The organism is Agromyces protaetiae, from assembly GCF_004135405.1.
Taxonomy (GTDB): domain Bacteria; phylum Actinomycetota; class Actinomycetes; order Actinomycetales; family Microbacteriaceae; genus Agromyces; species Agromyces protaetiae.
This window is the reverse complement of the sequence record NZ_CP035491.1, coordinates 2,562,616-3,023,988: the sequence shown is the minus strand read 5'-3', so window position 1 is coordinate 3,023,988 and position 461,373 is coordinate 2,562,616. Positions and strand designations below refer to the sequence as shown.

Sequence of the window (461,373 nt, the reverse complement as noted above, 5' to 3'; positions counted from 1 at the left end):
GACGCCGTCGGAGAACTCGATCGACGGCACCGCGAGCCGCGACGTCGTCGCCGAGTTCGCGTTCGTGACGGCGATGATCGGCATCGACGTGTCGCGCATCGCCGAAGAGATCATCCTGTGGAACACGCGGGAGTTCGGCTTCGTGACCCTCCACGACGGCTACTCGACGGGCTCGTCGATCATGCCGCAGAAGAAGAACCCCGACATCGCCGAACTGGCGCGCGGTAAGTCGGGCCGGCTCATCGGCAACCTCACGGGCCTCCTCGCGACGCTCAAGGCGCTTCCCCTCGCCTACAACCGCGACCTCCAAGAAGACAAAGAGCCGGTGTTCGACTCGGTCGAGACGCTCGAGGTGCTGCTGCCCGCGTTCACGGGCATGATCGCGACGCTCACCTTCCACACCGACCGGATGGCGGCGCTCGCGCCCGCCGGGTTCTCACTCGCGACGGATGTCGCGGAGTGGCTCGTGAAGCGCAAGGTGCCCTTCCGCGACGCCCACGAGATCACCGGTGCGCTCGTGCGTGCCGCCGAGCAGCGCGGCGTCGGGCTCGAAGACCTCGACGATGCGGCGCTCGCCGAGGTGTCGCCGCTCCTCACGCCCGACGTGCGAGAGGTGTTGACGATCGAAGGCTCGGTCGCGAGCCGGTCGGGCATCGGCGGCACGGCGCCCGAGCGGGTGGCCGAGCAGTTCGCGAAGCTCGCCGACCGGGTACGGCATCTCGTGTCGGGGCTGCCCGAGGTCAAGTGACCCTCCTCATCCCGGCCACTCGCGAGGCGCTCGCGATCGACTCGGTCGAACTCGCGCCACGCCTGCTCGGTGCGGTGCTGTCGCACGAGACCCCCGAGGGCGTCGTTTCGGTGCGGCTCAGCGAGGTCGAGGCCTATCGAGGCGTCGGCATCGATCCCGGATCGCACTCGTTCCGGGGAGAGACCAAGCGCAATCGGGTGATGTTCGGCGAGGCCGGACATCTCTACGCCTATTTCACCTACGGCATGCACACGTGCCTCAACATCGTGTCGGGGCATCCGGGGGTGTCTTCGGCGGTGCTCCTTCGCGGGGCGACCGTCGTCGAGGGCATCGAGCTCGCGCGCGTTCGGCGGCCCGGCGCGTCCGACCGCGACCTCGCGCGCGGGCCGGCGAGACTCGGGCTCGCGCTCGGCGTGCCGTTGTCGGCGAGCGGCGACGACCTGCTCGCACCGCCGTACGCGCTCAGTCTGCCGGTCGAGCCGCTGGCGTACGAGCAGGGCCCGCGCGTCGGCGTCTCAGGAGCCGGCGGGGGAGCGGACTACCCGTGGCGGTTCTGGTTGCCGGGCGATCCGGGTGTGTCGCCGTACAAGCGGCATCCGCGCGCCGAAGGCTGAGCGCGAGGCATCCGCGATCACGCGCGCGAGCGCGGCGACGAGAGCTCAGGCGATCGCGAGCCGCACCGCGAGCCCGACCGCGCACGCCCAGATGAGGCTCGCGAACGTGCCGATGATGAACCGCTCGCGTGCTTCGGGCGCGTCGAGTTCGGTGAACCGGCCGACGCCCTTGACGGCGATGATGATCGCGAGCCCTTCGGGGAATCCGGCGATGATCGTCGCGGCGGCCGCGAACCGTTCGAGCACGCCGATCGTGAGTCCGCCGCGGAGCACTTCCCGTCGACGCTCGTCTCCCTTCACACCGGGCGCGACGCCCGCGTCGATGCGCCGGTCGGTGACGATGATGCCGCCGTGCAGCCCGGGCGTGACCGACCTGCCCATGGCGAGGTCGAGCGCCGTGCCCGCTGCGGCGCTGCCGCCGAACACCGCGACGGTGAGGCCGAGCAGCACGACGAGCGGTGTGGTTCCGAACCCGGACTGCCCTTCGAGCGCCGCGGCGGCGAGCACGGCGGCGCCGAGCGAGCCCGCCGCGATCCACACGAACGGCTTCTTCGGCCGCACCGCGGCGAGGATCGAGAACGTGGCCGCGGTGATGAGAGCGAGGACGAAGAGCACCCAGACGATCGCGCCGAGGAAGAAGAAGGGGGGCAGGTAGCTCATGCGTGTCGCGCTCCCGTCGAGGCATCCAGTTGTGCGAGCAGCCTAGCGAGCGCGGGCACCGCGTCGAGCTCGGCGCGGATGTTCGCCGACTTGACTCGCGCGCTGATCGCCGGGGCGCTCACGCCGAGCGCATCGGCGATCTCGGATTGCGAGGCGCCCGCGACGAGTCGGTCGTAGACCTCCCAGCCCTGCTCGGAGCGGCGTTCGCGCAGGATGAGCGCGAGGCGGAAGAGCGCTTCGACGTGGGCGGTGTCGGGGGAGTCGGCTTCGATCGCGACTCGCGGTGTGCTCTTCTTCGCGCGATCGACGGCGTCGCGGGCGGCGAAGAACGCGTCGCCGCTGGCCTCCCGGATGTCTTCGGGCAACGGTTCTCGTACCGAGCCGACGCCGACGCCGACGCTCCATTCGCCGTCGCGCGTGAGCTCGAGGACGAGGTCGACGGCGGTGCGCGCGTCGGCCGTGAGCATCTGGATCTCGTCGCCTGCGTTGCGCGCGACGGGCAGGAGCAGGCGGTCGCCGTGCTCGAGTTGGATGCGGTCGCGTTCGAGGCCGGCGAGGTCGGCGCTCGTGCGACTCGAGACCTGATCCGCGGTGAGGACGATCATCGTGCCCCTTCCTGCGCTTCACCCTGCCGACTTCATTGCGCTTGATGTAAGCATACAGTATTAATCACCGATGAGTTAAGGGTGAGTCGTGAATCATTCCGCTGATACTCTTGCGGGGTGTCAGACCCCGTGATCCTCGCGACCCAGCAGAACGACGCCTCCTTCGAAGACGTCTGGGAGGAGCTCGTCTGGCGCGGCCTCGTCCACGTCTCGACCGACCAGACTGCGCTCAAAGAGCTCCTCGCGGGCGAGCCGATCACGTACTACTGCGGGTTCGACCCGACCGCGCCGAGCCTGCACCTCGGCAACCTCGTGCAGCTCCTCGTGCTGCGCCGGCTCCAGCTCGCGGGCCACAAGCCGCTCGGCCTCGTCGGCGGATCGACCGGACTCATCGGCGACCCCCGCCCGACGGCCGAGCGCACGCTCAACACGAAAGAGACCGTTGCCGAGTGGGTCGGGTACCTGCAGGCCCAGGTGTCCCGCTTCCTGTCGGCCGAGGGCGAGAACGCCGTGCGCCTCGTCAACAATCTCGACTGGACGGCCGGACTCAGCGCGATCGACTTCCTGCGCGAGATCGGCAAGCACTACCGCGTCGGCACGATGCTGAAGAAGGACGCGGTCGCCTCGCGCCTGAACTCCGACGCGGGCATCTCGTACACCGAGTTCAGCTACCAGATCCTCCAGGGCTTCGACTTCCTCGAGCTCTACCGACTGTACGGCTGCGTCCTGCAGACGGGCGGCAGCGACCAGTGGGGCAACCTCACGAGCGGCACCGACCTCATCCATCGCGTCGAGGGCGTCTCGGCGCACGCGATCGGCACGCCGCTCATCACGAACTCCGACGGCACGAAGTTCGGCAAGAGCGAGGGCAACGCGATCTGGCTCGACCCCGAGATGTGCAGCCCGTACCGCTTCTACCAGTTCTGGCTCAACACCGACGACGCCGACGTGATCGACCGGCTCAAGGTCTTCACGTTCCTCAGCCGCGCGCGCATCGAAGAGCTCGCCGCACTCGTCGAGGCGGAGCCGTTCAAGCGCGAGGCCCAGCGCGTGCTCGCGTCAGAGGTCACGACCCTCGTCCATGGGGCGGATGCCACGGCGTCGGTCATCGCGGCCTCGCAGGCCCTCTTCGGGCAGGGCGACCTCGCGTCGCTCGATCGCGCGACGCTCGCGTCGGCGTTCGAAGAGCTCCCCAACACGACGGCCGCGGCCGACGCGCCCGTCGCGCAGCTCCTTGTCGACACCGGTCTCGTCGCGAGCCTCAGCGAGGGCCGTCGCGCGATCAAGCAGGGCGGCGTCTCGATCGACAACCGTCGCGTCGACGACGAGTCGGCGACGCTCGCCGACTTCGCCGGGTCGGGCGCCCTCGCCGTGCTCCGCCGCGGCAAGAAGACCCTCGCGGGCGTCTTCGTCTCCTGAGTTCCCGGCCCGTGGCCTCGCGAGAGGCCACGGGTTCGCGGGTGGCTGCGGCGCGCAGCCCGCGTGACGGTTAGCCTGACCGCATGGACGGCACGGATGCCACGGCCGCGGCTTTCGACCCACGACGTGTCCTGGCGCGCGCGTGGCGAGAGCTCGGCCGTGACGAGAGCGAACTCGCGCTCGTCGGGGCGCTGCCCGAGCCGCCGCTGCCCGCGCGACTCGACGTCGCCGGGCTCGCTGCCGACTCGGTCGCGGCGGCGAGCTTTGCGGCGGCGATCGCGGCCGGCGGCGAGCGCGTCCCGGCTCTTCGGCTGAGCGGTGCTCGCATCGCAACGGCGTTCGGGAGCGAACGCGTCTTCGCGATCGACGGCGTGCGCCCCGCTGCCTGGGCGCCCCTGTCGGGCTTCTGGCAGACCTCCGACGGCTGGGTCCGCACCCACGCGAACTATCCGCATCATGCTGCCGCGCTCCGTCGGGTGCTCGGCCTCTCTGCCGACGCCGAAGGTGCAGCACTCGCGTCGGCGCTCGAGTCGCGAACTGCGGCGGATGTCTCGGCCGACGTCACCGCGGCCGGCGGACTCTGCGTGGTGGTGAGCCGAGAAGATCCCGCAGACACCGCCGCTCGCGCGGCTGCGCCGCTCATCGAACTCGTCGACTCCGAGACATCCGATCGCCGGCCGCTCGGGGCGTCCCGCCCGGTGGGGCGCCCGCTCGACGGCATCCGCGTGCTCGATCTCACCCGCGTGATCGCGGGGCCCGTCGCAACCCGAACGCTGGGGCTCTTCGGCGCCGAGGTGCTTCGGATCGACCCGCCCGAACCCGCCGAGATCGGATGGCAGCACCTTGATAGCGGCGCAGGCAAGCGCTCCGCGCTTCTCGACCTGCGGTCACGGTCGGATCGCCGCCGCTTCGACGACCTGCTCGCGGCGGCGGACGTGCTCGTGCTCGGATATCGGCCGGCGTCGCTCGAGCGGCTCGGACTCGATCCGCGCACGCTCGCTGCGAGACATCCGTCCCTCGTCATCGCGCAGTTGAGCGCGTGGGGGTTCGGCCCAGGCGAGGCGGAACGTGCCGGATTCGACAGTCTCGTCCAGGCCGAGAGCGGCATCGCCTGGATCGAGTCGCCCGACGGCGAGCGTCCGGGCGCGCTGCCCGTGCAGGCGCTCGACCACGCGACCGGGTACCTGCTCGCCGCCGCGGTGACGACGGTGCTCGACGGACGGGGCGCGACAGACGCTCGCGGCGTCCGCATGTCGCTTCGGCGCACCGCGGCCGAACTCCTTGGGGGCCCGCGAACGCCCGATCGTTCGCCCGCCGGCGAGCTCGGCGATGACGATCGCGTCGCCGAGGCGCAGCATCTCGTCGGATCCGCCGGCGATGTCGTCGTGCCGCGTCCGGCAGCGGGCTATGTCGGGAGCGACGATGAATGGATGACTCCGCCGCATGCCTGGGGAAGCGACACCGCCGACTGGGCGTGATCGTGCGGGAGTGGGCGGACGGGCGAAGCCGAGGGGCGTCGGGGAGCTGAAGGAAGTTTTTGCGGGTTGTTCTGGGGTTTTGTGGTGTGGTGGTGGTGCGACACGCCCGGGGTGTGGGGTGGGTTTGCGTGGGTGGTGGGGGTGTGCGTAAAGTATTCATCTGTTGCCCCACAGGGCCGGGAGCGTTGAGAGAGGTTCTTCTCTTCTCCGTTGCTTGGTTCTCAAGTGGTGATGGTTCCGAACATGTCGAGTGGTGTTTTGCTCGGGTGTTTGAAGCGTCCGGATGCGTCCCTTGGTTGGGATGGCCGGGTGGTGGAAATGTTTGGTTCCCTGTTGTGAAGCGCTGGTTTTTCTGGTGTGGAGGCGGGGGCGTCCGTTTCTTGAGAACTCAACAGCGTGCACTATGTTCAATGCCAATTTTTTGAACCCCGACCCGGTTTTGCCGGGTGGGATTCCTTTGATTGATGGACAATTTTGATTCTTTGGAGTCAGTTGTTTTTTCTGTCAGAGATCAAACTCCTCGGCCGGCTTTTTTGGGTTGGTTGGGAATCTTTTTTTTTGGAGAGTTTGATCCTGGCTCAGGACGAACGCTGGCGGCGTGCTTAACACATGCAAGTCGAACGATGAACTGGGAGCTTGCTCCTGGGGATTAGTGGCGAACGGGTGAGTAACACGTGAGTAACCTGCCCTGGACTCTGGGATAACCCCGAGAAATCGGAGCTAATACCGGATAGGACCTTGGATCGCATGATTCTTGGTGGAAAGTTTTTCGGTTTGGGATGGACTCGCGGCCTATCAGCTTGTTGGTGAGGTAATGGCTCACCAAGGCGTCGACGGGTAGCCGGCCTGAGAGGGTGACCGGCCACACTGGGACTGAGACACGGCCCAGACTCCTACGGGAGGCAGCAGTGGGGAATATTGCACAATGGGCGAAAGCCTGATGCAGCAACGCCGCGTGCGGGATGACGGCCTTCGGGTTGTAAACCGCTTTTAGTAAGGAAGAAGCCCTTTGGGGTGACGGTACTTGCAGAAAAAGGACCGGCTAACTACGTGCCAGCAGCCGCGGTAATACGTAGGGTCCGAGCGTTGTCCGGAATTATTGGGCGTAAAGAGCTCGTAGGCGGTTTGTCGCGTCTGCTGTGAAATCTAGAGGCTCAACCTCTAGCCTGCAGTGGGTACGGGCAGACTTGAGTGGTGTAGGGGAGACTGGAATTCCTGGTGTAGCGGTGGAATGCGCAGATATCAGGAGGAACACCGATGGCGAAGGCAGGTCTCTGGGCACTTACTGACGCTGAGGAGCGAAAGCGTGGGGAGCGAACAGGATTAGATACCCTGGTAGTCCACGCCGTAAACGTTGGGCGCTAGATGTGGGGACCTTTCCACGGTTTCCGTGTCGTAGCTAACGCATTAAGCGCCCCGCCTGGGGAGTACGGCCGCAAGGCTAAAACTCAAAGGAATTGACGGGGGCCCGCACAAGCGGCGGAGCATGCGGATTAATTCGATGCAACGCGAAGAACCTTACCAAGGCTTGACATGACCGAGAACGGGCCAGAAATGGTCAACTCTTTGGACACTCGGTTACAGGTGGTGCATGGTTGTCGTCAGCTCGTGTCGTGAGATGTTGGGTTAAGTCCCGCAACGAGCGCAACCCTCGTCGCATGTTGCCAGCACGTTATGGTGGGGACTCATGTGAGACTGCCGGGGTCAACTCGGAGGAAGGTGGGGATGACGTCAAATCATCATGCCCCTTATGTCTTGGGCTTCACGCATGCTACAATGGCCGGTACAAAGGGCTGCGATGTCGTAAGGCGGAGCGAATCCCAAAAAGCCGGTCTCAGTTCGGATTGAGGTCTGCAACTCGACCTCATGAAGTCGGAGTCGCTAGTAATCGCAGATCAGCAACGCTGCGGTGAATACGTTCCCGGGCCTTGTACACACCGCCCGTCAAGTCATGAAAGTCGGTAACACCCGAAGCCGGTGGCCTAACCCTTGTGGAGGGAGCCGTCGAAGGTGGGATCGGTGATTAGGACTAAGTCGTAACAAGGTAGCCGTACCGGAAGGTGCGGCTGGATCACCTCCTTTCTAAGGAGCACTGGACCAGGTTTGCTGGTTCCAGGAGTCCCAGATCGAAACCGTTCGTGTTTCGCTGGGTGCTCATGGGTGGAACATTGACATAGGCATCCAAGCCAAGGGTTTTCGTCTAGTACGCCGGTTCGCCGGTTGGAACGGTGGGGGCCGGCGGGTTGGGTGCGTGCACGCTGTTGGGTCCTGAGGGACCGGGCGCCGCCACCGGGTGGGGATGAAGATTCCTGCGGGTGGTGGGTTTGGACTTCGCAGGCCTTCACGAAAGCCGGCTTCATGCTGGTGGGGGTGGGGGTTCTGGCCGTCTGTTGAGAACTACATAGTGGACGCGAGCATCTTAGATTGATGTTCCTTCGGGGACATCGATCACAAGATTTGTAGGACGCGACTCTTCGGGGTTGTGTCCGACTTATCATTGGTCACCGCCGGCCCTTCGGGGTTGGTGGTTTCTGAACTCATGTGATTTCAAGTTTCTAAGAGCAAACGGTGGATGCCTTGGCATCTGGAGCCGAAGAAGGACGTCGTAATCTGCGATAAGCCTCGGGGAGTTGATAAACGAGCTGTGATCCGAGGATTTCCGAATGGGGAAACCCCGCCAGGCCCTTTGGGTGACCTGGTGACTCCCGCCTGAATGTATAGGGCGGGTAGAGGGAACGTGGGGAAGTGAAACATCTCAGTACCCACAGGAAGAGAAAACAACCGTGATTCCGTAAGTAGTGGCGAGCGAACGCGGATCAGGCCAAACCGGTCATGTGTGATACCCGGCAGGGGTTGCATGGTCGGGGTTGTGGGACCTTTCGGACTGTACTGCCGTGCAGTCACGGTGACGCGTATGCGATAGACGAACCGGATTGAAAGCCGGACCGGAGTGGGTGTGAGTCCCGTAGTCGAAATCGTGTGCGGCCCGGAGAGGGATCCCAAGTAGCACGGGGCCCGAGAAATCCCGTGTGAATCTGCCAGGACCACCTGGTAAGCCTAAATACTCCCAGATGACCGATAGCGGACAAGTACCGTGAGGGAAAGGTGAAAAGTACCCCGGGAGGGGAGTGAAATAGTACCTGAAACCGTTTGCTTACAAACCGTTGGAGCCAGTGTGATTCTGGTGACAGCGTGCCTTTTGAAGAATGAGCCTGCGAGTTAGTGATCTGTGGCGAGGTTAACCCGTGTGGGGGAGCCGTAGCGAAAGCGAGTCTGAATAGGGCGATTCAGTCGCAGGTCCTAGACCCGAAGCGAAGTGATCTATCCATGGCCAGGTTGAAGCGACGGTAAGACGTCGTGGAGGACCGAACCCACTTCAGTTGAAAATGGAGGGGATGAGCTGTGGATAGGGGTGAAAGGCCAATCAAACTTCGTGATAGCTGGTTCTCTCCGAAATGCATTTAGGTGCAGCGTTGCGTGTTTCTTGCCGGAGGTAGAGCTACTGGATGGCCGATGGGCCCCAACAGGTTACTGACGTCAGCCAAACTCCGAATGCCGGTAAGTGAGAGCGCAGCAGTGAGACGGTGGGGGATAAGCTTCATCGTCGAGAGGGAAACAACCCAGACCACCGACTAAGGTCCCTAAGCGCGTGCTAAGTGGGAAAGGATGTGGAGTTGCACAGACAACCAGGAGGTTGGCTTAGAAGCAGCCACCCTTGAAAGAGTGCGTAATAGCTCACTGGTCAAGTGATTCCGCGCCGACAATGTAACGGGGCTCAAGCACGCCACCGAAGTCGTGGCATTCGCACAATTCGATAGGCCTTCGTGGTCCAGTCGTGTGGATGGGTAGGAGAGCGTCGTGTGCCGGGTGAAGCGGCGGTGGAAACCAGCCGTGGACGGTACACGAGTGAGAATGCAGGCATGAGTAGCGAAAGACGGGTGAGAAACCCGTCCTCCGAAAGACCAAGGGTTCCAGGGTCAAGCTAATCTGCCCTGGGTAAGTCGGGACCTAAGGCGAGGCCGACAGGCGTAGTCGATGGACAACGGGTTGATATTCCCGTACCGGCGAAGAACCGCCCACACCAATCCAGTAATGCTAACCATCCGATACCACTCATAGTCTCCTTCGGGAGGCGCCGGGTGGTGGAGCGTGGGACCCGGTCTGGTGCGGTGAGCGTATTAACAGGTGTGACGCAGGAAGGTAGCCCAGCCCGGGCGATGGTTGTCCCGGGGCAAGCGTGTAGGCCGAGCGATAGGCAAATCCGTCGCTCATACAGGCTGAGACGTGACGCGGATGAAAAGTGGGTGATCCTATGCTGCCGAGAAAAGCATCGACGCGAGGTTCTAGCCGCCCGTACCCCAAACCGACTCAGGTGGTCAGGTAGAGAATACCGAGGAGATCGAGAGAATCGTGGTTAAGGAACTCGGCAAAATGCCCCCGTAACTTCGGGAGAAGGGGGGCCATCCACTTATACGGACGTGCTCCGGAAAGGGTGTGGTGGCCGCAGAGACCAGTGGGAAGCGACTGTTTACTAAAAACACAGGTCCGTGCCAAGTCGCAAGACGATGTATACGGACTGACGCCTGCCCGGTGCTGGAAGGTTAAGCGGAACGGTTAGCGACTTCGGTTGCGAAGCTGAGAAGTTAAGCCCCAGTAAACGGCGGTGGTAACTATAACCATCCTAAGGTAGCGAAATTCCTTGTCGGGTAAGTTCCGACCTGCACGAATGGCGTAACGACTTCCCAGCTGTCTCAACCGCGAACTCGGCGAAATTGCAGTACGAGTAAAGATGCTCGTTACGCGCAGAAGGACGGAAAGACCCCGTGACCTTTACTACAGCTTGGTATTGGTGTTCGGTGTGGCTTGTGTAGGATAGGTGGGAGACTTTGAAGCGGGCACGCTAGTGTTCGTGGAGTCGTTGTTGAAATACCACTCTGGTCACTCTGGATATCTAACTTCGAACCGTGATCCGGTTCAGGGACAGTGCCTGGTGGGTAGTTTAACTGGGGCGGTTGCCTCCCAAAAAGTAACGGAGGCGCCCAAAGGTTCCCTCAACCTGGTTGGCAATCAGGTGTCGAGTGTAAGTGCACAAGGGAGCTTGACTGTGAGACTGACAGGTCGAGCAGGGACGAAAGTCGGGACTAGTGATCCGGCAGTGGCTTGTGGAAGCGCTGTCGCTCAACGGATAAAAGGTACCTCGGGGATAACAGGCTGATCTTGCCCAAGAGTCCATATCGACGGCATGGTTTGGCACCTCGATGTCGGCTCGTCGCATCCTGGGGCTGGAGTAGGTCCCAAGGGTTGGGCTGTTCGCCCATTAAAGCGGTACGCGAGCTGGGTTTAGAACGTCGTGAGACAGTTCGGTCCCTATCCTCTGCGCGCGCAGGAAATTTGAGAGGATCTGACCCTAGTACGAGAGGACCGGGTTGGACGAACCTCTGGTGTGCCAGTTGTTCCGCCAGGAGCACCGCTGGTTAGCTACGTTCGGAATGGATAACCGCTGAAAGCATCTAAGCGGGAAGCCGGCCTCAAGATGAGATTTCCATCCCTTCGGGGTGAAGGCTCCCAGTAGACGACTGGGTTGATAGGCCAGATGTGGAAGCACCGCAAGGTGTGCAGCTGACTGGTACTAATACGCCGATAACTTGACAATCACTACACCCACACAGTTTTCGTAAGGCGTGTGTAGGTGGCCAAGATTTCTCGCGTCCACTCTGTGGTTCCCTTCAGACGGAAACACACATACAACTGCACAGCAGAAACCACACACCCCAAAACACAAGAACCGGGGGGTGTGTGCACCGAGACCACCAACCCCCACCCTGTGGGACGTGTTGGTTCTAGAGTTTCGGCGGCCATAGCGCGAGGGAAACGCCCGGACACATTCCGAACCCGGAAGCTAAGACTCGCAGCGCCGATGGTACTGCAGGGGCGACCCTGTGGGAGAGTAGGACACCGCCGGACATTCATTGACGAATGGGCCACCCCAACACGGGTGGCCCATTCGTATTTAAGGCCGCTCACAACGGCGAGCAGTACCGTGGAGTCGAGCGATTCCCGAAGACGACAGGACGAACAGTGACGGATTCCACGAACGGCGGCCGAGACGACGAGCGACCTCAGCGGCGCGACGAATCCCGGGGATCCGGTGACCGTCCCAACCGCAGTTCGTCGCGTGCCGGGAGCGAAGGTGCACCCCGTGATCGTGGCGCGGGAGGCGGTCGGCCTCAGCGAGAAGGCGGCGGATACGGCGCTCGCGGTCGCAGCTCCGACCCGGCCGGCCGGCCGGCCGGTGAGCGCGGCTACCGTCCGAGCGACGGCGCTCGGAGTGATCGAGGCAACGGCGGCGACCGCTTCGGTGGCCGCGGCTACCGGAGCGATCGGACCGATCGGCCCCGCCGCGATGACCGCGGTCTGCCCTCGGGCGATCGGCAGGGAGGTTCCGACCGTTGGAGCGGCAATCGCCCGGAGGGCGGGAAGCGGTACGACGGCCAGCGTCGTTCGGACGGCGGTGAGCGCGGGTACCAGGGCGGCCAGCGTCGTTCCGACGGTCCGCGTAGAGACGGCGGAGAGCGTCGGCCCGATGGTGGTCAGCGTCGGTACGAGGGCGGTTCGCGCCCGGAGGGCGGGAAGCGGTACGACGGCCAGCGTCGTTCGGACGGCGGTCAGCGCGGCGACCGGCCGTCGGGCGACCGTCCCCGGTACGGCGAAGACCGGCCCCGGTACGGTTCGGGCTCGCGCCCGGAGGGCGGGAAGCGGTACGACGGCGAGCGGCGCTCCGACGGCGCGGGCCGGTACGACTCGCGCACCGGCCGCCAGGGGCGTCCGTCGTACGGCGGCGACCGCGGATCATCCGGTGCTCGTGAGCATGACGACCGGCACTCGTTCGAACGTCCGCGTCACAACGACCCCTTCCTTCCTGAGGACATTCAAGCCCGCGACCTCGCGAAAGAGGCGCGGATCGAGTTGAAGACCCTCAGTAAGGACAACGCGGAGGACGTCGCACGACACCTTGCGGCTGCTGCGCTCTTCCTCGAGAGCGACCCCGAGCTCGCGCACCGTCACGCTCTCGCTGCCGGGCGACGGGCCGGGCGGGTCGCGGTCGTCCGGGAGACGCTCGCGATCACGGCATACGAGACGGGCGACTTCGCACTCGCCCTCCGCGAGCTCCGCACGTACCGACGCATCTCGGGGAAGAACGACCAGATCGCACTCATGGTCGACAGCGAGCGCGGCGTCGGTCGCCCCGACCGAGCCCTCGAGCTCGGACGATCCATCGACCGTACCGAACTGCCGGCCGCCGTGCAGGCGAGCCTCGCGATCGCGATGTCGGGTGCCCGACTCGATCTGGGTCAGCCCGAACTCGCGCTCGCCGAGCTCGAGATCCCGCAGCTCGACTCCGAGCGCGCGTTCAGTTACAGCCCGTCGCTCTTCTCGGCGTACGCCGAGGTGCTCGACGAGCTCGGTCGCACGGCAGACGCCGAGCGCTGGCGTGCGCTCGCGGAGCGAGCCGAAGAGGCGCTCGCGGGCCCCGCCGACGAAGAAGTGTTCGAGGTCTTCGAGATCGACGACGAGTGGGGGATGCACCGGTCGTCGTCGACGCGCGCGAGTCGTCGGAGGCATCCGAGGCATCCGAAGCATCCGAGGAGGGCGACCCCGCCGACGCGATCGAGCCCGAAGTCGCAGCCCTGCTCGACGAACTCGAGGACGACGCCGATGGCGCTGTTCCGCACGAGGATTGAGTCCGCGACGCCCCTCGAGGGCGTCGACGCCGTGCTCGCCGACCTCGACGGCGTCGTCTACAAAGGGGCCCACGCGATCCCCTACGCCGTCGAGAGTCTCAACGCGGCGAAGACCGGGCACGCGGTCGGATACGTCACGAACAACGCCTCGCGGAGCGACGCGACGGTCGCGCGGCACCTCACCGACCTCGGACTCGAAGTCGAGGCATCCGACGTCGTGACCTCGCCGCAGGCGGCGATGCACCTCCTCGCCGAACGCGTCGAACCGGGCGCGCTCGTGCTCGTCGTCGGCGGGGAAGGCATCGTCACCGAGCTCGAGCGACGCGGGTACCGCGTCACGAGGTCGGCCGACGACGCGCCCGCAGCCGTCGTGCAGGGCTTCGCGCCCGAGGTCGGCTGGCTGCAACTGGCCGAAGCCGCCTTCGCGCTCAACGCCGGCGGCTTCGCCGACGAGAACGGCCTTCCCTGGATCGCCACGAACATGGACTGGACGATTCCGGTCGCGCGCGGCATCGCCCCCGGCAACGGCACGCTCGTCTCGGCCGTGCACACTGCGGTGGGCAGGTTCCCGGTCGTCGCCGGCAAGCCCGAAACGCCGATCTTCGACGAGGCGAAACGCCGGTTCGGCGCTTCGAATCCGCTCATGATCGGCGACCGGCTCGACACCGACATCCTCGGCGCCAACCGCGCGGGCTTCGCGTCGGCGATGGTGCTCACCGGAATCGACCGCGCCAAGCAGTTGCTCGCGGCCGATGCATCCATGCGCCCTGACTTCATCCTCGGTGACCTGAGGGACCTCCACGCCGCCTACCCGGTCGCCGAACGGACGCGTGACACCGTCCGCGTCGGTCGTGCGAAGGTGCGACTCGACGGCGACCGCGTCGTGATCGCCGCCGAGGGCGACGACGAGCTCGACCTCCTGCGGGCAGCCTGCGCGGTGATCTGGGAGTCGGGGCGGCCCATACACGCGCTGCAGGTTCCCGAGCAGCTCTACGCGTGAACGACGCGCGAACGGATGTCTCGGGCTCGACCTGCTCGTCGGCGGCACCCGGTAGCGTGGAGGACATGGACGAGGCATCCGAACGACGCGACGACGCGCCCGCGAGCGCATCGCACGCCGATGCCGGCGAGCCGAGCGCGATCGATGCGATCGAAGCGCTTCCGCTCGCCGAGCGCGCGCCCCGGTATCAAGAGCTCGCCGATCTGCTGCGGAGCGATCTCGAGCGCTCCGACCCGGCGCGCGGCGACGCCTGAGATGGCCGAACAGCGTCTCGACGCGGCCCTCGCGGCACGCGGCCTCGCACGGTCGCGCACGCACGCCGCGACCCTCATCGCCGCGGGTGCGGTGACGGTCGACGGCAGGCCCGTCGTCAAGCCGTCGCACAAGGTCGACGACGACACGGCTCTCGTGGTCGCCGCCGACGACCACTACGTGAGCCGCGCCGCACACAAACTCATCGCGGCGCTCGACGGGTTCGGGGTCGACCCGGCCGGGCGGGTGGTGCTCGACGCGGGGGCGTCCACCGGGGGGTTCAGCCAAGTGTTGCTCGAACGCGGTGCGCGAGTCGTGCTCGCGGTCGACGTCGGGCACGACCAGCTCGCGCCCGAACTGCGCGGCGCCGACCGGCTCGTCGCGGTCGAAGGCTGCAACGTCCGGAACCTCGATCGCGCCGAACTCGAGAAGCTCACCGGGGTCGGTGAAGCGCCGTCGCTCGTGACCGCCGACCTCTCCTTCATCTCCCTCACCACGGTGCTGCCCGCGCTCCGTGCGACCGCTGCCGACGACGCCGACTTCGTGCTGCTCGTGAAGCCGCAGTTCGAGGTCGGGCGCGGAGGCATCCGCGAGGGCGTCGTCCGCGACCCTGCCCTCCGCGCCGACGCGGTGACCAATGTGCTGTGGGCCGCGTTCGACCTCGGGCTCGGCACCGCCGGCGTCCTGTCCTCCCCAATCGCGGGTTCTCACGGAAACCTCGAGCTCCTCGTGCATCTGCGCGCCCGGGTCGAAGGCGATCCGTCACAATGGACACGTCGTGTCGAGCAATTGACTGGAGGTGCGAGCGCGTGACCGACGCCCGACTCTTCCTCATCGTCGCCCACACGGGCAGGCAAGTGGCCCTCGAAGCCATCGGCGACGTCTGCGCGAAACTCCTCGCGGCCGATGCCGTGCCCGTCATCGCCGACGAGCAATGGGACGCCGTCCACGAGTTCGTGCCGTCGCTCAACGGTCGCGTGCGCCGATTCGAAGACATCGACCCGGCAGAGGTCGAACTCGTCATCGTGCTCGGCGGCGACGGCACGATCCTCAGGGCCGCCGAACTCGTCCGCGACCAGACGGTGCCGCTGCTCGGGGTGAACCTCGGCCATGTCGGCTTCCTCGCCGAGAGCGAGCGCGACGACCTCGACATCACGATCGCACGGGCGCTCGCACGCGACTACGCGGTCGAGGAGCGCATGACGCTCGCCGTGCGAGTGAAATCGGGCACGAAGGTCGTCTACGAGAGCTGGGCGCTCAACGAGGCCACCGTCGAGAAGGCCGAACGCGAGCGGATGCTCGAGGTCGTCATCGAGGTCGACCGCCGACCGCTTTCGTCATTCGGCTGCGACGGCGTCGTGATGTCGACGCCCACCGGGTCGACCGCGTACTCCTTCTCGGCGGGCGGGCCGGTCGTGTGGCCGAGCGTCGAGGCGCTCCTGCTCGTGCCGCTCAGCGCCCACGCGCTCTTCGCACGGCCCCTCGTCGTCGGGCCCGAGTCATCGCTCGCGGTCGAATTGCTCCAGCGCACAGACGCAGCCGCGGTGCTGTGGTGCGACGGGCGGCGGATGTTCGACATCCCGCCGGGCGCCAGGGTCATCGTGCGGAAGTCGCCCGTGCCCGTGCGGCTCGCGAGACTCCACGAGGCACCGTTCACCGACCGGCTCGTGAACAAGTTCGACCTGCCGGTCACGGGGTGGAGAGGGCCGTCAGGACGTGATTGACGAACTCGGGATCCGCGATCTCGGCGTGATCGCCGAAGCGACGCTTCCCCTCGGGCCGGGCTTCACCGCGGTCACCGGCGAGACCGGCGCGGGCAAGACCATGGTCGTCACCGCACTCGGACTGCTCCTCGGAGCGCGCTCCGACGCGGGCGCCGTGCGGTCGGGCGCGAAGCAGGCGTGGGTCGAAGGACGATGGATGCTTCCCGATGCGCCCGCGATCGTCGAACGCGTCGAAGAGGCCGGCGGCGAGATCGAGGCCGGCGAGCTGCTGCTCGGGCGTTCGGTGTCCGCCGAGGGGCGGAGCCGGGCAGTCGTGGGCGGTCGGAGCGCACCCGTCGGAGTGCTCGCCGAACTCGGCGAAGCGCTCGTCGTCGTGCACGGGCAGGCAGACCAGCAGCGACTGCGATCGTCGTCGGCGCAGCGCGAAGCGCTCGACCGGTTCGCCGGACCCGCTCTCGCGTCGGTGCTCGCGGAGTATCGCATCGCATTCGAGCGCTGGCGGGGCGAGTCGCGCGAGCTCGAGCGACTGCGAGAGACGCACGATGCGCGTCTGCGTGAAGCCGAGGAACTGCGTGCCGCGCTCGAGGAGATCGAGGCGGCCGACCCGCAGCCGGGCGAAGACGTCGACCTCGCGGAGCGGAGCGACCGGCTCACGAACCTCGAGGACCTCAGGCTCGCGGCCGCGCAAGCGCACGAACTCGTCTCGGCCGAGAGTCCCGTCGACGACGCTCCCGATGCGGTGACGCTCGTCGAAAGCGCACGTCGGCACCTCGAACGGGTCGCCGCGCACGATGCCGCGCTCGCACCCATCGTCGAGGTGCTGCAGAACGCGGGTTTCCTCCTCGCCGATGCGGCCGCCGAGCTGTCCGGGTACCTCGACGGGCTCGACGCCGACGGTGCGCGCGAGCTCGAACTCGTGCAGGAACGGCGGGCGCTCATCACCGCGCTCGTCCGTCGCCACGGCGGCACGCTCGACGACCTGCTGGCGTTCCGCAGCGGGGGCGGACTGCGTCTCATGGAGCTCGACGGCGATGACGACCGGATCGCGTTGCTCGAGACATCCGTCGCCGAACTCGAAGCCGATGTCGACCGCCTCGCGACGCGCATCACCGAACTCCGCACCGACGCCGCCGGCCGACTCGCCGACGAGGTCACCGCCGAACTCACCGCGCTCGCGATGCCCGACGCCGAACTCACCGTGCAGGTCGAGTCCTCCGAGGAACCGACGGCGCACGGCCGGGACCACGTCTCGATCATGCTGCGACCGCACCCGGGCGCCGAACCGCGCTCGGTGTCGAAGGGAGCGTCGGGCGGCGAGCTCTCCCGCGTCATGCTCGCGATCGAAGTCGTCATCGCGGGCACCGACCCCGTTCCCACCTTCGTGTTCGACGAGGTCGACGCGGGCGTCGGCGGCGCCGCCGCGATCGAGATCGGCAGGCGACTCGCCCGACTCGCAGCACGTTCACAGGTGATCGTCGTGACGCACCTCGCACAGGTCGCCGCGTTCGCGACGAACCACCTGAGCGTCGTGAAGGGCACCGACGGCCAGGTGACCGCCTCGAGCGTGCAGCAACTGCAGGGGGCCGCGAGAGAGGCCGAAATGGCGCGACTCCTCTCGGGTCTCGCCGACTCCGAGAGCGGCCTCGCGCACGCGCGCGAACTGTTGGAGATCGCGGCCGAGCCGGTCGCCTGAACGAGCCGGGCACCGGCGGATGGGGGAGCGAGTGGAACGAATCGGGGCGAATACCAGTCGGAGTGGCTTAGAATATAAGCCCGTGGTGAATGAACGCGGCGCAGACTCTCAGAACACTGATCTTCAGAACGGCGTGACCAAGCACATTTTCGTGACTGGTGGCGTCGTTTCTTCGTTGGGCAAGGGCCTCACGGCCGCGAGCCTCGGCAATCTCCTGACCGCCCGCGGACTCCGCGTGGTCATGCAGAAGCTCGACCCGTACCTCAACGTCGACCCCGGAACGATGAACCCGTTCCAGCACGGCGAAGTGTTCGTGACCGACGACGGCGCCGAGACCGACCTCGACATCGGCCACTACGAGCGCTTCCTCGACATCAACCTCTCGCAGGCGGCCAACGTCACCACCGGGCAGATCTACTCGACTGTGATCGCGAAGGAGCGCCGCGGCGAGTACCTCGGCGACACCGTCCAGGTCATCCCGCACATCACCGATGAGATCAAGCGCCGCATGCGCCTGCAGGCGTCCGAGTCGCCCAAGCCCGATGTCATCATCACCGAGATCGGCGGCACCGTCGGCGACATCGAGTCGCAGCCGTTCATCGAGTCGGCCCGTCAGGTGCGCCATGAACTCGGCCGGAAGAACGTGTTCTTCGTGCACGTTTCGCTCGTGCCGTTCATGGGTGCGTCGGGCGAGCAGAAGACGAAGCCGACGCAGCACTCGGTCGCGGCCCTCCGCTCGATCGGCATCCAGCCCGACGCGCTCGTGCTCCGGAGCGACCGGCCCGTCACCGACTCGAACAAGCGCAAGATCGCGCTCATGTGCGACGTCGACGAGGCCGCCGTCGTGAACGCCGTCGACGTGCCCTCGATCTACGACATCCCGACGATGCTGCACGACCAGGGCCTCGACGCGTACATCATCGACGCGCTCGGCCTCGACACCAAGGCCGACGAAGTCGACTGGTCGGGCTGGAGCGAACTGCTCGAGGTCGTGCACGACCCCAAGCACGAAGTGCGCATCGGACTCGTCGGCAAGTACATCGACCTGCCCGACGCCTACCTCTCGGTCACCGAGGCGCTCCGCGCGGGCGGGTTCGGCAACGACGCGAAGGTCAGCATCGCGTGGATCCCGTCGGACGAGTGCCGGACGCCCGAGGGTGCCGCGAAGCACCTGTCCGACCTCGACGGCATCTGCGTGCCCGGCGGGTTCGGCGTGCGCGGCATCGAGGGCAAGCTCGGCGCCCTCCGCTTCGCGCGCGAGAACGGGATCCCCGCGCTCGGCCTGTGCCTGGGCCTCCAGTGCATGGTCATCGAGTACTCGCGGAACGTCGCAGGGCTCCCGGATGCCTCGTCGAGCGAGTTCGACCCCGACACGCCCTTCCCCGTCATCGCGACGATGGAGGAGCAGGTCGAGATCATCTCGGGCGGCGACCTCGGCGGCACGATGCGACTCGGCCTCTACCCGGCCGCCCTCGCACCGGGTTCGCTCGCGGCCGACCTGTACGGGTCGACTGAGGTCGCCGAGCGCCACCGTCACCGCTACGAGGTCAACAACTCGTTCCGCCAGCAGATCGCCGACGCGGGCCTCGTGTTCTCGGGCCTGTCGCCCGACCGCAACCTCGTCGAGTACGTCGAGCTCCCGCGCGAGGTGCACCCGTTCTACATCGGCACGCAGGCCCACCCCGAGCTCCGCAGCCGTCCGAACGACCCGCACCCGCTGTTCCGCGGGCTCGTGGCCGCGGCGCTCGAGCGTCAGCAGGCGAGCCGACTCTTCGAAGACGTGCAGAGCGCCTGAGACATGGCCGAAGCCGAACTCGCCGACGAACCCGTCGCGCTGCCTCTGCGGTCGAGTGAGCGCGTTTTCGAGGGGCGCGTGTGGGACATCCGCCGTGAGACCTTCGACTACGACGGCGTCGACGTCACGCGCGACTTCGTCGACCACACGGGCGCCGTCGGCGTGCTCGCGATCGACGACGACGACCGGGTGCTCGTGATCAAGCAGTACCGGCACCCGATCGGGTACCGCGACTGGGAGATCCCGGCCGGACTCCTCGACGTCCCCGGCGAAGACCCTCTTGCGGGCGCGAAGCGCGAGCTCGCCGAGGAGGCCGACCTCGAGGCATCCGAGTGGGCTGTCTTGAGCGACCTCTGGACATCGCCGGGCGGCAGCGACGAGTCGATCCGCATCTACCTCGCGCGCGGACTCTCGGCGACGGCTGAAGCGTTCGAGCGCGAGCACGAGGAGTCCGATCTCGAACTCCGCTGGGTGCCGCTCGACGACCTCGTCGACGTCGTGCTCGCACGCGACGTGCGGAACGCGCCGCTCGTCGTCGCGGCGCTCGCGGCGCAGGCGGCGCGAGCGCGCGGCTGGTCGACGCTCGGCGCTGCGGATGCCCCGTGGCCGGGCCGTTCCCGGCCGCGCGGCGCGAACCGCTGACGAGTGGACGACCGGGGGAGTCGGTGAGCGATCGGGGCGCGATCGACGGGTACCTCCGTCATCTCGCCGTCGAGCGCGGGCTCGCCCGCAACACGCTCGTGTCGTACACGCGCGACCTCGCGATGTATCGGGAGTGGTTGGAATTCCACGGCATCGCGGACGCGTCGTCGGCGACCGAGGCCGACCTCTCGGCGTTCACGAGGTACCTTTCGACCGACCGCGAGCCGCCGCTCGGCGTGTCGTCGGTCGCACGCGTGCTCTCGTCGGTGCGAGGGCTTCATCGGTTCCTCCTCGACGAGGGACGCGTCGAAGCGGATGTCTCCCGTGAGCTCCGGCCGCCGAAGCGCCCTGCCCGGCTTCCGAAGGCGATCACGATCGACGAGGTGGGCGCGCTCCTCGATGCGACCGCGGGCGATGAGCCCGTGCAATTGCGCGACAAGGCGTTCCTCGAGTTGCTGTATGCGACGGGCGCGCGCGTGTCGGAGGCGACAGCGCTGAATGTCGACGACCTCGTCGACGACGAGGTCGTGCGGCTCTTCGGCAAAGGCGGCAAGCAGCGCATCGTGCCCGTCGGCAGCTACGCGCGGGCGGCGCTCGCCGCGTACCTCGTGCGCGCGCGACCGATGCTGTCGGTGCGTGGCAAGGCGACGCCTGCGCTCTTCCTCGGCGCACGCGGCGGCCGGCTCAGCCGTCAGGCGGCATGGGACGCCATCAAGGGCGCCGCTGAGCGGGCGGGGCTCGAGGCATCCGTCTCTCCTCATACCCTGCGCCACTCCTTCGCGACCCACCTCCTGCAGGGCGGCGCCGACGTGCGCGTCGTGCAAGAGCTGTTGGGCCATGCGTCGGTCGCGACGACGCAGATCTACACGCTCGTGACAGCCGACACACTCCGAGAGATGTACACGCAGGCCCACCCGCGGGCTCGATAGAATCGACCGAACTTGCAGCCACGAGGAGATGAATCGCACGTGACCGACCAGACGCTCGACCAGGCGGACGGCACCGCTTCGCTTGACTCCGAGCTCGGTCCCACGGGGCGTCCGCATCGCGAGTTCCCCGAACCCGCAGCGCTCCGCTCGCACGGGCCGGCTCGCATCATCGCCCTCTGCAACCAGAAGGGCGGCGTCGGCAAGACGACGACGTCGATCAACCTCGGCGCCGCGCTCGCCGAGTACGGTCGCCGCGTGCTCGCGATCGATTTCGACCCGCAGGGCGCGTTGTCGGCGGGGCTCGGCGTGCAGAGCCACGACGTGACGACGATCTACGACCTGCTGCTCTCGCGGCAGCTCGACCCGATTGACGCGATCCAGAAGTCGAGCGTCGAGGGTCTCGACGTCATCCCCGCGAACATCGACCTGTCGGCGGCCGAGGTGCATCTCGTCAACGAGGTCGCGCGTGAGCAGATCCTCGCGGGTGTGCTGAAGCGCGTCGCCCCGCTCTACGACGTCATCCTGATCGACTGCCAGCCGTCGCTCGGCCTCTTGACCGTCAACGCGCTCACGGCCGCGCACGGCGTCGTCATCCCGCTCGAGTGCGAGTACTTCGCCCTCCGCGGCGTCGCGCTCCTCATCGAGACGATCGACAAGGTGCGCGACCGGCTGAACCCCGCGATCCAGCTCGACGGCATCCTCGCGACGATGTACGACGCGCGCACGCTGCACTCGCGTGAGGTGCTCGAGCGGGTCATCGGCGCGTTCGGCGACGACGTGCTCGAGACGGTCATCACGCGCACGGTCAAGTTCCCCGACGCGACGGTCGCCGCGGTGCCGATCACCGAGTTCGCCCCCGAGCACCAGGCGTCGAAGGCCTACCGCCAGCTCGCGAGGGAACTGGTCTTCCGTGGCGCGGTCGCCTGAGCGGAGCCCCGACGAGGAACGGGCGGCGTTCGGCCCGGTCGCGGTCGGCACGGCGACGGATGCCTCGGGCGGGGCGTTCCACGCATCCGACGCGCCGTCCGAGGCGGTCGGCGCGTCCGATGGTGCACCCGACGCGGGCTTCCGCGTCGCGCTGACCAACTTCGAGGGGCCGTTCGACCTCTTGCTCTCGCTCATCGCGAAGCACGAGCTCGACATCACCGAGGTGTCGCTCTCGAAGGTGACCGACGAGTTCATCTCGTACCTGAAGGGCCTCGACTCCGAGGAGGAGCTCGATCGCGCGAGCGAGTTCCTCGTCGTGGCGGCGACGCTGCTCGACCTGAAGGTTGCGGGGCTCCTGCCGCAGGGCGAACTCGTCGACGCCGAAGACGTCGCACTCCTCGAAGCGCGCGACCTGCTCTTCGCCCGCCTGCTCCAGTACCGCGCGTTCAAGCAGGCGTCGGCGTGGTTCGCCGAGCGCATCGACGTCGAGGCGGGGCGGCACGCGCGCACAGTCCGGCTCGAAGAGCGCTTCCGTCAACGCGACCCCGAGCTCAAGTGGACCCTCACGGCAGACGATTTCGCGGCGCTCGCGACCCTCGCCCTCACGCCGCGCGAGATCCCCGTCGTCGGCCTCGACCACCTGCACGCCCCGCTCGTGTCGATCCGCGAGCAGGCCGCGCACGTCGTCGCGCGGCTGCGCCGCGGCGAAGCGGTCACCTTCCGACAGCTCATCGCGGGCATCGACCGGCAAGGTGTGGTCGTCGCGCGCTTTCTCGCCGTGCTCGAGCTCTACCGCCACGCGGCGATCGGGTTCGAGCAGGTCGAGCCGCTCGGCGAGCTCACCCTCCGATGGACCGCCGATCACTGGTCCGATGCCAACCTCGACAGCCTGGGAGCCGACTATGACGAGTGAGCCCGAGACATCCGAAGGCGTCGCGGACGACCTCGCGGCCGAGGTCTCGGTCGCGACCCCGCTCGACGTGCCCGGTCATCCGCGCCTCGACCTCGACCGCGCGCTCGAAGCGATCCTCTTCGTGTCCGACGAGCCGGTCGGCGTCGTCGCGCTCGCGGCAGCCGTCGCGCGCCCGGTCGCCGAGGTGAAGTCGGCGATCGCGCGACTCGTGGCCGACTACGACGGCGTGGATGCCTCGGGGGAGCCCCGCACCGACGAGGTCGCCGCGGCATCGGCGGGAAGCATCCGCCGTGCCTTCGAACTCCGCGAAGTAGGCGGCGGCTGGCGCTTCTACACGCGGACCGACTACGACCGCCTCGTCGCGGACTTCGTGCTCACGCAGACCTCGACGAAGCTCTCGCAACCCGCCCTCGAGACGCTCTCGGTCGTCGCGTACAAGCAGCCGATCTCGCGCTCGCAGATCGCGTCGATCCGCGCCGTCAACGTCGACTCGGTCGTGCGCACGCTCGTCGGGCGCGGGCTCATCGCCGAGGTCGACACCGACGCCGAGACGGGCGCGATCCTGTACGGCACGACCGACCTGCTCCTCCAGAACCTCGGGCTCAACTCGCTCGACGAACTGCCCCACATCTCGCCGCTCCTCGACGACGGCCAGGAAGGATTCGACCATGACCGCGTCTGAAGAACGCACCGACGGCGTCCGCCTGCAGAAGGCCCTCGCCGCCGCGGGCGTCGCGAGCCGCCGCGTCTCCGAGCAGCTCATCGTCGAAGGCCGCGTCGAGGTGAACGGCAAGGTCGTCACCGAGTTGGGCTCGCGCATCGACCCCGAGCACGACCGCGTCGCGGTCGACGGCACGGCGATCCAGCTCGACGCCGAGAAGCGCTACTACATGCTCAACAAGCCGACGGGCGTAGTGTCGTCGATGCGCGACGAGCAGGGGCGCCCCGACCTCACACGGTTCACGAACGACCTCGAAGAGCGCGTGTTCAACGTCGGCCGCCTCGACGCCGAGACGAGCGGGCTGCTGCTCCTCACCAACGACGGCGAACTCGCGCACGTGCTCGCGCACCCGTCGTTCGGCGTCGAGAAGACGTACATCGCGAAGGTGCGCGGTCGGGTCGCGGCGCAGACGCTGCAGCAGTTGAAGAACGGCATCGAGCTCGAAGACGGCCCCATCGCCGTCGACCGCGCGCGCATCCTGCAGGCGCAGGGCGACTCGCGGCACACGATCGTCGAGGTGACGCTCCACTCGGGGCGCAACCGCATCGTGCGCCGCATGTTCGACGCCGTCGACCACCCCGTCGTCGACCTCGTGCGCCGTCAGTTCGGGCCCTTGCACCTCGGCACCCTCCGATCGGGCGCGGTCCGCGAACTCACTACAATCGAACGCGGCCAGCTCCTCACGATCGCCCGTGCTGCGGACGCCGGTCAGAAGGGAAAGCGCTAGGTGGTCGTCTCACGCCTCACCGGCTCGGTACGCGTCGTCGGCGCAGGCCTCCTCGGCACGAGCGTCGCGCTCGGGCTGCGCGCACGCGGCGTCGACGTGATCCTCGCGGATGCCTCGCCCACCCATGTCGCGATCGCGATCGACCTCGGCGCCGGTCGCGCCCCGCTCGACTCCGACGAGCCCGTGCTCGTCGTCGTCTGCGTGCCGCCCGATGTCACCGCGCGCGTCGTCGCGGCCGAGCTCGCGGCGTTCCCCGACGCCGTCGTGACGGATGTCGCGAGCGTCAAGAGCGGCATCCTCGATGAACTCGTCACCGTGGGCGCCGATGTCAGCCGGTACGTCGGCTCCCATCCGCTCGCGGGTCGTGAGCGCGGCGGACCGCTCGCCGCGCGCGCCGACCTCTTCGTCGGGCGCCCGTGGGTCGTCGCCGTGCACGACGGCATCGGCTACCAGCGGGGGAGCGTCGTCGACGACCTCATCCTCGACCTGGGGGCGACGCTCGTCGAACTGACCGCCGAGGAACACGACCGCGGGGTCGCGCTCATCTCGCACGTTCCGCAGGTCGTGTCGAGCGTCATGGCGCGCCGGTTCCTCGACGCGCCCAACGCGGCGCTCGGGCTCGCCGGCCAAGGCGTCCGCGACGTCACGCGCATCGCCGGGAGCGACCCCGACCTGTGGGTGCAGATCCTCGGGGCGAACGCGGCGCCCGTGAGAGACATCCTGCTCGCCTACCGCGACGACCTCGACCGTTTCATCGACGCACTCGCCGATCCGACCGCGCCGGGCGCGCGCAAGCGCGTCGCCGAGGAGCTCGCGGGCGGCAACCTCGGCGTCGAGCGGCTGCCTGGCAAGCACGGCACCGACAAGCGGTTCACGACCGTCATCGTCATGGTCGACGACCGGCCTGGGCAGCTCGCACGCCTCCTCGCCGAGATCGGCGAGATCGGCGTCAACCTCGAAGACCTCCGCCTCGAGCACTCGCCCGGCCGTCAGGTCGGCCTCGCCGAGGTGCAAGTGCTGCCCGAGGCGGCCGACCGACTGACCACCGAGCTGGCCGAACGCGGCTGGCGGATCGCAGGATGACCCGCTCATGACCCACCCCCTCGAGATCCCTTTCGTCGTCGCGATCGACGGCCCCGCGGGCAGCGGCAAGTCGAGCGTGTCGAAGGCGGCCGCGGCGCGTCTCGGCTACGGGTTCCTCGACACGGGCGCCGCCTATCGCGCGTTCGCGTGGCACGCGGTCGCCTCGGGGATCGAGCTCGACGACGAGGCTTCCGTCGTCTCCCTGCTCGACGGCTTCGAGTACCGCATCGGCACCGACCCCGCCGGCTACGCCGTGCACGTCGGCGACGTCGACGTGACCGACGCGATCCGCGAGCCGTCGATCTCGGCGGTCGTCAGCAAGGTCGCACGCGTGCCCGAGGTGCGAACCCGTCTCATCGAGTTCTTCCGCGCGAGCATGGCCGACGAGCCGCGCCCCGGCATCATCGTCGAGGGGCGTGACATCACGACGGTCGTCGCGCCTGACGCGCCCGCGCGGATCCTGCTCACGGCGTCCGAAGAGGTCCGGATGTCGCGTCGCGCCGCCGAACTCACGGGCGAGGACGCCGCCGAGACAGGTGCCCGGCTGCAGGCGCGCGACCGCGCCGATTCGAAGGTCGTCGACTTCATGACCGCAGCCGACGGCGTCGTCACGGTCGACTCCACCGACCTCGATTTCGGTGAGACCGTCGACGCCGTGATCGCGGTCATCACGGACTCTCAGCCGGTCACTGATTGAATAGAGGCGGGGTGATTCGCATCGCGCCGATCGCGCACGCGATCAGGTGCCGTGAGCCTCGCGCCCCGAAGACTTGAGGAGAACCCCATGACCGACCGCGACGAAGAGTTCGAAGCGCACGACGACGACCTCGCCGAACGTCTCGCCGATGTCGACGAGGACCTCGCCGAGCAGCGCGCCGCAGCCCTCCGCGGTGGCCTCGACGACTACGAGCTCGACGACGAAGACCTCGAACTCCTCGACCACGCCGAAGAGGGCGAAGACGGCGTCACCTACCTCCCGGCGCTCCCCGTCATCGCGATCGTCGGCCGTCCGAACGTCGGCAAGTCGGCGCTCGTGAACCGCATCCTCGGCCGCCGCGAAGCGGTCGTCGAAGACACCCCGGGCGTCACCCGCGACCGCGTCTCATACAAGGGCGAGTGGCTCGACCGCCGCTTCACGCTCGTCGACACGGGCGGGTGGGAGCCCGACGCGAAGGGCATCGATGCATCCGTCGCGGCCCAGGCCGAGGTCGCGATCGACCTCTCCGACGTCGTGCTGTTCGTCGTCGACGCGACCGTCGGCGCGACCTCGACCGACGAGCACGTCGTGCGCATGCTCCGCCAGGCGAAGAAGCCCGTCTTCCTCGTCGCCAACAAGGTCGACGACGCCAGGCAGGAGCCCGAGGCCGCAGCGCTCTGGAATCTCGGCCTCGGCGAGCCGTACCCCGTCTCGGCCCTGCACGGCCGGGGCGTCGCAGACCTCCTCGACGAGGTGTTCAAGGTGCTGCCCGAGGTGTCGGCCGTTGCCAAGCAGGAGATCGGCGGCCCCCGTCGGGTCGCGATCCTCGGGCGCCCGAACGTCGGCAAGAGCTCTCTCCTGAACAAGGCCGCGGGTGAAGAGCGCGTCGTCGTCAACGAGCTCGCGGGCACCACGCGCGACCCCGTCGACGAGCAGATCGAGCTCGGCGGCAAGGTGTGGCGCTTCGTCGACACCGCTGGCATCCGTCGGCGCGTGCACCTGCAGCAGGGGGCCGACTTCTACGCGACGCTTCGTACCCAGGCTGCGCTCGAGAAGGCCGAGGTCGCCGTCGTGCTCATCGACGTGACCCAGGTGATCTCCGAGCAAGACGTCCGCATCATCGACCTCGTGCTCGAGTCGGGCCGGGCGCTCGTCATCGCCTACAACAAGTGGGACGAGCTCGACGACGACCGCCGCCGCTACCTCGAACGCGAGATCGAGCAAGACCTCCACCATGTCTCGTGGGCGCCGCGCGTCAACATCTCCGCGAAGACGGGGCGTCACCTCGAGAAGCTCGTGCCCGCACTCGAGACCGCCCTCGAGTCGTGGGACACCCGCATCCCCACGGGCAAGTTCAACGCGTTCCTCACCGAGCTCACGCAGGAGCACCCGCACCCCGTGCGCGGCGGCAAGCAGCCCCGCATCCTGTTCGGCACGCAGGCCGCGAGCCGCCCGCCGACATTCGTGCTCTTCACGACCGGGTTCCTGGACCCGGGCTACCGCCGGTTCATCCAGCGGCGCCTGCGCGAGATCTACGGGTTCGAGGGCTCGCCCATCGTGCTCAACATGCGCGTGCGCGAGCGGCGGCAGCGCACGAAGTAGGGCGCGCTATCCGGCCGATTCGGCGCGCGGGTCGGCGGCGACGAGGTCTTCCGCGCGGACGCGCGGCATTGCGAGGCCCGCGAGGAGCATGAGCGCGGTGGTGACGGCGACGCCGACGAACACGGCCGTGCCGGCGGCTTCGACGACCGACGGCACCTGCTCGCCGTTCGGTGTGGCCGTGAAGATCGCGTTGGCGATCGCGCCGAACACGGCGACGCCGACGGCACTGCCGGCAGAACGCGCAAACGCGTTCGTCCCGGTGACGACGCCGCGCTCGCTCCATCCGACCGACGACTGCGCGGCGATGAGGCTCGGGGCGGCGACCCAGCCGAGGCCGAAGCCGATGACGAACGCCGTCGCGCCGATCGTCCACGGGTTCGGGTAGGGGGAGATGAGGGCGAGCGCGATCGTGCCCGCGAGGGCGATCGTCGCCCCGATGAGCACGGTGGTGCGGAATCCGAGGGCGAGGTACATCCGGCCTGCAAGCGTCGCCGCGAGCGGCCAGCCGAGCGTGAGCGCTGCGACCGCCGCTCCCGACACGAGCGGGACGACGCGGATCGAGCCTTCGAGATAGGTCGGGATGTAGGACGTGATGCCGATGAGGATCGCGCCGACGCCGATCGACACGAGCGTCGTCGACGAGATGAGCCGGCGCGAGAAGATCGAGAGGTCGAGCACGGGCTCGGCGGCGCGTCGTTCGGCGAACGCGAACGCGACGAGCGCCGCGGCGCCGACCGCGAAGATCGCGATCGTCTGCCACGACCCCCACGCCCAGGCGTGCCCGCCTTCGAGGAGCCCGAGGATGACGAGGGTGAGGCCCGCGGTGAGGAGCGCCGACCCGAGCCAGTCGAGCTTGTGGGGCTTCCGCTCGACCTGTTCATGGAATGAGCGGAGGATCATGAACGCCGCGATGAGACACAGCGGGATGTTGACGAAGAAGATCCACCGCCACGACGTGAACTGGCTGAAGACGCCGCCGAGCGCCGGGCCGACGACGGAGGCGATCGCCCACACGCTCGCGATGTACCCCTGCACCTTGGCGCGCTCGGCGACCGTGTAGATGTCGCCCACGATCGTCATCGACATGGGCGCGACGGCGCCCGCGCCGAGGCCCTGGATCGCGCGGAAGGCGATGAGGGCGGGCATGCTCCAGGCTGCGCCGCACAAGATCGAGCCGAGGAGGAACAGCCCGATGCCGACGAGGATGATGGGCTTGCGGCCCACCGTGTCGGCGAGCTTCGAGTAGATCGGTACGGACACGGCCTGCGCGAGCAGGTACACCGAGAACAGCCACGGGAACTGCTCGAACGAGCCCAGCTCTTTGACGACGCTCGGCACCGCGGTCGCGAGGATCGTCGCGTCGATCGCGATGAGCCCCGTCGAGAGCATGAGGGCGAGGAGCACGGGTCCGCGTTCGGAGCGGAAGCCGACGGCGTTCGAGGCGGGAAGGGTCACCATAGTGCCAAGTCGCCGCCGGCGCGCGGCATTCCCGCCCGGGCATATTCGATCGGAGGAGCCGTTCGCGTCCCTCGCGCCGCGGTAGCCTCGACGGCGTGGACATCACGGTGCGCGTCAAGCCCGGCAGTCGCAAGGGCGCGTCGGTCGAACCCCTCGAGGACGACCCCGCGGCATCCTGGGTCGTCACCGTGCGCGAGCGCGCCGTCGACGGCGCCGCGAACGCGGGCGTCGAACGCGCGGTCGCCGAGCACTTCGGAGTGCCCCGGTCGGCCGTCGAGATCGTGCGCGGCCATACGGCGCGCATCAAGCGCGTGCGCATCGACGGGATCTGACGAGCGGATGTCTCGGGTCGGCGCCGCACGCATCAGCCGAACTCGATCTGCATGACGGCGCGAGTCGGCGACGTGCGTGCGACCTCGGTGAACCCGGCCGCCTCGAACATCGAGATCGCGCCGTGGAAGAGGTCGGCGGCGCGCTTCGTGCCGGTCGTCGCGTCGACCGCGTACGCCTCGAGCGCCCGCGCGCCGCCCTCGCGCGCGTACTCGACCGCCGCACGCGCGAGTGCCGAGCCGACTCCCTTGCGGCGGTGCGCCCTGGGGACCACGAAGCACGTCACCGCCCAGATCGCGGCATCATCGAGGTCGGGATGTCTCGTGCCCGTCGTGACGATGCGGCTGCCGCGGAGGCGGGGGAGGCCCGGGCGAGGTTCGACCGCGCACCAGCCGACGGGCGTGTCGCCGAGGTAGGCGAGGAGACCGGGGCCCTGCTCGCGGCCGCTCTGCGCGGCGCGCCCGCCCTCGGCGAGCTGGGAGGCGAGCCGATCACGGAGCGAGTCGACGCCGACCGATCGCCAGTCGGAGCCAGGGATCTTGTACCACTGGCACCAGCAGCCGGCCGCGTCGCCGCGCGTGCCGAAGACGGCCGCGACGTCGGCGAACGGCACGTCGGCCGCGGAGACCACGCGGAGGACGGGGGAGCCGGTTTCGATGCCCGCGGACGTCATCTCTCGAGGGTAACGAGGGCGGGTGACATCCGCTCGACGATGAGCTTCTTTCGAGTCCCCATGGATGCATCCGGAACTTCGCGTGCGAAGGGTGGGTGTGTACGAAGGCGCCTCTAGAAGCCGCTATGATGGTCAAGTTGCCTCCGAGCGATCGGGAGCATCGGGCTGTGGCGCAGCTTGGTAGCGCACTTGACTGGGGGTCAAGGGGTCGCAGGTTCAAATCCTGTCAGCCCGACCATATTGAGAATGTTCCAACCTTTGGACAAATGGACGGTCTCAGAGGTCGAAAGAGAGCCCCTCGCAGAAATGCGGGGGGCTTTCTTCTTTGCCGGGGTGTGCTCTTCGGCAGCGAGGTGGCGCTGCGCGTCCCAGTGGTGGAGGGCGTCGTTCACTTCGGCGCGTTCGCTCGAGATGGTGATCTTGTCGTCATCCACCTGCACGACGAGGTGCGTGAACAGCGCGCCCAGCAGGTCCTTTCGGACGTGGTCAGGTACGCGGTTGAACAGATCGATCGGATTGGCGAGCAGGTCGACGTGGCTGAGCACGAGCTCGGCACCGTAGTGCAGACGCTCTTCAGTGTGCGCGAGCTTTTCCTGGATGGCTCCCTTCTTCAGCGACACTTGTTCGAGTCGTTCGCGCAGCTTGCTCGTGGCGAGCGATCCGTCTGCGGCGAGTTCTATGAGGCGGTCTTCCTGCGCCTCAAGCTTCACGAACTCGGCGCGCAGGGTCTTCTTCACCTCGCGGTCTGATGCCTGGAACTCCGCAACGGTCTTGTCGACCTCGGCACGGATCGCGTCGAGAGACTCGGGGCTGAAACGTTCGGCGGCGACCGCGCGAGCTACGGCAGCCTCGAGGTCGTCCATCCGGATCGAGCCGAGGCGGCAGCCTTCGCGCTGTTTGCCGGAGCAGACCCAGTACTCGTAGGTTCCACCGTGGCCGGTGCTCTGAGAGTAGACGAGGCGGCGCTGCCTGCCTTGACGGGCGCACTCGCCGCAGGTCAGCATCCCCTTCATGTAGTGGAAGTGGATGAGGTCGCGATCGCCTTTCCTGTTTCGTCGGCTCAGGATCTCCTGGCAGGCGATGAACGTTTCCTTGCTGATGATTGGCTCGTGCCGACCCGGGTAGATGTCGCCCTTGAAGCGGATGATCCCCGTGTAGTACGGATCGCGAAGGAGCTTCGCGAGTGCGCTCGGCGACAGCGGCTTGGCAGGGCGCTTCTGTGAAGGGCGAGTCACGAGTCCCTGATCCTCGAGCATCGAGGCGAGCTGCCAGACCGAGTACTGATTCGTCGCGTACTGCTCGAAGGCCCAGGCGATGAGCGGAGCGCGTACGGGGTCGACGTCGATCGTGTTCACAAGCCGGCCGTCGAAGTCCTTGCGGACATTGAGGTAGCCGAGCTTGGCCCGGCCGACGCTGCCTCCGCGCTCAACCTTGTGGGCGAGCTTGGCGCGGATGTCCTCCCCGGACATGCGCACCTGCACCTCGTTCATGATGTCGGTGATGGCTTCCATGGCGTCACCCATGTAGCCGTCGCCGAACTCTTCCTTCGCCGAGACGAGCCGGACCCCCTTCTCCTCAAGCCGTCGCTTCGTGATGGTGGCGTCGGCAAAGGAACGGAACGCGCGCGAGCGCATGTAGATCACGACGTAGCGCACGTTCGGGTTCTCGTCGATGAACTGGAGCAGCTTCTTGAACTCGGGGCGCTTGTCGATCGTCTGGGCGGATTGGCCGGGCTCGACGAACTCGCGCACGATGCGCGCTTTGAGCTGGCGAGTCTTCTTCAGACCCCACTCGCGCTGGGTGGCGATGCTATTGCCGTCCTCGTCGAGGTCGGCGGCAGTGTTCAGCTGGCGCGTCGTAGAGACACGGAGGTAGAGCACGGCATCGCCTCCGGTGTGTATAGGGTCGACGGGCACATCGTTCGTCTTGGCGAAGAGGTGCTCGAGGCCGACGGTCGACGTCAATCGCGACCCCGTCGTCGGCGCGGGCGGGTAGCTGAGGCTCATAGGCGGTTCTCCTTCGGTTAGGTCCTCCGGATTAACGCTCTGTTTGGCCTCAAAGTCCAGCCCTTTTGCGGCGCTCCGGCCCTCTTCACGGGTTTCCCCCGGGGGTGCGGCGCTGTTGTAGAAATCACTGCGGTTGTCGTCGCTAGTCATGACGGCTTCCTTCTCTCTTTGATGCGTGGTTTACGTGCCGACGGTTACCCCTCGTGCCCTTCAGTGCCCGCGTGTGGGCCGTGAGGGGCGCGCTCGCCGCGTGGCCCGGCTGCCTCGGAAGCGCCGCCGCCGTCGGCCTCGTGTGGGCGCACGTGGGATCCTTCCGGCACGGCGCGCTGCTGCAGAGTGGCGGCAATCACCGAAAGCTCGGTGGCTTCCACCAGTGCCAGCAGTGCGCGGGTGAGCTTGCGGCGATCGGGTGTCGGCCGGCGGGTGGGCTCAACGCGGACATCTCGACGGAGTCGAGGGCGTCCGCGTCCGCGTTTCGGCGGAACGTGCCGCGCCTGGTGTGGGGGGCTACTTGACGAAGACATGGAGCACCTCCTTTCCTTCGACGACGTCGTAGATGTCGCGGAGTCGCACCATCAGCGGTTCGTAGTTCCAGTCGAGGGCTTCGGGTTCGACGCCGTTGTCGATGCACCAGTCCGCGAGGCTGTTCTCCCAGTCCTCGAGCGGGCTGAGGGCGCGGAGCACTGCCTCCTCGTTTCGGTACGTTCCGGTGAACGCCTCGTGGAAGCTCTCCATGATGTCGTCGGTCCCAGCGCTGACATCGGGCAGCGATAGGAACGCCTGGAGCGCTTCGTCCTGGTCGAGTTGCAGCGTGGTGAGCAGTTCGACGAGCTCGTCCTCGTGGCCGCTGTGCCAGCTCGCGGGGACGTTCACGATGAAGCGTCCCTCGCCGATTCGCACGCTGGTGCGCACCAGCAATTGATCGAGCTCGGGCGGCTGGTGCTCGTTCATGAAGCGCCGGCCGGTGCCGGTGTTCTCACGCTGAACGAGGTAGGTGCCGAGCCAGTCGATCATCTCCTTGGTGATCGGATCGGCCTGCTCGTCGCCGTAGAGGTCGAGGTACTCGTCGCGCAGGCTCAGGTAGTGGCCTTCGCCGGTGCGTCCGAAGCCTGCGAGGGCGCTTTCTCGCCCGTAGGCTCGGCCGAGCACGTGGGCGATGCAGCGAGCGGTGGGTTCGTCGATCTCGTCGTGCTCTGCGTTGGCGCGCGCGAGGCCGTCGGCGATGCGGTCAAGGAATCGATCGCGGGCGACGATAAGGCGACGCCAGTCCGGGCTCTCCCGTTCAGGGGCGGGACGGACCTCAGGAGTGTGCGGGGTGGGTTGGAGCTCGCTCATGATCGGTGTCCTCCGTTGATGATGTAGCGTCCGAGGGCGTCGACCCAGCCCTCTCGTTCGAGTGGGACCGTGGCCTGTCCGAGTTCGCGAAGGGCGGCTTCGGCGTCGAGTTCGCCTGTTGAGGCGAAGTGTTCGAGAGCGGTGCCGGGTCCGTCGTGCAGGGTGGCAGCGAGGAGCCGGGCGATGCCCTCATCGGCGACGTCGGTGTCGCCGTAGCTCCAGTCGTCGAGGATCTGGAGCGCGGTGTCGGCCTGGTCGAGCGAGGCCGGGAGTGTGGAGTCAAAGTTGAATGGAATCTGTTGTCGTGAGGTGGTCATGATGAAACCTCCTTTCTTGAAGTTGGTGATGGGGCGAGGAAGACCGTGAGCGCAGTGAGCGCTTCGGCTTCCTCGCAGATGGTGAAGAGGTCCGCCGGAAGGTCGGGTTCTCTTCGGATGGCGGTACGGAGCTTGCGTGCCCGCTCGGCGTCTGGGGTTACCCAGAGCACGGCCGGGAAGACGCCGCTGCTCGCTTGTGCGAGGCCGGTCTGTCGGTACTGCTGGTAGGTGCGGCACTTCTTGATCACGGCGGGCAGGTGCTCGGTGCCGCGGTCGATCTCTACGAAGACGTGAGCTTCGACGTCAGCGTTCGCGACAACGGTGAACAGGTCTGGCTTGAGCGTCACGACGCCCACTGGCCCGTGGAAGGGTCGCCAGCAAGACGGTTCGGTGTCGAGTTCGAGCACGTCGATCTCGCCACGCAACTCCGATTCCTTTGTCGCGCCTGCGAACTCCGCAACGGCGAGCGTGTGGGCGAGGAAGTCGCGGGAGGGAGTGACGTAGCGTCGCCTCCCTGATTCCCCTCGACGTGCTCGGAGGAGCCGTTCACCGGTGGCCGCCAGGTGCCACGTGGTGGCTGCGGAGCCACGTAAGGCGCCGCCGACGCGTCGGTCGATGCGGGCGATGAGGCCATGAGCTTCGAGCCGCAGCAGCACCCGGTTCGCGAGGCGGGTTGCCGTCGGGACGGTGGCATGGAGTCCGTGGAGTCCGGCTGGAAAGTGCAGGCGCTGGATGAGGCGGGTCGACAGCGCGCGGAATCGTTCGAGGTCTTCGAGGATGTGGCCGTCGCGTTCGGTGAGTAAGCTCTCCAGCTCTCGCACTCTGGTAGGTGTCCAAGTGTCGGTCACGAGACACCTCCTGGCGGGGTCTGTGGGAGCGGCCGTGCACCGCTCGAATGAGCGGGAGTTCCATCCCAAGAGGCTGGGATGAGGCCGGTAACAGGCCGATAGGAGCGCCACGACGCTGCTTCGACTGGCGCACCGACTCGCGCGTTTCCCTCCCTCTCGCAGAGGGCGTGAACTGTCCTCACGAGCGCCTCCGCTTCACTGGTGAGGAGGAGTCGAACGAGGGCGCAACAGACACCGGCTCAGGCTGGACAGCTGGGGTCAGCGGCGGCGTAGTTGCCGCCGAGGACTGGCGCTTCCTAAGCGCAGCGCGGAGGTCTCGGCCGTGCCCCGTTCGTGCAGGTGGCACCAAGGTTCGGGCGGACATCCAGCCGCTTGACCCCTTGGTTGTCAGAAGGTCGGCGTAGACCTCGTACTGTGGAAGCTCCTGGATATCTGCGGCGGCGAGTGCCGGGCTCGAGCTGGCGATGCGTTTGGCCTCTTTCGCACTGGTTGCATAGACGACCTTGCTCTTCGTGTTGATCTCGATGGCATCGGCGAGCTCGCTGCCCATTTGGTAGAAGCCCTGCCCAAAGAGTGCCCAGCCGACGCCGTAGGAGCGGGATATCTCGAGCGCCGACTCCAACGGCACAGGGAGGCGCAGGAACTTCCTGACCTCATCGACGTAGACGAAGCCGGGGCGCTTCTTCGGGTTCGTCTCGGTGGCACGCTCCCCGGCGGCCATGAACACTTCGGCACAGATGAGCCCGCCGATGAGCTGTGCGGTCTCGGTCCCGGCCAAGGCTTCGTTGACGCTGACAAGGACGATGCGATCGCCCTTCCAAATGTCACGGAGATGGAATGGCGGGTCTGCCTGGCCCAGGATGGCCGCCGCGCCGCGGCGCATGAGATACCTGCGCAGCTTGTTCATCGGAGCCGCGATCTCGTTCTCCTGTTGGGCAGGCTTGAGTGCCTCGTAGCGCGCCCAGAATCGGGCGATCTCCGCTTCACCCGCGACGGCAGGCGTGACGGTGCGTCGGAACGCCTGATCGGTGAGCAGCTTCGGGATATCGAGGAGCGTGTGCGGGGCTGCTCGGCGCTGTCCGTCGATCGCCAGGGTGAGCACGGACGCGTAGAGGATGTCCTCCGTGCGCGGGCCCCAGCCTTGGGCGAAGACGGACTTGAAGACGGCGAGGACGCTGTCGGCGACGGCGTAGGCGTCACGGCCGCGAGCGTCGAGCGGGTTGAAGCCGGCCGTGCCCTCGGGATCCGACGGGTCATAGAGGACGACGCGTTCGCCTTCCTCCGTCGTGAGCAGGTCGAGGACGTATTCGACGCCCTGCCCTTTCGGATCGATGAAGCAGGCGGGGTGGCCCGTTCGAACGTCCGACAGCAGCCATGGCACCAGCACAGCCTCGGTCTTGCCTGCGCCGGTTGGGCCCAGCACGGACACGTGGCTGAGACGCGCCTCGGCAGTGATGCCGATCGGTCGCTCGGGTCCGGCCGCGGTCCCGAGGGCGAAGACACTCTCCTTCGCGGAAACGTCCTTCGGCACCGGCAGACGTTTCGGATGGAGGGGGTCGACGCCCGGGAGGTTGGATTCTCCGAGCGGCCAGCCCAAGAGCGGCGCGAGTTCAGACGCCGTCAGCTGAAGACGCGCGTGCTTGGAGGATCCGAGATGCAGCTCACGGGGCGACTCGGGAACCAGCCGCAACTGCACCCCTATCGCCTCCAGCCCCTGCAAGCTGCCGAACAGGCCGTGCGTCAGGGCCTCGCGGCGCTTTGGGTCGGGGCCGTCGACGCCGATGCGAAGCGCGACGTGGAGCCGAGGTTCGGCGGCGTGGTCCTGGAGCTTGCGGCGCGTCTCGGGCGCAGCCTTCTTGACGCCGTGCCAGAGCCGTGACCCGATCGGCTGGAGCGGGTCAGGTGCATCGGGACGGACGAATTGCGGCGCCGACGCGCGGCCGAGAACGACCTGTAGCACGAGCTTCTCGCCTGCCCTCCGGACACTCAGCGCGCCATAGATGGCGGCGGTGAGCGGCTCCGGATCCGGCGCGCCGATGGGCATGCCGTTCTGACGTGCCTCGACGCGCCGTGCGGCCGCCAGTGGCGCGCGGGTGGTGGTGGCGAACACCACGTCAGGGGAGAGGCTCCGCAGCAGGTGCCGCAGCTTATGCACGCTGGTCGGTGTGCACCCCAGGATGTAGTGGATGCCGTCGTCCACCGCCCGTACCTCGAGTGAGAGTGGTCGGGGTGCGTCGGAGCCGGTCAGGCGGCGAATCAGGTTCGTGACCGTCTCGGCCATGATCGGGCGGGGCAGATAGAGCCGGGTGAAGACGAAGGGCTCAGGCATGGCCTGCCTCCTCGCCAGTCGGCAGCCGCGCCGGACTGTCGGGAGCCCGCTGGGGGCTCAGCCGGGCTGCGTGGTCGGCGCGGGCGTCGGCTTCGCGTTGTGCCGTGCCGAGGGCGGCGTTGGTAATGATGCGCGCAAACGTCTCAGGGGTGCGTTCGCGGCGGGCGGTCGCGACGTAGACCTGCCGGAATCGGCGAGTGTACGGGCGACGCTTGGGGGTGTGATGGGTCATGATTCACCTCCTTTCGGGTTCGGATTGATAAGGGCTTGCCCGACTGCTTCGGAGGCCTCCGGAGCGCAGAGCGGACGACGGACTATGAACGAGCGGGTCCGTTCTGTCAATCCCCGTTGTGCATTCCACAACGCTTTGCCAGAGGTGAATGTGCTCATGCTCACCACCGCCGGTCGCGACGCCAGTGGACGAACCAGATGGTCGCCCAGACGAGCCCGCCGAGGGCGGCTGCCAGCAGCAGCCACCCCCAGAACTGGGCCAGCAGCTGGATCGCCAGCCAGAGTACGAAGACTCCGGCAAGCCCCAGCAGACACGCGCGGAAGAACTTCTGCATGATCGTCTCAGGCTTCTCGTCGTCGTGCTTGTTGTTGTCGCTGCCGAACACGGCTCACCCCTCGCCTTCTCCGTCGCCGGATTCGGGAACGACGTCGTCCTGACGGCCGAAGTCGCTCGGGACGGGGTAGCCCCACGGGGCGAGCGTGACGTCGCTCTCGATCTCGTTGCCCCACACCGACCAGTTCGGGGCCGGCGGGCGGCGTCGGGCGAAGAGCTCGAGCTTCTTGGTGTCGCGCCCGGAGACACGGTCGATGATCGAGTACATCTCGTCGGGTTTCACCGAGTGCTCCTGAAGCGGGGCGAACACCCACGTCGGCTGGCTCTTGAACTGCACGGGTGCCTTGCCGCGGGTGCCGAACAGGACGTGCTCGGTGGCGTTGCGCAGGTAGTTGCCGAGCGTGAAGCGCGGCTTGACCCACGTCAGCGGGGAGCGAGGCGTGAAGCCCCACGCCTCCATGACGTCGTAGCCGACGCGGAGCGTCGCGTTCGTGACCCACAGGTAGAGGTGGGCGTTGTCTTCGGCCAGGGCCTGCACCGCGTCGCCCATGCCCTTGATCTGATCGAGGGTCATGAGGTCGTAGTGCTCGCTCGCGCCGAGCTTCCCAACCTGCTGGACGTTCCACGGCGGGTCCGCCGCGATGACGCCGTAGCGCTGCGGCCGGGCGGCCGTCTTCTGACCGTGTGCCGGGGGAGCGGCTGCGGTCTTCGTAGTGGTGGTCATGGTGAACCTCCCTTCTCGCCCGTGGTTACGGCGGGCGGACGGATGAGTAAGAACGAGTCGGGTTGCGTTGTCAATGCGCCGATCGCGGCGCGACGGAGGTGCGGACTTCCAGCGCAGGGACTGCGACTGGTGCAGGCAGGACGGCTGGTTGCTCACGGCCGCCTCCCCGTACTGGTTCCGCGGTGCAGCACCGAGTACCGGTGGCCTCGCCGCGTAGTGGTCAGCGACCGGTGGATGGCGGCGGCGAAGCTGCCGGGCGGATCGCTGGCGCGAAGCGGTGTGACCGTGACGTTGGCGGCGCCGTCGAGATCGCGGGGTGCACCGCCGCTGAGCACCACGGCATGCACTGCGCCGGGGAAGGCTTCCAGCGCCGTCAACGCCACCCGTGGGTCCGGGTCGGTGAGCTGGAAGTCCGAGAAGACCGTCAGGCGGACGTCGTGCTCTGGGTGCTCAGAGGCGACGATCTCGGCGGCCTCCAGGCTCGGGAGCAGGTCGCTGGTCCCGAGCCCGCCGCGCGGGATGGCGAGCGACGGGCGCAGCAAATCCTCGAGACGCCGGTGGTTCAGCGCCGTGACTTCGCTGGCTCCGACGGGGTGGTCGAAGTGCAGTACCGCGACCTTGGCCCGTGACGTGTGTGTCCACTCCGCGACAAGGCGGATGGCGTTCCACGCTTCGGCGAAGCGGTTCCCGACAGGGTCGGTGCCGTGTGGTGCCGTGACCGAGCCGGAGTCGTCAAAGAGCAGCAGATCGAGACTCGGAGTCTTGGACTCGAACCCGGGCCAGCCCAGCTCGACGTACGGCTCGCGGATCGTTCGCTCCGGTCGGAGCGGGAGGATGCCGCCGGGCAGAACTCCCGATGGCTGGAGGTGCGGAGTCACTTGGCACCACCGCCTCGGCGCGTTGTCTGTCCGATGGCGGTCGGCTCGCTGGCGTACCCGTGCCCGACGATCTGCGGGTTGCGGCGCAGGATCCCGAAGCGCAGTGCCCGCAGGTGCAGGCGTGCTGCTTCCCCGCGGGCTTGGTTCTCGCGGGTGATGGAGTCTGCCTCGACGAGCGCCTGCTCGCGGCGCTGCCAGCTGGGAGCGTTGGCGAGCTGCTGCGCACGGGCGAGTTCGACCCGGTAGTCCTTGTCGGTGGCGTCGAGCAGGTCGGCGATGTCGTCGGCGTACATGTAGGACTCGATCCAGCTGGCTGCCGCGATGGCTGCGGCGATGCCGCCGAAGACCAGCCCGACGAGCGGGTCTTCGATGCTCGACCGGAGTGCGAAGATCGCCGCCGCGATGACGCCGGCCACGCCGACGGACACCCAGGCGAGTGCTCGGACGAAGGGCCAGCCGGGGTCGGGTGCCTCGAAGAGGTGCGCGTACCCGCGCTGTCCTTCGGTGAGTGCTTCCGAGGGACGGGTTCGGCGTGCGCGGTTGCGTGCGTCGCGCACCTCCGCCCCCGACAATCCGGCCGTGACCGTGGCGACGGCGGCGCTGACCGCCATGACCGTCGCGAGGACGGGTTCCTCGCCGAGCCAGATGAACGACCCCGCCAGCGTCGTGACGTCCCCGACGAGCAATCCCGCCTTGGTGAGCAGGTGCCACTTGTAGGCGCCGGGTGCGCGGCGACGGAACGCGGAGAGTGCGTCACGGACCTGGAGGCTGCGTGCTTCGGCGGCGTGCAGAAGCGGTGCATGGCCGTCGAGGAGGCGCTGTGCCGCGGAGGCGGCGGGAGTGAGTCCCGCCGCCTCCTTGGCTGTCTCGCGGGCCGCTTCCAGCCCGGAGGCGTCAAACAGCGGCGGCTGCTCGTCTTCGAACGCCTGGCGCTCGAGCTCCAGGTAGGTCTCGCCGATCCCGCTCGGACGGGCCATGGCGTGGGCCTCGTCGACGGGTTGCAGCGCGATCTGCTCAGCGAGGGCTTCGGCTTCGAGCGCGGCCGTCGCCGGGTCGAGAGCGTGAGCCACGGTCCTCACCGCCCGTCCGTCACGACGAGGCACTTGTCGGCGTTCGCGTTGCCGCAGAGGCGGGTGTAGAAGGCCTTGAGCCCCTCGATGAAGCCGCTCGACAGCGGGTCGCCGGCCACGCGACCGATCCCGACCACTGACACCGTCGCGCCCGAGAGATCCGGCACGCTGACCGAGTCCGCCAGGCTGGTGGCCTCCGCGTCACTCAGTTCGTGGTTGATGACCACGCCCTGGTTAGTGAGGCCGTCCGTGAGGATGGTCGCTTGCAGCTGGAGGTCCGGACGCAGGTCGCGGGCCTCCCCGAGCAGGCGCAGCAGTCCCGTGACGTCGGTCCCGCCCTGGGGCAGCAACTCGATCGCGGACTGGTAGTTGCCGGCGACTTCCTTCATCGTCTCCGCGACGACGTCGGGGACGCGGCGGAGCCGGGCGATGTCGGTCGAGCCCGGCACGGACAGGTCCGCCTCGTAGATCGGGGCGGTCACGGAGTTGGTGCCGAACGCCACGATCGACACATGTCCACCGCAGACGGCGGCCTTCTCGACGTCCGCTTCGAGGTACTTGAGGTACTCGCGGGCGATCTGGTCGTCCCGGGTCGTTCCCGTGCCATCGACGGCGTCATAGACGTTGAGCTGCTGGTCCGTCGGACAAGTGGCGAGCACCGCCTGCAGGCGACCGAGGTCGCCGGAGGCGTGGGTCGAACAGCCCGCCAAGGCGGCGGAGGTAGCCACCAAAGCTGTGGCGGTGATGCCGAGCTTGAGTGCGCGGCGCGATACTGAGAACGTCATCGACGTTTCCTTTCCTTGTTCTTTCACTGGGATGGGGTGGAGCAACTGGATGACGGGGGTGGCTCAGTTGGCGCTGAGCCACCCCGCCTTATGGGGCTTCGCTATGCGGCGGACTTGGCGTCGAGGAGCGTGGCGATGCGGCGGCCCAAGCGGCTGGACTCAGCGAGGGCGGCGCCAAGGACGAGGTTGGTGATCTCCGGGTCCGTGGCGAAGCTCGGGTGGAGCGTCAGATGCGCACGGGCACCGCGGAACACCGACGCGAGGTCAGTTGCGAGGTTGAGCGCCACGGACTGCACGATGCGGTGTTCCGAGTCGCTCAGGATGAACTCGTCCAGGCTCGGCGGCGGCTCGACCTCATCAGTCGGCGGCTCGTCGATCGGCTGATCGCTGGGGTGGATGGACTGCTCGATGGCGTGCAGCGTGCTGTGGATCTCGGCCAGGTGCTTGCGGCCCGATGGCGCGATAACGGCGCCCCCGGTGAAGCTCAGGTCCGGGTGCTGCACGGCGCGGAGCGCCTTCCACAGCGCGTCGGCGGCAAGCTCAAGGCGGGTGATCGCCTCGAGCTGCGCGCTCGGGATGGTGGTGGTCACGAGGACTCCTCGGTGTTGGTGGATGGGTGGTGAAGACCGGACGAGCCGGTAATGACGACGACGGTATGAGCCATCGAGGGACGTTGCCCGCGGATGTGGGCGCGAACCTGGAGACGTGGTGCGGAACGTGGGGAGGAGCCGGGAGGGAAACGTGGAAGTCGCCGGTGGGACGGCGAAAGCGTCGCGCGAACGGTGCCGAGGCTTCGTCGCAGCTGCGACGCTCTGGATACGCTGAACAGATGGGAGCCCCGACGCCAAAGGACGCATCAGTGGTGTCTGATTGGGAGCGCGGACTCCGTGAGGAAGCCAGCTCGAAGCGGCACGATGTCCGCATCTTCGCCCGCGAGCACTTCCCTGTCCTCGCTGCGGCGCTTGAACTGTCGCCGGGTGAACGACTTGAGAGCAGAGTTCTGGCGTCCGTCGCCGCCTTCGACCGCGACGCCTCCGACGCGCCCCAGTGGGATGAGTTCCGTGCCCTCCTATGGGCAGCGTGCGCCTGGTGGGGAATCTCGGAGCTTCGCCCGACGCGCGAGCAGTGGGCTGCCTATACGAAGACGGCGGGCCTGGCCGACGAGCACGAGTACGCGCGCGATGTCGACCGGCGATCCTTTCGGCATGCGTGGGCTGCGCACGAGTACCGTGGACGTCGGCAAGGTCTGAGCGAGCCGTTCCCACTCGGGGCCGCTGACTACGAGAACGGGCGACGCAACCCGCTCAAGGCGCAGGTTCAGGACGCCCTGATTGCGTTCTTGCTTGCCCTCACCCATGACGGCGACGGCGCCGAGTTCTGGGACTCACGCACGAATCGGCTCGTCCGGGCCGGCGTTCCCGTGGCTCCTGACGACGGCGCAGCGGTGCAGCGACCAACCCACCACGAAGACTCCACGCCTCCGGCAGTGCAGGCCTTCTACGAACGGGTACGGCGCCTCGGGCAGCGGATCGTCCCGGCGCTCCTCACCGAGGCGGAAGACATCGCTTCGGAACTAGAAATGCCGCCCCCAGCGTCGTGGGCTGAGTTCGGACGGCGCCTCGTGGTACTGGTGCGTATCCGAGGCGTGCTTGAACGGCTCACCCCCGCCGTCTTCGAGGCGTCGCTTTCCGACCTCATGACCCTCATCAGCCCGATGGACGGCGGCGAGTTCGCCGCAAGCCATGCACGGCACGCACGGCGCCTGTCGGAGCGGTACGTGCGACCCTGGGTCACGTTGACACCGGTGCAACTCAGCAACTCAGCGACGATGGCGATGCAAACACGACAGGAGTGGAGACAGCTGACCGGTCAGACGCCACCAGCAGTTGTTCCGATGCGGCTCGAAGAGACACAGCTCGCCTGGGCCGTCGCCGGGGTGCAGCTGGAAGAGATCGACCGGATTCTCGACCTCCAGGGCGATGATCGCCTTGCAGAGCGGAGTGTCGGCGACCTACGGGCGGCGCTCGATCGCATCGGTGCGATTCGGTCCGAGCCGAGCGCTCTCAAGTCCGACCGAATGCGGAGCGACGAGCAACCATAAGCACCAGGGGTAGCGCAGCGGATACGGTGCATCACGCTTTCGACCTATTGACACGTTCGAACAAATGTGCGACAATGTGCGGCAGTTGAAGCACTCATCTGATACGAGAATCTTCAACGGAACGCTCGCCGACCTATCGGCTTGAGCGGTTCGGGATAGCTCTACATCCGTTTCTCGGGTGCAGGAGTGACGACACCACCGCGTGAGAATGCGCGTGAAGTGGTGGCGTCGCTCCTGCAACTGCAGGGAACGAGATACCCGAGGAATTAGGGGGAGCGATTTGCCGCAAGAACTACCTGTCAGTGAAGTCCAGACCGCAGTTACGAGCGACGAGCTTGCGACAGTACTCGGCCCGTGGCGAGTGAGCTTCGACGAAAGCCCGGTGGTGGACATCCACGGCGTGCCCTATCGATCTCACCTCAACGGTGGCGGGCTCGTCGCGCTCAGCGCGCACGTTGCGTCGACGGTCCATGTTGGCCTCCGCGCCATGGTGCGAGGGCGCGCGATCGTCGTCGGCTCTGTCCGACTCTTCGATGAGTCCGTGGTCGAAGACAACGCAGTGGTCGCCGATGGATGCACCCTTCGCGGGAGCAGCCGCATCGGAGGAGACGCCATCGTCCGCGGACAGGTGACGCTCGCCGACCACGCCCGCATCGACGGTGACGCACGTGTCAGCGGCGGGGTGCTCCTTCAGCACTTCGCACACATCAACCAGGGAAGCCTCAAAGGAGGCATGACGGTCAGCTGACCGACACCCACTCGAGCCCGCCTCGAGCGAAAGAGAAGAGCCCGCCGGGCGACTTCCGTCGCTCGGCGGGCTCTTCTCTTATTGAGACGCGAATAGAGCTCCTGCGAATGCTTGTACGTGGCCGGTTCGGCAATCTATACGGCAACGCACCGCACAGCTAACCCGTAGAGTTTATAGTCATCATCAGCCGGATAGACGTAAGAACTCCCGAAGTTCAGCTGGTAGGCATTGGTAGCTGAGCTCTGAGTCGACGACCAGTAGTTGCCGTCGCTACCCAGATACTTAAACCCACTGTCCCACCAGCCTGTCCGCTGCGTGAGCCATCCTGTACGCAGCCCGGCATCTGTCGTCGCTGAGCCACCATTAATGGCGGTATTCAGAGCGCTGAAATCGCCACTGCTGACTCTAGGTAATCGCCAGCCAGCGGGACATATCGAGATGGTTGTACTTGGCGTCGGAGTTGTCGCATTTGCACAAGCACTCGTGCTGGTTTGGGCACCCATGGCGGCACACCAATTATAGAAGTAGCCGTACTGGCCTGTGCCGTCGGTTGAGATAGATGGTGCGGTCGGCTCCGTCGTGAAGTTTGTCGTACCTGGAACAACGTAGTACCGAGCGGCTGTGTAGGTTGTGGAGCCCCCTGTGCCGTTCGCCAAGGACTTTACGTCTGCATAGGTATTCGTGCCGCCCCCGGCGTAGCCAAGATTAGTGAGCATCCAACACTTGCCATCAGCTAGCTTCTGCACCCAGTAGGTGTGATTGTCCCGGGCGTCAACGGCCCGCGTACGGGTCGTCAGGCAATTTGCTGCCGTGATGGTTTGAATGACGCTGCCGTCGGCAATAGTGCCATCACCTCCGCCACCTCCGCCACCAACGTCACAGGCGCCACTAACCGTGCGCCGGGTAGTTGAGTCGTATGAGAAGGTGATCGACCCGCCCGTCACGGCGACGCAATACGTATCGCCCGTCGATGTGTAGGCGACAGTGCGCCCGCCGTTCAGGGCGAGCCCTCGGCCTCCGTTTGCGGCATTGGCGGTGGCTGGATAACTGCCCGAAGTGATGCTGTCCAGCTCAAGGATGCTCGTCAACGTTTGGAGATCGCTCTTCACTGCAGTCTCATTCGCCTGATTCACGACACCGTTGTAAGAGACGACCGTGATTGTCGCAAGGATGGCGATAACCACGATGACGATGAGTAGTTCGACGATCGTGAAACCTGCGCCGCGCTGCGGCTCTGCCAAGTGATTCGGAGTGGTGCGTGATGCCCTTCGTGCCATAACTGCGCCTGACTATGAAGTACGAGCGCGTTCTTGGCAAGGCTTCGCCTGCCGTAGAAATAACAACAAAGGCTGTGGACAAGAGACGGCGGCGCGTTTGTCCTCGCGACTGCTTGACCGGGGGCGAATAGCTAGTGCTGACTGGGCTGGCTCCGGCACTGAATCAGAATCGACATAGCTGGGCTTGAAGGCTCCCTCGGCACGAATCACGTCAGCGGCGAGGTTGCGGCTTCCGTGGTTTGCTTGGCTGCTCGAGCGGCGACCCGACACCGACGACGTGCCACCAGCCGCAGTACGGGCAACGCACCACCTTCGTCGGCTTGTGCGCGCGGCGCGCGATCACGACTGCTTCCGCTTCGCTCTGAAGCGGCGGACGCTTCGTCGGACAGTGCACACCTCTCATGATCGGAACGGTATCCTCGACCACCGACATCATCGCGTCGCGAGGACCGCCATCCCGCAGTTCGGACAGCGCCAGGCCTTCCGTTCCGCCAGGCACAGTCCGCCGCAGTTCGGGCACGACGGCGGCAGGGGTCCAGCGCTCAGTGACGTCGCTTCCATCACGGCACGGAGCTTCTCGGCGGGTACTTCATAGTCCGGATCCCACGCGATGAATAGGCCGCTGCGATTTGAGGTTTGCAGCCGTAGCCCCGCGACCTTCATCGCTCGGCGGAGCTCGCGGCGGAACTCGGCCACGTCGACGGGAAGGTTCTCGGTGGCCGTGTGGAAGCTTCCTTCCTCCCGCAGGCGTGCGACGTACCAGGAGTAGTTCAACTCGACGCCCATGGTGGTCACCATAGGGCCGTCGAGTTGCACTGGGAAGCGAAGCCGCCTGGCGGCTACGCTTCGGCAACGTGGCTCGGTATGCGCTCCTCAACAGCAAACAGCTCGCGGTGCTCCGGTGGATCGGCGATGGACGGCCCAAGGGCGTGTACGATGAGGGCTTCGATCATCGCATCACCGCGCGTGCTCTGGAGCGCCGTGGTCTTGCCGCTATCCGTGGCCACGGTGCCAGCTGGCGAGCGCAGCTGACCACCGGCGGTGAGTACTACCTCCTGCACGACGCCTATCCACCCTCAGACGAACCGGAACAGCCGCCCAAAGCTGCGCGACGGCCGCCTCCACCCGTCCGCCCGCCTGAGCCTCAGACTGAGCCCATCCCGGACCTCTTCGAGCGTCTCGACGTGGGCGGCGGCGTACTTCGCATTGAGACGCCCACTCCTTCAGAGCGCATCGCCGTTCGCCGTGCAGTCGAACGGGCTCGTGCTGCCGGTGACCTTCCACCCCATCAGCGGCTGAAACTGTCCGGCACGAAGGCCGGCCCGCTCGTGGTCGAACTCGTCACGATCTCGGACGAGGTCCCGCAGGAAGCGCGCATCGCCATCCCAGCGGAGCCGGATCGAGGACGCACCGAGGTCCGTGCGCTGACGGCTTCCCCGTCGCTTGTGCTTGTCAGCGAGCAGCAGCGTCCGCGCGCGTTGGCGGTGGTGCAGGCCATCGCGGAGGAGTGCGAGCGACGGGGCTGGACGCTCACGGTCGACGAGACCCCGACGTGCCTGGTCGCCGTTGGGGACGACAGCTACCGTCTCGTGCTCAGCGAGGAGAAGGAGAAGCGCGATGTGTACGATGACGCCGAGATCGCAACTCGCAAGTACGACTGGCAGCGCGTCAGCCCCACCCGGCGGGAGGTATGGAACGGGCGGCTTCGTCTGGAACTTGTCAGCGTCTACCCGAACAGATGGTGGGCTGACCGCCGTCGCTGGAAGCTCGCTGACAAGCTGCCGGAGGTCTTCAACGTCGTTGACGAGCTCGCGGCCGCCGCACGAACGCAGCGACAGCGCCGCGAGGACGAGTATCAGGCGAAACTACGTGAATGGGAGGCGGCCGTCCCGGTCGCCCGCCAGCGGTACGTCCAGAAGCTGAACCAGGACCGCGCGACGGCGCAGCTGCAGCAGTGGCGCCTGGCGCGAGACCTCCGCGACTATGCCGATGCGATCGAGCAGCGTTCCCTTGAGCTCCAGGACCAAGGAGGTGCATCGTCGGCACGAGCCTGGGCCGAGTTGCTCCGGTCAGAGGCGCTGCGGGTAGATCCGATCCTCGACGCCGCGGCGCTCAGCGTCGACGAGCCGGATGACATACCGACTCACGAGTTGGACGCGTTCATGCCGCACGGCTGGTCGGTGCGCACCCCGCCGCGCCGGCCCGCCTGACTACCAGCGGTGGCTCTTCGCCTCGGAGAGCGGCACGCCGAAACGCCGGGTGAGGTCGTCCGCCTTCGCCTTCTGTCCGGCGTCCTGGAGGGCGCGTATTGCTTCGCTCAGCAGCTCGTCGACCCGCACCACTTCCTTCCGAAGCGCCGCGAGTTCCTCCATCCGGTCGACCGCCTCGGCGCCACACCAGGTGCGAACGAGGTCGCGCTTTCGCTTGGCGAAGGGCCACTCAGCATCACGCGCGGCCGCGTCTTCCGGTTCGACGAATCGCCCAGCGTCGCCCCGACCGAAGTGCACCATGTAGCCGTGCGTCGATTCTCGCAGCGCTTCGGCTTCTTCCTTGACCAGGGACTGCAGAATCTCATCGGGGTACAGTTCGCAGGCACGTCGCACGAGCTGCTCAGTAATGGCCCACGGCACGATGAGCGCTCCGTCGTCCTCGAAGGCGAGCGGATCCGAGCGGAGCAGCGCTTCGTCGATCGTGAGCCGCCGTGCGAGCGCGGATGGGTCCGCGATGGACGTGACACCCGCGTATCGGTAAACCGGCTCAGCAACCGTGGAGTCGATCACCGCCTCGAACACCGTCTCGATCGCGTACGCCGTCGGTGTCTCATTGAAGCCCGGGTTCGTATCCACCGCGTCCCAGCGCGCTTCCATCGCCTCGAGTTCCTTCGCCTCCGACCACGGGACCTTGAGACGTGCCGGTGGCACCCACTCCTCTCGACCCTCGAATGACGCGTCGACGAAGCTGACGAGCACGCGTGGTGGCTTCTGGGTGCCGAATCGCACCACCGTCACTTCGACCAGCGGATCGACGCCCCGTGCGCGATACGCCCAGTGCTCTCCGGGCTCAGCGGCCATGGCGCATCCCGTGTTGTCGCGTGTTCACGGGACCAGCGTAGGAAGGTGAGTCCCATCCGGCCACGCTTGGCCGAGCCCCCGTCGGGACCCCTCAGGGGCGCGTGTCTTCACGACCGAGCTCCAACTCGTAGACGGTGCGCAGCAGCGACGCCATCAACATCACGGCGACGATGCAGTTGCGCTCGGTCACCTGATCCGGCGCGAGGTCGTGAGCCACCACGTGGCGGCTGAGGTGAGCTGGTCGGGGCTTGCCAGACTTCGCATGCCACTCGTCGTAGAAGCGCACGAGCGGCGCGCGGGTCGCCTGCTCCAGGAGTCGATCCCTTCCTTCGTCCGTCTGCAGTGCGTGCTGCCGCGCCGCGCGCTGCCGATCCGACGCCCACCGCAGGGCTTCGACCGTCCCGTGGACGATGGTCACGGCCGTGACTGCGGCGATCTCCCAATGCCCGTCGCGGCATCCGGCGAGCACCTTCTGGACAATCGGAAGAGCGGGAAACTCGGCTGAATCGTCTTCCAATCGCGCGAGCGCTGACGCGCAGTCCTCGAGGATCTCGTCACGGCGAGCGATCAGGATCAGCGAGCGCTCGTTTCCCGAGCTGGCGGTGAGAAGCTCCTCGAGGGTCGCAGTGCGCGGCACCCACGCAACGGGGATGCCATCGTCGTTGACGAGTTCGACAACGGCGTCGATCTGTTCCTCCACCGCGTCGGACCAGTTGCCGGGGCGGTGGGCAGTGCGCAGCCACTCGAGGATCCCCGGCGAGAGCGCCGTACCCGCGAGCATCTTCTGGAATCCGCTCAGGTCCGGAAGCTGCGGCATGTGTGCCGTGATCTGCGCGAGTGCCGATGCTTGCGACGAGGCGACTGCCTGCGCCATGGAGCGAATGGACTCGGTGAGATCCGGCGGAAGGCTGGGCATGACGATGGTGCGAGGAATGGCCGCAGCGAGCGAGGAGATGGCGGCCAACTGTGCCTTCGGGATGATGTCGGTCTGCAACGCCGCTAGCTGCGGTTGCCACGTGGCGGTACTGAGCCGAACCGTCTCGGCCACCGAGTCCAGAAGCGGCTGCAGGGCCGCTGCGTTGAGCGATGCGGCGCGCGACAGCGATGCGTACGACTCCGCCAGGCTGCGTCCCTGTGATGGCTCATCGTCATCGTCCAAGGCGATGGAAGCGACACTGTCGGTCACGGGCGGGCTCCTTCTGAGTCGAGACGTGCCTCTCCATTTCACTACGCGCCTCCGACATCTCCGGCGTCCATCGGCCCGTGTGTGCGGCGAAAGTGCGCTCGGTATGCTCACGCAGCTGGGCCTTGTCCAGCTCGGCTAGCCGCTCCCGCGTGCGGCTAAAAGGCCAGGACGCGGCGTACTGCGTCGACGACGGCCGTCCGTCGGTCGGCCCTGGACAGCTTCGGCACGAACGGAGCGAACTCTGGAGATGCTGCCGACCAGATCTGGGCGAGGTGGATGACGAGACCAAGGATGACGACAGGGTCGACACTCCGCGGAAGCGTCCCGTCCTCTTGCGCTCTTGCGACCGCGTCGAGCTTGTCCTGGATGTTCTTCGTCACCGCTTCGATGGGCGTGGCGCTGTCGCCGCGCTCGAGCCGGTACCAGGTGGCCAGTCGCAGGATCTCGGGGTGGTCCTCGTAGCCGTCGAACAGTCGTCCTGCATACTCGGGAAGGTCGTTCGGGTCGATTGGGGCGTCCTCCACGGCCGCGACGACGAGGGAGTCAAACGCGGCGTCGAAGAGGCCGTCTTTGCTGCCGAAGTAGTGGTAGATCTGCGCCTTGTTCGACTTCGAGGCGGCAGCGATGCGGTCGACGCGTGCGCCGGCGATGCCGTAGGCGGAGAACTCCTGGATGGCAGCGTCGATGAGTCGTTTCCGGGTGGCTTCTGAATCACCGGGCGGCATGTTGCTGCGTCCTCTCGCCGTCGTTGGATCCATTCTCTCGTACCGCGTCGACGCGAGCGTAGGCGGCACGGAGGTGGTCGGCGATCATGAAGACTGCCTCACGGGCGATCGCAGTCGGCTTGTTGTGAGTGAATCCGTGATCGACGCCCGGGAACTGTCGATGGGTGACCTGCACTCCCTTGGAAGCCATGTCTTCGGCCATCGCGTTCATTTCGTGCCGGAGCGTGTCGTGCTCGCCGGTCATGATGAGTGTCGGGGGAAACTCGCCAAGTCTCGGATAGAGCGCAACGGACACCGCGGGGTTTCGCGGGTCGGCGCCGAAGAAGTAGGTGCGACGCGCAAGCCCCATCATCTCGGGAGTCACGATCGGGTTCTTGATCGCGGTCGTTCTGGACTCGTCAGAGCGAGACAGGTCCGCGCACCCGAACTCCGAGGTAATAGCGATGGGCAGGGGAACGCCGTCGTCGATTGCTGTGGCGACAACACTCATGGCGAACTTGCTGCCCGCGCTGGCCCCGCCGATGGTCAGGCGTGACAGATCCCAGCCGTAGGCGTCTCCGTTGTCAAGGATCCAGTGGTAGACGTCCGAGTTCTGTTCCTCTGCGACCGGCCAGGACACGTCGGGCGCGGTGTCATAGTCCGGTACGACCACGACGGCTCCGAGTTCGGATGCGAGGAAGCGGGCGGTGCTCCCCTCCTGCCACGGAGCGCGAATGATGAACGCACCGCCGTGAACCAAGAGATGAATCGGGGGCCGACGGCCTTGCTGCGCGATGGCCGCAAGATCTTCGTTCGTCGGGCTGTAGACGAGCGCTGCGATCTCCCCATGACGGGTCGGGATGCTGAGCGTGTCCGGCTTGGAGATCTTCTTCGTTGCGAACTCGAGGTCCTTGTCGGACCAGAGAATCTTCATCAGGAACGGGAACGTTCGCTGGAAGCGTCGAGCACGGCGGACGTCCTCGCGACGCATGTGTTGGGTGATTGACATTGGGTGTGACTCCTTCTGCGCGGGACTCAGCTGACGATTCCACGGTGATCGTCTTGACCGGAACGTGCGCTACGTTTATAGTCTAACTAACTAGTTAGATGAACACAAGGAGACACAATGACAAGCGAACAAACGACGAAGGACAGTGCCAACGTGCACGTCGTTCGAAGATTCATCGATGAGGTCGTCAATGGCGGCAAGACCGAGCTGATTGAGGAGCTCTGGCATGCCGACCTGGTCTGGGAGGGTGGAAGCCTGGGCGAGCAGAAGGGCATCGACGCCTACAAGAAGATGATGGGCGGTGGTGGCGGCACGAACCGCTGGATCGGCCTCCACCTCGTGGTGCACGACACCTTCGAGAGCGGCGACCAGGTGGTCGTGACTTTCACCAACAGCGGCCAGCGCAAGGGCCGCCTATTCGGCATCTTCCCGTTCACCAGCAAGCGCGGCTCCTGGAACGGCGTCGGCGTGTACACCCTGCGGGACGGCAAGATTGCCCGCGGCTGGTTCGTCGAAGATGTCGTCGCCATGCTCCGTAGCCTCGGCGCCGCGGGGGCGCTCAACATGATCACGTCAGGAGGCAAGTGATGACTACCCGTGTTGCTCTTGTTACTGGAGCCTCATCTGGCATCGGCGAATCTGCCGTCCGGCAGCTCCTCGAGCGCGGCTTCATCGTCTACGCGGCCGCTCGGCGCGCTGATCGGCTCGCGGCCCTCAAGCCCCTCGGAGCGAGACCGCTTCCGATGGACGTCACCGACGAGGCCGCGATGGCGAACGGTATTGCCACGATCCTCAATGAAACCGGACGCATCGACGCCCTCGTCAACAACGCCGGCTACGGGGCCTACGGTGCCCTCGAAGACGTGCCGTTCGATGAAGGCCGCAAACAGGTCGAGGTGAACCTGTTCGGACCGGCTCGCCTCATGCAGCTCGTCCTCCCATCCATGCGCGCGCAAGGCAGCGGCACGATCGTGAACATCACCTCGATCGGCGGCAAGATCTACGGGCCGTTCGGTTCGTGGTATCACGCCACCAAGTTCGCCCTCGAAGGCATGAGCGATGCGCTCCGCGTCGAGGTGGCGCCTTTCGGTGTGCGTGTCGTCGTCGTCGAGCCCGGCGCCATCCGCACCGAGTGGAGCGACATCGCACGCGAAAACCTCCTGGCTACTTCCGGAGACACTGCTTATGGTGCGTATGCCCGCGCAGTGAAGGACGTGCTCGAGGCCGCTGACCGACCCGACAAGGCGTCCCACCCCGACGTGGTGGGACGAACGATTGCCGATGCCATTACGTCAGCCAACCCGCGTCCCCGCTACGCGGTTGGTGCCGGGGCTAGCAGCGCCATCTTTGGGCGACGTCTGCTGAGCGACCGTGCCCTCGACCGCGTGATCTCACAGCGCATGGGTGCGTCGAATGCAGTGCCCGACACGCGCAGGTAATCACGTAGCGTCCGATTGCGCCATTCCTAACCGTGCCGAGGACGTCCTCGAAGAGACGCCGCTACGGAGAGGACCGCCACACTTCCGCGCTACCAGCCCGGCCGGACACTTCAAGCAGCGAGAGCCATCGGTTTCGCTTGCACGCCTCCAGGAGAAGTGGGTCGACGGTACCGACGTCCTCTACATCGGAGTTGCCACCGCGGGTACACGCGGCAGCCGTGGCATCGCCAGACGGCTCGATGAATACCCCCGCCACGGCGCGGGGGAGCCCGTTGGCCATTGGGGCGGGCGATTCGTATGGCAGTTGGAGGACAGCGATCAGCTCCTCGTCGGGTGGCGCGTCGAGGCGAACGAGGACCCGGAAGACGTCGAGGCGGGACTCATTGAGGGCTTTCGACGGGACCACGACCGGCGACTGCCGTTCGCGAACCTAAAGCAGGACCGACGTCGCGCGCAATAGAGGTAGACCGTTGTGGAATAGACAACGGGTATTGACTTTTCCGACCGGTCGTTCATAATCGCTCTTCCACTCCTCGTCGGGCTGCGATGTAGAGGACCCCACCCGGGGGTCATCCATCGCTTCCGATGAGGAGGCTCAGCATGGCTGAGAATGAACTGCCCGAGGTGCCGGCCACGGCTCTCGGACCCCTGCGGACGCTCGCCGTTCGCATCACCGACGGCCTGCGTGTCCAGCTGGACGTGATCGCCCAGCTGAACGACCGCACCGTCACCGAAGAGATCCGTCTGGCCCTGGAGTCCTGGATCGAGGCTTCCAAGTCCGATCCGAAGGTGCTCCAGCGTGCCGAGACGGTGCGTGCCGAGATCGACCGCGAGGCGAAGACCAAGCAGGACGCGATCGAGGCCATCTTCGGCGCCGCCGATTCCGGAGCGAAGGCTCCGTCGAGTCGCGGCAAGACCGCTCCCGCGCAGACGTAGTTCGTCGGCGCTGAGAGCGGCACTGCTCCCTCCCCACGACTTGGGGACTGGGAGAGGGGCGGCTGTCCCGGAGGTCGAGTGCTCTCGCGCGCTCCCTCCGGGCAGCTGCCTGAAGCCACCATCTCGGCCTCGTTGCTGCCCCGCGACTCGTCAGAGAACCCGACAGGGGTTCTCGGTCGCGACAACAGTAAGGAGGTGGGAATGGTGGTGCGAAGCATCGTCATCCCGCAAGACCCGGTGCGGTCCCCATGTCTACGAGAGCTGGCCGATGTCGGCGACTTCCAGGCTGCGGTGGACGGCTGGATCGAGCCGCTCGAGATCCCGGCCCTCGGAGTCACGCTCTACGTCAACGAGGCAGCCCGGAGCAACCAAGCGCTGGTCAACTGCCGCGCCATGGCGCTCTGGTGGCTCTACACGGCCGACCCGACGAGCTATCCGCTCATCCTCGGTGACGTCGTTCTCGCCGGGAGTGGCACCGACGACGAGACCGGAGACGTGCCGGAGCGAATCGTCCGCGACGTTTTCGGGACGCAGGAGTTCGTCGTCCAGGCCAAGCCCTTCGGGGTCGGGCCCTGGCGCGACACGTACGCCCGATTCGGCAACGTCTTCGATGCGGCCACTTGGTGCATGCTGCTCACCTGCAGCCTGCGTCCCGGTGCCCACTTCCGTCTGCGCAGCAACGCGCAGGAGACGGAGGTTCGCGACGAATCACTCCGAGGCGGTGATCGCGCATGGTGAAAGCCCTTCGCATCCCTGCCGACGAGTCCGAGCCGATCACGGAGCTGGAGGTCTCGAAACTTGAGGACTACCAGGCTGTCGTTGGCGGCTGGATCGAGCCGGTCGACGTCGCGGAGCTCGGGGTGACGATCTACGTCCACGAGGAAGGCTTGGTGCTGGACTTGCTGTTCAACTCCCGGGCCACGCTCCTCTGGTGGTACTTCGTGCCCGAGTCTCGTCAGAAGGCGGTACTGGTCGGTCCGGCGCTCATCGTCGGACTACCGGACTCGGGCGGTGACAGCACGGACATCCCGACGCACGTCGCCGAGATGCTGGCCGACGCTGGCATCTGGCGCGTCGAGGCACACGTCCCGGGCATCGACCAGTGGTACGCGAACCAGCGAACCTACGATGACTACTTCGAAGCACTCGTCTACGCGATGGTCATCCTGGAGCGCTGGGAAGAGATCGACGACATCCGCGTCGTCCCCGCGCCTCCCGACAGCGGCGAAGCCCTCGCCGGGGGAGTGATCCCTACCGAACCCGTCGCCTGAGCGGATCTCAGGCACCAAACAACAAGGCGGCGACTGCCCGGACCTAGAGAACCACGAGTTCTCGGTCCGGCGCGGTCGCCGCCACTTTCATTTCTCCCACCCCCGAAGCGGCATCGATCGCTCTTGACCGACTCGCTCGCATTTCGTATAAGTAAGGTGAGGAGCGGCTCGTCTTATGGCCGCCCTGCACCTTTCATGTCGATCACCAGGCCTAATGCATATGTCCCTTCGGGATGTGCCTGGTAGTCGTGCCGTCGCGCGTTGCTCCGACCTGAGTGCGCGCGGCTATCCATGCTTCCACTCGGGCGCCAACCGCCTGCATCGAATACCCTGCGAGGTCGATACAGACGATTGCCGCCCGATGGTCTGAGGACAACTACCCGCCGCCGTGAGTTCCGATCCGGCGCCTGAAGGGGGGCTCCGCTCCCGTCCCCGTCGATCCCCTCGAGGCCCCGAGGGCTGCGCGGGGAATGACAGTTCGCTTTACTGATCGCGTTTCGGATTGTAAAATCAGTACATAGGTATGAAAGAAGTTCCACAAAGGCAATCTGTGACCGATGAAATCGTAGAAGTCCTCGATGAGCTTCTTTCGAAGGCCCGCGCCGAGTGGCCGAACGAGCCGATCGGCTACCGGGCCCAACTCAACAAGCGAGTCCAGGACGACCGATACGGGTTCTTTCACCTCATCGAAGCGCTTCCTCGCCTGCGAGAACGGCACGAATTCAACCTTCTTGATCCGTTTAGCCCGGCGCCCGACGAAGTTCGGTTCACAGCCCGTCTCGACGTGAGCCGAAGTGAGGATCACCTCGAAGGAGACCAACTCGTCCTTGTGGTCGCTCGTGACATTCGTCACGAGGAGTAGTCACTCCAGGGTTCCGCAAGGTTGGCGGCTGGGTCCTACTCCGGCGCGGGCGGAGAGATAGTGCGCACGTAGGCGATCCCTCCCTCGTTCACACAGTCGAGGGCGAGGTCGTGAACCTGCCAGTAGAAAGCGACGGCATTCGCGTCCGCTCGGACTGTCGTCTCTACGGGCGTGTACCGCGCCAACGGAATGGTGCTCCCCGAGTAGGGGAAGTTCATGTTGTCCGTTGTCCAGATCTGGAGCCTATCGTCGCCCGTCCACTCGAAGCCGACCCTGACCTCATATTCACCGAGTCCCAGCCGATTGCTGGCTTCGCGGATCAGCCCCATGAAGTCCGCGATCGCCACCTCGACGTCCCGGGACTCGACTACAGAGTCGTCGTTGTACTCGGTGCTCGAGTTGCGGTGTCCGCCCACTGCGGCGGTGAGGCTCACCGAGCCATCGTCGTGGACACTGATCCAAGCTTCCAGCCAACGCAGTCGGTCGCCCTCAACGCTCGGACGAGCCGTCCAGCGCCGAAGGCCGGGGCGGGGGTTGCTTCGGTCGACGTGCTCCAGCGGATGCAAGCTGCCGCGGCCGACGTAGACGAGCGCGTTCTTGCCCGCCTCTTCGAAGGCTTGGCGCGCCATCGATTGGTCCGGTCGAGTCGAGACCGTGGCTGGCAGTCGCGGGTGCGCCACCGCCACAATCCAGGCTGGGCTATTGGCCGAGCGCATCGCGGCTGCCTCGGAGTAGAGCTTGTCGAGGACGTCTGTGGATCGGCGGCGCTCATCGAAACGTGCCCGGTACATCGCCTCGATCTGGCGCTCCTTCATCCAGACGGTGTCGGCGTCATTGCGGATCGGAGCGCCGAAGTACTCGTTCCGGTAGATCAGATGCGGCCCGTCGACGCTTGCCGGGATGACCACCACCACGCACCGATTACCGGGCTCGCCCAGCTGGACGACCTCCAGGCCGAAGATCGGCGGGCTGATCGCCGTCACCGCGGCGCTGCGCAGACCTCGTTCGTATCGCTCGGTCAGATCGCCGGTGTCCTTGCGCCCGCTCGCTGCCTTTCCGTTCTCAGTTACGCCGAAGATGAGGGTGCCGCCGCCGCTGTTGGCCATCGCGGCGACGTCTTTGGGGAAGTCGGAGCTCGGGATAGCACCGAGCGGTGGCAATTCGGACTTCCAATCCAGGTCATCGGTCTCGCGTAAGCCCTGGGCCACGGCGCTGTCAACCATCTCCGAGGTGAGCGGGCGTGGAGGATCGCCAAGCAGACGGTGGAGGGCTGTGAATGTCACCTTGGACCGTCTCCTATCGTTCATCGGTGGTGATGCAGAACTAGCGTGGCACTGAGCGCCGACATCTGGGGGACGCGAGCGGCGGAGGGCAGACAGATCCGCCCCGAAGCGCGTCGTGGCACCGCCCGGATGTCTGCGCCACGTGCTCGAATGGGTATGTGAGTGAGAGGAAAGCATCGTTGTTGTCGTCGTGGGAGATGAGTTGCGTGCCAGCGGCCGGACCGGCAGCGGCAGGTGTGGCCAAGGTGGCTGAATCGTGACGCAGCTTGCAGTTCCGGTCCACGTCGGCTCGGAAACCCCTGAACAATGGGATGAGACTGAGGCGCTGCAACGACAGTACGGCGACGACGCATCGCCATACTTGCGTGACAAGCGGCGTCCAGCGGTCTCCAGTCCAGACCTGGACTGGAGCGGCCTCGGCTTCGAACCTCGCTGGGTGAGCTTCGACAGCGCAGATTGCGTGGTCGCCTTGCAGCCGAGCATCTTCTCGGGTCAGGGTGCTGACGAGTTCGAGCGCTTTCGACACGGAGCCGCGAAGCGGGGTGAGACCGCGCTGGTGATTAGCCCGATCGGCTCGATCGGCCCTCAGCGTCTCGGCGTGTACAACGTCTTCGGCCCGCCAGTTGACTCTGTTTCAATTGGGCAGACCCACACCAGCATCAACGGTCGGCTGCTCGGTAAGGAGGCTAAGGTGCGCCTCGTTGCCGGCCTTGGCGGGGCAGACGGCGATCTGGCTCGGAGACTGTTGAGCCTCAACCCGGCGCCGACCTGGCGCAGCCTGACGATCGAGGGAAGCACCCTGATGCAGCCGGGCGGCCCGACGCGGGAGTACCCTCCTGAGGGCGAGTTGGTCCCGATCCTGGAGACCGAGCTCGGCGAGCCAGTCGTCGGGGCTTGGATCTCGCCCGACGGTGTCGAACGACGCTATGTGGTTCCAGTAGAGACTCCCTGGACAGTGCTGCTCCCGTGGTTGCTCGAGCAAGCTCTGCCCGAGCTCGTTCCAGGCGCCCTACGTCGAGCACGGCGTCCGCTTGCCTTCGACCAAGACCTCATGACTCGCCGCGAGCGTGACGCCCGCGCCGCTCTCGCCGATCTTGAAGCCGACTACATCGCCCGACGCGGCGACCTGGAACGCCAGCTTGAGGATGCGCAGACGGCCACCGTCGCGACTCGTGAGGGCCTGCTCTACGGCACCGGTCAGCAGCTCGTTGATGCCGTGCGGTCTGTCTTCGAATTTGCCGGCATTGAAGTAATCGATCTCGATGTGCGCCTCGGCGGCACCAAGAACGCCGATCTGCTTTGCACCTATGGCGGGCAGTCCAAGTTGGTGGAGGTGAAGTCGGCGAGCGGCAGCGCCTCCGAACGCGCCTATCAAGACTTGTTGCGCCACCTGCGGGAGTGGCCCGCACTGCCGCGCAGCACCCCGATCCAAGGCGGTGCGCTCGTGATCGGTCACGAGATCCGCACAGTTCCGCTGGAGCGCAGTCCGCGGCCCTACGCCCGCGAGGAGTTCCTCGCGGCGCAGACAGAGCCGGTCATCGCAGCCCTCGAACTGTTCGCCTCCTGGCGCGATGAAGACGTACCGGCGATTCGCGCGCTGCTGTTCGGTACAGGCGTTGACTCCGAAATGGAGTCTGGAGGCCAGGAGAGTGAAGCGGACGCGGCGTTCGTCCCAGCCGACACTCGCCCCATGCGGAGGCGCTGGTTCCGCCGCAACTGACGTCACGACACGCCGGGCACTCGCGCACTTGACAAGTATTTGCGATATCGCAAAGATAGCAAATATGACATCTGCAACGACGGTGCCGGACACGCTCCGAGCCATCCGGGCAAGCCTCCAGCTCACTCAGACGGAGCTGGCGGAACGACTCGGTGTGTCCTTTGCCACCGTCAATCGGTGGGAGGGTGGCGACGGTACCACGAAGGTGCAGAAGGCCAAGTTGCAGAGCATCGTTGTCCTGGCCGAGGAGGCTGGCGTCGACTTCGCTGACCCGGGCGACGCACCCATTGTGACAGCGGGACGTCGCAAGCGCGCAGGCAAGGCCGACGCGAAGACGACCAAACCCATGGAGCAGATGCTCTGGGATGCCGCCTGTTCGATCCGTGGCGAGAAGGACGCCGCCAAGTTCAAGGACTACCTGCTCCCGCTGCTTTTCATGAAGCGACTGTCGGACGTCTTCGACGACGAGATTTCGCGGCTGGCGGAAGAGTACGGTGACCGCGGCGTCGCCCTGGAGATTGCCGAGTCTGACCACTCGTTGCTCCGCTTCTACCTACCGCCGGAGGGTCGCTGGGCGGTCATCTCGGAGCGCGAGACGTACGAGTGGCCGCTGGACGAGCGTGGTCGGTCGACGGCACCGAAGGACATCGGGGAGCACCTGACCAAGGCCGTCCGCGCGATCGTCCGCTACAACCCGAGCCTGGCTGGTGTGATCGACATCGTCGACTTCGCTGAGGTGCGTAACGGTGAGCGCGACATCAACCCGTCCAAGCTCAAGGATGTCGTGCAGGCGTTCTCTGACCCGCGGTATCGACTTGGTCTGGCTGACGTGCAGCCCGACTTCCTCGGCCGCGCCTATGAGTACCTGCTCCGGAAGTTTGCTGAGGGCTCGGGCCAGTCGGCAGGCGAGTTCTTTACGCCGACTGAGGTCGGCTTCCTCATGGCTCGGATCATGCGGGCTAAGCCGGGCGAGACCTGCTATGACTACGCCTGCGGTTCTGGCGGGCTTCTCATCAAGCTGCAGCTCATCTCCCGTGAGCTCGACCCGACGAGCAAGGTGCCCCTCAAACTCTTCGGCCAGGAGCTGCAGGCCGAGAGTTACGCCGTCGCGAAGATGAACGCGATCATCCACGACATGGACGTCGACATCCGTCGCGGCGACACCATGATCAACCCCAAGTTCCGTGACACGGCTGGTGGACTCCAGCGGTTCGACGTCGTGATCGCCAACCCGATGTGGAACCAGACCTTCTCTACTGAGTTGTTCGACAACGATCCCTACGACCGCTTCACGAAGTCCGGTGGCGTGACATCCGGCAAGGGTGACTGGGCGTGGCTTCAGCACACCCTGGCCTCTATGAGTGACGGAGGTCGGGCGGCGGTCGTGCTCGATACCGGCGCCGTCACGCGCGGCTCAGGATCCAAGAACGAGGACAAAGAACGCAACATCCGCAAGTGGTTCGTCGACCGCGACTACATCGAGGGTGTCATCCTGCTGCCGGACAACCTCTTCTACAACACCAGTGCTGCAGGGATCATTGTTGTCCTCAACAAGCGCAAGCCGGCGGCTCGCAAAGGCAAGGTGGTACTGCTCAACGCTTCCAAGCGGTTCCGCAAGGGCCGCCCGAAGAGCTACCTCGTGGAGGACGAGCTACAGCAACTCGCCGACCTGTTTCGCTCGGACCACGCGGTCGAGGGCGAAGTCAACGTTGTCTCGACAGCACAAGTGCAAGACGCTGACTACAACCTCAGCCCGGCTCGCTGGGTCGCCCAGGCTGACGCTGCCGAGTTGCGTCCGGTCAAGGAGATCTTCGCGGACCTCGTCGCACTCGACGAGCGTGCGCGAGAGATCGACCAGGTGCTCGCCGAGATGCTGGTGAAGCTGTGAGCGCCACCGACTGGCCGATGCGTCCTCTCGGCGAGATCTTCGACATAGGTGCGGGCAAGACCATGTCCGCGGCCGCGCGCGTGGGTGAGAACAAGGTGCCCTTCTTGCGTACCTCCAACGTGTTCTGGGACCGGCTTGACCTGACCAGCCTCGATCAGATGGCAATGTCGGATGCGGAACTCGAAGAGAGGAATCTGCTACCGGGCGACCTGCTGGTCTGCGAGGGCGGCGAGATTGGTCGCGCCGCGATCTGGGACGGCAGCATCGAACGCATCTCGTTCCAGAATCACCTGCACCGCTTGCGTCCGAAGCCGGAGATGGTCGGGCGGATCGATCCGCGGTTCTACGTCTTCTTCCTGCAATCCGGCTTCACGCAGCTGGGAATCTTCGAGGGCGCGGGCAACAAGACAACGATCCCGAACCTGTCGCGTAACCGGTTGGCGGCTCTGCACGTTCCGTTCCCGCAGCTGGCTGAGCAGCAGGCGATCGTGGCTGTGCTCGGCGCGGCCCGGGAGGGAGTCGGTATTCAGGAGCGGCTGGTCCATGGAGTGGAAAGTCTTCACGCCAGCGCCCTTCGCGACTTGTTTGCTCTTGGGCTGCGAGGCGAAGAAACAAAGGACTCTGAGATCGGGCCGATTCCGTGGTCCTGGCAGATGAAGTCAATCGGCGAACTTTGTCAGATCTGGAGCGGTGGGACGCCACGCAAGGCAGTTCCTGAGTTCTGGGGCGGTGACATTCCTTGGGTATCGGGCAAGGACCTCAAGCGCCCGGTACTTGAAGACGCAGTAGACCACTTGTCCGTTGAGGGCGTCGAATCGGGCAGTCGCCTGGCACCGGAGGAGGCAGTCCTGCTGCTTGTACGCGGAATGGGGCTCGCGAAGGACCTGCCCGTGGCAGCCATCTCCCGCCCGATGGCGTTCAACCAGGATGTGAAGGCACTAGTGGTGAAGGACGAGTTCAGCGAACTGTCGGGTCACTTCCTCCGCTCTGCGATCTATGCCGGAAAGTCTCGCCTGCTAAGTCAGATCGTCAGCTCGGCCCACGGGACCATGACACTCAACCTCAACGACGTTGAGAACCTTCAGGTTGCTCTGCCGACAGATGCCGGTGAACTACATGAGATCGACAGGACTATATGTGCGATCGAGACCAAGGTTGACGTCCACCGTCGAAAGGCGGCAGCTCTCAATGAGCTCTACCTGCGTCTGCTGCGTGGCCTCATGACGGGCGAGGTGACGTCGGACCAACTCGCTGTTCCTGACGAAACTATTGGGAGTGCCGCATGACCACGCTCAGGATCGGTGAGGCTTACACCGTTCAGTTCCCCATGGTCGACCACGCGGCGGAGGTCGGCTGGACGCCGCTCACGCCGTTCGAGGCCGAGTCGCTCCGCCATGGGCGCCAGAACATGCTGTTCGCCGACGTGCTCGAGGAGAAGATCCTCGATTTCAACCCGTGGCTCAGCGAGGACCAGGCACGCTCGGTCATCGAGACGATAGAGGCAATCACGCCGAACATCGAGGGCAACTGGGAGGTGCTCAAGTGGCTGCGCGGCGAGCACATGTGGCGGGACGAGACCGAGAAGCGTGTCCGGCCTGTTCGGCTCATCGACTTCGATCACCCTGAGAACAACGCCCTGCACGTCACCTGGGAGTGGCGCATCGATCCAGTCGTGCGCAAGGGCAACAGGGCCGACGTGATCTTCCTCGTCAACGGCATCCCGGTGACCATCGTGGAGCACAAGAACCCGAAGGACGGTGACGCCCTGACCCGGGCGATCACCCAGCTACGGCGCTACGAGATCGAGACGCCCGAGCTCCTTGCCCAGACTCAGTTGCACAACATCACGCATCTACTCGGCTACCGGTATGGCGTGACCTGGAACGTCAGTCGTCGCTTTATCTTCAGGTGGAAGCACACCGAGGACGAGGAGTACCGCTCGGCGGTTCAGGCGTTCTTCGAGCCGCACGACTTCCTGCGGACCCTCAAGGATTGGATCCTCTTCTACGTCGAGGACGGCGAGACCAAGAAGTCGGTCCTCCGCGAGCACCAACGAGTGGCGGTCGACAAGATCGTCGCCCGCTGCGCGGACCCCGAAAAGGACCGTGGTCTGATCTGGCACACCCAGGGCTCTGGCAAGACGTTCACACTGCTCACGGCGGCAAAGCAGATCCTCGAAGATCAGTCCCGCTTCGCCGGCTCCACGGTCATCCTGGTGGTCGACCGCAACGAGCTGGAGGGTCAGCTCAACGGCTGGGTCGAGCGCCTCATCGGTGAGATGCAGTCCAGCGCCATCGCCTGGCGCCGGGCTGACAGCAAGGCCGACCTCCAGGACATCTTTGACTCGGACTTCCGCGGCCTGGTGGTCGCCATGATCCACAAGTTCGAGGACATCCGGAAGGACAGCTCGCTTCGCGACAACATCTACGTCTTCATCGACGAGGCGCACCGCTCCGTGGCCGCCGACCTCGGCTCCTACCTGATGGGAGCCATTCCCAAGGCCACCATCATCGGCTTCACGGGCACGCCTGTCGGTAGCAGCCGATCCGGCTCCGGTTCGTTCCAGATCTTCGGAGCGCAGGACGACGACGGCTATCTCGACAAGTACTCGATCATCGAGTCGATCACGGACGAGACGACCCTGCCGATCAAGTACATGCTGGCGCCGTCCGAGATGACCATGGCCACCGAGGATCTAGAGCAGCAATTCTTCGCGCTGTCGGACGAAGACGACGTCACCGACATCGAGGAACTGAACAAGGTCCTCGACCGAGCCGTCGGCCTGCGGGCGTTCCTCGGCTCGGATGACCGCATTGACAAAGTCGCGAAGTTCGTTGCGGAGCACTTCAAGGAGAACGTGGACCCGCTCGGCTACAAGGCCTTCATGGTGGCGGTCGATCGCGAAGCGTGCGCCAAGTACAAGCGTGCGCTCGACCGGTACCTGCCGTCCGAGTGGTCGGAGGTCGTCTACTCCAAGAACCCCAATGACATCGTTGACCGCCCCGACGTTCATGCCTTGCAGATCTCCGAGAATCGTGAGGAGGACGTCCGCAAGCTGTTCAAGAAGGCGACTGAAGAGCCCAAGATCCTGATCGTCACCGACAAGCTCCTGACTGGCTACGACGCTCCGGTGCTCTACGCGATGTACCTCGACAAGCCGATGCGCAACCACGTCCTGCTCCAGTCGCTGGCCAGGGTCAACCGGCCATACATCGACGCCGACAACGTCATGAAGCGGGTCGGCCTGGTCGTCGATTTCGTCGGCATCCTGCGCAACATCACAAAGGCGCTCAGCTTCGACGCGGCCGACGTCAACGGCGCACTCGAGGACCTCGATCTCTTGATGGTCAGTCTGCACGAGAAGATCGCGGCAGCCGCCTCCAACTACCTGGAGGTCGATAGCGCCCTCTCTCCGGACGCCCAGCTGGAGAGCGTCGTCTACGGACGGTTCCTCGACCCCGAGGCGCGCAAGGTCTTCTACGACGACTACAAGGACGTCGAGGCCCTGTGGGAGATTCTGTCGCCCGACGCCCAGCTCCGCGACCACATCACGACCTACAAGCGGCTGAGTCAGCTTTACGCCGCGGTGCGAGCGGCGTTCTCCGAGACGGGGTCCTTCCTCGGGGATCTGGAGCACAAGACCAAGCGCCTGATCGAAGAGGGTGCGATCCAGGAAGGGCTGGGTCGTTTCTCGAAGGTCGTCACGTTCGACATCGACGCGCTGGAGTCTCTCAAGGTCGACGAGGGTCCGGATGAGGGCAAGGTCTACAACCTGCTGCGCGGCCTGAGAAAGGAAATGGACGACGACCCGGCTGGTGCCGTGGTGCTGCAGAGCATCCGGGTCAAGGCCGATCGCATCCTCCAGGACATGGAGACCCGCAAGATCGACGGGCTCGCGGCGATGGACGAGCTGATGGCGCTTGCCCGCGAGAAGGCCGAGGCGAAGAAGCAAGCCGAGGCGAGTGGTCTGTCGGGCATGGGCTTCGCGGTGTTCTGGACGCTTAGCCACGAGAGCAAGGCGGATGTCGCAGGGTTCGACGCGATGACGGCAGCCAGGGAGATTGAGTCTGTGCTCGCCAAATTCCCGACGTGGCAGGAGAACTCGGAGGAGCGTCGCCGGCTCCGGGCACAGCTCTATACGCCGGTCCTGGCGTTGCCCAAGGACGATCGTGCCGAGGCGATCGACAAGATCATGCAAGTGCTGGAGCAGGCGAGCTGATGGTTGCCAAGTCGCCGCTCTACCCCGAGCAGCAGCTTCGCCGGCGCGCTATGGGCTGGGCAGTCAAGCTCAGGGTAAACCCGGAGCAGGTCCGGATCCAGCGACTGCCAGGCAAGTGGGGCTCCTGTGCCCCCGAGGGCATCGTGACTTTCGCGGACGACCTTGCAGACGAGGCCGAAAACTTTCAGGACTACGTCATCGTCCACGAGTTGTTGCATCTGCGCTACCGCGATCACGGCAAGCAGTTCAAGGCATTGATGACCGCTCTGGTTCCCGACTGGCGTGACCTTGAGAAGCAGAGCAGGCACTCTGCCGATCAAAAGCCAGAGCGAGCAAAAGCGACGGGACGGGCAATCGATGCCGACGATTGAGGGGCAGGTGCGTGCCGCCAGCGATGCCATTGAGACGAATATCTCGATGATTACGGCCGATCGCGGGTTCTTATCGAAGAACGTGCTGCAGTACCTGCGCGACCTCGTCGAGGCGATGATCGTGTGGGCGCACATCGGAGATCCGACGCAGCGCTTCACCTACCAGACGCAGTTCGACCCGGCTCGGGACTTCGCGAAGGCGCAGGCGAAGTACCGGCCGCTGACGCGCTTCCACGCGATGCTGCAGGTCAGCGTGTCGCACTTCACTCTCGACGAGGATCCGTCCGAGCGGCTGATGCTGAAGTACTACGAGTACCTGCTCCGCACCCGCCAGATCGCGAAGGACCACCTCGGCGTCGAGATCCTGCGAAACCTCGAGAGCTTCCCGCTCGATCTCGATCCGTTGCTGAGGGAATACCACGAGAAGATCGCGGCGAGGATCGAAGCGCCTGGCCTGATTCCGCCCGGCGGCCCGCATCGTGATCGGTACTACGTGCTCAGCTCGCGACCGTTCTACGCGAACGGGAGGATCTACTACGAGGTCACCTTCGCGCCGGCGCACAACCGGACGAGCAAGTTTGACCGCATCATCGGCTTCACCAATATCGAGGTGTCGGACTCCTACGCCGCGAACATGGAGTTGGAGGGCAGCTCGATTGATGTCTTCGGGCAGGCGATGCCGATCGTCCTGATCCGTTCGTGGGAGGTCTCGATCCGCCCCTGCGAGTTCAACAACTACGCCCGCTTCTTCGGCCAGCAGACGAAAGTGGGCAGCGGGCAGCTCGAGTACCGGAACCTCATGCAGTACCTTACGACGACCCAGTTCAGCCTGCTGGATCTGGTCGACATGCCCGACGCGGACTTCAAGCGCATCCGAACCTGGGCGACGGACGGCATCAAGCGCGCCGACGAGATCTTCACCATGCTCCAGAGTTCGCGCGACGTCATCCGGCTGAACCGACCCGGCACGCGGATCCTGCGCTACTTGCTCTTAGGCATGAACAACAACGTGGTGCGCGCCCAGTACCAGCCCGACCGCTGTGGGTGGCTGTCGAACCTCTACATCACGCCGATGTCGAGACCGTTTGACACCATGCCCTTCTGCACCTACCCCGCAAACACACGCCGCGTTTCTACGACCTGGCCACGGCGATCGGCAGCAAGGGGCGCGAGCACGAGTTCCTTGCCCGGCGCGTCATGAACAACGTCGAGCAGCACGGCGCCATCTACACACCCGACGCAGAGCTCGAAGACCTCGGCGATCTGGATCAGCTGGTCGCGACCTACAACGGGCTGCTGCCGCCGACCGAGAAGCACAAGCCGCGCATCATGGCCCACGACAAGGGGCATGTCTTCATCACCGGATACGAGAACGACTCGGTCACGATCGTCAACGAGCTGCAGGCCATCGCCGCGAGCGGCCTCACCGACCACGAGACCGATGCGAAGGCCTGGCTCGACGCCAACCCCTTCGAGATCGATGATGATCTGAAGGCCGATGCCCTCACCCGGCTGTTCGCCGAGTCCAAGGTCGCCCTGATCTACGGCGCGGCCGGGACCGGCAAGACCCGGATGGTCGAGCACATTGCGGCCTACTTCGATGGGTCTCGGCAGCTCTTCCTCGCGAAGACCAACACCGCCGTCGACAACCTACGGAGCCGTGTCGAGACGAGCGACGCCCATTTCAGCACCATCGACAGCCACCTCGGCTCGGGGCCGACGGGCTCACTGCGCTACGACCTGCTGGTCATCGACGAGTGCAGCACCGTCGGCAACTCGGATCTGCTCAAGGTGCTCGACCAAACGTCGTTTGACCTTCTGGTGCTGGTGGGTGACGTCTACCAGATCGAGTCCATCGAGTTCGGCAACTGGTTCCGGACCATCCGCTCCTACATCACGCCTGACTCGGTCTTCGAACTCACCGAGCCGTACCGCACCAAGGACGACGCGCTCCTGACCCTCTGGAACCGGGTGCGCACCCTCGACGACCGGATCGAGGAGTCCATCTCCGGGAGCGAATACGCAGGCCCGCTCGACGCGTCCCTCTTTACCCGCGCGGACCCGGACGAGATCGTGCTCTGCCTGAACTACGACGGCCTCTACGGCATCAACAACATCAACCGCTTCATGCAGACGAGCAACCGGAACCCCGCCGTCGCGTGGGGCGACTCGATCTTCAAGGTCGGCGACCCTGTGCTCTTCAACGAGACGGACCGCTTCCGACCGGTGATTTTCAACAACATGAAGGGCACGATCACGAAGATCGACTACGCCCCTGGCCAGATCACGTTCGACGTCGACATCAAGCGCACCGTCACGACCGCAGACCTGTGGGGAACGGATCTGCGTTGGGTGTCGGACACGGTCGTGCAGTTCGACGTCTTCGAGCGCGCGAACACGGACGACGATGACGATTCCGCGACGACGGTGCTGCCGTTCCAGATCGCATACGCCGTGTCGATCCATCGTGCGCAGGGCCTCGAGTTCTCCAGCGTCAAGGTCGTCATCACCGACGCCAACGAGAAGCGAATCTCGCACAGCATCTTCTACACCGCCATCACCCGCGCCCGCCAGCACCTCAAGATCTACTGGACGCCCGAGACGCAGAAACGGATCCTTAGCCGCATGGTCGTGAGCGAGAACACGAAGGATGAGGCGCTGCTGCGCGCGCGGCGGGGTGTCGCCCCTATTGCCACAAGGCCGCGGATGCAACACGTACGGCAGGCGCCCTGAGCGCGCATCCGCAAGAGACACCCATGAGAGGCGAAGCCCGCGTGACCCAAAGCAAAGATCAGCAGGTCAAGGCCGTCGTGATCGGCATGGCGCTCGGCGTGCTCGCTCAAGGCGTCGGCGCTGTGACGAGCAACAAAATGGCGCTCGGGTTCGCGTTCAACCACGCGTGGAGGCGGTGGCCGGAGGCACGGTTCTTCCCGAGCATCAAAGGCCACGATCCCGGCAACCTGTTTTGGATCGGGCTCGGCAAGTCCGAGCGCCGCGTCGGTGCATGCGCAGCGTGGGACAGCGGCCGATGGAGCGCGCCGTACATCACCCTCGACGACTGGACGGTGGAGGAAGCCCTCGATCTCCACGCCGATACGGACGTGACCGCCGATGACTGGATCGTGCTCGGACGGCTCTTCGTGGAGTACTTCAAGCCCGAGGAAGTGCAGCGATCGATACTTCAAGCCCGAGGAAGTGCAGCGATCGAGTTGAGCGGTGGGCATAAGTTTGGAGGTCTGCACTCGCGGACGTTGGCGATAGTGCAGCGGCACCAGCACTTGGCCGATGGACAACTCAATACCCCGTGGATGTCGGAGGCCATGTCTAGTGTGAGTGTCCCGTACCCGAAGCGAGGCGATACCAGATGACATCCGAGGCGTACCAGTTCCCCGTCGCGATCTCGCGACTCAGCGAGGGCGAAACTTCGCGCGAACCACAGAACATGCGGGCGATCAGATGGCTGCTCGATCAGCCCGGTGGATCCGTCGTCGTGATCACGCCCCAGAAGCAGTTCCACGGCGACAGCCTGAAGCAGTTGGTGTCGCAGCCTGGCGTACTGCACTTGAGCTGGCGTGGGCTCTCGACCGGTTCGCTCTCGGGGCGTCGAGCGCTCTACGCATGGCCGGATCGCCAGCACCTCAACGGCCTCTGGGACGTCGACGCGGACGCACTCGTGGTAATCGAGTGGAATGAGAGCGAGACGGCCGAGTGGATAGAAGACGCGAACCCAGTGCAACTCTTGCGAGGTGAGACGGTGCCACCGGCCCCTGCGCGTGACGTGCCCGAGACGCGGGAACAGCTTCCGAATGGTGTCGAAGGGATTCTCGAGCACATCGCCGGGATGGCCGCCGGGTACTCGTCAGGCCTGAAGTGGAACGAGGAGGACAAGCTCAAGGCCGACATGATGAATCGGCCGGACCGCTGGGTGCCGATCACGCCCGAGCAGGTCCGCGCGAAGTGTCGAGAGCTGGGCATGCGGCCGGACGACGTCGATACGGTCGTCGGATTCCTGCAGCGGCGCAAGGATGGCCGGCGGTTCAACGTGCAGAGCTCCTACCGGACGTTCCACTTCAACTGACCGATGACTCACTTCGGCTCCGGCAGCCGCGAACCGTTCGGCTCGGCGAGCCGCAGATCACGGGCGAGATGCACTGCGGACTTACGAACGCCGCTTCGCCGATTGCCAACGCGTCGCTAACTCTCCGGCAGTCTGTCTCGACTACCTTTTGAAGCGACGACCATCGGCGCTGATGGAAGGTGATGAGATGAGTGCACCCGGCGAGGAGCCTGCGCATGGCTGATCCCTCCTACGACTGGGCGGCTCTGTATCAGAAGCATCGCGACGCGATGTACGGAGTCGCCTACGAAGTGCTGCGCGGGAGCGGGCGGTGGGATCTCGCGGCCGACGCAGTCCAGGAGGCTATGGTGTCGCTGATGAAGGCGCCTCCGTCGGAACCGCCTCGTAGCTGGGAGGCGTTGCTGGTGGTCACCGCGAAGCGGAGGGCCCTCGACATCGTGCGATCTGCTGCTGTCGTGCGCGGTGTGGAGTACGCGGAGGAGTACGTGGCGGGCGGCGCGGCGCCGGACGAGGACGACGCCTTGGAGCGGCTCGAGAAGATGGCGCGGGCACGAGCCGCGATCGCGCGCCTTGATGCTCAGGAGCACTACGTCCTCGCGCAGTACATCGTGCTGGACCGTCCGCGTGATGAGGTCGCAGCAGAGCTTGGTGTGACGCCGGGTCGAATCAGTCAGATCAATACGAAAGTCTTGTCGAAGATCAATGCCGCCGTGGAAGGAGGAGGATGACGATGCAATCGGACGACCGTGATGAAGAAGTTGCAGCCATCCTCGATGCGCGCGCTGGTCAGTCTGCGCGCGCCGCAGGAGCGGATCAGTCCTCTGATCACCCGGGGATTCAGGAGCTCCTCAACGCGGCCGATGTCGCCTGGGCCAGCCAGCAGGGTGCTCCGCCGCTTGCTGATGACCCGGTCGCGGCCATGCTCGGGCTGGTCCCCGACTCAGAGCTTGAGTTGGACGGGAAGGCGGTGTCGAGCGCCCGCAAGCGCGCGGGGCTGACGGTGAGCGCGCTCGCCGAACGACTTGCTGCACGTGGCTGGGAAATCACGAACAGGGACGTCTTCGCGTGGGAGAGCGGCAAGAACCTGACTCACGTCCCGGCGCTGATCAACGCGCTTGCGGAAGAGACCGGCGTCGATGCGGATCGGCTGCGCCACAAGTCCGGGGCGGATCCCGAGCGTGCTCGACTGGCCGCCGTTGTGGGATCGGAGGCATTCAAAGGGCTGGCGCAACGGTGGGCGCGGATCCAGGGAACGACGGTCGCACTGGCGGCTTCTGCTCTGGAGTCGCGCATGTTGGTGGCGGTGCACCGAGGTGGCGCGCCCGAAGCGAACGTCCTACTTGAGTCGCTCGAGGCGCTGGTCGAGTCCGTCGAAGGTGCCGAGGATTCGTGAAGCTCGGGCCGTGGATCGAGCGCGCCGTGAAGATCCTCGATCCGGCGATACAGGAGCAGTTTGCCCTCGACCCAATCGACGCGCTCACCGCGGGTTTGCGGCTGACGGTCCGTGCCGTGGACTCGCTGTCCAGCAGTCGTGGTGACGGCGGCTTCTGCGACGGGATGTCATTTCTCGAAGACGGTGTGATCCTGTACGCCCCGACGCCAAACAGCCGCCGGCAGAACTTCACCCTCGCGCATGAACTTGGCCACTGGATCGTGGAGCAAGACGAGGGGCTGTTCGACTGGATCGCCGATCAGTCGGATCCGCCGGCGCTGCTCGAGACGGTGTGTGACCAGATCGCGCAGCGGCTCCTGCTGCCCGAGGCCCTCATCGCCGAAGTGGTCGGCGATGACCTTGTGCGGGCGCACCACATTCAGGATCTCTTCGACAACAGCCAGGCCAGCTATCAAGCCTGCGCAATCGCGATCTCACGACGCATCCGTGGACTGGGCGCCGTCGTGCTCATCGACCGCTTCGACGGCCAAGTCGCGCACGCGAGCATCCAGCCGGAGCCTGACGATGGGTGGCCTGTTGTCTATCCGTGGCGCGGCCAGACTCTTCCGGATGCCTATGCCCTCCGACAGATCGCTCCTGGAGCGGCGTTCACGCGCAGGATCACCTGGCGTGACTCGTGGGGGAGGACCGCCGACTTCTACGCCGATGCCATTGCCGACGACAGGCGAATCATCGCGGTGTTGGCCGGGCATGACATTTGGAAGATCGACCCCGGCTACATGATCCAGCCGCGCGACTTCGACACGCGCCCCCTTCTGACCGTCTACTGCTGCGGACAGAGCCGCACGTTCCGTGGCTACCCGTGCCCTACCTGCGGCAAGGGATTCTGCCCCGTCTGCAAGAACTGTCAGTGCGACCGAGCCGCCAAGACGGAGGAGACCTGCACCGGCTGCTACATGATCTTCCAGCGCCACCTGCTCGTCGACGGACTCTGCGAGAGCTGCCGCTAACTCGATCGCCTCCTGCTCCGACTACTTGGTGAGGGGCTGACGGTCAGCCCCGGAGATGGAGCCGGAAATGGCGAAGAACACAGGACGCGGCCACCGCGTCGGTGCGGTCAAGGGGCGCAGCGAGTTCCAGGTCGGCAAGACCTGGTTCAAGCGCGACACCTCGACGGGCCGCATCATGAACGGCAGCCCCAGCCAGCACAAGGGCGTCCGCAACGAGAAGTGATCGAAGCGGAGCCGGCCCGGTGCTGGCTCCGCTCGTCACCGCTTCATCTCACCCTCATCAAGAGAGCAAGGAATCATGGCAGATCGACGAGTAACCCATTCACGCAAGAACCGCGACGGTGACATCACCGCCATCGGCACGCCCGGCCAGTACTGGTCGCCGCGTGCGAAGGCAGACGCCATCAGCGACATCGAGCTCCGCATCCACACGTACTACGTGCAGTGGCCCGAGAAGCGCACGGAGATCCGCGTCGTGAACGGCGCGACCGGCAAGTACCTCCGCACCGATCGCGACAACACGACCCGCAACAACCTGGACGACCTCCCGGACCTGTGACCGCGACGCCGCACAGGCGAAGGACCGCCCCGCCTGTGCGGGCGGTCCTTCACTTGTTGGATGGCCGGGCGTCGAGCGTTACGCGGTCTTCGCTTTCGTCGGCGCACGCAGGACGACACCAGCTTTCAAAATGGCCATTCGCATCGTCTCCTGATTTACATCGAGTCGTTTGGCGACTTGCGAGAGAGACAGCCCCGCCTCGTAGAGCTGTGCGGCTTCGCTCACCTGGTCGGGTGTCATCGGCTGACGTCGCACGACGACGCGGGCCTCACGAAGGACGCGGAGGATCGTGGACTTGGCGACGCGGTACTCCTCCGCGAGTGTTGTCGATGTTTCGCCTGCGCCATATCGCGCCACGACTGCCGCCTGCTGGTCGGCGTTCAGGTGGTTCCAGCCGCGCTTGACGCGAGGTTGGAACGTCCGCTCAGATCCGCCTTCGACGCCCGAGATCTCGCGGATCTGGGCCGCCGTAACAGAGGTGGTTGATTTATTGGAACAGAGGTAGACGATGTCGACCGACCGACAGATTGGCCCCGGTGGAACTGAGTTCTGCCGGGGCTTCGTCGTCGGATCGCGAGGGAAACCCGCCCAAGCTTAGATTTTACGAATGTTGCGGGGCCGCCAACATGGCGGATTGCGACATCGTCCGAACCCAAGCTTTGGATTCCGGAAGCCTTCCCCCATTCGTTACCGGCTCGTTATCATCTCGACATGGTCCCGGGACCATCGAAAGTGAACAGTACCCATCGGTGATACCCGCCGACGCAGATTCGAAGATCGCATCAGTCGATCGACACCTGCATTCCGTGCCGTAGCCGAGTCCGACTCAAGGACCGCCCTCGACGCGAGGCACACGTGGAGTCTTCCGCGTGTGATGGGAGAGCGTGAGCCGCATTCGCGGTCCAGGCTTCGACGATGAAGCCGACCACTCACGCCCGGCGGGAACGGGCGACTCCACTCGGCCACATGGTGCGGCTCGAACTTCGTCCAGCACGGACGAGTCGGACGCACCAATCCGGGGCGGTGCCGACCGACCTCGGCGGCGCAGCCATGCGCCGCCGGTCTTCCCCCGATTCGAAGGCGGTTGCAACATGTTCGATTGGTTCGGCTCAAACATGGCGACGGGCGCCGTCGTCGTCGCGCTTGTTACGGCCGGTGGCGTGGCTCTCACGCGTATAGTGCGCGACGCGGTCTTGCCGCTGCTCTCACTGTTCGCTCCAAAGCGCGTGCGCAAGGCTGCGTACCGAACGCTGAAGCTCCTGGCTCGGCGAGGTCAGGCGCTGCGGCGGAGCCGCGACGTCCCCATGTCCGCTGCGTCACTGCGGAAGCAGCTTCCGATGCACAAGCACGCCCGCAAGAGTCGTCGGAAGGCGCGTGGCGGTCGGAAGGCTGGTGGGCGGCGACGGACGCCGGGCCGATCCACGAGATGTCGGGCGCCAGACCGCCCAGACGACCTCAAGGGCTGTTTCCGAAGAACCGAGACTGCCGCCTGACTCTCCAGAGCACGCATCGGAACCCTCGCCGACGACACGGCGTCGTCGCTGCACGCACGGCGCTCGTCGATAACCGATCGATCAGTCCGCGACCTCGAGGACTCCGTCGATCGGCTCACGCTCCGAGACCAGCGCGAACTTGCGAATGCGACCCGACGCCATCCAGTCCCGCCACAGTCGGTGGGACGCGAGCAGGTCATCGGTGAACGTCGCGCCGAGCGCCGCCTCAATGCGGTCGCGAGCGGCTGTGAACTGCGTGAGCAGAGCGGTCGCGACGCGCAGATGCGACGCGGTGTCATCCTGAACCGAGACGGTTGCGAGTCCGACGTCTGCCAACGTCGACACGAACTCGGCCAAGGGCACGGGCCAGACGGTATCGGCGGCGGGCATCGCCTCGCGCTCGACGGGCGTCAACGGCGTTCCTTCTTCGAGCGTGCACGCGAACCGACCGCCCGGTCGCAAGGCGACCGCGACTGCCGATGCGAGCGCATGCTTGTCGGGGAACGCCAGGACGGTCTCCAGCAGGAGCACGACGTCGACGTCGGCTTCGCCGACGGGCAGCGGCGGCACCGTGTGCACTGCATAGGTGCTCGACAAGCCGACGGCGTGGTGCCGGGCCGAGGCGACGGCCTCGGCATCTGCGTCGACACCGTGGTAAGAGCAGCCGAGCGTGCGCACGAGGTGGCGCCCGGCACCGCCGGTGCCGCAGCAGACGTCCAGCACGCGCGTGTCGGCGCCCACGCCGGCGCTGCGCGCGAGGGCCAGGATCCCCTCGGCCGTCATGAAGCTCTCCTGACCGACGAAGCGGGCGGGGAGATGCGCGGCCACTCGAGCGTCGTGCAGCGCCGCGTCGACGTCGGCGCGCCGGGTCACCACGGTCCTCCGAGCGATCCGATCGCTGCACCCCCTCGCGGCAGTGGCATGACAACAGTATTGTGCATGGCGTGTCGCGGAGCGGTGGGGGCCGCAGGCGCGACGCATGGAGGCGGTGGAACCCATGACCATCAGAACCGAGAGCCGCATCACGGTCGACGGGGGCATCGAGGACGTATGGGGATACCTGGCCGACGTCCGGCGGTGGCCCGAGTGGGCGCCGACCGTGATCGAGTGCCGCGTTCGCGACGGTGAACGGTTCGAGCCCGGCGCATGGGTCGAGCAGCGGGCGAGGGACTTCGGCTGGAATCACCGCCGGCGCGAACAGATCACGGAGGTCGATGCCCCGCGCTCGATGGGGTTCGCCGGAACGATGGGAACGTCCGTGGCCCGCTGGGGCATGGAGTTCGCGCCGGCAGGCGACCGCCGGACCGACGCGATGATGTGGGTCGAAGTCGACCCCGCGAAGCTCATGCGCGCCATCCCGGGACGCGCCCTCCACGACCGAATCCAGCGCGTGAGCGACATCGAGATGGCGGGCATCAAAGCCGCCGTCGAATCCGACCTTCGAGCGGGAGCGGGATCGCCGTGAGCGAGGCCGACCGCACGCGAGCGCACCTCATCGAGGTGTACCGCAAGAAGGCCAAGCGATACGACCTCGTGTCCCGGCTCTACCCGGCGCCCGGCTACCCGCAGCGGTCGCAGCGTGCACGCGCGGTGCAGGCGCTCGGCCTCCGAGCGGGCGACACCGTGGTCGATGTCGCGTGCGGAACGGGTCTGAACTTCGCCCTCATCGAGGAGGCGATCGGTCCCAGCGGCCGGCTCGTCGGCGTCGATCTCACCGACGCGATGCTCGCGCGTGCAAGCGATCGGGCCGACGCGAACGGGTGGAGCAACGTCACCCTCGTGCAGGCGGATGCGGCGGAGTTCGCCTTTCCCGACAAGGTCGACGCTGTTCTGTCCACGTACGCGCTGACGCAGGTGGCAGAGTGCGGAACGGTCATCGCCAACGGTGCCGCCGCGCTTTCCGGCGGCGGTCGGTGGGTCGTGCTGGACCTCAAGATCCCCGGCGCGACGCCCGCCTGGCTGTCCCGGCTCGGAATCGCAGCGGTGCGCCGTTCGGCCTCGCTCGACGAGTGGATCGAGCGCCGCCCCTGGGACGCGATTCGCGGGGCGATCGAGGAGCGGCTGGTCGATCCCTCCTGGGTGGAGCTGTGTTTCGGGAGCGCCTTCCTCGCGGCCGGATCCGGCCGCGGAACCGGTACCCGGGATCGGCGCGTCGTCGTCGAAGGCACGTGATGGCACTCGGCGAGGTGCAGCTCGTTCCGATCGGCGTGGCGGTGCTCGGCGCGGTCGGCGCCGCGACCCTCTGGGCGGTCGATGCGATGCCGGCGATCGGGCTCGCTGTCGCGATCGGGTACCTCGCGTCGAGCACCGCGTTGCTGGGGATCGCGCTGCGACGTCGGGGCGCCTCGCGTCTCGGATGGGCGAATCTCGTGACGGCGATCCGGTCGGCGCTCGTCGGCGTCATCACGGGTCTCGTCGCAGCCTCGTTCGTCGCACCGATCCCGGTGCCGCTCCTCATCGGCCTGACCGTGCCGGCGCTCGCACTCGACGCCGTGGACGGATGGGTCGCGCGGCGGACCGGCAGCGCGACCGCGCTCGGCGCCCGGTTCGACTGGGAGGTCGACGCGTTCCTGCTGCTCGTGCTGAGCGTCTACGTGGCGCGGTCCCTCGGCCCGTGGGTGCTCGCGATCGGCCTGATGCGGTACGCCTTCGTCGTGGCGGGATGGATGCTTCCCCGGCTGCGCGGGCCGCTCCCGTACCGGTATTGGCGCAAGGTCGTGGCCGCGGTGCAGGGGATCGTCCTCGCCTTCGCCGCGACCGGTCTGTTCCCCGAGTTCTCGTACGCCGCGGTCGCCGTCGCACTCGTCCTGCTCGTCGAGTCCTTCGGTCGCGATGTCGTCTGGCTCGCGACGCGAGGACGCGCTCGATCCGCCGAAGCAGAGGTGCGTGCATCGTGACCGATGCGCCCGTCGGCGCGGACAGACCGTCGGGATCGCCGCTCCGCCGATTCTCGCTGGCCGTCGCGATCGTCGTGCTCGTCCTCCTCCCGCTGGCGCCGCGGGCGCCTGCGGCGCTCGCAGACGGCTTCCCGCTCGCGATCCTCGGGGTTCCCGCCGAGTCGATCCTCGTGCTCTTCGTGCTCTTCATGGTTCCCTGGCGCCCGGTGCGACTCGTCCTCGCCGCCTGCTTCGGCGTGGTCGTCGTCTTCGCGATCGTGCTCGGGGCCATCGACGCCGGCTACCGGGAGGTGCTCGACATCCCGTTCGATCCGCTCGATTGGCAGCAATTGGGCGACGCGTTCGGGGTCGTCACGGGAGCGATCGGCGCGGGGCCCGCGATCACCCTCGTGGTGCTCATCGCGATCGCCACCGCCTTGTCGATCGTCGCGCTCGCGTGGGCGGTGCTTCGCGTCGACACCGCAATGCGTCACGACCGCGGTCGCGGCACGTGCGCGATCGCGGCGGTCGCCGCGGTGTGGATCGTCGGGGCGGCGACGGGCGCGCACCTCGTGCCGGGGCGACCGATCGCGGCGGCCGCCGCCGTGCACGCGATCAGCACGTCGGCCTCGCACTCGGCAGCGGGGCTCACGGCGGTCGCGGCCCTGCCGAGGCAGATCGCGGCGGATCGCTTTCGAGCGACGCCGGGCTCCCGCTTGCTCACCGGGCTCGAGGGCAAGGACGTCGTCTTCGCATTCGTCGAGAGCTACGGCAGAGTCGCCGTGCAGGGGACGGATTTCTCAGCCGACATCCGACGCACTCTGCGAGAGGGCAACGCGCAACTCGAGGCCGACGGGTACGTCTCGAGGAGCGCCTTCCTCACGTCGCCCACCTTCGGCGGCCTCAGTTGGCTTGCGCACTCGACGCTCATGACCGGTCTCTGGGTCGATCGGCAGCCGGTCTACAGCAAAGTGATCCGGAGCGATCGACTCACGCTCAGCGAGATCTTCGGGAGAGCCGGATGGCACACGGTCAGCCTCTCGCCCGCCGGCACCGAGCCGTGGTCGTTCGGCACGTCGTTCTATCACTTCGACACCTTGATCGACGCGAGCGACGTCGGCTACCGCGGTCCGTCGTTCGGATACGCGCTGGTTCCGGACCAGTACACCTGGAAGCACCTCGCCGACGAGGTGCTCGCCGCCGACGATCGGCCGGTCATGGCCGAGGTCGACCTGCTCTCCTCGCACACGCCATGGGCGCCGTTGCCCGAGCTGGTTCCCTGGCCGGAGATCGGCGACGGCTCCGTGTTCGGGTCGCAGGCCGCGCGAGGGGAGTCGGCCGCGGAGGTCTGGAAGGAACCCGGCCGGGTGCGAGAGGCGTACGCCCGGTCGATTCGGTATGCGCTCGCCGCGATGCTCTCGTTCCTGCACGAATCGGACGATCCCGACCTCGTGCTCGTGGTGCTCGGCGACCACCAGCCCGCGACGATCGTGACCGGCCGGGATCCCGGCCACGATGTTCCGATCAGCATCATCTCCAAAGACCCGGCGGTCTCGGACGCGATCGACGAGTGGGAGTGGGAGGACGGCGTGCTCCCCGGGCCGGACGCGCCCGTCTGGCCGATGAGCGCATTCCGCGATCGATTCGTCGACGCGTTCAGCCGGGGATGAAGTCCGGGATGATGCGGGATCCGATGCCGATCAGGCGAAATGGAGCACAGGTTTCAAGGCCGAGCCGTCTTTCAGGGCGCTCATCGCGTCGTTGATGTTCGAGAAGTCGAACGGCGTGATGAGCTTGTCGAGCGGGAACCGCCCCTGCGCGATCAGTTCGATGAGGGCAGGGATCAGCAGTTGCGGCGTGGAGTCGCCCTCGGTCACACCGATGACGCGTCGTCCGCTCAACATGAAGTTGACGTCGAGGTCGACGGTGTGGCCGACGGGCGGGGCGCCGACGAGGGCGAGCTCGCCCAGCGGGGCGAGCGCCAGGATCGCACTGTGGATCACGGGAACGTTTCCCGTGGCGTCGACGGCGTAGTCGATCCCCCAACCGTCGGTCAGATCGAGCAGCACCTGGGTGAGGTCGAGGTCGCGCGAGTTGATCGGATGCGTCGCACCAAGCGTCGCGGCGAGATCCAGGCGCGACTGGACGATGTCCACGACGACGATCCGTTCCACGCTGGTGAGTCGCGCCGCCATGACGGCGGCGAGACCGACCGCTCCCGCGCCGAAGACCGCGATCGTGGTTCCGGGTGCGGGCTTGAGGATGTTCAGCACGGTGCCGGCGCCGGTCTGGATGCCGCATCCGAGGGGTGCGAGCGCAGCGAGGTCGGCGTCGTCCGACACTCTCGTCACGCCGCGCTCGTCGGCGAGCGCGTGCGTGGCGAACGACGATTGACCGAAGAAGTGGCCGTTCACGGGCTCCCCGCCTTCGTGGAGCGTGTAGCTGCCGTCGGCGCGGCGCCCGCCGATCAGGTTCAAGGTCAGGAAGTACTGGCAGAAGGCCGGATGCCCCAGCTTGCAGTTGCGGCAGACTCCGCAGCTCGTGAACGAGAGGAGCACCTTGTCGCCCGGCTTCACCGTGGAGACGCCGGCGCCCACCGCCTCGACGACTCCGGCGCCCTCGTGCCCGAGCACGCCCGGCAGCGGGAACGGCGTGTGGCCCGCTTGAACGCCGAGGTCGGTGCCGCACACTCCCGTGGCGACGAGCTTCACGAGGACTTCGTTCGGGCGCGGATCGTCGAGTTGGACCGTTCGGACCTCGAAGGGCCGGTCGTAGTCGGGCAGCACGGCTGCCGAGATGTCATGCGGCATCGGGGATCTTCCTCTCAGGTCGAGCGCTGAGGGGGAAGGCCGGGCGCGTTGGGTCGACGACGCCCAATCCTGCTCCGCGCTCACTGTAGCCCTCGCGCGCGCCGGCCGATAGCCCGCGATCAGTCGGGCGAGCGTTCGGAGAGGGAGTATCTGAGCACGGCGATGTCGCCGACCTGCCGAGTCTCGATGAGCCGTGCTCGGCGGTCGGGCGTCCAGGGGAATCGCCCGTCGCCGACGAGACGTGGAGCGCGCCCGTCGCCGACGAAGAACGGGGCGATCGCCAACTGCAGTTCGTCGACGAGATCGCCGGTCAAGAACTGCGTGATCACGGTTCCGCCGCCCTCGACGAGGAGGGTCCGTGCGCCCCGGTCGCCCAGATCGTCGACGAGGTCCGCCATCGTGACCGATTCGCCGAGCTCGACGACGGTCGCGCGCTCGCCGAGGCGGTTCCGGATGTCTCGGCCGGCCGATTCCGGGCAGTACACGAGCTTCTCCCCGTGACCCGCGGAGAAGAACTCCGCGCGCGGGTCGAGGTCGCCCGAGGCCGTGACGGTGACCTTCCACGGGGATGACGGCAGCCCCTCGGTCTCGCGGCGGCGACGGCGCTCCTCGCTCCGTACGAGCAGCCGCGGGTTGTCGGCGCGAACGGTGCGGGCGCCGACCAGGATGGCGTCGCTCTGCGAGCGGACCTCGTCGACGCGATCGAAGTCGGCGGCGTTCGAGAGGATGAGCCGCGGCGGCGGCACGGTGTCGAGGTGTCCGTCGATCGACATCGCGACGCTGAGGGTCACGTACGGCGCCTCGGTCATGGCGACGCCAGGAGATCCGCGTGGGAGACGGTGGCGGAGAGCGCTCCGCGCCGCAACTGCGCCTCGCGCAGGGCACGGTAGCGGACGCCGTCGCGGCGAAGGTCGGCGCGCTGTTCGAGGGCGGCGTCGAGCCATCCGTCGAGCCACCGACCGAGGAGGCCCGGCTCGCGCCGACCGAGCCGCCAGAGGGATGTCGCGCGCGCGACGCTCCAGCCGGCCTCGCGGAACAGTCCTTCGGCGAGCGCCGCGCCGGACGGGCCGACGAGCCGCCGTCCGCCGACCAACCGTTGCTGGTGCGCGTTGAAGGCGGCCCGGAGTTCGTCGTCGAGGGGCTCGACGGGATCGAGCTCGACGTCGCCCGTCACGCTCAGGCTGATCAGGACGGGACATCCGGCCGCGGTGCACGCCTCGACGACGGCGCCGATCTCTTCGGCGGTGAGGACGTCGAGGAGTGCCGACGCCGTGACGAGGTCGGCCCCGTCGAGGTCGGCGCGGCGGAGCCGCGCGAGTTCGCGGGTGCGGATCTGCACCGAGATCGGTCGACCGTCGCGGTCGCGAGCGGGATCGCCGATGAGCGCGCGATCGAGGAGCGCCGCGTTCCAGTCGTGCAGCACCCAGACCTGCGGGCCGGGCAGGAGCGGCCCGAGCCATCGCAGCATCGAGCCGGTTCCGCTTCCGAGGTCGTGGACGACGACCTGACCGGGTGCGAGCGCGGAGGCGGCGGCGAGGGCGAGTTCGCGCGAGCGCGCGCGGGCGTCTTCGGCTTCGCGCAACGCGAGCCAGTCTGCATCGACGTCGATGACCCCACTCACCCGGTGCTCCGCACCTCGGCGGCGCCGATGCCGGACTCCGCTCGCACGCTCGTGAGGACTCCGGCGACGACCCGCGTGGTCTCGGACCAGTATCGTGCCGGGGTGGGCGAGCGCAGGGCGGCGGCCGTGAGCCGGTCGCGCCACGGGACATCCGCGAGCCATCGTTTCAGCACGGCGCGGAGCGCCGTGGGATCGTCGGGCGCGACGAGCACCGCGGACGTGTGCCCCGCGACGGCCTCGGGAATCCCGCCGACGCGTGTCGTCACCACCGGGATCCCTCTCGCGAGGGCGTCGGCGACGACCATGCCGTAGCTCTCCGCGCGCGAGGGCGCGATGACGAGGTCGGCGCTGCCGAACGCATCGTCGAGCCGTGAGCCCGTGAGCACGCCCGCCAGGGTCACGCCCTCGAGTCCGGCGGCCGAGATGTCGGAGACGATCCGGCCCGCGAACGACGGGTCCGCCGTGTGGGATCCGACGATCGAGCAGGTCCACGGGGGCACGTCGGTGAGACCCGCGAGCGCTTCGACGAGGACATCCTGTCCCTTGTGGCGGGCGAGGGCGCCGACGCAGAGGAACCGGGCCGCTCGCCGCTGATCGCGCGCGGGCTCCGGCCGGACCGGCGCGGCCCGGATGCGGGCGATCCGCGCCGCCGAGACGTCGACCCCGGGTCGCGCGACCGCGATGCGATCGAACTCCGCGAGCCCGCGCGCCGCGAGCTCCGAGCGCGTCCAGTCGCTCGTCGCGATGATGCGCCGGGCGGCCGACAGCGCGGTGCGTTCGTCTCCGGCGGTCGCCGAGGCATCCGATGACTCCGCGAGCGCGCTCGCGACCATGTGGGCGAGCACCACGACGCGCAGGCGCGACGCGTGCGCCGAGAGGACCTCGGATGCTGCGACCGCGACGAGTCCGTCGACGAGGACGAGCCCGTCGTCGGGCACGGCGACGAGTGCGCGATCGAGCCGATCGCGAGCCCCGACGTCGAGGGGCGCGAGGCGCACGTCGAATCCGGCCGCCTGGAGCGCCGCGGCGACCCTGCGGTCGTACACGTTGCCCCCGCTCGCGCGGGCGGGTTCGTCGAAGCCGTCGGGAACGAGGAAGTGGAGCACGGGGGCATCCATTCGCCTCACACATCCCGCTCGTAGCTCGCCCACGCGACGTGGGACTCGTGCAGGGTGACCTCGATCGACGAGAGCCGGCCGTCGCCGGAGCCGAGGCGGCCGTCGGCGATCCGCTCCGCGAGGCGGTCGGCGATGAAACGGCAGAGCGCCTCGGTCGTCGTGTTCACGCCCGCGAGCGCGGGCTCGTCGTCGAGGTTCCGGTAGGTGAGCGACCCCGTGATCTCGCGGAGCGCGGCGGCCGCGTCGCCGATGTCGACCACGACGCCGTCCGCGTCGAGCTCCCGTGCGCGGAACGCTGCGTCGACGACGAACGTCGCGCCGTGCAGGCGCTGTGCCGGGCCGAAGGCCTCGCCCGTGAGGCTGTGGGCGACCATGATGTGGTCTCGGACGGTCAGGGTGAAGCTCACGGGGCATCCGTCCAATCGATCGTGCGGCACAGATCGCTCCCCGAGCCGGAGGCGATGCCCGCCATCACGGCGGGGAGGTCCCGCCAGGACGAGCTCCCCGTCAGCACGGCGTCGAACGCGTCGTCGTGGAGGAGTCCGAGGGCGAGGGCGAGGCGGTCCCGCGTCGTGCGATGCTCCCGGCGCCGACGCGCGACCGCACCGACCTGGCTCGACCTGATGGTGAGGCGGCGCGAGTGGAAGTCGCCTCCGAGGTCGAGGGTGACGGGCCGGTCGCCGTACCAACTCGCCTCGATGACCTCCCCGTCGGTCACGACCGACTCGAGGGCGAGCTGCAGTCCGGCCGCCGACCCGCTCGTGTTCACGACGAGGTCCTGATCGCGGGGAGCGGCGTCGGGGGCTGCGAACCCCACCCCGAGGAGCTCGGCCGTCTCAGCACGCGATGCGTCGATGTCGACGAGCACGACTTCGACGCCGGGGATGCCGCGGGCCAGCCGTGCGACGCAGCACCCGATCATGCCCGCTCCGACGACGGTCACCCGGTCGCCGACGACCGGGGCGGCGTCCCACAGCACGTTCACGGCGGTCTCGACCGCGCCGGCGAGGACCGCTCGGCGCGTCGGCACCTCATCCGGGACGGGCACGACGGCGTCCGCCGGGGCCACGAACGCCGATTGGTGGGGGAAGAGGCTGAAGACCGTGCGTCCGATGAGCGGTGCGGGCCCGTGTTCGACGACGCCGACATTCAGGTAGCCGTACTTGACCGGGCCCGGGAAGTCGCCCTCCTGAAAGGGCGCACGCATCCGCTCGTGCTCGCTCGGCGGCACCCGGCCGAGGAAGACCGAGGTCTCGGTGCCTCGGCTGATCCCCGTGCAGGCCGTGCGGATCAGCACATCGCCCGGGCCCGGCGAGCGAAGCGGCTCCGTCCGGAGCACCCCCACGCCCGGCTCGTCGACCCAGAACGCGACCGCTGAAGCCATCGCGCCCTCCTTCGATGAGCCGTCGGACGAACTTCGATGAGCCGTCGGACGAAACAGGACCCCCTACATGAATATGCTCCGTGCGAGGCGCCGGAACAAGCGCGGGCGTCGAGATCGAGCCTCGCGAGCCCGGCCCGAGCGGCCCTAGCCTGCCGACGCGTGCGCGCGATACCGTCGGACTCGGATGCGGGTTCCGACGAGGAGGCATTGCATGAGCGAGCGGGTGTTCGACGTCGAACCGTACGCGATCAGCACGACACGGCTCGACGACGGCCGCATGCGCCTGATCGAGTCGATGACCTCGGCCGGCAACGCCCACATGGGCATGCGCGGCAACTTCGAGGAGGGCTACTCGGGCGACAGCCATCGCGGCACGTACATCGCGGGCGTCTGGTTCCCCGACAAGACCCGCGTCGGGTGGTGGAAGAACGGCTACCCCGAGTACTTCGGCAAGGTCATCAACGCGACGAACCTCATCGCGATCGACCTCGAGCTCGACGGCGAACCGGTGGACCTCTTCACCGGGCGGCACGAAGACTTCGCGCTCCGACTCGACCTGCGGAACGGACTGCTCACCCGGTCGTTCACCTACATCACCGGCACGGCGAAGGTCCGCTTCGAGTTCGAACGGTTCCTCTCGATCGCCACCCCCGAACTGTGCCTCCAACGCCTTCGCATACGCGCGCTCGAGGGCTCGGTGCGCGTGCGCGCGACGCCGCGCCTTGACGGCGACGTCCACAACCTCGACGCGAACTACGGCGAGCAGTTCTGGAGCGAGGTCGCCCGCGGCCCGGCGCCGGTGCCGCACCTGTCGCTCCGCACGATCCCCAATCCGTTCGGCACGCCGCAGTTCACGGTGACGGCGGGCATGCGAGCGGATGTCACGGGGCTCGACCCGTCCGGAGTCGTCGATGCTCCGCTGCAGGCGGGTCTCGTGTTCTCGGGCGAACTCGCCGCGGGCGAGACATCCGAGATCCTGAAGACGACCGCCGTCGTCACGACGCGCGACGTCGAAGAGGCGGCGCATGTCGACACGGTCTCTCGGCTCCTCGAAGCGGCCGCAGGGACGACGTTCGACGAGCAGCTCGCAGCCCACACCGCTCTCTGGGAGGAGCGCTGGGCCCGATCGCAAGTGGTCATCGAGGGCGACGACGAAGCGCAGCAAGGCATCCAGTTCAACCTCTTCCAGCTGTTCTCGACCTACTACGGCGAAGACGACCGGCTCAACATCGGCCCGAAGGGCTTCACCGGCGAGAAGTACGGCGGCGCCACGTACTGGGACACCGAGGCCTACCTCGTGCCCCTCTACCTGTCGGTCGCCTCGCCCGACGTCACGCGCGCGCTCCTCGCGTACCGCCACGCGCAACTGCCGCAGGCGCAGCACAACGCCAGGCAGCAGGGCCTCGCCGGCGCGCTCTACCCGATGGTGACGTTCAACGGCATCGAATGCCACAACGAGTGGGAGATCACCTTCGAGGAGATCCACCGAAACGGTGCGATCGCCCACGCGATCGCCGAGTACACGCGGTACACGGGCGACCGGTCGTATCTCGAGGGCCCGGGCATCGAGGTGCTCGTCGAGATCTCCCGGTTCTGGGCCGACCGCGTCCACTATTCGAAGCGTGCGCAGACGTACATGATCCACGGCGTGACGGGCCCGAACGAGTACGAGAACAACGTCAACAACAACTGGTACACGAACTCCCTCGCCGCCTGGGTGCTGCGGTACACCGCCGACGTGCTCGAGGCGCTTCCCCGAGAGCGACTCGTCGCGGTCGGAGTCGAGGCGCCCGAACGGGACGCGTGGCGGGCGATCTCAGGCGGCATGTACCTGCCGCACGACGACGCCCTCGGCGTCAACGTGCAGCATGACACCTTCCTCGACAAGGACCTCCGCCCCGTCGACACGATCCCCGCCGACCAGCGCCCGCTCAACCAGCACTGGTCATGGGACCGCATCCTGCGATCATGCTTCATCAAACAGGCCGACGTGCTCCAGGGCATGTACCTGTTCGAATCCGACTTCACCGTCGACGAGCTGCGGCGGAACTTCGAGTTCTACGAGCCGATGACCGTGCACGAGTCATCCTTGTCGGCCTCCATCCACGCCGTCGTCGCCGCCGCGATCGGCGAACGCGAGAAGGCCATCGAGCTCTACCGGCGCACCGCCCGCCTCGACCTCGACAACTACAACAACGACACCGAGGACGGCCTGCACATCACCTCGATGAGCGGCGCGTGGCTCGCGATCGTGCAGGGGTTCGCGGGCATGCGCGCGACCGACGCCGGCCTGTCGTTCCGCCCGTTCCTGCCCGCAGGCTGGTCGGCGTTCTCGTTCACCGTCGGCTACCGCGGCCGCGTGCTCGAAGTCCGCGTGGAGACCGACCGGGTTCTGCTCGCACTGCGGGACGGTGCGCCGCTCGAACTCGTGGTGCACGACCGGACCGTGACCGTCGACGGCGAACTCGTCGTCGCGCATCCGGTCTGACCCTGCGACGACGGGAGCACACCATGGCCGGCCACCGCATCTTCCAGATGAGCTTCGCGCGCGTCTACCCGCTCTACATCGAGAAGGTCGAGAAGAAGGGTCGAACGAAGGCCGAACTCGACCAGGTCATCGAATGGCTCACGGGGTACGACGACGCCGCGCTCGCCGAGGCGATCGCGCGCGAGACGACGCTCGAGCGCTTCTTCGCGGATGCCCCTGGGCTGAACCCGAACGCGTCGCTCATCACGGGCGTCATCTGCGGGGTGCGCGTCGAGGAGATCGAGGACCCGCTCATGCAGAAGATCCGCTACCTCGACAAACTCGTCGACGAGGTCGCGCGAGGCAAGAAGATGACCTCGATCCTGCGCGGCGCGTGAGGTCGGGGCCCTGCGTGTACCCGCCGAACGCGGCGTGCACCGGGGGTCACTAGGGGCTTCCCCCAGTCGGCCCGGTGAGACGTGATGTCATCTCCGCATGATCACTTCAGCACTCGCCGTCTCACTCGCCCTCACCACCTCGGCTCTCGCGCCGACGGCCCTCGTGCCGGCCGCTTCGGTCGTCTCCGAAGCCCCCGCACTCAGCATCGGAATCGAACGCACCGACGACGCCCCCGGCATGCTCGTCAGCAAGCGGTTCATCGTCGAGAACTCGACCACGCAGCCGCTCCGGCTGAACGCCATCGAGTTCTCGAAGGTCGGCGACCGCTTCGAAGGCCGGCCCGATGTCGGCGCCGTGCTCATGCCGGGCGGGCAGCACTCCTTCGAGGTGCAGAACGTCCTGAGCGGCGACAACACGCCGACCGTCTGGTACGGGTTCTGCACACCGGACGCCTCGATCTGCGACCCGAGCGGACGCGTCGTGGGCGCGACCCTCACGTACACCTACAACCGGCAGACCGACATCAAGTGCCTCGTCACCACTGCGCCGATCGACTGCGCCGCCTGGAAGTACAACGACGAGAACCTCCTCAACGGACCGACCCGCGGCGTGACCTTCCGCAACCGCTGACCACGACGAAGCCACCAAAGGAAACGACCATGACCATCTCCCTTCTCGCGCTCGCCCCCGCCGTCGGACTCCTCCTCACCGGGGCGCCGCTCACCGATCCGACCCTGCCGAGCCCTCCGCCCATGGCATCCGAGCTCGTCGTCTCGTCCGTCGCATCCGACGACCTCGACGATGAACCCGCCGCCGCATCGAGCTACCGATTCCTCGTCATCAACGAGTCCTCGAACTTCGTCCGGTTCGACTCCGTGACGACCGACCGCTTCGAGGGGCGTCCCGTCTTCGGAGACGTGCTCGCCCCGGGCGGCCGCCACTACTTCGAAGTCCAGTTCATCCCGTTCAAGACGAACGATCCCACGGCCTGGTACACCGCGTGCGGCGCGACCGCCGACACGTGCGGGCCCCAGAAGAAGGACCTCGGCTCCACGATGCGCGTCGGACCGGCCGGCCCCAACGCGAGCTACTGCTCGGAGGACGCCTCGTCGCCGCTCTCATGCCTGCGGTTCCAGTACCGCTACGGCGACTGGGGCGTCGAGTTCCACGACAAGTAGGAGCATCACCCGACCCCGGGCCGGTTGCAGGCGATCGCCCGCAACCGGCCCGTTCACGTGCCCGTATGATGGCGCCATGACGGGGGTCGACGACGGATCGATCGACGGCGGCACGGTCATCGGCAGACGTGCCGAACTCGCCCGGCTCGACGAACTCGTCACGACCGTCGAGCGCGGTTCGGCCGCCGTCTCGGTCGTCTCTGGTCCGCCCGGCATCGGCAAGACCTTCCTCGTCGAGGCAGCGCTCCGCGCGCGCCCCGAGGTGCGCGCCGTGTGGGCCACGGTGCCGCTCGGGTCCGGGATTCCGCGACCGTTCGACTTCCTGCGACTCCTGCTCCAGGCGATGGATGTCCCAGCCGAGCGCATCACCGAATCGATCGACGGGTTCGCCGGCGAGCAGGAGCAGCCGGAGCATCCCGACGCCCTTTCGACACGCGTGCTCGACGAACTCGACGCGTTCCGCGGAGCGTCGCCGCTCGCGCTCGTGTGCGACAACCTCGAGCAGGCCGACGACGAGTCCCTGCGCGTACTCGACGGATTCGCGCGACGACTCCTCGCAGAGCCCGTCCTCCTCGTCCTCATCGGCCGATCGACACCCGGAACCTGGCTCCGCGCCCTCTCGGGCGCAGGATGGACGATCGGCGACACCCGGATCGCACTGCGCGGATGGTCGGCCGACACCGACCCCGCGCTCGCCGCAGGGCCGGCGCCGTTCGACGCACCCCAGTCGATGGACCTCGCACTCGCCGATGCCGCGCCCCCGTTGCGCTCCGACGAACGCGGCGTGCTCGACGCACTCGCCGTGCTCGGCGGCGGCGCATCCCTCATCGACCTCGCCGAGGTGTCGGGCGAGCCCGACCTCGCCGGGCTCGTCGCCGGACTCGTCGAGTCGGGCGTGCTGCGAGAAGGACCCGCGCCCGGCGCGGTCGCCTTCCGAAGCGCCGTCGTCAGAGACATCCTCGCTCGCGATCTCCCGCGCGCCAGACGACGCGAGCTGCACCGACGCGCGGTCGCCGTGTCGACCGGGGAAGCGTCATGGCGACACCGGCTCGCCGCGAGCGACGAGGACCCAAGCGCGCTCGCCGCGGAGATCGAAGCCGAAGCGCGGCGGGAGGCCGCCGCCGAACCTGTGCGCGCGGCACGCTACCTGATCTGGGCGGCCTCGCTCGGCGCGGCGGTCGAACGGGCGCCACGGCTCCTCGAGGGCGTCCGGCTGCTCGCACTCTCGGCGCACGAGGCCGAGGCCTCGCGGTACGCCGACGAGATCCGGGCACTCCCGTCGAGCCCCGAACGCTCCGAGGTGCAGGCACTCATCGCCTTCGGCCAGGCGCACCCCGGCCGGGCGCGCGACCTGCTCCTCGAGGCGCTCGCCGACCCGCGCGTCGACGACCGACCCGGGATGCGTGCACGGCTCAACGTGGAACTCGCGTGCGTCGCGACGCTCATCGGCCTCGGCGCCGACGCCGTGACCGCGGCGGAGGCGGTCGCCGCGAGTGGCGCGAACACGGTGACCGCGGCCGAGAAGTCCGCCGCCCTCGCGTTCGGCGCGATGGGAAGGGCGCTCCTCGACGGCCCCGAAGCCGGACTCGGCCTCCTCCGCACGCTCCCCGAGAATCCGTCGCAGTGCGTGCGGAACGACCTCCCGCAACTCGTGCACCGAGGCATCCTGCGCGGACTCCTCGGCCAACTCAACACCGCACGCGCCGACCTCCTCATCGCGTCGCGCCGCCAATCGCCGGCGATGGGGAGATCCTCGGATCGTCCGCGCACATCCACCTCTCGTGGTGCAGCTACCTCCTCGGGAACTGGTCGGAGGCGATGCGCGAGGTCCGCACGGGCATCGCGGCCGCCGAGCTCTTCGGCCGAGGATTCGACCGGCCCGTGCTGTACTCGCTGTCGGCGATCATGCAGGCGGGCGTCGGCGAGATCGCGCCCGCCGAAGGCGATGCCGCCGAAGCACGCTCGCTCTCGTCGGCGGCCGACTACTTCGGTCCGGTCATCCACCTGACGCTCTCCCGGGCGGCCGTCGCGCGAGCCCTCGGCGACATCGACGGCGCCTACGACGCACTCGCGTCGCTGTCGCCTCGGGCGATGGAGGAAGACCGATACCGCCTCTTCCATGTGTGGTGGCTGCCGGTCCTCGCGGACCTCCAGCTCGCGACCGGCCGGCTCGATCCCGCCGAGAAGACCCTCGAGGCGCTCGCACACGCCCCGGCGACCGGCGCATGGATCCCCGTCACCAGAGCCTGGCTCGGCGGGCGGCTCGCCGAAGCCCGGGGTGACAAGGCGCGCGCCCGCGGCCTGTACGAGCGGGGTCTCGAGGTCAAGCCCGTCGGCGGGGAACCGCTCTGGACGAGGGGCCAGCTTCTCGAGTCGTACAGCGGCCTCCTCGTGGCGACCGGTGAGCTCGCGCGCGGCGTGCGGGCGCTCAAGCGCACGGCGCAGGTGTATGCGACGGTCGGCGCGCGGCCGGCGCTCGAGCGTGTGCAGCAGCGCATCGAAGCGTTGGATGTCCCTGCGCCCGCGCCCTGGGCGCGCGAGCTCAGTTCGCGCGAGCACGAGATCGCGGCGATGGTCGGGCGCGGGTTCACGAACCCCGAGGTCGCAGCCGAGCTCGCGATCTCACCGAAGACGGTCGAGTACCACCTCGCGAAGATCTACGCGAAGCTCGGCGTCCCGAACCGTCGCGGGCTGCGCGATCTCGTCGCGGGCGGTCCCGGCTCCTGGTCCGACTCCTGACGACTCGGGACTCTCCCTAGGCGACCCGGGGCGTGCCTCTACTTTCGTGTCCGAACCCGGCGACCGCAGCGATCTGCGTCGCCACCGGAACCGATCACGAAGGACGCATCATGACCACCACCACGATCACCCGGCTCCCGATCCTCACCCGCATCGCGGCGGCGGTACGCATCCGCCGCCCGAACGCGCGCACGCGCGTCGAGCCGACCCGCGCGGAGCTCGCCGAGCGTCACGCACTCCGCCTGGAGGCGGCGCGCCTGCGCGACGCGGCCAGCCCCTCGCGCTCGTTCGTCGGCCGGGCAGGCTGAGCACACGGCAGCGGCGAGCGCAGAGACATCCGGATGCCTCTCAGCGCCGCCATCTCGTCAGCCGAGGCCACCAGCCGGGCACGTTGTGCCGGTACTCGAGGTACTGCTCGCCGTAGGTGCGGGTCAGGGTCGGCTCCTCGTAGCCCTTCACGAACGCGACGACCGCGGCGAGGAAGAGCGCCGCATACAGAAGGAGCGCCGGGCTGCCGAAGAGCAGCGCCTGGCCGAGGATGATCGCGAGCACGGCGAGGTACATCGGGTTCCGCACGTAGAGGTAGACGCCCGTCACGACGAGGGTCTCGGTCGGGGCGACGGGCGCGGGCGTGCCGCGCTGGCGCGCGAACAGCGCGAACGCGACGAGCAGCACCGCGATGCCGGCTGCGATCACGAGCCACGAGACCGCCGCGACGACCCAGGTCGCGGTACCCCAGTCGTGATCTCGCCAGCCGGTGATGAGCCACGGGATGACGCCGGCCATCACGCCGGGCGCGAGGAAGAGGAACGCGATCGTCCCGATCCACGCACGCGCCGCCGCAGCTGCCTGGGCCATACGCTCAGGCTAGCCGCGGCGGCTCGCTCAGTCGCCGAAGCGCGCGACGAGCCGCCCGGTCACCTGGTTGTTCTTCAGGCGCTCGAGGCCCGCGCCGATCTCGTCGAACGCGATCTCCTCGTAGACGGGCGTGATCTCGCCTTCCGCCATGAGCGCGAAGACCTCTTCGATGTCCTCGACGGTGCCGCCGAGCGAGCCGATGAGGGTGCGGCCGAGCAGAGTCGGCGTGATGACCGTGAAGGTGGGCTTGCCGAGGCCGACCTGCACGACGGTGCCGCCGCGCTTGACGGCGTTGAGCGCCTTCTGCGTCGTGTCGAAGCCCGCGTAGTCGACGATGAGGTCGAAGTCGGCCCCGCCGAGCGGGTTGCCTTCGGCGTCCGCGGCCCACTCCGAGGCATCCTTCACGCAATCGACGACGCCGGCCGCCCGCGCGATGGGCCACACGTCTTCTTTCATCTCGGCGACGTGCACCTCGGCGCCCGCGAGCACGGCCGCCCGCGCGCCGATCTGACCGAGGCCGCCGAAACCGATGACGCCGACCTTCATGCCGGCCTTCGCGCCGCCCGCCTTGATCATGGCGTGGTACGAGGTCATGCCGGCGTCGGTCGCGAGCGCGGCGAGCGAGAGGTCGAGGCCGTCGGGCACGCGCGCGAGGTCGCGGTAGTCGGCGGCGAGCCGGTCGGCGAAGCCGCCGGGGGTGAACATGCCGAGCGGCGGCTGCACGCCCGACGAGCACACGCCGACGACTTCGCCGACGGCGAACCCGACGACGTCGGCGCCGATCGCGCTGATCACGCCCGCGTTCTCATGCCCCTGCGTCATAGGGAGGAACGGCATCGCCCGGTCGCCCGTCTCCATGTACATGACGTCGGAGTGGCAGAGGCCCGCGGCCTTGACGTCGATGATCACCTGGGTCGGCGAGGGGGTCGGCTCGGGGATCTCGTTCTGCTGGATGGGGGCGTGGTCGCCCGTGTACTGCCAAGCCTTCATCGTGCTCGCGCTCCTTGCGGTTCCCGGGTGTTCCGGGGCGGGTCCGGATGGCCCGTCGTTCTCGACGCTAGTTACTTAATCGGTTAAGCGGTAATCTGCGGACATGCGAGCTTCGAGCACGGAGGCTTCGAGACATCCGGATGCCTCGACCGACGCCGCGCGCGCTCGGAAGGTGCGCATCCGCGACGTCGCCGCCGCCGCTGGCGTCTCGACCGCGACCGTGAGCTATGTGCTCAACGACGTTCCCGGCCAGACCATCACCGAGGCGACGCGCGAGCGAGTCCGAGCCGCCGTCGCGTCGCTCGGCTACGTGCCGCACGGCCTCGCGCGGGCCCTCCGCGAGGGCATGTCGCGCATCGTGCTGCTGAACGTCGGGTCGTTCCTCGGCGGCGAAGGACTCGACACGTTCATCACGGGCATGAGCGACGAACTGCGCGCCCTCGGGCATTCGCTCCTCGTCACGACGAGCGCCGAGCGCGGCGGCGTGCCCGCCGACGCCGTCGAAGCCCTCGCCCCGCGCGCCGTGCTCGACCTCGCCCGACTGCTCGGCGAGCCCGCGGGCGACGACCCCTTCGCTGCGATCGTCGACGGCGACCGCGCAGGCCTCGCCTTCCACACGCGCACCCAGCTCGGCCATCTCGTCGCGCGCGGCCACCGCAGGATCGCGTTCGCGTTGCCGGATGTCCCGGGCGCGGCGCTCGCGGCGACGCGCGCCGAGCACGTCACGGCCATCGCACGCGAACTCGGCCTCGAACTCGAGCGCGTGATGCCGATCGACCTTGGCGACGACCGCGGGCGGCGTGCTTCGGCCATGCGGGCGCTCGTCGACGAGACATCCGTCACCGCCGTCGCAGGCTACAGCGACGAGGTCGCACTCGCGGTCCTCGGTGCGATCGCGGATCTCGGACTCTCCGCACCCGACGACCTCGCCGTCATCGGCTTCGACGACGCTCGCCACGGGCAGCTCTGGCGGCCGTCGCTCACAACCGTGCGCATCGACTCCGCCGGGTTCGGGCGCCGGGCCGCGCGCGTCGTGCTCGGGCTCGAACCGGGGGAGTGGCGGCAACCGCCGTCGGAGGTCGTCGTGCGGGAGAGCGCGTAGTGTGCACGCATGGCCCACGATCCCGCCGACGTGCACTCCGCGACCTTCACCTGGATCGACCCGAGCGTGCCGCTCCCGAAGCTCGCCCAACTCTCGGGTTTCGACTACCTGACCGCCCTCAAGACGGGGGAGCTCCCGCCGCCGCCCATCGTGTCGGTCATGCGGCTCGACCTCGCCGAGGTGCGGCGAGGCGAAGTCGTCTTCCTCGGACATGCCGCCGAGGCGCACTTCAACCCGCTCGGCACGATCCACGGGGGCTGGGCGTGCACCGCGCTCGACACCGCGCTCGGCTGCGCCGTGCACTCGACGCTCGACGCGGGGACGACATACACGTCGATCGACATCAACGTGAGCTACCTGCGGCCCATCCAGCCGTCGACCGAACCGCTTCGCATCACGGGCACCGTGACGAAACCCGGCTCGCGCGTGGCGTTCGCCGAAGGGCGCATCGAAGACCCCGAGGGTCGCGTCGTCGCGACCGCGACGAGTTCGCTGCTCGTGTTCCCGATCGGCGGTTAGGCGGCCGCCTCGATCGCCCGAGCGAGGAGCACCGAGGCGGGGATGTGGCCGGCGGCGAGGACGAGCGCCGCGAGCGCGATCCACGGGTTCACGACCAGCCTGCGGCGGTGAGGAACACCGTGACCGGGAGCACCGCCATCGGCACGGGCAGCACCCTCGCGAGCGGCCGGTACAGAGCAGTGCCGTCGCGTCCGGTCGCGAGGTAGCGACCCCACAGCGCCCAATAGCCTGCGAGCGCCGCGAGCAGCGGCACCGCCCACCACCAGACGACGCGGCCGGGTTCGGTGACCGCCGGAACGACGAGGCACAGCGCCTGGCCGGCCCGCTCGAGGATGGTCAGGGGCAGCGGAACGCGCACGTCGGGCAGCGGGGCTCGCGGCGGGAACGCGACGAGCAGCAGGTTCGGCGCCAACACGAGCACGCTCACGAGCAGTCCGAGCGGCGAGAGTCCCACGAGGGGAGCGTAGCGCCGGGGTCGCCGCCGACTTGCGAACACCTTCACCGAAGGCAACAGGGTGGGCGCAGGCGACACCGCGCACCGGCGCCCGCGGCTCGGGCCGCCGGCGCCCGAGCGGGGGTGAGCGGCCGCCGCGGCTAACGGCCGCCGAGCCGTTCAGCGTTCGACGCGCGTGCACCCGGGGTCGACGGGCTCGCCGGCGAGGCGCGCCTCGGTCCAGGCGAACAGGTCGGGCACGAGGGGCGAGTCGGGTTCGACGAGGGGGACGTGGTCGCGCCCGGCGTAGAGGCGGTAGTCGACCTGCTGCCCGGCCCCGCAGAGTCCTTCGACGTACGCGTCCTGCGCCGACGGGATGACGAGCTGATCGGCGGCGCCCTGTCCGAGGAGGAGCGGTGCCGAGATCGTGGGCGGCGGCGTGTTCTCCTCCAGTCGCACACCCATGGGGCCCGTCGTCGGATCCTTGGAGAAGATCACGGGGTCGTTGGAGAGCGCGAGGACGTCGAGCAGGGAGACGAACACGCCCGGTTCGGCGAGGCAGCGCTCCGCCATCTGCCGGACGATCGCCTCGGCGCCCGGGCGAACGTAGTCGCGCATCGTGACGTCGGGATAGATCCGGCTGTACGCCGACATGATGTACGAGCCGAAGACGCTTCCGCCGGGGATGATGTCGAGATTGCCGACGAGGCCGGGCAGGTTGCTTGCGGGCGCGAGCGACGCGACGCCTTGGATGTCGAGGTCGGGGGCGTAGGCATCGGCGAGCGCGCCGGTCCAGAGGGCGCCGGCGCCGCCTTGGGAGTGGCCCCAGACGACGTTCTGGTCGCCGAGGTTCGCGCCGTCGAGTTCGCGTGCGGCGCGTGCGGCGTCGAGGGCGGCGTGCCCGGTGTCGGGGCCGATGAGGTAGGGGTGGGGGCCCTTGGTGCCGAGGCCGATGTAGTCGGTGGCGACGAGGGCCCAGCCGTGGTCGATGATCTGGTCGGTGAGGAAGAGGGCACCCGATTCGAAGGGGTGCTCGGCGAGGGAGGGGGCGCAGTTCTCGGCGAAGCCGGTGGTGCCGTGGGTCCAATCGATGACGGGGAAGGGGCCGTCGGCGTCGCGCGGGATGACGACGATGCCGCTGGCGACGGCGGGGGATCCGTCGCCGAGGGTGGTGGTGTAGAGGATGCGCCAGGCTCGGGCGTTGTCGGGGATGTCTCTGGTGAAGGGTTCCGAGCGGATGAGCTTCCCCGGCTCGTCCGGAACCGTGCGCGGTGCCGCGTAGAACTCGTCGACCACGGGGGAGCCGCCATGGATGCCGGCGCTCACCGACGCGGCCCCGACCGCGAGCACGAGCGCGACCACGGCCGCAGTCGTCTGCGCCCACCGGCGCAGTGCGGTCGGCTTCGCGTCGGCGTCGGCCCGCCGACGTCGAGTGCCTCGGATCGAGTGCCAGATCTCGAGGAGCCCGAAGATGACGAGCCGGGCCCCGAAGACCACTGCGACGATGATGAGCGTGACGTCGGGCCACGCGAGCGCGAGCACTCCGAACACGACCTCCGCGATGCCGAGCGCGGCAGCGGCGATCCTCGCGTCGACCGTCTTGCCAGGACGGAACGCCGCGACGACCGAGAGGACGCCGTCGACGATGAGGGCGAGCCCGACGATCACGGCGAGCACGCGAACCGTGAGACCCGGCAGCAGCAGCACGAGGAGTCCCGCGAGGATCCAGACGGCGGCGCCGGCGATCCGCCAGAACGACGGACGCGGCGTTCCGTCGCTGTCGCTGTCGCTGTCGTTGTCGCCCGTTCTCCGCCCCACGAGCTCGAGCACCCCCGAGAGGAGCAGGCCCGCTCCGATGAGGATCGCGAGCAGACCGAGCGAGGTCGTCGGACGGACGATCACGACGGCGCCGAGGACGGTCGCGATCACCCCGAGCACCGAGTGGAGCCACCGGGGGAGGCCTCGGAACCAACTCGCAACCCGGCCCGCTCGCGGTGTGCGGGTCCGTTCTTCCGTCATTCGCGCTCCTCGCGTCGTTTCCCCTGGATGTCTCTCCTACGTTCCTATCCGCGGCCGGCGACCCGGGCCTCATCCTCGGCGGATGAGCATGCGGGAGAATGGCGCTGTTCGACACGGTCCGCCCCGCCGCGGGTCGCTCGAGGAAGGACGACCGCGCATGCTTCCCCGTTCGACGTTCTCCGAGCGGTCCGGTGACCGGCTGCCGCTTCGGCCTGCGCATCTCGTGGCCCGCGGCCGGATCGACGGACTCCTCGACGCGGGCGCGTCGCACCCGCTGACGCTCGTCGTCGCCGAGGCGGGGTCGGGGAAGACCGTGGCGGTCTCGGACTGGGCGGCGAGGACGGATCGACGGGTGATCTGGATCACGGGCGGCGACGCGCGTCCGGTGGCCGAACGAGTGCGTGAGCTGGCCATCGGGCAGGCCGTCTCCGGTCCGCCGCCCGTGCTCGTCTTCGACGAGGAGCACGGGGAACCGTTCACCGCGCCTGGGCCCGGATCGGTCGATGATCTCCTCGCAGCGATCCCCGAAGGCGTGAGCGTCATCCTCATCGCACGTCCGACGCCGACGCTGCGCTCGCACCGCTCGAGGCTCGGTGGAAACGTGGCCGTCATCGGGTCGAGCGACCTCGCCTGCACGGCGCGGGAGACCCTGGAGATCCTCGCGCGACTGGGCGTCGTCGCCGATCGGCACGCGGCCGATCGGCTCCACGCGCGAACCGGAGGCTGGATGGCCGGTATCGTCCACGCTGGACTCCGCGCCCGCGAGGCGACGAGCGCGGGCGGCCGCGCAGACGCGCCGGTCGATGAGTCGGCTGCGGATGACCCACGCCTTCGCGAATACTTCGCGGTCGAGTTCCTCGAGCCTCGATCCGACGACGATCGGCGGTTCCTGTTCGGGACATCCGTCGTCGACGAGTTCGACGTGCCGCTCGCCGAAGCGCTCACCGGCTCGCGTGATGCCGGTCGGCGGCTGGGCGAGCTGTCGCGGGCCGGACTCTTCCTCGAGCCAGTCGACGGAGACCCGTCGACCTTCCGCTACGGGACCCTGTTCCGCTCTTACCTCCGGTCGCGGTTCGCGCTCGTCGACCCCGACGGGTTCGCGCACGTGCACGGGAAGGCCGCCCGCTGGTACGCGGACCGCGGCGACGGCCGGAGCGCGATCGAGCATGCGCTCGCGGGCAATCGGCTCGAGTACGCGGCGGAGCTCGCAGCGGCACTCTGGCCGGATCTCATCCAGGCCGGCGAACTCGACGGATTGAAGCCCCTGCTCTCGTCGATCCCCGTCGACTCGAGCCGTGACCTCGATCTCGGCATCGCCCTCGCAGCGCTGAGCCTCCAGCTCGAACCCGATCATCGGTCGGCCGAGCGCCTGCGCGAGGTGCACGCGGCGATGAGGTCGTCCGTCGCGGCGGACTCGCCCGCTCGGCTGTTGCTCGACGTGCTCGCGGCTCGCGCCGCGGGCGATGCCGAGGGCACTCGCGAGGCGGCGGACCGACTTCTTCACACGGGAACGGCCGGGGCGGCTGCGACGCTCCAGCTCAGAAGCCTGCTGTTGTCGTTCGTCGGCACGACCGAGTCGTGGACCGGCGATGTGTTCGAGGCGCGTGCCCATCTGCGCGAGGCGCTCGCCCTCGCCGACGACGCCGGGTCGACGTGGCTCCGGTTCATCGCGACGGGATTCCTCGCCGAGGCCGAAGCGAAGTGCGGAGACATCCCCGGCTCGCTCCATCGTGTCGAGCAGACGCTCCGGGCGGCGGATCGCCACGGTTGGATGCGGTCGTCTGCGGTCGGTGCCGCCGCCGTGATGGGGGCGCTCATCGCGACGTTGCAGTGCCGGTTCGATGACGCGGCCGCGCTCGTCGACGTCGCTGAGGCGGCGACACGTCGCCCCCGCGACCGACCCGAGCGTGCGGCGATCGCGCTGCCGCGCCTCGTGCTCCTGGTCTCGGAGGGCCGGGTCGCGGATGCGCTCGACGAGATCCGTCGCGCGGAAGCGGGGCTTCGGTCGTGGCCGGCCGATCCCGTCGTCGTCGACACGCTGGACGCCTGGAAGCTCCGCCTGCTCGTCGCGTCCGGACGGACGGACGAAGCCGACGCGCTCGTGAAGGATGCAGCACGGGGTCCCCTGATGTGGTCGGTCATCGCCCGCCTCTATCTGGATCGCGGCGATGCTCGGGCCGCGCTCGCGGCCGTCGCCGCGGCGCGGGAGACTCAGACGACCGTGTTCCCGTCGGTCGCGATGGACATCGATCTCGTCCACGCCCTCGCATTGCGCGCGGCCGGTCGCACCGCCGAGGCGCATGCACGGCTCGAAGCGGCGCTCGATCTCGGGGAGCCTGCCCGGTTCCTTCGCCCGCTCGTCTCGCACGGGCCGCTCCTCGCGACGCTCCTCGCGGCGCACCTCGCGCACGGGACTTCGCATGCGGCCTTCGTCGCCGAGGCGCTGGAGCTCATGGCGCCGACGTCGGGTCTTGCGGGCGCCGCGGCCCCCGAACCACTGACACCGCGTGAGCGCCAGGTGCTCGGCTATCTCCCGTCGAACATGTCGCACGAGGAGATCGCGGCGGCGCTCTTCGTCTCTGTGAACACCGTGAAGACCCACGCGCGGTCGATCTACCGCAAACTCGGCGTCGACGGCCGGCGGGCGGCGGTCGCGCGAGCGCGCGAGTTGCGGCTGCTCGCGCCCGCGTCGCTCGGGGGCCTCGACCTCACGAGGCCCGGATGACGCCGTTCAGCGTTCGACGCGAGTACACCCCGGCTCGACCGGATCACCCGCGAGTCGCGCCTCGGTCCACTCGAAGAGGTCGGGCACGAGCGGCGAGTCGGGTTCGACGAGCCCGACATGGTCGCGCCCGGCGTACAGCCGGTAGTCGACCTGCTGGCCGGCGGTGCACAGCTCTTCGACGTACGCGTCCTGTGCTGCTGGGACCACAAGAGGATCGGCGGCGCCCTGCCCGAGGAGGAGGGGCGCCGAGATCGTCGGCGGCGGGGTGTTCTCTTCGAGTCGGACACCGAGGGGGCCGGTCGTGGGGTCTTTCGAGAAGATCACGGGGTCGCTCGAGAGCGCGAGCGCGTTCAGCACCGACACGAAGACGCCGGGCTCGGCGAGGCAGCGTTTCGCCATCTCGCGCACGGTCACGACGGCGCCCGGGCGGATGTATTCGCGCATCGTCACGTCGGGGTAGATCGCGGTGTACGACGCGGCGACGTACGACGCGAACACGCTCCCGCCGGGGATCTCGTCGAGGTTGCCGACGAGGCCCGGCAGGTTGCTCGCGGGCGCGAGCGACGCGACGCCCTCGATGTCGAGGTCGGGGGCGTAGACGTCGGCGAGTGCGCCCGTCCAGAGCGCGCCCGCACCGCCTTGCGAGTGTCCCCACACGATGTTCTGGTCGCCGAGGTCCGCCCCGTCGAGTTCGCGCGCGGCGCGCGCGGCGTCGAGTGCCGCGTGGCCCGTGTCGGGTCCGATGAGGTACGGGTGCGGACCCTTCGTGCCGAGGCCGATGTAGTCGGTCGCGACGAGCGCCCAGCCGTGGTCGACGACCTGGTCGACGAGGAAGAACGCGCCCGACTCGAACGGGTGCTCGGCGAGCGAGGGCGCGCAGTTCTCGGCGAAGCCCGTCGTGCCGTGGGTCCAGTCGACGACGGGCCAGGGCCCGTCGCCGTCGCGCGGCACGACGACGAGCCCGCTCGCGACGGCAGCCGAGCCGTCGCCGCTCGTCGTCGTGTAGAGGATGCGCCAAGCGCGGGCATTGCTCGGGATGTCTCTCGTGAACGCCTCGGAGCGGATGAGCCTTCCGGGCTCGCCCGGGACCGTGCGAGGGGCGGCGTAGAAGTCGTCGACGACGGGGGAGCCGCTCTGCAGGCTCGCGCTCAGCGCGGCGGCGCCGCCCGCCAACAGAAGAGCGGCGACGGCCGCGATCGTGCGCGTCCATCGGCGCAGGGGGCGCGGCGAGGCATCCGGCGCTCCCGCGGTAGCCTCGCCCTCTGCGCCCGCGCTCGCCGAATCCTCGCCGGCCCGCTCGCGGTCGCGCCGCCCGCGCACCGCCTGCCACACCGCGACGAGTCCGACCATGATGAGCCGCGCGCCGAACACGACCGCGACCACGAGCAGGGTGATGTCGGGCCACGCGAGCGCGAGCACGCCGAACACGACCCCGCGAGCCCGAACGCGATGTCGGCGATGCGGGCGTCGAGCGTGCGCCGCTTCCGAAACCCCGTGAGGATCGACAGCACGCCGTTGACGATGAGCGCGACGCCGACGATGAGGGCGAGCAGGCGTACCGTGAGGCCGGGGAGGAAGAGGACGAGGAGTCCGGCCGCGATCCACAGGATCGCCTTGAGGGAGAGCGCCGCCGCGAATCGGGGAGGCTCGGCGTCGTCGGCGCCTCGGTCGGGCCGCGTGACGAGCTCCAGGATGCCCGAAAGGATGAGGCCCGCACCGATGAGGAGCGCGAGCACACCGAGCGAGGTCGTCGGCCGCACGATGAGCACTGCGCCGAGACCGACGGCGGCCAGTCCGCCGAGCCCGCGCACCCAGCGCGGCAGTCGACCGAACCAGGCGGTCAGGTGGGCGGAGCTTCTTCCGGTGTCGCCTGCGTCGGCCATGCGAGCCTCTCCGTCGTCGTGCTCTCATCATGGAGAGCCGTGCGGTGCGGGGGCAAGCGGCGCGCCAGCGCACGAGGACCGGGCTCAGAGCTCCGTTTCAGGGTCGAGTCGGAGGAACTTGCGGTCGCGGTACAGGAGCGGCGGCGCCTCGTCGCCGAGATGCACGTCGAGCACTTCGGCGACGACGAGCGTCGACGATCCGACGGGAATCAGGTGCAAGGCCCGCGCCCGCAGAACCGCCGGGGAGTCGGGCAGGAACGGCTCGCCCGTCGGCAGCCGGACGAAGCCCTGTTCGGGCGTGAACCGCGGCGCCCCCGAGTGGGCGAACACGCGCGCGAGGTCGGCGTGCTGCTCGCCGAGGAAGTGCACGGCGAACGAGGGCGCGGCGAGCAGGGCGCCCGCGGTGCCGGTCGCGCGCGTCACCGAGAACGAGAGCGCGGCGGGTTCGGCGGCGACGGATGACACGCTCGAGGCCGTCAGACCGACGGGGCCCGTCGCCGCGGCGGCGGTGATGAGGGCGACGCCGGCGGGATGCATCCGGAACGCCGACTTGAGCCGGTCGCCGAGTTCGCGCGCGTGGTCTGCCGCTCCGTTCGACACCCCGCTCATGCGTGCGCCGCCTGCGGCGGGAGCGCGCTCACGAGGGGGTGGTCGTAGGCGATGACGCCGACCTTGGCTGCGCCGCCGGGCGAGCCGATCTCGTCGAAGAACTCGACGTTGGCCTTGTAGTAGTCGGCCCACTCGTCGGGCAGGTCGTCTTCGTAGTAGATCGCCTCGACGGGGCACACGGGCTCGCACGCTCCGCAGTCGACGCACTCGTCGGGGTGGATGTAGAGCGACCGCTCGCCCTCGTAGATGCAGTCGACCGGACACTCGTCGATGCACGCCTTGTCTTTGACGTCCACGCACGGCAGGGCGATCACATACGTCACGTCAGCTCCTCGGGTCGGTGATGCGGTTCGGCTTCGGGCACCTGCCACGTTAGAACCTCAAGTACCCTTGAAGTCAAAACGAGAGGATGCCTCATGGCGAATGCTCGGGCGACGGACGACGACGCACGACGTCACGCACCCGACGACCTCCTGACCATCGGCGAGATGAGCCGGCGAACGGGAGTCGCGGCATCCGCCCTGCGCTTCTACGAAGACCTCGGCCTCATCGCCTCCGTCCGCACGGGCGGCAACCAGCGTCGATACCCCCGCCACATGCTCCGCCGGGTCTCGCTCATCGCCGTCGCCAAGCGCCTCGGCGTGCCGCTCGCCGACGTGCAGGCGTCGTTCGCCCACGTCCCCCTCGACGGCACCCCGAGCCACGCCGACTGGCAACGTGCGTCGCGCGATTGGAAGCGGCGCCTCGAAGAACGACGGCGCGGCATCGAGCAACTCGAGCGGGAACTGACCGGATGCATCGGCTGCGGCTGCCTCTCGATGAAGGCGTGCGCGCTCCTGAACCCCGGCGACGCGCTCGCCGAGAGCGGCGCGGGGCCGAGGCGGCTCGAGCCCGAGCCGTTCGACGACCGCGACGACCGCGACTCCGACCGGGACTGACCGGGCACTCTTGGTCGGCAGGCCTTCGCTCCGACAGACTGTCGGGAAGGGCGCTGACCGGCCCGGACCGGAGGGGATGCAGCGGTGGAGATCCTGATCGTCGCGGTCCTCGGCCTCCTCGGCATCGCCGCCGCGAGCGCCGTCGGGCCCCGGCTCAGGGTCGCGGCGCCGCTCCTGCTCGTCCTCGTCGGCATCGCGGTCAGCTTCCTCCCGTTCGTGCCCGACTTCGTCGTCGACCCCGAGTGGATCCTCGCGGGCATCCTGCCGCCGCTGCTCTACGCGGCCTCCGTCGCGATGCCCTCGATGGAGTTCCGCCGCGAGTTCAGCGCGATCGGCGGGCTCTCAGTGCTGCTCGTCGTCCTCACCTCGGTCGCGCTCGGGGTCCTCTTCTCCCTGCTCATCCCGGGACTCGGCCTCGCGGCCGGCATCGCGCTCGGCGCGATCGTCAGCCCGACCGACGCCGTCGCGACCTCGATCGTGAAGCGCATCGGCGTGACCCCGCGCGTCGTGACGGTGCTCGAGGGCGAGAGTCTCCTGAACGATGCGACGGCACTCGTGCTCCTGCGCTCCGCCATCGCGGCGACCGCCGCGAGCGTCACGTTCTGGGACGTCGCGGGCGACTTCCTCTTCGCCGTCGCGGTCGCCGTCGTCATCGGTTTCGTCGTCGGCAGGCTCAATCTGTGGGTGCGCGCGCGGGTGACGGATGCCACGGTCAACACCGTCATCTCGTTCACCGTACCGTTCCTCGCGAGCGTCCCGGCCGAGGCGCTCGGCGCGTCGGGACTCGTCGCGGCGGTCGTCGCGGGGCTCGTCACCGGGCGCGGAGCGATCAGAGTCCTGAGTCCGCAGCACCGGATGAGCGACGCGAACTCGTGGCGCGCGATCGAGTTCGTCCTCGAGGGCGCGGTCTTCCTCGTCATGGGCCTCGAGATGAACAAGATCGTCGCCGACCTCGCCGAAGGCGAGCTCCGTGCCGAACACGGCCTCGGCATCGCGGTCCTCGCGCTCGTCGTCGTGCTCCTCGTGCGGGCGGTCTACGTCTTCCCGACGCTCGCGCTCATCGGTCGCCGTACCCGTCGCGCCGAAGAGCTCCGCCCGAGGCTCGATGCCGCGAACCGCCGGCTCGATGAACGCGAGGTCGCCCTCGCGACCGAAGCGGTCGACGAAGAGCACGCCGAGCGCGCGGTCCGCGAAGGCGGCCGCGAGCGGTGGCTCCGGCGTGCGACGAACCCCGAGTTCATCCAGCGCATCCGATCGAGGCTCCGCCGCCGGGCCGCCGACCTCGACTACTTCAGGGCCGTTCCGCTCGGGCCGCGCGAAGGCGCCGTCATCGTGTGGGCGGGCATGCGCGGGGCGGTGACGCTCGCGGCCGCCCAGACCCTCCCGCACGAGACGCCGTCGCGGTCGTTCCTCGTGTTCGTCGCGTTCTGCGTCGCGGGCGTTTCCCTGCTCCTCCAAGGCGGCACACTGCCGTGGCTCGTCCGCGTCGTGAAGCCTGCGGGCGTCGACCGCCAGGCGCAAGCGGCCGAACGTCAGCAGATCCTGGCGCTGCTCCGCGATGTGACCGAGAAGGTCGTGCGTGCGAGGCTCGCCGAGCCCGGGCGGCTCGAGCTCGACGGCTCCGACGCCGACCCGGCCCTCGACCCTGACGTACCGTCGGACGACGGCGCGGCCGAGTCATCCGACGCACTGCGCGACCGCCATCGACGGCAGCGACTGGAGCTCATCGCCGCGCAGCGAGACGCGCTTCTCGACGCGCGCGACGACGGCATCTTCAGCTCCGCGATGCTCGGCTGGGCTCTCGAAACCCTCGACGCCGAACAGATCTCGATCGAGCTCCGGGCCGCTGCAGACGACGACTGAGCACGCCCTCGAAAACCGAGATTCGCACGACTTTCACAGGAAATGGCCGGTCTTCGCCCAGAAACCGTCGGCAGACTGACGACTTCGCCCAAGGCGAGCCCCCTGTACCCGAGTGGACGATCCGCCGGGCGCCCGGACAGCACCGGATGCCGCGGCTTTGTGAATACCTATGCAGAACCAGATTTCCCCCGAGACCTCCGCGCCCGAACAGGGCGCTCCGAAGCCGACCGGCCGCCGCGCGGCCGCGAAGCCCCGAACCGGATTCTTCCTCGCAGCCGGCGCCGTCGTCGCCCTCGGCGCGATGGTGGGAACCGGCTTCGCTGTGCAGTCGTCGTTCGCGGCGCAGAGCGACCGCGTCGCCGAGACCAGCGCGCTCACGGCTGCCGCGAACCTCGACGTCGACCAGCTCGAGGCCCACAGCGCCGTGCTCGACGCTCGCGTGAAGAAGACCGCGAACGACACCATCACGGCGGCCACCGCCGTCATCGCCTCGGCGAGCGGCAAGGCCGACGCCACCGCCCTCGCCGCGTCCGTCGCATCGCTCGGCGGCTACGAGAAGCTCGACGCCAAGGACGTCTTCGCCCTCGCGAAGACGACCACGGCGCAGGCCGACGCTGTTCGCGCCCAGGTCGCCGAGTTCGACCGCGTCGCCGCCGAGCAGGCCGCCGCCGCGGCCGCGCAGGCCGCGGCCGAGGCGGAGGCCGCGAAGGCGCAGCGCGCGCAGGCCCCCTCGAGCGGTTCGCGCCCGGCGGCCCCGTCCAACCCGAGCGAGGCCCAGGCCATCGCCCGCGACCTCATGGCGGCGATGTACGGCTGGGGCGACGACCAGTTCGGATGCCTCGTGCAGCTCTGGAACCGTGAGTCGGGTTGGAACGTCCACGCCGCGAACTCGAGCGGGGCCTACGGCATCCCGCAGGCCCTCCCCGGCAGCAAGATGGCCTCGGCCGGCCCGGACTGGCAGAACAGCGCCGACACGCAGATCCGCTGGGGCCTCGGGTACATCTCGGGCCGCTACGGCACGCCGTGCGGCGCGTGGGACTCGTTCAACGCCAAGGGCTGGTACTGAGCTTCCGCTGATCGAAGGGCGCGGGCCGTCGGGGCCCGCGCCCTTCGTCGTCCCAGAAGGCGGTCAAGCCCTGTCGGATTCGCTCACGTGCTCGATAGCCTGATCCCGTGGCGGCCTCTTCGAGCGACGACCGGCGACCTTCGCCGTGGGCGCGCCTGGTCACCTGGGTGCGACACGCCGGTGAATGGGCGTTGAGCACGAAACCCGTGCGTGCATTCCTGCTGTACCAGGAACGACACGGTGCGATGCTCGCCGACAGCGTCACTTATCGGACCCTCTTCTCCGTGTTCGCAGGAGTGTTCCTCGGGTTCGCCGTCGCGGGGGTGTGGCTCGCGGGCAATCCCGAGGCCCTCGATGCGCTCGTCGCCGCGCTCGATTCTGCGATCCCCGGTCTCGTGGGCGGCCTCATCGCCCCCGAAGACCTCATCCATCCGCTCGTGTTCACCGTCGCGGGAGTGATCGCACTCGTCGGACTGGTCGGCACGGCGATCGGTGCGATCGGATCGATCCGCACCGCGTTCCGCACGCTCGCCGGCCTTCCCGACGCCGACACGTTCTTCCTCTGGGTCATCCTTCGAGACCTCGCGATCGCGATCGCCTTCGGGGCGCTCCTCGCGGCGTCGGCCGCGGTCACCGTCTTCAGCACGACCGCGCTCTCGGTCGCGCTCGGATGGTTCGGGGTATCCGAGCGCAGCCCGTTGTTCGACGGCGGCACGCGCGCCGTCGGGATCGTCGTCACCTTCGTCATCGACACCCTCGTCGTCGCTGGACTGTTCCGGTTGCTCTCCGGGCTGCGTCCGGGCGCTCGCGCCCTCTGGCCGGGAGCGATCCTCGGAGGCCTCGGCCTGACGGTCCTGCAGGTGCTCTCGGGGCTCTTCGTCGGAGGGGCGGCGAGCAATCCGCTCCTCGCCTCCTTCGGGTCGATCGTCGCGTTGCTCATCTGGTTCAACTTCTCCGCCCAGGTCATCCTGATCGCCGGAGCGTATATCGTGACGGGCGACGACGAGGCGCACGATCGGATCGCCGAACGGTACGGCGCGAGGTCGATGGCGCTCCGTCGGCTGCGACGCGCCGAACGACGCGCGCAGGAGGCAGTGATCGAAGTGGAGGCGGCACGAGCGGCCGTCGACCGGAAGGCGGGGCGATGACGATCGTGGTGGACGTCGTACGGAAGACGGTCGCGCCGCTGACCCGCACCCGACTCTTCCGGCGCTCCGCGCCCGTCGTGCTCCCGCTCGTCGAACGGCGGCTGGCCGCATGGAGCCGCGGGCGCGTGCAGCTGAGCGCGCTGCTCGTGCCCTCGCTCGTCCTCCACACGATCGGCGCGAAGTCGGGGGAGCCGCGCGCGAGCGAGCTCATGTACACGCCCGACGGCCTCGGGCGGGCGATCGTGGCAGGCACGAGCTTCGCGCGCGACCGCCATCCCGCCTGGACGTACAACCTCCTCGCGCACCCCGACGCGCGCATCGCCGTCCACGGACGCGGCCTCGCCGTCCGCGCGTCGCTCATCGAGGGCGAGGCCCGCGAGACCGCGTGGGCGCGCATCGAGCGGCAATGGCCCGGCTACCGCGCCTATGAGCGCGACTCGGGCCGCGTCGTGCGGCTCTTCCTCCTGCAGCCCGTGCGGGAGCTCGGGCCGATCGACGCCGCTGGGGAGCGGGGATGACCGAGTCACGCGACCTCCGACTCGCCGACGGGCGGATGCTCCGCTGGTACGACTCGGCGCCCGGGGCCGACCCGCCCCACGCCGACGCGCCCGTCGTGGTGTGGCACCACGGCTCACCGGCGACCGGCGCGCCGCCGCCGCCGCTCGTCGAGGAGGCGGCGGCACGAGGCATCCGGCTGCTCTCGTACGCCCGTCCCTCGTATGCCGGCTCGACGCCGCGACCCGGCCGCGATGTCGCGTCGGCGGCGGGCGACGTCGAAGCGGTGGCGGATGCCGCGGGCGTCGCCCTGTTCGCATCGGTGGGCTATTCGGGCGGCGGCCCGCATGCGCTCGCAACCGCGGCCCTCCTGCCGAGTCGGGTCACGGGGGTCGTGACCCTCGCGGGCGTCGCGCCGTACACCGACGTCTTCGACTGGTTCGCGGGCATGCATGCGCCTGGTGCACTGCGCGCTGCGCTCGCGGGCCGCGACGCGCGCGCTCGGTTCGCCGAGGCCGACGAGTTCGATCCCGAAGCGTTCCTCCCCGCCGACCTCGAGGCGCTCGACGGCCGCTGGTCGTGGATCGGCGCCGACGCCGGCCGAGCCGAAGCGGCGGGCCCCGACGGGCTCGTCGACGACGATGTCGCCTACGCGAACGACTGGGGCTTCTCCCTCGACGAGGTCGGGGCGCCCGTGCTCGTCGTGCAGGGCGAGCACGACCGCATCGTGCCCCGCAAGCACGCCGCGTGGCTCATGAGCCGCCTCCGCGACGGCACCATGTGGGCACGCCTCGACGACGGGCACGTGAGCATCCTCGACACGATCCCCGACGCCCTCGACTGGCTGCGCGACCACGCATTCCCACCCGCGGAACCGGCCCGGCACGACCGGACCGACGACCACCGAACGGAGCACTGACATGGCTTCCGAGGCGACGACGCTCACCGTCCCGGGCCCGAAGGGCGCACGGGACATCCGGATCTCGAGCCCGACGCGCGTGCTGTGGCCCGAGCCCGGCATCACGAAGCTCGCCCTCGCGGAGTACCTCGTCGCCGTCGGCGACGCATTCGTCGCCGCCAACGGCGACCGCCCCGTGTCGCTGCAGCGGTTCCCCGAGGGCGTCGACGGCGAGCAGTTCTACTCGAAGAACCCGCCGAAGGGCGCACCCGAGTGGGTGCGCGCCGTGACGGTCACCTACCCGAGCGGGAGGTCGCACCCGCAGCTCGTGATCGACGAGCCGGCGGCGGCGGTGTGGGCCGCCCAGATGAACACGATCGTGTTCCATCCGTGGGCGTCGCGCGCCGAGGCATCCGACTTCCCCGACCAGCTCCGCATCGATCTCGACCCGCAACCGGGCACGGGCTTCGCCGAGGCCGTGCCCGTCGCGGTCGCGCTCCGCGAGGTGCTCGCCGAGGCGGGCCTCACGGCGTTCGTGAAGACGTCGGGCAATCGCGGCATCCACGTCTTCGCGCCCGTGGTCCCCGAATGGGAGTTCCTCGACGTCAGACACGCGGTCATCGCCGCGGCGCGCGAACTCGAACGGCGGATGCCCCGCCAGGTGACGACCGCATGGTGGAAGGAGGAGCGCGGCGAGCGTATCTTCGTCGACTTCAACCAGGCGAACCGCGACCGCACGATGGCGGGCGCCTACAGCCCGCGTGCGCTGCCGTGGGCGTCGGTGTCGTGCCCGCTCGACTGGGGTGAACTGGATTCGGCCGATCCGCGCGAGTTCACGGTGCTGACGGTCCCCGCTCGGCTGACCGCCGTCGGCGATCCCTGGGCGCGCATGCACGACGCGCCCGGTCGCATCGACGCGCTCCTCGAGTGGTGGCGTCGCGACCTCGATGCGGGGCTCGGCGAACTGCCGTTCCCGCCGGACTTCCCGAAGATGCCGGGGGAACCGCCGCGCGTGCAGCCGAGTCGTGCGCGGAAGTCCGACGGCGACGGATGATCGGGCGGCGACGGATGACTCGCGCTCGGTCCTATTCGACGATGCCGTCGAGGTAGTACCAGCGCCCGCCCTCACGGCGGAAGCGGCTCACCTCGTGCAGCCTGCCCCGTTCGTCGCCTTCGCGGTAGCGGGCCACGAACTCGACCGTGCCGTCGCTGTCGAACGGGCCGCCGCGTTCGGTCGCGAGGATCGTGAGCCCATTCCATTCGAGGCGGTCGTCGAGGTCGAGGGCGGCCGGCCGGGTGGTCGGATGCCACGTCGCGAGCAGGTAGTCGGCGGCGCCGACGGCGAACGCCGTGTAGCGCGATCGCATGAGTTGAGACGCCGTGGGGGCGGTCGCGCGCCCCGACACGAAAGATTCGCAGCAAGTTCCGAAACGATCGCCGCTGCGGCATGGGCAGGGGGCTTCCGAGGCCGGGAATCTCGCGGATGCGGCGGGGTCGGGCATCCTCCGAGTATCTCGTATTCGAGATACCCCGGTCATGGGTTCCACAGGTTGAACTGAGGATTCGTCCAGATTCGGGGGGCAGAGTGACCGCTCGTGCGCCCCGCTCGGAGGGTGCTTCCCCTGATCCCCCACTTCCGAGCATCGAAACACCTATGCAGAACCAGAACCGTACTTCCCCCAGCACCACGGTCGACTCGACCGCCTCGAACACCCCCGTCACCCGCCGTCGCCTCCGCGACCTCCGCCTCGGCCGCCGCCGCATCGTCGCCGCCGGCGCCGTCGCCGCCGTCGGACTCCTCGTCGGAACCGGCTTCACCATCCAGTCGTCCGTCGAGTCGCAGCAGCGCGTCGACGCGACCGCCGCCGTCACCGACGCGACCGGCCTTCACCACGACCAGCTCGACGCGTACACGACGATCGCGCAGGCTCGTGCCGAGCACACCGCGAAGGACACGATCGCCGCCGCGCAGGCCACGCTCGCCTCCGCGCAGGGCAAGGTCGACGCGACCGGCCTCCAAGCCTCGGTCGCCTCCCTCGGCGACTACGAGAAGCTCCCGCTCGACTCCCTCGTCGACCTGACGAAGGAGACCAAGGCGAAGACCGCCGAGACCGCGGCCGCCGCGGCCGAGTACGACCGCATTCAGCAGCAGAAGGCGCAGGAGGCCGCAGAGGCCCTCGCCCGGGCGAATAGCCCCGACGGCGCGAAGGCGTACGCCGCCGACCTCGCCGCGAGCCAGTACGGCTGGGGCGGCGACCAGTTCCAGTGCCTCGTGAACCTCTGGCAGAAGGAGTCGGGCTGGAACTACGCCGCTTACAACGCCTCGAGCGGTGCGACCGGCATCCCGCAGTCGCTGCCCGGCTCGAAGATGGCGACCGCCGGCGCCGACTGGCAGACGAGCGCCGCGACCCAGATCCGCTGGGGCCTCGACTACATCCAGCGCGCCTACGGCACGCCGTGCGGCGCGTGGGGCCACTCCCAGTCGATGAACTGGTACTGAACCCGGTCCGCTGACCGAGCCCGGCGCGCGTGAGCCCGGCCCCGTCCTCGGGGCCGGGCTCACGCGCGTTCGACGAGCGGGGTCATCGCCGAGAGTTCAGGACCGAGCCCGAGGTCGACGACCTCGATGCGGCCGGCGTAGTCGGCGCCCGGCTCGATGAGGAGCCCGGCCTTCGCAGCCCCGAACGTCACGGTCGTCGTCGCGCGCAGCACGGTCTCGTCGGGCACGCGCCCGTCGTCGGGGTGGATGCCGCTCGGCAGGTCGACCGCGACGACGCGCGGCCGCTGTTCGGGATCGATGCCCTCGATGAGTTCGCAGAGGAACGCGACCGCGGCACGCGCGCGTCCGCGGAGCGCGGGGTCGGCTGCCGTCCCCGTGCCGAGGATGCCGTCGACGATGATCACCGCGTCGTGCGCGGCCGACTCGAAGCCGTCGGGCAGGACCGCGGCCGGGGCATCCGCTCGATCCGAGGCATCCGTCTCGCTCGTCGGCGCGGTCTCGAGGAACGTCGCGCCCGCGAAGCGGGCGGCGGCGGATGCCTCGGGGTGCATGCGCGACCCCACAGGCGCGATCACGACCTCGATCCCGCCTTCGGCGAGTTCCGCGGCCGCGTAGAGCGCGTCGCCGCCGTTGTCGCCCGACCCGACGAGGAAGAGCACGGGACCGAACGCGCCTGCGCCGCTCGCGCCGGCTTCTGCTCCGATCTCCGCGAGCTCGCGGCGGAGCACGGCCGCGAGCGCTGCCGCTGCTCTGCGCATGAGCGGCTCGCCGGCGGCGAGATGGGGCGCCTCCGCCGCTCGCACCTGCGCAGCGGAGTACCCCGCGACCATCACGCCGCCCGGGGCTTCAGGAGGCTCGCGCGCTCGGGGTGGAGGTCGAACCACTCGGCGACGTACCAGCACGTGGGCACGATGCGCAGCGTCGTCGTCGCCTCGACGTCGTCGACGGCGAACGCCACGACCTCGCCCGCGAGACCGCGTCCGCGGAACGGCGGGTTCGTGAACGCGCGGCTGAACGCCACCGAGTCGCCCCGCACGTGATAGTCGAGGACGCTCGCGAGTTCGCCGCCGATGCGCAACACATACCGGTTGGCGTCGGGCTCGTGCGTGAACAGCTTCTCCACGCGTCCAGGGTACGCCCGCTCAGCGGCCGCGCAGCCGATCGAGGTCGCGGCGTTCGCGTTTCGTGGGCCGCCCGGCGCCGCGGTCGCGGACGGGCGCGAACGCCTGCTCGGTACGGGGCGGCGGCGGGGGAGTGAGGTCTTGGTACGCGTCGGCCGCGAGCGCCGCCGAGACGCGCTTGACGATCGTGCGTCGCACGACGAGCGTGCGGTCGAATCCGTCGATCCGCACGCGCACGACGTCGCCGGGCCGCACCGATTGCGCGGCCTTCGCGCTGTCGCCGTTGACGCGCACGTGCCCGGACCGACACGCGGCCGTCGCGGCCGAGCGCGTTTTGAACTGCCGCACCGCCCACAGCCAGGCGTCGACGCGGACCGGGGACTCGTCGCTCACCCGAGCAGCCTACGGCGCGAGGCGCGATGCCGGGGACCGGTCGCGCGCACGCCACGGGACGTCATGCGCCGCCGCCCATGCGCCATGCTGGAACCATGAACGGCGGCAAGAGCGGCGACGCCTGGGTCGAAGGCCCCGACGGGGCCAGGTACTGGGGTCTCTACGGCGCCGCCGGGCTGCTCGTCGTGAGCCCCGAGCGCGAGGTCCTCCTGCAGCACCGCGCGGCGTGGAGCCACTTCGGCGACACGTGGGGCGTGCCCGGCGGGGCCAGACACGAAGGCGAGACCGCGGTCGAGGCCGCTGTCCGCGAGGCCGGCGAAGAGGCGGGTGTGCCCGAAAGCGTGCTCGACGTGCGGTTCAGCTCGGTGCTCGACCTCGGCTACTGGACGTACACGACCGTCGTCGCCGATGCGAAGGAGCGGTTCGAGCCCGTCGTGAGCGACCCCGAGAGCATCGCGCTCCGCTGGGTGCCGTTCGAAGCCGTGGCCGCCCTCGACCTCCACCCGAGGTTCGCCGAGGCATGGCCGGCGCTCCGCGCCCGGCTCTGACCGTTCTGACCGTTCGACCGCTCTCGATGCTCAGACCGGCTCGGGGCTCGGCTCGCGCCGCTTCGCGAACCAGGGCACGAGCATCGACGTGCGCTTGCGGTACGCGTCGTAGTCCGCGTACTTGGCGCGGGTCAGGCTCTCGGTGAAGATCGTCGAGCCGATGAACAGTCCGCTGAGGGCGACCGCGCCCACGAGCGTCCAGTGCAGCCACACGCCCGTCGCGGTGACGGCGAAGCCGTAGAAGACCCACCACTGGGCCTGCTCGAAGAAGAAGTTCGGGTGCCGCGAGAACCGCCAGAGCCCCGTCTGCACGAAGCCCGGCTCGGGTACGCGGCCCGCTGCCCGCTCCGCGGCCTTCCACCGGTGGAACTCCCACTGCTGCTGGTCGGCGATCGTCTCGCCCGCGAGGAACGCGACGAAGACGGCGGCGAGCAGGATGTCCCAGCCGCCGAGCGGGCGCGACCCCTCGCTCGCCGTCCAGAGCGGGAGGCAGAACGCGAGGATGAGCGCGTTCTGGAAGCCCGCGATGAACAGCAGGTTGAAGACCTCGAAGGCGGGCCGAGGCATCCGCCCGCGAAGCACCGCCCAGCGATAGTCCTCGCCGGCCCCGGGACGATAGCCGCCCTTGCGCGCGAAATTGAACGTCAGGCGGATGCCCCAGAGCGTGACGAGCGCCGCCATGAGCACGAGACGCGGCTCGAGTCCGCCTCCGGCGGCGAGGATCCAGGCGTACGCGACGGGCGCGATCGACCAGATCCGATCGACCCATGAGTGCTCGTTCGTGACCACCGAGGTGATCCAGGTGGCGGCAGCGATGACGGCGCAGAGGATGAGACACGCGACGAGGGGGTTCACGGGTCGGATTCTACGGCGTCGATAGGATCGCACCGTGGGTGCCGACGAGCCGAAGGCCGTGAGCACGCGGATCTGGACGATCCCGAACGTGCTCTCGATGCTCCGCCTCGCGCTCGTGCCGGTGTTCCTGTGGCTCCTCGTCGAGGGCGACTACATCCCCGCGCTCGTCGTCCTCGTGACGGCGAGTCTGACCGACCTCCTCGACGGATTCCTCGCGCGCAGGCTCGGCCAGATCACGCGCCTCGGGCAATTGCTCGATCCCGCCGCGGACCGCCTCTACATCTTCGCCGCGCTCATCGGCCTCGCGGCGCGCGATCTCGTGCCGTGGTGGCTCGTCGCCGTCATCGTCCTGCGCGACGTCGTCCTGCTCGGCCTCGGAGTCGTCCTCGCCAACCACGGCTACGGGCCGCTCCCGGTGCATCAGCTCGGCAAGGTCGCCACGTTCGCGCTCTTCACCGGACTGCCCGTCATCATGCTCGGCTACGCGTTCCCCGCCGTCGAGATCGTGAGCCAACCGGCGGGCTGGGCGATCACGCTCTGGGGGGCGTTCCTCTATTGGTGGGCGGGGTTCATCTACGCGATCGAGACCGCTCGCGTCATCCGCATTCCGCGGGTGGCGCCCGACGCTGCATCCGATACGCTGGAGCAGGGAGGTTAGCCGTGGTGGATTCCGACGACACGCAGACCGGAGGCACGCTGGGGGGCGGCGAGTCCGTGCGCGCGCACGAACACGACGACACCACCATCGGGTTCAGCCGTGAGGCGGCCGCGCAGCTCAGCGCGCTCGACGCCGACGTCTCGGCCGAAGAGCTCGAGGCGATCGGCGCGTTGCCTTCCGGGTCGGCGCTGCTCATCGTCCGCCGCGGTCCGAATCTGGGTGCCCGATTCCTGCTCGACCAAGACGTCACGACCGTCGGGCGTCACCCCGACGCCGACATCTTCCTCGACGACGTCACGGTCTCCCGCAAACACGCCGAGTTCCTCCGCCATCGCACGGCGTTCGAGGTCAAAGACCTGAGCTCCTTGAACGGGACGTACTTCGACGGGGTGCGCATCGAGACCGCGCTCCTGTCCGACGGCGCCGAGGTGCAGATCGGCAAGTACCGGCTCACGTTCTACGCCTCTCGCCGCGACCTCGCCCAGGTGGCGGGCGGATAGTGGCTCGCGCCGCCGCCTCCCGGGTTCCGAGCGGCGCTGCGCCGCTTCTCGGCATCGGTCAAGTGCTCGCGCGTCTGCAGCCCGAGTTCCCCGACCTCACGCCCTCGAAGCTCCGATTCCTCGAAGAGCAAGGGCTCGTCGCGCCTGCGCGCACGCCCGCCGGGTACCGGAAGTTCGCCTCGGCCGATGTCGAGCGCATCGCGTTCGTGCTGTCGATGCAGCGCGACCACTACCTGCCGCTCAAGGTCATCCGGGCGCACCTCGCATCGATCGACGAGGGGCGCACACCCGCCCTGCCGACCGCGACGGCGGCGGCACCCGCGGCGCCGCGGCGGTTCCGGCGCGAAGACCTCGCCCGTGAGGCGGGGGCGTCGCCGACGCTCGTCGACGAGGCCGTGTCGGCCGGCATCCTGCCGCCCGCCGAGCTCTACGGCGAAGAGGCGCTCGACGTGATCGAGGCGATCGCGGCGCTCCGGTCGGTCGGCATCGAGCCGCGGCACCTCCGCACGGTGCGCGTCGCGGCGGAACGCGAAGCGGCCCTCGTCGAGCGGGCGATCGCGCCTTCTCGCCGCGGCGACCCGGCCGACAAGGCGCGCACCGTCGAGCGCGCACGCGAGCTCGGTCGTCATCTCGAGACGATCCACGCGACCGTCCTGCGGCAATCGATCGCGCGGCTCGGTCGATAGCGCGACACGCCGTGACGATCGGCCGGATGTGTTTGGCCGTCGCCGTCGCCGTCGGTAGCGTGGGGGATGTGCCGCCGAGTCCCGGCGGTCGAGTGAGGGGCGGATCGATGAGTGAGCTCGAGCGGAGTGCAGGGGCGCGTTACGACCTCGGCCTGCTCTTCACCGACGGTCTTCCCGAGCATGACGAAGGCACCGGCTACCGGGGTGCCGTCGCGGCCCGCGCAGCGGGCATCAGCTACCGCCAACTCGACTACTGGGCCCGTACCGAGCTCGTCGAGCCGACCGTCCAGTCGGCTCAGGGGTCGGGTTCGCAGCGCCTGTACGGCTTCCGCGACATCCTCGTGCTGAAGCTCGTCAAGCGGCTGCTCGACACGGGCATCTCTCTGCAGCAGATCCGCACGGCCGTCCAGCAACTCCGCGAGGCGGGCGTGCAAGACCTCGCGCAGACCACGCTCATGAGCGACGGCGCGAGCGTCTACCTGTGCACGTCCGACGACGAGGTCATCGACCTCGTGAACCGCGGCCAGGGCGTCTTCGGCATCGCGGTCGGCAAGGTGCTGCGCGAGGTCGAGTCGACGCTCGTCGAGCTCGACACGCAGGCCGTCGACCCGATCGACGAGCTCGCGGCGCGCCGCACCTCGAAGACGCGCCGCATTTCCTGACGAACGCAGAACGCGCGTGAACACGGCTCGCGCCGTGTCGGCATGCGCTGACACCGTGAGGTCGCCGATGGCTGCCGAGGGCGGCGGTGCGCACCCGGCCGCAGGAGCCGGCCGACGAGGCATCCCATGATTCAGGATGCCTCGGCGCCCGTCACACCGCGGGTGACTCGACCTCGAGCGCGCCCGACAGGGGCTCGCCCGCGTACTCGCCGATGCGCGCGGTGCGCAGCACGCGCTCGAGGAGCTGGTCGAAGTTCGCCGACATCTCTTCGGCACTCTCGCCGGGCCACATGTGGAGCGGCTTCGCGGCGCCCTGCGCCTGCTGGAGCGACGTGCGCTCGGGGAGCTGGGGGAGAGCACGAGCGGCCCGAACATGTCGCGGAGCTCTTTGATGCGGAACTGGTGCTCGAGCGACTGCACGCGGGCGCGGTTCACGATGATGCCGAGCGGCTGGAGGCGCGGGGAGAGGCCGCGTCGGATCTCCTCGATCGCGCGGAGCGCGCGGTCGGCTGCGGCGACCGAGAACAGGCCGGGCTCGGTGACGACGGCGACGCGGTCGCTCGCGGCCCACGCGGTGCGCGTGAGGGCGTTGAGCGAGGGCGCGCAGTCGATGAGCACGAGCTCGTAGTCGTTCTCGACGTTGGCGAGCGCTTCTTCGAGCTTCCAGATGTCGCGGATCGAGGGGTGCGGGCCGTCGAAGTTGATCGCGGCGGGGCTGCCGATCATGACGTCGATCGTCGAGCCGGGGTTGGACTTCGCCCACCCGCTCGGGGCGATCGCCGAGCGCACGATCTTCTCTTTGGGGGACGCGAGGACGTCGGCCACGTTCAAGTGGCCGGCGACGTGGATGTCCATTCCCGTCGACACATCGGACTGCGGGTCGAGGTCGACGACGAGGGTTCGGACGCCGCGGGCGAAGGCCGCCGACGCCAATCCGAGGGTCACCGTGGTCTTGCCGACGCCGCCTTTCAGGGAGCTGACGGAGAGAACGTGCACGAACAGATACGTTACCTTTAGACCTCCGGCGATACCTAAATGTTCGCTGTGCGGAAACCCCGATTCGGAAAGGCCCGAATGTTCTCGAAGATCCTGGTTGCCAACCGCGGTGAAATCGCGATCCGCGCATTCCGCGCAGCGGTCGAAGTCGGGGCGAAGACCGTCGCGGTCTACCCCTTCGAAGACCGCAATTCGCTGCACCGGTTGAAGGCCGACGAGGCCTACCAGATCGGCGAGCCGGGACATCCGGTGCGCGCCTACCTCGACGTCTCCGAGATCATCCGAGTCGCGCAGGAGTCGGGCGCCGACGCGATCTACCCGGGCTACGGCTTCCTCTCCGAGAACCCCGAGCTCGCGCAGGCCGCCGCCGAAGCGGGCATCGCCTTCATCGGCCCGCCCAAGCAGGTGCTCGAGATGGCGGGCAACAAGGTCACGGCGAAGGAGCACGCGATCGCCGCGGGCGTCCCCGTGCTGAAGTCGACGCCGCCGTCGCGCGACATCGAGGCGCTCGTCGCGCAAGCCGACGAGATCGGCTTCCCGATCTTCGCGAAGGCCGTCGCGGGCGGCGGCGGTCGCGGCATGCGCCGCGTCAACACGCGCGACGACCTGCGTCCCGCGCTCGAAGAGGCGATGCGCGAGGCCGACAGCGCGTTCGGCGACCCGACGATGTTCCTCGAGCAGGCGGTGCTCCGGCCGCGTCACATCGAGGTGCAGATCCTCGCCGACGCGACGGGCGACACGGTGCACCTCTTCGAGCGCGACTGCTCGGTGCAGCGGCGCCATCAGAAGGTCATCGAGATCGCGCCGGCGCCGAACCTGTCCGACGACGTCCGTCAGTCGCTCTACCGCGACGCGATCGCATTCGCCCGCTCGATCGGCTACGTCAACGCGGGCACGGTCGAGTTCCTGCTCGACACCGCGGGCGAGCGCGCCGGCGAGCACGTGTTCATCGAGATGAACCCCCGCATCCAGGTCGAGCACACCGTGACCGAAGAGGTCACCGACGTCGACCTCGTCGTCGCGCAGATGCGCATCGCGGCGGGCGAGACGCTCGCCGAACTCGGCCTCCAGCAAGGCGATATCCGACTCCGCGGCGCCGCGCTCCAGTGCCGCATCACGACGGAAGACCCGACGGCCGGATTCCGTCCCGACACGGGCAAGATCACGACGTACCGCTCACCGGGCGGCGCGGGCATCCGTCTCGACGGCGGCACGGTCAACCCGGGTGCGCAGATCAGCCCGCACTTCGACTCGATGCTTGCGAAGCTCACGTGCCGTGGCCGCGACTACCCGGCGGCCGTCGCGCGCGCGAAGCGCGCCCTCGCCGAGTTCCGCATCCGCGGCGTCTCGACGAACATCCCGTTCCTCCAGGCCGTGCTCGACGACGCTGCGTTCGTCGCGGGCGACCTCTCGACGTCGTTCATCGACGAGCGCCCGCAGCTCCTGCGCGGCCGCGTTTCGAAAGACCGCGGCACCAAGATCCTCAACTGGCTCGCGGATGTCACGGTGAACCAGCCGAACGGACCCGCTCCGACGACCGTCCATCCGGTCGAGAAGCTGCCCGCGATCGACCTGTCGGCGCCCGCGCCGGCGGGTTCGCGCCAGCGCCTGCTCGAGCTCGGTCCGGTCGGGTTCGCCGCCGCGCTCCGCGCGCAGACGCCGCTCGCGGTCACCGAGACGACCTTCCGCGACGCGCATCAGTCGCTCCTCGCGACGCGCGTGCGCACACGCGACCTCGTCGCGGTCGCGCCGTACGTCGCGCGGCTCACGCCCGACCTGCTGTCGGTCGAGGCGTGGGGCGGCGCGACGTACGACGTCGCCCTCCGCTTCCTCGGCGAAGACCCGTGGGAGCGGCTCGCCACGCTCCGCGAGGCGCTGCCGAACATCAACATCCAGATGCTCCTGCGCGGGCGCAACACGGTGGGGTACACCCCGTACCCGACCGAGGTCGCCGACGCGTTCGTGCGCGAGGCATCCGACACTGGCGTCGACATCTTCCGCATCTTCGACGCGCTCAACGACGTCGACCAGATGCGCCCGGCTATCGACTCGGTCCTCGAGACGGGTCGCTCGATCGCCGAGGTCGCGCTCTGCTACACGGGCGACCTGCTCGACCCCGCCGAAGGCCTTTACACCCTCGACTACTACCTGCGGCTCGCCGACGAGATCGTCGCCGCGGGCGCGCACATCCTCGCCATCAAAGACATGGCGGGTCTCCTGCGCCCGGCTGCGGCCGCGAAGCTCGTCGCCGCGCTCCGCGAGCGCTTCGACCTGCCCGTCCACCTCCACACGCACGACACCGCGGGCGGCCAGCTTGCGACCCTCCTCGCCGCGAGCGCCGCAGGCGTCGACGCCGTCGACGTCGCGAGCGCGCCGATGGCCGGCACGACGAGTCAGCCGTCGGCCTCCGCACTCGTCGCAGCCCTCGCACACACCGAGCGCGACACGGGCCTCTCGCTCGCGGCGGTCTCAGACCTCGAACCGTATTGGGAGGCCGTGCGCCGCCTGTACAAGCCGTTCGAGTCGGGTTTGCCGGGCCCGACGGGCCGGGTGTACCACCACGAGATCCCGGGCGGCCAGCTCTCGAACCTGCGTCAGCAGGCGATCGCGCTCGGGCTTGCCGACGACTTCGAACTCATCGAAGACCTCTACGCCGCCGCCGACCGCATCCTGGGGCGCATCCCCAAGGTGACGCCGTCGTCGAAGGTCGTCGGCGACCTCGCGCTGCACCTCGCCGCGGTGAAGGCAGACCCGGCCGACTTCGAGGCCCACCCCGAGAAGTACGACATCCCCGACTCGGTCGTGGGCTTCATGGCGGGCGAACTGGGCGACCTCCCCGGCGGATGGCCCGAGCCGTTCCGCTCGAAGGTGCTCGCGGGCAAAGACATCCGCATCGGCACCGCCGAACTCACCGCTGCCGAGCGCGACGCGCTCGAGGCCGACAGCGCCACGCGACGAGCGACGCTCAACCATCTGCTCTTCCCGGCGCCGACGCGGCACTTCGAGCAGATTCGCGAGCTGTTCGGCGACCTGTCGGTCGTCGACACCGCCGACTACCTGTACGGCCTCCGTCAGGGCGCCGAGCACGCGGTCGAGATCGACAAGGGCGTGCGGCTCTACGCCGGTCTCGAGGCCATCGGCGAAGCCGACGACAAGGGCATGCGCACCGTCATGACGATCTTGAACGGCCAGCTTCGGCCGGTGTTCGTGCGGGATCGTTCGATCACGGTCGAGACGCGCGCAGCCGAGAAGGCGGATGCCTCGCAGCCGGGCCAGATCGCGGCGCCCTTCTCGGGCGTGGTGACCCTTCAGGTCGAAGCGGGCGCCGAAGTCGCGGCCGGTCAGTCCGTCGCGTCGATCGAGGCGATGAAGATGGAGGCCGCGATCACGACCCCCGTCGCGGGCGTCATCGAGCGCGTCGCGATCCCGAAGACGCAGCAGGTCGAGGCCGGAGACCTCCTCGTGGTGGTGCGTCCGCGCTAGGCTTGGCCCCGGGGATTGGCACTGACGAGAGGGGTCTCGGTGGCTGAAGATCAGAGTTCCGGAGAGAGCGGCGAGCGAGCGGTCGGTCGCCGAAGCACCGGAGTCGACCGCGGCGAGCTTCCACCGCAAGGTGGGGCGCACTCCGCGGGCAGCCTTCCCGAAAGCCTGAACATCCGCGTCGACCTGCCGCCGAGGCCGTTCCACGAGGCGCCAGCCGACGAAGCGGCCGTCGCGATCGACGACGTGTCGATCAACCCCGGCGCGGTCGTCGAGGGTGCGCCGACGACGCACTCGATCGACGTCATCGCGACCGGCGGCAGCTACCGCGGTGCGGTGCGTCGCGACGACTCGCCCTACGGCGCGCTCCTCGCCTCCGACGCGACCCGGCGCACGAACACGGGGCCGACCGATGTCGCGAGCGTCGCCGTCGCCGTCGCCGAAGCGACCGACGCCGAGACATCCGTCTCAGAAGTCCCCGAACCGAGCGAGTCGCTCACCGCCGACCGGCTCATCGACGTCACACGAGCGACCAGGCCGGCGCCGCAGGGCGGCTTCAACCGATTCCTGTACGAGGCCACCTTCCACGTCGTGAACCGCGGCGACTCGCCGAAGGTGCTCGCGCACCGCGCCATGAACGAGCGCATCGGCAAGCGGTTCGAGGGCGGGGCCCGATTCGTGCCCGTGCTCACGCGCAAGGGCGGCGTCGGCAAGACGACCATCACGACGCTCCTCGGGATGGCCCTCGCCGACGCGCGCGACGACCGCATCATCGCGATCGACGCGAACCCCGACCGCGGCACGCTCGCCGAACGCATCGATCGGCAGACGCGCGAGACCGTGCGCGACGTCGCCCACAAGGCGTCGTCCATCGGCGGCTACACCGACTTCTCGACCTACGTCTCGCGCGATGAGACCCGACTCGACATCCTCGCCTCCGACACCGACCCGAACCTCTCCGAGGCGTTCGGCGACGACGACTACAACATCGTCGCGGGTCTCGCGGCTCGGTACTACTCGATCGTCCTCACCGATTGCGGCACGGGCATCGTGCATTCGGTCATGCGCGCGACGCTCCAGCGGGCCGACTCGATCGTCGTCGTGTCGGGCGGCAGCGTCGATGAGGCTCGCCTCGCCTCTGAAACGCTCACCTGGCTCGAAGCCAACGGGTACGGCGAACTCGTCCGCAATGCCGTCGTCGCCATCAACCTCGCGACGCAGGGTACGCACCTCGTGAAGGTCGACGAGATCGAAGCGCACTTCGCGTCGCGCGTGCGAGAGATCGTGCGGATTCCGTACGACCCGCAGCTCGCGGCGGGTTCGGTCGTGCATTGGGCTACGCTTCGTGAGGTGACCCGCGATGCGGCCCGCGACCTCGCGGCCCTCGTGGTCGAAGGCCTGCCCGCCGAACGCGGGCACTGAACTCGGAGCATCCTTGCCGGAACGACCCATCCGCCTCTTCGGCGATCCAGTCCTCAAAACCGTGTCCGCCCCGTCGGGGAGATCGACGACGGCGTCCGCGCGCTCGTCGAAGACCTCGTCGAGAGCGTCAAACTGCCCGGACGCGCCGGCGTCGCCGCGCCGCAGATCGGCGTCAACCTCCGCGCGTTCAGCTACAACGTCGACGGTGAGATCGGGTACATCCTGAATCCCGAGATCGTCGAGTTGAGCGGCGAGGTGACGAAGATCGACGAGGGATGCCTCTCGGTGCCGGGTCTCTGGCACAAGACACCGCGGTACGCGTTCGCGCGCGTGCGCGGAATCGACCTCGACGGCAACGAAATCGAACTCTCGGGCACCGGGCTCATGGCGCAGGCGCTGCAACACGAGGTCGACCACCTCGAAGGGCTCGTCTACCTCGACCGGCTCGAGACGGACGACCGACGGGTCGCGATGCGCCAAGTGCGCGAGTCCGACTGGTTCTGACGCCGACTCCTCGGCGACGACGCGAAAGGGGCCCGCGGCTGATGCCGCGGGCCCCTTCGTCATTCGCGCTCGCGCGCCCCGATCAGTGGACGATCGAGTGCCCCTCGGTCGCGGGAGCGCCCGAGTACATCTCCTCGATGTGGCTCGAGAAGTCTTCGAGGATCACGTTGCGCTTGATGCTGAGCTTCGGCGTGAGGTGGCCGCTCGCTTCGGTCAGTTCGAGCGGGAGGATCGTGAACTTGCGGATCGACTCGGCGCGCGAGACGTGCTCGTTCGCGGCGTCGATCGCACGCTGCACCTCGGCGAGCACGGCGGGGTGCTTCGCGGCCTCTTCGAGCGCGAGGCCGGCGTCTTCGCCGTTGTTGTTGAGCCAAACCGGAAGCATCTCGGTGTCGAGCGTGACGAGCGCCGAGATGAACGGCTTCTTGTCGCCCACGACGACGACCTGGCCGACGAGCGGGTTCGCCCGGATGGGGTCTTCGAGCGCGGCAGGAGCGACGTTCTTGCCGCCCGCCGTGACGATGATCTCCTTCTTGCGGCCCGTGATCGTGAGGAAGCCGTCTTCATCGAACGAGCCGAGGTCGCCCGTCTTGAACCAGCCGTCTTCGAACGCCGCGGCGGTCGCCTCGGGGTTCTTCCAGTACTCCTTGAAGACGTCGATGCCCTTGACCTGGATCTCGCCGTCTTCGGCGAGGCGGATCGAGACGCCGGGAAGCGCGGGGCCGACGGTGCCGATCTTCGACTTCTTCGGGAGGTTCACGGTCGCGGGGGCCGTCGTCTCGGTGAGACCGTAGCCCTCGAGGATCGCGATGCCGAGCGCGTGGTAGAAGTGTCCGAGACGGGTGCCGAGCGGCGCCGAGCCCGAGACCGCATACTTGACCTTGCCGCCCATCGCCTCACGGAGCTTCTTGAACACGAGGGCGTCGAACAGGCGGAACTTGAGCTTGAGCCCGAGCGGGACGTGTCCGCTCTCGAGGGCCTGCGAGTACTCGACGGCCGTGTCGGCCGCCTTGCGGAAGATCTTGCCCTTGCCGCCGGCCTCGGCCTTCTGCTCGGACACGTTGTAGACCTTCTCGAACACGCGGGGAACCGCGAGGAGGAAGGTCGGCTTGAAGCTCGCCATCGACGGCAGCAGGAACTTCGTATCGGCCTGGTGGCCGACGCGCACGCCGCCCGACACGCACAGCACCGAGATGTAGCGGGCGAACACATGCGCGGTCGTGATGAAGAGGAGCGTCGATGCGCCGTCGACGTCGGCGACGACCTCGTCGAGGGCGATCTGCGAGTTGCGCGCGAGTTCGACGAAGTTCGAGTGCGTGAGGACGCAGCCCTTGGGCTTGCCGGTCGAACCGGACGTGTAGATGAGCGTCGCGATGTCGTCGGCGTCGGCGAGGTTGCGACGGCGCTCGATCTCTTCGTCGGGGACGTCGACGCCGCCGGCGACGAGCTTGTCGAGATCGCCGAGGTCGATCTGCCAGGTGTTGCGGATGAGGGGGAGGTCGGGGTGGACCTCGTCGAAACGCGCGAAGTGGTCGGCGGTCTCGAGGATCGCGGCGATGGCGCCCGAGTCTGCGAGGTTCCAGCGCACCTGCGCGGGGGAGCTCGTCTCGTATACCGGCACGAGCACGGCGCCCGCGAACCACGTGGCGAAGTCGATGAGCGTCCACTCGTAGCGCGTCTTGCACATGAGGCCGATCTTGTCGCCGGGCTCGATGCCGGCCGCGACGAGGCCCTTCGCGAGCGCGATGACCTGGTCGTAGAACTCGCGGGTCGTCACCGGCGACCAGCCGCCGTCGGCGGTCGGGAGGGAGAAGAGCACGGAGTCGGGCGTCGCCTTCAGGCGATCGACGAGCAGATCGGTCGTGTTCGCCGTCGGGTCGGCGGCGACGAGCGCAGGGGTTGAGAATTCGATCACGGTAGCTCCTTCGGCACCGGGTGGGTCGTGCGGGGATTCGGGCCCGCGCCGACCTCGGCATTGGGTTGACTACACTCTAGTTCGTCGTTCCGCACGCGCGATTCGCCGCCGATATATCGGTTCGATACCACTCGAAGCACACCCCGGCACACTCGGAAGGCGGTCATCGTGGCGAACGCGATCGGCATCGACATCGGCGGGACGAAGATCGCGGGCGCGGTCGTCGACGATCTCGGCGTCATCGTCCGAAGCGAGCGCGTCCCGACGCCGAAAGATCCGCTCGAGCTCGAAGACGCCGTCGTGGCGATGATCGGCTCGTTCCGCGCTGCCGAGGCCGCGGGCGCGACGCTGGCGGTCGGCGTGGCGGCAGCCGGGTTCATCGACGCCGCCCAGTCGACCGTCTATTACGCGCCGAACATCGCGTGGCGCAACGAGCCGTTCCGGGAGAAGCTCGAGGCCCGCACGGGCGGGACGGTCGTCGTCGACAACGACGCGAACGCCGCCGGGTGGGCCGAGTTCCGCTTCGGCGCCGGACGCCTCGTGAGCGACATGGTCATGCTCACGATCGGCACGGGGGTCGGGGGCGCGATCGTCTCGGGCGATCGTCTGTTCCGCGGCGGGTTCGGGGCGGGCGCCGAACTCGGCCACCTCCGGGTCGTCCCCGGCGGCATCGCATGCGGCTGTGGGCAGCACGGATGCATCGAGCAGTACGGTTCGGGTCGCGCACTCCTGCGCATGGCGAACGAGATCGCCGATGCCGGCGGGATCGGACAGACCCTCGCGCGCGTCCGCAAGGAGCGCGGGCGACTGCACGGCAGCGACGTCGGTGCGCTCATCCAGGACGGCGACCCGGGAGCGCTCGCGGCGCTCCGGCAACTCGGGCACTGGCTCGGCGAGGCCTCCGCGAGTCTCGCCGCCGTGCTCGACCCTCAGCGGTTCGTCTTCGGCGGCGGTGTCGCGTCGGCCGGCGAGCTCCTCCTCGAGCCGATCCGCGAATCGTTCTTCGATCATCTGCCGGCGCGCGGCTTCCACCCCGAGCCCGATTTCGTCATCGCCGAACTCGTGAACGACGCGGGCGTCGTCGGCGCCGCCGACCTCGCACGGGTGTGGGTGGCCGAGCACTCCTGACCGCGCGTGCAGGGTAGGCTGGTGCGGTTCGATCGGGAGGAGCCCGGGTGTTCTACTGGGTGATGAAGCACATCGTCGTCGGCCCGTTGCTGCTTTCGATCTTCCGGCCGTGGATCGTCGGACTCGACCGCATCCCGAAAGACGGCCCGGTGATCCTGGCCTCGAACCATCTCTCGTTCATCGATTCGATCTTCCTGCCGCTCGTCGTCGATCGTCAGGTCGTCTTCCTCGCGAAGAGCGAGTACTTCACGGGCAAGGGGCTCAAGGGCTGGGCGACGCGCCGGTTCTTCCAGGCGGCGGGCCAGCTGCCGATCGACCGTTCGGGCGGCAAAGCTTCCGAGGCCTCCCTGAACACGGGTCTCCGCGTGCTCGGCGAGGGGCGGATCCTCGGCATCTATCCCGAGGGCACACGCAGCCCCGACGGTCACCTCTATCGGGGTCGCACTGGGGTCGCCCGCATGGTGCTCGAGTCGGGGGCGCCGGTCATCCCCGTCGCGATGATCGGGACCGAGGCGGTCATGCCGATCGGCACGAGGCTGCCGAAGATCCGCCGGATCGGCATCGTCATCGGCGAGCCGCTCGACTTCAGCCGGTTCGAAGGCCTCGAGGGGGATCGGTTCGTGCTCCGCAGCGTGACCGATGAACTCGTCCACGAATTGCGTCTCCTCAGCAACCAGACCTACGTCGACGTGTACGCGAGCTCGGTCAAAGAGCAGCGCGCGGCCCAGTCCGCCTGACTCCGGTAGGCTCGTTCGAGCGGTCGACGCCGACGCGTCGTCGCATCCTCCCCTCAATCCGCGCCGCGCGCGCCGAACATCCAGGACGCACCAGTGACCCAGCTCGTCGAGCCCATCGTCAACGCCGATCCCTCCGTGATCGCGGGCCTCGACTATTGGCGCACGCTTCCGATCAAGCAGCAGCCGCAGTGGCCCGACGCCGAGGCGGCACGCGCAGCCTCCGCAGAACTCGCGACGATGCCGCCGCTCGTCTTCGCGGGCGAGGTCGACATGCTGCGCGACCGCCTTGCGGCGGCCGCGCGCGGTGAGGCGTTCCTCCTGCAGGGCGGCGACTGCGCCGAGACGTTCGCCGGTGCGACGGCAGACCAGATCCGCAACCGCGTGAAGACCGTGCTGCAGATGGCCGTCGTGCTGACCTACGGCGCGTCGATGCCTGTCGTGAAGATGGGCCGGATGGCGGGCCAGTTCGCGAAGCCCCGGTCGAGCGACACCGAGACGCGCGGCGACGTGACGCTGCCGGCGTACCGCGGCGACATCGTGAACGGCTACGACTTCACCGAGCAGACTCGCGCGGCCGACCCTCGTCGTCTCGTGCAGGGGTACCACACGGCGGCCTCGACGCTGAACCTCATCCGCGCCTTCACGCAGGGCGGCTTCGCCGACCTCCGTCAGGTGCACCAGTGGAACAAGGGCTTCGCCGCCAACCCCGCGAACCAGCGCTACGAGAAGCTCGCCCGCGAGATCGACCGGGCCGTGCGCTTCATGGACGCCTGCGGGGCGAACTTCGATGAGCTCAAGCGCACCGAGTTCTACACGGGTCACGAGGGTCTGCTCATGGACTACGAGCGGCCGATGACGCGCATCGACTCGCGCACGGGCACGCCGTACAACACGTCGGCGCACTTCCTCTGGATCGGCGAGCGCACGCGCGAACTCGACGGCGCGCACGTCGACTTCCTCTCGCGGGTCCGCAACCCCATCGGCGTGAAGCTCGGCCCCACGACGACACCCGAGGTCATGCTCGAACTCGTCGAGAAGCTCGACCCGCACCGCGAACCGGGCCGCCTCACGTTCATCACGCGCATGGGCACGGGCAAGATCCGCGACGCACTGCCCCCGCTGCTCGAGGCGATCAAGGCGAGCGACGCCAACCCGCTGTGGGTCACCGACCCCATGCACGGCAACGGCATCACGACGCCCACCGGCTACAAGACGCGTCGCTTCGACGACGTCGTCGACGAGGTCAAGGGCTTCTTCGAAGCGCACCGCGACGCGGGCACGCACCCGGGCGGCATCCACGTCGAGCTCACGGGCGACGACGTCACCGAGTGCCTCGGCGGATCCGAGCACATCGACGAGGCGACCCTTGCGACGCGCTACGAGTCGCTGTGCGACCCGCGCCTCAACCACATGCAGTCGCTCGAGCTCGCGTTCCTCGTCGCAGAGGAGCTCGCGGCGCGCTGAGTCGCCGCGCGCGTACGAACGAGAGCGGCGCGAGGCATCCATGACGGATGTCTCGCGCCGCTCTCGTTTCCGGCGCACGCCCGCGGCGGAGGCCGGATGCCTCGTGCCCGCCCCGCTCGCGCGTCAGAGCGTGAGCGTGCCGACGAGTCGCACTTCGCTGCCGCGCAACGCTTGGGTGGCGCCTGCGGGCTCTTGCGAGGTGACGGTGACGAAGCCGATGAACGGCGCCGGGAAGCTGTGGGAGACCTTGAATCCGGCAGCCTCGAGCGTCTCGATGGCGTCGCCGAGCTTCATGTCGACGACGTTCGGAACGTCGACGAGGTCTTGCCCCTTCGAGAAGACGACGTCGATCGAGTCGCCGGGGCGCACAGGGTCGGTCGTCGGCGTGGCACTCAGGACGTGGTCGGCGGCGACCGCGCCGGAGTTGTCGAACTGGGCATCGAGTTCGTGGAGCTTCAGGTGGACCGCTTCGACGGCGGCGGTGGCATCGGTCCGTGAGAGGCCGGCGAGATCGGGAACCGGCCCGGCGGACACCACGAGCGAGAGCGGGGAATCCTCGGCGAGCTGTGCGGGCGCAGGGGCGCCGTCGGCGCCGAGCACGGCGATGACCGATCCGGCGGCGATGCTCGCCGAGAACTGCACGTCGCTCTCGTCGGCGACCGCGAAGTCGGCGAGGTTGTCGCGTGCGGCGTCTTCCGGAGTGCCGACGACCTGCGGGAGGTCGAGGATGCGTGGACCGAGCGAGACCAGCAGCCGGACGTCGGCCCCGCGGCGCGCGAGCGACCCGGACTCGGGGTCGGTGCCGACGACCTGGCCGGCGGGGACCTCGAGGTCGTTGACCTCGTCGGGCACGACGACGAAACCCGCGTCTTCGAGCACGTCGGTCGCGACGTCGGGCACGAGCATACGGGTGTCGGGCACGGCGACCATCGCGCCGGGGCCTGCGCCGAAGTACCATCCGGCGCCCCCGCGACGCCCGCGAGGAGCAGCACGAGGGCGAACAGCCAGTAACCGCGTCGCTTCCGGCGGGCGGCGCTCGAGGTGAGGGCGGCTGCGTCCTCACCGGGCTCGGAGTCGTCTGCGAGCGCGGTCGCGACGGGTGCCACGGCGATGCCTGCGGACGGCGCTGTGAGCGGGTCGAGCACGGTCGTCGCCGCGGTCGGCGGAAACGCGGTCTCGCCGAGGACGAGCGTCGCCTGGGTCGGGGCGGCGTTCCGATCGCCGCGCACCGCGGGCTCGATCTCGCGCAGGCGTTCGAGCATCGCGCGGGCGTCTGCGGGACGCTCGTCGGGGTCGCGGGCCGTCGCCCACAGCACGAGCTCGTCGAGCTCGGCGGGAACCTGCGGATTCTTGGAGCTCGGCGTCGGCACGCTGTCGTTCGCGTGCTGGTACGCGATCTGCATGGGGGCTTCGCCGACGTACGGCTGTTCGCCCGCGAGCATCTCGTACATCATGATGCCGACGGCGTAGATGTCGCTGCGGGCGTCGGCGACGCCGCGAGTGACGAGTTCGGGGGAGAGGTAGGCGATCGTGCCGAGGAGCGCCTGCCCGGTCGCGGTGTTCGCGCTCGCGGCGCGCGCGAGCCCGAAGTCGCCGAGCTTGATGCGCCCGTCGTCGGCGAGGAGCACGTTCTCGGGCTTGAGGTCGCGGTGCACGATGCCGGCCTTGTGCGCGGCTGCGAGACCCGCGAGCACGGCGTCCATGATGTCGACGGTCTGCTCGGGCGTGAGCTTCTTGTAGTCCTTCAGGAGGTCGCGGAGCGTGATGCCCGGCAAGTACTCCATGACGAGGTAGGCCATGTCGGCGTCTTGGCCCTGGTCGAAGACGTTGACGACATTCGGGTGCGCGAGCCGTGCGGCGCTGCGAGCCTCTTGCACGAAGCGCGTCTTGAAGGTGTTGTCGTCGGCGAGGTGGCCGTGCATGATCTTGATCGCGACGCGGCGTTCGAGCCGGAGATCGGTCGCGAGGTACACGGTCGCCATGCCGCCCCTGGCGATGCGCGAGCGCACCTGATACCGCCCGTCGATGAGACGGCCGATCATGGGGTCGGGCGGCGGTGTGGTCACCGTATGAGTGTACGAAGCAAGGCATGCCCGCCCTGGATAGACACCGAGCGTGTGGAGAATCGCAACGGCTTCGTGATGGTCGGATGACTCGGGTCATCCGAATTCCGCGAGCCACTCCCTCGCCTGGCGCTCCCACTTCGCGTAGTAGTCGGGGTGGGCGCTGATCTGGACCGACTGGGCCGCCTCGGTGACGCTCAGCGACTCCCAGCCCGGATAGTCGAGGAGCCCGCGCGTGTGCTCGTTGGGGTTCGCGGCGCCGCCGTAGAAGGCGGTCGCCGCGCGCACGGGGTCGAGGACTTCGTCGACCGTGCCCCAGCCTTGACTCGGGCGCTGTTGGAACACGCCGAGAGAGTCAGCGTCGCCGGAGTGGGCGTTCACGAGGCCCGATTCCTGGGCTGCGGCCGCGAGGGCCACGACGATGCCCTGGTCGGGGACGCCGAGCGAGCGTCCGACGTCGATGATGATGTGGAGGTTCGCGAGGCGCTCGTCGGTGAGGGGCAGCGAGACGGATGCCACGGGCTCGACCGGTGCCGGGGCCGGGGCGGCGTCGGGCGCGGGCAGCGGCACGGGTGCCGGTGCGGCGGACGGCGCCGCCGTCGGCAGCACGATCGACTGGCCGGGGAAGATGAGGCTGTCGCGGCTGAGGCCGTTCGCGCTCAGGAGGTCGTCGAGCCCGATGCCGTTCCGCTCGGCGATGCTCCACATGGTGTCGCCCCCGACCACGATGTGACGGGCGATCTCGGGCTCCACGGGCGGCGCAGCCGCCTCGTGCGGCACGGTCGGGGTCGAGAGGGCCAGCACCTGCCCGGGGAAGATGAGCGTCGACCAGCCGAGGCCGTTGAGTGCGAGCACCTCCGCGGTCGCGAGGCCGAACCGTTCGGCGATGCCGCTCACGGTGTCGCCCGCGACGACGGTGTACTCGCCCGGCACGACCGCAGCGGGCGCGGCCGCGCGCACCGCTCCCCGCTTCGCTGCAGGAAGGGCGCCCTTGGGCTTCGGCGCACGGTCGGCTCCTCGTGCGGCGGCGTCGGCGGGCTGGACGATGCCGAGCGTCACGGCGACGGTGCTCGCGATCGCGACGGGCACGGCGAGCACCCGTCGCAGCCCGCTTCGTCGCGCCGGCCGTCCGACCGTCTCTTCGTGCATCGTTCCCCCGATCGCCGCACTCGATCGGGGCCACCGTGACATACCGTCGTGGTCGAGTCAACGACCTCCGCGCGAGTCATCCGACACCGTTCGATGGCGATATCGCGGATGTCTCGGCAGGCCGGGTTCCGATCCGCGCGCGGATCGTGGCACTCTTGAGAGGTGACCGACGCCGCGCCGTTCTCCTGGCTGACCGTTCCCGACCTCGTCGACCTCACCGGGCAGACGCCCGGTCGCATCCGCAAGCTGATCGACGAGCGCTACCTCCTCGCCGCGCGCATCGACGGCGTGCTCAAGGTGCCGTCGGTGTTCCTCCGCGACGACGCACCGCTGCCCGAGCTGCACGGCACGGCAGTCCTTCTCCACGACGTGGGCTTCGACGATGCCGAGGCGCTCGACTGGCTCATCAGCGAAGAGGAGAGCCTCGGGACGACGCCCATCGCCGCGCTCCTCGCGGGCCGCAAGGCCGAGGTGCGGCGGGTGGCGCAGGCGCTCCTCTAGCAAGCGCGCGCTCAGGTGAGCGCGTACGCTCAGCTCGTCCGCTTGGCGACCGCCGTCGCGAGCGTGCCGAGTTCGGCCTTCGCGCCGCCGTCGATCGGGGCGTCCGCGAGGGCGCCCTGCGCGCGCGCGACCTGGTCGGCGATGAGGCGTTCGACCTCGTCGACGGCGCCGCAGCCCTCGATCGTGCGCTGGAGCATCCCGATCTGGGTGGGCTCGAGCATCGGGTCGCCGAGGAGTTCGTCGAGGAGCTGCCGCTGGCCGGCCGAGAGCCGCTCGCGCGCGATCGCGATGAGCATCGTTCGCTTGCCCTCGCGCAGGTCGTCGCCCGCGGGCTTGCCGGTCACCTGAGGATCGCCGAAGACGCCGAGGAGGTCGTCGCGCAGTTGGTAGGCGACGCCGAGCGGCAGCCCGTACTCGCGCAGCGACTGCAGCTGGAACGGTGTCGCGCCGGCGATCTGCGCGCCGATCGCGAGCGGTGCCTCGACCGAGTACTTCGCCGACTTGTAGACGATGACCCGCTGCGCGGCCGTGCGGTGCTCGGCGTCGGGGCGCGTGTGCCAGGCCTGCTCTTCGAGGATGTCGAGGTACTGCCCGGCCGTCACCTCGGTGCGCATGCGCATGAACTCGGCCCGTGCGGCGCGTGCGGCGGCTCGGTCGATCAGGAGGTCGAGTCCTTCATCGAGGAGTTCGTCGCTCCAGCCGAGCAGGAGATCGCCGAGCAGGATCGCGGCAGCTTCGCCGAAGCGCGCCGGGTCGCCCGACCAGCCCGAGTCGTCATGCAGCGACTCGAAGAGCCGGTGCGCCGCGGGCGCGCCGCGGCGGGTGTCGGAGTGGTCGATGAGGTCGTCGTGCACGAGCGCTGCGGCGTGGAAGAGTTCGAGCGCCGATGCGGCCGCGATGACGGCCGAGTGATCGCCCGACCCGCCTGAGATCGCCTGCCAGCCCGAGTGGCAGAACCTCGCCCGGAAGCGCTTGCCCCGCTGAGAAAGCGCTTCGAGAAATCGTCGAGCGGGGCGAGGTCGGAGCTGATCGAGCGCAGAATGGTGGAACGGTCGGCGAGGAAGATCTCGATCCGGTCTTGGACGAGGTCGACGAGCCGGGTACGGTGAGGCACGCGCCTAGCCTAGCGAGGCGGCGCGGCGCTAGAATGATCGGACGATGCGTCGATCCCGAGCCTGAGGGGAATGAGATGCCGCTTTCGGAGCAGGAGCAACGTCTTCTCGACGAGATGGAGCGCAATCTCTATCGCAACGACGCCGATTTCGTGGCGGCCGTCGGGGGGCGCGGCCGACCGAACTATCGGTCCATCGTGCTGGGCGTGCTGCTCGCGGTCGCCGGCATCGCCGGACTCATCGCGGGCGTCGCCCTGCAGATCCTCGTCATCGGGGTGCTCGGCTTCGCGCTCATGTTCGTGGGCGTGCTCATCGCCATCACGCCCGCCAAGGGCAGCGCCCCGCGTCGACCGTCGTCGCCTTCGGGCAAGGCCGCCCGCAAGCCGAACGCCGGCTTCATGGACCGCTTGAACGAGCGCTGGGATCGTCGACAGGACGGCGAGCAGTAGCGCCTCCACTTTCCTCCAACTGAGACGGGTCGATCGGAAGATCGGCCCGTTTTCGCGTGTCGAGGGCCCTTGCGCGGGGTGATATTCGAGGCATCCGGATGTCGCGGGGTGCGCTTTCCTCCACAGACTGCGTCCTCGCGGCCGTCTCGTGCCGGTTCCCTCCACCTTCATCCACTGCCGGACATGCCCGGTTTCCCGCGGATTTCCGGACCTCTGAAGAAGGTTCCGCGACGCGGCATCCACAAAACGGACCCTTTTCGTTGAAAGAGTGGATGGATGTGGAGTAAAGTGGGGCTACCTGGACCTGGCCGGAGGAAAAGGGGGTGGTGAAGTGTTCTTGGGGACGTACGAGCCGAAGCTCGACGACAAGGGCCGCATCATTCTTCCGGCGAAGTTCAGAGACGAGTTGTCGAACGGCCTCGTGCTCACGCGAGGTCAGGAGCGCTGCATCTACGTGTTCAGCGCTCGCGAGTTCGACGACATGAGCGACAAGATCCGCCAAGCCCCGATGACGAGCAAGCAGGCGCGCGACTACATGCGCGTCTTCCTCTCGGGGGCATCCGCGGAGACCCCGACAAGCAGCACCGGGTCACCATCCCGCGACGCTCCGTGCGTACGCGGGCCTGGACCGAGACCTCACGGTCATCGGCGCGGGCAGCCGGCTGGAGATCTGGGATGCGACGGCGTGGCAGACATACCTCGCCGAGCAAGAGGAGGCCTTCGCGGAGACGGCGGAGGAGGTGATTCCGGGGCTCTTCTGAGTCCTCTGGGCGCGACTCCCAGCCGTACGAGCCTGACGCACTTCCCCGCGACAGGACGAACGGATGGGGATCGGGCCCCGAGGCCCCGAAACCGGAACGAACTATGGACTACGAACGCATCCACACCCCAGTCATGCTCGACCGCACCGTCGAACTCCTCGCACCCGCCCTCGAAGGCGACGGCGCGGTGCTCGTCGACGCGACCCTCGGCATGGGCGGCCACACGCGTGCGTTCCTCGAGCGCTTCCCGAACCTCACCGTCATCGGCCTCGACCGCGACACCGACGCGCTCGGCATCGCGCGCGAGCGGCTCGCCGCGTTCGGCGACCGTGCGCGGTTCGTGCATACGGTCTACGACGGCATCGCGGGCGCCGTGCGCTCCGAGGGCTTCCCCGAGGTGCAGGGCGTGCTCTTCGACCTCGGCGTCTCGTCGTTGCAGCTCGACCGAGCCGAGCGCGGCTTCGCCTACTCGAAGGACGCCCCGCTCGACATGCGGATGGACGCGACGCGCGGCCGCACCGCCGCCGACGTCGTCGCCGAGTCGAGTGAAGACGAACTGCGGCGCATCTTCCTCGACTACGGCGAGGAGAAGCTCGCGGCGCGCTACGCGCGGGCCATCGTCAGGGCGCGCGCCGAGCAGCCGATCCTCCGGTCGGCGGAGCTCGTCGAGATCATCCAGGCGGCGACCCCCGTCGCGATCCAGCGTCAGGGACATCCGGCCAAACGCGTCTTCCAGGCGCTCCGCATCGAAGTGAACGAAGAGCTGTCGGTGCTCGAGCGCGCGCTGCCTGCAGCGCTCGACGCGCTCGCGGTCGGCGGGCGGCTCGTGTCGCTCGCGTACCAGTCGCTCGAAGACCGCATCGTCAAGCGCGTCCTGCAGGCGGCTTCGAGCTCGACGGCGCCCGCCGGGCTCCCGATGGAGCTTCCCGAGCACCGCCCGCAGTTCAAGCTCCTCGTCCGAGGCGCCGAACTCGCGACCGAGGCCGAGCAGGCCGACAATCCCCGCGCCAAACCGGTGCGACTGCGAGCCGCAGAACGAGTGAGGAGGGCATCATGACCGCACTGCCGGCACCGAGCCTTCCCGAACGGCTCGTTCCGGCGCGTCGGCGCCGCGGCGCAGAGGCGCCCGAACGCACCCTGCGTCCGGCGCCCGAGCCGAAGCGAGGCCGTCCTCGCCTCGCCTACGCGATCATCGCGACCGCCGCGGTCGGCGTCATCTTCGCCGTCCAGATGCTCCTCTCGATCGCCATGACCGAAGGCGCGTACGAGGCCGACAAGTACGAGCTCAGGCAGATCAAGCTCTCGCAGGAGAGCCAGAAGCTCCGCGAAGAGATCGACGCGATGGAGTCGCCGCAGTACCTCGCCCAGCGCGCGGAGGCGCTCGGCATGGTGCCGAACAACGCGCCGGTCTACCTGCGGCTCTCCGACGGCGCGGTCCTCGGTCAGCCGGCGGCCGCGAAGGCGATCGGCGGCGGCGACTCCGCGCTCGTGCCGAATGCGCTGCTCGACGGCGTGCCGCCGACGGGCGACGCGGCGGCGGGGGAGACTCCCGGTGTGGAAGCGCAAGGCGCACAGGCGCCGCCCGCGGGCGAGGCGGCCCCGATCGTTCCGGCGACCGGGCTCCCGACCCCCACGACCCACTGAGCACGGCCCGAGCGAGGGCGCACGAGAGAGAACGGCGAGACGGATGCGACGGACGAGCAAGCACCCCGTGCGCAGAGTCATCGTCACAGGGTTCGCCCTCGTCGCCCTCGTCGGCGTCTTCCTCGTGCGCCTCGTCGACATCCAGGTCGTGCGGGCGGCCGAGTTCAACGAGCAGGCCGAAGACGTGCGGTCGCGGACGACGCCCGTGTGGGGCGAGCGCGGCGAGATCGTCGATGCGACCGGCACCGTGCTCGCCGACAGCGTCATGCGCTACGACATCGTGCTCTCTCCGAAGCAGGCGAGGTCGAAGCAATCGGGGACGCCCGAGGTCTTGACCGAGTACGCGGGCGAGCTCGGGGGAGTCCTCGGAATGAAGCCTGAGGACATCATCGGCATCATCGACTCGAAGCTCGCCGAAGACCCCGACTCCGACTACGCGTACGTCAAGAAACAGGTCGACACCGACGTGTACGAGAAGGTCAGGGCGCTCAAGGTCCCCTGGGTGTACACCGAGGAGCACCCCGGACGGCGCTACCCGAACGGCGCCGTCGCCGGCAACCTGCTCGGCTTCATGGGCGATGAGGGCGAAGCGCAGGCAGGTCTGGAGCTCGCCGAAGACCAGTGCCTCGCCGGCAGCGACGGCGAGCTCTCCCAGCTCCGGAGCCTCAGCGACTGGGTCACGATCCCCGGCAGCGAACGGGTCGTGAAGCAGGCGAAGAACGGCGGCACCCTCAAGCTCACGATCGACGCCGACCTGCAGTTCGCCGTCCAGCGCATCGCCGAGGCGCAAGTGCAGGCGACGCAGGCCGACTGGGCGACCGTGACGGTCATGGAGGCGAAGACGGGAAAGATCCTCGCGATCGCCGACGTGCCGACCGTCGACCCGAACAACCCCACCGGTGTCGACGCGGTGAACCGCGGATCGCGAGCGTTCACGGCGCCGTACGAGCCGGGCTCGACGTTCAAGGCGCTCACCGCGGCATCCGTCGTCGATGCCGGCAAGTCCGAACCCGGCGTGATCGCCGGATACCGGATCAAGCCCGACGGCGCCGACATCAACGACAGCTTCTACCACGACGACGAGCGGTACACGCTCACGGGCGTGCTCATCGACTCGTCGAACACGGGCATGTCGCTCTTCGGCGAGCGTCTGACGAGCCAGCAGCGCTACGACTACATGAAGAAGTTCGGACTCGGGGAGGCGAGCGAAGTCGGCTTCCCCGGCGAGGAGACGGGCGACCTCCACGGCGGCCCCGAACTCTGGGACTCGGAGGCGCAGACCCGATACGCGACCATGTTCGGCCAGGGCCTCACGACGACCGCCGTGCAGATCGCGAGCGTCTACCAGACCATCGCGAACGGCGGCGTGCGCATGCCCGTCACGCTCGTCGAAGGCTGCACCGACGAGAACGGCAAGGTGACCGAGAAGCCGCCGACCGAAGGGCGCCAGGTCGTGAGTGCGCAAGCCGCATCGCAGACCTCCCAGATGCTCGAGAACGTCTACACGCACGGCTGGCTCCGCGACACCTGGAAGATCCCCGGCTACCGGGTCGCCGCGAAGACCGGCACGGCGCAGGTGCCCGACGGCCAGGGCGGCTACCAGCACGGGTATCTCGTGTCGGTGTCGGGCTTCGCGCCCGCCGACGACCCGAAGTACGTGGTTTCGGTGAGCATCATGAATCCCGTTAAGATGAACTCGTCCGCCGCATCCGCCCCCGTCTTCAGAGACGTGATGAGCCAGGTGCTGATCAAGTATCGGACCGTTCCATCCGGCGCCCCGGCGCCCGAGCTGCCAGCTACCTGGTGAGAAAGTTGGGTTCGTGACCGGAACGCCTGCGACGGCTCTCCGGCCGCAGCATCCGAGCGCCCGGGCGCTTCGGGGGCTCGCCGACGAGTTCGGCCTCGACGTCCGAGGCGATCTCGAACACCTCGAAGTGACGGGCGTCACGCTGTCGTCGAAGGCCGTGCGGCCCGGCGACCTGTACGTCGGCCTCCCAGGTCGCAACGTGCACGGCGCGTCGTTCGCTGGAGATGCGACTGAGCGCGGCGCGGTCGCGATTCTGACGGATGCCTCGGGCGCGGCCCTTGCCGCCGAAACCGCCCCCGGCCTGCCGGTGCTCGTGACCGACGATGCGCGTGCGGCGCTCGGCCCGGTGGCGCGGTGGATCTTCCGCACCGACGACAACGCGGCCACCCTCTTCGCGGTCACCGGCACGAACGGGAAGACGAGCGTCGTCTACCTCCTCTACGGCATCCTCGACCAGCTCGGCCTCACGGCGGGCCTCACGTCGACCGCCGAGCGCCGGATCGGCGACGAGGCCGTCACGAGCTCGCTCACGACGCCCGAGGCGAGCGAACTGCACGCGCTCCTCGCGCGTGCCCGCGAGCTCGAGGCGCGCGCGATCGGCATCGAGGTGTCGGCACAGGCGCTCTCCCGGCACCGCGTGGACGGCGTCGTGTTCGACGTCGCGGGGTTCACGAACCTCACCCACGACCACTTCGACGACTACGCGTCGTTCGAGGAGTACTACCTCGCCAAGCGCGAGCTGTTCGAGCCCGAGCGCTCCAAGCGCGCCGTCGTGACGGTCGACTCCGAGTGGGGCAAGCGGCTCGCGTCCGAGGTCCGCATTCCCGTCACGACCCTCACGACCGACCCAGAGGTCGCCGCCGACTGGCGCGTGACGGTCGGCGCCGAGACCGCGACCCACACCGACTTCGTGCTCGAGGGCCCGGGCGGACAGCGGCTCGAGACCCGCGTGCCGCTCCTCGGCTGGTACATGGCCGCGAACGCGGCGCTCGCGATCGTGATGCTCGTCGAGAGCGGCATCGACCTCGACCGGATCGCCCACGCGCTGAGGCGTGACGGCGGCATCCGCGCCTACATCCCCGGGCGCGCCGAGCGCGTGTCGGGTGAGCGCGGCCCGCTCGTCTACATCGACTACGGCCACAGCCCCGACGCGTTCCTGCAGACGCTCGGCGCCATCCGCCGGTTCGTCGAGGGAAAGCTCATCATGCTCTTCGGCGCCGACGGCGACCGCGACACGACGAAGCGCGCCGAGATGGGCGCGATCGCTGCTCGCGGCGCCGACGTCGTCGTCATCACCGACTTCCACCCGCGCACCGAAGACCCCGCGGCGATCCGCGCCGCGCTCATCGCGGGTGCACGTGAAGCGGTGCCGGGTCGCGAGATCCACGAGGTCGCCGACCCCCGCGCGGCCTTCCGCGCCGCGCTCGCGCTCGCGGGCGAGGGCGACGCGATCCTCTATGCGGGCCCCGGACACGAGGACTACCACGAGGTGAACGGCGTGAAGATCCCCTACTCTGCACGAGACGACGCCCGGCAGGCGCTGCGCGAAGCGGGGTGGGCCGAATGATCGCCCTCACCCTCGCCGAGATCGCGGAGGCGACGGGCGGCCAGCTCGTCACGGCCGGCACGGATGCCACGGGCGACACGGTCGTCGGCGGCGCCGTCACGACCGACTCCCGCGAGATCGAGCCCGGCTGGGTGTTCTTCGCGAAGCCCGGCGAGTTCGACGACGGCCACCGGTTCGCACCTTCGGCCGTCGAGCGCGGCGCAGCCCTCCTCGTCGTGGAGCACGTGCTCGACCTGCCCGTGCCCCAGATCGTCGTGGCCGACAGCGTCGAGGCGCTCGGCGCCCTCGCGACCGAGGTCGTGCGGCGCGTGCGTGCGCACGGCGTGCTCAAGGTCGTCGGCGTCACGGGCTCGAACGGCAAGACGACGACGAAGAACCTGCTCCGCGAGATCCTCGCGGCCCACGGCCGCACCGTCGCCTCTCGCAAGTCGTTCAACAACGAGGTCGGCGGCCCGATCACGGCGCTCGAACTCCGCGACGACACCGAATACCTCGTCGCCGAGATGGGCGCATCGGCCGTCGGCGAGATCGCCCGCCTCGTGAAGATGGCCCACCCCGACGTCGGCATCGTGCTCAAGGTGGGGCTGGCCCACGCGGGCGAGTTCGGAGGCATCGAGCAGACCGTGCGCGCGAAGGCCGAGATGGTCACCGATCTCGAGGCATCCGATGTCGCCGTGCTCAACGCCGACGATCCCCGCGTCGCCTCGATGGCCCCGCTCACGAACGCGCGTGTCGTCTGGTTCGGACTCGGCGAGAGCGCCGACGTTCGCGCGACCGATATCGTCGTGCATGCGCGCGGCACCGAGTTCACGGTCACCGTGCCGGGCGGGGCATCCGCTCGCGTCGAGTTCGGGGTCCTCGGCGAGCACCACATCATGAACGCGCTCGCGGCGACCGCAGCGTCGCTCGAACTCGGGCTCGCCCTGCCCGACATCGTCGCCGCCCTCGAGCGCGTGACGCTCGCCGAGCGCTGGCGCATGCAGGTCATGGGCGGCCGCGACGACATCACGATCGTGAACGACGCCTACAACGCGAGCCCCGACTCGATGTCGGCCGCGCTCAAGACCCTCGCGCAGATCAAGCGCGACGGCGCCCGCACGATCGCCGTGCTCGGCGAGATGAGCGAGCTGGGGGAGTACTCGGGCGAAGAGCACGACCGCATCGGCCTCCTCGCGGTGCGGCTCGGCATCTCGCAGCTCGTCGTCGTCGGGCCCGGCGCGAGGCGCCTGCACATCTCGACGATCAACGAAGGATCGTGGGACGGCGAGTCCGCCTACGTCGAGACCGCCGACGAGGCGTTCGACCTCGTCGCGGCCTCGGTGCGCCCGGGCGATACGGTACTGGTGAAATCGTCGAACTCGGCGGGTCTCCGCTTCCTCGGCGACAGATTGGGAGAATGGTTCGCATGAGCGGCGGGACGGCAACGGTGACGGGCTTCCTCGTCGAACGAGCAGGAGAATGGGTCGCATGACCGGCAGCGCAGCACGACTGGGAGAGTGGCTCGCGTGAGGGCACTGCTGACGGCCGGAGCACTGTCGCTCGCGTTCACGCTGTTCCTGACCCCGCTCTTCATCCGCCTCTTCACGAAGCTCGGGTGGGGGCAGTTCATCCGCGACGACGGTCCGCAGAGCCACCACGTGAAGCGAGGCACGCCCACGATGGGCGGCATCATCTTCATCCTGGGCACGCTCTTCGGCTACTTCACGGCGACGCTCCTCGTCTCCAACGAGCCTCCGACCGCGTCGGGCCTCCTCGTGCTGTTCATGATGGTCGGCCTCGGCGTCGTCGGGTTCGTCGACGACTTCCTGAAGACCCGCAAGAAGCAGAGCCTCGGGCTCGGCGGCTGGGCGAAGGTCGCCGGCCAGGTCGTCATCGCGGGCGCGTTCGCGATCCTCGCGATCCAGTTCCCGAACGCGCAGAACGAGACCCCCGCCTCGACGAAGATCTCCTTCATCCGCGATCTGCCGCTCGACTTCATGGTGTTCGGCACGGTCGTCGGCATCGGCCTCTACATCCTGTGGATCACATTCCTCACGGCGGCGGCGTCGAACGGCGTCAACGTGACCGACGGCCTCGACGGCCTCGCGGGCGGCGCCTCGATCGTCGCGATCGGCTCGTTCATCGTCATCGGCTTCTGGCAGTTCAACCAATCGTGCTTCGGGGCCAACCTGAACCCCTCCGACGAGTACCGCTGCTACGAGGTGCGCGATCCGCTCGATCTCGCCATCGTGGCGACGGCGATCGTGGGCGGGCTCGTCGGATTCCTCTGGTGGAACACGAACCCCGCGCACATCTACATGGGCGACACGGGCTCGCTCGCGCTCGGCGGAGCGCTCGCGGCGCTCGCGATCCTCAGCCGCACCGAACTGCTGCTCGTCCTCATCGGCGGCCTCTTCGTCATCGAGACCGGCTCGGTCATCGTGCAGCGCGCGTACTTCAAGCTCACGGGCGGCAAACGCATCTTCCTCATGAGTCCCATCCACCATCACTTCGAGCTGAAGGGGTGGGCCGAGGTGACGATCGTCGTGCGCTTCTGGATCATCGCGGGCCTCCTCGCGGCCGCGGGCGTCGGCAGCTTCTACTTCGAATGGCTCCAGCGATGACGGATGCTTCGAGCACGACGGATGCCTCGGCCGCGTCGCGTCTCGACGGACTCACCAGCTGGCACGCCGACTGGAGCGGGCTCAAGGTCGCCGTCCTCGGCCTCGGCGTGACCGGCTTCGCCGTCGCCGACACCCTCACCGAGCTCGGCGCGGACGTGCTCGTGCTCGCGCCCGCGCGCGACGACGACCGTGCGCGCATCCTCGAGGTCATCGGGGCGAAGCTCGTGACCGATCCGCTCGAGACCGTGCCCCGAGAGCTCGTCGGGTTCGGCGCCGAACTGGTCGTGGCGTCGCCCGGGTTCCCGCCGAGTCATCCGGTGCTCGAATGGGCCCGTGCGAACGGCGTGCCCGTGTGGGGCGACATCGAGCTCGCGTGGCGCGTGCGCGACAAGGTCAACGCGGGCGAGTGGGTGCTCGTGACGGGCACGAACGGCAAGACGACGACCGTGCAGCTCACGGCGACGCTCCTCGCGGCCAACGGCCTCCGCGCGGCGCCGTGCGGCAACATCGGCGTGCCGGTGCTCGACGCCGTGCGCGACCCGTCGGGCTTCGACGTCTTCGTCGTGGAACTCTCGAGCTTCCAGCTCCACCACATGCCGACGACGGGGCCCGGTGCCGTCCATCCGTGGGCGAGCGTCGTGCTGAACCTCGCCGACGACCACCTCGACTGGCACGGTTCGCCCGAGGCGTACGCCGCTGCGAAGGCCAAGGTCTACGAGAACGTCAAGGTCGCATGCGTCTACAACCGCGCCGACGATGCCACTCGCCGCATGGTCGAGGACGCCGAGGTCGAAGAGGGCGCTCGCGCGATCGGGTTCGGGCTCGACGCTCCGGGCCCGAGCGACTTCGGCGTCGTCGACGGCATCCTCGTCGACCGCGCCTTCCTCGAAGAACGCCGGACCGCCGCCTTCGAGATCACGACACGCGACGAACTCGCACCGCGCGGACTCGATGCGCCGCACATCGTCGCCAACATCCTCGCGGCGTCCGCGCTCGTCCGTTCGCTCGACGTGCCCGTCGCGGTCGTGCACGACGCCCTCCTCGACTTCCGGCTCGACGCGCACCGCATCGAGACGGTGGCGCTGGCGGGAGGCATCCGCTGGATCGACGACTCGAAGGCGACGAATCCGCACGCCGCCGAGGCATCCTTGAAAGCCTTCGGCAAGGTCGTCTGGATCGTGGGCGGCCTTTTGAAGGGCGTCGACGCCGACGCGCTCGTCGCATCGCACGTCGGGAGGCTGCGCGCCGCGATCGTCATCGGGCGCGACCGCACGGCACTCGTCTCGGCCTTCGCGCGACACGCACCCGAGCTGCCGCTCTTCGAGGTCGTCGCCGGTCAGACTGAAGAGGTCATGCCCGAGGCGGTGGCCCTCGCGGCGGCCGTGGCCGAGGAAGGCGATACCGTCCTCCTCGCACCGGCGGCCGCGTCGATGGACCAGTTCGCCGACTACGCCGACCGAGGCCGGCGGTTCCACGATGCGGTCCACTCGATGCTCGGAGGTGCAGCCGATGGCGAGGCAGCCGAAGCCGCCCCCGAAGACGAGCCTCGCGGGGGATCCGTCGACGGCTCGACGCGCGAAGACGGCTGAGCGGGTGCCGGGAACGAGCAACGCGGCCGACGCGTCGAGCGGCGTCGCGGCAGCGCGCATCCGCCTCGGACGGGTCTTCCGTGCCGAGTCGGGCGCATACTTCATGCTCCTCGGGACGACGCTCTTCCTCGTCGTCTTCGGACTCATCATGGTGCTCTCGTCTTCGCTCGTGCAGTCGAAGATCGAAGAGGACAACTTCCTGAGCCAAGCCGGGAGGCAGAGCCTCTACGCGCTCATCGGCGTGCCGCTCATGCTGTTCGCGGGCCGGGTGCCCGAACGCTTGTGGATGAAGGCGGCGTGGCCGGCACTCATCATCTCGTGCTTCATGCAGCTGCTCGTCGTGGCGACGCCCCTCGGCGTCGAGATCGGCGGCAACACGAACTGGCTCGCGATCGGGTCGTTCAGCATCCAGCCGTCCGAGATGATCAAGGTCGCGCTCGTCATGTGGCTCGGGCTCATCGTCACGAAGAAGCAAGACCGGATGGGCGACTTCGTGCACGGCATCATGCCGATCCTGCTCGTCGGCGGCGGTGCCATCGGACTCGTGCTCGTCGGCGGCGACCTCGGCACGGTCATGATCATGGCGGCGATGCTCTTCGGCGCGCTCTTCCTCATCGGCGTGCGGCTGCGACTGCTCTTCCTGCCGATCGCGCTGGGCGCGATCGGCATGTGGCTCGTCGCGATCTCGAGCGAAAGCCGGATGAAGCGCATCTCGGCGTTCCTGCAGGAGAACTGCACCTCGATCAACACCGAAGACTGCTGGCAGGTCGTGCACGGCACGTTCGCCCTAGCGAACGGCGGCATCTTCGGCGTCGGGCTCGGCAACTCGGCGGCGAAGTGGTCGTGGCTGCCTGCGGCCGACAACGACTTCATCTTCGCGATCATCGGCGAAGAGCTCGGACTCATCGGCGCGACCGTCGTCATCGTCATGTTCGTCCTCCTCGCGATCGCGTTCGCGCGCGTGCTGCGCATCGCGGCGACGCCGTTCGGGAAGACCGTGACGGCGGCGGTCTCGGTCTGGGTCATCGTGCAGGCGTTCGTCAACATCGCCGTCGTGCTGAAGCTCCTCCCGACACTCGGCGTGCCGCTGCCGCTCGTCTCAGCGGGCGGTTCGGCGCTCCTCACGACCCTCTTCGCGATCGGCATCGTCCTGTCGGTCGCACGCGACCCCGAGGCATCCGCCCGCCAGGCCGCGCGCGCCGAAGCGCGTCGCGTCGCGAAGGCGACGGGTGCCCGCAACCAGAAAGCCGGCGCCGCTCGATGACGACCTACCTCCTCGCCGGCGGCGGCACCGCCGGCCATGTGAACCCCCTGCTCGCGGTCGCCGACCGGCTGCGCGACCGCGATCCGTCGGCCGTGGTGGTCGTGCTCGGCACGGCCGAGGGACTCGAGTCGCGGCTGGTGCCGGCACGCGGGTACGAACTGCTGACGATCGCGAAGGTTCCGTTCCCGCGCCGTCCGAACAAGGCCGCCGCGGCGTTCCCGGCGCGATTCAAGCGCTCGATCGACGATGTGCGGCGCATCATCGTCGAGCGCGGCGTCGACGTCGTCGTCGGGTTCGGCGGCTACGTCTCGACGCCCGCCTACCTCGCTGCGCGTCGCGCGGGCGTCCCCGTCGTGATCCACGAGGCGAACGCACGGCCGGGGCTCGCGAACCGGCTGGGCGCGCGCTTCGCCCTCGCCACGGGCATCGCATTCCCCGGAACCCCGCTGCCGCGCGCCGAGGTCGTCGGCATGCCGCTCCGCCGCGAGATCGAGTCGCTCGACCGTGCCGCGACCCGCGCTGAAGCGGCCGCGTTCTTCGGCCTCGACGCCGAACGACCGGTGCTCCTCGTGACAGGCGGCTCGCTCGGCGCACGTCGCATCAACGCGACGGTGCGGCGGAGCGCCGAGGCGCTCGTCGCGACGGGTTGGCAGGTGCTCCACATCACGGGCGCGTCGAGCGAGGTCGACGACCCGGGACTGCCCGGCTATCGCATGGTCGAGTACGTCGACCGCATGGACCTCGCCCTCGCCCTCGCCGACGCGGCAGTCTCGCGCGCGGGCGCGGCGACGGTGAGCGAACTCGCGGCGCTCGGCATCCCGGCCGTCTACGTCCCGTACCCCGTCGGCAACGGGGAGCAGCGGTTCAACGCCGCTCCCGTCGTCGCGGCGGGTGGCGGAGTGCTCGTCGACGACGCTGCGTTCGTGCCCGCATGGGTCGACGCCGAACTCGTTCCGCTCCTCGCGGATCGGGTACAGGTCGCTTCGATGTCGGATGCCGCGGCGTCGGCCGGGTTCCGCGACGGCACGGCGCGCTTCGTCGCGCTCGTCGACCGCGCGGTCGGCGGGGGAGCCCGCGGCGGGGCCGAAGACGCGTAACGTGGGTGCAGCAGGATGCCTCGGTCGAGGCATCCGACCGCCCGTCGCCCTGCTCGACGCATCGGCGACCGAGACCCAGATTCAGACCGACCCGAGGAAGATCCGCACAACGTGACCATCAAGCCCGATCCCTCCGTCCAGATCCCCGCCGACCTCGGTGCCGTGCACTTCGTGGGCATCGGGGGTTCGGGCATGAGCGGGATCGCGCGGCTCGTGCTCGGCGCGGGCCACCGCGTCACCGGGTCCGACGTGCGCGGGTCGGCGAACATCGACGCGCTCCGCGATCTCGGCGCCGAGATCGCGATCGGGCATGCCGCCGAGAACCTCCCCGACGACGTCGACACGGTCGTCGTGACGGGCGCCCTCTGGCAGGACAATCCCGAGTACCGGCTCGCGCTCTCGCGCGGCCTTCCGGTGCTGCATCGGTCGCAGGCGCTCGCGTCTGTGATCGCGGGCGAGCGGCTCGTGTCGGTCGCGGGCGCGCACGGCAAGACGACCTCGACGGGCATGATCGTGACGGGGCTCCGCGCGCTCGGAGCCGACCCCAGCTTCGTGAACGGCGGAGTGATCGCCGACCTCGGCCTCAGCGCCGCGTCGGGCGAGGGCGAGCTCTTCGTCGTCGAAGCCGACGAGTCCGACGGCTCGTTCCTCCTCTACGACACTTCGGTCGCGCTCATCACGAACGTCGACCCCGACCACCTCGACCACTACGGCTCGCGCGAGGCGTTCGAGCAGGCCTTCGTCGACTTCGCCGATCGGGCGCGCGAGCTCGTCGTCATCTCGTCCGACGACCCGGGCGCGAAGCGCGTCCACGAGCGGCTTTCGCATGAGCGCGTCGTCACGTTCGGCGAGGCGGCGGATGCCTCGGTGCGCGTGCACTCCGTCGAGACCGACGGGCCCGTGGCCTTCGCCGTCGATTACGAGGGCAAGACGTATCGGACGCGACTCCAGATCCCCGGCCGCCACAACGCGATCAACGCGGCGGGCGCGTTCGCCGTGCTCACGGGCCTCGGGTTCGACCCCGAGGCATCCCTCGCCGGCATCGCGACCTTTGCCGGAACCGGGCGCCGATTCGAACTGCACGGCACGGTCGGGGGCGTCAGCGTCTACGACGACTACGCCCACCATCCGACCGAGGTCGCCGCCGCACTCGCGGCCGCGCGCACGGTCGTCGGCGACGGCCGCATCATCGCCGTCCACCAGCCGCACACCTACAGCCGCACGCAGGCCTTCGCGAAGGAGTTCGCCGAGGTGCTCGAGGAGTACGCCGACGAGACCGTGGTACTCGACGTCTACGGCGCGCGCGAAGACCCCGTGCCCGGGTGACGGGCGCGCTCGTGAGCGAGCGGTTCGCCGACGCGTCGCATGTGTCGTATCTGCCCGACTGGCAGGAGGCCGCCGATCACACGGCTGTCATCGCGCGTGACGGCGACTTCGTCATCACGCTCGGCTGCGGCGACGTGTACCGGATCGTGCCGCAGCTCCTCGCGTCGCTCGAACGCGAGCGCGGGTGACCGGGGCGGCTCGGTGAAGCGGCCGCAGGGGTTCGACGGGCCGCCGCCGGCGCGGCCGACGCCCCCGCTCGCGCCTGCCTCGCCGGCGTCTGCATCCCCTTCGCCGGCATCGCCCTCGCCGGCGGACCGGTCTGCCGCCCGGGTCGACGCGGGCCCTCGGCCCGGTGCGACCCGCGTCGCCGATTCGGTCGACACCGAGCCGATCGTCGTCGTGGGTGCCGCGCCCGTGACCGTCCTCGTGGACGACGCACCGCCGCGTGATCACGGGCGACCGGCCGACGACGGCCGGGTAGCCGAAGACGGGCGCGACCGGGTCGGCGGCGACCCCGAGGCATCCGCGTTCTCCGGTGACGCGCGCGCCGCTCGACGAGCCGTCGCGAGCGCGCAACGAGAGCGCCGCAAGTACGAGCGCAGCGAGGTGCGGCGGTTCACGCAACGGTCGCGGCGGCGCCGCATGGCGTGGCTCATCGGGATCGCGGCGGTCGTGGTCGTCGCCGGAGGAGCGGTCGGGGCCGCGTACTCGCCGCTCATGGCGTTGCGGGATGTGCGCATCGAAGGTGCGCAGCGTATTCCCATCGACGCACTGCAGGGCGCGTTCGCCGGCGAAATCGGCACGCCGCTGCCCCTCGTGACGTCGGCCGACGTGCGCACCGCGTTGTCGGCGTTCCCGCTCATCGAGACCTATTCGACCGAGACGATCCCCCTTCGACGCTCGTCGTGCGCATCGTCGAGCGCACACCGGTCGGAGTCGTCCAGACCGACGACGGACTCGAGCTCGTCGACGCCGCGGGGGTCGTGATCGACCGGCCGGCCGAGCGGCCCGAGGGCGAGCCGCTCATCGAAGCCGGTCCGATCTCGAGCGCGGGGTTCCGCGCGGCCGCCGCGGTCATCCGCAGCCTGCCGCCCGAGGTCCGCACGCAGCTCGTGCACGCGAGCGCGCAGACCGCCGACGACGTCCGACTCGAACTCGCGGGCGGTGCGTCGGTCGTCTGGGGAGTGCCGAGCAGTCGCAGATGAAGGCCGACGTCCTCGCGAGGCTCATGCTCTCGTCGCCGCCCGACACGGTCGCGTTCTACGACGTCTCGTCACCCGCGAGTGTCGTCACCGGCTGATCTCGCATCCGGTTCGCGACACGCGGGGGCGGGTTGCCCGGGAGCGGGTGCCGAGCGCTTACCTTCGACGCAGGAATTGCATACTCGGCAAGACTTTAACCTTCCAGTATAGGTTCAGAGTTCAGAGTTCGCACGAAGGGCCGCACATGTCGACAAACCAGAACTACCTCGCCGTCATCAAGGTCGTCGGCATCGGCGGCGGCGGCGTCAACGCCGTCAACCGCATGATCGAACTCGGGCTTCGCGGCGTCGAGTTCATCGCGATCAACACCGACGCACAAGCACTCCTCATGTCCGACGCCGACGTCAAGCTCGACGTCGGTCGCGACCTCACCCGCGGACTCGGCGCCGGCGCCGACCCCGAGGTTGGCCGTCGCGCCGCCGAAGACCACGCCGAAGAGATCGAAGAAGCGCTCGCGGGCGCCGACATGGTCTTCGTCACCGCAGGCGAAGGCGGCGGCACCGGCACGGGCGGCGCGCCCGTCGTCGCCCGCATCGCGAAGTCGATCGGCGCGCTCACGATCGGCGTCGTCACGAAGCCCTTCGGCTTCGAGGGCAAGCGCCGTCAGACCCAGGCCGAGCAGGGCGTCGCCCGCCTGAAAGAAGAGGTCGACACCCTCATCGTCGTGCCGAACGATCGTCTGCTCGAGATCAGCGACCGCGGTATCTCGATGCTCGAGGCGTTCGCGACCGCCGACCAGGTGCTCCTCGCCGGTGTGCAGGGCATCACCGACCTCATCACGACGCCGGGCCTCATCAACCTCGACTTCGCCGACGTCAAGTCGGTCATGCAGGGCGCGGGGTCCGCGCTCATGGGCATCGGTTCGTCGCGCGGGGCCGATCGGGCGATCAAGGCGGCCGAGCTCGCCGTCGCGAGCCCGCTGCTCGAGGCGTCGATCGACGGTGCGCACGGCGTGCTCCTCTCGATCCAGGGCGGGTCGAACCTCGGCATCTTCGAGATCAACGACGCCGCCCGGCTCGTGCAAGAGGCGGTGCACCCCGAGGCGAACATCATCTTCGGCGCCGTCATCGACGACACGCTCGGCGACGAGGTGCGCGTGACCGTCATCGCCGCGGGATTCGACGGTGGAGAGCCGCTGCCCAAGGAGCAGGCGATCGACGCGCGCCGCTCGTCGTTCGCGGCGGCGACGACACCCGCGCCGGCACTCGTCGGCACGTCGGCGGGCACGGCATCCGCGACGAGTTCGGCGTTCGCGTCCGACTCGAGCGACACGCACGACGAGATCGACATCGAAGAGCTCGTCGAGTCGACGAACTGGGGTGCGATCGACTCGTCGGCCGGCGACCAGATCGTCTCGGACCCGGCGTTCGCCGAGACCGAGGACGAGCTCGACATCCCCGACTTCCTGAAGTGACCGACGAGCACCACCCCGAAGTACTTGCCGAGCGGCTGCAGGCCGTACGCGACGGCGTCGCCGACGCCGCGCGTGCGGCCGGGCGCGCGCCCGACGAGATCACGACGATCGTGGTCACCAAGTTCCACCCTGCCTCGCTCGTGCGAGACCTCGCGGCACTCGGCGTTCGCGACTTCGGCGAGAACCGGCACCAGGAGGCCCAGGCGAAAGCCGCCGAGGTCGCCGACCTCGACGTGCACTGGCACTTCATCGGTCAGCTGCAGCGCAAGAAGGCGAGGCAGGTGCGCGCGTACGCGAGCGCGATCCACTCGGTCGATCGCGCAGAACTCGCGCAGGCACTCGCGTCGGACGACGCGGCGATCGACGCATTCGTTCAAGTGAACCTCACGGATGACCCGAGGCGCGGCGGAGTCGCACCCGACGGCGTCGAGGCCCTCGCCGAGCAGGTGCTCGCGACCCCCGGGCTCCGGCTCCGCGGGCTGATGGCGGTCGCCCCGCTCGACGAGGCTGCGCGTCCGGCGTTCGCCCGTGTGCGAGAACTCGGCGAGCTCGTGCAACGCATCGCGCCCGAGGCATCCGCCCTGTCGATGGGGATGAGCCACGACTATCGCGACGCGATCTTGGAGGGTGCGACACACCTTCGCATCGGCACCGCAATCACCGGGAATCGACCAGGCTGAGGTTAGCCTCGAACACGACGGCATGAAGTACGGAGGGGACAGATGTCGAACCCGCTGAAGAAGACCATGGTCTACCTGGGACTGGCCGACGAGGAGCTCGAGCACGAGCCCGCGTCGCAGCCGACCGCAGCCCCGAGCCCTGCGCCCGTCGTGCACGCGGCCCCGGCACCCAAGGGCGGCGGCGCCGCCGTCACCCCGCTCCGCAAGGCGCCCCAGCCCGCGCCGACGACCCCCCAGGCCGACATGAACGAGATCCTCACCGTCCACCCGCGTCAGTACCGCGACGCGCAGGTCATCGCCGAGTCGTTCCGCGAGGGGGTGCCCGTCATCATCAACCTCTCGCAGATGTCCGACGCCGACGCGCGCCGCCTCATCGACTTCGCGAGCGGTCTGTCGCAGGGCCTCTACGGCAAGATCGAGCGCGTCACGAGCAAGGTCTTCCTGCTCTCGCCCGCGCACGTCGTCGTCTCGGGGGAGACGGGCGACTCCGAGGGCGCCGGCGACTCGACCTTCTTCTCGCACCAGTAGACTCTCCCGACGTGGGAGCACTGTCCGTCGTCTGGAGCATCCTCTCGACGCTCCTGCTCATCTACTTCTTCATCATGTGGGCGCGCTTCGTGCTCGATCTGATCCGCACGTTCAACCGCGGTTGGCGACCCGCGGATTCTGGCTCGTCGTGGTCGAAGCCGTCTACACGGTCACCGATCCGCCCGTGAAGTTCTTCCGTCGACTCGTGCCGCCGATCCGCATCGGGCAGATCGCGCTCGACCTCGGGTGGAGCCTCGCGATGCTGGTGGTGATCGTCCTCATGACGATCGTCTCGGGACTCGCCGCGGCGACTGCGTGACGACCTGACGATCTGCTGCAAGCATGACCCGGCGAGACGAACGGCACTGCGTCTCGACGTTCTACCCTGCTACCGTAGGCAGAACCGATCCGAGCCAAGACAGATTTGAGGGTGGGCAGCCATGGCGCTAACTCCGGAAGATGTGGTCAACAAGCGCTTCCAGGCGACGAAGTTCCGTGAGGGATACGACCAGGACGAAGTCGACGACTTCCTCGACGAGGTCGTCGTCGAACTTCGCCGACTGAACGGAGAGAACGACGAGCTCCGTCAGCGTCTGACCGCTGCGGAGGCACGCGCCGCCGAAGCCGTGCGAAACGCACAGGCGGCGGCCGCTGCAGCGCCGGTGCCCGCGCCCGCCGCAGCACCGGCGACGGCGTTCGCGGAGCCGGCTTCGCCGCCTCCCACCGTCGCGGTTCCCACGCAGGTTGCTGCGCCGCAGTCCGAGTTCGACGAGCAGACGTCGACGACGAACCTCCTCCAGCTCGCCCGTCGCCTCCACGAGGAGCACGTGCGCGAGGGCGTCGAGAAGCGCGATGCGCTCATCGCCGAAGGCCACGCCACCGCCGCGCGCGTCGTCGCCGAGGCCGAGGCCAAGTCGCGCCAGCAGATGACCGTGCTCGACCAGGAGCGCGTCGCGCTCGAGAAGTCGGTCGACGAGCTGCGCATCTTCGAGCGCGAGTACCGCCAGAAGCTCAAGAGCTACATCGAGGGTCAGCTCCGCGACCTCGACACGGCCGCGCCCGTGCAGGTGTCGGGCGGCCAGGGGTTCTCGAACCCGGTGAGCGCGCCGACGCGTCAGGCAGAGCCCGCTGCTCCGACGTTCCAGGGCTTTGGCGGCTGAGCGGGGCAAGGCAGCCGGCACCACCACCGCGCTCCTCGTCCTCTTCGGAGCGGCCGTCGCCGCGTATGCGCTCGATCAGCTCGCGAAAGCGTGGGTCGTCCAGAATCTGACCGAGGGGAGACCGTCGAAGTTCTCGGCGGTTTCCTCCAATGGCAGTTCGTGCGCAACCCCGGCGCGGCCTTCTCGATCGCGAGCGGCAGCACCTGGATCTTCACGATCCTCGCCGCGGGCGTCATCGGCGTCATCATCTGGTTCGCACGGCGCATCCGCTCGGTCGCCTGGGGCATCGTCTTCGGCCTCCTGCTCGGCGGTGTCCTCGGCAACCTCACCGATCGACTCTTCCGTGAGCCGAGCTTCGGGCTCGGGCACGTCGTCGACTTCATCTCGACTCCGTGGATGCTGCCGGCGATCTACAACGTCGCCGATATGGCGATCGTGTCGAGCATGGTGCTCTTCATGATCCTGACGATCAGCGGGCTCGGGCTCGACGGCACGCGCGATTCGCGTCGCGCGAAAGACGGGAGCGCGTCGGCCGAAGACGGCGAGGGCGGGGCATCCGGTCTCGACGACACCTCGGCGGCGCAACTTCCGGCCGAAGCCTGATGGAGCATCGCGCTCTTCCCGTTCCCGACGGCCTCCACGACACACGTGTCGATGCGGGCCTTGCGAAACTCCTCGGCTTCTCGCGGACGCTTGCCGCGGAGATCGCGGCCGCGGGGGGCGTCGAACTCGACGGACGGGTCGTCGACAAGTCCGATCGGCTCCGTGCAGGTGCCTGGCTCGAGGTGAGCTGGAATCCGCCGCGGCCCGTGCAGATCGAAGCCATCCCGGTGCCCGACCTCGGCATCGTCCACGACGACGACGACCTCGTCGTCGTCGACAAGCCCGCGGGCGTCGCCGCCCACCCGTCGGCCGGCTGGGAGGGCCCGACGGTCGTCGGCGCCCTCGCGGCCGCCGGGTTCCGCATCTCGACGTCGGGGGCTCCCGAGCGCCAGGGCGTGGTGCACCGCCTCGACGCGGGCACGAGCGGGCTCATGGTCGTCGCGAAGTCCGAGCGCGCCTACACGGCGCTCAAGCGTGCCTTCCACGATCGCGAGGTCGAGAAGATCTACCACACGGTCGTGCAGGGGCACCCCGATCCGCTCGCGGGCACGATCGACGCGCCGGTCGGCCGGCACCCCCGGTCGGAGTGGAAATTCGCCGTCGTCGCCGACGGCAAGCACGCCGTGACGCACTACGAGACGCTCGAGGCGTTCCCGTACGCGTCGCTTCTCGAGATCCACCTCGAGACGGGCCGCACGCACCAGATCCGCGTGCACATGGCCGCGCAGCGGCATCCGTGCGCAGGCGATTCGATGTACGGCGCCGACCCGACGCTGTCGGCGAGGCTCGGGCTCGAACGGCAGTGGCTGCACGCACGCGAGCTCGGTTTCGTGCACCCCGCGACGGGGGAGTGGTCGGTCTTCGAGTCGGAGTATCCGGCCGATCTCGCCCACGCGCTCGAGGTGCTGCGCGAGGACTGAACGGCCCCGCGCGGGCGCCCCCCGATGTGGGCGGTCGCGCCTAGACTGGTCACTCCCGACGAACCCCATTCGAGGAGCCCCGTGGCCGACAATTTCGTCCATCTGCACGTCCATACCGAGTACTCGATGCTCGACGGGGCGGCCAGGGTGGGCGAACTCGTGCGGGCTGCCGCCGACTACGGCATGCCCGCCGTCGCGATGACCGATCACGGCAACGTGTTCGGCGCGTACGACTTCTGGAAGCAGGCGACCGACGCGGGCGTGAAGCCCATCATCGGCACCGAGGCGTATCTCACGCCGGGCACGCACCGCGCCGACAAGACGCGCGTGCGTTGGGGGTCTGGCGGCGGTGACGACGTGTCGGGCGCGGGTGCGTACACGCACATGACCCTCCTCGCTGAAACGACCGAGGGCATGCACAACCTCTTCCGGTTGTCGTCGCTCGCCTCGATCGAGGGGTATTACTTCAAGCCGCGCATGGACCGCGAACTCCTCCAGAACTACAGCACGGGCCTCATCGCGACGACGGGCTGCCCGTCGGGCGAGGTGCAGACCCGGCTCCGGCTCGGCCAGTACAAAGAGGCCGTGCAGGCCGCGGCCGAGTTCCGAGACATCTTCGGCAAAGACAACTTCTTCTGCGAGCTCATGGACCACGGGCTCGGCATCGAGACGCGCATCCGCGGCGACCTCCTGCGGCTCGCGAAAGAGCTCGACCTTCCGCTCGTCGCGACGAACGACCTGCACTACACGCACGCGCACGACGCGAAGAGCCACGCGGCCCTCCTGTGCGTGCAGTCGGGATCGACGCTCGACGACCCGAACCGGTTCAAGTTCGACGCCGACGACTTCTACCTGAAGACCTCCGCCGAGATGCGCCAGGTCTGGCGCGAGCTGCCCGAGGCGTGCGACAACACGCTCGCGATCGCCGAGCGGTGCGACGTGCAGTTCAACACGAGCGCGAACTACATGCCGCGCTATCCCGTTCCCGATGGCGAGAACGAGGAGAGCTGGTTCGTGAAGGAGGTCGAGAAGGGCCTGCACGTGCGGTACCCGAACGGCATCCCCGCCGAGGTGCGCAAGCAGGCCGACTACGAGGTCGGCGTCATCAGCCAGATGGGCTTCCCCGGCTACTTCCTCGTCGTCGCCGACTTCATCAACTGGTCGAAGACGAACGGCATCCGCGTCGGCCCGGGCCGCGGTTCGGGCGCCGGCTCGATGGCGGCGTACGCGATGAAGATCACCGACCTCGACCCCTTGCAGCACGGCCTCATCTTCGAGCGGTTCCTGAACCCCGACCGCGTCTCGATGCCCGACTTCGACGTCGACTTCGACGAGCGTCGGCGCGGCGAGGTCATCAAGTACGTGACCGACAAGTACGGCGAGGAGCGCGTCGCGCAGATCGTCACGTACGGCACGATCAAGGCCAAGCAGGCGCTCAAAGACTCGAGTCGCGTCCTCGGGTTCCCGTTCGGCATGGGCGAGAAGCTCACGAAGGCGATGCCCCCGGCCGTCATGGGCAAGGACATTCCGCTCACGGGCATCCTCGACTCGGCGCACCCGCGCTACAAGGAGGCCGGAGACATCCGGGCCATCATCGAGACCGACGCCGAGGCGAAGACCGTCTTCGAGACGGCGCTCGGCATCGAGAACCTCAAGCGCCAGTGGGGCGTGCACGCGGCGGGGGTGATCATGTCGAGCGATCCGCTCATCGACATCATCCCCATCATGAAGCGCGAACAAGACGGCCAGATCGTCACGCAGTTCGACTACCCCGCGTGCGAGTCGCTCGGCCTCATCAAGATGGACTTCCTGGGGCTCCGGAACCTCACGATCATCGACGACGCGCTCGACAACATCGAGGCCAACCGCGGCTTCCGCCCGGTGCTCGAAGACCTCGCGCTCGACGACGAAGAGGCCTACCGCCTCCTCGGATCGGGAGACACGCTCGGCGTGTTCCAGCTCGACGGCGGCCCCATGCGGGCGTTGCTGCGTCAGATGAAGCCCGACAACTTCGAAGACATCTCCGCCGTCATCGCGCTCTACCGGCCGGGCCCGATGGGCGCGAACTCCCACATCAACTACGCGCTCCGCAAGAACGGCCTGCAAGAGATCACGCCGATCCACCCCGAGTTCACCGAGTCGCTCGCCGACATCCTCGACACGAGCTACGGCCTCATCATCTACCAGGAGCAGGTGATGGCGATCGCCCAGCGCGTCGCCGGGTTCTCGCTCGGTCAGGCCGACATCCTGCGTCGAGCGATGGGCAAGAAGAAGAAGAGCGAACTCGACAAGCAGTACGAGGGCTTCGAGGCCGGCATGAAGGCCAACGGCTATTCGGATGCCGCGATCAAGACGCTTTGGGACATCCTGCTCCCGTTCTCCGACTACGCCTTCAACAAAGCGCACTCGGCCGCGTACGGCGTGCTGAGCTACTGGACGGCGTACCTCAAAGCCCACTATCCGGCCGAGTACATGGCGGCGCTCCTCACGAGCGTCGGCGACGCGCGCGACAAGCTCGCGCTCTACCTCAACGAGTGCCGACGCATGGGCATCAAGGTGTTGCCGCCCGACGTCAACGAGTCGATCGGGTTCTTCGCGGCCGTCGGCGACGACATCCGCTTCGGCCTCGGCGCCGTGCGCAACGTCGGGTTCAACGTCGTCGATGCGATCCGCGCCGCGCGCGAGTCGAAGGGGCGCTTCGAGTCGTTCCACGACTTCTTGAAGAAGTGCCCCATCCAGGTCGCAAACAAGCGCACGGTCGAATCGCTCGTCAAGGCGGGTGCGTTCGACTCGCTCGGGCACACGCGACGGGCGCTCGTCGAGATCCACGAGGGTGCGGTCGAGTCGGTCGTGAAGGAGAAGCGCGCCGAAGAGGTCGGCGACGTCGGGTTCGACTTCGACAGCCTCTTCGAAGACCACGAACGCGAAGCCGTGCCTTCGCTCGTGCCCGACCGACCCGAATGGGCGAAGAAGGACAAGCTCGCGTTCGAGCGCGAGATGCTCGGCCTCTACGTCTCCGACCATCCGCTCGCCGGACTCGAGGCGCCGCTCGCGAAGCATGCATCGACGTCGATCCTCGACCTCACCGGATCCGACTCCACGCAAGACGGCGACACCGTCGTCATCGCGGGGCTCGTGACGAGCGTGCAGCACCGCATCGCGAAGAACTCGGGCAACCAGTACGGCATGATCACAGTCGAGGACTTCTCGGGCGAGATCACGGTCATGTTCATGGGCAAGGCCTATCAAGAGTTCGCGCCCGCGTTGAAAAGCGACTCGATCGTCGTCGTCCGTGGGCGGGTGAGCCTCCGCGACGACGGCATGAACCTGCATGCGCACAGCGTGTTCCAGCCCGACCTCGGGCAGGGCGACGAGAACGGGCCCGTGCTCATCTCGATCCCCGACGTGCGGGCGACGACCGACACGATCGTCGCGCTCGGCGACGTGCTCATCCGACACCGCGGCGACACCGAGGTGCGGTTGCGGCTCACGAAGGGCCGGAGCGCTCGCGTGTTCGAACTGCCGTACCCGGTGAAGGTGAGCGTCGATTTCTACGGGGAGCTCAAGAGCCTCCTCGGGCCGAACTGCCTCGTGTAGCCCGCCGGTAGGCTGGGAGGCATCATGCTGCGCACGATCGACCTCCGTGGAACCCGTCCGACCCCGACCGAACTGCTCGCGCTCGTCCCGCGCGCCGACACCGACGTGTCGGTCGCACTCGATCGCGCCCGGAAGATCATCGACGAGGTCCGCGAGCACGGCGAGCACGCGCTCCTCGGGCAGTCCGAGCGGTTCGACGGCGTGCGCCCCGACGCCGTGCGCGTGCCCGCCGAGGCGCTGCAGGAGGCGCTCGACGCGCTCGACCCCGAGGTGCGGACGGCGATCGAGTCCACGATCGCGCGTGTGCGCATCGCGAGCGCGGCGCAGGTGCCGGCTCCCGAGATTTCGGTGCTGGGTGACGGTGCGATCGTCGAGCAGCGCTGGCAGCCGGTTTCGCGCGTCGGGCTGTACATCCCCGGCGGCAAGGCCGTCTATCCGTCGAGCGTCGTCATGAACGTCGTGCCCGCGCAGGTCGCGGGCGTCCGTTCGATCGCGCTCGCCTCGCCCTCGCAGGCCGACCACGGCGGGCGGGTGCACCCGACGATCGCGGCGGCAGCCGCGCTCCTCGGCATCGACGAGGTGTACGCCATGGGCGGCGCGGGCGCGATCGGCGCCTTCGCGTACGGCGTGCCCGGCATCGGGCTCGAACCCGTGCAGCGCGTCACGGGCCCGGGCAACGTGTACGTCGCGGCTGCGAAGCGGCTCGTGTCGGGCGTCACCGGCATCGACGCCGAAGCCGGGCCCACCGACATCCTCGTCATCGCCGACGACGCGGCCGACGCCGACTTCGTCGCGGCAGACCTCGTGAGCCAGGCCGAGCACGACGAGTTGGCGGCGGCAGTGCTCGTGACCGACTCGCCGCGGCTCGCCGACGCGGTGCTCGCGCGCATCGCGGCTCGCGCCGCGGCCACCAAGCACGCCGACCGCGTGCGTGAAGCGCTCACCGGCCCGCAGTCGGCGGTCGTGCTCGTCGACGACCTCGAACAGGCTGCGAGGTTCACCGACGCGTTCGGGCCCGAGCACCTCGAGATCCAGGTGCAAGACCCCGACGCGGTGCTCGCGAACATCTCGAACGCGGGTGCCATCTTCATCGGCCCGTACTCGCCCGTGAGTCTCGGCGACTACGCCGCGGGCTCGAACCACGTGCTCCCGACGGGCGGCACGGCGCGGTACGTGTCGGGACTCTCGGCGGCGACGTTCCTCCGGCCGCAGCAGATCGTCCGGTACGACGAACGAGCGCTCCGCGAGGTCGCGCCGGTCGTCGCGGCGTTCTCGCGCGAAGAGGATCTGCCGGCGCACGGCGAGGCCGTCGAAGCGCGGTTCGCACACGAGGGCTGAGGGCGAACGGCGAGCCCGAGGCATCCGGTGCGCCGATAGGCTGGGAAGCACCATGTACTGCCCCTTCTGCCGCCACCCCGATTCCCGCGTGATCGACTCGCGCACGACCGACGACGGACTGTCGATCCGTCGTCGTCGCCAGTGCCCCGAGTGCGGCGGCCGGTTCTCGACGACCGAGACCGCGAGTCTCTCGGTCATCAAGCGCAGCGGCGTCATCGAGCCGTTCAGCCGCGAGAAGGTCGTGCTCGGCGTCAAGAAGGCGTGCCAGGGGCGGCCGGTGACCGACGCCGACCTCGCGGTGCTCGCGCAGAAGGTCGAGGAGACCATCCGTTCGACGGGCGCGTCGCAGATCGAGGCGAACGACATCGGGCTCGCCGTGCTGCCGTCGCTGCGCGACCTCGACGAGGTCGCCTACCTGCGGTTCGCGAGCGTGTATCAGGCATTCGAGTCGCTCGACGATTTCGAGTCCGCGATCGACGCGCTCCGCGCCGAGCACGGGCGGCTTCCGGCCAGGCCGGTCGAGTAGCCTGAGTTCCGGCATGTACAGACTCCTCTTCAACGTCGTCTTCAAGCGCATGGACCCCGAGAATGCGCACCACCTCGCCTTCCGATTCATCCGGGCGCTCCCGACGCTCGGCGTCGGCCGTGTCGTCGAGCGCTTCACGGCACCCGACGCGGTGCTCGGGGTCGATGCGCTCGGGCTGCGCTTCCCGTCGCCGTTCGGCGTCGCGGCGGGCTTCGACAAAGACGGCTTCGCCGTGCTCGGGCTCGGCAACCTCGGATTCGGCCATGTCGAGGTCGGCACGTTGACCGCGATCGCGCAGCCCGGCAACGAGCGGCCTCGACTGTTCCGGCTCATCGCCGATCGCGCGCTCGTCAATCGTATGGGCTTCAACAACGGCGGGGCGGATGCCGCGGCCGGGCGCCTCTCGCGGCTGTCGCGGCGCACGCACCGCCCGGTGCTCGGCGTCAACATCGGCAAGAGCCGGGTCACGGCCGTCGAAGACGCGGCAGGCGACTACGAACGCAGTGCGCGTGTGCTCGCGCCCTTCGCCGACTACCTCGTCGTCAACGTGAGCTCGCCCAACACCCCCGGGCTCCGCGGGCTGCAAGAACTCGACGCACTCGCGCCGCTCCTCGAGACGGTGCAACGCGCGGCGGGCACGACGCCGCTCCTCGTGAAGATCGCGCCCGACCTCTCAAACGACGAGATCGTCCGCATCTGCGAACTCGCGGTGCGCCTCGGCCTCGACGGCATCATCGCGACGAACACGACGATCTCCCGCGAGGGGCTGAAGGCGAGGGCCGCCGAGGTCGAGCGCATCGGCGCCGGCGGACTCTCGGGCGCCCCGCTCGCGGCCCGCTCGCTCGAGGTCTTGAAGATCGTCCGTGCGAACGTGCCCGACGACCTGTGCGTGGTCTCGGTAGGCGGCATCGACACCGCGGCCGATGTGCAGGAGCGCCTCGACGCCGGCGCGACGCTCGTGCAGGGCTACTCGGCGTTCATTTACCGCGGACCGCTGTGGGCCCGTCAGATCAACCGCGGGCTCGCGAAGATCGCGCGCGAGCGTGCGGGTCGGGTCGGGGCAGTCGCGGGCTGAGTCGCGAGCGCCCGGCCGCCTGCGCGCGGCGTCGTCCGCGAGGCATCCGTTCGTCGTCATCGACGCGCGCTGCGCGACCGGATGTCGCGACCGCGGGCCGCTCAGACGGAGTCGGGCCGCACGTCGTCGGACTCGGCGGCTGCGCCGCCGAGCAGCCCAGCCTCGGTGAGCTGGTCGGCGAGGGTCGAGCCGTCGCCCGCCGAGACCCACGGCACTTCGTAGGCGTGCTCGTCGAGCTTCGAGCGACCGCCCGCGAGGACTGCTTCACCCGTCGACAGTCGGCGGATCGCGACGGCTGCGACGCGGTCGGGGTGCTCGGACGCGAACGTCGCGTAGAGGTCTTCGTCGTGCTGGCCGTCGTCGCCGACGAGGAGCCAGCGGATGTCGGGGAACTCCTCGGCGAGCCGGCGCAGATTCTCCTGCTTGTGGAGGCGGCCGCTGCGGAACCAGCGGTCGTGCGTCGGGCCCCAATCGGTGAGGAGCAGCGGACCTGCGGGGTACAGGTTGCGCGAGAGGAAGCGCGTGAGCGTCGGCGCGACGTTCCACGCACCCGTCGAGAGGTAGATGACCGGCGTGCCGGGGTGCTCTCGCACGAGCCGCTCGTACAGGACCGCCATGCCGGGCGTCGGGATGCGGGCGTGCTCGTCGACGACGAACGTGTTCCACGCCGCGACGAGCGGCCGGGGGAGCGCCGTGACCATGACCGTGTCGTCGACGTCGGAGATGATGCCGAACGTCGCATCGGGTCGGAGGACGTGGATGGGCGCCTCGACCGGCGCCGAGCCATCGGTGCGGAGCGTCGCCGTGTGCCAGCCCGGCGCGAGCTGGACGGGAACCTTCGAGTCGACGACCCCGCCGCGGTCGGCGAGCACCTCGATCCGCTGGCCGCCGACCTCGATCTCGACCGGAACGTCGCCCACGGGCACGCTCGTGAAACTCCGCCACCCGCGGATGCCGTGCTCGCCCGAGCTCTCACGGGCCTCAGAGCTGTCGGCGTCGACGGGCCTCGAGAGGAGCACGCGGCAGAGGACACGCGCCCATTCGGTCGAGCCGTAGCCGGTGTAGGGGATGATCGTCGGCACATGTCCGCGGCGACGCGCCCAGCGCGAGCGCAGATCGTGCACCCAGTCCTCGAAGCGCGCGGCACCGTGCCGGGCGGTACGCGAACCGCTGCCGGCCGGGGTCGGGGGAGTCGCCGGCATCCGACAAGTCTGGCATGCCCGGATGTGCGACACCTATTTGACAGGTGAGCGATAGCGGTCCGTCGGCAAGGTAGAGTAGTCCGGCAAGTGAAGGAGTGTCAGTGCCGAACATCGACCTGATCCATGGGTCAGAACACGCGAAGAAGCGTACCGTCCGCACCGAGCCGACCCAGCGTCGCAGCACCCAGCGTCTCGACGCACTGCTCGACGCCGCGGCCGAGATCGTCGACGAGATCGGATTCGAACGCCTGACGACGCAGATGGTCGCCGAGCGCGCGGGTGCGTCGATCGGCACCGTCTACCGCTACTTCCCCGACCGCGTCGCCGTGCTCCAGGGTCTCCGCGAGCGCTCGATCGATCGCTACCGCGCACAGGTCGCCGCACGGATCGCCGAGCGCACCCCCTCCGGCTGGTGGGAGGTCATCGAGGGCGCGATCGAGGTTTCGGCTTCGATGTACCGCTCGGAGCCCGGCTTCGACGTCGTGCACGCGGCGCCCCGCGACCTCTCCGACGACGGCGACTCCGAGTTCGCGACGCGCATCGCGCGCATGCTCGCCGCGGAGTTCCCCGAGGTCGAAGACACCCCCGAACTCCGGTTCCGCCTCGGCATCGTCATCGAGATCGCCGACTCGCTCATCTACCGCGCGTCGACGCGTTCGACCGAGGTGTCGCGTCGCTACGTCGAAGCGGCGAAGTCCCTCGTGCGCGAATACCTCTCCGACCTGCTCGAACCGGCGTTCCAGGCGTCCGAAGCCGCCTGAGCCGGCCGGCCGCCGGCCGCCGGCCGGAGCGCCGGCTCGCACGTGGACTCGCGGGTACGGTCACGGGTCTCTGCGTCATACCGTTGCCCCGTCGCCTCCCGCGTGTTTGGCTTGAGGCGCGAGGAGATCGACGACTCCTCCTCGCGGAGAGTCGGCAGGCATGATCGAGTTCCGGGGCGTTCGCAAGGAGTTCCCCGACGGCACGGTCGCGGTCGAATCGGTCGACCTGATCGTGCCCCCTCATGAGACGACGGTGCTCGTCGGGTCATCGGGCTCCGGCAAGACGACGCTCCTGCGAATGGTGAATCGGATGGTCGATCCGACGGCCGGACAGGTACGCATCGACGACGTGGATGTCTCGACGCTCGACGCTGTCACCCTCCGGCGGTCGATCGGCTACGTCATGCAGAACAGTGGGCTCCTCCCGCACCGAAAGGTCGTCGACAACATCGCGACCGTGCCCGTGCTGCGAGGCGAGTCGAAAAGCGCGGCACGTGCGCGGGCGCTCGAACTCATGGACACCGTCGGGCTCGACAGGTCGCTCGCCGACCGGTATCCGACCCAGCTCTCGGGCGGACAGCAGCAGCGGGTGGGCGTCGCCCGAGGGCTTGCCGTCGATCCGAACATCCTGCTCATGGACGAGCCGTTCGGGGCCGTCGATCCGATCGTGCGCACCGAGCTGCAAGACGAGTTGCTGCGCCTCCAGCGCGAGCTCGGCAAGACCGTGATCTTCGTGACCCACGACATCGATGAGGCGTTCCGGCTCGGAGACCGCGTCGTCATCCTCCGCGAAGGCGGTCGGATCGTGCAGACCGGCACGCCCGCCGAGATCCTCGCGGCACCCGCCGACGAGTTCGTCGCCGAGTTCATCGGCGCCGATCGCGGTCGCCGCGAACTGCACGTCGCCGAGATCGACGGGAGGCGGCTCGCCGTCGACGGCGACGGACGTCCGGTCGGGGTGCTCGCGCCGTGAACTGGCTCTGGTCGAACCTCGATCGCATCGGCGAGCTGCTCGTCGTGCACCTCGCGTTGTCGGTGCCCCCCGTCATACTCGGATTCGTGCTCTCCCTCCCGATCGGCTGGCTCGCGTGGCGGTTCCGCTGGTCGCGCGGGACGCTGCTCGTCGCCTTCGGCATCGTCTACGCGATCCCGTCGCTGCCGCTCCTCGTCATCCTGCCGACGATCCTCGGCACACCGCTGCGCTCTCCCGTGAACCTCATCGTCGCACTCACGCTCTACGCGATCGCGCTCATGGTCCGCTCGGCGGCCGACGCGTTCGGCGACGTCGACGGAGACATCCGGCTGTCGTCGACGGCGCTCGGATTCTCGACCTGGCGCAGGTTCTGGGGCGTCGACCTTCCACTCGCGGCACCGGGCCTCCTCGCCGGGCTCCGGGTCGTGATCGTCAGCACCGTGAGCCTCGTGACGGTCGGCGCCGTGCTCGGCATCTCAAGCCTCGGCAGCCTCTTCACCGACGGGTTCCAGCGGAACATCCCGCTCGAGATCTTCACGGGCATCGCTGCGACCGTGCTCCTCGCGGTCCTGCTCGACCAGCTCGCCGTGCTCGTCGGCAGGGTGCTCATGCCCTGGACTCGGACGGGCGGCGGAAGGCGGGCGGTGCGCGCGTGAACAACCTCACCGAGGCGATCGCGTGGCTCGTCGACCCAGCCAACTGGGGCGGCGCCGACGGCATCGGCGCGCGACTGTGGTTCCACCTGTGGTTCAGCCTCGCGGTCGTCGCGGGCGCGAGCGTGATCGGTCTGCCGATCGGCGCATTCGTCGGGCACACCGGGCGCGGGCGCGAAGCGGCCGTCTCGGTGTCGGGTGCCCTCCGCGCGCTGCCGACGCTCGGTGTGCTGACGCTCTTCGGCCTCGCGCTCGGCGTCGTGCTCATCGCACCGTACCTCGCGCTCGTGATCCTCGCGATCCCGTCGGTGCTCGCGGGCGCCTATGCCGGCATCGGCGGGGTCGATCGCCGAACCGTCGACGCCGCACGCGGTATGGGCATGACCGAGTTCCAGATCGTCCTCCGCGTCGAGACCCCGCTCGCACTGCCGACGATCATCGGAGGCATCCGCGCCGCCGTCCTGCAGGTCGTCGCGACCGCGACGCTCGCCGCCTACGTGGGCGGCGGAGGGCTCGGCACGTACATCCTGCTCGGTCAGGCGACGCGCGATTACCCCCTCATGCTCGCGGCGTCGATCCTCGTCGTCGCGCTCGCGCTCGCGCTCGAAGGGCTCTTCGCACTCGCGCAACGTCTCGTGGTCCCCGAGGGCGTCAGGCTCGGGCGCACCACCGGATCCGCACGTGTCCGCTCGCGGTCGACGCAACAGGCGCGGCCGCGCACCGCTGTCGGATGAAACGCCCACCCGTTCGTCCACGACCGAAGGGAAATGCCATGCACCGCACCCCGAGACTCTTTGCGATCGCCGCGGCGACCGCGTCAGCCGCCCTCGCGCTCGCCCTGACGGGCTGTGCCTCGGGCGACCCGTTGAGCGACGGCGGCGACGCCACGGGCGAGACCTCGGCCGGGCCGATCGTCATCGGGTCGCAGGCCTACTACTCGAACCGCATCATCGCCGAGATCTATGCGCAGGCGCTCGAGGCGAACGGGTTCGAGGTCGACCGGCAGTTCGACATCGGCCAGCGCGAGGTCTACCTGCCCGAGGTCGAGGCCGGCGAGATCGACCTCTTCCCCGAGTACACGGGCAACCTCCTGCAGTACTGGGTGCCCGACACCGAGGCGCGCACGAGCGACGACGTGTACGCGGCGCTCGAGCAGGCGGTGCCCGACGGACTGCGCGTGCTCGACCAGTCGCCCGCGACCGACCAGGACTCGTACAACGTCACGCGCGCCTTCTCGGAGGAGTTCGGTGCGACGAGCCTCGCCGACCTCGCCGACGTGTCCGAGCCGCTCACCCTCGGCGGGAACGCCGAACTCGAGACCCGACCGTACGGCCCCACCGGTCTGAAGTCCGACTACGGCGTCGACGTCGGGTTCAAGCTCATCGCCGACAGCGGCGGCGCGCTCACGGTCAAGGCGCTCATCGACGACGAGGTGCAACTCGTCAACATCTACAGCGCCGACCCGAACATCGCCACCAACGACCTCGTGACGCTCGCCGATCCCAAGGGACTCTTCCTCGCGTCGAACGTCGTGCCGCTCGCGAGCGACAAGATCACCGACGAGATCGCCGCGATCATCGACGCCGTGAGCGCTGCGATGAGCCCCGCCGACCTCGTCGCGATCAACGACGAGTCGGTCAACGAGCAGCGCAACGACGCCGACATCGCGAAGGACTGGCTCGCCGAGAAGGCGCTGTTCTGATCCGGATCGTCTAGATCTCGGGGTCGGCCGTCTCTCCGACGACGCTCGTCGCCGACGTGTCGTCATCGAGGTCGGCCTCGAGGTCGTCGTCCGCGGGGCTGGCCTCCATGTGGCGTGCCTCGCGGCGCAGGATGAGCTTCTTCACGCCCCAGACGACGGCGAGGAAGACGATGATGATCGCCACGAAGAGGTAACCCGCCCAGTGCAGTTCGCGGCTGAGCTCGCGGTAGCTGCCTGCGGCGAGCCATCCGACCGTCGTGTAGGTGAACGCCCACAGGATCGACGCGGGCGTCGTCCATGCGAGGAACCGGCGGTAGCTCATGGTGCTCATGCCGACGACGAGCGGCACGAGCGAGTGCAGGACGGGCAGGAATCGCGAGATGAACACGGCGGGGCCGCCGCGGCGCGTGAGATACCGCTGTGCGCGCTGCCAGTTCGCTTCGCCGAGACGGCGGCCGAGCCGCGAGTGCTCGATGCGCGGCCCGAACCACCGCCCGAGGGCGAACCCGATCGACTCGCCGATCAGCGCTCCGACGATGACCGTGATCGCAAGCGCGAAGTACTCGCCGACGCTGTCGATCGCGGTCGAGGCGACGATGACGATGGTGTCGCCCGGCACGACGAGCCCGACGAGCACCGAGGTCTCGAGGAGGATCCCGAGGCCGGCGAGGAGCGTGCGGAGGACCGGGTCCACCGACTGGACCGTGTCGAGGATCCCGTCGAGCAGCTCGTTCACGAGTCCGAGCCTAAGACGCGGAGGGGCAGCGCGCGTCCGACTATCGGACGATCGTCAGCATCGCGACGAGCGGCGCGGTGATGAGGGCGACGGCCAAGACCATGACACCCCAGCGGGCCGGAGCCCCGAGCGGGTGCTCGGCCGGGTGCTCGAGTCGGCCGAGCCTGGCCGCGAGCATGTCGCCGTCGGGCACGGCGCCGCCCGATTCCGCGGTGAGCGCGGGTTCGGCTGCACTGCCCATGAGGGAGAGGGCGCGGACGATCTCGTCGCGCCCGACGTCGCGCAGCGCCTGGTCGTCGGCGAGCATCTCGGTGAGGAGGGAGACGGCGCGCTCGGCGCGGTTCGCGATCGGGAACCAGGGGAGCGCTGTATGCCAACTGCGGAATACGAGCAGCACGAGATGGTGGAACTGGCCGAGATGCGCGTGCTCGTGGGCGATCACGGCTCGCACTTCGTCTGGTGAGAGCACGTCGAGGAGGCCGTCGGTGAGGACGGTCGCGCCGCGGAGGCCGGGTACGCAGTACGCGAGCGGAACGGAATGGGCGAGGAGCCGCGTGCCGGGGTCGCCCGGCATGGGGTCGCTGAGAATGCGAATCAGCTGGTGCTGGCGGCGGCGCTCGCGCTCGGCGCGAAGGGCGGTCGCGCCGAGGTTGAGCGCGAGGTGCACCGTGAGTCCGACCGCGAGCGTCAGAGCGGCCAGGTGGATCACGCCGAACTCGGCCGGGATCGGGCCCGCGAAGAACGCGCCGAGAAGGGCTTCGGCGGAGCCGAGGATCGAGCCGTCGGGTGCGGTGCCGAGCACCACGAGGCATCCGATCATCGAGAGGCCGCCGCCGAGCGCGATCGCCTGCCAGAGCGCCAGCGCGAGTCCGGGCGCGCGCGAAGGCCACGCGGCGCGCGCGAGCGCGACGGGGACCGGCCACGCGAGTGCGAGCGCGAGGAGGCCGAGGGCTGCGGCGACCGCGGGCACGTCAGCGCCGGGCGAGCTCGTCGAGCAGGCGCCGCAGGGTCGCGGTCTCGTGGGGGGTCGCCGTGCCGACGAAGCGCGCGAGGGCCGCGTCGCGGTCGCTCGAACGGTCGAGCACTTCGTGCATGAGCTCTGCGGTGTGCTCTTCGCGCGTGAGGAGCGCGCGGTAGCGGTGCGGGCGGACTTCACGGCTGCGCGAGACGAAGCCCTTGCGCTCGAGGCGGGCGAGCACTGTGAGCACGGTCGTCGTCGCGGGAGCGCGGTCGCCCGAGACATCCGCCCCGCCGCTTGCGCCGCCGACGAGCGTGAGCCGGTCGCGCAGTTCGTTCGCGCTCAACACGGCATCGCTCGCCCAGAGCTGCTCCATGACGGAGCGCTCGAGTTCTCCGAGATTCGCCACGCCTCAACGGTACCTCCTTCGCGGAGGTACTTCTACCGGGTGTAGAAATGGGTCTACGCTACGAGCAGGACGCGATCCGATCTCCGACGACGAGGCTCGGGCGCGATGGAAAGGGGTGCACGTGAACGAGTGGCTCGACCCGCTGCTCCTCGCGAGGTGGCAGTTCGGATTGACGACGATCTACCACTTCCTGTTCGTGCCGTTGACGATCGGCCTCGCGACGACCGCGGCGATCTTCCAGACCGCGTGGTACCGCACCGACAAGGTCGAGTACCTGAAGCTCACGCGCTTCTTCGGCACGATCTTCCTCATCAATTTCGCCATGGGCGTCGTCACGGGCATTGTGCAGGAATTCCAGTTCGGCATGAACTGGTCGGAGTACTCGCGCTTCGTCGGCGACGTCTTCGGGGCCCCGCTCGCACTCGAAGGCCTGCTCGCGTTCTTCCTCGAGGCGACGTTCATCGGGCTCTGGATCTTCGGCTGGAACAAGCTCCCGCGCGGGCTCCATCTCGCGACGATCTGGATCACCGCGATCGGCACGATCCTGTCGGCGTACTTCATCATCGCCGCGAACGCGTTCATGCAGAATCCCGTCGGGTACGAGCTCAACGCCGAGCGCGGGCGAGCCGAACTCGTCGACATCGGCGCGCTCCTCACCAATAAGGTCGCCCTCGCCGCCTTCCCGCATACGATCGCGGCGTCCTTCATGGTGACGGCGGGCCTCATCATCAGCGCCGCCGCCTGGCATCTCGCCCGCAACCGCAACCTCGACACCATGCGCCCGGCGCTCAAGTTCGGCCTCTGGACGATGGTCGTCTCGGGCATCCTCACGACCGTCTTCGGCGACCAGTTGAGTCTCGCGATGGTCGCGACCCAGCCCATGAAGATGGCGGCCGCCGAAGCCCTCTTCGACACGGCGTGCGGGGCGGATGCCTCGTTCTCGATCTTCACCCTCGGCACCCCCGACGGCACGAGCGAGCTGTTCTCGATCCGGGTGCCCTACCTGCTCTCGCTTCTCTCGACGCACAGCTTCGACGGGTGCGTCGAGGGCATCAACGACCTGCAGGCGCAGTATCAGGAGCTGTTCGGTCCCGGCGACTACGCGCCCATCCTGTGGGTGACCTACTGGGCGTTCCGCTGGATGATCGGCCTCGGGCTGCTCCACGTGATCATCGCCGTCGTCGGCCTCTGGGTCACCCGCAAGGGCCGCCACCCGAAGCAGCGCTGGGTGTGGACGATCGCGATCTGGAGCTTCCCGCTCTCGCTCCTCGCGATGAGCGTCGGGTGGGTCTTCACCGAGATGGGCAGGCAGCCCTGGATCGTCTTCAGCCTGCTGCCGACCGAGTCGGCGGTCTCGCCGAACGTGACCGGTCTCGAGGTGCTCATCTCGCTCGTCGCGTTCACGCTCGTCTACGGCGCCCTCGCCGTCGTCGAGTTCGGGCTCATCATCCGAGCCATCCGGAAGGGCCCGCCCGACGTGGGCGAACCGCATCCCGAAACCGGCCGCCACGAACCGGCCACGACGGTCTACTAGGAGGCATCGCCATGGATCTCGCCGTGCTCTGGTTCTGGATCGTCGCCGTGCTGTTCGTCGGCTACTTCGTGCTCGACGGCTTCGACTTCGGCGTCGGCATGTCGTTGCCGTTCCTCGGCAAGGACGACACCGATCGCCGCGTGCTCATCAACACGATCGGCCCCGTGTGGGACCTCAACGAGACGTGGGTGATCGTCGCGGGGGCATCCCTCTTCGCCGCCTTCCCCGAGTGGTACGCGTCGCTCTTCTCAGGGTTCTACCTCGCGCTCCTCCTCATCCTCCTCGCGCTCATCGCGCGCGGCGTCTCGTTCGAGTACCGCCATCAGCGGCCCGAGGCGGCCTGGAAAGCGCGCTTCGACTGGATGATCGTCATCGGGTCGGCCGTGCCGGCGCTCCTCTGGGGCGTCGCGTTCGCGAACATCGTGCAGGGCGTGCCGCTCGACGAAGGACACAACTTCACGGGCAACCTGCTCACGTTGCTGAACCCGTATGCGCTCCTCGGCGGCGTGACGACCCTCCTCGTGTTCTTCGTGCACGGCGTCGTGTTCGTCTCGCTCAAGACCGAGGGCGACCTGCGGGTTCGCGCGCAGCGGCTCGCGACGCGCGCGGGCGTCGTGACGATCGTCGTCGCCGCGGCGTTCCTCGTCTGGACGGGGCTCGCCTACGGCAGCGTGTGGTTCTGGATCCTCGCAGCGGTCGCCGCGGTCGCACTCATCGGCGGATGGCTCGCCAACACGCGCGGGCGGGAGGGCGTCGCGTTCACGCTCCTCGCCGTCACGATCGCCTCGACGGTCCTCGCGCTCTTCGCGTCGCTCTTCCCCGACGTGCTGCCCGCCTCGAACGACCCGGCGAACAGCCTTACGATCGAGAACGCGTCGTCGACGCCGTACACGCTGGAGTTCATGACGTGGGTCGCGGGCGTCGCGCTGCCGCTCGTGCTGCTCTACCAGGGCTGGACGTACTGGATCTTCCGCAAGCGCGTGAAGCGTTCGACGATCGAGCAGGCGGCCCACTAGGTGAAGCCCCTCGACCCGAGGCTCGTGCGCCGCTCGCGCGGCGCGCGCCGCTTCCTCGCGGCCGGGGCGGCGATCGCGCTCGTGCAGACGGGCGCGATCGCGGCGTTCGCGTGGGGGCTCGCGGAGCTCGTCGCGGGCCTCGTCGGCAGCGTGGGCAGGTCGGATGCCTCGACCGCCGCCGCGCTCGTCGCCGCGGCCGTCGTCGTGCGCGCGCTCTCGACGTGGGCGTGGGACGCCGTGTCGACGGCGGGCGCGCAGCGCGTGAAGGCCGAGTTCCGAGCCGAGATCCTGGAAGCACTCGACGGGCGCCCCGAGGGCGTTCCGGGATTCCCGTCGGCGCGCATCGCGACCCTCCTCGGCCCTGGCCTGGACGCGCTCGACGAGTACTTCGGCCGTTACCTGCCGCAGTTGGTGCTCACGGCGATCGCGACCCCTTTGCTCGTCGCAGCGGCGTGGTGGGGCGACTGGCTCTCGGGACTCACGTTCGTCCTCGTGCTGCCGATCATCCCGGTCTTCATGATCCTCATCGGGCTCGCGACGCAAGCGGTGCAGCGGCGGCAATGGGATGCGCTCGAGACGCTGTCGCGGGGATTCCTCGAAGTGCTCGGCGGACTGTCGACGCTCCTCGTCTTCGGTCGCGCGAAGCGACAGTCCGCGCGCATCGCCGCCGTGACCGACGAATACCGGGTGCGCACGATGCGCGTCCTGCGGGTGACGTTCCTCTCGGGGTTCGCGCTCGAGCTCGCGGCGAGCCTGTCGGTCGCGCTCGTCGCGGTGTCGATCGGGTTCCGGCTCGTCGACGGATCGCTCGCCCTCGCGGTCGGCCTGTTCGTGCTCGTGCTCGCGCCCGAGATCTTCCTGCCGCTTCGAAACGTCGGTGCGGCGTTCCACAGCGCCGCAGGCGGCGTCACGGCCTCGGTCGACGCGCTCGACCTCGTCGAGGCGGCGGCACGCACAGGGAACGTCGCGGATGTCTCGGAGCCGACCGACTCCGACGGCCGCGGCCTCGTCGTGCGCGACCTCGTCGTCCGCCGCGACGATCGCGTCGTCGTCGAGGGCCTCGACCTCGCCGTCGCGCCGGGCGAGGTCGTCGCCGTCGTCGGACCGAGCGGCGTCGGCAAGTCGAGCCTCGTCGCCGCGATCCTGGGGTTCGTCGACCACGAGGGTGAGATCAGCGTCGGGGGAGCGTCGGGCCCGGGACTTCCGGCCGTCGCGTGGGCGCCGCAGCGCTCGTCGCTCGTCGCGGGGACCGTCGCGTCGAACGTCACGATGGGCGATCCGGATGCCTCGCCTGCGATCCTCGATCGTGCGCTCGCGCTGGCCGGGGTCGACGTCGATCCCGCGTCGGTGCTCGGCGCCGGCGGCGAGGGCGTGTCGGGCGGCCAGGCGCAGCGGATCGCGGTGGCGCGGGCCATCCATCGTCTGCTCGCTCGCGACCTCGCGCTGCTCGTCGTCGACGAGCCGTCGTCGGCGCTCGACCACGACCGCGAGGAGGCGCTCGCGCACACGTTCTGCGAACTCGCGGGCGACGGCCGTGCGGTGCTCGTCGTGACCCATCGGCCGAGCCTCGCGGCAGCCGCCGACCGGGTCGTCGCGCTGGGGGTGCTCGCGGATGTCCGCTGAACGTGCCGACGCGACCGCGCGGGTCCTGCGAGACGCGATCCCGCCGCCCCGGCGGCTCCTGCCCGTCGTGCTCCTCGGATTCCTGTCGGCGGGGTCGGCGGTGGCGCTCCTCGCGTGCTCCGCGTGGCTCATCACGCGAGCGGCCGAGCAGCCGCCCGTGCTGTACCTTTCCGTCGCGGTCGTCGGTGTGCGTGCGTTCGCGCTCGGGCGGGCGGTGTTCCGATACCTCGAGCGGCTCACGGGACACGACGCGGCGTTCCGTCAGCTCGGGTCGATTCGCACTGGACTCTATGAGCGGCTGCTGCCGTCGGCGCCCGACGGACTCGGGATGCTCCGCCGCGGCGACTTGCTCGCCCGATTCACCCGGGACGTCGACGACCTCCAGTTCGTCATGCTGCGCGCCGTGCAACCCGTGGCGAGCGCGCTCTTCGTGCTCGTCGCCGCGGTCGTCGGCATCGCGTTCCTCGCGCCCGCGTCGGCGGGCCTGCTCGCGCTCGTGCTCGTCGTCGGGGTCGGCGCGGCGATCCTCGCCGAACGTGCGGCGACGGCCCGGGGCATCCGGCTCATCGCGCCGCTCCGCGGCGAACTGCAGGCGGCCGTCGTCGAGCATGTGCAGTCGCTCGACGTGCTCGTCGCCTTCGACGGCGCAGCGGCGAGCCGTGCGCGCATCGTCGAGCTCGGGGGGCGGCTCGCGCGCGCGACGCGCGTGCAATCCGCCGCGGTCGGCGCTGGTGCCGCGTGCATGACGGCGCTCGGCGGACTCGCCGTGCTCGCGAGCATCGGCGGCGGCCTCCCCGAACTCGCGTCGGGCCGGCTCGACGGGCCCGCGTTCGCCGTGCTGTGCCTCGTGCCGCTCGCGATCGCCGAGGTCGCCGCCGCGATCCCCGTCGGCGTGTCGGCGTGGCGGGCTGCGCGCGTGAGTGCGGCGCGGGTCGCGATGGCGGTGCCCGCCACGCCGCCGGCGGGCGTCGCGACGGCGCCCGCGCTTCCGCGTGAGCTGTCTTCCGGCGCCGCTGCGCCGACCGTCGAACTGCGAGACATCCGCGCATCGTGGCCGACCCTCGACGATGCGACCCGACCTGCCGCGGTCGACGGCGTTTCGCTCCGGATCGAGCCGGGGGAGCGCGTCCTCCTCCGCGGCCCCTCGGGCGCCGGCAAGACGACGCTCGCGCACGTCCTCGTGCGCTTCCTCGACTACGAGGGGAGCTACCGACTCGACGGCGTGGAGGCGCGTGACCTCGATCCGGGCGACGTGCGCCGGGTCGTCGGACTCGTCGAGCAGCGGCCGTGGCTCTTCGATGAGAGCGTGCGCCAGAACCTCCTGTTCGCTCGCGACACCGCGACCGACGACGACCTCTTCGATGCGCTCGATCGCGTCGGGCTCGCCGACTGGGTGCGCGAACGCGGCGGACTCGACGCCGCGGTCGGGGAGCGCGGAACGCTCGTCTCGGGCGGGCAGGCCCAGCGCCTCGCGCTCGCGCGCGCCATGCTCGCCGACTTCCCCGTGGTCGTGCTCGACGAGCCGACCGCGAACGTCGACCCCGCGACCGCCGAGCGTCTCCTCGACGACCTGCTCGCGGCGGCGGGCGACCGATCGGTGCTCCTCATCATGCACACGACGACGACACCCGCCGAGATCGATCGGGTCGTCGAGCTCGACCCGGTCGCGTCGGTCGCGCGCGCCTGACCCGCGTCGCGGCCCTGCGCCGCGCGCGGCTCTACGCTGGTGGGATGCCCCGACCGATCCGCGTGCGCGAGCTCGACGAGTGGCGCGACCCTGAGGCGGTGTTCCTCGCCTTGGCCGCGGCGGCGCCCGTCGTCGCGTGGCTCGACGGCGGGGCGGATGCCTCGGACGGCCGCAGCGTCATCGCGGTCGCCCACGACGACGCGCAGATCGTCGTCTCGCATCTCGACCCCGCGGCGCCGGCCGACTCGGCCGACGAGGTGCTCGACGCACTGCGAGCGGGTCTGGCGGCGGAGCAGGCCGACACGACTCCTGTGGACGGAGGCGAGCGCTCGGCGCTCGGGTGGATCGGATGGTTCGGGTACGAGTTCGGGGCCGCGCGCAACGGCGTGCCCGTGTCGATCGCGGCGACCCCCGACGCGGCGTTCTTCTTCGCCGACCGCACGGTCGTGTTCGACCACGCTTCGCGAGCCCTGCGACTCGAATGGCTCGGCGACGACGACGGCGACGCGTGGGCCGACGACACGGCGCGGGCGCTGCACGGGCTCGTCGAGACATCCGACGCCCCCGAGACATCCGACGCCCCCGGGGCATCCGCAGATCCCGATGCGTCCGGGACATCCGCCCCCGGCGCTCCGCGCGTGACGCGCCGGCATGACGATGCGACCTATGCCCGCATGATCGCCGACTGCCAGGCGGCGATCCGCCGCGGCGATGCATACCAGCTCTGCCTCACCAACCGGGTCGACGTCGACGTCCGGCCCGACCCCGTCGACGCCTACCTGCGGCTCCGCCGCCTGAGCCCGACGCACCACGGCGGATTCCTGCGGTTCGGCGACGTCGCACTGCTGTCGGCGTCGCCCGAGCAGTTCCTCCTCGTCGAGCCCGACGGGCGCGTCTTCACGAAGCCCATGAAGGGCACCCGCCCGCGCGGCGCCGACCCGGCGAGCGACGAGGCGCTGCGGCTCGAACTCCTCGAGAGCGAGAAGGAGCGCGCCGAGAACCTGATGATCGTCGACCTCATGCGCAACGACCTGTCGCGCATCGCCGAGCTGGGCAGCGTGCACGTGCCCGTGCTCCTCGAGACCGAGGCGTACCCGCAAGTGCACCAGCTCGTCTCGACCGTCGCGGCGCGGCTCGAACCGGGGCTCACGGCGGTCGACGCCGTCGCGGCGTCGTTCCCGGCCGGGTCGATGACGGGTGCGCCGAAGATCAGTGCGATGACGATCCTGCACGGGCTCGAGCAGGGCCCCCGGGGCGTGTATTCAGGGGCATTCGGATGTCTCGGCGTCGACGGGAGCGCCGACCTCGCGATGGTCATCCGCTCGATCGTGCTGACGCCCGACGGCGCGTCGATCGGCACGGGCGGCGGCATCACGGCCCTCTCGGACGCCTCCGAGGAGATCGAGGAGACGAAGATCAAGGCCCGCGCGCTCGTCGAGGTGCTCGTCGGGCGAGAGCACAGCCCGATCCAATAGGCTGGAAGGCGGGCGCGCCGCCCCCTACTCGCGCGCCCCTTGATCGATGGCCGGCGCGACAGACCGGTCGAGCAGCGAAAACACGATTGTGAGTCCCGTGGCCAACCAGCACGATTCCGCGCAGCACGCCGAGCCCGACGTCTACGACTTCGCCGCGATCCAGGCGAAGTGGCTTCCCGTGTGGGACGAGCTCGACCCCTTCCGCGCGGGCCGCGAGGGCGACACCCGCCCCCGCAAGTACGTGCTCGACATGTTCCCGTACCCGTCGGGCGACCTGCACATGGGCCACGCCGAGGCATTCGGCTTCGGCGACATCGCCGCGCGCTACTGGCGTCACCAGGGCTTCGACGTGCTCCACCCCATCGGCTGGGACTCGTTCGGCCTCCCCGCCGAGAACGCCGCCATCAAGCGCGGCACCGACCCGCGCACGTGGACCTACGCGAACATCGAGCAGCAGAAGCGCTCGTTCCGCCAGTACGCGCCGTCGTTCGACTGGTCGCGTGAGCTCCACACTTCCGACCCCGAGTACTACAAGTGGAACCAGTGGCTGTTCCTCAAGATGTACGAGCAGGGCATCGCCTACCGTAAGGCCGGCCAGGTCAACTGGTGCCCGAACGACCAGACCGTGCTCGCCAACGAGCAGGTCGTCGACGGGCACTGCGAGCGCTGCGGCGCCGTCGTCACGAAGAAGGCGCTCACGCAGTGGTACTTCCGGGTGACCGACTACGGCGACCGCCTGCTCGACGACCTCAACCAGCTCGAGGGCGCGTGGCCGTCGAAGGTCGTCTCGATGCAGCGCAACTGGATCGGCCGTTCGTCGGGCGCCGACGTCGAGTTCGAGATCGAAGGCCGCGAGGGGCGGGTGCCCGTCTTCACGACGCGCCCCGACACGCTCTACGGTGCGACCTTCATGGTGGTCGCGGTCGACAGCGACCTGGCGGCAGAGCTCGCGTCCGGGGCATCCGATGAAGTGCGCCGCCGCTTCGACGACTACCTCGACTCGGTGCGCGCCGAGAGCGACATCGACCGTCTCGCGACCGACCGTCCGAAGTCGGGCGTGTTCCTCGAGCGCTACGCGATCAACCCGCTGAACGGCGAGCGTCTGCCGATCTGGGCCTCCGACTACGTGCTCGCCGACTACGGTCACGGCGCGATCATGGCCGTGCCCGCGCACGACCAGCGCGACCTCGACTTCGCGCGCGCCTTCGAGCTCCCGGTGCGCGTCGTCGTCGACACGAACGCACCTGTCACGGGCGTCATCCCCGTCATCCCGCTCGATGAAGACGGCAACCCGTACGTGCCCGACGACCTGCCGCCGCTCGACCCCGCCTCGACGGGCGTCGCGCTGACCGGCGACGGCCGCCTCATCAACTCGGGCCCGCTCGACGGGCTCTCGAAGCAGAACGCGATCCGTCGCGCCATCGAGATCCTCGAGGAGCGCGGCACGGGGCGCGCGGCGAAGAACTTCCGCCTGCGCGACTGGCTCATCTCGCGCCAGCGCTTCTGGGGCACGCCCATCCCGATCATCCACTGCGCCGACTGCGGCGAGGTGCCCGTCCCGCAAGAAGACCTGCCCGTGCGTCTGCCCGATGCCGCGGGTCTCGACCTCAAGCCCAAGGGGCAGAGTCCGCTCGGCGCGGCCGAAGACTGGGTGAACGTCGCCTGCCCGAACTGCGGCGGTGCGGCCAAGCGCGACTCCGACACGATGGACACGTTCGTCGACAGCTCGTGGTACTACCTGCGCTACCTCAACGCGGCCGACGACACTCAGGCGTTCGACCCCGCACAGGCCGAGAAGTGGGCGCCCGTCGACCAGTACGTCGGCGGCGTCGAGCACGCGATCCTGCACCTGCTCTACGCGCGGTTCGTCACGAAGGTGCTGTTCGACCTGGGCTACCTGAGCTTCACCGAGCCGTTCACGTCGCTCCTCAACCAGGGCATGGTCCTCATGGACGGCTCGAAGATGTCGAAGTCGAAGGGAAACCTCGTCGAGTTCGCGTCCGAGCTCGCAGCGCACGGTACCGACGCGCTTCGCGTGACGCTTGCGTTCGCCGGGCCGCCCGAAGACGACATCGACTGGGCGGATGTCTCGCCCACGGGTTCGGCGAAGTTCCTCGCGCGTGCGTGGCGCATCTCGGGCGAGGTCACCTCGAACCCCGATGTCGAGTGGAAGTCGGGGGATGCCTCGCTCCGCCGTATCACGCACCGACTGCTCGCCGATGCCCCGGCCCTTGCCGAGGCGTACAAGTTCAACGTCATCGTGGCGCGCCTCATGGAGCTCGTGAACGCGACCCGCAAGGCGATCGACTCGGGTCCCGGCGCGGGTGACGCGGCCGTGCGCGAAGCGGCAGAGGTCACGGCGATGATCCTCGACCTGTTCGCGCCGTACACGGCCGAAGACATGTGGCAGCGACTCGGCTACAAGCCGACCGTCGCGCTCGTGCCGTGGCGCAAGGCCGACCGGGCGCTGCTCGTCGAGGAATCGGTGACGGCGATCCTGCAGGTCGACGGCAAGGTGCGCGACCGCGTCGAGGTGTCGCCGAAGATCTCGGCCGACGAGCTCGAGCGGATCGCACGGTCGACGGCCGGCGTCGTGCGGGCGGTGGGCGATCGTGAGATCGTCAACGTGATCGTGCGTGCGCCGAAGCTCGTCAACATCGCGACGCGCGGCTGAGGCGCTCGGCGTCGATTTCGACGCCGAACGCCTCAGCGCGAGTCAGTGCGCGACGCCGAGCCCGTCGAGGAACCGCCCCATGGCCGCCGCGGCCGTTTCGGGATCGACGGCCGACGGGTCGTGCAGCTGACCGCTGAGCGTCGCGCCGATCCCACCGACCCATGTCTCGGCGACCCACAGCACGAGGTCGTCGGCGACGACGTACTCGCGGTAGGTGCCGCCCGCGCCGACCGAGAGGGCGACCTCGGATCCGTCGTCGTCGATGTGCTGGAGGTCGCGGAAGTCGGCCTCGTCGCCTCCCGTGTAGACCTGACCGGTGATACCGGCCTCGATGCCGTCGGCGAGATCGATCGAGCAGGTCGGAAGCGAGGGGATCGACTCGTCGGGAACGGGGGCGCCGGGCGCGCCGACCAGGAGGGTGGCGAGGTCGAGGCCGGCGAGCGCGTCGCAGACCGCGGAGGCGTCGAAGTCGACGAGTGTCCTGCCGGCGGTGTCGGCCTTCGCGTCGTCGTTCGCGGTCGTGCCGTCGCCCTCGGCGGCAGCGGTCGCATCTCCGACCGCTCCGGGCCCCGCATCGCTTCCTTCGGCGGCGCCCCCGGCGCACCCGGCGAGCGCGAGCATCGCGGCGGCGAGGGGGAGGAGGGCGAGGCGGCGTGGCACGGACATGGCGTACTCCTGGTCGACGGACGGCTGCATCACCCCAGATTGTGGGCAGCGGTGACCTGGGGACATCCGTAGACCTTACGTACATTTCGATGCACAGGGCGTGGCGCCGCAGCTTGCGCCGTTGCGAGAATGGGCGAATGTTTCGAGCGGTGCGACGCGACGACCTCATGGCCGCCGTCGACGCTGCGATCGGCGGCGGAGCCCGGGTCATCCTGCTCGCGGGCCCCGCGGGAATCGGCAAGTCGTTCGTGCTCGAGACGCTCGCGGCCGCGGTCGAGCGCCGCGGCGACCGCGTCGATCGCGTCTGGGGCACGGCTGCGCTGTCGGATGTCCCGGGCGGCGCCCTCGCGCATCTCGTCGCTCCGTCCGCCGATATCGCGACGATGCTCGCCGGCCTCGTGCGGAATGTCGCGCCGATCCTCTGCGTCGACGACCTCGACCAGTGCGATCCGCTGTCGGTCGCGATGCTCGAGCGGCTCGCACGCGAGCCCGGACGGCTGACCCTCGCGACGATGCGAAGCGAGAACGGGCTTCCGCCCGACCGGATCCGTGACTTCGTCGACCGGTCGGCGGCGCGGATCGTGGTCGTGGGACCGCTCGTAGCGAGGCAGGTCTCCGAACTGGTGACGGGCGTCCTCGACGACGAGGTGCACGGCGACCTCGTGGACGAGGTCTGGCGCCGAACCGGTGGGAACCCGCTGTACGCGACGCAGCTCCTGCTCTCGGCACGCGAAACGGGGGCGATCGCGCGGCGCGGCGGGCTCTGGGTCGTCGACGGGCCGCTCGGGGCGCCGGCGTCGCTGCGGGCCGCGCTCCTCGCTCGTCTCGACGGGCTCGGTCCGGCTGCATGCGATGCTGCCGAGTTCCTCGCGGCGATGGGGGAGACGAGGCTCGACCGGGTCGAATCGAGCGGGCGCGCCGTCGGCTCGCGCGAGCTCTTGCAGGCAGGTGTCGCGACGATCCACGGCGAACGCATCGCGCTCGCGCATCCGCTGTTCGCGGAGGCGGTCACGAGCCGCACCGACCCGCTCAGACGCCGCGAACTGCTCCGCGAGCACTTCGCAGCGGAACGTTCGTCGAAGTTCCCCGACCAGGTGCGACTCGCGCTCCTCGCGATCCAGATCGACGAGGACGTCCCTGCCGGCGCGCTCGTCCGCGCCGCGCGCCTCGCGATGGCGGGCGCCGACACGCGCACCGCGCTCGTGCTCGCGCTCGCAGCGCTGCAGACGGCGCGGGGGGACATCCGGATCGAAGCCCTGGGCTTCGCCGCCGACGCGCAGATGCAGCTCGGGCGAGGCGCTGAAGCCCGCGACCTGCTCGAGCAGGCGCTCGGCCGCACTGCGCCCGGGCCGCGCGCGCTGCTGCTCACAGCGCTCCTGCACGTCGTCCTCACGTGGGGCTGCCACGACCCGTCGGCGTCGGCTGAGATGCTCGCCGCGCAAGTGAAGCGCTACCCGCGATGGACGCCCGTCGTGGGCGAACTGTTCGCGGTGCTCGAGTCCGACCGGCTCGTCTACGAGGGGCGGCCCGCCTCGGCGCTCGCGGTGCTCGAGGGCGGTTCGGCGGGTGGCCACGGCACCGATCTCATCGGTCGGATCGCGGCGGCGACGAGGTTCGCGCCGCACCTCGAGGCGCGGATGGCGACCGCGCGGGCGCAGGCGCTGATCCAGCTCGGGCGTGCCGAGGAAGCCCTCGCGGCGCTCGACGTCGACGTGTTCACCGCGCGAGCGGAGCTGCTCGACGAGCAGGTCCCGAGCTGGCGGGCCGATGTCGAGAATGCGCGAGCCCACGCCCTGCGCGACCTCGACCCTGAGCGCGCCCGGGTCGTCGGCGAGGGGGCGTACCGGACCGCCGACGACCTCGGCCTGGTGCAGGCGAAGGCCTGGGCGGCGTTCATGCAATCGGGTGCGGCGCTCTTCGCGGGGCGGCTCGACGATGCCGCCGAGTGGGCGCGCCGCGCGCGCGCTCTCGCCGAGTCGGGCGGGATGCCCGCGTGCCGTCGGCTCGCCGACGCGTACCTCGACATCGCGACGGGTTCTCGCGGGCTGATCGAGCCGCGAGCAGACGGAGGGGCCGAGCCCGCCCCGGCCGCCACGGGGTTCCTCTGGCACCAGACGCTCATCGGCGATGCGTGGCGGGCGCGCGCTTCGGGCAGGCTCGCTCGGGCGGCGCGGATCATGGCCGAAGCGCACGCCGCGGCGGCCGGTGACGGCGCGCTCATGAGCGTCGCGTTCATCGCACACGAGCGCGTCCGGATGGGGGAGCGGGGCGTCTCGTCCGTCCTCGCGGAGCTTCCCGGCGCCGGGCCGTTGCTCGTCGCACGCCGGCTTCTCGCGCGCGGCGTCGACGAGAACGACGCCGGTCTCCTGCATCGCGCCGCCGACGCCTTCGAACGGCTCGGCATGCCGCTGTTCGCTGCGGAGGCCTTGGCGGTCGCCGCCGGCGAACAGAGCGGCCGGGCCCGAGCTGCTGCGCAGCATCGCGCGTCCCTGCTGGCGGAAGCAGCCGGTTCGCCTGCGACGCCGCTCCTCGCGCGGGCGTCCGCGCGGCCGGTGCTCACGCCGCGCGAGCAGGACATCGCCGAGCGGGCGATCGTGCGCACGAGTTCGGAGATCGCGAGCGAGCTCTACCTCTCGGTGCGCACGGTCGACACGCACCTCGGCCGCGTGTACACGAAGCTCGGCATCTCTTCGCGGCGGGACCTCGCGGAGGCGCTCGGCGTCTCCGACTGACGACCGCTCCTCCCGAGTCGGCGTCGCCGGCGCGCCTTCCACAAGGTGCGACTCGCAACGAGCGGATGTCTCGCGCCCTCGTAGCGTGCGGGCATGCCCGCCGACGCTCCCGACCCGCTCGCTTCGCTCGATCCGTCCGCGAAGCGCGCGCCTGCGCGGGTGCGGATCGCGGTCGGAGCGGCGATCGTCTGCTTCGTCGTCGCGGTGGCCGTGTCGGCGGTGCTGTCGGCGTCGGTCGCGGGCGATCGCGGGGCGATCGGCGGAGCGGCGCCGCTCGCCGACGGGGGCGGCGCCGCGGACGCCCCGCAAGGTCGAGCCGCCGAGGTGGGGGTCGCGCTCTCGAACCCCGTCCTCGTGCACGTGCTCGGAGCCGTTGCGGAGCCCGGACTCGTCGAGCTCGGCGAGGGTGCACGCGTCGTCGACGCGGTCGCCGCGGCGGGAGGGTTCTCGGCCGACGCCGACCCGGCCGGCGTGAACCTCGCACGGCCCGTCGCCGACGGCGAGCAACTCGTCGTGCCTCGCGTCGGCGAGCTGCCGCCGCCGCAGGCCGCGGGTGCGGCGGGCAGGGGTGGTGGCGCGGGTGCGGCGGACGGACTCGTGCACCTCAACACGGCCGACGTCGCGGCGCTCGACACGCTCCCGCGCATCGGGCCCGCGTTGGCGCAGCGCATCCTCGACTGGCGGGAGGCGAACGGCGGATTCACGAGCGTCGACCAGCTCCGCGAGGTCGCGGGCATCGGCGACGCGACCTTCGCGGGCCTTGTCGATCTGGTGGCGCTGTGAGCACCGCGCGAGGGCGCGATCTCCGGCTGCTGCTTCCGGCGGCGGTCGCATGGGCGGCCGGATGGCTCGCGGTCGGCGCACCCGACGCGGGAATCGGCGCGTGGGTGCCGGCGGTCGCGCTGTGGGCGGCCGCGGCGGTGATGTGCGCGGTCGTCGTACGGGCGGTCCTCGTCGCCCGACGGCGAGGACCGGCGGCACGGGTCGCAGTGGTCGCAGCCGTCGCCGCGACACTGCTCGTCGCGTCGGCGGCGGGCGCCTCGGTCGCGCACTCGACCGCGGTCGGACTCGATCGTCGTGGAGCATCCACACTCGCGTCGGCGGCGGCCGAGCACCGCACGGTCGCCGTCGTCGTCAAACTCACGAGCGCTCCGCGCAAGGTCGCCGTGAGTCCGTCGATGCCGTGGCTCGCGGGCGAATCGCGCGTGCGGTTCGAGGCTCTCGTGGTCTCGATCGATGGGAGAGACGGCGGGAGTGTGCCGGTGCAAGTGACGGCCGAGGCATCCGAGGGGCTGGCGTTCGGGGCGCACGCGGCGTTTCGGGCGAGCGTGGGCGCGGGCGCGTCGGCCGATTCCGCCGCGTTCCGACTGCGACCGGTCGATCCGCTTGCGGTTTCGCCGCCGCCGCCGTGGCTCGCGTGGGCTGCGACCTTGCGCGCAGGGTTCGCGGATGCCGCAGAACGCCTCGGCGGCGACGGCGGAGCACTCGTCCCGGGCCTGGCGATCGGCGACACGAGTGCGGTCGGCGCCGAGCTCGACGCATCCATGAAAGCCTCCTCGCTCAGCCACCTGACGGCTGTGTCGGGGGCGAACTGCGCGATCGTGACGGCGCTCGCCTTCGCGCTCGCGGCCGCCTGCGGCCTCCCGCGGTTCGCGCGCGTCGCGATCGCACTCCTCGCCCTCGCAGCCTTCGTCGTGCTCGTGACACCCGAGGCGAGCGTCGTGCGCGCGGCGGCGATGGGGGTAGTCGTGCTCGTCGCGACGGCGTCGGGGCGGCAGGGCGGTGGGATCGCGGCGCTCTCGATCGCGATCATCGCGCTGCTCGTCGGCGATCCGTGGCTCGCACGCGACTACGGGTTCGCGCTCTCGGTGTGCGCGACGGCGGGGCTCCTGCTCCTCGCCGGTCCGCTCGGCGCGAAGCTCGCGCGGTTCATGCCGGGATCGCTCGCGCTCGTGCTCGCGGTGCCGATCGCAGCCCAACTCGCGTGTCAGCCCGTGCTCATCATGCTGAACCCCGGCGTCGCCGTGTACGGCGTCGTCGCGAATCTGCTGGCGGCGCCCGCAGCTCCCGTCGGTACGATGGTCGGCCTCGTCGGATGCCTCGTCCTGCCCGTGCTGCCGTCGGTCGGGTTCGCCGCCCTGCAGATCGCGTGGCTGCCGGCCTCGTGGATCGCGCTCGTCGCGCACGGCACCGCGGGACTCCCCGGCGCGACGGCGGGGTGGGTGCCGGGAGCGATCGGCGCACTGCTCCTCGCGGCGGTGACGGGCACGGGCGTGTGGCTCCTGTTCGCACGCCGCCGACCGTTCGTCGGCGTGCTCGCGGCGAGCATCATGCTCATCGTCGCCATCGCAGGACCACTCGGTGCGTCCGTCGGCGCGCCCGCGCTCGTGCGCGCGGCGATGCCCGATGACTGGGATGTCGCCCAGTGCGACATCGGGCAGGGCGACGCCGTGCTCGTGCGCGATGCCGACGCCGTGGCGCTCATCGATACCGGGCCCGATCCGGCGGCGCTCGCCCGGTGCCTCGGCCTCCTCGGGATCGATCGGATCGACCTGCTCGTCCTCACCCACTGGGACGCCGACCACGTCGGCGGCGTCGCCGCGGTCGCAGGGATGGTGGGCACGGTGCTCCACGGACCGCTCGACGGCGGGCGGTCGAGCAGGCCGCTCGACAGGCTGGTCGAGTCGGGAGCCGTCGTGCACGAAGTCGCGACGGGTGCGCACGGAACGCTCGGGGATGCCGCATGGCGTGTGCTCTGGCCGGAGCCCGGCGCCGAGCCGGGGAACCCCGCGAGCGTCGTCCTCGAGGTGCACGCGGGGGAGTGGACGGGACTCTTCCTCGGCGACCTCGGCGAAGACGCCCAACGGAGCATGCTCGCGCGCGAGCGGCCGGGCCGGGTGGATCTCGTGAAGGTCGCCCACCACGGCTCCGCCGATCAGTACCCCGACCTCTACGCACGGCTCGCCGCCGACGTCGGCCTCGTGGGAGTCGGCGCCGACAACGGCTACGGGCACCCGACGTCGAAAGCACTCGGGATGCTCGCGGCGGCCGGCACGACGGCGATCCGCAGCGATCTCGACGGCACGGCGCTGCTGACCCGCGACGAGGGCGTATGGCGGCTGTGGACCGAACGCGGCGACGCGTCCGGCGTCGCTGCGGGAGGAGAAGCGTCCCTCGGGTCCGCGTCGGCGGCCGCCCGTAGACTTGACGCCGGCGGCGGACGAACGGAGACAGGGTGGCGGCAGCACGCGGAGCGACGGCGGCGAAAGGCAAGGCGGCCATCCCGCAGCTCTCGTGGAACGAGGTGCGTCCAGCGCCCGTCGTGCTCGTGTCGGGCCCCGAAGACGTCCTCGCCGACCGTGCCGTGACGATGCTGCGCGACTTCCTGCGCTCCGAAGACCCCGCACTCGAGGTGAGCGATCTCGAAGCCGACGGCTACCGTCGGGGCGAACTGCTCACGCTCGCGAGTCCCTCGCTGTTCGGCGAACCCCGATTCATCCGCGTGACCGCCGTCGAGAAGGCGAGCGACGACTTCCTTCTCGACGCCCTCGACTACCTCGAGTCGACCGCCGAGCAGACGACCGTCGTGCTTCGCCACCGCGGCGGCATGCGCGGCAAGAAGCTCCTCGACGCGATCCGCGCGGGCGGCGGCGACGCCATCGAGATCGTGTGCGCCGAACTCAAGAACGACAGCGCCAAGCAAGACTTCGCGGCGACCGAGTTCCGAGCGGCAGGCCGCCGAATCGCCCCCTCCGCGCTCCGCGCACTCGTCGGCGCGTTCTCCGACGACCTGGGTGAACTCGCCGCCGCCTGCCGACAGCTCATCGCCGACGCTCCCGGCGACATCGACGAGCCGACCGTCGCGAAGTACTACGGCGGCCGCGTCGAGACGACGGCGTTCGTCGTCGCCGACCAGGCGATCGCGGGCCGTCGCGGCGACGCGCTCGTCGCGCTCCGACAGGCGCTCGAGTCGGGCGCCGACCCCGTGCCGATCGTCGGTGCGTTCGCGATGAAGATCCGCAGCATGGCGAAGGTCTTCGGCACCCGCGGCTCGTCGGGCCAACTCGCCGGTCAACTCGGGCTCGCGCCGTGGCAGATCGATCGAGCCCGACGCGACCTCGTCGGCTGGGACGACGAGGGGCTCGCGCGCGTCGTCGAGGCGCTCGCGGCGACCGACGCCGCGGTGAAGGGCGCGGAGCGCGACCCCGTGTTCGCGCTCGAACGGCTCGTCGCCCTCATCGCCGATCGCGGTCGGGCGCGCTGACCGGTACGGAATCGGCCCGAACCGACAAGGGCCACGTATGCGACGAGGGCCCCGCACCTTCCGGTGCGGGGCCCTCGTGCGGACGCTCCTGAGAGCGGAGTCTCTGGGATCAGAGCGCGGCAGCCTGCTTCGCGATCGCCGACTTGCGGTTCGCGGCCTGGTTCTGGTGGATGACGCCCTTCGAGACGGCCTTGTCGAGCTTGCGCGACGCGACGCGGACGGCGGCGGTCGCCTTCTCCTTGTCTCCGGCGGCGATGGCCTCGCGCGCGGCGCGCACGACGGTCTTCAGCTCGCTCTTGACGGCCTTGTTGCGTTCTTCGGCCTTGCGGTTGGTGCGGATGCGCTTGATCTGCGACTTGATGTTTGCCACGTTGAATCGATTCTTTCGTGTGTGTGGGTACCTGACGTGCCGTCGCGAGGTAGAGGGACTCGCTTCGGCGAATCGTGCGGGGTGGGACCCACACGGAAGCCAACAAGCAACTCTACCAGCTTCCGGAAGAGCGGCCAAAGCGCGCCCCGAGCGAGTCAGGTGCTTCTCAGGCGGCGGATGCGCGCGGCACGAGGCGCCGCCGTCGCTCGACTTCGGCGACCGCCCCGAGGATCGCCGCCGTGAATGCTTCGGGCCGCGACAGGCTCACAAGGTGGGATGCGCCCGGAACCACGATGAGCCGACCGTCGCGGGCGGCCCGGAGCATCCGCCGCTCTTCGAGGCGGAAGTGGTCGAACCGGCCGTTGACGAACCAGATCGGGCAGTCGATGCGTCCGACCGCGGCCTCTTCGTCGACCGTCGCGACGGCACCGATCGCGTCGGACATGACGTCGAGGGCGACGCCGCCCGCGACGACGTCGGCGACGGCCTCGGGGGAGAGGAAGAGACGAGCCATGCCGTCGTTCAGGGCGCGTCCGCGATCGGGCAGGCGTTTGATGGCCGCCGCGAGCCGCTGGTAGCCGCCGAGGGCGGGTCCTCGGGGGCGCGTTCCGCACGACGCGGCGACGAGGCCGTCGATGCGCTCGGGGTGGTCGGCCGCATACGCGATCGACAAGTAGCCGCCGAGGCTCAGTCCGACGAGCACGCGTGGGACCCCATCGTCGACGCCATCGGGCGCGAGCGCGGCGTCGACGGCCTCGAACGCGGTCTCGAGCGAGAACGGCTCGCCCATGCGGGACCCGTGCGCGGGCAGATCGATCGGGCGCGCGTCGATGTCGTGCGCGGCGAGCGGCAGCAACTGATTGCGCCACATCGTCGCCGAGGTTCTGATGCCGTGCACGAGCACGACTCTCGCTCGAGACATCCATCACCCCCTCGTCGGATGCAGCACATGCTAACCCGCGGGAAACGCGACAGGCATCCCCAGATGGGAGGGCGCATCCCGGGCACGGCTGAGCATGGGAGAATCGTCGGGATGTCTCCGAGAGCCGCTCACCCGCCGGTACCTGCCGCCACCGATCCCGCGCTGATCCGCAACTTCTGCATCATCGCGCACATCGACCACGGCAAGTCGACCCTCGCCGACCGCATGCTCCAGATCACGGGCATCGTGAGCGACCGCGACATGCGCGCGCAGTACCTCGACCGCATGGACATCGAGCGCGAGCGCGGCATCACGATCAAGAGCCAGGCCGTGCGCATGCCGTGGCAGGCGGGAGCGCAGTCGTTCGCGCTCAACATGATCGACACGCCGGGCCACGTCGACTTCAGCTACGAGGTCTCCCGGTCGCTCGCGGCATGCGAGGGTGCGATCCTGCTCGTCGACGCGGCGCAGGGCATCGAGGCGCAGACCCTCGCGAACCTCTATCTTGCGCTCGAGAACGATCTCGAGATCATCCCCGTGCTGAACAAGATCGACCTTCCGGCGGCCGAGCCCGAGAAGTACGCGCGTGAGCTCGCCGACCTCATCGGCGGCTCGCCCGACGACGTGCTGAAGGTCTCGGGCAAGACGGGTGTGGGCGTCGAAGACCTCCTCGACCGCGTCGTCGAACGCATCCCGGCTCCCGTCGGCGACGCGAACGCCCCGGCGCGCGCCATGATCTTCGACTCGGTCTACGACAGCTATCGCGGCGTCGTCACGTACGTGCGCATGGTCGACGGCCAGCTGAACCCGCGCGAGCGCATCCAGATGATGTCGACGAAGGCGACGCACGAGATCCTCGAGATCGGCGTGAGCTCGCCCGAGCCGACGCCCACGAAGGGACTCGGCGTCGGCGAGGTCGGCTACCTCATCACGGGCGTGAAAGACGTGCGCCAGTCGAAGGTGGGCGACACGGTCACGACGGCGGCGAAGCCCGCGACCGACGCGCTCTCGGGTACACCGAGCCGCTGCCGATGGTGTTCTCCGGCCTTTACCCGATCGACGGCAGCGACTACCCCGAACTCCGCGAGGCGCTCGACAAGCTCAAGCTCTCCGACGCGGCACTCGTGTACGAGCCCGAGACGTCCGTCGCGCTCGGCTTCGGGTTCCGTGCCGGCTTCCTCGGGCTCCTCCACCTCGAGATCGTGACCGAGCGGCTGCGCCGCGAGTTCGGGCTCGACATCATCAACACGGCGCCGTCGGTGGTCTACGAGGTCACGACCGAAGACAAGAAGACCGTCACGGTCACGAACCCGAGCGAGTTCCCGACGGGCGCGAAGATCGCCGAGGTGCGCGAGCCGATGGTGCGCGCCGCGATCCTCGCGCCGAAAGACTACGTCGGCACGATCATGGAGCTCTGCCAGTCGCGTCGCGGCACGCTCCTCGGCATGGAGTACCTCGGCGAAGACCGAGTGGAGATCCGCTACAACATGCCGCTCGGCGAGATCGTGTTCGACTTCTTCGACCAGTTGAAGTCGAAGACGGCGGGCTATGCGTCGCTCGACTACGAGCCGACGGGCGACCAGGCGGCCGACCTCGTCAAGGTCGACATCCTGCTCCAGGGCGAGCAGGTCGACGCGTTCAGCGCGATCGTGCACCGCGACAAGGCGTACGCGTACGGCGTGCTCATGACGGGCCGGCTTCGCGAGCTCATCCCTCGGCAGCAGTTCGAGGTGCCGATCCAGGCTGCGATCGGCGCGCGTATCATCGCGCGCGAGTCGATCCGCGCCATGCGCAAAGACGTGCTCGCCAAGTGCTACGGCGGTGACATCACCCGCAAGCGCAAGCTCCTCGAGAAGCAGAAGGAGGGCAAGAAGCGCATGAAGATGGTGGGTCGCGTCGAGGTCCCCCAAGAGGCGTTCATCGCGGCGCTGAGCGGCGACGTCGAGAAGAAGGACGCCAAGAAGTAGGGGGCTTCCGATGACTCGACGCAGCACGTTCACCGATCAGTCCGTGACCTACGGGGCGATCGGGGCGACCCTCGACGCCGATTTCCTCCGGTACCCGCCGAAGGGCTTCCGCCCCGCCGAAGACACGGTGAAACTCGGCAGCGGGCGCGACCGCTTCGAGCGCGCGGCCGAGTCGCTCATGACGTGGGGCGTCCAGCGCGGCGCGGGCTTCGAGGTCGCGGATGTCTCGACCGGCACGGGAGCGCAGTACACGGGCATCTCCTACGGAGCCGACGGACTTCCGCTCGCCGAGCAGCCGTCGTCGCGTACCGAGCAGCGCTATTCGGCCGACGGCGAGGCGTATCTCGCGGCCGGGATGACGGCGACGCTCGTCGAGCGCGGTCGGTTCGGGAAGCGTTCGCTGCCCGTGCTCGTCGTCTACGTCGTCGACGAACCGCAGCGCGTCGGGTTCGCGTACGGCACGGCCGGCGAGGGCGCCGAGCACGGCGAGGAGTCGTTCATCCTCGAGCACCGAGACGACGATTCGGTGTGGCTCACGATCCGGTCGGTGCTCGAGCCTGCGCAGGGTTTCGCGCGCGTGCTCGCCCCACTCGTGCGGCATCGCCGCCGGGCATTGACGCAGCGCGAGCTGCGGGCGCTGCACCCGGCGTTCCCGGTCTGACCGTGGGCGGTCCGCTGCCCTTGGGCGACCCGGCTCCCGCCGACGGGCTGCTGCCCGCGTCGGTCGTGTCGGGCGCTGCCGAGCGCGCCTTCGGCGTGTACGTGCACGTGCCGTTCTGCCGCGTGCGGTGCGGGTACTGCGATTTCAACACGTACACGTCAGGCGAGTTGCGCGGCGCGAAGCAGAGCGAGTACGCCGATCAGGCGATCGGCGAGATCCGGATGTCTCGCCGCGTGATGGATGCCTCGGGGCTGCCCGAGCGCGAGGCATCCACGATCTTCTTCGGCGGCGGCACGCCGACGCTGCTTCCGGCCGCCGACCTCGTCGCGATGCTCGGAGCGATCCGCGACGAGTTCGGGCTCGCGCCCGGCGCCGAGGTGACGACCGAGGCGAACCCCGACTCGGTCGACGCCGACGACCTCGTGCGGCTCGCCGAAGGCGGATTCACGCGGGTGTCGATCGGCATGCAGTCGGCCGTCCCGCACGTGCTCGCGGCGCTCGACCGCACGCACGATCCCGACCGCGTGCCGCTCGTCGTCGAGTGGGCCCGGCGAGCGGGCCTCGAGGTGAGCCTCGACCTCATCTACGGCACGCCGGGGGAGTCACTGGGCGATTGGCGGCGCAGCGTCGACGCGGTCGTCGCCGCGAACCCCGATCACGTGAGCGCGTACGCGCTCATCGTCGAGGACGGCACGAAGCTCGCCCGGCAGATCCGCCGCGGCGAGCTCGCGACCCCCGACGACGACCTCGAGGCCGACATGTACGAGCTCGCCGACGACGCATTCGAGGCCGCAGGCTACGGCTGGTACGAGGTGAGCAACTGGGCGCGGGGCGAAGAGCACCGCTCGCGGCACAACCTCGGGTACTGGCGCGGCGACGACTGGTGGGGCGTCGGTCCGGGTGCCCACAGCCACGTCGGCGGGGTGCGCTGGTGGAACGCGAAGCATCCGGCCGCCTACGCCGAGCGCATTGCTGCGGGAGTCTCGCCCGCCGTCGGCCGCGAGACTCTCGACGAGCCGACCCGAGAGACCGAGCGCGTGCTTCTGCAGTCGCGCATCCGCGAGGGTATCGCGATCCCGTCGCTCCACACCGCCGGGCGGCACGCCGTCGCGGAGCTCATCGCCGACGGGCTCGTCGACGCGAAGGCCGCCCTCGGCGGGCGGCTCACGCTCACGCGCCGAGGGCGGCTCCTCGCCGACGCGGTCGTGCGCAAGCTCATCGAAGGCTGACGGCTGACGGCTGACTGCTGGAGCCGGCGGATGCCGGCGGGCGGCCCGGGGCCCGCCAGAACCGCCCGCCACGAGACATCCGCCGCCGGTCAGATCGACCGCCGGTAGCTTCGTAGCGACGCGACCGCCCAGGCGAACGCGAGTGAAGCGAATGCCGCGAGCAGTCCGAGCCGGCCCCACACGAGCATCGCGTCGCCCGCGCCCGCGAGCCCGGCGCGGCCCACCTCGACGGCCCAGGTGAGCGGGTTCCACGTCGCGATGCCGGCGATCCAGTCGGGCAGCAGGCTCGCGGGCATCATCGTCGTCGAGAGGAACGTCGCGGGCAGCACGACGATCTGCGAGAGACCGATGAGGGCGACCTGGTTGCGGGTCCGCAAGGCGACGGCGGTCGACATCGAGCAGAACGCGCTCGCGAGCAGCGTTGCGGCCAGGAGAGCGAGCAGAATGCCGCCGAAGCCGCCCGGGTAGCGGGCACCGCCGAGGAAGCCGATCCCGAGCACGATCGCCGACTGCACGAGGTTCACGAGGAGTTGTTGCAAGAGCTGCCCCGTGACGATCGCCGACCGCGAGATCGGCGCCGTGAGCAGCTGGTCCATGACGCCCGAGCCCATGTCGTCGATGTAGCCGGTGCCGGCCCACGCGCCCGAATAGAGCACGGTCATCATGAGGACGCCCGGCACGAGGTAGGCGAGGTAGCCCTCGCCGCCGAAGGCGGGCAGCGCCCCGATCGACGCGAACACCTGCCCGAACAGGAGGATCCAGATGATCGGCTGCAGGAGCGACATCACCGGCCCCCACGCTTGACGGACCGTGACGACGATCCAGCGGCGGAAGACCTGGCCGGTCTGGGTGAACCAGCCGGCAGGGCCGGAGGCCGGGGTGCGGACGGGTGTGCTCGGTGCGATGACGGTGCTCATGCTGCGGCTCCTTCGGAGGGAGAGGCGGGCTCGGATGTCTCGGGGCCCGACGCGTCGGGGTCGGCGGAATCGTCGGTCGGGGGCGCCGCGGCGAAGGTGTGGCCCACGTAGTGCAGGTAGACGTCGTCGAGCGTCGGCGCGGAGACGGATGCCGCTCCGAAGGCGATGCCGGCGGAGGTCAGCGCCGGGATCACCGACCCGATCGCGGCCGAGGCATCCTCGACCCTCGCGACGAGCGCGCCGGTCGGACCGGCCACCTCGACGACGAGCCCGCGGATGCCCCGCAGCGGCTCGACGGCTGCGCGCACGGCGTCGGCATCGGGCTCGAAGAGCTCGACGCGCAGGGTGTCGCCATTGAGCGTCGACTTGAGGGCCGCGGCGCTTCCCGAGACGACCTCGCGGCCGCGGTCGATGATCATGAGCTCGTCGGCGAGCCGGTCGGCCTCTTCGAGGTAGTGCGTCGTGAGGACGACCGTGAGCGCGTCCTCTGCGGAGAGCCGGCGGATCTCGGCCCACATCGCCGCGCGCGACTCGGGGTCGAGCCCCGTGGTCGGCTCGTCGAGGAAGAGCACCGACGGCCGGTGGGTGAGCGCCGCGGCGACGTCGAGCCGACGCCGCATGCCGCCCGACAACTTGCCGACCGGGCGCGACGCCGCGTCGTCGAGACCGAACTCGGCGAGCAGGCGACGGGCCCGATCGCGGGAGTCGACGCTCGACATGCCGCGGAGCCGCGCGGCGAGCACGAGGTTCTCTTCGGCCGTGAGGAGCGGGTCGCAGCTCGCGCCCTGCGAGACGTAGCCGATGAGGGCGCGCACGCCCGCGGGGTCGGCGACGACGTCGCGGCCGCCGACCCGGGCGGTGCCCGAGGTCGGTGTGCTCAGGGTGGTGAGGATCTTCGTGGTCGTCGACTTGCCCGCGCCGTTCGGGCCGAGCAGGCCGTAGACGCGTCCGGCGGGCACGACGAGGTCGAGGCCTCGGAGTGCGTGGACGGGCGGGCGCCCGCGACCCGTGCGATAGGTCTTCGCGAGCCGTTCGGCCTCGATGGCCGGAGGCGTAGTGATCATGGTGATCTCCTGGCGGTTCGGAGCGGTGCGGAAGGGAGCGTGCGTCGGCGGTGGTGTCACCGGCTACTTGGTGGGGCGAACAGCATGCGCGCGAGCGTCAGGAACATGACGATGAACGCCGCCGGGAAGACGAGCCACGACCACACCCAGCCGACCGAGAATCCCAGCACGACGAAGAGGACGAACGCGGTCACCCAGATCGCCGCCGTGTACATGCCGAACCGCGCGGCCGTCGCGGGGTCTTCGTCGAAGCGGTTCGGCACCGCGTTCTGCGAACGCTGGAGCTCGACCATCCACGCTTTGTGACGGTTGGTCTGCGTCGCTCCGAGATACGCGAACAACACGATGCCGACGACGAACGGCACTGCCGCGATCGCGACCGACCAGAGCGGCAGGAGCCCGAGCGCGATGATGCCGCCGAGTCCGAGTGCGAGGACTGCGAGAGCGGACGCGACCCCGTACCCGACCGCGCGCCCCCGCGGCATGGGGTGGTTCGTCGTCGTCTCCTGCGAGAGCGCGTCGCCGACGATCCAGCCGATCGCGAGCGCGGCGAGCACGAGGAGGAGGATCGCGCCCCAGAGGGCGGGCGCGCCCGCCGCGCCGAGTCCGTGCAGCAACGACACGCCGACGATCGACAGCGACGCCGACGCGAGCGAGCCGACGGCGACGATCGAGGCGATCACGGTGCGCACGACGAAGGTCGCGTTCGGGCGGACCCGGTTGCGGGCGAAGAGGACGCTCGAGGCCTGAGCGGGCGACCCCGAGGCATCCGCCCTCGAACGCTGCTGCGCCTCGCCCGACGCGGCGTCGAACTCGACGAGCGCGCGCACGTCGCCGAGTTCGGCGACGGCGCGCCGGGCGGCCTCGGCGGACGGGACGCCCTGTGACTCGAGTTCGTCGGCGCGGGCGATGAGGTTGGCGCGGATCTCCTCTTTCAGGTCTTGCGTCTCGGGCGTGTACGGGATGTCCGCGAACGCCTCGTCGAGGAGTCGATGGATCTGTTCGGCGGTCATCGCGAGGAGCCTTTCGTGTCGGTGTTGCGGCCGGGGAGGTCGAGGAGGGAGTCGATGATCTGCCGCGTCGCGACCCACGCGGCGACGTTGCGGGAGTAGACGGCGCGACCGGCGTCGGTGAGTCGGTAGTACTTGCGGCGGGCGCCCTGGCTCTCGTCGCCCCAGTACGCCTCGGCGAGGCCGTCTTTCAGGAGCCGGCGGTAGGTCGCGTAGAGCGTGGCCTCTTTGATCTCGTAGCGACCGCCGGTGGCGTCGCGGATCGTCTTGTAGATCTCGAACCCGTAGCGGTCGCCCGCGCGGAGGACGCCGAGCACGATCGTGTCGGTGTGGCCGCGCAGGAGATCGGCGGCGAACGCATCGTCGGCGACGGATGCGATGTGGTCTGTCATGACTAGTACTGTATCTGATCAACTACTAGACGTGCAAGGTTCCTGTGAACGACGACGCCCGCCTCCGGCTGCGGCCGGGGCGGGCGTCGAACGGGCTCGGTGTCAGTTCGCGAAGGCGTCAGCTCACGAACTTGATGGACAGCGGGTACGTGTACGGCTGGCCCTGGTTCGCCTTCATCGCGGCGATGATGCCGAAGACGATCGACAGCACCCATGCCGCGAGCAGCACGAAGAAGCCGATGATGATGAGCGAGAGCAGTCCGCCGACGACGTACGCGATGAGCAGCGTGATCTGGAAGTTCAGCGCCGTCGCGGTGTGCGCGCGGATGAACGGGCCGCGGTCTTTCAGCACGAGGTAGCCGATGAGCGAGGGCAGGATTCCGAAGAGGATGCCGCCGACGTGGATGAGCGTCGCCCAGAGCTTCTCGTCGGACGGGCTCAACGGCTGAGCCTGCTGATACGGGTTCGGAGGCGGCGGAGGGCCGGGCGGCGGCGGCGTCGGGGGGCCGGCGGGCGGCGGCGGAGGCGTTGCGTCGGACATGCTGACTCTCCTCGTTCGGGTTCGCTGATGAGCGAACGTCATCTCGAGCACATGGTTGCAGAGAGACGCGCCGGTCGGGAAGACCCGACCGGCGCGTCATCGTCTCGTGCTCGCGCTACTTGATGAGGCGGATGGCGAACGGGTAGCGGTAGTGCTGGCCGTCCTTCGCCTTGAGGAAGGCGAGGATCGAGAAGACGACGCTCGCGATCCAGAGCACCCAGTAGAGCAGGATGCCGATGAAGAAGAACGACAGGACGAGTGCGATCGCGTAGCCGATGAACACCGTGATCTGGAAGTTGAGCGCTTCCTTCGCCTCGGTGTTCGTGAACTGGCCGCGGTCCTTGAAGACGAGCCAGATGATGAGCGACGGCAGGAACCCGAGGATGCCGCCGAGGTGGGCGAACGAGCCCCACTGGATGTCCTGCTCGGGCGAGAGGGGCGCGGCTGCGGGCGGCTGGGCCGGTTGTGCGTTCGGATCGGTCATGGGAGTGGGATGCCTTTCGGGTCGAGTGAATCGGCCGCTGAGGTGGCGGCATCCGCGTGCGGGAAGCGCGGAACTCGCGGATGCTGCTCAAGATAGCGGCGAGTCGGAGGGCGGGCAACGAATTCGGCGCAGGATGACGGGTTAGGATTGGCACTCGAACGGGCTGAGTGCTAAACGAACGGAAACGAGGGGTCGATGGTCTCGGAACGCGGACTCGCGGTCCTTCGCGCGATCGTGCAGGACTACGTCGCCTCGCGCGAGCCCGTGGGCTCGAAGTCGATCGTCGATCGGCATGCGTTCGGCGTGTCGGCGGCGACCATCCGCAACGACATGGCCCTCCTCGAAGAGGAAGAGCTCATCCAGGCGCCGCACACCTCGTCTGGTCGCATCCCGACCGACAAGGGCTACCGTGTCTTCGTCGACCGCCTGAGCGATGTACGACCGCTGAGCGCAGCGCAGCGCCAGGCCATCGAGACCTTCCTCGGCGAGTCGAACGATCTCGACGAACTCCTCGCCCGCACCGTGCGGCTCATCGCGCAACTCACGAACCAGCTCGCGGTCGTCCAGGTGCCAAGCTTCTCGCGCACGCGCGTGCGGCACATCGAGCTCGTCCAGCTCGCGCCCGATCGGGTCCTCTGCATCCTCATCACCGACTCCGGACAGGTCGAGCAGCGGCTCGCCGATCTGGGCGCCGACATCGATTCCGAGACGCTCGCCACCCTGCGGGTGCGGCTCAACGAGGCGGCCGGCGGGCTCACGATGGCGGATGCCGCGGCGGCGCTGTCGGTCGAGATCGTCGACGCCGACCCGAGATTCGCCGACGTCTACCGCACGATCGCCGCGACGATCGCGGAGCAGGCGCGCGTGCAGCGCGGGGAACGGCTCGTGGTCGCGGGCGCGGCCAACCTCGTGCGCACCGAACAAGACTTCTCGGGCTCGATCCTCGGCGTCATCGAAGCCATCGAGGAGCAGGTCGTGGTTCTCCGGCTCTTCGGCGAGATGGCGGCCGACCCGCACGCCGTCGCCGTCCGCATCGGCCGCGAGAACGCGCCGTACGGGCTCGGCGAGGCCTCGATCGTCTCGAGCGCCTTCTCGGTCCCCGGCCGCGACGTCGCCCGCCTCGGCGTCGTCGGTCCCACCCGCATGGACTACTCCGCGAGCATGGCCGCGGTGCGCGCGGTCGCGCGCTACCTGTCGCTCCAGCTCGGCGAGCACTGAACTCTGCGGCCTCCGCGCCGCACTCCCGATCGAAAGGAACCGCCCTCGTGGCAGACCATTACGAGGTCCTCGGCGTCTCGCGCGAGGCCACGCCCGACGAGATCAAGAAGGCCTACCGCCGGCTCGCCCGCGAGCTCCACCCCGACGTCAACCCGGGCGCCGAGGCATCCGAGCGTTTCAAAGAGGTCACACACGCCTACGACGTGCTCTCCGACCCGAAGCAGCGCCAGCAGTACGACCTCGGAGGGCAAGGCGGCTTCGGCGGCGCCGGAGGATTCGGCGGCTTCGGCGACATCTTCGAGACGTTCTTCGGCGCCGGCCAGCAGTCGCGCGGGCCGCGTTCGCGGCGCGAGCGCGGTCAGGACGCGCTCATCCGCGTGGAGGTCGGCCTCGACGAGGTCGTCTTCGGCACCCACCGCGACCTCGAGGTCGACACGGCGATCGTGTGCGAGACCTGCCACGGCTCGTGCTGCCAGCCGGGCACCTCGCCCGTCACGTGCGACATGTGCCACGGCACCGGTCAGATCCAGCGCGCCGTGCGCTCACTCCTCGGCAACGTCATGACCTCGAGCCCGTGCGGCACATGCCGCGGCTACGGCTCGATCATCGCGACCCCGTGCGTCACCTGCCAGGGGCAGGGTCGCGTCCGCGCCCGCCGCACGGTGCCCGTGGACATCCCCGCGGGCGTCGACACGGGGCTGCGCCTGCAGATGCCGGGCTCGGGCGAAGCAGGCCCGGCCGGCGGCCCGAACGGCGACCTCTACCTCGAGATCAAGGTCAAGAACCACGACGTCTTCAGCCGCAACGGCGACGACCTCCTCTGCACCCTCGAAGTGGCGATGACCGACGCGATCCTCGGCACGACGGCGACCATCCCCGCCCTCGACGGCGACGTCGAGATCGACCTCAAGGCGGGCGTCCAGGCGGGCGAGGTCATCACGGTGAAAGACCGCGGAATCACGCACCTGCGCGGCTCCGGCCGCGGCGACCTCAAGGTCGGGGTGCACGTCGTCACGCCGACGAAGCTCTCGGGCAAGGAGCGCCAGCTCATCGAGCAGTTCGCGGCGTCGCAGAAGCCCCACAAGCCCGAGCTCACCCACTTCCAGCAGGGGCTGTTCGCCCGGCTGCGCGACAAGTTCCTCGGATGACCCGGTGATCCGGATGACTCGATGAGCAGCCTGTACTTCGACGAGGGGCTGGAGCTCGCGGCCGCAGCCGCGGGCGACGTCGTCGAGCTCTCGGGCGACGAGGCGCGCCATGCGGTCACGGTGGCGCGCGTACGCGTCGGCGAGACGCTCTCGATCGGCGACGGCCGCGGCACGATCGTCACCGGCGCGGTGGTGTCGACGGGCGCGCGCGAGCTGTCGCTCGAGGTCGCGGATGTCTCCCGCGACGCGCGACCGAGTCCCGCGATCGTGCTCGCGCAGGCCCTCGCGAAGGGCGACCGCGACGAGCTCGCGGTGCAGGCCGCGACCGAGCTCGGGGTCGATCGCATCGTGCCGTGGGCGGCAGCCCGGTCGGTGTCGCGGTGGGAAGGCCCCAAGGCGGTCAAGGGCCGTCAGCGGTGGGCGACGATCGCGCGCGAAGCGTCCAAGCAGTCGATCCGTGCGTGGATCCCCGAGGTCGACGAGCCTGCGACGACCGGTCAGCTGGCGAGCCGGTTCGACGGCGCCCGGATCCTGCTCCTCGAGCCGTCCGCCGAAGCCGCGATCACCGAGCTCGAGTTCGACGGGCGCGACCTCGTGCTCGTCGTCGGACCCGAGGGCGGCATCGCCCCCGCCGAGCTCGAGCGACTCGGCGCCGCGGGCGCCGAACAGGTTCGGCTCGGCACATCGGTGCTCCGCACCTCGACCGCGGGGCCCGCCGCGATCGCCGTGCTGTCTGCCGCGCTCGGACGGTGGTGAGACATCCCCAAGGCACCCGCCGCCGAGGCATCCGTCGCTACGATGGACGGTATGAGCGAGACTCGCGAACCGACCGTCTTCGAGCGCATCTCCGCAGGTGAGATCCCGGCGCGCATCGTCGCCGAGACCGAACGCGTCATCGCGTTCCACGACATCGCGCCGAAGGCGCCCGTCCACGTCGTCGTGACCCCGCGGAGCGGCGAGTACCGCAACGTCGTCGAGCTCGCCGCGGGCGACCCGGGCCTCCTCGCCGAGATCGTCGAGGTCGCGAACGGCGTCGCCGCAGAGCTCGCCGACGGCGACTTCCGCCTCATCTTCAACACGGGCTCGGGCGCGGGCCAGACCGTGTTCCACGTCCACGCGCACGTCATCGCGGGCGCCCTGACGGAGGGCTCGCTTGCCGGAGCCTGATCCGATCGACGCACCGACCGCCGTTCCGGCCGACGAGGAACGCCTCAGCATCGACGGCATCGCGATGGTGCGTCTGCTCGGTCCGCAAGACCGCCTGCTCACGCAGATCCAGCGCGAGCACCCCGAAGTCGCCGTCCACGTGCGCGGCAACGAGATCGCCATCCGCGGCGACGCCGCCGGTCGTCTCCAGGTGCGCCGGCTCATCGAAGAACTGCTCGAACTCGTCCGTCAAGGGCAAGATCCGACCCCGACCGAAGTGAGGAGCTCCGCGCGCATGCTCGAAGCCGACCCCGGTGCCCGACCCTCCGAACTGCTCGGCCAGGTGATCGTGTCGAGTCGGGGCAAGACCATCCGACCGAAGACCGAGGGCCAGCGGCAGTACGTCGACGCGATCGACGAGCACACGATCGTGTTCGGCATCGGCCCTGCGGGCACCGGCAAGACCTACCTCGCGATGGCGAAGGCCGTGCAGGCGTTGCAGCGCAAAGAGGTCAGCCGGATCATCCTGACCCGTCCGGCCGTCGAGGCGGGGGAGCGGCTGGGCTTCCTGCCCGGCACCCTCACCGACAAGATCGACCCGTACCTGCGGCCGCTCTACGACGCGCTCAACGAGATGATGGACCCCGAGCTGGTGCCGAAGCTCCTCGCGTCGGGCACCGTCGAGGTCGCGCCGCTCGCCTACATGCGCGGGCGCACGCTCAACGACTCGTTCGTCGTGCTCGACGAGGCGCAGAACACGACGCCCGAGCAGATGAAGATGTTCCTCACCCGCCTCGGGTTCGGCTCGAAGATGGTCGTCACGGGCGACATCACCCAGGTCGACCTGCCCGGCGGAGCATCCGGCCTGAAGCTCGTGACGCGCATCCTCGACCAGATCGACGACATCCACTTCGCGCGGCTCACGAGCGACGACGTCGTGCGTCACACGCTCGTCGGCCGCATCGTCGACGCCTACACCGAGTACGACCAGCGCCAGCAGGCGCAGCGATTCGAGCGCGACCAGGCGCGCGAGTTCGCGAACCGAGCCGAGCGCCGCGGCCGCGCGCCGCGCGACCACCAACCCCCGAGGCCGAAACAGTGACCGAGAAGACCCCGACCGACGGAGCCCGAGACCCCATGAGCATCGAGATCACCAACGAGTCCACGATCGAGGTCGACGAGGCATCCCTCCAACGGCTCGCCGTGTACGCGCTCGACGCGATGCATGTGCACCGAGAGGCCGAGCTCGCGATAGTCCTCGTCGACGAAGGCGCGATGGAGCAGCTCCACGTGCAGTGGATGGACGAGCCAGGCCCGACCGACGTGCTGAGCTTCCCGATGGACGAACTGCGGCCCGGCACCGAAGACAAGCCGAGCGCCGCGGGCCTTCTCGGCGACGTCGTGCTGTGCCCGCAGGTCGCGGAATCGCAGGCGAAGACCGCCGGCCACTCGCTCCTCGACGAGCTCCAGCTCCTCACGGCGCACGGCATCCTGCACCTGCTCGGGTTCGATCACGCCGAGCCCGCCGAAGAGAAGGAGATGTTCTCGATCCAGCGGGACATCCTCGTCGGCTTCGCGATGCAGGAGCGCCGCCGCTCCCGATGATGCAGCCCTGGCTCTTCCTCGTGACCGCCGTCGTCCTCGTGGGGTTCGGCGGTCTCATGGCCGCGGTCGACTCGGCGCTCGGGGTGCTCTCGCGGGCCGATCTCGAGGCGCTCGCGCTCACGTCGCGGCGGCGCGAGTCGCTCGTCAAGATCGCCGAAGACCCGGGCGCACACGTCAACGCCGTCAACTTCATCCGCATCCTCACCGAGACGACCGCCGCCGTCCTCGTCACGCTCGTGTTCGTCTCCTTCATCGACAACGTGTGGTTCGTGCTGCTGTGGTCGGCGCTCATCATGACGATCGTGTCGTTCGTGCTGGTCGGTGCGAGCCCGCGCAGCTTCGGACGCGTGCACGCGCGCGGGGTGCTGCGATGGTCGGCGCCGATCGTGCGGTTCGTGCGGCTCCTCCTCGGGCCGATCGCGAACGCGCTCGTCGCGCTCGGCGACAAGGTCACGCCCGCGCGCATCCGGTTCGCCGGAGTGTCGAGTGAAGAGCAGCTGCTCAGCATCGTCGACGAGGCGGCCGAGCTCGAGGTGCTCGAAGAAGAGGACCGTGAGCTCATCCACTCGATCTTCGAGTTCAACGACACCGTCGTACGCGAGGTCATGGTGGCCCGCACAGACATGGTCACGATCGAGGGCTCGGCGCACGTGCCGCAGGCGATGGCGCTCTTCCTGAAGGCCGGCTACTCGCGCATCCCCGTCATCGAGCGCGATGCCGACGACGTCACGGGCATCCTCTACCTGCGCGACGTCGCGCGCCTCGAGTTCGAGCGGCCGGGCGACGCCGATGCGCTCACGGTCGCCGAGCTCGCGCGGCCGGCGATGTTCGTGCCCGAGTCGATGAAGGCCGACGCGCTCCTTCGCCGCATGCAGCTCGAGTCGAACCATCTCGCGATGGTCGTGGACGAGTACGGCGGCATCGCGGGGCTCGCGACGCTCGAAGACCTCATCGAAGAGCTCGTGGGCGACATCGCCGACGAGTACGACCGCGAGGCCGCGCAGGTCGAGGCGCTCGACGAGGGGCGGTTCCGCGTGAACGCACGCCTGCCGATCGACGAGCTCGGCGAGCTCTTCGGGCTCGATCTCGAAGACGAGGACGTCGACACGGCGGGCGGGCTCCTCTCGAAGGAGCTCGGCCGGCTGCCGCAGCCGGGGGAGCAGGTCGCCGTGAGCGGGCTCGTGCTCCAGGCCGAACGCACCGAAGGCCGCCGCAAACGGATCGGGACCATCCTCGTCTGGGCCGACGAGGCCCTCATCGACGCACGCACCGCCTTCGAGGGCGGCATCGCAGAAGGAGACCGTCATGACCGACGCGAACACGCCTGAACCGCAGAGCGACTACCGTGCCGGGTTCGTCTCGTTCGTCGGCAGGCCGAACGTCGGCAAGTCGACGCTCACGAACGCGCTCGTCGGGCAGAAGGTCGCCATCACGAGCTCGAAGCCGCAGACGACGCGCCGAGCCATCCGGGGCATCGTGCACCGCGACCACGGGCAGCTCATCCTCGTCGATACGCCGGGTCTCCACCGGCCGCGAACGTTGCTCGGCGAACGCCTCAACGCCCTCGTCGAGGCGACCCTCGGCGACGTCGACGTCATCGCGTTCTGCGTGCCCGCGAACGAGACGATCGGACCGGGCGACCGGTTCATCAACGAGCAGCTCGACCAGTACCCGCACGCCAAGAAGGTCGCGATCGTCACGAAGACCGACGCGACGAGCAAGGCGAAAGTCGCCGAGCAGCTCCTCGCCGTGTCGCAGTTGCGCGACTGGGCGGCGATCATCCCCGTGTCGGCGCCGCGCGGCGAACAGCTCGACGTCCTCGTCGACGAACTGCTCTCGCTCATGCCGAAGGCCGAGCACGCCCTCTACCCGGCCGAGACCCTCACCGACGAAGACGTCACCGAGCGCATCGCCGAGTTCGTGCGCGAGGCGGCCCTCGAGGGCGTCTCCGACGAGCTGCCGCACTCGATCGCGGTGACGGTCGACGACATGATCGAGCGCGACGACAAAGACCTCATCGAGGTCTACGCGAACGTCTTCGTCGAGCGCGACAGCCAGAAGGGCATCATCATCGGCAAGGGCGGCTCACGCCTGAAAGACGTCGGCGCGACGGCGCGGGCGCAGATCGAGGCGCTCCTCGGGCGGAAGGTCTTCCTCGCGCTGCACGTGAAGGTCGCGAAGGACTGGCAGCGCGACCCCAAGCAGTTGGGGCGGCTCGGGTTCTGAGCTCGCATCGCGGCAGGCGCGCGCGGCGAGGCATCCGCGTACATCGAACGGATGACTCTGCGCCCACGCCGGGTACCGTGCGCCCGTGCGCGCGTACGGTTGAAGCGTGACGAGCCCCACCGCGACGCGCGCTCCTGCGCCGACCCCGCCGCCCACGGGAGGCGGCGGATCGCTCTCGCGCGCCGGTGCGACGCGCGGCAAGCTCGTGACCGACATCCTGCTCGCTGCCCTGTTCTCGCTCGTGTCGCTGCCGTTCGCGCTCCTCGGGAACTGGGTCGACCTCGTCGCACTCTCCCTCTTCGGCATCGCGCTCGCGGTGCGGCGACTTTCGCCGGGGTGGGCGCTCGCGCTCGCGTGGATCGCGGCGCTCGCGCAGATGATCGCGCTCCGCGACCTCCAGTTGTACGACGCCGCGGTGCTCGGGGTGCTGTACTCGACGGCGTCGCACGGCGGTCGGCTCGTGAAGTGGCTCGGCCTCGCGTCGGCGGGCGTCGGCGCGGTGATCGCGACGCTGTATCTCGGGCTCGTGAAGTCGATCTTCGGCACCTACGAGGGGGTGCCCGACAACATCCTGCAGACCCTCCTCGTGCTCGGCATCCTCTTCGTGGGGGCGATCGCGGTGCTCGTGCTCGCGTGGGTCGCAGGTCTCCTCGTGCGGGCGGTGCGCGACTCGCGCGAGGTGCGGCGGCGCGAAGAGGTCGCGACCCGGGAGCGGGAGCTCGCCCAGTACCGGTACGTCGTCGAGCAGGAGCGCAACCGCATCGCGCGCGACATGCACGACGTCGTGGCGCACTCGCTCGCGGTCGTCATCGCACAGGCCGACGGCGCGCGGTTCGCGGCGTCGACGCGGCCCGAGACGGCGATCGACGCGCTCGGCACGATCTCGGGGGTCGCGCGCGGGGCGCTCGGCGACGTGCGGCTCCTCCTCGCAGAGCTCCGCCACGCCGAGGGCAACGCGCCGCAACCCGTGCTCGACGATCTCGACGAGCTGCTCGGGCAGCTGCGGAACGCTGGGCTCGACGTGCGATTCTCCGAAGACGGCGAGCGCGTTCCGCTCGGCACGGGCCATCAGATCGCGGTCTACCGCATCGTGCAGGAGGCGCTCACGAACGCGCTCCGGCACGGCGACACGACGCTTCCCGTGCTCGTCGGGTTCGGGTGGAGCGCGTCGGGGGTGCGTATCGAGGTCGTCAACGCGATGCGGGCGGATGACTCGTCCGAATCGAGTGGGACGCGCCACGGCATTCCCGGTATGCGCGAGCGCGCGCAGCTCACAGGAGGGTCGCTCACGGCCGACGTCGGATCCGACCGACGATTCCACGTCGTCGCGGTGATCCCGTCGATCCCCGCCGCACCGATCGCACAACCCGGAAGGTCCCTATGAGTCGCATCCGCGTCGCGCTCGTCGACGACCAGGCGCTGTTCCGCGCGGGCGTCCGCATGCTCGTCGATTCGCAGCCCGACCTCGAGTTCGCGGGCGAGGCGGGCGACGGGGTCACGGCGGTCGCGCTCGTCGAGCGCGAGCGCCCCGACGTCGTGCTCATGGACGTGCGGATGCCGCTCGCCGACGGCATCCAGGCGACCGAGCGCATCCTCGCAGAGGCCGACCGAGCGGGCCGCGCTGCGCCGCGGATCCTCGTGCTCACGACGTTCGACCTCGACGAGAACGCAGCGCGGGCGATCCGCGCGGGGGCGAGCGGGTTCGTCTTGAAAGACGCCGACCCCGAGTTCCTCCTCGCCGCGATCCGCACGGTGCATCAGGGCAACGCCGTGCTCGCGGCGACCGCGACGCGCGAGCTCTTCGCGCACCTCGGGCGGGGCGGGGGCAGGCGTCCGGCACCGGCGGCCTGGAACGAGCTCACCGTGCGCGAGCGTGAGATCTTCGCCCTCGCGGCGAAGGGGCTCTCGAACGCCGAGATCGCGCAGGCGGAGTTCCTCTCGGAGGCGACCGTGAAGACGCACGTGAGCCGCGTCCTCGCGAAGCTCGGGCTGCGCGATCGCGTGCAGTTGGTCGTCTTCGCGTACGAGCACGAACTCTCGGAATGAGCGCGGATCATCCGCTCGGATGACCGCTGACGCGACCGCGGCCGGATGTCTCGGGGGCGATCGCATCCGTAGCGTCGAAGGCATGCAGATCCAACCATCCGACCTCGGACTCATCTCCCGCGCGGTCGCCCTCGGCAAGCGCTACGGCACCGGCAGCGGCGCCGTCACGGCGCTCGACGACGTGTCGATCGGACTCCGCCGAGGCGAGTTCACCGCCGTCATGGGCCCGTCGGGCTCGGGCAAGTCGACGCTCATGCACATCATGGCGGGGCTCGACACCCCGACCTCGGGCGAAGTCTGGATCGGAGACACCGAGATCACGGCGCTCTCCGACAGCGCGCTGACCGTCCTGCGACGGCGACGCATCGGGTTCGTGTTCCAGTCGTTCAACCTCCTCCCGACACTCGACGTGCGCGGGAACATCCTGCTGCCGTTCGAGCTCGACGGACGGCGCCCGAGCCGCGACGAGCAGGCGTGGATCGACGAGCTCGTCGACACGCTCGGCCTGCGGGCGCGACTCGGGCACCGACCGCACGAGCTCTCGGGCGGGCAGCAGCAGCGAGTGGCGATCGCCCGTGCGCTCGCGACGCGCCCCGACCTCGTCTTCGCCGACGAGCCGACCGGCAACCTCGACTCCCGCACGGGGCGGGAGGTCCTCGGGCTGCTCGCGGACGCGAGCCGCCGGTCGGGCCAGTCGATCGCGATGGTCACCCACGACCCGGTCGCGGCGAGCCACGCCGACCGCATCCTCTTCCTCGCCGACGGCCGGGTCGTGAACGATACCGGTCGGCTCAGCGCCGAGGAGATCTCGTCGTACATGCTGCAGATGGAACGGGCCGCCTGATGCGCTCGCGGTTGAAGGACCACGGGCCGACCCTCGCGGTCGCGGTGCTCGCCGGCACGTTCGGCGTGCTGCTCCTGCAGATCACGGGCGCACTCGGCTCCGCGATCGCGGGCGACGACGTCACGGGGGCGAGCAACACCGTGCAGTTCCTCCTCGCCATCCTCGCGTGGGTGTTCATCGTCATCGCGATCTACGTCAGTGCGATCGTCACGGCGAACACGGTCGCGACGGTCGTCGCGGGCCGCACCCGGCAGATCGCGCTCCTCCGGCTCATCGGGTCGAGTGCACGGGCCGAGCGCGTGCGGATCGCGCGGGAAGGACTCGCGGTGGGATGTGTAGGAGCAGTCGTCGGGGTGTTCGTCGGCACCGCGCTCGCGATGGCGGTCGAGGCTGCGGCGGTCGCCGCCGGGCTCTTCCCCGCCACGCGGCACGACTACCTCGACCCGTGGATCGCCTTGCCGGCGGCGGCGGTCGTCCTGACGACGTGGCTCGCCGCGTGGGCGGGATCGCGGCGCGTGCTGCACGTTCGGCCCATCGAGGCGCTCGGCGACGCGAACGAATCATCGAGCGAGGAACTCGCCAAGCGGCCCGTGCGGAACGTGTTCGCTGTGATCCTCGTCGTGCTGGGGACGCTGCAGCTCGCGGCGGGTGTGCTCGTCGGTCTCGTCTCCCCGCTCGGCGTGCTCATCGGACTGGTCGGCGGCATCGTCTCGTTCACGGGCGTCGTGCTCGCGGCAGGGGCGATCATGCCGCCCGTGCTGCGTCTCGTCGGGCGTCTGCTCGGCCGCACGCCCGCGGCTCGGCTCGCCGCCGAGAACGCCGTGCGGAACCCCGAGCGGTCCTCGCGCATGACGATCGGCCTCGTGATCGGCGTCACGCTCGTGACGACGTTCTCGGTCACGATGGAGTCGTACCGCGCGATCATCCGCACGGCGCAGCAGGCGCAGCCCGAGGTCTACGAGGGCGTCGAGCCCATGCTCGACGCGACCGTCGCCGTGTTCACGGTGCTCATCGGATTCAGCGCCCTCATCGCGGCCGTCGGCATGGTGAACACACTCTCGCTGAGCGTGTTGCAGCGCACGCGCGAACTCGGCCTCCTCCGCGCGCTCGGCTTCGATCACGGACAGCTGCGCTGGATGATCGTCGCCGAAGCGGCGGCGCTGACGCTCGCGGCGACCCTCGTGGGGCTCGTGCTCGGGTTCGTCTACGGATGGGCGGGCGCGCAGGCGCTCCTCGGAGGCATCAACGGCGTCGGGGAACTCGTCGTTCCGGGCGTGCCGTGGCTGCTCGTCGGCGGGATGTTCGTCGCCGCGGGCGCACTCACGGCGATCGCGTCGGTCGCTCCCGCGCGTCGGGCGATGCGCGTCGCGCCGGTCGTCGCGCTCGCAGTCGACTGAGCGGCCTGCTCAGGGCGCGACCGCCGCACAGACCGGGTCGGGCGGATGCTTCGGGGGAGGCGTCCGTCCGATCCGTTCGCCCGAGGCATCCGAGCACCTCATCGCGCTGGTTTCGAACCTCAGCGCGACGGTGTTAGCCTTGCTTCGTGCTTCACGGCCTGCTTCTCCTTAGCTGCCGCAGCGAGTCCTAGTTCGAAGGCCTCCCTCGCTGCGGAGTTCGTCGTCGGCTGAATCCGAAGAGAAGCGAGAAGAGCGTCCAATGAAGAACACCCAGAAGCCCTCGGCCATGCCGATCCACCGGTACCGGCCGTACCACGAGCAGTTGCGCGTCGATCTGCCCGACCGCACGTGGCCCTCCAAGCGCATCGAGGTCGCCCCGCGCTGGTGCGCCGTCGACCTGCGCGACGGCAACCAGGCCCTCATCGACCCCATGAGCCCCGAGCGCAAGCGCATCATGTTCGACCTGCTCGTGAAGATGGGCTACAAGGAGATCGAGGTGGGGTTCCCGAGCGCGAGCCAGACCGACTTCGACTTCGTCCGCAGTCTCATCGAAGAAGACGCGATCCCCGACGACGTCACGATCCAGGTGCTGACGCAGGCGCGCGACCACCTCATCGAGCGCACCTACGAGTCGATCCAGGGCGCCAAGCAGGCGATCGTGCACCTCTACAACTCGACGAGCGTGCTCCAGCGCGAGGTCGTGTTCCGCACCGACAAGCAGGGCATCATCGACATCGCCCTGCACGGCGCCCGCAAGTGCCGTGAGATGGAGGCGACCGTGCCCGGCACAGCCGTCTACTACGAGTATTCGCCCGAGAGCTACACGGGCACCGAGCTCGAGTTCGCGGTCGACGTGTGCAATCAGGTCATCGAGATCTTCGAACCGGTGCCCGAGCGCAAGGTCATCATCAACCTGCCTGCGACGGTCGAGATGGCGACGCCGAACGTCTACGCCGACTCGATCGAATGGATGTCCCGCCACCTCGCCCACCGCGAGAACGTCATCCTCTCCCTCCACCCCCACAACGACCGCGGAACGGCGATCGCCGCCGCAGAGCTCGGCTACATGGCCGGCGCCGACCGCATCGAGGGGTGCCTCTTCGGCAACGGCGAGCGCACGGGCAACGTCGACCTCGTCGCGCTCGGCATCAACCTGTTCACCCAGGGCATCGACCCGCAGATCGACTTCAGTGACATCGACGACGTCAAGCGCACGGCAGAGTACTGCAACCAGCTGCCAGTGCCCGAGCGCAGCCCGTGGGCGGGCGACCTCGTCTACACGGCGTTCTCGGGTTCGCACCAAGACGCCATCAAGAAGGGCTTCGAGGCGATGGCCGTCCGCGCCGAGGCCGAGGGGAAGAGCGTCGACGACCTCGAGTGGGCGGTCCCGTACCTGCCCGTCGACCCGCGCGACCTCGGCCGTTCGTACGAGGCCGTCATCCGCGTCAACTCGCAGTCGGGCAAGGGCGGCGTCGCCTACCTGCTGAAGAACGACCGCAAGCTCGACCTGCCGCGCCGCCTGCAGATCGAGTTCTCGGGCGTCGTGCAGCAGAAGACCGACTCCGAGGGAGGCGAGGTCACGAGCGACGAGATCTGGGCGATCTTCACCGACGAGTACCTGCCGGCGCCCGAGCACCGTCCCGACGAGAAGTGGGGCCGCTTCGAGTTGTTGAGCCTCCGCACCGAGAGCGATCTCTCGGGCGAGGTGCGCGTGCAGGTCGGCCTCCGCGACGGCGCGGAGCGCCGTGAGGCGTCGGGGTCGGGCAACGGCCCCATCGCGGCGTTCCTGTCGGTGCTCGCCGCCGAGGGCGTCGACGTCCGCGTGCTCGACTACAGCGAGCATGCCCTGTCGGCGGGCGGCGACGCCCAGGCCGCGGCATACGTCGAGTGCCAGGTCGACGGACGCACCCTGTGGGGCGTGGGCATCGACGCCGACATCTCGACGGCGTCGCTCAAGGCGGTCGTGTCGGCCGTCAACCGCGCGCTCCGGTTCTCGAACGTGCGGGAGTTCGCCGACGCGCGCTGAGCAGCGACGCATGTGAAGCAACCACGGACGGCCGGTTGCGACTCGCGACCGGCCGTCCGTCGTCACCGCCAGAACCCGGCGAGCACCTCGGCGAGGGCGGCACCCTGCTCGTATCCGGCGTGGGCGGCGGCCGGGCGCAGCGAGAGGTTCATCGCGTTCGCGCCGAACAGGTGCTCGGCGTCGGGCTCGGGGACGACGACCTCCACCCGGCTTCCGTTCGCCCTGAGCACGTCGACCTGGGCCGCGAGGTGCGTGCGCCAGGCTTCGGGATGCAGCGACCTTCCCCCGAGCGGAGAGAGCACGAGCACCCGCTCGCTACCGGCGGCGAGGTCGGCGTTCTCGGCGTTCGCCCGATACCCGCCGTCGAGGTGGGCGCCGTCGCCGATCCGGTAGGCGATTCGGCCACCGGAAGTGCTCGCTGCGACGGCGTCGACGAGATCCACGCCGCTCGTGCGGTCGAAGACGACCGGTTCGCCCGTTCGGGCATCGAGGGCGGCGATGAGGATGTTCCGTTCGGGCCAGACCGCGCCGGGGAACCGCGCGGCGACGGTCCCGCGCCACCGCGCCGACCACGAGGCATCCGTGTCGTCGTCGTGCTCGAGCGCGGCAGCACTGATCTTCCGTCGGAAGTCGGAAAGGTCGGCGGAGCCGGCGATGAGCGCGCGCAGGCGTTCGAGGTGATCGACGACCGGGCGTGCGCGGGTGGGTGAGGGCGACCCGCTCGGACGAGGGGGAGGCGTCGCGGTCGCCGCGGAGAAGAGTTCAGCCGGGCTCGAGCCGGCGAGCTGGGCGGCGGCGGTCGCCCCGGCCGACGTGCCGACCGTGACATCCGGTGCCGTGACATCGAGACCCGCGTCGAACAGGCCGGCGACGACGCCGATGAGCCAGGCGTTGCCGGTCGAGCCGCCGCCGCCGAGCACGAGTGCGCGGCCGCCTGCGGGCGTGGGAGAAGAGGGAAGGTGCATGGGAGTCGCCTTTCGCGAGTGCGGAGGGGTTGCTCCCTGCACGACTACGGGAGTCGCGCGATCGTGTGCGGCGAGGGAGCACCCGGTGCGGATACTGCGTTCACGGGACTCACCTCCTCGGGTCGACGGATCACGATCGACGAAGGCTAACACGGGCCGTCACTCGCGCACTGTGCGCCCCGAGAACCGCTGCTGCAGGAGCACGGCGATGACGATGATGACGCCCTTCGCGATGGCCTGCACGGACGAGTCGAGGTTGTTCTGGACGAACACGTTCGTGAGCGTCGAGAAGATGAGCACGCCGAGCACGGTGCCGACGATCGTCCCGCGCCCGCCTGTCAGCAGCGTGCCGCCGACGACGACCGCGGCGATCGCGTCGAGCTCGTAGAGCTGTCCGTTGGTCGAGGAGCCGGCGGTCGTGCGGCCGAGGATGAGGATCGCCGCGATGCCCGCCGAGAGTCCCGCGAGCCCGTAGAGGTAGATCGTGTGCCGCTTCACGTTGATGCCCGCGAGGCGCGCGGCCTCGCGGTTGCCGCCGATCGCGACGGTGCGGCGCCCGAACGTCGTGCGGTTGAGCAGGATCCAGCCGGCGACCGAGACGATCGCGAAGATCCAGATGAGGATGTCGATGCCGAGGAAGTCGCTCGTGACGAGCTCCTTGAACGGGCCCGAGCCGAGCACGAGCGTTCGGCGTTGGGCGAGTACTTCTGCGAGGCCGCGGGCCGCGACGAGCATCGCGAGGGTGGCCATGAACGCGACGACGTTGCCGTAGGCGATGATGACGCCGTTGAGCACGCCTGCGGCGAGTCCGACGAGGAGCGGGATGAAGATCAGGATGACCCAGGTCGACTCGTCGGCGAGGTCCTGCACGACCGTGAGGGTCGCGACCACCGATGCAAGGCCAAGCACCGAGCCGACCGAGAGGTCGATGCCGCCGGCGATGATGACGAACGTCATGCCGATCGCGAGGACGCCCCACACCGACGCCTGCCGCACGATCGTGAGGAACGTGTTGACCGTGAGGAAGTTGTCGCCCGCCGTGATCGCACCGACCGCGATGATCGCGAGCAGGGCGACGATGAGCCCGAGGTTGCGTCCGACCGGACCGCCGAGGAACCGGCGGAACGCCGACTGCGACTCGCGCGGGTCGACGACGACGGAGCCCGTCGTGATCGGGGCCGCGTCAGCGGTGACGGATGTCTCGGTGCGGGTGTTTTGCTCGTTCACGCGGCGGTTCCCTTCATGACGAGGTCGAGCACTCCGTGCTCGTCGATTGCCGATGCCGGCACGGTCCGGACGATACGGCCCTCGGCGACCACGAGGACGGTATCGGCGAGCCCGAGCACCTCTTCGATCTCGCTCGAGACGATGACGACGGCGTTGCCGGCTGCGGCGAGTTCGCGGATGAGGGCGTAGATCTCGGCGCGGGCGCCGACGTCGACGCCGCGCGTGGGCTCGTCGAGGAGGAGGACGTTCGTGCCGTGCACGAGCCAGCGGGCGAGGAGGATCTTCTGCTGGTTGCCGCCCGAGAGGGTGATGGTCTCGCGGTCGGGGTCGGCGGGCCGGAGTTCGAGGGCGTCGATCTGCTCGCGCGCGGTCCGCCGTTCGGCGCGTTCGTCGAGCCATCCGCCCTTCGCGAAGCGTGCGAAGCTCGAGAGCGTGACGTTCCGGTAGATCGGCTCCTCGAGGATGAGTCCCTGGCTCTTGCGTTCCTCGGGCGAGAGGCCGACGCCCGCGGCGACGGCGTCGACGACCGAGCCGTTCCGCAGCGCCCGCCCGCCGATCCTCACCGATCCGCGCGAGGCCCTCCGGGCGCCGTAGACCGTCTCGAGGATCTCGGATCGACCTGAGCCGACGAGCCCGGCGAGGCCGACGATCTCACCGGCGCGAACCGTGAAGTCGACGCCGTCGAAGAGCCCGTCGACGCCGAGTCCTTCGACCTCGAGCACAACGGGTGCGCCGGTGGGAACGGGCGTCGCGGCGGGGAAGACGTTCTCGACGTTCCGGCCGGTCATGAGCCGGATGAGTTCGGGCGTCGGCGTGTCGGCGACGGCGAGGCCGGTCGCCATCGTGCGGCCGTCCTTCAGAACCGTGATGCGGTCGCCGATCTGGCGGATCTCCTCGAGCCGGTGCGTGATGTAGACGACGGCGATGCCGGCCGCGGCGAGCTCCCGGACGACGCGGAAGAGGTTCTCGACCTCTTCCGAGTCGAGCACGGCACTCGGCTCGTCCATGATGAGCAGTCGCGTGTCGTGCGAGAGCGCTCGGGCCATGCTCACGATCTGCTTGTTCGCAGCGCTCAGCGAGCCGACTTCGCGATTGGGCGAGAGATTCGGATGGCCGAGGCGCTTGAGCAGTTCGCGCGTGCGCCGTGCCGCCAGGCTGCGCTTGGTGAACCCTGCGGTCTGGAGCTCGTGGCCGAGGAAGATGTTCTCGGCGATCGTGAGGCCGTCGACGACGTCGAGCTCTTGGTACATCGTCGCGATGCCGAGGTCGATCGCCGCCTGCGGGCCGCCGATCACGACCGGTTCGCCGTTCCACACGAGCTCGCCCTCGTCGGGGGAGTGGACGCCCGCGAGGATCTTGATGAGCGTCGACTTCCCTGCGCCGTTCTGCCCGAGGAGGCAGTGCACCTCGCCGGCCCTGACCTCGAGATCGACTCCTTTCAGGGCTCGAACGCCCGCGAACGTCTTGACGACATCGCGCACGACCAGAAGCGGAGCGGCATGGTCGACATCGATCATGCCGGGCAACGTAGCAGAATCCGGATGTCTCCGCAGTAGCCGCGCGGTCACAGTCGGACAACACCCGCGCAAACATCGCGCTGCCCGGAAAACCGGGGTTCGAAAGGTTTCGACGAACCTTCGATTCATCCGACCAAAGACCTAGACCGCGCCGAAGTGCTCTGTTATGTTGCGCACAACGCCAATTGGGTTCGGTCGGTGGGGCTCCAGCTTCGACCCGCGTTCCGGGGGCTTCGCGATCGGGCGAGAACTGCATTCACTCAAAGGAGAGAGACAGCATGATGAAGACCCGTACTCGCATCAGCCGACTCGCCGTCGGTTCCGCAGCAGCGATCGCAGCCGTCGCTCTGCTCGCCGGCTGCACCGCCGGAGGCGACGAGGAGGACGTCACCGACCAGGGGACCTCGGCCGAGGAGAACCAGGAGTCCGGCGAGACCGTGACCATCGGCTTCTCGGGCCCCGCCGCCGACCACGGCTGGCTCGGCGCCATCAACTCGGGCGCGCAGGCCGCAGCCGCGAGCTTCCCCGACGTCGACCTCCAGGTCGCCGAAGGCACGAACGACGTCAACGCGCAGATCGCCGCGATCGAGACGTTCATCAACGACGGCGTCGACGCGATCGTCGTGCTGCCGTCCGACGGCGCCGCGCTCACCGAGGTCGCGATCAAGGCGATGGAGGCCGGCATCCCGGTCATCAACGTCGACCGCGAGTTCTCGAGCCCGTTCGCCGCGCGCGCGACGATCCTCGGCGACAACTACGGCATGGGGGTGAGCGCCGGCACGTACATCTGCGAGCAGCTCGGCGACAACCCCGACGCCGTCGTCGCCGAGATCGCCGGCATCGACTCGCTCCCGCTCACGCAGGACCGCAGTGCCGGCTTCGCCGACGCGCTCGACGACTGCGGCCTCTCGGTGACGAACCGCGTCGCGGCCGACTTCACGGTCGCGGGCGGCGAGGCCGCGGCCTCGCAGCTGCTGTCGGCGGCGCCGCACATCGACGCCATCTGGAACCACGACGACGACCAGGGCATCGGCGTCCTCGCGGCGATCGACGCCGCGGGCCGCGACGAGTTCTTCATGGTCGGCGGCGCCGGCTCGCGGAACGCCATGGAGGCCATCCAGGCCGACGACACCGTGCTCAAGGCGACGATCATCTACCCGTCGACGCAGGCCGCCGACGGCATCGCCCTCGCACGACTCATCGCCCAGGGCAAGACCATGAGCGACCTCATCACCCCGAGCGTGCCGAACCGCATCGTGCTCGACGCGCCCGTCGTGACCAAGGAGAACGTCGACCAGTTCATCGACCTCTCGTTCGAGTCCTGACCAGGCGTTGCGGGGGCGTCCGCGAATCGCGGACGCCCCCGCAACCACGACGTCCTCGACCCCCGTTGAACAGGAGACCCGCGTGACCGACACGCTCCGCGTGGCCATGATCGGCTACGGCTTCATGGGCGCCGCCCACTCGCAGGGATGGCGCGTCGCCCCCCGCTTCTTCGATCTTCCGGCCGAGCCCCAGATGCAGGTCGTCGTCGGACGGCACCCCGGTGCCGTCGCCTCCGCCGCGGCCAAGTGGGGCTGGGAGGAGAGCGCCACAGACTGGCGCGAGGTCATCGCACGCGACGACATCGACGTCGTCGACATCGTCACCCCCGGCGACACGCACGCCGAAATCGCGATCGCGGCCCTCGACGCCGGGAAGCACGTGCTGTGCGAGAAGCCGCTCGCGAACACCGTCGACGAGGCGGAGGCCATGGCGGACGCTGCCGAGCGGGCCGCGGCACGGGGCATCCGCTCGATGGTCGGCTTCACCTACCGGCGCGTCCCCGCGGCGACCTTCGCGCGCGACCTCGTCGCCGCGGGGCGCATCGGCGAGATCCGCCAGGTGCGCGCCGCGTACCTGCAGGACTGGCTCATCGACGCAGAGTCGCCGCTCACCTGGCGACTGCAGAAGGAGCGGGCCGGCTCCGGCTCGCTCGGCGACATCGGCGCGCACGCCGTCGACCTGTCGGAGTACATCACGGGCCTGAAGCTCGCGAGCGTCTCGGGCGTGCTCGACACCCTCGTGACCGAGCGCCCGCTCCTCGGCGAGACGATCGGGCTCTCCGGCACGGCGTCGGCGGAACGCGGCGCCGTCACGGTCGACGACGTCGCCCTCTTCACGGGCCGCTATGAGTCGGGCGCACTCGGCACCTTCGAGGCGACGCGCTTCGCAACAGGGCGCAAGAACGCGCTCCGCGTCGAGGTGTCGGGCTCGCTCGGCGCCGTGTCGTTCGACCTCGAGCGCATGAACGAGCTCCAGTTCTACGATGCGACCCTGCCGCCGCTCGAGCAGGGCTTCCGCACGATCTACGTCACCGAGCACGACCACCCGTACCTCGCGCCATGGTGGCCCGCAGGCCACATGCTCGGCTACGAGCACGGCTTCTCGCACCAGGTGAAGGACCTCGTCGAGGCGATCGTCGACGGCACCCAGCCTCGGCCGTCGTTCGCCGACGGCCTGCACGTGCAACGCGTCCTCGACGCCGTCGAGCGCAGCTCGAACGCGGGCAGCGCGTGGACGGCGACGGGGGACTGAGCGACCCCGAGACAGGCGCGACCCCGAGACATCCGACACATCGAGACATCCGAAGACGCAGCGAAGCACGGAAGGAACACGACGATCATGACCCGACCGATCACCCTCTTCACCGGCCAGTGGGCCGACCTTCCGCTCGAGGAGGTCGCACGCCTCGCCTCGGGCTGGGGCTACGACGGCCTCGAGCTCGCGTGCTGGGGCGACCACCTCGACCCGTGGCAGTGGGAGGATGACGCGTACGTGCAGGGCAAGCTCGACCTGCTCGCGAAGTACGACCTGAAGGTCTACGCGATCTCGAACCACCTCAAGGGCCAGGCGGTGTGCGACGACCCCATCGATCAGCGGCACCGCGACATCCTCTCCGACACGGTGTGGGGCGACGGCGATCCCGAGGGCGTGCGGCAGCGCGCCGCCGAGGAGATGAAGCACACGGCGCGCCTCGCCGCGAAGCTCGGCGTGAAGACCGTCATCGGCTTCACGGGATCGTCGATCTGGAAGTACGTCGCGATGTTCCCGCCGGCCTCGCAAGAGCTCATCGACGCGGGCTACCAGGACTTCGCCGACCGCTGGAATCCCATCCTCGACGTGTTCGACGAGGTCGGCGTGCGTTTCGCCCACGAAGTGCACCCGAGCGAGATCGCGTACGACTACTGGACGACCGTGCGCACGCTCGAGGCGATCGGGCACCGCAAGACGTTCGGCCTCAATTGGGACCCGAGCCACTTCATCTGGCAGGGACTCAACCCGGTCGACTTCATCCTCGAGTTCAAGGACCTCATCTATCACGTCGACTGCAAGGACGTGAAGCTCAACCTCGGCAACGGCCGTAACGGCCGACTCGGTTCGCACCTGCCCTGGTCGGACCTCCGGCGCGGGTGGGATTTCGTCTCGACGGGGCGAGGGGATGTCCCGTGGGAGACCGCGTTCCGCGCCCTCAACCAGATCGGCTACGACGGGCCCATCTCGGTCGAGTGGGAGGACGCCGGAATGGACCGCCTCGTCGGCGCGCCCGAGGCGCTCGAGTTCGTCAAGCGCAACGCGTTCGACGCGCCCGCGGCCGCATTCGACGCGGCGTTCAGCAGTCGCTGAGCGGGCACCCTCGCACGCGTCAGCGCCGCACGATCGGGATAAGCCCGGTCTCGGTCGCGACCTTGCGCCGGTAGAGCATGCGCTGCTCGGGCAGCGACACGTCGAAGATGACGGCGAGCCAGCGGATCACGGTGGTCACCGCGACGGCGATGAGCCCTGAAATGAAGATCGGCACGTCGAAGAGATGGAGGATCGCGAGGACTGCGCAGCCGGCGCCCGCGGCGACCGCGTAGAGCGAGCCGACGTGCATGATCGACACCGGAAGGCTCATGAGCATGTCTCGCAGGATGCCGCCGCCGACTGCCGAGCAGATGCCGACGAAGATCGACGGGATGATCGGCACCCCGAGGCTCAGCGCCTTCGACGTGCCGAACGCGCCGAAGAGACCGATCACGAGCGCGTCGAGGCCGACGATGACGGCGTTGACCCGCTGCAGCGGAGCGGCGAGGAGCATCCCGATGAACGCGGCGACGACGACCACCGGCAGGTACCACTCGCTCTGCAGGCTCGCGGGCGGCAGCCCGAGCATGAGGTCGCGGATGAGGCCGCCGCCGAGGCCCATGACGGTTCCGATGATCGCGACGCCGAGGAGGTCGAGTCGGCGTTCGCCGCGGAAGCCCGACGCGAACAGGGCGCCTTGAATACCGCCGAGGCCGACGGCGGTCAGTTCGAGCCACAGCGGGATCGTGAATTGCTCGGTGTCCACGCACACAGTGAATCACGGGCGGATGCCTCGGGCTGCGACATCCGATCGCGTTGCCGACGTCGTGGGCGACGGGTGGGAGAATCGAGGAGTGCCGGTCTATCGAGATGAAGCGGTGGTGCTCCGCACCCACAAGCTGGGCGAGGCCGACCGCATCGTGACGCTCCTCAGCCGTCGGCACGGCAAGATCCGGGCTGTCGCGAAGGGCGTGCGGCGTACGGCGTCGAAGTTCGGGTCGCGTCTCGAACCGTTCATGGTCGCAGACCTCCAGCTCTACGAGGGCCGCACCCTCGACGTCATCACCCAGGCCGAGACGCTCGGCGCGTACGGTGCCGAGATCTCGCAGGACTATGCCGCGTACACGGCCGCGAACGCGATGGTCGAGACCGCCGACCGTGTCACCGAAGAAGAAGGGTCGCTGCAGCAGTACCTGCTGCTCGTCGGCGCCCTGCGCTCGCTCGCGCGCCATGAGCACGGCCCGGCGCTCACCCTCGACTCCTATCTCTTGCGCGCGCTCGCCCTCGCGGGCTGGGCGCCGTCGTTCCAGGACTGCGCGCGATGCGGGCGTGCGGGCGAGCACACCGCGGTCGTCGTGCAGCTCGGCGGCGTCGTGTGCGACGACGAGTGCGCACCGCCCGGCGCCCCCGCATCGCGCGCACGACGATCGCCCTCCTCGGGGCGCTCCTCGCGGGCGACTGGGACTTCGCCGAAGCAGCCCCGAACGCGACCGGAACCAGGCGAGCGGCATCGTCGCGGCGTACGTGCAGTGGCACCTCGAGCGCGGGCTCCGGTCGCTGTCGCACGTCGACCGCGAGTCGCGGCACGCGGTGGAGACGGCCGTCGCCGAGACATCCGAGGCATCCGAGACCTCCGAAACCGCACCCGAGAAAGCAGTCGTGCCCGAGTGACCCCGAAGCCCTACACGCACAAAGACGCCGTCCCGTACCGCCCGGTCGACTGGACGGGGCTCTACCCGCCCGCGTTCCCGAAGGGGTCGGTGCCCGAGCACGTCGCGATCGTCATGGACGGCAACGGCCGCTGGGCCAACCGCCGCGGGCTCACGCGCATCGAGGGGCACAAGGCGGGCGAGGCGGCCCTGCTCGACGTCGTCGCAGGCGCGATCCAGGCGGGCGTCAAGCACCTCTCGGTCTACGCCTTCTCGACCGAGAACTGGAAGCGCTCGCCCGACGAGGTGCGCTTCCTCATGGGCTACAACCGCGATGTGCTCCACCGCCGCCGCGACCAGCTCAACGAGTGGGGCGTCCGCATCCGGTGGGCGGGCCGCACCCCGCGCCTCTGGAAGTCGGTCATCGACGAGCTCAAGTACGCCGAGCGACTCACGGCCGGCAACTCGACGCTCACCCTCACGATGTGCGTCAACTACGGCGGCCGCAACGAACTCGTCGACGCCGTGAGGTCGATCGCCGACGACGTGGCATCCGGGCGGCTCCGGCCGTCGGCCGTCTCCGAGAAGCTCATCCAGAAGCGGCTCTACGTGCCCGACCTGCCCGACGTCGACCTCTTCGTGCGTTCGTCGGGCGAGCAGCGCACGTCGAACTTCCTCCTGTGGCAGTCGGCGTACGCCGAGATGGTGTTCCTCGACACGCTCTGGCCCGACTTCTCCCGCACCGACCTGTGGGAGGCGGTCGGCATCTATCTCAGCCGCAACCGCCGCTTCGGCGGGGCCGTCGACGCGCCGACGGCCGAGAGTGCTCGAGAGACCGAGACGGACGACACCGGGTTGTAGTCGCTCACGCTTCTCCCGGAAACGTCCCCGCAAGCCACCGCTCGGCCGCCTTCGGCGAGCGCAAACGCACGACCCGAAGACCCGGGTTCGCAGCGGCGGCCCGAGCGACCTGCGCCGCGTGCCCGGAGTGCGTGCGCCATGCCCAGCGCACGATGTGGTCGCGGTCGGTGAAGATCGTCGCGAGCGGCGCTTCGCGGTTGCCGTTCCACAGTTCCTCGCGGCGCACCCGACGCCGAACCGTGCGTCGGACGACACGCGACATCACGAGCGAGCGCCGATAGTCGAGGAAGACGAGGGTGTCCGCGCGTGCTGCGAGCAGGTCGCGAACGAGTCCGTACTGCCATTCGATGACCCACATGTCGCCGCTCGTGAATGCGTCGACGTCGGCTTCGAAGGTCGGCCGCGGCGTCCAGTCGGGGCCGTGGAAGAGTGCATCGATCTCTTGATACCGTGCCCCGGATGCCTCGGCGATCCGCCGTGCGAGCGTCGACTTGCCCGACCCGCTCGTGCCGGCGACGAGCACACGGCGAGGAACGTCGGCGGGAGGCATCCGCCAATGGTAACGATCGGTCACCTGGCTTCGGTTCACGACGTAGGAAGATCTCTGCGGCACGCCGATGCGCAGCGGCGCGCCGGGCGGCGTCTCCTACGCGATGATCGGCGAGCGGCCGAGACGAGGAATACGGACGCATGGATCCCACGTTGCACGTGGTGTGACTTCGAATTCCCCCATCAAGATCGACATCTGGTCCGACATCGCGTGCCCGTGGTGCTACATCGGCAAGCGGCACCTCGAGAGCGGCCTCGCCGCGATGGGCGACGGCGCCCCCGACGTCGAGATCGAGTACCACTCGTTCGAGCTCTCGCCCGACACCCCGCTCGATTTCGAAGGCTCGACCATCGAGTACCTCTCCGAGCGAAAGGGCATGCCCGTCGAGCGTGTCGAGCAGATGCTCGAGCACGTGACCAACGTCGCCGCGAACGCGGGCCTCGACTACCACTTCGAGAAGGTCGCGCACACGAAGACCCTGAAGGCCCACGAGCTCCTGCACTTCGCGAAGGCGCACGGCAAGCAGCTCGAGCTCAAGGAGCGGCTGCTGAAGGCCTACTTCGTCGAGGGCGGCCGCGTGAACCGCCTCGACCAGCTCGTCGGCTACGCAGAAGAGGTCGGGCTCGACGGCGCCGAGGCACGGGCCGCCCTCGACGACGGCCGCTACGCGACCGACGTGCAGGCCGACATCGCGCAGGCGGGTGCCTACGGCATTCAGGGTGTGCCGTTCTTCGTCTTCGACGGCAAGTACGGCGTCTCGGGCGCGCAGCCCGCCGAGGTGTTCGCGAACGTGCTGACGCAGGTCGCGGGCGAGAAGGACGGAGCGGCCGCGTGAGCGACACGAAAGTTCCGGATGTCGCGCCCGTGCCCTTCACGATGGTCACGGGCGCGCCCGGCGCGATGGTGTGCGAGGGCGATGTCTGCTACATCCCGGGCATGGACGCCGAGACATCCGACGCGTCGAGGGTCTGAACGCGACCCTTACTCGGGCTCGGTGATGTCGGCGACGATCGCGCCGTACGCGGCGATGAGGGCGTCGGCGTCGACGAACAGGCTACGGCCGTGCTCGCCGGCGCCCATCGACACGCGTCGGCCGACGATGGTCTCGTCGGCGACGACGGGCCACGCGGTCGTCGAGCCGATGGGCGTGATGGTGCCGCGTTCGTAGCCCGTCGCGGCGAGCGCGAGCGACGCGTCGGGCAGTTGCAGCTTGTTGACGCCGAGGAGTGCGCGGAGCTTCGGCCAGCTGATCTTGCGGCCGCCGGGCACGAGGGCGAACACGTAGGTGTCGTCGCTGCGCTTGACGACGAGGGACTTCACGATGTCGCCGGGCTGGATGCCGAGAATCTCGGCGGCCTCTTCGAGGCTGCGCGCGGCGGTGCGTTCGACGATCTCGATGTCGAGCCCGCGCGCCGCGGCATCCGCGCGCACGCGCTCGGCACCGCTCGGGATCTCGTGGTTCGCCTCGCTCATCGTTCCTCCACAGCGCTCGTTCTCGCATCCTATGCGCGCGCCCCGACGTGTCGGGCGGATCCTCGGGGAAGTCTGGGAGAATCGGTGACGATGTCTGCACCCACCACCGCCACGCGCGGCCCGCTCACGATCGGCGGGCTCGTCCTCGACGTCCCCGTCGTGCTCGCCCCCATGGCGGGCATCACGAACACGGCGTTCCGTCGCCTGTGCCGCGAGTTCGGCGCGGGCCTCTACGTGAGCGAAATGATCACGAGCCGCGCGCTCGTCGAGCGCACGCCCGAGTCGATGCGCCTCATCACGCACCATGAGTCCGAGACGCCGCGCTCGATCCAGCTCTACGGCGTCGACCCGAAGACGGTCGCCGAGGCGGTCACGATGCTCGTCGCCGAAGACCGCGCCGATCACATCGACCTGAACTTCGGATGTCCCGTGCCGAAGGTCACCCGCAAGGGCGGGGGAGCGGCGCTCCCGTGGAAGTCGGGGCTCTTCCGCGACATCGTCGAGGGTGCGGTCAAGGCCGCGGGCGACATCCCCCTCACGATCAAGATGCGCAAGGGCATCGACCAAGACCACCTCACTTACCTCGAGGCGGGTCGCATCGCCGAGGGCGCGGGCGTCGCGTCGATCGCGCTCCACGCGCGCACGGCGAGCGAGTTCTATTCGGGCCACGCCGACTGGTCGGCGATCGCGAAGCTCAAAGAGACCGTCACGACGGTTCCGGTGCTCGGCAACGGCGACATCTGGTCGGCCGACGACGCGCTGCGCATGGTCGACGAGACGGGGTGCGACGGTGTCGTCGTCGGTCGCGGATGCCTCGGCCGCCCGTGGCTCTTCGGCGATCTCGCGGCGGCGTTCCGCGGCGCTCCGACGGGCTTGAGCACCGCGACGGCGCAGCCGAGTCTCGGCGAGGTCGCGAAGACCTTCCGCCGTCACGCCGAGCTCTTGACCGAGTTCTTCGACAGCGAAGAGCGGGGGTGTCGAGACATCCGGAAGCACGTCGCCTGGTACTTCAAGGGGTACCCCGTCGGCGGCGAACTGCGGGCGAAGCTCGCGACCGTCGAGTCGCTCGCCCACCTCGACGACCTCCTCGCGACGCTCGACTGGGACATGCCCTACCCCGGTGAGGGCGCTGAAGGTCCGCGCGGGCGCGCGGGCACGCCCAAGCAGCCCGCGCTGCCCGACGGCTGGCTCGACTCGCAAGAGCTCGCGGGCCACGACCGGGTGACCCTCGTCGACGCCGAGCTCGACACGAGCGGCGGGTGAGCGCGCGCGAAGCGCGGCTGTTCGGCGGGTACGACGACGCCGACGCCGAGCGCATGCACCCTGAAGAGCACTACTCCAGGCGCAGCGACTTCGCGCGCGACCGTGCTCGGCTGCTCCACTCGAGTTCGCTCAGACGGCTCGCGGCCAAGACCCAGGTGCTCAGCCCGACCGCGGGCCTGGACTTCGCGCGCAACCGGCTCACGCACTCGCTCGAGGTCGCGCAGATCGGTCGTGAGCTCGCGACGAACCTCGCGCTCGATCCCGACGTCGTCGACACGGCCTGCCTCGCGCACGACCTCGGGCACCCGCCGTTCGGCCACAACGGCGAGAAAGCCCTCAACACGTGGGCCGCCGACATCGGCGGGTTCGAGGGCAACGCGCAGACCCTCCGCATCTTGAGCCGTCTCGAGCCCAAGGTCTTCGGCGACGACGGCCGCAGCTATGGGCTGAACCTCACGCGGGCGAGCCTCGACGCCAGTTGCAAGTACCCGTGGCCCGAGGCATCCGCCGTCGCCGACCCGTCGGGGCGGCAGAAGTTCGGGTTCTACGACGACGACGTGGCCGTGTTCGAGTGGCTCCGCAGGGGCGCGCCCGAGCGGCGCCTCTGCATCGAAGCCCAGGTCATGGACCTCTCCGACGACATCGCCTACTCGGTGCACGACTTCGAGGACGCCATCTTCAACGGGTTCATCGACGTCGCGGCGCTCGGCGCGCGCGCCGATCACGAGGCGCTCATCGAGGCGATGAGCGAGTGGATCGGGGGTTCGATCCCGCGCGACGAGCTCACTGCGGCGTTCGACCGGCTCGACTCGCTCGACGTGTGGATCGACTCGTGGGACGGCTCGCGGCGCGACCAGGCGAGACTCAAGAACCTCACGAGTCAGCTCATCGGGCGCTTCGCCCACGCCGCGACGGTCGCGACGCGCGACGCGTTCCCGAACGCGAGCCTCATCCGCTTCGACGCCGACGTCGTCGTGCCGCGCGGGATCCAGGCCGAGATCGCGGTGCTCAAGGGCATCGTCGCGGCGTTCGTGATGGCGAAGAACACGCGCCAGCCGATCTACGCGCAGCAGCGGCACATCCTGACGGGTCTCGCCGACGTGCTGTATGCGTCCGGCGACGACCTCCTCGACCCCGGCTTCGCCGAAGACTGGCGGGCGGCGGGCGACGATCGCGCACGCAAGCGCGTCGTCGTCGACCAGGTGCAGAGCCTCACCGACCAGTCGGCGCTCGCCTGGTACGAGCGGCTCGTGCAGCGCTGAGCGCACCTAGGATGTGACCATGGCGGGGAGAATTCGACAGAGCGACGTCGAAGAGGTGAAGTCCCGCACGAACATCGCCGACATCGTGGGCGAGCACGTGTCGTTGAAGTCGGCGGGCGTCGGCTCGCTCAAGGGCCTCTGCCCCTTCCACGACGAGCGCAGCCCGAGTTTCCACGTGCGACCGGGTCTCGGCTACTACCACTGCTTCGGCTGCGGCGAGTCGGGCGACGTCTACTCGTTCCTCCAGAAGATGGACCACGTGACCTTCGCCGAGGCCGTCGAGCGGCTCGCGGGGCGCCTCGGGTACGAACTGCACTACGAAGACGGTGGCGGCCCCGCGCAAGACCACGGCAATCGGGCGCGTCTGCTCGCGGCGAACCGGGCCGCTTCCGACTACTTCGCCGAGCAGCTCACGAGCCCCGAGGCCGAGGTCGGTCGCCGCTTCCTCGGCGAGCGCGGCTTCGACGCCGAGGCCGCGAAGCGGTTCGGCGTGGGGTTCGCGCCGAAGAGCTGGGATCGCCTGACGAAGCACCTCCAGGGCCGAGGCTTCACGGCCGAGGAACTGTCGGCTGCGGGTCTCGTGTCGCAGGGCGATCGGGGCGTCTACGACCGGTTCCGTGGGCGGCTGGTGTGGCCGATCCGGGATGTCACGGGCCAGACGGTCGGGTTCGGCGCCAGGCGGCTCCTCGACGACGACAACGGCCCGAAGTACCTCAACACGCCCGAGACGGCGATCTACAAGAAGGCCCAGGTGCTGTACGGGCTCGATCTCGCGAAGCGGGATGTCTCGCGCGAGCACCGGGTCGTCGTCGTCGAGGGCTACACCGACGTCATGGCGTGCCACCTCGCGGGCGTGACGACGGCGATCGCGACGTGCGGCACGGCGTTCGGCGTCGAGCACATCCGCGTGCTCCGCCGGGTGCTCGGCGACGCGTCGGGGGTCGGCGAGGTCGTCTTCACGTTCGACGGCGACGCGGCGGGCCAGAACGCCGCGATGCGCGCCTTCGCAGAAGAGCAGCGCTTCAGCGCGCAGACCTACGTCGCGGTCGCGCCCGACGGGCTCGACCCGTGCGACCTGCGACTCGCGCGCGGCGATCATGCGGTGCGCGAGCTCATCGAGCAGAAGACGCCCATGTTCGAGTTCGTCATCCGCCACACGCTCGCGAAGTTCGATCTCGAGACCGTCGAGGGGCGCGTCGGCGCGCTTCGGGCGGCCGCGCCTGCCGTCGCCGAGATCCGCGACCCGTCGCTCCGCCCCGGCTACACGCGCGAGCTCGCGCGCATGCTGGGCCTCGAGCTCGGCGAGGTCGAGCGCGCGGTGCGCAGCGCCGGCGCGCGTGCGCGTGATGCGCGCAGCGGCCGGGACGGCGGCGACGCGGGGGAGCGGCGCGCGGGCGAGGCATCCGTTCGTTCCGAGGGCTCGCAGTCGGGGCGCCCCGTCGGCGCAGGCTCGGCCACCGAGACATCCGTCGATGTTCCGGATGCTCCGCAGCGACCGTTCTCGATCGTCGACCTGCCGAAGGACCCGTCCACGCGCCTCGAGCGCGACGCGCTGCAGGCGATCCTCCAGTTCCCCGAAGAGACGGGGGTCGAGCTCATCCGGCACGCGATCGACAGCCGCTTCGCGAACGACACCCTCGCGGTCGTGCGCGACGGCGTCGCGTCGGCGCTCGCGAGCGACGGGGCGGTCCGCATCGACCGCGTGGTCGCCGAGGTCCCGGCGCCGTACGCGGGCGTCGTGCAGCAACTCGCGGTCGCGCCCGTGCCGCAGCGCACGGGGGCCGAGCTCACCGCGTATCTGAGGGGCGTCGTCGGGTCGCTCGTCGAGCGAGAGCTGCTTCGACAGAAGCGCGACCTGCTCGGGAGGCTGCAGCGCACCGACCCCGCGGACCGCGAGACGTTCGCCGCGATCCAGCGCGCCCTCGTGTCGCTCGAACAGGAGCGGCGCGCCATCGCGGGGGAGTGATCGGTCGACGTCCGACGGATTCCGCAGAGGATTCGCCGTACGTTGCAGATCGATAAATATTCCGGCTGTGGAACCGCGCTCACTGCACGATTTCCTGCCTTCGTGCTACTTCTGGAACATATGGCTTGCGCGCCGGAGCCTGCACTTCCGGCGTGCGAGGACCCCTGACAGGAAGAGGTAGACGGATATGTCATCCGCATCCCAGCACCGGCGTCGCGTCTTCGTCGCGACCGCCGGCGTCTCGGTCGCCGCACTCGCCCTCGCGGGCTGCTCGGCGGGCGCGAGCGACGAGAGCGGCTCCGCCGACTCGCTCACCATCGGCACGACCGAGCAGATCACCGCGCTCGACCCCGCCGGCTCGTACGACAACGGCTCGTTCGCCGTCATGAACCAGGTCTACTCGTTCCTCATGAACACGCCCTACGGCAGCCCCGATGTCGAGCCCGACATCGCGACGTCGGCCGAGTTCACGTCCGACACCGACTACACGGTCACCCTCAAGGAGGGCCTGAAGTTCGCGAACGGCAACGACCTGACCTCATCCGACGTGAAGTTCACGTTCGACCGTCAGCTGAAGATCGCCGACCCGAACGGCCCCTCGTCGCTGCTCTTCAACCTCGACTCGGTCGACGCCCCGACGACCTCACGGTCGTCTTCCACCTGAAGAGCCCCAACGACCAGATCTTCCCGCAGATCCTGTCGAGCCCGGTGGGCCCGATCGTCGACGAAGACGTCTTCTCGGCCGATTCGCTCACGAGCGACGACGAGATCGTCGAGGGCCACGCGTTCTCGGGTCAGTACGACATCACGAGCTACACCGTCAACGAGCTCATCTCGTACAAGGCGAACCCGTCGTACCAGGGGCTCCTCGGACCGGCGAAGACCGAGGTCGTCAACACCCGGTACTACACCGACGCGTCGAACCTGAAGCTCGACGTCCAGGAGGGCAACATCGACGTCGCGCACCGCACGCTGAGCGCGACCGACATCGAGGACCTCCGCGGCAACGACAGCGTCAAGGTCGTCGACGGCCCCGGCGGCGAGATCCGCTACCTCGTGTTCAACTTCAACACGATGCCGTTCGGCGCGACGACGCCCGAGGCCGACCCGGCCAAGGCGCTCGCCGTCCGTCAGGCGATCGCCGACCTGATCGACCGCGACGCGATCTCGGAGGACGTCTACAAGGGCACCTTCACGCCGCTGTACTCGTACGTGCCCGAGGGCCTCACGGGTGCGACGGAGTCGCTCAAGGGCCTCTACGGCGATGGCGCGGGCGCGCCCGACCCCGCCAAGGCCGCCGAGCGTCTCGAAGCGGCGGGCATCCCGACGCCGCTCGACATCTCGATCCAGTACGTCGCCGAGCGCTACGGCCCGTCGTCGTCCGACGAGTACGCGATCATCAAGGAGAACCTCGAGGAGTCGGGCTTGTTCACCGTCGACCTGCAGTCGACCGAGTGGGTCCAGTTCTCGAAGGACCGCGTCGCCGACCTGTACCCGGCCTACCAGCTCGGCTGGTTCCCCGACTACTCGGACGCCGACAACTACCTCACGCCGTTCTTCCTCACGGAGAACTTCCTCGCGAACCACTACGACAACCCCGAGGTCAACGACCTCATCCTCGAGCAGGCCGTCACGCCCGACCCCGCTGCTCGTACCGCCCTCATCGAGGAGATCCAGGACAAGGTCGCAGCCGACCTGTCGACGATCCCCTACATGCAGGGCGCGCAGGTCGCCGTCGTGGGCACCGACGTGCAGGGAGCTGAGGACACGCTCGACGCGTCGTTCAAGTTCCGCTACGCGGCACTCTCCAAGGGCTGAGTCGCTCGATTAGCATCGATCCCAGCTGACGGGGGCGATCCGCTTTCGCGGGTCGCCCCCGTTCCCTGCACCGTGAGGAACCCATGACCGCCACCGATCTCGCCCCGCGGCCGGGCACGCCGACGCCCAAGGCAGGCGCCAAGCCCGCGGCATCCAAAGGCGGAGGCTTCGGGCGCTACCTGCTCGTCCGCTTCCTGCTCATCATCCCGACCGTCTTCATCCTGGTCACGCTCGTCTTCTTCCTGATGCGACTGACGGGCGACCCGATCACGGCGGCGCAGGGCGGTCGACTCTCGGCCGACCAGCTCGCGGAGCTCCGGCACGAGGCAGGCTACGACCGGCCGATCCTCGTGCAGTACTTCGAGTACCTCGGTCGTATCGCCGTGTTCGACTTCGGCTCGACGCTCACGACGAACCGACCGGTCGTCGAGGTGCTCGCGACCTACGGTCCGGCCACGTTCGAGCTCGTCTTCTACTCGCTCATCGTGGCGTTCGCCGTCGGCATTCCGCTCGGCCTGCTCGCGGCGTACCACCGCGACAAGGCGCAGGACGCGATCTACCGCGTGCTCGCGATCGTCTGGTACGCCGTCCCGATCTTCTTCGCGGGTCTCATCCTGAAGCTCGTCTTCTCGGTGTGGCTCAAGTGGCTGCCGATCGCGGGGCGCTCGAACGTCCAGTCCGAGATCGCGATGCAGACGCTGCCGAACCGCACAGGCTTCTACACGATCGACGCGATCCTCACGGGCGATCCCGAAGTGCTCGGCGACGTGCTCCTGCACGCCGTGCTGCCGGCTGTCGCGCTCGGCCTCCTGACGGCCGGCATCTTCCTCCGGCTCGTCCGCACGAACGTCATCGGCACGCTCTCGACCGACTACGTCGACGCAGCCCGGTCGCGAGGCGTCGCCGAGGGGCGGCTGCTGCGCAAGCACGCGTACCGTCCGGCGCTCGTGCCGATCGTCACGGTCATCGGCCTGCAGATCGCGCTCCTCCTCGCGGGCGCGGTCCTCACCGAGACGACGTTCGAGTGGCGCGGCCTCGGCTTCATGCTCGCGGAGTTCCTCGAGTCGCGCGACTTCGTCGCCGTCCAGGGCATCGTCGCGCTCCTCGCCGTCATCGTGGCCGTCACCAACTTCATCGTCGACATCATCGCGGCGTTCATCGACCCGAGGGTGAGGTACTGATGTCCGCGGCATCCGTGACATCCGCTGCGGCGCCCAAGCGCCGTCTCGTCGACCGACTGCCGGTCGTCCACCAGCTCCGTCAGAGCGTCGGCCTCCAGCGCGGCATGCTCGTCGCCGGCCTCGTCATGGTCGGCGGGTTCCTCTTGCTCGCGGCGTTCGCGCCGTGGATCGCCCCGTACGGGTTCGCCCAGCGGAAGGTCGACGGGGTCTCGTTCGGCACGCAGCAGCCGCCGTCGGCCGAGCACTGGTTCGGCACGACCGTCGGCGGGTACGACGTGCTCTCGCGAGTCGTGTGGGGTATGCAGACGGCGATCCTCGTGATCGTCATCGCGATCGTGCTCTCCATCTTCATCGGCGTGCTGCTCGGCCTCTTCGCCGGGTATTTCGGCGGATGGTTCGACCGCATCCTCGTCGTCGTGTGCGACGCGATCTACGCGTTCCCGTCGCTCCTCCTCGCGATCGTGCTGTCGATCGTCATCTCGGGGGGCCAGTCGAACCTGTGGGGCGGCGTGCTCGCCGCGGCGGGCTCGATCACGGTCGTCTACATCCCGCAGTACTTCCGCGTCATCCGCGCGGAGACCGTGCGGATCAAGGCCGAGGCGTACGTCGAGTCGGCGAAGGTGCTCGGCGCGTCGAACGGGCGCATCATGTTCAAGCACGTGTTCCGGAACGCCACTCGCACCCTGCCGCTCATCATCACGCTCAACGCGTCCGAGGCGATCCTGACGCTCGCGGCCCTCGGCTTCCTCGGCTTCGGCATCGAACCGACGGCGGCGGCCGAGTGGGGCTACGACCTCTTCAAGGCGCAGTCGGATGTCACGAGCGGCATCTGGTGGACGGCGCTCTTCCCGGGCCTCGCGATCGTATTCACGGTGCTCGGCATCACGCTCGTGGGGAGAGCCTCAACGATCTCGCCGACCCGCGTCTGCGGGGCCGTCGTCGGGTCGCACAGGCGGCAGGCCAGGTCGCCGAGACATCGGTCGTGCCCGGCGGGACGCTCACCGCGGGCCCTGGCGGCATCGACGGGATCGAGCCCGGGGAAACATTCGACGAGCACGGAATCGAGGTCAAGCCATGAGCGCCGATCGTTCAGACGCACGCGACGCGATCGTCAGCATCGAGCGACTCGGAGTCTCGTTCTCGACCGATGCGGGTGCGGTCAAGGCCGTCGACGACGTCACCCTGCACGTGAACCGCGGCGAGGTCCTCGCGATCGTGGGCGAGTCGGGCAGCGGCAAGACGGTCACGGCGAAGACGATCCTCGGGCTCCTGCCCGAGACCGCGACCGCGAGCGGCGCCGTCGTCCTCTCGAACCGCGAGGGCACGCGCAGCCAGGACGTCGTCTCGCTCGACGCGAAGCAGCTCCGCGAGGTGCGGGGCACGGATGTCGCGATGGTGTTCCAGGAGCCCTCGGCGGCTCTGAACCCCGTCTACACGGTCGGCTGGCAGATCGCCGAGGGCCTCCGTGCCCACGGCGACCTCTCGAAGCAGGAGGCCCGGGTGAAGGCGATCGAGGTGCTCCGACTCGTCGGCATCCCCGACGCCGAGGAACGCGTCGACCACTACCCGCACCAGTTCTCGGGCGGGCAGAAGCAGCGGATCGTCATCGCGATGGCGCTCGTGCTCGACCCGGGCCTCATCGTCGCCGACGAGCCGACGACGGCCCTCGACGTGACCGTGCAGGCCGAGATCCTCGACCTCCTCCGGCGGCTGCGCGACGAGTTCGGCACGGCGATCGTGCTCATCACGCACAACATGGGCGTCGTCGCCGACCTCGCCGACCGCGTCGCCGTCATGTACCAGGGCAATGTCGTCGAGGAGGCCGACGTGACGACGCTCTTCGCGTCGCCCCAGGCCGAGTACACGAAGTCGCTCCTCGCGGCGGTGCCCTACGTCGGGCACGGCACGGCTCGTGCCGCCGAGCGTGCCGCCGCAAGGCCTGAAGGGTGGGCCGAGTCGACGCCCGTCGTGGAGGCGCGGGGGCTCGAGATCCAGTACCCGGGCCGCTTCGGCCGGCCCGGGTTCAAGGCGGTCCACGGCGTCGACTTCGTCATCCGTCCCGGCGAGGTGCTCGGGCTCGTGGGCGAGTCGGGGTCGGGCAAGACGACGATCGGCCGCGCCATCGCAGGCCTCACGAAGGTCACTGGCGGGTCGCTCCAGGTGCTCGGGCACGAGATGAACGGAGTCCGCGAGCGGCAGTTCCGGCCGGTTCGCAGCCGTCTCGGATTCGTGTTCCAAGACCCGGCATCGAGCTTCAACCCGCTCCTCACGATCGCGGAGTGCGTCGCCGAGCCGCTCGTGATCCACGGGCGTGCGGGCGATGCACGTTCGGCGCGTCCGCGTGTCGACGAACTCCTCGAGGCCGTGCAGCTCCCCAAGGCCTACGGCGACCGCTTCCCGCACGAGCTCTCGGGCGGCCAGCGCCAGCGCGCGAGCCTCGCGCGCGCACTCGCGCTCGAGCCCGAGCTGCTCATCGCCGACGAGCCGACGTCCGCGCTCGACGTGTCGGTGCAGGCACGTGTGCTCGAACTCTTCCGCGAGCTGCAGAGCGAATTCGGCTTCGCGTGCCTGTTCATCAGCCACGATCTCGCGGTGGTGGACCTCCTGGTCGACCGGATCGCCGTGCTCTACCATGGCGAATTGGTGGAGGAAGGCACGGGCGCCGAGGTGCTCGGGTCCCCTCGGGATCCGTACACTCAGCGGCTGCTGGCATCGCTTCCGGTGCCCGACCCGGTCGCGCAAGCCGAACGGCGGGCGGAGCTCCGTCGTCTCAGGGAGGCAGTCTGATGCATCGCACCCCCGCGCACGGTCATCCGGTGGTTCTGAGCGACCTCTCGGTTGAGTATCCCGGGCGCGGGCCGAGTCCCGCACACGTGGCGCTCCACGGCATCACGCTGCGGCTCGCGCCGGGCGAGGTGCTCGGGGTGCTCGGCAGTGCGGGCAGCGGCAAGTCGACGCTCGCGAAGATCCTCTCGGGCGTCTTCCTCGATCCGCGCGACGAAGAGGTCCGGCCGGTCATCACGGGCGGCGCGGCGCGCGTGCTCGGCCAGGAATTGCGACGGATGTCTCGCCGCAAGCTCGCGGAGTACCAGTACCGGGTGGGCTACCTGCCGCAAGACGCCGCGGTGCGCCTGCTGCCCGATCGCACGGTCGCCGAGAACATCGCCGAGCCGATCCTCGAGCGCGATCCGCGGTACGACGTGAAGGCCCTGCGACTGCGCGTGGCGAACCTCGTCGACGCCGTGCGGCTGCCGCTCACGGTGCTCGACCTCTTTCCGTACGAGCTCAGCAACGGGCAGCGCCAACGGGTCGCGCTCGCGCGCGCGCTCGTGCTGAAGCCGACGCTGCTGATCGCCGACGAGCCGACCGCGGGCATCGACCTCACGGTGCGCGACGCCGTCGCGCAACTCCTTCACGAGCTGCGCGACGGCCACACGTTCTCGGCGATCGTCATCACGCACGACCTGCCTGTCCTGCGGCGTATCGCCGACCGGATCGCGGTATTCGATCGCGGTGCGCTCGTCGCACTCGGCACGATCGACGAGGTGCTCGACGACCCGTCGCACCCGTACGTCAAGGCGCTCGCGGGCGCGCTCGACGGCGGGCATGCGATCATCGACGAGGTCGAAACGGGCCTCCCGACGTGAGTCGGATGCAGCGCGCTCTGCGCAGCCTCGACGCGAGGGTTCCTCGATTGGGACTCGGGCGAGAGGTTTGCTAGAGTAACTGTCGCTGCAAAGCGATCCTCCATAGCTCAATTGGCAGAGCAATCGGCTGTTAACCGATAGGTTCTTGGTTCGAGTCCAAGTGGGGGAGCAACAGAGAAGTCCCGGTGCGAGATGCACCGGGACTTCATCGTTTCAGCCTGCGAATGCCGTGAGCACTTCGACGGGATCGACTCCGAGCGCGAGAAGGACTTCGCCGATCGCTCCCGCGAGGCAGTAGAGCCCGAGAGCCCACCCGAGCACGTGCTCGCGCAGGCTCCCGGCGTCGCCGAGCAGGGGGAGCGCGACATAGCCGTTCGGCCGCCAGAGGTCGTTCAGCACTGGGATGCGCCGCCACGGCTTCGGCGGGCGCGGCACCCACGGCCACAGGAATCCCGGAAGCCCGCCGGTCGTCAAGAAATCGCCCGCGAGGTGCATGAGCATGCCGAGGCCGACCGCGAGCGGGAACCAGCGCACCTCGTCGGGGGCTGCCAGGACGATGAACGAGCCGAGCAGCAGCCCGACGACCCACGCCGTCGCCCACGACTCGACGAAGTCGCGGGCTTTGAGGCCGAAGCACACGAGCGCGGCGGTGCCGAGACCGGCGCCGATCGCGAGCGGCCCGTACCGCGGGACTTCCACCATCGCGGTCGACAGACCCCACGCGGCGACCGTCGCGAGCACGACCGCGATGATCGAGTGCGCGCCGTGACGGTGCCCGCCCGAGACGGTCTCGACAGCGCCCGCGGCGAGTCTGCCGAGGATCGGCACGGAGTGCGCGATGGTGGCGCTGCGATGGTCGGCATCGGGCAGGAGCGCAGCGCCCGCGCACACGGCCGTGCCGGCGAGCACGCCGATGGGACTGAGCGGCACGAGGCCCGTCGTGATGAGGGGAGCGGCGCCCGTCACGGCGATCCAGGCCGCGGCGCCGCTCGTCGCATGGGTCACGCCCATCATGGGTGTTCGAACACCCAGAGTCCGTTGGTCGGCGGGAACCACGGCCGGCCGTGCTCGTCGCGCACCTCGATGTCGGCGAGGGCCGCCACGTATCCCGGCTGCGTGACGGCGTCGGCGTGCACGAGCGACAGCCCGTACGGCGCGACGGCCTCGGCGTAGCCCGCGAGTGTGTGGAGCTGATAGCGCTCCTGCGCTTCGCGCGCGAAGGTCTCGGCGCCCCACGTCAGCGTGAAGAGGAGTTCGGCGATCTGGTGGCGTGTGCCCTCGACGCGGGCGCCGTCGCGTGCGAGCACGAGCTCGGCGTGCGGCGTGAGCACTGCGTACCGGTCGAAGGCGTCGATCCGCCCGGGCGGGAGAAGCACGCTCGCGGGACGACTTGGGTCGTCGGGCATGACGCCGTCGCGGATCACGAGCCGGCCGCCAGGAGCGAGCATGTCTGCGAACATCGCGAGCGCCGCGTCGAGGGTCCCCCGGCGTGCGTCCGCGGGCGCATACGAGTAGACCTCGTGCAGCACCGCCGAGCACACGATCGCATCGAAGCCGCCTCCGACGACGCGAGCCGCGTCCGACGCGTCGCCATGTGCGACCTCGACGCCGCCGAGCGATTCGAGGCGGCGGATCGCCTCGTCGCTCGCATCGAGCGCCGTCACCGCGAATCCGGCGCCCGCGATCGCGCGGGCGAGTTCGCCGCCGCCCGCGCCGACGTCGAGCACCCGTCGGCCGACGAGGAACGGGATCACGCGGGCCTTGTCGCCGAGGCTCGCGGCCATTCGCTCGAAGTAGCGGTCGTCGAGCGGGCGGTTCGCATCGAGGTCGATCGCGGTGCGTTCGGGCGCGGCGGCGGGCAGGGTCACCCGATCTAGTATGGGTGAGCCCGTGCGCCGATCCGCGCACCGGCGGCGAGTTGTGGAGGATGCGTGGGCGAGGCAGCCGATGGCGGGGCGGATGCCTCGCGCAAACGCCTGCTGAAGTCACCCGCCGCGCGCGACGGCCTGGCCGTCGGCCTCGCCACCGCCGTGTACGGCGTGTCGTTCGGCGCCCTCTCGGTCGCTGCGGGGCTGGATGTCTGGCAGACCTGCTTCCTCAGCCTCATCATGTTCACGGGCGGTTCCCAGTTCGCCCTCGTCGGCGTGGTCGCCTCGGGCGGCGTCGCGGCCGGGGCATCCGCCATCGCCGCCGCGGGCCTCCTCGGGGTGCGCAACGTCGTCTACGGCATGCGCATGAAGCCGGTCGTCGACACGGGCGGCCCCTGGCGACGCGCTGCGGCGTCGTGGGTGACGATCGACGAATCGACCGCCGTCGCGCTCGCCCAGACCGACGAGCGGCAGTCCCGCATCGGGTTCTGGGTCACGGGCGTCGCGATCTTCGTCGGGTGGAACCTCACGACGCTCGCGGGCGCACTCATCGGCGACGCGATTGGCGACACGAGGGCGTGGGGGTTGGATGCCGCGGCCGCCGCGGCATTCCTCGGACTCCTGTGGCCGAGGCTCAAGAGCCTGCAGACGGGCGCCGTCGCGGTGGCGGCCGCGGTCGTCGCCGCCTTCACGACCCCCGTGCTGATGCCCGGACTGCCCGTGCTCGTCGCCGCAGTCGTCGCGGTCGTCGTCGGCTGGTTCGACCTCCTCGGCCGGAGGCGAGCGACGTGACGATCTGGCACATCGTGATCCTCGCCAGCATCGCGACGCTCGCGCTCAAGCTCGCGGGCTACGCCGTCCCGGCGAGCTTCCTCGAGCGCGAGCGACCCGCGCGGATCGCCGACCTGCTCACCGTCGCGCTCCTCGCGGCCCTCATCGCAGTCCAGACCTTCGGCGACGGGCAGGCGATCGTCGTCGATGCCCGACTTCCCGCGGTCATCGTCGCGGCCGCGCTCTTCGCGCTCCGGGTGCCGTTCGTCGTCGTCGTGATCGTAGCCGCGGCGGTCGCCGCCGGGCTTCGCGCGGTTACCTGACGCGGCGACTCCGAGGCATCCGCCGCTCTGAAACCGGGGCGCGACGGTCGCGGCGGTATCGCCGGGCTCAGCCCTCGAGGTCGTCGACCCCGGGCATCCACTGCACGCCGGGCTTGCCCCAGCCGAGCTTCTTCGAGATCTTGTGCACGATCTTGCGATCGCTCTCGCCGAGGCGATCGATGTAGAGCGTGCCGTCGAGGTGGTCGTACTCGTGCTGGAAGATGCGCGCGAGCCATCCGTGCGCTTGAATCTCGTACCCGTTGCCGTCGAGATCGGTCGCGCGCAGGATCGCGTGCTCCGCGCGGCGCAGACCGAACCGCTCGCCCGGGAACGACAGGCAGCCCTCTTCCTCGTCGAGATCGGGCTCACCGGCCGGCGGCGGGCTGATCCAGAGTTCGGGATTGATCGCGACATCCCGCCACGCCTTGCCCGACTCGTCGGTCCAGCCGAATGTGAAGATGCGCAGCGGCACGCCGACTTGCGGGGCCGCGAGGCCGACGCCCGGCGCCCGGTCCATGGTCTCGAACATGTCCGCGACGAGTTCGCGGATCGTGTCGTCGATCTCCTCCACGGGTGCCGCGGGGGAGTGGAGGACGGGGTCACCGGAGATGCGGATCGGGAGGACGGCCATCCCGCAAGGATATCGACCTGGGGAGCGTCGCCGCGGGGGATCGGCGGCGAGCGGGTAGGGTCGAGGGCGTGAATCCCGACCTCAGCGACCTGACGGAGCAGATCGCGCTCTCGCCGACGCAGTTCATCGGGATCCCGCTGGCGCTCATCGGCGCCGTGTTCCTCTCGCTCGGTGCGCAGTTCCAGCACCGCGGGGTGCTGAAGGTCGAGTCGAAGACCGTCGATTCGCTCGGCAAAGGGCTCAACCTCACGCAATTGAAGCTCCTGCTCGCGCGCCCCTCGTGGGTCATCGGCACGCTCATGCTCGGGCTCGCGATCGCCTTCCAGCTCTCGAGCCTCTACTTCGCGCCCCTCATCGTCGTGCAGCCGCTCGGCGCGATCGCCCTCGTCATCACGTCGATCGTGAACTCTCGCGTCAACAAGGTGCAGCTCAATCGCAAATCGATCATCGCGATCGTCATGTGCGTCGGCGGCGTCTTCCTCTTCGTCGGCGTCGCCGCGTTCACCGCCGTCTCACGGCCCGTGACCGACCGTCAGCTCATCACGATCCTCGTCATTCTGCTCGTCGTGCTCGCCGCTGCGGCCGTCATCTTCGGGCTCATGCGCTCGCGCATCCGTGCCGTGTTCTACGTGATCATGGCGGGCGTCCTGTACGGGTTCGTCGCGACCCTCGCCAAGGTCGTGCTCGCGCGGCTGCAGGAGTCGCACTTCGAGTGGCTCACCGCGCTGTGCGTCGTCGGCCTGCTCGCCGGCACAGCGCTCGGCGCCTACTTCGTGCAGAACGCCTATGCGTCGGGGCCTCCTGACCTTGTGATCGCGGGTCTCACGGTCGTCGACCCGATGGTTGCCGTCGCCATCGGAATCGTCATCCTCGGCGAGGCTTCCCAGGCGCCTCCGTGGGCGATCCCGGTGTTCGTCGTCGCCGGTGCGATCGCAGTCTGGGGCGTGTTCATGCTCGCCAGGAACCACCCGCAGACGAGGCTGTGACGCCGCGTCATCCGATCGGATGACATGCCCGGTACAGACCGTTCCCGGACCGTTTGCGTAGACTATGGTCGATTCAGCCCGCACGAACACCCCCGTCGTGCCGCACCATCGGGGCTGATCGGCCCCTGACCGAATCGTGAGGAACCACTCCCCGTGCCAGATACACCCGGCGCGCATCCCGCCGAACCGGCGAGCAGCGTCGAGCGCCCGCTCCGCATCCTGATCGGTGCCGACACGTTCGCACCCGATGTCAATGGGGCCGCACGCTTCGCCGAACGCCTCGCCGCAGGACTCGTCGAGCGCGGCCACGACGTGCACATCATGGCGCCTGCGCCGAGCCGCAAGCACGGCACGTGGAAAGAGACCCACGAGGGTCAAGAGATGACCGCCCACCGCATCTACTCGTGGCGCTGGTACCCCCACGACTGGCTGCGCTTCGCGCTCCCGTGGCGCATCAAGCAGAACGCCGCGCGCGTCATCGACGCCGTCAAGCCCGACGTCGTGCACTTCCAGTCGCACCTCGTCGTCGGCCGAGGTCTCGCCGTCGAGGCCGAGAAGCGCGGCATCCGCATCATCGGCACCAACCACTTCATGCCCGAGAACCTCCTCGAGTTCACGCTCCTGCCCAAGGCCTGGCAAGACTTCGCCGTCGGCGTCGCATGGAAGTCCGCGGGCCGTACCTTCGGGCGAGCCGAAGCCGTCACGACGCCGACCCGGAAGGCCGCGCAGTTCCTCGAGAAGCACACCGGACTCCACGGCGTGCACGCGATCTCGTGCGGCATCGACGCCCACAAGTACTCCCCGAGCTGGGAGCCCCGCACCGAGAACCGCATCCTCTTCGTCGGCCGCGTCACGGGCGAGAAGCAGATCGACGTGCTCCTCCGCGCGGCGACGCTCCTGCCGGCAGAACTCGACGCCAAGATCGAGATCGTCGGCGGCGGCGACCAGATGAAGAACCTGCAGCACCTCGCCGCCGAACTCGGCATCGCCGACCGCGTGACCTTCACGGGCTACGTGACCGACGAAGAGCTCCGCGAGGCTTACCACCGGGCATCCGTGCTCGCCATGCCCTCGATCGCCGAGCTCCAGTCGATCGTCACGATGGAGTCGATGGCCTCGGCGCTCCCCGTCGTCGCCGCGAACGCCATGGCGCTCCCGCACCTCGTGCACGATGGCGAGAACGGCTACCTCTTCGAACCGGGCAACCCGAAGACCTTGCGGCGAAGCTCCGCACCGTGCTCGAAGCGTCTCCCGAGGAGTACCGCGCCCTCAAGGAGGGCTCGATCCGACTCATCGCCGCGCACGACATCCAGACCACGCTCAACACGTTCGAGAGCCTGTATCGTGGGAGGCCGGTCACCGACCCGGTGACCGACGCCGCACCGGCCTCGCTCACGGAGTAGTCGCTTCGTCCGCACGCAGGTGCGCGGGGCGGTAGCTCAGCCGGTCAGAGCAGGCGACTCATAATCGCTCGGTCACGGGTTCAAGTCCCGTCCGCCCTACTCGCGCCGTTCGTCCGTCGTCATCCCGCGCCACGCGACCCGCACCGCCTCGCGGCAGCGCGCGACGACGTCAGGGTCGTCGAACGAGGCTCCACGCACCACGTACTGGTAGTAGAAGACGCCGTTGACCAGGTCGATGCACGCGTCGAGGTCGAGGTCGGCGCGGAGTTCGCCCCGAGCGATGCCGGCCTCGAGGACGGCCGTGATGCCCGCGCGACGACGTGCGACGTGCGAGCGCCAGTACGCCTGCGCGAGCTTCCGGTCCGTGAGCGCGAGGCGGAGCCGCATGCGAAAGCGATCCTCGCTGAAGTTCGGGCCCGCCGCCCGCGGCGACGTGTAGGCGACGAGCACGTTCTCAAGGAGGTCGCCGTCGAGCGGGATCTCGGGGACCTCGCGGCCTTCGTCGAGGACCGCTGCGAGGAGATCGGTCATGCTCGGCCACCGGCGGTAGAGCGACGCCCGACTGACTCCCGAGAGCTCGACGACGCGGCTGACGGTCACCTCCTCGCCTCGGTCGAGCAGAGCGCCCGCGGCAGCGAAGATGCGTTCATCGTGGCCCTCGGCACGCGGGCGGCCGGGCCCGCGTCGTGCAGACGCGAACCCGGCCTCGTCGATCGCGATGGTCACGCCGCGGCCCGTTCGCGCAGTCGCTCGATGAGCGCGTCGGTGAGGCCCGCTGCACGGAGCGGCGCAAGCGGGTCGCCGTGGCGGGCGGTCATCTCGGCGAGGAGCGTGCGCATCGGGACATCCGAGAACGCGGTGCGCGTCGCGGCGCGCGCCGCTTCGTCGAGATCGAACCCGAACTTGGCCATGAGCGGCGCCATCACGGGCGCGAGTCGCTCCATGATCGCGGCCGAGTTCTCGCCCGTGCGGGCGTAGTCGGCGACGATGTCGTCGTGGTCGGCGCCGAGCGCGAGCAGGAGAGACGCGGCGAGGACGCCCGTGCGATCCTGGCCGGCCGCGCAATGGAACGCGACGGTGCCGGGGGCGTGCGCGATGATGGCGAGCGCGGTCACGATCTGCGACGCCACGCCCTCGTACATCCGAACGTACATGCCGCCGAAGCCGGGCTGATCGAGCGGGTCGACGTCCGAGGTATCCTGCGTTTCAACGGCGGATGCCTCGTGGTCGACGTGTGCCGTCGCCTCACCGAGGCTCGTCATGAACGGCACGTGGTGGTAGCTCACCTCGCCGTGCAGCGCGAGCGGTCCGCGGCCGGTGACCGCGACCTCGTCGTAGGAGCGCAGGTCGATGACCGCACGGAGGCCGTTCGCGACGAGTGCGTCGGCGCTCTCTGTCGTCGTCGTCGTGAGGTCGTCGGCGCGGATCGCGAATCCTTGGCGGACTGAGCCGTCGGCGACGGCGATGCCCCGAGGTCGCGCAGGTTGACCGGAGCCGTGAGGGGGATGACGGGCAAGTCGGTGGTGGTCATGTGATCTTCCTTCTGATGATGGCGCTCGCCTGGTCGATGACCGTGACGAGCACGATGATGCAGATGACGATTGCGCTCAGGTGGCCGTAGTCGTACATCTTCATCGCGGTGGTGAGTTCGAGGCCGATGCCGCCTGCGCCGACCATGCCGAGAATGGTGGCGCCGCGCACGTTGCCCTCGAAGAGGAGCAGGGTGTAGGAGACGAGCAGGGGAGCGGCCTGCGGTAGCACGCCGTACTGGACGAGCTGGCGCTTGGACGCGCCGACCGCCTGCATCGCCGTCACCGGGCCGCGGTCGACCGCCTCCATCGCCTCGGCGAAGACCTTGCCGATCGAGCCGATCGACCCGATCGTCATGGCGAGGATGCCCGCGAAAGGACCGAGCCCGACCGCCGAGACGAACATGAGGGCGATGACGAGCTCGGGCAGCGATCGGATGATGTTCATGATCCAGCGCGTCGGGTAGTAGAGCCAGCGCGGGGCGATGTTCGACGCCGCGCCGAACGCGATGACGAGCGAGAGCACCGCGCCGAGGACCGTTCCGACGATCGCCATCTGGAGCGTCTCGATGAGCAGCGCGACGATCGTGTCGAACTTCTCCCAGCTCGGCGGGAACAGCCTGCCGAGGAACTCGCCCATGTTGACCGTGCCCTCGCCGAGCTTCGCGAAGTCGAACTCCGCGCCGACGAAGGACCAGACGAGGAACAGGGCGGCGAGCGGGAGGCCGACGAGGAATCGAGTGCGCGGCGCTCGGAAGGCCTGCTCGAGACGTGCCCGCTCGCGCGCGTCGAGTTCGGGGCGCGCGGCGCGGCGGGGGCCCGAGCCCTCACGTGATCGAGTTCGCGGGCGCTCAGACGAGGTCGTCGTCATCGGATGCTCCTTCGTCGTCGTGTGCGTAGATGGGTTCGAGTGCGGACTCGTCGAGCCGTTCGGTCGAGTCGGAGACGAGCACCTCGCCGTGCCGGAGACCGATGATCCGGTCGGAGTGCTCGAGGGCGAGCGGCATGACGTGCAGACTTACGAGGACGGGGATGCCGTCCTCCCGGGCGATTCCGCGCAGGAGGTCGAGCACCTGATGCGACATCTTCGGGTCGAGGGAGGCGACCGGCTCATCGGCGAGGATGAGCTTCGGCTGCTGCATGAGTGCGCGGGCGATCGCCACGCGCTGCTGCTGGCCGCCCGAAAGCGAACGCGCATCGTCCTTCGCCTTGTGCGCGATTCCGACCCGGTCGAGGAGTTCGAGCGCACGCTTCCGGTGCGCGCTCGTGAACCCGCCGACGAGGTTGATCGGCCCGGCGTCGTGCAGCGCGCCCGTGAGCACGTTCGTGAGCACGCTCAGGCGTCCGACGAGGTTGAACTGCTGGAAGACCTGTCCGACCGAGGCTCGTACGTCGCGAAGCTGGCCCCGACGAAGATTCGCGAGGTCATAGCCCGCGACGCGGACGCTGCCCGAGGAGATCGGGGCGAACCCAGTGAGGCTCTTCATGAGGGTCGACTTGCCGGAGCCCGACGAGCCGAGGAGGGCGACCATCTCGCGGGGGAAGAGGTCGAGGTCGACGCCGTCGAGCACGAGCGGGCCGGTTCCGTAAGCGACGGCGAGGTCGCGGACGGAGACGAGTGGAAGCGCGTTGCCGGGTTCGTGGGTGGACTGGGTGTGCTGGGCGGGCCCGCCCGCCGGGGTGGGACCCCCAGCCGGCGAAGCCTTCGCAGGTGCGATCATCGCGGACACGTCCGTCAGCCGAGATCCGAGATGTCGACGTCGGCGATCTTGGCGATGTCGACGAACGGTTGGAAGATCGACTTCTTCGGCTCGAGGATCGGGTCGGTGCCCTGCATCGCAGTGAACATGGCGCCCAGCGCCTCGGCGTTCTCGGACACGAAGACCTTCGGCAGCGCCTCGAGCAGCAACTCGCGCTTGTCGGCTGCGATGTTCTGGTCGGCGAGCACCGAGACCGCGACCGGCATGGAGTCGCTCTCACCGATCGATCGGGTCTCGCCCGGCTGGAACGGGAAGAGGTCGGTACCCGTCATGGTCGGGAAGATCGTCGACGTGCATGCGATGTCGACCTGCTTCTGCTGGAGCGCGATGAAGCTCATGTCGTGGCCTCCCGAAAACATCGACGTGTAATCGACGTCCTTCTCGAGACCGGCTTCGTGAAGCATTGAGACGGGCATGAAGTAGCCCGAGCTCGAAGCCGGATCGGCGAAGGCGACGACCGTCTCGGGCGTGATGTCTTCGAGGCTCTCGAGCGGAGAGTCGGCGAGCACGAGGCACGTCGACACCGGGTCGTCGTTGCCGGGCCACGCGACGAGCGCGTCGACCTCGCCCGTGTTGACGGCGAGAGCCGAGGGGAAGCCGCTCATGAAGCCGATGTCGACGTGGTGGCTGCGAATCGCTTCGACGACCGCCGTGTAGTCGGGCACGTCGATGATCTCGACCTCGCGACCGGTCTCGGCCGAGACGAGGTCCGCGAACGCCTCGATGGGGTTCTCGGCGGTCGGGTCGTCGCCGAGCGGCGTGGTCGCGAACGTGATGGGAGCGTCGGGGTCGGACGGGGCGGGTCCGGCGGCGGCGGCGCTCGAGCATCCGACAAGTGCGACGGATCCGAGGGCGAGAAGGCCGAGGGCTGAGAGGGCGCGGGCGCGCATGAGGTCTGGTCCTTTCAGAGGGATTCTGTTTCGGTACTGCCGGTATCGGAACCGGCGATATCGAAATGAAAGCCTCTGGAAGTGACCGGGAATTACGAGAACGGGGTGCTCGGAATGGAACCTGAGATGAACAACCGGTATCGAAGCGAGGGGTTTTCGGATGTCTCGGGCGAATCGTCGTCGCCTCGGCCCATGCCGCGAACGACGAACGGGTGGAGGCAATGACTGCCTCCACCCGTTCGAGGGGATTCACTCGGTGTCCGACGCCGCCGTCGGGGCGCTGCGCCGCCGTCGGATCAGGCCTTCGGGGAACCGCCGAGGCGCCGCCCGCGGCCTTGCTGCCGAACTGGCTCCCGGCGAGCCCGGCCAGGATGGCGCTGACGTCGAGCCCCGTGAGCGACTTCACGACCTCCGTGCCCTCACCCAGCACCTGGCCGACGGTCTTCGTGACGGCGCTCGCTCCGTCGGTCGAGACGACCGTCATGGTGCCGATGTTCGAGATCGGCTCGGCGGCTGCGCGCACGATCTCGGGGAGGCGCGAGATGATCTCTTGTGCAAGCGCGGCCTCGCCGTACTTCTTGAGGGCTTCGGCCTTCGCGTCGGTCGCAGCGGCCTCGGCGAGACCTTCGGCCTGGATCGCGGCGGCGCGCGCTTCACCGTCGGCGCGGATACCGGCGGCGAGGGCGACCTGGCGGTCGCGCTCGGCCTCACCCGCGAAGCGCACGGCGGTGGCCGATGCCTCGGCGTCTTGCACGGCGGCGACCTTGTTCGCCTCGGCGATTTTGGTGCGCTTGAATGCGTCGGCTTCGGTCGCGGCGTTCGCGGCATCGCGCTGGGCGTTCGCTCGCTGCACCTCGGCGTACGCCTGCGCCTCGGCGGGCTTGCGGATGTCGATGTCGAGCTTCTCCTGCGTCACAAGCGCCTGCTCGGCGAGCGCGTCGCGCTCCTGCACGGCGACCAGCTTGTCTTGTTCGGCCTTCGCGAGCTGACCGGCGGCCTCGGCCTCGGCGTTGGCGCGGTCGGTCTCGGCTTTGATGGTGGCCTGCTTGAGGCTCAGCGCCTTCTGTCGCTCGGCGACCTGCTCGGACGCGTCGATTCGGGCGAACTCGCTCACCCGCGCGGCCTCGGCCTCGCTCACCTCGGCGACCTGTCGGGCGCGCGCGGCTTCGGCGCGGCCGAGGTTCGCGAGGTAGTCGCTGCCGGGGGTGGAGATATCGGAGATGTTGAGGAGGTCGACCTGGAGGCCCTGTTCGGCGAGGTCTGCCTTGGTCTCGGTCACGACGCGGTCGGAGAGGCCCTTGCGGTCGGAGATGATCTGTTCGATCGTCATGTCGCCGACGATCGACCGGAGCGAGCCTTCGAGCGACTCCTTGATGATCTCGGTCAGGAGGTCTTGCTGCGAGAGGAAGCGCTGAGCCGCGCGGCGGACGCCGTCTTCGGTACCGCTCACCTTGAAGTTGATCGAGGCCTTGATCGCGATCTTGATGCGGTTCTTGTCGACGCCCTCGACGGTGATGCCGATCTGGCGCTGCTCGAGCGAGATCGCGAAGCCCTGTTGGAGGATCGGCCACACGAACGTGCGGCCGCCGATGACGACTCGCTGGCTGACGGGCGCGTCGCCGGGGGCGGGGCGGCCGGCGCCGCGGCCGACGATGACGAGGGCCTCGTTCGGCGGGACGCGGCGGATGCGGCGGGCGATGAACGTGAGGAGTCCGAGGATGGCGATGACGATCGCGATGATCGCGATGACCTGGACGAGTTCGGGGCGAGCACGGCGGCCTTTCGTTCGGGTGAGCGGATGGTCTGTGGGGGAGAGGGGTGGTCGATGACTCGCGTGGCGGCTCAGTCGGCGACGACTTTGACGCGTGAACCGGAGTGCTCGACGACGCGGATGCGCACGCCCTCGGCGATCTCGGCGTCGGCGAATGCGAGGCGGCGCTCGACCTCGCCGGGGCCCTCGAGGCGGACTTCGCCGCCCGAGCTCGTCACGGGCGAAGTCGTCACTCCGGTGAGGCCGACGGCGCTCGCGGGTGCGCCGTCGGACGAGCGCGTGAGCGCGCGGATGCTGAGCACCGCGACGACGTACGCGACGACGGCGAGCACGGCCGCGAGCACGTACGCCCAGACGATCTCGAGCCCCGAGGTCACGGTGATCGCCCCGGCTGCGCCGAACACGACCATGCCGACCGCGAGCGCCGTGCCCGAGAGGGCGCCGTCGCCGATCTCGAAGTGGTCGAAGACGTCGCCGAGCAGCAGCGAGATCACGAGCAGGAGCAGCCCGATTCCGCCGACGATCAGGAAGGGAAGGAGCACGCCGCAGGCCTCTCTGCGCTAGGGGACGGGGAGGGTTCCCTCACCCTATCGGCGGAGCATGCTCTCGCGCAGGATTTCTCCACCGATCGTCGACGGACGGGCGATCCGATCGATCGCGGCATCGCCGCGGAGCTCCCGCATGAGCGAGACGACGTCGTCCGCCACAGCGGGCGTGATCGATCGGCAGACGATGCTCGTTCGCCCGAGCGGGCCGAGCCCGCCGCCGCGGACGCGGATCACCTCCCAGCCGACCTCGCGGAGCGCGTCGTCTTTGTCGAGGTCGGATGCCTCTTTGAGCGCGATGTGCGCCCGCCCCGAGCGCCCGGGGTCGTCGTACTCGATCGCGATGCGCACCTGCGGCACGAGGATGTCGGGCCATACCTCGGTGCGGCCGTGGAACGTTCGGGCGATGCCCACGGCGTTCACCCGGTGATGGAGCACGAGGCGCTCGTCGAGCAGGATGCGCAGGCGCTGCTCGGTCTGGGAGGTGCGGGTGCGCAGGCCCGGGCTCATGAAGGCGACGCCCGCCTCGCGCAGCGCACCGGGCGCGACGGCGCTGGCCCGGCACTTCGCGCACCCGGTGCCCGTGAGCACGTCGAGCACCGTCGCGGAGTAGCGGTCGTGCCCGCGACGGCAGAGCCAGTCGTATTCTGCCCCGACGCGCGTCTCGGCCGCGAGCCGCGTGCGTTGCGCGGGGGCGACCTTGCCCAGCAGTTCCGCCCGCGAGCGGTGCGTCTCGTGGACGAGCATGCACAGGGGCAGGGGCGGCGGAGCCGCGGGGCGGCGGGATCATCGGCGCCGTGGCCGCAGGCGAAGGCCACTGCGGTCATGCGCGGTCGATTCGGGTCATGCCGACAGGATGCCTCGGGCCGCCGACATCGGTCGCGGCGGGGTCTCCGCGGCGCGTGTCGGCGGTTCGAACGAGAATGAAGGGGTGCGGATCGTGATCGGTTCGGCCGGACCCGGCCGCGTGGTGCTCGTCGACGTCGACGTGGCAGCCGCCGACGATTCGCCTGCCGACGAGACATCCGGCGTGCTCGCCAAGGCATCCGCCGACGATCTTCCCGCGCTCGTCGCGAGGTTTGCGCCCGAGCGGCCGCGGTGGGTGTGGCGCGACACGCGAGAGTGGTACCCGCGGCTGCTGGACGCGGGGTACGAGTCGAGCGCGTCGTCGATCTGCGGTTGTGCGGCGCGATCCTCGAGCAGTCGACGATGACGGATGTCCCGCGCCCCGACCTGCCGCCGCGCCCGTCTTGGCTGCCGCCCGGCCCCGCCGAGCCCGGTGAGGGCGGGTTGGCGACGCCCGCCGACGCCGCGGCCGCGACGCTGAGCGAGACCTCTGCAGTCACCCTCTTCGACCTCGCCGAGGCATCCGCCGTCTCACACGAGCCGACAACCGCCTCGAACTCGGCGATCGACCGGCCGACCGCCGCCGAACTCGTCGCCGAACTGCGCCGACAGGATGCGCTCATCGCCGGGAGCACTTCGCCCGCTCGGCTCCGCGTTCTTCTGGCGGCAGAGTCCGCAGGCGCCCTCATCGGCGCCGAGCTGCGCGCGGCCGGGCTTCCGTGGAGTACCGACGTCCACGAAGGGGTGCTCGAGTCCGAGCTCGGCGCCCGCCCGCCGCACGGCGGCAAGCCCGCCCGTATGGCGGCGCTCGCAGCCGACGTGCGAGCGGCGCTCGACGCGCCGACGCTCAATCTCGACTCCCAGATCGATCTGCTCCGAGGCCTCCGCAACGCCGGGCTGCCCGTCGCGTCGACGAGCCGGTGGGAGCTCCGTGAGCACGACCATCCCGCGATCCCTCCGCTCATCGCGTACAAGAAGCTCGCACGCCTGTACTCGGCGAACGGTTGGGCGTGGCTCGACGAGTGGATCCGCGACGGCAGGTTCCGGGCCGACTACGTGCCGGGCGGCACGGCGACGGGCAGATGGGCGACCTCGGGCGGCGGGGCCCTGCAGCTGCCGAAGCAGGTGCGGCGGGCAGTCGTCGCCGATCCGGGCTGGCGGCTCGTCGTCGCCGACGCGGCCCAGCTCGACCCTCGCGTGCTCGCCGGGCTCGCGCTCGACGAGCGCATGGCCGAGGCAGGTCGTGGCCGCGATCTCTACGCGGGGCTCGTCGACTCGGGTGTCGTCGAGACGCGCGACCAGGCCAAGGTCGCACTCCTCGGCGCGATGTACGGCGCGACGACCGGCGACAGCGGGCGGCTCGTCCCTCGGCTCGCACGCGCCTATCCGAAAGCCATGGCCCTCGTGGATCGCGCCGCGGCCGACGGCGAGCGCGGACTCAGGGTGACGACCCGGCTCGGGCGTTCGTCGCCTGTCCCGCCGCCGGCGTGGTGGGAGGCGCAGACGCGAGCCTCGCAGCCCGACGCGAGCCCGGCCGACGAGCGTCGAGCCCGATCGGTCGCCCGAGAGTGGGGGCGCTTCACGCGCAACTTCGTCGTCCAAGGCAGTTCCGCCGAGTGGGCGCTCTGTTGGATGGCGGCGCTCCGCTCGCGGTTGGCCGAGATCGGCGCCGCCGGTGCCGCGGTGACGCGCGCCGAGGCATCCGGGACGGTCTTCGACAGTGCCCCGCACCTCGTGTACTTCCTTCACGACGAGATCATCGTCCACACGCCCGCCGAGCAGGCCGAACGCGTCGCCGACGCCGTTCGCGAGTCGGCGGCCGACGCGGGGCGCCTGCTCTTCGGGGCGTTCCCCGTCGAGTTCCCGCTGGGGCTCGCGATCGTCGAGAGTTACGCGGAGGCGTGAGCCGAGCCTGGGTCGGCGGATGTCCCGGGGTCGCTCGTGCGCTTCCCAGGACGCCGTCCGCGCTTCGGACGAGCATCGTCGGGGCCGAACGCCGCAGGTCGAGCTCCGCGTACCGTTTCGAGCCATGTGAGCGCGGCGTCGGCCCTGGCGACCCCGGAATCGGCGGCGAGCACGGGGAGCGCGGTTTCGGCGCCGGAGCCAGCTGCGGCCGCGGCTGCCGCCGCCGCCGCACGGCGATCGGACGCCTCGGAGCGGCGCTTCTCCCACCGGGCTTGCTCTCCGTCGAGCACGCCGACGAGGTCGACGCCCGGCAGCGAGGCAGCGACGAGGACGCGATCGACGGTTTCATCCCACGGGTCGGCGCCCGAGGCATCCGCCCCGCCCAGCCAGGCGCGCGCCTCGCGCTCGCCGGCCTCGGTGAGCCGATGCAACGGCAGACCGTCTTCGGTCGTCCCCGCCGATGCGATGAGTTCGCGGGCGGTGAGCCGGTCGAGCGTCGCGTACGTCTGGCCGACGTTGACCTCGCGACGACCGCCCGTGCGGCGGGCGAGTTCGCCGTGCAACTGGAAGCCGTAGGCCGGGCCGGTGAGGAGCAGGGCGAGCAGTGCGTCGCGCACGGCCATTGGTGCCTCCAGGGGACAGGAAAGTTTCACTGAGCATACGGTTTCTGCCCAGCCGTCTGTCGACGACACGTCGGGCCCGTGCCCTTGTCCGAACCGCTGATCCGGGGCATAATCGCCGTGACGGCACGCCGTCGCCAATCGAATAACCACGCCGCTCGTCGGTTCCAGAGGTCGTTGGGGAAGACGCACCTCACGGGAACGGAGAACGAGATGGGCGAGAAGGTCACGCGGGCCGAGTGCGCCGCGCGAGGCGTGCTGTTCGTGCACTCCTCGCCGCGTGCGATGTGCCCGCACGTCGAATGGGCGGTCGGCCGGGCCACCGGCGTGCCCGTGAACTTCGAGTGGCTCGAACAGCCCGTGCTTCGGGGCACCCTCCGTGCCGAGTTCGCGTGGGAGGGTCGCGTCGGCGACGGAGCGCGCATCGCGTCGGCGCTTCGCGGCTGGGAGCAACTCCGCTACGAGGTGAGCGAAGACCCCACGCCCGGCTCCGACGGCGCACGCTGGATGCACACCCCCGAACTCGGCGTGTTCTTCGCACAGACCGACACGGCCGGCAACACCGTCATCCCCGAAGACCGAGTGCGCTACGCCATGGAGATCGCTGCGAACGACGCCGTCGAGCTCCACCGCGAACTCCGCCTCGCCCTCGGGCAGGCATGGGACGACGAACTCGAACCCTTCCGTCATGCGAACGACTTCGCCCCGGTGGTCTGGATGCATCGGGTCGGATGAAGCCCGCGGCGCGGGCCGTGGCGCGACGCGAAGATCGGTGAGGAGAACCCGGTCGGCGCACGAGCGAAACCCCGCACCGCGATGAAGCGGCCCCGGCGATGGATCGCCGGGGCCGCTTCATGTCTGCGACGCGCTGCCTCAGGCCGAGCGGAACGCGATGACCGCGTTGTGCCCGCCGAAGCCGAACGAGTTCGAGATCGCGAGCTGGTCGCCCGCTCCGAGGTCTTGCGCGTCCCCCGAGACGCGGAACGGCACCTCGGGGTCTTGCTCGGTGATGTTGATCGTCGGCGGCGCCTTGCGGTCGCGGAGGGCGAGGATCGTGAAGATCGCCTCGAGCGCACCGGTGCCGCCGAGGAGGTGCCCGGTCGAAGCCTTCGTCGCCGACACCGGGATGTCGTCGATGCGGTCGCCGAAGACGGCCTTGAGCGCCTGGTACTCGTTCGGGTCGCCGACCGGCGTCGAGGTCGCGTGGGCGTTGATGTGCGTCACGTCGTCGGGCGAGGCGCCGGCCTGCTCGAGCGCGAGCCTCACGGCGCGGGCGGCACCGCGACCCTCGGGGTCGTTCGCCGTGATGTGGTACGAGTCGGCAGTGACGCCGCCGCCCGCGACATAGCCGTAGATCTTGGCTCCGCGCGCCTTCGCGTGCTCCTCGGTCTCGAGGATGAGGACACCCGCGCCCTCACCCATGACGAAGCCGTCGCGGTCGATGCTCGTCGGTCGCGAAGCCGTCGCCGGGTCGTCGTTGCGCTTGGAGAGCGCCTGCATCGACGCGAACGACGCGATCGTGATCGGGTGGATCGCCGATTCGGCACCACCCGCGATCACGACGTCGGCGAGTCCGTCTTGCAGATGCTTGACGGCGTTCGCGATCGATTCGGTGCTCGACGCGCATGCGCTCGCGACCGTCGTGGCGAAGGCGCGGGCGCCGAAGTGCAGAGAGAGGTTGCCGGACGCCGAGTTCGGCATGAGCATCGGCACCGTCATGGGCAGCACCCGACGCGGGCCCTTCTCACGAAGCGTGTCCCAGGCGTCGAGCAGGGTCCACACCCCGCCGATACCGGTCGCGAACTCGACGCCGAGACGTTCGGGATCGACTTCGGGGGAGCCGGCGTCGGCCCAGGCCTCCATCGCAGCCACGAGCGCGAGCTGCGCAGAGGGGTCGAGGCGCTTCGCCACCGGGCGCTCGAGCACGGTGTCGGGGCGCACGAGGGCCTCGGCCGCGAAGGTGACGGGCAGCGCGTACTCGGCCACCCAGTCGTGTTCGAGCGTGCGGGCGCCCGACGTGCCGGCGAGCAGCGCTTCCCAGCTCTCGGGTGCGGTGCCGCCGATGGGCGAGGACGCGCCGACGCCCGTGACGACGATGTTCTTGGTCATAACGAAAACACTCCGGGGGAGGGAAACGGGGATCGACCTGCGGGCGGGCGCCGGAGCGCCCGCCCGTGGACGACTAGTCCTGGGCCTTGACGATGAAGCTGACGGCGTCGCCGACGGTCTTGAGGTTCTTGACCTCTTCGTCGGGGATCTTCACGTCGAACTTCTCCTCGGCGTTGACGACGATCGTCATCATCGAGATCGAGTCGATGTCGAGGTCGTCGGTGAACGACTTGTCCAGCTCGACGGTGTCGGTCGCGATGCCGGTCTCGTCGTTGATGAGCTCGGCCAGGCCGGCGAGGACTTCTTCGGTGGACAGCGCCATGGTTTTTCTCCTTGCGAGGGGGTGTGTCTCGTTTGACCGAGACACAGTCTAGGTGGACGGGTGGATGCGGCTCAGGGAAGAACCACGACCTGGGCGCCGAACACGAGGCCGGCACCGAATCCGATCTGCAGGGCGAGGCCGCCCGAGAGCTCGGGGTGTTCCTCGAGCAGTCTGTGGGTCGCGAGCGGAATCGAAGCGGCCGACGTGTTGCCGGTCGTCTCGATGTCGCGCGCGATCGCCACCGTCTCGGGAAGCTTCAACTGCTTGGCGAACTCGTCGATGATGCGCATGTTCGCCTGGTGGGGGATGAAGGCGGCGAGGTCGCCCGGGCCGACGCCCGCGGCATCCAACGCCTCTTTCGCGACCTTCGCCATCTCCCAGACCGCCCAGCGGAAGACCGTCTGGCCCTCCTGACGGAGTGTCGGCCACTCCGAGGCGCCATCGCGGAACTCGGTGAGCGTGTGGTTCATGCCCACCGCGTCGGCCTTCGACCCGTCGGAGCCCCACACCGCTCGCGAGATGCCGGGGGTGTCGCTCGGGCCGATGACCGCGGCGCCGGCGCCGTCGCCGAGGAGGAACGAGATGCTGCGGTCGGTCGGGTCGACGACGTCGGAGAGCTTCTCGGCGCCGATGACGAGCGCGTAGCGCGCGACACCCGTACGGATGAGCGCGTCGGCCTGGGTGACCGCGTAGGCGTACCCGGCGCAGGCCGCGTTCATGTCGTAAGCGGCCGCGGGGTTCGCTCCCACCCGGTCGGCGACGACCGCCGCGATCGACGGCGTCTGCTGGACGTTCGAGATGGTCGCGACGATGACGAGGTCGATGAGCTCGGGAGAAACGCCCGAGCGCTCGATCGCCTCGCGGCCGGCCTCCGTCGCGAGGTCGACGGCCTGCACGTCGGCGCCCGCGCGCATGCGCGTCACGATGCCCGTGCGCTGGCGGATCCACTCGTCGGACGAGTCGATCGGGCCGACGAGGTCGTCGTTGGGAACGGCGTGCTCGCCGCGTGCGGCGCCCATCGCGTAGATGCGCGTGAACGCGGGGCCGTGGGATTGCTGAAGCGTGGGGGTGGTGGTCATGCTCGGCTTTCTTCTCTCGGGTCGGCGGGGCGCGTACGGATCACGCCGCGTCGTCGAGCAGGGCGTGCGCCGCTGCGAGGTCGTCGGGGGTCTTCACGGCCACCGTCGGCACGCCCTTGAGTCCGCGCTTGGCGAGCCCCACGAGGGCGCCTGCGGGCGCGAGTTCGATGATGCCGGTGACGCCCGCGGCGCCGAACGCCTCCATGTCGAGGTCCCAGCGGACGGGCGACGACACCTGCCCCACGAGGAGGTCGAGGAACGCCGCGCCGCTCGAGACGAGCGAACCGTCGCGGTTGGTCCACAGCGGGAGCGTCGGGTCGGCGGGGGAGAGTTCGGCCGCGACGGCCGCGAGGCGGTCGACCGCGGACGCCATGTAGCGCGTGTGGAAGGCGCCTGCGACCTGCAGTGGGATGACTCGCGCACCCGCCGGAGGTTCGGCCTTCAGTTGCTCGAGCGCATCGAGGGCGCCCGCGACGACGATCTGGCCGCCGCCGTTGAAGTTCGCGGGCTCGAGCCCGAGTCCGGCGAGCTTCGCGAGAAGCTCGGCCTCGTCTCCGCCGAGCACGGCGCTCATGCCCGTCGCGACCTCGGCTGCGGCATCCGCCATCGCGCGACCTCGCGCCGCGACGAACCGCATCGCGTCGGTATCGCTCAAGACGCCCGTCGCGGCGGCCGCCGTGATCTCGCCGACCGAGTGACCGGCGACCCCGCCGACGCGCGAGCGGCGGTCGCCTGCGAGCACGGCGTCGAGCGTCAGGATGCCGGCGGCCACGATGAGCGGCTGGGCGATCGAGGTGTCACGGATCGTGTCGGCGTCGCTCTCGGTGCCGTGCAGTGCGAGGTCGACCTCGGCGGCGTCGGAGAGCGCGGCGAGGCGCTCGGCGAATGCGGGCTCGGCGAGCCAAGGAGCGAGGAAGCCGGGGGTTTGCGAGCCCTGACCCGGGCAGACGACGACGATCACCTCCCCAGTTTGCCAATCACGGCGCGCTCGGGGGTGTGCCCACGCGACAAGCTCTACGCAGAAGGCTTGTGCGTGGGGTACAGAATGCCCGCCCGAGCGTCAGCCGCGCGGCCGACGGCGCGGCGAGACCTCGTGGTCGCTCATCGAGCCGACGATGAGCGCGCACTGCAGGATAAGCGCTTCGCGCGCCCCCGTGGCATCCCAGCCGATGACGTCGGAGACGCGCTTCAACCGGTACCGCACGGTGTTGGGGTGCACGAAGAGCTCGCGCGCCGTCGCCTCGAGCGAGCGACCGTTGTCGAGGTAGCTCCACAGAGTCGTCAGCAGTTCGGTCGAGTGCGCCTGGAGCGGCCGGTAAATGCGGTGCACGAGCGTCGCCTTCGCGAGCGGGTCGCCCGCGAGGGCGCGCTCGGGCAGCAGGTCGTCGGCGTGCACCGGCCGCGGCGCGTTCCGCCACGAGCGAGCGACGGCGAAGCCGGCGAGCGCCGCACGGGCGCTCTTCGAGGCGTCGACGAGATTCGGCACCTCGTGCCCGAGGACGAGATGCCCGGTGCCGAAGTACTGCTCGAGCTCGGTCGCGATCTCGATGAAGGTCAGCGCGGGGGCAGTGCCGATCGTCTCCTCGCCCTCGGCGCCGTCGCGCCCGCGCGGCTCGGAGCGGCCGATGACGACGACGAGCCGGTTGCCCTGCACACCGACGAGCACGTCGGCGTGCATGTGCCGGGCGGCGCGGCGCACCTGGTCGACGTCGAACTGCTTCGGCGCCGTGCCGACGAGCACCGCGACCTCGCCGTGACCGTGCCATCCGAGCGCCGCGATGCGACTCGGGAGCTCGTCGTCGTACTCGCCCGAGAGGATCGAGTCGACGACGAGCGCCTCGAGACGCGCATCCCACAGCCCGCGGGCCTCGGCGGCGCGGGCGTACACGTCGGCCGCGGCGAACGCGATCTCGCGCGAGTACAGCAGGATCGCCTCGCGGAGGTCTTCGCCGCCGTCTTTGATGCGTTCCTCGACGACCTCGACCGTCACCCGGATGAGCTGCAGCGTCTGCTGCAGGCTCACCGAGCGGAGGAGCTCACGCGGCGCCGCGCCGAACACGTCGGCCGCGATCCACGGCGTCGACCGCGGGTCGTCGAACCACGCGATGAACGACGTGATTCCGGCCTGGGCGACGAGCCCCACAGCGGAACGACGGCTCGGCGGCATGTCGCCGTACCACGGGAGCGTGTCTTCCAGCCGCTTGAGCGTCTGGGTCGCCAGCTCACCCGCGATGGTGCGCAACCACGCGAGCGTTTCCGCTTTCGTCCGGGGCTTCGTCGCCAACTCGTGTTCGCCCGTCAGCTCTCGCCGCCGGCCGAACCGGTCGTTCCCGCGTTCACGTCGTACAGGCGGTACTTCTCGATCGCCTGGGCGGCCAGCGACGGGTCGACCTCGCCGCGCTCCGCGAGGAGCTGGAGCGTGCGGACGACGACCGACGGCCCGTCGATCTTGAAGAACCGGCGCGCGGCGGGGCGGGTGTCGGAGAACCCGAACCCGTCGGCGCCGAGCGTCGCGTACTGGCCAGGCACGTAGGCGCGGATCTGCTCCTGCACGCCGCGCATGAAGTCGGACACCGCGACGAACGGGCCGGATGCTCCGGAGAGCTTCTGCGTGAGGTACGGCACCCGGCGCTCCGCGCCCGGGTTCAGGAAGTTGTGCTCGTCGGCGGCCTGGCCGTCACGGCTCAGCTCGGACCAACTCGTGACGCTCCAGACATCCGCCGAGACGCCCCAGTCTTCAGCCAAGAGCTGCTGAGCCTCGAGGATCCACGGAACCGAGACGCCCGACGCGAGCAGCTGGGCCTTGGGGCCCTGCGCCTGACCCTCGGCGATGCGGTGGATGCCTCGCACGATGCCCTCGACGTCGACGCCCTCGGGCTCGGCCGGCTGCACGATCGGCTCGTTGTACACCGTGAGGTAGTACATGACGTTGGGGTCGGGGTGCTGACCGCCGTACATGCGGTCGAGGCCCGAGCGCACGATGTGCCCGATCTCGTAGCCGTACGCGGGGTCGTACGAGACGACCGCGGGGTTCGTCGCCGCGAGGAGCAGCGAGTGGCCGTCGGCGTGCTGGAGTCCTTCGCCCGTGAGGGTCGTGCGGCCGGCCGTCGCGCCGATCATGAAGCCGCGCGCCATCTGATCGCCTGCCGCCCAGATCGCGTCGCCCGTGCGCTGGAACCCGAACATCGAATAGAAGACGTAGATCGGGATGAGCGGCTCGCCCTGCGTCGAGTACGACGTACCGACCGCGGTGAACGCGGCGAGCGCGCCGGCCTCGTTGATGCCGACGTGGACGATCTGGCCCTGCGGGCTCTCTTTGTAGGCGAGGAGGAGCTCGCGGTCGACCGATGTGTAGTGCTGGCCGTTCGGGTTGTAGATCTTCGCGTTCGGGAAGAACGCGTCCATGCCGAACGTGCGGGCCTCGTCGGGGATGATCGGGACGATCCGGTTGCCGAACTCCTTGGACCGCATGAGGTCCTTCAGGAGACGGACGAACGCCATCGTCGTCGCGATCTCTTGCGTGCCCGAGCCCTTCTTCGCGATCGCGTACGCCGAGTCGTCGGGCAGCGAGATCTCGGTGTGGGTGCGGCGGCGCTCGGGCGTGTAGCCGCCGAGCGCGCGGCGGCGCTCCTGCAGGTACTGGATCGCCTCGTCGCCCTCGCCCGGGTGGAAGTACGGCGGGAGGTAGGGGTTCTCTTCGAGCTGGGCGTCGCTGATGGGGATGCGCATCGTGTCGCGGAACGTCTTGAGGTTCCCGAGCGTCATCTTCTTCATCTGGTGGGTCGCGTTGCGACCCTCGAAGGCGGGACCGAGGCCGTAGCCCTTGATGGTCTTCGCGAGGATGACCGTCGGTTGGCCCTTGTGCTCGGTGGCAGCCTTGAAGGCGGCGTAGACCTTGCGGTAGTCGTGGCCGCCGCGCTTCAAGCCCCACACCTCGTCGTCGGTGAGGTGCTCGACGAGGGCGAGCGCGCGCGGGTCGCGGCCGAAGAAGTTCTCGCGGACGTACGCGCCCGACTCGGCCTTGTAGGTCTGGTAGTCGCCGTCGGGGGTGACGTTCATGAGGTTGCGGAGGGCGCCGTCGTGGTCGCGCTCGATGAGGTCGTCCCACTCGCGGCCCCAGATGACCTTGATGACGTTCCAGCCGGCGCCGCGGAAGAAGCTCTCGAGCTCCTGGATGATCTTGCCGTTGCCGCGCACGGGGCCGTCGAGTCGCTGCAGATTGCAGTTGACGACGAACGTGAGGTTGTCGAGGCCTTCGTTGGCTGCGACCTGGAGCTGGCCGCGGCTCTCGACCTCGTCCATCTCGCCGTCGCCGAGGAACGCCCACACGTGCTGGTCGGAGGCATCCTTGATGCCGCGGTTGGTGAGGTACTTGTTGAGCTGCGCCTGGTAGATCGCGTTGATGGGCCCGAGGCCCATCGACACGGTCGGAAACTGCCAGAAGTCGGGCATGAGTCGCGGGTGCGGGTACGACGAGAGGCCGTAGGGCGCGTGCGACTTCTCTTGGCGGAAGCCGTCGAGCTGGTCGGCGCTCAGTCGGCCCTCGAGGAACGCGCGGGCGTACATGCCGGGGGAGGCGTGGCCCTGGTAGAAGACCTGGTCGCCGCCGCCGGGGTGGTCCTGGCCGCGGAAGAAGTGGTTGAAGCCGACCTCGTAGAGCGCGGCGCTCGACGCGTAGGTCGAGATGTGGCCGCCGACGGCGATGTCGGGGCGCTGCGCGCGGTGGACGAGCACGGCGGCGTTCCAGCGGATCCAGGCCCGGTAGCGGCGCTCGATCTCTTCGTCGCCGGGGAACTCGGGCTCGTTCTCGGGAGCGATCGTGTTCAGGTAGTCGGTGGTGGGCACCATCGGCACGCCGAGGTGGAGTTCTTTCGAGCGCTTGAGCAGGCTGAGCATGATCTCACGGCCGCGCTGGTGGCCCTTCGCCTCGACGACCGCATCGAGGGACTCGGCCCACTCGCCGGTCTCCTCGGGGTCCGAGTCCAGAGCCTCGACCGAATACGGATCCTGGTCGTTGACAGTCACACTCGACCTCTCTCTTCAGCAGGGGATGCCTGCGTTGCAATCGTGCGCACGCGTGATGACCGGGTCGCGGTCATGGTGGGCACCAAGTCATCCTAGTGACTCTCGGACAGTGGAGGGTCACAGCTACGCTGGGGGCGAATCGTCTCGACGTAGAGGAATCCCACAATGATCCTGCAGCCCGGAGCCGTTGCGCCCGACTTCGCCCTCGTCGACCAGTTCGGCGCTCTTCGCAAGCTCTCCGAACTGCACGCCGAACGCCCGGTCGCCCTCGTGTTCTTCCCGCTCGCCTTCTCGGGCATCTGCCACGGCGAACTCTGCGAACTGCGCGACAACATCGCGATCTTCGACGACGCATCGGTGCAGCTCGTCGGCATCTCGGTCGACTCCAAGCACACCCTGCGCGCGTGGGCGGCCGAGCAGCACTACGACTTCCCGCTCCTCAGCGACTTCTGGCCGCACGGCGCCGTGGCGCAGTCGTTCGGCGCGTTCCGGGAAGACGCCGGGGCGGCCGCTCGCGCGACGTTCCTCATCGGCACCGACGGGCTCGTGAAGGCGAGCTTCGCGAGCGCACCGGGCGAGCCGCGCCCGCTCTCGGCGTACCGCGAAGCGCTCGCGGCGGTCGCGTAGGCGGTCGGTGCGAGACATCCGGATGCCTCGGTGCCGGCCACTCCTCAATCGAGGATGTTGACCGACCGCGCGATGACGAGCGCGAGGATCAGGAAGCTCCCGAACGCCTGCAGCGCCATGAGGAGCTTGAACCGCGGCGAGAGCGGCATTGCGTCGGTCGCGCTGAAGGCCATCGAGTTCGAGAGCGTCGAATAGAAGTAGTCGACGAAGCGCGGCGTCCAGTCGCGCACGGCGGACGACCTCGCCGCCACCTCTGCGACGGCGTCGTCGTCCTCGTCCTGCGGGAAGCGGAAGTCGGCGGGGGCAAGTCGGCACGGGCCGAGGTCGTACGGATGACCGGTCCGCCGCGATCGAGCTCCCAGAAGAGGGTCGTGAAGCCGATGACGTTGACCACCCACACCTGCAGTGCGCCGAGCAGCAACCCCGGAGCATCCCGCCCGCCGCTCACGAGCGCGAAGATCAGCAGCAGCAGCGTGACCTGGTTGGTGATCACGAGTCCGAGCGCGAACGCGACCGAGATCGCGCGACTCCATCGGGTCTGCCGGGTCAGCCGGTGCGGGTTCACGGCGACGAGCGGCACCATGAGCGCGACGCCGAACGCGACGACGAGGTAGCGCTGCGGCCCCAGGATCTGCCCCGGCAGGAGTGCGTAGAGCGCGAGCGCGAAGAGCAGCATGATGACGGCAGGCCAGCGATGCTCGGGCAGGGCGGTGCGGCTCGGATGCTGCTGCAGCGGCTGCGCCATGGCGGTGAGTCTAGGGAGGCTCGGCTAGCATTGGCGTGCGCCGCTCCGGCGCGGGGGCCTTTAGCTCAGTTGGTAGAGCGCCACGCTTACACCGTGGATGTCGTCGGTTCGAGCCCGGCAGGGCCCACTTCGACTAGCCTAGGATCGTGTTCGAGGAACCGGCTCCGGAGTTGGATCAGCGTGCAGCCTCCGCGATACGCACGCCGAATCGATGGGAGACTCTCGAGCAGGCTTTTCGTGCCCACGGGTTTCCAACGGAGAATCTGCGGCTTGTGCAGCGGATTGTCGATCACCTCGGCGTGAGCCACTACGAGGACATCGCCACGCTGAGCTACATCAAGGGGATTCGCAACGGCGGCGGCAAGACGCTGCACATACACTTCGGCTACACCGGTGGACTCTCCTCCGAGGCGGAGATCCTCGATTCGGTCGGCGATGTCGATCGCGGCTCCTGGTTCGACGGGCGGGAGTGGTGGGTGTCCCACCCGGTGAACAAGCTTCGCGATGGGAACGGGATGGCAAGCCGATCGGGGGCCCGCGCGGTTCGGTTCTGCCCGACGTGCTCCATGCAGCTACCTGCGTCCGGCATCTGCGACGCGTGCGCGACTTGAGCGCTGAGTCGGGGCCGCCTGACAAGATGAGGGCATGAGTGCGACGACGGAGCCGAGAGCCTGGCTGGTGCGCGGTTCGAAGAACTGGGCATACGACTTGTGGATGCTCGAGAACGGGTACACCGGGGTCGACTTCTCTGAGATCGGCAGCCTCAGCTCGGCGGCCGACCTTCCATCGATGCGCCTCCTCCTCGCGGCCGCGATGCCGGGCAAGCCAGAGAAAGCGATCGGGAACTACGCGGCGCAGCTCAACGCCTTCGCGAATCGGATGGCAGCCGGAGACATCGTGGTGCTCCCGCTCAGGCAGCAAGGTCGCCTCGCATTCGGCATAGTGACCGGGGGATACGAGTACCTCGCTGGCCCGGGCGTTCTCAATCACGTCCGGAGTGTCGATTGGAAACGCCCCGACGTCGCCCGCACGGCGATCAACCAAGACCTCTTGTACTCGCTTGGCGCGTTCAGCACGGTCGTCCAGATCAGCCGGAACGACGCTGCGTATCGCCTCGGCAAGATCCTCGGCGGCGCGGACGCCGATCCGGGCGCCCGACCGGGGGTGCCGCTGACGGTTCCGAAAGCCGGTGACGATGTCGTCGACACCGACGAGGCGATCGCCAGCGACGGGCAGGATATCGAGCAGTTCTCACGTGATCGCATCCTCGGCCGTCTCCGAGAGCGGTTCGACGGGTACGAATTCCAGGGGCTCGTCGCGGCGCTTCTCGAGGCGGAGGGAATGACGTGCAAGGTCCCGCCCAAGGGCAAGGACGGCGGCATCGACATCATCGCTGGATCGGGTGTCCTCGGCATCTCTGCCCCGACGATCATCGTGCAGGTCAAGGCACAGGCAGGTGCGATCGGGTCGCAGGTTCTCGATCAGCTTGGCGGCGTCGTCAGTCTGCACAACGCGGACCACGGGCTGCTTGTGAGCTTGAGCGAATTGACGAAGGACGCGAGAGACAAAGTCGCGGCGCAGCAGCTCAAGGTCGCGGTCTGGGACGCCGAAGAGGTCCTTCGACGGCTCCTCAAGCACTACGAAGTGCTCCCCGACGACATTAAGGCGAAGATCCCGCTTAAGCGGGTCTGGCTCATAGACGAGGGTGAGGCCTGATCCGTCGACGAGCCTTTCCAGCACACCTCGGCAGCGGTGCGCCCCGTGACGCTCAGCTCAATCGGGCGCGCCGTGCAGCGACACGCGCTTCGGCAGGGTCCACACGAGTGCGAACGAGATGACCGCGAACGCGACGCTGAGCGCGAGCGCGGTCGTCGCGGCCGGCACGAAGTGGTCGGCGAGCACGGATGCCGCGGCCGCATCGGGCGACGAGAAGTCGCCGCTCTGCATCGCGGCCTGGATGTCGTCTCCGACCGAGCCGAGGTCGGCGACCGCGAACAGCACGCTCGAGACGACGGCGATGCCGATCGCCGAGCCGATGCGCTGCACCGTGCCGATGACTCCGCTCGCGGCGCCTGCGTCCTTGCCGTCGACCGTCGCGACGATGAAGCGCGCGTTCGGGGCGATGAAGAATCCGTTGCCGATGCCCGCAACGAGGAGCGGTGCGAGCAGGAGCCAGTTGTTGAGGTCGGCCGCGGGCACGAGTTCGAGGACGAGCCACACGGCGGCGAGCCCGACGGCGACGAGGGCGGTGCCGAGGAGCAGCACACCGCGGCCGAGTCGCTGGGCGAGCCGGTCGCTCGTCGCGGCGCCGACGATGTTGCCGATCGCGAAGGGGATCGTCACGAGGCCCGACTCGAGCGCCGTGTGCCCGAGTCCGGCCTGCCAGAGGAGCGCGATGACGAAGAAGATGCTCGTGAACGCCGCGAAGTAGACGAGGGCGAGCACGGTGCCGCCCGTGAACTGCGGGTGGGCGAAGAGGCGCGGCGGCACGAGCGGCACGACGCCGCGGCGCGCGAGCGCCGACTCCCAGAACCAGAAGGCGACGAGGAGCACGACGCCGCCCGCGAGGGAGAGGAACGTCCAGAGCGGCCAGCCTTCGTCTTGGCCCTGGATGAGCGGAACGAGGAGTGCCGTGAGGCCCGCGGCGAGGAGGAGCAGGCCGACGAGGTCGGTCGCCGCCTTCTGGCCGGCCTTGACGGCCGGGATCACGGTCGCGGCGAGGACGAGGGCGACGACGCCGATCGGGATGTTGACGGCGAAGATCCACCGCCAGCCGGTCTCGTCGCCGAGCGCCTCGATCAGCAGGCCGCCGACGATGGGCCCGAGCGCCGTCGAGACGCCGATGACGGCGCCCATGACGCCGAATGCGGCGCCGCGCTTCTGCGGGGCGAAGAGGAGTTGGCCGAATGCAGTGACGGCCGGGAAGAAGATGCCGCCGCCGAGGCCCTGCACGACGCGCGCGATGATGAGTTCGACGGGGCCCTGCGCGAGTCCGCACCAGAGGCTCGCGGCCGTGAAGATCGCAAGTCCGGTGAAGAACACCCACTTATGCCCGAAGCGGTCGCCCAGGCGGCCGGCCGGGATGAGAGCGAGGCCGAAGGCGAGCGCGTAGCCCGAGATGATCCACGCGAGGGTCGCCTCGTCGGCGTCGATCGCGTCGCGGATGGTCGGGAGCGCGACGTTCACGATCGTCGTGTCGAGCAGCGACATGAAGGCGCCGATGAGCAGGACGGCGAATGCGGCCCAGGCTCGGCGAGGGGTCACGCCCGGGGGAGCGGTCCAGGTGGGGTAGGGCGTTCGGGCAGGCGGTTCGGCGGTCGTGGAATCGCTCATGAGAGTCCTCAGGGGTTGGTGCGGAATGTGGGGAGATGGGTCAGGATGTCGCGTCAGGATGCCTCGGGCGGCGTGTCGCCCTTCGACCCCTTGCGGCGGCGGCGCTCGCGTTCGTCTTCGACGATGAGCGGCACGCTCGCGATGAGATCGTCGTGCCAGGCGATCTCGGCCTCGAGCCGGTGGAGCCGGTGCTCGAGGGCCAGTCGCTCGGAGCGCCAGAGGTACTGATCGATGTGCTCGATCTTCGCGCGGCCGGCTTCGAGCTGCTCGCGGTACCCGTCGCGGCGAGCGACGAGCGCAGGGCCGAGCCCGTCGAGGTCGTCGGGGTCGAGTCGCGTGAATGCGAGGTCGAAGGGGTCGGGCGTCTTGTCGAGCGTCGCGAAGGCGCGTGCCCGGATGTCTCGGAGCGCGGCGATGCCCCCGTCGGTGATGCCGTAGACCTGGCGGGCCGGGTAGTTCCCCTCCCGCTCGGTGCGCTCGATGGCGACGAGTCCGTCTGCGTGCATGCGCTTGAGCGCGCCGTAGAGGGCGCCGACGGAGATGTCGGTCCACTCGTGGACGTGCTCCTGCTCGGCGAGGTTCTTCAGGGCGTGCCCGTGCATCGGCCCGCGCTCGATGAGCGAGCTCAGGATGTACAGACGGATGCTCGACACACGACTACTCTCGCACGAGTAGTCAGGGTGACGCAATCCCGTCGTACGCCGCCCGGCACGGCGTCGCCCTTCGAGGACGCCGCCCCGCCGGTAGGCTGAGCGGGTGACCGTCCCGCTCTCCGAAGTGCTCGCGACCGTCGACCGGCTCTGGCCGCTCGCGGGCGCGGAGCCGTGGGACGCTCCCGGGCTCGTGACGGGCGACCCCGGGGCATCCATCGGGCGTGTGCTCTTCGTCGTCGACGCAGTCGCCGCGACCGTCGACGAGGCGATCGAGTCGGGCGCCGACCTCGTCATCGCCCACCATCCGCTGCTCCTTCGCGGCGTCACGAGCATCGCCGAAGACCGCTACAAGGGATCGCTCCTCGCGCGGCTCATCCGCGCCGATTGCGCGCTCGTCGCGGCGCACACGAACGCCGACGTCGTCGAGTCGGGAACGTCGGCGGTCCTCGCCGACGCCCTCGGGCTGACGGATGTCTCGCCGATCGTGCCGGGCGTCGATCCGGCGCGTGGGCTCGGGCGAGTGGGCAGGCTTCCCGAGCCGACGACCCTCGGGCGACTCGCCCGCCGTCTCGCCGAGATCCTGCCGGCGACCGCGACGGGCGTCCGCGCCTCGGGCGGGTTCGACGCTCCCGTCGAGACCGTCGCCGTGTGCGGGGGAGCGGGCGACTCGCTCCTCTCCGACCCCGCCGTGCGCGCCGCCGACGTCTACATCACGGCCGACCTCCGCCATCACCCCGCCTCCGAAGCCCGCGAGCAGGCGCTTCTCGGCGGCGGCCCCGCGCTCCTCGACGTCTCCCACTGGGCGAGTGAGTGGCTGTGGCTCGACCGCGCCGCCGCAGAGCTGCGTGCGGCGCATCCCGAGCTCGACGTCCTCGTGAGCGAACTGCGCACCGACCCGTGGGACTTCCAGGTCGTGCAATGACCGCGACTGCGACCGACACCCGACCGAACCACTTCTGCGATCGACGCGATCGGCAGACCGCCCCGACCCGAAGGAGGCCCGCATGAAGGCCGCTCCCGCCGCCCAGCAAGAACTGCTCCGCCTGCAGGCGCTCGACACGCGACTCGCACAGCTCGCCCACCGCCTGAACGCCCTTCCGCAGACGGCCCCGCTCGCAGAACTCGCGACCCGCGACGACGCCGTCCGGCGCTCGCGCGCCGAGGCCGTCGGGGTACTCGAAGACGCGAAGACCGAGCTCGGCCGCATCGAGAGCGACGTCAGGATCGTCGAGGCGCGCATCGCGCGCGACGGCGAGCGCCTCACCCAGACCTCGTCGCTGAAAGACGTGCAGGCGCTCGAGGGCGAGCTCGTCTCGCTCAAGCGCCGGCTCTCCGACCTCGAAGACCAAGAGCTCGTCGTCATGGAGAAGGTCGAGGGCGCCGAGGGCGCCGTCGCCGCGATCGACGACGAACGGGCCGCGATCGCCGTCGCACAGCAGAGCCTCGAGGCCGAGCGTGACGAAGCCTCCGCAGGCATCGCCACCGAACGCGAGCAGACCGACCGTGACCGCGCGGTCGTCGCCGCGACGATCCCCGCCGACCTCCTCGCGTTCTACGAGCAGCGCCGTGTTCGCGGCGGCGGGGTCGGCGCGGCCCTCCTCCGTCAGCGCACGTGCGGCGGTTGCACGATCACGCTCACGGGCTCCGACCTCGAGGCGGTGCGCCGTGCGGCGCCCGACGACGTCGTGCAGTGCCCCGAGTGCGACCGCATCCTCGTCCGCACCGACGAATCGGGCATCTGAGGCCCGCCCTGTAGGCTGGAAGGGCGAGCGGGTCGGCAAGACGGTCGCGTCGCGGTGCTTCGGCGCCGCGCCGAGGAACGTCCGGGCTCCGCAGGGCAGGACGGTGGGTAACGCCCACCCGGGGTGACCCGCGAGACAGTGCCACAGAGAACAGACCGCCTCCCGCGCGAGCGGGCGGTAAGGGTGAAACGGTGGGGTAAGAGCCCACCAGCGGCCGCGGCGACGCGGTCGGCTCGGTAAACCTCGTCCGGAGCAAGACCAGACAGGGAACGATGGGGCTGCCCGTCCCGTTCCCGGGTAGGTCGCTGGAGGGCTGCGGCAACGCAGCTCCGAGAGAGATGGCCGTCCAGCCGGTGTCGCGCAAGCGCCCGGTCAACAGAACCCGGCGTATCAGCCGACCCGCTCGCTTCTCCTGGTCACGCGATGCACGTCGCCCTCGGCGACGGTCAGGACGGTCAGAACGGCCCGGATGTCTCAGCCGACCGCGAGCGACGCGGCGCCGATGATGCCCGAATTGTTGCGGTGCGTGGCCGGCACGATCGGCGTCTTCAGGTCGAGGAGCGGCAAGAACTCCTCGTGGTGCTTCGAGACGCCGCCGCCGACGACGAACAGGTCGGGCGTGAAGAGGAACTCGACGTGCGAGTAGAACCGCTGAAGACGCTTGGTCCACTGCTTCCAGTCGAGGTCTTCACGCTCCATCGCCGAGTACGCGGCGGCCCGCTCGGCCTTCTCGCCGTCGATCTCGAGGTGGCCGAGCTCGGTGTTCGGCACGAGGACTCCGTCGTAGAGGAACGCGCTGCCGATGCCCGTGCCGAGCGTCGTGAGGATGACGAGCCCTTCGGCGCCGACGGCGGCGCCGTAGCGCGACTCGGCGTACCCCGCGGCATCCGCGTCGTTGATGAAGTGGATCTCACGACCGAAACGCTCCTCGAAGAGCCTCTCGGCCGGCAGGCCGATCCACTTCTCGGAGATGTTCGCCGCAGACAGCGTGTACCCGCGCTTCACGATCGCCGGGAAGCACAGCCCGACGGGGACACCCTCTTCGCCTGCCTCGTCGAAGCCCGCGAGCAGTTCGGCGGTTGCATCGAGGATGTCATCGGGCTTGCCGCCCTGCGGGGTCTTGATCTTGCGCCGCTCCGAGAGGAGCGTTCCGGTTGCGAGGTCGACCACCGCCCCCTTGATGCCGGTGCCGCCGATGTCGATGCCGATCGCGTGGGTGGTCGCCATGGGAGAACCTTATCGCGAGCGATGCACGAGTTCCCCATCGACGGAGGCGTGCGGCGTAGGATCGCGGCATGACCGATGATGTCGAGCACCTCTACTGGTACAACATCAGAACGGGCGAGGTCGAACAGGGCTTCGTGTCGCCGTCGATCGATCGCGTGGGTCCGTTCGAGACGCGCGACGAGGCATCCCGAGCGCTCGAGATCCTGCGCGCGAACAGCGCGAAGTGGGCCGAAGAGGATGCCGCGGACGACTGATCTCCGCGGCACCTCGCGCTACTCGTAGGAGTGCTCGGGGCCCGGGTAGACGCCGTTCGCGACGTCGTCGCGCCACGCGTGCGCGGCGTCGTTCAGAATGCCCGAGAGGTTCGCGTACTGCTTGACGAACTTCGGGATGCGGCCCGGCGTGAGCCCCGCCCAGTCGGTCCAGACGAGCAGCTGGCCGTCGGTGTGGGGACCGGCGCCGACGCTGATCGTCGGGATCGAGAGCTGCTCGGTGACCTGGCGCGCCGCCTCGGACGGCACCATCTCGAGGACGACCGCGAACGCACCGGCATCTTGCACGGCCTGCGCGTCCGCGAGGAGTTGTGTGATGCCGTCGCCGCGGCCCTGGATGACATGCCCGCCGAGGCCGTGTTCGCTCTGCGGGGTGTAGCCGATGTGCGCCATGACGGGGATGCCCGCCTGAACGATGCGGTGGATCTGCTTGCGGCTGCGCTCCCCGCCCTCGAGTTTGACCGCGTGGGCGCCGGTCTCCTTCATGAAGCGCACGGCCGTGTGGAGGGCGTCTTCGGGGCCGTTCTCGTACGAGCCGAACGGCATGTCGGCGACGACGAACGCGCGCTTCACGGCGCCTGCGACGGCGCGCGTGAGCGGGATCAGGTCGTCGACCTTCACCGGCAGGGTCGTCTCGTAGCCGAACACGTTGTTGCCGGCCGAGTCGCCGACGAGAAGGAAGTCGATGCCGGCTTCGTCGAAGATGCGGGCCGTGAGCTGGTCGTAGCTCGTGAGCCCCGTGATCTTGATGCCGTCGCGCTTCGCGTTCTGGAAGTGCCGGGTGCGGACGCGCTTCGGACCGTCGGTCGCGGCAGCGGCGCCGCCGTACGGGTTCTGCTCTGACATGCCGCCAGTCTTCCACAGACGCCTGACGGCCCGGCCGTGCCGGTACGCTGTGAGATGCGAGAGAGGGTGTGGATGGATAAGCAGCGCGACTTCGTTCTCCGGACCATCGAAGAACGAGGGGTCAAGTTCGTCAGGTTGTGGTTCACCGACGTCGTCGGGACCTTGAAGTCCGTGGCCATCGCCCCCGCTGAGGTCGAGGGCGCGTTCAACGAAGGGATCGGGTTCGACGGCTCGGCCATCGAAGGGTTGAGCCGAACGTACGAGTCCGATCTGCTCGCGTTCCCCGACCCCACGACGTTCCAGACCCTTCCGTGGCGCGGCGACGTCGACCCCACGGCGCGCATGTTCTGCGACATCACGACGCCCGACGGCGAGCCGGCGGTCTCCGACCCCCGGAATGTGCTGAAGCGCACGCTCGCGCGCGCCGCCGACCGCGGGTTCACGTTCTACACGCACCCCGAGATCGAGTTCTACCTGCTCAAGTCGTCGAAGTACGGCCCTGAGGGCCCGGTCCCCGTCGACTCGGCCGGGTATTTCGACAACGTCCCGGGCGGCACCGCGCACGATTTCCGGCGCCGTTCCGTGCGCATGCTCGAAGACCTCGGCATCTCGGTCGAGTTCAGCCACCACGAGGCGGGCCCCGGCCAGAACGAGATCGACCTCCGCTACGCCGACGCGCTCACGACGGCCGACAACATCATGACCTTCCGCACGGTCATCAAAGAAGTCGCGATCGAGCAGGGCGTCTACGCGACGTTCATGCCGAAGCCGTTCTCCGAGTTCCCCGGCAGCGGCATGCACACCCACCTCTCGCTCTTCGAGGGCGACGCGAACGCGTTCTTCGAGGCCGGCGCGCAGTACCAGTTGTCGAAGATCGGCCGCCAGTTCATCGCGGGCCTGCTGCGCCATTCCTCCGAGATCTCGGCCGTCACGAACCAGTTCGTGAACTCGTACAAGCGCATCTGGGGCGGCGGCGAAGCGCCGAGCTTCGTGTGCTGGGGTCACAACAACCGTTCGGCGCTCGTGCGCGTCCCCCTCTACAAGCCCAACAAGGGGCAGAGCGCCCGTGTCGAATATCGGGCGATCGACTCGGCCGCGAACCCGTATCTCGCGTTCTCGCTACTGCTCGCGGCCGGCCTCAAGGGCATCGAAGAGGGCTACGAGCTCCCGCCCGAGGCCGAAGACAACGTCTGGACGCTGAGCGACACCGAGCGCCGCGCGCTCGGCTACGACCCGCTGCCCTCGAGCCTCGAGCACGCGATCGAGTACATGGAAGACTCCGAACTCGTCGCCGAGACGCTCGGCGAAGAGGTCTTCAGCTTCGTCCTCGCGAACAAGCGCGCCGAGTGGAAGGACTACCGCTCGCAGGTGACGCCCTTCGAGCTGCAGCGCAACCTCGAGATCCTCTAGGGGTCGACGACCGGATGTCTCGTCAGGGCGGTCTTCTCAGTGCGCTCGCGCGCGCGGGGTTCGACGACCTGAGCGCCGCCGCGGCGCAGTTCGACGAACTCGAACGGCGCACGGGCGTCGACGCGGATCGGCTCCTCGACGCGTTCTCGCACGCGGCCGACCCCGACGCGGCCGTGCGGGGCGCCCTGCGCCTCCTCGATCGCGCCGAGGCATCCGTCGTCTCGATCCTCGAACGCGACGAGCCTGCGGCGCGCTTCGCGCGCGTGCTCGGAGCATCGCAGGGCCTCACCGACTTCTTCGAACGGAATCCGGCCGAGCTCCCCGTGTTCCTCGCCGAGCCCGAGCCGCCGCTCGACGCGCGCAGCGCGCGGGTCTTGCTCGGGCAGGCGCTCGACGGGGGAGTGAACCGCGCCGACCACGAGGCATCCGCCCGCGCGGTGCGCGTCAGGTACCGCCGTCTGCTGACCGGGCTCGCGCTGTGGGATCTCACGCGGCCGAGCGCCGTCGAGGCGCTCGACACCGTCGCGGCGGGCCTCGCCGACCTCGCGGGCGCGACTCTCGATGCCGCTCTCGAGGCCGCGCGACGCGCCGTCTCGCGCGGCGAAGGCGAACCCGCGGCGCCCGGTCGGTACGTGGCGACCGAGGTCGCCGCGACGCGGCTCGCGATCATCGGAATGGGCAAAGCGGGCGCGCGGGAACTCAACTACGTGAGCGACGTCGACGTCATCTACGTCGCCGAGTCGGCCGACGAGGAGGTCGTCTCGACGGCACGCGCGCTCGAGATCGCGACACGCCTCGCGATGCTCACCCAGCGCATCATCGGCGAGGCCGGCATCGAGCCGCCGCTGTGGGAGGTGGATCCGAACCTGCGACCCGAGGGCAAGGACGGCGCGCTCGTGCGCACTCTCGAGTCGCACCTGCAGTACTACGACCGGTGGGCGAAGGGGTGGGAGTTCCAGGCGCTCCTGAAGGCCCGGCCGCTCGCCGGCGACGCCGAGCTCGGTGCGCGATACCTCGCGGGCGTCACGCCGAAGGTGTGGACGAGTTCATCGCGCGAGGGGTTCGTCGAGTCCGTGCAGCGCATGCGCGAACGGGTGACCGAGTACATCCCCGCCGACGAGGTCGACGTGCAGTTGAAGCTCGGGCCGGGCGGCCTTCGAGACATCGAGTTCACGGTGCAGCTCCTGCAGCTCGTGCACGGGGCATCCGACCCTGCGATCCGCCAGCGCGACACGCTCAGCGCGCTCGCGGCACTCGCCGAGCACGGCTACGTCGGCCGCGAGGAGGCGGGGGAATTCTCCCTCGACTACCGGATGCTGCGGGTGCTCGAGCACCGGTTGCAGCTCGCGCGGCTCCGCCGCACCCACCTCATGCCGACCGGTCCCGCGGCGCTGCGCATCCTCGCGCGCGCGTCGGGCTTCGCGAGGAGCGCTGACGAGCTCACGGCGACGTGGCAGGCGACGCGGCAGCGGGTGCGCGGCCTCCACGAACGGCTGTTCTACCGGCCGCTGCTCTCCGCCGTTGCGGCGCTCCCGACCGAAGGCCTGGAGCTTACGAGCGAGCAGGCCGAGGCGCGCCTCGCGGCGATCGGTTTCCGCGACCCGCGCGGCGCGCTCGCCCACATCGGCGCGCTCACCGCTGGCGTGTCGCGACGCGCGACGATCCAACGCCACCTCATGCCCGTGCTGATCTCGTGGTTCGCCGAGGGTGCCGACCCCGACTACGGCATGCTCGCCTTCCGGCGCTTGAGCGACGAACTCGGAACGACGCACTGGTACCTGCGGCTGCTGCGCGACTCGTCCGACGCCGCCATGCGGCTCACTCGTGTGCTGTCGGGGTCGCGGTTCGCGGGCGAACTGCTCGAGCGCATCCCCGAAGCGGTCGCCTGGCTCGAAGACGTCGACGAGTTGCGTCCGCGCACCCTCCAGTCGCTCCGTGACGAGACGCGCGCGGTGCTCGCGCGTCACACGACGGCGGATGCCTCGGGCAGGGTCTTGCGCGCGATGCGACGACGCGAGGTGCTGCGACTCGCCCTCGCGGGCATCCTCGACGTCTGCACCATCCAAGAACTCGGACATGGCCTGAGCGACGTCGCGGAGAACCACATCGCAGGGCTCGTCGAAGCGATCCGGACCAACGGCGCCGAACCAGCCGCCGACGGCGGGGCAGCCGCCGTTTCCGACGGCATCGAGTTCGCCGTCATCGGCATGGGGCGCTTCGGCGGGCGCGAACTCGGCATCGGCTCGGACGCCGACATCATCTACGTGTACCGCCCAGACGGCGCCGAGCCCGACGCAGCGCACACGAGGGCGCTCAAGATCGTCGCCGAGCTCAAACGCCTGAGCGAAGACGCACGCCTCCCGTTCGACCTCGACGCCGATCTGCGGCCCGAGGGGCGGAACGGCGTCATCGCCCGCTCGCTCGACGCCTACCGCGCCTACTACGCCCGGTGGTCGCTCACGTGGGAGGCGCAAGCGCTCCTACGGGCGCGCGGCGTCGCGGGCGATGATGCGCTCATCCGCGACTTCACCGAGCTCGCCGACACCGTGCGCTACCCCGAGGAGATCTCCGACCGGGACGTGCGCGAGGTCAAACGCATCAAGGCCCGCGTCGAGAACGAGCGGTTGCCGCAGGGAGCCGACCCCGCGCGGCACCTGAAGCTCGGTCGCGGTTCGCTGAGCGACGTCGAGTGGTTCATCCAACTCGTGCAGTTGCAGCACGCGGCAGAGGTGCCCGCGCTCCGCACGACCTCAACGCTCGACGCGCTTGCGAACGCCGTCGATGCCGGCCTCGTGCCCGCCTCCGATGCCGAGACGCTCCGCGCCGCCTGGATCATCGCCTCGCGGGCGCGGTCTGCGCTCACGCTCTGGCTCGACAAGACAACCGACGTCCTGCCGGTCGACCGCACGCAGCTCGAGGGCGTGGCGCGCATCATGGGATACCCGCCCGGCTCGGCGAGCCGTCTCGAGCACGATTACCTGCAGGCGACGCGCCGTGCCCGTGCGGTTTTCGAGCGGGCGTTCTACGGCGTCGAGCCGCGGCGCGAGCCGAGCGCGTAGCGGGCGTTGCACGCACCCAGGGTCTGCGATCCGTCGCGGATCGCCCTTCTGCACGCGAAGGAAGGGCCATCCGCGACGGATCGAAGGACGGTGGGACGGCGAACCCGATGCGAAAAGGCCCGCTCGCCGAAGCGAACGGGCCTTTCCAGGGGACGGCAGGGGGTGCCGGTCGGTGCAAACTGTGCGATCAGACGCCGTAGTAGAGCTCGAACTCGAACGGGTGCGGACGCTGCGCGAGCGGCTTGAGCTCCTTCTCGCGCTTGTAGTCGATCCAGGTCTCGATGAGCTCCTTGGTGAAGACGCCGCCCTCGAGGAGGAAGTCGTGGTCGGCCTCGAGAGCGTTGAGCACGGCGTCGAGCGAGCCCGGAACCTGCGGGATCGTCTTGGCCTCTTCGGCGGGGAGCTCGTAGAGGTCCTTGTCGACGGGCTCGTGCGGTTCGATGCGGTTCTTGATGCCGTCGAGACCCGCCATGAGCTGCGCCGCGAACGCGAGGTAGGGGTTGCCCGAGGCGTCGGGCGCGCGGAACTCGATGCGCTTGGCCTTGGGGTTCGTGCCCGTGATCGGGATGCGGATGGCCGCCGAACGGTTGCCCGCCGAGTACACGAGGTTGACGGGAGCCTCGAAGCCCGGAACGAGACGGTGGTACGAGTTCACCGTCGGGTTCGTGAAGGCGAGGATCGAGGGGGCGTGCTTGAGGATGCCGCCGATGTACCAGCGCGCGATGTCCGAGAGCCCGCCGTAGCCGGCCTCGTCGTAGAACAGGGGCTTGCCCTCGTTCCAGAGCGACTGGTGGGTGTGCATGCCCGAGCCGTTGTCGCCGAAAAGCGGCTTCGGCATGAACGTCGCCGTCTTGCCCCACTGCTCGGCCGTGTTCTTGACGATGTACTTGAACTTCAGGATGTCGTCGGCGGCGTGCACCATCGTGTCGAAGCGGTAGTTGATCTCGGCCTGGCCGCCCGTGCCGACCTCGTGGTGGGCGCGCTCGAGGATGAGGCCCGCGTCGATGAGCTTGAGCGAGATGTCGTCGCGGAGGTCGGCCTGCTTGTCGACCGGCGAGACGGGGAAGTAGCCGCCCTTGTAGGGGGTCTTGTTGCCGAGGTTGCCGCCCTCTTCGACGCGGCCCGAGTTCCAGGCGCCCTCGTCGGAGTCGACCGAGTAGAAGCTGCCGTTCTGCTTCACCTCGTAGCGGACGTCGTCGAAGATGTAGAACTCGGCCTCAGGGGCGAAGTACGCGGTGTCGGCGATGCCGGTCGAGGCCAGGTACTTCTCGGCCTTCTTGGCGACCTGGCGCGGGTCCTTCGAGTAGATCTCGCCGTTGCGCGGGTTGTAGATGTCGAAGACCATGATGAGCGTGCGCTCGACGCGGAACGGGTCGACGTACGCGGTGGTCACGTCGGGGATGAGCTGCATGTCGGACTCGTGGATGTTCGCGAAGCCGCGGATCGACGAGCCGTCGAAGAGCTGGCCGACGGTGAAGAACTCCTCGTCCACCGTCGACGCGGGGATGTTGAAGTGCTGCTGCACACCCGGGAGGTCGGTGAAGCGGATGTCGAGGAATTTGACGTCCGTTTCCTTGATGAACTTGAGGACTTCAGAGGAATCACTGAACATGGTGGCGACGCTCCAAGGGGGTGGGAATCGGCGGACTTTGCACGACCGGGACTGACGCTACTGCCGAGCGGTTTCCCCACCGTGACGCAATTGTTTCGACCGTGTTACACAGGTGGTCATCGGTAGGATCGACGGGTGCCCGACGCGAAACCGACCACCTTCGGAGACCTCGAACCCAGCCGTTGGCCGGGGGAGCGGCTCGGCCTTCCCGAGTCCGGGAGCCGCTCGGTCGCCCGTGTCGGGCGACGCATCGGCGCGCTCGCGATCGACTGGGCGGCCGCACTGCTCATCGCGATGCTCTTCGCTCCGTACAGCACGCTCGAGCACTCGTGGGCGACGCTCGGTGTCTTCGCCGTCATGCAGATCGTCTTCATCCCCACGATCGGCGGCAGCGTCGGCCACCGGATCTGCGGCATGCACCTCGTGCCGATCAGCGGGGGATGGATCGGTCTCTGGCGACCCCTCGTGCGTACGCTTCTCCTCGTGATCGTCGTCCCGGCGCTCGTGTGGGACAGCGACCAGCGGGGCTTCCACGACAAGGTCGCCGGCACGGTGCTCATCCGCGCATAGGTTCGCCGCACACGACGACGACGCGGCATCCGCCCGATGACCGGGTGACCGGATGCCGCGTCGCGACGTCGTGGGAAGGTGCGCGTCAGCGCATGCGACCGCGCTGTGCGCGCGCCTTCATGGGGTCGATGCCCTTCGGAATGGGAAGCGACGACTGGAGCGAGTTGAGGCGGTTCGACACGGCCTGCACCTCGGGCTTCGTGAGGGACCGCTTCGTCTTGCGGAGCGCCGCCGAGAGACGGTGGAGTTCGACGGAGCCCTCGCCGTGGCCGACCGTGAGGAGTCGGATCGGCACGTTGGGAAGGACGCGCGAGACCTTGCGCTCCTCGTCTTTGAGCATGCGCTCGACACGCCCTGCGTCGCCTTCGCCGATGAGCACGACGCCGCCGCGGCCCACGGCGCGGTAGACGGCGTCTTGCGTCTTGCCGTTGACGGCGACGGGCATCTCATTGCCGATCCAGCTGCCGCGCAGGCCGCTGCGGAGCACCGCGCCGACCGCGCCGGGCTGACCGTCGATCTGCGAGTAGGCCGCGCGCTCCGCGCGACGGCCGAGGATGATGAGCACGAGGAGGAGGCCGGCGAGCACGCCCGCAATGATCCAGAGCGCCATCGTGAGGCCGTTGCCCTCGCTGAGCCACAGGGCGAGCACGATCGTGACGACGACGGGCGCGAGGAAGCCGAGGAGCATGAGCCACTGCGCCGAGGGGTCGTAGCGGCGGGTCATCTGGAAGACCTGCCACATCTGCTTGAAGCGGCCGGGCTCCTTCTGGGCGGACTTGTCGCGTGCCATGGTCTCAAGGATACCGGCGCGCGGATGCGTCAGACGACCGGTTCGGCCCCGAGCGAGCGGCATTCCCACCGTGTTCGCTCCAGGCCGAACCGTGTCGATCTGACAGGTCAGCCGACGGCCTGGGCGAAGCCCAGCGAGACATCCGCCAGATGTTCGAGCCCGACCGGGATCGGGCGGCCTTTCGCCTGCATCGACTGCGCCCACAGGCGCCCGGCACGATACGACGACCGAACGAGCGGACCGGCGAGTACACCGAGGAACCCGATCGCCTCAGCCTCCGCCTTGAGCTCGATGAACTCCTCGGGACGCACCCAGCGCGCGACCGGCAGGTGCCGCGGGCTCGGCCGCAGATACTGCGTGATCGTGATGATGTCGGTGCCGGCGTCGTGCAGATCTCGGAGCGCCTGCGAAACCTCATCGCGCTCCTCGCCCATGCCGAGGATGAGGTTCGACTTCGTGATGAGTCCGGCCGCACGCGCCTGCGTCAGCACGTCGAGCGAGCGCTCGTAGCGGAACGCGGGCCTGATGCGCTTGAAGATGCGCGGCACGGTCTCGACGTTGTGCGCGAAGACCTCGGGGCGGCTGCCGAACACCTCGCCGAGCAGGGCGGGCTCGCCGTTGAAGTCGGTGGCGAGCAGTTCGACGCCGGTGCCCGGGTTGACGGCGTGGATCTGCCGCACCGTCTCGGCGTTGAGCCATGCGCCGCCGTCGGGCAGGTCGTCGCGCGCGACGCAGGTGACCGTGGCGTAGCGCAACTGCATGCGCTGCACGCTCTCGGCGACCCGGCGCGGCTCGTCCGTGTCGTAGTCGGCGGGTTTGCCCGTATCGATCTGGCAGAAGTCGCAGCGGCGCGTGCACTGCGAGCCGCCGATGAGGAAGGTCGCCTCGCGGTCCTCCCAGCACTCGTAGATGTTGGGGCATCCGGCCTCTTGGCAGACCGTGTGCAGCTCCTCGGACTTCACGAGCGTCTGGAGCGACCGGTACTCGGGCCCCATCTTCGCGCGAGTCTTGATCCACTCGGGCTTGCGCTCGATGGGCGTCTGGGCGTTGCGGACTTCCAGCCGGAGCATCCGCCGGCCGTCGGGCGCCGTGCTCACGCGAGAGCCGCCTCGGTCGCTCGAATCGTCGCGAGTTCGGCGTCGAGGAGGCGTCGCAGCGGCGCTGCGACGTCGGCGGGGTGGATGTCCCGACCGAGCACCCTGCTCATGGTCGTGACGCCCGCGTCGCGGATACCGCACGCGACGATGCGATCGTAGGGTTCGAGCGAGTTCGAGCAGTTGAGGGCGAAGCCGTGCATCGTGACGCCGCCTTCGACGCGGATGCCGATCGCGGCGATCTTCTCGTCGACGCCGTCGCCGACCCACACGCCCGATCGGCCTTCCACCCGTCGGCCGACGATGTCGAACTCGGCGAGGAGGTCGATGAGCACGGCCTCGAGCCGACGGACGTAGCCGACGACATCGATCGGTTCGCCGAGACGCACGATGGGATACCCGACCAACTGTCCGGGACCGTGCCACGTGATCTTGCCGCCGCGGTCGACGTCGATGACGGGAGTGCCGTCGACGGGCCGTTCGTCGGGGGCGGTGCGTTTGCCCGCCGTGTAGACCGAATCGTGTTCGAGGAGGATGACGGTGTCGGGGCGTTCGCCCGCGACGACCGCCCGATGGACGGCGCGCTGGAGGGAGAGTCCCTCGAGATACGGCACGGAGTTGGCGCTTAGCCCCGTGTCGACGTAGTCGAGCATTGCGCCAGTCTATGTCGACGGCTCCTCCACACGGGCGACCGGATGTCACGCTTCCACCGTGCGGCTCGGTCCGCGTGCCTGCGCGTGGCGCGCGGACGAGCATCGGAGGATGCGTCGTCGATCCCACCCGCCTGTCACTCCCGTCCCGATCGACTCGGCTGCCTCCGCGGCGGCCGAGCGGATCGCGGGATTCCGCGTCGTCCGCCGGCTCGCCGACGGCGATCGCGCGTCGCTCCATCTCGTCACCGATGAGGCCGCGGGCGAGCTCGACGAGACCGGCGAGGCGGACGATGCCGCCGCGGGTGCCGCGTCGGCCGCTCGACTCGCGGTCCTCCGCCTGTACGATGCCGCAGCCGACCAACACGCCATCGCCGTCGAGGTCGAGGCGATGGCGGAGGGCTCCGCGCTCCCGCGACTCATCGACCTCGCCGTGCTGCCCGACGGTCGGACCTGCCTCTTCGTCGAACGGCTGGCAGGAGCATCGCTCGCGCAGCTCGTGCTCACGACGAATCTCATGCCAGGCGAAGCCGTCACGATCCTTGCCCCGATCGCCGTCGCGATCGGGGCGCTCGAGCGTCGCGGACTCGCGCACACCCGGCTCAGCGCCGCCGACGTGCTCTTCGACGAGCATGGGCGCCCTCGTCTCATCGGCACGGGCGCGCTCGTCCGTGCCGCAGACCTCGGCGGCGAGGGAACGGCGTGGACGGCGACGGTGCGGCAGATGCACGAATCGTTCGCAGCGCTCATCGAGGATGTCGCGGGCGCGACCCGTCCGGCCGGAGCACTCGCACCGGTCTCGAGCCTGCTTCGGGAACGACTCGCGGCTCGACCGTTCCGCTCGTGCACGGCCGAGATCGAACGGATGCTCTTCGCGCTCGCAGATCCGCTGCCGGTCCGGTCGGCCGTGCCGGTCGCGGGTGCTGCCGAGGCGCCGCGATGGCAGCACGCCGAGCGCGGCGGTGGCGTTCGAGCACCTCGGGATGGACGCGAGCGTCGGAGCCGCCTGGAGGCGCTCGGCCGGATCCTTCCGCGGATCCTCGGCCTCGGGAAGAGCGGCGGTCGGTTGGGCGTGGACGCGCACGAAGCTGCCGCCGACGCGACGGTTGCACCCGCATCGCAGCCGGGTCCGGCCTCGGCCGTCGTGGGCGCGGAGTTCGGCCTCGAGCCGTCGATCCTCGTTGCGTGGCGAGTCCGCCTCGTCGGCGCGTTGCGCCGTCACCGCCCGAAACTGCTCGTCGCCGGGCTCGTCGGCGGTGGCGCGCTCGTGCTGCTTCTCACGCTCGTGCCGCCGAGTGACGGCAGCACGAGCCCGGCGCATGCCGACCCGACCGGCCTGATCGGCGCGCCGATCGAAACGACCGGCGCGGGACGGAGTTCGGAGTCGGACGCGGCTCCGGCCGCTGACGCCAGGGCACGCCCGTCAGCCCCCGACGATTCGAGTCGAACCTCAGGCGTCGTCGGCGAAGAGGACCCCATCGCAGAAGCCGCTCGACTCCTCGCCGAACGTGCCGAGTGCCTCGAGCGACTCGACCTTGCGTGCCTCGACGGCGTCGTCGATGCGGGTTCGACGCTCGAGGCAGCCGATCGGGCAGCGATCGCCGCAGGCCAGCAGGGAGACGCGGTCGATGTCGAGGACTACGACCTGGCCGGAGCGCACGTCACCGGGACGATGGGCGACGCCTTCCTCGTCGAGGTGCCGTTCGCCGCGGCCGAACGCGAACCGGCCTCGGTCCTCATGATGAGGACCGAGGCCGGGTGGCGCTTGCGCGAGATCTTCGACTAGATGCCGAGGTCGCCCTCGAAATCGCCGCTCTCGAGGCGGTCCTTGACCGCGGTGAGGAAGCGGGCGGCGTCGGCGCCGTCGATGATGCGGTGGTCGTACGACAGGGCGAGGTAGACCATCGAACGGATCGCGATCGTGTCCTGGCCGTCCTGCGAGAGCACGACCGGGCGCTTCACGACGATTCCCGTGCCGAGGATCGCCGACTGCGGGAGGAACACGACGGGCGTGTCGAAGAGCGCGCCGCGCGAACCGGTGTTGGTCAGCGTGAACGTGCCGCCCGAGAGCTCGTCGGGCTTGAGCTGGTTGTTGCGCGTGCGCTCGGCCAAGTCGGCGATCTGCGCCGCGAGGCCCGCGATGTCGAGCGAACTCGCGTCACGGACGACGGGGGTGAGAAGGCCGCGCTCGGTGTCGACCGCGATCGAGATGTTCTCCTGCGCGGGGTAGACGATGGAGTCGCCGTCGACCGTCGAGTTGATGATCGGGTAGGCGCGGAGCGCCTCGGCGGCGGCGAGTGCGAAGAACGGCAGGAACGAGAGCTTGTTGCCCGTCTTCGCGAGGAAGTCGCCCTTCACCTTGTCGCGGAGACGGGCGACCTTCGTCACGTCGACCTCGACGACCGAGGTGAGCTGCGCGGTCGAGGTCATCGAGACGACGGCGCGCTCGGCGACGACCTTGCGGAGGCGCGTCATCGGGACGGTCGTGCCGCGGAGCGGCGACGTCTCGAGCACGGGACGCGCAGCCGCCGCGGGTGCGGCGGCGGCCGGCTGTGCGGCGAGCACGTCCTGCTTGCGGATGCGGCCGCCGACACCGGTGCCGGTGACGCTCGTGAGGTCGACGCCCTGCTCGTTCGCGAGCTTGCGGACGATCGGCGTCACGTAGCCCGAGCCGCCGGCGTGCGCGCCCGCGGAGGGAGCCTCGGCGACCGGAGCAGCGGGTGCGGCCGGAGCCTCGACCACGGGCGCCGGAGCGGCCGCGGCCGGCGGTGCCACGACGGGAGCGGCGGGTGCAGGCGCCGGGGCGGCGGGTGCGGCCGGGGCCTCGACCACGGGTGCCGGAGCGGGCGCTGCGGGCGGTGCGGCGACGGGAGCCGGTGTCGCGGGGGCAGCCGGTGCTTCGACGACGGGGGCCGGCGCCGGTGCGGTGGGCGCGGCTGGAGCCTCGACCACCGGGGCGGGTGCCGGTGCGGCAGGCGCCTCGACGACGGGAGCCGGTGCCGGGGCCGGAGCGGCGGCAGGTGCCTCGGGCGCGGCGGGAGCGGCCTCGGCCGACCCGTCGCCGATGGTCACGAGCGGTGCACCGACCTCGACGGTCTCGTCTTCTTGGACGAGGATCGCCTCGATGACACCGGCGACCGGCGACGGGATCTCGGTGTCGACCTTGTCGGTCGAGACCTCGAGCAGAGGCTCGTCGACCTCGACACGGTCGCCGACGTTCTTGAGCCAGCGGGTGACCGTGCCTTCAGTGACACTCTCACCGAGTGCCGGGAGGCTGACGGATACGCTCATTGCGGTGGTCTCCTTCACAGCGTTGGACGCGTTTAGCTTATTGCAGTCGTATTGAAATGCGCTGATCAGAGCGCGTGGAGCGGCTTGCCCGCGAGCTTGAGGAACGCCTCGCCGAGGGCCTCGTTCTGCGTGGGGTGCGCGTGGATGAAGGGAGCGACGTCCTCGGGGTACGCCTCCCAGTTGACGGCGAGCTGGGCTTCGCCGATGAGCTCGCCGACGCGGGCGCCGATCATGTGGACGCCGACGATGGGGCCGTCGTTGAGGCGGACCACCTTGATCGAGCCGCTCGTCTCGAGGATGTGGCTCTTGCCGTTGCCCGCGAGGTTGTAGTCGTACGACGAGACCTGGTCGGCGCCGAACTTCTCGGCGGCCTTCGCCTCGGTGTAGCCGACCGAAGCGACCTCGGGCTCGCAGTAGGTGACCTTGGGGATGTTCACGTCTTCGACGACGATCGGGTTCAGGCCCGCGATCTCTTCGGCGACGAAGATGCCCTGCTGGAACCCGCGGTGCGCGAGCTGGAGGCCGGGGACGATGTCGCCGACGGCGTAGATGCCGGGCACCGAGGTGCGGAGGCGCTCGTCGGTGATGACGAAGCCGCGGTCGATCGTGACGCCGGCCTCTTCGTAGCCGAGGCCCGCGGTCACGGGGCCGCGGCCGACGGCGACGAGCAGGAGCTCGGCCTCGACGGTCTCGCCGTTCTCGAGCGTCACGACGACGCCCTGGTCGTTCTGGACGACGCTCTGGAAGCGGACGCCGAGCTTGTACTCGATGCCGCGCTTGCGGAAGGCGCGCTCGAGCTGCTTCGAGATCGACTCCTCCTCGTTGGGGACGAGGTGGGGGAGCGCTTCGATGATCGTGACGTCGGCGCCGAACGACTTCCAGACGCTCGCGAACTCGACGCCGATGACGCCGCCGCCGAGGACGGCGACCTTGTTCGGGACGAAGTCGAGCTCGAGTGCCTGCTCGCTCGTGATCACGCGACCGCCGATCTCGAGGCCGGGGAGCGAGCGCGAGTACGAACCGGTCGCGAGGACGATGTTCTTGCCGACGTAGCGGGTGTCGCCGACCTGCACGGCGTTCGGGGCGACGAGACGGCCCTCGCCCTCGACGACGGTGATGCCGCGTGCCTTGATGAGGCCCTGCAGGCCCTTCCACTTGCTCGAGACGATGCCCTCGCGGTAGCTCGTGACGGCCGCGACGTCGATGCCCTCGAACGTCGAACGAACGCCGAACTTGGCGGACTCTCGCGAGCTGTCGGCGACCTCGGCCGCGTGGAGCAGCGCCTTGGTCGGGATGCAGCCGCGGTGGAGGCAGGTGCCGCCGAGCTTGTCCTTCTCGATCAGGGCGACGGTCGAGCCCAGTTCGACGGCGCGAAGCGCCGCCGCGTACCCGCCGCTGCCGCCTCCGAGGACGACCAGGTCAAAGTTCTGCTCGGACAACCGGATATCTCCTTCTTGTGCGGATCCGCAGGCGCGACTGCATCGGCGACTTCACGATGCAGGCTGCTCGGGCTGTTTTCGGCCCTAGAGACCTTACTACTTGGCGGCGAGGTCCTCGCCCAACTGCACAAGCGTCCGGACGGCCGCGCCGGTGGCGCCCGAGCCGGTGAATCCCCAGCCCGCGCCGGTGTTGTCGGCGGGGCCCGCGATGTCGAGGTGCGCCCACGGGATCCGCTCGGCGTCCTCGCCTTCGCGACGGCCGACGAACTCGCGGAGGAACACGCCGGCGAGGAGCATCCCTGGGGTCACCTGACCGAGTTTCGTGTTCGCGAGGTCCGCGACCTCCGACTTCAGGAGCGACTTCAGGTGCGCGGGGAGCGGCATCGGCCAGACGGCTTCGTCGACGGCGTCGGCGGCGGAGCGCACGCGGTCGACGAGGGTCGTGTCGCCCATGAGCCCCGAGATGCGGGTGCCGAGCGCGACGAGCTGAGCGCCCGTGAGGGTCGCGACGTCGATGATCGCGTCCGGCTGCTCCTCGCTCGCGGCGACGAGCGCGTCGGCCATGACGAGTCGGCCCTCGGCGTCGGTGTTCAGCACCTCGACGGTCTTGCCGCCGTACATGCGGAGCACGTCGTTCGGTCGGATGGCGGTGCCCGATGGGAGGTTCTCGGCGAGGCACAGCCAGGCGACGATCTTCACGGGTGCGCCGAGCTTCGCAACCGCGAGCGTCGACTGGAGCACCGCGGCGGCGCCCGCCATGTCGCCCTTCATGCCGATCATCGACGCGCCGGGCTTGAGCGAGAGTCCGCCCGAATCGAACGTGATGCCCTTGCCGACGAGGGCGAGGGTGAAGTCGGCGCCCTCGGGTGCGTACTCGACGCGCACGAGCCGAGGTCCGCGCGAGGATCCCTGGCCGACGCCCGCGATGCCGCCGAACCCGTCGGCGCGGAGCGCCGCGTCGTCCCAGACCCTCACGGCGAGCCCCGCGGCCTCGGCGGCTTCGGTCGCGAGCGAGGCGAAGACCTCGGGGTAGAGCTCGTCGGGGGACTGGTTGACGAGGTCCTTCGTGGTCGCGACGGCCTCGACGACGGCGCGCACCCGGTCGAGGTGCAGATCGGCCTCCGTGAACGGGGTGTGGGCGGCGATCGCGGTCGCGCCGGTCTTCGGCTCGGACCGGTAGGCGTTATAGCGGTACGCGCCGAGAGCGGCGCCCTCGAGCGCAGCGGCGACGTCCTGAGCGTCGGACGACGCGGGGGCGACGACGGCAACGGTCTCGACGTCGGCGAGCGCACGCAGCGCCGCGCCGGCCGCGAGGCGGAGGCTCGGGGCATCCGCTTGGTCGCCCGTACCGACGACCGCGACGATGCGCGGTGCGCCCTCGCGGCCTGGGAGCCGCGTCAGTTCCTCGGCCGAGCCCTTCGCGCCGAGCGAGGAGACTGCGGCTTGCACCCACTCGAAACCCTCGGGCGCCTGGACCTCTGCACCGGCTTCGCCGGCGGTCGCGAAGAAGAGGAGGACGTCGGCATCGGAGTCGGTTGCGGGCGCGGCGGACAGGGTGAGCAGGGGAGTCGGCATGGGGTCGATCGTACGTGTTCGCTCTGGGCACAGCCTCGGAACGACGCATCCGGGCGGCGCGTCATCGGGCGTCAGTACGCTGGAAGCATGCGCGATCCCCGCTCGCTCTTCGAGCTGAACCCCGACGTCCAGGTGCCCCGCGGACTCCCGCTGGTCGCCGGTCTGACGGGGTTCGCCGACGCGGGTTCCGCGGTGTCGCAGACGAACGAATACCTCCGTTCCGAGCTCGATCTCATCACCGTCGCGACCTTCGACATCGACGAGCTGCTCGACTACCGGGCGCGCCGTCCGATCATCCTCTTCGAGGGCGACCACATCACCGAGTACCGGGCTCCGGGCCTCCAGCTCGAGCTCGCGACCGACGAGATCGGGCAGCAGTTCCTCCTGCTCACGGGGTTCGAGCCCGACTTCCGCTGGGAGGCCTTCACGGCGGCGGTGCTGTGGCTCGTCGAGCGTTTCGGCGTGTCGTCGACGACGTGGGTGCATGCGATCCCCATGCCCGTGCCGCACACGCGCCCGATCCGCGTCACGGTGAGCGGCAACCGCGCCGAACTCGTCGAGTCGATGTCGGTCTGGCGCCCCACGACCGAGGCGCCCGCGAACGCGCTCCACCTCGTCGAGGTCAGGCTGCAAGAACTCGGTCATCCGACCGCGGGCTTCGTGCTCCTCGTTCCCCACTACCTCGCTGACGCCGAGTATCCGGCCGCCGCGCTCGCAGCGCTCGACGCCATCAGCGCCGCGACCGGCCGCATCTTCCCGACCGACGCGCTGCGCGAGCAGGGGCGCGAGTTCCTCGGGCGCATCGACGAGCAAGTGTCCGACAACACCGAGCTCGCGAAGCTCGTCGGCACACTCGAGGAGCGGCACGACGCCTATATGGAGGGCACGAGCCTCCGCTCACCGCTGACCGACGAAGACGGCGCGCTGCCCTCGGCCGATGAGATCGCCGCGGAGCTCGAGAAGTTCCTCGCTCGTCGTCGGAGTCGAGACGACGATTCGCCGGCGATCGACTGAGCGGTCGCGTCGCGTCGCGTCGTATGGGCCGGCGCTCGGCACGGGACATCCGGATGCCTCCCGCGAGCGCCTGCGGAATGCCCGACGCCTCCCGCACGTTGTAGATGATCGTGACGGGCCTGACGGCGCGCCGACGAGTCGGTTCGCGCGGCCGGAGGGGATGCGCTTGTATAATGGTGCGAAGGACCCGTTCTCGTCCGGATTCGCACAGCGAATCGCAGCGGACTTGACATGGGTCCTTGTAGTGTCCGAAATCCACGGACCCGCAGCACGTGCCGGCGCTTCGAGCGCCTCGCCCGCGCGACGGTGATGAGAGGTCGAAAACGTATGGCAACCAAGTCCGCGACCGCCGCCGAGGCTGAGGCCCCGAAGGCTGCTCCGGCGAAGCGCGCGTCGACGTCGGCGAAGTCGACGACGACCGCGAAGACGGCGGCGAAGCCCGCCGCGAAGACTGCTGCGGCTGCGAAGCCGGCAGCGAAGACCGCTGCGGCGAAGTCGACCTCGGCTTCCAAGACCGCACCCAAGACGGCCTCGAAGACGCCCCGCACGGCGACCGCCAAGGCGGCGACGCGCTCGAAGGCGAAGCCGAAGACCGACGACGAGCTCGAGGACGACGCCGAGGTCGACCCCGAAGAGCTCGAAGACGTCGCGGTCGAGACCGTCGAGGTCGCGGAGGTCGTGGCCGATGCAGACGAAGCCGACGCCGACGACGAGGAGGACGCGGCGCCCATTCCGACGGAGCCGCACCCGACCGGTGCGCTCGTACTCCGCGCCGCCGACGACGAAGACGAGGTCCCGGTCTACTCGAGCGCCATCACGGGCGCCACGGCCGACCCCGTCAAGGACTACCTCAAGCAGATCGGCAAGGTCGCGCTCCTGAACGCGGCCGAAGAGGTCGAGCTCGCGATGCGCATCGAGGCGGGTCTGTTCGCCGAGGAGAAGCTCTCGCACATGAGCGAGCCCGAGAAGCGCACGCAACTCGGTCGCGAGCTGCAGTGGGTCGCGAAAGACGGTCAGCGTGCGAAGAGCCACCTGCTCGGCGCGAACCTGCGCCTCGTGGTCTCGCTCGCCAAGCGCTACACGGGTCGCGGCATGCAGTTCCTCGACCTCATCCAGGAGGGCAACCTGGGCCTCATCCGTGCGGTCGAGAAGTTCGACTACACGAAGGGCTTCAAGTTCTCGACCTACGCGACGTGGTGGATCCGCCAGGCGATCACGCGTGCCATGGCCGACCAGGCCCGCACGATCCGCATCCCCGTGCACATGGTCGAGGTCATCAACAAGCTCGCCCGCGTCCAGCGTCAGATGCTGCAAGACCTCGGGCGCGAACCCACCCCCGAAGAGCTCTCGCGCGAACTCGACATGACCCCCGAGAAGGTCATCGAGGTGCAGAAGTACGGCCGCGAGCCGATCTCGCTGCACACGCCCCTCGGTGAAGACGGCGACAGCGAGTTCGGCGACCTCATCGAAGACACCGAGGCGGTCGTCCCGGCCGACGCCGTGGGCTTCACGATGCTGCAGAAGCAGCTCGAGTCGCTCCTCGACTCGCTCTCCGAGCGCGAGGCGGGCGTCATCCGCATGCGCTTCGGCCTCGGCGACGGCATGCCGAAGACGCTCGACCAGATCGGCGACACCTTCGGCGTCACGCGCGAGCGCATCCGACAGATCGAGTCGAAGACGATGGCGAAGCTCCGCCACCCGTCGCGCTCGCAGTCGCTCCGCGACTACCTCGAGTAGGCCGCTCTTGCGATACGCGCCGGCGATCCTCGTCGGCAGACTCACCCGATTCGCCGCCCGGCTGCGCAAGCCGGGCGGCGGTTCGGCGATTCCGGGTCTCGTCGTCAACCGCATCGCCCCCGGCTATCTGAAGCGCACGCTCTCGGGCTTCCCGCAGGGACTCGTCGTCGTGACGGGCTCTGCCGGCAAATCGACGACGACGAAGATGCTCGTCGCGATCCTGCGGGCGCACGGCGCGTCGGTGTTCACCAACCCGTCGACCGCGAACATCAGCCAAGGCCTCACCTCGGCGCTCCTCGAGCGCGCCGACTGGCGCGGGCGGGTCCCGGGCGACATCGCCGTGCTCGAGATGGACGAGGGCCACGGTGCGCTCGTCATGCAGGGCGTCGATGCCCGCATCGTGACCCTCACGAACGTCATGGTCGACCAGATCGACCGCTTCCACGATCCGCAGATGGTCGTCGGCATGCTCGCCCGCATCGCTGGGCGCGCGCGCGAAGCGGTCGTCGTGAACGCCGACGATGCGAACGTCGAGCGGATCGCCGCGCGCGTTCCCGACGGCATCGAAGTGAAGCGGTTCGGCGTCTCGCAGGCCGTCCTCGACGGCGCCCCGCGCGGACTCGGATACACCGACACCGCCGAGGATCGGCTGGCGAGCGACAGCGATCGCCACGGCATCGTGGTCGAGGCGGTCGACGGTCGATCGGCCGTGCTGCGCGACGGTGACGCATCCGTCGACGTGCAGCTTCCCGCGCGAGGCATCCATTACGGCGTCGACGCGGCAGCCGCCTACGCGACCGCGAAGGCGGCGCTCGGCGAGCGGTTCGATCAGGATGTCGCAGCCCGCGCGTTGAGCGAGATCCCCGCCGTCTTCGGGCGCGGCGAACGCGTCACCGTGCGCGGGCAAGAAGTCGACTTCGTGCTCATCCAGAACACGGCGAGCTACCAGCTCAACGTCGACGGCATCGCACCCGGTACCGAGCAGATCCTCTTCGCGATCGGCTCCGACGTGCGCGACCCGTCCTACTTCTGGCCGGCCGACGCATCCTCGCTCGGGCGCGTCGCGATCGTGAGCGGCTCGAAGGCGCACGAAGCGGCGCTCATGCTCGCCTACGACGGGGTCGCGATCGACCGCGTCGAGACCGACCTCCCCACTGCGATCGACGACTTCCTCGCCGCACCGGCTCCTGCGTCGGGTGTCAAGACGATCGTCTTCAGCGCCGACTCGATGCGCCGCACCCGCGCCCACCTCGGACTCACGGAGGCCGAATGACCTTCACGATCCTGAGCATCGTGCCGTCGCTCCTCGACACCAACGGCGACGCGCAGAACGCCGCCGTGCTCGCGCAGCGGCTCCGCTGGGCAGGCCACGATGCCGTCGTCGTCGGCGTCGAAGACGCGAGCGAGCTGCCCGATCGGGTCGACGCCATCGTCGTCGGATCGGGCAGCGACTCGACGCTCGAGGCCGCGCGCGCGCGCCTCTTGACGATGCACGACGAGTTCCGTCGCTGGGCACCGAGGGCGTGCCGATCCTCGCGGTCGGCACGGGGTACGAACTGCTGAGCTGGGGCGTCGAGTCCGCCGACGGCACCGTCGTCGAGGGCCTCGGCATCCTTCCGGGTCGCGCAGTTCCGCACGCCGGACCCCGCGTGACGGGCGACCTCGTCATCCGTTCGCCCAGGTTCGGCCACCTCGTCGGCTTCGAGAACCACGCGCGCGACTACGTGCAGGCCGAGGCGTCGCCGCTCGGGCGCATCGTGGCGGGCGAGGGCAACGGCCGCGGCTCCGGGCAGGAGGGCGTCGTCATGGGCTGGGTGCTCGGCACGCACCTGCACGGGCCGGTGCTCGCGAAGAATCCTGCATTCGCGGATGCGATCCTCGTCGAGGTCGCGTCGCGCGCCGGCGTCGAATACGCGCCGGGCGAGCCGGCGATCGTGGTCGACGGGTACGCGGCCGAGGCGCGCGCGGCGCAGCTCGCGGCCGCGGGCGTCACACTTCCGAGCTGAGGCGGCTTCGGGACATCCGGATGCCTCGTGCGCGACGTCGACGTACAGCGACCCGACGACCGCAACCGGCCGAACGCCTCCGCATACGACGAACGCCCCGCCGATCCGGCGGGGCGTTCGTCGTGAAGTCTGAGGTCGTGCCGACTCAGTCGCGGGTGTCGACGAGGAGGCGGTTGCTCTCGTCGTGCCACGAGTGGGCGATCTGGGAGAGCTTCTCCTGGTGCTTGCGCCCGTGGTGGGCGCAGAACAGCAGTTCGCCGCTCGCGACCTCGACGCGGATGTAGGCCTGGGCGCCGCACGCATCGCACCGGTCAAGGGCGGTGAGCTCGTAGGCAGCCTCGGCGTCGACCTCTCGGGTGGTCTCGGTGTACTCCGTCATGGCTCCTCCTCTTCGCGCACGCTCGAAATTCCGTATAGCAATGAAAACACGCCGTGGGAGCACTCCCTTCCCATGTGCCGGGAGTTTCGCTCAGCGCGTAGCGCCTGGCCGGGAGTGTCGGTCGCGATAAGTAGGCTTGGTCGACGTGAGCTCCGACTACTCCGCGCGTCATCTTTCCGTCCTCGAGGGCCTCGAGGCCGTTCGAAAGCGACCCGGCATGTATATCGGGTCGACCGACTCGCGCGGCCTCATGCACTGCCTGTGGGAGATCATCGACAACTCGGTCGATGAGGCCCTCGCGGGGCACGGCACCGAGATCGAGGTCATCCTGCATCGCGACAACAGCGTCGAGGTGCGCGACCACGCGCGCGGCATCCCCGTCGACGTCGAGCCCAAGACGGGGCTCACGGGCGTCGAGGTCGTCTTCACGAAGCTCCACGCGGGCGGCAAGTTCGGGTCGGGCTCCTACGCGGCTTCGGGCGGACTCCACGGTGTCGGAGCGTCGGTCGTCAACGCGCTCTCGGAGCGACTCGACGTCGAGGTCGACCGTGAGGGCAAGACGTGGGCGATGTCGTTCCACCGCGGCGAGCCCGGCCGATTCGACGACGGGAAGGGCGACCCGTCGCCCGCTGCGGCCTTCCACCCCTTCGAAGAGGCGAGTTCGCTCACGGTCACGGGCAAGGTCGCGAAGGCCGTCACCGGCACACGCATCCGCTATTGGGCCGACACGCAGATCTTCACGCGCGGCGCGGCGTTCCAGTTCGAAGAGCTCCTCGGGCGGGCGCGCCAGACCGCCTTCCTCGTCCCCGGCCTCGGCCTCACGATCATCGATGAGCGCGGCGATGAGCGCGAGGAGCACCGCTTCAAGTTCGACGGCGGAATCTCGGAGTTCGTCGAGCACCTCGCGTCCGACGCGCCCATCACGGATGTCTGGCGGCTCACGGGCGACGGCCGGTTCAAAGAGACCGTGCCCGTGCTCACCGAGGGCGGGGCGATGGTGCCGACCGAGGTCGAGCGCGAGTGCCACGTCGACATCGCGCTCCGCTGGGGCACCGGCTACGACACGATCGCCCGCAGCTTCGTCAACATCATCGCGACACCGAAGGGCGGCACGCACGTCGCAGGCTTCGAACAGGGGCTGCTCAAGTTCATCCGCGCGCAGGTCGAGCAGAACGCCCGACGTCTCAAGGTCGGCACCGACAAGCTCGACAAAGACGACGTCCTCGCCGGCCTCACGGTCGTGCTGACGGTACGACTCGCGGAGCCGCAGTTCGAAGGGCAGACGAAAGAGGTCCTCGGCACGCCCGCAGTTCGCGCGATCGTCTCGTCGGTCGTCGCGAAGGCGCTCGGCGAACGATTCTCCTCGACGAAGCGCGACGACAAGGCGCAGACCTCGCTCGTCCTCGACAAGGTCGTCGCCGAGATGAAGGCCCGCATCTCGGCGCGCACCCACAAAGAGACGCAGCGGCGCAAGAACGCCCTCGAGTCGTCGTCGCTTCCGGCGAAGCTCGCCGACTGCCGGTCGACGGATGTCGCGCACAGTGAACTGTTCATCGTCGAGGGCGACTCCGCCCTCGGCACGGCGAAGCTCGCACGCGACAGCGAACATCAGGCGCTCCTGCCGATCCGCGGCAAGATCCTCAATGTCCAGAAGGCGTCGATCGCCGACATGCTCGGCAACGCCGAATGTGCGGCGATCATCCAGACGATCGGCGCCGGCTCGGGGCGCAGCTTCGAAATCTCGCAGGCGCGCTACGGCAAGGTCATCATCATGAGCGACGCCGACGTCGACGGCGCCCACATCCGCACGCTCCTCCTCACGCTCTTCTTCCGCTACATGCGGCCGATGATCGAAGAAGGGCGGGTGTTCGCGGCGGTGCCGCCGCTGCACCGGTTCGTCGTGCAGAACCCCGGCTCGAAGCCCAACGAGACGATCTACACGTACTCCGAGGCCGAGTTCATCGCGGTCACGAAAGACCTCGAACGCCGCGGTAAGAAGTTCGGCACCCCGCAGCGCTACAAGGGTCTCGGCGAGATGGACGCCGATCAGCTCGCAGAGACGACGATGGACCCCGCCCACCGCACCCTTCGGAGGGTCGGCGTCTCCGACGCCGAGCAGGCCGGCCGCGTCTTCGAGCTCCTCATGGGCAACGAGGTCGCCCCCCGCAAGGAGTTCATCATCGACAGCGCGAGCGGGCTCAGCCGCGACCGCATCGACGCCTGATCCGACGGCGAAGACGCCGGAACGACGGATGGCGCCGAGCAGCACGTGCTCGGCGCCATCCGTCGTTCCGGGAGGTTTCGCCCGATCAGCCGATGCGTCGACCGATGACCGCGATAGGAGCCTCGATCGGCGTGCCCGAGGCATCCCGTTTGCCGAACTCTTCGGGCAACTGACGCACCGACCCGTCAGCGCCGAGCGCGAGGGCGGGCCCTGGTCCGGCCCACGCGACCGAGAGCGCGTCCTGTCCCTTGAGGAAGCGCTGCGCACGCACGCCGCCCGTTGCGCGCCCCTTGCCGGGGAACTCGGAGAACGCCGACACCTTCGCTGCACCGGGGTCGGCGCCGAGGAGGGTGTCGGAGGTCGCTGCGACGGTCACGACGACCGCATCGGCGATCTCGGCGGGGGAGAGTGCCGCGAACGCGATGACCTTCGCACCGGGCGAGAGCTTGATGCCCGCCATGCCGCCCGCGGCCGCGCCCTGCGGGCGCACGGAGGAGGCCGGGAAGTGGAGCAGTTGCGAGTCATCGGCGATGAGCACGAGCTCGTCGTCGTCGCCGCCCTGTGCCGCCCCCACGACGTGGTCGCCGGGCTTCAACGCGACGACCTCGAAATCGGGCTTGTTGGGGTATCCGCCGGGCGCGACGCGCTTGACGACGCCCTGCGCGGTCGCGAGGGCGATGGGTCGGTCGCTCGTGAGCGAGACGAGCGCGAGCACGCGTTCCGACCGGTCGGCGAGGCCGAGGTAGTCGGCGATGCGCACCCCCGCGGCGAGCTGCGGCGCGTTGGCGGGCAGCGCGGGGAGGTCGAGCGGTGAGAACCGGATGAGGCGCCCGCGGCTCGTGACAGCCCCGATCTCGCTGCGGCTCGTCGTGTCGAGGCCCGAGAGCAGGGCGTCGTGCTTGGAGCGCCGCGCGGGCACCGTGATGACGAGATCGTCGGCACCCTCGGGTCGGTCGACGCGGGCGATGCGGCCCGTGGCGCCGAGGAGCACGCGGCACGGGGCATCCGCGTGCTCGAGCGACGCCGACGCGGCGGCCTTGCGGGCCGCCGCCGCAGTGACGACTCTGCCCTCGGTGAGGAGTGTGCGGCGCGGGGTGCCGTGCAGCTCGGCGACCTGCGCGAGCTCGTCGGCGACGAGGGCGCGAATGCGCGCGTCGCTCGCGAGGAGTTCTTCGAGACGGGCGATCGAGGCGAGGAGTGTGTCGCGCTCGGTCTCGAGCTCGATGCGCGAGAACCGCGTGAGGCGTCGCAGGCGCAGTTCGAGGATGTACTCGGACTGCACCTCGCTGAGGTCGAAGACCTGCATGAGGCGCGAGCGCGCCTGGTCGGAGTCGTCGCTCGTGCGGATGACCTGGATGACCTCGTCGATGTCGAGGATCGCGACGAGGAGGCCCTCGACGAGGTGCAGTCGCTTGCGGTCTTTCGCGAGTCGGAACTCGGAGCGCCGCGTGACGACGCGCACGCGGTGCCCGATGAAGACCTGCAGGAGTTCTTTGAGGCCGAGCGTCTGCGGCTGCCCGTCGACGAGGGCGACGTTGTTGATCGCGAAGTTGTCTTCGAGCGGCGTGAGTCGATAGAGCTGCTCGAGCACGGCCTGGGGGTTGAAGCCCGTCTTGATGCCGATCACGAGCCGCAGGCCGCGCTTGCGATCGGTGAAGTCGGCGACGTCGGAGATACCCGTGATCTTCTTCGCGTTGACGCCGTCCTTGATCTTCTCGATGACCTTCTCGGGGCCGACGAGGTAGGGGAGCTCGGTGACGACCAGGCCCGTCTTGCGGGCCGTGAGCTGCTCGACGGCGACCTTCGCGCGGGTGCGGAACGACCCACGCCCGGTCGCGTAGGCGTCGCGCACGCCGTCGAGGCCGACGATCGTGCCGCCCGACGGGAAGTCGGGTCCGGGGACGAACTCCATGAGCTCGTCGAGCGGCGCATCGGGATTCGCGATGAGGTGCCGGGCCGCGTGGGCGACCTCGATGAGGTTGTGCGGTGCCATGTTCGTCGCCATCCCGACGGCGATGCCGCTCGCGCCGTTCACGAGCAGATTCGGGAACGCCGAGGGCATGACCTCGGGCTGGAGGAGCGAGTTGTCGTAGTTCGGGATGAAGTCGACGACGTCTTCGTCGAGGCCCTCGGTCATCGCGAGGGCGGGGGCGCCGAGTCGCGCCTCGGTGTAGCGGGATGCCGCGGGGCCGTCGTCGAGCGAGCCGAAGTTGCCGTGGCCGTCGATGAGGGGAACGCGCAGCGAGAACGGCTGGGCGAGGCGCACGAGCGCGTCGTAGATCGCCGAATCGCCGTGGGGGTGGTACTTGCCCATCACGTCGCCGACGACGCGCGAGCTCTTGACGTGCGGCCGCTCGGGCGGAGGCCCATCTCGGTCATGCCGTAGAGGATGCGTCGCTGCACGGGCTTGAGGCCGTCGCGGGCGTCGGGGAGGGCGCGCGAGTAGATGACCGAGTACGCGTATTCGAGGAAGGAGCCCTGCATCTCGGCGGAGACGTCGACGTCTTCGATGCGCTCGGCGATGCGGCGGTCGGTGGGCTCGTTGCTCGGTGCGGTCATCCGTCTTTCTCGGGCTTCGTCGTTCTCGGGTCTGTCGGGGTCCGCGTCGGCTCCGGAGCCGACCGGACGCCCTATGACAGACTGGGCGCAATGCCTGCCATGCTACCGGCGCCCGCCGACACCGATCGGCGGCTTGCCGCGGTCCTCCCGAGCGCGATCGCGAGTCTCACGGGGGAGCCGACGGCGTCGGGGCCGTCGTTCGCGCTCCCGCGCGCGCGTTCGGCGGCAGTCCTTCTCGTCGACGGTCTCGGCACGGCGAACCTCGCGGCGCGCCGCGGGCATGCGCGGTACCTGACCGCGGTTCTCGGCAAGCGCGACGCCGTGCGCACGGTGTTCCCGTCGACGACGGCTGCGGCCATCGCGACCTTCGCGACGGGCGCAGACCCCGGGCGGCACGGACTCGTCGGCTACCGCACGCTCGTGCCCGAGCGCGACATCCTCGCGAATCAGCTCAACGGGTGGGAGGCCGGGCTCATCCAGCCCGACTGGCAACGCCGTCCGACACTGTTCGAGACCTCCGCCGAGTACGGCGTCACGAGCTTCGCCGTGGGCGCCCCGCGGTACGCCGACTCGGGCTTCACACGCGCGGTGCTGCGCGGCGCCGAGTACCGTGCCGGGGCATCGATCGAGGATCGCTTCGCGATCGCGCGCGAACTCCTCGACGAGGTCGACGGCGCGCTGGTCTACCTGTACGTCCCCGAGCTCGATCAGCTCGCGCACGCCGAGGGCTGGGAGTCCGACCGCTGGCTCGCGGCGCTCGAGCGCCTCGACGCGGCGGTCATGGGCCTCGGCGAGCGGATGCCTCGTGGCGCGGGCATGCTCGTGACCGCCGACCACGGCGTCGTCGACATCCCGGCCTCCCGCCACGTGTTCGTCGACCGCGACCCCGGGCTCGTCGACGGCGTGCGACACGTCGGCGGCGAACCGCGCAACGTGGCACTGTACTTCGAACCCGGGCTCGATGCATCCGACCGCGAGGCACTCGTCGCACGCTGGCGCGACGCCGAAGGCGATCGCGCGTGGATCATCACACGCGACGAGGTGATCGACGCCGGTCTCTTCGGCGTCGTCGACGACGACGTCCGCCCGCGCATCGGCGACCTCCTCGTCGCCGCGCGCGCGGGCGTCGCCTACTACGATTCGCGTGAGGAGAACCGGCAGGCCGAGCGCATGATCGGCCAGCACGGGTCGTTGAGCGACGAGGAGTCGCGCGTTCCGCTCGCGAGGTTCGGCGCGTACGCCAAGCCGTGAGCCGGATGTCCCGAGGGGGACATCCGGCTCACTCAATCGGTGCTCGGCTCAGCCGATCACTCGGGGTACTGGCCGTACTTGACCTGCGGCTTGGGCAGGCGCAGGGGGCGCAGCTGCAGCGCGCGCATCGCCGCGTACCAGCGGATCTTCTCTGCACGGTCGCCGTACTTCGCGCGCAGCTTCTTCGTGAGCACCTGGCCGAGGATCACGACGTCGATGACGGCGACGGCGAAGAACGCCCACAGGGCGAGGATGCCGATCGACTGCAGCGCGTAGTTCGGGATGAGCGTCAGGATGATGACGACGAACATGAGCGGGATGAGCAGCTCGCCGACGCTGAACCGGGCGTCGATGTAGTCGCGCGCGTAGCGCTTCTGCGGGCCGCGGTCGCGCTGCGGGAGGTACTTGTCTTCGCCGGCGGCCATGCCGACGCGCGCCCGTTCGCGCGCTTCGGCGGACTTGAGCTTCGCCTGCCGAGCCGCCTCCTTGCGGTCGTCGGGCACGAGCGGACGCTTGCGCGCGGCCTCCTGCTGGGCTCGCGACGGCGTCGGGGCGCCCTTCTTGCCGGCGGCCTTCAGGCGGGCCTGCGTCTCTTCGAAAGTCTCGGGGGCGGATGCCTCGCCGGACTCGGACTTGGTGTTCTCAGGTTGCTTGGCCACGGGTTCCTCGGAAATCGGTAGACCTTAAGATTACCGGCATGACCGAGGAGCAGCCGGCGCGGCCGGACATCACCGTCGATTCCCAGACATCCGGGGCGGTTCGGGAGGCCGTCGACGCGGGATTCCCCGCCACCGTCGCCGATCTTTCCAAGCTCGTCCGCATCCCGTCGGTGTCATGGCCGGCCTTCGACCCGGCCCACGTCGTCGAGAGCGCCGAGGCCGTCGCCGCCTTGCTGCGCGACACCGGCGTGTTCGAACTCGTCGACATCCGACGCGCCCTCGTCGAAGACGGCTCCGAATACGGCCAGCCGGCCGTCGTGGCCAAGCGTGCCGCTCGCAACGGACGCCCGACCGTGTTGCTCTACGCCCACCACGACGTGCAGCCGCCCGGAAAGGACGAAGACTGGGAGACCCCGCCGTTCGAGCCGACCCAGCGCGGCGACCGCCTGCACGGGCGCGGCGCCGCCGACGACAAGGCCGGCGTCATGGCCCACGTCGGCGCGATCCGAGCGCTCGCCGCCGCCGTCGACGACCTCGACCTCGGCCTCGCCGTCTTCATCGAAGGCGAAGAGGAGTGGGCCTCACAGTCGTTCGCGAACTTCCTGAAGGACCAGCGCGACCTGCTCGAAGCCGACGCGATCATCGTCGCCGACTCGGGCAACTGGGACGTCGACACCCCTGCGATCACCGTCGCCCTGCGCGGGGCGGTCGCCTTCAACCTGCGGATCGACACCCTCGGCCACGCGTCGCACTCGGGCATGTTCGGGGGAGCGGTGCCCGACGCGATGCTCGCGGCGATCCGTCTGCTCGACACGCTGTGGGACGCGTCGGGGTCGGTCGCGGTGGAGGACCTCCGCTCGGCAGGTCTCGAGGTGCCCGCGTACGACGAAGCGCAGCTCCGCAGCGAGACCGGCCTCCTCGACGGCGTGACGCCGATCGGAAGGGGAGAGATCCTCGAGCGCATCTGGTCGGAACCTGCGATCACGATCACGGGCATCGATGCACCGGATGTCGCGAACGCGTCCAACACGCTCGTCCCCGGCGTGCGCGTCCGCGTGAGCGCCCGGATCGCACCGGGGCAGCCCGCCGACGAGGCCTACGCCGCGATCAAGTCCCACCTCGAGGCCCACGCGCCGTTCGGCGCGAAGCTGACGTTCGAGAGCCCCGACACGGGGGAGGCGTTCCTCGTCGACACGAGCGGCTGGGCGGTCGACGAGACGCGCAAGGCCATGGCCGAGGCGTGGGGCGTCGAGCCCGTCGAGATCGGCGTCGGCGGATCGATCCCGTTCATCGCCGAACTCGTCGAGGAGTTCCCCGCGGCGCAGATCCTCGTGACGGGCGTCGAAGACCCCGAGTCCCGTGCCCACAGCCCCAACGAGTCGCTCCACCTCGGGGTGTTCAAGAAGGCGCTCCTCGCCGAGGCGCTCTTCCTCGCTCGGCTCAACGCGCGGGCATGAGACATCCGGGGCGACTCTCGGAAACGCACGCGTACAATGGCGACAGACCTATGAAGCGGTCGACCTTGATAGAGGGAGCGAGATGAGCCAGACCATCACCGAGAACAGCCACGGCGTGCTGCTGAGCGAGCCCGCTGCCGACAAGGTGCGCAGCCTCCTCGCGCAGGAGGGCCGCGAAGACCTCCGCCTGCGCGTTGCCGTGCAGCCGGGCGGATGCTCCGGTCTCATCTACCAGCTCTACTTCGACGAGCGCTTCCTCGACGGCGATGCCGTCGTCGACTTCGACGGTGTCGAGGTCGTCGTCGACAAGATGAGCGTCCCCTACCTCGACGGCGCCTCGATCGACTTCGAAGACACTATCCAGAAGCAGGGCTTCACGATCGACAACCCCAACGCGCAGGGCAGTTGCGCGTGCGGTGATTCGTTCCACTGAACGCTCGCAGCACCCGTGAAAAGGGGAGGTCGCATAGCGACCTCCCCTTTTCGTTTCCGCAGGTCGTGTGCGGATTCGTCGGATGGCTCACTCCGACACCGTCCCGGAGTGCACGTCTGGGCGGTCGAGTCGGAGTAGGCTATCCAACGATCACGCGCTTCGCTGAGAAGCGCCTTCGAGTCTCCCGAAAGGTCACCGGTGCGCCACAATCGCCGACTCCGATGGGCTGCAATCCCGATCGCAGCGACACTCAGTCTTGTGCTCGCAGGTTGCACGCAGGCTCAGCTCCACGGCTTCCTCCCCGGATTCCAAGAGGGCGAGCCTCCCGTCACCAACCACACCGAGCGCGTCGCCGGCCTCTGGGTGACCTCCTGGATCGTCCTCCTCGTCGTCGGCATCATCACGTGGGGCCTCACGATCTGGGCGGTCATCGCGTACCGCCGCCGTCGCGGCCAGACCGGCCTCCCCGTGCAGCTGCGCTACAACATGCCGATCGAAGTCTTCTACACGATCGTCCCGCTCATCCTCGTGCTCGGCTTCTTCGCCTTCACGGCCCGCGACCAGCAGGCGATTGAAGAGCGCTTCGCCGCCGACGACATCGACGTCAAAGTCGAGGTCATCGCCAAGCAGTGGGCGTGGGACTTCAACTACGTCAACGAAGACGTCTACTCGCCCGGCATCCAGGGCCAGCTCGACGAAGAGGGCCCCGCGGGCTCAGTCGTCCAGTCCGAGCTTCCGACGCTCGTCCTCCCGGTCAATGCCAACGTCGAGTTCGAGCTCGAGTCGCGCGATGTCATCCACTCCTTCTGGGTCGTCGACTTCCTCTACAAGAAAGACATGTACCCGGGCAAGACCAACTACATGTCGCTCACCACCGAGCGCGAGGGCACGTACGCCGGCAAGTGCGCCGAGCTGTGCGGCGAGTACCACTCGCTGATGCTCTTCAACGTCAAGGTCGTTTCGCAGGCCGAGTACGACGCCTACATCGAGTCGCTCCGCGACAAGGGTCAGGTCGGTCAGCTCTCGAACGAGTACGACCGCAACCAGAACCTGCCCGGCACGGGCGCACCCGAGCTGAAAGAGGAGCACGAAGCCGAATGAGCACCGTAGCGAGTCAGGCGTTCGGCGCTTCGAAGGTCGAGCGCAAGGGCAACATCATCGTCAAGTGGATCACCTCCACCGACCACAAGATCATCGGGTACCTGTACCTGATCACCTCGTTCATCTACTTCTGCATCGGCGGCGTGATGGCGCTCGTCATCCGCGCGCAGCTCTTCGAGCCCGGTCTCGAGATCGTGCAGACCCGTGAGCAGTACAACCAGCTGTTCACGATGCACGGCACGATCATGCTGCTCATGTTCGCCACCCCGCTGTTCGCGGGCTTCGCGAACGTCCTCATGCCGCTGCAGATCGGCGCGCCCGACGTCGCATTCCCGCGACTCAACGCGTTCGCGTACTGGCTGTTCAACTTCGGCTCGCTCATGGCGGTCGCCGGCTTCTTCACGCCGCAGGGCGCCGCGTCGTTCGGCTGGTTCGCCTATCAACCGCTCGCCTCGACGACGTTCTCGCCGGGCGTCGGCGGCAACCTCTGGATGCTCGGCCTCGGCCTCTCGGGCTTCGGCACCATCCTGGGCGCGGTGAACTTCATCACGACGATCATCACGATGCGCGCACCCGGCATGACGATGTTCCGGATGCCGATCTTCACGTGGAACACTCTCGTGACGTCGATCCTCGTACTCATGGCGTTCCCGGTCCTCGCGGCCGCGATCCTCGCCGCCGGCGCCGACCGCGTCTTCGGTGCGCACGTCTACGACCCCGCCAACGGCGGCGTCCTGCTCTGGCAGCACCTGTTCTGGTTCTTCGGCCACCCCGAGGTGTACATCATCGCCCTGCCGTTCTTCGGCATCGTGTCCGAGATCTTCCCCGTCTTCAGCCGCAAGCCGATCTTCGGGTACAAGACCCTCATCTACGCGACCATCGCGATCGCGGCCCTCTCGGTCACGGTGTGGGCGCACCACATGTACGTCACGGGCTCGGTCCTGCTTCCGTTCTTCGCATTCATGACGATGCTCATCGCCGTTCCGACAGGCGTGAAGATCTTCAACTGGATCGGCACGATGTGGCGCGGCTCGATCACGTTCGAGACGCCCATCATCTGGGCGATCGGCTTCCTCATCACGTTCACCTTCGGAGGGCTGACGGGCGTCATCCTCGCTTCGCCGCCGCTCGACTTCCACGTGTCCGACACCTACTTCGTGGTCGCCCACTTCCACTACGTCGTCTTCGGCACCGTCGTGTTCGCGATGTTCGCCGGGTTCTACTTCTGGTGGCCGAAGTGGACGGGCAAGCTCCTCAACGAGACCCTCGGCAAGTGGCACTTCTGGCTGCTCTTCATCGGCTTCCACACGACGTTCCTCATCCAGCACTGGCTGGGCGTCGTCGCCATGCCGCGCCGGTACTACTCGTACCTGCCCGAAGACAACATCACGTGGATGAACCAGGTGTCGACGATCGGTGCGGGCATCCTCGCCGTCTCGCTCATCCCGTTCTTCCTCAACGTGTACATCACAGCTCGCCGTGCGCCGAAGGTCACGGTGAACGACCCGTGGGGCTACGGCCGTTCGCTCGAGTGGGCGACGAGCTGCCCGCCGCCTCGCCACAACTTCACGTCGATCCCGCGCATCCGTTCGGAGGCTCCGGCGTTCGACCTGAACCACCCCGAAGCGGGCATCCCCGTGGGCGTCGGCCCGCTCAAGGACGCGCCCGACGCACCCGTGTACGACGCCGCGACGAAGGAAACCAAGTAGATGCGCGCCAACATCATCCTCTTCTGGATCCTGGCGGTCTTCTGCACCGCTGCCGCGGCCGCGTACGCCATCTGGACGGCAGCAGCGGGCATCGAGCCCCATGGCGGGCCTGAGTGGGTCGGCACGATCGCGGTGTCGCTCACGGCCATCCTGAGCGCGTTCATCGCGTTCTACCTCGGCCGCGTGCAGAGCGCCCAGGGCGGCGTGCTTCCCGAAGACCGTCTCGACGCCAACATCGACGACGGCGACGCGGAGCTCGGCTTCTTCAGCCCCTGGAGCTGGTGGCCCATCGTGCTCGCCGGCGCCGCGGCGCTCGGTTTCCTCGGCCTCGCGGTCGGCTTCTGGATCTCGTTCATCGCGATCCCGATCGTCGTCATCGCGCTCGTGGGCTGGGTCTACGAGTACTATCGGGGCAACTTCGCCCGCTGATCCAGGAGCATTCGTTCGAGGGGCCCGACGTGCGCGTCGGGCCCCTCGGCGCTGCCGGCAGCGCCGGCGGGCGATTCCGCTCGTGCGCTCAGTAGCGGCCTCAGCCTCGTACGAGCGTCAGGATGTCGACCGCGGCCGTGATCACGTCGACATCTTCAGAATCGGTCTGAGCCGGGTTTGAGGCCGAATCGAGGCCACTCGGGTCGGCGTCGCCGCGATGATGCGCCGACGGTCCCATAGCGGCGATCTGTTCGCGGCGTACGGCATCTGCCGCGAACTCGAACTCGACGCGTTCGCGCGCCGCGAGTCTGAACCCGTGCGGTTCGAACTGCTCGACGACCCGTTGGTCCTTACCGTCGGGGATCTCGAGCAGGGAGCCCGCGGCACGGAGCTCACGGAGGTGCGACGAAGTCGGCACGGCGACGATCAAGGCTCCGCCGGGACGAAGAATCCGTGCATACTCCGCGGGGTTCCGCGGAGCGAAGACGTCGAGTGCGATGTCCGCGACGCCGTCGCGGAGGGGGAGCGGACGCCAGAGGTCGAGGACGACACCGGTGACGTCGGTCTGGGCGCTCGTCGCCGCGGAGCGGTGTGCGAGGCGAACGGCATCGGGGGAGCGGTCGGCGAGCAGCACGCGCGAGTCGATGGAGGACGCTGCGAGTGCTTCGACGAGCACGCGTGAGTAGTAGCCGGTGCCGCAGCCGAGATCCGCCACCGACAACTCGGCGCCGGGCGGGCGGCGGCCGGCCGGGGAAGCGGGGTGCGCGTGGCGCACCGCGTCGACGATGCCAGCGGCGATCGGCGCGTAGGCCCCGCTCTCGAGGAACGCGGCCCGCGCGGCGAGCATCGGGCCGTCGTCGCCCACGGTCTTCGGCGCACGCGGCGGAAGCAGCGTCAGATAGCCCTGGCGGGCGCGGTCGAAGCGATGCCCGTTGGCGCACCCGTACGTCGACGCCCCGACGGGACCGAGGTCTGAGAAACAGTTCGGGCACCGGAGCCACGTCGAATCGATCGACATGGTCTTCGGTGCCCGAACCTGATCGGGCGAGATCAGTGGTGCTCGTCGCCGTGCGAGGCCTCGAGCTCGCCCTTCGTGACCGGCGCGATGCGGTCTTCGAAGAACCACCGCGAGAGCGCCGCACGGAAGTGCTGGCCGGCGGGGATCTTGCCGCGGGCGTTCGGACGGATCATGAGCGGTGCGTAGCTGTCGAAGCTCACGAGGCGCCAGCGGTCGTACTCGTCGAGCGGCTGGTGGACCTCGATGAACTCGCCACCGGGCAGCTTCACGATGCGACCCGACTCGTACCCGTGGAGGACGATCTCGCGGTCCTTCTTCTGCAGTGCAAGTGCGACGCGCTTGGTGATGAAGTACGCGACGAACGGGCCGAGGATGACGACCGCCTGGAGCGCGTGGATGACGCCCTCCATCGTGAGACGGAAGTGGGTCGCGAGGATGTCGGAGCTCGCCGCGGCCCAGAGGCCCGCGTAGAACGTGACGCCGGCGGCACCGATCGCCGTGCGGGTCGGAGCGTTGCGCGGACGGTCGGCGATGTGGTGTTCGCGCTTGTCTCCGGTGATCCACGCTTCGATGAACGGGTACAGGACCACGAGCACGATGAAGATGCCGATCGCGATGAGCGGGACGAGGATGTTGAACGACCACGTGCGGTCGAGCCACACGAACTCCCAGCCCGGCGGGATGAGGCGAAGGGCGCCGTCGGCGAAGCCGATGTACCAGTCGGGCTGGGTGCCGGCCGAAACGGGGGACGGGTCGTAGGGACCGTAGTTCCAGATCGGGTTGATCGTGAACATCGAGGCGATGAGCGCGATGATGCCGAAGATGATGAAGAAGAACCCACCGGCCTTCGCCGCGTAGATCGGCAGGATGGGCGGGCCCACCGCGTTCTGCTGCGTCTTGCCGGGTGCCGCGTACTGCGTGTGCTTGTGCACCACGACGAACACGAGGTGGAGCGCGATGAGCGCGACCACGAGAGCAGGCAGCAGCAGGATGTGGAGCGTGTAGAGACGGCCCACGATCGCGGTGCCCGGGAACTCGCCGCCGAAGAGCAGGAACGAGAACCACGTGCCGATGAGCGGGATGCCCTTGATGAGGCCGTCGATGATGCGGAGGCCGTTGCCCGACAGCAGGTCGTCGGGGAGGGAGTAGCCCGTGAAGCCTTCGCCCATCGCGAGGATGAAGAGCGTGAAGCCGATCACCCAGTTGAACTCGCGCGGCTTGCGGAACGCACCCGTGAAGAAGATGCGGAGCATGTGCAGGCCGATGGCCGCCACGAAGAGCAGAGCCGCCCAGTGGTGCATCTGGCGCACGAAGAGGCCGCCGCGGATGTCGAACGAGATGTCGAGCGTCGACGCCATCGCGACCGACATCTCGACGCCCTTGAGGGGCACGAACGAACCGTCGTAGTGCACTTCGGCCTGCGAGGCCTGGAAGAAGAACGTCAGGAAGGTGCCCGAGATGAGCACGACGACGAACGCGAAGAGCGCGACCTCACCGAGGAGGAACGACCAGTGGTCGGGGAAGGCCTTGCGGCCGAGCTCCTTGACGAAGCCGGCGATGCTCGTGCGTTCGTTGACGTAGACGGATGCTGCCGCCGTGAACGACCGCTTCTGCGGGGCGTTGGTGGTTGCGGTGCTCAATGACGCTCCCAGAAGCTCGGGCCGACGGGTTCATGGAAGTCGCTCTGGGCGACGAGGTAGCCCTCGTCGTCGATGGCGATGGGAAGCTGGGGCAGCGGACGCGCGGCCGGGCCGAAGATCACTGCGGCCTCGTGCGTGATGTCGAACTGCGACTGGTGGCACGGGCAGAGCAGGTGGTGCGTGTGCTGCTCGTAGAGGGCCACGGGGCAGCCGACGTGGGTGCAGATCTTGGAGTACGCGACGATGCCGTCGTATGCCCAGCCCTCGCGGCCGGCGCTCGGGTTGAGCTCATCGGGGTTGAGGCGCATGAGGAGCACGGCCGCCTTGGCCTTCTCTTCAAGCCTGCCGTGTTCGAGGTCTTGCAGACCCTCGGGAATGACGTGGAACGCGCTGCCGATAGTGACGTCGGAGGCCTTGATCGGCACTCCCGACGGGTCGAGCGCGAGGCGGGTGCCCTTCTTCCACATCGTGTGGCTGAGGAGCTCGACGGGGTTCTGGTCTTGCGGGGCGAAGCCGCGGAAGAGGACGACGGCCGGCAGCGGGAACGCGACGAGCGCACCGATGAGGCTGTTCCGGATGACCGACCGGCGGGTGAAGCCCGATTCCTCGTTCGCGTCGGCGAACACCTTCGCCGCAGCGGCCTGCGTCTCGGGGGAGCCGCCGATGGGGTGGCGCTCGTCGACGAGCTCCACGTCCTTCATGACGGCCTTGCCCCAGTGCACGATCCCGAAGCCGAGGCCGAGCAGCGCGAGGGTCGCGCCCAGGCCGATGAACATGTTGTTCAGGCGCACATCGCCGACGTTGTTCGACTCGATCGGGAACAGCATGTAGGCGGCGATCGCCCAGACGCTGCCGAGCACCGAGAGGTAGAAGAGCGTGTAGACGGTGCGCTGGGCGCGCTTCTCGCGCTTCGGATCTTCATCGGTCACGCGGGGGCGGTGCGGCGGGAACCCGGGGTTCTCGAACGTGTCCGTCTGAATGACCGCGGTACCGGGCGAAGCGGTCGGCGCGGCGTGCGACGAGTCGGCGGCGATGAGGTCCGCGCCGCTGGTGTCGTCCTGGGCCATGGTTCTCCTTTGTCAGCTTCTTCGGTGCCGGTGCGTTAGTTGGACTTCGCCGTGATCCACACGGTGATCGCGACGATCGCGCCGAGGCCGAAGATCCAGATGAACAGGCCCTCTGCGACGGGGCCGAGGTTGCCGAGTTCGAACCCGCCGGGCGAGCGGTTGTCCTGCACGTACTTGAGGTAGGTGATGATGTCGCGCTTGTCTTCGGGCGAGATGTTCAGGTCGTTGAAGACGGGCATGTTCTGCGGGCCCGTGACCATCGCCTCATAGATGTGCACACCGGTGGTCTCGGTGAGCGGGGGAGCGAACTTGCCCTCGGTGAGCGCGCCGCCCGCGCCGGCGACGTTGTGGCACATCGCGCAGTTGATGCGGAAGAGTTCGGCGCCGTTGGCCGCGTCGCCGCCGCCGTTGACGAGGTGGTCGGCGGGGATGTCGGGGCCGGGACCGAGAGAGGCGACGTAGTAGGCGAGCTGCTTGACCTGCTCGTCGGTGAACTGCACGGGCTTCTGCTGCGCCTGCGGACCCTGCATCTGCATCGGCATGCGGCCGGTGCCGACCTGGAAGTCGACCGCGGCGGCGCCGACGCCGATGAGGCTCGGGCCCGTGCCGGTGCCCTCGGCCGAGAGGCCGTGGCAGGTGGCGCAGTTCGCCTGGAACAGCTTCTTGCCCTCTTCGATCGTCGACTGCGACGTCGGGTCGACCTCAGCCTGCGCGGTGCCCGAGCTGAACGCTGCGTAGGCGCCGCCCGTGAAGACGAGGCCGAGTGCGAGCAGCGCGACGGTGGCGAGCGGGTGCCGGCGTCCGGTGCGTCGCTTCTGGCGGTTCATGGGCTTCTTCCTGTTGACGGACATGCTGGTGACGATCCTGCCGCGGCTTACTTGAGGACGTAGATGACGAGGAACAGGCCGATCCAGACGACGTCGACGAAGTGCCAGTAGTACGAGACGACGATCGCGCTCGTGGCCTCTTTGTGCCCGAAGTTCTTGACCGCGAAGACACGGCCGATGACGAGCAGGAACGCGATGAGGCCGCCCGTGACGTGGAGGCCGTGGAAGCCGGTCGTGAGGTAGAACGCCGAACCGTACGAGTTCGAGTCGATCGAGATGCCCTCGGAGACGAGCGAGGCATACTCCCAGACCTGGCCGGCGACGAAGATCGCGCCCATGACGAAGGTGAGGAAGAACCACTCGACCATGCCCCACTGCGTGGGCTTCCACCCGGTGCCGTACGGCTGCATGCGCTCGGCGGCGAAGACGCCGAACTGGCACGTGAAGCTCGAGAGCACGAGGATGATCGTGTTCGTCAGCGAGAACGGGAAGTTCAGCAGCGAAGTCTCGGCCTCCCAGAGTTCGGGAGACATCGACCGGAGCGTGAAGTAGATCGCGAACAGGCCGGCGAAGAACATCACCTCGCTGCCGAGCCAGACGATCGTGCCAACCGCCACGGTGTTGGGACGCTTGATCAATGGCGCACTCGCCTGTGAAGTCAATGAGGTGCTCGTCACAATCACCCATTATGGCCGAAACCGGGGCTGAGTTTTCGTCACCGGCGCGCCTCGATGTTCCGAATCGATCGATTCGAACCCGCGAACAGCCTGGAACGGGCCCGGGAATCCGCCGGGAATCGCGCAGATAGGATCATCCGCATGACTTCTCTCCAATCCTGGCCCGCCGTCATCGATTCGCTCCTCCTCGGCGAAGACCTGAGCGTGTCGGACGCCGAGTGGGCGATGGAACAGGTCATGACCGGTCAGGCGACCGACGCGCAACTCGCCGGATTCCTCGTCGCGCTGCGACTCAAGGGCGAGACGGTCGACGAGATCGTCGGCTTCCGCGACGCGATCCTCGAGCATGCGATGCCCCTCGACGTCGACCCGATGGCGCTCGACATCGTCGGTACGGGCGGTGACCGGTTCGGCACGGTCAACGTGTCGACGACCGCCTCGATCATCGCCGCGGCCTCGGGCGTTCCCGTGCTCAAGCATGGCAACAAGGCCGCGAGCAGTGCATCCGGCTCGTCGGATGTGCTCGCAGCGCTCGGCATCGACCTCGGGCTCGCGCCCGAGCGCGTCGCCGAGGTGTACGAGCGCACGGGCATCGGCTTCGTGTTCGCGTCGGCCTTCCACCCGGGCTTCAAGCACGCCGGCCCCGTTCGCGCCCAGCTCGGCGTGCCGACGGTGTTCAACTTCCTCGGCCCGCTGTGCAATCCGGCGCGCCCCGAAGCATCCGCCGTGGGCGTCGCCCACCTCGACCGCGTGCCGCTCGTCGTCGGCGTCTTCCAGACGCGCGGCGCGACGGCCCTCGTGTTCCGCGGCGACGACGGCCTCGACGAACTCACGACGACCGGTCACAGCCACATCTGGGAGATCTCGCGCGGCACGGTCAAGGAGCACGACCTCGACCCGCGCGACCTCGGCATCGAGCGCGCGTCGATCGACGATCTGAAGGGCGGCGATGCCGCCCACAACGCGCAGATCGTGCGCGACGTCCTCTCGGGCGCCCGCGGGCCGATCCGCGACATCGTCGTGCTCAACGCCGCCGCCGGGCTCGTCTCGTTCGAGCTCGCGAAGGACCCCACGCAGATCCAGCGCACGCTGCTCGACCGCTTCCGCGACAAGATGGCGGTCGCCGAAGAGGCGCTCGACTCGGGAAAGGCCATCGCCAAACTCGACGAGTGGGTCGCGGCGACGAACGGCTGAGCGACCCGAAGACCGCGAAGAACGGCGGATGCCTCGTGCCGCACCGGCCACGAGGCATCCGCTCGTTCGTGAATCAGGCCGGAATCAGCGCACGTCCTCGTCGACCCAGTCGAGGGTCTTCGTGACGGCCTTCTTCCACAGGCGCAGCTGGCGCTCACGCTCGTCCTCGGCGAGCTGGGGCGTCCAGCGGCTGTCCTCCTGCCAGTTGGCGCGGAGGTCGTCGAGGTTCTCCCAGAACCCGACCGCGAGGCCCGCCGCATATGCGGCGCCGAGCGCCGTCGTCTCGGCGACGACCGGACGGACGACCGGGACGCCCAGGATGTCGGCCTGGAACTGCATGAGCGTGTTGTTCGCGATCATGCCGCCGTCGACCTTGAGCTCGGTGAGCTCGACGCCCGAGTCGGCGTTCACCGCGTCGAGCACCTCTCGCGTCTGGAACGCGGTCGCCTCGAGCGCCGCACGGGCGATGTGGCCCTTGTTGACGTACCGCGTGAGGCCGACGAGCGCGCCGCGCGCGTCGGGACGCCAGTACGGCGCGAAGAGGCCGGAGAACGCCGGCACGAAGTACGCGCCGCCGTTGTCCTCGACCGATTTCGCGAGCTCCTCGACTTCGGGGGCGCTCGAGATGAGCCCCAGGTTGTCGCGCAGCCACTGGATGAGCGAACCGGTCACGGCGATCGAGCCCTCGAGTGCATAGTGCGGCGCGTCGTCGCCGAGCTTGTACCCGAGGGTCGTGAGCAGTCCGTTCTTCGAGTGGACGATCTCGGTGCCCGTGTTGAAGATCAGGAAGTTGCCCGTGCCGTACGTGTTCTTCGACTCGCCCGGATCGAACGCCGCCTGACCGAACGTCGCCGCCTGCTGGTCGCCGAGGATGCCCGCGACGGGAACCTCGCGGAGCAGGCTCGACGGCTCGACCGTGCCGTACACCTCGGAGGAGGAGCGGATCTCGGGGAGCATCGACTTCGGCACGCCGAACGTCTCGAGGATGTCGTCGCGCCACGAGAGCGTCTCGAGATCCATGAAGAGCGTGCGGCTCGCGTTCGTGACATCCGTCGCGTGCACGCCGCCTTCGACGCCGCCCGTCAGGTTCCAGAGCACCCAGCAGTCGGTGGTGCCGAAGAGCAGGTCGCCCGCCTCGGCCTTCTCGCGCGCACCCTCGACGTTCTCGAGGATCCAGACGATCTTCGTGCCCGAGAAGTACGTCGCGAGCGGAAGGCCGACGTCTTGCTTGAACCGCTCGACGCCGCCGTCGGCGGCGAGGCGGTCGACGATGTCCTGTGTGCGGGTGTCTTGCCAGACGATCGCGTTGTAGACGGGTTGCCCGGTGTTCTTGTCCCACACGACGGCGGTCTCGCGCTGGTTCGTGATGCCCACGGCGGCGATGTCATGGCGCGTGATGTCGGCGCGTCCGAGCGCCTGCCCGATGACTTCGCGGGCGTTGTTCCAGATCTCGAGCGGGTCGTGCTCGACCCAGCCGGGCTTCGGGAAGATCTGCTCGTGCTCGAGCTGACCGGTGGAGACGATCGACCCCTTCTTGTCGAAGATGATCGCTCGCGTGCTGGTGGTTCCCTGGTCGATCGCCAGGATGTAGTCGGCCATGCCGTCCTCTCAATGCTCCGCCGACGGCTTCGCTGCCGTCGGCCGTTCACAGGTGTGCGACGGCTCGCGCCGCCGGGGTGGATGCCGCGTGCCGCAGGCCCGGGGTCAGCTGGTGTGCGGGCCCGACACGCGAGGGCCGGTCCGTACTCGGACCGGCCCTCGACGAGTTCAGCCGAGGAGCGGCAGCAGCGGGATGGCGGCCCAGCCTGCGAGCAGACCGCCGATGATCGGACCCACGACGGGGACCCACGAGTAGCCCCAGTCGCTCGAGCCCTTGCCCTTGATGGGCAGGACGAGGTGCGCGATGCGCGGTCCGAGGTCACGGGCCGGGTTGATCGCGTAGCCCGTCGGGCCACCGAGGGAGGCGCCGATGCCGACGACGAGGAGCGCGACGGGCAAGGCGCCGAGGGCCGCGAGGCCGGACGCGTCGCCGTTGCGACCGAAGCCGATGACGACGAACACCAGCACGAACGTGCCGATGATCTCGGTGATGAGGTTCCAGCCGTACGAGCGGATCGCCGGGCCGGTCGAGAACACCGCGAGCTTGAGACCGGCGTCGGGCTCGTCGTCGAAGTGCTGCTTGTACGCGAGCCAGACGAAGATCGCGCCGATGAACGCGCCGAGCAACTGCGCGCCGATGTACGTGATCACCGTCAAGAAGTCGACGGGAGCGGTCACCCCGAGGCCTCCGTTGCCGAACTCGGTCGCGCCGTTGGCGACGAGACCGAGCGTGACTGCGGGGTTCAGGTGGGCGCCCGACGCGAACGCGACGATGACGCCGGCGAAGACTGCAAGGCCCCATCCGAAGTTGATGAGGAGCCACCCGCCGCCGTTGCCCTTGGTTTTCGCCAAGACCACATTCGCGACGACGCCGCAACCGAGCAGGACGAGCATCGCCGTCCCGACCAGTTCGGCGAGGAAGAGTGTGCCGAGATTGTCCACGTTGACTTTCCATCCCTTCGCTGGGCCCCGAGGCCACGCCTTCGAGGCGGATAGCGCACACGATACTCGTGCGCGGCCGGAGTGGAAGAGGCCGCGCCGGGAAAACCTGAGAGCCTCTTCCACGCGCCGCGGCCACGGCGTAGGTTTGCGGTGAATGCTGCAGCGGCGTCGCCAGCCTTCGCGCGGCGCTGCGCGGCCCAGTGGGGAAAGGGATGTGCGGTGAAGAAGATCATCAACGACCCGAAGCAGGTGGTCGACGAGTCCGTGGCCGGATTCGCGATCGCGCACGCGGATCTCGTTCGAGTGGAGACCGATCCGATCTACGTCGTGCGCGCCGATGCGCCCGTCGCGGGCAAGGTCGGCCTCGTCAGCGGCGGCGGAAGCGGGCACGAGCCCCTCCACGCCGGCTATGTCGGCTACGGCATGCTCGACGCCGCGGTGCCGGGGCCGGTGTTCACGTCGCCGACGCCAGACCCGATCCTGGCGGCGACGAAAGCGGTCGACGGCGGTGCGGGCGTGCTCCACATCGTGAAGAACTACACGGGTGACGTGCTCAACTTCGAGACGGCGGCAGACCTCGCGGCGGCGGACGGCATCGAGGTGCGCGCGGTCATCACGAACGACGACGTCGCGGTCAAGGACTCCCTGTACACGGCCGGACGTCGCGGCGTCGCGGGCACGGTGCTCGTCGAGAAGATCGCGGGCGCCGCAGCGCAGCGCGGCGACAACCTCGACCAGGTCGCCGACATCGCCGAGCGGGTCAACGCGAACGCGCGCACCATGGGTCTCGCGCTGACGCCGTGCATCGTGCCGCACGCCGGCGAGCCGAGCTTCACGCTCGCGGAGGACGAGTACGAGCTCGGCATCGGCATCCACGGTGAGCCGGGTCGCGAGCGACTCAAGCTCGAGCCGGCCGACAAGATGGTCGACCGTCTGCTCGGCCCGATCCTCGAGGACCTGCCGTACGCGAGCGGCGACCGCGTGCTCTTGTTCGTCAACGGCATGGGCGGCACGCCCGAGGTCGAGCTCTTCATCGCGTACAAGCACGCGGCCGACGTGCTCGCCGAGAAGGGCATCACGATCGAGCGCTCGCTCGTCGGCAACTACATCACGTCGCTCGAGATGCAGGGCATGTCGATCACGCTCCTGAAGCTCGACGACGAGTTCGTCGAGCTGTGGGATGCCCCGGTGCAGACGCCTGCGCTCCGGTGGGGCCGCTGACCGTGGCGGGGGACACGCTGGGGAGCGCGTGGGCGCTCGATTGGGTGCGTCGCAGCGCCGACGTCATCGCCGAGCATCGCGTCGAGCTGATCACGCTCGACCGTGAGATCGGCGACGGCGACCACGGGGAGAACATGGATCGCGGGTTCCAGGCGATTCTGCCGAAGCTCGACGACGTCGCGGCCGACGCGACGCCCGGCGACGTGTTCAAGCTCGTCGCGACGACGCTCATCTCGACGGTCGGTGGGGCTGCGGGGCCGCTCTACGGCACCGCGTACCTTCGGGGGTCGGGAGCCATCGCGGGCGCGGAGGCGCTCGACGGGGCGGCCGTCGCGGCGTTCCTCACGGCCGCGCGCGACGGCATCGTGGCGCGCGGCAAGGCAGAGCCGGGCGACAAGACGATGATCGACGCGTGGACGCCCGCGGTCGACGCCGCGGACGCCGCGGCGGCGGCGGGAGCATCGCCGGCCGAGGTGTTGGCGGCCGCTGCGGATGCCGCGGCGGCGGGGTCGGATGCGACGATCCCGCTCGTGGCCCACAAGGGCCGCGCGAGCTACCTCGGCGAGCGCTCGGCGGGTCACCGCGACCCGGGCGCGCAGTCGACGGCGTACCTGCTGCGCGCTGCGGCGGAGGCGGCGGCCGATGGCTGAGTCGGGAGAACGCGTCGGCATCGTCTTCGTGTCGCACTCGAAGCAGATCGCCGAAGGACTCGTGGATCTCGCGCACCAGATGGCTCCCGACGTGAAGCTGATCCCGGCGGGCGGCACCGACGACGGCCGCATCGGCACGAGCTTCGAGCTCGTGACGGCGGGCGTCGCGGCGGCCGACTCCGGAGCCGGGGTCGCACTCCTGTGCGACCTCGGCTCGGCGATCCTCACGGCCGAGACCGCGCTCGACTTCCTCGACGACGACGTCCGCGAGCGCGTGCGCATCGTGGACGCGCCGATCGTGGAGGGCGGTGTCGCGGCCGCGGTCGCGGCGCAAGCGGGCGACGGGCTCGACGCGGTCGTCGCGGCGGCCCTGACGGCGGCCGGCGGTCCAGGCGGCGACAGTGCTTCGGCCGAGGCAGGTGGCGCGGCCGTCACGCCCGACGAATCGTTGGGCGGCGCCGGCACCGGGGCATCCGCCGGGCTTTCGCGGACCGTGACGCTCATCAACGCCGACGGTCTGCACGCGCGGCCCGCCGCCGAACTGGTGAAGCTCGCGGCGACGTTCAAGCCGAAGGTCACGGTCAACGGGGTCGACGCGAAGAGCCTCCTCGCGATCATGGCACTCGGCGTCACGGCGGGGTCGGAGGTCGTGATCGCGACCGAAGACCCCGACGGTGGTCCCGCGGTCGACGCGATCGCCGAACTCGCGGCATCGGGGTTCGGCGAAGCGTAGGCGCGAAGGCGACTGGCGAAGCCGTGCGGGCGGTAGCTGGGCAGAGGCTCAGCTGCCGCCCGAAACCCGGATCGACGCGCCCGTCGTGTACGACGCCTCGGGGGAGAGCAGGTAGGCCACGGCGCCCGCGATCTCGTGCGGGTATCCGGCACGGCCGAACGGGATGCGCGAGGCGCGTTCTTCGGGTGCGTTCGGGCGGCCGGCGTCGGCGTGGATCTCGGTGAAGGTCGTGCCCGGTGACACCGTATTGACGCGCACGCCCTCGGCGGCGAACTCCCGCGCTGCGCCCAGCGTGAGCGCGTCGAGGGCGGCCTTGCTCATCGCGTACGGGATGTAGGTGTGCGCGGCACCGCTCGTCGCTGCACCGGACGAGATGTTGACGATCGCGCCGCCTGCGCCGCCGTGCGCCGTCGACATGTGCCGGATCGCCGCGCGCGTGAGCACGATCGGCGCGAAGACGTTGAGCGCGAAGACGTGCTCGGTCTCCTCGAGCGGCGCGTCGAGGAAACCCCCGATGCGGCCGGTGATCCCAGCGTTGTTGACGAGTCCGGTGAGCCGCCCGCCCGCGGCGGTGATCGCGTCGGGCACGACTCGTGAAGCCGCAGCGAGGTCGGCGAGGTCGACCTGCAGCAGCGTCACGCGCGCTCCGAGCGCGCGGCACGTCTCGGCGACCTGCTCGGCTTCGTCGAGGCGGTTGCGATAGGTCAGCACGAGGTCGTGGCCCTGCGCGGCGAGTCGCTCGGCGATCGCGGCACCGATGCCCCGGCTCCCGCCCGTGATGAGGGTGGTCGGCTTCTCGGAGGAGGACCGGGCGGGCGTGGCATCCGTCGTCATGCGAACAGCCTACGGCGACCGGATGTCCCGTCGCCGGAGGCCGGGTTCTGATGCGGCGGATGAGTCGTGGTCGCCGCGCCGCGCCCGAGCAACACCTGGCGGACGAGCGGCGTCGGGCGTAGCATCCGCCTCATGGCACGCGACGCAGCGGGCCGCCCTGATGACGGCAACGCATTCACGCACTTCTTCGATCGAGTCGATCGGGCGCTCTCGCCCGTCTTCGAATCGCCCCCGGGGCCCCAGAACGAAGGGCCCCAGCAACCGCCGAGCGCCGACGCAGCCTGCCCCGTGTGCGGGCATCCGATGTTCGAGCACCGGTTCGACAACGATGCGGGCAACGTCATCCTGATCTGCCCCACGGCCGACCGATTGCCGGAGCGGAACGAGTCGACGCCGTTCAACGAACTCGGGATGCCCGCCGACGAGCGCAGGCTCGAGAAGATCCGCGAACGCGAACTGCACGCGAAGTAGGGGTGCGTCAGGCGATCGGCCTCCCGCGAACCGGCAAGAGCGCGGGCACGAGTTTCACCAGCACGATCATGCCGACCAGTTCGACGAGTGTCTGGGTGACGACGGCGAGCGGCGCGAGCTCGAACCCGACGGGCAGCGCGAGCGCGAGCGGGAGGACGACGAGCGAGTTCCGCGTCGCGCCGCTGAAGACGACGGCGCGAGCGCTGCGCGCGTCGAGCCGGGCGATGCGCGTCGCCCCGAGGCCAACGACGACCATGGCGATCAGGAACGCCGCGTAGAGCGGCACGAGCCGGAGGAGTTCGACGGCCGATACCCCGATCCCCGCGATCTGGGACGCGACGACGACCGCGAGGACGAGCACCATGAGCGGCACCATCGCCGCGTTCGCGCCTCGGCTGATGCGCTCAGCCGGCCGTCGCACCCGCACGGCCCGCGCTCGAGCTGCCGCCTGCACGGCCCACGCGGCGGCCAGCGGCACCGCGATGATGAAGACGAACGCGTCCACGAACGGTCGCGGGTCGAGGTCGGCCGCGAGTTCGCCTGCTCCGAAGAGCGCCAGATAGAGGGGGAGCAGCGCGAACTGGAGGAGCATGAGCGCGGGCGTCGCGAAGAGCAGCAGCGCGAGCGCCGGCGTCGTCGCGATGCTCGCGGCCGGGGCCGCAGCGGGCGCGAGGATGCCCGCGGCGGCACCCACGGCGATACCGCCGAGGTAGAGCGCGACCTGGTTGGCCTCGAGCCAGGCGAGGGGGCGGGACATCTGGTCAGCCTATGGCGACGCGGATCAGCACGCGTCCCCATGCTCGTGCTCGTGCGGCTCGAGTTCACCCGTGAGTTCGGCGATCGGCACCGCGCACGCGTCGCCGCGCCACGCCTCGAGGCCTTCGCGAACGGCGAAGCCTGCGATCACGAGTGCCGCGACGGCGTCGGCCCACGTCCACCCGAGGAGCGAGTTGAGGAGGAGCCCGATGAGGAGCGCCGCCGACAGGTAGCTGCAGATGAGGGTCTGCTTCGAGTCGGCGATCGCCGAGGCCGAGCCGAGTTCGCGGCCCGTGCGGCGTTCGATCCACGAGAGGAGCGGCATGATCGCGAGACTCGCGGCGGCGAGCGCGATGCCGACGGGGGAGTGCTCGGGGTCGGCGAAGCCGAGCAGCGTGCGTGCGGCGCCGATCGTCGCGATGAGCGCGAGTCCGAAGAACGAGACCGCGATGAGGCGGAGTGCCGTGCGTTCGCGACGTTCGGGGTCGGGGGCGGCGAACTGCCACGCGACGGCGGCCGCCGAGAGCACTTCGACGATCGAGTCGATACCGAAGGAGACGAGCGCGGCCGACGAGGCGATGCCGCCGGCGACGAGCGCGATGATCGCCTCGACGACGTTGTAGGCGATCGTCGCCGCGACGATCCAGCGGATTCGACGGCGGAGCAGCGCGGTGCACGGCGGCACGGCGTGGGTTCGGTCGATTCGGGATGTCGCGGAGGCGTCGGATGCTCCGTGGGTGTCGTGTGGCGCGTTCATACGCATGTGCATTCGGTGCCCGAGCAGCATTCGGGGTCGACGACGAGCACGAGCTTCAGGAGGTCGTCGAGGGCGGAGCCGAGCGCGGGGTCGGCGAGCCGGTACGACGCACGGCGGCCTTCGGGTGCGACGTCGACCAGTCCACAGCCGCGCAGGCACGCGAGCTGGTTCGACATGACCTGCCGCGAGACCCCGATCCGGTCGGCGAGGTCGGACGGGTACGCCGGTGCTTCACGGAGCGCGAGCAGGATCCGTGACCGCGTGTCGTCGGCGAGCGCGTAGCCGAGGCGGGAGAGCGCGGCGGTGTGGGTCAGGGTGACGGTGCGCGACATGGCTCGACAGTACAGCAAACGCTGAATTCAGAACAGTCTGTATTGCCGCTGTCACTCGCTGCGCTGCAACGCGTAGGCGCGACTCATCCAGAACGCATGCCGCTCCCACGGATCGGGCGCACCCTCGCGAAGCGCGGCGACATGCTCGTCGAGTTCGGGGGAGCGCTCGAACCACTCGGTACCGGGGATCCGGTGCGCGGCGAACCTCGCGTGTCGCGCGCGCTCGAGCACCCGACCGCCGAGTTCGAATGCGAGCACCTCATGATGGGGGAGCGCTGCGATGCGTGCTCGAGGGTTCGACGAGGTGCCGATCTTCACGCGGTCGTCGAACCGCACGTAGTAGACGACGTCGACGCGCGGTGGCGGAAGCTCGTCGTCGGGCACCGCGCCCGCGCGCCACTCGCAGACCCCGCACGCCCAACCCGACGGGTATCGGACGCCGAGTCGCGAACCGCACAGGCGACAGGGCGACGGCAAGAGGTCGGTGGAGCCGGTTGCACGGGCGACCCAGTCGTGTGCGACGAGCAGATGCGCGTCGCACAGGGGGAGTGGTGCGCCCTCCGAGACATCCGATTCGCACCGCCGACCGAATGCCTCGACGACGCACGTCGAGTGATCGCCCCCGCCGGCTCGCTCGCCCATGCATCGAGCCTACTCGAACAGAGATTCGATTCGCACGCGTCTCGACCTGGTCGCGCAGACGCGCCCTCGGAGTCTGGCAAATGCCTGGGAGAACCCGGAACGTCGTCATGAACGAACTCGAAGCGCGTCCCTTAAGTGAGTCACACAACTCGAAGGAGTGATAGATGTGGACACCGTACAGAAAGCACGCGCCAGACGAGTCGTAGGAGCCCTCGTTGCGCTCAGCCTCGCGTTGGGAGGACTCCTCGCCGGGGCGGCACCCGCGTCAGCGGCGATCGACGTGACGCATCCGAACGCCATCTCGAACATCCAGCTCGAGAAGGAGAGCGGCGGCGACGGACCGTTGCATCAGTGGGAGCTCGTGCGCATCACGGCCGACTGGGCGGTTCCCGACGGCGCCTTGCCGGGGGAGACGTTCGGGATGACCCTCCCCGCGGAGTTCGCCCGCTACGGGAACGGGACGTTCGACCTGGTCGACCCCGCGACCGGAGCGGTGCTGGCCACGTGCGTGATCACCCAGGGCAACGGCCCCGAGATCATCTGCACCTTGACCGATGCGGTCCTCGGACTGGAGAACATCGGCGGCTCGTTCTGGATGACGGTGCAAGCGACCAAGTCGAGCACTGAGGACCACGTCGAGTTCATCGTCGGCGACGAGTACATCTATGTGGACTTGCCCGGTGAAGGCGGCATCATCCCCGAAGACCTCACCGCGCCCGAGCGGCCCTTCAAGTATTCGGGGCCTACGGCGGTCGACGGTCGCATCCAGTGGACCATCGGCATCCCGGCCTCGTACGTGCAGAACGGCGCGTTCACCGTGTCGGATGCGCTCGACCCGGCGCATGAGAACCACCACTACACCGGCGACCTGTGGCTGAGCGCCCGTCCCGTCGAGAACGGTGTGTTCGTCGGCACCTGGACGCGTGTCGATCCGAGCTTCTACACGGTGCAGTACGACGGCGACCTGAAGTCGTTCGACTTCGAGGCGCACGGCCTGCCGAGTGAAGCGCTCTTCTACCGGCTGACATACACGACCGACGCCGACGGCATCGTGGTCGAAGGCGACATCTTCGGCAACACCGCAACGGTCGGCACCACCACCACGTCGACGAAGTACACCTACGAGTCGGCCGGCGGCGGAATCGGTACCGGCGACATGTACACACGCTTCATGATCACGAAGGCGCTCACCGGCGAACAATCGGACGCGGCGGCCGGCGCCGTATTCACGGTGCGCTACGCCGTGAAGGAATCGGCCGACGCCGCGAAGACCATGCAGCTCACGGTCGGGCAGCCTGCGCGCAGCGACCGGGCGCCGATCGGGTCGACCTTCGTCATCGAAGAGATCGACTTTCCGGAGATCGCCGGGGTCGCGTGGAACGACTGGACCCTCACGGGCGAAGGCGTCGTCGCCAACGGCGACGGGACTTGGGATGTCACCCCGGCCACGGCGGCGGGTGTCGAGCTCGTCCTGACCAACCAGGCGGATGCCGCACTGGGACACGTCACGTGGAGCAAGGTCGATCCCGGGGGCGCCGCCCTCGACGGGTCGGAGTGGGAGCTCCGCGCACCGGATGGCACCGTCATCCCCGTCGTTGACAACGGCACGCGAGACGCCGACCCCGTCGCCGGTGAACTGGACGTCATCGATCTCGTGTGGGGCGACTACACCCTCGTCGAGACGAAAGCCCCCGATGGCTATCAGCGCACCGACGAGGTCTACACCGTGACCGTCGACGGCGGACACCTCGAGGTCTCGTTCGGTGACATCGTCAACGCACCGGCGCCGCCGGCCCCACCGATCGTGCCCGAGGCCGCGAAGACCGGCCCCGCCGGGACGGCGACCACGGGTGTGGAGATCGGCGGCATCGTCGCGGCAGGAGTCACCCTGCTCGCGGGAGGCGCGATCATCGCACTGGCCGCCGACCGACGCCGCGCGGAAGTGAGGGTCACGCACGACGATGAAGGCTGATCGGTCTTCGAGCATCGGATCCGGAGGGCCGGTTCGCACGACGCGGACCGGCCCTCCGGCACGCGGTCGAGACATCCGGGAGCCGATAGATTGACCGGATGTCTCGACGCGCCCTGCTGCCACGGACCACGCCGACCGTCGCGGGCGTGTCATCGCGCGCGATCGCGGCGCTGCTCGACCGCTTCGAGTCGCATTCGATCGAATGCCACTCGCTCGTGGTCGTGCGCCACGGCCACGTCGTCGCCGAGGGTTGGTGGGCGCCGTACTCGGCCGAACGACCGCACCTGCTGTACTCGCTCACGAAGTCGGTCACGGGGATGGCCGTCGGGCTCGCGATCGCCGACGGTGTGCTCGCACTTGACGATCGGGTCGTCGATGTGCTGCCCGATCATGTGCCCGCGGATGTCTCGTCGCGAGCCCGATCCGTGACCGTCGAGCACCTGCTGACGATGACCGCCGGGCACGGCCTCGACAGCCTCGACGCGGCCTGGACGCTGGAGCCGGGGGATCTCGTGAGAGGGTTCCTCCGGGTGCCGTTCGCCCACGAGCCGGGCACGCGATTCGCGTACGACAACGCGGCGACGTTCGTGCTCGCGCGGATGGTCGAACGAGCTACCGGACGTGATCTCGCCGACTTCCTCGACGAACGGCTCTTCGCCCCGATGGGGATCGAGCACGCAGAATGGGATCGCGTGGGAAGTGGGGCGGTGTTCGGATTCCACGGACTGCACCTCACGACCGAGGCTCTCGCCGCGTTCGGTGAATTGCTGCTGCGCGGCGGTCGCTGGGGCGACGAACAGCTCGTGCAGCGCGAGTGGGTCGAGCGAGCCACGAGTCGACTCGTCGACAGCGAGCACTACGTCGCGGGGGAGTGGGGCGCCGACTTCGAAGCCGGATACGGCTACCAGATCTGGCGTTCGCGCCACGGCTTCCACGGGAACGGCGCGTTCGGGCAGCATCTCGTCGTCGTCCCCGAGCACGAACTCGTGGTCGCCGTCACCTCGGCGCAGCAGACCGTGCCGCACGCGCCGCAGGTGCTCGACGCGGTGTGGGAGTGCCTGCTGCCGGGCATCGACATCGTCGACTCGACTGGTGACGACACGATGCTCGCCGCCCGGCTGCGTGCGCTCGCCCTCGAGCATCCTCAGGGCGAGAACGAAGGCCCCGACGTGGTGCGAGCGACGGTCGACGCGTCGGCCGAGACATCCGCCATTCCCGACGGAACCTCCCTCGTCGTCGAGCGGATCGACGGCGGATGGCTCGCTCGATTCGAATCGCTGGTCGATGTCGAAATCGGGTGCACCGAGTGGCGTGAGAACCCGCCGCTCGGCCGTGCGCTCTGCGCACGCGGCGCATGGTGGGGGAGTACGTTCGTCGCCGACATCATCGTGATCACCGGTCCGCATCGCGTGCGCCTCGAAATCGAATCCGACACCGGCATCGCGGCCGCACGCTGGGTGACGGTGCCGCTCACGACAGCCGACCTGGCGCTGCACCTGCGGTCGCCGCTCATGACGCGGCCCGAGTACGCCTAGCGGGGACCAAGCGGCTCCGAGCGCGCATGCGTCGACTTGCGTGTCGTGATCACTGGGCCAGCCGGTGTCCAGAGTTGGCCGCTGGCGATAGATTCGCCGCATGATGAAGACCCGAACGCGCCGCGCCGCCCTTACCGCGCTGCTGATCGTCCCGCTCGTTGCTGGGTGTACGCCTGTCGACGCCTCGTTCCTCCCCGACACCGAAACCGCCTTGACCGCAGCTGCCACCGTTCCAATCGAGGGGGACACGGACGGAGACGGCGAGCTCTCCGAGTTCGAGAAGCAGGTACTCGCGCGGAATGCCCCCCGCGACATCACCCTTCACGATGGCACCGTGATCGTCGTGATACCCGGACAACCCCTCCCGCAGCCGGTCATCGACCAGATCGTCGCCGACGCGACCCCCGGGGCTGCTCAGGCACAGACCGAGGACGAGTTCGCGCCCGTGGCGGGCGTGAGAAGCATCCGAGAGGTCGCAACCGCATACGCGAACGAGATCGGTCGCACCGTCGTCATCGTCTACTGGGGTCAGGGCGCCTGGGGCACGGTCTCCTCCGTCGACGAATCCGGCGGAACCGAGCTAGCAGGCACTCGCGACCAGGACACGATGGTTGCGGCCGCCACCGATTGGGCTGAGTCCCACGACGCCTACGTCGTCGTTGTCGGCTCGTCACACTGATACGAGCACTCCTGATATGAGCACTCAACGTCAACGATTCGGCAAGACGATTCTGATCGGCCTGAGTGTGACTGGAGCTCTGCTTCTCGTGGGATGCACCCCCGCTGTCGAAGCCGAAGGTGAGCAAGGACCGATCCACGCGAAGGCGACCCTGGTCGAGAGCTTCGATGGTCGCTGCGGGTTCGGTCTCGACGTACAGAACACCGGATCTGAGCCGGTGCATTTTCCGCAAGGCGACTGGGAGTCGGTGGCTGGCGCAAGCATGCTCGAGTGGCACGTCCCGTTCGGGCGAAACAGCGCGCCTGAGGGTTTCGCGCTCACCACCAAGCTGCCGCCGACGATCGAAGCCGGCGAGAGCGCAAGAATCGCGTTCGTCACGAACTGCGACGGAGAGCCGGTCGTGATCTCGGTGAACCCGACCGGGCTGGGACCGGTCGTTCTGAAGCCGTTCGAATGACCACTGGGGAAGTGGTCAGCCGATTCTCCAGAAGTCCTCCGGATCTCTTATCCGACATAATGTGCATTATCGGCGCACTCGACATTGACGCATAACCGGGTCGGAACGGTTCGTTCAGACCGTCCCGGCCGGCGGCCACACGCCGATGATGATCGCCATGATGAGCACGGTGACGAGCTCGTGGGCGATGTTCATGATGGTCAGTGCGGCCGGACGACCTTCGAACGCGTCGTGCGTGATGAACCGTGCTGCCGTGAATCCCGCCCACAGAAGGATGCCCACGACGATAGCCGTGCCGAAGAAGTTGCCGTCGTACGCCGTCCACGCGGTGCTCGTGGCGATTGCGAGCACCCATGCGCTGATGAAGCTCACGAGGACGGTCGTCAGGATCGGTCCGACCGCGCTGCCGACGTTGTCGAGATCGACCTTCGCAAGTTTCGCCCACCGCGTGCCGAACACCTTCGGTGTGTACCAGACCGAGCCGACGACCATGGTCGACGCCGTCGCGATCAAGACCGCCCAGTAGTTGACGTGTTCGAGCATCGCCGTTCCCTTCGTCGCCCAGCACATCGCGCGCCTGATCGTCAGGCTTCCTGACTGCAACGTATCCGACCGAGCGTTTCCGGGTCCGGAGGGCACGCGAGGTTGTCGCGATCGCTAGAGTGAGTGACTTCGTGTACTGACATAAGGAAGTGATTCGGATGCCTCGCACGGCACCTCGCGGCGGACCGCGCACGCGTGCGAAGATCGCCCGGGTCGCGAAGCGACTGTTCTTCGAGCGTGGATTCGATGCGGTCACCGTCGCTGAGATCGCTCGGCAAGCCGGGGTCTCCCCCGTGACCGTGTTCAATCACTTTCCGCGGAAAGAAGATCTGATCCTCGACCGCGCGGACGACGCGGTCGAGTTGCTCCGCGCTGCCGTTCGCGACCGCACACCCGGCGTCGACCTCCTCGATTCGTTGCGGACGCTCGTGAGCCCGCATCTCGACGAGGACCGACCGCTCGCCGGCGCGAGTCCGAGTTCGCTGCTCTTCCTCCGTACGGTCGCGGACTCCCCCACACTCATCTCCCGCGCGCGCGAGATCGCGGCGACGTTGCAGTCGGCGCTCGAGGAGGAGTTGAACGCCGATCCGGCCTTCGTTCGCGATGCGCGATTCTTCGCCGCCTTCTTCGTGGCCGGATACTCCACCGTCGTCGTCGAGAGCGCATCCCTTCTCCTCGGCGGTGCTCCCCCATACGACGTCGCCGAGTTTCAGCGCGGCCGAATCGATCGGCTGGTCGGCGCGCTCCGCAACGGAGTGACCGATTGAGTGGGGAATGCGAGGATGATCGCGTGGGAACGCAGCGTGGGCATCGCCGGCCGGATGTCACGGAGCTCGAGCTCGTCGGCGGTCCCGAGCCGCTCGTCGTCGGCCTGCAAGAGTTCGACGAACATTGGGCGATCGTCTATCGCGACCATGAACGGCGGATCCGCGACGCACTCAGCCCCGCGCCCGTCGAGATCGAGCACATCGGCTCCACGTCCGTTCCGGGACTCGCGGCGAAGCCCATCGTCGATATCGTCGTCGCGGTCGACGACATCACCGCCGAAGAGGACTACCTCGAGCCGCTTCTCTCGGCCGGGTACGTGCTCCGCGTGCGCGAACCCGGGCACCGTATGGTCCGCACGCCCCAGCGTGACATCCACGTCCACGTCTTCGAGCGAGCCGATCCCGCGATCGAGGAATACCTCCTCTTTCGCGACCGCCTCCGCACCGACGCCGATGACCGCGCGCTCTACGAGCGCACGAAACGGGCGCTGATCGATCAAGCGTGGGAAGACATGAACGACTACGCCGACGCCAAGACCGACGTCATCGTCGCGATCAAGGCCCGGGCGCGGAGCGCTGCGGAGGCCGAAGAACACCGATGACGGCCGCGGCGACGCCGCCGCCGGATGCTACGCGAGCTGCAACGCCTGCTCGGTGAAGTAGCGCACTTCCCCGGTCTCGTCTTCGACGCCGACGATGAACCGACCCGACGGGGTGGGGCGTACGTCGATGACCACGCCGCGCCCGCGCGGGGTGAGGACAGCGGCTCCGGGGGTCAACACGGTCTGACTCATGCCTTCGAGTCTGCCGAAATGCGATCGGCCGTGCATCCCCCGGGAGGAGGAGAACCGTCAGCGCACTTCGCGAGTGATCCGCAGGCCGAACGGGTGCGGCCCCGCGAGATACCACACGAGCATCGACACGAGGGGAAAGAACACGACTCCGGCGAACCACACCCATCGCTCGATCTCGGACAGCTCGTCGGAGCGCCAGATCTGCACGACGAGGTAGACGATCGCTGCGAGCCACACCGCGCCCACGGCGAGGGGGATGAGCAGTTCCATGGTGTCTCCGATCGTCGGGGTCAACCTATCGGCACACGGACGGCCGGCTCAACACGCGCGTGGGTCACCTCTCCCCCACGTACGCGGCGAGATGCTGCCCCGTGAGCGTCGAGCGGTCGGCGACGAGCTCCGCAGGCGTGCCCTCGAAGACGACTCGCCCTCCGTCGTGGCCGGCGCCCGGGCCGAGGTCGATGATCCAGTCGGCGTGCGCCATGACGGCCTGGTGGTGCTCGATGACGACGACCGATTTGCCCGACTCGACGAGTCGGTCGAGCAGGCCCAGCAGTTGCTCGACATCGGCCAGGTGCAGGCCCGTGGTGGGTTCGTCGAGGATGTAGACGCCGCCCTTCTCCCCCATGTGCATGGCGAGCTTGAGCCGCTGGCGCTCGCCGCCCGAGAGCGTCGTGAGCGGCTGCCCGATCGTGAGGTAGCCGAGCCCGACGTCGGCGAGCCGGTCGAGGATCGCGTGCGCGGCCGGCGTCTTCGCTTCGCCCGAGGCGAAGTATTCTTCCGCCTCGGCGACCGACATGTCGAGGACCTCGCTGATGTTCTTGCCGCCGAGCGTGTATTCGAGCACCGCGGCCTGGAAGCGCTTGCCGCCGCACTCCTCGCACGTCGACTCGACCGTGTCCATGAAGCCGAGCTCGGTGTAGATCACCCCGGCGCCGTTGCAGACGGGGCACGCACCCTCGGAGTTCGCGCTGAAGAGCGCCGGCTTGACCCCGTTGGCCTTCGCGAAGGCCTTGCGGATGGGTTCGAGCAGCCCCGTGTAGGTCGCGGGGTTGCTGCGCCGCGACCCGCGGATCGCGCCTTGATCGATCGTCACGACGCCGTCGCGCTTGCCGAGCGAGCCGTGGATGAGCGAGCTCTTGCCCGACCCCGCAACCCCCGTCACGACGACGAGCGCGCCGAGCGGGACATCCACGTCGATGTCTTTCAGGTTGTTCGCCGACGCACCGCGGATCTCGAGGGCGCCCGCGCCCGGCCGAACCGTCGGCTTGAGTTGCGCGCGGTCACCGAGATGGCGGCCCGTCACGGTGTCACTTCCCCGCAGCTCGTCGACCGTGCCCTCGAAGCAGATCGTGCCGCCCGCGCTCCCCGCGCCCGGGCCGAGGTCGACGACGTGGTCGGCGATCGCGATCGCCTCGGGCTTGTGCTCGACGACAAGGACGGTGTTGCCCTTGTCGCGCAGTTGCAGCAACAGTTCGTTCATGCGCTGGATGTCGTGCGGGTGCAATCCGATCGTCGGCTCGTCGAAGACGTACGTGATGTCGGTGAGCGCCGACCCGAGATGACGGATGAGCTTCGTCCGTTGCGCCTCACCGCCCGACAACGACCCCGATGCGCGGTCGAGCGACAGGTAGCCGAGGCCGATGTCGACGAACGAGTCGAGGGTCTGCGAGAGCGCCGCGAGGAGCGGCGCCACCGAGACATCCTGGATGCTTCGCACCCACGCCGCGAGATCGCTGATCTGCATCGCGCACGCGTCGGCGATGCTGACATCCGCGATCTTCGACGACCGCGCGGGCGCCGCGAGCCGGGTGCCCTCGCAATCCGGGCACGTCATGAAGGTGACCGCGCGGTCCACGAACGCACGGATGTGCGGCTGCATCGCGTCCTTGTCTTTCGACAGCATCGACTTCTGGATCTTCGGCACGAGCCCCTCGTAGGTCATGTTGACGCCCGAGACGGGCACCTTGACGGGTTCCTTGTAGAGGAAGTCGTGCAGTTCGCGTTTCGTGTAGTCGCGGATGGGCTTGTCGGCCTTCAAGAACCCCGACTCGCTGAAGATCTTCACGTACCAGCCGTCGGCCGTGTACCCCGGAATCATGATCGCGCCCTCGGCGAGCGACTTCGACTCGTCGAAGAGTTGGGTGAGGTCGATGTCGTTGACCCGCCCCATGCCCTCGCAGCGCGGGCACATGCCGCCGAGCTGCGAGAACTCGGCGCGCTCGATCGTCTTGTTGCCCTTCTGCACGGTGATCGCGCCCTTACCGCTCACCGACGGCACGTTGAATGAGAACGCGTTCGGTGACCCGATGTGCGGCTCGCCGAGTCTGCTGAAGAGGATGCGGAGGAGCGCGTTCGTGTCGGTCACCGTCCCGACCGTCGAACGAGGGTTCGCACCGAGTCGCTCCTGGTCGACGATGATCGCCGTCGTGAGGCCCTCGAGCACGTCGACCTCGGGGCGGGCGAGCGACGGCATGAACCCCTGCACGAACGAGCTGTAGGTCTCGTTGATCATGCGCTGCGACTCGGCTGCGATCGTCGCGAACACGAGTGAGCTCTTGCCCGACCCCGACACGCCCGTGAACACCGTCAGTCGACGCTTCGGCAGGTCGACGTCGACGCTCTTGAGGTTGTTCTCGCGGGCGCCGCGGACGCGGATGAGGTCGTGCGTGTCGGCGACATGGGGCGCGGAATCCGTCATGGCTTCACGCTAGCGAGCGCGCGGGTCGGGGGCCGACTTCCGCGCTCCAGGACTCGGCGGACCCGATCGTCTGGAGCGGCTCGACGCGCCGCAGGCCGACGCGGTCGAGGATCTCGTCGATGTACCCCTCGAGCGCCGCCGAGGGCGACTCGACCGTCGTCGTCGTCGCGTCCGTCGCGATGGGTTCGACGCTCGCGGGCGGCAGCAGGTCGATGTCCCAGGAGGCCTGCTCGCCGAAGGCGACGACGAGGGTCGCGACGACTCGGCCGACGGTTGCCGCCTCTGCTGCGCTGAGCGCTTCGATGGGCTTCATGGGCCGATTTCACCTCCCCAGCTTCGCGCGCTTGCGCGCCGCGGCAGCGGCGGGCTCGGGTGCGGGTTCGGGCGCCGGCGGGAAGTGCCAGCGGCGCGGTCGGTCGAGGATCGACTCGCCCGCCAGCCGCTTGTCGAGGTACTGCATGACGAGTCCGGCCGCGATGAGCGCGGCGCCGAGCGGCGGCAACGAGACGCGCGCGATGCCGACGACGAGGTCGATCGCGGCGTACACCGACTGCCACTCCCCCGTGTTCGAGGCGAAGAACAGCGCCGCGAGGGTGGGCGCCCCGACGATGAGGAGCGCGCCTCCCACCAGCAGGCCGATCCCCCACCAGATGACCGCTTTCGGCATGGTCTCCGTCGACATCGGCGTCCCCCCTCGCGCTCAGCGTAGCGGGCTGAACGCAGTGGGCCTATGCCCTCTTCCTGGTTCGCTCCGGTCCACGGGGGCACTGCGCGACTCGCAGAGACATCCTCATGTTCATGCGGGCCCGGAACCCTTAGCCTGAAGGTGAATGTCGCCCTGTTCCGCCAGCGTCAAGGGAGTCCTACATGTCCAGTCCGCAGTCCGAATCGTTCCTCGCGGGGTTCTCGCTCGACGCCGCGCAATTGTCGAAGTCCGCGATCAACACGGTGCGCGCGACCCTCGGCATCTCGGGCGCCGTCGCCCTCATCGTCGGCATCCTCATCACGTTCTGGCCGAAGAACTCGGCGATCGCCCTCACGATCATCCTCGGCGTCTACTTCGTGATCGCCGGCATCGCCTACCTCGGCCTCGGCATCTTCTCGAAGGGCATCTCGGGCGGCGCGAGGGCGCTCGACATCATCCTCGGCATCCTGTTCGTCTTCGGCGGTATCTCGGTGCTCACGAGCCCCGCGGGGTCGACCGTCGTGCTCGCGATCTTCCTCGGCGTCTTCATCGGCATCCTGTGGATCATCGAGGGCGTCGTCGCGCTCGTGCAGTCGGGCGACTCGGGCTCGCGGGGCTGGGCGATCTTCTTCGGTCTGCTCAGCATCGTGGCGGGGCTCATCCTCGTGTTCTCGCCGGCATACGTCGTCGCGCTGTGGTGGATCCTCGGCATCTCGCTCATCGTGCTCGGACTCATCCAGATCGTCCGCGCGTTCACGTTCGGCAAGGGCGTCACGGCGGCCTGACCAAGGCGCCGAGCGCACACCTGCACACGACGAACGAGGCCGGCGAGGAGCATCCGCTCCCACCGGCCTCGTCGCGTGTGTGCGCCGACTCAGTCGAGCGATGCCGGGCCGAAGCCCGAGATGTCGCCGACGTAGCGAGTGTGGTCGGCCGCGATGGGCTCGACGGCCGCGAGGGCGACCTCGGCGGCGAACTCCGCCACGTTGTAGAGACGGCCCGCGTCGGCCTTGCGGGCCTGGATCGCGCCGGGGTTCGCACGCTCGAGCAGGGTCGCCGTGATGGTGCCTTCGATCATGTCGCCCGACACGACGACGAACTCGACTCCGGCGGCCTCGAACTCGGGGAGCTTCGCGCGGAGCGCGTCTTCCCCGGCGCGCTTCGAGAGCGCGACGGGCTCGTACTCGGGCATCGTCGGCGTCGTGCGGATGAAGTGCGCCTGGTGGCTCGTGACGAACACGATGCGCGCATCCGCGGCGAGGTGCGGGAGCGCGCCCTCGACGACGTTGACCTGCGCGTCGCGGTTGAGGCGCATCGCGTAGTCCTCGCCGAAGCCCGTCTCCATGCCGCCCGAGGCGTTCAGCACGAGGACGTCGATCTTGCCGAAGGCGGCCTCGGCTTCGGCGAACATCGAAGCGACGGATGCCTCGTCGGTGAGGTCTGCGGCGACGGCGATCGCCTTGCCGCCCGCCTCGGTGATCGCGGCGACGACCTTCTCGGCGCGCGGCGCCTTGCTGCGGTAGTTGACGACGACGGCGGCGCCGGCCTCTGCGAGGTAGCGCGCGGTGTCGGCGCCGATGCCTCGCGACGAGCCGGTCACGAGGGCGACGCGCCCGTCGAGCGAGCCGGATTCGAGGGGGTTGGTCACGTGGTGCTCCTCCGTACGGACGCGCCTGGGCGCTGGATGCGTGTGGGAATCCGCCGAACGGGCGGAACGACTCACAGAGACTATCAACCCTGCGATTCCGTGCCCCGCACTGCTAGGTTCGGAGACGGGGCACCTGCGAAGGAGACGAAGAAGTTGGATGTGCTGACCCAGTACGCGTGGATCGTCTGGTTGGTCCTGATTCTCGCGTTCGCGACGATCGAGGTGTTCACGCTCGAGATGACATTCCTCATGCTCGCACTCGGCAGCGTCGCCGGTCTGATCTCCGGATTGTTCGGCATCCCGTGGTGGGCCCAGTTCCTCATCGCAGCAGTCGTCGCCGTCGGACTCATCCTGACGCTGAGGCCGTCGCTCCTGCGACTGCTGAGGCGCGGCGCCGATCCGGCCCGGAGCAACATCGACGCGCTCATCGGCGCCGACGGCCAAGTGGTCCTCACCGTCACGGGCGCCGGCGGCCAGGTTCGCCTGCAGAACGGCGACGTCTGGACGGCGCGTCTGTCCCCCATCACCGAGCAGACGGATGTCGCGGTCGGCGAGAAGATCCTCGTCACGGGCATCGACGGGGCGACGGCGGTCGTCGTCCCCGTAGAGAGGAGCACGCCCCAGTGATCGAAGCCTCCACCATCATCGTGACGATCGTCGTCCTCGCGATCATCGTCTTCGTGATCGTCATCCTCGCGAGGTCGATCCGCATCATCCCCAGGCCTATTCAGGCGTCGTCGAGCGGCTCGGCCGCTACCACAAGACGCTCACGCCAGGCCTCAACATCCTCGTACCGTTCATCGATCGGCTGCGTCCGCTCGTCGACATGCGCGAGCAGGTCGTCTCCTTCCCGCCGCAGCCCGTCATCACCGAAGACAACCTCGTCGTCTCGATCGACACGGTCGTCTACTTCCAGGTGACCGACGCGCGCGCCGCGACCTACGAGATCGCGAACTACCTCGGCGCCGTCGAACAGCTCACGACGACGACTCTCCGAAACGTCGTCGGCGGGCTCAACCTCGAAGAGGCCCTCACGAGCCGCGACAACATCAACGGCCAGCTCCGCGTCGTCCTCGACGAGGCGACCGGCAAGTGGGGCATCCGCGTATCCCGCGTCGAGCTCAAGGCGATCGACCCGCCCGTGTCGATTCAAGACTCGATGGAGAAGCAGATGCGCGCCGAGCGCGAGCGTCGCGCCACGATCCTCACGGCCGAGGGTTCGAAGCAATCGCAGATCCTCGAGGCCGAGGGTCGCCGACAGGCCGAGATCCTCAAGGCCGAGGGCGATGCGAAAGCCGCGGTACTGCGCGCACAGGGTGAGGCCGAGGCCATCCAGACCGTCTTCAAGGCGATCCACGACGGCGACGCCGACCCGAAGCTCCTCGCCTACCAGTACCTGCAGACCCTTCCCCAGCTCGCGCAGGGGCAGTCGAACAAGCTCTGGATCGTCCCGAGCGAACTCACCGAAGCGCTCAAGGGCATCGGTCGCGCATTCACCCCGGGCGCGCCCGGCGCACCTGGCGCGGCGCCCTCGGCCGCCTCGTCGCAGCCGACGCGACCGTCCGGCGTGGTCGACGGTAGTTGATCGGCTGTGGCATCCGCCTGGTTCGACCCGACGGGGCCGCGTGTGCTCGCGCACCGCGGCCTCGCGGTGGATGCCCCTGAGAATACCCTCCCCGCCTTCGCGGCCGCGCAGGCAGCCGGTGCTCGATACATCGAGACCGACGTCCACCTCACGCGCGACGGCATCGCCGTCGTCGCCCACGACGAGACGCTCGATCGCGTCGCGGGGCGGGCGGGCGCGTTGGCCGAACTCACGATGGCCGAACTCCGAACGGTCGACCTCGGCGACGGCATCGGATTCGTTCCCCTTGACGAGGCGCTCGATGCCTTCCCCGAGATCCGGTTCAACATCGACGTGAAGGCATCGCACGCCGTCGAAGCGACGGTGTCGGCGGTCCGTCGCACGGGCAGCTCCGAACGCGTGCTCCTCACGAGCTTCTCCGACAGCCGACGTCGTCGCATCGCGAGGAGCCTCCCCGACGCCGTCACGTCGGTCGGGCAGGCAGGCGTCGTCCGTGCGCTCGCCGCGACGGCGATCGGGTCACGGTCGGGCATGCGCCGGGCGCTCGCAGGCGCCGGGGCGTTCCAGGTGCCCGAGCGAGTCGGCCCGCAGCGTGTGGCATCGCCGAGGTTCGTCGCACTCGCCCACTCGGTCGGCGCCGAAGTGCACGTCTGGACCGTCAACGACCCCGCCGACATGCGTCGCCTCCTCGACCTCGGCGTCGACGGAATCGTGACCGATCGATGCGATCTCGCGTTGACGGTCGTGCGCGAGCGCTCGGGCGAGTAGCCTGCACTCGACGGACGTCGAATGTCCGCCGTGGGGGCCGTTCGATGCGCCGGATACTGTGAGTTCTCCGACAAACCCGAAGCCCCCGGCAAGGGAATGCCCAGCTTGGTCGTTTATACAGGTAGACGACTGAAAGGGGGCCGCCATGGCCGACCGGAGCCTTCGCGGGATGCGCATCGGGGCGCAGAGCCTGCAGAGCGAAGACGGCGTCGTGTTCGCCGCGCGCGCCGACTACACCTACCGATGCGAGCACTGCGGCCGCGAGACCGTCATGCCCTTCTCGACCGAGGCCGAGATCCCCGAGTCGTGGGAGTGCCGCTTCTGCGGGCAGAGCGCGACGCTCATCGTCGACGAGAAGCCCGTCGAGATCGACCGCTCGGGCGAGAAGGTCGCCCGCACGCACTGGGACATGCTGCTCGAGCGCCGCACGCGCGCCGAGCTCGAAGAGCTGCTCGAAGAGCGCCTGCAGTGGCTGCGCGCACGTCGCGGCCAGCAGAAGAGCGCGTGACGCTCGACTGAACACCTCACGAACGCCGGTCCGGATGTCTCGGGCCGGCGTTTCGCATGTCAGGCGTCGGGCGCGGCGGATGTCCCGGGGCCGCTCGCCGTCTCGGCGGCGACGACGCCGCTGCGCGCGCGCCGTCGGGCGAGCACGCCCGCGAGCACGAGCGCTGCGAGCGCGAGGATCGTGATGCCGCCGTCGATCCACGGGCCGAGCAGGACCGCCGGGGTGAGACCGGTGCGGAGCGGGACATCCGTCACCATCGCGCCCGGCTCGGCCGCCGGGAGCTCGTCGATCGTGCGCCCGTCGGCTTCGATGACCTGACTCGTCCCGACGGTCGAGATGTTGACGACGGGCCGGCCGGTCTCGATGGCCCGCAGGCGCGCGATGGCGAGCTGCTGCAGGTTCTCGTCGGTACCGCGGAAGTCGGCGTTGTTCGTCTGGAGGAAGTACACCTCGGCTCCGCCGAGTGCGCCTTCGCGGATGACTTCGTCGTAGATGACGTCGAAGCAGATCGCGAGTCCGGCCTTCGTCGTGCCGATGTCGAAGACGGGCGGCTCGGTGCCGGGCGTGTAGCCGCGCTGGATGAGCGAGATGAGGTCGGGTGCGAATAGCATGTAGAAGTCGCGGTCGGGGATGTACTCGCCGAACGGCACCGGGTGTCGCTTCGAGTAGCGTTCGACGGCACCCTCGCCCGCGACCCAGTTCAGCGACGTGTTGAAGTAATCCTCGCCGTCGACGGTCACGGTGTTGACGATGAGCGGCGCGTCGAGATGCTCGCCGATGCGGTCGAGCAGGCGCGCCGTCGACGGGTCGCGGGTCGGGTCGATGTCGACCGAGCCCTCGGGCCAGACCACGACGTCGATGTCGGGCTCGTCGAGGATCGGCTCGGTCGCTTCGAGCTGCGCGGCCAGGATGTCGCCGGGACGACGTTCATCGAAATACCCGGCCGGTCCGTTGCCCTGCACGCTCGCGACGCGCAGGTCGCCCGCCGCGATCGTCGGAAAGGCGGGCACGAGCACGACGACGAGGGTCGTGACGGCGGCCGGAAGGATCGTGCGGAGGTCGCGCCACCGTCCGAGGCGCGCCCACTCGATGAGCGCCGCGACGATGAAGACCATGAGGAACCCGAGGCCGAGCTGGCCGACCCACGAGACCGCCTCGGCGAACGGGCTGAGCGACTGGCTGTGCGCCGCGCGGCCCCACGGGAAGCCGCCGTAGGGAATCGTGCCGACCGCGACCTCACGGGCCGTCCAGAGGCCCGCGACGATCGCCGGAAGCGCGACGAGACGCACCCACGGTCGGCCGGGCCACGCGCGCGGCACCCACCGGTACGCGAGCGCGATCGCGAGGATGCCGACCGCCAGGAAGACCGACTCGAGGAGAGACAGGGCGAGCCACGGCACCGGGCCGAGGTAGAGCGAGGTCCACGACACGTGCACGAGGTAGAACGTCGCGCCGAAGACGTACCCCATGAGCACCGCGCCCCACGACGACCGCCCGATCGAGACGAGGAGCGCGAGCGCGATCCCGACGAACGCGAGCGGCCAGATGCCGACGTCCGGGAAGCCGAGATCGTAGACCCAGCCGCCGATCGCCGCGACGGGAAGCGCCGCCCACCAGGGCAGGAGCGGACGGGGCGATTCGGGCATGACGATCAGCCTAGGCGACGGCACAGGGGCGCGGATCCGCCGGCGGCGACAGGCTCGCTCACGCCGCCGCGCTGTCGATGACGACACCGCGACGCACCCCGTCGATCGCGTCGCGCGCCGCCCGACCCACGGGTCCGTCGGCGACGATCGAGATCTGATCGAGGAGGTCGATGACCTGCTTCGTGAGGCGGACGAAGTCGCCCGCGGCGAGTTCGGTGTCGGCGAGCACCGTGCCGAGCCCGACGCCCTTCGCCCACGACCACATCGCCTGAGCGAGCGCGGGCGACGGCACCTCGCTGCCCGCGAGCCGACGATCCCGCTCGAGGTCGTCGAGGCCCGCCCAGATGTCGGTCGTCCGCTCGAACGCCGCGCGGAAGGGGCCCTTCGGCAGACGGTACTCGACCCCGCGGTCGTCGCGGCGCGGCTCGTACACGAGTGCTGCGGCCATCGCGGCGAGCCCCGGGGCATCCAACCCGTCCCACACGCCCTGCCGCAGGCACTCTGCCACGAGGAGGTCGCGTTCGCCGTAGATGCGCTTGAGGGTGCGTCCAGCCGCAGTCGGCCGTAGTTCGCCGTGGTGGTCGCGGTCGAGGTAGTCGAGCTGCTCGAGCACCTCGGTCACGCGGTCGAAGCGCTTCGCGACCTGGGCGGTGCGGGTCTTGATCTGCGATTGGAGCTGGTCGTGCTCCTTCTTCAGCCGCCACCAGCGCTCGGCCCAGCGCGCGTGCGCCTCCCGCTCGGCGCACCCGTGGCACGGATGGGCACGCATCGCCTTGCGCACGCCGTTGAGCTCGCGCTGCATCCGTTCGCGCTGCGCGTGCGACGGATTGCCCTTCGACGTCTGCCGCTCGATCTCGGCGATCTTGCGGCGGAGACCTGCGTACTCCGCGAAGTCGCCGAGGTGGCACTTCATGGCCGTCTCGTACCCGGCCATCGACTCCTCTTGCTTGCGCAGCGTGCGGGCGAGGTCGACGACGGCGCGGTCGGCCTGGAACTGTGCGAACGAGAGCTCGAGGATCTGCCGCGTGCGATCTCGCCCGAACTGGTCGATGAGGTTCACGGCCATGTTGTACGTCGGCTTGAAGCTCGAGTTCATCGGGTAGCTGCGCCGTGAAGCGAGCGCAGCGACCGCCTCGGGGTCGAGTCCGTCGACCCAGTGGATCACCGAGTGCCCCTCGACGTCGATCCCGCGCCGACCCGCGCGTCCCGTGAGCTGGGTGTACTCCCCCGGAGTGATCGGCACGCGGGCCTCGCCGTTGAACTTCTCGAGCTTCTCGAGAACGACCGAGCGCGCCGGCATGTTGACGCCGAGCGCGAGCGTCTCGGTCGCGAAGACGACCTTCACGAGCTTTTGCTGGAACAGCTCCTCGACGACCTCCTTGAACGCCGGAAGCATGCCCGCATGGTGCGCGGCGACGCCGCGCTCGAGGCCCTCGAGCCACTCCCAGTACCCGAGGACCGCGAGGTCCTCGTCGCGCAGCAGTCGGGCGCGCGCTTCGACGATCTGGCGGATCTCGTCACGCTCCGAGGCATCCGTCAATCGGATGCCGCTGCGCAGCACTTGTCGGACCGCCTGGTCGCATCCGGCCCGCGAGAAGATGAACACGATCGCGGGCAGCAGATGCTTGCCCTGGAGCAACGCGATGAGCTCGGGCCGGTCGAGTTTCGCCGCTTGCCCCGGCCGGTGGAATCCGCCGCGGTCGCCGCCGCGCCGACCGCGCTGCGATCGCGGGCCGATCGACCGCGTGCCGCGCGCGAGCTGTTTGAGCTCGGGGTTGACGCGGTTCGTCGCCGCCTGCCCGCTCGAGTCAAAGAGGTCGACAAGCTTGCCGCGCACGAGGACGTGCTGCTCGAGCGGCACCGGGCGTTCCTCGGAGACGATCACATCGGTGTCGCCGCGCACCGCCTGCAGCCAGTCGCCGAACTCCTCGGCGTTCGACACCGTCGCGCTGAGCGACACCATCCGCACCTCTTCGGGCAGGTGGATGATCACTTCTTCCCACACCGCGCCGCGGAAGCGGTCGGCGAGGTAGTGCACCTCGTCCATGACGACGAACGCGAGCCGGTCGAGGAGCGGCGAGTCGGCGTAGAGCATGTTGCGCAGCACCTCGGTCGTCATGACCACGATGCGTGCGCTCGAGTTGACGTTCGTGTCGCCCGTCAGGAGGCCGACGTTGTCGGCGCCCCACCTCTCCGACAGCTCCTGGAACTTCTGATTCGAGAGCGCCTTGATCGGCGTCGTGTAGAACACCTTGTCGCCCTCGGCCTGCATCGCGAGATACACGGCGAACTCGGCGACGATCGTCTTCCCGGCGCCCGTCGGTGCTGCGACGAGCACGCTCCGGCCCTCGTCGAGCGACGCGCACGCGGCACGCTGGAACGGATCGAGATCGAACCGCTGCTCGGATTGGAACTCGGCGAGCCGGGGCTGCCGCCGCTGCTGGCGGGAGAGTGCGTACCGTTCCGCCGGAGAGAGGCTCATGCCCCAAGCCTAGGCGGCGCACGGAGCCGATCAGCCCTCTGCGAAGGCCGTTCCGAACTCTTCGACCTGGCGCCGGGCGACCCGTCGATCGTGAAGGAACGCGATGAACCACGCCGTGAAGTACAGCAGGATGATCGGCACCGCGAGGAGGAACATCGACACGACGTCGGCCGACGGCGTCGCAAGCGCCGTGAACAGCACGATGACGAGGATCGCGACCCGCCACGACTTGATGATCGAGGCGGCGCTCAGGATGCCGACGAAGTTCAAGAGCACGATGAAGACGGGCAGGACGAACGCGATGCCGATCGCGACGACGAGCTTCGTGATGAAGTCGATGTACTCGCGCGCCGTCAGGAGACTCACGCCGCCGTCGGGCACGAAGCCGGTGAGGAGTTCGACGATGTGCGGGAAGACGAGCCAGCCGGCCGTCGCGCCCGCAAGGAAGAGTGGGATCGCCGACCCGAGGAAGCCGAACGTGTACCGACGCTCGCGCTGGTTGAGCCCCGGTACGAGGAACGCGAAGATCTGGTAGAGCCAGACCGGGCTCGAGATGACGATGCCGATCGTGAACGCCATCTGCAGCATGAGGTCGAAGCCGCTCGCGATCGTCGGGAAGACGATCGTCGTCGCATTGCCGCGTTCTTGGGCGACCGCCAGCACCGGCCCCTGGATGGCCTTCCAGACGAACGCCTGATTGAGCCACCAGCCGATGCCTGCGCCGACGAGGATCGCGGCGGCGGAGATGAAGAGCCGCTTACGGAGTTCGATGAGATGCGCGGCGAGCGACATCCGCTTGTCGCGGTTCTTCTCGCCGCGGGGCTTCACGGCGGTCACGGCGTCAGGAGGTCGGGCCGCCGTCGGCGGTGCCCGCCGACTTGGGCTTCTCCTCGGCGACGACCTTCGCCCCGGCCTCGGCCGAGACGTCGCCCGACTTGCCGTCGGTGTCGTCGTCGGAGCGCACCTCGTTCTTGAGGATCTTCATCGACTGGCCGAGGCTTCGAGCCAACTGGGGAAGCCGAGGGGCGCCGAAGAGCAGCAGGATCACCACGAGGATGATCAGCGCGTGCCAACCGGTGAAGCCTGAGAACATGTGGTTCGTCCAATGCTCGGGGAACGAGTGGGAACAGTCTACCTGCGCCGCAGCACTGCGGCGTGCGTCAGTGTTCGTCGGCTTCGGATGCCTCAGACGCGCCGGATCTCTCGGGCTCGCCGTAGGCGGCGAGGCCCGCCGCCGCCCACTCGGCCACGACGTACTGCGCCTCGGCGGGCGCGACGACGGTCACGAGCCCGGGGAGCCCCGACACGAGCCGCTTGAGGCCGTGGAAGTGCGCGACCCGGAGCCGCACGCGGAATCGACCGTCGATCTCCTCGCGCTCGGCGTCGGCGAGGTAGTCGGCGATGAGCGGCAGCGCGTCGGGTGAGACATCCACGACGACGTCTTGATCGGACACCGACCCCTGATAGCCGACCTCGGGCAAAGCGCGCTCGGAGTGGTCGCCGATCGGCTCGTCGCTCACGACGAGGCCGCTCATGCGGTCGACGCGGAAGCTGCGGACGTCTTCGCGTGTGTGGCAGTACGCCTGGAGGTACCAGTCGACGCCGAGCGACGCGATGCGCAACGGATCGACACGACGCCGCCCCGCGACGCCGAGGGCGTTGCGATAGTCGAACTCGAGTTGGCGTCCGTCGGCGACCGCGCTGCGCGCGAGCGCGAGTGCCGCATCGGTCTCGCTCTCTTCGACCGCGAGCCGCGACGGCTCGGCCGAGGCCCCTGCGTTGAGCTTCGCGAGGAGCGTCTGCAGGTGCGCGCTGCCGGCGCTCTCCGGCGACGCCGAGAGGTACTGCAGCCCCGCGATGAGCGCCGCGGCCTCGCGCGCAGAGAGACGCGGCGTGTCGTCGATCGCCACGTGGTGCACGATGACGATGACGTCGTCGTCCTCGAACGAGCCCCAGTCGATGTCGAAGAGGTCGTTCGCCTGATACGTGCCCGTCTCGCCGGGCAGGCCCGACGTCGCGATGAGGGTCACGGCATCGCGGATGGTCTTCTCGTCGACGTCGAAGTGCTCGGCTGCCGTCGCGACGTCGACGACCCGCTGCTCGAGCAGGTAGGGCACGAGCGCCAGCAGGAACACGAGCTGATCGGGCGCCTTACGCCCGCGACCGGATGCCTCGGCCATCAGCGCTCCTCCCCCGCCGCAGCGCGGTGCGCCGCGACGACGGCCTCGAGCCGCTCCCGGACTGCGTGCGTGAGCGACTCGGGCGAGAGCACCCGCACCTCGGGGCCGTAGCTCGCGAGTTCGTCGGCGAAGACGGCCTCGTCGGTGTAGTGCAGGCGGATGACGCCGGCGTCTTCGTCGCGGAGCACGGCGCGCCGCCCGAGGCGGACCTCGGCGTCGCTGCCGGCGCTCACCGACAGATCTGCGGCGTTGCTCAAGCGCAAGGCGTCGAGTTCGGCGAGGATGCGGTCTTGGACGCCCGCCTCGGGCTCGGCGAACGAGCTTCCGGCGATGACCTCGACGGGGCCCGTGATGCGCGAGAGCAAGAACGTGCGCACATCGTCGACGCCGTGGTCGTAGCCGTGCAGGTGCCAGCGGCCGTCGTGGAGGACGACCGCGTACGGGTCGACCTCACGAAGGCGCGGCGCCGCCGACCCCGGGCGGAGGTAGCGGAACCGCACGGTCTGGCGCCGGTCGAGCGCCCGGCGGAGCGGCTCGAACGCGGCATCGCGCACCCGCAGACGCGGCGCGTAGCCGATCACGGGCTCGCGGGGCTCGATGCCGAGTCCGCGGAGCTTCGTGAGCGCGCGCTGAGAGTCTTCGGAAAGCGAGTTCTCACGCCAGACCTCGGCCGCGAGGCCGAGCAGGGCGAGCTCGTCGGGAGTGAACCGCACCTCGTCGGGCAGGTCGTACCTGCCCTTCGGAATGCGGTAGCGCATCGACTGGTTGTCACCCGGTCGGTCGGGCGACTCGATCGCCTCGAGCGGGATGCCGAGATCGCGGATCGCGTCTTTGTCGCGCTCGAACTGCCGCTCGAGGTTGTCGTTGCGGCCGCCCTCGACGTACTTGTCGGCGTACCCGCGGACCGTCGAGAGGATCTCGCTCTTCAGCAGACCCGCCTCGGTCGCGAGCAGCGCGAGCACGAGACTGAACTGCCGGTCGACGGGCGGCACCTGCGCACGACGCGACGACGCTGATCCCTCCACAGGTGCGATCCTAGCGGGCGCCTGGGAGACGCCAGCCGGGTCGCGGCGGCTCAGACGACGCCCAGGATGTCGATGACGAAGAAGAGGGTCGCGTTCGGCGGAATCTCGCCGCCGCTGCCCTGCTCACCGTAGCCGTCGCCGGGGGCGACGATGACTCCGACCTGCGAACCGACCTTCTGGCCGATGATCGCCTTCGAGAAGCCCGGGATCACCTGCGAGGCCGATGCGTCGTCGGAGACCGTGAAGTTCGCCGGCTGGCCGTTCGCCCACGACGAGTCGAAGACCTTGCCTGTGTCCCACAGCACACCCGTGTAGTGCACGACGACCTGGTCGCCGCTCTTCACGACCTGGCCCGCGCCCTCGCGCAGCACGCCGACCTGGGTCGTCGCGGGCGGGTCGGCCTTCGGCACCGTGATGCCGGGGCGGCCATCGGGTGCGAGGACGACGGCCGGGAAGTCGTCGGGCGTGATGCGGGGAGCGCCGTCGGCGCGCGACGGGAAGATGCGCTTCACGTCGAACACGACGACGATGTCGTTCTCAGGCGCAGTGCCCGACGAGGGCGACGTCGCATCGGACGGCGGCACGACGACGACCACGCGCGAGCCTTCACGCGCGCACGACAGGCCCTTGTTGAAGCCCGCGAGCGTCGTGTCGCCGATCGTCAGCGAGACGGACTGCTCGTCGTCGAAGCCGATGACCTGGACCTCGCTGCCGCTCTTGCCGTCGTAGAGGGCCGCGCCGAGCTGCACCGTCTCACCGGGGCGCACGCGCGGGCCGGTGCCCTCGATGACCTCGGTGCACTGGGTCTCTTCGGCCTCGACGGGAGTCGGGAAGCTGACCCGCGGCGCCGAGCCGAACTCACCCTTCACCTGGACCGAGTCGCTCGACTCGCCGGGGCTCGCGAGCGGAGCGGGCTCGGGGCTCGAGCAGCCCGAGAGCGCGATGGCGACGACGCCGGCGGCGGCGATGAGCGCGAGTGACGACCGCACAGGTCCTCGATTCTTCGACTTGGGGTGGGATGAGACGAGCGAGGAAAGCCTACCCGGCTTCGCCCGAGCGCTCGTCACGGGCATCGGTCGCGGCGTCGTCGGACGAGACATCCGCCGTCGCCTCGGCCGAGGCCTCGGAGATCGGCTCGCGCGCGAGCGTCGCGGACTTGCCCGCTTCGCGCACGCGCTTGCGGAGCGATTTGTCGCTCACATTGCGGTCGCCGAGCGCACCGGGCGTCCACAGCTCGACATCCTCGTCGCTGAAGTCGGTCTTCGACGGGCGGCGCTTGAGCTCGGGCAGAATCGTGCCCGGTGCGAGCTTCCGCGCGGTGAGGAGGAAGCCCGTGTGCGCGATCATGCGGTGGTCGGGGCGCACCGCGAGACCCTCGACGTGCCACCCGCGGACCATCGTCTCGTGCGCGTCGGGCTCGGTGTACGCCCCGGTCGCGCGGATCGCCTCGGCGACCCGCGAGAGCTGCGTGACCGTCGCGATGTAGCAGAGCACGACACCGCCGGGCTTCAGCGCATCGGTCACGGCGGGCAGGACCTCCCACGGCGCGAGCATGTCGAGCACGACCCGGTCGACGGATGCCTCGTCGGCCGTTTCGGGAAGGGCATCGGCGAGATCGCCGAGCGTGATCGACCAGTTCTCGGGCAGCGACCCGTGGAACGTCTCGACGTTGCCGCGCGCCACGTCGGCGAACTCGTCGCGACGCTCGAAGGACATCAGCCGGCCGTCATGCCCGATCGCACGCAGCAGCCACAACGAGAGCGCCCCCGACCCGACGCCCGCCTCGACGACCGTCGCACCGGGGAAGATGTCGGCCTGCGCGATGATCTGCGCGGCGTCCTTCGGGTAGACGATCGCGGCGCCGCGCGGCATCGACATGACGAAGTCCTTGAGGAGCGGGCGGAGTGCGAGGTACTCGACCCCGGCCTGGTTCTCGACGACCGACCCGTCGGGCAACCCGATGAGGGCCTCGTGCGCGATCGTGCCCTTGTGGGAGTGGAACTCCTTGCCCGGCTCGAGCGTCACCGTGTGCAGGCGACCCTTCGGCCCCGTCAACTGCACGCGGTCGCCGATGCGGAAGGGGCCGCTCGTCTCTCCTCGGCTCGCGGTCATGCGGTCTCCTCCTCGGAATCGATGCCGCTCGAGGCATCCGTCTTCGTCTTCGTGCGCGCCGTGATGAACGCGGCCGCGAGATCTGCGGGGGTGCGCCCGTCGAGCGTCGGCCACAGCAGATGGTGCGGCGCGTCGTCGAGGGGCAGGATGTTCGGCACGCCGAGTGCGACCGCGCCCGCGGACGCCGCGGACGCCAGGCCGGTCGGCGAGTCCTCGATCGCGAGGCACTCGCCGATCGCGACGCCGAGCTGCGTCGCCGCCGTCAGGTACGGCTCTGGGTGCGGCTTCGCTTCGGCGACCTCATCGCCCGTCACGAGCAGATCGAACGCATCGAACGGGATCGCGGCCACGATGTCCTCCGCCATCGAGCGGATCGACATCGTCACGAGCGCCGTCGGCACGGATGCCTCGCGCAACGCCTGCAGCAGCTCGCGGGCGCCCGGGCGCCACGGCACGCCGTGCTCCTCGAGCTGCTCGCGCACCCGCTCGGTCAGCCAGGCGACGATCTCGTCGTCGGGAAGGTCGACGCCGTAGCGCTGGAAGACCTTCGCCGCCTCCCATAGGCCCGAGCCCACGAGCTGCAAGGCGTCTTCGTGGGTCCACGTGCCGCCGAAAGACTCGACGAGTTCGCCCTCGGCGGCCATCCAGTACGGCTCGGTGTCGACGAGGGTGCCGTCCATGTCCCACAGGACGGCGGCAGGAAGGGGTGCAGTCACAACGGGCAAGTCTACGGGCACGTCCTAGAGTGGGCATGGGAGCCCGGAGCCACCGGGACGGGAACGAGCGAGTGTGCATCAGCCCACCGGGTTCGGCAGCGGAAGGCTCCTCGTCGTCGCCTTCGAGGGTTGGAACGACGCCGGCGAAGCCGCCTCGGGCGCCGCGACCCTGCTCGTCGAGCGCCTCGGCCTCACCGAGATCATGGCGATCGACCCCGAGCTCTACTACGACTACCAGTTCAACCGGCCCACGGTCGGCGCCGGCGAAGACGGCGTACGCAGGCTCACGTGGCCAGGCGCCGCTCTCCTCGGTCCGAGCGGACACCGCGGCGGTACCGCTGCCGACGCCGTCACCGGCCCCGGCGTCGACGGACTCCACGTCATCCTCGGCGCCGAACCCGCCCGCAGCTGGAAGAGCTTCGTCGCCGAACTCGTCGACGCGGCGCTCGCCGCGGGCGTCGAGGGCATCGTCATGCTCGGCGCGATGCTCGCCGACGCGCCTCACACCAGGCCGCTCATGGTCTTCGCCTCGAGCGAGAACCCCGAAGTGCGTCGCAGCCTCGGCGTCGAACGCTCGACCTATGAAGGTCCCGTCGGCATCCTCAGCGTCCTCGCCGACCAGGCAGAGCAGGCCGGGATCCCGACCGTCTCGCTCTGGGCGTCCGTTCCCCACTACGTCCACAACGCGCCCTCACCGAAGGCCGTCCTCGCACTCCTCGCCAAGCTCGAAGAGCTCACGGGTCTCTCCATCCCCCGCGGCAGCCTCGAGGCCGAAGCCGCAGCATGGGAGGCCGGCGTCGACGCCCTCGCCGCCGACGACGACGAGATGGCCGGCTACATCACCCAGCTCGAGCAGGCGCGCGACGCCGTCGACGCCCCCGAAGCGAGCGGCGACGCGATCGCCAAAGAATTCGAACGCTACCTCCGTCGACGCGGCGACGGCCGATCCGACGGCGGGCGCGCCGACGGGCGCCCCGACGAGCCGTGGCGTCCGAAAGACGCCGGCTGAGGCATCCGGAGCGCTCGAATCTCAGGCGCTGATGACGCCCGTCGCGAGCATGACCATGATCGCCGCGCCGAGCAGGATGCGGTAGATCACGAACGGCAGGAAGCTGTGCTTCGAGATCCAGCGCATGAAGAACGCGATGACGAGGATGGCGACGACGAACGCCACGAGCGTCGCGGCGCCCGTCTCGACGAGGCTGTACACCGACGGCTCGCCCCAGCTCTTGACGAGTTGGAAGAGACCCGATCCGAACACGGCCGGAATCGCGAGGAGGAACGCGTAACGCGCCGCGGCCGCACGCTCGTACCCGAGGAAGAGTCCCACGGTGATCGTCCCGCCGGAGCGCGAGACGCCCGGGACGAGCGCGAGCGCCTGCCCGATTCCGAAGAGCAGGCCGTGACCGTACGTCAAACGGTCGAGCGTGCGCACCTTGCGGCCCGACCAGTCGGCCAGGCCGAGGATGACGCCGAAGACGATGAGCATCGTCGCGACGATCCAGAGCGACCGGAACGTCGTCTCGATCTCGTCCTGGAAGAGGAGGCCGAGGACGACGATCGGGACCGAACCGATGATGATGAGCCAGCCCATGCGGGCATCGGGGTCGTTGCGGGGCACGCGACCCGTGAACGACCCGAACCAGTGCGAGACGATCCGCACGATGTCGCGCCAGAAGAACACGACGACCGCGGTCTCGGTGCCGAGCTGCGTGATCGCCGTGAACGCGGCGCCGGGATCGGCGGCGTTCGGCAGGAACTCGCCGACGATGCGGAGGTGCGCGCTCGACGAGATCGGCAGGAACTCGGTGAGGCCTTGGACGAGGCCGAGGATGAGCGCTTCGATCACGTGCGGGGTCCGCCTTCCGCCCTCACAGGATCGGAGGGTGCATCGAGGCCGCGTGGCGGCCGACCGGTCAGTAGTCGAGGAGCAGGTCGCCGAGGACCCGTGTACCGAACTGTAGTGCGTCGAGCGGCACGCGTTCGTCGACGCCGTGGAACATCGCCGGGAAATCGAGGCCGTCGGGAAGGCGCAAGGGGGCGAAGCCGTACCCGCGGATGCCGAGCCGGCTGAGCGACTTGTTGTCGGTGCCGCCCGACAGCAGATACGGGAACACGGGCGCTCCCGGGTCGTGCGCGCCGATCGCGCGGCGCACGGCGTCGACGAGCGGCCCGGATGTCGGAGCCTCGAGTCCGACGTCGCGGTGCACGATCTCGATCTCGATCGCGTCGCCCACGAGGCGCCGCACCTCTTCGAGGACGCGGTCCTCCTCGCCCGGGAGGGTGCGGATGTCGACGAGCGCCTCGGCGCGGTCGGGGATGACGTTGTGCTTGTAGCCCGCCGTCAGGCCGGTCGGGTTCGTCGTCGTGCGGAGCGTCGCCGTGATGAACCCCGACGCAGAGCCCGTCGCGAGGGCGAGCACGTCGGGCTCGGTCTCGGCAGGGTCGACGCCGAGCACCTTCGCAATCTCGCCCAGGAGCTCTTCGGTCGTCGCAGTGAGTCGCACGGGCCACTCGGCCTCGCCGAGCTTCGCGACCGCCGCTGCGAGGCGCGTGATGGCGTTCTGCCGGATGAGCCGCGACCCGTGCGCGGCGACGCCGCGCGCGATGAGCCGGATCCACAGAAGCGACTTCTCCCCCGTCTGCAGAAGGTACGCGCGCTGCCCGCCGACCGTGATCGAGTAGCCGCCGACCTCGCTGATCGCCTCGGTCGCGCCCGCGAACAGTTCGGGCCGGTCGTCGACGAGTCGGCTCGCGCCGACTCCCCCGCCGGCCTCCTCATCGGCGAAGAAGGCGACGACGAGCTCACGTTCGGGCAGCCGTCCAGAGCGCAGGATGTCTCCCAGCGCCGCGAGGATCATCGCATCCATGTCTTTCATGTCGACGGCGCCGCGACCCCACAGCATGCCGTCCTTGATCTCGCCCGCGAACGGGTCGACGCTCCAGTTGCGCGGATCGGCGGGCACGACGTCGAGGTGGCCGTGCAGGACGAGGGCGGGCTTGTCGGGGTTTCGACCCGGCACCCGCGCGACGACGCTCGCCCGGTTCGGCTCGGGCTCGAAGAGTTCGGGCGAGAGCCCCAACGCTTGCAGCTTCGCCTCGACGTATTCAGCGGCTTCTCGCTCGCCGTTCGACCGTCCTTCACCGAAGTTCGACGTATCCATGCGAATCAGATCGCGTGCGATCTGCGCGGATTCGTCCAGGTCAAGCGGGGGTTCTGGAATCATCGAAACCTCGGGCATGTCGTCCACGCTAGCGCCCTCGTCGGCATGTGGTCAGAACGCCCATTTTTCCGTGCTAATCTCTTCTACGGCCGCTGAGAGATCAGCGGAGAGGCTACCGGGTGACCGGCGGCCGACAACGCGCGGGTGGCGGAAATGGCAGACGCGCTAGCTTGAGGTGCTAGTGCCCTAACGGGCGTGGGGGTTCAAGTCCCCCCTCGCGCACGCGTTGTTCGAAAGGCCGGATCGGAAGATCCGGCCTTTCGTGTTTCTCCGGCCCCGGCCCGGAGCCTGGGCCTAGGCCTATAGGACAGAACGTGTGGATGGGATCGGGCGTGTCGGTGTTCGACGCGCCGCACTGCGGGCCGCGCCGGCATTCAGCGTGCTTTGCTCGGTGCCGCGCTCACGGTCTCCCCCACACGACGACTCGGTCGTCTTCGTAGACGACCGAGCGGCCGTCCTCGAGTTCGCCGGCCTGCTCGGCGGTGAAGAACGAGGCATCGGCGTCGGCCGGGAGGATGACGGCGTCGGCCGCCGTGATCTGCTCCCACGCGTGATCGAGCCACAGCTGATTCCACTGCGGGGCGTCGGTCTTGCCTGCGCCCTCGCGGAACTGGGTGAGGGCGACGCCGAACGGGTCGATGTCGATCGCGCAACCCGCCGTGACGGCGGCCGTGAGCCGATCGGCGAGGATGAGCTGACTCGGCGTCCCCCATGTGCACTCGAAGCCTGACGCGGCCTGGGCGAGCTCTGTCGGCGACCCGGACGGCAGCGTGGGCCGGATGAGGTCGCCGACCCCGACGGCCACGACCGCTGCTCCCACGACAACGGCGGCGACCCGACGCGCCCGGGCGCGACGAATGCCGATCGTCAGCGCCCCGAGGCACAACGTGAGCGGCGCGATGATCCACGCCGCGTAGTGGTAGTAGAACGCTTTCCCCGTGAGGAGGAGAGCCGCGAAGTGCGCGAGCAGGAGGATGGTCCACCACGCGGAATCCGGCCACCGCGAAGGCCGGCGCCAGGAGCGCAGTGGCCGCCGGAGGAGCGCGATCGCGACGGCGAGCACCACCACCGCGAACAATCCGGCCCAGACGAGTCCGGGGACGAGGAAATCGAGGATGTGCTGACCCGCGATGGGCGAGACGTGCCTGCCCCAGACGGAGGGACCGGCGCCCGAGACCGATCGCGGCCGACCGAGCTGGGCGAGGACGGTCTGCGCCCACATCGCCTGGGGCGCCTGCACAAAGAACGGCAGCATCACGGCCAGAACCGCGATGACCCCGCTCATGAGGTATCTCCAGAGCCCACGCCAACCCCAGAGGATGGCGATCATCGCGCCCACCACGACGATGTCGACGACGGCCCAGTACTTCACCGTGAGTGCGATCCCGAGGACGGCGCCCGCGACGAACACGAGGCCCAGGCGCCGTCGCGCGAGACACACGAGCGCAATGAGCAGCAGCAGGTTGAGGATCGGTTCGAGGAGCACGGTCTCTTCTGAGCGAACGACGTTCGACCAGACCGCATAGGCGCCGGCGCCCGCGAGGATCGCGAGGCGCCCGACGGGGCGGAGGAGCACGCCGACGAGCACCGTGTTCGCCACCCCGATCAGCGCGAAGGCGACTCGCGCGATCGCGAGAGACTGCGCGTCGGTCAGCGGGCCGGCGAGAGCCGCGAAAGGCATGAGCACCACGAACGATCCGGGCGGATGCAGATAGACGAAATCCCCGTATGGCGTCTTGCCCAGGAGTGTCGCGATCGACGCCGCGAACATCACGCCGTCGTCATATTCCCGTTCGGTGAGCAGGGATCCCGGTTGCAGCCACGTGTGCGCACGAACCACGAAAGCGAGCAAGCCCATCGTCGCGATCACGGTCACGGGACTGCGCAGCCAGGCCGCTCTCATGCGCCTCCCATCCCGTGCTCGCGGACCTCGTCATCGAGCGGATCGCCGACGGCGACGGTCTCGGGAGGGCGAGCCCCGGTTTCGTCGGCGACCGCATGCGGACGGTAGACGACGAGGGAGTGGAACACGAACCGCACGACGAACGCAGCCGCAAGGGTCACGGCGGCCGCAACCACGCTCTGCAGGCGGACCTCCTCGACGAGCAGCCAGATCACCGGGATACGTACGATCGCCTCGATGTTGTTGAATGTGAACGACTTCAGGAATCGATGGAGCATTCGTCCGGAATCCGTGCGCATGTCGGCGAAGACGAGGTACTCGAGCAATAGGAAGTTGCCAACGATCGTGATCTCGCTCGCGATGACTGCGGCCCAGAGGTATTCGACGCCGAGCCCCGTCAGCATCCACATGATCGCGAGGTTCGCGAGTGCCCCGACGCCCCCGACGACCGCGAACGCCGACATACGTCCGAATCGGAGCATCGTCAACTGGACGAGAAACCGGATCCCCTGGGTGAATGATGCCTTGGATTCGCCCCCGGCCCGGGGGCCGAAGACGAACGGCACCTCGGCCAGTCGCAACTGCCGGCGCGCGAGGATCTCGAGCAGGATCTTGAATCCGCGCGGGCGGAGAAGAGCGAAATCGACCGACGTGCGATCGATCAGGAAGAAGCCCGTCATGGGGTCGCTGCATCCGTGGAGCTTGCGAGGGAACATGGCGCGTGTGACAACGGTCGACGCGCGAGACACGGTCGTCCGAGCCTTGTTCGCGAGGCCCTCCGCGTTCCCGCCCTTCGTGTAGCGCGACGCGACAACGACGTCGACGTCACCCGCGACGGCACGTTCGACGAGGACGGGAATCGTCTCGGGAGGGTGTTGGAGATCGCCGTCCATGACGATGCACCAGTCGTGCTCGGCTGACCTGATGCCCTCGACGACCGCCCCGCCGAGGCCTCCGGCGGGTACTGTCCGATGGATCAGCCGGACCGGGATCGGGGCGAGTGCAGCGACCGCCTTGATGACCTCGGGGGTGTCGTCGGTCGAGTCGTCGACGAAGATCACCTCGACAGACGCGAGTGTGAACCGGTCGGCGACGGCAGTCGCGATCCGCTCGACGAGGCTCGCGATATTCGGGGCCTCGTTGAACGTGGGAATCACGATCGACAGTGCACGATCCGGCGGCAACGCGCTCACGGGGCCCCTCAACGCTTCATCCGGTTCATACGAGGTCTTGCTGCAGCACGCCTCGCCAGCCTAGCGAAGACGGAGCCGAACACGAACGGCTCATTCGACGAGTTCGTCGAGGAACTCCGATGGCGGCGCGAGTCTTCTCGCAGAGTCGAAGGTCAGCGCTCGATCGGCCGGATGAGCTCGGGCCCCTCGCCGTTGACCGGCCCCACCTCGTAGTAGTCGAGCGTCGGCACGAGCGGGCGGGAGGCGGCGACGGCCGCGTCGACGAGCGACTGGTCGCCCCTGGTGTCGGGGTCGAGCCACGTCGACCAGAACTCGGGCGGCACGATGACGGGGATGCGATCGTGGATGTCTGCGAGCTCGCCCGTGGCGTCGGTCGTCAAGATCGTGGCCGTCAGGTGCCAGCGGTCGGGATCGTCGTCGGCCTTCGATCGGTCGCGCCACCACGAGTAGAGTCCCGCGAACGCGAGCGGACCACCGGGTTCGTGGATGAAGTAGGGCGTCTTCGCCTTGCCGACCGTGTGCCATTCGTAGTACCCGTCTGCGGGAATCAGCGCGCGTTTGCTCGCGACCGAGGCCCGGAAGGCGCCGGCCTTCGCGGCGCCCTCTGCGCGTGCGTTGAAGGTCGGATAGGGCAGCTTGAGCTCTTTCGCGAAGCTCGGCACGAGCGACCAGCGCGCGGCTTCGAGGCGGCGGACGACCGGCCCCTCCTTCTTGGACTCGAGTACGACGGGAATCGGGTCGGTGGGCCGCACGTTCCAGTTCGGACCCGGAATGCCCTCGCCGACGGTATCGACGTCGAACACGCGCACGAGGTCGTCGGGGGTGTCGGAGATCGCGAATCGGCCGCACATGCGGCCTAGGCTAGCCCTCGCCGCCGACATCGGGACGGGCGGTCGTCCGGACTTGCCGAATTCGAACGCATGTTCGAAACTGGGGCGGTGACGCTCGCTGCTCCGCTCCCCCGTGAGACCCGGCCCGACCGGGTCGGCGAGCTGCAGTCGCGCATCCGCGACATGCAGGCCAGGCGTCTCGACACGCGCGAGATCCCCACGCATCGGGCGCTCGCGGCCGTCCTGCCGGGCGGTGTGCTGCGCGAGGGCACGGTCGTGCAGGCGACGGGGTCGACGAGCCTCGTGATGGCGCTCCTCGCGGGGCCGTCGGCTGCCGGGCGGTGGGTCGCGGTCGTCGGCATGCCCGCGTTCGGCGCCGAAGCCGCACGGCGCTTCGGCATCGATCTGTCGCGCCTCGTGCTCGTGCCCGAGCCCGGCGGCCAGTGGCTGACGGTCGCGGCGACCCTCGCCGACACCGTGCCCGTCGTCGTCGTGCGCCCCGAGGGGCGGGTCTCCCCCGGCGAGGTCTCGCGGCTCGCGGCGCGCATCCGCCAGCGCGGCGCGCTCCTCATCGCGACGGGCGCGTGGCCCGGCGCTGACACCGTGCTCGAGGTCACGGGCAGCCGATGGACGGGACTCGAGGCCGGGCACGGCGCCCTCGTCGAGCGAGAGGTCGTCGTGCGCACCGCCGGCCGCGGCGGCTTCGGTCCGGGCGGCGCGGCCAGGCTGCGCCTGCCCGATGCGCCGGGAGGGGTCGCGGAGGCGGTCGAGACACCCCTCGCCCCTGTGCATCGGCTCGACGAGCGGAGGGCCGGATGACTCGCGCCGCCCTCGCACGTACCGACCTCTCGCTCGCCCGCACGATCGTGCTCTGGTGCCCCGACTGGCCCGTGTTCGCCGCGAGCCGCGAGGCGGGATTGTCCGAGAGAACCCCGTCGCCCTCATCGAGGCCGGGCTCGTGCACTCGTGTTCGCCGTCGGCTCGCGCCGAAGGGGTCGCACGAGGCATCCGTCTGCGCGAAGCGCAACTGCGGTGCCCCGCGCTCGTCGTGCTCCCCTACGACGCGGCGCTCGACGCACGCGCGTTCGAACCCGTCGTGCGGGCGATCGAGGCGGCGGTGCCCGGCGTGCAACTCGTGCGGCCCGGCACGCTCGCGATGCGGGCGCGCGGGCCCGTGCGGTACTACGGCGGCGAAGAGGCCGCAGCGCGGGCGCTTCTCGCCACAGCGGCAGAGGCCGGGGTCGAAGCGGCGCAGGTCGGCATCGCCGACGGGCCGTTCGCGGCCGAGCAGGCGGCGCGCGGCACGCGCAGCGGCGAGGCCGTGGGCATCGTGCCGGCCGAGACATCCGCCGCGTTCCTGGCCCCGCTGCCCGTGCGCCTCGTCGCCGACGCGCGCACGGCGACCCTGCTCAACCGGCTGGGCGTGCGCACACTCGGCGAGTTCGCAGCGCTGCCCGAGGCCGACGTCCGGCGGCGGTTCGGCGCTGCGGGCGCGTTCGCGCACGATCTCGCCGCGGGGCGCGAGGCGACGCGCGTCGTGCCGCGCACGCCGCCGCCCGAGTTCGCCGTCGAGCAGGAGTTCGAACCGCCGCTCGACCGCGTCGACCAGCTCGCGTTCGCGTTCCGGGTGCGCGCCGACGAGTTCGTCGACCGACTGCGCGCGTCGCGGCTCGTGTGCACGGCGCTGCGGATCGACCTCGACGACGAGCGCGGCGGGCACTCGAGCCGGGCATGGCTGCATCCGCGATGGTTCACGGCCGCCGACGTCGTCGACCGGCTGCGCTGGCAACTCCAGGGGGCGGCGAGCGCCGAAGCGGGGCTGGCCTCCCCCGTCGTGCGCGTGCGCGTCGTGCCCGAGCGCGTCGACTCGACGGGTGACCACGAAGACGGGTTGTGGGGCGGTGGGCCCGATGAGCGCATCCATCACGGGCTCACGCGCGTGCAGAGCCTACTGGGGCACGATGCGGTCGTGACGGCGGCGATCGGCGGCGGCCGCATGCTCGCCGACCGGCAGGTGCTCGTGCCGTGGGGCGACCGGGCGCCCACTGCGTCGACGGCGCCGTGGCCGGGCAGCCTCCCGACGCTCGCTCCTGCGAGCGTGTTCCGCGAGCGACCGGCTGTGCGGCTCCTCGACGCGGCGGGCGAATCGGTCGCGATCGACGCGCGCGGCAGCGTGTCGGCGCCGCCTGCGACGTTCGCGTTCGCGGGCGGAGCACCCGGGCCGGTCACGGCATGGGCGGGTCCGTGGCCGATCGTCGAACGCTGGTGGGACGCCGAGCACGCGAGGCGCGTGCACCGGTTCCAGATCGTCGACGGCGAGGGCTGCGCGTGGCTCCTCGTGCTGGGCGAAGGCGGCTGGCAGGCCGAAGCGAGGTACGACTGATGGGCGGGGCCCGCTGATGGGCTGGAACAATCCCGAGATCCCGTGGTCGGAGCTCGAGCGCACGCTCTCCGACCGCAGACGTCCGCCCGCCGCGGGGGCGTCGAAGCTCATCGCCGACGGCGGCGACAGCCCGGCGTGGAGCCGCAAGCGTATGCCGTACCGGCCGAGCGACGACCTCGTGCTGCCCGACGGTCCGGTCGTCCCGTACGCCGAATTGCACGCGCACTCGGCGTACAGCTTCCTCGACGGGGCGTCGATGCCGGAGCAGCTCGTCGAAGAGGCCGCACGCCTCGGACTCTCAGGGCTCGCGATCACCGACCATGACGGCTTCTACGGCATCGTGCGGTTCGCCGAGGCCGCCGAGAGCTTCCCCGACCTCGCCACGGTCTTCGGCGCCGAGCTTTCGATCGGCCTCTCGAAGCCGCAGATGGGCGAGGCCGACCCCGAAGGCGACCACCTCCTCGTGCTCGCGCGTCGCGAAGAGGGGTACCACCGGCTCGCGGGCGCGATCACGGCCGCGCAACTCGCGGAGGGCGCCGAGAAGGGGCGACCCGTTTACAGCCTCGAGTCGCTCGCCGAACGGTCGGGCGGCGAATGGACGATCCTCACGGGGTGCCGCAAAGGGTCGGTGCGCCGGGCGCTCGCAGCGGGCGGTGCGGATGCCGCGTGGCTCGAGCTCGACCGGCTCGTCGCCCTCTTCGGGCGTGCTCAGGTCGTCGTCGAGCTCTTCGACCACGGGCATCCGGGCGACCAGCAGGCGAACGACGTGCTCACGGGCCTCGCCGAGCGGGCGGGCCTGCAGGTCGTCGCGACGAACGCCGTGCACTTCGCGACGCCGCCCGAGCACCGGCTCGCCCAGGCGCTCGCGGCCGTGCGGGCACGCCGCAGTCTCGACGAGCTCGACGGGTGGCTTCCCGCGTCCGACGGCATGCACATCCGGTCGGGTGCCGAGATGCACGCGCGCTTCGCGCGCTATCCGGGCGCGGTCGCGCACTCGGTGACCCTCGCCGACGAGCTCGGGTTCACGCTCCGGAGCGCCCGTCCGAAACTGCCGCGGCAGCAGGTGCCAGAGGGGCACACCCCCATGAGCTGGCTCAGAGAACTCGTGTGGCAGGGGGCATCCGAACTGTACCCGGGCGTGCCGAAGCACGTGCGCGACCGCCTCGAGCAAGAGCTCGCGGTCATCGAGCAGAAGGACTTCCCGGGCTACTTCCTCATCGTGCACGACCTCGTCGCCGAGGCGCGTCGCCGAGGCATCCTGTGCCAGGGGCGCGGCTCGGCGGCCAACTCGGCCGTCTGCTACGCGCTCGGCATCACCGCGGTCGACTCGATCCGCTACAACCTGCCGTTCGAGCGCTTCCTGTCGGCGCTTCGCGACGAGGAGCCCGACATCGACGTGGATTTCAACTCCGATCGCCGCGAAGAGATCATCCAGTACGTCTACGGCAAGTACGGGCGCGAGAACGCCGCGCAGGTCGCGAACGTCATCAGCTACCGCCCGAAGAACGCCGTGCGCGACATGGCGAAAGCGCTCGGCTACTCGACGGGGCAGCAAGACGCGTGGTCGCGGCAGGTCGAGCGCTGGGGCGCCGTCGTCGAGACCGACGATCACGATATACCGCGGCCCGTCGTCGAACTCGCCTCGCAGGTGCTGACGTTTCCCCGACACCTCGGCATCCACTCGGGCGGCATGGTGCTCACCGATCGGCCCGTGGGCGAGGTCGTGCCGATCGAGCATGCGCGCATGGAGAACCGCACGGTGCTGCAGTGGGACAAAGACGACTGCGCGTGGATGGGACTCGTGAAGTTCGACCTGCTCGGGCTCGGCATGCTCGCGGCGCTCCAGTACACGTTCGATCTCGTGCGCGACACGACGGGCGAGGAGTTCACCCTGCAGACGATCCCGAAAGAGGAGGCGGCGGTCTACGACATGCTGTGCCGGGCCGACTCGATCGGCGTGTTCCAGGTCGAGTCGCGCGCGCAGATGGGCACGCTCCCCCGCCTGAAGCCGAGGAAGTACTACGACCTCGTCGTCGAGATCGCGCTCATCCGGCCTGGCCCGGTGCAGGGCGGTGCGGTGCATCCGTACATCCGCCGGCGCACGGGCGAAGAAGACGTCACCTACCTGCACCCGAAGCTCGAGCCCGTGCTCGAACGCACGCTCGGGGTGCCGCTCTTTCAAGAGCAACTGATGCAGATGGCGGTCGCCGTGGGCGACTGCACGCCCGCCGACGCCGACCAGCTGCGGCGCGCGATGGGGTCGAAGCGCGGGGTCGTGAAGATCTCAGCCCTGAAAGAGAAGCTCTACGCGGGCATGGCGCGCAACGGCCTTTCGCCCGAGGATTGCGACCTCGTCTACGGCAAGATCGAGGCGTTCGCGAACTTCGGCTTCGCCGAGAGCCACGCCCTCGCGTTCGCGCTCCTCGTCTACACGAGTTCGTGGCTGAAGCTGCACTATCCGGCGGCGTTCCTCGCGGCGCTGCTGCGGGCGCAGCCGATGGGGTTCTACTCGCCGCAGACGCTCACGGCCGACGCGAGGCGTCACGGCGTCGAGGTGCGGCGGCCCGACATCCTGCGGTCGGGGGTGCACGCGGGGCTCGAGGCGGTTTCGAGCGCTGCGGATGCCTCGGTGCAGGCGGATGTCTCCCGCCACCCCCGCGCGACGGGCATGCCGACCTGCCTCGGCGAGCAGCCGCCCGTGGGCGACTTCGACCGCGACGCCCCCGACCGGTCGGCCGAGCACCGCCGTGACGGCGCGTACGCCGTGCGGCTCGGACTCGCAGACGTGTCCTCGATCGGTCAGAAGACCGCCGAGCGCATCGTCGCCGAACGCGAGCGCGGCGGCCCGTACCGCGACATGGCCGACGTCTCCCGCAGAGCTGGGCTCGAAGCATCCGAACTCGAAGCGCTCGCTGCGGCGGGCGCGTTCGCCTCCTTCGGACTCGACCGCCGGCGCGCCCTATGGCTTGCGGGCGAGGCCGCGCAAGACCGGGCCGAGTACCTGCCGGGGTCGGTCGTCGTCGTGCAGCCGCCGCTTCTGCCCATGCTGACGCCCGCCGAGCAGGTGGTGTACGACCTATGGGCGACGGGCATCTCCCCCGACGACCACCCGATCCGGCACATCCGCGACCGCCTCGACGAACGCGGCGTGCTGCGCGTCGACCTCCTGCGCGAGGCCGAGACGGGTCGGCGCATCGAGGTCGGCGGGGTCGTGACGCACCGACAACGCCCGGCGACGGCCTCGGGCATCACCTTCTTGAATCTCGAAGACGAGTCCGGCACGGTCAACGTCATCGCGGGCGTCGGCGTCTGGACGAGGTATCGCCGCATCGCCCGTGAAGCCCCCGCGATGATCGTGCGCGGCATGCTCGAACGCTCGCGCGACGGCGTGGTCAACCTCATCGCCGACCGGTTCGAGTCGCTCGTCGTGTCGGCGCCGTCGAGGTCGCGGGACTTCCGTTGAACCGTGGCCCTAGCATCGTCACGATGGATGCCGACGACCGCGAAGAGACGCAAAGGGTCTTCCTTGCGCCAGACGGCACCGAGATCGCCTACCGAGAGTTCCTCGCCCGTGCCGTCGTCCGCGACGACGACCATGACCGCGCCCCTCGGCCGCCGCTCGTGATCCTCCACGGACTCGCCGGGAGCTCCCGCGAGTTCGTTCCAACGGCACGCGCACTCGCACCGCATCGGGTCGTGCTCGTCGATCAGCGCGGGCACGGACGCAGCACAAGAGTGCCGACGGATGTCTCTCGGGAGGCCTTCGTAGCCGACGTCATCGGGGTGATCGAGCACGTCGTCGGCGGGCCGGTCGTGCTCGTCGGCCAGTCGATGGGCGGGCACACCGCGTTGCTCGTCGCCGCTGCGCGACCAGACCTCGTTCGCGCACTCTTGCTGCTGGAAGCCGGTGTCGGCGGCGACGGCGACGAGGGGCGACGAGCCGAACTGCGCGCGTTCTTCGCCTCGTGGCCCGTGCCGTTCTCGGATCGGGCCGCCGCAACGGCGTTCTTGGGAGATGGCCCCCTCGAACGTGCGTGGGTCGACGACCTCGAAGCGTCCCACGATGGTCTCCGGCCGCGGTTCGACGCCGATGTCATGGTCGACGTGATCGCCGCGGTCGACGAACGCCCGCGCTGGGAGACGCTGCCTCGGCTCACGATGCCGCACCTCCTCGTGTTCGGCGAGCGGGGCATGTTCGAGGCCGCGCAGCAGTTCGATCTGCTCCAGCGCGCGCCGGACGTGCGATCGGTTGGACTCCTCGGCGCCGGGCACGATGCGCATCTCGACACGCCGGATGTGTGGTTCGACGTGCTGCGTGGGTTCGTCACGTCGGTCGAGCCTCAGAGCGACTGAGTGGCGGTCGAGTCCGACCCCGAGGCATCCGATACCGACACTCTCGCCCGATCCCGTCGAGTCATCCGGATTCCGGGGCGTACGTCGAATAGCCTCGTCCGGTGCCCGCACCATTCGACGATCTCGGACCCGACCGCTATGGCAGCGACGTGCTCGCCGGCGACTGGAAGGCGCGCGGGCGCAAGGTGATCCCCGAGGTCGAAGCCTCACGTGAACTCGTCGTCGAACTCGCGGCCGACGGATACTGCGGCGCGATCGTCGGGATCGAGCACGGCCACGTCGTGCTCGAAGACCGGTTCGGCAAGCGGCGGCTGTTCCCGCTCGGCCACGGCTTCCTCCTCGACGGCGAGGCGGTGCGGCTGGTCGCGCCGAAGGCGAAGGCGCCCGCGGGTCGGCTGCGCACGGCATCCGGGTCGTTCGCGGCCGATGCCGGCCCCGCGAAGGTCGCGCTGCCGAGTCGCATCTTCGTCGAGGGCCGCCACGACGCCGAACTCGTCGAGAAGATCTGGGGCGCCGATCTCCGCGTCGAGGGCGTCGTGGTCGAGTACCTCGAGGGCGTCGACGTGCTCCCCGAGATGCTCGACGAGTTCCGGCCGGGTCGCGGACGGCGTGCGGGCGTGCTCGTCGACCACCTCGTCCCGGGCTCCAAGGAGCAGCGCATCGCCGACGCGGTCGCGCGCGGCCCGCACGGGGCGAACGTGCTCGTCGTGGGACATCCGTTCATCGACATCTGGCAGGCCGTGAAGCCGGCACGCCTCGGGCGCGACGCCTGGCCCGTGATCCCCCGCGGCGAGTCCTGGAAGCACGGCGTGTGCCGGGCGTTCGGGTGGCCGCATGCCGAGCAGGCCGACATCGCGCGCGCGTGGCAGCACATCCTCGGCCGCGTGCGCGGCTTCGGCGACCTCGAACCGGCTCTCCTCGGACGTGTCGAAGAACTCATCGACTTCGTGACGGAACCTCCGCACTGACGCCCGGGTGACGACCTCGAGTCATCCGCTGGGGTGAATCTCGTACGCCGACCGCCCGATCAGGGTTGGTCCTCCCGGCGCTGTCGGCAGCGGCCCCGGTCGGCTGGAGTGGGCGCATGACACGAACCACGACGTCACGAACCGCCTCGCTTGCCGCTCTGAGCGCCGCCGCCCTCCTCGTCGGCTCCCTCACGGGATGCACTGCGATCGAAGACGTGCTCTCCAAGCAAGAACGCGCCGACTACCAGACCTACGACGAAGCGCAGCGTGGATGGCCCGACGGGCCCATTCCGGGATGGATCCCCGCCGAGTCGACCGACCTGCACCTGCTCCGAACGACCGACGGCTCGAACGAGATCGTGGCGTTCGAGTCCGCCGCCGACCTGATGACCGACGGTTGCGAGCCGCGCCCCCGCCACAACATGCCCGGCCTCACGGCCGACTGGGGCTTGGAGGCCTACCCCGACACCGTGCTCCTGTGCGCAGATTGGGAGGTCGCTGCGACCGACGGCGGCTGGTTCGGGTGGCGGATCACGGGAACCATCGACGAATGAGTCGGGGTGGTCGCCGTCAACTCACCGCTGTGCCGAACAGCAGGCCCAGCAGGTAGGTGACGGCGGCCGCGCCGAGTCCGATCGCGAGTTGCCGCAACGCGCGCTTGACCGGCGACGCGCCCGAAAGCACGCCGACGGTCGCGCCCGTGAGGAGCAGCGCGACACCCACGAGGGCGGTCGCGAGGATGATCGCCGGGAGCCCGGTCATGCCGAAGATCCACGGCAGCACGGGGATGAGCGCGCCCGACGCGAAGAACAGGAAGCTCGAGATCGCGGCGGCCATCCCCGTGCCGACGACCTCGTGGTCGGGTGACACGACGGGCAGCGCGTCCGACGGCGTCTGCGCCGCGCCGACCGCTTGCACGCGCGCGATGACGAGGGCCGCCTGGTCGACGGCGTCCTCGGGCGCCATGCCGCGCGCCCGATAGACGAGGGCGAGCTCGTTGGCCTCGAGATCGAGGTCGGCGAGGGCATCGCGAGTCGCAGGGTCGGGGGCGGATGCCTCGAGCAGCTCGCGCTGGGAACGGACGGAGACGTACTCCCCGCCCCCATCGAGAGAGCGCCCGCGAGGAGTCCGGCGAGACCTGCGAACAGCACGTACGGCGCGGCGACGCCCGTCGCCCCGATGCCGAGGACGAGCGCGAGGTTCGAGACGAGTCCGTCGTTGGCGCCGAAGACGGCGGCGCGGAACGTGCCCGCGAGACGCAACCGTCCGCGGGCGGCGAGGCCGCGCACGACCTCGCCGTGGATGCGTTCGTCGGCGGCCATCGCGGCCGTCGCGTGCGGATCGGTGCCGTACGGCGACCTCGCCTCGGCGCGCTGCGCGAGGGCGAGCACGAAGATCGTGCCGAAGCGGCGGGCGAGGGCGGCGAGGAGCCGCGTCCGTGCGCTCGCGCGCGGGACGCCGGTCTCGTCGCCGCCGAGGAGGGCGAGCCAGTGCGACTCGTGGCGGCCTTCGGCGGCGGCGAGGGCGAGCAGGATCTCGCGCTCTTCACCGGTCTTGCGCGATGCGAGCTCGCGGTAGACGGCCGCTTCGGCGCGTTCGTCGGCGAGGTACCGTCGCCACCTGGCGCGGTCGGCCTCGGTGGTCGGTGCCGTCTCGTTCACAGGTCGCCTCGGGATTCCGGGCCGGCACCACGAGTCGGGCCGGCTCCATCGCGTCGTCGGCCCGGTCGGGCCTCAGTCACGATAACGACGAAGGACGCGCGGATGCTCCGCGAATCGCCTGATTGGCAGCATTTCGGAGCGCCGAACCGGGGACGGTCCGCGGTGCCCGGATGTCTCCGAGCGTGCGCCGCTCCGAGGCATCCGGGCGCCGCGACCCACCTCAGTCGATGAGTTGCTGCCAGCCGTCCCCGGCTGCGTGCTCGAAGATCAGATTGGTCTCGGTGTGGGCGACCGCGGGGTGGCCGGTGAGGTGGGCGAGCACGAACTCGCGGAGTTCGACGGCGTCGCGGGCGGCGACGTGGAGGAGGTAGTCGTCGGCACCGGCCATGTGGAAGACGCCGAGGACGCCGGGCAGGTGCGGGACGCTCTGGCGGAACGCGTCGATCTCGGAGCGGTCGTGCTTGACGAGTCGGACGGCGATGAGCGCCTGCAGGGAGACGCCGACCGATGCGAGGTCGACGTCGACGCGGTAGCCGCGGATGGTGCCGAGGCTTTGCAGGCGACGCAGGCGAAGCGACACGGTGGACTCGGCGACGCCGATCTCCTGCGCGAGTGCGGCACCCGAGGCTCGGGCGTTGCTCGAAAGGGCCGACAGCAGGGCGCGATCGACGCGGTCGAGATCAGGAAGCTGCGGCATGGGGTGGTGCTCCTCGGTGGTGTATCGCAGGAATGGCGCGAAGGCTGGGTTGTTTGCGAAGAATCTACAAGACACGTGGATGTCCCGAATGCACCTGTGGAAAGTGGACAGAACTCCGCCGTTCCAGGCGGTGCACGCGAATCGGGCGGACCGTGCAAGACGGTCCGCCCGATCAGGCGCTCACGGGGTGCGTGTCAGTCGAGGACGATTTCCGCCCGCTTGCGTGCGACGATCGGCCCGAGCGCGAACGCGAGCACGAAGAGCGCGATGATGCCCCACGAGAACGGGCCGTACGCCGGCTCGGAAACCAGAACGGGGAGGTTCACGAACACGAGCACCGCGAACGCGACGAGCCCGACGAGGCCGAGCGCGGGCGCCACGAGCGTCTTCCAGGCACCGAGTCGGCTGGGGGTGCGACGGAAGATCGCGATGACCGCGACGCTCGTGAGCACGAGCAGCAGCACGATGCCGACCGACGAGATGCCGCCGAGCCACGTGTAGAACTGCGCGATCGGGTCGAGGCCGAGGAGCACCGCGACGACGATCAGCACGGCGACCGTGACCGACGCCGTGAGCGAGGCACGCGAGGGCGAACCGTGCTTGACGTGTGCGTCGCCCAGGGCGTGCGGCAGCACGCCGCGGCCAGCGAGGGTGAAGATGTACCGCGACACGATGTTGTGGAACGAGAGGATGCACGCGAAGAGGCTCGTCACGAAGAGCACGCCGATGATGTGCCCGCCGACGGCGCCGAGGTACTGCTCGGTCGTGGTCGTCAAGATGGTGCCCGAGTTCGCGGCTGCGTTCTCGACGATCGTGCTCTCGCCGTTCGCCGTGATGAGCACCCAGCTCGAGAGCGTGTAGAACAGGCCGATCACGATGAGCGCGATGTAGGTCGCCCGCGGGATGGTGCGCTCGGGGTCGCGTGCCTCGTCGCGGAACACCGCGGTCGCCTCGAAACCGATGAAGCTCAGGATCGCGAAGAGGATCGCGAAGCCGGGAGCTCCTGAGACCATCGCAGCCGGGTTGAAGATGCCTGTCGAGAAGCCTTCGGGGCCGCCGCCCGAGAAGATGACGACGGCGTCGAGGGCGAGCACGATCGCGACCTCGGCGATGAGGAGCACGGCGAGCACGCGGCCCGAGAGTTCGATCTTGAAGTAGCCGAGCGCGCTCACGACGACGAACGCGACCGCCGCGTACACCCACCAGGGCACGCCTGTGATGCCGTAGCCCTCGAAGAGCTGGGCCGCTCCCGGGCCGAAGAGACCGAAGACGCCGGCCTCGAGGGCGACGTACGACAGCAGGGCGGCGAATGCGGCGCCGAGGCCGGCACTGCGCCCGAGCCCCTTGTCGACGTAGGCGTAGAACGCACCGGCCGACTTCACGAGCGGCGTCGCGTTCGTGAACCCGACGGCGAAGAGCAGCAGCACCGCGGTCACGACGATGAACGTGAACGGGAAGCCCGCCCCGTTGCCGAACGCGATGCCGAGCGGCACGGGGCCGCCGATGACGCCGAGCGGCGAGGCCGCGGCGACGACGATGAAGACGATGCTCGCGACGCCGAGCGAGCCGCGCAGACGGCGCGGGTTCAGCGCGGGGTCGGGCGCCCCGTCGGGCGCGGCAGCGCCGGGGGCGGCGCCCTCGACGAGTGTGGTGTCGGCCATGGTGGGTCCTTCGGTCGGGTGGATCGCGGTGTGGAGCGGGTCGGGTTCTGGAGCGGGGCGGTGCGGGCGATGCAGTTGGGGTGTTGGTGTGTCGGTGTGTCGGTGTGTTGGTGCTGGCGGTGCGAAGTTCGGATGCCTCGGGTCAGGCGCTCTTGGCTTTCGGCACGCCGATCGCCCACTCGTAGGGCGGTTCGGCGTCGTTGACCGCGGCGTCGCCGATGATGCGGGCCTTGAACGCGGCGGGGTTGTGGCTTGCGACCGTGCGGGCGTTCCGCCAGTGGCGGTCGAGGGCGAGCGAGGTGCTCGTCGCGCTCGCGCCGAGGGCGTCGAAGAGCCGGGTGGCGGCGTCGAGCACGAGCGGACTCACGGTGAGCTGAGCCCGTGCTGAGGCGAGTTCGGCCTCGCGTTTGGCCGCCGCCTTCGCGACGGAGTCGGCGGCGCGCACCGCGTAGGCGGCCTCGAGCGCGGACGCCGCGTGCAGCACGATCGCCTCGGCGGCGAAGGCATCGGCCTCGATGCGCCCGACGATCTCGAGGATCTGCGGGTCGTCGCGCGTGCGGTCGGCGTTGCCGTGGCTGAACGTGCGGGCGCGGTTCGCGACCTGGTCGACGGCGTCGCGCGCGGCAGCGCGGGCGATCCCCGCCTGCACGGCGACGAGGACGAGTTGGTAGAGCGAAGTCTGGTAGTCGAACCGCCGGGCGAACGGGTACACGTGATCGGCACGAACGGGTGCAGCGTCGAACACGGTCGTGCCGCTCCCCGTCAGCCGCTGCCCGAACCCGGTCCAGTCGTCGCTCACCGCGACGCCGTCGTGGCCGGTCGCGACGAGGGCGGCGACCTCGGTGCCGTCTGGCGCGAGCGCCGACGTATCGATCCATTCGGCGAAGATCGACCCCGTCGTGTAGTACTTGCGGCCCGAGATCGTGAAGCCGTCCGAGGCATCCGAAAGTCTCGTCGCCGTATCGCCGAGCGCGACGTTGCCGATCTCGGTGACGGCGTTGCCGACGAGTTCGCCCGCGGCGAAGCGGCGCAGCCACTCGTCGCGCTCCGCGCTCGCGGGCGCGTTCAGGCGGTCTTCGACGAACGCGATGTGTCCGCGGAGCGCTTGCGGCACGTGCGGGTCGTATGAGGCGAGCTCGACGAGCAGCTCGAACAGCTCGGGCAGGGTCGCGCCGTCGCCGCCGAACTCGACGGGTACGCGCACGCCCGTGAATCCCGAGCGCTTGAGCTCGTCGATCTCGACGAACGGCAGGGTACGGTCGAGTTCGCGCTGGACGGCGCCTTCGCCGATGCGGGCGAAGACGGAGCGGTACTTCTCGATGAGCGCGCTCATGTGTAGAGGCTCACGGGCTGGACGGTGCCGTTCAGGAAGTGTGCGCCGACCTCGATGCGCTTGTAGTCGACGGGGTCGTGGAGGCTGTGGGTGCGGATGTTCCGCCAGTGCAGGTCGAGGCCCGTCGCGGTCTTCGTCGAACTCGCGCCCGTGACCTCGAAGACGCGGCTCGCGACCTCGAGCCCGACTTCGGTCGAAACGACTTTGAGCCGCGCGACCGCGAGCTCGATCGCGGCGCGGTCTTCGGCCGTCGTCGCGTGGCCGAGCGCGACGGCATCGTCGTACTGCCGGTTGAGTTTGTCGGCGAGCGCTTCGACGGCGGCCGTCCGCGAGACGAGCTCACCGAACACGCGGTGCGTGACCGGGTCGTCGGCGTATCGCTCGACGCCCGACAGGAACCACGAGTTGGGCCGCTTGCGCGCGAGCTCGGCGGCCTGCGCAAGGGCGCCCTCGGCGATGCCGAGGTAGATGTTGCCGAACAGCAGCTGCACTCCGGGGGTCACGACTGCCGAGAACGGCAGGTCGCGGTCGATGCCCACGACGTCGTCCCGGGTCACGATCACGTCTTCGAACGACACGCCGCCGCTCGCCGACGCGCGGTAGCCGATGTTGTCCCAGTCGCCGAGCTGGCGGATTCCGGAACGCCCGCGGTCGAGCGCGAACACGACGAGCTGCCCGTCGAGCGCGCCGCCTTCGGCGACCGCGCCCGAGATGACGACGTCGGCGACCGCGGCACCCGTCGCGAACGCCTTGCGACCGTTCAGCCGGTATCCGTCGCCGTCCGCGACGAAGGAGAGGTCTGGGCTCACGGGGTTGAAGGCGTCGGCCCACACCCAGTGACCTCGGGCGCTTCGACGGAGCCATCCGTTCGCCGTTTCGGCGTCGGCACCGTAGAAGACGGCGCACGCCTGGTTGAGCCAGCTGTAACCGAGGATCTGGGCGACCGAGGCATCCACCCGGGCGATCGTGCGCGCGACCGCGAACGCGGTCTCCCAGTGGGCGCCCTGGCCGCCGAGCTCGCTCGGCACGAGAAGGTCGACGAGCCCGGAGTCGCGCAGCAGGTGCACAGGGGCATCCGGCAGCGCGTTCGAGCGGTCGCGCTCGACGACGTCGACGGCGAGGGCGGCGGCGACACCCTGCGCGACGGTGGTCCAGCGTGCGATCTCGGATGCATCGGCGCGCCCGCGCCAGACGGAGCCGTCCGCTGCGACGGATGCCTCGGCCGGCCCGGTCTCGGCGGGCGAAATGGGTGGAGCGATGGTCATGGAGGCAGAGCGTGGCGGATGCGCGGCGGTGCCGCCACCCGGCCGAAACATGGTGACGTTCGATGACGGCATGTGTCGAAGCATCCGACGGAATCGCACCCTATCGGCCACGATGATGCGGTTCAGGAAGGCGGATCCCATGACCACTCGTCCCATCCGATTCAACGCGTTCGACATGAGCTGCGTCGGCCACATCTCGAGCGGTCTATGGCGGCACCCCGCCGACCAGGCCCAGCGCTACACCGACATCTCGTACTGGACCGAGCTCGCGAAGCTCCTCGAGCGCGGGAAGTTCGACGGCATCTTCATCGCCGACGTGCTCGGCACCTACGACGTCTACGCGGGCAACGCCGACGCGGCGATCAAGCACGGCTCGCAGGTGCCCGTCACCGACCCGCTGCTCGTCGTCTCGGCGATGGCCGCCGTCACCGAGCACCTCGGATTCGGCGTCACCGCGGGTACCGCCTACGAGCACCCGTACCCCTTCGCCCGCCGGCTCTCGACGCTCGACCACCTCACCAAGGGGCGCGTCGGCTGGAACGTCGTCACGGGCTACCTGCCGTCGGCCGCGCGCAACATGGGCCACGACGACCAGCTCGAGCACGACCGGCGCTACGACATCGCCGACGAGTACCTCGAGGTCCTCTACAAGCTGTGGGAAGGCTCGTGGGAGGACGACGCGGTCGAGCGCGACCGCGAGACCGGCGTCTTCACCGACCCCGGGAAGGTGCACGGCATCGAGCACGACGGCACCTACTTCAAGGTGCCCGGCATCCACCTCGTCGAGCCGAGCCCCCAGCGCTCTCCCGTCATCTACCAAGCCGGCGCGTCGAGCCGCGGCATCGCGTTCGCCGCAGAGAACGCCGAAGCGATCTTCGTCGCAGCGCCCTCCAAGCGCGTCATCGCGACCCAGGTCAAGCAGATCCGCGACGCCCTCGAGGCCGCGGGTCGCGATCGCTATGCCGCGCGCATCTACGCGATGGTCACCGTGATCGTCGACGAGACGCACGAGAAGGCGAAGGCGAAGGAGGCCGAGTACCTCTCGTACGCCGACGACGAGGCCGCCCTCGTGCTCATGTCGGGTTGGATGGGCGCCGATCTCTCGCAGTACGAGCTCGACGCCCCGATCGGCGCGGTCAAGAGCAACGCGATCCAGTCGTTCGTGACCTCCCTCCAAGAGGATGCCGCGGCGGGCGACGAGTGGACCGTCCGCTCGCTCGCCGAGGCCGGCAAGATCGGCGGATTCGGCGCGCGTATCGTGGGCTCGGCGACCGAGGTCGCCGACGAGCTCGAGCGCTGGGTCGAGGAGACCGATGTCGACGGCTTCAACCTCGCCTACGCGATCACCCCCGGCACCTTCGAGGACATCGTCGAGTTCGTCGTCCCCGAGCTGCAGCGCCGCGGCCGCTATCAGACCGAGTACGCGCCCGGAACGCTTCGCCAGAAGCTCCACGGTCGAGGCGACCGCCTGCCCGTCGAGCACCGCGGCGCCCGTTACAAGGTCGGCGCGAAGGTCGGCGCTGACGTCGCCCCCGAGTAGGGACGCGCAGTAGGGTCGGCGCATGGCGCGAGGCATCCGACCCACGAGCACGAGCCGGCTGCTCGCGGTCGGCGTCTCTCGCGACGGCGACCGCGTCACGACGCTCGAGCTGTTCTTCGACCTCGTGTACGTGTTCGCATTCCACCAGGTGAGCGAGATCATCCTCGACGAGCCGTCGGCGGCCGGGCTCTTGAGGGGGCTGGTCACGCTCGCGCTCGTCTGGTGGTCGTGGACCGCGTACGCGTGGCTCGCGAATCAGGCGCGCGCCGACGACGGCGTGGTCCGACTCGGGATGGTCCTCGCGACGGCGGTCATGTTCCTCGTCGCCCTCGCGATCCCCGAAGCCTGGGACGACCTCCCTGGCGGACTCAGCGGTCCGCTCGTGTTCGTCATCGGATATCTGCTCGTGCGTGTCGTGCACGGCACCGTGTATCTGATCGCCGCGGGTTCCGATGCGGGCCTGCGCCGCCAGGTGCTCGTGAGCATGGCGACGGGGCTCGTCCCAGCGGCGGCGCTGCTGGTCGCCGGATGCCTCGTCGGCGGCGCCCTGCAGGTGTGGCTCTGGGCCGTCGCCATCGCGATCGACTGGCTGCTCGTCTATCTGACCTCGCGCGCGGGCAACAGCTGGCGCCTCAACTCGGCGTCGCACTTCTCCGAACGCCACGGCCTCATCGTGATCCTCGCGCTCGGTGAGTCGATCATCGCGATCGGCGCGGTCGCGATGCGCATCCCCGTCGACTGGGAGGTGCTCGGCGCCGCGCTCGCCGCCGTCGCGCTCGCGCTCGGCCTGTGGTGGAGCTACTTCCACCACCTCGCCGACAAGGTCGAACACGAGCTCGCCGTGCGTGCCGGGTCCGAGCGTGCGGCGCTCGCGGTCGACGTCTACACCTACCTGCACTACCCGATCGTCGCGGCGATCGTGCTCGTCGCCGTCGGCATCGACGAGGCGATGCTCGGCATCGGCGAGGAGCGTCCGCTCGAGGGGTTCGCGGCCGGATGCCTCGGGGCGGGCCTTGCGATCTACCTCGCGGCGACCGTGCTCATCTGGCGCCGCGCATCGGGCGAGTGGACGCTGCCGCGGTCGATCGGCGCGCTCGCCGCCGTGGCGCTGATCCCGGCGTTCGCGGCACTGCCCTCGATCGCGTCACTCGCGATCGCGGCAGTATTCCTTGCGGCGCTCCTCGCGATCGAGCAGGCGCTGCACGGCCGTGCCGCCGTGCGTCCAGGCCCCTGACAGCCGGGGTCTCGCGACGCGCCTACTTGCGCTGCGTGCGCTCCACCGACATCGTGAGGATGACCCGGTCGGCGCGATCGGCGGGCGGCTGCTGGTCGGCGTCGCCGTAGCGCACGCCGAGCCGCACGTAGAAGGCGCCCGTCGGATCGGGCGTGAGCTCGACGAGCCGTCCGCGCACCTCGAGGAAGCGCAGCGGATCGGCGGGGTCGATGACGAGCAGGCTCATCGCGGGGTTGTGCCGCAGGTTGCGATACTTCTGCCGCTTCGTCGTGTGCGTGAATCGGATGACGTCGGAGTCTGCGTCGTATTCGAACCACATCGGGTTCACCTGAACGGTGTCGTTCGGGCGGATCGTGCCGAGCGCTCCGAACAGCGGGCGTTCGACGAGGTCGAGGAGGTCGTCGGGGATCGCGGTCATATCGTGCTCCTTCGGGTCGTTCTCGGTCATCGTCTCCCGAGCCGCCTGCGGAGCAGCTCGATGCGGGCCTGAAGCTGGGTCACGGTCGCCTGGGGCACCGCCGGCCCGCCGCACACACGCCGAAGCTCGGCGTGGACCTGCGAATGCGGCTCGCCCGTCTGACGGGCGTAGAGGCCGACGAGGCTGTTCAGGAGCGACCGCTGCTCTTTGAGCGTGCGGAAGAGCGCGACCGGCTCGGCCGACTCGGGTTCTTCGACCGCGTGCTTGCGCCGGTCGCTCGCACGTCGCGCTTGCCTGGCCTGCCGATGCCTGAGGAGTTCGGAGACCTGCTCGGGCTCGAGGATGCCGGGGATGCCGATGAAGTCGAACTCCTCGTCGCTGCCCGGCTCGGCGAGCGTGCCGAACTCGGTGCCGTCGTACACGACCCGATCGAAGGTCGCATCCGACGCGATCGCCTGCCACGTGAACTCGCCGAGCTCGTCGCTCGCCTTCTCTTCACGGTTGGCGGCCTCGAGCAGGCCGTCGTCGAGACCGGGATCGTCGTCGTCGCCTTCGCCGGTGCGCCGATCGAGTGCGTGATCGCGTTCGCGTTCGAGTTCTGCGGCGAGGGCCATGAGCACGGGCACGTTCGGCAGGAACACACTCGCCGTCTCACCGCGCCGACGAGCCCGCACGAAACGCCCGATCGCCTGCGCGAAGAACAGCGGGGTCGCCGAACTCGTCGCATAGACCCCGACGGCCAGGCGCGGGACATCCACTCCCTCCGACACCATGCGCACCGCGACCATCCACCGCGATGTGCCCGTCGAGAACTCCTCGATGCGCCCCGACGCCTCTTTGTCGTCGGAGAGCACGACCGTGACGCGTTCGCCGCACAGGTTCTCGAGGATCTCGGCGTAGGCGCGCGCGACGGTCTGGTCGGTCGCGAGCACGAGACCGCCTGCATCGGGGATCGACTGCCGCACCTCGGTGAGACGGCGGTTCGCGGCCTGCAGCACCGCGGGGATCCACTCACCCGACGGTTCGAGGGCAGTGCGCCACGCCGACGAGGTGATGTCTTTCGTGTTGTCTTCGCCGAGACGCGCTTCCATCTCGTCGCCGGCCTTCGTGCGCCACCGCATGTGGCCCGCGTAGACCATGAACATGACGGGGCGCACGACGCCGTCGGCGAGGGCGCGGCCGTAGCCGTAGTTGTAGTCGGTCTTGGAGAGCCGCACGCCGTGCCGGTCGGCCTCGTACTGCACGAACGGGATGGGCGCGGTGTCGCTGCGGAACGGGGTGCCCGTGAGCGACAGTCGGCGATCGGCGAGCTCGAACGCCTCGCGGATCGCGTCGCCCCACGAGAGCGTGTCGCCGCCGTGGTGCACCTCGTCGAGGATGACGAGCGTGCGCCCCGAGAGCGTCAGCTCGCGGTGGAGGGCCGGCCGCATCGCGACCTGCGCGTAGGTCACGGCGACGCCGTGGTAGTGACGTGCGGCGCGCCCGTGGGCGTTGCGGAAGCCCGGATCGAGGCGGATGCCGGCGCGTGCGGCCGCGTCGGCCCATTGCCGCTTCAGATGGTCGGTCGGCGCGACGACGGTGATGCGGTCGATGAGGCGGCGCGCCCGAAGCTCGGCCGCGATGCGGAGCGCGAAGGTCGTCTTGCCGGCGCCGGGGGTCGCGGCGGCGAGGAAGTCGCGCGGCAGCTCTGCGAGGTACAGGTCGAGGGCCTCGGCCTGCCAGGCACGCAGCTTCGACGCGGTGCCCCACGGCGCGCGCGCGGGGAACGAGGGCGAGAGATGCTCGGCGGCCGAGGTACCCGGAAGGTGCGCGGGTTCGGGGGTCGCTGTGCTCACTGTCCAGAACTGTAGTCGACCCGTCCGACATGCTCGTTCGAGGTGCGCGTCACATCGACCGGATGTCTCGGCCGGGACATCCGCCGGATCGTTGCAGAATGGAACCATGGTCACCCAACTGCACCCGTGGTCCCGCTACGTCGCGATCGGCGACTCGTTCACCGAGGGCATCGGCGACCCCGAGCCGTCGGCGCCGGGCGGCAACCGCGGCTGGGCGGACCGCGTGGCCGAAGTGCTCGCGGCGGGGAACGACGAGTTCTCCTACGCGAACCTCGCGATCCGCGGGCGGCTCATCCAGCAGATCGTCGACGAGCAGATCGAGCCCGCGCTCGACCTCCGCCCCGACCTCATCACGATCTCGGCGGGCGGCAACGACGTCATCCGCCCCGGCACCGATCCAGACGAGATCGCGGCACGGTTCGAGTACGCGATCGAACGGCTCTCGCGCGACCGTGCGACGATCGTCATCTTCACGGGCGTCGACGTGGGCTTCTCCCCCGTGTTCCGGGGCATCCGGGGCAAGGTCGCGATCTACAACGAGAACCTGCGGACGATCGCCGCGAAGTACGACTGCATCGTCGCCGACCAGTGGGCGCTCTCGGAGATTCAGGATCAACGCATGTGGGCGCCCGACCGACTGCACTTGAACTCGCTCGGGCACCACACGGTCGCGCGCATGGTGCTCTCGGCGCTCAACGTCGAGAACGACCTCGAGCCGTTGAAGCCCGAACCGCTGCCGTCGACGCCGTGGCGCCAGGCGCGTGTCGAAGACCTGCAGTGGGCGCGGGAGTACCTCGTGCCATGGGTGCTGCGGCGCGTCCGTCACCAGTCGTCGGGCGACTTCGTCACGGCGAAGCGGCCCGATGCGGCGCCGTTCGTCGTGGAGCCGCTCGAGGACTGAGCGCTACTTCGCGCCCGCGGCGTCGAGCACGCCCGGGTTCTGCAGCCGCCACCAGGTGCCGGGATCGTCGATCTCGCCGTCGAGCGTGATCGGCACCTCGATCGTCTGCGCCCCTGCGGTGATCGTCGCAGTGCCGACGCGGGTGCCGACGTCGGCGAGGGTGATCGGGTTCACCTGCACCGAGACATCCACCGGGGTGTCGCTCCAGACGAGCACGGTCGCCCCGTCGGTCGCGCGCGCGACGGCGTCGTCGCCCCACGGGGTCGTGTACGACGCGAGCTCGGTGCCCGCAGTGAGGGCGGTGACCTGGTGGAAGCCGGGCGCGACGCTGTCGAGGAGGGCGGCGACCGCCGCGCGGATCTGCGCGTGGTCGTCGGCGTTCAGGACGACGCCCACGAGGGTGACCGTCGTGTCGCCGACGGGATAGTCGGCCGAGTAGAGCAGGTTCGCGGCGTCGTCGGTCGTACCGGTCTTGATGCCGTCGACGCCGTGCGTGCCGAGGAGCTTGTTCGAGTTGTCGACACCGCCGATCTCGGGGATCTCGGCGTGCGGCATGGCGACGATCTCGGCGAGGGCGGGGGTCTGCAGGGCGAGTTCGCCGAGCTTCACGAGTTCGCGCGCGGTCGACGTGCTGTCGAGCGACAGGCCGCTCGCATCGGCGATGTGGGTCTCGGTGAACCCGTGGGCGGCGAGCCAGGCGTTGGCGGCATCGGCGTAGGCGGCCTCCGAGCCGAACGCCCAGTTCGCGATCGAGATCGCGTAGTTGTTGCCCGAGGGCAGCAGCATGGCCTCGAGGCTCTCTTTGAGCGTCAGTGTCGCGCCGGCCTCGACTGGGGCGACCGAGCCGTTCTGGGCGATCATGTCCCAGTAGATGTCGACATCGGCGTCGGTGTAGGCGATCGACTCGCCGCCTTCGCCCGCGGGAATCGGGTGCTGATCGAGCACGACGAGCGAGGTCACGACCTTCGCGATGCTCGCCATCGGCAGCACCGACTGGTCGTCGCTCTGCGCGAGGAGCCCGTCGAACCCGACTGCGGCGATCGCCCAACTGCCGAAGCCCGGCACCGCGAGGGGTTGCGCGGGTTCGGCGACGGGCTCCGGATCGACGATCGCCGGCTGCGCTTCGGGAATGGGCGCCCCGAGCGCGTTCGAGACGTACACGCCGCCGCTCACGAACAGTGCGAGCACGACCGCGAGCACGCTGAACACGACGATGCGCCGGCGCCGATACATCCGCTTCTTCGCGAGGCGGGCGGCCTCGCGGGCCGAGTCGCGACCGTCGCGCATGGCAGGGTCGACGGATGCCTCGTGGCCGGCGTGTGCGGCCCGGGCCGTGTCGGGGGCGGTGGGGTGGGACATCCGTTGCAGCCTAATCGTCGGCCGCGAGCGCATAGAGCACGACCGCCGCTGCCGCGGCGACGTTCAGCGAATCCACACCGTGCGCCATGGGGATCGTGACGACCCTGTCGGCGGCTTCGAGGGCGTTCCGGCTGAGCCCGTCGCCTTCGGCGCCGAACACGAGGGCGAGCCGCTCGGGCGGATCGGCGGCGAGGGTGCGGAGTGACACGGCGTCGTCGGCGAGGGCGAGCGCCGCGGTCATGAAGCCGTGTTCGCCCAGGATCGGCGCGGTCTCGCGCCACTCGCCGACGCGAGTCCACGGCACTTGGAAGACAGTGCCCATGCTCACGCGAACGCTCCGCCGATAGAGCGGGTCGGCGCAGCGCGGCGTCACGAGCACGGCGTCGGCGCCGAGGGCGGCGACGCTGCGGAAAATCGCCCCGACGTTGGTGTGGTCGACGATGTCCTCGAGCACGACGACCCGTCGCGACGCGGCGAGGAGCGCACCGGGATCAGGCAGTTCGGGTCGCTCGAACGCCGCGAGTGCGCCGCGGTGCACGCGGTAGCCGGTGATCGCCTCGAGCTGATCGGGGTCGGCGAGATGCACGGGGATGTCGAACGGTTCGAGCACAGGCTCGAGGCCTGCAAGCCACTTCTCCTCCATGAGCACGGACCGCGGCACGTGGCCCGCGCGGATCGCCCGCGTGATGACCTTCGCCGACTCGGCGATGTAGAGCCCCCGGTCGACTTCGGTCGTGCTCCGGAGGGCCACGTCGGTGAGCGCCGCATAGTCGGCGACGGCGTCGGATGCCGCGTCGGCGACCCGTTCGATGCGCATATCTGCCTTTCGTCGGCTTCAAGACTGCCAGCACACGAAACAATCTCGTAAACGGACGCGTTTACACTCAGGGAATCGTCGAAGGGAGACGGGCATGACAGACCTCATGGCCGATGCGATCACGAGTGCGCAGTTCGACGAGGCGGTCTCGATCCTTCGAGGCGCGCGGGTGGCGGTTCTGACGGGTGCCGGGGTGAGCACAGACTCGGGAATCCCCGACTACCGCGGCGAAGGCGCGCCCAAGCGCTCGCCGATGACGTTCCAGACCTTCCTCGCCTCCGAGCACGCGCGCAAGCGCTACTGGGCGGGCAGCCACCTCGGCTGGCGCCGCTTCGGCGCCGCGAAGCCGAACGCCGGTCACCTCGCACTCGCCGAGCTCGAGCAGGCCGGCGTCGTGTCGGGCGTCGTGACGCAGAACGTCGACGGGTTGCACCGGCGCGCGGGCAACCCGCACGTCGTCGAACTGCACGGCACGATGGATCGCGTCATCTGCCTCGTGTGCGGCCAGCGCTTCGCCCGTCAGGCGATCGCCGAGCGGCTCGAAGCGCTCAACCCCGGGCTCGACCTCGAGCAGTCGATCCGTCCCGCGCCCGACGGCGATGTCGAGGTCGACGACGTGGACGCGATGCAGATCCCTGTGTGCACGGTGTGCGGCGGCATTCTGAAGCCCGACGTCGTGTTCTTCGGGGAGTTCGTCCCGGCCGAGACGTACAACCGTGCGGCGTCGATCGTGGGCTCCTCCGACGCGCTCCTCGTCGCGGGCTCCTCGCTCGTCGTGAACTCGGGCATGCGCCTCATCGAACTCGCCCGTCGTCGCAAGTCCCCCATCGTCGTCGTGAACCGCGGCCTCACGAAGGGAGACAGCCGCGCGGCGGTCAAGATCGACGCGGGCGCGACCGAGACCCTGTCGGCGCTCGCTGCCGAGCTCACGCGCTGAGCGTCATCCCCAGGTCGGATCCCCCTCGCTCGGAGTTCTGCCAGAGTGGATCGATGACCGATTCCGCCGTGCTCCCTACCCCGACGACCCGGATCTTCCTCGTGCGCCATGGCGAGACCGACTGGAACCGCCAGCGACGCATCCAAGGTTCGACCGACATTCCGCTCAACGACACCGGCAGGGCGCAGGCCGCGGTGACGGGCTCGGCGCTCCTCGGCACCTCGTGGGCCGGGATCTACACGAGCCACCTCTCACGCGCGTCGGAGAGCGCCGAGATCATCGCCCGCATCGTCGGCCTCGACGAACCCGTCATCGTGCCGGCACTCGCCGAGCGCGGCCACGGGGCGCTCGAGGGCCTCGACCACGCGGGTCGCGCGGCCGTCGAGGCGCAGGCCGCGACGATCGAAGGTCTCGAACCGCGTTCGGCGGTCATCGAGCGGGCCACGGCCGCGCTCGTCGACATCGCCGCCGCGCACCCCGGCGGCTCGGTCGTCGTCGTGTCGCACGGCGGCGTCATCCACGCACTCGTCGGCCACTTGAGCGACGGCGCGCTCCCGAGCGGCGGGTACGTCATCGGCAACGGGTCGGTGCATCCGATCGACGTGTCGGGCGACCGGATGTCCCTCGCCGAACCCGAACGGTTGACTGGCACCGACGGCTGAACCGACCCGTGCGGGTGTCGCGTGTGCGCCGCACGCGGCGCCCACGGGGCATCCGGATGCTTCGCAGCGCGCCTCCTCGCGAGCCGGCGTGTCAGCGTCTGCGGTGCCGCGCCGTGCGCGCCGCGACCGTCTCGCGCAGCACTTCGAGGAGCCGTTCGACCGACGTCGCCCACGTGAAGCGTGCCGCCTGGGCGAGTGAGGCTTCGCTCCGTCGCTCCCACTCCCCCGGCTGCTCGAGTGCGCCGAGCGCCCGCACGAGCGACTTCGGGTCCGCCGCGTCGAAGAAGAGCGCCGCGTCGCCGCCGATCTCGCGGAAGATGGGGATGTCGCTCACCACGACGGGCGTGCCGACGCGCATCGACTCGACGAGCGGGATGCCGAACCCCTCGGCCTTAGACGCGTGCACGAGCGCCGTCGCGCCCGCGAGGAGCTCGGCGTACTCGGCGTCGGACACGCCGTCGTGGAACACGAGCCGGGCCTCGGGGGCGAGCCGGGTGAGCCGCTCGCGCTCCGCGCGCGAGATGCGGCTGAGCAGGTGCAGTTCGTGGTCGGGTACGAGCGCGGTCGCGCGCACGAGTGTGTCGACGTTCTTGTACGGCATGTACGAGCCCATGTAGACGAGGTGCTTGCCCGTCGGGCGGGCGCGCGGGAGCGGCGGCACGGGCAGTTCGTCGGCTGCATTCGGCACGACCGCGAGCGGCCGCTTCGTGAGCTTGTGGTCACGGATGAGCCCCGCCGTCGTCTCGGAGACGGTGACGACCGAGTCGGCGCGGTTCAGGAGCATCCGCTGCGGCCACCACGCGAGGTGGTAGAGCCGCCAGAGCCCCCGCACGAACGCCGGAAGGTCGCGCGGCGGCGTGCGGTTCTCGTAGTAGATGAGGTCGTGGAGGGTGAGCACGAGCGCGTAGTCGCGGCCCGTCGAACCCATGGTCTGCATGGGCGAGAACACGACGTCGGGCCGGAGCTTCCGCACCTGCCGCGCGACGAACGGCTCGCGCACGCTCGTCGGCCCCGTCACGAGCTGCCACGGCAGATCCGGCAGGAGTTCGAGCTGACGGCGGTCGTTGATGAGCATCGTGAGCGGATGTCTCTTCGCGAGTTCTCCGACGATGCCCGCCGTGAAGCGGCTGATGCCGTCGTGCTGGCCGATGCGCGTGTATCGGCAGTCGACGACGATCCTCACGCGCCCGCCTCCGTCGCCTCTGTCGATTCGGCCGACTTCATCGTAAGGAACGCGCGGATGTGGGTCGCGGCCACGACGGGGGTCTCGTAGTGGATGAGGTGCCCGACCCCGGGGATGACGGCGAGCTTCGCGTCGGGGAACCGCTCGACGAGCGTGTACTGGGCCGCGATCGGGGTGATGTCGTCGCGTTCGGCGGCGACCAGAAGTGTGGGCACGTGGATGTCGGGCGCGAACTCGCGCACGTCGTGCGACACCGACGCGCGAAATGCCTCGAGGAGCATGTCGCGGTCGGCGAACTCGGAGAAGTAGCGGTCGTGCTGGTCGTGGATGAACCCGCGCAGCGCCTTGTCGTGCGTCTTCGCCATCGTGACGCTCATGACACGGACGACCAGCCGGTTGCGGAGGAGCGCGAAGCCCGCCCGCTCTGGGAGCGCCGCGCCCGCCCGGTAGTACCCGACGGCGAGGCGCGTCATGACCCCGCGCGGCCCATCGAGTGCGGGGGCGCCGATCGGGTTCACGAGGAGGAGCCGCTCTGGGCGGAGCCCGCTCGCGACGGCGGCCGACGAGACGATCGAGCCGAACGAGTGGCCGAGGAGCGTGTACGGCTCGCCCGCGAGTCCGACCGCCTCGATGAAGGCCGCGAGCCACGCCGCATAACCGTCGATGTCGTGAGCGCGGCCGTTCAGACGCGCCGATGCGCCGAAGCCGGGCAGGTCGGGCGAGACGATGCGGAACCCCGGCAGGTGCGCGACGACGGGTTCGAGCCCGTGGTGGTCGCCGCGGAACCCGTGCGCGAGCACAAGGACGGGCGCACCCGGCTCGCCGTACTCCCACCACGCCGTCTCGGAGCCGAGTACGGTCGTGCGGTGTTCACGGACGGGAACGCGCGCGAGGGCTGCGGCGTACGGGCTGGCGGTCATCGGTGCAAGTCTACGGCGCGGGGCTGGGAAGACCTGCCGGTCGTCGTGTCGACGGCGTGCCCCGCGAGCCGTGTCGGTGGCGGTTCCTACAGTGAAGGACATGACCGAGACCAACGCCCGCTGGACCGACACCCTCGCCGTCTTCGACCTCGAGACGACGGGCATCGACATCGACACCTGCCGCATCGTGACGGCGCACGTGGGCGTCATCGGCGCGGGCGGCGAGGTGCTCGAGCAGCGGCAGTGGATCGTCGACCCCGGCGTCGAGATCCCGACGGCGGCGACCCTCATCCACGGCATCACGACCGAGCGCGCCCGCGCAGAGGGCGCACCGGCCGCGCAGGCGGCCTCCGAGATCATCGCGGCGCTGACGGATGCCTCCCGCCGGGGCATCCCGATCGTCGCCTACAACGCGAGCTACGACCTGACGGTGCTCGCGCGAGAAGCCGAACGGTACGGTCTCACGCCCCTCGACGGCCCGGGTCCTGTCGTCGACCCGCTCGTCATCGACAAAGCCGTCGATCGCTACCGTCGCGGCAAGCGCACCCTCACGGCCGCGTGCGAGCACTACGGCGTCGAACTCCTCGACGCCCACGACGCCGGAGCCGACGCCATCGCCGCCGGGCGCGTCGCGCAGGCGATCGCCCGCAAGCACCCCGAGCTCGCCGAGATTCCCGCGACCGACCTCCACGACCGCCAGATCATCTGGTCGCGCGACCAGGCCGCGAGCTACCAGGAGTGGCGCCGCAAGAACGGCGAGCCCGAGTTCACCACCTCGGGGGTTTGGCCGGTGCGCTGACTCTTCAAGTCGCGCCGGGCCACGAGCCATCTGCGCACGACGAAGGGGCGGGCGACCGAAGTCGCCCGCCCCTCTCGTGTGGTCTTGCCGGGGGGCCTTACTTGGCGCCGCCGAAGCCCTTGAAGCGCTGGTTGAACTTCTCGACGCGGCCGGCCGAGTCCATGATGCGCTGCTTGCCCGTGTAGAACGGGTGCGACTCGCTCGAGATCTCGACGTCGATGACGGGGTAGGTCTCTCCGTCGAGCTCGATGGTCTTGTCGCTCGTCACCGTCGAGCGCGTGAGGAACGTGGCACCCGAAGCGAGGTCGCGGAAGACGACGGCGTTGTACTCGGGGTGGATGTCGGTCTTCATGGAGACTTCCTTGCTGGATTGGAAACGGTCTGACGCTAGGCGTCGCAGGAAAAACTGATGGCCGTCGGGCCAGCTATCGATCTTAGCAGAGAACGGATCAGAACACGTTCAGGAAGCGCGCGCGGCGTAGCGGCCGTCGCGTTCGGTGAGCTCGATCGGCAGCCCGAAGGTCTCGGTGAGGGTCTCGGACGTGAGCGCCTCGGCGAAGGGGCCCGACGTCACGACCTTGCCGTCGCGCAGCAGCAGCGCGTGCGTGAAGCCCTGCGGGATCTCTTCGGCATGATGGGTCACCATGACGATCGCGGGCGACGCGGGCGACGACGCGTAGCCGCCGAGCAGTCCGACGAGCTCTTCGCGCGCTCCGAGGTCGAGGCTCGCGGCGGGCTCGTCGAGGAGGAGGAGTTCGGGGTCGGTCATGACCGCACGGGCGATCTGCACGCGCTTCTGTTCGCCGTCGGAGAGGCTGCCGAAGCGGCGGTCTGCGAACGAGTCGAGGCGCCACTCAGCGAGCACGCGCTGCGCGCGGCGGAGGTCGATCTCTTCGTACTCCTCGTTCCACCGGCCCGAGACCGAGTAGGCGGCCGTGAGCACGACGTCGAGGATCGTCTCGTTGCGCGGGATCTTGCGGGCCGCAGCCGTCGAGGCGAAGCCGATCATGGGGCGGAGTTCGAAGACGTCGACCTTGCCGAGCGACTCGAGGAGCACCTCGGCGGTGCCGGTCGAGGGGTGCATGGCGGCGGCGGCGATCTGCAGGAGCGTCGTTTTGCCGGCGCCGTTCGGCCCGAGCACGACCCAGCGCTCGTCGGACTCGACGGTCCAGTCGATCCCGTCGAGGATCGTGTTGCCGTCGCGGACCACCGACACATCGCGGAACTTCAGAACCGTACTCGCCATGCTTCCAATGCTATCGGGAGCGGAGGGGCGCTCCTGCCGCGCGGTGGGGCCTTGTGCACTCGCGCTCAACGCGCGAGCGCGCGCGCGTACACCTCGAGGGTGCGCGCCGCGATCGCGTCCCACGCGAAGTGCGCCTCGGCGCGGCGCCTGCCGGCGGCACCCAGTTCCTTCGCCCACGCAGGGTCGCTCACGACGCGTTCGAGCGCCGCCGCGAGGTCGCGGACGTACCGGTCGGGGTCGAGCGGCGTTCCGGTGCCGTCGTCGGCCTGCTCGATCGGCACGAGCACGCCCGTGACGCCATCGTCGACGACCTCGGGGATGCCTCCGGTCGCGGTGCCGACGACGGCTGCGCCGCATGCCATCGCCTCGAGGTTCACGATGCCGAGCGGTTCGTAGATCGACGGGCAGACGAAGGTGGTCGCAGCCGACAGCAGGGCCGTGAGCTCGTGCCGCGGCAGGTGCCGGTCGATCCACACGACGCCCTCGCGCTGCGTGCGGAGCTCGGCGACGAGGGCTTCGACCTCGGCCATGATCTCGGGTGTGTCGGGAGCGCCCGCGCACAGCACGAGCTGCACATTGTCGGGCAGGAGCCGCGCGGCGCGCAACAGGTAGGGCAGGCCCTTCTGACGCGTGATGCGTCCGACGAAGACGACCGAGGGGGCGTCGGGGTCGACGCCGAGCGCGCGTACGGTGTCGGCGTCGCCGTTGGGCACCCAGTCGGCGAGGTCGATGCCGTTGTACACGACTTCGACTCGTGCCGGGTCGATCGCCGGATAGGCGCGCAAGATGTCACGTCGCATGCCGTCGCTCACGGCGATGACGGCGTCGGCGTCTTCGAAGGCCGTCTTCTCGGCCCACGACGAGACCGCGTATCCCCCGCCGAGCTGCTCGGCCTTCCACGGCCGGAGCGGTTCGAGGCTGTGGGCCGTGACGACGTGCGGGATGCCGTGCAGGCGTTTGGCCGTGAAGCCTGCGAAGTTGGCGTACCAGGTGTGGGAGTGCGCGAGGTCGGCGCCCGCGACATCCTGTGCGATCGCGAGGTCGGTGCCGAGCGTTGCGAGCGCCGGGTTCGCGTTCACGAGGTCGTCGGGCGTCGCGTACGCGTACGTGCGGGGCTCGTCGCGCGTGGCGCCGAAGCAGCGCACGGCCACGTCGATCTCTCGTCGGAGGGCCCGGACGAGCTCGGCGACGTGCACACCGGCCCCTCCGTAGACCTCGGGCGGATACTCACGGGTGAGGAGGTCGACGCGCATGCAGCAAAGGTAGCGCAGCGACATCCCGTCACGCGTCGTCGCGCCGCCTGCGTTCGGGGCGTCCACTGGATACGCTTGGCGCATGGTTGCGCGCAAGGTGTTCGGCATCGTCCTCGCCGGAGGAGAAGGCAAACGGCTCATGCCCCTGACGGAGGACCGCGCGAAGCCCGCGGTGCCGTTCGGCGGGCAGTACCGGCTCATCGATTTCGCGCTGTCGAACCTCCTGAATTCGGGCCTCCGCCAGATCGTCGTGCTGACCCAGTACAAGTCGCACTCGCTCGACCGCCACGTGTCGCAGACCTGGCGCCTGAGCGGCCTCCTGAACTCCTACGTCGCATCGGTGCCGGCGCAGCAGCGCCTCGGCAAGCGCTGGTTCTCGGGGTCGGCAGACGCGATCCTCCAGAGCCTCAACCTCATCTACGACGAGCGACCCGACCTCATCGTCGTCGTCGGCGCCGACCACGTCTACCGCATGGATTTCGACCAGATGATCGAGGCGCACGTCGCGTCGGGGGCGCAGGCGACCGTCGCCGCGATCCGCCAGCCGATCTCGCTCGCGAACCAGTTCGGCGTCATCGAGGTCGACGCGAAGCACCCCGACCGCATCCACCAGTTCCTCGAGAAGCCGTCCGACCCGAAGGGCCTGCCCGACTCCCCGGCGAAGTGCTCGCCTCGATGGGCAACTACGTCTTCAACGCCGACGCGCTCATCGACGCCGTGCTCCGCGACGGCGAACGCACCGACTCGAGCCACGACATGGGCGGCGACATCATCCCCGCATTCGTTTCGCAAGGCGCGGCCGGCGTCTACGACCTGCAGCGCAACGACGTGCCCGGCTCGACCGACCGCGACCGCTACTACTGGCGCGACGTGGGAACGATCGATTCCTACTTCGAGGCGCATCAAGACCTCATCTCGGTGCTGCCCGTCTTCAACCTCTACAACAGCGAGTGGCCGATCTTCAGCCAGCAGCTGAACTCACCGCCCGCGAAGTTCACACGCGACGCGCGTGGCGCGCTCGGCACGGTCATCGACTCGATCGTCTCGCTCGGCTCGGTCATCTCAGGGGCGCACCTCGAGCGCAGCGTCATCGGCCCGTGGGCGATCGTCGGGTCGGGGGCGCACGTCGCCGACTCGATCCTGTTCGACCGCGCGCACATCCACGCGGGTGCGACGGTGCGACGGGCGATCCTCGACAAGGAGGTCGTCGTCGAAGAGGGCGCCGAGATCGGCGTCGACCGCGAAGCCGACCTCGCGCGCGGGTTCATCGTCACCGACAGCGGCATCACCGTCGTGGGCAAGGGCTCACGCGTTCGAGCCGGCGCGTGAGCGCCGCGGTGCGCGACCGGGCGACCGGCCCCCTCGTCGTGCTCGACGCCGATTCGACGCTCATCCGCGAAGAGGCCATCGAGCTCCTCGCCGAAGAGGCGGGCTCTCGCGAGCTCGTTGCGGCCGTCACCGAGCGTGCGATGCGCGGTGAGCTCGACTTCGCGGCGAGTCTGCGCGAGCGCGTCGCGACGCTTCGCGGGGTGGATGTCTCGGTGCTGCCGCGGGTTCGCGCGCGCATGACGCCGACCCCCGGCATCGAACGCCTCGTCGCGGGCGTGCACGCCGCGGGCGGTCGCATCGGCGTCGTGTCGGGAGGATTCCATGAACTGCTCGACCCGCTCGCCGAGCGGCTCGGCCTCGACTTCTGCCGCGCGAACCGCCTCGGCCTCGAGGGCGACACCCTCGCCGGCGTCGTCGACGGGCCGATCATCGACGCCGACGCCAAGGCGGCCGCGCTCGTCGAATGGGCTGCGGCGAGCGGCATCCCGCTCTCGAAGACGATCGCCGTCGGCGACGGGGCCAATGACCTGCGGATGCTCGACATGGCGACCCTCGGCGTCGCGTTCTGCGCGAAGCCGATCGTGCGCGAGCGCGCCGACGTCGTCATCGATCTTCCCGACCTGTCGTCGGTGCTGCCGCTCATCGGACTCCCCCGCTGACCTTCCTGCGCGCGGCCGCTCGACTCGGGCGACGACGGACGGCAGACTCGCAGGAGCGGGTCGGCCGTCCGTCGGCTCGCTCGTCGAGGAAGGATCCAGATGTCCGATCGTCCCGAGTCCGAAGCAACCGCGCCCACGGCCGAAGTCGCGAACGGGCGCATCGTCGTCGGCGTCGACGGTTCGCCGTCGTCGATCTCGGCCATGCGCCGCGCAGTCGTGCTCGCCGAAGCGCTCGGCCGCGAAGTCGTCGGCGTCACCGCGTGGGAGCTCCCCCAAGGCTTCGGTGGCCCGTTGCCCGCCGGCTGGTCCCCTGAGGAGGACGCCCGGGAGATATCTGCGCAAGCGAGCCGCGACGCGTTCGGCGACACCGTTCCCGAGGTCTACCGTGCCGTGATCAGCAAAGGCCCTGCAGCACACACGCTGCTCGAGGCATCCGAGACCGCCGACCTCCTCGTCGTCGGCAGCCGCGGTCGCGGCGGCTTCGCGCGACTGCTCCTCGGCTCGGTGTCGGCGACGCTCGCCGAGCATGCGAACTGCTCGGTGCTCATCGTCCGCGACTGAGTCGCGGTCAGTGACCCATCCCGAGGCCGCCGTCGACGGGGATGACGGCGCCCGAGATGTAGCCGGCGTCGTCGCTGGCAAGCCACGTGACGACCTTCGCGACCTCGGAGGGCTCGGCGAAGCGCCCCGCCGGGATCGACTTGCGGTACTCCTCCTGCTGGGCCTCGGGGAGTTCGTCGGTCATGTCGGTGCGGATGAAACCGGGCGCGACGACGTTCGCGGTGATGCCGCGGGCGCCGAGTTCGCGCGTGAGCGAGCGGGCCATGCCGACGAGGCCGGCCTTCGAAGACGAATAGTTGACCTGGCCCGCCGAGCCGTAGAGGCCGACGACGCTCGAGATCAGGATGACTCGGCCGAAGCGCGCCTTGAGCAGGCCCTTCGACGCGCGCTTGACGACACGGAACGCGCCCGTGAGGTTCGTGTCGACGACCGACGTGAACTCGTCCTCGCTCATGCGGAGCAGGAGCGTGTCGCGGGTGATGCCGGCGTTCGCGACCACGACCTCGATGGGGCCGAGGGCCGTCTCGATCTCGGTGAACGCGCGGTCGATCGACTCTGCGTCGGTGACGTCGGCGCGCACGGTGAGCGTGCCTTCAGGCCCTTCACCCGAGCGGGCGGTCACCGCGACGCGGTGCCCCTGCGCGACGAACTCCTCGGCGATCGCGTAACCGATTCCACGGTTTCCTCCCGTGACCAGGACGGTGCGGCTCGTCGTCATCGCAGTGGGCTCACTCTCTCGGCGGGTTCAGGGGCGTGTTCAAGGGGTGTTCGGCGGCGGTGCACGTGCACTCGGCTCGGCCGGGTTTCAGTGTAGAGGGTGTCCCGTTCCGCGCGTCGGCATGCGTCGGGCGACGTAGGCTTGAGGGCGAGGAGCGCCGACCGTCACCCGGCGACCACGATGAAGCAGCAGCACACCATCACTTCGCTGCCGCCGTCCCCTGAAGACGAGCGACGCGCACGCATGATCAAGTACACGATCATGATGTCGATCCGTGTCGCGTGCATCGTCGCGATGCTGTTCGTGCAGGGCTGGTGGCTGCTGGTGTTCGCGGCGGGCGCCGTGTTCCTCCCGTACTTCGCGGTCGTCATCGCCAACACGGGCAGCGGGCGCGGCGGCGAGGTCGAGCGGCCGGGCGCGGTCGTGTGGACGGGGCGGCCGGTTCGTCGCGACGGTGCGATCGGCGCGTCGGCCGCGACGAACGACCAGGATGCTTCGGATGCTTCGGATGCTTCGGATGCTTCGAGCGATGACGTTGCGACGAGTCATCCGGATGCCTCGCCCGACGCCCCGTCCGAGGGCGAGCGATGATCGGTCTGCCCGGCGCCGCGCCTGCCGCGGACGTCTGCTCGCGTGCGGGCTGCCGCGAAGCGGCCGCGTGGCGCGTCGACTGGCGGAACCCGAAGATCCATGACGAGACGCGTACGAAGACGTGGCTCGCGTGCGACGAGCACGTCGACTACCTCAGGGGCTTCCTCGAATCGCGGTCGTTCCCCGTGCGGGTCGCCCGGTTCGACGAGACGGGCGCCGAGGCGTCCGGGGCGAACGCATGACGGGCGAATGGTCGTTCCTCCGCTCGCCTCGTTGGGCGGGCTATCTCGCGCTGGTCATCGCGTTCGCGATCGCGTGCTGCGCCCTCGGCACGTGGCAGTTCAACCGGCGCGCCGAAGCCCTCACCGAGATCGCCCGCATCGACGCCAACTACGACGCCGAGCCCGTGCCCGTCGCTGAGGTGCTGCCCGATCCGGCGGCGTTCGACCCCGACCAGCGCTGGCGGGTCGTGGCCCTCTCGGGTGAGTTCCTCCCGGGCGAAGAGGTCGTCATCCGGAACCGCCCCTTCGGCGGAAGTTCGGGCTTCGAGGTCGTGACGCCGTTCCGCCTCGACGACGGCACAGTCTTCTTCGTCAACCGCGGCTGGATCGCCCAGGGCCCCGACGGGCGCCCGAGCGAGTACGCGGCGCCCGAGCCCGGACACGTCGAGATCACGGCGCGGCTGAAGGCCGGCGAGGGCACGATCGCGGGACGCACGGCATCCGGGAACGAACTCGCGACGATCGACCTGTCGGAACTCGCCGACCGCGTCGGCGAACCGAGCTTCACGGGCGCCTACGGCATTCAGGTGCAGACCGGGGCCGACGCGTCCCAGCCGCCGCTCGCCGCGAGCCGTCCCGAGCGCGACGAAGGCCCTCACCTCTCGTACGCACTGCAGTGGTTCGTGTTCGCCGCGCTCGCCTTCGTCGCACTCGGATGGGCGGCGAACCAGGAGCGCAAAGCGCTCGCCGAGGCATCCGAGAATCCGGGTCGCGACCGCGACCCGCGCACAGGACGGCGCAACGGACATCCGAACGCGCCGAAACCCGCGAAGGTACGCCGGACGCCGACCGACGCCGACGTCGAAGACGAGATCCTCGACCGGAGCTGAGGCGCCGGCCCGTCGGGTCACGCCAGCTCGATGAGCTCCTGGTACTCGGCCGACCAGTGGTCTTCGGTGCCGTCGGGCATGATGAGCACGCGCTCGGGGTTGAGCGCCTCGACGGCCCCCGGGTCGTGCGACACGAGCACGACCGAGCCCTCGTAGTGCGCGAGCGCGTCGAGGATCTCGGCGCGGCTCGCGGGGTCGAGGTTGTTCGTCGGCTCGTCGAGGAGCAGGACGTTGGCGCCCGACACGACGATCATCGCGAGCGCGAGACGCGTCTTCTCACCGCCAGAGAGCACCCCGGCGGGCTTGTGGACGTCGTCGCCCGTGAAGAGGAACGAGCCGAGCACCTTGCGCGCCTCGGTCTCGGTGAGGTTCGGCGACGAGCTCACCATGTTCTCGAGGACGCTTCGCTTGACGTCGATCGTCTCGTGCTCCTGCGCGTAGTAGCCGACGCGCAGTCCGTGGCCGGCCTCGACGACGCCTGTATCGGGCGCGTCGACGCCCGCGAGGATGCGGAGGAGCGTCGTCTTGCCTGCGCCGTTCAGTCCGATGATGACGACCTTCGAGCCGCGGTCGATCGCGAGGTCGACGGCCGTGAAGATCTCGAGCGAACCGTACGACTTCGAGAGGTCGCTCGCCGTGATGGGCGTGCGGCCGCACGGCGCGGGCGTCGGGAAGCGCAGCTTCGCAACGCGGTCGACCGCGCGCACCTCTTCGAGGCCCGAGAGCAGCTTCTCTGCGCGCGCGACCATCTGGTGGGCGGCTGCCGCCTTCGACGCCTTGGCGCCGAAGCGCGCGGCCTGGAGTTGGAGGGCGCCTGCCTTCTTCTCGGCGTTCGCGCGCTCCTTCTTCCGGCGCTCTTCGTCGGCGGCGCGCTGGCGCTGGTAGTGCTTCCAGCCCATGTTGTAGATGTCGATGACCGAGCGGTTGGCGTCGAGGTAGAAGACGCGGTTGACGACCTCGTCGACGAGCACGACGTCGTGCGAGATGACGATGACGCCGCCCTTGTAGCCCTTGAGGAACTCGCGAAGCCACACGACCGAGTCGGCGTCGAGGTGGTTCGTCGGCTCGTCGAGGATCATCGTGTCGGCGTCGGAGAACAGGATGCGGGCGAGCTCGATGCGCCGGCGCTGACCACCCGAGAGGGTCTTCAACGGCTGGTCGAGGATGCGGTCGGGCAGGTTGAGGTTCGACGCGATCGAGGCGGCCTCGGCCTCGGCGGCATACCCTCCGAGGGCCTGGAAGCGGTCGGTGAGGTTGCCGTAGCGCTTCATCGCCTTCTCGGCGACCGCGGGGTCGTCGCTGCCCATGAGTTCGGATGCTTCGCGCATGCCGATCACGAGCGAGCCGAGGCCGCGCGCGTCGAGGATGCGCGTGCGCGCGAGCATGTCGGGGTCACCCGAGCGCGGGTCCTGCGGGAGGTAGCCGATCTCGCCCGACCGGTCGATGCGACCGCCCGTCGGCAGGGTCTCGCCCGCGAGGGTCTTCGTGAGCGTCGTCTTGCCGGCGCCGTTGCGGCCGACGAGCCCGATCTTGTCGCCGGGCGTGACGCGGAAGTTCACGCCCTCCATGAGCACGCGGGCGCCCACACGGATCTCGAGATCGTGGACGGCGAGCACGGCGAACCTCCGGAGTTCGGGTGAGGAAAGGCGTGCCGAGCGGCACAGCCTCCCAGTTTATCCCGCCTTCGGCTGTGAAGGGCGCCTCGGGGTGTCGGCGGTGCCCGGCAGACTCGACACATGACGACGGATGCCTCGGGGCCGGCCTCGCTTGCGGCGCTCCGCGCCGCGCGGCTGGCGGCGCACGGGCTCGACGACGGGTTCGCGTCGCCTGCCGACGCCATGGCACGGCTCGTGTGTGTGCAGGCGCAAGACCTCGGCGCAGCGAAGTGGGTGCTCGGGGCGCGGGTGCGGGGTTCGACCGAGGCCTCGATCGATCAGGCGATCGACGACCGCACGCTCCTACGCTCGTGGCCCATGCGCGGCACGCTGCACTTCGTCGAACCGTCGATGCTCCGTCCGATCCTGCGGCTCACCTCGGCGCGGCTCCTGCAGCGGGCGGCCAAGACCCACCGCGACGAGGGCATCGACGACGACATGCACGCAGCCGCGCGGACCGTTGCGGTGCGCGAGCTCGAGGGCGGCCGGTCGGCGAGTCGCGATGAACTGCAGGCCGCATGGGCGCGTGCCGGAGTCGTCACGACGGGGCAACGCGGCTACCACCTCATCTGGCGGCTCGCGAACGAAGGGCTGCTTTGCGGCGGCCCGGTCGACACGAGGTCACGACAGCGGTTCGCACTCCTCGACGAGTGGTCGCCGCGCCGGCCCGACGAACCTTCAGACGACGATGAGATCCTCGGGCGGCTGGTCGTCGGCTACGTCCGTGGACACGGGCCGGTCACGGCGCGCGACTTCGCATGGTGGGCCGGGCTCACGCTCGCTCAGGCGCGAACCGCCTTCGCCGTCGCGGGCGAAGCGCTCGTCCCGTTCGGCGACGAGCGCTTCGTCGCTTCAGCTGCTCCGACGCCGATCGCGGCGTCGCAGAAGGGCACACGGCACGTGCTCGCGGCCTTCGACGAGTACTTCCTCGGCTACGGCGATCGCACGGCCTTCTGCTCGACCGACGACGCGCTCCGCGTCGTCCCCGGCAGGAACGGCATGTTCCTTCCGCTCCTCGTCGCTGACGGCGAGGTCGTCGGCACGTGGCGCCGGTCGCGAGAACGGCGCGGCGAGACATCCATCGAAGCTGGGCCGTTCAGCGGGGATGTCGACCTCGCGGAGTTCCGGTCTGCGTTCGAGCGTTGGGCTGTGTTCCACGGCACGACCCTCGGCGATCTCTCGGTCGCCCGATGACCGTGTCCGTGCTGAACGGCGCGCGGTATCGTCGGCACCGTGAGACTCACACGGGCCGAACTCGAAGCCCATCGGGGTGAAGGCGTGCCCGACGTGCTGAGCGAGGGGCTCAAGCTCCTGTTCATCGGCATCAACCCCGGACTTCGGAGCGCGGCCGTCGGCGCGGCCTTCGCGCACCGCAGCAATCGGTTCTTCGCCGCCCTCGCCCTGGCCGGAATCACGGATCATGTGATCGACACGTCATCGGGATTCCGCCAGGCCGATCTCGACCACCTCGCCGAACGCGGCATCGGCATCACGGCCCTCGTGGGCTATGCGACGGCCAAAGCGTCCGAACTCAGCGACCAGCAGCTCGTCGCAGGCCGGAAGGTCCTCGAGTCGAAGATCGACGCAGCCCGTCCTCGAATCGCCGCGATGCTCGGCGTCGGGGCGTACCGAACCGCGTTCGCGGTTCCCAAGGCGACGTTCGGCCCGCAGGACGCCTTCGTCGGCGAGAGCCGGCTCTGGGTGCTTCCGAGCCCGAGTGGCCTGAACGCACATTTCACGCTCGCCGAACTTGCGGCGGCGTACCGCGAAGCGGCCATCGCCGCGGGCATCGAGCCGTATCCGTCGCCCACTGATCGCGCGATGACCGCATCGGACGCGAACGATCGGGCGCGCCGCATCGGCGTTCGACGAGGCTCGATGTCGGAGGGATCCGCATGATCACAGCACTCAACCGCCTCGTTGACCTCGTCGAGGCGCGACTCGTCGCCGCGGGCGGCGGCGAGGCCGACGATCTCGACATCGGGAGGCTCGCGGCATCCGTCGGCAGCACTGAATACCACGTGCGACGGATGTTCTCGTCGCTCGCGGGCATTCCGCTGTCGGACTACATCCGGCGCCGTCGCATGACGGTCGCCGCTGCCGACGTGCTGCAGGGCGAGCTCGACCTGCTCGACATCGCCGTGCGGTACGGGTACGGATCGACCGAGGCGTTCGGTCGGGCGTTCCGTGCCGTGCACGGCGCCGGGGCGAGCGACGTGCGACGTGACGGCGGTCCCCTCCGGTCTCAACCGCAACTCAGGTTCCGCCTGACCGTCGAAGGAAGCACACCCATGGACACTCGAATCCTCGATCGCCCCGCGTTCCGGCTCGTCGGGCACGCGACGCGCGTGCCGCTCATCCACGAGGGAGCGAACCCGCACATCCAGGAGTTCGTCGCCGGGCTCCCGACCGCGACGCACGGGCGACTCAAGTCGCTCGCAGACACAGAGCCCGCAGGTCTCCTGCAGGTGACCGACGAGATCGAGCCCGATGCCCCGAGGGCAGTGAACTCGTCTACCTCCACGGCGTCGCGCTCGATGCCACCACCGCCGTGCCCGATGATCTCGACGCGATCGAAGCGCCCGGCGGCCGTTGGGCCGTGTTCCGTGCGAGCGGCGCCCATCCCGCCGCCCTACAGGCGACGTGGGCCGCAACGGCGAGCGAATGGTTCCCGTCGAACCCGTGGCGGCTCCGCCCGGGGCCGTCGATCGTCGCGATCCTCGAACGATCCGACGATTTCAGCACGGCGACGACCGAGCTCTGGCTGCCGATCGAGCCCGACTGACCTCGGCGGGGCATGCAGAAGGGGCGGTCGCTTGCGCGACCGCCCCTTCGAGGCATCCGAAGATGTGATGCTTACGCCTGGAGCGCAGCCTGCAGCTCGAGCGTGATGGTGACCTGCTCGCCGAGGAGCACGCCGCCGGTCTCGAGGGCTGCGTTGTAGGTGAGGCCGAAGTCTTCGCGGTTGATGACGGTCTTCGCGGTCGCGCCGGCCTTGTAGTTGCCGTAGGGGTCGCCGCCGAAGCCGCCGAAGTCGAAGTCGAACGTGACCTGCTTGGTGATGCCCCGGATCGTGAGATCGCCGTCGACCTTGAAGTCGCCGCCCTCGACGCGGACGCCCGTCGACACGAAGTCGATCGTCGGGTAGGTTTCGGCCTCGAAGAAGTCGCCCGTGCGGAGGTGGCCGTCGCGGTTGGGCTCGTTGGTGTTGATCGACGCGACCTCGGCCGAGGCGGTGACCGACGACTCGAGGGGGTTCTCGGCGGTCGTGAACGTCGCGGTGAAGCGCTCGAACTTGCCCTTGACCTTGCTGATCATGAGGTGGCGGATGCTGAAGCCGACCTCGCTGTGCGTCGGGTCGATGGTCCAAGTGCCTGCACGGTAGCCGGGGATCTCGATGGTCGAGGCAGTCGTCGTCATAGGGAGGTTCTCCTGTGGTTCTCCGCCGGGGCGGGGGAAGCGGGTGCGACCGGACGGCCGCGATGATGCAAACGCATGGATGCCTCCACGGTATTCCCGCCAGCTGAGAATCCCCTTGCGGCGGAGTTCGAGCACGCGCCCTGCGGAGGCGTCGAGTTGCTCCTCGGAGATGCGGCCCGACCGCACCGCGTCGGCGATCGCCGTCGAGACTCCCGCGACCGAGAACCCCACGTCGGCGGGATCCGCGGGCAGCACGAAGACGAGCAGGTCGGTGCCCGCCGCGACGGCGCGCACGGCGTTCTCGGCGGGGTCGGCGAACTCGGGGATGCCGTTGTGCTGGAGCATGAGCATGTCGTCGGAGACGACCACGCCCTCGAAGCCGAGCTCTTCCCGGAGGATCCGATGCCACTCGGGCGAGAGCGACGCGGGCTGCGGGTCGACCGCGGGGTACACGAGATGCCCGGTCATCACGAGTTCGGCGCCCGCATCGATGCCCGCCGCGAACGGCGGCGCCGTCGTCGCCCGCCATTCGTCGAGACTCATCGTCGTGGTCGGCAGCGAGGTGTGCGAGTCGCCCGGCGCGGCACCGTGGCCCGGGAAGTGCTTGAGCGTCGACGCGACCCGGCCACGCTCGCCGGCGACGGCTTGCGCGACGCGTTCGGCGGCGCCGCCGGGATCAGTGCCCAGCACGCGCCAGAAGATGAACGAGTCAGGGTCGGCGGCGACATCGGCGACGAGGCCGAAGTTGATGTCGGCCCCAGCTTGCGAGAGCAGATCGCCCCGGTGCGCGAAGGCCGCCTGCGTGTCGCCCGGCGGAAGGTTGCGAAGGTCGGGTGCGGTGAGCGCGTCGTCCCAGGGCAAGCGCTGGACGTCGCCGCCCTCTTCGTCGATCGCGAGGAGCGTGCGCGCCTCGGGGTCGATCTGGACGGCGTCGGTGAGCGCACGGAGCGCGGCCGGGTCGCCGGGGATGTTGTCGCCCATGAGGATGAGCCCTGCGACACCCTGCTCGGCGTACGCGCGGAGCGGAGGCGGATCGGTGCCTGGCGCGTGGACGAGCAGCAGCGAGGCGGCCTTCTGCTCGAGGGTCATGGTCGCGAGGCGTTCGTCGACCCAGGCGGTGAGCGGATCGACGGTCGGGGTCGGCGTCGGACTGGCCGGGGCCGTCACGGTCGGCGTCGAAGTGACGAGCGGCGAGCCGGCGGAGCATCCGACCATTCCGAAGGCCGCCGCGGCGACCGCGACGGCGAGGATCCGCTTCGCACGCACGGGTGTCGAGTCTACGCTGCGTGTCCGCCCGACCGCCGAGCGCGGCGTAGGTAGACTCGCCGCGCTCGGGAGGGGGTTCCGCGATGGTCGAACGACGGCGGATGCCTCGGCCGCGCGCGCGTCGCGCGCTCCCCTCGAGGCTGGTCGCATCCGCAATTGCGGTCGTGATTGCGCTCGGCGCGGCCCTGCTCTGCCCCGGACCCGCCTACGCCGAGGACTACCCGTCCTGGGCCGAAGTCGAGGCTGCGAAAGCGGACGTCTCGACCCGCGAAGCCGAGGCGAACCGGCTCACGGCGTACATCTCCGACCTCGAGGTCGAGGCCGGACGGCTCGGCGACGCCGCCGTCGCCGCGGCCGCACGGGCTGCCGACGCGGAGGCGAGACGCGTCGCGCAAGCGCAGCGTACGGCGGCTCTCGAGACCGCGGCGACGAACGCCGAGAACGCGGCGACCGAGTCTTCGGCGCAGTTCGGGCGAGCGGCTTCCCTCCTCGCGAGGACCGGCGGCGCCGATTCCGTGCTCCGCATCGTCGCTGCCGCCGTGCCGGGCACCGGCGGTGCGGGCCCAGACCGCGTGCTCGCCGATCTCGCCCGCGCCTCGCGCGTCGCCGACCTCTTCGGAGGACTCGCCGAGCGTGCGGCGACCCAGCGCGCCGCCGCCGCCGCGACCCGCGATCAGGCGCGGATCGCGGCCTCCGAGCGCGGCCGACTTGCACAGGAAGCAGCGGATGCCTCGGCTGCGGCCCAAGCCGCCCACGAAGCCGCCGAGGCCGCGCTCGCCGCACAACGCGCGACCCTCGACACGCTGTACGCGCAGCTCGCGAGCCTCCGCGACCGCAGTGTCGATCTCGAACGCCGGTTCCAGATCGGCGAGCAGGCCCGGCGCGAGGCCGAAGCGCGCGAAGCCGCGGCGAGCGAAGCCGAGGCCGCAGGGGGCGGCGGTTTGTCGACGGCTCCCCCGCCGCCCGGCGTCGTCGTCGACCCGGCGGGCGCGAAAGCGTATGCACGCTCGGCGATCGGCCGGTACGGGTGGGGCGGCGATCAATTCCGTTGCCTCGACCTCCTGTGGACGCGCGAGTCGAGCTGGCGTGCCGACGCCTACAACCGCTCGAGCGGCGCGTATGGCATCCCCCAGTCGCTCCCCGGAAGCAAGATGGCCGCTGCCGGCGCCGACTGGCGTACCAACGCCGCGACGCAGATCGAGTGGGGACTCTCCTACATCTCGGGGCGCTACGGGTCGCCGTGCGGTGCGTGGGCGCACTCGGAGGCCTATAACTGGTACTGATGGACGCCGAAGAGACCGAGGTGTTCCGCCGACATGCGGGCGATGCGACCCTCCTCGTCGGCGGTGCCGCCGCGATCCTCCTCCAGCTCGCCGATCCGCGCGTCGCGCGCGGGGTGGCGCGGCACAGCGCGTTCCGCGACGACCCGATGAAGCGCCTGCGCGGCACGCTCGACTACGTGTACGCGATCGGGTTCGGCGACGAGCGCCTGCGCCGTGCGGCGGCTGCCGAGGTCAATGCGAGTCATCGTCCGGTGCGGGGTGCTGCTGAGGCATCCGGCCCTGCGTACAGCGCGTTCGATCACGACGCGCAGCGCTTCGTCGCCTCGACGCTCCTCGCCGTCGCGCTCGACCTGCAGGAACGCGTCGCGGGCCCGCTCGACGAGCGCGACGCCGACATCATCGTGCGGGGGTACGGCCCCATCGCGGGCAACCTCCAGTCCGCGCGCGCCGGTTGGCCCGAGACCCGGCGCGAGTTCGACGGGTGGTGGAGCGAGCGGATGACCCGACTCGACGTCGGCGACGAGGCGCGCGCCGTCGCCCACGCCCTCCTCGTCTCGCCGAACCTGCCGAAGATGTCGTACCTCGCGCTGCCGCCGCTCCGCATCGTCACAGCCGCGCTCCTCCCCGAGCCGGTCCGGTCGGCGTACGGCTTCCGGTTCACGCCGCGCGTCGAACGGGCCGCCGACGGATGGTTCTCGGCCCTCCGTGCCGCGCGGGCGATGACCCCCGAGTCGGTGCGACGCATCCCCCTTCGCAGAGCACTCCTCCGCGTGGAGGACCGCAGCCGCTACGCTGAGAGCGGGAGCCGACGCCGATGACCGAACCGCAGCAGAGACCAGAGCCGCTCGATCCGATCGACCGGCGGATCGTCGCTGAATTGAGCCGCGACGGTCGTCTCTCGGTGCGCACGCTCGCCGAGCGCGTGCACATCTCGCGCACGGCCGCCCACAACCGCCTGCAGCACCTGCAGCAACGCGGCGTCATCACGGGGTTCGGTGCGCAGATCGACCGCAAGTCGATCGGCCTGTCGATCTCGGCGCTCGTCGTCGTACGCGTCGGCGATGTGCCCTGGGAGGAGATCGCGAAACGCCTCGCGGCACTGCCATTCGTCGAGAAGGTGCAGGCGGTGTCGGGCGACATCGACCTCATCCTCACGGTGAGCGCGCCCGATCACGAGCAGTTGAGCCAGGCGATCCTGCGAGACATCCACGATCTCCCGGGCGTCGTGTCGACGCGTTCGCACCTGATCCTCGCCGAACTGCCCGGCCGGCCGCCCGCGCAGTCGCTGGACATCTGGCGCATCTGACCGCTTTCCCACCGGACGCGCGGCGCGCATTCCGACCGGGTCGCGCCGTTCGTTCATGCTTCTGCGGCGCCTCTCCCGGCACCGTGGCAGGGTGTCGCACGATGGCCTCATGACACTCAACGTCGAGCATCATGCGACCCGGACCCTTCCCGCCGACAAGCCCCTGCGCCTCCTCGACAATGCCGGACACGCGGCATCGATTCGGGATGCCGCGGGGTTCGCGCTTCCCGACCTCGCCACGCTCCTCGAGCTCTACCGGCGCATGGTCATCGCGCGCCGGTTCGACGTGCAGGTGACGGCGCTCACGAAGCAGGGCCGGCTTGCGACCTACCCGTCTGCATACGGGCAGGAGGCGAGCGAGATCGGCGCCGTGTCGGCGCTCGAGGCGGTGGACTGGCTGTTCCCGACGTATCGCGACTCGATCGCGCTCCTCACGCGCGGCATTCCCGCCGCGGACATCCTCGCGTCGTTCCGCGGCGACTGGCACAACGGCTACGACCAGCACGCGCACCGCACGTCGATCCAGGCCACTCCCCTCGCGACCCAGGCGCTCCACGCCGTGGGACTCGCTCACGCGGCGCGGCTCCGCCGTGACCGGATCGTGTCGCTCGCCTTCCTCGGCGACGGCGCGACGAGCGAGGGCGACGCGCACGAGGCGTTCAACTTCGCTGCCGTCTGGCAGACGCCGACGGTGTTCGTCGTGCAGAACAACCAGTTCGCGATCTCGACGCCCGTCGCGAAGCAGACACGCGCGGCGACCTTCGCCGACAAGGCCGTGGGCTACGGCATGCCGGGCTTCCACGTCGACGGCAACGATGTCGCCGCGATGTACGCCGTGACGAAGTCCGCCGTCGACCGCGCGCGTTCGGGCGGCGGTCCGACGCTCATCTCGGCGCTCACCTACCGCATCGAGTCGCACACGAACTCCGACGACCCGACGCGCTACCGCCCGTCGAGCGAGGTCGAGCACTGGAAGCGGCGCGACCCCATCGAGCGGCTCGAGAAGTACCTCGTCTCCGAGGGCGCGCTCACCGAGATGATCCGCGCGGAGATCGTGGATGCCGCTGAGGAGCTCGCCGCAGACACGCGCGACGCGATGTCGGTCGAGCCCGACATCGACCCGCTCGAGCTCTTCGACCACGTCTACGCGACGCCTCGGGCGGCACTCGCCGAGCAGCGCGCGGCGCTCGCGGCCGAACTCGTTGCACACACTCAACTGAGTGAATCCAGCCGCGTCGGTTCGGGCGCCGACACCGCCACGCGCGCTGGAGCCGCTCGATGACCGCCGCCGCGATCGGCACGACCGTGGCCGCAGGCGCCGGCCCCGAGACATCCGCCGCGCCCCTCACCATGGCGGGAGCGCTCGGCGCCGCCCTCCGCGAGGCGATGGCCGCCGACGACCGCGTCGTCGTGTACGGCGAAGATGTCGGCCCCCTCGGTGGCGTGTTCCGCGTGACCGACGGCCTGCAGGCGCAGTTCGGCGACGAGCGCGTGTGGGACTCCCCGCTCGCCGAGTCGGGCATCGTCGGCACGGCGATCGGCATGGCGATGTACGGCATGCGCCCGGTCGTCGAGATGCAGTTCGACGCCTTCAGCTACCCGGCGTTCGAGCAGATCGTGTCGCACGTCGCGAAGATGCGGAACCGCACGAAGGGTCGAGTGAGCCTTCCGATGGTCATCCGCATCCCGTGCGCGGGCGACATCGGCGGCGTCGAGCACCACTCCGACTCCTCCGAGGCGTATTGGGCCGCGACACCCGGCCTCACGGTCGTCATGCCGTCAAACCCGGCTGACGCCTATTCGATGCTGCGCGAGGCGATCGAGAGCGACGACCCCGTCGTGTTCATGGAGCCGAAGAGCCGGTACTGGGCGAAGACGCCCCTCGCGCTCCCAGTCCAGACGGCTCCCATGAATCGCGCACAGGTCGTGCGCGAGGGCACGGATGTCACGCTGCTGGCCTACGGTCCGACGGTCCGCACCGCACTCGAGGCCGCCGAGGCCGGTTCGGCAGAAGGGCTCTCGGTCGAGGTGATCGACCTGCGGAGCCTCTCCCCCTTCGACGACGAGACGGTGTCGGCGTCGGTGCGGAAGACGTCGCGCGCAGCCGTCATCCACGAAGCCGCCCAGTTCGGCGGATACGGCGCCGAAGTCGCGGCCCGCGTCACCGAACGGAACTTCTTCCATCTCGCGGCCCCCGTGCTGCGCGTCACGGGTTTCGACATCCCGTATCCGTCGCCCAAGCTCGAAGAACACCACCTGCCGACCGCCGACCGGGTGCTGGCCGCGCTCGCGACCTGGGAGTGGGACCACGCATGAGCCGCGACTTCCTCCTCCCCGACCTCGGCGAAGGGCTCACCGAAGCCGAGATCGTCGGCTGGCTCGTCGCCCCGGGCGATGCCGTCGCGATCGACCAGGTCGTCGTCGAACTCGAATCGGCCAAGTCGGTCGTGCAGCTTCCATCGCCGTTCGCGGGCGTCGTCGGCGCGCTCGGTGGCGAGGTCGGTCAGGTCCTCCATGCGGGTGACGTGCTCCTGACCTTCGAGACAGCGGATGTCCCGCCCGCACCCGCTGCCTCGCTCGCACCGGTTGCGGCCGAGCCCGGCGTCGCGGTCCCGGTCGAGGCGGCATCGGATGCCTCGGGCGCTGTCCTGATCGGTTACGGCACGCGCGAGCGGGCGGGTGCCCGGAGGCCGGTCGCGGCCGGTCGGTTCGGGAGACCGCGGGGCGAGAACGCCGGCACGCCGGCACCAGGCCCCGACGTCGCGAGCATCGCGACGGGAGGCCTCCTCATCGACCCGTCACGGCACTCGCCTGTCGTCTCCCCCATCGTTCGCCGGATGGCGCGCGAGCACGGGTTCGACGCGAGCGGGCTGCTCGGAAGCGGTCCTGATCATCTCGTCGTGCGACGCGACGTCGAGCTGGCGATCGCGTCGAGGGAGAGCCATCCGGAGCGTCGACCTTGCCGGCAGCGCCTGCCGCAGATGTCATCGCCGAAGCATCCGTCGCTCCCCCGGGCGACCGCCGTGTGCCGCTCGACCGCACCGCCCGGGCCGCTGCCGCCCAGTTCTCCCGCTCGCGCCGTGAGATCCCCGAAGCGACCGTCTGGGTCGACGCAGACGCCACAGGCCTCGTCGAGGCGCGCCGCGAGCTCGAGCGCGCCACGGGCGAACGCTTCGGCATCACTGCGCTCGTCGCGCGGTTCGTGGTGGCGGGGCTCCGGAGGCATCCGTCGCTGAACGCGAGCTTCGACGCCGAACGGTCGGAACTCGTGCTCCACGGCGCGATCAATCTCGGCGCCGCGACGCAGACCGCGCGCGGGCTCATGGTCCCCGTCGTCCACGGCGCGGAGGCGATGAGCCTTCGCGCGCTGCGCGACGCCCTCGCCGAACGCGCGGCGCAAGCGAAGGCCGGTGCGTTTCCGCCCGCGGCGCTCACGGGCGGCACGTTCACGCTCAACAATTACGGGGCGCTCGGCGTCGACGGATCGGCGGCGATCATCAACCACCCCGAGGCGGCGATGCTCGGCATCGGGCGCTTCGTCGAACGGGCCTGGGTCGTCGACGGCGCGCTCGCCGTACGCACCGTCACCGAACTCACGCTCTCGTTCGACCACCGGGTGTGCGACGGCGCCGACGCTGCGGCGTTCCTCACGTTCGTCGCCTCGTGCATCGAACGCCCGGTATCGGTGCTCGCCGAACTGTGAGCGGCGAACCCTGACGAAACGGCTGCGGCGCCGACCCGGATGTCCCGGGGGTCAGCGCCGCAGCTTCGGTCTTCGAGCGGTGCGTCGCGACTCAGAAGAAGTCGACGGGCGTGCCCGCTGCGCGCTCGACGTCGCGCGTGTCTTCGCGCGCGGCCTTGAGCTTCGCGACCGCGACCCGCAGTCCCGACTCCATCTGCGCCGCCCACGCGTCGGATTCGCGTGCCGATGCCTCGGCGTTGCGAGCACGTTCCTCCGCGGCATCCGCCGCCTTCTTGGCGTCGCTCACCTGACGGAGCGCGAGGCTGATGCCGTAGTACGCGGCGACCATCGTCGCGATGGGAGCCGCGATGACCGCGAGCGCGCTGATCGCGGCGCCCGTGGGGCTGAACGCGATGAGCAGGGCGAACGCGAGGAAGAGCGCGACGATCGCCGCGAGTACGACGAGCATGAACCGCAGGTCGCGACTCCACGCGCGACGCTCGGCGGGTGCCGCCGATGGGTCCGACTGCGACGCCGACTCGTCGGGCTGGGCGAACACCGGATCGGGCGCCGGAACCCCCGGAACCGTCGTCTCGTAGGCGGCCGTAGCCGTCTCACTCGTCGTGGTCGGTCGGACGTTCGCGTCTGACATGAGCTCCCCGCTTCCCCGTTCGCACGGACGATCCCAATTGTGTTCTGCCCCACCCGGACGGTCAAGGAGGTGCGCGGCGCGGCGCTGACCCCGCATGTGATGGAATGCTGCTCTGTAGCACGATCGACCCGAACGGACACCCTGCATGCTCCACGGCACCGAACATCTGGCCGCCTCCGGCGGCCTGCCGGCATTCGCACACGCGAACGGTTGGGAGTACGCGCCGACGGCGGCCGTCCCCGCGCTCGGCTCGAGCCTCTGGGAGCGCGCGTCGAGCGGCGCAGTCCGGGACCGGGTGAGCGGGCTCGGCTGGGAGGCCGGGCGTATCGTCCCGAGCCGGGACGGCGCGTCGCGCGTCGAACGCCGCGGCGGGCTGACCTACACGACCTCGGTGTCCGGCGGGGGCCCGACGATCCCGATCGACTACTTCGCCCTGACCCTTCCGCGACGACTGCCGAACATGGTGCTCGACGCCCGAGGCAACGATCACGGCCCCTTCTCGAGCCTGCAGACGATCCCCCTCGCGTCGCAGCGTCTCTCGCTCGAGGGCGATTTCGACTCGCACTTCCGCCTCTATGTGCCGACCGGGTACGAACGCGACGCCCTCTATGTCTTCACGCCCGACCTCATGGCGCTCCTCATCGACGAGACCGGCGACCTCGACGTCGAGATCCGCGACGACCGCCTCATCATCACCAGACCCGGCGGCTTCGACTTCACGAGCGCAGCGACGTGGGAGCGGTTCGGACGGATCCTCGAGACCGTCGGCGCCAAGGCCTGGGATCGCACCGACATGTATCTGGATGAGCGTACGCAGACCCCTGCACTGCAGTTCGGAGCGCCAGAGATCGGGGGCATGTCGTCCGGCGCCGGACCACGCGTCGCACCTGCCGGCCGGCGCGTCCGGCGCCTTCCGTTCGCAAACAGCCCCTCGGCGTGGATCGGGCTCGGCTTCGGCGCGTTCGGAATCCTCGTCGCGCTCGGCGCAGTGGTCTTCGCGATCGTCGTGAACGCCGGCTGAGGCCGACCGCGCGCTGCCGGCCTCCTCAGCGGATCTCCGGGACGGCGTGAAAGGCTCGTCACATGGATGTCCCCGAGCGCGTCACCGCACAACTCCAGGCGTACAACGCCCGCGACATCGACGCCTTCGCCGCATGCTTCGCCGACGACTGCATCGTCGAAGACGCAGAAGGCACCCTCCTCATGCGGGGGCGAGCGGCGATGCACGAGTCGTACGGTCGCATGTTCGCTGCCTCGCCCGACCTGCACTGCCGCATCGTGTCGCGGATCGTCGTCGGCGACCACGTGCTCGACGAGGAGCGGGTGACGGGCCGCGATGGCCGCGACGGCGAGTCGCACGTCGTCGCGATCTACCGGGTGGCGGGCGACCTCATCGATCACGTGCGGTTCATCCGGTAGTCGCCGGTCGGTCAGGCGACCGCAGGCGAGCCTGCGCCGACACCTCGAAGCAGCGCACAACGAGAGAATCCCCGGTCAGGGTGCCTGACCGGGGATTTTTGGTGGATCTGAGGGTGTCTGAGTTCGCGACATAGGTCACAGGTGATGTGTCGCTCATGAGTCGCGTCATAGGTCACAGTCGGCGGCATGTCGAAGCACCGGGTGATCGTGTTGAAGATCGTCGCGAAGCAACTCACCGTCACCGAGGCGGCGGAGCAGTACGGACTCTCGCGGCGGCATCTGCACCGGCTCCTCGCCCGTTACCGGGAGGAGGGACTGGATGGCCTGGAGTCTCGTTCCCGAGCCCCTCGAACCTCACCGCAGAAGACGACAGACCGGGTGCGGGACCGCATCGTCGAACTGCGCCGCGCTCTGACCGACGCCGGAAGCGATGCCGGGCCGGTCACGATCGCCTGGTATCTGCGCACGGAAGGGCTGCGACCGCCGTCGACGTCCACGATCCGACGGGTCCTGCACGCCGCCGGCCTGATCATTCCCGAGCCGAGGAAGCGTCCGAGATCCTCCTACGTGCGGTTCGAAGCATCCCAGCCCAACGAGACCTGGCAATCCGACTTCACCCACTGGCGCCTTGCCGACGGCACCGATGTCGAGATCCTGAACTGGCTCGATGACCACTCCCGCCTGCTGCTGTCCTGCACCGTCCACCACCCGGTCACCGGCCAGGACGTCGTGGACACGTTTCTCGCCTGCGTCGACGACTACGGCCCGCCGGCGTCCACGCTGACCGACAACGGCCGCGTCTACACCGCCCGACATGGCGGAGGACGCAACGCGTTCGAATACGTCCTGGCCGTACTGAACATCGTGCAGAAGAACGGCGCCCCGAACCGCCCGCAGACTCAGGGGAAGATCGAACGCTTCCACCAGACCCTCAAACGCTGGCTGACCGCCCGACCCCGCGCGACCACGATCCCCGAGCTGCAACATCAGCTCAATCAATTCCGGGAGCACTACAACCAGCACCGCCCGCACCGCGCTCGAGAAACGACTCCCGCGATCGCCTACGCAGCCTCACCGAAAGCCGCGCCCGCCAGCAGCCGCCCCGACACCATCCACTACCGCGTCCGCCACGACCACGTCGGCAGCAACGGCAAGATCAGCTTCCGCCGTGCCGCCCGCATGCACCACCTCGGAATCGGCGCGAACCACCGCGGCACACCCGTCATCCTCATCGCCGACGAACACACCGTCACCGTCATCGCACTCCGCACCGGCGAAATCATCGCGACCAACACCATCGACCCCAACAAGGCCTACTGGCGCAACACGATGAGAGCCCCAGGCCGATGGCCCGGGGCTCTCAAAACGTGACCTATGTCGCGACTCAGGTGAGACCTATGTCGCGACTCATCACATGGTGGATCTGAGGGGACTCGAACCCCTGACCCCCTGCATGCCATGCAGGTGCGCTACCAGCTGCGCCACAGACCCAGATTGTTTCGTTCACCGCTCTCGCGGCAACGGATTCAGATTACACGCCCATCCGCCCGAAACGAAATCGAGCGACCCTCATGCGGAGGGCTCGGCTCGGTCGACCGCGAGGAGCGGAGCGACGGGGATCGCCGGGCAGTCGAGCCACAGTCGTTCGAGTCCGTAGTACATGCGGTCTTCACGGTGGAAGACGTGCACGACGAGGTAGCCGAGGTCGAGAAGCACCCAACGCGCGTGCTCGCGACCCTCGCGGCGAACGGTCTTCACCCCGGCCTCGAGCAGACGGTCCTCGATCTCTTCGGCGATCGCGAGCACGTTGCGCTCGGTCGCGCCCGTGACGATCAGGAATACGTCGGCGAAGGGCATCGGGCCAGAGACGTCGAGCGCGACCAGATCCTCGCCGCCCTTCGCGTCGGCCGCGCGCGCGGCGACGGCGAGCAGGTCGAGGGCATGCTGAGAGGCGGTCATGCGATCCAATCGGTCGAGAAGGCGTGCGGAAGCCGCATCAGAACAGGCCTGCGACCACGCCGATGACAAGAGTGGTGACGACCCGAGGGCGAGTACGCCCGCCGTGATCGCAAGGATGAGGGGGGCGTTCAAGCCCTCCTTCTTGGGCGGTGCCATGACCGCCTTCGCAGCACTCTGCGTGCTGATCGCGCTGGTCGCGGCGACGGGTGCGACACCCGTGCCCGCGACGTCTTCGACCTGCTCGAACAGCCGGTCGACATCGCTTGAGTCGATGTGGCTCGGGTGGAGGCCTGTGGCTCCGAAGCTCCGCGGCAACTCGATCGACCCCGTGACGATGAGCTCGGCGCCCCCGGAGATCGACTGCCCGAGTCCGCCGTCGTTCGGAAGCGACGGCAGGATGAGCGCGTTCGTCGTCGTCGGCACCCCGTGCCCGCCGCGCGAGAGCAGCTGATCGAACGGCTCGGAGCGATCCACCGGCTGTTCGAGCTGCGAGGTCCAATGCCCGATGGGCTTGGAAGCATTGGATGCCTCGGCCGGCTGCCGCACGGCTGCCGGCGGTCGCGGCGGAGCGGTCTGGCGAATCGGACCGGGCGCTGCCGACGGAACCGGAGTGCCGGGAATCGGCAGCGGTCCCCCGGGCGGCGAGGGCGGAGCCGCCGCCGGTTCAGCGCCCGCGGGTGTCGTCGTGGCAGCGCCGAAGAGGTCGTCGAACGCGGTGTCGGTGTCGTCTTCGTGCTCGTCGATCTCGCTCTGGTCGATGAGCGCGCGGAGTTCACGACGGGTCAGCGTGCGTTCGGGCGTGCGCGAGCCACCCGCAGCGGGTGCTGCCGAAGGCGCCGGGGCAGCGGGCGTGGTGGGGGTCGGCACCGGTGCGACCGGCTGGGTGGCAACCGAAGGCGGGGCGGTCGGTGCGGCCGGCTGCGCCGGTTGCGACCACGCCTGGGGCGTCTCGCGAGGGGCGAACGCCGAGGGAATGGGTGCGCGCGGCTCCGCATCGGCGGCGGGCACAGTGGTCGAATCGGGTGCGGCGATCGGTCCGCCGAACGGCGACGCCTGAGGCGTCGCGAGGCCGGCAGAACGCGGAGCGAACGCCGGTGCGGGCGGCGCAGCCGTGACAGGCGCGGGCGACGAGAAGTTCGGAACCGGCTGTGCGGCCGGCGGTACCGGCTGGGGCGCCGCAAACGTCGGCGAAGTCTGTTGGGGGTACGACGGCGCCGCCTGTGGAACGGGTGCCGGCTGAGCGGGAACCACGCCCGGCGCGGGCGCCGCGAGATACGGCGGCTGCGGGACATCCGTCGGAGGGGTCGCCGCAGCGGCCTGCTGCTCGCGCACTCGCTCGAGTTCTCGCAACTCGCGGCGCGTCAGCGGCTGATCCTGCGACGACGTCATTCGACACTCCGATAGAGGTGGTGCTTGGAGATGTACTGGACGACCCCATCTGGCACCAGGTACCACACCGGGAAACCCCGGCGCACCCTGCTCCGGCAGTCGGTCGACGAGATCGACAGTGCCGGAACCTCCAGCAAGCTTACGTGCTGCTCAGGCAATCCTGAAACGCTCAGCACGTGTCCCGGGCGACTCACAGCAACGAAGTGCGCAAGGTCCCACAACTGCGCGACATCGCGCCACTCGAGGATCTGCGCGACGGCGTCGGCGCCGGTGATGAAGAAGAGTTCTGCGTCGGGGCGATCGCGGCGGATGTCGGTGAGCGTATCGATCGTGTAGGTCGGCTTGTCGCGGTCGATGTCGACGCGGCTCACCGTGAAGCGAGGGTTCGAGGCGGTCGCGATGACCGTCATGAGGTACCTGTGCTCAGCCGGCGACACGCCGGGCTTGTACGACGGCTGACCGGTCGGCACGAACATCACCTCGTCGAGGTCGAACGATTGCGCGACCTCGCTCGCCGCGACCAGGTGGCCGTGGTGGATGGGGTCGAACGTACCGCCCATCACGCCGATCCTCGGTCGGCGCGTTCCGCCCGGCATCGCGCGATCGACCGGTTCAGTGCCCGCCGTGTCCGTGCTCGTCGCCCGCGTGCCGTGCCGCGTAAGCCTCGGCCTTCGCGCGGTGACGGTTGGCGACGTCGCGGTACGAAAGGGTGACGAACCCGAGGGCGACGAAGATCGCGAAGGCGATAAGGCCGTAGAAGAACGGCTCGATCGGCAGCTCGCGTGCGTTCACCGATTCCGCGAGGACACTGGTCACCAGGCTCATTCAGCCGATCCTTTCGTTCAGCGCCGCGTCGGGCTCAGCGTGCGCTTCGGACATTCTAGCGAGATCACGCGCGCACGTGACCGGCGCCGCGCACGATCCACTTCGTGCTCGTGAGCTCGGGAAGCCCCATGGGACCGCGCGCGTGCAGCTTCTGCGTGGAGATGCCGACCTCGGCGCCGAATCCGAACTCGCCGCCGTCGGTGAACCGGGTCGACGCGTTGACCATGACGGCAGCCGAGTCGACCTCGTTGAGGAACCGCTCCGCGTTCGAGAGGTCGTTCGTCACGATCGACTCGGTGTGCTTCGTCGAGAACCGGCGGATGTGCGCAAGCGCGTCGTCGAGCGAGTCGACGATGCCGACCGAGAGGTCGAGGCTCATGTGCTCGGTCGCGAAGTCTTCGTCGGTGACGGGCGCGATGTCGGGACGGATGGCACGAACACGTTCGTCGCCGTGCACCGTGACACCGGATGCCTCGAGCCGGTCGAGCACGGCAGGCAGGAGCCGCTCGGCGGCGGCCCGGTGCACGAGCAAGGTCTCGAGCGCGTTGCACACGCTCGGGCGCTGCACCTTGGCGTTGTGGACGAGTTCGACCGCCCAGTCTTCGCGGGCGCTCTCGTCGAGGAACATGTGCACGACGCCCGCGCCGGTCTCGATGACGGGTACCTTCGCCTCGTCGACGACCGCACGGATGAGTGCTGCGCTCCCCCGCGGGATGAGCACGTCGACGTAGTCACGCGCCTGCATGAGGTGTCGCGCGCCCGCCCGCCCGTAGTCATCGACGGTCTGCACGGCGTCGCCGGGAAGTCCCGCGGCTTCGAACGCGGCACGCAGAACGGCCCGAAGGACGTCGTTGGTCTGCTCGGCCGCCGTGCCGCCGCGCAGGACGACCGCGTTGCCGCTCTTGAGCGCAAGCGAGGCGATGTCGACGGTGACGTTCGGGCGCGCCTCGTAGATCGCGCCGACGACGCCGAGCGGCACGCGGAGCTGGTCGATCCGCACCCCGCTCGGCAGGGTTCGGCCCGACACCGTCTGCCCGACGGGGTCGTCGAGCGCGACGACTTCGAGCACGGCGTCGGCGAGGGCGGCGATACGCCGCTCGTCGAGCGTCAGACGATCGAGGAGCCCGTCGGCGAGGCCGGAGGCGCGACCGGCGTCGAGATCGCGGAGGTTCGCCGCGACGATCTCGTCGGTGCGCTCCCGGAGGAGCCGGGACACATGCGCGAGCGCGGCATCCTTCTCGGCCGTCGTCGCAGTCGCCAGGCGACGCGACGCCTCTTTGGCAGCGGCCAGACGGGCGTCGAGGACGTCGGGATCGAGTTCGGGGTGCGCCATGCCCCAAGCTTAGGAGGCTGCGAGCGAGCCTTCGGCAGTGTGACGGTCTTCGGCCGGCTCGAACCAGGTGCCGACGTCGCGGCCCGCGAGCGCCTCGGCGACGAGGGACGTCGCGGTGATGAGCACAGCGGTGCCGGATGCCGCGGCGACGCGCGCTGCGGAGATCTTCGTCTCAGCGCCGCCCGTGCCGACTCCGGCGCTGCCGGTCGAGCCGATCTCGATGCCTTCGAGCGCGTCGCCCTGCGGAACGACGGCGATGCGCTCGGCGCCCGGGAGGTGCGGCGGCTTCGTGTAGAGCGCGTCGACGTCGGAGAGCAGCACGAGCAGTTCGGCGCCGACGAGTTCGGACACGAGCGCCGCGAGCCGGTCGTTGTCGCCGAAGCGGATCTCGTGTGTCGCGACGGTGTCGTTCTCGTTGACGATCGGCAGGATGCGGAGGCCGAGCAGGCGCTCCATCGCGCGCTGCGCGTTCTGGCGGTGACTCGGGTTCTCGAGGTCGCCCGCGGTCAAGAGCACCTGGCCGGCGACGATCCCGTAGCGGTCGAGCGAGTTCTGGTAGCGGAAGACGAGCAGGTTCTGGCCGACCGAAGCCGCGGCCTGCTGCGTTGCGAGATCGGTCGGGCGTTCTTCGAGCTTGAGGTACGGCATGCCCGTGGCGATGGCGCCCGATGAGACGAGCACGACCTCGGCCCCGCGCGCGTACGCCGCCGCAAGTGCGTCGACGAGCGGACCGATCTGCCCGGCGTTCGCACCCGAGATCGAAGACGAACCGACTTTGACGACGATGCGCGACGCCATCGGGATGTCGGCCGGGGTCAGCGGGGTCACTGTTCGACGTCCTCCTCGTCGTCGCTCCAGATGCCGGCCTCGCGCTCGCGCTCGAGTTCGGCTCGCGCCTCCGCCTTCGCGTCCATGCGGTCGTGGTAGGCGGCGCGCCGCTCCTCGCGCGTCGCGCGGCGGTTGTCGTCGAGACGGATGTCGGAGCCGCGCGGAGCCGTGATGAGCTCGGCCGTCGAGGTGAGGGTGGGCTCCCAGTCGAAGACGATGCCGCTGCCCGGGCCGATGATGACCGTCGAACCGGCCACCGCCCCGGCGCGCACGAGTTCGTCTTCGACGCCGAGTCGGGCGAGACGGTCGGCGAGGTAGCCCACGGCCTCGTCGTTGGCGAAGTCGGTCTGCTGCACCCAACGCTCAGGCTTCTGACCGAGGATGCGGTAGATGGTGCCGTACGAACCGCCCTCGGGGCGGACGACGAACGGCTTCGCGTCGACGGCCTTCGGGCGCATGACGATGCGCTCGGGGTCGGTGTTGGCGGCGGCGGCGATGCGGCGCGCCTCGTCGACCGTCTCGCCGAGGGCGAAGCCGAGCTGGCGAAGACCCTCGTGCGACACCGTCGAGATCTCGAACACGCGGTAGCCGCGGGACTCGAGCTCGGGCTTCACGAAGTCGGCGAGCTCGCGCGCCTCGGGCACGTCGATCTTGTTGAGCGCGACGAGCTGCGGACGCTCGATGAGCGGCGTCTGCCCTTCGGGCACCGGGTAGGCGGCGAGCTCGGCGAGGATGACGTCGAGGTCGCTGATCGGGTCGCGACCGGGCTCGAGCGTGGCACAGTCGAGCACGTGGAGGAGGGCGGAGCAGCGCTCGACGTGGCGGAGGAACTCGAGGCCGAGGCCCTTGCCCTCGCTCGCACCCTCGATGAGGCCGGGGACGTCGGCCACCGTGAACCGGTGGTCGCCCGCCTGCACGACGCCGAGGTTCGGGTGGAGGGTCGTGAAGGGGTAGTCGGCGATCTTCGGCCGCGCGGCCGACATCGCCGCGATGAGGCTCGACTTGCCCGCCGACGGGAAGCCGACGAAGGCGACGTCGGCGATGGTCTTGAGTTCGAGTGTGACCTCGCCCTCGTACCCGAGCGTGCCGAGCAGGGCGAAGCCCGGCGCCTTGCGCTTCGTGGTCGCGAGCGCGGCGTTGCCGAGGCCGCCCTGGCCGCCGGGCGCCGCGACGAAGCGCATGCCGGGCTCGGTGAGATCGGCGAGTTCGTTGCCGTTCTCGTCTTTGACGACGGTGCCGACGGGCACCGGAAGCTCGACGTCTTCGCCCATCGCGCCCGAACGGTTGTCGCCCTGACCGGGCTGGCCGTTCGGGGAAGTGCGGTGCGGGCGGCCGTGATACGCGAGGAGAGTCGTCACCTGGGGGTCGGCCACGAGCACGATGTCGCCGCCGTCGCCGCCGTTGCCGCCGTCGGGACCGGCGAGGGGCTTGAACTTCTCGCGCCGGACGGACACGCAGCCGTTGCCGCCGTGCCCCGCCTTGACGAAGAGGCGCACCTCGTCGACGAAGCTCACCATGCGTTCGCCCTCACTCTCTCGGACTCGACTGTGTCAGATGGAAACACGTGAGGGCGAGCCGAAGCCCGCCCTCACGAGAAACGTCGATCGGATTACTCGCCGACCGCCACGATGTTGACGACCTTGCGGCCGCCCTTCGCGCCGAACTCGACCGCGCCCGCCTCGAGGGCGAACAGCGTGTCGTCGCCGCCACGACCGACGCCTGCGCCGGGGTGGAAGTGCGTGCCGCGCTGACGGACGAGGATCTCGCCGGCCTTGACGACCTGACCGCCGAAGCGCTTCACGCCGAGGCGCTGGGCGTTCGAGTCACGACCGTTGCGAGTAGAGCTCGCTCCCTTTTTGTGTGCCATGGCTGTCTCTCCTCTTGGCCGTTACTTGATGCCGGTGACCTTGACGCGCGTGAGCTCCTGACGGTGGCCCTGACGCTTCTTGTAGCCGGTCTTGTTCTTGAACTTCTGGATGACGATCTTCGGACCGCGGAGGTCACCGAGGACCTCGGCCGTGACCTTGACCTTGGCGAGCGACGCCGCGTCGGACGTGATCTTGTCGCCGTCGACGAGGAGGACCGGCGTGAGTTCGACCTTGCCGTCCTTGCCTGCCTTGATGCGGTCCATCGTCACGATGGTGCCGACTTCGACCTTCTCCTGTCGACCGCCGGAGCGCACTACTGCGTAAACCACTTGTCGTACCTATCTCTGGGGAGCCCGTGCTCCGACTGATGATGGGGTGTCACTGCGCGGATGACCCCAGCGGGAAGGAGGGTCGTCACTGCCAGAAAACTGTGCGTGCACGCCGGGATAAGCGGCGGCACCAACGGTCGAGTTTACCGGATGCTTCTGAGCCGGTCAAACGCGCGCCACCGGCGAGTCGCACGGCCCTCCCTGCCTAGAATTCGGACATGACGGTGCTCATCGACCCGCCCCTCTGGCCGAAGCACGGCACGGTATGGGGCCACCTCGTGAGCGACTCGTCGCTCGCCGAACTCCACGAGTTCGCCGAACGGGCGGGGCTTCCGCCGAGGTCGTTCGATCTCGACCACTACGACGTGCCGATCGAGCGGTACGACGAGCTGGTCGAGCTCGGCGCGACCCCGGTCGAGGGCAAGGAACTCGCCCGCAGGCTGATTCACAGCGGACTCCGGGTTCCAACGCGCGAGCGCCAGGCCCGCCGCGAGCAGTTGCGCGCGACGGGCCCGGATCGCGCTTAGGACTGCGAGTCGTCGGCCGGCGGCTGCTCGCCGTCGACACGCACGATGACCGGCGCGCCCTCCGACGGGCTGAGGGCAGCCGTCGAAACACGACGGCTTCGACTGCGACCCGAACCGACGGGCTTCGAGGGCGGCAGCGCGTCGAGCACCGAGTCGAGCAGGTGCTCGGTGTCGGCTGCGACCGGGCGCGTGCGCTCACGAGGTTCGGGCAGGTCGCCGAGCGGCAGTTCGAGGAGCGGGATCGCGGCGCCGGACTCGACCGTCTCGGACGGATCGACGACGGCTTCGGTCGTGTCGGACTCGATCGCGACGCCCACGGCCACGACCGTCTCGTCGACCTCGACCTCGGTCGGTTCCGCTTCGGACGACGCTTCGGTCGTCTCGGCCTGCTGCGCTTCCCCGCGCGCCTCGCCGTTCGACCCTCCGCGCGACGACCGGCGACGGCCGCGCCGGTTCCGGCTGCGTCCCTCGCCGGGCTCGCCCTGCTGGGCGCCGGAGGCGCCCTGCTCGGCCGCACCCTCGGCAGGCGCGTCGGCCGAGACATCCGCCTGGCCGTTCTCGCCCTTGGGCTGGTCGTGACCGTGCGCGATCGTCGAGGCGGCGATCTGCGCGAGGGCGTGCTTGACGTCCTCGGTGATCTCGTGCGCACCGGCGTGCGCCTTCGCGGGCTCGGACTGCGCCTGCTGCTGCGCCGGCTGGTTCTGCTGGCCGCCGCGCTGACGACGGCGCTCGACGGGCTGCGCGGGAGCGCGGTGACGGGCGATGGGCTCGTGGTGCACGATGATGCCGCGACCTGCGCAGACCTCGCACGGCTCGCTGAACGACTCGAGGAGGCCGAGGCCGAGCTTCTTGCGCGTCATCTGCACGAGGCCGAGCGAGGTGACCTCGGCGACCTGGTGCTTCGTGCGGTCGCGGCTCAGGCACTCGACGAGACGGCGCAGCACGAGGTCGCGGTTGGACTCGAGCACCATGTCGATGAAGTCGACGACGATGATGCCGCCGATGTCGCGCAAGCGCAGTTGGCGCACGATCTCTTCAGCGGCCTCGAGGTTGTTCTTCGTGACGGTCTCTTCGAGGTTGCCGCCCGAGCCGACGAACTTGCCCGTGTTGACGTCGACGACCGTCATGGCCTCGGTGCGGTCGATGACGAGCGAGCCGCCCGACGGCAGCCAGACCTTGCGGTCGAGGGCCTTCTCGATCTGCTCGGTGATGCGGAACTCGTCGAACGAGTCGCGCTCGCCGGTGTACGCCTCGACTCGCTCGAGCAGGTCGGGCGCGACGGCGCGGAGGTAGCGCTCGATCGTCTCGCGCGCCTCGTCGCCCTCGATGATCATCTTCTGGAAGTCCTCGTTGAAGACGTCGCGGACGATCTTGACGAGCAGGTCGGGCTCGGAGTGCAGGAGTGCGGGCGCCTGCACCTTCTCGAGCTGCGCAGAGATGTCGCTCCACTGCGCGATGAGGCGATTGACGTCGAGCGTGAGCTGCTCTTCGGTCGCCCCCTCGGCCGCGGTGCGCACGATGACGCCCTGGTTCTCGGGCAGGACCTCTTTGAGGATCTTCTTCAGGCGCGCGCGCTCGGTGTCGGGGAGCTTGCGGCTGATGCCGTTCATCGACCCGTTGGGCACGTACACGAGGTAGCGGCCGGGCAGCGAGACCTGGCTCGTGAGACGTGCGCCCTTGTGGCCGACGGGGTCCTTCGTGACCTGGACGAGTACACGGTCGCCCGGCTTCAACGCGAGCTCGATGCGGCGCGGCTGGTTCTTCTCGCCGTTCTCGGCGGCGGCGTCCCAGTCGACCTCGCCCGAGTAGAGCACGGCGTTGCGGCCGCGGCCGATGTCGACGAACGCGGCCTCCATGCTCGGAAGGACGTTCTGCACGCGGCCGAGATAGACGTTGCCGATGAGCGAGGCGTCTTGATTGCGCGCGACGTAGTGCTCGACGAGCACGTTGTCTTCGAGCACGCCGATCTGGATGCGACCGTTCTTCTGGCGGACGACCATCTCGCGGTCGACGGCCTCGCGACGCGCGAGGAACTCGGCCTCGGTGATGACCGCGCGTCGGCGGCCCGCGTCGCGGCCGTCGCGACGGCGCTGCTTCTTGGCCTCGAGTCGCGTCGAGCCCTTGACTCGCTGCGGCTCGGTGATGAGCTCGGGCTCGCGCGGCGTCCGGACCTTGACGATCGTGTTGGCGGGTTCGTCGCCCGTCGGGCCCCCCTCTTCGCCGGAGCGGCGACGGGCGCGACGACGCACGGTCGACCCGGCCTCGCCGGCCGGCTCGGGGCGCTCGCCGCGCTCGGGTCGTTCAGGCCGGTCGGGCACGATGAGCACGGGCGGCGCGCGGAAGATGAGCGCGGTCGTCGTGAGACCCGCCGGAATGGGTTCGAAGATCGGGTCGAGCGCGGCCTCGACGGCGGGCTCCTCCGTCTGAGCGACACCGTCGTCGTCGGACTCGGATGTCTCGGCGGACTCGTTCTCGACGGTCGCGGCTGCCTCGGGCGTCGCCGTCGTGTCTTCGACGGTCACCGCTTCGTCAGCCGACGTCGCCTCGACGGGAATCGGCGCAGCCGCGGCATCGGTCTCCCCCGTGACCTCCGTCGCAGTGCTCGGGATCACCTGCACCCGGCGGCCGCGCGATCGCCGTGAGCCGAAGAGCCCGCCGCGTCGCTTGCCGCCCGTGGCGTCTTCGCCGGTGTCGTTTCTCTGCTGGTCGTTGCCTTCCACCATCTCTGGTGCACTCCTAGCCGGTTTCGATGGCCGCGCCATCCTCCCGGAAATCCTCGGAGCGATGCTGCGCTTCGCGCTGCATCGCCGAACCTTCATCTGCGAGCGATCATGGACCGCTCGCTCCACTTGTCACGTGCGTTGCGGTGCCTTCACCGCAGTACGGATGCGTCGCATCCTCAAAGCTTTCGTCTGCGCCGTGCCGGGCGCGGCCCGGACGACTCATTCGATTATCGCATGCTTGCACATGGCACGCCGGATAGGGCGTGCCATAATCCGAGCATGGTCGACTCCCCCGCACCCGAACGCAAGCGCGCCCTCGGGATCTTCCTGCTCGTCGCGGGCGCCCTCGGGCTCCTCGCGGCGTTCGAACTCTCACTCGAGAAGGTGCTCACGCTCGCCGACCCGTCGCACGTGCCCTCGTGCAACGTCGGCGTTCTCGTCGGCTGCAGCACCAATCTCGCGTCGTGGCAGGGATCGGTCTTCGGCTTCCCGAACCCCTTCATCGGCATGATGGCCTGGCCCGTCGTCATCACGATCGCCGTCGCACTCATCTCGGGCGTGCGATTCCCGCGCTGGATCTGGATCGGCCTCAACATCGGTGTCTTCGGCGCCCTGATCTTCGTCGGCTGGCTCATCGCGCAGTCGGTCTACGTCCTCGACGTGCTGTGCCCCTGGTGCATGCTCACGTGGGCCGTCACCATTCCGACCTTCTGGGCTGTGACACTCGACAACCTCCGCGAGGGGCGCATTCCCGCCTCGACCCGCGTGCGACGACTCGCGGGCGCGTGGTTCGGGTGGATCACCGTCATCACGCTCGTCTGCTACGTCGTCGTGATCCTGCTCGCTCAGGTGCAGATGAACGCGATCCCGCGAGTGCTCCTCGATCTCCAGCACGCGTTCGGGTGATCGCGGGCGACCCGCTCGCGCGCGATGAAACGGCGAAGGCCGGCCCCCAGTACGGGACCGGCCCTCGATCATCACGGCAGAAGCGCCGCCGGGCGCCGCTCAGGCGAACCAGAGCGCGAGTTCGCGCTCGGCCGATTCGACCGAGTCGGACCCGTGCACGAGGTTCTGCTGAACCTTGAGGCCCCAATCGCGGCCGAAGTCGCCGCGGATCGTGCCGGGAGCGGCTGTCGTCGGGTCGGTCGCGCCCGCGAGCGAACGGAAGCCCTCGATGACGCGATTGCCGGCGATGCGCATCGCGACGACCGGTCCCGACTCCATGAACTCGACGAGCGGCTCGTAGAACGGCTTGCCCTCGTGCTCGGCGTAATGCTTCGCGAGGAGGTCGCGATCTGCCTGCACGAGCTTCAGGTCGACGAGCGAGTAGCCCTTCGCCTCGATGCGGCGGAGGATCTCGCCGGTGAGGTTGCGCGCGACGCCGTCGGGCTTGACGAGGACGAGGGTCTCTTCGATGGCGGTGGTCATGCCGATTCCTTTCCGGCCGCCTCGTGGGCGGCCTTCTCTCGATCGATTCGCGCGCCGACGATCATGCAGTAGGCCCACATGACGCCGAACAGCGCCCCGACGATGAACATCGCCGGGTTGAGGATGCCGGAGACGAACACGAGCCCCTGCACGGCCCAGCCGAGCCAGAAGGCCCACCGGTGGCGCAGGAGCGCGATCGTCGCGACGAGGAGGACGAGGACGATGCCGCCCGCGACGAGAAGCGACCAACGGGGCAGGCCGAACGGCGTGTCGCCGTCGACGGTGAGGCCCCACAGGACGAGCGCGGCGAGGAAGATCACGATCGCCTCGAACGCGAGCACGATCGAGGCGAGGCTCGCCTGCACCGACCCGCGGTTCACGCGCGGCCCCATCCGCGGTCACCCGCGTAGGCGAGGGCGTCGCCGACGAGGGTGATCGAGCCGGTCACGACGACGCCGCGCCCCGGCTCTTCGCCCGCCCAGTCGCGCGCGGCCTCGAGAGCGTCTTCAAGACGGTCGAGCTCTTGCACGCGCTCGGAGCCGACGACGGATGCCACGAGCTGCGCCAGACGCGCGGCCGGAACCGCCCGGTCGGAGGCCGACTGCGTCACGAGGAAGCGCGCGTCGGTCGCCGCAAGCGCCCGCACGATGCCCTCGGCGTCCTTGTCGCCGAGGACGCCGAGCACGATGACCAGCTCGGCGAAGTCGAAGTACTCGTCGAGGGCGGCGACGAGCGACTCTGCGCCGTGCGGGTTGTGGGCGGCGTCGACGATGATCGTCGGCTCGCTCGCGATCCGCTGGAGGCGCCCGGGCGATGTCGCGCCCGCGAGCCCCTCCTGAACGACGTCGTCGGCGAGCGGCACGGTGCCGCCGCCCAGGAACGACTCGACGGCGGCGATCGCGAGGGCCGCGTTGTCGGCCTGGTAGCGGCCGAAGAGCGGCAGCGGGACATCCCGATACTCCCCCGCGAGCCCGCGCACCGACACGACCTGCCCGCCGACCGCGACCGTGCTTTCGAGCACGGCGAACGCGCCGCCCTCGATCGCGAGGCTCGCGTCGGTCGCGGTCGCGACCTCGCTCAGGACGGCGAGCGCCTCGGGCGCTTGGAACGCGGTGACGACGGATGCCCCGGGCTTGATGATGCCCGCCTTGGTGCGGGCGATCTCGGCGATCGTCGTTCCGAGCCGCGGAACATGGTCGAGTGCGATGGGCGTGAACACGGCGACCTCGCCGTCGGCGACGTTCGTCGAGTCCCACTCGCCGCCCATGCCGACCTCGAGCACGACGACGTCGACGGGGGCGTCGGCGAACACCGCGAATGCGAGTACCGTGAGCGCCTCGAAGAACGTCAGCCGGGCTTCGCCCTTCGCCTCGAGTTCGGCGTCGACGATGCCGACGTAGGGCGCGATCTCATCCCAGATGCGGGCGACGTCGGCGTCGGCGACGGGGAGCCCGTCGACCTGGATGCGCTCGGTGAACCGCTCGAGGTGGGGGCTCGTCAGGAGGCCCGTGCGAAGCCCGCTCGCGCGGAGCAGGCTCTCGATGACGCGCGCCGTCGTCGTCTTGCCGTTCGTGCCCGTCAGGTGGATGACGGGCGCGGCCCGGTGCGGGTCGCCGAGGAGTTCGACCGCGCGCCGGGTTGCGTCGAGTCGGTGCTCGGGGGCCTGCTCGCCGATGCGCGAGAGGAGTTCGACATAGACGGCGTCGGCCGCGTCGCGCGCGGCGGTGTCGTCGAGGTCGGCGAGGTCGCCGTCGAGGTCGTCGAATCCGCTCATGCCCGCTCCACTCCGATCGTCACGCGTGTGCCGCCCGCGAGGGGCTGGAGGCCGGATGCCTCGTCAACGCCGAGCTCGCCGAGCGAGACCGTCGTCGCGAGCGTCTCGCCGGCGATGAGGTCGCGATACGACTCGGCTGCGCCGAGCGAGTCGGCGTCGAGTGCGAGCGTCAATGAGATGCGGTCGCCGACCTCGAGGCCCGCGGCCTTCCGCGCGTCTTGCACGGCGCGGATGAGGTCGCGTGCGATGCCTTCCGCCTCGAGCTCGGGCGTCGTCGCCGTGTCGAGCAGCACGAAGCCGCCGTCGGCGAGGAGACCGAGCACCGACTCGCCGTCGCCCGAGGCGGCGGCTTCGAGCACGAGCTCGTACTCGGCCGGCTCGAGCGCGATGCCGCCCGCGACGATCGTGTCGCCGTCGAGCGACCAGTCACCGGCACGAGCCGCCTGGATCGCCTGCTGCACCTGCTTGCCGAGGCGCGGGCCGGCCGCACGGGCGTTGACCGTGAGCCGCTTCGTCACGCCGTAGCGCTCGGCGCTCTCACTGTCGAGCTGCACGATCTCGACGGCCTTGACGTTGAGCTCATCGCGCAGGATCGACTCGAACGGCGCGAGCCCCGAGGCATCCGCCGTCACGACCGTGAGCTTCGCGAGCGGAAGACGCACGCGGCGACCGGCCTGCTTGCGGAGCGCGAGCGCCGTCGACGAGATCTCGCGCACGGCGTCCATCGCCGCGACGAGCGCCGGGTCGGCGGGGAACTCGCTCGCGTCGGGCCAGTCTTCCAGGTGCACGCTGCGCCCGCCCGTGAGGCCGCGCCAGACCTGCTCGGTCACGAGCGGGAGGAGCGGGGCGGCGAGGCGGGCGAAGGTCTCGAGCACCGTGTAGAGGGTGTCGAACGCTTCGGAACCGTTGCCGTCGGCGTCGACACCCGACCAGAACCGGTCGCGCGAGCGACGCACGTACCAGTTCGTCAGCACGTCGGCGAAGTCGCGGAGCTTCTGCGCCGCGAGCGTCGAGTCGAACGCCTCGAAATCGGCCGCGACGTCGTCGACGAGGTCGCCGAGCTTCGCGAGCAGGTAGCGGTCGAGCACGTCGGTCGAGTCGGTGCGCCGGGATGCCTCGTAACCGCCCTCACTCGCCGTGTTGGCGTAGAGGGAGAAGAAGTACCACGTGCTCCAGAGCGGGAGCATGACCTGGCGGACGCCCTCGCGGATGCCCTCCTCGGTCACGACGAGGTTGCCGCCGCGCAGCACCGAGCTCGACATGAGGAACCAGCGCATGGCGTCGGAGCCGTCGCGGTCGAACACCTCGTTGACGTCGGGGTAGTTGCGCAGCGACTTCGACATCTTCTGCCCGTCGCTGCCGAGCACGATGCCGTGGCTCACGACGTTGCGGTACGCCGGACGGTCGAAGAGCGCCGTCGACAGCACGTGCATGACGTAGAACCAGCCGCGCGTCTGCCCGATGTACTCGACGATGAAGTCGGCCGGGTGGTGCGTGTCGAACCACTCGCGGTTCTCGAAGGGGTAATGCACCTGTGCGAAGGGCATCGAACCCGAGTCGAACCACACGTCGAGCACGTCGGGGATCCGCCGCATCACGCTCTTGCCCGTGGGATCGTCGGGGTTCGGGCGCGTGAGCTCGTCGATGTACGGGCGGTGCAGGTCGGGCTCGCCCGCGCCGTTCAGCGGCATGCGGCCGAAGTCGCGCTCGAGCTCTTCGAGCGAGCCGTACACGTCGATGCGCGGGTAGTCGGGGTCGTCGCTCTTCCACACGGGGATGGGCGAGCCGAAGTACCGGTTGCGGCTGATCGACCAGTCGCGGGCGCCCGCGACCCACTTGCCGAACTGCCCGTCTTTGACGTTCTCGGGCACCCAGGAGATCTCTTGATTGAGCTCGCCCATGCGGTCGCGGAACTCGGGCACCTTCACGAACCAGCTCGAAACGGCCTTGTAGATGAGGGGGTTCCGGCAGCGCCAGCAGTGCGGGTAGGAGTGCTCGTAGCTCGCCTGGCGGAGCAGGCGGCCTTCGGCCTTGAGGAGCTGCGTCAGCGGCTTGTTCGCGTCGCTCCAGAGCTGCCCCGCGACATCCGTCACGACCGGCAGGAACTTGCCGCCGTCGTCGAGCGAGAGGACGACAGGGATGCCCGCCGCCTCGCACGCCTTCTGGTCTTCTTCGCCGTAGGCGGGCGCCTGGTGCACGATGCCCGTGCCGTCCTCGGTCGTGACGTAGTCGGCGACGAGGATCTTCCACGCGTTCTGGAGGCCGTACTCCTCGACGTCGGCGTAGTAGTCGAAGAGCCGGTCGTACGTCACGTCTTCGAGGTCGGCGCCGCGCACGGTGCGCGACACCGCCGCGCGCGCGTCGTCGGCCGAGTCGTAGCCGAGGTCTTTCGCGTAGTTGCCGACGAGGTCGATCGCGATGAGGTACTCGGCCGAGAGGACCTCGGTGTCGGATGACTCGTCGCCGGCGTCTTCTCGGAGCACGGTCGCGTCGGGCGTGCCGTTCGGGCCCGCGGGCACGACGGCGTACTGGATGTCGGGGCCGACCGCGAGGGCGAAGTTCGTCGGGAGGGTCCACGGCGTCGTCGTCCACGCGAGGGCGCGCACGGCCGTGAGCCCGAGCGACTCGGCCTTCGCGCCCGTGAGGGGGAACGTGACCGTGACGGTCTGGTCTTGGCGCATCTTGTAGACGTCGTCGTCCATGCGGAGCTCGTGGTTCGACAGCGGCGTCTGGTCGCGCCAGCAGTACGGCAGCACGCGGTAGCCCTCGTAGGCGAGGCCTTTCTCGTAGAGCTGCTTGAACGCCCACACGACCGACTCCATGAAGGTCACGTCGAGCGTCTTGTAGTCGTGCTCGAAGTCGACCCAACGCGCCTGGCGCGTGACGTACTCCTGCCACTCCTTCGTGTAGCGGAGCACGGAGTCGCGCGCGGCCTGATTGAAGGCGGCGAGACCCATCTCTTCGATCTGGCTCTTGTCGGTGATGCCGAGCTGCCGCTCGGCCTCGAGCTCTGCGGGAGGCCGTGCGTGTCCCACCCGAAGCGGCGGTGCACCTGCTTGCCGCGCATCGTCTGGAATCGCGGGAACAGGTCTTTGGCGTACCCCGTGAGGAGATGGCCGTAGTGCGGGAGGCCGTTCGCGAATGGCGGGCCGTCGTAGAACACCCACTCGGGGGCGCCTTCGCGCTCGTCGATGGAGGCCTGGAAGGTGCCGTCGGCCTTCCAGTACGCCAGAACGTCTTGCTCGATGGCGGGGAAGCTCGGCGAAGGGTTCACGCCGTGGTCGTCTGGGGTGCGCGGGTACACGCTCGCTCCTTGTTGCGGGACGGATGCCTGCACGAGGACGCCACCGGCTCGATCGAGCCGCTGCCGCGGTACCACCTCGCTTGCCCCGGGCGAACCCGGGACCACTCGTCGGTCGGCTGTGACGGGCCGCCCCGTTCGGTTCTACTGACGATCGCTCGCGTTCTTCCGAAGACTCCCCGGTGATGGCCGGATCGATGTCGGTACGGTCATCCTACCGCGTCGAGCCGGCGGGCCGACGACCGCTCCCGAACCCGCCCGAGCCATTTCACCAGCTCGACGAGGAGGAAGATCACGATCGCCAGGGCGATCGTGAGCCCCCACTCGCGGATGCCGATGGGCGCCGACCGGAACCAGTCGTGCATGAACGGCGCGTACACGAAGACGAGTTGCAGCACGACGAGCGCGAGCGTCGACCACCAGACCGCGACGTTCCCGCGGAAGACCGCGAATGTGAGGCCCGACCGGTCGAGGAACCGGCAGTTGAAGAGGTACGCGAGCTGCCCGGTCGCGAGCATCGTGACCGCCGTGGTCTGCGCCTCGGCCATGCCGGCGCCCTGCCCTCGTTCGAAGTAGAACACTCCGAGCGCCGCGCCGCCGATGAGGATCGAGACCACGATGATCCGTCTGATGGCGGCCGCGCTCAATATCCCGGCCTTCACATCGCGGGGCTTGCGGTCCATGATGTCGTGTTCGGCGCGCTCATTGGCGAGGGCGAGCGAGAGGGTCACGCCAGTGACCATGTTGATCCACAGCACCTGCACGGGCGCGAGCGGGAGTGCGAGGCCCGCGAGCACGGCGATCAGGATGACGAGCGACTGCGCGCCGTTCGTCGGCAGTAGGAAGAGCAGCGACTTCCGGAGGTTGTCGTAGATGCGCCGGCCCTCTTCGACCGCCCGCTCGATCGTCGCGAAGTTGTCGTCGGCGAGCACGACCTCGGCGGCTTCCTTCGTGGCATCCGTGCCCTTGATGCCCATGGCGACGCCGACGTCGGCCTGCGTGAGCGCCGGTGCGTCGTTGACGCCGTCGCCCGTCATGGCGACGACCTCGCCGTGATGCTGCAGCGCCGAGACGATGCGGATCTTGTGCTCGGGGCTCGTGCGCGCGTACACGTCGACGTCGCGCACGACGGCGCGGAGTTCGTCGTCGTCCATCGCCTCGAGCTCGGCGCCCGTCAGCACCTTCGTGCCCGGGGCCGCGATGCCCATCTCGCGTCCGATCGCCAGGGCGGTGCCCGCGTGGTCGCCCGTGATCATCTTCACGCGGATGCCCGCCGACTTGCAGATCGCGATCGCGTCGATCGCCTCCGGCCGAGGCGGGTCGACGATGCCGACGAGCCCGATGAGTTCGAGGCCCGTTTCGATGTCGTCGTGGTCGACTTCGGATGCTCCGGATGCCGCGGGCTTCCGCGCCGCCGCGAGCACACGCAGACCGCGGTCGCCGATCTCGTCGATCTGCGCCTCCCAGAATGCGCGGTCGATGGGTTCGCGGCTGCCGTCGGCGGCGGTCTGGGACGTGCATCGGTCGAGCACGCGGTCGGGTGCGCCCTTGACGAGGATCGCACGCGCATCGGCTCCGATGTGCTCGGGTTCGACGAGCACCGCCATGTACTTGTTCTCGGACTCGAAGGGGATGACGGCGATGCGCTCCCACCCTGCACGGTCGAAGCCGGCCTTCATGCCGAGCACTCGAAGCGACCCCTCGGTGGGTTCGCCGACGAGGCGCCACTGGCCGCCGTCCTCTTCGACGCGGGCGTCGTTGCAGAGCGACATGACCTCGATGAGCGCAGCGAGCTCGGCGTGCGCGGCAGGGTCGATCCCCGCGTCGCCGATCGAGATCGTGCCGTGGGGGGCGTAGCCCGCGCCCGACACCGAGTACTCGTGGGCCGCTGTGCGCACGACGCGCGCGGTCATCTCGTTCTTCGTGAGCGTGCCGGTCTTGTCGGAGCAGATCGTCGACACCGACCCGAGGGTTTCGACGGCGGCGAGCTTGCGTGTGATCGCGTTCCGCCTCGCCATCTGCTGCACGCCGAGCGCGAGCGTAATCGTGACGAGCGCGGGAAGGCCCTCAGGCACGGCTGCGACCGCGAAGCCGATCGCCGCCGAGACGAGCTCGGCGAAGTCCCACTGGTAGACGAGCCACCCCACGAGCACGAGGATGACGGTCGCGCCGAGGATCAGGTAGGCGAGTTTCGTGCCGAACGAGGCGAGCGTCTTCGTGAGCGGCGTCTCGAGGGTCTCGACCTCGGAGATCATCGTCTGGATGCGCCCGATCTCGGTGCGGGGCCCGGTGCCGGTCACGATCGCGGTGCCGGTGCCCGCCGACACGATCGTCCCGAGAAGAGCATGTCGGAGCGGTCGCCGACGCCTGCGTCGGCGGGCACGACGTCGACGCTCTTCGCCGACGGCACCGACTCGCCCGTGAGCGCCGACTCCTCGACGCGGAGGTTCACCGACTCGAGCAGTCGCACGTCGGCGGGCACGCGGTCGCCCGATCGCACACGCACGACGTCGCCTGGGACGAGCTCTTCGGCCTCGACCGTCGACCACACGCCGTCGCGCCTGGCCTGCGCATTGACCGACAGCATGTCCTTGATGCCGTCGATCGCGCGCTCCGCGCGGCCCTCCTGGATGATGCCGATGCCCGCGTTGATGAGGGCGACGGCGAGGATGACGGTGAAGTCGATCCAGTCGCCGATGATCGCCTTCAGCACCGCCGCGACCAGCAGGATGTAGATGAGCACGTCGTTGAAGTGCGCGAGTGCGCGGATGATCCAGGGCTTGCGGGGCGGCGGATCGAGACGATTCGGACCGACCTCGGCCAAGCGCTCCTTCGCCTCGTGCGCGGGCAGTCCGATCTCGGAAGCGTCGAGCCGTTCGACGACCGCGTCGGCGTCGAGCGCCCACGGTGCCTCGATCGCGAATCGCGACGCGGATGCGGTCACTCCGCCCGCTGCGTGCGCGGCACCGCCAGCCGCCGTCACCGCTCGCCGCCGCTGATCGCGCGTGTCGCCGTCGTGGAACCCCTGGTCTGCATGCCGTCCCCCGCCTTCAGCGCGCCCCACGCGCCGATGAGACTCATGCTACGAGTCGAGTGCGCCCTCGGGGAAGGAGTCGGGCTCGGTGCGCATCGCCGTGTCGCCGGCGATCGCGGCGAGCGCGGGCTCGAAACCGGCGACGATCGGGGCGAGCACGCGTTCGGTGTCGGCCGCGAGCGAGCCGCGCTCGGTGCCCGCGAGCGCCCAGTCGCCGGCGCCGACGGCGAGGGCCGCGGCCATCGCGGCGGCGCACGCCGCGACGAGCGGGTCTCGCCCGGGGAGACCGGCGCGGTGGGACATCCATTCGCCCAATCGCGTCGCGAGCGCGACGAACCTGCCGAGCCCGGCCTGTCGGAACTCGTCGAGCGTCTGCATGGACTCGTGCTGGCTGAGCGCGATGGGGACGGCGCCGTGCGGATGTCTCGCGGCGAGCGCGACGAGCGCGTCGCGCGCCCCCGCCACGGGCGGTGCAACGGCCGGCACGGCTTCGAGGGCTGCGTCGAGGCCTGCGAGCGTCTCATCGACGTCGATCCAGAGGAGGTCGCTCTTGCCTGGGAAGTAGTTGAAGAAGGTGTTGCGGCCGACGCCCGCGCGCGCGGCGATCTGGTCGATGGTCGTTCGTGCGTAACCCTGTTCGAGGAACAGCTCGGTCGCGGCGTCTTCGAGCGTCCGGCGTGACGAGGCCCGCGGGCGCCCGGCGGTGCGCCCGGCATGCGGGCGGGCACGGTCGTCGGAATCCGTCATACACTCATTATGAGACCGAGTCCAGAAATCGGATGCCTCGGCCTGCACGCCCTGCGGAGCAACGACGACCCGCCCGGCCCTCCCCACCCAGATCGCTTCAGAAGGAGCCGTTCGCCGATGTCCGCTTCCCCCGTCCGACCCGTCTTGCGCTCGCCGCGAGCGTCGCCGGAGCCCTCCTCCTCGCCGGGTGCGCACCCGCAGCACCGGGCGGAGGCGAGGCCTCCGAAGGCGGCACCCTCGTCTACGCGTCGGGCGACGCCGAACCCACGTGCCTCGATCCGCACGTCGGCGGCAACTTCCCGCAGGCGCTCGCAGCGACGCAGTTCCTCGAGTCGCTCGTGTCGCGCGACGCGTCGGGGCAGATCATCCCGTGGCTCGCCGAGGAGTGGCAGGTCTCCCTCGACGGCCTCACGTGGGACTTCACCTTGAAAGACGACGTCGAGTTCACCGACGGCACGCCGTTCGACGCTGCTGCGGTGAAGGCCAACGTCGAGCACGTGCAAGACCCCGAGACCGGATCGTCGACGGGTTGGCTCGCGCTCGCGAAGATCGCCGAGGTCGAGGTCGTCGCGCCCGACCACGCGCGCTTCCACCTGTCGGCGCCCGACAGCGCGCTCCTCGAGTCGCTCAGCCAGCCGTGGACGGCGATCGAGTCACCCGCGGGCATCGAGCGCGGCACCGACGAGAACTGCCTCGCTCCGATCGGCACGGGTCCCTTCATCGTGAAGGACTGGGTGAAGCAGGACCGCATCTCATTCGTCCGGAACGACGACTACAACTCGCCTCCCGCCGACGCCGAACACGACGGCCCGACTGCCCTCGACGGCATCGAGTGGCGCTTCATCGCCGACCCCGCGACCCGCTACGCGGCGCTCCAGTCGGGCGACGTCGACGTCATCGACAACGCCCAGCCCGACGCCATCGCGGCGGCGAGCGAGGAGCGCGGCATCACGCATCTCGACGCGCCGCGCCCCGGGGCATCCAATCGCATCGAGTTCAACTCGGCGCAGGCGCCGTTCGACGACGTGCGTGTTCGCGAGGCGTTCGTGCGCGCGGTCGATGTCGACGCCGGCATCGAGGGGCTCTTCTTCGACACCGCTCCGCGCTCGTTCTCCCCGCTCTCGAGCGTCGAGCCGACTTCGTTCAGCGACCCGAGCCTCTTCACGGTCGACCCCGACGAGGCGAACCGCCTGCTCGACGAGGCGGGCTGGACCGAGCGCGACTCCGACGGCACCCGAATGAAGGACGGCGCCCGCCTGACGGCGCGATTCCCCGTGAGCACGAACCAGTCGGTCGCGGCCGAGCAGTCGCTCTTCGAGCAGCTCGCGAAGGGCGCCGCCGACGTCGGGTTCGACGTGCAGATCACACTCCTCGACCTGTCGAGCTGGTACGGCGCGCTCGCGGCGCACGAGTACGAGCTCGTGAGCGCCCCGTACACGAAGGTCGGCCCCGACGTGCTGCGGATCGTGTACCACTCGGCCTCGACCGTTCCCGCGCCGAGCGGCTACTTCGCGAACCTCGCCCAGGTGAAGGATCCCGAGATCGATGCGGCCCTCGACGCGGCCTCGGCGTCGCAAGACGAGGCGGAGCGAGCCGACCTCTACAAGCAGGTGCAGCAGCGGCTTCTCGAGCAGTTCCACCTGCTGCCGATCTACGACCAGCAGAACCACTTCCTCATCTCGACGAAGGTCGAGGGAGTGCGCGCGATGCCGACGGTGTCGACGCCGACGTTCCTCGCCGCGCACTTCGTCGGCTGAGCGCCCGACCCGCCGCACGACGAGTGAACGAGCCCGCCGCCGCCGTCCGCGCCCCGACCTCCGGGGCGCGGACGGCGCGTCGCGTCTCAGCACGGGTCGCGTGGCGCATCCTCGGCGCGATCTTCGTCATCTGGGCTGTCGTCACGGTGACGTTCTTCGCGATCCGGCTCGTGCCGGGCGATCCCGCGCTCGCGATCCTCGGCGGGCCGGGCAGTCAGGCGAGCGCCGAGTCGCTCGCGCTCGTGCGAGCCGAGTACGGGCTCGACCGCCCGCTGTGGGAGCAGTACCTCGCAGCGCTCGGTCGGCTCTTGACCGGCGATCTCGGTACGTCGTACGCGTTGCGGCAGCCCGTCGCGACGATCATCGGCGAGCAGCTCGTCGGCACGCTCACCCTCGCACTGTTGTCGCTCGCGGTCGCGTGGGTCATCGGCCTCGCGCTGGCGCTGTGGTCGACGCGCGGCGACAAGTTGTCGGCGGCGCTCGGCGGCGGCCTCGAGACCGTCGCGGCGGCGCTCCCCCAGTTCTGGCTCGCGGCGGTCTCGATCGCGCTGTTCTCGACGGCGCTCGGATGGCTGCCGCCCGTGTCGAACGGCACGCCCGCCGGACTCGTGCTCCCGGTGCTGACGCTCGCGATCCCGACGGCCGGCTTCCTCGCGCAGGTCATGCGCGAGTCGCTCGTCGAAGCGCTCGACTCCCCCTTCGTGCTATCGGCGCGGGCGCGCGGCGAGACTCCGTCGGGCATTCGGTTCCGCCACGCGATCCGTCACGCGGCGATCCCGGGCGTCAACCTCTCGGCGTGGGCGTTCGGCTACCTCGTGAGCGGGGCGGTCGTCGTCGAGACGATCTTCGCGCGGCCCGGGCTCGGCCGTTCGCTCCTGCAGGCGGTGACGATCCGGGATGTCCCGCTCGTGACGGGCATCGTCATCGTGACGGCGATCGCCTACATCGTCGTGACACTCGTCGCCGATGTCGTCTCGACCGTCGTCGATCCCCGGCTCGCCCGCGACGGACAGGGGGTGGGCGCATGACCGAGACCGCCGTCCACGGGGCACGTGGCCGCACGCTCGTCCGCAGCATCGGACTCACGCTGCCCGAACTCCTCGCGCTGGTGTACGTCGTCGTCCTCGTGGTCGCGGCCCTGTGGCCCTCGCTCCTCGCACCGGGCGACCCGCTCGCGATCGCGCCGCGAGAGGCGTTCACCCCGCCCGGGCCCGGCCACGTCTTCGGCACCGACGAGTCGGGCCGCGACCTCTACACGCGGCTCGTGCACGGCGCGGGCGCGTCGCTCGTGGTGGGCGTCGCAGCGACCGCGATCGGCCTCGGGCTCGCGCTCCCCCTCGGGCTCATCGCAGGGCTCGCGGGTCGCGTCGGCGACTTCGTCGTCGGGCGGGTACTCGAGGTGCTCTTCGCGTTCCCCGGGCTCCTCCTCGCGCTCCTCGTGATCGCGCTCTTCGGGCCGGGGCCGCTCACCGCGACGATCGCCGTCGGCCTCTCGACCGCACCCGGCTACGCCCGAATCATCCGCGGACAGACGCTCAAACTCCGCCAGACCGGCTATGTCGAGGCCGCACGGGTGCTCGGCCACCGGCCCTCCCGCATCGTCGTGCGCACGATCGTCCCGAACCTCGCCCGCGAACTCCTCGTACTCGCGACGCTCGGCATCGGGCAGGCGATCGTGTGGGCGGCAACGCTCAGCTTCCTCGGTCTCGGCACCCAGCCTCCGGCGCCCGAGTGGGGCGCCATGCTCAACGCCGGTCGCACGTACATCCAGACTGCGTGGTGGATGACCGTCATCCCGGGCCTCGCGATCATCGCGACCATCGTGTCGGCGACCGTGCTCGGCCGCCGCCTCGCGGCGGGAAGGTCGGCACGATGAGCCTCGTCGACGTCAGGAACCTGCGCATCGCCTTCGGCGGCGTCGAGGTCGTGCACGGCATCTCGTTCGCGGTCGAGCCGGGCCGATGCGTCGCACTCGTCGGCGAATCGGGCAGCGGCAAGTCGCTCTCGGCCCGAGCACTCCTGGGGCTCGCCGGCCGCGGAGCGGCGGTCTCCGCAGATCGGCTCGTCGTCGACGGGGTCGACGTGCTCGAGGCATCCGAGCGCCGTCTTCGCGGTTTGCGCGGCAGCAGAGTGGGGCTCGTCCTGCAAGACGCGCTCACGTCGCTCGACCCGCTGCGACCCATCGGGCGCGAGATCGACGACGCCGTGCGCCTCCACACGGGCGAGTCACGCGATGCCCGTCGCGCCCGCGTGCTCGAGGCGCTCGCGCGCGTCGGCATGCCCGATCCCGCCGACCGCGTCGGGTCGCTCTCGGGCGAACTCTCGGGCGGCCTCCGCCAGCGGGCGCTCATCGCGTCGGCGGTCGTGCTCGATCCGCCGTTCGTGATCGCCGACGAGCCGACGACCGCGCTCGACACGGGCGTGCAGCGCCGCGTGCTCGAAGAACTCAGTCGCCTCAAGCGCGCCGGAACCGGCATCCTCCTCATCAGCCACGACCTTGGAATCGTCGCCGAGATCGCCGACCGTGTGCACGTCCTGAAGGCCGGCGGCGTGATCGAGTCGGGCGAGACCGCGACCGTGCTCGCCGCCCCCGCGACGGAGTACACGCGCCGACTCATCGGGGCGTCGCCCGCCGGCGTGCCCAGAGGCCGGCGGCTGCTCGGGACATCCGGAGCGCCCCTCGCGCAGCGCACGCGAACCGAACGTCCAGTTCCCCCGGTGCTCGCGTTGACCGGAGTGACGAAGTCGTTCGCGGGACGAAGCGGCAAACGGATCGCGGTCGACGACGTGTCGCTCGAACTCGCCGCGGGCGAGACTCTCGCCGTGATCGGAGAGTCGGGGAGCGGGAAGTCGACGATCGCCCGGCTCGTGCTCGGGCTCACGGCACCCGACTCAGGAGCCGTCGAACTCTTCGGCGAACCCTGGAGCGCCTCCCCCGAGCGCGCGCGCCGCGCGCGCCGCCCTCGCATCGGCTTCGTCGCGCAGGACACCCGCAGTGCCTTCGACCCGCGGCTGACCGTCGCCGCGTCGCTCGCGGACGCGCTGCCGACCTCCGTCGCGCGCAGCCCGCGGGCAGCCCGACGCGCACGCATCGGAGAACTCCTCGACGCCGTCGGGCTCGACTCCGCCTTCGCCACACGCCGACCCGACTCGCTCTCGGGCGGCGAGCGCCAGAGGCTCGCGATCGCCCGTGCGCTCGCACGCGAATCCGAGGTGCTCGTCCTCGACGAACCCGTGTCGGCACTCGACGTCACCGTGCAGGCGCGCGTGCTCGACCTCCTCGACGACCTGCAGCAGGAGCGCGGCCTCGCCTACCTGTTCATCACCCACGACCTCGACGTGGCCGCCCACATGAGCGACCGCATCGTCGTCTTGTGTGACGGGCGCATCGTCGAGCAGGGGCCGACGACTGCGGTGCTCGGCTCCCCGGCCGACGCCTATACGGCGGCACTCGTCGCGGATGCGCCCCGAGCCATCCGGTCGTCGCGCTCCTGAACCGGACGCCCAGCCCGCATTCGCTACCATTGACGGGAACCCACACATTCAGGCACCCCTACGGACTCGGTGCCGCATATACCGACGGAGCATGACCGCATGACGTTCCCCGAGCCCACCGACGCCCGCATCCCCGAGAAGCCCGCACTCGAAGGTCTCGAGACCAAGTGGGGCGAATCGTGGGAGGTCGACGGCACCTACCGGTTCGACCGCGACGCGGCCACCGCCGACGACGTCTACTCGATCGACACTCCCCCGCCGACGGCGTCGGGCTCGCTCCACATCGGTCACGTGTTCTCGTTCACCCACACCGACCTCATCGCGCGGTACCAGCGCATGCGCGGCAAGCACGTCTTCTACCCCATGGGCTGGGACGACAACGGCCTGCCCACTGAGCGTCGAGTGCAGAACTACTACGGCGTGCGCTGCGACCCGTCGCTGCCGTACGACCCCGACTTCACGCCGCCGTTCGAGGGCGGCGACAACAAGAGCACGAAGGCCGCCGACCAGTTGCCGATCTCGCGCCGCAACTTCATCGAGCTGTGCGAGCGCCTGACGGTCGAAGACGAGCAGCAGTTCGAGTCGCTCTTCCGCCAGCTCGGCCTCTCGGTCGACTGGACGCAGTCGTACCGCACGATCGCCGACGAGGCGCTCTTCACGTCGCAGCTCGCGTTCATCCGCAACGTCGAGCGCGGCGAGGCGTACCAGGCGCAGGCGCCGACGCTGTGGGATGTCACGTTCCGCACCGCCGTCGCGCAGGCCGAGCTCGAAGACCGCGAGCAGCCGGGCCACTACCACCGCATCGCGTTCCACCGCCCCGACGGCGGCATCGTCGAGATCGAGACGAGCCGCCCCGAGCTCATCCCCGCGAACGTCGCCCTCGTCGCGCACCCCGACGACGAGCGCTACCAGCCGCTGTTCGGCAAGACCGTCATCTCGCCCGTCTTCGGCGTCGAGGTGCCCGTCGTCGCGCACCACCTCGCCCAGAAAGACAAGGGCACCGGCATCGCGATGATCTGCACCTTCGGCGACGTGACCGACGTCGTCTGGTGGCGCGAACTCGACCTGCCGAACCGCGCGATCATCGGCTTCGACGGCCGCATCATCGCCGAGACGCCCGAGTGGATCACGACCGACGCCGGCCGTGCCGCCTACGAGCAGCTCGCGGGCAAGACGACGTTCAGCGCCAAGCAGGCCGTCGTCGAGCTCCTGCGCGAGTCGGGCGACCTCCTCGCCGACCCCAAGGCCATCACGCACCCGGTGAAGTTCTTCGAGAAGGGCGACCGCCCTCTCGAGATCGTGTCGACGCGCCAGTGGTACATCGTGAACGGCGCCCGCGACGCCGACCTGAAGGAGCGACTCCTCGAGCGCGGCCGCCAGATCGCGTGGCACCCCGACTTCATGCGCGTGCGCTACGAGAACTGGGTCGGCGGGCTCTCGGGCGACTGGCTCATCTCGCGCCAGCGCTTCTTCGGTGTGCCGATCCCTGTGTGGTATCCGCTCGACGGCGAGGGCAACCCGCGCTTCGACGAGCCCATCGTGGCAACGCGCGACCTCCTGCCGGTCGACCCGTCGTCGGCCGCCGCACCGGGCTTCGACGAGTCGCAGCGCGGCGCGCCGAACGGCTTCATCGGCGAGCACGACGTCATGGACACGTGGGCGACCTCGTCGCTCACCCCGCAGCTCGCGGGCGGCTGGGAGCGCGACCCCGAGCTCTTCGAGCTCGTGTTCCCCTACTCGCTCCGCCCCCAGGGCCAAGACATCATCCGCACGTGGCTGTTCTCGACGGCGCTCCGCGCCGAACTCGAGCACGGCGTCGCGCCGTGGGGCAACGCCGCGATCTCGGGCTTCATCGTCGACCCCGACCGCAAGAAGATGTCGAAGTCGAAGGGCAACGTCGTGACGCCCGTCGGCCTGCTCGACCAGCACGGCTCCGACGCGGTGCGCTACTGGGCGGCGTCGAGCCGCCTCGGCACCGACGCCGCGTTCGACGTGCAGAACCCGACGCAGGTGAAGATCGGCCGCCGCCTCGCCATCAAGGTGCTCAACGCGGCGAAGTTCATCCTGTCGTTCGAGGGCGTCGCGGATGCCCCGGTGACGGTGCCGCTCGATCGCAGCATGCTCGCCGCGCTCACGACCGTCGTCGAGCAGGCGACGCGTGCGCTCGACGCCTACGACCACGCGCGCGCCCTCGAGGTCGCCGAGACGTTCTTCTGGACGTTCTGCGACGACTACCTCGAGCTCGTGAAGGAGCGCGCCTACGGCGTGCAGAGCCCCGAGCAGGCCTCGGCGGTCGCCGCGCTCAAGACCGCATTGAGCGTTTTCCTTCGCCTCTTCGCCCCAGTCATCCCCTTCGCGACCGAAGAGGCGTGGAGCTGGTCGAACGAGGGCAGCGTCCACAACGCAACCTGGCCGACCGTCGACGAACTCGACGCACGCGGCGAGGCCGGCGTCGAGCTCCTCGAGCTCACGGGCCTGGCCCTCACTGGCATCCGCGGTGCGAAGACCGCCGCGAAGGCCTCGCAGAAGACGCCGGTCGTCTCGGCCGTCATCGCGGGCCCCGAAGACGCCGTGCGGCTGCTCGAAGCGGCTGCGGGCGACCTCCGCGCCGTCGGACGCATTGCACAACTGTCGTTCGAAACCGCCGAAGAGCTCGTGGTTCGCGATATCGTGCTTCCACCCGCCGAGTGAGGCGGCCCACCGACTGATCGGACATCGATGACGCACGAGATCCGCCCGGCCGGCGACGACGACTTCTTCGCCTGGTTGCCGCTCTTCGACGGATACTGCCGGTTCTACGAGCACGAGCTCGACGACCAGAAGGCGCTCACCGTCTGGACGTGGCTTCGTGACGCGACCCACCCGCTCGAAGCGATCCTGGCGTTCGACGAGGAGGGCGAGGCGATCGCGCTCGCGCATTTCCGCGGTGTTCCCGACACCCTGAACGCCACGACGGCGGTGTTCCTCGACGACCTCTACGTCGTTCCCGAGCATCGGCGCAACGGCGTCGCGCGTGCGCTCATCGAAACCGTGCACTCGCGCGCGGCCGAGCTCGGCACGGGCGGGGTCAGCTGGGTCACGTCGGCCGCGAACGAAGACGCGCAGGCGCTCTACGACTCGCTCGCCCGGCGTACCGAGTGGGTCACCTACGAGATGGACGCGTGATGCAGCTCGGCACGAGGTGGGCATTCGGCGCCGAGCCGCCGCGGTCGGTGCCCGACGAGCTGCGTGCGCGCATCGCCGAGGCCGAGGGCGCGCTGCCCGACGCCGCGGGCGGCAGCTGGACGCTCACCTGGCTCGAGGGCCGGCCGATCGCCGAACTCGACGACGGCACGGTGATCCGCGGTCTCGGTTCGCGTGAGCCCGCGGCAGACGAAGAGCCTGACGAGGACTGGTGAGGCCGAGCGTCCGAGTGCACCGCGCAGACGCGAGCTACGCTCGCGCGAGCACCTCGCCGTGCGGCATGAGCAGCCAGCCGTCGGGATCGTCGCGCCAGTCGCGCCACGCCTGGGCGATCTCGGCCAGTTCGGCATGGTTCGAGTGACCGGACTCGATCGCGTGCGCCGCGAACTCGGACTCGGTCGCCCGTTCGGCCCACGACCCGCCCCACCACTCCCGGTCGAGGTCGGACGCGAACACCCACACGCTGCCGGATGACTCGACGTCGCCGAATCCCGCGGCGCGCACCCACCGGGCGACGTGGCGACCGGCGTCGGCGGTCGATCGGTTCCATACGTACACGTCGTGGAGCAGTTCGAGCCAGCGTGTGAGCCCCGCCGATGCCGGGCTCCAGATCGTGCCGCCGTAGTCGACGTCACGGACCGCGAGGAGCCCGCCGGGCTTCAGCACGCGCCGCCATTCGCGAAGTGCGTCGATCGGGCGCTCGAGATGCTGCAGCACCTGGTGCGCGTGGACGACGTCGAAACTGCCGTCGGGGAAATCGAGCGCATAGGCGTCGCCGAAGGCGAACGAGACATTGCGTACCGCCGCACTCGCCGCGTACCCGTTCGCCTTCGCGACGACGTCGGCCGAGGCATCCACTCCGACGACTTCGCCGCTCGGAACGAGACGCGCAAGGTCGACGGTGATCGTGCCCGGGCCGCTGCCGACGTCGAGGACGCGCGCGTCGGCAGCCAGATGCTGCAGCAGGTACGCGGCCGAGTTCTCGGCCGTGCGCCACGAGTGCACGCGGAGCACGCTCTCGTGGTGCCCGTGGTTGTACGACGGGTTCCGTGACGCGCGCGCCTCGCCGCTCATCGTTCGGTCGTCTGCCGAGCGATCAGATCGCGAAGCCCAGCGCGCGCATCATGTCGCGCCCGTCGTCGGTGATCCGCTCGGGACCCCACGGCGGCATCCACACCCAGTTGATGCGGAACGCGTCGACGATGCCGTCGAGCGCCTCGGCCGTCTGCTCTTCGAGCACGTCGGTGAGCGGGCATCCCGCACTCGTGAGCGTCATGTGGATGACGAGCGCATCGTGCTCGTCATCCCAGCCGAGGTCGTAGATGAGGCCGAGGTCGACGACGTTGACCCCGAGTTCGGGGTCGACGACGTCTTTCAGCGCTTCGCTGACCTCGTCGTACTTCTCAGGCGCGAGTGAGGTGACCATGGGTCGAGTCTACGCGCGGCCTATTCGGCCGCGCCCTCCGACACCACGGCGGCCTCGGCGACCTGGTAGCGGTCGTAGCCCTCTTCTTCGAGACGGTCGGCGAGCTCGGGGCCGCCCTGCTCGGCGATCTTGCCCGCGACGAACACGTGCACGAACTGCGGCTTGATGTAGCGGAGGATGCGCGTGTAGTGCGTGATGAGGAGGACGCCGAGCCCGGTGTTCTCGTGGGCACGGTTGACGCCCTCGGACACGATCTTGAGCGCGTCGACGTCGAGGCCCGAGTCGGTCTCGTCGAGGACGGCGAACTTGGGCTTGAGCAGCTCGAGCTGGAGGATCTCGTTGCGCTTCTTCTCGCCGCCCGAGAAGCCCTCGTTGACGTTGCGCTCGGCGAACGCCGGGTCCATCTTGAGGTTCGCCATCGCGCCCCGGACATCCTTCAGCCAGCCGCGGATCGCGGGGGCTTCGCCGTCGAGCGCGGTCTTCGCCGTGCGGAGGAAGTTCGTGACGGTGACGCCGGGGATCTCGACGGGGTACTGCATCGCGAGGAAGAGACCGGCGCGAGCGCGCTCGTCGACCGACATCTCGAGGACGTTCTCGCCGTCGAGGAGGATCTCACCGTCGACGACGGTGTACTTCGGGTGACCGGCGATCGTGTACGCGAGGGTCGACTTGCCCGAGCCGTTCGGGCCCATGATGGCGTGCACCTCGCCCTCGTTGATCACCAGGTCGACGCCGCGGAGGATCTCGCGGGTGCCCTGGTCGGTCTCGACGTTGACGTGCAGGTTCTTGATCTCGAGCACGGACATGAGGTGTGGTTCTTCTTTCGATCGGCCGGCCGCGAAGCCGGAATGAGCATCAGACGGTCAGCGTGACCGCGGGGTCGATGAAGACGTCGCCGCCCTCGATCTCGACCTGGTAGACGGGGACCGGCTCGTAGGCCGGAAGGGTGAGCGGCTTGCCCGTGTGCAGCGAGAACTTCGACCCGTGGGCCCAGCACTCGAGGGTGTCGTCTTCTACGAAGCCCTCGGCGAGCGAGATGTCGCCGTGGGTGCAGGTGTCGCCGATGGCGAAGATGTCGCCGGCGGCGTCTTTCACGACCGCGATCGGCTTGCCCTCGACGACGAAGCGCTGCGCCTCGTTCGTTCCGAGGTCGTCGACCGCGCACACACGGACGGATGCCACGTCAGCTCCCCTGCAGTTCTGCTTCGAGCGCGGCGATGAGGCGCGCCTCGAGTTCGGGCGAGCCGATCTGCTGCACGATCTCGACGAGGAAGCCCCGGACGACGAGGCGGCGCGCCTCGTCTTCGGTGATACCGCGGGCCATGAGGTAGAAGAGCTGCTCGTCGTCGAATCGGCCGGTCGCCGACGCGTGACCCGCGCCCGCGATGTCGCCCGTCTCGATCTCGAGGTTCGGCACCGAGTCGGCACGGGTGCCGTCGGTGAGCACGAGGTTGCGGTTCTGCTCGTAGCTGTCGGTGCCGACCGCGGCGTTGCCGATGAGGACGTCGCCGATCCAGACGCTGCGCGCGCCCTCGCCCTGCAGCGCACCCTTGTACGTCACGCGCGAGCGCGTGTTGGGGGCGTCGTGGTGGACGAACACCTGCTGCTCGAGGTGCTGGCCCGCGTCGGAGAAGTAGAGGCCGAGGGCCTCGACGTCGCCGCCCTGCTCTGCCAAGTGGGTCGAGGGGTTCAGTCGCACGACCTTGCCGCCGAGCGAGACGACGATGTGCTTGAGCTTCGCGTCGCGGCCGATCCGGGCGAAGTGGCTCGCGAGGTGCACCGACTCGTCGGTCCACTCCTGGAGGGAGACGACCGTAAGCTGGGCGCCTTCGCCGACGAGGATCTCGACGTTCTCGGTGAGGCGCGCATCGCCCGTGCCGCGGAGGACGACGAGTGCGCGGCTGTACGGCGCCGCTTCGATGACGGTGTGCGCGGCGCGCGGCGACGAGCCGAGGCCCGAGCGCGTGATCGTCGCGACCTTCTCGTCTTCACCGGTCACCTTGACGAGGAGCGCCTCGCCGAAGGTCGACCAGGCGTTCGCCGACGCGCGCTCTTCGGGCGTGCCGGCGGCACCGATGCGGGCGTCGTCGCGGCCGATCCACGAGACGTCGACGCCCGAGACATCCGTCGCTTCGATCTCGAAACGCGACCCGTCGAGCTCGCCGCCCGTGAGGTCTGCGAACGCGGCGACGGGCGAGAGCTTCCACTCGTGCTCGCGGCCGGTGACGGGCTCGAAGTCGGCGACTTTCACCGAGCGGAACCGCTCGGAACGCGTCTGCACGGGAACGAACGAGCCCGCGCCGTCGGAGTGGGCCTTGAGTCCGTGCTGCTCGGCCGTGGGCATGGCTGTGCTCTGCATAGCGGCGGTCATACTCAGCCCACCGATCCTTCCATGCCCATTTCGATGAGCTTGTTGAGTTCCATCGCGTACTCCATCGGGAGTTCGCGGGCGATCGGCTCGATGAAGCCGCGGACGATCATCGCCATGGCCTCGTCTTCGGGCATGCCGCGCGACATGAGGTAGAAGAGCTGCTCTTCGCTGACCTTCGAGACGGTCGCCTCGTGGCCGAGCTGCACGTCGTCGACGCGGATGTCGATCGCGGGGTAGGTGTCGGAACGCGAGATCGTGTCGACGAGGAGCGCGTCGCACCGCACGGTGTTGGCCGAGTGGTGCGCGTTCGCGTCGACGCGGACCTCGCCGCGGTAGCCGGCGCGACCGCCGCCGCGCGCGATCGACTTCGAGACGATCGAGGACTGCGTGTACGGCGCCATGTGGATCATCTTCGCGCCCGCGTCTTGATGCTGGCCGGGGCCTGCGAACGCCACCGAGAGCGTCTCGCCCTTGGCGTGCTCGCCCGTGAGGAAGATCGACGGGTACTTCATCGTCACCTTGGAGCCGATGTTGCCGTCGATCCACTCCATGGTGGCGCCCTCGTGGGCGACGGCACGCTTCGTGACGAGGTTGTAGACGTTGTTCGACCAGTTCTGGATGGTCGTGTACCGCACCCGCGCGTTCTTCTTGACGATGATCTCGACGACGGCCGAGTGCAGCGAGTCGGACTTGTAGATCGGCGCCGTGCATCCCTCGATGTAGTGCACGTACGAGCCTTCGTCGGCGATGATGAGCGTGCGCTCGAACTGGCCCATGTTCTCGGTGTTGATTCGGAAGTAGGCCTGGAGCGGGATCTCGACCTGCACGCCCTTCGGCACGTAGACGAAGGAGCCGCCCGACCAGACGGCCGTGTTGAGCGCCGCGAACTTGTTGTCTCCCGAAGGGATGACCGTGCCGAAGTACTCCTCGAAGATCTCGGGGTACTCCTTCAGCGCCGTGTCGGTGTCGAGGAAGATGACGCCCTGTGCCTCGAGGTCTTCACGGATCTGGTGGTAGACGACCTCGGACTCGTACTGGGCCGCGACGCCCGCGACGAGACGCTGACGCTCGGCCTCGGGGATGCCGAGGCGCTCATAGGTGTTCCGGATGTCTTCGGGCAGGTCTTCCCAGCTCTGGGCCTGCTTCTCGGTGGAACGGACGAAGTACTTGATGTTGTCGAAGTCGATCTCGCTGAGATCGGCGCCCCACGACGGCATGGGCTTGCGGTCGAAGAGCTGCAGCGCGCGGAGGCGGCGCTGGAGCATCCATTCGGGCTCGTTCTTCAGCGCCGAGATGTTGCTCACGACTTCTTTCGACAAGCCGCGTCGGGCGGACGCCCCGGCCGCGTCGGAGTCGGACCAGCCGAACTCGTAGACGCCGAGACCTTCCAATTCGGGGCGGTCGATCAGTACGTCCGTCATGTGCTCCTCTTCTCCTCCCGTGCGACCGGCTATCAGTCCGGCTCACCGGACCGTTCGCCGAGATGTCTCGACGTCGACCGATGATGTGCGGGCGGCTCCGTTGCGAACCTAAGATGGCTGGGTGCCTGCCGGGCGCGCGAGCGCAACTCGGGCGGGCGATCCAACCCCTTGAGTCTACAGGGTCGGCGGGTGCGGAGTCCGTGGACTCCCTGCATGGCCAGAGCCGATCCGGATCGGAATCACGCGCGTGAACACCGCGACCGGAGCCACCCAGATCAGCCGTCCGCTGCGCGTCGCGGCATGGCTCAACTTCCTCGCGCAGACGACGATCATCGCGACGGGCGGCGCGGTCAGGCTCACGGGCTCTGGCCTCGGATGTCCCACCTGGCCGACCTGTACGCCCGAGTCGCTCATCCCCACCGAGGAGCTCAGCTACCACTCCCTCATCGAGTTCGGCAACCGCATGATGACCGGCGTCGTCGGAATCGTCGCGCTCGTCGTGTTCATCCTGGTGCTCGTCGCGAAGCTGCAGCGCACCCGGCGCGACCTCTTCACGCTCTCCCTCATCGTCGGCCTCGGCATCGTCGCACAGGCGATCGTCGGCGGGGTGACGGTGTGGACCGGCCTCAACCCGTTCATCGTGGGCTTCCACTATGTGTCGTCGCTTCTCCTCGTGTGCGTGACGGCCGCGTTCCTCGTGCGGATGGACGCCGTGCCCGGCCCGCGCGAGCGCGCCGTGCCCGCCTGGTTCGCGGCCCTCACCCACGCGACGAGCTTCGTCCTCGCCGTCACGGTGCTCTTCGGCGTGCTCACGACCGCGTCGGGTCCTCACTCGGGAGATGCCGCGGCCGGCCGCACGGGCTTCGACGCCGTGCTCCTCCAGCACATCCACGCGTGGCCCGGCTACGTCCTCCTCGCCCTCACCCTCGCGCTCGTCATCGGCGCCTGGACGAATCGCCTTCCGATCCGCACATGGGTCACGACGCTCCTCGCCGTCGAACTCGTGCAGATCGCCGTCGGCCTCTACCAGGCGCGCAACGGCCTGCCCCCGCTCGCGGTCGGCATCCACATGGTCCTCGCGGCTCTGTCGGCCGCGACCATGACGGTCGTGATCCTCCGCCTCAAGCGACCCGTCGCCGCAGAGCGCCCGGCCGAGGCATCCGTCGCCGCCTGAGCGCACGCGACGGCGGGCCGTCGAAAGGCGGGTCGCGTCAGAAGGGCAGGAGCGGGTCGATCCCGACCGCCAGGAAGAGCAGCGACAGATACGCGATCGACCCGTGGAACACGCGCATGGGCGAGACCTGCTCGTGACGGATCGCGAGGTTGTAGAGGCGGTGCGTCTCGTAGACGAACCATCCGCCGACGACGATCGCGACGGCCGTGTAGACAAGGCCCATGTCGGCGATCGGGATGAGAAGGAGCGAGCACGCGACGGTCGCCCACGCGTAGAGGATGACCTGCAGACCCACCTGGGCGCGGCCGCGCACGACGGCGAGCATCGGCACGCCCGCGGCGGCATAGTCGTCTTTGTACTTCATCGAGAGCGGCCAGTAGTGCGGCGGCGTCCACAGGAAGATGATGAGGAAGAGGATGAAGGGCGCCCAGTCGAGGCTGCCCGTCACCGCGGCCCAGCCGATGAGCACGGGCATGCAGCCGGCGACGCCGCCCCACACGATGTTCTGCGCGGTGCGGCGCTTGAGGATGAGGCTGTAGAAGACGACGTACAGCAAGATGGCCGCGAGCGAGAGCGCCGCCGCGACCCAGTTCGTGAAGATCCAGAGCCACGCGATCGACGCGATGCCGAGCCCGTATGCGAAGACGAGCGCTTCACCGTCGGTCAGCTCGCCCGTCACCAGCGGACGGTTCTTCGTGCGCTTCATGACGCGGTCGATGTCGCGGTCGATGTAGCAGTTGAACGCACCGGCCGAACCCGCGCTCATGGCGCCGCCGACGAGGGTCGCGACGAGGAGCCAGAGGTTCGGCAGGCCGCCGGTCGCGAGGATCATGGTCGGCGCGGTCACGACGAGCAGGAGTTCGATCACCCGGGGCTTCGTCAACGCCACGTACGCGGCGATCTTGCGCCGGATCGGCGTCGCCTGACGGCTCTCACGGGTGGCTACTGCGGGCATCGTTCCTCTTCTCGGACGCGCGACAGCACGATGCGAACCGCGCGACCCCACACGATTCTAGGACATCGGGGCGGCCGGGCGCGGTCGGCGGGCGGCCTCCCGCCGGTCTGCGGTCTGTTCGCACAGAGCGGATGCCTCGGGCGGACACCTCGTGTCACAGCCGGACCCGCGGCATGCACGCATCCCTATACTGAGAGCAGCGCGCCCGGCTGCGCGGATTCCTCATGCCGTCCTCTGAACGACGATCTGGTGTTTCTGCTTGCCCGGGCTCCACCGCGCCGTAGCGTATCCCGGCGGTTCCCGGGGCCAGACGGCTCCTGTGACGCCGCCACGATCGGAAGGAACGAACACCTCGTGGCAACTCTGCAATGGGATTCCACCGACGCCCGCGCCGTCGACACGGCGCGCGTGCTCGCGGCGGATGCGGTGGAGAAGGTCGGCAACGGGCACCCCGGCACGGCGATGAGCCTCGCCCCCGCGGCATACCTCCTCTTCCAGAAGGTCATGCGCCGCGACCCCGCCGACCCGCACTGGATCGGTCGCGACCGGTTCATCCTCTCGGCGGGCCACTCGTCGCTCACCCAGTACGTGCAGCTCTACCTCGAAGGGTCGGGCCTCGAGCTCGACGACCTCAAGGCGCTCCGCACGTGGGGCTCGAAGACCCCCGGCCACCCCGAGTACGGCCACACCGCGGGCGTCGAGATCACCACGGGTCCGCTCGGCCAGGGCCTCGCCTCGTCGGTGGGTTTCGCCTACGCGTCTCGTTTCGAGCGCGGTCTGTTCGACCCGGATGCTCCGGCCGGCACCTCTCCGTTCGATCACTTCGTCTACGTCATCGCGGGCGACGGCGACCTCCAGGAAGGCGTCACGAGCGAGGCATCCTCGCTCGCCGGTCACCAGCAGCTCGGCAACCTCGTCGTCATCTACGACTCGAACCAGATCTCGATCGAAGACGACACCAACATCGCCTTCACCGAGAACGTCGCCGAGCGCTACGCCGCGTACGGCTGGCACGTGCAGACCGTCGACTGGAAGAAGACCGGCCAGTACGTCGAAGACGTCGAGGCCCTCAACGACGCCATCGAGGCCGCCAAGGGCGAGACCGACAAGCCGTCGATCATCATCCTGAAGACCATCATCGGCTGGCCCTCCCCCGGCAAGCAGAACTCCGGCAAGATCCACGGTTCGGCGCTCGGCGCGTCGGAGCTCGCCGCGACCAAGGAGGTGCTCGGCTTCGACCCCGAGCAGACCTTCGTCGTCGAAGACGCCGTCATCGAGCGCACGCGTGGCGCCCTCGCGCGCGGTGCCGCGGCGCACGCCGAGTGGCAGGTCGGATTCGACGCGTGGGCCGCGGCGAACCCCGAGCGCAAGGCGCTGCTCGACCGTCTCGAGGCGGGCGAACTGCCCGAGGGCCTCGAGGCCGCGCTCCCCGTGTTCGAGGGCGGCACCGAGGTGTCGACCCGCGCCGCGTCGGGCAAGGTCATCAACGCCCTCGCTCCGCTCCTCCCTGAATTCTGGGGCGGCTCCGCCGACCTCGCCGAGTCGAACCTCACGACCATCAACGGGGCGGCCTCATTCGTGCCCGAGCAGTGGTCGACGCACGAGTTCAGCGGCAACCCTTACGGCCGCGTGCTGCACTTCGGCATCCGCGAACACGCGATGGGCGCGATCCTCAACGGCATCGTCCTGCACGGACCGACGCGTCCGTTCGGCGGCACGTTCCTCATCTTCAGCGACTACATGCGCCCCGCGGTGCGTCTGGCCGCCCTCATGAAGGTGCCCGCGGTCTACGTGTGGACCCACGACTCCGTCGCCCTCGGCGAGGACGGCCCGACCCATCAGCCCATCGAGCAGCTCTCGACGCTCCGCGCGATCCCGGGCCTCACGATCCTCCGCCCGGCCGACGCCAACGAGGTGTCGTACGCGTGGCTCGAGACCCTCAAGCGCCGTCACGAGCCTGTCGGCATCGCGCTCACCCGCCAGAACATCCCCGTGTTCGAGCGCGGCGCGGGCGAGGCATCCGGCGACGTCCTTGCCTCGGCCGCGAACGTCGCGAAGGGCGCCTACGTCCTTGCCGAAGCTCCCGGCGGCACGCCCGACGTCATCCTCATCGCGACGGGCTCAGAAGTGCAGCTCGCGATCGCGGCGCGCGACACGCTCGCCGCCGAGGGCGTCAACGCGCGCGTCGTGTCGGCTCCCAGCCTCGAGTGGTTCGAAGAGCAGGATGCCGCCTACCGCGAGTCCGTCCTTCCTGTCGCCGTGACCGCCCGCGTATCGGTCGAGGCCGGCCTCGCCCTCAGTTGGCAGCGCTACCTCGGCACCCGCGGCCGCGCCGTCTCGATCGAGCACTTCGGTGCCTCGGCCGACTACAAGACGCTCTTCCGTGAGTTCGGCATCACCGCGGAGGCCGTCGTCGCCGCCGCGAAGGAATCGCTCGCCGCATAAGGCGCAGCAGAAGGAGAAATCGACACCATGAGCACCACTCCCACCGCCGCCCTGTCCGCTGCGGGCGTCAGCATCTGGCTCGACGACCTGTCGCGCGAGCGCCTCGTCTCGGGCAGCCTCGAGCAGCTCATCGCCGACCGCAACGTCGTCGGCGTGACGACGAACCCGACGATCTTCGCAGGTGCGCTCGCGAACGGCGCCGTCTACGCCGAGCAGCTCCACGCCCTCGCCGCGGCCGGGGCTGACCTCGAGCAGGCCGTCTTCGAGATCACGACCGACGACGTGCGCGCCGCGTCCGACGTCTTCCGTCCGATCTACGACGCCACCGCAGGCGTCGACGGCCGCGTGTCCATCGAGGTCGCACCGGGTCTCGCCCACGACACCGAGGGCACCGTCGCAGAGGCGAAGGCGCTCTGGGCCAAGGTCGACCGCCCCAACGCGATGATCAAGATCCCCGCCACGGTCGAGGGCCTCGACGCGATCCGTCAGACGATCGCCGCGGGCATCAGCGTCAACGTCACGCTCATCTTCAGCCTCGACCGGTACCGCGAGGTCATCGAGGCGTACCTCGCGGGCCTCGAAGAGGCGAAGGCCGCGGGTCTCGACCTCTCGACGATCCACTCAGTCGCCTCGTTCTTCGTGTCGCGCGTCGACACCGAGATCGACAAGCGGCTCGTCGCGATCGGCACCGACGAGGCCCTCGCGCTCAAGAGCAAGGCAGGCGTCGCGAACGCGCAGCTCGCGTACGAGCTCTTCGAAGAGGTCTTCGCGGGCGAGCGCGCACAAGCCCTCGTTGCAGCGGGCGCAAACGCTCAGCGACCGCTGTGGGCCTCGACCGGCGTCAAGGATCCGGCCCTCCCCGACACGCTCTACGTGACCGAACTCGTCGCGCGCGGAGTCGTCAACACGATGCCCGAGAAGACGCTCGAGGCGACGTTCGACCACGGCGTCGTCGTGGGCGACACCGTCACGGGTTCGTACGCGGCTGCCGGGGCGATCCTCGACTCGCTGGCGAGCGTCGGCGTCGACTACGACGACGTCACCGCGCTCCTCGAGCGCGAGGGCGTCGAGAAGTTCATCGTCTCCTGGAACGAGCTCCTCGACACCGTGCGTACGGCACTCGAGGGGGCCCGTTGAGCTTCCGCATCTCCGTCAGCGGGGCTGCGGCCGATGCGGTTCGCCGTGTCGTGCCGCAGCTCGTCGCCGACCGGGTGGCGTCGGGCATCACGGCACAAGACCCCGAACTCTGGGGTCCCGAAGCCGAGGCCGAGGCGTCGAAGCGCCTCGGCTGGACCGAGGCCGTCGCACTCTCGCGCCCGCTCGTGGCCGAGATCATCTCCCTCCGCGACGAGCTCCGCGCGCAGGGCGTCGACCACATCGTGCTCGCCGGCATGGGCGGCTCGTCCCTCGCGCCCGAGGTCATCGCGCGCACGACGGGCGCCGAACTGACGGTGCTCGACTCGACCGAGCCGGGCCAGGTCCGTGCGAGCCTGGCCGATCGGCTCGAGACGACGGCGCTCGTTGTGTCGTCGAAGTCGGGTTCGACCGTCGAGACCGACAGTCAGCGCCGCGCGTACGAAGCGGCGTTCGCAGCTGCGGGCATCGACCCGGCCGCCCGCATCGTCGTCGTCACCGACCCGGGCTCGCCGCTCGACGAATCGGCCCGCGCTGCGGGCTACCGTGTGTTCAACGCCGACCCGGACGTCGGCGGCCGCTACTCGGCGCTCACGGCCTTCGGACTCGTGCCGTCGGGCCTCGCGGGCGTCGACATCTCCGAGATCCTCGATGAGGCCGAGTCGATCGAACTCCCGCTCGCGGTCGATGCCGAGAACAACCCGGGACTCGTGCTCGGCGCGGCGATCGCGGCGACCGTGCCGCTCCGCAACAAGCTCGTCATCGTCGCCGACGGCACCCACATCGTCGGTTTCGCCGACTGGGCCGAACAGCTCATCGCCGAGTCGACGGGCAAGGAGGGCGCTGGCATCCTGCCCGTCGTCGTCGGGCTCGATGCACCCGAGCTCACCGCCGACCTCGCCGACGTGCAGATCGTCCGGCTCGTCGACGACGCCGGCGAGCAGATCTTCGCCGACGACGAGTCGGGCGAGATCCGCGTGTCGGGCACCCTCGGCGCGCAACTGCTCGTGTGGGAGTACGCGACGGCCGTCGCCGGGCGTCTGCTCGGCATCAACCCGTTCGACCAGCCCGACGTCGAGTCGGCGAAAGTCGCGGCGCGAGGTCTCCTCGACGCGCGCCCCGAGCCTGCGCCGGCGGCGTTCGTCGCCCAAGGCATCGAGGTGCGCGGCACGCCGCACGTCATCGGCGCCGCGAGCGACCTCGTGTCGGCGATCGACGTCCTCCTCGAGGAGCTGCCCGCCAACGGCTACCTCTCGGTGCAGGCGTACATCGACCGGGTCGCGCACCCCGAGTTCGCTGAACTCCGCGACCTGCTCGCGGCGCGCGCCGGCCGACCCGTCACGTTCGGCTGGGGTCCCCGCTTCCTGCACTCGACCGGCCAGTTCCACAAGGGCGGTCCTGCGGTGGGCGTATTCCTCCAGCTCACACAGCGGTCCGTCGAAGACCTCTCGATCCCCGAGCGGCCCTTCACCTTCGGCGAACTGATCGCCGCGCAGGCATCGGGGGACGCGAGCGTACTCGCCGACCACGACCGTCCCGTCCTGACCCTGACCCTCACCGACCCGGCGGCGCAGCTCGAGACGCTGCGCGACGCCATCGGCTGACCGAGGAGACGCGAATGGAGCCGTCAACGATCGGTCCGGGCCAGAACCCGCTCCGTTCTCCCAAAGACTTCCGGCTGAACCGCATCGCCGGGCCGTCGAGTCTCATCATCTTCGGTGTGACCGGCGACCTGTCGCGCAAGAAGCTCATGCCGGCGGTGTACGACCTCGCCAACCGCGGGCTCCTCCCGCCGGGGTTCGCGCTCGTCGGGTTCGCCCGCCGCGACTGGGAAGACCAGGACTTCGCGCAGATCGTTCACGACTCGGTCAAGCAGTACGCGCGCACCGAGTTCCGAGAGGACGTGTGGCAGCAGCTCTCACGAGGCATCCGCTTCGTGTCGGGCACGTTCGACGATGCCGCGGCGTTCGACCGTCTTCGCCAGGTCGTCGACAAGCTCGACGTCGAACGCGGCACGATGGGCAATCACGCGTTCTACCTGTCGATCCCGCCGAAGTCGTTCCCCGAGGTCGTGTCGCAGCTCAAGCGTTCGGGCCTCACCGAACAGCGCGACGGCCAGTGGCGACGGGTCGTCATCGAGAAGCCCTTCGGGAGCGACCTCCAGACGGCGCGCGAGCTCAACGACGTCGTGGCGAGCGTGTTCCCGCCCGACGCGGTCTTCCGCATCGACCACTACCTCGGCAAGGAGACCGTCCAGAACATCCTGGCGCTCCGGTTCGCGAACCAGCTCTACGAGCCCATCTGGAACGCGAACTTCGTCGACCACGTGCAGATCACGATGGCCGAAGACATCGGCGTGGGCGGCCGCGCCGGCTACTACGACGGCATCGGCGCGGCACGCGACGTCATCCAGAACCACTTGCTCCAACTCCTCGCCCTCACGGCGATGGAAGAGCCGATCTCGTTCGATGCGGCCGATCTGCGCGCCGAGAAGGAGAAGATCCTGCGCGCCGTCCGTCTCCCCGACGACCTCGGGGCGGCGACCGCGCGCGGTCAGTACGCGGGCGGTTGGCAAGGCGGTGAGAAGGTCGTCGGATTCCTCGAGGAAGACGGCATGAACCCCGAGTCGACGACCGAGACGTACGCCGCGATGAAGCTCCTCATCGGTACCCGCCGTTGGGCTGGCGTGCCGTTCTACCTTCGCGCCGGCAAGCGACTGGGCCGCCGCGTCACCGAGATCGCGGTCGTGTTCAAGCGCGCCCCGCAACAGGTGTTCGCCGACAGCCAGACCTCGCAGTTGGGGCAGAACGCGCTCGTGATCCGGGTCCAGCCCGACGAGGGCGTCACGATCCGCTTCGGCTCGAAGGTCCCCGGCGCGGGCATGCAGGTGCGCGACGTCACGATGGACTTCGGCTACGGCCATGCGTTCACCGAGGCGAGCCCCGAGGCGTACGAGCGGCTCATCCTCGACGTCCTCCTCGGCGAACCGCCGCTCTTCCCCCGCCAGGAGGAAGTCGAACTGAGCTGGAAGATCCTCGACCCGATCGAGGAGTTCTGGGCCAAGCAAGGACAGCCCGAGCAGTACCGTCCGGGCACTTGGGGCCCGGCTTCCGCCGATGCCCTCCTTGCCCGAGACGGACGAAGCTGGAGACGCCCATGATCGTCGACCTGCCCGACACCACGACGAGTGCGATCTCGAAGGCGCTCGTGAAGATTCGTGAGGAGGGGGCGCCGTCGCCCTCGGTCGAGTCCTCACCCTCGTCATCGCGACCAATGCCGCCGGCGAAGAGGAAGCGATCGAGGCCGCGAACGACGCGTCGCGTGAGCACCCCATGCGCGTCATCGTCGTCTCGAAGGAATCCGACGACTACGCCCTGCCGAGTCGCCTCGACGCGGAGATCCGCGTCGGCGGTGACGCCGGAGCGAGCGAAGTCATCGTCCTCCGCGTGTGCGGCGATGCTGCGACCGACGAGGAGGGCCTCGTCACGGGTCTGCTGCTTCCGGATGCCCCGGTCGTCACCTGGTGGCCTGGCGAGGCGCCGGTCCGGCCCGGCGATTCACCCCTCGGACGGCTCGCGTCGAGACGCATCACGGATGCCTCGGCGCAGGCCGATCCGCAAGCGGCGCTGTCGCTCCTCGCCGAGAACTACATCCCCGGCGACGCCGACTTCGCGTGGACGCGCCTCACCCTGTGGCGGGCGCAGCTCGCGGCGGTCCTCGACCAGCCTCCCTACGAGTCGGTGACACATGTCGCGGTCGACGGTGCGATCGATTCTCCGTCGACCACGCTGCTCGCGGCGTGGCTCAAGCTCGCCCTCGGCGCAGAGACCGAGTACGAGCTCTCGCCCGTCGACGGCGGCCCGCACGGCATCCACGGCGTCCACCTCCAGCGCGCCGGCGGTCCGATCGACCTCGTCCGCGACGTTCCCGGCGTCGCGACGCTGAAGCAGCCTGGACAGCCGACCCATGACGTCGCGCTGCCCCGTCGTACGCTCCGCGACTGCCTCTCCGACGAGCTCCGCCGCCTCGACCCCGACGAGCTCTACGGCGAGGTCATCACGCACGGCCTCGCACTGCTCGCGGGCAGCGAGCTCGTGCGGGCGACCCGATGACGAACGAGCGGCGGGTGCTCGTCCACCCTGAGAAGGCGGCCCTCGCGAGCGCGGTCGCGGCACGCTTCATCACGAAGCTCCTCGACATCCTGGATGGCCAGGAGGTTGCACACATCGCCCTCACCGGCGGATCGATGGGCGCGGCCGTCCTCGGCGAAGTGGCCGGGTCTTCGGCTCAGGCCTCGATCGACTGGAGTCGGGTGCACTTCTGGTGGGGCGACGAGCGGTGGCTGCCCGAGGGCGATGCCGAGCGCAACGACCAGCAGGCACGCGATGCCTTCTTCGCACGCCTTCCGATCGCCGAGGAGAACATCCACCCGTTCGCCGGATCCGACGCGGGGATCGGTCTCGACGAGGCTGCGGCCGCGTACACGTCCGAGCTCGCTCGGTTCGGCACCGGAGACGTCGAACACCCCGTGTTCGACATCACGTTCCTCGGTGTCGGGCCCGACGGGCACATCGCGTCGCTCTTCCCACACCGACCGGGCATCGAGGTCGAAGACCGCACGGTGATCGCCGTCCGGAACTCGCCCAAGCCGCCACCCGAGCGATTGAGCCTCACCCGGCCGGTCCTGAACGCCTCTGAACGCGTCTGGTTCGTCCTCGCGGGCGCCGACAAGGCCTCGGCCCTCGGCCTCGCCCTAGCGGGCGCGAGCCGCGACGAAGTGCCGGTGGCCGGCATCAAGGGGCGTCGCCGAACGGTGTTCTTCGTCGACGCCGCGGCCGCCGCCGAAGTCCCCGAGGCACTCATCGCACCCGGGTACTGATCCCGTACGCGCGGCGAAGGGCCGGTTCCGAATGGAACCGGCCCTTCGCCGTTTGCGCGTTGTTCGCACGGCGGCTTCGCGACCGCCGATGCGGTCAGCGCGTGTGGATCACTCCGCCGAGGCGGTGCCGCGACGCTCGCGGAGCTGCTGCAGCGCCTCTTCGAGGAGGCTCGCCGCCTCTTCTTCGGTACGGCGCTCCTTCACGTAGGCGAGGTGCGTCTTGTACGGCTCGGCCTTGGCGACCGCGGGCGGGTTGTCTTTGTCGCGACCGGCCGGAAGCCCGGTCGACGGGCTGTCGATGACCTGCGGGATCTCCTCATCGGGGAGATTGGCCGCGAAGTAGCGCACTGTCTCGTTGCCGAGGGCATCCCAGTAGCTGATGGCGACGCGATCGGCGTGGAACCCGTGATCTTGCTCGCCCATGGGGCCCGCTCCGACGCGCGAGCCTCGGATGGCGCTGTTGCCTGAAACCATCTCGCTCCCCGCTTAGACGCCGACGTCGAACTTCGTGATGAGCCCGAGCACGATGATGCACGTCACCCACACGAGACCGAGGATGATCGTGATGCGGTTGAGGTTGCGCTCCGCGACGCCCGAGGCGCCGAGGCTCGACGTGACGCCGCCGCCGAACATGTCGGACAGACCGCCGCCGCGACCCTTGTGCAGCAGGATGAGCAGCGTCAGCAGGATGCTCGTGAGACCGAGCAGCACCTGCAGGACGACCTGGAGGATCTCCACGTTGAACCTTTCCGGGCACGCGCAGGGATGGCGTGCCGAATACCTAGTGTAAACGGAGTCGGCCTGATCCGCGGCGAACCACCGTGGATCAGGCCGAGAAGTCGGCCGAACGGGCGGAAATCGGCTGAGGCCGTGCGGTTTCCGCCCGCCGACGCCGACGTCAGGCTCCGACGTGCTTCTTGAACCGGACGATCGCTGAGAACTCGTCGATGTCGAGGCTCGCGCCGCCGACGAGTGCGCCGTCGACGTCGGGCTCGCGAAGGAACGACGCGATGTTCGCCGCCTTGACCGAGCCGCCGTAGAGGACGCGGGTCGCCTGGGCGGCCTCTTCGCCGAGGAGCTCGACGAGCACCGTGCGAAGCGCCGCTGCGACTTGCTGGGCCTGGTCGGGCGTCGCCGCCTGACCCGAACCGATCGCCCACACGGGCTCGTAGGCGACGACGATCTCCTTGGAGGCGTCGACGCTTTCGAGCGCGGCGCGGAGCTGGGCGACGGGCACGGCGCTCGCACCGTGCTTCTCGAGATCTTCGGCCGTCTCGCCGACGCACAGCACCGGGACAAGGTCGTGCCGCTGCGCGGCGAGCACCTTGGCGTTGATGTCGGCGTCGGTCTCGCCGTGGTACTGGCGACGCTCGGAGTGACCGATGATGACGTACTTCGCGTCGAGCGCCTTGAGGAACGCCCCCGAGATCTCGCCCGTGTACGCGCCCGAATCGTGCGCAGAGACGTCCTGACCGCCGTAGGCGAGCTCGAGCTTGTCGGCCGAGACGAGCGTCTGCACGCTGCGGAGATCGGTGAACGGCGGGAAGACCGCGACCTCGGCGTCTGCGAAATCGTGCTTCGCGTCGGCGAGCGACCATGCGAGCTTCTGCACGAAGGCGATCGCCTGCAGGTGGTCGAGGTTCATCTTCCAGTTGCCCGCGATGAAGGGGGTGCGCTTCACTGCCATCCGAGGACCTCCAGTCCGGGGAGCTTCTTGCCCTCGAGGAACTCGAGGCTCGCCCCGCCGCCCGTCGAGATGTGTCCGAACGCCTGGTCGGCGAAGCCGAGCTGACGGACGGCCGCGGCGGAGTCGCCGCCGCCCACGACGCTGAGGCCGTCGACCTCGGTGAGCGCCTCGGCGACGGCACGGGTGCCGTCGGCGAACGGGGCGAGTTCGAACACGCCCATCGGCCCGTTCCAGAACACCGTCTTCGAGTTGCGAATGCGCTCCGCGAACGCGGCTGCCGTGTCGGGTCCGATGTCGAGTCCAAGTCCGGATGCCCCGAACGGCGTGTCTTCGATCGCATCCGCCGGCGCGACGACGTGCGCCGCATCGGCCGAGAACGACTCTGCGACGACGACGTCGGTCGGCAGCACGAGTTCGACACCGCGCTCGGCCGCTTCGGCGAGATAGCCCTTGACCGTGTCGATCTGATCGGCCTCGAGCAGGCTCGACGCGACCTTGTGGCCCTGGGCCGCGAGGAACGTGAAGAGCATGCCGCCGCCGATGAGGAGCGTGTCGACACGAGGGAGCAGGTGCGCGATCACGCCGAGCTTGTCGGACACCTTCGAGCCGCCGAGCACGACCGCATACGGGCGCTCGGGGTTCTCGGTGAGCCGGTCGAGCACGTCGAGCTCGGCCGCGATCAGGAGCCCCGCGGCACTCGGCCGCAGCTGCTCGAGGTCGTAGACGCTCGCGTGCTTGCGGTGCACGGCGCCGAACCCGTCGGAGACGACGGCGTCGGCGAAGCCCGCGAGCTCCTCGGCGAACGCGCTGCGAGCGGCGTCGTCCTTCGAGGTCTCCCCCGCGTTGAACCGCAGGTTCTCGAGCACCACGATCTCGCCGTCGCCGAGTGCGGCGACCTTGGCAGAGGCATCCGCCCCGACCGTGTCGGTCGCGAACGCGACGGGCGCGTCGATGAGTTCACCGAGACGCGCCGCGACGGGAGCGAGGCTGTACTTCGGGTCGGGGGCGCCGTCGGGCCGCCCGAGATGGGAGACCACGATGAGGCGTGCGCCCTGGGCGGCGAGCGCCTCGAGCGTGGGGACCGATGCCCGCACGCGGCCGTCGTCGGTGATGACCCCGTCCTTCAGAGGAACGTTGAGGTCGCACCGAACGACGACGCGCTTGCCGGCGAGCGGACCGAGGGAATCGATCGTTCGCAACGACACGTCTGCTCGATTCAGAGACGCTCGGCGACGTACTCGGTGAGGTCGACGAGACGGTTGGAGTAGCCCCACTCATTGTCGTACCACGCCGAGAGCTTCACCTGGTCGCCGAGGACGCGCAGCAGACCCGAGTCGAAGATCGACGAGTGCGGGTCGGTCACGATGTCGCTCGAGACGATGTCGTCTTCGGTGTACTTGAGGATGCCCTTGAGCGGGCCCTCGGCGGCGGCCTTGTAGACGGCCTTGACCTCGTCGACCGTGACGGGGCGCGACGCGGTGACCGTGAGGTCGGTGATCGAGCCGGTGGGGACCGGTACGCGGAGCGCGAAGCCGTCGAGCTTGCCGACGAGCTCGGGCAGCACGAGGCCGATGGCCTTCGCGGCGCCCGTCGAGGTCGGGACGATGTTGATGGCGGCGGCGCGTGCGCGACGGAGGTCCTTGTGGGGGCCGTCCTGCAGGTTCTGGTCGGCGGTGTAGGCGTGGACCGTCGTCATGAGGCCGCGCTCGATGCCGAATGCGTCGTTGAAGACCTTCGCGAGCGGCGCGAGGCAGTTCGTCGTGCACGAGGCGTTCGAGATGATGTGGTGGTTCGCCGGGTCGTAGTCCTGCTCGTTGACGCCGATGACGAAGGTCGCGTCTTCATCGGTCGCGGGCGCGGAGATGAGGACCTTCTTGGCGCCGGCCTCGATGTGCTTGCGCGCGTCGGCGGCCTTCGTGAAGAAACCGGTCGACTCGATGACGATGTCGACACCGAGCTCGCCCCACGGGAGGTTCGCGGGGTCGCGCTCCGAGAACGCCTTGATGGGCTTGCCGCCGACGATGATCGTCTCGTCGTCGTACTCGACGGTCGCGTCGAGGCGCCCGGTGATCGAGTCGTACTTCAGCAGGTGGGCGAGCGTCTTGTTGTCGGTGAGGTCATTGACCGCGACGATGTCGAGGTCGGCGCCCTGAGCGAGCGCTGCGCGGAGGTAGTTGCGGCCGATGCGGCCGAAGCCGTTGATGCCGATCTTTACGGACACGGGTGTCTCTCCTGTTTGACGTGCGCGAACGCGCAGAACTCGATTGATACCGGAACGGCGGTGTCCCCCGGACGGATCCGAGGGACACCATCCGGCTATGACAGTAGCAGCAGGCCCGAAGTCTTCTCTCGGGCCGTTTCGAAGCGCTTCTGGACGTTCGCCCAGTTCGCGATGTTCCAGAACGCCTTGACGTAGTCGGCGCGCACGTTCTGGTAGTCGAGGTAGTACGCGTGCTCCCACACGTCGAGCATGAGGAGCGGGACGATGCCCGCCGGGAGGTTCGCCTGCTGGTCGAAGAACTGCAGGACGATCAGGCGTTCTCCGATCGAGTCCCACGCGAGGACCGACCAGCCCGAGCCCTGCACGCCGAGCGCCGTCGCCGTGAAGTGCGCCTGGAACGCGTCGAATGAACCGAACTGGTCGTCGATCGCGGCCGCGAGGTCGCCCGTGGGCTTGTCGCCGCCTTCGGGCGAGAGGTTCGTCCAGAAGATCGAGTGGTTGACGTGACCGCCGAGGTTGAACGCGAGGTCCTTCTCGAGCTTGTTCACGTTGGCGAGGTTCCCCGTCTCGCGCGCCTCGGCGAGTTGCGCGAGCGCGGTGTTCGCACCCGTGACGTAGGCCTGGTGGTGCTTCGAGTGGTGCAGCTCCATGATCCGACCGCTGATCGACGGCTCGAGCGCCGCGTAATCGTACGGAAGATCGGGGAGGGTGTAGTCAGCCATTGCTTCTCCTTGTCAGCTGCCCGGTTCCTTCGAACCAGCCGGGAACCGCGGCTCTCGTCAGTCTATGCCCGGGCCGGAAGCCGCCGCCGGGCTTGCGTCACACCAGGTCGAAGTCAGCCGGAGAAGACCCGACTGCCTCGACTCGGTCCCGCCGTCACACCAGGTCGAAGTCAGCCGGGAGGCTTGCCTCCGTGCCATCGATGCCGAGTTCGGCGGCACGCTTGTCGGCCATCGCCAGCAGGCGACGGATGCGGCCCGCGACGGCGTCTTTCGTCATGGGCGGGTCGGCGTGGTGCCCCAACTCGTCGAGACTCGCGTCGCGATGTGCGAGCCGCAGCTCGCCCGCGTACTTCAAGTGGTCGGGGATGCCGTCGCCGAGGATCTCCATGGCCCGCTCCACGCGTGCGCACGCCGCCACGGCGGCCTGAGCCGACCGCCTGAGGTTCGCGTCGTCGAAGTTCACGAGGCGGTTCGCGGTCGCGCGCACCTCACGGCGCTGCCGGAGTTCCTCCCAGTTGCGCACGGTGCCCGTCGCGCCCATGAGAGCGAGCATGCCGCTGATCGCCTCGCCGTCGCGGATGACGACGCGGTGGATGCCTCGCACCTCGCGCGCCTTGGCCGCGATGCCGAGACGCCCCGCCGCGCCGACGAGCGCCATGGCGGTCTCATTCCCGGGGCAGGTGATCTCGAGCGCCGCAGAGCGGCCGGGGTCGGTGAGACTGCCCTGCGCGAGGAACGCGCCGCGCCAGATCGCCGCGAGATCGTCGCGCGAGCCCGTCGTGAGTCGGTTCGGCAGGCCGCGCACGGGGCGGCGCCGCGCGTCGAGGAGACCCGTCTGGCGTGCCAGCGTCTCGCCGCCGTCGAGCACCCGCACGAGGTACTGGTTCTGCCGCCGGAGCCCCGAAGCCGAGATCACCGAGACATCCGGTCGCACTCCGTAGAGCTCGCCGAGGTCGCGCGTCACGCGCTTCGCGATCGTCTGCGAATCGAGTTCGGCCTCGATCGCGATACGGCCGGAGATGAGGTGCAGTCCGCCGGCGAACCTCAGAATCGACGCCAGTTCAGCGGCGCGAACGGTCGTCTTCGCTACCTCCACGCGTGCGAGTTCTTCCTTCACGTCCGCGGTCAAAGCCACCTGTTCGTCCATTCTGTCGTCGTCATGTCTGTCATCGAGTCCGTCACGGCCGACTCCGCCGGGGGCGCGTCATTCGCGCCCGAGATCGCGATCCTTGACCCACGCGGCAACGTCGGGGAACTGCCGGATGCGTTCAGCGAGTTCGCGTGCCAAGGCCACCGACCGGTGCTTTCCACCGGTGCAGCCGATCGCGATCGTGGCGTGCCGCTTGTTCTCGCGTTGATAGCCCGCGAAGACCGGTTGGAGGGCGGCCGCGTACGCGTCGAGGAACTCGCGGGCGCCGTTCTGTGCGAGCACATAGTCGGCGACCGGGGCGTCGGCGCCCGTGAGCGGGCGGAGCTCGGGGATCCAGAACGGGTTCGGCAGGAAGCGTGCATCGGCGACGAGGTCGGCGTCGGTCGGCAGCCCGTACTTGAACCCGAAGCTCATGACCGTGACCCGGAGGCCCGCTCTGCCCTCGTCGGCGAAGCTCTCGGTGACGCGATTCGCAAGCTGGTGGATGTTCAGGTCGGAGGTGTCGATGAGGATGTCGCTCATCTCGCGCACCGCCGCGAGGCGTGCGCGCTCCTCGGTGATGCCGTCGAGGATCGTGCCGTCGCCCTGCAGCGGGTGCGGCCTGCGAACCGACTCGAACCGACGCACGAGCGCCGCGTCGGTCGCGTCGAGGAACACGACGCGAAGGGTCACACCCGAGCGCAGCGCCTGCACGATCTCCTGGAACTCGGCGAAGAAGTCGCGGCCGCGGACATCCACGACCGCAGCGATGCGCGGCAGTGACGAACCTGCACGGCCGACCAGCTCGACGAGCGGACGAAGCATCTGCGGCGGCAGATTGTCGACCACGTACCAATCGAGGTCTTCGAGCGCGTTCGCCACGGTCGAGCGGCCCGCGCCGGACATGCCCGTGACGATGAGCATCTCCTGACGCCCGGACCCGTCCGCCATCGGCTGACGCCCCCTCCCGTTCACTTCCTCCACCCTACCTGGGCGAGGGCGTGCCGGCGCTGTCGAGCGTCGCCCGAACCGTCGCCGCGAGCGTCGGGCCGATGCCTCGCACCTCGGCGATCTCTTCGGGCGTCGCGGACTTCAACCTGGCCACCGAGCCGAAGTGTCGGAGCAACTGCTTCACCCTGGTCGGGCCGAGGCCGGGGATCTCGTTCAGCACGCTGCCGATGTCGCGCTTGCGTCTTGCGCGCTGGTGGGTGATCGCGAAGCGGTGCGCTTCGTCGCGCACGCGCTGGAAGAGGAACAGTGCGTCGGAGTTGCGCGGAAGGATGACCGGGAAATCGGCGTCGGGCGTCCAGATCTCTTCGAGCCGCTTGGCGATGCCGCAGATCGCGACGCCCTGCACGCCCGATTCGCGCAACGCTCGCGCAGCGGCCTCGACTTGGGGCTGACCGCCGTCGATGAGGAGCAGGTTGGGTCGGTAGGCGAACTTCTTGCGTCGCGGGGCGAATTCGGCCTCGGTTCCGGATGTTTCGGAGCCGGTGTTCGCTGCAATGGATGTCTCGGACGAGACATCCATCGTCTCGGGGTCGCGCGTCTCCGGATCGCGCAGATACGCGAGCCGACGGGTGATGACCTGGTGGATGGAGTCGGTGTCGTCGGTCGACGCGGGAATCGTGAAGCGACGGTACTCGTCTTTGCGCGGGAGACCGTCTTCGAAGACGACCATCGAGGCCACGATGTTCGTGCCCGACAGGTGGGAGACGTCGAACCCTTCGATGCGGAGCGGCGCATCGGGCATGCCGAGTGCCTCTTGGATGTCCTCGAGGGCGCGCGAGCGCGTCGTGAAGTCGGCGCTCCTGCGTGTCTTGTAGAGCATGAGGTTCTGCTTGGCGTTCTGGGTCGCCGTCGCCAGGAGCGCCGCTTTCCCGCCTCGCTGCGCCGCTTTGAGCTTCACCCGCCTGCCGGCGATGCCGCCGAGCCAGGTCTCGACCGCGGAGGTGTCGTCGGGCAGTTCGGGCACCACGACCTCGCCGGGCGGGCGGATATCGTCGCCGTACGCATTCTGCAGGACCGAGTCGACGAGGTCTCCGAGGGGCACATCGAGCTCCTTGTCGACGGTCCACGATCGTACGCCGCGGATGCGACCGCCGCGCACGATGAACAGCTGCACCGCTGCCGCGAGCTCGTCGTGCTCGATGCCGAAGACGTCGAGGTCGACCGCATCGCCGAGCACGACCGCACTCTTCTCGAAGAACTCGCGTCCGGCTTGCAGCTGGTCGCGGCGACGCGCAGCGGTCTCGTAGTCCTGCACCGCTGCCGCGTCTCGCATCTCGCGCTCGAGGTCGTCGAGGATGCGCGGGTCTTGGTTCTGCATGAACGCCACGAACCGGTCGACGTTCGCTCGATGCTCGTCGACCGTCACCTTGCCTGAGCACGGCCCGAAGCAGCGCCCGATCTGGCCCGCGAAACACGGCTTGCCGCTCGCCACCGCCCGCCGGTAGTCGCTGTCTTTGCACGTGCGGATCGGGAAGAGCTTGATCAGGAGGTCGAGCGTCTCGTTGACCGCCCACACCTTCGGGTACGGACCGAAGTAGCGCGCGCCGGGGATGCCGCGCTTCCGCGACACCATCGCACGAGGCGCCTCGTCGCCGAGCGTGACGACGAGGTACGGGTAGGACTTGTCGTCTTTGAAGCGCACGTTGAACGGAGGCTTCCACTCGTTGATCCAGGTGATCTCGAGCTGGAGCGCCTCGACGTCGCTGCCGACGACGGTCCATTCGACCGACGCGGCTGTCGTGACCATGCGACGCGTGCGCTCGTGGAGCGTGTGGAGCGGCGCGAAGTAGTTCGACAGGCGCGCGCGCAGGTTCTTCGCCTTGCCGACGTAGAGCACGCGCCGCTCGGCGTCACGGAAGCGATACACGCCCGGCGAAGTCGGGATCTCCCCCGACTTCGGGCGATACGGGACGGTCTTCGTCATCTGCGTCGAGTGTGCCCCGACCCGGCCTAGCTCGCGACCTCGGCGCGCCCGTGCACGTCGAAGATCTCTCGCAGGAAGTACCCCGTGTGGCTCTCGTGCACGTCGGCGACCTGCTCGGGGGTGCCCGTCGCAAGGATCGTGCCGCCGCCCGACCCGCCCTCGGGCCCGAGGTCGATGACCCAGTCGGCCGACTTGATGACGTCGAGGTTGTGCTCGATGACGATGACCGTGTTGCCCTTGTCGACGAGCTTTCCGAGCACCTTCAGGAGCTTCCGCACGTCTTCGAAGTGCAGACCCGTCGTCGGCTCGTCGAGCACGTACACGCTGCGGCCGTTCGATCGACGCTGGAGCTCGGTCGCGAGCTTGACGCGCTGCGCCTCGCCGCCAGACAGCGTCGTTGCGCTCTGGCCGAGCTGCACGTAGCCGAGTCCGACGTCGACGAGCGTCTTCAGGTACCGGTGGATCGCCGAGATCGGCTCGAAGAAGTCGGCCGCTTCGCTGATCGGCATCTCGAGCACCTCGGAGATGTTCTTGCCCTTGTAGTGCACCTGGAGGGTCTCGCGGTTGTACCGCTTGCCGCCGCACACCTCGCACGCCACATACACGTCGGGCAGGAAGTTCATCTCGATCTTGATCGTGCCGTCGCCCGCGCATGCCTCGCAGCGGCCGCCCTTGACGTTGAAGCTGAATCGGCCCGGAAGATAGCCGCGTGCCTTCGCCTCGACGGTCTCGGCGAAGAGCGTACGGATGCGATCGAACACGCCCGTGTACGTCGCAGGATTCGACCGCGGCGTACGGCCGATCGGCGCCTGGTCGACGTGCACGACCTTGTCGAGCTGCTCGAGCCCCGTGACTCGGCGGTGCTTGCCCGGAACCTTTCGGGCGCCGTTCAACTTGTTGGCGAGCACCCGGTAGAGGATGTCGTTGACGAGCGAGGACTTGCCCGAACCGCTCACACCGGTCACCGCAGTGAACGTGCCGAGCGGGAACGCGACGTCGACCTTGCGGAGGTTGTTCGCCTCGGCGCCCTCGACCGTGATCTTCCGCTCGGGGTCGATCGGTCGCCGCTTCGCGGGGATGCCGATCTCTTTGCGACCCGACAGGTAGTCGGCCGTGAGCGACTCGCGGTTCTTCAGCAGGGTCGCGTAGTCGCCCGAGTGGACGACCGTGCCGCCGTTGACGCCTGCGCCCGGACCGATGTCGACGATCCAGTCGGCCGTGCGGATGGTGTCTTCGTCGTGCTCGACGACGATGAGCGTGTTGCCGAGGTCGCGGAGCGCCACGAGGGTCTCGATGAGGCGTCGGTTGTCGCGCTGGTGGAGACCGATGCTCGGCTCGTCGAGCACGTAGAGCACGCCCGTGAGGCCCGAGCCGATCTGCGTCGCGAGGCGGATGCGCTGCGCCTCGCCGCCCGAGAGCGTGCCCGCGGCACGCGCGAGGTCGAGATAGCTGAGCCCGACCCGGATGAGGAAGTCGAGGCGAAGCTTGATCTCGCGGAGAACCTGCGCGGCGATCGCCTGCTCGCGCTCCGTGAGTTCGAGTCGGTCCATGAAGGCCCGCGCGTCGGTGAGGCTGAGTCGCGTGACATCCGCGATGGATGCCTCGTGCACGAGCACCGCGAGCACCTCGGGCTTGAGGCGGTCGCCGTCGCAGACGGGGCACGGCACCTCGCGGAGGTACTCGGCCCACCTCGCTCGCTGCACGTCGGTCTCGGCCTGCGCGTACTGGCGCTCGATGTAGGGGACGACGCCCTCGAAGCCCGACGTGTAGGTCATCTCGCGGCCGTAGCGATTGCGCCAACGAACCCGCACTTCGAAGTTCTCGCCGCGGAGCACGGCCGCCTGCGCCCGCTCGTCGAGTTGTTCCCACGGAGTGTCGAGCGAGAACCCGAGGTCGTGCGCGAGCCCGTCGAGGAGCTTCTCGTAGTAGTTGTAGAGGCTCTTGCCCTGCGAGGTCCACGGCAGGATGACGCCGTCGGCGATGCTGAGCGACGGATCGCCGAGCAAGAGGTCCTCGTCGACCGACATGCGCGTGCCGAGGCCCGAGCACTCGGGGCATGCGCCGAACGGAGCATTGAACGAGAACGTGCGCGGCTCGATCTCGGTGAGCGCGATGGGGTGCTGGTTCGGGCAGGACAGCTTCTCGGAGAACGTCTGCCACGCGTCGTCGCCCTCGCGATCGACGTAGTTGACCTGCACGAGGCCGTCGGTGAGGCGCAGGGCGGTCTCGAGCGAGTCGGTCAGCCGACCGAGCAGATCGGGCGATGAGACGAGTCGGTCGATCACGACCGAGATGTCGTGCTTGACCTGCTTCTTGAGCGTCGGCGGCTCGTCGAGCCGGACGACCTCGCCGTCGACGACCGCACGCGTGTATCCCTGCGAGCCGAGGTCGCGGAAGAGGTCGACGAACTCGCCCTTCTTCTTCGACACGACGGGGCTCAGCACCTGGAAGCGCGTGCCCTCGGGCAGCTCCATGAGCTGATCGGCGATCTGCTGCACCGTCTGCCGCTGGATGCGCTCGCCGCAGACCGGACAGTGCGGCACGCCGATGCGCGCCCACAGGAGGCGCATGTAGTCGTAGATCTCGGTGATGGTGCCCACCGTCGACCGCGGGTTGCGGTTCGTCGACTTCTGGTCGATCGAGACGGCCGGGCTCAACCCCTCGATGAAGTCGACGTCGGGACGGTCGACCTGCCCGAGGAACTGCCGCGCATACGCGGACAGCGATTCGACGTAGCGGCGCTGACCCTCGGCGAAGATCGTGTCGAACGCGAGCGACGACTTGCCGGACCCCGACAGACCCGTGAAGACGACCATCGCGTCGCGCGGGATCTCGACGTCGACGTTGCGCAGATTGTGCACGCGGGCACCGCGAACACTCAAATGGGCATGGGTGTCGAGACGTGAAACAGGCACCCTTCGAGTGTAGAGAGAGCCACCGACAAGGATGCCGAGAGCGCTCGCGCTCTCAGCGAACATTCGTTCGATTCGAGGAACGGATGCCTCGAACGACGCCACCGGACGGACTCAGCCCAGGTGCCCGGCCTTCTCCATCTGCCGCAACTCGCGCTTCAACTCCGATACCTCGTCGCGCAAGCGCGCCGCGAGTTCGAACTTCAACTCGCCGGCCGCCTCCAGCATCTGCTCGTTGAGATCGCGGATGAGCTCTTCGAGGTTGTCGGCCCCTGCCGAGGCGATGCCCTCGCGCTTGCCCGAGGGAACGGGCGACTTCTGCCGCGCGTCGCGTCCGGCGAGGAGCTTCGCGGTATCGGCCTCTTCGCGAGCGAGCACCTCTGTGATGTCGGCGATGCGCTTACGCAGCGGCTGCGGATCGATCCCGTTGACGCGGTTGTACTCGAGCTGCTTGTCGCGTCGTCGGTTCGTCTCGTCGATCGCGCTGTTCATCGAGTCGGTCAGCACATCGGCGTACATGTGCACCTCGCCCGACACGTTTCGTGCGGCGCGCCCGATCGTCTGGATGAGCGAGGTCGACGAGCGCAGGAACCCCTCTTTGTCGGCGTCGAGGATCGCGACGAGCGAGACCTCGGGCAGGTCAAGTCCCTCGCGCAGGAGATTGATGCCGACGAGCACGTCGTATACGCCCGCGCGGAGTTCGGTGAGCAGCTCGACGCGGCGGAGTGTGTCGACGTCGGAGTGGAGGTACCGCACGCGCACACCGGCCTCGGTGAGATAGTCGGTGAGCTCCTCGGCCATGCGCTTGGTCAGCGTCGTGACGAGTACGCGCTCGTCGCGCTCCGCGCGGACGCGGATCTCTTCGAGGAGGTCGTCGATCTGCCCCTTCGACGGCTTGACGACGATCTGCGGATCGACGAGGCCCGTCGGGCGGATGATCTGTTCGACGACGCCGTCGGCGACGCCGAACTCGTACTTGCCGGGGGTCGCCGAGAGGTAGACGGTCTGCCCGACGCGGTCTTTGAATTCGTTCCACTTGAGCGGGCGGTTGTCGAGCGCGCTCGGAAGTCGGAATCCGTGCTCGACGAGCGTGCGCTTGCGCGACGAGTCGCCCTCGTACATCGCGCCGATCTGCGGCACCGTCACGTGCGACTCGTCGATGACGACGAGGAAATCGTCGGGGAAGTAGTCGAGCAGGCAATGAGGCGGCTCCCCCGCTTCACGCCCGTCGATGTGGCGCGAGTAGTTCTCGATGCCCGAGCAGAACCCGATCTGCTCCATCATCTCGAGGTCGAACGTCGTGCGCATGCGCAGCCGCTGCGCTTCGAGCAGCTTTCCCTCGCGCTCGAGCTCTTGCAGACGCTCGTCGAGTTCGTCGCGGATGGTGCCGATCGCGCGCTGCATGACATCGGTGGATGCCACGTAGTGCGAGCCGGGGAACACCGGCACCGCGTCGAGCTTCGCGACGACCTGCCCTGTGAGCGGATGGAGACTGTAGAGCGCCTCGACCTCGTCGCCGAACATCTCGATGCGGATCGCGAGTTCTTCATAGACGGGGATGATCTCGATCGTGTCGCCCCGAACCCGGAACGTGCCGCGCGAGAAGTCGACGTCGTTGCGCTGGTACTGCATCGACACGAACTTGCGGATGAGCCAGTCACGATCGACGCGCTGCCCGACCTGGAGCGGCATCATCGCCGCCAAGTACTCTTCGGGCGTGCCGAGACCGTAGATGCACGAGACCGTCGACACGACGACGACGTCGCGCCGGCTGAGGAGCGAGTTCGTCGTCGAGTGACGCAACCGCTCGACCTCGGCGTTGATCGACGAGTCCTTCTCGATGAAGGTGTCGGTCTGGGGCACGTAGGCCTCTGGCTGGTAGTAGTCGTAGTACGACACGAAGTACTCGACCGCGTTGTTCGGCATGAGCTCGCGGAACTCGTTCGTCAGCTGTGCCGCGAGGGTCTTGTTGTGCGCGAGCACGAGCGTCGGGCGCTGCACCTGCTCGATGAGCCACGCCGTCGTCGCCGACTTGCCCGTGCCCGTTGCGCCGAGCAGCACGACATCGGTCTCACCGGCATTGATGCGGGCGGCGAGTTCGGCGATCGCCGCGGGCTGATCGCCCGACGGGGAGTACTCGCTCACGACCTCGAACGGGCGCACGGAACGCGTGGACTGCATGCCTTCCAGCGTAGGCGCACCCTCCGACACGCCGGCCGGTGTTCGCCCTCAGCCGAGGAAGACCTGCGTCGACGAGGAAGGCGGGCCCGGAGTCATCCCTTGCGCCTCAGCCCTGCGCTTTGGCGGCCCGTTCCGCGACGATCCGCGCCCAGAGCGCGTCCGCCTGACTCATGGTGTGCGCGAGCGCCCCCGAGGTGTCGATGACGACGTCGGCGATCGCCCGGCGCTCATCGTCGGACGCCTGCGAATCGACCCGCGCCTCAGCCTGGATCGGGTCGAGACCGCGCTCCTCGACGAGTCGCTTGACCTGCTCGTGACGCCCCGCACTCGTCACGACGACGAGATCGAACGGATGATCCACCCGCGCCTCGACGAGGAGCGGCACGTCGTAGACGACCACTGCATCGGAATTCTCCGCCTCGGCCTTCGCGATGAGCTTTCCCGCGAGCGTACGCACCGCGGGGTGCACGATCGCGTTGAGCTTCTCGCGGGCAGCCTCGTCGTGGAAGACGATCTCGCCGAGCTTCGCCCGATCGAGCATGCCGTCGGGCTGGAGCACCGCCTCGCCGAACTCCGCGACGATCGCCGCGAGCGCCGGCGTGCCGGGCTCGACGACGCGCCGTGCAAGCTGATCGGCATCGAGGTGCACGGCGCCGTGCGCGAAGAGACGGCGGGCCACGGTCGATTTGCCCGACGCGATGCCGCCGGTGAGTCCGATGAGGTACACGATGTCATGCTATCGCCGCGCGGGACGCCCGGCCGTGGAAGACTTCCGGCAGGAGGCATCCGTCAATGCTCGAACTGCTCGCCGGCACCGGTCTGGCCCTCGCGGCAGGTCTCAACGCGTGGATCCCGCTCGTCGTCCTTGGCGCGCTCGACCGATTCACCGGCCTCGTCGAACTTCCGCCCGCGTGGGCGTGGCTCGCGAACGAATGGGTGCTGCTCATCCTCGTCGTCCTCCTCATCGTCGAGATCGTCGCCGACAAGGTGCCCGGACTCGACAGCGTCAACGACGTCGTGCAGACGATCGTGCGGCCGACCGCCGGCGGACTCGCCTTCGGCTCGGGCACCGGAGCGACGACCGTCGCCGTCACCGACCCCGAAGCCTTCTTCGCCTCCGACCAGTGGATCCCCATCGCGATCGGCGCGGCACTCGCGCTCGGCGTCCACCTCGTCAAGGCACTCGCTCGTCCCGTCGTCAATGCGACGACCGCCGGGTTGGGTGCGCCCGTCGTGAGCACGGTCGAGGATGTCGGATCTGCCGTGCTCGCGTTCGCCGCGATCCTCGTGCCCGTCCTCGTCGTCGTGGGCGTCGTCGCGATCGTCGTCGCGGCGGTCATCGCTCTCCGCACGCGGGCGGCGCGGAGAGCGGCGAAGCGAGCTGCGACCGACAGCGCGTGACGCGCGCCCCGATCCTGAGCCGCGCTCCGGCCCACGACGCAGCTCAGAGGAAACGCCGGAAGGCCGGCCCCGAATCGGGACCGGCCTTCCGTTGATCGCCTTGCAGCGACGGGATGGTGCTTAGTTGTTGCTCGAGAGCTTCTCGCGCAGCGCCGCGAGCGAAGCGTCGTCGGCGAGGGTGCCGCCCGAAGCGGACTCGCTCGAGAACGACGACGTGCCCGACGAGAACGAGTCGTCGGCAGCCTGAGCGGCCTGCGACGACGCGACCTGCTTCTTGTGGGCCTCCCAGCGGGCCTGGGCTGCAGCGTACTCCTGCTCCCACGCCTCGCGGGCGGCCTCGAAGCCTTCGCGCCACTCGTTCGTCTCGGGGTCGAAGCCCTCGGGGAACTTGTAGTTGCCCTGCTCGTCGTACTCCGTGAGCATGCCGTAGAGCGCCGGGTCGAACTCGGTGCCCTCGGGGTCGACGCCCTCGTTCGCCTGCTTGAGCGAGAGCGAGATGCGGCGACGCTCGAGGTCGATGTCGATGACCTTGACGAAGACCTCTTCGCCGACCGACACGACCTGCTCGGCGAGCTCGACGTGCTTGGCCGAGAGCTCCGAGATGTGCACGAGGCCCTCGATGCCGTCTGCGACGCGCACGAACGCACCGAACGGAACGAGCTTGGTGACCTTGCCCGGTGCGACCTGGCCGATCGCGTGCGTGCGGGCGAAGACCTGCCAGGGGTCCTCCTGCGTCGCCTTGAGCGACAGCGAGACGCGCTCGCGGTCGAGCTCGACGGAGAGCACCTCGACGGTGACCTCCTGGCCGACCTCGACGACCTCGCTGGCGTGCTCGATGTGCTTCCACGACAGCTCGGAGACGTGCACGAGGCCGTCCACACCGCCGAGGTCGACGAACGCACCGAAGTTGACGATCGAGGAGATGACACCCTTGCGGACCTGGCCCGGGTGGAGGTTCGCGAGGAACGTCGAACGCGACTCGGACTGCGTCTGCTCGAGGAGCGCGCGGCGCGAGAGGACGACGTTGTTGCGGTTCTTGTCGAGCTCGAGGATCTTCGCCTCGATCTCCTGGCCGAGGTACGGCGTGAGGTCGCGCACACGGCGGAGCTCGATGAGCGATGCCGGGAGGAAGCCGCGGAGGCCGATGTCGACGATGAGGCCGCCCTTGACGACCTCGATGACCGAACCGGTCACGACGCCGTCGGACTCCTTGATCTTCTCGACGTCGCCCCACGCGCGCTCGTACTGCGCACGCTTCTTGGACAGGATGAGGCGGCCTTCTTTGTCCTCCTTCTGGAGAACGAGCGCCTCGACGGTGTCGCCGACCTCGACGACCTCGCTGGGGTCGACGTCGTGCTTGATGGAAAGCTCGCGCGAGGGGATGACACCCTCGGTCTTGTAGCCGACGTCGAGGAGGACCTCGTCGCGGTCGATCTTCACGACGGTGCCTTCGATGAGGTCGCCGTCGTTGAAGAACTTAAGCGTCTTCTCGACCGCGGCGAGGAAATCGTCAGCAGAACCGATGTCGTTGATCGCGACCTGCTTGGGCGCCTTGGTCGTTACGGTGGTCATGTAGTGGATGCTCCGAATGGACAGAATCAGGCCCATCGCCGAAAAGTCGAGCTGAATTGTTGGTTCCGCGATGGGCATGCGGACATGGATGTCACAAGAGTGACGTTCTAGCGTACCGGATTTCGGCCCTCATCGGCAAACTGTCAGCGAACGTCCCGGTTCGCCGTCCGGCGGCGCGAGGCTACCCGAGCAGGGCCGAACGGAGCGTGTCGAGCCCCACGCCGCCGAGGTCGAGCGCGCGCTTGTGGAACGCCCGGATGTCGAACGCCGCCCCTTCACGCGCGCGCGTGTCGTCGCGGAGCTGCTCCCAGATGCGCTGACCGACCTTGTACGACGGCGCCTGCCCCGGCCACCCGAGGTAGCGATTGACCTCGAACCGCACGAACTCGTCGTTCATCGCGACGTTCTGCCCCATGAACTCGAACGCGTAGTCGCCCGTCCAGACGCCTTGGCCGTCGGGGCGCGGCTTTCCGAGGTGCACGCCGATGTCGAGCACGACGCGCGCGGCGCGCATGCGCTGCCCGTCGAGCATGCCGAGCCGGTCGGCGGGGTCGTCGAGGTAGCCGAGCTCCTCCATGAGCCGTTCGGCATAGAGCGCCCAGCCTTCGGCGTGGCCCGACGTGCCGGCGAGCTGACGCCGCCAGGTGTTGAGCGTCGCTCGGTTGACGACCGCCTGCCCGATCTGCAGGTGATGGCCGGGTACGCCCTCGTGATACACCGTCGTGAGCTCACGCCACGTGTCGAACTCGGTGACACCCTCGGGCACCGACCACCACATGCGGCCGGGCCGCGAGAAGTCGTCGGTCGGGCCCGTGTAGTAGATGCCGCCCTCTTGCGTCGGTGCGATCATGCACTCGAGCGTGCGGATCTCGGCGGGGATGTCGAACTGGGTGGCACCGAGCTCGGCGACGGCCCGGTCGCTCGTCTCCTGCATCCAGCGCTGGAGCGCGTCGGTGCCGTGCAGCTTGCGGGACGGGTCGCGCTCGAGGAACGCCACGGCTTCGGCAACGGATGCCCCGGGGAGGATCTCGTTCGCGATCGACTCCTGCTCGGCGACCATGCGGGCGAGCTCTTCGATGCCCCACTCGTACGTCTCGTCGAGGTCGACCGTCGCGCCCAGGAAGTGCCGCGAGCGCAATGCGTAGATCTCGCGGCCGACGCCGTCGCGGTCTCCCGCGCGCGGCGCGAGTTCGACGTCGAGGAAGTCGGCGAGGCGGTCGTAGGCGGATGCCGCGGCCGACGCCGCGCGCGTGAGGTCGGCCTCGAGGCTCGCGGGGAGTCCGGCGCCGCCGTCGCTCGCCCCGGACGCGAAGGCGGCGAAGAAGCCGTCGGCCCGCGACTGGCGGCGGGCCTGTGCAGCGACCTCCCGCACTTGGCGGACGGCGGGGACGACCCCCCGCTCGGCGCCGAGCCGCAGCGTCTGCACGTAGCCGTCGACCGCCGCGGGAACCTCGCCGAGTCGCGTCGCGATGCGCGCCCAGTCGTCAACCGTGTCGGTCGCCATGAGGTCGAAGACCTCGCGGATGTCTTGAGCCGGGCTCGCGATGACATTGAGGTCGCGCAGGTGCAACCCCGCGTCGTGCCCCTCGAGTTCGAGTTCGAGCTCGCCGCCGAGGTCGGCGAGCGTCACCCGGTCGACATCGTCGACGGGCTCTGCGCCCCGAAGCGCGCCGAGCGTCGCCCTCGTCGCTGCGATGAGCTGTTCATGACCCTCGGGAGAGTAGTCGGGCAGTCGCGTGTCGGCCTCGGTTCGGCCGATGTACGTGCCGACGGTGGGCTGCAACTCGACGAGCGTGTCGACCCAGCCTTCGGCGATGCGATCGATCTGGGACGGCGTGCGCGGTTCGACTGACATGCCCTCGAGCCTACCGAGCACCGCCCACAGTCCGAACGGCGGAGGCAGCCCGAACAGCGCCGACGCTCAGTGCGCCGCGTCGTCCCAACTCGCGCCACGCCCGACCTGGACATCGAGCGGCACGAGCAGGTCGACGGCGTGCGACATCTTGTCGCGCACGATCGCCTCGAGCTCGTCGGCCTCGCCTTCGGCGACCTCGAAGACGAGTTCGTCGTGCACCTGCATGAGCATGCGCGAACGCAGCCCGGCCTCGGCGATCGCCCGCTCGGTCGAGGTCATCGCGAGCTTGATGAGGTCGGCCGCCGATCCTTGGATGGGCGAGTTGAGGGCGGCGCGCTCGGCGTTCTCGCGAAGCACGCGGTTCGGGCTGTTGAGATCGGGGAACGGGCGGCGTCGACCGAAGATCGTCTCGGTGTACCCGTCGATCTTCGCTTGCTCGACGACGCTCCGAAGGTACACGCGCACCGCGCCGAAGCGCTCGAAGTAGTCCTTCATGAGCTGCGTCGCCTCGGCCCGGTCGATTCGGAGCTGCTTCGAGAGACCGAACGCGCTGAGTCCGTAGGCGAGGCCGTACGACATCGCCTTGACCTTCGTGCGCATGAGCGGCGAGACATCCGCCTCATCGACGCCGAAGACCCGCGCGCCGACGAACCGGTGCAGGTCTTCTCCGGCGTTGAACGCCTCGATGAGACCCGGGTCTTCGGAGAGGTGCGCCATGATGCGCATCTCGATCTGCGAGTAGTCGGCCGTGAGGAGTTCGGTGTACTCGGCGCCGTGGCGGAACGCCTCGCGGATGCGACGGCCGTCTTCGGTACGGATCGGGATGTTCTGCAGGTTCGGATCGTTGCTCGACATGCGGCCCGTCGCAGCGCCCACCTGCCCGTACGTCGTGTGGATGCGGCCGTCGGAGCCGATCGCCTTGTCGAGCGAGTCGACGATCTGGCGGAGCTTCGTCGCGTCGCGGTGCTCGAGCAGGAGCCCGAGGAAGGGGTGCGGATTCGACTCCTGCAGATCGGCGAGGGCGTTCGCGTCGGTCGAATAGCCCGTCTTCGTCGAGCGCGTCTTCGGCATGCCGAGCTGGTCGAAGAGCACCTCTTGCAACTGCTTGGGCGAACCGAGGTTGACCTCACGCCCGATTTCGACGAACGCGGATTCGGCGAGGTCGGCCGCACGGCCGCCGAGCTCGGACGAGAGGCCGGCGAGCCGGTCGTGGTCGACCGCGACGCCGCGGAGCTCCATCGCCGCGAGCACCGGCACGAGCGGCATCTCGATCTCGGCGAGTACGCGACGCGTGCCCTCGCTCATCGCGGCGAGCACGACGGGAGCGAGCCTGAGCGAGTACCACGCGAGGTCTGCGGTACTCGCCGACTCGTCTTCGAGCGCGACGAGCTGCGACGGGTCGCCCTGCGGAACCGTCTCGCCGAGATAGCGGTCGACGAGGTCGACGAGCGACTTCTCTTGCAGGTTCGGACGGATGAGCCATCCGGCCACGAGCGGATCGACGACGACGTTCGCCACCGTGAGCCCCGATCGGGCCGCGGCCTTGAGTTGCGGCTTGGCGTCGGTGAGGACCTTCGGCGCGTCGCTCGCGAGCCACGCCTCGAACGCCTCGAACTCGGGCGCACCGGGCACGAGTGCGAGTTCGACGCTCTCGGACTTGGTCGCGACGCCCGCGCCGACGACCTTCCCGTCGAGCAATTCGAACTGCAGGCCGAGACCCGCGGGTTCGGCGACGACTGCGGCGTCGAGCCAGATCGCGAGGTCTGTGCCGGCGATGCGCGCGGACGTCGGCGCCTTGGGCGCGTCTTCGGCCGGCACTGCGGCCACGCTCGCAGCAGGCTTGCCTGCCGCACCGCCGTTGCCGTTGCCGTTCACGAGTTTCGTCACTCGCTCGAGCAGCGTGCGGAACTCGAGCCGCGTGAAGATCGGCGTCACGGCGTCGAGGTCGATGGGCTTCGCCTCGAGTTCGTCGAGTTCGACCGGGAGTTCGACATCGCGCACGAGCCGGTTCAGCTTGCGGTTGCGGACGGCGTTCTCGCGCTCCCGGCGGAGGTTGTCGCCGACGACGCCCTTGATCTCGTCGATGTGCTCGAGGATGCCCTCGAGCGACCCGTAGAGCCCGAGCCACTTGACGGCCGTCTTCTCGCCGACCTTCGTGATGCCAGGCAGATTGTCGCTCGTCTCGCCGACGAGGGCTGCGATCTCGGGGTACTGCTCGGGCCGCACGCCGTACCGCTCGACGACCGCCGCCGGGTCGTAGCGCTTCAGCTGCGACACGCCCTGCGTGTTCGGGTAGAGGAGCGTGATGTCGTCGTTGACGAGTTGGATCGTGTCGCGGTCGCCCGAGACGACCAGCACGCGGTACCCCGCGGCTTCGCCGCGCGTCGCGAGGGTGGCGAGGATGTCGTCGGCCTCGAAATCGTCTTTCTCGAGCACAGTGATGCCCATCGCCTGCAAGGCCTCTTGCAGAATCGGCACCTGCCCCTTGAACTCGACCGGCGTCTCGCCGCGGTTGCCCTTGTATTCCTCGTACTCGCGCGTGCGGAACGACTGGCGCGACTTGTCGAATGCGACCGCGAGGTGGGTGGGCTTCTCGTTCTGCAGCAGCAGGAGCAGCATCGACAAGAAGCCGTGGATGGCATTCGTGTGCTGCCCGTCACGGGTCTGGAAACTGTCGACCGGGAGCGCGTAGAACGCGCGGAACGCGAGCGAGTGGCCGTCGACGACGAGGAGGGTGGGCTTCTGGGGGTCCGACACCTGGACAGCCTACAAGCGACGGCCGACATGCTCCGCGCTCCCCCGAGGTCCGAGGAAGCGTGCGAACCGCGCACGGTCGCGACATCCGGGGAAGACGACGGATGCCGCGTCGGGAACG

General features: G+C 69.2%; 414 protein-coding genes, 6 tRNA genes, 3 rRNA genes, 1 other RNA gene and 21 pseudogenes (1 of these 445 only partly in view). 253 read left to right on the top strand and 192 right to left on the bottom strand.

Going from position 1 to position 461,373, the window contains the following annotated elements:
• Positions 1-748: the 3' portion of an argininosuccinate lyase gene (gene argH, locus ET445_RS14085; RefSeq protein ID WP_129191832.1), read on the top strand. Its footprint begins 695 nt before the window's first position; only the last 748 of its 1,443 coding nucleotides appear in the window; its start codon lies off the left edge, out of view; its stop codon occupies positions 746-748.
• Entirely contained in the window at positions 745-1,362 is a 618-nt protein-coding gene (locus ET445_RS14080) for a DNA-3-methyladenine glycosylase (protein ID WP_243695215.1), read from the top strand. Before argH ends, ET445_RS14080 begins: the two co-directional genes overlap by 4 nt.
• Before the next feature lie 45 nt (positions 1,363-1,407).
• Here the strand turns inward: ET445_RS14080 and ET445_RS14075 are convergent, their stop codons facing one another.
• Together ET445_RS14075 and ET445_RS14070 are read right to left on the bottom strand one after the other, a co-directional pair.
• Positions 1,408-2,022: a hypothetical protein gene (locus ET445_RS14075; RefSeq protein WP_129191831.1), complete on the bottom strand. Its 615-nt coding sequence runs from the start codon at positions 2,020-2,022 to the stop codon at positions 1,408-1,410.
• On the bottom strand, positions 2,019-2,627 hold the full coding sequence (locus ET445_RS14070) for a DNA-binding protein (RefSeq protein WP_129191830.1): 609 nt from the start codon (positions 2,625-2,627) through the stop codon (positions 2,019-2,021). Before ET445_RS14070 ends, ET445_RS14075 begins: the two co-directional genes overlap by 4 nt.
• A 117-nt stretch (positions 2,628-2,744) precedes the next feature.
• Here ET445_RS14070 and tyrS point away from each other — a divergent pair, with 117 nt between their 5' ends.
• The 20 genes from tyrS to der all read left to right on the top strand — a co-directional run bounded on the left by tyrS (position 2,745) and on the right by der (position 27,971).
• Positions 2,745-4,046, top strand: a complete 1,302-nt coding sequence (gene tyrS / locus ET445_RS14065; RefSeq protein ID WP_129191829.1) for a tyrosine--tRNA ligase — start codon at positions 2,745-2,747, stop codon at positions 4,044-4,046.
• 83 nt (positions 4,047-4,129) lie between these two features.
• The gene (locus tag ET445_RS14060; RefSeq protein WP_129191828.1) at positions 4,130-5,524 is read left to right on the top strand and encodes a CoA transferase; all 1,395 of its coding nucleotides are present in this window, start codon (positions 4,130-4,132) and stop codon (positions 5,522-5,524) included.
• 555 nt (positions 5,525-6,079) lie between these two features.
• Positions 6,080-7,606, top strand: a 16S ribosomal RNA gene (locus ET445_RS14055).
• Between the two features lie 463 nt (positions 7,607-8,069).
• Positions 8,070-11,177: ribosomal RNA gene (locus ET445_RS14050) — 23S ribosomal RNA — on the top strand.
• Between the two features lie 194 nt (positions 11,178-11,371).
• Positions 11,372-11,488, top strand: a 5S ribosomal RNA gene (rrf, locus tag ET445_RS14045).
• The 16S, 23S and 5S rRNA genes sit together here, the layout of an rRNA operon.
• A gap of 1,752 nt (positions 11,489-13,240) precedes the next feature.
• A complete protein-coding gene (locus ET445_RS14040; protein WP_129192580.1) occupies positions 13,241-14,266 on the top strand; it encodes an HAD-IIA family hydrolase in 1,026 nt (341 codons plus the stop codon).
• Positions 14,263-14,520 carry a hypothetical protein gene (locus ET445_RS14035; RefSeq protein WP_129191827.1) on the top strand — a complete coding sequence of 86 codons (258 nt, stop codon included), beginning with the start codon at positions 14,263-14,265 and terminating at the stop codon, positions 14,518-14,520. Before ET445_RS14040 ends, ET445_RS14035 begins: the two co-directional genes overlap by 4 nt.
• Before the next feature lies 1 nt (position 14,521).
• Positions 14,522-15,331 carry a TlyA family RNA methyltransferase gene (locus ET445_RS14030; protein ID WP_129191826.1) on the top strand — a complete coding sequence of 270 codons (810 nt, stop codon included), beginning with the start codon at positions 14,522-14,524 and terminating at the stop codon, positions 15,329-15,331.
• Positions 15,328-16,242 carry an NAD kinase gene (locus tag ET445_RS14025; RefSeq protein ID WP_243695214.1) on the top strand — a complete coding sequence of 305 codons (915 nt, stop codon included), beginning with the start codon at positions 15,328-15,330 and terminating at the stop codon, positions 16,240-16,242. The genes ET445_RS14030 and ET445_RS14025 overlap by 4 nt, the downstream gene beginning before the upstream one ends.
• Positions 16,235-17,935: a DNA repair protein RecN gene (gene recN / locus ET445_RS14020; protein WP_129191824.1), complete on the top strand. Its 1,701-nt coding sequence runs from the start codon at positions 16,235-16,237 to the stop codon at positions 17,933-17,935. Before ET445_RS14025 ends, recN begins: the two co-directional genes overlap by 8 nt.
• A 133-nt stretch (positions 17,936-18,068) precedes the next feature.
• Positions 18,069-19,730: a CTP synthase gene (locus ET445_RS14015; protein WP_208008423.1), complete on the top strand. Its 1,662-nt coding sequence runs from the start codon at positions 18,069-18,071 to the stop codon at positions 19,728-19,730.
• A gap of 3 nt (positions 19,731-19,733) precedes the next feature.
• The gene (locus tag ET445_RS14010) at positions 19,734-20,372 is read left to right on the top strand and encodes an NUDIX domain-containing protein (protein WP_129191822.1); all 639 of its coding nucleotides are present in this window, start codon (positions 19,734-19,736) and stop codon (positions 20,370-20,372) included.
• 23 nt (positions 20,373-20,395) lie between these two features.
• Positions 20,396-21,301 carry a site-specific tyrosine recombinase XerD gene (gene xerD / locus ET445_RS14005; RefSeq protein ID WP_129191821.1) on the top strand — a complete coding sequence of 302 codons (906 nt, stop codon included), beginning with the start codon at positions 20,396-20,398 and terminating at the stop codon, positions 21,299-21,301.
• A gap of 39 nt (positions 21,302-21,340) precedes the next feature.
• Positions 21,341-22,228, top strand: a complete 888-nt coding sequence (locus ET445_RS14000) for a ParA family protein (RefSeq protein WP_129191820.1) — start codon at positions 21,341-21,343, stop codon at positions 22,226-22,228.
• 151 nt (positions 22,229-22,379) lie between these two features.
• Positions 22,380-23,141, top strand: coding sequence for a segregation and condensation protein A (locus ET445_RS13995; RefSeq protein WP_243695415.1), 762 nt, complete (start codon positions 22,380-22,382; stop codon positions 23,139-23,141).
• Positions 23,131-23,823: an SMC-Scp complex subunit ScpB gene (gene scpB / locus ET445_RS13990; protein ID WP_129191818.1), complete on the top strand. Its 693-nt coding sequence runs from the start codon at positions 23,131-23,133 to the stop codon at positions 23,821-23,823. The genes ET445_RS13995 and scpB overlap by 11 nt, the downstream gene beginning before the upstream one ends.
• Positions 23,810-24,589, top strand: coding sequence for a pseudouridine synthase (locus ET445_RS13985; protein ID WP_129191817.1), 780 nt, complete (start codon positions 23,810-23,812; stop codon positions 24,587-24,589). Before scpB ends, ET445_RS13985 begins: the two co-directional genes overlap by 14 nt.
• The gene (locus ET445_RS13980) at positions 24,590-25,672 is read left to right on the top strand and encodes a prephenate dehydrogenase (protein ID WP_129191816.1); all 1,083 of its coding nucleotides are present in this window, start codon (positions 24,590-24,592) and stop codon (positions 25,670-25,672) included. It begins immediately after the preceding gene.
• 7 nt (positions 25,673-25,679) lie between these two features.
• Entirely contained in the window at positions 25,680-26,369 is a 690-nt protein-coding gene (cmk, locus tag ET445_RS13975; protein WP_129191815.1) for a (d)CMP kinase, read from the top strand.
• A gap of 87 nt (positions 26,370-26,456) precedes the next feature.
• Positions 26,457-27,971, top strand: coding sequence for a ribosome biogenesis GTPase Der (gene der / locus ET445_RS13970; RefSeq protein WP_129191814.1), 1,515 nt, complete (start codon positions 26,457-26,459; stop codon positions 27,969-27,971).
• Positions 27,972-27,977: 6 nt separating this feature from the next.
• On the opposite strand, the gene ET445_RS13965 is transcribed toward der, so the two are convergent.
• Positions 27,978-29,429: an MFS transporter gene (locus ET445_RS13965; RefSeq protein WP_129191813.1), complete on the bottom strand. Its 1,452-nt coding sequence runs from the start codon at positions 29,427-29,429 to the stop codon at positions 27,978-27,980.
• Between the two features lie 95 nt (positions 29,430-29,524).
• Between ET445_RS13965 and ET445_RS13960 the strand changes: the two genes are divergently transcribed.
• A complete protein-coding gene (locus tag ET445_RS13960) occupies positions 29,525-29,761 on the top strand; it encodes a DUF167 domain-containing protein (RefSeq protein ID WP_129191812.1) in 237 nt (78 codons plus the stop codon).
• A gap of 32 nt (positions 29,762-29,793) precedes the next feature.
• Here ET445_RS13960 and ET445_RS13955 read toward each other — a convergent pair whose 3' ends face one another.
• Positions 29,794-30,432 (bottom strand): GNAT family N-acetyltransferase, encoded by a 639-nt coding sequence (locus ET445_RS13955; protein WP_129191811.1) that lies wholly within the window; start codon positions 30,430-30,432, stop codon positions 29,794-29,796.
• Between the two features lie 161 nt (positions 30,433-30,593).
• Here ET445_RS13955 and ET445_RS13950 point away from each other — a divergent pair.
• Positions 30,594-30,670 (top strand) — tRNA-Pro (locus ET445_RS13950).
• Here ET445_RS13950 and ET445_RS13945 read toward each other — a convergent pair.
• The 12 genes from ET445_RS13945 to ET445_RS13890 form a co-directional block, all read right to left on the bottom strand.
• Entirely contained in the window at positions 30,633-32,588 is a 1,956-nt protein-coding gene (locus ET445_RS13945; RefSeq protein WP_129191810.1) for a recombinase family protein, read from the bottom strand. The genes ET445_RS13950 and ET445_RS13945 overlap by 38 nt on opposite strands.
• 357 nt (positions 32,589-32,945) lie before the next feature.
• Positions 32,946-33,773 carry a hypothetical protein gene (locus ET445_RS17320; protein WP_165314413.1) on the bottom strand — a complete coding sequence of 276 codons (828 nt, stop codon included), beginning with the start codon at positions 33,771-33,773 and terminating at the stop codon, positions 32,946-32,948.
• Complete coding sequence (locus ET445_RS13935; RefSeq protein ID WP_129191809.1) at positions 33,770-34,090, bottom strand: hypothetical protein; 321 nt, start codon at positions 34,088-34,090, stop codon at positions 33,770-33,772. Before ET445_RS13935 ends, ET445_RS17320 begins: the two co-directional genes overlap by 4 nt.
• Complete coding sequence (locus tag ET445_RS13930; protein WP_165314412.1) at positions 34,087-35,007, bottom strand: replication-relaxation family protein; 921 nt, start codon at positions 35,005-35,007, stop codon at positions 34,087-34,089. Before ET445_RS13930 ends, ET445_RS13935 begins: the two co-directional genes overlap by 4 nt.
• Positions 35,008-35,116: 109 nt before the next feature.
• Positions 35,117-37,267 carry a type IV secretory system conjugative DNA transfer family protein gene (locus ET445_RS13925; RefSeq protein ID WP_129191807.1) on the bottom strand — a complete coding sequence of 717 codons (2,151 nt, stop codon included), beginning with the start codon at positions 37,265-37,267 and terminating at the stop codon, positions 35,117-35,119.
• A complete protein-coding gene (locus tag ET445_RS13920; protein WP_129191806.1) occupies positions 37,260-37,499 on the bottom strand; it encodes a hypothetical protein in 240 nt (79 codons plus the stop codon). The genes ET445_RS13925 and ET445_RS13920 overlap by 8 nt, the downstream gene beginning before the upstream one ends.
• Positions 37,500-37,659: 160 nt before the next feature.
• Positions 37,660-37,884 carry a hypothetical protein gene (locus ET445_RS13915; protein WP_129191805.1) on the bottom strand — a complete coding sequence of 75 codons (225 nt, stop codon included), beginning with the start codon at positions 37,882-37,884 and terminating at the stop codon, positions 37,660-37,662.
• A gap of 3 nt (positions 37,885-37,887) precedes the next feature.
• Positions 37,888-38,556: an MT-A70 family methyltransferase gene (locus tag ET445_RS13910; protein WP_129191804.1), complete on the bottom strand. Its 669-nt coding sequence runs from the start codon at positions 38,554-38,556 to the stop codon at positions 37,888-37,890.
• A gap of 152 nt (positions 38,557-38,708) precedes the next feature.
• Positions 38,709-39,434, bottom strand: a complete 726-nt coding sequence (locus tag ET445_RS13905; RefSeq protein ID WP_129191803.1) for a hypothetical protein — start codon at positions 39,432-39,434, stop codon at positions 38,709-38,711.
• The gene (locus ET445_RS13900) at positions 39,431-40,504 is read right to left on the bottom strand and encodes a hypothetical protein (protein WP_129191802.1); all 1,074 of its coding nucleotides are present in this window, start codon (positions 40,502-40,504) and stop codon (positions 39,431-39,433) included. Before ET445_RS13900 ends, ET445_RS13905 begins: the two co-directional genes overlap by 4 nt.
• Before the next feature lie 5 nt (positions 40,505-40,509).
• The gene (locus tag ET445_RS13895) at positions 40,510-41,289 is read right to left on the bottom strand and encodes a hypothetical protein (protein WP_129191801.1); all 780 of its coding nucleotides are present in this window, start codon (positions 41,287-41,289) and stop codon (positions 40,510-40,512) included.
• Positions 41,290-41,390: 101 nt separating this feature from the next.
• Positions 41,391-41,879 carry a hypothetical protein gene (locus ET445_RS13890; protein ID WP_129191800.1) on the bottom strand — a complete coding sequence of 163 codons (489 nt, stop codon included), beginning with the start codon at positions 41,877-41,879 and terminating at the stop codon, positions 41,391-41,393.
• A 269-nt stretch (positions 41,880-42,148) separates the two neighbouring features.
• On the opposite strand from ET445_RS13890, the gene ET445_RS13885 reads away from it, so the two are divergent.
• Positions 42,149-43,390 carry a hypothetical protein gene (locus tag ET445_RS13885; protein ID WP_129191799.1) on the top strand — a complete coding sequence of 414 codons (1,242 nt, stop codon included), beginning with the start codon at positions 42,149-42,151 and terminating at the stop codon, positions 43,388-43,390.
• A 361-nt stretch (positions 43,391-43,751) separates the two neighbouring features.
• A complete protein-coding gene (locus ET445_RS13880; RefSeq protein ID WP_129191798.1) occupies positions 43,752-44,138 on the top strand; it encodes a hypothetical protein in 387 nt (128 codons plus the stop codon).
• Between the two features lie 134 nt (positions 44,139-44,272).
• Here ET445_RS13880 and ET445_RS13875 read toward each other — a convergent pair whose 3' ends face one another.
• Positions 44,273-45,379 carry an FISUMP domain-containing protein gene (locus ET445_RS13875; RefSeq protein WP_165314454.1) on the bottom strand — a complete coding sequence of 369 codons (1,107 nt, stop codon included), beginning with the start codon at positions 45,377-45,379 and terminating at the stop codon, positions 44,273-44,275.
• 468 nt (positions 45,380-45,847) lie between these two features.
• A complete protein-coding gene (locus ET445_RS13870) occupies positions 45,848-46,201 on the bottom strand; it encodes a hypothetical protein (RefSeq protein ID WP_129191796.1) in 354 nt (117 codons plus the stop codon).
• A gap of 68 nt (positions 46,202-46,269) precedes the next feature.
• On the opposite strand from ET445_RS13870, the gene ET445_RS13865 reads away from it, so the two are divergent.
• Positions 46,270-47,625 (top strand): hypothetical protein, encoded by a 1,356-nt coding sequence (locus ET445_RS13865; RefSeq protein ID WP_129191795.1) that lies wholly within the window; start codon positions 46,270-46,272, stop codon positions 47,623-47,625.
• Here the strand turns inward: ET445_RS13865 and ET445_RS13860 are convergent, their stop codons facing one another.
• The 4 genes from ET445_RS13860 to ET445_RS13845 all read right to left on the bottom strand — a co-directional run bounded on the left by ET445_RS13860 (position 47,626) and on the right by ET445_RS13845 (position 51,385).
• Positions 47,626-48,486, bottom strand: a complete 861-nt coding sequence (locus tag ET445_RS13860; RefSeq protein WP_129191794.1) for a hypothetical protein — start codon at positions 48,484-48,486, stop codon at positions 47,626-47,628.
• 91 nt (positions 48,487-48,577) lie between these two features.
• Positions 48,578-49,672 carry a hypothetical protein gene (locus ET445_RS13855; protein WP_129191793.1) on the bottom strand — a complete coding sequence of 365 codons (1,095 nt, stop codon included), beginning with the start codon at positions 49,670-49,672 and terminating at the stop codon, positions 48,578-48,580.
• Between the two features lie 155 nt (positions 49,673-49,827).
• On the bottom strand, positions 49,828-50,466 hold the full coding sequence (locus tag ET445_RS13850) for a TetR/AcrR family transcriptional regulator (protein WP_208008422.1): 639 nt from the start codon (positions 50,464-50,466) through the stop codon (positions 49,828-49,830).
• Positions 50,384-51,385 carry an alpha/beta hydrolase gene (locus tag ET445_RS13845; protein ID WP_129191792.1) on the bottom strand — a complete coding sequence of 334 codons (1,002 nt, stop codon included), beginning with the start codon at positions 51,383-51,385 and terminating at the stop codon, positions 50,384-50,386. The genes ET445_RS13850 and ET445_RS13845 overlap by 83 nt, the downstream gene beginning before the upstream one ends.
• 117 nt (positions 51,386-51,502) lie before the next feature.
• On the opposite strand from ET445_RS13845, the gene ET445_RS13840 reads away from it, so the two are divergent.
• The 6 genes from ET445_RS13840 (at position 51,503) to ET445_RS13810 (ending at position 55,893) form a co-directional block, all read left to right on the top strand.
• A complete protein-coding gene (locus ET445_RS13840) occupies positions 51,503-51,973 on the top strand; it encodes an ester cyclase (protein ID WP_129191791.1) in 471 nt (156 codons plus the stop codon).
• Positions 51,973-52,824 (top strand): oxidoreductase, encoded by an 852-nt coding sequence (locus ET445_RS13835; protein ID WP_129191790.1) that lies wholly within the window; start codon positions 51,973-51,975, stop codon positions 52,822-52,824. The genes ET445_RS13840 and ET445_RS13835 overlap by 1 nt, the downstream gene beginning before the upstream one ends.
• A gap of 600 nt (positions 52,825-53,424) precedes the next feature.
• On the top strand, positions 53,425-53,760 hold the full coding sequence (locus ET445_RS13825; RefSeq protein WP_129191789.1) for a hypothetical protein: 336 nt from the start codon (positions 53,425-53,427) through the stop codon (positions 53,758-53,760).
• 201 nt (positions 53,761-53,961) lie between these two features.
• Positions 53,962-54,498: a DUF3846 domain-containing protein gene (locus ET445_RS13820; protein ID WP_129191788.1), complete on the top strand. Its 537-nt coding sequence runs from the start codon at positions 53,962-53,964 to the stop codon at positions 54,496-54,498.
• Entirely contained in the window at positions 54,492-55,031 is a 540-nt protein-coding gene (locus tag ET445_RS13815; protein ID WP_129191787.1) for a DUF3846 domain-containing protein, read from the top strand. The genes ET445_RS13820 and ET445_RS13815 overlap by 7 nt, the downstream gene beginning before the upstream one ends.
• A 550-nt stretch (positions 55,032-55,581) precedes the next feature.
• Positions 55,582-55,893 carry a hypothetical protein gene (locus ET445_RS13810; RefSeq protein ID WP_129191786.1) on the top strand — a complete coding sequence of 104 codons (312 nt, stop codon included), beginning with the start codon at positions 55,582-55,584 and terminating at the stop codon, positions 55,891-55,893.
• Between the two features lie 35 nt (positions 55,894-55,928).
• Here the strand turns inward: ET445_RS13810 and ET445_RS13805 are convergent, their stop codons facing one another.
• Entirely contained in the window at positions 55,929-57,176 is a 1,248-nt protein-coding gene (locus tag ET445_RS13805) for an AlbA family DNA-binding domain-containing protein (protein ID WP_165314411.1), read from the bottom strand.
• Positions 57,177-57,432: 256 nt separating this feature from the next.
• On the opposite strand from ET445_RS13805, the gene ET445_RS13800 reads away from it, so the two are divergent.
• From ET445_RS13800 to ET445_RS13745, 14 genes are all read left to right on the top strand, one after another.
• A complete protein-coding gene (locus ET445_RS13800; protein WP_129191784.1) occupies positions 57,433-58,896 on the top strand; it encodes a hypothetical protein in 1,464 nt (487 codons plus the stop codon).
• A 64-nt stretch (positions 58,897-58,960) separates the two neighbouring features.
• Positions 58,961-60,784 carry an N-6 DNA methylase gene (locus tag ET445_RS13795; protein ID WP_129191783.1) on the top strand — a complete coding sequence of 608 codons (1,824 nt, stop codon included), beginning with the start codon at positions 58,961-58,963 and terminating at the stop codon, positions 60,782-60,784.
• Positions 60,781-62,070, top strand: coding sequence for a restriction endonuclease subunit S (locus ET445_RS13790; RefSeq protein ID WP_208008420.1), 1,290 nt, complete (start codon positions 60,781-60,783; stop codon positions 62,068-62,070). Before ET445_RS13795 ends, ET445_RS13790 begins: the two co-directional genes overlap by 4 nt.
• The gene (locus tag ET445_RS13785) at positions 62,067-65,003 is read left to right on the top strand and encodes a type I restriction endonuclease subunit R (protein WP_129191782.1); all 2,937 of its coding nucleotides are present in this window, start codon (positions 62,067-62,069) and stop codon (positions 65,001-65,003) included. Before ET445_RS13790 ends, ET445_RS13785 begins: the two co-directional genes overlap by 4 nt.
• On the top strand, positions 65,003-65,374 hold the full coding sequence (locus tag ET445_RS13780; RefSeq protein ID WP_129191781.1) for a M48 metallopeptidase family protein: 372 nt from the start codon (positions 65,003-65,005) through the stop codon (positions 65,372-65,374). Before ET445_RS13785 ends, ET445_RS13780 begins: the two co-directional genes overlap by 1 nt.
• Entirely contained in the window at positions 65,361-66,575 is a 1,215-nt protein-coding gene (locus ET445_RS18105) for a hypothetical protein (protein WP_243695213.1), read from the top strand. The genes ET445_RS13780 and ET445_RS18105 overlap by 14 nt, the downstream gene beginning before the upstream one ends.
• The gene (locus ET445_RS18100) at positions 66,572-68,107 is read left to right on the top strand and encodes an ATP-dependent DNA helicase (protein WP_243695212.1); all 1,536 of its coding nucleotides are present in this window, start codon (positions 66,572-66,574) and stop codon (positions 68,105-68,107) included. Before ET445_RS18105 ends, ET445_RS18100 begins: the two co-directional genes overlap by 4 nt.
• Before the next feature lie 41 nt (positions 68,108-68,148).
• The gene (locus ET445_RS13770; protein ID WP_129191780.1) at positions 68,149-68,742 is read left to right on the top strand and encodes a hypothetical protein; all 594 of its coding nucleotides are present in this window, start codon (positions 68,149-68,151) and stop codon (positions 68,740-68,742) included.
• The gene (locus ET445_RS13765; protein ID WP_129191779.1) at positions 68,739-69,452 is read left to right on the top strand and encodes a hypothetical protein; all 714 of its coding nucleotides are present in this window, start codon (positions 68,739-68,741) and stop codon (positions 69,450-69,452) included. Before ET445_RS13770 ends, ET445_RS13765 begins: the two co-directional genes overlap by 4 nt.
• A 215-nt stretch (positions 69,453-69,667) precedes the next feature.
• On the top strand, positions 69,668-70,180 hold the full coding sequence (locus ET445_RS13760; RefSeq protein WP_129191778.1) for a sigma-70 family RNA polymerase sigma factor: 513 nt from the start codon (positions 69,668-69,670) through the stop codon (positions 70,178-70,180).
• Positions 70,177-70,845, top strand: a complete 669-nt coding sequence (locus ET445_RS13755; RefSeq protein ID WP_129191777.1) for a helix-turn-helix domain-containing protein — start codon at positions 70,177-70,179, stop codon at positions 70,843-70,845. Before ET445_RS13760 ends, ET445_RS13755 begins: the two co-directional genes overlap by 4 nt.
• On the top strand, positions 70,842-71,855 hold the full coding sequence (locus ET445_RS13750; RefSeq protein ID WP_129191776.1) for an ImmA/IrrE family metallo-endopeptidase: 1,014 nt from the start codon (positions 70,842-70,844) through the stop codon (positions 71,853-71,855). The genes ET445_RS13755 and ET445_RS13750 overlap by 4 nt, the downstream gene beginning before the upstream one ends.
• A 67-nt stretch (positions 71,856-71,922) precedes the next feature.
• Positions 71,923-72,078 (top strand): hypothetical protein, encoded by a 156-nt coding sequence (locus ET445_RS17315; RefSeq protein WP_165314410.1) that lies wholly within the window; start codon positions 71,923-71,925, stop codon positions 72,076-72,078.
• 75 nt (positions 72,079-72,153) lie between these two features.
• Positions 72,154-72,414 (top strand): DUF3892 domain-containing protein, encoded by a 261-nt coding sequence (locus ET445_RS13745; RefSeq protein ID WP_108250005.1) that lies wholly within the window; start codon positions 72,154-72,156, stop codon positions 72,412-72,414.
• A 78-nt stretch (positions 72,415-72,492) separates the two neighbouring features.
• Here the strand turns inward: ET445_RS13745 and ET445_RS17310 are convergent, their stop codons facing one another.
• Together ET445_RS17310 and ET445_RS13735 are read right to left on the bottom strand one after the other, a co-directional pair.
• Positions 72,493-72,771, bottom strand: a complete 279-nt coding sequence (locus ET445_RS17310) for a helix-turn-helix domain-containing protein (RefSeq protein ID WP_165314409.1) — start codon at positions 72,769-72,771, stop codon at positions 72,493-72,495.
• A 1,217-nt stretch (positions 72,772-73,988) separates the two neighbouring features.
• Complete coding sequence (locus ET445_RS13735; RefSeq protein WP_208008419.1) at positions 73,989-74,906, bottom strand: class I SAM-dependent methyltransferase; 918 nt, start codon at positions 74,904-74,906, stop codon at positions 73,989-73,991.
• Here ET445_RS13735 and ET445_RS13730 point away from each other — a divergent pair.
• From ET445_RS13730 to ET445_RS13715, 4 genes are read left to right on the top strand one after another with little or no spacing between them, the layout of a single operon-like run.
• Entirely contained in the window at positions 74,905-75,372 is a 468-nt protein-coding gene (locus ET445_RS13730; RefSeq protein WP_165314408.1) for an SRPBCC family protein, read from the top strand. The genes ET445_RS13735 and ET445_RS13730 overlap by 2 nt on opposite strands.
• Before the next feature lie 35 nt (positions 75,373-75,407).
• Positions 75,408-76,079 (top strand): methyltransferase domain-containing protein, encoded by a 672-nt coding sequence (locus tag ET445_RS13725; RefSeq protein ID WP_208008418.1) that lies wholly within the window; start codon positions 75,408-75,410, stop codon positions 76,077-76,079.
• On the top strand, positions 76,079-76,804 hold the full coding sequence (locus ET445_RS13720; protein WP_243695211.1) for a CDP-alcohol phosphatidyltransferase family protein: 726 nt from the start codon (positions 76,079-76,081) through the stop codon (positions 76,802-76,804). Before ET445_RS13725 ends, ET445_RS13720 begins: the two co-directional genes overlap by 1 nt.
• Positions 76,801-78,453, top strand: a complete 1,653-nt coding sequence (locus ET445_RS13715) for a sulfatase-like hydrolase/transferase (protein WP_129191773.1) — start codon at positions 76,801-76,803, stop codon at positions 78,451-78,453. The genes ET445_RS13720 and ET445_RS13715 overlap by 4 nt, the downstream gene beginning before the upstream one ends.
• Positions 78,454-78,483: 30 nt before the next feature.
• Here the strand turns inward: ET445_RS13715 and ET445_RS13710 are convergent, their stop codons facing one another.
• The 6 genes from ET445_RS13710 to ET445_RS13685 all read right to left on the bottom strand — a co-directional run bounded on the left by ET445_RS13710 (position 78,484) and on the right by ET445_RS13685 (position 83,716).
• On the bottom strand, positions 78,484-79,593 hold the full coding sequence (locus ET445_RS13710; RefSeq protein WP_129191772.1) for an NAD(P)-dependent alcohol dehydrogenase: 1,110 nt from the start codon (positions 79,591-79,593) through the stop codon (positions 78,484-78,486).
• A gap of 119 nt (positions 79,594-79,712) precedes the next feature.
• Positions 79,713-80,384: a RibD family protein gene (locus ET445_RS13705; protein ID WP_243695210.1), complete on the bottom strand. Its 672-nt coding sequence runs from the start codon at positions 80,382-80,384 to the stop codon at positions 79,713-79,715.
• A gap of 14 nt (positions 80,385-80,398) precedes the next feature.
• Positions 80,399-81,214 (bottom strand): SAM-dependent methyltransferase, encoded by an 816-nt coding sequence (locus tag ET445_RS13700; protein WP_129191770.1) that lies wholly within the window; start codon positions 81,212-81,214, stop codon positions 80,399-80,401.
• Positions 81,211-82,320, bottom strand: coding sequence for a glycosyltransferase family 4 protein (locus tag ET445_RS13695; RefSeq protein WP_165314407.1), 1,110 nt, complete (start codon positions 82,318-82,320; stop codon positions 81,211-81,213). The genes ET445_RS13700 and ET445_RS13695 overlap by 4 nt, the downstream gene beginning before the upstream one ends.
• 17 nt (positions 82,321-82,337) lie before the next feature.
• Positions 82,338-82,739, bottom strand: coding sequence for a 6-pyruvoyl trahydropterin synthase family protein (locus ET445_RS13690; protein WP_129191768.1), 402 nt, complete (start codon positions 82,737-82,739; stop codon positions 82,338-82,340).
• Positions 82,736-83,716 carry a zinc-dependent alcohol dehydrogenase gene (locus tag ET445_RS13685; protein WP_129191767.1) on the bottom strand — a complete coding sequence of 327 codons (981 nt, stop codon included), beginning with the start codon at positions 83,714-83,716 and terminating at the stop codon, positions 82,736-82,738. Before ET445_RS13685 ends, ET445_RS13690 begins: the two co-directional genes overlap by 4 nt.
• Positions 83,717-83,927: 211 nt before the next feature.
• On the opposite strand from ET445_RS13685, the gene ET445_RS13680 reads away from it, so the two are divergent.
• The 7 genes from ET445_RS13680 (at position 83,928) to ET445_RS13650 (ending at position 90,807) form a co-directional block, all read left to right on the top strand.
• Complete coding sequence (locus ET445_RS13680; RefSeq protein ID WP_129191766.1) at positions 83,928-86,204, top strand: family 65 glycosyl hydrolase domain-containing protein; 2,277 nt, start codon at positions 83,928-83,930, stop codon at positions 86,202-86,204.
• A 23-nt stretch (positions 86,205-86,227) separates the two neighbouring features.
• Positions 86,228-86,581 (top strand): DUF2200 domain-containing protein, encoded by a 354-nt coding sequence (locus tag ET445_RS13675; protein ID WP_129191765.1) that lies wholly within the window; start codon positions 86,228-86,230, stop codon positions 86,579-86,581.
• Between the two features lie 97 nt (positions 86,582-86,678).
• Positions 86,679-87,212: a hypothetical protein gene (locus tag ET445_RS13670; protein ID WP_129191764.1), complete on the top strand. Its 534-nt coding sequence runs from the start codon at positions 86,679-86,681 to the stop codon at positions 87,210-87,212.
• A 29-nt stretch (positions 87,213-87,241) separates the two neighbouring features.
• Entirely contained in the window at positions 87,242-87,760 is a 519-nt protein-coding gene (locus ET445_RS13665; protein ID WP_129191763.1) for a hypothetical protein, read from the top strand.
• A 76-nt stretch (positions 87,761-87,836) separates the two neighbouring features.
• Complete coding sequence (locus ET445_RS13660) at positions 87,837-89,768, top strand: ATP-binding protein (RefSeq protein WP_129191762.1); 1,932 nt, start codon at positions 87,837-87,839, stop codon at positions 89,766-89,768.
• The gene (locus ET445_RS18500; RefSeq protein WP_341769754.1) at positions 89,666-90,499 is read left to right on the top strand and encodes a LuxR C-terminal-related transcriptional regulator; all 834 of its coding nucleotides are present in this window, start codon (positions 89,666-89,668) and stop codon (positions 90,497-90,499) included. Before ET445_RS13660 ends, ET445_RS18500 begins: the two co-directional genes overlap by 103 nt.
• A gap of 110 nt (positions 90,500-90,609) precedes the next feature.
• The gene (locus ET445_RS13650; protein WP_129191760.1) at positions 90,610-90,807 is read left to right on the top strand and encodes a hypothetical protein; all 198 of its coding nucleotides are present in this window, start codon (positions 90,610-90,612) and stop codon (positions 90,805-90,807) included.
• Positions 90,808-90,847: 40 nt separating this feature from the next.
• Here the strand turns inward: ET445_RS13650 and ET445_RS13645 are convergent, their stop codons facing one another.
• Both ET445_RS13645 and ET445_RS13640 read right to left on the bottom strand, forming a co-directional pair.
• The gene (locus ET445_RS13645; protein WP_129191759.1) at positions 90,848-91,357 is read right to left on the bottom strand and encodes a methyltransferase family protein; all 510 of its coding nucleotides are present in this window, start codon (positions 91,355-91,357) and stop codon (positions 90,848-90,850) included.
• A 27-nt stretch (positions 91,358-91,384) separates the two neighbouring features.
• Positions 91,385-92,347 (bottom strand): zinc-binding dehydrogenase, encoded by a 963-nt coding sequence (locus ET445_RS13640; RefSeq protein ID WP_129191758.1) that lies wholly within the window; start codon positions 92,345-92,347, stop codon positions 91,385-91,387.
• A gap of 103 nt (positions 92,348-92,450) precedes the next feature.
• Here ET445_RS13640 and ET445_RS13635 point away from each other — a divergent pair, with 103 nt between their 5' ends.
• The gene (locus ET445_RS13635; protein WP_129191757.1) at positions 92,451-93,449 is read left to right on the top strand and encodes a LacI family DNA-binding transcriptional regulator; all 999 of its coding nucleotides are present in this window, start codon (positions 92,451-92,453) and stop codon (positions 93,447-93,449) included.
• Between the two features lie 9 nt (positions 93,450-93,458).
• Positions 93,459-93,968 (top strand): PaaI family thioesterase, encoded by a 510-nt coding sequence (locus ET445_RS13630; protein ID WP_129191756.1) that lies wholly within the window; start codon positions 93,459-93,461, stop codon positions 93,966-93,968.
• 88 nt (positions 93,969-94,056) lie between these two features.
• Here the strand turns inward: ET445_RS13630 and ET445_RS13625 are convergent, their stop codons facing one another.
• Together ET445_RS13625 and ET445_RS13620 are read right to left on the bottom strand one after the other, a co-directional pair.
• Positions 94,057-94,422: a hypothetical protein gene (locus ET445_RS13625; RefSeq protein WP_243695209.1), complete on the bottom strand. Its 366-nt coding sequence runs from the start codon at positions 94,420-94,422 to the stop codon at positions 94,057-94,059.
• 159 nt (positions 94,423-94,581) lie between these two features.
• Positions 94,582-96,420 carry a DUF308 domain-containing protein gene (locus ET445_RS13620; RefSeq protein ID WP_129191755.1) on the bottom strand — a complete coding sequence of 613 codons (1,839 nt, stop codon included), beginning with the start codon at positions 96,418-96,420 and terminating at the stop codon, positions 94,582-94,584.
• 157 nt (positions 96,421-96,577) lie between these two features.
• Between ET445_RS13620 and ET445_RS13615 the strand changes: the two genes are divergently transcribed.
• Positions 96,578-99,145: a winged helix-turn-helix domain-containing protein gene (locus ET445_RS13615; RefSeq protein WP_129191754.1), complete on the top strand. Its 2,568-nt coding sequence runs from the start codon at positions 96,578-96,580 to the stop codon at positions 99,143-99,145.
• 6 nt (positions 99,146-99,151) lie between these two features.
• Here ET445_RS13615 and ET445_RS13610 read toward each other — a convergent pair whose 3' ends face one another.
• The 4 genes and pseudogenes from ET445_RS13610 to fdxA form a co-directional block, all read right to left on the bottom strand.
• Positions 99,152-100,573, bottom strand: a complete 1,422-nt coding sequence (locus ET445_RS13610; RefSeq protein WP_243695208.1) for a lipase family protein — start codon at positions 100,571-100,573, stop codon at positions 99,152-99,154.
• 65 nt (positions 100,574-100,638) lie between these two features.
• Positions 100,639-101,028, bottom strand: a pseudogene (locus ET445_RS18090) (DUF308 domain-containing protein); the annotation flags it as partial.
• A gap of 84 nt (positions 101,029-101,112) precedes the next feature.
• Positions 101,113-101,637 carry a flavin reductase family protein gene (locus tag ET445_RS13605; protein WP_129191753.1) on the bottom strand — a complete coding sequence of 175 codons (525 nt, stop codon included), beginning with the start codon at positions 101,635-101,637 and terminating at the stop codon, positions 101,113-101,115.
• Positions 101,634-101,960, bottom strand: coding sequence for a ferredoxin (gene fdxA / locus ET445_RS13600; RefSeq protein ID WP_129191752.1), 327 nt, complete (start codon positions 101,958-101,960; stop codon positions 101,634-101,636). The genes ET445_RS13605 and fdxA overlap by 4 nt, the downstream gene beginning before the upstream one ends.
• Positions 101,961-102,053: 93 nt before the next feature.
• Between fdxA and soxR the strand changes: the two genes are divergently transcribed.
• The 7 genes from soxR (at position 102,054) to ligD (ending at position 109,099) form a co-directional block, all read left to right on the top strand.
• Entirely contained in the window at positions 102,054-102,575 is a 522-nt protein-coding gene (gene soxR / locus ET445_RS13595) for a redox-sensitive transcriptional activator SoxR (protein WP_129191751.1), read from the top strand.
• Positions 102,576-102,659: 84 nt separating this feature from the next.
• A complete protein-coding gene (locus ET445_RS13590; protein ID WP_129191750.1) occupies positions 102,660-104,438 on the top strand; it encodes a cation:proton antiporter in 1,779 nt (592 codons plus the stop codon).
• 169 nt (positions 104,439-104,607) lie between these two features.
• Positions 104,608-105,504 carry an aggregation-promoting factor C-terminal-like domain-containing protein gene (locus ET445_RS17635; protein WP_208008417.1) on the top strand — a complete coding sequence of 299 codons (897 nt, stop codon included), beginning with the start codon at positions 104,608-104,610 and terminating at the stop codon, positions 105,502-105,504.
• A 107-nt stretch (positions 105,505-105,611) separates the two neighbouring features.
• Positions 105,612-106,652: a YihY/virulence factor BrkB family protein gene (locus tag ET445_RS13580; protein ID WP_243695207.1), complete on the top strand. Its 1,041-nt coding sequence runs from the start codon at positions 105,612-105,614 to the stop codon at positions 106,650-106,652.
• Entirely contained in the window at positions 106,649-107,170 is a 522-nt protein-coding gene (locus tag ET445_RS13575; RefSeq protein ID WP_129191749.1) for a nitroreductase family deazaflavin-dependent oxidoreductase, read from the top strand. Before ET445_RS13580 ends, ET445_RS13575 begins: the two co-directional genes overlap by 4 nt.
• Positions 107,167-108,066 carry an alpha/beta fold hydrolase gene (locus ET445_RS13570; protein WP_129191748.1) on the top strand — a complete coding sequence of 300 codons (900 nt, stop codon included), beginning with the start codon at positions 107,167-107,169 and terminating at the stop codon, positions 108,064-108,066. The genes ET445_RS13575 and ET445_RS13570 overlap by 4 nt, the downstream gene beginning before the upstream one ends.
• 1 nt (position 108,067) lies before the next feature.
• Positions 108,068-109,099 (top strand): non-homologous end-joining DNA ligase, encoded by a 1,032-nt coding sequence (gene ligD, locus ET445_RS13565; protein ID WP_208008416.1) that lies wholly within the window; start codon positions 108,068-108,070, stop codon positions 109,097-109,099.
• A gap of 31 nt (positions 109,100-109,130) precedes the next feature.
• On the opposite strand, the gene ET445_RS13560 is transcribed toward ligD, so the two are convergent.
• Positions 109,131-109,412: a YchJ family protein gene (locus tag ET445_RS13560; RefSeq protein WP_341769712.1), complete on the bottom strand. Its 282-nt coding sequence runs from the start codon at positions 109,410-109,412 to the stop codon at positions 109,131-109,133.
• A gap of 287 nt (positions 109,413-109,699) precedes the next feature.
• On the opposite strand from ET445_RS13560, the gene ET445_RS13555 reads away from it, so the two are divergent.
• Positions 109,700-110,545: an aggregation-promoting factor C-terminal-like domain-containing protein gene (locus tag ET445_RS13555; protein ID WP_129191746.1), complete on the top strand. Its 846-nt coding sequence runs from the start codon at positions 109,700-109,702 to the stop codon at positions 110,543-110,545.
• A 59-nt stretch (positions 110,546-110,604) separates the two neighbouring features.
• On the opposite strand, the gene ET445_RS13550 is transcribed toward ET445_RS13555, so the two are convergent.
• From ET445_RS13550 to ET445_RS13540, 3 genes are all read right to left on the bottom strand, one after another.
• Positions 110,605-111,303, bottom strand: a complete 699-nt coding sequence (locus ET445_RS13550) for an NAD(P)H-hydrate epimerase (RefSeq protein WP_243695206.1) — start codon at positions 111,301-111,303, stop codon at positions 110,605-110,607.
• A gap of 71 nt (positions 111,304-111,374) precedes the next feature.
• Entirely contained in the window at positions 111,375-111,668 is a 294-nt protein-coding gene (locus ET445_RS13545) for a GNAT family N-acetyltransferase (RefSeq protein WP_129191745.1), read from the bottom strand.
• A 19-nt stretch (positions 111,669-111,687) separates the two neighbouring features.
• Positions 111,688-112,059 carry an RNA-binding S4 domain-containing protein gene (locus ET445_RS13540; protein ID WP_129191744.1) on the bottom strand — a complete coding sequence of 124 codons (372 nt, stop codon included), beginning with the start codon at positions 112,057-112,059 and terminating at the stop codon, positions 111,688-111,690.
• A gap of 95 nt (positions 112,060-112,154) precedes the next feature.
• On the opposite strand from ET445_RS13540, the gene ET445_RS13535 reads away from it, so the two are divergent.
• Positions 112,155-112,607, top strand: coding sequence for an NUDIX domain-containing protein (locus ET445_RS13535; RefSeq protein ID WP_129191743.1), 453 nt, complete (start codon positions 112,155-112,157; stop codon positions 112,605-112,607).
• Between the two features lie 30 nt (positions 112,608-112,637).
• Here ET445_RS13535 and ET445_RS13530 read toward each other — a convergent pair whose 3' ends face one another.
• Entirely contained in the window at positions 112,638-113,462 is an 825-nt protein-coding gene (locus tag ET445_RS13530; RefSeq protein WP_129191742.1) for a DUF1295 domain-containing protein, read from the bottom strand.
• A gap of 34 nt (positions 113,463-113,496) precedes the next feature.
• Here ET445_RS13530 and ET445_RS13525 point away from each other — a divergent pair, with 34 nt between their 5' ends.
• From ET445_RS13525 to ET445_RS13510, 4 genes are all read left to right on the top strand, one after another.
• The gene (locus ET445_RS13525; protein ID WP_279433476.1) at positions 113,497-114,120 is read left to right on the top strand and encodes a CDP-alcohol phosphatidyltransferase family protein; all 624 of its coding nucleotides are present in this window, start codon (positions 113,497-113,499) and stop codon (positions 114,118-114,120) included.
• A gap of 38 nt (positions 114,121-114,158) precedes the next feature.
• The gene (locus ET445_RS13520; protein ID WP_129192569.1) at positions 114,159-114,620 is read left to right on the top strand and encodes an FHA domain-containing protein; all 462 of its coding nucleotides are present in this window, start codon (positions 114,159-114,161) and stop codon (positions 114,618-114,620) included.
• Complete coding sequence (gene ftsR, locus ET445_RS13515) at positions 114,620-115,306, top strand: transcriptional regulator FtsR (RefSeq protein ID WP_129191741.1); 687 nt, start codon at positions 114,620-114,622, stop codon at positions 115,304-115,306. The genes ET445_RS13520 and ftsR overlap by 1 nt, the downstream gene beginning before the upstream one ends.
• A gap of 107 nt (positions 115,307-115,413) precedes the next feature.
• Positions 115,414-115,968: a MerR family transcriptional regulator gene (locus tag ET445_RS13510; protein ID WP_129191740.1), complete on the top strand. Its 555-nt coding sequence runs from the start codon at positions 115,414-115,416 to the stop codon at positions 115,966-115,968.
• A gap of 151 nt (positions 115,969-116,119) precedes the next feature.
• Here the strand turns inward: ET445_RS13510 and ET445_RS13505 are convergent.
• A pseudogene (locus tag ET445_RS13505) lies at positions 116,120-116,964 on the bottom strand (ParA family protein).
• Positions 116,965-117,042: 78 nt separating this feature from the next.
• Here ET445_RS13505 and ET445_RS13500 point away from each other — a divergent pair.
• The 3 genes and pseudogenes from ET445_RS13500 to def (ET445_RS13490) all read left to right on the top strand — a co-directional run bounded on the left by ET445_RS13500 (position 117,043) and on the right by def (ET445_RS13490) (position 122,370).
• Entirely contained in the window at positions 117,043-120,447 is a 3,405-nt protein-coding gene (locus ET445_RS13500) for a pyruvate carboxylase (protein WP_129191739.1), read from the top strand.
• A gap of 39 nt (positions 120,448-120,486) precedes the next feature.
• Entirely contained in the window at positions 120,487-121,866 is a 1,380-nt protein-coding gene (locus ET445_RS13495; protein WP_129191738.1) for a MinD/ParA family ATP-binding protein, read from the top strand.
• A gap of 13 nt (positions 121,867-121,879) precedes the next feature.
• Positions 121,880-122,370 (top strand): annotated as a pseudogene (gene def, locus ET445_RS13490) (peptide deformylase).
• Between the two features lie 82 nt (positions 122,371-122,452).
• Here the strand turns inward: def (ET445_RS13490) and ET445_RS13485 are convergent.
• Positions 122,453-124,285: an AMP-dependent synthetase/ligase gene (locus ET445_RS13485; protein WP_129191737.1), complete on the bottom strand. Its 1,833-nt coding sequence runs from the start codon at positions 124,283-124,285 to the stop codon at positions 122,453-122,455.
• A gap of 168 nt (positions 124,286-124,453) precedes the next feature.
• On the opposite strand from ET445_RS13485, the gene ET445_RS13480 reads away from it, so the two are divergent.
• The 3 genes from ET445_RS13480 to ET445_RS13470 all read left to right on the top strand — a co-directional run bounded on the left by ET445_RS13480 (position 124,454) and on the right by ET445_RS13470 (position 127,614).
• Entirely contained in the window at positions 124,454-125,413 is a 960-nt protein-coding gene (locus tag ET445_RS13480; RefSeq protein ID WP_129191736.1) for an ROK family glucokinase, read from the top strand.
• 47 nt (positions 125,414-125,460) lie between these two features.
• Positions 125,461-126,150, top strand: coding sequence for a lysophospholipid acyltransferase family protein (locus ET445_RS13475; protein WP_129191735.1), 690 nt, complete (start codon positions 125,461-125,463; stop codon positions 126,148-126,150).
• A gap of 135 nt (positions 126,151-126,285) precedes the next feature.
• Entirely contained in the window at positions 126,286-127,614 is a 1,329-nt protein-coding gene (locus tag ET445_RS13470) for a class II 3-deoxy-7-phosphoheptulonate synthase (RefSeq protein WP_129192568.1), read from the top strand.
• 123 nt (positions 127,615-127,737) lie between these two features.
• Here the strand turns inward: ET445_RS13470 and pknB are convergent.
• Both pknB and ET445_RS13460 read right to left on the bottom strand, forming a co-directional pair.
• Positions 127,738-129,656: pseudogene (gene pknB / locus ET445_RS18680) on the bottom strand (Stk1 family PASTA domain-containing Ser/Thr kinase).
• 117 nt (positions 129,657-129,773) lie between these two features.
• Positions 129,774-130,826: a lytic transglycosylase gene (locus ET445_RS13460; RefSeq protein ID WP_129191734.1), complete on the bottom strand. Its 1,053-nt coding sequence runs from the start codon at positions 130,824-130,826 to the stop codon at positions 129,774-129,776.
• 162 nt (positions 130,827-130,988) lie between these two features.
• Between ET445_RS13460 and ET445_RS13455 the strand changes: the two genes are divergently transcribed.
• The gene (locus tag ET445_RS13455; RefSeq protein ID WP_129191733.1) at positions 130,989-131,327 is read left to right on the top strand and encodes an Rv2175c family DNA-binding protein; all 339 of its coding nucleotides are present in this window, start codon (positions 130,989-130,991) and stop codon (positions 131,325-131,327) included.
• Positions 131,328-131,356: 29 nt separating this feature from the next.
• On the opposite strand, the gene ET445_RS13450 is transcribed toward ET445_RS13455, so the two are convergent.
• A complete protein-coding gene (locus ET445_RS13450) occupies positions 131,357-132,259 on the bottom strand; it encodes a polyprenyl synthetase family protein (RefSeq protein ID WP_341769753.1) in 903 nt (300 codons plus the stop codon).
• A gap of 257 nt (positions 132,260-132,516) precedes the next feature.
• Here ET445_RS13450 and ET445_RS13445 point away from each other — a divergent pair, with 257 nt between their 5' ends.
• The 26 genes and pseudogenes from ET445_RS13445 to ET445_RS13330 all read left to right on the top strand — a co-directional run bounded on the left by ET445_RS13445 (position 132,517) and on the right by ET445_RS13330 (position 159,649).
• Complete coding sequence (locus ET445_RS13445; protein ID WP_129191732.1) at positions 132,517-132,888, top strand: DUF3040 domain-containing protein; 372 nt, start codon at positions 132,517-132,519, stop codon at positions 132,886-132,888.
• A 331-nt stretch (positions 132,889-133,219) separates the two neighbouring features.
• A pseudogene (gene mraZ, locus ET445_RS13440) lies at positions 133,220-133,649 on the top strand (division/cell wall cluster transcriptional repressor MraZ).
• A 103-nt stretch (positions 133,650-133,752) separates the two neighbouring features.
• A complete protein-coding gene (gene rsmH, locus ET445_RS13435; protein WP_129191731.1) occupies positions 133,753-134,706 on the top strand; it encodes a 16S rRNA (cytosine(1402)-N(4))-methyltransferase RsmH in 954 nt (317 codons plus the stop codon).
• Complete coding sequence (ftsL, locus tag ET445_RS13430) at positions 134,703-135,293, top strand: cell division protein FtsL (protein ID WP_129191730.1); 591 nt, start codon at positions 134,703-134,705, stop codon at positions 135,291-135,293. The genes rsmH and ftsL overlap by 4 nt, the downstream gene beginning before the upstream one ends.
• A gap of 67 nt (positions 135,294-135,360) precedes the next feature.
• Positions 135,361-137,100: a peptidoglycan D,D-transpeptidase FtsI family protein gene (locus ET445_RS13425; protein ID WP_129191729.1), complete on the top strand. Its 1,740-nt coding sequence runs from the start codon at positions 135,361-135,363 to the stop codon at positions 137,098-137,100.
• Between the two features lie 13 nt (positions 137,101-137,113).
• Entirely contained in the window at positions 137,114-138,667 is a 1,554-nt protein-coding gene (locus ET445_RS13420) for a Mur ligase family protein (RefSeq protein WP_129191728.1), read from the top strand.
• Positions 138,664-140,076 (top strand): UDP-N-acetylmuramoyl-tripeptide--D-alanyl-D-alanine ligase, encoded by a 1,413-nt coding sequence (locus ET445_RS13415; protein WP_129191727.1) that lies wholly within the window; start codon positions 138,664-138,666, stop codon positions 140,074-140,076. The genes ET445_RS13420 and ET445_RS13415 overlap by 4 nt, the downstream gene beginning before the upstream one ends.
• 96 nt (positions 140,077-140,172) lie before the next feature.
• Positions 140,173-141,270, top strand: coding sequence for a phospho-N-acetylmuramoyl-pentapeptide-transferase (gene mraY / locus ET445_RS13410; protein ID WP_129191726.1), 1,098 nt, complete (start codon positions 140,173-140,175; stop codon positions 141,268-141,270).
• Complete coding sequence (murD, locus tag ET445_RS13405) at positions 141,267-142,859, top strand: UDP-N-acetylmuramoyl-L-alanine--D-glutamate ligase (protein WP_129191725.1); 1,593 nt, start codon at positions 141,267-141,269, stop codon at positions 142,857-142,859. Before mraY ends, murD begins: the two co-directional genes overlap by 4 nt.
• The gene (gene ftsW / locus ET445_RS13400; RefSeq protein ID WP_129191724.1) at positions 142,780-144,123 is read left to right on the top strand and encodes a putative lipid II flippase FtsW; all 1,344 of its coding nucleotides are present in this window, start codon (positions 142,780-142,782) and stop codon (positions 144,121-144,123) included. The genes murD and ftsW overlap by 80 nt, the downstream gene beginning before the upstream one ends.
• Complete coding sequence (locus ET445_RS13395; protein ID WP_129191723.1) at positions 144,120-145,220, top strand: UDP-N-acetylglucosamine--N-acetylmuramyl-(pentapeptide) pyrophosphoryl-undecaprenol N-acetylglucosamine transferase; 1,101 nt, start codon at positions 144,120-144,122, stop codon at positions 145,218-145,220. Before ftsW ends, ET445_RS13395 begins: the two co-directional genes overlap by 4 nt.
• A gap of 111 nt (positions 145,221-145,331) precedes the next feature.
• Positions 145,332-146,734, top strand: a pseudogene (gene murC, locus ET445_RS13390) (UDP-N-acetylmuramate--L-alanine ligase).
• A gap of 226 nt (positions 146,735-146,960) precedes the next feature.
• Complete coding sequence (locus tag ET445_RS18070; protein ID WP_243695205.1) at positions 146,961-147,533, top strand: hypothetical protein; 573 nt, start codon at positions 146,961-146,963, stop codon at positions 147,531-147,533.
• Positions 147,452-147,751 (top strand): cell division protein FtsQ/DivIB, encoded by a 300-nt coding sequence (locus ET445_RS18065; RefSeq protein ID WP_243695204.1) that lies wholly within the window; start codon positions 147,452-147,454, stop codon positions 147,749-147,751. Before ET445_RS18070 ends, ET445_RS18065 begins: the two co-directional genes overlap by 82 nt.
• Positions 147,752-147,992: 241 nt before the next feature.
• Entirely contained in the window at positions 147,993-149,222 is a 1,230-nt protein-coding gene (ftsZ, locus tag ET445_RS13380; RefSeq protein ID WP_129191722.1) for a cell division protein FtsZ, read from the top strand.
• Positions 149,219-149,902 carry a YggS family pyridoxal phosphate-dependent enzyme gene (locus tag ET445_RS13375; RefSeq protein ID WP_129191721.1) on the top strand — a complete coding sequence of 228 codons (684 nt, stop codon included), beginning with the start codon at positions 149,219-149,221 and terminating at the stop codon, positions 149,900-149,902. Before ftsZ ends, ET445_RS13375 begins: the two co-directional genes overlap by 4 nt.
• A gap of 42 nt (positions 149,903-149,944) precedes the next feature.
• Positions 149,945-150,430, top strand: coding sequence for a cell division protein SepF (locus ET445_RS13370; protein ID WP_129191720.1), 486 nt, complete (start codon positions 149,945-149,947; stop codon positions 150,428-150,430).
• Between the two features lie 11 nt (positions 150,431-150,441).
• Positions 150,442-150,618 (top strand): hypothetical protein, encoded by a 177-nt coding sequence (locus ET445_RS18495; RefSeq protein ID WP_341769711.1) that lies wholly within the window; start codon positions 150,442-150,444, stop codon positions 150,616-150,618.
• Positions 150,615-150,749, top strand: coding sequence for a hypothetical protein (locus tag ET445_RS18490; protein WP_341769710.1), 135 nt, complete (start codon positions 150,615-150,617; stop codon positions 150,747-150,749). The genes ET445_RS18495 and ET445_RS18490 overlap by 4 nt, the downstream gene beginning before the upstream one ends.
• 121 nt (positions 150,750-150,870) lie before the next feature.
• On the top strand, positions 150,871-151,590 hold the full coding sequence (locus ET445_RS13360; RefSeq protein ID WP_129191719.1) for a DivIVA domain-containing protein: 720 nt from the start codon (positions 150,871-150,873) through the stop codon (positions 151,588-151,590).
• Positions 151,591-151,749: 159 nt separating this feature from the next.
• Positions 151,750-152,193 (top strand): signal peptidase II, encoded by a 444-nt coding sequence (locus tag ET445_RS13355; protein ID WP_243695203.1) that lies wholly within the window; start codon positions 151,750-151,752, stop codon positions 152,191-152,193.
• The gene (locus tag ET445_RS13350; RefSeq protein WP_129191718.1) at positions 152,193-153,113 is read left to right on the top strand and encodes an RluA family pseudouridine synthase; all 921 of its coding nucleotides are present in this window, start codon (positions 152,193-152,195) and stop codon (positions 153,111-153,113) included. The genes ET445_RS13355 and ET445_RS13350 overlap by 1 nt, the downstream gene beginning before the upstream one ends.
• Positions 153,114-153,137: 24 nt before the next feature.
• Positions 153,138-156,710, top strand: coding sequence for a DNA polymerase III subunit alpha (gene dnaE / locus ET445_RS13345; protein WP_129191717.1), 3,573 nt, complete (start codon positions 153,138-153,140; stop codon positions 156,708-156,710).
• A gap of 24 nt (positions 156,711-156,734) precedes the next feature.
• The gene (gene hisD / locus ET445_RS13340) at positions 156,735-158,048 is read left to right on the top strand and encodes a histidinol dehydrogenase (RefSeq protein WP_129191716.1); all 1,314 of its coding nucleotides are present in this window, start codon (positions 156,735-156,737) and stop codon (positions 158,046-158,048) included.
• Between the two features lie 52 nt (positions 158,049-158,100).
• Complete coding sequence (gene nrdR, locus ET445_RS13335; RefSeq protein WP_129191715.1) at positions 158,101-158,574, top strand: transcriptional regulator NrdR; 474 nt, start codon at positions 158,101-158,103, stop codon at positions 158,572-158,574.
• Between the two features lie 13 nt (positions 158,575-158,587).
• On the top strand, positions 158,588-159,649 hold the full coding sequence (locus tag ET445_RS13330; protein ID WP_129191714.1) for a quinone-dependent dihydroorotate dehydrogenase: 1,062 nt from the start codon (positions 158,588-158,590) through the stop codon (positions 159,647-159,649).
• A 101-nt stretch (positions 159,650-159,750) separates the two neighbouring features.
• Here ET445_RS13330 and ET445_RS13325 read toward each other — a convergent pair whose 3' ends face one another.
• Entirely contained in the window at positions 159,751-160,851 is a 1,101-nt protein-coding gene (locus ET445_RS13325; protein WP_129191713.1) for an App1 family protein, read from the bottom strand.
• Positions 160,852-160,952: 101 nt separating this feature from the next.
• Between ET445_RS13325 and ET445_RS13320 the strand changes: the two genes are divergently transcribed.
• The 5 genes from ET445_RS13320 (at position 160,953) to ET445_RS13300 (ending at position 164,940) form a co-directional block, all read left to right on the top strand.
• The gene (locus ET445_RS13320) at positions 160,953-161,612 is read left to right on the top strand and encodes a TetR/AcrR family transcriptional regulator (protein ID WP_129191712.1); all 660 of its coding nucleotides are present in this window, start codon (positions 160,953-160,955) and stop codon (positions 161,610-161,612) included.
• Between the two features lie 160 nt (positions 161,613-161,772).
• Entirely contained in the window at positions 161,773-162,585 is an 813-nt protein-coding gene (locus ET445_RS13315) for an ABC transporter ATP-binding protein (RefSeq protein WP_129191711.1), read from the top strand.
• On the top strand, positions 162,582-163,241 hold the full coding sequence (locus ET445_RS13310) for an ABC transporter permease (protein ID WP_129191710.1): 660 nt from the start codon (positions 162,582-162,584) through the stop codon (positions 163,239-163,241). Before ET445_RS13315 ends, ET445_RS13310 begins: the two co-directional genes overlap by 4 nt.
• Entirely contained in the window at positions 163,238-163,972 is a 735-nt protein-coding gene (locus tag ET445_RS13305; protein ID WP_129191709.1) for an ABC transporter permease, read from the top strand. The genes ET445_RS13310 and ET445_RS13305 overlap by 4 nt, the downstream gene beginning before the upstream one ends.
• A gap of 38 nt (positions 163,973-164,010) precedes the next feature.
• Positions 164,011-164,940: an ABC transporter substrate-binding protein gene (locus tag ET445_RS13300; protein ID WP_129191708.1), complete on the top strand. Its 930-nt coding sequence runs from the start codon at positions 164,011-164,013 to the stop codon at positions 164,938-164,940.
• A 10-nt stretch (positions 164,941-164,950) separates the two neighbouring features.
• Here the strand turns inward: ET445_RS13300 and ET445_RS13295 are convergent, their stop codons facing one another.
• Genes ET445_RS13295 through ET445_RS13285 form a run of 3 tightly spaced genes read right to left on the bottom strand, consistent with a single transcriptional unit; the run spans position 164,951 to position 167,043 of the window.
• On the bottom strand, positions 164,951-165,676 hold the full coding sequence (locus ET445_RS13295; protein ID WP_129191707.1) for a DedA family protein: 726 nt from the start codon (positions 165,674-165,676) through the stop codon (positions 164,951-164,953).
• Between the two features lie 40 nt (positions 165,677-165,716).
• Positions 165,717-166,646: a M56 family metallopeptidase gene (locus ET445_RS13290; protein WP_129191706.1), complete on the bottom strand. Its 930-nt coding sequence runs from the start codon at positions 166,644-166,646 to the stop codon at positions 165,717-165,719.
• 1 nt (position 166,647) lies between these two features.
• Positions 166,648-167,043: a BlaI/MecI/CopY family transcriptional regulator gene (locus ET445_RS13285; RefSeq protein WP_129191705.1), complete on the bottom strand. Its 396-nt coding sequence runs from the start codon at positions 167,041-167,043 to the stop codon at positions 166,648-166,650.
• Between the two features lie 121 nt (positions 167,044-167,164).
• Between ET445_RS13285 and ET445_RS13280 the strand changes: the two genes are divergently transcribed.
• The 6 genes from ET445_RS13280 to leuS all read left to right on the top strand — a co-directional run bounded on the left by ET445_RS13280 (position 167,165) and on the right by leuS (position 177,052).
• Entirely contained in the window at positions 167,165-168,577 is a 1,413-nt protein-coding gene (locus ET445_RS13280) for a cytochrome ubiquinol oxidase subunit I (RefSeq protein ID WP_129191704.1), read from the top strand.
• Between the two features lie 11 nt (positions 168,578-168,588).
• On the top strand, positions 168,589-169,593 hold the full coding sequence (gene cydB, locus ET445_RS13275) for a cytochrome d ubiquinol oxidase subunit II (protein WP_129191703.1): 1,005 nt from the start codon (positions 168,589-168,591) through the stop codon (positions 169,591-169,593).
• Entirely contained in the window at positions 169,594-171,216 is a 1,623-nt protein-coding gene (gene cydD / locus ET445_RS13270) for a thiol reductant ABC exporter subunit CydD (protein ID WP_165314405.1), read from the top strand.
• Positions 171,206-172,903 carry a thiol reductant ABC exporter subunit CydC gene (cydC, locus tag ET445_RS13265; RefSeq protein WP_165314404.1) on the top strand — a complete coding sequence of 566 codons (1,698 nt, stop codon included), beginning with the start codon at positions 171,206-171,208 and terminating at the stop codon, positions 172,901-172,903. Before cydD ends, cydC begins: the two co-directional genes overlap by 11 nt.
• 44 nt (positions 172,904-172,947) lie before the next feature.
• Positions 172,948-174,378 (top strand): aminodeoxychorismate synthase component I, encoded by a 1,431-nt coding sequence (pabB, locus tag ET445_RS13260; protein WP_129191701.1) that lies wholly within the window; start codon positions 172,948-172,950, stop codon positions 174,376-174,378.
• Between the two features lie 97 nt (positions 174,379-174,475).
• A complete protein-coding gene (gene leuS / locus ET445_RS13255) occupies positions 174,476-177,052 on the top strand; it encodes a leucine--tRNA ligase (RefSeq protein WP_243695202.1) in 2,577 nt (858 codons plus the stop codon).
• Between the two features lie 42 nt (positions 177,053-177,094).
• Here the strand turns inward: leuS and ET445_RS13250 are convergent, their stop codons facing one another.
• Positions 177,095-177,718, bottom strand: coding sequence for a hypothetical protein (locus tag ET445_RS13250; RefSeq protein ID WP_129191699.1), 624 nt, complete (start codon positions 177,716-177,718; stop codon positions 177,095-177,097).
• Between the two features lie 137 nt (positions 177,719-177,855).
• On the opposite strand from ET445_RS13250, the gene ET445_RS13245 reads away from it, so the two are divergent.
• The 4 genes from ET445_RS13245 to holA all read left to right on the top strand — a co-directional run bounded on the left by ET445_RS13245 (position 177,856) and on the right by holA (position 184,714).
• Entirely contained in the window at positions 177,856-180,450 is a 2,595-nt protein-coding gene (locus ET445_RS13245; RefSeq protein WP_129191698.1) for a LuxR C-terminal-related transcriptional regulator, read from the top strand.
• A gap of 93 nt (positions 180,451-180,543) precedes the next feature.
• Positions 180,544-181,233 (top strand): ComEA family DNA-binding protein, encoded by a 690-nt coding sequence (locus tag ET445_RS13240; protein WP_129191697.1) that lies wholly within the window; start codon positions 180,544-180,546, stop codon positions 181,231-181,233.
• Complete coding sequence (locus tag ET445_RS13235) at positions 181,230-183,818, top strand: ComEC/Rec2 family competence protein (protein ID WP_129191696.1); 2,589 nt, start codon at positions 181,230-181,232, stop codon at positions 183,816-183,818. Before ET445_RS13240 ends, ET445_RS13235 begins: the two co-directional genes overlap by 4 nt.
• Positions 183,731-184,714 (top strand): DNA polymerase III subunit delta, encoded by a 984-nt coding sequence (gene holA, locus ET445_RS13230; protein ID WP_243695410.1) that lies wholly within the window; start codon positions 183,731-183,733, stop codon positions 184,712-184,714. Before ET445_RS13235 ends, holA begins: the two co-directional genes overlap by 88 nt.
• 109 nt (positions 184,715-184,823) lie before the next feature.
• On the opposite strand, the gene rpsT is transcribed toward holA, so the two are convergent.
• Both rpsT and ET445_RS13220 read right to left on the bottom strand, forming a co-directional pair.
• A complete protein-coding gene (rpsT, locus tag ET445_RS13225) occupies positions 184,824-185,084 on the bottom strand; it encodes a 30S ribosomal protein S20 (RefSeq protein WP_129191694.1) in 261 nt (86 codons plus the stop codon).
• A 166-nt stretch (positions 185,085-185,250) separates the two neighbouring features.
• On the bottom strand, positions 185,251-186,006 hold the full coding sequence (locus tag ET445_RS13220) for an alpha/beta fold hydrolase (RefSeq protein WP_129191693.1): 756 nt from the start codon (positions 186,004-186,006) through the stop codon (positions 185,251-185,253).
• Between the two features lie 111 nt (positions 186,007-186,117).
• Here ET445_RS13220 and lepA point away from each other — a divergent pair.
• The 3 genes and pseudogenes from lepA to hemW all read left to right on the top strand — a co-directional run bounded on the left by lepA (position 186,118) and on the right by hemW (position 189,863).
• A pseudogene (gene lepA / locus ET445_RS13215) lies at positions 186,118-187,973 on the top strand (translation elongation factor 4).
• Positions 187,974-187,983: 10 nt separating this feature from the next.
• The gene (locus ET445_RS13210) at positions 187,984-188,634 is read left to right on the top strand and encodes a DUF1990 family protein (RefSeq protein ID WP_129191692.1); all 651 of its coding nucleotides are present in this window, start codon (positions 187,984-187,986) and stop codon (positions 188,632-188,634) included.
• 2 nt (positions 188,635-188,636) lie between these two features.
• Complete coding sequence (hemW, locus tag ET445_RS13205) at positions 188,637-189,863, top strand: radical SAM family heme chaperone HemW (protein WP_129191691.1); 1,227 nt, start codon at positions 188,637-188,639, stop codon at positions 189,861-189,863.
• Between the two features lie 89 nt (positions 189,864-189,952).
• On the opposite strand, the gene ET445_RS13200 is transcribed toward hemW, so the two are convergent.
• The 6 genes from ET445_RS13200 to ET445_RS13175 all read right to left on the bottom strand — a co-directional run bounded on the left by ET445_RS13200 (position 189,953) and on the right by ET445_RS13175 (position 194,271).
• Positions 189,953-190,780 carry an ABC transporter permease gene (locus tag ET445_RS13200; protein WP_129191690.1) on the bottom strand — a complete coding sequence of 276 codons (828 nt, stop codon included), beginning with the start codon at positions 190,778-190,780 and terminating at the stop codon, positions 189,953-189,955.
• Positions 190,777-191,844 carry an ABC transporter ATP-binding protein gene (locus tag ET445_RS13195; RefSeq protein ID WP_129191689.1) on the bottom strand — a complete coding sequence of 356 codons (1,068 nt, stop codon included), beginning with the start codon at positions 191,842-191,844 and terminating at the stop codon, positions 190,777-190,779. The genes ET445_RS13200 and ET445_RS13195 overlap by 4 nt, the downstream gene beginning before the upstream one ends.
• Positions 191,845-191,900: 56 nt before the next feature.
• Complete coding sequence (locus ET445_RS13190; protein WP_129191688.1) at positions 191,901-192,857, bottom strand: permease prefix domain 1-containing protein; 957 nt, start codon at positions 192,855-192,857, stop codon at positions 191,901-191,903.
• A complete protein-coding gene (locus ET445_RS13185) occupies positions 192,854-193,246 on the bottom strand; it encodes a PadR family transcriptional regulator (protein ID WP_129191687.1) in 393 nt (130 codons plus the stop codon). Before ET445_RS13185 ends, ET445_RS13190 begins: the two co-directional genes overlap by 4 nt.
• A gap of 118 nt (positions 193,247-193,364) precedes the next feature.
• Entirely contained in the window at positions 193,365-193,787 is a 423-nt protein-coding gene (locus tag ET445_RS13180) for a DUF4870 domain-containing protein (protein ID WP_129191686.1), read from the bottom strand.
• 115 nt (positions 193,788-193,902) lie between these two features.
• Positions 193,903-194,271 carry a DUF4870 domain-containing protein gene (locus ET445_RS13175; RefSeq protein WP_129191685.1) on the bottom strand — a complete coding sequence of 123 codons (369 nt, stop codon included), beginning with the start codon at positions 194,269-194,271 and terminating at the stop codon, positions 193,903-193,905.
• Between the two features lie 195 nt (positions 194,272-194,466).
• On the opposite strand from ET445_RS13175, the gene hrcA reads away from it, so the two are divergent.
• The 13 genes from hrcA (at position 194,467) to leuA (ending at position 207,927) form a co-directional block, all read left to right on the top strand.
• Positions 194,467-195,489 carry a heat-inducible transcriptional repressor HrcA gene (gene hrcA / locus ET445_RS13170; protein WP_129191684.1) on the top strand — a complete coding sequence of 341 codons (1,023 nt, stop codon included), beginning with the start codon at positions 194,467-194,469 and terminating at the stop codon, positions 195,487-195,489.
• A gap of 47 nt (positions 195,490-195,536) precedes the next feature.
• Entirely contained in the window at positions 195,537-196,637 is a 1,101-nt protein-coding gene (dnaJ, locus tag ET445_RS13165) for a molecular chaperone DnaJ (protein WP_129191683.1), read from the top strand.
• 21 nt (positions 196,638-196,658) lie between these two features.
• The gene (locus ET445_RS13160; RefSeq protein ID WP_129191682.1) at positions 196,659-197,393 is read left to right on the top strand and encodes a 16S rRNA (uracil(1498)-N(3))-methyltransferase; all 735 of its coding nucleotides are present in this window, start codon (positions 196,659-196,661) and stop codon (positions 197,391-197,393) included.
• Between the two features lie 51 nt (positions 197,394-197,444).
• Entirely contained in the window at positions 197,445-197,804 is a 360-nt protein-coding gene (locus ET445_RS13155; protein ID WP_129191681.1) for an HIT domain-containing protein, read from the top strand.
• 64 nt (positions 197,805-197,868) lie between these two features.
• Positions 197,869-198,885: a PhoH family protein gene (locus tag ET445_RS13150; protein WP_129192567.1), complete on the top strand. Its 1,017-nt coding sequence runs from the start codon at positions 197,869-197,871 to the stop codon at positions 198,883-198,885.
• Between the two features lie 35 nt (positions 198,886-198,920).
• On the top strand, positions 198,921-199,388 hold the full coding sequence (gene ybeY / locus ET445_RS13145) for an rRNA maturation RNase YbeY (RefSeq protein ID WP_129192566.1): 468 nt from the start codon (positions 198,921-198,923) through the stop codon (positions 199,386-199,388).
• The gene (locus ET445_RS13140) at positions 199,385-200,716 is read left to right on the top strand and encodes a hemolysin family protein (protein WP_129191680.1); all 1,332 of its coding nucleotides are present in this window, start codon (positions 199,385-199,387) and stop codon (positions 200,714-200,716) included. Before ybeY ends, ET445_RS13140 begins: the two co-directional genes overlap by 4 nt.
• A complete protein-coding gene (gene era, locus ET445_RS13135) occupies positions 200,694-201,614 on the top strand; it encodes a GTPase Era (RefSeq protein ID WP_129191679.1) in 921 nt (306 codons plus the stop codon). Before ET445_RS13140 ends, era begins: the two co-directional genes overlap by 23 nt.
• 106 nt (positions 201,615-201,720) lie before the next feature.
• A complete protein-coding gene (locus tag ET445_RS13130) occupies positions 201,721-202,998 on the top strand; it encodes a sensor histidine kinase (protein ID WP_129191678.1) in 1,278 nt (425 codons plus the stop codon).
• Positions 202,995-203,660, top strand: a complete 666-nt coding sequence (locus ET445_RS13125; protein ID WP_129191677.1) for a response regulator — start codon at positions 202,995-202,997, stop codon at positions 203,658-203,660. The genes ET445_RS13130 and ET445_RS13125 overlap by 4 nt, the downstream gene beginning before the upstream one ends.
• Positions 203,661-203,742: 82 nt before the next feature.
• A complete protein-coding gene (locus tag ET445_RS13120) occupies positions 203,743-204,504 on the top strand; it encodes an ABC transporter ATP-binding protein (RefSeq protein WP_129191676.1) in 762 nt (253 codons plus the stop codon).
• Positions 204,504-205,901 (top strand): ABC transporter permease, encoded by a 1,398-nt coding sequence (locus ET445_RS13115; protein ID WP_129191675.1) that lies wholly within the window; start codon positions 204,504-204,506, stop codon positions 205,899-205,901. Before ET445_RS13120 ends, ET445_RS13115 begins: the two co-directional genes overlap by 1 nt.
• A gap of 259 nt (positions 205,902-206,160) precedes the next feature.
• Positions 206,161-207,927, top strand: coding sequence for a 2-isopropylmalate synthase (gene leuA / locus ET445_RS13110; protein WP_129191674.1), 1,767 nt, complete (start codon positions 206,161-206,163; stop codon positions 207,925-207,927).
• Positions 207,928-207,989: 62 nt separating this feature from the next.
• Here the strand turns inward: leuA and ET445_RS13105 are convergent, their stop codons facing one another.
• The 3 genes from ET445_RS13105 to ET445_RS13095 form a co-directional block, all read right to left on the bottom strand.
• The gene (locus tag ET445_RS13105) at positions 207,990-208,892 is read right to left on the bottom strand and encodes a patatin-like phospholipase family protein (protein ID WP_129191673.1); all 903 of its coding nucleotides are present in this window, start codon (positions 208,890-208,892) and stop codon (positions 207,990-207,992) included.
• Between the two features lie 159 nt (positions 208,893-209,051).
• Positions 209,052-210,119, bottom strand: a complete 1,068-nt coding sequence (locus tag ET445_RS13100; protein ID WP_129191672.1) for an ABC transporter permease — start codon at positions 210,117-210,119, stop codon at positions 209,052-209,054.
• Positions 210,116-211,636 carry a sugar ABC transporter ATP-binding protein gene (locus ET445_RS13095; RefSeq protein ID WP_129191671.1) on the bottom strand — a complete coding sequence of 507 codons (1,521 nt, stop codon included), beginning with the start codon at positions 211,634-211,636 and terminating at the stop codon, positions 210,116-210,118. Before ET445_RS13095 ends, ET445_RS13100 begins: the two co-directional genes overlap by 4 nt.
• A gap of 278 nt (positions 211,637-211,914) precedes the next feature.
• Between ET445_RS13095 and ET445_RS13090 the strand changes: the two genes are divergently transcribed.
• From ET445_RS13090 to ET445_RS13080, 3 genes are all read left to right on the top strand, one after another.
• A complete protein-coding gene (locus ET445_RS13090; protein ID WP_424922852.1) occupies positions 211,915-212,961 on the top strand; it encodes a substrate-binding domain-containing protein in 1,047 nt (348 codons plus the stop codon).
• A gap of 106 nt (positions 212,962-213,067) precedes the next feature.
• Positions 213,068-214,213: a Gfo/Idh/MocA family protein gene (locus tag ET445_RS13085; protein ID WP_129192564.1), complete on the top strand. Its 1,146-nt coding sequence runs from the start codon at positions 213,068-213,070 to the stop codon at positions 214,211-214,213.
• An 87-nt stretch (positions 214,214-214,300) separates the two neighbouring features.
• The gene (locus ET445_RS13080; RefSeq protein ID WP_129191670.1) at positions 214,301-215,302 is read left to right on the top strand and encodes a sugar phosphate isomerase/epimerase family protein; all 1,002 of its coding nucleotides are present in this window, start codon (positions 214,301-214,303) and stop codon (positions 215,300-215,302) included.
• 19 nt (positions 215,303-215,321) lie between these two features.
• Here ET445_RS13080 and ET445_RS13075 read toward each other — a convergent pair whose 3' ends face one another.
• Positions 215,322-216,008 (bottom strand): trimeric intracellular cation channel family protein, encoded by a 687-nt coding sequence (locus ET445_RS13075; RefSeq protein ID WP_129191669.1) that lies wholly within the window; start codon positions 216,006-216,008, stop codon positions 215,322-215,324.
• An 88-nt stretch (positions 216,009-216,096) separates the two neighbouring features.
• On the opposite strand from ET445_RS13075, the pseudogene recO reads away from it, so the two are divergent.
• Both recO and ET445_RS13065 read left to right on the top strand, forming a co-directional pair.
• Positions 216,097-216,913 (top strand): annotated as a pseudogene (gene recO, locus ET445_RS13070) (DNA repair protein RecO).
• Positions 216,910-217,752 (top strand): isoprenyl transferase, encoded by an 843-nt coding sequence (locus tag ET445_RS13065; RefSeq protein WP_129191668.1) that lies wholly within the window; start codon positions 216,910-216,912, stop codon positions 217,750-217,752. Before recO ends, ET445_RS13065 begins: the two are co-directional and overlap by 4 nt.
• A gap of 4 nt (positions 217,753-217,756) precedes the next feature.
• On the opposite strand, the gene ET445_RS13060 is transcribed toward ET445_RS13065, so the two are convergent.
• Positions 217,757-218,302, bottom strand: coding sequence for a P-loop NTPase family protein (locus ET445_RS13060; RefSeq protein ID WP_129191667.1), 546 nt, complete (start codon positions 218,300-218,302; stop codon positions 217,757-217,759).
• A gap of 163 nt (positions 218,303-218,465) precedes the next feature.
• On the opposite strand from ET445_RS13060, the gene ET445_RS13055 reads away from it, so the two are divergent.
• Together ET445_RS13055 and ET445_RS17305 are read left to right on the top strand one after the other, a co-directional pair.
• The gene (locus ET445_RS13055) at positions 218,466-219,137 is read left to right on the top strand and encodes a DsbA family oxidoreductase (RefSeq protein ID WP_243695201.1); all 672 of its coding nucleotides are present in this window, start codon (positions 218,466-218,468) and stop codon (positions 219,135-219,137) included.
• Entirely contained in the window at positions 219,134-219,274 is a 141-nt protein-coding gene (locus ET445_RS17305) for a hypothetical protein (RefSeq protein ID WP_165314403.1), read from the top strand. The genes ET445_RS13055 and ET445_RS17305 overlap by 4 nt, the downstream gene beginning before the upstream one ends.
• 9 nt (positions 219,275-219,283) lie before the next feature.
• Here the strand turns inward: ET445_RS17305 and ET445_RS13050 are convergent, their stop codons facing one another.
• Positions 219,284-219,775: an aminoacyl-tRNA deacylase gene (locus tag ET445_RS13050; RefSeq protein ID WP_165314402.1), complete on the bottom strand. Its 492-nt coding sequence runs from the start codon at positions 219,773-219,775 to the stop codon at positions 219,284-219,286.
• A 90-nt stretch (positions 219,776-219,865) separates the two neighbouring features.
• On the opposite strand from ET445_RS13050, the gene dusB reads away from it, so the two are divergent.
• The 9 genes and pseudogenes from dusB to ET445_RS13005 all read left to right on the top strand — a co-directional run bounded on the left by dusB (position 219,866) and on the right by ET445_RS13005 (position 231,081).
• Positions 219,866-221,038 (top strand): tRNA dihydrouridine synthase DusB, encoded by a 1,173-nt coding sequence (dusB, locus tag ET445_RS13045; RefSeq protein ID WP_129191666.1) that lies wholly within the window; start codon positions 219,866-219,868, stop codon positions 221,036-221,038.
• The gene (locus tag ET445_RS13040) at positions 221,035-222,300 is read left to right on the top strand and encodes a deoxyguanosinetriphosphate triphosphohydrolase (RefSeq protein ID WP_279433475.1); all 1,266 of its coding nucleotides are present in this window, start codon (positions 221,035-221,037) and stop codon (positions 222,298-222,300) included. Before dusB ends, ET445_RS13040 begins: the two co-directional genes overlap by 4 nt.
• Before the next feature lie 19 nt (positions 222,301-222,319).
• Positions 222,320-224,266: a DNA primase gene (gene dnaG / locus ET445_RS13035; RefSeq protein WP_129191665.1), complete on the top strand. Its 1,947-nt coding sequence runs from the start codon at positions 222,320-222,322 to the stop codon at positions 224,264-224,266.
• Between the two features lie 187 nt (positions 224,267-224,453).
• A pseudogene (locus tag ET445_RS13030) lies at positions 224,454-226,084 on the top strand (ABC transporter substrate-binding protein).
• 83 nt (positions 226,085-226,167) lie between these two features.
• On the top strand, positions 226,168-227,265 hold the full coding sequence (locus ET445_RS13025; RefSeq protein WP_129191664.1) for an ABC transporter permease: 1,098 nt from the start codon (positions 226,168-226,170) through the stop codon (positions 227,263-227,265).
• Positions 227,265-228,343: pseudogene (locus ET445_RS13020) on the top strand (ABC transporter permease). Before ET445_RS13025 ends, ET445_RS13020 begins: the two are co-directional and overlap by 1 nt.
• Entirely contained in the window at positions 228,340-230,052 is a 1,713-nt protein-coding gene (locus ET445_RS13015; protein ID WP_129191663.1) for a dipeptide ABC transporter ATP-binding protein, read from the top strand. The pseudogene ET445_RS13020 and the gene ET445_RS13015 overlap by 4 nt, the downstream one beginning before the upstream one ends.
• A gap of 86 nt (positions 230,053-230,138) precedes the next feature.
• Positions 230,139-230,912 (top strand): ATP-binding cassette domain-containing protein, encoded by a 774-nt coding sequence (locus ET445_RS13010; protein WP_208008413.1) that lies wholly within the window; start codon positions 230,139-230,141, stop codon positions 230,910-230,912.
• Between the two features lie 96 nt (positions 230,913-231,008).
• Positions 231,009-231,081: transfer RNA gene (locus ET445_RS13005), tRNA-Asn, on the top strand.
• Positions 231,082-231,125: 44 nt separating this feature from the next.
• On the opposite strand, the gene ET445_RS13000 is transcribed toward ET445_RS13005, so the two are convergent.
• On the bottom strand, positions 231,126-231,917 hold the full coding sequence (locus tag ET445_RS13000; protein WP_165314401.1) for a metal-dependent hydrolase: 792 nt from the start codon (positions 231,915-231,917) through the stop codon (positions 231,126-231,128).
• 5 nt (positions 231,918-231,922) lie between these two features.
• Positions 231,923-232,780 carry a methyltransferase domain-containing protein gene (locus tag ET445_RS12995; protein ID WP_129191661.1) on the bottom strand — a complete coding sequence of 286 codons (858 nt, stop codon included), beginning with the start codon at positions 232,778-232,780 and terminating at the stop codon, positions 231,923-231,925.
• Positions 232,781-232,843: 63 nt separating this feature from the next.
• On the opposite strand from ET445_RS12995, the gene ET445_RS12990 reads away from it, so the two are divergent.
• Together ET445_RS12990 and ET445_RS12985 are read left to right on the top strand one after the other, a co-directional pair.
• Entirely contained in the window at positions 232,844-233,572 is a 729-nt protein-coding gene (locus ET445_RS12990) for an AzlC family ABC transporter permease (RefSeq protein ID WP_243695200.1), read from the top strand.
• Positions 233,569-233,874, top strand: coding sequence for an AzlD domain-containing protein (locus tag ET445_RS12985; RefSeq protein ID WP_129191660.1), 306 nt, complete (start codon positions 233,569-233,571; stop codon positions 233,872-233,874). Before ET445_RS12990 ends, ET445_RS12985 begins: the two co-directional genes overlap by 4 nt.
• 67 nt (positions 233,875-233,941) lie before the next feature.
• Here ET445_RS12985 and def (ET445_RS12980) read toward each other — a convergent pair whose 3' ends face one another.
• Complete coding sequence (gene def, locus ET445_RS12980; RefSeq protein ID WP_129191659.1) at positions 233,942-234,505, bottom strand: peptide deformylase; 564 nt, start codon at positions 234,503-234,505, stop codon at positions 233,942-233,944.
• A gap of 68 nt (positions 234,506-234,573) precedes the next feature.
• Here def (ET445_RS12980) and ET445_RS12975 point away from each other — a divergent pair, with 68 nt between their 5' ends.
• The 3 genes and pseudogenes from ET445_RS12975 (at position 234,574) to ET445_RS12965 (ending at position 236,993) form a co-directional block, all read left to right on the top strand.
• Entirely contained in the window at positions 234,574-235,491 is a 918-nt protein-coding gene (locus tag ET445_RS12975) for a DMT family transporter (protein ID WP_129191658.1), read from the top strand.
• Positions 235,492-235,644: 153 nt separating this feature from the next.
• Positions 235,645-236,894: pseudogene (locus ET445_RS12970) on the top strand (glycosyltransferase).
• A 25-nt stretch (positions 236,895-236,919) separates the two neighbouring features.
• Positions 236,920-236,993: transfer RNA gene (locus ET445_RS12965), tRNA-Ile, on the top strand.
• Here the strand turns inward: ET445_RS12965 and ET445_RS12960 are convergent.
• From ET445_RS12960 to ET445_RS12930, 8 genes and pseudogenes are all read right to left on the bottom strand, one after another.
• Positions 236,991-237,620 carry a TetR/AcrR family transcriptional regulator gene (locus tag ET445_RS12960; RefSeq protein WP_165314400.1) on the bottom strand — a complete coding sequence of 210 codons (630 nt, stop codon included), beginning with the start codon at positions 237,618-237,620 and terminating at the stop codon, positions 236,991-236,993. The two genes, ET445_RS12965 and ET445_RS12960, sit on opposite strands and share 3 nt — an antisense overlap.
• Complete coding sequence (locus ET445_RS12955) at positions 237,617-238,321, bottom strand: tyrosine-protein phosphatase (protein ID WP_243695408.1); 705 nt, start codon at positions 238,319-238,321, stop codon at positions 237,617-237,619. The genes ET445_RS12960 and ET445_RS12955 overlap by 4 nt, the downstream gene beginning before the upstream one ends.
• 100 nt (positions 238,322-238,421) lie before the next feature.
• Positions 238,422-239,294, bottom strand: a complete 873-nt coding sequence (gene phnE / locus ET445_RS12950) for a phosphonate ABC transporter, permease protein PhnE (protein ID WP_129191657.1) — start codon at positions 239,292-239,294, stop codon at positions 238,422-238,424.
• Positions 239,275-240,144: a phosphonate ABC transporter ATP-binding protein gene (gene phnC, locus ET445_RS12945; RefSeq protein WP_129192557.1), complete on the bottom strand. Its 870-nt coding sequence runs from the start codon at positions 240,142-240,144 to the stop codon at positions 239,275-239,277. The genes phnE and phnC overlap by 20 nt, the downstream gene beginning before the upstream one ends.
• A 14-nt stretch (positions 240,145-240,158) precedes the next feature.
• Positions 240,159-241,073 carry a phosphate/phosphite/phosphonate ABC transporter substrate-binding protein gene (gene phnD / locus ET445_RS12940; RefSeq protein WP_129191656.1) on the bottom strand — a complete coding sequence of 305 codons (915 nt, stop codon included), beginning with the start codon at positions 241,071-241,073 and terminating at the stop codon, positions 240,159-240,161.
• 325 nt (positions 241,074-241,398) lie between these two features.
• A pseudogene (locus ET445_RS12935) lies at positions 241,399-242,820 on the bottom strand (flotillin family protein); the annotation flags it as partial.
• Positions 242,821-242,915: 95 nt separating this feature from the next.
• The gene (locus ET445_RS17300) at positions 242,916-243,386 is read right to left on the bottom strand and encodes an NfeD family protein (RefSeq protein WP_165314399.1); all 471 of its coding nucleotides are present in this window, start codon (positions 243,384-243,386) and stop codon (positions 242,916-242,918) included.
• A gap of 45 nt (positions 243,387-243,431) precedes the next feature.
• A complete protein-coding gene (locus ET445_RS12930) occupies positions 243,432-244,136 on the bottom strand; it encodes a hypothetical protein (protein WP_129191655.1) in 705 nt (234 codons plus the stop codon).
• A 184-nt stretch (positions 244,137-244,320) separates the two neighbouring features.
• Here ET445_RS12930 and ET445_RS18485 point away from each other — a divergent pair, with 184 nt between their 5' ends.
• Together ET445_RS18485 and ET445_RS12925 are read left to right on the top strand one after the other, a co-directional pair.
• Complete coding sequence (locus ET445_RS18485) at positions 244,321-244,602, top strand: hypothetical protein (protein ID WP_341769708.1); 282 nt, start codon at positions 244,321-244,323, stop codon at positions 244,600-244,602.
• Entirely contained in the window at positions 244,488-246,140 is a 1,653-nt protein-coding gene (locus tag ET445_RS12925; protein ID WP_341769707.1) for a bifunctional 3'-5' exonuclease/DNA polymerase, read from the top strand. The genes ET445_RS18485 and ET445_RS12925 overlap by 115 nt, the downstream gene beginning before the upstream one ends.
• On the opposite strand, the gene ET445_RS12920 is transcribed toward ET445_RS12925, so the two are convergent.
• Positions 246,125-246,763 carry a PadR family transcriptional regulator gene (locus ET445_RS12920; protein ID WP_129191654.1) on the bottom strand — a complete coding sequence of 213 codons (639 nt, stop codon included), beginning with the start codon at positions 246,761-246,763 and terminating at the stop codon, positions 246,125-246,127. The two genes, ET445_RS12925 and ET445_RS12920, sit on opposite strands and share 16 nt — an antisense overlap.
• 210 nt (positions 246,764-246,973) lie before the next feature.
• Here ET445_RS12920 and ET445_RS12915 point away from each other — a divergent pair, with 210 nt between their 5' ends.
• Positions 246,974-247,495, top strand: coding sequence for a DUF3145 domain-containing protein (locus tag ET445_RS12915; protein ID WP_129191653.1), 522 nt, complete (start codon positions 246,974-246,976; stop codon positions 247,493-247,495).
• A 138-nt stretch (positions 247,496-247,633) separates the two neighbouring features.
• Here ET445_RS12915 and ET445_RS12910 read toward each other — a convergent pair whose 3' ends face one another.
• The 6 genes from ET445_RS12910 to aceE form a co-directional block, all read right to left on the bottom strand.
• Entirely contained in the window at positions 247,634-248,869 is a 1,236-nt protein-coding gene (locus ET445_RS12910) for a beta-ketoacyl-[acyl-carrier-protein] synthase family protein (protein WP_129191652.1), read from the bottom strand.
• A 73-nt stretch (positions 248,870-248,942) separates the two neighbouring features.
• A complete protein-coding gene (locus ET445_RS12905) occupies positions 248,943-249,191 on the bottom strand; it encodes an acyl carrier protein (RefSeq protein WP_055818711.1) in 249 nt (82 codons plus the stop codon).
• A 71-nt stretch (positions 249,192-249,262) separates the two neighbouring features.
• The gene (locus ET445_RS12900) at positions 249,263-250,270 is read right to left on the bottom strand and encodes a beta-ketoacyl-ACP synthase III (RefSeq protein ID WP_129191651.1); all 1,008 of its coding nucleotides are present in this window, start codon (positions 250,268-250,270) and stop codon (positions 249,263-249,265) included.
• A gap of 40 nt (positions 250,271-250,310) precedes the next feature.
• Complete coding sequence (locus ET445_RS12895; protein ID WP_129191650.1) at positions 250,311-251,231, bottom strand: ACP S-malonyltransferase; 921 nt, start codon at positions 251,229-251,231, stop codon at positions 250,311-250,313.
• A 99-nt stretch (positions 251,232-251,330) separates the two neighbouring features.
• Positions 251,331-252,554 carry a PucR family transcriptional regulator gene (locus ET445_RS12890; RefSeq protein ID WP_129191649.1) on the bottom strand — a complete coding sequence of 408 codons (1,224 nt, stop codon included), beginning with the start codon at positions 252,552-252,554 and terminating at the stop codon, positions 251,331-251,333.
• 14 nt (positions 252,555-252,568) lie between these two features.
• Positions 252,569-255,295 carry a pyruvate dehydrogenase (acetyl-transferring), homodimeric type gene (gene aceE, locus ET445_RS12885; RefSeq protein WP_129191648.1) on the bottom strand — a complete coding sequence of 909 codons (2,727 nt, stop codon included), beginning with the start codon at positions 255,293-255,295 and terminating at the stop codon, positions 252,569-252,571.
• Positions 255,296-255,460: 165 nt separating this feature from the next.
• Between aceE and ET445_RS12880 the strand changes: the two genes are divergently transcribed.
• Positions 255,461-255,922 carry a peroxiredoxin gene (locus ET445_RS12880; protein ID WP_129191647.1) on the top strand — a complete coding sequence of 154 codons (462 nt, stop codon included), beginning with the start codon at positions 255,461-255,463 and terminating at the stop codon, positions 255,920-255,922.
• Positions 255,923-255,966: 44 nt separating this feature from the next.
• On the opposite strand, the gene ET445_RS18060 is transcribed toward ET445_RS12880, so the two are convergent.
• Positions 255,967-256,152 (bottom strand): hypothetical protein, encoded by a 186-nt coding sequence (locus tag ET445_RS18060; protein WP_243695199.1) that lies wholly within the window; start codon positions 256,150-256,152, stop codon positions 255,967-255,969.
• Positions 256,153-256,302: 150 nt separating this feature from the next.
• On the opposite strand from ET445_RS18060, the gene ET445_RS18055 reads away from it, so the two are divergent.
• From ET445_RS18055 to ET445_RS12860, 4 genes are all read left to right on the top strand, one after another.
• Entirely contained in the window at positions 256,303-256,536 is a 234-nt protein-coding gene (locus tag ET445_RS18055; RefSeq protein ID WP_243695198.1) for a hypothetical protein, read from the top strand.
• Between the two features lie 185 nt (positions 256,537-256,721).
• Positions 256,722-256,794, top strand: a tRNA-Val gene (locus ET445_RS12870).
• A gap of 19 nt (positions 256,795-256,813) precedes the next feature.
• On the top strand, positions 256,814-257,278 hold the full coding sequence (locus tag ET445_RS12865; protein ID WP_129191646.1) for a Rossmann-fold NAD(P)-binding domain-containing protein: 465 nt from the start codon (positions 256,814-256,816) through the stop codon (positions 257,276-257,278).
• A gap of 34 nt (positions 257,279-257,312) precedes the next feature.
• Positions 257,313-258,383, top strand: coding sequence for a restriction endonuclease (locus ET445_RS12860; protein WP_129191645.1), 1,071 nt, complete (start codon positions 257,313-257,315; stop codon positions 258,381-258,383).
• 57 nt (positions 258,384-258,440) lie between these two features.
• Here the strand turns inward: ET445_RS12860 and ET445_RS12855 are convergent, their stop codons facing one another.
• Together ET445_RS12855 and ET445_RS12850 are read right to left on the bottom strand one after the other, a co-directional pair.
• Entirely contained in the window at positions 258,441-260,000 is a 1,560-nt protein-coding gene (locus tag ET445_RS12855) for an MFS transporter (RefSeq protein ID WP_129191644.1), read from the bottom strand.
• 53 nt (positions 260,001-260,053) lie between these two features.
• Positions 260,054-260,653, bottom strand: coding sequence for a PadR family transcriptional regulator (locus ET445_RS12850; protein ID WP_165314398.1), 600 nt, complete (start codon positions 260,651-260,653; stop codon positions 260,054-260,056).
• Between the two features lie 103 nt (positions 260,654-260,756).
• Between ET445_RS12850 and ET445_RS12845 the strand changes: the two genes are divergently transcribed.
• The 3 genes from ET445_RS12845 to rnpB all read left to right on the top strand — a co-directional run bounded on the left by ET445_RS12845 (position 260,757) and on the right by rnpB (position 262,801).
• Complete coding sequence (locus ET445_RS12845) at positions 260,757-261,575, top strand: Nif3-like dinuclear metal center hexameric protein (RefSeq protein ID WP_129191642.1); 819 nt, start codon at positions 260,757-260,759, stop codon at positions 261,573-261,575.
• Between the two features lie 82 nt (positions 261,576-261,657).
• Positions 261,658-262,395 carry a zinc ribbon domain-containing protein gene (locus ET445_RS12840; protein WP_129191641.1) on the top strand — a complete coding sequence of 246 codons (738 nt, stop codon included), beginning with the start codon at positions 261,658-261,660 and terminating at the stop codon, positions 262,393-262,395.
• Positions 262,396-262,423: 28 nt separating this feature from the next.
• Positions 262,424-262,801: RNase P RNA component class A (rnpB, locus tag ET445_RS12835), an RNA gene on the top strand.
• Between the two features lie 68 nt (positions 262,802-262,869).
• Here rnpB and ppgK read toward each other — a convergent pair.
• Positions 262,870-263,622: a polyphosphate--glucose phosphotransferase gene (ppgK, locus tag ET445_RS12830; RefSeq protein ID WP_129191640.1), complete on the bottom strand. Its 753-nt coding sequence runs from the start codon at positions 263,620-263,622 to the stop codon at positions 262,870-262,872.
• A gap of 68 nt (positions 263,623-263,690) precedes the next feature.
• Between ppgK and ET445_RS12825 the strand changes: the two genes are divergently transcribed.
• Complete coding sequence (locus ET445_RS12825; RefSeq protein WP_129191639.1) at positions 263,691-263,876, top strand: SPOR domain-containing protein; 186 nt, start codon at positions 263,691-263,693, stop codon at positions 263,874-263,876.
• Positions 263,877-263,894: 18 nt separating this feature from the next.
• On the opposite strand, the gene panB is transcribed toward ET445_RS12825, so the two are convergent.
• A complete protein-coding gene (panB, locus tag ET445_RS12820; RefSeq protein ID WP_129191638.1) occupies positions 263,895-264,740 on the bottom strand; it encodes a 3-methyl-2-oxobutanoate hydroxymethyltransferase in 846 nt (281 codons plus the stop codon).
• 72 nt (positions 264,741-264,812) lie between these two features.
• Here panB and ET445_RS12815 point away from each other — a divergent pair, with 72 nt between their 5' ends.
• Positions 264,813-266,150: a glutamine synthetase family protein gene (locus ET445_RS12815; RefSeq protein WP_129191637.1), complete on the top strand. Its 1,338-nt coding sequence runs from the start codon at positions 264,813-264,815 to the stop codon at positions 266,148-266,150.
• Between the two features lie 14 nt (positions 266,151-266,164).
• Positions 266,165-269,209, top strand: coding sequence for a bifunctional [glutamine synthetase] adenylyltransferase/[glutamine synthetase]-adenylyl-L-tyrosine phosphorylase (locus tag ET445_RS12810; RefSeq protein WP_129191636.1), 3,045 nt, complete (start codon positions 266,165-266,167; stop codon positions 269,207-269,209).
• A gap of 187 nt (positions 269,210-269,396) precedes the next feature.
• On the opposite strand, the gene glnA is transcribed toward ET445_RS12810, so the two are convergent.
• Positions 269,397-270,821, bottom strand: a complete 1,425-nt coding sequence (glnA, locus tag ET445_RS12805; protein WP_129191635.1) for a type I glutamate--ammonia ligase — start codon at positions 270,819-270,821, stop codon at positions 269,397-269,399.
• Between the two features lie 135 nt (positions 270,822-270,956).
• Here glnA and ET445_RS12800 point away from each other — a divergent pair, with 135 nt between their 5' ends.
• Positions 270,957-271,391, top strand: coding sequence for an RDD family protein (locus ET445_RS12800; protein WP_129191634.1), 435 nt, complete (start codon positions 270,957-270,959; stop codon positions 271,389-271,391).
• A gap of 85 nt (positions 271,392-271,476) precedes the next feature.
• Here ET445_RS12800 and ET445_RS12795 read toward each other — a convergent pair whose 3' ends face one another.
• The 3 genes from ET445_RS12795 to lipB form a co-directional block, all read right to left on the bottom strand.
• Positions 271,477-272,181, bottom strand: coding sequence for a DUF4191 domain-containing protein (locus ET445_RS12795; RefSeq protein ID WP_129191633.1), 705 nt, complete (start codon positions 272,179-272,181; stop codon positions 271,477-271,479).
• A 107-nt stretch (positions 272,182-272,288) separates the two neighbouring features.
• Positions 272,289-273,278, bottom strand: a complete 990-nt coding sequence (gene lipA, locus ET445_RS12790; RefSeq protein WP_208008412.1) for a lipoyl synthase — start codon at positions 273,276-273,278, stop codon at positions 272,289-272,291.
• Positions 273,275-273,928 carry a lipoyl(octanoyl) transferase LipB gene (gene lipB / locus ET445_RS12785; protein WP_129191632.1) on the bottom strand — a complete coding sequence of 218 codons (654 nt, stop codon included), beginning with the start codon at positions 273,926-273,928 and terminating at the stop codon, positions 273,275-273,277. Before lipB ends, lipA begins: the two co-directional genes overlap by 4 nt.
• 109 nt (positions 273,929-274,037) lie before the next feature.
• Here lipB and ET445_RS12780 point away from each other — a divergent pair, with 109 nt between their 5' ends.
• Positions 274,038-275,711, top strand: coding sequence for a protein kinase family protein (locus tag ET445_RS12780; protein ID WP_129191631.1), 1,674 nt, complete (start codon positions 274,038-274,040; stop codon positions 275,709-275,711).
• Here ET445_RS12780 and sucB read toward each other — a convergent pair.
• The 3 genes from sucB to ET445_RS12765 form a co-directional block, all read right to left on the bottom strand.
• A complete protein-coding gene (gene sucB / locus ET445_RS12775) occupies positions 275,708-277,216 on the bottom strand; it encodes a 2-oxoglutarate dehydrogenase, E2 component, dihydrolipoamide succinyltransferase (protein WP_129191630.1) in 1,509 nt (502 codons plus the stop codon). The genes ET445_RS12780 and sucB overlap by 4 nt on opposite strands.
• Positions 277,217-277,281: 65 nt before the next feature.
• Positions 277,282-278,655 (bottom strand): dihydrolipoyl dehydrogenase, encoded by a 1,374-nt coding sequence (gene lpdA, locus ET445_RS12770; RefSeq protein WP_129191629.1) that lies wholly within the window; start codon positions 278,653-278,655, stop codon positions 277,282-277,284.
• A gap of 96 nt (positions 278,656-278,751) precedes the next feature.
• Positions 278,752-280,230, bottom strand: coding sequence for a leucyl aminopeptidase (locus ET445_RS12765; RefSeq protein ID WP_129191628.1), 1,479 nt, complete (start codon positions 280,228-280,230; stop codon positions 278,752-278,754).
• Between the two features lie 87 nt (positions 280,231-280,317).
• Between ET445_RS12765 and ET445_RS12760 the strand changes: the two genes are divergently transcribed.
• The 5 genes from ET445_RS12760 (at position 280,318) to ET445_RS17290 (ending at position 284,987) form a co-directional block, all read left to right on the top strand.
• Positions 280,318-281,244 (top strand): proteasome assembly chaperone family protein, encoded by a 927-nt coding sequence (locus ET445_RS12760; RefSeq protein WP_129191627.1) that lies wholly within the window; start codon positions 280,318-280,320, stop codon positions 281,242-281,244.
• A gap of 309 nt (positions 281,245-281,553) precedes the next feature.
• Positions 281,554-282,981: an RNA polymerase sigma factor gene (locus tag ET445_RS12755; protein WP_129191626.1), complete on the top strand. Its 1,428-nt coding sequence runs from the start codon at positions 281,554-281,556 to the stop codon at positions 282,979-282,981.
• Between the two features lie 7 nt (positions 282,982-282,988).
• Positions 282,989-284,254: a Mur ligase family protein gene (locus ET445_RS12750; protein WP_129191625.1), complete on the top strand. Its 1,266-nt coding sequence runs from the start codon at positions 282,989-282,991 to the stop codon at positions 284,252-284,254.
• Positions 284,251-284,544 (top strand): hypothetical protein, encoded by a 294-nt coding sequence (locus tag ET445_RS17295; RefSeq protein WP_165314397.1) that lies wholly within the window; start codon positions 284,251-284,253, stop codon positions 284,542-284,544. Before ET445_RS12750 ends, ET445_RS17295 begins: the two co-directional genes overlap by 4 nt.
• Entirely contained in the window at positions 284,505-284,987 is a 483-nt protein-coding gene (locus ET445_RS17290; protein WP_165314396.1) for a hypothetical protein, read from the top strand. Before ET445_RS17295 ends, ET445_RS17290 begins: the two co-directional genes overlap by 40 nt.
• 145 nt (positions 284,988-285,132) lie before the next feature.
• Here the strand turns inward: ET445_RS17290 and ET445_RS12740 are convergent, their stop codons facing one another.
• A complete protein-coding gene (locus ET445_RS12740) occupies positions 285,133-285,366 on the bottom strand; it encodes a DUF7455 domain-containing protein (RefSeq protein ID WP_129191623.1) in 234 nt (77 codons plus the stop codon).
• A gap of 145 nt (positions 285,367-285,511) precedes the next feature.
• On the opposite strand from ET445_RS12740, the gene ET445_RS12735 reads away from it, so the two are divergent.
• Positions 285,512-287,590: a DNA gyrase/topoisomerase IV subunit B gene (locus tag ET445_RS12735; RefSeq protein ID WP_129191622.1), complete on the top strand. Its 2,079-nt coding sequence runs from the start codon at positions 285,512-285,514 to the stop codon at positions 287,588-287,590.
• Between the two features lie 85 nt (positions 287,591-287,675).
• Here ET445_RS12735 and ET445_RS12730 read toward each other — a convergent pair.
• Positions 287,676-290,149, bottom strand: a pseudogene (locus ET445_RS12730) (DNA gyrase/topoisomerase IV subunit A).
• A 90-nt stretch (positions 290,150-290,239) separates the two neighbouring features.
• Between ET445_RS12730 and ET445_RS12725 the strand changes: the two are divergent.
• The gene (locus ET445_RS12725) at positions 290,240-291,400 is read left to right on the top strand and encodes an alkaline phosphatase family protein (protein WP_208008409.1); all 1,161 of its coding nucleotides are present in this window, start codon (positions 290,240-290,242) and stop codon (positions 291,398-291,400) included.
• Between the two features lie 56 nt (positions 291,401-291,456).
• Here ET445_RS12725 and ET445_RS12720 read toward each other — a convergent pair whose 3' ends face one another.
• Positions 291,457-292,059, bottom strand: a complete 603-nt coding sequence (locus ET445_RS12720) for a DUF3043 domain-containing protein (RefSeq protein WP_129191621.1) — start codon at positions 292,057-292,059, stop codon at positions 291,457-291,459.
• 38 nt (positions 292,060-292,097) lie between these two features.
• Between ET445_RS12720 and ET445_RS12715 the strand changes: the two genes are divergently transcribed.
• The 5 genes from ET445_RS12715 to ET445_RS12695 all read left to right on the top strand — a co-directional run bounded on the left by ET445_RS12715 (position 292,098) and on the right by ET445_RS12695 (position 297,188).
• Positions 292,098-293,516, top strand: coding sequence for a dipeptidase (locus ET445_RS12715; protein WP_129191620.1), 1,419 nt, complete (start codon positions 292,098-292,100; stop codon positions 293,514-293,516).
• 82 nt (positions 293,517-293,598) lie between these two features.
• Complete coding sequence (gene erpA, locus ET445_RS12710) at positions 293,599-293,949, top strand: iron-sulfur cluster insertion protein ErpA (protein ID WP_129191619.1); 351 nt, start codon at positions 293,599-293,601, stop codon at positions 293,947-293,949.
• 198 nt (positions 293,950-294,147) lie between these two features.
• Positions 294,148-295,050: an aa3-type cytochrome oxidase subunit II gene (gene ctaC / locus ET445_RS12705; RefSeq protein WP_129191618.1), complete on the top strand. Its 903-nt coding sequence runs from the start codon at positions 294,148-294,150 to the stop codon at positions 295,048-295,050.
• Positions 295,047-296,759: an aa3-type cytochrome oxidase subunit I gene (gene ctaD, locus ET445_RS12700; RefSeq protein WP_129191617.1), complete on the top strand. Its 1,713-nt coding sequence runs from the start codon at positions 295,047-295,049 to the stop codon at positions 296,757-296,759. Before ctaC ends, ctaD begins: the two co-directional genes overlap by 4 nt.
• Positions 296,760-297,188 (top strand): cytochrome c oxidase subunit 4, encoded by a 429-nt coding sequence (locus ET445_RS12695; RefSeq protein ID WP_129191616.1) that lies wholly within the window; start codon positions 296,760-296,762, stop codon positions 297,186-297,188.
• Positions 297,189-297,288: 100 nt separating this feature from the next.
• Here ET445_RS12695 and ET445_RS12690 read toward each other — a convergent pair whose 3' ends face one another.
• From ET445_RS12690 to ctaE, 5 genes are read right to left on the bottom strand one after another with little or no spacing between them, the layout of a single operon-like run.
• Positions 297,289-298,206 carry a putative RNA methyltransferase gene (locus ET445_RS12690; RefSeq protein ID WP_129191615.1) on the bottom strand — a complete coding sequence of 306 codons (918 nt, stop codon included), beginning with the start codon at positions 298,204-298,206 and terminating at the stop codon, positions 297,289-297,291.
• A 32-nt stretch (positions 298,207-298,238) separates the two neighbouring features.
• On the bottom strand, positions 298,239-299,846 hold the full coding sequence (qcrB, locus tag ET445_RS12685) for a cytochrome bc1 complex cytochrome b subunit (protein ID WP_129191614.1): 1,608 nt from the start codon (positions 299,844-299,846) through the stop codon (positions 298,239-298,241).
• Complete coding sequence (gene qcrA, locus ET445_RS12680; RefSeq protein WP_129191613.1) at positions 299,843-300,913, bottom strand: cytochrome bc1 complex Rieske iron-sulfur subunit; 1,071 nt, start codon at positions 300,911-300,913, stop codon at positions 299,843-299,845. The genes qcrB and qcrA overlap by 4 nt, the downstream gene beginning before the upstream one ends.
• A gap of 35 nt (positions 300,914-300,948) precedes the next feature.
• Complete coding sequence (gene qcrC, locus ET445_RS12675; RefSeq protein WP_424922851.1) at positions 300,949-301,764, bottom strand: cytochrome bc1 complex diheme cytochrome c subunit; 816 nt, start codon at positions 301,762-301,764, stop codon at positions 300,949-300,951.
• A gap of 23 nt (positions 301,765-301,787) precedes the next feature.
• Positions 301,788-302,417: an aa3-type cytochrome oxidase subunit III gene (ctaE, locus tag ET445_RS12670; RefSeq protein WP_424922850.1), complete on the bottom strand. Its 630-nt coding sequence runs from the start codon at positions 302,415-302,417 to the stop codon at positions 301,788-301,790.
• Between the two features lie 141 nt (positions 302,418-302,558).
• Here ctaE and trpD point away from each other — a divergent pair, with 141 nt between their 5' ends.
• A complete protein-coding gene (trpD, locus tag ET445_RS12665) occupies positions 302,559-303,611 on the top strand; it encodes an anthranilate phosphoribosyltransferase (RefSeq protein ID WP_129191611.1) in 1,053 nt (350 codons plus the stop codon).
• Positions 303,612-303,695: 84 nt separating this feature from the next.
• On the opposite strand, the gene glpK is transcribed toward trpD, so the two are convergent.
• Both glpK and ET445_RS12655 read right to left on the bottom strand, forming a co-directional pair.
• Entirely contained in the window at positions 303,696-305,210 is a 1,515-nt protein-coding gene (glpK, locus tag ET445_RS12660; RefSeq protein ID WP_129191610.1) for a glycerol kinase GlpK, read from the bottom strand.
• A 168-nt stretch (positions 305,211-305,378) separates the two neighbouring features.
• A complete protein-coding gene (locus tag ET445_RS12655) occupies positions 305,379-306,104 on the bottom strand; it encodes an MIP/aquaporin family protein (RefSeq protein WP_243695407.1) in 726 nt (241 codons plus the stop codon).
• A gap of 267 nt (positions 306,105-306,371) precedes the next feature.
• On the opposite strand from ET445_RS12655, the gene dhaK reads away from it, so the two are divergent.
• Genes dhaK through dhaM form a run of 3 tightly spaced genes read left to right on the top strand, consistent with a single transcriptional unit; the run spans position 306,372 to position 308,756 of the window.
• Positions 306,372-307,373: a dihydroxyacetone kinase subunit DhaK gene (dhaK, locus tag ET445_RS12650; protein ID WP_129191608.1), complete on the top strand. Its 1,002-nt coding sequence runs from the start codon at positions 306,372-306,374 to the stop codon at positions 307,371-307,373.
• 2 nt (positions 307,374-307,375) lie between these two features.
• A complete protein-coding gene (gene dhaL, locus ET445_RS12645; RefSeq protein WP_243695196.1) occupies positions 307,376-308,023 on the top strand; it encodes a dihydroxyacetone kinase subunit DhaL in 648 nt (215 codons plus the stop codon).
• Positions 308,016-308,756, top strand: coding sequence for a dihydroxyacetone kinase phosphoryl donor subunit DhaM (gene dhaM, locus ET445_RS12640; protein ID WP_129191607.1), 741 nt, complete (start codon positions 308,016-308,018; stop codon positions 308,754-308,756). The genes dhaL and dhaM overlap by 8 nt, the downstream gene beginning before the upstream one ends.
• 48 nt (positions 308,757-308,804) lie before the next feature.
• Here dhaM and ET445_RS12635 read toward each other — a convergent pair whose 3' ends face one another.
• Positions 308,805-309,590 carry an SDR family NAD(P)-dependent oxidoreductase gene (locus ET445_RS12635; RefSeq protein ID WP_129191606.1) on the bottom strand — a complete coding sequence of 262 codons (786 nt, stop codon included), beginning with the start codon at positions 309,588-309,590 and terminating at the stop codon, positions 308,805-308,807.
• A 132-nt stretch (positions 309,591-309,722) separates the two neighbouring features.
• Between ET445_RS12635 and ET445_RS12630 the strand changes: the two genes are divergently transcribed.
• Positions 309,723-310,061, top strand: coding sequence for a hypothetical protein (locus ET445_RS12630; protein WP_129191605.1), 339 nt, complete (start codon positions 309,723-309,725; stop codon positions 310,059-310,061).
• Between the two features lie 7 nt (positions 310,062-310,068).
• Here ET445_RS12630 and ET445_RS12625 read toward each other — a convergent pair whose 3' ends face one another.
• The 4 genes from ET445_RS12625 to ET445_RS12610 are packed head-to-tail and all read right to left on the bottom strand — an operon-like array spanning position 310,069 to position 312,548.
• The gene (locus ET445_RS12625; protein WP_129191604.1) at positions 310,069-310,818 is read right to left on the bottom strand and encodes a hypothetical protein; all 750 of its coding nucleotides are present in this window, start codon (positions 310,816-310,818) and stop codon (positions 310,069-310,071) included.
• 24 nt (positions 310,819-310,842) lie between these two features.
• Positions 310,843-311,574 carry a cation efflux transmembrane domain-containing protein gene (locus tag ET445_RS12620; protein WP_129191603.1) on the bottom strand — a complete coding sequence of 244 codons (732 nt, stop codon included), beginning with the start codon at positions 311,572-311,574 and terminating at the stop codon, positions 310,843-310,845.
• The gene (locus tag ET445_RS12615) at positions 311,571-311,906 is read right to left on the bottom strand and encodes an ArsR/SmtB family transcription factor (protein ID WP_208008402.1); all 336 of its coding nucleotides are present in this window, start codon (positions 311,904-311,906) and stop codon (positions 311,571-311,573) included. Before ET445_RS12615 ends, ET445_RS12620 begins: the two co-directional genes overlap by 4 nt.
• 51 nt (positions 311,907-311,957) lie before the next feature.
• Positions 311,958-312,548, bottom strand: a complete 591-nt coding sequence (locus tag ET445_RS12610; RefSeq protein ID WP_129191602.1) for a GIY-YIG nuclease family protein — start codon at positions 312,546-312,548, stop codon at positions 311,958-311,960.
• Positions 312,549-312,714: 166 nt separating this feature from the next.
• On the opposite strand from ET445_RS12610, the gene ET445_RS12605 reads away from it, so the two are divergent.
• The 4 genes from ET445_RS12605 (at position 312,715) to ET445_RS12590 (ending at position 317,191) form a co-directional block, all read left to right on the top strand.
• Positions 312,715-314,520 carry a SpaA isopeptide-forming pilin-related protein gene (locus ET445_RS12605; RefSeq protein ID WP_129191601.1) on the top strand — a complete coding sequence of 602 codons (1,806 nt, stop codon included), beginning with the start codon at positions 312,715-312,717 and terminating at the stop codon, positions 314,518-314,520.
• Positions 314,521-314,618: 98 nt separating this feature from the next.
• Positions 314,619-316,055, top strand: a complete 1,437-nt coding sequence (locus ET445_RS12600) for a serine hydrolase domain-containing protein (RefSeq protein ID WP_208008400.1) — start codon at positions 314,619-314,621, stop codon at positions 316,053-316,055.
• A 100-nt stretch (positions 316,056-316,155) separates the two neighbouring features.
• Entirely contained in the window at positions 316,156-316,734 is a 579-nt protein-coding gene (locus ET445_RS12595) for a hypothetical protein (protein ID WP_129191600.1), read from the top strand.
• A 16-nt stretch (positions 316,735-316,750) separates the two neighbouring features.
• Entirely contained in the window at positions 316,751-317,191 is a 441-nt protein-coding gene (locus ET445_RS12590) for a hypothetical protein (protein WP_129191599.1), read from the top strand.
• Positions 317,192-317,305: 114 nt separating this feature from the next.
• Here the strand turns inward: ET445_RS12590 and ET445_RS12585 are convergent, their stop codons facing one another.
• Positions 317,306-317,734 (bottom strand): DUF1761 domain-containing protein, encoded by a 429-nt coding sequence (locus ET445_RS12585; RefSeq protein WP_129191598.1) that lies wholly within the window; start codon positions 317,732-317,734, stop codon positions 317,306-317,308.
• Between the two features lie 158 nt (positions 317,735-317,892).
• Here ET445_RS12585 and ET445_RS12580 point away from each other — a divergent pair, with 158 nt between their 5' ends.
• Together ET445_RS12580 and ET445_RS12575 are read left to right on the top strand one after the other, a co-directional pair.
• A complete protein-coding gene (locus ET445_RS12580; protein ID WP_129191597.1) occupies positions 317,893-318,501 on the top strand; it encodes a TetR/AcrR family transcriptional regulator in 609 nt (202 codons plus the stop codon).
• A gap of 23 nt (positions 318,502-318,524) precedes the next feature.
• The gene (locus ET445_RS12575) at positions 318,525-319,103 is read left to right on the top strand and encodes a GrpB family protein (RefSeq protein ID WP_129191596.1); all 579 of its coding nucleotides are present in this window, start codon (positions 318,525-318,527) and stop codon (positions 319,101-319,103) included.
• Between the two features lie 27 nt (positions 319,104-319,130).
• Here the strand turns inward: ET445_RS12575 and ET445_RS17285 are convergent, their stop codons facing one another.
• The 5 genes from ET445_RS17285 to ET445_RS12555 form a co-directional block, all read right to left on the bottom strand.
• Positions 319,131-319,295 carry a single stranded DNA-binding domain-containing protein gene (locus ET445_RS17285; protein WP_165314395.1) on the bottom strand — a complete coding sequence of 55 codons (165 nt, stop codon included), beginning with the start codon at positions 319,293-319,295 and terminating at the stop codon, positions 319,131-319,133.
• Positions 319,296-319,352: 57 nt separating this feature from the next.
• Positions 319,353-319,565, bottom strand: coding sequence for a PLDc N-terminal domain-containing protein (locus ET445_RS12570; RefSeq protein WP_129191595.1), 213 nt, complete (start codon positions 319,563-319,565; stop codon positions 319,353-319,355).
• Between the two features lie 64 nt (positions 319,566-319,629).
• A complete protein-coding gene (locus ET445_RS12565) occupies positions 319,630-321,996 on the bottom strand; it encodes an ATP-binding cassette domain-containing protein (protein ID WP_129191594.1) in 2,367 nt (788 codons plus the stop codon).
• A gap of 4 nt (positions 321,997-322,000) precedes the next feature.
• The gene (locus ET445_RS12560; RefSeq protein ID WP_129191593.1) at positions 322,001-322,309 is read right to left on the bottom strand and encodes a hypothetical protein; all 309 of its coding nucleotides are present in this window, start codon (positions 322,307-322,309) and stop codon (positions 322,001-322,003) included.
• Positions 322,310-322,318: 9 nt separating this feature from the next.
• Entirely contained in the window at positions 322,319-322,678 is a 360-nt protein-coding gene (locus ET445_RS12555) for a hypothetical protein (protein ID WP_129191592.1), read from the bottom strand.
• A gap of 185 nt (positions 322,679-322,863) precedes the next feature.
• Here ET445_RS12555 and ET445_RS12550 point away from each other — a divergent pair, with 185 nt between their 5' ends.
• Entirely contained in the window at positions 322,864-323,466 is a 603-nt protein-coding gene (locus ET445_RS12550) for an HdeD family acid-resistance protein (protein ID WP_129191591.1), read from the top strand.
• Between the two features lie 89 nt (positions 323,467-323,555).
• Here the strand turns inward: ET445_RS12550 and ET445_RS12545 are convergent, their stop codons facing one another.
• Positions 323,556-324,329 (bottom strand): SDR family oxidoreductase, encoded by a 774-nt coding sequence (locus ET445_RS12545; protein WP_129191590.1) that lies wholly within the window; start codon positions 324,327-324,329, stop codon positions 323,556-323,558.
• A 159-nt stretch (positions 324,330-324,488) separates the two neighbouring features.
• Here ET445_RS12545 and ET445_RS12540 point away from each other — a divergent pair, with 159 nt between their 5' ends.
• The 4 genes and pseudogenes from ET445_RS12540 to ET445_RS12525 all read left to right on the top strand — a co-directional run bounded on the left by ET445_RS12540 (position 324,489) and on the right by ET445_RS12525 (position 327,190).
• Entirely contained in the window at positions 324,489-324,956 is a 468-nt protein-coding gene (locus tag ET445_RS12540) for an NfeD family protein (RefSeq protein ID WP_243695195.1), read from the top strand.
• Between the two features lie 14 nt (positions 324,957-324,970).
• Positions 324,971-325,914: pseudogene (locus ET445_RS12535) on the top strand (SPFH domain-containing protein).
• Between the two features lie 6 nt (positions 325,915-325,920).
• Positions 325,921-326,682 (top strand): glycerophosphodiester phosphodiesterase family protein, encoded by a 762-nt coding sequence (locus ET445_RS12530; RefSeq protein WP_129191589.1) that lies wholly within the window; start codon positions 325,921-325,923, stop codon positions 326,680-326,682.
• A 145-nt stretch (positions 326,683-326,827) separates the two neighbouring features.
• Entirely contained in the window at positions 326,828-327,190 is a 363-nt protein-coding gene (locus ET445_RS12525; protein ID WP_129191588.1) for an RNA polymerase-binding protein RbpA, read from the top strand.
• Between the two features lie 59 nt (positions 327,191-327,249).
• On the opposite strand, the gene lnt is transcribed toward ET445_RS12525, so the two are convergent.
• The 9 genes from lnt to ET445_RS12480 all read right to left on the bottom strand — a co-directional run bounded on the left by lnt (position 327,250) and on the right by ET445_RS12480 (position 337,315).
• Complete coding sequence (gene lnt, locus ET445_RS12520; RefSeq protein ID WP_129191587.1) at positions 327,250-328,836, bottom strand: apolipoprotein N-acyltransferase; 1,587 nt, start codon at positions 328,834-328,836, stop codon at positions 327,250-327,252.
• Between the two features lie 58 nt (positions 328,837-328,894).
• Positions 328,895-331,318 (bottom strand): DEAD/DEAH box helicase, encoded by a 2,424-nt coding sequence (locus ET445_RS12515; protein ID WP_129191586.1) that lies wholly within the window; start codon positions 331,316-331,318, stop codon positions 328,895-328,897.
• Between the two features lie 30 nt (positions 331,319-331,348).
• The gene (gene tatC, locus ET445_RS12510; RefSeq protein WP_129192549.1) at positions 331,349-332,110 is read right to left on the bottom strand and encodes a twin-arginine translocase subunit TatC; all 762 of its coding nucleotides are present in this window, start codon (positions 332,108-332,110) and stop codon (positions 331,349-331,351) included.
• 49 nt (positions 332,111-332,159) lie between these two features.
• Complete coding sequence (gene tatA, locus ET445_RS12505; RefSeq protein WP_129191585.1) at positions 332,160-332,411, bottom strand: twin-arginine translocase TatA/TatE family subunit; 252 nt, start codon at positions 332,409-332,411, stop codon at positions 332,160-332,162.
• A 67-nt stretch (positions 332,412-332,478) separates the two neighbouring features.
• Entirely contained in the window at positions 332,479-333,498 is a 1,020-nt protein-coding gene (locus tag ET445_RS12500; protein WP_129191584.1) for a helix-turn-helix transcriptional regulator, read from the bottom strand.
• Positions 333,498-334,523, bottom strand: a complete 1,026-nt coding sequence (locus tag ET445_RS12495) for a helix-turn-helix transcriptional regulator (RefSeq protein ID WP_243695194.1) — start codon at positions 334,521-334,523, stop codon at positions 333,498-333,500. The genes ET445_RS12500 and ET445_RS12495 overlap by 1 nt, the downstream gene beginning before the upstream one ends.
• A gap of 50 nt (positions 334,524-334,573) precedes the next feature.
• Positions 334,574-335,512: an FKBP-type peptidyl-prolyl cis-trans isomerase gene (locus ET445_RS12490; protein ID WP_129191583.1), complete on the bottom strand. Its 939-nt coding sequence runs from the start codon at positions 335,510-335,512 to the stop codon at positions 334,574-334,576.
• Positions 335,513-335,561: 49 nt separating this feature from the next.
• The gene (locus ET445_RS12485; protein WP_129191582.1) at positions 335,562-336,635 is read right to left on the bottom strand and encodes a tRNA (adenine-N1)-methyltransferase; all 1,074 of its coding nucleotides are present in this window, start codon (positions 336,633-336,635) and stop codon (positions 335,562-335,564) included.
• Positions 336,632-337,315, bottom strand: a complete 684-nt coding sequence (locus ET445_RS12480) for an HAD family hydrolase (protein ID WP_129192547.1) — start codon at positions 337,313-337,315, stop codon at positions 336,632-336,634. The genes ET445_RS12485 and ET445_RS12480 overlap by 4 nt, the downstream gene beginning before the upstream one ends.
• A 109-nt stretch (positions 337,316-337,424) precedes the next feature.
• On the opposite strand from ET445_RS12480, the gene ET445_RS12475 reads away from it, so the two are divergent.
• Positions 337,425-338,360, top strand: a complete 936-nt coding sequence (locus ET445_RS12475) for a PAC2 family protein (protein ID WP_129191581.1) — start codon at positions 337,425-337,427, stop codon at positions 338,358-338,360.
• A 21-nt stretch (positions 338,361-338,381) separates the two neighbouring features.
• Here ET445_RS12475 and ET445_RS12470 read toward each other — a convergent pair whose 3' ends face one another.
• Together ET445_RS12470 and ET445_RS12465 are read right to left on the bottom strand one after the other, a co-directional pair.
• On the bottom strand, positions 338,382-339,200 hold the full coding sequence (locus tag ET445_RS12470) for an undecaprenyl-diphosphate phosphatase (RefSeq protein WP_129191580.1): 819 nt from the start codon (positions 339,198-339,200) through the stop codon (positions 338,382-338,384).
• 67 nt (positions 339,201-339,267) lie between these two features.
• Entirely contained in the window at positions 339,268-340,578 is a 1,311-nt protein-coding gene (locus tag ET445_RS12465; protein WP_129191579.1) for a M20/M25/M40 family metallo-hydrolase, read from the bottom strand.
• 135 nt (positions 340,579-340,713) lie between these two features.
• Between ET445_RS12465 and ET445_RS12460 the strand changes: the two genes are divergently transcribed.
• Positions 340,714-340,797: transfer RNA gene (locus ET445_RS12460), tRNA-Leu, on the top strand.
• Positions 340,798-340,975: 178 nt separating this feature from the next.
• Here the strand turns inward: ET445_RS12460 and ET445_RS12455 are convergent.
• From ET445_RS12455 to ET445_RS12445, 3 genes are all read right to left on the bottom strand, one after another.
• Positions 340,976-342,478, bottom strand: a complete 1,503-nt coding sequence (locus tag ET445_RS12455) for a hypothetical protein (protein WP_129191578.1) — start codon at positions 342,476-342,478, stop codon at positions 340,976-340,978.
• Positions 342,475-343,644 carry a glycosyltransferase gene (locus ET445_RS12450; RefSeq protein WP_129192546.1) on the bottom strand — a complete coding sequence of 390 codons (1,170 nt, stop codon included), beginning with the start codon at positions 343,642-343,644 and terminating at the stop codon, positions 342,475-342,477. The genes ET445_RS12455 and ET445_RS12450 overlap by 4 nt, the downstream gene beginning before the upstream one ends.
• 179 nt (positions 343,645-343,823) lie before the next feature.
• Complete coding sequence (locus ET445_RS12445) at positions 343,824-344,522, bottom strand: SOS response-associated peptidase (protein ID WP_165314394.1); 699 nt, start codon at positions 344,520-344,522, stop codon at positions 343,824-343,826.
• Positions 344,523-344,609: 87 nt separating this feature from the next.
• On the opposite strand from ET445_RS12445, the gene ET445_RS12440 reads away from it, so the two are divergent.
• The 6 genes from ET445_RS12440 (at position 344,610) to ET445_RS12415 (ending at position 352,759) form a co-directional block, all read left to right on the top strand.
• Positions 344,610-345,320, top strand: coding sequence for a hypothetical protein (locus ET445_RS12440; protein WP_165314393.1), 711 nt, complete (start codon positions 344,610-344,612; stop codon positions 345,318-345,320).
• 55 nt (positions 345,321-345,375) lie between these two features.
• The gene (locus ET445_RS12435) at positions 345,376-346,884 is read left to right on the top strand and encodes a DNA polymerase Y family protein (protein WP_341769705.1); all 1,509 of its coding nucleotides are present in this window, start codon (positions 345,376-345,378) and stop codon (positions 346,882-346,884) included.
• Between the two features lie 16 nt (positions 346,885-346,900).
• A complete protein-coding gene (locus ET445_RS12430; RefSeq protein ID WP_129191574.1) occupies positions 346,901-350,347 on the top strand; it encodes an error-prone DNA polymerase in 3,447 nt (1,148 codons plus the stop codon).
• A gap of 23 nt (positions 350,348-350,370) precedes the next feature.
• On the top strand, positions 350,371-351,237 hold the full coding sequence (locus ET445_RS12425; RefSeq protein ID WP_129191573.1) for an alpha/beta fold hydrolase: 867 nt from the start codon (positions 350,371-350,373) through the stop codon (positions 351,235-351,237).
• 101 nt (positions 351,238-351,338) lie between these two features.
• Entirely contained in the window at positions 351,339-352,205 is an 867-nt protein-coding gene (locus ET445_RS12420) for a DUF3097 domain-containing protein (protein WP_129191572.1), read from the top strand.
• 116 nt (positions 352,206-352,321) lie between these two features.
• Positions 352,322-352,759 carry a hypothetical protein gene (locus ET445_RS12415; protein ID WP_129191571.1) on the top strand — a complete coding sequence of 146 codons (438 nt, stop codon included), beginning with the start codon at positions 352,322-352,324 and terminating at the stop codon, positions 352,757-352,759.
• Positions 352,760-352,775: 16 nt separating this feature from the next.
• Here ET445_RS12415 and ET445_RS12410 read toward each other — a convergent pair.
• From ET445_RS12410 to ET445_RS12390, 5 genes and pseudogenes are all read right to left on the bottom strand, one after another.
• Positions 352,776-353,866: pseudogene (locus ET445_RS12410) on the bottom strand (VIT1/CCC1 transporter family protein).
• A gap of 220 nt (positions 353,867-354,086) precedes the next feature.
• On the bottom strand, positions 354,087-354,563 hold the full coding sequence (locus tag ET445_RS12405; protein WP_129191570.1) for an Lrp/AsnC family transcriptional regulator: 477 nt from the start codon (positions 354,561-354,563) through the stop codon (positions 354,087-354,089).
• A gap of 194 nt (positions 354,564-354,757) precedes the next feature.
• Complete coding sequence (locus ET445_RS12400; RefSeq protein WP_129191569.1) at positions 354,758-356,224, bottom strand: APC family permease; 1,467 nt, start codon at positions 356,222-356,224, stop codon at positions 354,758-354,760.
• Between the two features lie 142 nt (positions 356,225-356,366).
• The gene (locus tag ET445_RS12395) at positions 356,367-357,557 is read right to left on the bottom strand and encodes an acyl-CoA dehydrogenase family protein (protein ID WP_129191568.1); all 1,191 of its coding nucleotides are present in this window, start codon (positions 357,555-357,557) and stop codon (positions 356,367-356,369) included.
• Positions 357,554-358,822 carry an acyl-CoA dehydrogenase family protein gene (locus ET445_RS12390; RefSeq protein ID WP_129191567.1) on the bottom strand — a complete coding sequence of 423 codons (1,269 nt, stop codon included), beginning with the start codon at positions 358,820-358,822 and terminating at the stop codon, positions 357,554-357,556. The genes ET445_RS12395 and ET445_RS12390 overlap by 4 nt, the downstream gene beginning before the upstream one ends.
• Before the next feature lie 139 nt (positions 358,823-358,961).
• On the opposite strand from ET445_RS12390, the gene ET445_RS12385 reads away from it, so the two are divergent.
• Positions 358,962-360,362, top strand: a complete 1,401-nt coding sequence (locus tag ET445_RS12385; protein ID WP_208008396.1) for an LLM class flavin-dependent oxidoreductase — start codon at positions 358,962-358,964, stop codon at positions 360,360-360,362.
• A gap of 22 nt (positions 360,363-360,384) precedes the next feature.
• Complete coding sequence (locus ET445_RS12380) at positions 360,385-361,596, top strand: low temperature requirement protein A (protein ID WP_129191565.1); 1,212 nt, start codon at positions 360,385-360,387, stop codon at positions 361,594-361,596.
• 22 nt (positions 361,597-361,618) lie between these two features.
• Here ET445_RS12380 and ET445_RS12375 read toward each other — a convergent pair whose 3' ends face one another.
• Both ET445_RS12375 and ET445_RS12370 read right to left on the bottom strand, forming a co-directional pair.
• On the bottom strand, positions 361,619-362,014 hold the full coding sequence (locus ET445_RS12375) for a PPOX class F420-dependent oxidoreductase (RefSeq protein ID WP_129191564.1): 396 nt from the start codon (positions 362,012-362,014) through the stop codon (positions 361,619-361,621).
• A 26-nt stretch (positions 362,015-362,040) separates the two neighbouring features.
• Positions 362,041-363,849 (bottom strand): DEAD/DEAH box helicase, encoded by a 1,809-nt coding sequence (locus tag ET445_RS12370; protein WP_243695192.1) that lies wholly within the window; start codon positions 363,847-363,849, stop codon positions 362,041-362,043.
• Positions 363,850-363,955: 106 nt separating this feature from the next.
• Here ET445_RS12370 and ET445_RS12365 point away from each other — a divergent pair, with 106 nt between their 5' ends.
• Positions 363,956-364,750, top strand: coding sequence for an SGNH/GDSL hydrolase family protein (locus tag ET445_RS12365; RefSeq protein ID WP_129191563.1), 795 nt, complete (start codon positions 363,956-363,958; stop codon positions 364,748-364,750).
• A gap of 3 nt (positions 364,751-364,753) precedes the next feature.
• Here ET445_RS12365 and ET445_RS12360 read toward each other — a convergent pair whose 3' ends face one another.
• Complete coding sequence (locus ET445_RS12360; protein WP_165314392.1) at positions 364,754-366,109, bottom strand: D-alanyl-D-alanine carboxypeptidase family protein; 1,356 nt, start codon at positions 366,107-366,109, stop codon at positions 364,754-364,756.
• A 10-nt stretch (positions 366,110-366,119) separates the two neighbouring features.
• A complete protein-coding gene (locus tag ET445_RS12355) occupies positions 366,120-366,926 on the bottom strand; it encodes a TrmH family RNA methyltransferase (RefSeq protein ID WP_129191561.1) in 807 nt (268 codons plus the stop codon).
• Between the two features lie 94 nt (positions 366,927-367,020).
• Between ET445_RS12355 and ET445_RS12350 the strand changes: the two genes are divergently transcribed.
• Positions 367,021-367,863, top strand: coding sequence for an NAD-dependent protein deacetylase (locus tag ET445_RS12350; protein ID WP_129191560.1), 843 nt, complete (start codon positions 367,021-367,023; stop codon positions 367,861-367,863).
• Positions 367,864-367,916: 53 nt separating this feature from the next.
• Positions 367,917-368,525 (top strand): histidine phosphatase family protein, encoded by a 609-nt coding sequence (locus ET445_RS12345; RefSeq protein WP_129191559.1) that lies wholly within the window; start codon positions 367,917-367,919, stop codon positions 368,523-368,525.
• 91 nt (positions 368,526-368,616) lie between these two features.
• On the opposite strand, the gene ET445_RS12340 is transcribed toward ET445_RS12345, so the two are convergent.
• A complete protein-coding gene (locus tag ET445_RS12340; protein ID WP_129191558.1) occupies positions 368,617-369,708 on the bottom strand; it encodes a glycosyltransferase family 4 protein in 1,092 nt (363 codons plus the stop codon).
• The gene (locus ET445_RS12335) at positions 369,705-370,628 is read right to left on the bottom strand and encodes an alpha/beta fold hydrolase (RefSeq protein ID WP_129191557.1); all 924 of its coding nucleotides are present in this window, start codon (positions 370,626-370,628) and stop codon (positions 369,705-369,707) included. The genes ET445_RS12340 and ET445_RS12335 overlap by 4 nt, the downstream gene beginning before the upstream one ends.
• Positions 370,629-370,728: 100 nt before the next feature.
• On the opposite strand from ET445_RS12335, the gene ET445_RS12330 reads away from it, so the two are divergent.
• Positions 370,729-371,427, top strand: coding sequence for an exonuclease domain-containing protein (locus ET445_RS12330; RefSeq protein ID WP_129191556.1), 699 nt, complete (start codon positions 370,729-370,731; stop codon positions 371,425-371,427).
• A 97-nt stretch (positions 371,428-371,524) separates the two neighbouring features.
• On the opposite strand, the gene ET445_RS12325 is transcribed toward ET445_RS12330, so the two are convergent.
• The 3 genes from ET445_RS12325 to glgA form a co-directional block, all read right to left on the bottom strand.
• On the bottom strand, positions 371,525-371,779 hold the full coding sequence (locus tag ET445_RS12325) for a type B 50S ribosomal protein L31 (protein ID WP_129191555.1): 255 nt from the start codon (positions 371,777-371,779) through the stop codon (positions 371,525-371,527).
• Between the two features lie 108 nt (positions 371,780-371,887).
• On the bottom strand, positions 371,888-372,673 hold the full coding sequence (locus tag ET445_RS12320; RefSeq protein ID WP_129191554.1) for an ABC transporter ATP-binding protein: 786 nt from the start codon (positions 372,671-372,673) through the stop codon (positions 371,888-371,890).
• A 65-nt stretch (positions 372,674-372,738) separates the two neighbouring features.
• On the bottom strand, positions 372,739-373,926 hold the full coding sequence (gene glgA, locus ET445_RS12315; protein ID WP_129191553.1) for a glycogen synthase: 1,188 nt from the start codon (positions 373,924-373,926) through the stop codon (positions 372,739-372,741).
• An 82-nt stretch (positions 373,927-374,008) separates the two neighbouring features.
• On the opposite strand from glgA, the pseudogene glgC reads away from it, so the two are divergent.
• From glgC to ET445_RS12300, 3 genes and pseudogenes are all read left to right on the top strand, one after another.
• Positions 374,009-375,255, top strand: a pseudogene (gene glgC / locus ET445_RS12310) (glucose-1-phosphate adenylyltransferase).
• On the top strand, positions 375,252-375,914 hold the full coding sequence (gene serB / locus ET445_RS12305) for a phosphoserine phosphatase SerB (RefSeq protein ID WP_243695191.1): 663 nt from the start codon (positions 375,252-375,254) through the stop codon (positions 375,912-375,914). Before glgC ends, serB begins: the two are co-directional and overlap by 4 nt.
• A 99-nt stretch (positions 375,915-376,013) precedes the next feature.
• Positions 376,014-376,475 (top strand): universal stress protein, encoded by a 462-nt coding sequence (locus ET445_RS12300; protein WP_129191552.1) that lies wholly within the window; start codon positions 376,014-376,016, stop codon positions 376,473-376,475.
• 7 nt (positions 376,476-376,482) lie between these two features.
• Here ET445_RS12300 and ET445_RS12295 read toward each other — a convergent pair whose 3' ends face one another.
• Positions 376,483-377,193 (bottom strand): beta-ketoacyl-ACP reductase, encoded by a 711-nt coding sequence (locus ET445_RS12295; protein ID WP_129191551.1) that lies wholly within the window; start codon positions 377,191-377,193, stop codon positions 376,483-376,485.
• Between the two features lie 180 nt (positions 377,194-377,373).
• On the opposite strand from ET445_RS12295, the gene ET445_RS12290 reads away from it, so the two are divergent.
• From ET445_RS12290 to ET445_RS12280, 3 genes are read left to right on the top strand one after another with little or no spacing between them, the layout of a single operon-like run.
• A complete protein-coding gene (locus tag ET445_RS12290; protein ID WP_129191550.1) occupies positions 377,374-377,784 on the top strand; it encodes a DUF3099 domain-containing protein in 411 nt (136 codons plus the stop codon).
• On the top strand, positions 377,781-378,026 hold the full coding sequence (locus ET445_RS12285) for a hypothetical protein (RefSeq protein ID WP_129191549.1): 246 nt from the start codon (positions 377,781-377,783) through the stop codon (positions 378,024-378,026). The genes ET445_RS12290 and ET445_RS12285 overlap by 4 nt, the downstream gene beginning before the upstream one ends.
• Positions 378,023-378,895, top strand: a complete 873-nt coding sequence (locus ET445_RS12280; protein ID WP_129191548.1) for an SURF1 family cytochrome oxidase biogenesis protein — start codon at positions 378,023-378,025, stop codon at positions 378,893-378,895. The genes ET445_RS12285 and ET445_RS12280 overlap by 4 nt, the downstream gene beginning before the upstream one ends.
• Positions 378,896-378,912: 17 nt before the next feature.
• Here ET445_RS12280 and ET445_RS12275 read toward each other — a convergent pair whose 3' ends face one another.
• Positions 378,913-380,511: an ABC-F family ATP-binding cassette domain-containing protein gene (locus ET445_RS12275; RefSeq protein ID WP_129191547.1), complete on the bottom strand. Its 1,599-nt coding sequence runs from the start codon at positions 380,509-380,511 to the stop codon at positions 378,913-378,915.
• Between the two features lie 120 nt (positions 380,512-380,631).
• Between ET445_RS12275 and ET445_RS12270 the strand changes: the two genes are divergently transcribed.
• The 3 genes and pseudogenes from ET445_RS12270 to ET445_RS12260 all read left to right on the top strand — a co-directional run bounded on the left by ET445_RS12270 (position 380,632) and on the right by ET445_RS12260 (position 383,335).
• Complete coding sequence (locus tag ET445_RS12270) at positions 380,632-381,744, top strand: winged helix DNA-binding domain-containing protein (RefSeq protein WP_129191546.1); 1,113 nt, start codon at positions 380,632-380,634, stop codon at positions 381,742-381,744.
• A 39-nt stretch (positions 381,745-381,783) separates the two neighbouring features.
• Positions 381,784-382,449 carry a mismatch-specific DNA-glycosylase gene (locus ET445_RS12265; RefSeq protein WP_129191545.1) on the top strand — a complete coding sequence of 222 codons (666 nt, stop codon included), beginning with the start codon at positions 381,784-381,786 and terminating at the stop codon, positions 382,447-382,449.
• Positions 382,446-383,335, top strand: a pseudogene (locus tag ET445_RS12260) (AraC family transcriptional regulator). Before ET445_RS12265 ends, ET445_RS12260 begins: the two are co-directional and overlap by 4 nt.
• A gap of 71 nt (positions 383,336-383,406) precedes the next feature.
• Here the strand turns inward: ET445_RS12260 and ET445_RS12255 are convergent.
• The gene (locus ET445_RS12255) at positions 383,407-383,970 is read right to left on the bottom strand and encodes a YceI family protein (protein ID WP_129192543.1); all 564 of its coding nucleotides are present in this window, start codon (positions 383,968-383,970) and stop codon (positions 383,407-383,409) included.
• Between the two features lie 183 nt (positions 383,971-384,153).
• Positions 384,154-384,951 (bottom strand): annotated as a pseudogene (locus ET445_RS12250) (glycoside hydrolase family 3 N-terminal domain-containing protein); the annotation flags it as partial.
• A 449-nt stretch (positions 384,952-385,400) separates the two neighbouring features.
• On the opposite strand from ET445_RS12250, the gene ET445_RS12245 reads away from it, so the two are divergent.
• The 7 genes and pseudogenes from ET445_RS12245 (at position 385,401) to ET445_RS18475 (ending at position 391,528) form a co-directional block, all read left to right on the top strand.
• Complete coding sequence (locus ET445_RS12245; protein WP_129191544.1) at positions 385,401-386,519, top strand: aggregation-promoting factor C-terminal-like domain-containing protein; 1,119 nt, start codon at positions 385,401-385,403, stop codon at positions 386,517-386,519.
• Positions 386,519-387,337 (top strand): oxygenase MpaB family protein, encoded by an 819-nt coding sequence (locus tag ET445_RS12240; protein ID WP_129191543.1) that lies wholly within the window; start codon positions 386,519-386,521, stop codon positions 387,335-387,337. The genes ET445_RS12245 and ET445_RS12240 overlap by 1 nt, the downstream gene beginning before the upstream one ends.
• Positions 387,334-387,825, top strand: coding sequence for an Lrp/AsnC family transcriptional regulator (locus ET445_RS12235; RefSeq protein ID WP_129191542.1), 492 nt, complete (start codon positions 387,334-387,336; stop codon positions 387,823-387,825). The genes ET445_RS12240 and ET445_RS12235 overlap by 4 nt, the downstream gene beginning before the upstream one ends.
• A 109-nt stretch (positions 387,826-387,934) precedes the next feature.
• A complete protein-coding gene (pdhA, locus tag ET445_RS12230) occupies positions 387,935-389,107 on the top strand; it encodes a pyruvate dehydrogenase (acetyl-transferring) E1 component subunit alpha (protein WP_129191541.1) in 1,173 nt (390 codons plus the stop codon).
• Positions 389,104-390,141 carry an alpha-ketoacid dehydrogenase subunit beta gene (locus tag ET445_RS12225; RefSeq protein ID WP_129191540.1) on the top strand — a complete coding sequence of 346 codons (1,038 nt, stop codon included), beginning with the start codon at positions 389,104-389,106 and terminating at the stop codon, positions 390,139-390,141. The genes pdhA and ET445_RS12225 overlap by 4 nt, the downstream gene beginning before the upstream one ends.
• Positions 390,138-390,695, top strand: a pseudogene (locus ET445_RS18675) (biotin/lipoyl-containing protein); the annotation flags it as partial. The gene ET445_RS12225 and the pseudogene ET445_RS18675, both read left to right, overlap by 4 nt.
• A 155-nt stretch (positions 390,696-390,850) precedes the next feature.
• Complete coding sequence (locus ET445_RS18475; protein ID WP_341769704.1) at positions 390,851-391,528, top strand: dihydrolipoamide acetyltransferase family protein; 678 nt, start codon at positions 390,851-390,853, stop codon at positions 391,526-391,528.
• A 91-nt stretch (positions 391,529-391,619) separates the two neighbouring features.
• Here ET445_RS18475 and ET445_RS12215 read toward each other — a convergent pair whose 3' ends face one another.
• Positions 391,620-392,159, bottom strand: a complete 540-nt coding sequence (locus tag ET445_RS12215) for a hypothetical protein (protein WP_129191539.1) — start codon at positions 392,157-392,159, stop codon at positions 391,620-391,622.
• 145 nt (positions 392,160-392,304) lie between these two features.
• Between ET445_RS12215 and ET445_RS12210 the strand changes: the two genes are divergently transcribed.
• From ET445_RS12210 to ET445_RS12200, 3 genes are all read left to right on the top strand, one after another.
• The gene (locus tag ET445_RS12210; protein WP_129191538.1) at positions 392,305-393,180 is read left to right on the top strand and encodes a hypothetical protein; all 876 of its coding nucleotides are present in this window, start codon (positions 392,305-392,307) and stop codon (positions 393,178-393,180) included.
• Positions 393,181-393,242: 62 nt separating this feature from the next.
• Positions 393,243-393,578 (top strand): nuclear transport factor 2 family protein, encoded by a 336-nt coding sequence (locus ET445_RS12205; protein ID WP_129191537.1) that lies wholly within the window; start codon positions 393,243-393,245, stop codon positions 393,576-393,578.
• 186 nt (positions 393,579-393,764) lie between these two features.
• Positions 393,765-394,949, top strand: coding sequence for an IS481 family transposase (locus tag ET445_RS12200; RefSeq protein WP_129188301.1), 1,185 nt, complete (start codon positions 393,765-393,767; stop codon positions 394,947-394,949).
• Between the two features lie 44 nt (positions 394,950-394,993).
• Here ET445_RS12200 and ET445_RS12195 read toward each other — a convergent pair.
• From ET445_RS12195 to rplU, 9 genes are all read right to left on the bottom strand, one after another.
• Positions 394,994-395,069: transfer RNA gene (locus ET445_RS12195), tRNA-Ala, on the bottom strand.
• Between the two features lie 78 nt (positions 395,070-395,147).
• A complete protein-coding gene (rsfS, locus tag ET445_RS12190) occupies positions 395,148-395,537 on the bottom strand; it encodes a ribosome silencing factor (RefSeq protein ID WP_129192542.1) in 390 nt (129 codons plus the stop codon).
• A 1,385-nt stretch (positions 395,538-396,922) separates the two neighbouring features.
• Positions 396,923-397,522 carry a nicotinate-nucleotide adenylyltransferase gene (nadD, locus tag ET445_RS12185; RefSeq protein WP_129191536.1) on the bottom strand — a complete coding sequence of 200 codons (600 nt, stop codon included), beginning with the start codon at positions 397,520-397,522 and terminating at the stop codon, positions 396,923-396,925.
• 16 nt (positions 397,523-397,538) lie between these two features.
• Positions 397,539-397,751, bottom strand: coding sequence for a hypothetical protein (locus ET445_RS12180; protein WP_129191535.1), 213 nt, complete (start codon positions 397,749-397,751; stop codon positions 397,539-397,541).
• A 64-nt stretch (positions 397,752-397,815) separates the two neighbouring features.
• Entirely contained in the window at positions 397,816-399,084 is a 1,269-nt protein-coding gene (locus ET445_RS12175; protein WP_129191534.1) for a glutamate-5-semialdehyde dehydrogenase, read from the bottom strand.
• 9 nt (positions 399,085-399,093) lie between these two features.
• Positions 399,094-399,882, bottom strand: a complete 789-nt coding sequence (gene proB, locus ET445_RS12170) for a glutamate 5-kinase (RefSeq protein ID WP_129192541.1) — start codon at positions 399,880-399,882, stop codon at positions 399,094-399,096.
• Between the two features lie 26 nt (positions 399,883-399,908).
• Positions 399,909-401,429, bottom strand: coding sequence for a GTPase ObgE (obgE, locus tag ET445_RS12165; protein ID WP_129191533.1), 1,521 nt, complete (start codon positions 401,427-401,429; stop codon positions 399,909-399,911).
• Between the two features lie 92 nt (positions 401,430-401,521).
• A complete protein-coding gene (gene rpmA / locus ET445_RS12160) occupies positions 401,522-401,779 on the bottom strand; it encodes a 50S ribosomal protein L27 (RefSeq protein ID WP_129191532.1) in 258 nt (85 codons plus the stop codon).
• Positions 401,780-401,800: 21 nt separating this feature from the next.
• The gene (gene rplU / locus ET445_RS12155) at positions 401,801-402,109 is read right to left on the bottom strand and encodes a 50S ribosomal protein L21 (protein ID WP_129191531.1); all 309 of its coding nucleotides are present in this window, start codon (positions 402,107-402,109) and stop codon (positions 401,801-401,803) included.
• A 218-nt stretch (positions 402,110-402,327) separates the two neighbouring features.
• Between rplU and ET445_RS12150 the strand changes: the two genes are divergently transcribed.
• Positions 402,328-402,636 carry a DUF4031 domain-containing protein gene (locus ET445_RS12150; RefSeq protein WP_129191530.1) on the top strand — a complete coding sequence of 103 codons (309 nt, stop codon included), beginning with the start codon at positions 402,328-402,330 and terminating at the stop codon, positions 402,634-402,636.
• Here the strand turns inward: ET445_RS12150 and ET445_RS12145 are convergent.
• Positions 402,633-405,359 carry an Rne/Rng family ribonuclease gene (locus tag ET445_RS12145; protein ID WP_129191529.1) on the bottom strand — a complete coding sequence of 909 codons (2,727 nt, stop codon included), beginning with the start codon at positions 405,357-405,359 and terminating at the stop codon, positions 402,633-402,635. The genes ET445_RS12150 and ET445_RS12145 overlap by 4 nt on opposite strands.
• A 279-nt stretch (positions 405,360-405,638) precedes the next feature.
• Here ET445_RS12145 and ET445_RS12140 point away from each other — a divergent pair, with 279 nt between their 5' ends.
• Positions 405,639-406,265, top strand: coding sequence for a vitamin K epoxide reductase family protein (locus ET445_RS12140; RefSeq protein ID WP_129191528.1), 627 nt, complete (start codon positions 405,639-405,641; stop codon positions 406,263-406,265).
• Between the two features lie 99 nt (positions 406,266-406,364).
• On the opposite strand, the gene ndk is transcribed toward ET445_RS12140, so the two are convergent.
• From ndk to ET445_RS12110, 7 genes and pseudogenes are all read right to left on the bottom strand, one after another.
• Complete coding sequence (ndk, locus tag ET445_RS12135) at positions 406,365-406,787, bottom strand: nucleoside-diphosphate kinase (protein ID WP_129191527.1); 423 nt, start codon at positions 406,785-406,787, stop codon at positions 406,365-406,367.
• Positions 406,784-407,167 carry a DUF4233 domain-containing protein gene (locus ET445_RS12130; RefSeq protein ID WP_165314391.1) on the bottom strand — a complete coding sequence of 128 codons (384 nt, stop codon included), beginning with the start codon at positions 407,165-407,167 and terminating at the stop codon, positions 406,784-406,786. Before ET445_RS12130 ends, ndk begins: the two co-directional genes overlap by 4 nt.
• Positions 407,164-408,561 carry a bifunctional folylpolyglutamate synthase/dihydrofolate synthase gene (locus ET445_RS12125; protein WP_129191525.1) on the bottom strand — a complete coding sequence of 466 codons (1,398 nt, stop codon included), beginning with the start codon at positions 408,559-408,561 and terminating at the stop codon, positions 407,164-407,166. The genes ET445_RS12130 and ET445_RS12125 overlap by 4 nt, the downstream gene beginning before the upstream one ends.
• A pseudogene (gene ileS / locus ET445_RS12120) lies at positions 408,558-411,865 on the bottom strand (isoleucine--tRNA ligase). The gene ET445_RS12125 and the pseudogene ileS overlap by 4 nt, the downstream one beginning before the upstream one ends.
• Before the next feature lie 206 nt (positions 411,866-412,071).
• Complete coding sequence (locus ET445_RS12115) at positions 412,072-414,189, bottom strand: HAD-IC family P-type ATPase (RefSeq protein ID WP_481725543.1); 2,118 nt, start codon at positions 414,187-414,189, stop codon at positions 412,072-412,074.
• Positions 414,159-414,806: an HAD-IC family P-type ATPase gene (locus ET445_RS18730; protein WP_481725542.1), complete on the bottom strand. Its 648-nt coding sequence runs from the start codon at positions 414,804-414,806 to the stop codon at positions 414,159-414,161. The genes ET445_RS12115 and ET445_RS18730 overlap by 31 nt, the downstream gene beginning before the upstream one ends.
• Before the next feature lie 138 nt (positions 414,807-414,944).
• On the bottom strand, positions 414,945-415,643 hold the full coding sequence (locus ET445_RS12110; RefSeq protein ID WP_129191524.1) for a TetR family transcriptional regulator: 699 nt from the start codon (positions 415,641-415,643) through the stop codon (positions 414,945-414,947).
• Between the two features lie 32 nt (positions 415,644-415,675).
• Between ET445_RS12110 and ET445_RS12105 the strand changes: the two genes are divergently transcribed.
• The 7 genes from ET445_RS12105 (at position 415,676) to ET445_RS12075 (ending at position 424,293) form a co-directional block, all read left to right on the top strand.
• Positions 415,676-417,400 carry an ABC transporter substrate-binding protein gene (locus ET445_RS12105; protein WP_129191523.1) on the top strand — a complete coding sequence of 575 codons (1,725 nt, stop codon included), beginning with the start codon at positions 415,676-415,678 and terminating at the stop codon, positions 417,398-417,400.
• Positions 417,401-417,423: 23 nt separating this feature from the next.
• Positions 417,424-418,428, top strand: coding sequence for an ABC transporter permease (locus ET445_RS12100; RefSeq protein ID WP_129191522.1), 1,005 nt, complete (start codon positions 417,424-417,426; stop codon positions 418,426-418,428).
• Positions 418,425-419,276, top strand: a complete 852-nt coding sequence (locus tag ET445_RS12095; protein ID WP_129191521.1) for an ABC transporter permease — start codon at positions 418,425-418,427, stop codon at positions 419,274-419,276. Before ET445_RS12100 ends, ET445_RS12095 begins: the two co-directional genes overlap by 4 nt.
• Positions 419,273-420,895 (top strand): ATP-binding cassette domain-containing protein, encoded by a 1,623-nt coding sequence (locus ET445_RS12090; protein WP_129191520.1) that lies wholly within the window; start codon positions 419,273-419,275, stop codon positions 420,893-420,895. Before ET445_RS12095 ends, ET445_RS12090 begins: the two co-directional genes overlap by 4 nt.
• Before the next feature lie 99 nt (positions 420,896-420,994).
• Positions 420,995-423,586, top strand: coding sequence for a valine--tRNA ligase (valS, locus tag ET445_RS12085; RefSeq protein WP_129191519.1), 2,592 nt, complete (start codon positions 420,995-420,997; stop codon positions 423,584-423,586).
• A gap of 27 nt (positions 423,587-423,613) precedes the next feature.
• On the top strand, positions 423,614-424,060 hold the full coding sequence (locus tag ET445_RS12080; protein ID WP_129191518.1) for a GNAT family N-acetyltransferase: 447 nt from the start codon (positions 423,614-423,616) through the stop codon (positions 424,058-424,060).
• Positions 424,060-424,293: a hypothetical protein gene (locus ET445_RS12075; protein WP_129192540.1), complete on the top strand. Its 234-nt coding sequence runs from the start codon at positions 424,060-424,062 to the stop codon at positions 424,291-424,293. Before ET445_RS12080 ends, ET445_RS12075 begins: the two co-directional genes overlap by 1 nt.
• Positions 424,294-424,327: 34 nt before the next feature.
• On the opposite strand, the gene ET445_RS12070 is transcribed toward ET445_RS12075, so the two are convergent.
• From ET445_RS12070 to sufB, 6 genes are read right to left on the bottom strand one after another with little or no spacing between them, the layout of a single operon-like run.
• Entirely contained in the window at positions 424,328-425,152 is an 825-nt protein-coding gene (locus ET445_RS12070; protein ID WP_129191517.1) for a methyltransferase domain-containing protein, read from the bottom strand.
• A gap of 22 nt (positions 425,153-425,174) precedes the next feature.
• Positions 425,175-425,504 (bottom strand): metal-sulfur cluster assembly factor, encoded by a 330-nt coding sequence (locus ET445_RS12065; RefSeq protein WP_129191516.1) that lies wholly within the window; start codon positions 425,502-425,504, stop codon positions 425,175-425,177.
• 20 nt (positions 425,505-425,524) lie between these two features.
• Entirely contained in the window at positions 425,525-426,310 is a 786-nt protein-coding gene (gene sufC, locus ET445_RS12060; protein ID WP_129191515.1) for a Fe-S cluster assembly ATPase SufC, read from the bottom strand.
• A 49-nt stretch (positions 426,311-426,359) separates the two neighbouring features.
• Positions 426,360-426,686, bottom strand: a complete 327-nt coding sequence (locus tag ET445_RS12055) for a non-heme iron oxygenase ferredoxin subunit (RefSeq protein ID WP_129191514.1) — start codon at positions 426,684-426,686, stop codon at positions 426,360-426,362.
• 1 nt (position 426,687) lies between these two features.
• A complete protein-coding gene (gene sufD, locus ET445_RS12050; protein ID WP_424922848.1) occupies positions 426,688-427,863 on the bottom strand; it encodes a Fe-S cluster assembly protein SufD in 1,176 nt (391 codons plus the stop codon).
• A gap of 14 nt (positions 427,864-427,877) precedes the next feature.
• Positions 427,878-429,296 carry a Fe-S cluster assembly protein SufB gene (gene sufB, locus ET445_RS12045; protein WP_129191512.1) on the bottom strand — a complete coding sequence of 473 codons (1,419 nt, stop codon included), beginning with the start codon at positions 429,294-429,296 and terminating at the stop codon, positions 427,878-427,880.
• 247 nt (positions 429,297-429,543) lie between these two features.
• On the opposite strand from sufB, the gene ET445_RS12040 reads away from it, so the two are divergent.
• Entirely contained in the window at positions 429,544-430,470 is a 927-nt protein-coding gene (locus tag ET445_RS12040; RefSeq protein ID WP_243695190.1) for a COX15/CtaA family protein, read from the top strand.
• 37 nt (positions 430,471-430,507) lie between these two features.
• On the opposite strand, the gene ET445_RS12035 is transcribed toward ET445_RS12040, so the two are convergent.
• A complete protein-coding gene (locus ET445_RS12035) occupies positions 430,508-431,425 on the bottom strand; it encodes a heme o synthase (RefSeq protein ID WP_129191511.1) in 918 nt (305 codons plus the stop codon).
• A 354-nt stretch (positions 431,426-431,779) separates the two neighbouring features.
• Here ET445_RS12035 and tkt point away from each other — a divergent pair, with 354 nt between their 5' ends.
• From tkt to pgl, 6 genes and pseudogenes are all read left to right on the top strand, one after another.
• Positions 431,780-433,870, top strand: a complete 2,091-nt coding sequence (gene tkt / locus ET445_RS12030) for a transketolase (RefSeq protein WP_129191510.1) — start codon at positions 431,780-431,782, stop codon at positions 433,868-433,870.
• Positions 433,871-433,897: 27 nt separating this feature from the next.
• On the top strand, positions 433,898-435,007 hold the full coding sequence (gene tal, locus ET445_RS12025; RefSeq protein WP_129191509.1) for a transaldolase: 1,110 nt from the start codon (positions 433,898-433,900) through the stop codon (positions 435,005-435,007).
• Positions 435,004-436,608, top strand: a complete 1,605-nt coding sequence (locus ET445_RS12020; RefSeq protein WP_129191508.1) for a glucose-6-phosphate isomerase — start codon at positions 435,004-435,006, stop codon at positions 436,606-436,608. The genes tal and ET445_RS12020 overlap by 4 nt, the downstream gene beginning before the upstream one ends.
• 14 nt (positions 436,609-436,622) lie before the next feature.
• A complete protein-coding gene (zwf, locus tag ET445_RS12015; protein WP_129191507.1) occupies positions 436,623-438,164 on the top strand; it encodes a glucose-6-phosphate dehydrogenase in 1,542 nt (513 codons plus the stop codon).
• Positions 438,161-439,116: pseudogene (locus ET445_RS12010) on the top strand (glucose-6-phosphate dehydrogenase assembly protein OpcA). The gene zwf and the pseudogene ET445_RS12010 overlap by 4 nt, the downstream one beginning before the upstream one ends.
• Positions 439,113-439,883, top strand: coding sequence for a 6-phosphogluconolactonase (gene pgl / locus ET445_RS12005; protein WP_129191506.1), 771 nt, complete (start codon positions 439,113-439,115; stop codon positions 439,881-439,883). The pseudogene ET445_RS12010 and the gene pgl overlap by 4 nt, the downstream one beginning before the upstream one ends.
• 108 nt (positions 439,884-439,991) lie before the next feature.
• Here pgl and ET445_RS12000 read toward each other — a convergent pair whose 3' ends face one another.
• From ET445_RS12000 to coaE, 12 genes are all read right to left on the bottom strand, one after another.
• Entirely contained in the window at positions 439,992-440,357 is a 366-nt protein-coding gene (locus tag ET445_RS12000; RefSeq protein ID WP_129191505.1) for an RNA polymerase-binding protein RbpA, read from the bottom strand.
• 12 nt (positions 440,358-440,369) lie between these two features.
• On the bottom strand, positions 440,370-440,621 hold the full coding sequence (gene secG / locus ET445_RS11995; RefSeq protein ID WP_129191504.1) for a preprotein translocase subunit SecG: 252 nt from the start codon (positions 440,619-440,621) through the stop codon (positions 440,370-440,372).
• Positions 440,622-440,781: 160 nt separating this feature from the next.
• Positions 440,782-441,570 carry a triose-phosphate isomerase gene (tpiA, locus tag ET445_RS11990; protein WP_129191503.1) on the bottom strand — a complete coding sequence of 263 codons (789 nt, stop codon included), beginning with the start codon at positions 441,568-441,570 and terminating at the stop codon, positions 440,782-440,784.
• Entirely contained in the window at positions 441,561-442,775 is a 1,215-nt protein-coding gene (locus ET445_RS11985; protein ID WP_129191502.1) for a phosphoglycerate kinase, read from the bottom strand. The genes tpiA and ET445_RS11985 overlap by 10 nt, the downstream gene beginning before the upstream one ends.
• A gap of 11 nt (positions 442,776-442,786) precedes the next feature.
• Entirely contained in the window at positions 442,787-443,791 is a 1,005-nt protein-coding gene (gene gap, locus ET445_RS11980; RefSeq protein ID WP_129191501.1) for a type I glyceraldehyde-3-phosphate dehydrogenase, read from the bottom strand.
• Between the two features lie 95 nt (positions 443,792-443,886).
• Positions 443,887-444,513, bottom strand: coding sequence for a superoxide dismutase (locus ET445_RS11975; protein ID WP_129191500.1), 627 nt, complete (start codon positions 444,511-444,513; stop codon positions 443,887-443,889).
• Positions 444,514-444,667: 154 nt separating this feature from the next.
• Entirely contained in the window at positions 444,668-445,648 is a 981-nt protein-coding gene (gene whiA, locus ET445_RS11970; RefSeq protein ID WP_129191499.1) for a DNA-binding protein WhiA, read from the bottom strand.
• Between the two features lie 69 nt (positions 445,649-445,717).
• Positions 445,718-446,593 (bottom strand): RNase adapter RapZ, encoded by an 876-nt coding sequence (gene rapZ / locus ET445_RS11965; RefSeq protein ID WP_129191498.1) that lies wholly within the window; start codon positions 446,591-446,593, stop codon positions 445,718-445,720.
• Positions 446,594-446,627: 34 nt separating this feature from the next.
• Positions 446,628-448,577: an excinuclease ABC subunit UvrC gene (gene uvrC, locus ET445_RS11960; protein WP_129191497.1), complete on the bottom strand. Its 1,950-nt coding sequence runs from the start codon at positions 448,575-448,577 to the stop codon at positions 446,628-446,630.
• Positions 448,578-448,603: 26 nt separating this feature from the next.
• Positions 448,604-451,555 (bottom strand): excinuclease ABC subunit UvrA, encoded by a 2,952-nt coding sequence (gene uvrA / locus ET445_RS11955; protein ID WP_129191496.1) that lies wholly within the window; start codon positions 451,553-451,555, stop codon positions 448,604-448,606.
• Positions 451,556-451,603: 48 nt separating this feature from the next.
• Entirely contained in the window at positions 451,604-453,670 is a 2,067-nt protein-coding gene (gene uvrB / locus ET445_RS11950; protein ID WP_129191495.1) for an excinuclease ABC subunit UvrB, read from the bottom strand.
• Positions 453,671-453,776: 106 nt separating this feature from the next.
• Entirely contained in the window at positions 453,777-454,397 is a 621-nt protein-coding gene (gene coaE / locus ET445_RS11945; protein WP_129191494.1) for a dephospho-CoA kinase, read from the bottom strand.
• Between the two features lie 65 nt (positions 454,398-454,462).
• Here coaE and ET445_RS11940 point away from each other — a divergent pair, with 65 nt between their 5' ends.
• Positions 454,463-455,071 carry a DUF4126 domain-containing protein gene (locus ET445_RS11940; RefSeq protein WP_129191493.1) on the top strand — a complete coding sequence of 203 codons (609 nt, stop codon included), beginning with the start codon at positions 454,463-454,465 and terminating at the stop codon, positions 455,069-455,071.
• Between the two features lie 120 nt (positions 455,072-455,191).
• On the opposite strand, the gene rpsA is transcribed toward ET445_RS11940, so the two are convergent.
• The 3 genes from rpsA to polA form a co-directional block, all read right to left on the bottom strand.
• Complete coding sequence (gene rpsA / locus ET445_RS11935; protein ID WP_129191492.1) at positions 455,192-456,643, bottom strand: 30S ribosomal protein S1; 1,452 nt, start codon at positions 456,641-456,643, stop codon at positions 455,192-455,194.
• Between the two features lie 181 nt (positions 456,644-456,824).
• Positions 456,825-458,498, bottom strand: coding sequence for a DUF885 domain-containing protein (locus tag ET445_RS11930; protein ID WP_129191491.1), 1,674 nt, complete (start codon positions 458,496-458,498; stop codon positions 456,825-456,827).
• A gap of 66 nt (positions 458,499-458,564) precedes the next feature.
• Entirely contained in the window at positions 458,565-461,255 is a 2,691-nt protein-coding gene (gene polA, locus ET445_RS11925) for a DNA polymerase I (protein ID WP_129191490.1), read from the bottom strand.
• Positions 461,256-461,373: the final 118 nt, after the last annotated feature.

Coding starts and splice junctions, on each gene's coding strand:
- ET445_RS12375 (WP_129191564.1), bottom strand. CDS start 362,014: ATGACCGCGATCCCCGACGACCTCCTCGACCTCGTCGAACGCCCGCTG.
- ET445_RS13710 (WP_129191772.1), bottom strand. CDS start 79,593: ATGCCGCATGACATCTCGGCAGCCGTGCTGCCCGACTACGACCGGCCC.
- uvrB (WP_129191495.1), bottom strand. CDS start 453,670: ATGCAGTCCACGCGTTCCGTGCGCCCGTTCGAGGTCGTGAGCGAGTAC.
- ET445_RS13190 (WP_129191688.1), bottom strand. CDS start 192,857: ATGACCGCCGAACAGATCCATCGACTCCTCGACGAGGCGTTCGCGGAC.
- ET445_RS12500 (WP_129191584.1), bottom strand. CDS start 333,498: ATGGCCGAGGCATCCGGTCGCGGGCGTAAGGCGCCCGATCAGCTCGTG.
- ET445_RS12515 (WP_129191586.1), bottom strand. CDS start 331,318: ATGAGCCTCTCTCCGGCGGAACGGTACGCACTCTCCCGCCAGCAGCGG.
- ET445_RS12110 (WP_129191524.1), bottom strand. CDS start 415,643: ATGACGGATTCCGACGACCGTGCCCGCCCGCATGCCGGGCGCACCGCC.
- rpsA (WP_129191492.1), bottom strand. CDS start 456,643: ATGACCACCGTAACGACCAAGGCGCCCAAGCAGGTCGCGATCAACGAC.
- glnA (WP_129191635.1), bottom strand. CDS start 270,821: ATGTTCAGTGATTCCTCTGAAGTCCTCAAGTTCATCAAGGAAACGGAC.
- ET445_RS17635 (WP_208008417.1), top strand. CDS start 104,608: ATGCAGAACCAGATTTCCCCCGAGACCTCCGCGCCCGAACAGGGCGCT.
- ET445_RS14030 (WP_129191826.1), top strand. CDS start 14,522: ATGGCCGAACAGCGTCTCGACGCGGCCCTCGCGGCACGCGGCCTCGCA.
- ET445_RS12855 (WP_129191644.1), bottom strand. CDS start 260,000: ATGAGCGATTCCACGACCGCCGAACCGCCTGCCCGAACGCCCTACCCC.
- ET445_RS12740 (WP_129191623.1), bottom strand. CDS start 285,366: ATGACGGAGTACACCGAGACCACCCGAGAGGTCGACGCCGAGGCTGCC.
- rapZ (WP_129191498.1), bottom strand. CDS start 446,593: ATGGCGGACGGGTCCGGGCGTCAGGAGATGCTCATCGTCACGGGCATG.
- ET445_RS12715 (WP_129191620.1), top strand. CDS start 292,098: ATGACCGAGGAGCAGCCGGCGCGGCCGGACATCACCGTCGATTCCCAG.
- scpB (WP_129191818.1), top strand. CDS start 23,131: ATGACGAGTGAGCCCGAGACATCCGAAGGCGTCGCGGACGACCTCGCG.
- ET445_RS12400 (WP_129191569.1), bottom strand. CDS start 356,224: ATGGCCGACACCACACTCGTCGAGGGCGCCGCCCCCGGCGCTGCCGCG.
- ET445_RS13965 (WP_129191813.1), bottom strand. CDS start 29,429: ATGGTGACCCTTCCCGCCTCGAACGCCGTCGGCTTCCGCTCCGAACGC.
- def (WP_129191659.1), bottom strand. CDS start 234,505: ATGGCCGTCCTCCCGATCCGCATCTCCGGTGACCCCGTCCTCCACTCC.
- ctaD (WP_129191617.1), top strand. CDS start 295,047: ATGAGCACCGTAGCGAGTCAGGCGTTCGGCGCTTCGAAGGTCGAGCGC.
- ET445_RS13825 (WP_129191789.1), top strand. CDS start 53,425: ATGGCTGAGAATGAACTGCCCGAGGTGCCGGCCACGGCTCTCGGACCC.
- ET445_RS13155 (WP_129191681.1), top strand. CDS start 197,445: ATGAGCGAGACTCGCGAACCGACCGTCTTCGAGCGCATCTCCGCAGGT.
- ET445_RS13795 (WP_129191783.1), top strand. CDS start 58,961: ATGACATCTGCAACGACGGTGCCGGACACGCTCCGAGCCATCCGGGCA.
- lnt (WP_129191587.1), bottom strand. CDS start 328,836: ATGCCCGAATCGCCCCGTCCGCTCCTGCCCTGGTGGGCGGCGCTTCCC.
- ET445_RS13745 (WP_108250005.1), top strand. CDS start 72,154: ATGGCAGATCGACGAGTAACCCATTCACGCAAGAACCGCGACGGTGAC.
- ET445_RS13180 (WP_129191686.1), bottom strand. CDS start 193,787: ATGTCCGACGCAACGCCTCCGCCGCCGCCCGCCGGCCCCCCGACGCCG.
- ET445_RS13765 (WP_129191779.1), top strand. CDS start 68,739: ATGACATCCGAGGCGTACCAGTTCCCCGTCGCGATCTCGCGACTCAGC.
- ET445_RS12760 (WP_129191627.1), top strand. CDS start 280,318: ATGCGCGATCCCCGCTCGCTCTTCGAGCTGAACCCCGACGTCCAGGTG.
- ET445_RS12240 (WP_129191543.1), top strand. CDS start 386,519: ATGGACGCCGAAGAGACCGAGGTGTTCCGCCGACATGCGGGCGATGCG.
- ET445_RS12070 (WP_129191517.1), bottom strand. CDS start 425,152: ATGAGCGGCGAGGCGCGCGCGTCACGGAACCCGTCGTACAACCACGGG.
- ET445_RS13175 (WP_129191685.1), bottom strand. CDS start 194,271: ATGACCGATCCGAACGCACAACCGGCCCAGCCGCCCGCAGCCGCGCCC.
- pdhA (WP_129191541.1), top strand. CDS start 387,935: ATGACACTCAACGTCGAGCATCATGCGACCCGGACCCTTCCCGCCGAC.
- ET445_RS13620 (WP_129191755.1), bottom strand. CDS start 96,420: ATGACGGAAGAACGGACCCGCACACCGCGAGCGGGCCGGGTTGCGAGT.
- ET445_RS13575 (WP_129191749.1), top strand. CDS start 106,649: ATGACGATCGTGGTGGACGTCGTACGGAAGACGGTCGCGCCGCTGACC.
- cydB (WP_129191703.1), top strand. CDS start 168,589: ATGGATCTCGCCGTGCTCTGGTTCTGGATCGTCGCCGTGCTGTTCGTC.
- ET445_RS13895 (WP_129191801.1), bottom strand. CDS start 41,289: ATGACGTTCTCAGTATCGCGCCGCGCACTCAAGCTCGGCATCACCGCC.
- phnC (WP_129192557.1), bottom strand. CDS start 240,144: ATGATCGCACCTGCGAAGGCTTCGCCGGCTGGGGGTCCCACCCCGGCG.
- ET445_RS13210 (WP_129191692.1), top strand. CDS start 187,984: ATGACTCGACGCAGCACGTTCACCGATCAGTCCGTGACCTACGGGGCG.
- ET445_RS11975 (WP_129191500.1), bottom strand. CDS start 444,513: ATGGCTGACTACACCCTCCCCGATCTTCCGTACGATTACGCGGCGCTC.
- uvrC (WP_129191497.1), bottom strand. CDS start 448,577: ATGACGAAGACCGTCCCGTATCGCCCGAAGTCGGGGGAGATCCCGACT.
- dnaE (WP_129191717.1), top strand. CDS start 153,138: ATGTGGGCGGTCGCGCCTAGACTGGTCACTCCCGACGAACCCCATTCG.
- ET445_RS13835 (WP_129191790.1), top strand. CDS start 51,973: ATGACTACCCGTGTTGCTCTTGTTACTGGAGCCTCATCTGGCATCGGC.
- ET445_RS12560 (WP_129191593.1), bottom strand. CDS start 322,309: ATGAAGCCCATCGAAGCGCTCAGCGCAGCAGAGGCGGCAACCGTCGGC.
- ET445_RS13330 (WP_129191714.1), top strand. CDS start 158,588: ATGTACAGACTCCTCTTCAACGTCGTCTTCAAGCGCATGGACCCCGAG.
- ET445_RS13550 (WP_243695206.1), bottom strand. CDS start 111,303: ATGCGCAGAGCAGCGGCAGCGCTCGCGGCCGTGCTCCGCCGCGAGCTC.
- ET445_RS13350 (WP_129191718.1), top strand. CDS start 152,193: ATGGAGCATCGCGCTCTTCCCGTTCCCGACGGCCTCCACGACACACGT.
- ET445_RS13060 (WP_129191667.1), bottom strand. CDS start 218,302: ATGCCTCCCGCCGACGTTCCTCGCCGTGTGCTCGTCGCCGGCACGAGC.
- ET445_RS17285 (WP_165314395.1), bottom strand. CDS start 319,295: ATGAGTCAGACCGTGTTGACCCCCGGAGCCGCTGTCCTCACCCCGCGC.
- ET445_RS13640 (WP_129191758.1), bottom strand. CDS start 92,347: ATGAAGGCTTGGCAGTACACGGGCGACCACGCCCCCATCCAGCAGAAC.
- ET445_RS13250 (WP_129191699.1), bottom strand. CDS start 177,718: ATGTCCGTGCCACGCCGCCTCGCCCTCCTCCCCCTCGCCGCCGCGATG.
- ET445_RS13820 (WP_129191788.1), top strand. CDS start 53,962: ATGGTGGTGCGAAGCATCGTCATCCCGCAAGACCCGGTGCGGTCCCCA.
- ET445_RS13535 (WP_129191743.1), top strand. CDS start 112,155: ATGAACGGCGGCAAGAGCGGCGACGCCTGGGTCGAAGGCCCCGACGGG.
- ET445_RS13670 (WP_129191764.1), top strand. CDS start 86,679: ATGATCACTTCAGCACTCGCCGTCTCACTCGCCCTCACCACCTCGGCT.
- sufB (WP_129191512.1), bottom strand. CDS start 429,296: ATGACGGACGTACTGATCGACCGCCCCGAATTGGAAGGTCTCGGCGTC.
- ET445_RS12765 (WP_129191628.1), bottom strand. CDS start 280,230: ATGCCGACTCCCCTGCTCACCCTGTCCGCCGCGCCCGCAACCGACTCC.
- ET445_RS12395 (WP_129191568.1), bottom strand. CDS start 357,557: ATGAGCGCGCTCATCGAGAAGTACCGCTCCGTCTTCGCCCGCATCGGC.
- ET445_RS13240 (WP_129191697.1), top strand. CDS start 180,544: ATGCCCGCCGACGCTCCCGACCCGCTCGCTTCGCTCGATCCGTCCGCG.
- ET445_RS12630 (WP_129191605.1), top strand. CDS start 309,723: ATGGCACGCGACGCAGCGGGCCGCCCTGATGACGGCAACGCATTCACG.
- ET445_RS18055 (WP_243695198.1), top strand. CDS start 256,303: ATGACGTTGACCACCCACACCTGCAGTGCGCCGAGCAGCAACCCCGGA.
- ET445_RS12150 (WP_129191530.1), top strand. CDS start 402,328: ATGACGGTGCTCATCGACCCGCCCCTCTGGCCGAAGCACGGCACGGTA.
- ET445_RS13360 (WP_129191719.1), top strand. CDS start 150,871: ATGGCGCTAACTCCGGAAGATGTGGTCAACAAGCGCTTCCAGGCGACG.
- ET445_RS12300 (WP_129191552.1), top strand. CDS start 376,014: ATGTCCGATCGTCCCGAGTCCGAAGCAACCGCGCCCACGGCCGAAGTC.
- glgA (WP_129191553.1), bottom strand. CDS start 373,926: ATGCGCGTCGACCTCCTCACCCGTGAGTATCCGCCCGAGGTCTACGGA.
- ybeY (WP_129192566.1), top strand. CDS start 198,921: ATGAGCATCGAGATCACCAACGAGTCCACGATCGAGGTCGACGAGGCA.
- pgl (WP_129191506.1), top strand. CDS start 439,113: ATGACGAACGAGCGGCGGGTGCTCGTCCACCCTGAGAAGGCGGCCCTC.
- cydC (WP_165314404.1), top strand. CDS start 171,206: ATGTCCGCTGAACGTGCCGACGCGACCGCGCGGGTCCTGCGAGACGCG.
- ET445_RS12600 (WP_208008400.1), top strand. CDS start 314,619: ATGTCTCGACGCGCCCTGCTGCCACGGACCACGCCGACCGTCGCGGGC.
- ET445_RS12235 (WP_129191542.1), top strand. CDS start 387,334: ATGACCGAACCGCAGCAGAGACCAGAGCCGCTCGATCCGATCGACCGG.
- ET445_RS12180 (WP_129191535.1), bottom strand. CDS start 397,751: ATGAGCCTGGTGACCAGTGTCCTCGCGGAATCGGTGAACGCACGCGAG.
- ET445_RS13925 (WP_129191807.1), bottom strand. CDS start 37,267: ATGCCTGAGCCCTTCGTCTTCACCCGGCTCTATCTGCCCCGCCCGATC.
- dhaM (WP_129191607.1), top strand. CDS start 308,016: ATGGCTGAGTCGGGAGAACGCGTCGGCATCGTCTTCGTGTCGCACTCG.
- ET445_RS13460 (WP_129191734.1), bottom strand. CDS start 130,826: ATGCACGAAGAGACGGTCGGACGGCCGGCGCGACGAAGCGGGCTGCGA.
- ET445_RS13150 (WP_129192567.1), top strand. CDS start 197,869: ATGGTGCGTCTGCTCGGTCCGCAAGACCGCCTGCTCACGCAGATCCAG.
- ET445_RS12405 (WP_129191570.1), bottom strand. CDS start 354,563: ATGCCGCAGCTTCCTGATCTCGACCGCGTCGATCGCGCCCTGCTGTCG.
- ET445_RS12270 (WP_129191546.1), top strand. CDS start 380,632: ATGACGACGGATGCCTCGGGGCCGGCCTCGCTTGCGGCGCTCCGCGCC.
- ET445_RS13315 (WP_129191711.1), top strand. CDS start 161,773: ATGATCGAGTTCCGGGGCGTTCGCAAGGAGTTCCCCGACGGCACGGTC.
- ET445_RS12200 (WP_129188301.1), top strand. CDS start 393,765: ATGTCGAAGCACCGGGTGATCGTGTTGAAGATCGTCGCGAAGCAACTC.
- ET445_RS12445 (WP_165314394.1), bottom strand. CDS start 344,522: ATGTGCGGCCGATTCGCGATCTCCGACACCCCCGACGACCTCGTGCGC.
- ET445_RS12280 (WP_129191548.1), top strand. CDS start 378,023: ATGACGGGCGAATGGTCGTTCCTCCGCTCGCCTCGTTGGGCGGGCTAT.
- ET445_RS12035 (WP_129191511.1), bottom strand. CDS start 431,425: ATGCCCGCAGTAGCCACCCGTGAGAGCCGTCAGGCGACGCCGATCCGG.
- ET445_RS13300 (WP_129191708.1), top strand. CDS start 164,011: ATGCACCGCACCCCGAGACTCTTTGCGATCGCCGCGGCGACCGCGTCA.
- ET445_RS12825 (WP_129191639.1), top strand. CDS start 263,691: ATGACCGATGATGTCGAGCACCTCTACTGGTACAACATCAGAACGGGC.
- ET445_RS18100 (WP_243695212.1), top strand. CDS start 66,572: ATGAACAACGTCGAGCAGCACGGCGCCATCTACACACCCGACGCAGAG.
- leuA (WP_129191674.1), top strand. CDS start 206,161: ATGAAGAACACCCAGAAGCCCTCGGCCATGCCGATCCACCGGTACCGG.
- tpiA (WP_129191503.1), bottom strand. CDS start 441,570: ATGGCAGTGAAGCGCACCCCCTTCATCGCGGGCAACTGGAAGATGAAC.
- ET445_RS13125 (WP_129191677.1), top strand. CDS start 202,995: ATGAGTCGCATCCGCGTCGCGCTCGTCGACGACCAGGCGCTGTTCCGC.
- ET445_RS13185 (WP_129191687.1), bottom strand. CDS start 193,246: ATGACAGACCACATCGCATCCGTCGCCGACGATGCGTTCGCCGCCGAT.
- ET445_RS12780 (WP_129191631.1), top strand. CDS start 274,038: ATGCGTCGTCGATCCCACCCGCCTGTCACTCCCGTCCCGATCGACTCG.
- ET445_RS13660 (WP_129191762.1), top strand. CDS start 87,837: ATGACGGGGGTCGACGACGGATCGATCGACGGCGGCACGGTCATCGGC.
- ET445_RS13160 (WP_129191682.1), top strand. CDS start 196,659: ATGAGCAGCCTGTACTTCGACGAGGGGCTGGAGCTCGCGGCCGCAGCC.
- ET445_RS12360 (WP_165314392.1), bottom strand. CDS start 366,109: ATGTCCCACCCCACCGCCCCCGACACGGCCCGGGCCGCACACGCCGGC.
- ET445_RS13730 (WP_165314408.1), top strand. CDS start 74,905: ATGACCATCAGAACCGAGAGCCGCATCACGGTCGACGGGGGCATCGAG.
- ET445_RS12355 (WP_129191561.1), bottom strand. CDS start 366,926: ATGCGCATCGAACGGGTCGCCGACGCGGCATCCGACGCCGTCGCCGAC.
- ET445_RS13945 (WP_129191810.1), bottom strand. CDS start 32,588: ATGACTAGCGACGACAACCGCAGTGATTTCTACAACAGCGCCGCACCC.
- ET445_RS13650 (WP_129191760.1), top strand. CDS start 90,610: ATGACCACCACCACGATCACCCGGCTCCCGATCCTCACCCGCATCGCG.
- ET445_RS13555 (WP_129191746.1), top strand. CDS start 109,700: ATGCAGAACCAGAACCGTACTTCCCCCAGCACCACGGTCGACTCGACC.
- ET445_RS13870 (WP_129191796.1), bottom strand. CDS start 46,201: ATGGGCGTCGAGTTGAACTACTCCTGGTACGTCGCACGCCTGCGGGAG.
- ET445_RS13140 (WP_129191680.1), top strand. CDS start 199,385: ATGATGCAGCCCTGGCTCTTCCTCGTGACCGCCGTCGTCCTCGTGGGG.
- ET445_RS17315 (WP_165314410.1), top strand. CDS start 71,923: ATGGCGAAGAACACAGGACGCGGCCACCGCGTCGGTGCGGTCAAGGGG.
- ET445_RS13630 (WP_129191756.1), top strand. CDS start 93,459: ATGGCCCACGATCCCGCCGACGTGCACTCCGCGACCTTCACCTGGATC.
- ET445_RS13845 (WP_129191792.1), bottom strand. CDS start 51,385: ATGTCAATCACCCAACACATGCGTCGCGAGGACGTCCGCCGTGCTCGA.
- ET445_RS12205 (WP_129191537.1), top strand. CDS start 393,243: ATGGATGTCCCCGAGCGCGTCACCGCACAACTCCAGGCGTACAACGCC.
- phnD (WP_129191656.1), bottom strand. CDS start 241,073: ATGCGCGCCCGCGCCCTCTCAGCCCTCGGCCTTCTCGCCCTCGGATCC.
- tatC (WP_129192549.1), bottom strand. CDS start 332,110: ATGTCGCTCGCCGCGCATCTCATCGAACTCCGTAAGCGGCTCTTCATC.
- zwf (WP_129191507.1), top strand. CDS start 436,623: ATGGAGCCGTCAACGATCGGTCCGGGCCAGAACCCGCTCCGTTCTCCC.
- ET445_RS12860 (WP_129191645.1), top strand. CDS start 257,313: ATGAGTGCGACGACGGAGCCGAGAGCCTGGCTGGTGCGCGGTTCGAAG.
- ET445_RS17320 (WP_165314413.1), bottom strand. CDS start 33,773: ATGAGCGAGCTCCAACCCACCCCGCACACTCCTGAGGTCCGTCCCGCC.
- ET445_RS12610 (WP_129191602.1), bottom strand. CDS start 312,548: ATGGGCGAGCGAGCCGGCGGGGGCGATCACTCGACGTGCGTCGTCGAG.
- ET445_RS17295 (WP_165314397.1), top strand. CDS start 284,251: ATGACCTTCACGATCCTGAGCATCGTGCCGTCGCTCCTCGACACCAAC.
- ET445_RS13415 (WP_129191727.1), top strand. CDS start 138,664: ATGATCGCCCTCACCCTCGCCGAGATCGCGGAGGCGACGGGCGGCCAG.
- der (WP_129191814.1), top strand. CDS start 26,457: ATGACCGACCGCGACGAAGAGTTCGAAGCGCACGACGACGACCTCGCC.
- ET445_RS13605 (WP_129191753.1), bottom strand. CDS start 101,637: ATGAGCGGGGTGTCGAACGGAGCGGCAGACCACGCGCGCGAACTCGGC.
- ET445_RS12215 (WP_129191539.1), bottom strand. CDS start 392,159: ATGTCAGACGCGAACGTCCGACCGACCACGACGAGTGAGACGGCTACG.
- ET445_RS12350 (WP_129191560.1), top strand. CDS start 367,021: ATGACAGACCTCATGGCCGATGCGATCACGAGTGCGCAGTTCGACGAG.
- ET445_RS13370 (WP_129191720.1), top strand. CDS start 149,945: ATGTCGAACCCGCTGAAGAAGACCATGGTCTACCTGGGACTGGCCGAC.
- ET445_RS12795 (WP_129191633.1), bottom strand. CDS start 272,181: ATGGCACGCGACAAGTCCGCCCAGAAGGAGCCCGGCCGCTTCAAGCAG.
- ET445_RS14040 (WP_129192580.1), top strand. CDS start 13,241: ATGGCGCTGTTCCGCACGAGGATTGAGTCCGCGACGCCCCTCGAGGGC.
- ET445_RS13615 (WP_129191754.1), top strand. CDS start 96,578: ATGCTTCCCCGTTCGACGTTCTCCGAGCGGTCCGGTGACCGGCTGCCG.
- ET445_RS13680 (WP_129191766.1), top strand. CDS start 83,928: ATGAGCGAGCGGGTGTTCGACGTCGAACCGTACGCGATCAGCACGACA.
- ET445_RS12525 (WP_129191588.1), top strand. CDS start 326,828: ATGGCCGACCGGAGCCTTCGCGGGATGCGCATCGGGGCGCAGAGCCTG.
- soxR (WP_129191751.1), top strand. CDS start 102,054: ATGGCGAATGCTCGGGCGACGGACGACGACGCACGACGTCACGCACCC.
- ET445_RS13500 (WP_129191739.1), top strand. CDS start 117,043: ATGTTCTCGAAGATCCTGGTTGCCAACCGCGGTGAAATCGCGATCCGC.
- ET445_RS13910 (WP_129191804.1), bottom strand. CDS start 38,556: ATGACCACCACTACGAAGACCGCAGCCGCTCCCCCGGCACACGGTCAG.
- ET445_RS13560 (WP_341769712.1), bottom strand. CDS start 109,412: ATGCGATCGCGCTACACGGCGTTCGCCGTCGGCGCCGCCGACTACCTG.
- ET445_RS12695 (WP_129191616.1), top strand. CDS start 296,760: ATGCGCGCCAACATCATCCTCTTCTGGATCCTGGCGGTCTTCTGCACC.
- ET445_RS12140 (WP_129191528.1), top strand. CDS start 405,639: ATGGTCGACTCCCCCGCACCCGAACGCAAGCGCGCCCTCGGGATCTTC.
- qcrA (WP_129191613.1), bottom strand. CDS start 300,913: ATGGCCCAGGACGACACCAGCGGCGCGGACCTCATCGCCGCCGACTCG.
- ET445_RS12075 (WP_129192540.1), top strand. CDS start 424,060: ATGCAGCTCGGCACGAGGTGGGCATTCGGCGCCGAGCCGCCGCGGTCG.
- ET445_RS13860 (WP_129191794.1), bottom strand. CDS start 48,486: ATGGCCGCTGAGCCCGGAGAGCACTGGGCGTATCGCGCACGGGGCGTC.
- ET445_RS12840 (WP_129191641.1), top strand. CDS start 261,658: ATGAAGGCCGCTCCCGCCGCCCAGCAAGAACTGCTCCGCCTGCAGGCG.
- ET445_RS12105 (WP_129191523.1), top strand. CDS start 415,676: ATGCCTCGGCCTGCACGCCCTGCGGAGCAACGACGACCCGCCCGGCCC.
- ET445_RS12000 (WP_129191505.1), bottom strand. CDS start 440,357: ATGGTTTCAGGCAACAGCGCCATCCGAGGCTCGCGCGTCGGAGCGGGC.
- ET445_RS12415 (WP_129191571.1), top strand. CDS start 352,322: ATGACACGAACCACGACGTCACGAACCGCCTCGCTTGCCGCTCTGAGC.
- pabB (WP_129191701.1), top strand. CDS start 172,948: ATGCCCCGACCGATCCGCGTGCGCGAGCTCGACGAGTGGCGCGACCCT.
- ET445_RS12390 (WP_129191567.1), bottom strand. CDS start 358,822: ATGACCATCGCTCCACCCATTTCGCCCGCCGAGACCGGGCCGGCCGAG.
- ET445_RS13755 (WP_129191777.1), top strand. CDS start 70,177: ATGACGATGCAATCGGACGACCGTGATGAAGAAGTTGCAGCCATCCTC.
- ET445_RS13785 (WP_129191782.1), top strand. CDS start 62,067: ATGACCACGCTCAGGATCGGTGAGGCTTACACCGTTCAGTTCCCCATG.
- ET445_RS12595 (WP_129191600.1), top strand. CDS start 316,156: ATGATGAAGACCCGAACGCGCCGCGCCGCCCTTACCGCGCTGCTGATC.
- ET445_RS13665 (WP_129191763.1), top strand. CDS start 87,242: ATGACCATCTCCCTTCTCGCGCTCGCCCCCGCCGTCGGACTCCTCCTC.
- ET445_RS13080 (WP_129191670.1), top strand. CDS start 214,301: ATGACCCGACCGATCACCCTCTTCACCGGCCAGTGGGCCGACCTTCCG.
- ftsW (WP_129191724.1), top strand. CDS start 142,780: ATGGCGAGGCAGCCGAAGCCGCCCCCGAAGACGAGCCTCGCGGGGGAT.
- ET445_RS12430 (WP_129191574.1), top strand. CDS start 346,901: ATGGGCTGGAACAATCCCGAGATCCCGTGGTCGGAGCTCGAGCGCACG.
- ET445_RS12880 (WP_129191647.1), top strand. CDS start 255,461: ATGATCCTGCAGCCCGGAGCCGTTGCGCCCGACTTCGCCCTCGTCGAC.
- ET445_RS13395 (WP_129191723.1), top strand. CDS start 144,120: ATGACGACCTACCTCCTCGCCGGCGGCGGCACCGCCGGCCATGTGAAC.
- murD (WP_129191725.1), top strand. CDS start 141,267: ATGACGGATGCTTCGAGCACGACGGATGCCTCGGCCGCGTCGCGTCTC.
- ET445_RS12385 (WP_208008396.1), top strand. CDS start 358,962: ATGACCACTCGTCCCATCCGATTCAACGCGTTCGACATGAGCTGCGTC.
- trpD (WP_129191611.1), top strand. CDS start 302,559: ATGACTTCTCTCCAATCCTGGCCCGCCGTCATCGATTCGCTCCTCCTC.
- ET445_RS13200 (WP_129191690.1), bottom strand. CDS start 190,780: ATGAGCACCGTCATCGCACCGAGCACACCCGTCCGCACCCCGGCCTCC.
- ET445_RS12325 (WP_129191555.1), bottom strand. CDS start 371,779: ATGAAGACCGACATCCACCCCGAGTACAACGCCGTCGTCTTCCGCGAC.
- nadD (WP_129191536.1), bottom strand. CDS start 397,522: ATGCCGGGCGGAACGCGCCGACCGAGGATCGGCGTGATGGGCGGTACG.
- ET445_RS12905 (WP_055818711.1), bottom strand. CDS start 249,191: ATGGCGCTGTCCACCGAAGAAGTCCTCGCCGGCCTGGCCGAGCTCATC.
- ET445_RS12570 (WP_129191595.1), bottom strand. CDS start 319,565: ATGGAACTGCTCATCCCCCTCGCCGTGGGCGCGGTGTGGCTCGCAGCG.
- rsfS (WP_129192542.1), bottom strand. CDS start 395,537: ATGACCGCCTCTCAGCATGCCCTCGACCTGCTCGCCGTCGCCGCGCGC.
- hisD (WP_129191716.1), top strand. CDS start 156,735: ATGCTGCGCACGATCGACCTCCGTGGAACCCGTCCGACCCCGACCGAA.
- ET445_RS12655 (WP_243695407.1), bottom strand. CDS start 306,104: ATGCTCGTCCTGCTCGGTTGCGGCGTCGTCGCGAATGTGGTCTTGGCG.
- ET445_RS13840 (WP_129191791.1), top strand. CDS start 51,503: ATGACAAGCGAACAAACGACGAAGGACAGTGCCAACGTGCACGTCGTT.
- ET445_RS13120 (WP_129191676.1), top strand. CDS start 203,743: ATGCAGATCCAACCATCCGACCTCGGACTCATCTCCCGCGCGGTCGCC.
- ET445_RS12815 (WP_129191637.1), top strand. CDS start 264,813: ATGGATAAGCAGCGCGACTTCGTTCTCCGGACCATCGAAGAACGAGGG.
- ET445_RS13115 (WP_129191675.1), top strand. CDS start 204,504: ATGCGCTCGCGGTTGAAGGACCACGGGCCGACCCTCGCGGTCGCGGTG.
- ET445_RS11930 (WP_129191491.1), bottom strand. CDS start 458,498: ATGTCAGTCGAACCGCGCACGCCGTCCCAGATCGATCGCATCGCCGAA.
- ET445_RS13675 (WP_129191765.1), top strand. CDS start 86,228: ATGGCCGGCCACCGCATCTTCCAGATGAGCTTCGCGCGCGTCTACCCG.
- ET445_RS12175 (WP_129191534.1), bottom strand. CDS start 399,084: ATGGCGCACCCCGAACTCGATCCCGACGTCCTCGACGCCCGTCTGGCC.
- ET445_RS12065 (WP_129191516.1), bottom strand. CDS start 425,504: ATGGTCACCTCACTCGCGCCTGAGAAGTACGACGAGGTCAGCGAAGCG.
- ET445_RS13635 (WP_129191757.1), top strand. CDS start 92,451: ATGCGAGCTTCGAGCACGGAGGCTTCGAGACATCCGGATGCCTCGACC.
- ET445_RS12455 (WP_129191578.1), bottom strand. CDS start 342,478: ATGAGAGCGGCCTGGCTGCGCAGTCCCGTGACCGTGATCGCGACGATG.
- ET445_RS13935 (WP_129191809.1), bottom strand. CDS start 34,090: ATGACCACCTCACGACAACAGATTCCATTCAACTTTGACTCCACACTC.
- ET445_RS12465 (WP_129191579.1), bottom strand. CDS start 340,578: ATGATTCCAGAACCCCCGCTTGACCTGGACGAATCCGCGCAGATCGCA.
- ET445_RS12930 (WP_129191655.1), bottom strand. CDS start 244,136: ATGCTCGTCCACGAGACGCACCGCTCGCGGGCGGAACTGCTGGGCAAG.
- dnaG (WP_129191665.1), top strand. CDS start 222,320: ATGGCGGGGAGAATTCGACAGAGCGACGTCGAAGAGGTGAAGTCCCGC.
- ET445_RS14070 (WP_129191830.1), bottom strand. CDS start 2,627: ATGATCGTCCTCACCGCGGATCAGGTCTCGAGTCGCACGAGCGCCGAC.
- sucB (WP_129191630.1), bottom strand. CDS start 277,216: ATGAGCGTATCCGTCAGCCTCCCGGCACTCGGTGAGAGTGTCACTGAA.
- dusB (WP_129191666.1), top strand. CDS start 219,866: ATGTCTGCACCCACCACCGCCACGCGCGGCCCGCTCACGATCGGCGGG.
- ET445_RS13645 (WP_129191759.1), bottom strand. CDS start 91,357: ATGGCCCAGGCAGCTGCGGCGGCGCGTGCGTGGATCGGGACGATCGCG.
- ET445_RS12285 (WP_129191549.1), top strand. CDS start 377,781: ATGATCGGTCTGCCCGGCGCCGCGCCTGCCGCGGACGTCTGCTCGCGT.
- ET445_RS12095 (WP_129191521.1), top strand. CDS start 418,425: ATGACCGAGACCGCCGTCCACGGGGCACGTGGCCGCACGCTCGTCCGC.
- ET445_RS12590 (WP_129191599.1), top strand. CDS start 316,751: ATGAGCACTCAACGTCAACGATTCGGCAAGACGATTCTGATCGGCCTG.
- ET445_RS13815 (WP_129191787.1), top strand. CDS start 54,492: ATGGTGAAAGCCCTTCGCATCCCTGCCGACGAGTCCGAGCCGATCACG.
- ET445_RS12810 (WP_129191636.1), top strand. CDS start 266,165: ATGTCTCGTCAGGGCGGTCTTCTCAGTGCGCTCGCGCGCGCGGGGTTC.
- rpmA (WP_129191532.1), bottom strand. CDS start 401,779: ATGGCACACAAAAAGGGAGCGAGCTCTACTCGCAACGGTCGTGACTCG.
- sufD (WP_424922848.1), bottom strand. CDS start 427,863: ATGCAGAGCACAGCCATGCCCACGGCCGAGCAGCACGGACTCAAGGCC.
- glpK (WP_129191610.1), bottom strand. CDS start 305,210: ATGGCCGACTACATCCTGGCGATCGACCAGGGAACCACCAGCACGCGA.
- lipB (WP_129191632.1), bottom strand. CDS start 273,928: ATGCTCGACTACGTCGACACGGGGCTAAGCGCCAACTCCGTGCCGTAT.
- ftsZ (WP_129191722.1), top strand. CDS start 147,993: ATGTCGACAAACCAGAACTACCTCGCCGTCATCAAGGTCGTCGGCATC.
- rsmH (WP_129191731.1), top strand. CDS start 133,753: ATGGACTACGAACGCATCCACACCCCAGTCATGCTCGACCGCACCGTC.
- ET445_RS13920 (WP_129191806.1), bottom strand. CDS start 37,499: ATGACCCATCACACCCCCAAGCGTCGCCCGTACACTCGCCGATTCCGG.
- ET445_RS13090 (WP_424922852.1), top strand. CDS start 211,915: ATGATGAAGACCCGTACTCGCATCAGCCGACTCGCCGTCGGTTCCGCA.
- ET445_RS12365 (WP_129191563.1), top strand. CDS start 363,956: ATGGTCACCCAACTGCACCCGTGGTCCCGCTACGTCGCGATCGGCGAC.
- ET445_RS12425 (WP_129191573.1), top strand. CDS start 350,371: ATGGATGCCGACGACCGCGAAGAGACGCAAAGGGTCTTCCTTGCGCCA.
- ET445_RS12485 (WP_129191582.1), bottom strand. CDS start 336,635: ATGACCGCGAGCCGAGGAGAGACGAGCGGCCCCTTCCGCATCGGCGAC.
- ET445_RS13195 (WP_129191689.1), bottom strand. CDS start 191,844: ATGATCACTACGCCTCCGGCCATCGAGGCCGAACGGCTCGCGAAGACC.
- ET445_RS12345 (WP_129191559.1), top strand. CDS start 367,917: ATGACCGATTCCGCCGTGCTCCCTACCCCGACGACCCGGATCTTCCTC.
- proB (WP_129192541.1), bottom strand. CDS start 399,882: ATGGCGTCGCGCATCGTCGTCAAAGTCGGTTCGTCTTCGATCTCGGGT.
- ET445_RS18500 (WP_341769754.1), top strand. CDS start 89,666: ATGCAGGCGGGCGTCGGCGAGATCGCGCCCGCCGAAGGCGATGCCGCC.
- ET445_RS12145 (WP_129191529.1), bottom strand. CDS start 405,359: ATGGTGGAAGGCAACGACCAGCAGAGAAACGACACCGGCGAAGACGCC.
- ET445_RS13760 (WP_129191778.1), top strand. CDS start 69,668: ATGGCTGATCCCTCCTACGACTGGGCGGCTCTGTATCAGAAGCATCGC.
- ET445_RS13085 (WP_129192564.1), top strand. CDS start 213,068: ATGATCGGCTACGGCTTCATGGGCGCCGCCCACTCGCAGGGATGGCGC.
- ET445_RS12550 (WP_129191591.1), top strand. CDS start 322,864: ATGTCCAGTCCGCAGTCCGAATCGTTCCTCGCGGGGTTCTCGCTCGAC.
- erpA (WP_129191619.1), top strand. CDS start 293,599: ATGAGCCAGACCATCACCGAGAACAGCCACGGCGTGCTGCTGAGCGAG.
- ET445_RS12210 (WP_129191538.1), top strand. CDS start 392,305: ATGCTCCACGGCACCGAACATCTGGCCGCCTCCGGCGGCCTGCCGGCA.
- ET445_RS14075 (WP_129191831.1), bottom strand. CDS start 2,022: ATGAGCTACCTGCCCCCCTTCTTCTTCCTCGGCGCGATCGTCTGGGTG.
- ET445_RS18105 (WP_243695213.1), top strand. CDS start 65,361: ATGCCGACGATTGAGGGGCAGGTGCGTGCCGCCAGCGATGCCATTGAG.
- ET445_RS12910 (WP_129191652.1), bottom strand. CDS start 248,869: ATGACCAAGAACATCGTCGTCACGGGCGTCGGCGCGTCCTCGCCCATC.
- ET445_RS13050 (WP_165314402.1), bottom strand. CDS start 219,775: ATGAGCGAGGCGAACCACGAGATCCCGAGCGGTGCCGAGCGCGTGCGC.
- ET445_RS13325 (WP_129191713.1), bottom strand. CDS start 160,851: ATGCCGGCGACTCCCCCGACCCCGGCCGGCAGCGGTTCGCGTACCGCC.
- ET445_RS13105 (WP_129191673.1), bottom strand. CDS start 208,892: ATGCACCTTCCCTCTTCTCCCACGCCCGCAGGCGGCCGCGCACTCGTG.
- hrcA (WP_129191684.1), top strand. CDS start 194,467: ATGGTCTCGGAACGCGGACTCGCGGTCCTTCGCGCGATCGTGCAGGAC.
- tal (WP_129191509.1), top strand. CDS start 433,898: ATGAGCACCACTCCCACCGCCGCCCTGTCCGCTGCGGGCGTCAGCATC.
- ET445_RS12290 (WP_129191550.1), top strand. CDS start 377,374: ATGAAGCAGCAGCACACCATCACTTCGCTGCCGCCGTCCCCTGAAGAC.
- ET445_RS12295 (WP_129191551.1), bottom strand. CDS start 377,193: ATGACGACGAGCCGCACCGTCCTGGTCACGGGAGGAAACCGTGGAATC.
- obgE (WP_129191533.1), bottom strand. CDS start 401,429: ATGGTGAGCTTCGTCGACGAGGTGCGCCTCTTCGTCAAGGCGGGGCAC.
- ET445_RS13955 (WP_129191811.1), bottom strand. CDS start 30,432: ATGACGTCCGCGGGCATCGAAACCGGCTCCCCCGTCCTCCGCGTGGTC.
- uvrA (WP_129191496.1), bottom strand. CDS start 451,555: ATGTTCGCTGAGAGCGCGAGCGCTCTCGGCATCCTTGTCGGTGGCTCT.
- ET445_RS12920 (WP_129191654.1), bottom strand. CDS start 246,763: ATGGCCGTGCGCGACGCACTGCTCGCCCTGCTCCTCACCGGCCCGGCC.
- ET445_RS12080 (WP_129191518.1), top strand. CDS start 423,614: ATGACGCACGAGATCCGCCCGGCCGGCGACGACGACTTCTTCGCCTGG.
- ET445_RS14060 (WP_129191828.1), top strand. CDS start 4,130: ATGGACGGCACGGATGCCACGGCCGCGGCTTTCGACCCACGACGTGTC.
- ET445_RS12555 (WP_129191592.1), bottom strand. CDS start 322,678: ATGTCGACGGAGACCATGCCGAAAGCGGTCATCTGGTGGGGGATCGGC.
- ligD (WP_208008416.1), top strand. CDS start 108,068: ATGGCTTCCGAGGCGACGACGCTCACCGTCCCGGGCCCGAAGGGCGCA.
- cmk (WP_129191815.1), top strand. CDS start 25,680: ATGACCCACCCCCTCGAGATCCCTTTCGTCGTCGCGATCGACGGCCCC.
- ppgK (WP_129191640.1), bottom strand. CDS start 263,622: ATGGCGACCACCCACGCGATCGGCATCGACATCGGCGGCACCGGCATC.
- ndk (WP_129191527.1), bottom strand. CDS start 406,787: ATGACCACCGCCATCGAAGAGACCCTCGTCCTCGTCAAGCCCGACGGC.
- ET445_RS12690 (WP_129191615.1), bottom strand. CDS start 298,206: ATGTCGATCGATTCGACGTGGCTCCGGTGCCCGAACTGTTTCTCAGAC.
- ET445_RS12330 (WP_129191556.1), top strand. CDS start 370,729: ATGACCGAGACCAACGCCCGCTGGACCGACACCCTCGCCGTCTTCGAC.
- ET445_RS13720 (WP_243695211.1), top strand. CDS start 76,079: ATGGCACTCGGCGAGGTGCAGCTCGTTCCGATCGGCGTGGCGGTGCTC.
- ET445_RS12380 (WP_129191565.1), top strand. CDS start 360,385: ATGGCGCGAGGCATCCGACCCACGAGCACGAGCCGGCTGCTCGCGGTC.
- phnE (WP_129191657.1), bottom strand. CDS start 239,294: ATGACGACGACCTCGTCTGAGCGCCCGCGAACTCGATCACGTGAGGGC.
- ET445_RS14010 (WP_129191822.1), top strand. CDS start 19,734: ATGGCCGAAGCCGAACTCGCCGACGAACCCGTCGCGCTGCCTCTGCGG.
- valS (WP_129191519.1), top strand. CDS start 420,995: ATGACGTTCCCCGAGCCCACCGACGCCCGCATCCCCGAGAAGCCCGCA.
- ET445_RS12480 (WP_129192547.1), bottom strand. CDS start 337,315: ATGGACGGCACCCTCGTCGACACCGAGCCGTACTGGATGGCCGCCGAG.
- sufC (WP_129191515.1), bottom strand. CDS start 426,310: ATGTCCGTGCTCGAGATCAAGAACCTGCACGTCAACGTCGAGACCGAC.
- ET445_RS12320 (WP_129191554.1), bottom strand. CDS start 372,673: ATGGCGAGTACGGTTCTGAAGTTCCGCGATGTGTCGGTGGTCCGCGAC.
- ET445_RS11940 (WP_129191493.1), top strand. CDS start 454,463: ATGCTCGAACTGCTCGCCGGCACCGGTCTGGCCCTCGCGGCAGGTCTC.
- ET445_RS12580 (WP_129191597.1), top strand. CDS start 317,893: ATGCCTCGCACGGCACCTCGCGGCGGACCGCGCACGCGTGCGAAGATC.
- ET445_RS13510 (WP_129191740.1), top strand. CDS start 115,414: ATGAGTGAGCTCGAGCGGAGTGCAGGGGCGCGTTACGACCTCGGCCTG.
- ET445_RS13245 (WP_129191698.1), top strand. CDS start 177,856: ATGTTTCGAGCGGTGCGACGCGACGACCTCATGGCCGCCGTCGACGCT.
- ET445_RS12335 (WP_129191557.1), bottom strand. CDS start 370,628: ATGACCGCCAGCCCGTACGCCGCAGCCCTCGCGCGCGTTCCCGTCCGT.
- ET445_RS12755 (WP_129191626.1), top strand. CDS start 281,554: ATGAGAGGTCGAAAACGTATGGCAACCAAGTCCGCGACCGCCGCCGAG.
- ET445_RS12565 (WP_129191594.1), bottom strand. CDS start 321,996: ATGACGGATTCCGCGCCCCATGTCGCCGACACGCACGACCTCATCCGC.
- ET445_RS12615 (WP_208008402.1), bottom strand. CDS start 311,906: ATGTCGCGCACCGTCACCCTGACCCACACCGCCGCGCTCTCCCGCCTC.
- ET445_RS13570 (WP_129191748.1), top strand. CDS start 107,167: ATGACCGAGTCACGCGACCTCCGACTCGCCGACGGGCGGATGCTCCGC.
- ET445_RS13685 (WP_129191767.1), bottom strand. CDS start 83,716: ATGGCTTCAGCGGTCGCGTTCTGGGTCGACGAGCCGGGCGTGGGGGTG.
- nrdR (WP_129191715.1), top strand. CDS start 158,101: ATGTACTGCCCCTTCTGCCGCCACCCCGATTCCCGCGTGATCGACTCG.
- ET445_RS12635 (WP_129191606.1), bottom strand. CDS start 309,590: ATGACGACGGATGCCACGCCCGCCCGGTCCTCCTCCGAGAAGCCGACC.
- ET445_RS13220 (WP_129191693.1), bottom strand. CDS start 186,006: ATGTCTCGAGCGAGAGTCGTGCTCGTGCACGGCATCAGAACCTCGGCG.
- ET445_RS13025 (WP_129191664.1), top strand. CDS start 226,168: ATGACCGCCACCGATCTCGCCCCGCGGCCGGGCACGCCGACGCCCAAG.
- tatA (WP_129191585.1), bottom strand. CDS start 332,411: ATGTTCTCAGGCTTCACCGGTTGGCACGCGCTGATCATCCTCGTGGTG.
- ET445_RS13445 (WP_129191732.1), top strand. CDS start 132,517: ATGCCGCTTTCGGAGCAGGAGCAACGTCTTCTCGACGAGATGGAGCGC.
- ET445_RS12625 (WP_129191604.1), bottom strand. CDS start 310,818: ATGTCCCGCCCCCTCGCCTGGCTCGAGGCCAACCAGGTCGCGCTCTAC.
- ET445_RS13735 (WP_208008419.1), bottom strand. CDS start 74,906: ATGGGTTCCACCGCCTCCATGCGTCGCGCCTGCGGCCCCCACCGCTCC.
- ET445_RS13780 (WP_129191781.1), top strand. CDS start 65,003: ATGGTTGCCAAGTCGCCGCTCTACCCCGAGCAGCAGCTTCGCCGGCGC.
- ET445_RS12255 (WP_129192543.1), bottom strand. CDS start 383,970: ATGACGACGACTGCCTCGACCATCGAGATCCCCGGCTACCGTGCAGGC.
- era (WP_129191679.1), top strand. CDS start 200,694: ATGACCGACGCGAACACGCCTGAACCGCAGAGCGACTACCGTGCCGGG.
- panB (WP_129191638.1), bottom strand. CDS start 264,740: ATGTCAGAGCAGAACCCGTACGGCGGCGCCGCTGCCGCGACCGACGGT.
- ET445_RS12225 (WP_129191540.1), top strand. CDS start 389,104: ATGACCGCCGCCGCGATCGGCACGACCGTGGCCGCAGGCGCCGGCCCC.
- ET445_RS12900 (WP_129191651.1), bottom strand. CDS start 250,270: ATGACCACCACCCCCACGCTTCAGCAATCCCACGGCCCCGCGTTCACG.
- ET445_RS13095 (WP_129191671.1), bottom strand. CDS start 211,636: ATGATCGATGTCGACCATGCCGCTCCGCTTCTGGTCGTGCGCGATGTC.
- ET445_RS12725 (WP_208008409.1), top strand. CDS start 290,240: ATGCCTGCCATGCTACCGGCGCCCGCCGACACCGATCGGCGGCTTGCC.
- ET445_RS12090 (WP_129191520.1), top strand. CDS start 419,273: ATGAGCCTCGTCGACGTCAGGAACCTGCGCATCGCCTTCGGCGGCGTC.
- qcrC (WP_424922851.1), bottom strand. CDS start 301,764: ATGTCCGTCAACAGGAAGAAGCCCATGAACCGCCAGAAGCGACGCACC.
- ftsL (WP_129191730.1), top strand. CDS start 134,703: ATGACCGCACTGCCGGCACCGAGCCTTCCCGAACGGCTCGTTCCGGCG.
- ET445_RS12125 (WP_129191525.1), bottom strand. CDS start 408,561: ATGAGCGGATTCGACGACCTCGACGGCGACCTCGCCGACCTCGACGAC.
- ET445_RS13015 (WP_129191663.1), top strand. CDS start 228,340: ATGAGCGCCGATCGTTCAGACGCACGCGACGCGATCGTCAGCATCGAG.
- ET445_RS13985 (WP_129191817.1), top strand. CDS start 23,810: ATGACCGCGTCTGAAGAACGCACCGACGGCGTCCGCCTGCAGAAGGCC.
- ET445_RS12585 (WP_129191598.1), bottom strand. CDS start 317,734: ATGCTCGAACACGTCAACTACTGGGCGGTCTTGATCGCGACGGCGTCG.
- ET445_RS12620 (WP_129191603.1), bottom strand. CDS start 311,574: ATGAACGCGCCACACGACACCCACGGAGCATCCGACGCCTCCGCGACA.
- ET445_RS12915 (WP_129191653.1), top strand. CDS start 246,974: ATGGGCGAGAAGGTCACGCGGGCCGAGTGCGCCGCGCGAGGCGTGCTG.